We start from the raw sequence: 450683 nt of genomic DNA, 5'->3' as shown, positions 1-450683 counted from the left end.
CCACGCCCCCACCCGCCAATGCCAGCCATCGTTACGTTGCTCCCAGTGCGGATGCACATAACGATACCCCGGTCGCTCTGGGACCCAATGGCCATGAACCGCGACATAACGCCCGCCTTCCCAACGCCAGTACCCCCTGGACCAGAGGTAACCCGGTCGCCCCGCGGGCTCTACCTCGATAACGCGTTCCGGCGGCGGCTGCGGTGCGATGACCTCAACATATTCACGCTGCACCGGACGCCGGTCATGAACGACCCGTTCCTGCACACAACCCGCTGCGATAACCACCACTGCCAGCAACACCATGTAACGTAACAACATGCCGCCTCCTCTGGCTTGAAAGCCAAGTTGAGTGAACCAGCAAAAAAACGCCCCCTTTTCCGCCATGCTCCTGCCTGGCTCACTGCTTTTTTAACAGGTCTTGTCTGTCTATTGCCTGAACCCGGATCACTTGACGATCGGAAAACACAGAGGATCTGGATGAGCCTTTTTTATCGCCAAATCGTAGGAAGTCATAACCTAAATGACCGTTCGTCGACCGACCAGCAAAGCAGTTTTGACAGTATAAAAATGGCATCTATAGTCCTATCGCGGCCTGTTGGAAGGAACCCAACCCGTCATTTCAAGGCAAGGAGCAAGGCCAGCTCGTCCCCGTGATCGAGTGGGTTCCCCAGTAGTGTGTTCGCAACGGCCACAAGGCAAGCAAGCGTTGTCGTGCCTGGTAAGTAGCCAGACAATCACTATGTTAAAAGGAGCTTCACTATGTCTCGAGTCACGGATGTACTTGTTTCCATCGACACTGAAACCATTCTGAAAAACTACCCGAACATCAGCAAAAACCCTGCTTCACCGACGCTGATCGACTGGAAGCACGTCTACATGGTCACCAACCAGGATAACGTGATCAGTGGCCAGGCCGGTGGCGAGCTGGACCTCAAGGCCCAGGTTGGCGATCTGATTCGCTGGCGTGAAACCAGCCTGTCCCAGAGCTTCGAACAGGCCGTGATCTTCTACAAATTCATCGGCAACCAAGGCAACGATCTGATCTCCCCGCCTTCGCCACGCACGGCTACCGCTAGCGTTGCGGTACCCAACCCCAGCAATCCCTCGGTGCCTAGCTGTCAGAAAGTTGCCAACCACTACTGGTCCTCGGAGACCCTGGCGTGTGGTCGCGTGACCTACCATTTCAACTTCCTGATCGTCGACCGCAACTGTCAGATTGTCGGCTGCTGCTCGTGGGACCCGTTCATTTCCATCCATAACTGATGATGGAATCGACCCCTTGGCAACGAGGGGTCACCTCCAGTCCGTTGCCGCCTCGGCTGGAACAGGATGTCTTGCTTGAAACCGAAGCGGTTACCGTTTTGCGTCAACATCATGAAAGGAATCCATGATGACTTCCGAACCGATTACCCCCCCTTCAGCGAGTACCCTGACCGCCAATAGCGTGCTGCTGGTCGTCGATGCCGAATCGCTGCTTTCGCGCTATGCGCAACCCAGCCTTGACCCGCAAAAGCCGACTGTGATTGAAGATGGTTTCATCTTCGGCATCAGCGCTACACCAAAAACGAAAAATGTTAAAAATGACAGTAAAATTACACTGACCACCCACAACGGAAAAGTCTTTCATATTCGCGGCAGGACCGTCAGTTTGCTGGCCGAACACAGCGTGGTATTCCACAACATCACGGTGGACGATACCGGGATCCTTTCTCCGCCCAAGCTGATCGTCCACGGCGACCAGACCGTCCCCGCGCCCGACCCCGCCAACCCGAACCAGCCGGGCAGCCACAAGGCCGATGATCATTATTGGGAGTGCTCGCAACTGAGCACGGGCGTGGCAACTTGCGAACTGAGCTTCATGCTGATCAACCAGCGCTGCGAAGCGCTCGGGTATTTCAGGTGGAAGACTGAGGTGACGCTGTCGGCGTGAATAAAGATTATCGAGTAGGAGGCGGCTTCACAGCCGTCGTCCTCTCACACCACCGTAGGTACAGAAACAAGCAAGTCCAGGCATTTACAGTGGCAAGGTATTGCAGTGCTTGATCTCCTTGAGCGAAAAACCGGTGTACATTTCCTTGATATTGCCGAGCGTACGTATGCGATGCATGGCGACTTCATGGAATGCCTCCATGTCTTTGACGACTACCTGCAGGAGGTAGTCGTATTTCCCCGACACTTTGTGACAGGCAATAATGTTGGGCAGCGCCAGAACGCCCGCTTCGAAATGTTCCATGGCTTGCTCGGAGTGACTATCGAGGGTGACGCTGATGAAAGCGAAAAGTCCCAGCCCTATGGTCTTCGGGTTCAAGTGCGCGTGATACCCGACAATCACCTCCTCTTCCAGGCGCTTCAGGCGCTTCCAGCAGGCTGGCGCTGACAGGCAAACACGAGCGGCGATCTCGGCGTTCGTCAGGCGACCATTCATTTGCAGAATTTCCAGAATTGAACGATCAACCTTATCCATTTCCGCCATGTGTTCTCTCCCTTTAACAATGCGTACGCGGTAGGGCGATTGGCCCCATCCCGCAGGTCCTTGATCAAGCATCCATTTCTAGAAACTACAAATACTAGAAAGAAAATTACGTAAAGAACACATTTTGGATAATTAACGACTGAAAAATAACTAAATACAGACCCGTTTCGAAAACTAATTTTCGAGGCACTGAAATACAATTTCTTGTCATTTCCGACACCCAAGCCACTGGCTCTGACAATAAAAATAAGTAACAACGGAGGCAATATTGAGCATTTTCAGAACAAAAGACCTGGACGCAATGATTGCTGCTGCCCGAGCGCCTGCAGGGTTGAAAAAAGTGCTGGGGCCGATGGATTTGGTCCTGATTGGTATCGGTGCAATCGTGGGGACGGGCATCTTCGTATTGACCGGAACCGGCGCATTGACTGCGGGACCGGCCCTCATGGTTTCATTCCTGATAGCGGCGTTGGCCTGTGCATTTGCAGCACTCTGTTATGCCGAGTTCGCCTCATCTGTACCGGTAGCAGGCTCGATTTACACCTACAGCTACGCGACGCTGGGAGAGTTGGTGGCCTGGATGATCGGCTGGGATCTGATGCTCGAATACGGACTGGCCAGTTCGGCTGTGTCTGTTGGGTGGTCGGGTTACTTCCAGTCCCTGCTGAGCGGATTTGGGCTGAATCTTCCGGTTGTGCTTACGGCAGCTCCAGGCTCTTTGCCCGGCGTGGAAACCTGGTTCAACCTACCCGCGCTGGTGATTATGCTGGCAATTACCTGGATGCTTTCCATGGGCATCAAGGAATCCGCGCGCGTAAACAACGTGATGGTAATCATCAAAATCGCCGTGGTGCTGCTCTTCATCGCCGTTGGTGTGCGACATGTTCAGCCGGCTAACTGGCAACCATTCGCGCCCTTCGGTGGCCATGGCATTTTGAGTGCTTCGGCCTTGGTTTTTTTTGCTTTCATTGGTTTCGATGCGGTTTCCTCTGCCGCCGAAGAAGTGAAAAAACCGGCGCGTGATCTCCCCATCGGTATTATCGGTTCCTTGGCCGTTTGTGCGGTGTTATACGTTGCCGTTTCAATGATCATGACCGGCATCGTGCCCTATGCCCAATTCCTTGGCGTTGATCATCCGGTTTCATTGGCGTTGCAACATGCCGGTGAAAGCTGGGTTGCCGGGTTCGTTGATTTAGGCGCAATCGTTGGCATGACGACTGTCATTCTGGTGATGGCTTACGGTCAAACCAGGATCATCTACGCGATGTCGCGCGACGGACTGCTTCCCCAGCGCCTTTCCAGGGTTCATACACGATTCGGCACCCCATTTTTCGCCACCTGGATGGTCGGAATAGTCTTCGGGCTGATCTCGGCACTGATTCCGCTGAACGTCCTCGCCGAGCTGATCAACATCGGTACGTTGGCCGCATTCAGTCTGATCTCGGTGGCAGTGATCGTATTGCGCAAGACCCGACCTGATCTCCCTCGCGCATTCAGATGCCCGGGCGTGCCCATTGTTCCATTGCTCGCCATCGCGTTCTGCGTAACCTTGATGACCTTCCTCAAGCAGACAACCTGGCTGGCATTTGGGGCGTGGTTGGCAATTGGCCTGGTGATCTACTTCGCCTATGCGAGACGCCGCTCGTTATTGCATTAATCCAGCATTTCGTCAGGTCTCTTTGGAGTGTCAATCAACCTCCAATAGTTTTCAGGTGCGAAACTGCATTCCAGTTGCGCACCTGATTGCATTCGCCAGTCAACCCTCACCTCATTTGTCCTGTTTTTAGACCCAGGAGAGCAGTGGCGCGCATTTGCAGTGGCACGCGAACTCTATTTATTCAGTTACCCCATTTAGCTCATGACCTAGGCCCGCCACGGTGGAAGAGCCCCTTCGAAAAGTGAAAAGGCTCGATGCAGGAAACTGTTGAAGCGAGCGGCATCACGTCGCAGCCCTGCCTGTTGACCTCCAATCAGGCACAGATGGGCCACCTGAGCAATCACTTCTGCTTGGCCTGGCATATGGACCAAGCGGCGGCACGTGCGTATCGCGAAATCCAGTCGTCTTGTGTCAACACGCTGCTGAAACTCGCCTACCAACGGATCATGCAGCGACCAGGCTCGGATGGAAATTTCCCGCCCAGGTTGTTTCTCAGCGGCAATACTCAAGTAGCGTTTCAAGGTTTCGCCCGCGCTACGACCCTGCGCCGCATAAGCGAGCATGCGCTCCGTGTAGTCTTCTTCCCAAGCGGCCAGCAAGGTGCGGACAAAGTCTTCGCGATTGCGGAAATGGTGATAGAACGATCCGCGGGTCACATTCAATCGGCGCGATAGACTCTCGGCCGAAACGCCGATATGCCCTATTTGGTCGAGGGCCTCAAAACCAGCCGCGATCCAATGGTTACGAGTTAGTTTTCTCACCCGTTATTTCGCTCCATGTTTAGCGCCATACAGACTGTGTATGGTGCGCAACCGATTGATACGCTGCGAACACCAGCAAAGATGGCCGTTGCGTTTTGCACGCCAGCACTTTTCATGGAGCTCGCCTTGAAGAAAATCGTTCTGGTTGCTTTCGACCAATTCACTGATATCGACCTATTCCTGATGTGGGACATCTTAGGCCGCAACACCGAGGACTGGCACATCCGAATATTGGGTTCCAGCTCTATCGTGAGATCGGCGCACGGCCTGCCTGTTTCGGTGCACGGTCCGCTTTCCGAGGCCAATAGTGCCGACGCGGTATTGTTCGTCAGCGGCAAGGAAGGGATACCCGCTGCACTTGCCGCCCCAGATTTCCTGCCGTCGTTTGAACTTGACTCCAGACGCCAGCGAATCGGCTCAATATGCGCCGGAGCTTTCATTCTCGAACGGCTTGGGCTGCTCAGCGGCCAAGCAACTACACACCCGGATGCACGATCGAGCTTGCAAGCTCTGGGACTTGAGTCCATGGACCAGCCTCTTGTATGCCAGGGGAACGTTGCAACCGCTGGCGGATGCCTTTCGGCGCTCTATCTGGTGGGATGGTTGGTTGAATCCTGGTTCGATGTCGACAAACGCCGTGCGACGTTGCTCCCTGTTCTGCCAGCTGGGCAGCAAGAGCTCTATGATGCCTTGATCGGGTTCAGCATCCGACAAGCACTTACAGGGCGACAAGGAGCGTTATACGACAAACCATCGCAACAAGAAACGCGACATGGCATGTCGTCTAATTGGTAGTTAGAACTCAGGAGAGATCCCCGATGCCCCGAGAATTTGAGCTCATTATGTCCGTGCCAGTCCCCTCGAGGTCCGGCATCACCCACCTTTACAAGTCAATGAACCTAGCGGACGCTTTTGCGATTCGGCTCCCTGCGGGCACATCCAGCAATCCAGATTTGCTAGCTCGATTCATCCTTTCCCACCAGCCATCCTGGATCGGATGGCTCATGAAAGTCCGAGACACTATCGTTGCCTGTTTTGGTCTCAAGACAACCAAACATTTGGCATCACTTGCTAATCGGATTGGAATCTTCAAGGTCTACAGCACGAACCAGACTGAAATCGTGTTGGGAGAGGACGACAAACACCTCGACTTCCGGATATCGATCCTATGTTCTGGAGAGGCAGAGCCAGAAGGCAGTCGCCAACTCGTTTTTTCAACCGTGGTCCAGTGCCACAACCGTCTAGGCCGGGCCTACATCTTCGTTATTGCCCCATTTCACCGCTTGGTTGTTAAGGCCAGCCTCCTCCGTGCCGCGCGCGTCGGTTGGCCTCTGGCTACCTGTCCCTAAGGCTGAGAGCTCTGTGCGCCCCCCTGAGGTCTAACCCTTCTATCGAAAGGCTGTTCTGGCAAGCCTGCCACTACACTCATGTCAAACGTCAGGCCTCTAAGATTCATTCAATATCTCTACGGCGCACCACAAAAAACCGGCCTCAAAGGCCGGTTCTTTTTATGGTACGTATCCAACAGTGCTAGTCGTAATAGCCAACAGTCTTCTTCAAGTGGTCCGAATAATCGTAAATCTCATCAACCGATCCAATCGGATGCCGCGTCTCGTTTTTTTCTTCGTCAAAAATCCCAATGTACTTTTGTGAACGATTGAAGTGAAGGCGACAAATCGGTTTGCGATTGTTGTCATCCAGCAAAATGCCAAAGTAGCTTTGCGTGTCGCGTTGCACTATCCGTTTAGCATCCACAACCGAACGAACCACTGCCCGGACAATGTGATACCCCTCCAACTCCTCCAGAGTCGTCAGTACTTTATCCTCTGATTCATCACGTTGACCTGTCTGATCACTGCCGCCAGCAGGAACCGGTACCGATGCCAGCGCAGGTTGAATAGCACCACTCATAGCTGATTTGAGTCGGTCATTGATCTGATCATTGAGAAACTGCACGACCGCTTTTCTCGTCAGCTCTTGAAACTGCTCACGGACTTTCTGGGTGATGACCCCGTCATACACTCGAGAGGCAAAGACTTTTACAAAGTCGTCATCAGGCTTGAGGACCTGCGAAGCAATGACCTTCTTGATCTGACTGACGTATTTCAACTCACCCGCGGCGTTGATGATCGAATCCACATCGAATGCAGACTTGGTGAGCTTGATCAATTCGGGCACGGAGTACTCGTCGATATCCAGAAGATCGAGTTCAAGAAACGGTTTTTCATCCATCTTGTTGGGCGCATCCAGGTCGGTGAAGAATTTGTAGACCTGACCGTTGGTGAGGATGGAGATTCGAGCGCTGGTGACATGGAAATAGCGAAACAGCTGGGAGGCATGATTGATGTGCAGCGGCTCGCCAATTTTTTTGCACTCGATGAGGATCTGTACCTCCCCTTCTTTCATGATCGCGTAGTCAATTTTTTCTCCTTTTTTCGTTCCGATATCGCAAACGAATTCCGGAGTCACCTCACTCGGATCAAAAACATCGTAGCCCAGCACTGTACTGATAAAGGGCATGACGAAAGCATTCTTGGTGGCCTCCTCTGTCTGAATTGCAGCGCTTTGCAATCGAACCTTGGCGGCTAGACTTGCTAACTTCTCAAAGAATTCCATGAGTGACCTCTTACTTGATGTCGATCCGTGTGTTTGCGTGCTGGCGAATTGACCTCTATTGATACTAGACACAAACCGGCACAAAGAAAGATTCCAATCAAAGATTCCAAATGCAGCAATTTCCCTTCAAAGCCCTTGGCTGTTCATCGACAGTGGGACTTTCCAGCAGAATTTTCATGACACCCGTGCGGTCTGAAAATCAGGCGCATCCCTGTAAGGAGCACGGCAATGAAATTCGCGAAAATCGCACAGAAACTCTCCCTATGGGCGGGCCAACCCCGGACATTTATGGGGGCGATCATTCTGATTGTCCTTTGGGGCCTGAGTGGGCCGATTTTTCATTTCAACGATACCTGGCAACTGATCATCAACACCTCGACCACGATCATCACCTTCCTGATGGTGTTCCTGATCCAGAACACCCAGAACCGTGACACGGACATTTTGCACCTGAAGATCGATGAGTTATTGCGGGTGACCAAGGACGCGCAGAACGCGATGCTGGGGCTCGAGTCCCTGGACCTCAAACAGCTGGAAGCGTTGAGAAAGAAATATCGCACCCTCGGCGAGGGGGAAACGATTTCCCTGGACGGCACGGTCGTCGAGGAAACCAAGAAGGATTCGAATCAGGATTGATCCCGGCAGCGGGTGACCGACGTCACCCGCGCAACAGACTGACTAACGACTGGCTTGCAGCGCCCTGGCCATTTGCAGATGGTTTTGCAGCTTGGGCAGGGTTTCTTCGGCGAACGCTTTGATTTGCGGCACGTCCGTGGTCTGCGCTTGTTGTTGAAGTTGCTCGATGGCTTCCTGGGTGGTTTTTACCTGACTGTCGACGTACGCCTGATCGAAAGAGGTATCGTCCTTAATCTCCGGTATCAAGGCTTTGGCCTTGTCGACCACCTCTTCGCGTGGTGCGACCGGTAAATCGAGTTGCTTGGCAATTTTCGCCAGATGCTGGTTGGCGGTGGTGCGATCGTTGATCACCACGATGGTGTAATCCTTGACCTCTTTGGATGCGGTTTTCTGGTGCGCCAGGCGGCTGGCTTCGATGTCGGCCATGCCTTGGGCCGACGCCTCATTGACGAATTCGGCGGGAGACTGGGCAAAGGCACTGCTGGCGCACAGGCCCAGTAACGTGGCAAAACCGGCATTGCGTAAACGGGTGGCCATCCGGCTCATGGTCGCGCCCTCCTTCCTGAAAATTCAAACGGGAGCTTGCGCCCCCGTCTATTAAACAAAACTACCTTCACCTATTACGGAGTTTTCTGACCGCCTTTGCGGCCCATGCCGCCTTTGGCAGGGTCTTTATCAACAGTCGTCGTGGTAGTTTTCCCACCTTTGCGAACGGCTTCAGACGCCTTCGTTCGATCGATGGCGCTACCCGGGCTCGGATTTTTTGAAGTAGGCATGGTTCTCATCCTCTTGGTGATGATCACAGCGAGCAGACGCCCGCATAGGATATGAATTTCCATACCTGAAAAGGTTTAGAAAACCTGGCAGCATCGCGACGAACGGTGACGGATTTTCAGACCCCGAGACGTGAATGGTGCTGGCGCTTGGCGGCGTACATTGCCTCATCGGCATGCCTGAACAGCTGCTTTTCTTCGGTGCCATGTTCGGGGTATCGCGCGACGCCGATGCTCGGCTGGATCGTCAGGTTGTGCCCGTCCAGACGCAGGGGCTGAACCAGCACCTGGCGGATTTTCCCCGCCACATTCTCGGCATCTTCGGCGGCGTGGATGTTGTGCAACAACACGACAAATTCATCACCACCAATGCGCGCCACCGTGTCGGTTTCGCGCACGCAGCCTTTGAGCCGATTGGCGACCGCTTGCAGCAACATGTCGCCGACCGCATGACCGAGGGTGTCGTTGACTTGCTTGAAGCGGTCAAGGTCGACATAGAGCAACGCCATTCGACCGGAGTCTGCCCGGGCCAGCGCCAGCGAAGCTTTCAGGCGTTCGCGCAGCAATTCGCGATTGGGCAGCTGAGTCAGTTGATCGTACTGGGCCATGCGCTGGAGCCGGGCGTGCAATTGCTTACGCTCGATCGCGGTCGCGACCTGAGCGCAAACATACTGCAGCAACTCCTTGTCTTGCTCGGTGTAGCGCTCGCCGCCCGGCACGCTTTTGACGATCAGAGCGCCGATGGTGCCGTTTTGCGAACTCAACGGCACGCCCAGCCAGCAGGGTGAGTCCTGGCCCTTGACCAATGCCGCAAACCCTTCCGGCAGATTGTCCTGATCCGGGGTCAGCAGAATCGGCAAGCCACTGCGAATCACTTCTGCGCACAAACGCCCGGTAACAGTCCCGGGATCCTCGGGTTGCAGCTCATGGTCGTCGACGTGATAGGGGAAATTCAGCCGCGCGCAGTGCTCGTCATACAGTGCCACGGAGAAATTCAACGCCGGCAGCCATTCGCCGATGATCGAATGGATGCGTTTGAACAGCGCCAGCAAATCTTCCGCCGCGTGGGCTGCTTCGGAGATCGCATACAGCGCCGCTTGTCGGGACTCGGCCTGTTTGCGCTCGGTGATGTCGCGCGCCACGGCGATACGCAACTGATCGACCTCCGACCAACGTGCCGACCAGAGAATGTGCACCACCCGGCCGTCCTTGCGCAGGTAACGATTTTCAAAGTTGAGCTTGGGTTCGCCCCCCATGATCTCGCGCGCGGCGTCGAGGGTACGCTGTCGGTCGGCAGGGTGAACCAGGTCGATCATCGACTGGCCGATCAGCTCGTCGGGGGTGTAACCGAAAATGCGCTCGCAGGCCGCGCTGACAAATACGAAGCGACCTTGTTTGTCCACCGCACAGACGGCGTCCAGCAAGAGATCGATGTAACTCGCCATTGGCGCGGAATTTCTGGTTTCCATGATGCAGAGAGCATGTCCGGACAATGCAACATTGAACAACCCTCCCTGACCGGTCATACGCCCGAGCGATGACTGTGCAGCCGACGCTTCCCTGCGTTCAGCCTCAAGCCTTGTTCGTCACCAGCCCCGGCAGCGCATGCACCAGGGCATTGATGGCGAAACCGATGAACATGACCCCGCACAAGCGGGTGATCGCCAGTTCATGACGCTGATACAACGTGCGCACCTGACGCGCACCGACGATGCCAATGAGAATAGCGTAGGCCAAAAGGCCACCAATGAAGCTCAAGATGATCAACCAGGGCAACATGGACCAATGCAGCAACTCTGCACGGCTGGACAACAGCGCAGTAAAGGTCGCCACCGCCACCGGGTATGCCTTGGGGTTGGTCAGACCGAACAGGATGCCGTGCCAGAATGGCTGCCGCGCCGGGCCCTGAGGCGCCTCGGCACTGGCGCGACGAGCGCGAACCGCGCGCAGGCCCAGCCAGAACAAATAAAGCCCGCTGAGCACACCCAGCACATCGAAGGCAGTGCTGCCGATTTCCCGCGCACCGACAATCGCGATCAGTGCAGTGCTGCACCAGACCACGTCGCCCAGCAAATGCCCGCACAGAAACCCCGCCCCGGCCCGCCGTCCGCGTGCCGCGCCGATGCCGAACACCGCCAGCACACCGGGCCCCGGAGTAATGCCATAAATGAAGCCCGAGGCGAGAACGGCCATTAGCAGCGATGGAGTCATGGAAATTCCTGAGGACGCCGGGTGAAGGGGCGCAATTCTATCTCAGGACGCCGAACATCGACTCACTGATCGTCGAAGAACTTCATCCCCGCATAGGGTCGCTGCCGACAAGCCGCCAGCCGCGACGCCAGAGACCCGACATGCGCCTCGAGCTTGTGCCCGTCCGGGTCGAGAAAATAGAACGACGCACCTTCGCTGCGGTTATCCCGCCATTCCCGCACGTTGGCGGATCGCAGGCGTTCGACGAACGGCAGGAAGTCCACAGCTTCGAGGCTGAAGGCGCAATGGGTGTAGTCGGCGGCGGGCGTGGATTCGCGCCGTGGATCGAAAGAAAGGCACAGCCACAGACCGGGTAGCGAGAGATAGGCACCGGTGTCCCAAGTGGCTGAAAGCTGAAGTTGCAGCAGATCGCGATAGAACGCCACGCTGCGGTTCAGGTCAGTGACGGCGAGGGTCAGGTGGTTGAGGCCGGTTAGCATGGGTTGGGTAACCTTGAGTCTCTCTGGGTGGTCGCGAGCGGAGAGTAAAGCTTAAACATCCTTGAGCGTACAGCCGACGGGGGCTTTGTTGGCTGAGAGTCAGTCTTCGCGAGCAAGCCCGCTCCCACAGGGAGTGGCGGCGGGCACGAATCCTGTGCCCGACGCGGTCAATGTGGGAGCGGGCTTGCTCGCGAAAGCGGTATTTCTGACGCCGCGAACTTCAGAACTTGTCGAGCGTGCGCAGCTTCTGCGGCAACCCCCACAGCAACAACGCAGCGGCGATCAGCGCGGCGACACCGATGACGTACAACGCGGGGGTGGTGCTGCCGGTCAGGTCTTTGATCCGCCCGACCATGACCGGGCTGACGATCCCACCGAACTGGCCAAGGGTATTGATCACCGCGATCCCGCCAGCGGCGCCTGCCCCGGCACCGGCCAGGAGTTTCGGTGGCAGGGTCCAGAAGCTCGGGATGGACGCGATGATCCCGGCACCGAGCAAGCCCAGGGCAACAATCAGGAAAGTCGTGTGGTTGGCGAAAATTCCTGCGCAGAAGAAACCCACCGCACCTGCCGCCACCAGACCCGCGACAAACTTGCGCCGCTCACCGGTGGCGTCTGATAACCGCCCGATCACCACCATGCTGATGGCGCCGCAGATGTAGGGAATGGCGGTCAGCAAGCCGATCATCACCGGGCTCTCGGTGCCGGCACTGCGGATCAGTTGCGGCGCCCAGAAATTCAAGCCGTAAGACGCCACCTGAATCAGAAAGTAGATCAGCCCCAGCATCAGGAAACCCGGAATCCGGAGTGCGGCCAGCAAGGAGCCGCCGCTCTTGTGGGGTTCGTGGTGCGCGATACGGCTGGCGAGCAGTGTCTTCTCCGACGGGGTCAACCAATGGGCATCTTCGATGCGGTCCTTGAGCACGGTCAGCACCAACAAGCCAAGGCCGATGCAAGGAACGCCACCGAGCAGAAACAGCCAATGCCAGCCGCGCATATCGAGGAAGCCATCAAGGTGTTGCAGCACCAACCCGGAGAACGGTGCGCCAACCAGCCCGGCAAACGCCGACGCGAGAAACAGCATCGAGGTGATGCGCCCCCGATAGTGCTGCGGGAACCACAGCGTCAGGTAATACAACACGCCCGGAGCAAAACCCGCCTCCATCGCACCGATCACGAAACGCAGGGCGTAGAACTGCCATTCGCTGTTGACGAAGACCATGGCCGCCGTCGCGAGCCCCCACGACATCATGATCCGGGCGATCCAGCGCCGGGCACCCACCTTGTAAAGCATCATGTTGCTCGGCACTTCAAAGATCACATAACCGACTACAAACAGCCCGGCGCCGAGGCCGTAAGCGGTATCGCTCAGGCTCAGGTCGGCCTGCAACTGGAACTTGGCGAAGCTGATGTTGATGCGGTCGAAAAATGCGAACAGGTAGCAGACCATGATCAGCGGCATCAGTCGCCAGGCGACTTTGCGGACCAGGGCTTTTTCGGCGTCGTGACTAACGGACGGGCTCACGCCCGCCTCCAGAACATTGAGGCTCATCGTGTTTTCTCCAGGCAGACGTCCCGTGGGCGTCCGATTGTTTTTGTTGTCTGGTTCGTTGCGGCTTTTTCAGGAGTTTGTTCGGTGGGTTCAGGACGGTGTCGGGTGCAGGTCGCAGTTACGTCCGGCCTTGGCGAGCTGCCCGGGCACTTCATGGCCCAGCAATGCGGGTAAGCCTCGCGACAATCGCAGCAACAACGGCAAGTCGATGCCGGTGTGAATGCCGACTTCATCGCACAGGTTGACCAAATCTTCGGTGCAGATATTGCCCGAGGCACCCGGTGCAAACGGGCAACCGCCAAGACCACCGAGGGCTGCGTCAAAGCGCCGGGCTCCGGCCTCGTAAGCTGCCAGTACGTTGCACAGACCGAGGCCGCGCGTGTTGTGGAAATGCAGGGTCAGATCAGCCGGTGAAACCCGTTGCAACACCCGTCGCACCAAGCGGTCGACCTGACGTGGATTGGCCATGCCGGTGGTGTCGGCCAGGGTAATGCCCGTAATGCCGAGCTCCTGATAAGCCTCGACAATCTGCAGCACGCGATCCTCATCGATCGTGCCTTCAAACGGGCATCCGAAGGTCGTGGCGATGCTGCCGTTGAGCCGCACCGGCGTGCCGCGAACGAACTCGACGATCTCGCCAAACGCGGCCAATGACGCCTCGCAACGCATCCGCATGTTTGCCAGGTTATGGGTCTGGCTGGCGGACATCACCAGGTTCAGCTCGTCAGCCCCCGAGTCCAGTGCCCGTTGTGCGCCTTTGAGGTTAGGGATCAACGCGACATAGATCACGCCCGGCTGTCGGGCGATGCCCTTGAACACTGGCTCGCCATCGCGCAGCGCCGGAATCGCCTTGGGCGACACGAACGAACCGGCTTCGATGCGGCTGAAACCCGCCAGCGACAACTGATCGATCAACGCAATCTTGTCGGCGGTTTCGACCCAGGTAGGCTCGATCTGCAAGCCGTCACGCGGGGAAACCTCCTGAACGATCAGGGTCTGGGAATAATCAGTGATCATTGCACCACCCCTTCAGCTTTCAACCGTTCGATGTCCTGGTCAGTCAGGCCCAGCCCCGCGAGGATGCCGTCGGTGTGCTGCCCCAGACTCGGTCCCGACCAGTTCACGCCGCCGGGGGTCTCGGACATTTTCGGTACGATGCCCGGCATCTTCACCGTGGCACCGCCCGGCAGTTCGGCGTTGAGCAGCATGCCCCGCGCCTGATAGTGAGGATCGGCAACGATGTCGGCCACCGAATAGATGCGCCCGGCCGGGACTTCGGCAGCTTCCAGAGCCGCCAACACCTCATCGATGGGCAGGCTGCTGGTCCAGTGAGTAATGGCTGCGTCGAGCACGTTACTTTTGGCGGCGCGGCCATCGTTATGCGCGAACTCCGGCGCTTCGGCCAGGTCGGCCCGGCCAATCACCGCCATCAGACGCTTGTAGATCGGGTCGCTGTTGCCGGCGATCACCACGTAGGCACCGTCGGCAGTCAGGTAGGTGTTGGACGGCGCAATACCCGGTAACGCCCCGCCGCTGCGCTCACGCACATGACCGAGCATGTCGTATTCCGGCACCAGGCTTTCCATGACGTTGAACACGCTTTCGGCCAACGACACATCGACCACTTGCCCGCCGCCCTGCCCGGTCTTGACCCGCAGCAGCGACATCAAGGCACCGATGACCGCGTGCAGCGAAGCCAGGGAATCCCCCAGACTCACCCCCACTCGGGCCGGCGGCGAACCGGGAGTACCGGTGGTATAGCGAATCCCGCCCATCGCCTCGCCGATCGCCCCGAAACCCGGACGATCACGGTACGGGCCGGTCTGGCCGTAACCGGAAATGCGCACCAGCGTCAGGTTGGGATTGAGGGCATGCAACACGTCCCAGCCCAGGCCGAGTTTCTCCAGGGCGCCGGGGCGCAGGTTTTCGATCAGCACATCGGCGTCGCTCGCCAGTTGCTTGACCAGTTCGATGCCTTCAGGGGATTTCAGATTCAGCGCCAGGGACTTCTTGTTTCGCGATTGCAGGTACCACCACAACGAAGTGCCTTCGTGCAGCTTGCGCCATTTACGCAGGGGATCGCCCTGGCCCATGGCTTCGATCTTGATCACTTCGGCGCCGAACTCGGCCAGCATGCGCGCGGCAAACGGCGCGGCGATCAGCGTGCCGATCTCGATCACTTTGATTGCACTCAAGGGGGCAGTCATCGCGGGGGTACCTCTTGTTCTTGGAATATGCGCCAAGGCTAGAGGACCGAGTGGCATGGAATCCAACCTTCTGTTGGCAACGACCGTTCGCGAAACGCGAATGCCCGTCCATGCAATCGAGAACTGTCAGGTCTGGCCGCGCAAATGCTCAAACAACATCCGGCTCACCGGCGACAGCGCCACTTCATCGCGCACCACCAGAATCAACGCACGATCCGACCAGTCATCCGTCAGCGGCACCGCGTGCAACCCCAGCGCCCGGCCAAACAGTTCGTAGGCCTTTAGCGGCAGGATGCCGATGCCCATGTTGGCCTGGACCATCCGGCACATGGCGTCGAACCCCGGCACATGGATCCGCAACCTCAGCACCTTGCCGGCCTTGCGCGCGGCCGCATGGGTGCGCATGTTGATGGAACTGGCCGAATGCAGACCGACGTAATCGCTGTCCAGCGTGTCGGCAAAAGCCAAGGCCGAACGACTCGCCAGCGGATGATCGGCCGGCATCAGCACGACCAGTTTGTCCTGGCGATAAACAACGCTGTGCAGCCCCTTGACGTCGCTGTCGCTGGAGCAGATCCCGAGGTCCGCCACGCCATCGAGCACGCCTTGAATCACCCCGCTGCTGGGGCGCTCTTCGAGGTCGGTCTTGACCTGCGGATGGCGCGCGGAAAAGTCCCGCAGGTCTTCGGGCAGGAATTGAATGATCGCCGACAGGTTGGCGAGCATCCGCACATAACCGCGCACACCATGGCTGTGTTCGCCCAGTTCGAGGCCCATTTTCTCGACGTTGAACAGCATCTGCCGGGCATGGTGCAGCAGGGTTTCACCGGCCGGTGTCAGCGTCATGCCCTTGGCCTGGCGTACGAACAGGCTGATGCCCAGCGCCTCCTCCAGCTCCATCAACCGCTTGCTGGCCGCCGACACCGCGATCGCTTCGCGGGCGGCGGCACGGGTCAAGGTGCCCTCTTCGTGAACGGCCACAAACAGCTGGAGAGTGATCAGGTCGAGACGGCGGATCAGGCTTTTTTGCAGCATGGCAGGGCTCGATGATTTCGGTTCGACTGAGTCGGCAGGATAGCCCGGATTCGATTCGTGCCCGCCATCCAATTACCCACAGCACCCCAGGGCATCGCCCTACAACTAATTCTCTTACAACTCTCAGTACTACCGGAAACAGCCGATTCAAAGCCCATCGGGACTCTCTGTAAAGTCTGGCAACACACACAAACTGCAACAAACCCACGGATAGATTCATTCAAGGAATGTCACTTACACATGAGCCAGATACCGTACACGGCGCACACCTTCACCAACTACCGCAAACTCGTTTCATTGGCTGACCATGATTGGGAGGCCGCCGAAACCGGAAAAATCGCGGGGCTCAACGTTGAGATAAAAAGTGCCAACCGCATGCTGGATCAGTACGGGAGAGCGTTTCATGATTTCTGTACGACGTCATACCTGGGGCTGGATCACCATCCCGATATTCTCGACGGCGCCATGACCACGCTGTGGGAAACCGGCACACTTCGCATCGCCAATTCCAGGAACCGCTGCAAGCTGGCGATTCTGGACCAATACGAAACCGAACTGTCCGAGTTGTTCGGCGCCAGTTGCCTGAGCACTCTGTCGTGCAGCGCGGCGAGTGCCGGGATCCTGCCACTGCTGGCCAGCGGCGTATTCACGGAAAATAGCCCTCCGGTGATGGCTTTCGACCGGTTGGCGCATTACTCGATGAGCCACCTCAAAGCCGCCTGTGCCGATGAAACGAAGGTCGTGACGTGCCCGCATAACGACATGGACTTCCTCGAGACGCTGTGTCAACAGCACACCAGGGTCGCGTATGTCGCCGACGGTGCCTACAGCATGGGCGGGGTTGCGGACATGGACAGCCTTTTGTATCTGAAGGACCGCTATGGGCTGTTTCTCTATCTGGACGACTCCCACGCGCTTTCCTCTGTAGGAACATTCGGCGCCGGTCTTGTGCGTCCCAGGCTGCATACCCTGGATGATGACTGCCTCATCGTCGCCTCGCTGGCCAAGTCGTTCGGCGCCAGCGGCGGTCTGGTGATGCTGGGCAGTGAACGGCAGAAGAAGCTCATTGCGCGTTACGGCGGCCCCAGCAACTGGTCGCAAAGCCTGAACAGTGCAGCCATTGGCGCGGGCCGGGCATCCATCCAGCTACACCACACCCTGGAATTCGCCGAACTGCAGGAAAAGCTTCAGGTTAATATCCGCCTCTTTGACAGCCTCATACGAACCGCACAACACAACAGCAACATGGCGATTCGACTGGTCAATTGCGGTGAGGCATCGCTGGCCAACCACATCGCCATTGAACTGGCCAATCACGGATTCTTCACCTCGGCAGTCTTTTTCCCGGTGGTTGCACAAGGCAAGGCAGCCATCAGAATCACCCTGCGCGCCGACATGGGGACGACGCTGATCCGCCATTTCTGTGGACTCATCACCGAGCTTTTACGTGCTCACGGCCGGGACATCGGCGGCTGAAAAAACAGGGAAGATTAAATGAAGAGCAGCACCACCCTCCTGATCACCTGCTGTACGGTTTTTCTCGCCCAATTGGGCATGAGCATTTATCTGTCGGCGCTGCCGGATATTGCCCGGGATCTGTCCGCAGATGGCTCACAGGTTTCATGGGGGTTGGCGGTGTATCTGATCGGCATGGCGCTGCCGATGCTGTTCTGGGGCAGCCTGGGCCAACGCATTGGCCGCAAGCCGGTATTGCTCGCGGCGCTCGGCCTCTATGGGCTGGGCAACCTGGCCCTGCCTCTGGGCCAGACACTTGAATCGTTCCTGGTTTTTCGCCTGATTCAGGGGATTGGCGCCAGCGGGATTTCAGTCATGGCCCGGGTGCTGATCCGCGACAGTTTTCGCGGCGATCTGCTGGCCAAGGCGTTGTCCTGGATATCGATTTCCTTTGTGGTGGCGCTGGGTATCGGTCAATACCTGGGGTCGATCATCCAGGTGACACTGGGCTGGTCAGCGATTTTCTACTTATTGGGTGGTGTGAGCCTGTTGATGGCGCTGGTGGTGGCGCGGGTCACGTTCCCGATGCTGGCAGAAGAGAACACATCATCATCCGCCTGGACGAGCTACGGGCACATTCTGCGGCATCGGGCCTTCCTGTTACCGGCCCTCGCCGGTGGCTTGGGGTATGGGGTGATTGTCGCGTTCAACACCGCTGCACCGCTGATTCTGCAAGGCGCCTTCAAGTGGTCGGCAGTGGAATACGGCTTGTTGGGCTGGCCCATCAGCGCGGCGTACTTTCTCGGGGCCGTGGCGGTCAATCGCTTCGTACTGCATACCGGTCAGCAATGGCTGATGACGGCGGGCGTCGGGCTGATACTGGCCGGCAGCGCAGTCATGTTGCTGGGTAGCCTCGCAGGCACGTCTATCGCTCTGCTGTTCTGGTTGCCCTATTGTTTTGCAGTATTCGGCCAATCGCTGATTTACCCAATCAGCTTGTCCCTGGCCAACCACGGTTCCCCGGTCGGCGGTGCTTATGCGATGGCGTTGAGCGGTTTCATTCATCAACTGATGGCCGCCGTTATCGGCGGTATCGCCAGCCTGATAGCCAGCCAGCAGGCATGGCCTTTGTCGCTGTTATGCACCTTGCTGGCCTTGGGCGCGCTGCTTTGCGTAGTGCTCGCGCCCGGCCGTCGAACCGCTTAGAACGCGCTGCGGAAAATCTCCTCGATCTGCCGCTGATCCGCCGCCCGTGGGTTGGTCAGTCCACAGGCGTCTTTCAGGGCATTGCTGGCAAGGACCGGGATGTCATTGAGCCTGGCACCGAGCTCACGCAAACCGGCGGGAATGTCCACATCCCTGGCCAGGCTGCGGATCGCCGCGATCGCCGCCTGCGCGCCCTCTTCCGGACTGAGCCCGCGAATGTCGGCCCCCATCGCGTGGGCAACGTCGGTCAGGCGAGGGGCGCACACCAGCGCGTTGAAGCTCTGCACGTGAGGTAGCAGCACCGCGTTACACACACCATGGGGCAGGTCGTAGAACCCGCCTAACTGATGGGCCATCGCGTGAACGTAGCCAAGGGACGCATTGTTGAACGCCATGCCCGCCATAAATTGCGCGTAGGCCATGTTTTCCCGCGCGATCATGTCACTGCCGTCCTGCACGGCTTGGCGCAGGTTGTCGCTGATCAATGTGATGGCTTTCAGCGCACAGGCATCGGTAATCGGGTTGGCTGCCGTGGAGACGTAGGCTTCGACGGCATGGGTCAACGCGTCCATGCCGGTGGCGGCGGTCAGGCCCTTGGGCATGGCGACCATCAGCTCCGGATCGTTGACTGACAGCAGCGGCGTAACGTTGCGGTCGACGATGGCCATTTTTACGTGGCGCGATTCATCCGTGATGATGCAAAAACGGGTCATCTCGCTGGCAGTGCCGGCGGTGGTGTTGATCGCGATCAACGGTAGCTGGGGTTTGGCCGACCGATCGACACCTTCGTAGTCACGGATCGTCCCACCGTTGGTGGCGCACAAGGCGATGCCCTTGGCGCAGTCGTGAGGCGAACCGCCGCCCAGAGACACCACGAAATCACAGCGACTTTCCTTGAGCAGGCCCAGGCCGCGCTCGACGTTGGCGATGCTCGGATTCGGCTTGGCGCCGTCGAAGATCACCGAGTCGATGTCCTGCAACGCCAGTTTCTCGGCAATCCTCGATGCCACGCCAGCCTTGGCCAGCCCGGCGTCAGTGACGATCAGCGCCTTGCGAAAACCATACTTGCCAATGGCGTCCATGGCTTCGTCGAGGCAACCGGTGCCCATGATGTTCACGGCGGGGATGAAAAACGTACTGCTCATGCGCGAGTCTCCTGGCTGAAACCGAATCGGCAATGCCGATTCGGCGGGTGCGCACAGGGTCGACCGATCAGTCACGCGGTATGTTGATCTGGCTCAACGCCCGGGCGTGATAAAGTCGCCGTCCATCAGACCTTTTGCTTCGAGACGACAAACGCAATGACCGATTTCCAGGATGTCGATGCCCAACTTGAAGACTGGAACGCCTTGCGCACCACCGCCTCATTCGGCGGCCTGCTGGTGGGTAACGGCGCCAGCCGCGCCGTGTGGGACGACTTCGGCTACGACTCGCTGTTCGAAAATGCCCGCACCGTCGAAGAAAAACCGCTGAGCCAGTCCGAGCTGAGCGTGTTCGACGCGATGCAGACGCGCAGTTTTGAACAAGTGCTTGGGGCGTTGAAAACCACCAGCCGGGTCAACAAGGCCCTGGCCGTCAGCTCTGCGGCACCGCGCAATCGCTACTACGCGATCAAGGAAGCGCTGATCAACACCGTGCACGCGGTGCACATCCCCTGGCGGCTGGTGAAGCCTTCGACGCTGGCGACGATCAATCAGGAACTGGGCAGCTATCGGACGGTGTTCACCACCAACTACGACTTGCTCAGCTATTGGGCGATCCAGCATCGGCCGGACGTCGTGACCGACCTGTTCCAGGGTGCCGAACCCGGCTTCGATCTGAGCGCCAGCGCCACCGACAAACCACGTTTGCTGTACCTGCACGGCGGCCTGCATCTGGTGCGCAATCAGGACGGCACGGCGCGCAAACTGATGTCGACCGAAGGGACGTTGCTCGGCAATTTCGCGATCAACAATACGATCAAGACCCTCGACGACGTGCCGCTGTTCGTCAACGAAGGCCCAGCGCAAGACAAGCTCAAGACGATTCGCAGTTCGGATTATCTGTCGTTCTGCTACGACCAGTTACTCGGCCACGGCGACGGGTTGTGCATCTTCGGGCATGCCCTTGGCGAGCAGGACAGTCACATCGTTCATGCACTGCGACAGGCGAAGCCGAAGGTGGTAGCGATCTCGATTTACCCGCGCAGCAAGGCGTTCATCCAGCATCAAAAGCGGCATTACGCGAAGGTGTTCGAGGGGACGGGCGTGGCGTTGCGTTTTTTTGATTCGAAGACGCATGCGCTCGGTAACCCTAAGCTGACCGTGCCGGTCGAGGTCTGACCTGTGGCGAGGGGGCTTGCCCCCGTTGGGTTGCGAAGCAGCCCCCTAGTATCTTCAGTCACACCGAGTTCTCTGGTTTTACGAGTGCTGCGCAGCCGAACGGGGCGGTGCGGCGTTCCGACAAGCCCCCTCGCCACAAAAGCCCGATAACTTCATTCCTCGCTGCTATGCACCACCACCAACAACTGCGCCTGCACCTCGCCCACTGACCTGAGGCGATGCGGTTTCTGCGCGTTGAAGTGCAGCGCATCCCCACGATTGAGCAGCACCCGCTCGTTCATGAAGTCCACTTCCACCTGCCCTTCATGGACGAACAGAAACTCTTCCCCCAGGTGTTCCTTGAAGGTTTTGTCGGTGAACTCGCTCGGCGGGTAAATGATGAACGGCAACAGGCTGCGCTCACTGATCTGATGGGCCAACACCGCATAACCCGGGCTCTGGTCGTTGGCGGCCAGGGACTGGCGTTCGTCGTTGCGCACCAGGCTGTAGCTGTCGAGGCTGACGTTGTCTTCGGAAAACAATTCCTCGACCTTCACGTTCAGCGCCCTGGCCAGTTTCAGCGCAGCGGCGATCGAGGGGGTATTCAACCCGCGCTCGACCTTCGACAGATAGCTCTTGGTCATGCCGGATTTTTCGGCCAGGGCCTCCAGCGTCACGCCAAGTTTTTTTCTCAGTAATTTCAAACGGATAGACATGTAGAGCGATTAACCCATCAAGGAGGCAACGATTTGTCCTTGCCAATGACACAAAGTGTCATATAGCCTCTTTAGTGTCATTTGCATGCCCCACCCAAAGGACACCGATATGGCCAAGACATTAGCACTACCCAAAGAGCAACTGGTCAAGCAAGCGCTGACACAGATGCAAAACACCCTGGCGGATAATACGTGGACCGACCGGCAAAAGCTGGCCCTGACCTGTCGCATTCTGTTCGAAAACGGCCACGACTCCGGCCTGGCCGGGCAAATCACCGCTCGCGGCCCGCAACCGGGCACCTATTACACCCAGCAACTGGGCCTGGGTTTCGACGAGATCACTTCAGGCAATCTGTTGCTGGTCAACGAAGACCTGGAAGTGCTTGAAGGCCACGGCATGCCCAATCCGGCCAACCGATTCCATAGCTGGGTGTACCGCGCCCGGCCGGACGTGAACTGCATCATTCACACGCACCCGACTCACGTCGCAGCGCTGTCGATGCTGGAAGTACCGCTGCAGATTTCCCACATGGACCTCTGCCCGCTCTACGACGACTGCGCGTTTCTCGAAGGCTGGCCGGGGGTGCCCGTGGGCAATGAAGAAGGCGAACTGATTGCCGGGGCCTTGGGCGACAAGCGGGCGATCCTGCTTTCCCACCATGGCCAGTTGTCCACCGGCGCGACCATCGAAGAGGCCTGTGTCATTGCGCAACTGATCGAACGCGCAGCGAAGTTGCAGTTGCTGGCCATGGCCGCCGGTGTCATCAAACCGATTCTTCCCGAGCTGGGCCGTGAAGCCCACGACTGGATATCCAAGCCCAAGCGCCACGCCGCCGCGTTCAATTACTACTCCCGGCAGAACCTGCGCCAACACGCCGATTGCCTGAACTGACCCCACTCATTCTTGAAAGGAGAGACGCCATGTCGACCGTAAACATTCACGGCATCATCGGCTACACCATCACCCCGTTCACCGCCCAGGGCGAAGGTGTTGATCTCGACGCGCTCGGGCGTTCCATCGACCGCCTGATCGACAGCGGTGTCCACGCCATCGCCCCATTGGGCAGCACCGGCGAAGGCGCTTACCTGAGCGACGCGGAATGGGATCAAGTCAGCGAATTCAGCCTCCGCCACGTCGCCAAACGCGTCCCGACCATCGTCAGCGTGTCCGACCTGACCACCGCCAAAGCCGTGCGCCGCGCGCGTTTTGCCGAGGCCCACGGCGCCGACGTGGTGATGGTGCTGCCGGCTTCGTACTGGAAACTCAGCGAGGCGGAAATCCTCGCCCACTACCGCGCCATCGGCGAGAGCATCGGCGTGCCGATCATGCTCTACAACAACCCGGCCACCAGCGGCACCGACATGTCGGTGGAGTTGATCCTGCGGATTTTCAACGCGGTCGACAACGTCACTATGGTCAAGGAAAGCACCGGCGATATTCAGCGCATGCACAAACTGCAACTGCTGGGCGAAGGCCGGGTGCCGTTCTATAACGGCTGCAATCCCTTGGCACTGGAAGCGTTCGCGGCCGGCGCCAAAGGCTGGTGCACAGCGGCGCCGAACCTGATCCCGCAGCTCAATCTCGACTTGTACGAAGCGGTATTGGCCAATGATCTGAGCAAGGCTCGCGAACTGTTCTATCGCCAGTTGCCGTTGTTGGACTTCATCCTCAAGGGCGGCCTGCCGGCGACCATCAAGGCTGGTTTGCGCCTGGTCGGGCTGGAAGCGGGCGACCCGCGGTTGCCGGTGTTTGCACTCGGCGAGACTGGCCGCAGTCAGTTGCAGGGTTTGTTGAACGCGTTGCGCTGATCGTCGGGAACACACAAAACCACTGCGGGAGAGAGCCGTCAGGCTCGCTCCCGCAGTGGGTATGCGGTGTGTTTAGAACACCGGCAAGGTCTTGTCCTTGATCACCGTGGTCGGGCCGTTGGCCTTGACGCTGGCGATGCCTTTTTCCCTCGCGGCATCGGATGAATAAGACTCGCTGCTGCCGATGATTTGATGGTTGGCGGCCTTGAGGTTGAAGTAAGGATGGCCATCCTTGGTGGCTTTTTTCTCGTAGCGTTCGTCCAGCGGGCTATTGGCCTGAACCGAGGCGATTCCGCTATCGACCGCACCGCGCGTGGTGTACAGCTCACTGACCAGAATGGTTTCGGCGTTGGCCGCTTTCAACACAAACTTGAACTGACCATTGCTGGTTTTGCTCACTTCGTACCATCCAGACATGCTTGTTCTCCTTGGCGATTGAGAGGTTTCGCGCTTCAGAGTAAAGACCAAGCCAGGTTTTCTGTCGCCGGTAAGGTCCAAACAAAACCGCCCTACTTCACCACCGTCCGCACCACCGACAACTCAGGTGCCTGCACCCGGCGCTGGCTCAAATAGCGCATGCAACTGACCCGCAAGAACGAGGCGAAATTCACCACCTCGCCGCGGTAGTCCATCACCTCTTCATACAGTTTGGCGATCAACTGATTGGTGGTCATGCCGTCGACCTCGGCGATTTCGCTGAGGATGTCCCAGAACTGGTTCTCCAGCCGCAGGGTGGTCACCACCCCGCAGATGCGCAGCGAGCGGGAGCGCGATTCGTAGAGAATCGGATCGGCCTTGACGTAGAGCTCGCACATGAACAGGTCCCTCGTTACAGCGTGATTTTGGTGCCCAGCAACCCGAGGAAACCGGCCAGCCAGCTCGGGTGCGCCGGCCAGGCCGGGGCTGTGGCCAGATTGCCTTGAACGTGGCCTTCCGTCACCGGGATATCGATGTACGTGCCGCCAGCCAGGCGCACTTCCGGGGCACAGGCCGGGTAGGCGCTGCACTCGCGACCTTCAAGAATACCGGCGGCGGCCAGCAATTGCGCGCCGTGACACACGGCCGCGATCGGTTTGCCAGCCTTGTCGAACGCTTGCACCAACGCCAGGACTTTTTCGTTCAGCCGCAGGTACTCCGGCGCACGACCGCCCGGGATCAGCAGCGCGTCGTAGTCCGCCGCATCGACCTTGGTGAAATCAAAGTTCAGGGCAAACAGATGACCGGGTTTTTCGCTGTAGGTCTGGTCGCCTTCGAAGTCATGGATCGCCGTGCGCACGGTCTGGCCGGCGGTTTTGTCCGGGCAAACGGCATGCACCGTGTGGCCGACCATCAGCAGCGCCTGGAAGGGCACCATCACTTCGTAGTCTTCGACGTAATCGCCAACCAGCATCAGGATTTTTTTAGCAGCCATGGGGAGGACTCCTCTGGAAAATGCGTGGGCCTGCAGGAGTATTCAAGGTAGTCCTTATCCGGCGGGTCGGGTAATAACCAGTTACTACGGACGCAATGGTTTTTGTGGCGAGGGGGCTTGCCCCCGTTGGGTCGCGAAGCGGCCCTAATCCGGTCAACCAGGCTCTCTGGTTTTGCGACTGCTGCGCAGTCGAACGGGGCGGTGCGGCGTTCCGACAAGCCCCCTCGCCACAGGCATTACCCCCAACTGTACGCATAACTCTGCGCCTAGCTGTAACAGAGCAACGCCCCCGGTTTATGGCTAGATGATGACTCTTCCCGCCACCCTCGACTCTGGTTGCCATCATGTCCTCGCGCGAAAACACCGGCATGGCCCTCGGCCTGCTCGGCGTCGTTATCTTCAGCCTGACCCTGCCCTTCACACGGATCGTCGTGCAGGAACTCCATCCGCTGCTCAACGGCCTTGGCCGGGCGCTGTTCGCGGCAATTCCGGCTGCGCTGTTATTGCTGTGGCGCCGGGAAAAATGGCCCACCTGGAAACAGGTCAAAGGCCTGACACTGGTTATCGCCGGGGTCATCCTCGGCTTCCCGGTGCTGTCGGCCTGGGCCATGCAGACACTGCCCGCCTCCCACGGCGCACTGGTCAACGGTTTGCAACCGCTGTGCGTGGCGCTGTATGCCGCGTGGCTGTCCCATGAGCGTCCGTCGAAAGCCTTCTGGGCCTGCGCCGCGCTGGGCAGTGCGCTGGTGCTCGGCTATGCGCTGATCAGCGGAGCCGGCAGTATTCAGGCCGGTGACTTGCTGATGCTCGGGGCGATTGCCGTGGGTGGGTTGGGCTATGCCGAAGGCGGCCGGTTGGCCAGGGAGATGGGCGGCTGGCAGGTGATCTGCTGGGCGTTGGTGCTGTCGACGCCGTTGCTGATTGGGCCGGTGTTGTACCTGGCGCTGCAACATCAGGGCGAGATTTCGGCCAGGACCTGGTGGGCCTTCGGTTATGTCTCGCTGTTTTCGCAGTTCATCGGCTTCTTTGCCTGGTACGCCGGGCTGGCCATGGGCGGCATCGCCCGGGTCAGTCAGATCCAGTTGCTGCAGATCTTCTTCACCATCGCGTTTTCGGCGTTGTTCTTCGGTGAGCACGTCGAGCCGATTACCTGGCTGTTTGCGGCCGGGGTGATCGTGACGGTGATGCTCGGGCGCAAGACCGCAGTGCGCCCGGCGCAACCGGGCACGTTACCGGCGGGAGTTCAGCTCAAGCCTTAGCGACCAGGAACCCGTCAGCCCGCAGCAGGGTTTCCAGGCAATGCTCGCTGATGTGGTAGAAATCCTTCAGCTCCTGAATCTTCACCAACAGCTGAGCCGGGTCCACCGGCTCGGCGCGTTTGACCGCCAGAATCATCTTGTTCTTGTTGGTGTGGTCCAGTGAGATGAACTCGAACACCTTGGTCTCGTAGCCGCAGGCTTCCAGAAACAACGCACGTAAACTGTCGGTGACCATTTCCGCCTGCTGGCCCAGGTGCAAGCCGTATTGCAGCATCGGCTTGAGCAATGCCGGGCTCTGGATCTGCAGGCGTATCTGCTTGTGGCAGCACGGCGAGCACATGATGATCGCAGCGCCGGAACGGATGCCGGTGTGAATCGCATAGTCGGTGGCGATGTCGCAGGCATGCAACGCGATCATCACGTCCAGCTCGCTCGGCGCCACGCTGCGCACGTCACCGCATTTGAACACCAGCCCCGGATGTTCCAGCTTCTCCGCCGCGCTGTTGCACAGCTTGACCATGTCTTCACGCAGCTCGACGCCAGTCACCTCACCCTCGGCTTTCAGGGTGTTGCGCAGGTAGTCATGGATCGCGAACGTCAGGTAACCCTTGCCCGAGCCGAAATCCGCCACCCGCACCGGTTTGTCCAGCGCCAGCGGCGAGGAGGTCAGCGCATGGCTGAAGACTTCGATGAACTTGTTGATCTGCTTCCACTTGCGCGACATCGCCGGGATCAGCTCATGCTGGGCGTTGGTCACGCCGAGGTCTTTGAGGAACGGCCGGTTCAGGTCGAGGAAGCGGTTCTTCTCGCGGTTGTGCTCGGCGGACGGCACTTCGCGCAATTGCTGAGGTTTGCTCTTGAACAGCGAAGATTTGCCCTTTTTGCTGTATTCGAGCTGGGCTTCATCGGTCAATGACAGTAAATGCGCATTTTTGAACGATGCCGGCAACAGCGCGGCAATGGTCGCCACACCTTCGGCAATCGGCAGGTTCTTGGTGATGTCGCGGGTCTTGTAGCGGTAGACGAAGGACAGGCACGGCTGATCCTTGACCGTCAGCTGTTTGATGATCAGCCGCTGCAAGTCCGCTTCGCCACCAACGTACTTGGCCAGCACCAGTTTGATGAAGGCATTGGCGTCCAGGCTGGTTTGCAGCAGGTCGATGAACTGGGCGTGGTGATCCGGCGCGAGGCTGGCGGGAGTGGCGGTGACAGACATGGAAAAAACGGCCTCGGGCGGTGCGAATCGGGGAATGGCGGGTATTTTAGGGGGGATGGCCGTTCGGGACACGCAGTTATTTACCAAACGGTGCGAATCCCGAGGCAAGTAAGTTTCCTGTGGCGAGGGGGCTTGCCCCCGTTGGGCTGCGCAGCGGCCCCCTAGTTTCTTCAGTCACACCGAGTTCTCTGGTTTTACGACTGCTTCGCAGCCGAACGGGAGCAAGCCCCCTCGCCACAAAAGCTACCGAAGGCTGCGATCTTTTTAGCTCAACACCACCAACCGATTCGGCAATTCATTGCGCACTTGGGTCACCGGCACGTGCACCTTGAGCAACTCGCCGCACGCCTCGATGCACGTCACAAACCCCTGCAACGTCTGCCCCTGCTTCACCTGCTGGGTAAACGTCGCCACAATCGCGTCCCAATTCTTGTTGTCCAGCCGTTTGGAAATCCCTTCATCCACCAGAATTTCCACGTAACGCTCGGCCTCGGAGACAAAAATCAGCATGCCGGTGCCGCCCACGGTGTGGTGCAGGTTCTGCTCCAGGAACTGCCGACGCGCCAGGTTCGACGCACGCCAGTGACGGACCGAGCGCGGGATCAGGCGCGTGGTGACTTTCGGAATCCGGAACACCAGGCACAACACGATGAAGCTGACCCATTGCACCAGCAACAGACTGTGCATGGTCAGCCAACCGGTCAGGTAATGCACGATACCCGGCACCACCAGCGCCAACAGGCTGGCCCAGAGCAGCGGGATATACGCATAGTCGTCGGCGCGGGCCGCGAGCACTGTCACCAGTTCGGCGTCGGTGTCGCGCTCGACCCGGGCAATCGCCTCGGCGACTTTGCGTTGTTCGTGTTCAGTCAGTAATGCCATGTTTATGAATGCCTGCTCGCTATTGTTGTTGTGTTTCCCGCCGTGTCATCACCAGCCGCCCGACGAACCACCGCCGCCGAAACTGCCCCCGCCGCCACTGAAGCCCCCGCCACCGCCGCCAAAACCTCCGCCACCAAAACCACCCCGGCCTCTACCCCCTCCACTTGGCACAATACCGAACATCTGGCCGACGAAGATCGTCAGGATAAACAGCAGCACCAGGAACACGAATACCCCCGGATGCCGCGCAATGAAATCGCTCTCCTGATTGCCACGCGGCTCATACACCGTCGACGGCTCGTTCAGCGGATTGCCCCCCAGCACCACCAGCATCGCCGAAACCCCATCGCTGATGCCCTTGCTGAAATTGCCGGCCTTGAACGCCGGCGTGATCACCTGATTGATGATCACCGAACTCTGCGCATCGGTCAGGCGATCTTCCAGGCCATAACCGACTTCGATCCGCAATTTTCGCTCGGCACGCGCGACAATCAGCAGCGCGCCGTTGTTCTTGTCCTTCTGGCCAATGCCCCAGTAGCGTCCCAGCTGATAACCGAAATCCGCGATGTCGGCGCCCTGCAGGTCCGGCAACGTGACCACCACCAACTGCTCGCCGGTGGACTTCTCGTGGGCATTAAGCTGCTGAACCAGCTGCTCGCGCACCGCTGGCTCGATCATTTGGGCGTTGTCCACCACCCGTCCGGTCAGTTCCGGAAACTTCAATCCGGCCTGGGCCGTCAGGGCAAAGACCCAGAACAACAGCATCAGGCCCACTTTCATCACGCGCATTGGCAACCTCTTCCTTGGTGGCACTTCAAACCCGGTCCGGCGCCTACTGGAACTTCACTTCAGGCGCTTTTTCGGCACCGGGGCTGGTGGCCTCGAAAGTTTCGCGGATCGGCAAGTCGCTGTACAACACGGAGTGCCACAAGCGACCGGGGAAGGTACGAAGCTCGGTATTGTACTTCTGCACCGCGAGGATGAAGTCGCGACGCGCCACGGCGATGCGGTTCTCGGTGCCTTCAAGTTGCGATTGCAGCGCCAGGAAGTTCTGGTTGGCCTTGAGGTCAGGATAACGCTCGGACACCACCATCAACCGACTCAGCGCGCCGGTCAGCTGATCCTGCGCCTGCTGGAACTGTTTGAGTTTTTCCGGATTATCCAGCGTGCTCGCATCCACCTGGATCGACGTCGCCTTGGCCCGGGCTTCAACCACTGCGGTCAGGGTTTCTTCCTCGTGTTTGGCGTAGCCCTTGACGGTTTCCACCAGGTTGGGGATCAGGTCGGCGCGGCGCTGGTACTGGTTCTGCACCTGGCCCCACGCGGCCTTGGCCTGTTCGTCGAGGGTCGGGATAGTGTTGATGCCGCAACCGGCCAGCAGAGCGGTCAGCAACATCAAGGCTGCAACCTGCAGGCTCGACCGATAGGGGTGTCGTACATTCATCTGGTTGATGCTCCCTTGCACATTGCGTTGATAAAACAACCGGCGAACTTTGACCCCGGCTCTTGGGGCATAATCTGCGCCGCTACTGGATTGCATCGAGCCAATGGGCTAAAAGATGCCCAGCGAAAAAACAGTAAGAAGTGTGCTGCATTTTTCTAAGCAACACCCAAACAACAATAGTCGCTCCCAAAATTTTGGCTGACCGGCGCGTATTCACTGCCGCTTGGGCCTTTTGAGAAGAATATTCATGAAGAAGCTGTGTTTGCTGGGCCTGTTCGTCAGCCTGGCCAGTCATACCGTATTGGCCGCCACGACGCCCGCACCGATAGAGAACAAGGACGCCTTCATCAGCCATCTGATGAAACAAATGACCCTCGATGAAAAGATCGGCCAGTTGCGCCTGATCAGCATCGGCCCGGAAATGCCTCGGGAGCTGATCCGCAAGGAAATCGCGGCCGGTAATATCGGTGGCACCTTCAACTCGATCACCCGCGCCGAAAACCGTCCGATGCAGGACGCGGCCATGCGCAGCCGGTTGAAGATCCCGATGTTCTTCGCCTATGACGTGATCCACGGCCACCGCACCATTTTCCCGATTCCCCTGGCCCTGGCCTCGAGCTGGGACATGGACGCCATTGGCCGGTCCGGGCGCATCGCCGCCCAGGAAGCCGCGGCTGACAGCCTCGACATCACTTTCGCGCCGATGGTCGACATCTCCCGCGACCCACGCTGGGGCCGCACCTCCGAAGGCTTCGGCGAAGACACTTACCTGGTTTCGCGAATTGCCGGTGTGATGGTCAAGGCCTTGCAGGGCAGCGGTGCGAACGCAGCCGACAGCATCATGGCCAGCGTCAAGCATTTTGCCTTGTACGGCGCGGTCGAGGGCGGTCGTGACTACAACGTCGTCGACATGAGCCCGGTCAAGATGTACCAGGATTACCTGCCGCCCTACCGCGCCGCCATCGACGCCGGTGCCGGCGGGGTGATGGTTGCGCTGAACTCGATCAACGGCGTACCGGCCACCGCCAACACCTGGCTGATGAACGACCTGCTGCGCAAGGAATGGGGCTTCAAGGGCCTGGCAGTCAGCGACCACGGGGCGATTTTCGAACTGATCAAACACGGCGTCGCCCGCGACGGTCGTGAAGCGGCGAAGCTGGCGATCAAGGCCGGCATCGACATGAGCATGAATGACACGCTCTACGGCAAAGAGCTGCCGGGACTGCTCAAATCCGGCGAGATCGAACAGAAAGACATCGACAACGCCGTGCGCGAAGTGCTCGCCGCCAAGTACGACATGGGTCTGTTCAAAGACCCGTACCTGCGCATCGGCAAGGCCGAGGATGACCCGGCCGACACCTACGCCGAAAGCCGCCTGCACCGCGCCGAGGCCCGTGATGTCGCGCGCCGCAGCCTGGTGTTGCTGAAGAACCAGGGCGATACCCTGCCCCTGAAGAAAACCGCGAAAATCGCCCTGGTCGGCCCTTTGGCGAAAGCACCGATCGACATGATGGGCAGTTGGGCTGCCGCCGGTAAACCTGCGCAATCGGTCACCCTGTTCGACGGCATGACAAATGCCCTCGGCGCGCAGTCGACGCTGATCTACGCCCGTGGCGCGAACATCACCGACGACAAGAAAATCCTCGATTACCTGAACTTCCTCAACTTCGATGCCCCGGAAGTAGTGGACGATCCGCGCCCGGCCAACGTGTTGATCGACGAAGCGGTAAAAGCCGCCAAGGATGCTGATGTGGTAGTGGCTGCAGTGGGCGAATCCCGTGGCATGTCCCACGAATCGTCGAGCCGCACCGACCTGAACATCCCGGGCAACCAGCGCGAGCTGATCAGGGCGTTGAAAGCCACCGGCAAACCGCTGGTGCTGGTGTTGATGAATGGCCGTCCGCTGTCGATTCTCGAAGAGAAAGAGCAGGCTGACGCGATTCTGGAAACTTGGTTCAGCGGCACCGAAGGCGGTAACGCCATCGCTGACGTGCTGTTCGGCGACTACAACCCGTCGGGCAAGCTGCCGATCACCGTTCCGCGCTCGGTGGGTCAGATTCCGACCTACTACAACCACCTGAGCATTGGCCGGCCGTTCACTCCCGGCAAACCGGGCAACTACACCTCGCAGTATTTCGAAGACACCACCGGGCCACTGTTCCCGTTCGGCTTCGGCCTGAGCTACACCCAGTTCAGCCTGACCGACATGGCATTGTCGTCGACCACGCTGAACAAGACCGGCAAGCTCGACGCCAGCGTCGTGGTGAAGAACACCGGTAAGCGTGACGGCGAAACCGTGGTGCAGTTGTACATCCAGGACGTGACCGGCTCGATGATCCGCCCGGTCAAGGAACTGAAGAACTTCCAGAAAGTACTGCTCAAGGCCGGCGAACAGAAAGTCGTGCACTTCACCATCACCGAGGATGACCTGAAGTTCTACAACGCCCAGCTCAAGTACGCTGCGGAACCGGGCAAGTTCAACGTGGAGATCGGCCTGGACTCACAGGACGTGACGCAGCAGAGCTTTGAGTTGCTGTAACCCCGCCTGAAAGCAAAAGATGATCGTTCCCACGCTCTGCGTGGGAACGATCTGAAAAAGTGTTCAGCCCCGCCGATCCAGCAGATTCACCACCACCCGATCCACCCATCCCCAAACCCTTTGCTTGACCCGCCGCCACAACGGTCGGCGCTTCCACGCCTCAAGACTGACTTCCTGGCTCAAGGCAAAGTCATTCTCGAAACTCGCCGCCACCGCTCGGGTCAGCCCTGGGTCCAGGGCTTCGAGGTTGGCCTCCAGATTGAAGCGCAGATTCCAGTGATCGAAATTACATGAGCCGATACTCACCCAATCGTCGATCAACACCATTTTCAGGTGCAGGAAACACGGCTGGAATTCGAAGATCTTCACCCCGGCCCTGAGCAGTCGCGGGTAGTAGCGATGCCCGGCGTAGCGCACCGACGGGTGATCGGTACGCGGCCCGGTCAGCAGCAGACGCACATCGACGCCACGATTCGCCGCCCGGCGCAGCGAGCGGCGGACTTTCCAGGTTGGCAGGAAATAGGGCGTGGCCAGCCAGATTCGCTGCTTGCCGCTGTTCAGCGCGCGAATCAGCGATTGCAGAATGTCCCGGTGCTGGCGGGCGTCGGCATAAGCGACCCGGCCCATGCCCTCGCCCATCACCGGCACTCGCGGCAGGCGCGGTAGACCGAAGTGTGAAACGGGTTTCCAGGCACGCCGATAGCGGTTGGCGATCCATTGGCGGTCGAACAGCAATTGCCAGTCGATGACCAGGGGACCGGTGATTTCCACCATCACTTCGTGCCATTCGCAGGTGTCTTCGCCCGGTGACCAGAACTCATCGGTGACCCCGGTGCCACCGACGACCGCCAGGGATTGATCCACCAGCAGCAACTTGCGGTGATCGCGATAGAAGTTGCCCACCCAGCGTCGCCAGCTCAGCCGATTGTAAAAACGCAACTCGACCCCGGCGGCCATCAGGCGCTGACGCAAAGTCAGTGTGAAGGCCAGGCTGCCATAGTCATCGAACAGACAGCGTACCCGCACGCCACGCTCGGCCGCCTGGACCAGCGCCTGAACCATCGCCTCGGCGCAGGCCCCTGCCTCCACCAGGTACAGCTCCAGCTCGACTTGTTCTTCGGCGCGGGCAATCGCCACCAGCATGCGCGGGAAAAACTGCGGGCCGTCGATCAGCAGTTCGAAGCGATTGCCTTCGCGCCACGGAAAAATTGCACCACGCATTTCAGCGCGCCGTGAAAATCAGCACCGCACCCACCGGTACCGACAGACTGATGGCCGACAAACCGGCGAGCTTGCGCAAGCTTTCCAGGCCTGGGGCCAGGTCGAAATCTTCGGCGCTGATCACCAAAGGCTCGAGGGTCACTACTTGAAAGCGCCGGTCATCGAGACGGGTCGCCAGCAGTTCGGCGTTGTATTGGTGTTGCTTGCCATGCAGGTTGACGGTCACCGGCAAGCGCAGTTCCAGTTGCGCACCGGGCGCCAGGTCGTTGATTGGCCGCAAATCGATTTGCGTGGTAATCAGCGCTTCGGGAAACGTCTGGATCTGGAACAGTTCCTTGCGCATGCGTTCGTCACGCAGCGGAATGCCACTATTAACCGACTCCAGCTCGACTTCTACCTCGGCCAGCCCCTTGGGGTCGACCTTGCCGTGCAGCACCAGAAAGCGCTGCACTTCGGAGATGTTGGCGTTTTTGGTGCTGACGAACGATAGCCGCGAGGACTCGCCGTCCAGGTACCAATTGGCCTGGGCCGACACGGTGACACCGGCCAGCAGCAGGGAAGCGAGGGTTTTGCAGATGAACCGCTTGAACATAGAAACTCGGGGGCAGATAAACCTGAGCGAACCTTAACTGGCTTGAGGCAGGTTGCAAACTTTCTGTGACTTCGCCCCAATCTTTGTGGCGAGGGAGCTTGCTCCCGCTGGAGTGCGAAGCGCTCCCGAAATCAGACAATGAGTTCCTCCAATCAGGTCTCCGCCGCTGGCATTACGACTGCTTCGCAGCCGAGCGGGAGCAAGCTCCCTCACCACAACGAGCACGACCACGTCAGGGTTGCAGCCGGCAGCCCTGGCGCTCGCCGATCCACTGTGCGCTGTTGCTGCGCCCCAATCCGCCGACCGTCACCCGCTTGCTCGCGGCATCATCGACGAAACCGCTGGTGGGTAAATACTGCTTCACATAACCCTGGCAATACGCCGCCGGATTGTTCATCACATACCGGCACGAGCAGTATTCCTTGGCGGTGTAAGCGCTGATGATGTCGGGAAAAGCCCACAGCGCCACGCGTTCCTGCCAGCCCCAGCCGAGCAAAGCGGTCAGCAGCACCAGCAACAATGTGCTGAACGGCCGACGGCGAATGAAACTGCGACGGCTCATGGCTGCACCTTCATGGCAAACGCCTTGAGCGCGAGTTTGAGCAGTTCGTTATGCCGGTAACTTCCATCGCGATCATCGCCGTAGCGGACGATCACCAGTTTTTCGCTGGGAATCACGTACATCGCCTGGCCCCAATGGCCCAGCGCGGCGAAGGTGTCGACGGGCGCATCGGGCCAGGGTTGTGCCGCACCATCCACCGCTCGATTGAGCCACCAATGCCCGCCGGGCACCGCTTCATCCTGGTTGGCTCGGTAGCGGGCGAACGGCTCGCGGCTGAAGTCGACCCACGCCTTGGGCAGTAGCTGCTTCTCGCGCCAGCGACCGTCACGCGCCATCAACAGGCCGACCCGTGCCAGGTCCCGGGCGGTGAGGTAGGCATAGGACGAGGCGACAAATGTCCCCGTGGCATCCGCTTCCCAAACCGCGCCGCGAATGCCCAAGGGTTCGAACAATGCGGTCCACGGATAATCCGGATATCGGGCCGGGCCAACAATGGCTTTCAACGCGGTGGAAAGCAGATTGCTGTCGCCGCTGGAGTAGCGGAAGGCCTGACCGGGCCTGGCGTACGCGTCATGGTCGGCGGTAAACGCAGCCATGTCGCGATGACCTCGGGTGTAGAGCATCGCTACCACCGAGGACTTCAACGGTGCGTACTCATAGTCTTCCTGCCAATCCAGGCCCGAGGCCCAATGCAGCAAGTCGGCCATGGTCATGGCGGGGTGTTTTTCCAGCGCTGGATAGAACTGCACCACCGGGTCCTGCAAGTTGAACAGACCTTCGCCATAGGCCACGCCGAGCACCGTGGCCATCAGGCTTTTGCTGATCGACCAGGTCAGGTGCGGGGTGTCGGCACGGGTCGGGCCGGCGTAGCGCTCGTAGACGAGTTGGCCGTCATGGATCACCACCAAGGCATCGGTGCGGATGCCCTCGCGGGTGGTGTCGTTGCGGAGTGGGAAAGCGTAGTTTTCCAGGGCTTGAACGGCCGGACCGGTGACTGTCGGGCCGGGCAACCATTGCTCGGCCGGCCAGTTTTCGGCCTGGGCCGTGAAGCTGAACAGCAGGATGGAAATCAGCGACAAGCCTTTGAACATGGAGGACGCTCGGAGGATGAACCTGCTGAGCCTAGTCGAGGTTGATGACAGTTTTGGGAGGCCCGTCACCCTAACGAAGATCCCGCCAACGCCTTGGCCAACCGCTTGCCCCGCGCCCCTGCCGCCAGATCCATCACGGCCTGATCGCGCTGCCACATCGCCGCCCACTGCGGCGGGCCGTCGGTCATGGCCTGATTCACTTCAGCCTTGAGCCCGTCGAATTGCGCAAACAACCCACTCAGCAACACATGCCCGGCCGGATTGTTCGGCGCCTGGCGGCTGACTTCCGCGCACCCGGCCAGCAGCGCCAGTAAACGCAGTTGCAAGGTGGGCGGCCAGTCGTTGTCCTGGCCAATGCCGAACAGCCACGCGGTCATGGCGCTCAGCACATAAATGTCTTCCAGGGTGCGGAACGGTTTGACGTAAGCATCCCAGCCGTCCCCCGCCAACAATTCGCACAGCGCGTTGTCGAGAAACAGCCGACCGTGGCTAATCTCGGGCATCAACGGCAACGGCGCGAGTTTCTCCAGACGCACGCCCGGTTCGCCGGGGTAAACCACCGCCAGACTCAGGCGCGGATCGCTGCCTGGCTCTTCGCTGCGAGCGGCGACCAGCAGCCAGTCGGCGGCATCGCCGGCGGTGACGAAATCCTTGCGTCCGCTCAGACGCAGATCCCGCAGCCGGGTCTGCATGTCCGCCACCCGCAAGCTGCGTTGCTCGGTCGCGCACAACGCACCGAGGCTCAGCGGCGCGCTCGGCCAGAGCATCCGCAGCGCCGCTTGATACCCCACCAGAAACGCCAACCCCGGAGTCGCCATCAGCCGTCCGCCGTTCACCGCCAATTCAAACGGGGTGACCGTGCCCAAGCGGTGCAACAAGGTCGCGAAGCCTTCGCCAAGATCGGGGTCGGCGGGCAGGCGATCGCTGCGGTTCAACAGGGTTTGCCAGGGCATAAGAGGCTCCTTGTGGGCTGTCATATAAGCATCACCAAAGCTTCATGGCGATGACACCGGGGCTACATAGCCTGACTTTGCACAACACGGCTGCATAAAGAAAGTCGATCGGCTGCAACCCAAGACGGGTGGCCAGCCCGTACGGAGATTCGCAATGACTCAGATCGCCCGCATCAGCGACACCGGCAATGAACGCCGCCTGCAAGCCGAACGCCTGGTGGGCGCCGAGGCACTGCAGGAAGCCCAGGCCTTGCGCTTCAACGTGTTCAGCGGCGAATTCAACGCCAGGCTCAAAGGCGCGGAATTGGGTCTGGACATGGATGACTATGATGTTCACTGCGCCCACATCGGCGTACGTGACTTGAACACCGGGCGCCTGGTGGCGACCACTCGTTTGCTCGACCACACGGCCGCCAGCAGCCTGGGCAAGTTCTACAGCGAAGAAGAATTCAGCCTGCATGGCCTGGTTCATCTGAAAGGCCCGATCCTGGAAATCGGTCGCACCTGCGTCGACCCGGCCTACCGCAACGGCGGCACCATCGCCGTGCTCTGGGGTGAACTGGCCGAAGTGCTGAACCAGGGCGGCTACAGCTATCTGATGGGTTGCGCGAGCATTCCGATGCAGGACGGCGGCATCCAGGCCCACGCGATCATGCAACGCCTGCGCGAACGTTACCTGTGCACCGAACACCTGCGGGCCGAGCCGAAGAAGCCATTGCCGACGCTGGACATTCCATCGAACGTCATCGCCGAAATGCCGCCGCTGCTCAAGGCCTACATGCGCCTGGGCGCAAAGATCTGCGGCGAGCCGTGCTGGGACGAAGACTTCCAGGTGGCCGACGTGTTCATCCTGCTCAAGCGCGACGAGCTCTGCCCGCGTTACGCCAAGCACTTCAAGGCGGCTGTGTAATGAGCCGCTTGCGGGTGTACGCGCGAATTGCGCGAGTGCTGATGGTGGTGGCGCTGGGCTTGACCATGGCCAGTGTGTTCGGCGCGTTCGAACGACTGGGGATTGCCCATTCGATGGTCCGTCGCCAGCGCTGGTCGCGGTTTTTCATGGCGCGGCTGAGCAATGCCCTGCCCTTTCATGTCACCGTCCATGGTCAATTGCCGAAGGCGCCGATGCTCTGGGTCAGCAACCATGTGTCCTGGACCGACATTCCGCTGCTGGGCATGCTCACGCCGCTGTCGTTCCTGTCCAAGGCTGAAGTGCGCACCTGGCCGGTGGCGGGCTGGTTGGCGGCCAAGGCTGGCAGCCTGTTCATTCGCCGTGGTTCAGGCGACAGTCAGTTGATCCGCAAACAGATGACTCGCCATCTGGAACAGGAACACCCGCTGCTGATGTTCCCGGAAGGCACCACCACCGATGGCCGTTCGCTGCGCACCTTCCACGGTCGTTTGCTGTCTGCGGCGATCGACTCCGAAGTGGCGCTGCAACCGGTGGCGATTCGTTATCTGCGCAACGGCGAGCTGGATACCCTGGCACCGTTCATTGGCGATGATGATTTGCTGTCACACCTGATGCGCTTGTTCGCCAATGATCGGGGTGAGGTGGAGATTCATCTGCTCAAGCCGATCGAGTGCCAGGATCGGGAACGCGCGGCGCTGGCGTTCGAGGCACAGCAGGCGGTGCAGAAGGCCTTGTTTGGGACGATTCCGGAACCCCGGCAAGTCCCGATTCGCCCCGCCATCGCCGCTTAAACACACTTTTCTGTGGGAGCGGGCTTGCTCTCTCCCACAGTGGTTTTATGTCGCCGGCTGACTCTGCACAAAATCCTGAAGCTGCGGATAGAACAACCGGAAATCCTCGCTCAACGGTTCATACCACCGCCGCAACTCCTGCATTGCCGCGGCCAGTTCCTCGGGCCGCGTCAGTCTGCGTGAAATCCCCCGCAGCACCTGCTCAAGCACTTCGAATTCCTGATAAGCCCCCAACCAGTCATTGGCCACCATGTGCGGCGCAATCTTCGCCAGGCGCTCCGGCAACTGCGGCTCGGCCAGCAGCACCCGGTAAACATCCGAGGTGAATTGCCCCAGCGGACGGTCGGCGTACAGCGCCCAGTCCCGCGCCAGGCAATGGTCGAAAAACACATCGAGCACGATCCCGGCGTAACGCCTGCGCGTGATGGAAAACCGTGACAACGAGACATCCACCAACGGATGACGGTCGGTGAAGACATCGATGCTGCGATGCAACTGGATGGCCGCCTCGACCTCCGGATCGAACTGCCCCTGCAGCCGTCCCTTGACGAAGTCGCCATACAGACTGCCGAGCATTTGACCGGGGCGTTGGCCACCGAGGTGCAGATGTGCGAGATAGTTCATGGACGCAGCTTAGCACTGCCTCACCAATATCGTTATAACCCGATATACCGATTTACGCAGTCATCAGACCGAAATCATATTGGTATATCGCGAAATACCGATTTAAAGTTCGCCCCATCGCGATATAACGTTTTACTCATCACGAGTCCCAAGCCATGAACCTCGACCTCGACGAAATAATAAAAGCCCTGGCACATCCGGTACGGCGAGAAATCCTGCACTGGCTCAAAGACCCGGCCGTCGAATTTCCCGACCAGACCCACAGCAACGAGCACGGCGTCTGCGCCGGGCAGATCGATCAACGTTGCGGTTTGTCGCAGTCCACGGTGTCCGCACACCTGGCGACCCTGCAACGCGCCGGCCTGATCAGCAGCCGCAAAGTCGGCCAGTGGCATTTTTTCAAACGCAACGAGGAAACCATCCAGGAGTTCCTTCGCACCTTCAGCAAAGAGCTCTGACCCTTTGGCCGATAAGGAATCAATCATGCCCCTCTCGCTACTCATTCTGGCCTTGAGCGCCTTCGCCATCGGCACCACCGAGTTCGTCATCATGGGCTTGCTGCCCGATGTGGCGGCGGACCTCGGCGTGTCGATCCCCGGCGCCGGCTGGCTGGTGACCGGTTACGCCCTGGGCGTGGCCATCGGCGCGCCGTTCATGGCACTGGCCACCGCCAGGCTGCCGCGCAAGGCCGCATTGGTAGCGTTGATGGGGATTTTCATCATCGGCAACCTGCTCTGCGCCCTGGCCAGTGACTACAACGTCCTGATGTTTGCCCGTGTGGTCACCGCCTTGTGCCATGGCGCGTTCTTCGGCATCGGTTCAGTGGTGGCGGCAGGCCTGGTGCCGGCCAACAAACGTGCGTCGGCCGTGGCCCTGATGTTCACCGGCCTGACCCTGGCCAACGTCCTCGGCGTACCGCTGGGCACCGCGCTCGGCCAGGAAGCCGGCTGGCGTTCGACCTTCTGGGCAGTGACCGTGATCGGTGTGATTGCGCTGATCGGTTTGATCCGCTTTCTGCCGGCCAAGCGCGATGAAGAGAAACTCGACATGCGCGCCGAACTGCGCGCCCTCAAGGGGGCCGGTATCTGGTTATCCCTGAGCATGACCGCCTTGTTCGCCGCGTCGGTCTTCACCTTGTTCACCTATGTCGCGCCGCTGTTGGGCGAAGTCACCGGTGTTTCCCCGCGTGGCGTGACCTGGACCCTGGTGCTCATCGGCCTGGGCCTGACAGTCGGCAACATCATCGGCGGCAAGCTGGCTGACAAAGGCATGGCGGCGACGCTGATCGGCGTGTTCATCACCATGGCGGTGGTCTCCACCGTGCTGACCTGGACCAGCGTGGCCCTGATCCCGACCGAAATCACCCTGTTCCTCTGGGCCACCGCGTGCTTTGCCGCCGTGCCGGCACTGCAAGTCAACGTGGTGACCTTCGGCAAGGCTGCACCGAACCTGGTGTCGACCCTGAACATCGGCGCCTTCAACGTCGGCAACGCACTCGGTGCCTGGGTCGGCGGCAGCGTCATCGCCCACGGCTTCGGCCTGACCCGCGTGCCACTCGCGGCAGCCGCACTGGCGGTGCTCGCCCTGCTGGTGACCCTGATTACTTTCCGTCAGAGCGGCGATGCCGAGCTGGCCCGCGCTACCCATTAATCGCTAAAAGAGAGCTATTAAATGACGACAATTTTCGATCCGATCAAACTGGGCGACCTCGAGTTGGCCAACCGCATCATCATGGCACCGTTGACCCGCTGCCGCGCCGACGAAGGCCGTGTGCCGAACGCGCTGATGGCCGAGTATTACGTGCAGCGCGCCTCTGCCGGCCTGATCCTCAGCGAGGCCACGTCGGTCACGCCGATGGGCGTCGGTTACCCGGACACTCCCGGCATCTGGTCCAACGACCAGGTGCGCGGCTGGAGCAACGTGACCAAAGCGATCCACGGCGCGGGCGGCAAGATCTTCCTGCAACTGTGGCACGTGGGTCGGGTTTCCCACCCTTCGTACCTGAACGGCGAAGCACCGGTCGCACCGAGTGCCATCCAGCCTAAAGGCCATGTCAGCCTGGTTCGTCCATTGGCCGACTACCCAACTCCGCGCGCCCTGGAAACCGCTGAAATCGCCGACATCGTCGACGCTTACCGCGTGGGGGCCGAGAATGCCAAGGCCGCCGGTTTCGACGGCGTGGAAATCCACGGTGCCAACGGTTACCTGCTCGACCAGTTCCTGCAAAGCAGCACCAACCAGCGCACCGACAACTATGGTGGCTCCCTGGAAAACCGTGCACGCCTGTTGCTGGAAGTGACTGACGCCGTGATCGAAGTCTGGGGCGCTGGCCGCGTCGGCATGCACCTGGCACCGCGCGCCGACTCCCATGACATGGGCGACGACAACCTGTCCGAGACCTTCACCTACGTCGCTCGCGAACTGGGAAAACGCGGCATCGCGTTCATCTGCTCGCGCGAAAAAGAAGGCGCCGACAGCCTCGGCCCGCAATTGAAAGAAGCCTTCGGCGGCCCGTACATCGCCAACGAGCGTTTTACCAAGGACAGCGCCAACGAGTGGCTGGCCAGCGGCAAGGCCGACGCGGTGGCGTTTGGGGTGCCGTTCATCGCCAACCCGGACCTGCCAGCGCGCTTGAAGGCCGATGCACCGCTGAACGAGCCGCGTCCGGAACTGTTCTACGGCAAGGGCCCGGTCGGTTATATCGACTATCCGACACTGTAAGCCTCGACCGTTGAAATGCAAAAGCCCCGACTCGAAAGAGCCGGGGCTTTTGCGTATGGAAGATCAAAGGTCACTGAGGCAAATGCGATGCCTTTGGTCGGCTATTCGGCGCCCTTGTAGCCGGGGCGTTCACACTCATTCACATACTCGACACAAAATCCCTACAAAATACGTAGCTCGCTACCTATCAACCTGGCGAACGTACGTATATAAAAGCATCCCATTGCAAAAAGGCGCGCGAAGCAGGGACGTTCCCCGCGTCATGCCTTGACAAAAACGGATCCAATTACGCATTTTGTTTCAATTGCGCAGGCTGGGACTCAAGCGCAGCATATCCAAACCTGTGTCGACCCAACGCTCGGCTTCGATGTGCAGTTGAAAACTGTCGGGAGCCAACAGCCACTGATACAGGATGCCATCGATGTAGGCATGCAAGCTGATGGCCGCGCGGGCAGCGTCGAGGTTTTCCGGTAACTGCCCGCGATTCACCGCATTACTCAGGGCCAGCGCGATTCGCACATTGCAATCGAGGCTGACCGTTCGGCGCTGCTGGCGCAGGTCGCACATTTCATCGGTGAATTCGCACTTATGAAACAGAATCTCGTTGATGCGTCGGGTTTTCGGGTCCATGGCAACTTGATGAAACAAATGAATCAGCAGTTTGCGCATGCAGCCCAGCGGGTCGAGTTCGTCTTGGCTTTCACTGGCCTTGGCCATTTCATTCAGCGGCTCGTGCAGGGTATCGAGCATCGCCTGCAGCAGATCCGCCTTGTTACTGAAATGCCAGTAGATAGCCCCGCGAGTCACCCCGGCCAGGGTAGCGATATCCGCCAGCGTCGTGCGTGCCACGCCCCGCTCGAAAAAGGCTTTTTCTGCCGCTTCGAGTATCTGGCTTCGGGTTTCTTGAGCTTCCTCTTTGGTGCGACGGACCATGGCAGTAAAACCTCAATCAGGGTGCCTCAGCGATGTCTGAGCATCCGCTGAATAGAAGTGAGGCGAGCGCTTTCGGGCTTCGTCTCAGGCCTACAATTCAAATCTTTGGACGGCTTTTGTAACGGTGTGGGTACGCCGCCAAGGTATTTACAAACAAGCATGAATGTAAGTATATTCCTTAGCAAGCTACTTATCCACCCGGTAAAATTTTTTAACCTTCCACCTTTCTTGTGCGCAACTTGCGCGCCTGACCCGAGGATCTTCATGCAATTCAAGCCAGCTGTTACCGCTCTGGTTACTGCCCTCGCCCTGGCATCGCTGCTCAGTGGATGTAAAAAGGAAGAGGCGGCACCTGCCGCACCCACCCCTCAGGTCGGCGTCGTAACCCTGCAACCACAAGCCTTCACCCTGACGTCCGAACTTCCAGGGCGCACCAGTGCGTTCCGTATTGCCGAAGTTCGCCCACAGGTCAACGGCATCATTCTCAAACGACTGTTCAAGGAAGGCGGCGACGTCAAGGCCGGTCAGCAGCTGTATCAGATCGACCCGTCGGTCTATGACGCGACCCTGAAAAGCGCCGAAGCCAACCTGCGTTCGACCAAGTCGATCTCCGATCGCTACAAGCAACTGGTCGACGAACAGGCCGTCAGCCGTCAGGAATACGACACGGCACTGGCCAACCGCCTGCAATCGGAAGCCTCCCTGCAGACCGCCCAGATCAACGTGCGCTACACCAAGGTCTACGCACCGATCTCCGGTCGAATCGGCCGTTCGTCGGTGACGGAAGGCGCGCTGGTCAGCAGCGGCCAGAGCGACGCCATGGCGGTCATCCAACAACTGGACCCGATCTATGTCGACGTGACCCAGTCCTCGGTGGAGCTGCTTGAGCTGCGCCGCGAACTGGAAAGCGGTCGTCTGCAAAAGGCGGGCGACAATGCCGCCGCGGTCAAGCTGACCCTGGAAGACGGCAGCCAGTACGCAGTGGACGGCAAGCTCGAGTTTTCCGAAGTCTCGGTTGACCAGACCACCGGTTCCGTGACTTTGCGCGCGGTGTTCCCGAACCCTGATCACACCCTGCTGCCGGGCATGTTCGTTCACGCTCAGTTGCAATCCGGCGTGAACAGCGCGGCGATTCTGGCGCCGCAACAAGGCGTGACCCGCGACCTCAAAGGCACCCCGACCGCGCTGGTCGTGGGTCCGGACAACAAGGTCGAACTGCGTCAGCTCAAGGCCAGCCGTACTGTCGGCAACCAATGGTTGATTGAAGACGGCCTGAAGGCAGGCGATCGCCTGATCACTGAAGGGCTGCAATTCGTCAGACCTGGTGTTGAAGTCAAGGCCACTGAAGCCACCAACGTCAACGCCAAGAGCCCGGTCCCCGCACAGGCAGCCAAAGTCGCTGTCGGCGGCAAAGGGGAGTAAACCATGTCGAAATTTTTTATCGACCGTCCGATTTTCGCCTGGGTAATTGCCCTGGTGATCATGCTGGTCGGGGCTTTATCGATCCTCAAGCTGCCCATCAACCAATACCCGAGCATTGCGCCTCCGGCCATTGCGATCTCCGTGACTTACCCGGGCGCGTCTGCACAAACCGTGCAGGACACCGTGGTGCAGGTGATCGAGCAACAGCTCAACGGTATCGACAACCTGCGTTATGTCTCGTCGGAAAGTAACTCCGACGGCAGCATGACCATTACCGCGACCTTCGAGCAGGGCACCAGCTCCGATACCGCGCAGGTTCAGGTCCAGAACAAACTGAACCTGGCCACCCCGCTGCTGCCGCAAGAAGTGCAGCAGCAGGGTATCCGCGTGACCAAGTCGGTGAAAAACTTCCTGATGGTCATCGGTGTGGTGTCGCGTGACGGCAGCATGACCAAGGACGACCTGTCCAACTACATCGTGTCGAACATGCAGGATCCGATCTCGCGGACCGCCGGTGTCGGTGACTTCCAGGTCTTCGGTGCCCAGTACGCGATGCGGATCTGGCTCGACCCGGCCAAGTTGAACAACTTCAACCTGACCCCGGTGGACGTGAAAACCGCCATCGCGGCGCAGAACGTCCAGATCTCGTCCGGTCAACTCGGCGGCTTGCCCGCCCTGCCCGGCCAGCAACTGAACGCTACGATCATCGGCAAGACCCGCCTGCAGACTGCCGAGCAGTTCAAGGAAATCCTGCTCAAGGTCAACAAGGACGGCTCGCAGGTTCGCCTCAAAGACGTCGCCGAAGTAGGCCTGGGTGGCGAGAACTATAGCGTCAGCGCCCAGTTCAACGGCAGCCCGGCTTCCGGTCTGGCGGTGAAGCTGGCCAACGGTGCCAACGCCCTCGACACCGCCAAGGCCCTGCGCAAAACCATCGATGACCTGAAGCCGTTCTTCCCGCAAGGGATGGAAGTGGTGTTCCCGTACGACACCACCCCGGTGGTGACCGAGTCGATCAAAGGAGTGGTTGAAACCCTGGTCGAAGCGATCGTGCTGGTGTTCCTGGTGATGTTCCTGTTCCTGCAGAACTTCCGCGCCACCGTCATCACCACGATGACCGTGCCGGTGGTATTGCTGGGTACATTCGGGATCCTCGCGGCATTCGGCTTCAGCATCAACACCCTGACCATGTTCGGCATGGTGCTGGCCATCGGCTTGTTGGTGGACGATGCCATCGTCGTGGTGGAAAACGTCGAACGGGTCATGAGCGAAGAAGGCCTGTCACCCAAGGAGGCCACCAAGAAATCCATGGGGCAGATCCAGGGTGCGCTGGTCGGTATTGCTCTGGTGCTGTCCGCGGTACTGCTGCCGATGGCGTTCTTCAGTGGCTCCACCGGTGTGATCTACAAGCAGTTCTCGATCACCATCGTTTCGGCCATGGCCTTGTCGGTGCTGGTTGCATTGATCTTCACCCCGGCGCTTTGCGCCACCATGCTCAAAGCGATTCCGAAAGGCGAGCACGGCACGCCGAAACGCGGCTTCTTCGGCTGGTTCAACCGCAACTTCGACCGTGGCGTCAAAAGCTACGAGCGCGGCGTCGGCAACATGCTCGCTTACAAGGCTCCGTACCTGCTGGCGTACCTGATTATCGTGGTCGGCATGATCTGGCTGTTCACCCGCATTCCAACGGCGTTCCTGCCGGAAGAAGACCAGGGCGTACTGTTTGCCCAGGTGCAAACCCCGGCCGGTTCCAGCTCCCAGCGCACGCAAGTGGTCGTGGATGAAATGCGCGAGTTCCTGCTGCGTCCGAGCAAGGATGGCGGCGAAGGCGATGCAGTGGCCTCGGTGTTTACCGTGACCGGCTTCAACTTCGCCGGCCGTGGCCAGAGTTCGGGCATGGCGTTCATCATGCTCAAACCATGGGACGAACGTAACGCCGACAACAGCGTGTTCAAACTGGCGGCCCGTGCCCAACAGCACTTCTTTACCTTCCGCGACGCCATGGTGTTTGCCTTTGCGCCACCAGCGGTACTGGAACTGGGTAACGCCACCGGTTTCGACGTATTCCTTCAGGACCGTGCCGGCATCGGTCACAACAAGCTGATGGAAGCCCGTAACCAGTTCCTCGGCATGGCGGCGCAAAGCAAGGTCCTGTCGCAAGTCCGTCCGAACGGCCTGAATGACGAGCCGCAGTACCAGCTGGAAATCGACGATGAGAAGGCCAGCGCCCTGGGCGTGACCCTCACCGACATCAACAACACCCTGTCGATTGCCCTGGGCAGTAGCTATGTGAACGACTTCATCGACCGCGGTCGTGTGAAGAAGGTTTACGTGCAAGGCCTGCCCGGCGCTCGCATGAGTCCTGAAGACCTGAAGAAGTGGTACGTGCGCAACAGCGCCGGCACCATGGTTCCGTTCTCGGCGTTCGCCAGGGGTGAATGGATCTACGGTTCACCGAAACTGGCCCGTTACAACGGCGTGGAAGCGATAGAAATCCTCGGTGCCCCGGCGCCCGGCTATTCCACCGGTGAGGCCATGGCCGAAGTCGAAGCCCTGGCCAAGAAACTGCCGGCCGGTGTCGGTATTTCCTGGACCGGTCTGTCGTACGAGGAACGTCTGTCCGGCTCGCAAGCACCAGCGCTGTACGCCTTGTCGCTGCTGATGGTGTTCCTGTGTCTGGCGGCGTTGTATGAAAGCTGGTCGATCCCGATCGCGGTCATGCTGGTCGTGCCGCTGGGGATCATCGGTGCGCTGATGGCGACCAGCCTGCGCGGCCTGTCCAACGACGTGTATTTCCAGGTGGGGCTGTTGACCACCATCGGTCTGGCGGCGAAAAACGCCATTCTGATCGTCGAGTTCGCCAAGGAACTGCATGAGCAAGGGCGTAGCCTGCGCGATGCAGCGATCGAAGCCTGCCGGATGCGTCTGCGACCGATCATCATGACCTCGCTCGCATTCGTGCTCGGCGTGGTACCGCTGGCCATTTCCACGGGCGCAGGTTCGGGTAGCCAACATGCGATCGGTACCGGGGTGATTGGCGGTATGCTCACGGCCACGATCCTGGCGATCTTCTGGGTTCCGTTGTTCTTCGTCACCGTGTCGTCCATGGGCCAGCGCAAAGTCGCCGACCAGGATGACGCCATTGAAACTCCTCAAGAGGCTGGCTAATGAGCAAGTCGCTACTCTCCCTGGCAGTCACCGCTTTCGTGCTGAGTGGCTGCTCGCTGATACCCGATTATCAGCGGCCTGAAGCACCGGTGGCGGGCCAATACCCGCAAGGCCCGGCGTATTCGCCGGCCCAGGCGCCCAACCAGGCCGCCGCCGAACAGGGCTGGAAGCAGTTTTTCCACGACCCGGCGCTGCAACAGGTGATTCAGACCGCGCTGGAGAACAACCGTGACCTGCGCGTCGCGGCGCTGAACATCGACGCTTATGCGGCTCAATACCGCATCCAGCGCACCGACCTGTTCCCGGCGGTTTCGGCCACCGGCAGCGGCAGTCGTCAGCGGGTTCCGGCACGGGCCTCGCAAACCGGCGAAGCGAACATCAACAGTTCCTACTCGGCCACCGTCGGCATCAGCGCCTACGAACTCGACCTGTTCGGTCGGGTGCGCAGCCTGAGCGAAGAGGCCCTGCAGAAGTACTTCGCCACTGAAGAAGCACGGCGCAGCACGCAGATCAGTCTGGTGGCCAGCGTGGCCAATGCCTATCTGACCTGGCAGGCCGACAAGGAACTGCTGAAACTGACCCAGGAAACCCTCGGTGCCTTCGAGGAGAGCTACAAGCTCACCTCGCGCAGCAACGAAGTGGGCGTAGCCTCGGCGCTGGATCTGGCCCAGTCACGTACCTCGGTGGAAAACGCCCGTGCGCAACAGGCCAAGTACACCCGTCAGGTCGCCCAGGATGAAAACAGCCTGGTGTTGCTGCTCGGCACCGGCATCCCGGCCAATCTGCAAGCAGCCAGGCCACTGTCGGACGACCTGCTGAGCGACGTGCCGGCCGGCCTGCCGTCGGACTTGCTGCAACGTCGCCCGGACATCCTCCAGGCCGAATACAACCTCAAGGCCGCCAACGCCAACATCGGCGCGGCGCGGGCGGCGTTCTTCCCGAGCATCAGCCTGACCGCCAATGCCGGCTCCCTGAGCCCGGACTTGTCCGGTCTGTTCAAGGGTGGTTCGGGCACCTGGTTGTTCCAGCCGCAAATCAACCTGCCGATCTTCAACGCCGGCAGCCTGCGTGCCAGCCTGGATTACTCCAAGATCCAGAAAGACATCAGCGTGGCGAACTACGAGAAGTCCATTCAAACGGCCTTCCAGGAAGTCGCCGATGGCTTGGCCGCACGCCAGACCTACACCGAGCAGTTGCAGGCTCAGCGTGATTTCGTCAGCGCCAACCAGGACTACTACCGTCTGGCCGAGCGTCGTTATCGCATCGGGGTCGACAGCAACCTGACCTTCCTCGACGCCCAGCGCCAGCTGTTCAGTGCCCAACAGGCGCTGATCACCGACCGCCTGGCGCAGCTGACCAGCGCGGTCAACCTGTACAAGGCGTTGGGCGGTGGCTGGAATGAACAGACGGCGAAGAACGAGCCGTTGAAAGAAGAAGCGCCGAAGATGAAGTTGTTCTGATAGCGCCGTAAACACGAAGCCCACCGTTTGGTGGGCTTTTTGTTGGTCGTGAAAAAAACCAGCCTGTTCGCTTCACCCTCCGACTCCATTGACCAGAAACACCGGCTCTTCCAGATAATCGAGCCCCAAGCGGTTTTCGAACATTTCGTCGCGTAACGCTGCGGTCGTGAAACTGCCCAGGCCCAGCGCGGTGGCCAGCAGGGAAAAGGTCTGACTCAGATGCCCGGCATCCATCAGCGCCACCCGCAGTGCGCGGCTGAATTCGTATTTCCAGGCCATTCGCTCGACCCGCGCCGTGGAAACGAACACCGCTGCCGCATCCTTGATCCACGCCTGTCCACCACAAGCCTCGCTGATCCAGGCTCGCGGATCTTCCAGGGAAAGCAGCTCAAGCCCATGACGGCGTACCGAATAGTGGTAAAGCCCCCGCTCGAAACCCTGCACGTTCATCAGCACCGCATACACCTCGGTGCCCTGCAGCGAACCGCCGGCCGGCGAGGTTTTCTTCAGGAAATAGTCACCCATGCGGTTGTGCTGCACGACGGTCGCGCCCCAGGTGTAGTAGAGCAACAAAGACAGTTGTTCCGAACTCAACGGCTGATCACTGAATGTTCGCGACGTGCGGCGATTGCACAGCGAGTCCAGCAGCGTCGGCTGAGCAATCGCACAGGCAGGCAGCAGCGGGTTTTCCAGGGCGATGAACGGATGGGACCAGTAGTCCTTGAACGCCGACGGCTGAGGTTGCGCCGAGGCCTTTTGCTCCAGCTCCGTTTCCAGCTCGGCAACGCTGATGTAGGGCGTGTGCGAGCCGGTCCGGGTACTCAGGTAAAACTCCAGCGCGGCGTCCCAACGGGTCCAAAGGTTGAGCGAATGCTTACCCTGGTTATACGTGACCGAACCCGATTGATTCACCACGGGCAGCAAAACACCATGGCTGACCAGTGTTCTCAGAAACGCCAGGTTGTCGTCCTGTGCAGGACTTTGCAAAACACCCGGCAGCAACAAGGCACTTTCCAGCGTTTGCGGGCTCAGGAAATGGCGCAGTAACGGCAGCAACGTCACGTCAAACTCCAGGCTCAAGTCCTGCTGCCGGTCTCGGATAAAAAACGACTCCGTCCCGATGCTGAGCCAGGTGCTCTCCCTGAGTCGCAAAGGAGTCTGCGCATCCTCCGCCAGGGCCTCTTGCGCGCCCTGTTGATCACGGCCCCGCCAGAACAGGGCCTTGGGCTTCAAGGATTTGATGGCTTTGATCAACGTCAGCAGCTCCGCGTCATCGGTTCTGCGGGAAATATCCCACTCCAGGGTGATCGCTTTCACCGGGGATGAGGCGAACAGTTGGCGCAAGATCTCCCAATCCCGCTGCGGATGGCCGGTGTGAACCTCAATCAATCGGTCCAGCGGCAACGAACGCAAATAGTCGTTCAGGTCATACCCCTGGGTTCTGGCGGTCGCCATCGCGCTGTCCAGATCCAGCAGGAAACCCGCCCCGCTGCGCTCCACCACACTGGAGATGAATTCACCTTCGGGCAGTTCTTCTCCACCCGGCAATGAAAACAACCGCGGCGCGTTTTCCAGCACCAGCAGTGTGGCCGTGAGCTCGCGCAATTCGATGGCATTGGCCACCACCGTGTCAGCCACCTCTTGGGCCAGGGTCGGCAAAATGAAATGCTGCGTGTCGCCACCGTGGAAACGCGACCAGGAAATATGCTCGGCCAGCCACGGCGAGCGGGTTTTGTCGCACAGTCGCCGCGTCATGTGCAGAAACTCGCGATCCATCGCGATGCCCACGCTGCCCAGGGACAAACTGGACGAGTGCAGCAGGCTCGGTACTCGAGCGCTGACGTCAAGTAAACGAGGCTGCAGGATGCAGTGGGTCGGCTGAAACTCGACGTAATCGAAATGCGGCAAACCCTCAGCGAGAATTCGCTCGACAGTCGGGTCAAGTCCATCCTCCGACCGGTCATCCTGTGCCCTGCGCCGTGGCAAATGGTATTCCAGCCCTACTCCGGCCTCGGGATAGGACGAGGCATCAAACATCCCCATGTGAGCCTCCCCGGCTTCAGGCGGTCAGACCCAGCAAGCGTTGTTGCTCAGTATCAGTCCCCGATATCGCCAACAGCCCGGCATATTGGTTTTCCTGCGCTCTGACCTCTTTGGCGAGGTTTTCCAGAAGTTGACGTCCTTGTGGGGTGAATTCAGTGCTGGCCTCAAAGTCCGGCAATGCCTTGATCAAGCCTCGCAGAATGTACAGAAGACGGTTTTGCGCCCGTTGCAGCTCATCGGTCGAACGCGAACGAACCCGCCCCAGGTATTTGACCAACGCGATGTACACGTAAAACGCGTGGAAGTAGCCATAAAAGTCACGCTTCTGCCCCGACCACGGCAAGGTGTACAAAGGCTCCCGCGAGGTCTCTTCCTTAACGACCGGGCACGCCTCGACAATGTGATAGAGCAACTGATGAGTGGCCTCATGCACCAGGGACTCTTCCAGATCGAGTATCGAATCATCCCGGCTCGACAACAGGATGATTCCGGTGAAACGGGACGCTGAACAGCTTCGAAATGAACCATCGGGTAAATAAAAAATCGACTTGACCAGTTTTTTGATTTGCTCACGGCAGGCGGGCCATGTGTGCTCTATGCGCAACAGGGCAATATTCACCACATCGCAAAAAAACCGTACGGAGTAACCGCTACGCTCCAACTGTTTGCGGACGGCTTCATCCTCCGGAAACTCATAGCTGGGCGGCATCACTATCGCTACCAGCGGATCGACATCAAACCGATGCACAGGGGGGCAATAATGATTCACGCGGGAACTATCGGATGCTTTGACACGCACTAACATCTCTGGAAATTCAAACAGCATTTTTTCCAGCTCACTCCTGTCCTCGGTCTTTTTCGTGATGACCAGATTGGCATAATGAGCGGTCAGTACATTCCACACTTGAAACACCGGATCATTAATAATCAAGCGCTGTTCACGGCTCGGAGGAACGATAAGATTAAACGCCTGTTCAAAAAACTCTGCCAGATGTGGCGCGTTGGGAAACAACTGAAAAAGTTCGGTGTACAGCGCAACAAAGCTGGTGTATCGATTTCGACTGACACGCTCCAGCAAGACTTCAAATCGCGAAGGCTCCGAATCCGCAAGGAAGGTCGTGCCCTGAAATAAATCCTCGACCGAGAGCTCACGTTGACCACTGTTACCGATGTCCATTTCTCAACCTTCCCTTAGGTTGGCGGCAACGGCTTCGCCATTGTCAGACTGGCAATGCCATAACCCAGTTGTTCATAAAGACGACGCGCCGCATCGTTGCGACCAAAGACATGCAACCGCACTTCCTTGCATCCCGCCTGGCTCGCCCATGATTCCAGGGCCAGCAGCGATTGTTTTGCATACCCCTGGCGGCGCTCGCCGGGGTCAATGTAAATATCCAGAATGAAGGCGATCCGACCGGCTCCAGCGTGTCGTTCGGCAACCCATAATTCACCGATGCGCCGCGCTTGATCCTGGATTACCCATAGTTGATTCTTTTCAGTCAATCGCCCTTGCGGCAACAATTGCTCGAAGACGCTCCGTGCCCTTTGCGACGCCTCCTCCTGGCCCCACTCGCCGGCGGCGACCATCCCGTCGCCATATTCAGCAAGGGCTCTGTCGGCGAACGTAACAAAGTCCGCGTCATTCATTGGAGCCAAGGTGACAGACATGCGTCATTCACTCCGTGCCCGAGCGCTTCAGGTCATGGGTCTGATAAGGCCATTCGGCGTACCACCATAAAGCCCACCTTTCGTGGCACGCCAAATGGCATCACCCACCGTTAATCCATGCGCGCTTGTTGCTGCTGGTTCTGTGTATCAAATACCGCGCGTATCCCCAGGTTGCTCCGAATGCTGGAGGAAGCTGCCGTCAGTTTTGCAGCATCAATACCTTTAACCGCTGCGATCTCGTCAGTACTTAAGTGCACGCCAATATTTCTAGCCGCCCCTGCCGGATCACTGTGTAAGGCGGTGGCAAATTTTTCGTCCAGCACGGCCCGTCCCAGAACCGAGGCCAAACGTTCCTGATTGACTTTATTACCCATGGTACTTCTCCTTGTTATTTCGGCATGACGAAAAATATCCCCTGACGAAGCATGAGAGTGTCTTTTGCCCGCCTGAGGATTTTGAATATAGCAAGGCCTCTTTTCTTTTCCAGCCAAGCCCATGGCTCTCTTTAAATCTTTTTACGATAACCGACAACACCAATTCTTAAGTTTAACCGGCGATTATTGATCTACCTTTAATAACAGCCAACACTGTAGGAAACGTCTTACAACTAAAGTAATAAACACTTCCATCTAACATCAACAAAACAACAAGGCGCCATTAATAGAACACACCTGCGGACGCCCCTTATCAACCCGAATAACTATGGGATTTTATTAGGAATGCCTCATACCGTCCGCGCCCACGCTGACGTCGATTAGTGTTCGTTAATCGCCCAAAACCCCATCCCCCCCAATTGAATCCCCCCGCCCATCCCTCGCACCATTGTCCGCACCTGCAAAAATCAATAACAACAAGGTCCGACACCATGACTACGCGCCCTCTGCGCTCCGGCTGATCTCGCCCGCCCCCTTATCCGAATTCGATTTTTTGTCTGCGACCCCTTGGTTGCGGCTGTGTACTGCCTTATCCCTGACAATTAGAGAGACCCGAGTCCATGACTTCCTCCACCACGCAGTATTTGTTCCCCAGTCTGATCGCCATCGCACTGGCCGGCGCGGCCCTGCCCGCCTTGGCCGAGGAAGCAGGCTTTGTCGAAGGTGCCAAGGTCAACCTGAACCTGCGTAACTTCTACATCAACCGTAACTTCACCAATCCGACCAAGAGCCAGGGCAAGGCTGAAGAGTGGACGCAAAGCTTTATCCTCGACGCCAAATCCGGGTTCACCCAGGGCACCGTCGGGTTCGGCATGGACGTGCTGGGGTTGTATTCGGTCAAGCTCGACGGCGGTAAAGGCACCGGTGGGACGCAGTTGCTGCCGCTGGATCACGATGGCCGCCCGGCGGACAACTTCGGTCGCACCAACGTGGCATTCAAGGCGAAGCTGTCCCAGACCGAAGTGAAGGTCGGCGAATGGATGCCGGTGCTGCCGATCCTGCGTTCGGACGACGGTCGCTCGCTGCCGCAAACCTTCCGTGGCGGCCAGATCACCTCGAAGGAAATCAACGGCCTGACGCTCTACGGCGGCCAGTTCCGCGCCAACAGCCCGCGCGACGACAGCAGCATGAATGACATGTCGATGACCGGCAAAGCGGCGTTCACCTCAGACCGCTTCAACTTCCAGGGCGGTGAATACGTCTTCAACGACAAGCGTACTCAGATCGGCCTGTGGAATGCTGAACTCAAGGACATCTACAGCCAGCAATACGTCAACCTGATCCACACCCAACCGCTGGGCGACTGGACGCTGGGCGCCAATCTCGGGTTCTTCTACGGCAAGGATGACGGCAGCGCCCGGGCGGGCGAGCTGGACAACAAGACCTGGTCGGGTCTGTTCTCGGCCAAATACGGTGGCAACACCTTTTACGTCGGCCTGCAAAAACTCACCGGCGACAACGCCTGGATGCGAGTCAACGGAACCAGCGGCGGCACCCTGGCCAACGACAGCTACAACTCCAGCTATGACAACGCCAGGGAAAAATCCTGGCAAGTGCGCCACGACTACAACTTCGCCGCTCTGGGCGTGCCGGGCCTGACCCTGATGAACCGCTACATCAGCGGCGACAACGTCCACACCGCCACCACCAGCGACGGCAAGGAATGGGGCCGCGAAAGCGAACTGGGTTACACCGTGCAAAGCGGCGCACTCAAAGACCTCAACGTCAAATGGCGCAACTCCACCATCCGCCGTGACTTCAGCAACAACGAGTTCGACGAGAACCGGCTGATCGTCAGCTATCCGATCAGCCTGCTGTAAACCCAGACCCAACGTGGGAGCGAGCTTCTGTGGCGAGGGGGCTTGCCCCCGTTGGGGCGCGAAGCGGCCCCAAAAGCTTTACGACTGCTTCGCTGCCGAACGGGGGCAAGCCCCCTCGCCACAGAAGCCAGCTCCCACGGGGATTGTCGTGGACAGTTACTCCCGCGACTCAACCCCCAACTCATCCCACACCGACTCGGCCAGGTGGAACGTCGCGTTGGCCGCCGGAATGCCGCAATAGATCGCGCTCTGCATGATCACTTCCTTGATCTCGCCACGGGTTACGCCATTGTTGGCGGCGGCGCGCAGGTGCAGTTTGAGTTCTTCGTTGCGGTTCATGCCGATCAGCATGGCGATGGTGATCAGGCTGCGGGTGTGGCGCGGCAGGCCCGGACGGGTCCAGATGTCGCCCCAGGCGTGGCGGGTGATCATCTCCTGGAACTCCGAGTTGAACTCGGTCAGCGCGCTCAGGCTGCGGTCGACGTGGGCGTCACCGAGCACTGCGCGACGGACTTTCATGCCCTCGTCGTAACGTTGTTTCTCGTCCACAAAAAATTCCTCAATGACCTGAAAGAAACGCCAGCACCCGCTCGCTGAACGCAGCGCCGGCCTGGACGTTGGACAGGTGCGCGGCGTAGAACTCGGCGTACTCGGCGCCCCGCACATGTTCCTGAATGAAATGCCCGCCGGACGGTGGCGTTACCGCGTCTTCAGTACCGGCGATCACCAGTAGCGGCACCTTGATCGAGGACAACTGATCACGGAAATCGGCATCGCGCACCGCCGCGCAATTGGCCGCGTAACCTTCAGGCGAGGTAGCCGCGAGCATGTCGGTGATCTGCTTCGCCGCTGCCGGATTGGCGGCGGAAAAATCCGGGGTAAACCAGCGCGCAATCGACGCATCACGCAATGCCACCATTGCCGCCGCGCCGTCACGCAGCACGGTTTCGATCCGTGGGTTCCACACCGATGGATCGCCGATTTTCGCCGCGGTGTTGCACACGATCAGTTTGTTCAAACGCTGACCGGCATTGATCCCCAGCCATTGGCCGATCAACCCGCCCATGGACAGACCGCAGAAATGCGCGCGCTCGATGTGCAACGCATCCAGCAGCGCCAGCACGTCGCGGCCCAGTTGCTCGATGCTGTACGGCCCTGGCGTCACCAATGACTTGCCGTGACCACGGGTGTCAAAACGCAGCACCCGAAAATGCTCGGTGAACGCCGGGATCTGCGCGTCCCACATGTGCAGGTCGGTGCCCAGTGAGTTGGACAGCACCAGTACCGGCGCATCCACCGGTCCATCGAGTTGCGGCCCTTGAATTTGGTAGTGCAGTTCGCCATCGGCGAGTTGTACGAATGCCACAGCAGTCTCCTTCAGGCAGTCAACGCAAAATGTTCAGCCACCGCTCGCTCGACCCAGGTATGGGCCTGACCGAGGTAATGGGCGGGGTCCAGCAGATGATCGAGTTCAGCGTCCGACAACTCGGCGGTCACTTGCGGCTCATCGCCGAGTACCGCGCGCAGATGACGTTGCTCGGCCACAGCACGCTTGCAGCATTGCTCCAGCAGATGATGCGCGGTGTCGCGACCGACCCGTTGCGCCAGGACGATGCTCACGGCTTCGGCGAGCACCAGGCCCTGGGTCAGGTCGAGGTTGCGGGTCATGCGCATCGCGTCCACTTCCAGTCCGTCGGCCACCAACAGCGCTTGCTGCAGGCTGCCCGACACCAAGCAGCAGATCTCCGGCAGGGTTTCCCATTCGGCATGCCACAGGCCCAGGCTGCGCTCGTGTTCCTGGGGCATCGCGCTGAACAAAGTCGAAAGCAAACCCGGCACCCGCGTCGCCGCACCGATCAGCACCGCCGCGCCCACCGGGTTGCGTTTGTGCGGCATGGTCGAGGAACCGCCCTTGCCCGGCGCCGACGGTTCGAACACTTCGCCGGCTTCGGTCTGCATCAACAGGCTGATGTCGCGGCCGAGTTTGCCGAGGCTGCCGGCGATCAAGCCAAGCACCGCGCCGAACTCCACCAGACGATCACGCTGGGTGTGCCAGGGTTGTTCCGGCAAGGTCAGTTGCAGTTCCGCGGCCAAGACTTCGGCAATCGGCATCGCCTGATCGCCAAGGGCTGCGAGGGTGCCGGAGGCGCCACCGAATTGCAGCACCAGCAGGCGCGGCTTGAGTTCCAGCAGACGCTGGCGGCTGCGGGTTACCGCGCCCAGCCAACCGGCGATCTTCATGCCGAGGGTGACCGGTGTCGCGTGTTGCAACCAGGTGCGCCCGGCCAGCGGCGTGACGACGTATCGCTTGGCCTGGGTCGCAAGGGTTTCCCCCAGCTGCGCCAGATCAGCTTCGATCAGTTGCAGCGCGCGGCGCAATTGCAACACCAGGCCCGTGTCCATCACGTCCTGGCTGGTCGCGCCCAGATGCACGTAGCGCTCGGCTTCGGCATCGCTTTTGGCGATCTGCTTGCCCAGGGCCTTGACCAAAGGGATCGCCGAATTGCCCGCCGTGGCAATCGCCTCGCCGAGGGCGGCGAAATCGTAATGCTCGGCTTTACAGGCCGCTTCAATAGACGCGACAGCCGCTTGCGGAATCAGGCCAACCCGCGCTTCGGCCCGGGCCAATGCGGCTTCGAAATCCAGCATGGCCTGAACCCGGCCCTGATCGCAGAACACCTCACGCATGTCGCGTGCGGTGAAGTAGACATCGAACAATTGATTGCCCGGTCGCTGATTCATAAACAGTCCTTGCAGGCGAGGGCCAGTACGGCCCCCGCGGAAAGATCAAAGGTCGTTTTCCAGATACTTCGGCTGTTTCGGCAGACGCAGGCTGAACAGGAACGCCACCGCCATCATCACCGTCACGTACCAGTAGAACGAGTTTTCCATGCCTGCGGCTTTAAGGCTCAGGGCTACATATTCCGCCGAGCCGCCGAAGATCGCGTTGGCCACCGCATACGCCAGGCCTACACCCAAGGCGCGCACTTCTGGCGGGAACATTTCGGCTTTCACCAGACCGCTGATCGAGGTGTAGAAACTGACGATCGCCAGCGCCACGGTAATCAGCACAAACGCCAGGAACGGACTGCTGACACTTTTCAGGCTCAACAGGATCGGTACGGTGAACAACGTCCCGAGGGCGCCGAACCAGAGCATCGAATTGCGCCGGCCAATCTTGTCGGCGAGCATGCCGAACAGCGGCTGCATGCACATATAAAGGAACAGTGCACCGGTCATGATGTAGCTGGCGGTCTTGGCGTGCATGCCAGCGGTGTTCACCAGGTACTTCTGCATGTACGTGGTGAAGGTGTAGAAAATCAGCGAACCGCCGGCGGTGTAACCCAGCACGGTGATGAAGGCTGCCTTGTGATCGCGGAACAGCGCACCGATGCTGCCGGCATCCTTGCTTTCGCGCATTTCCTTACTGCTGGTTTCCTTGAGCGCACGACGCAGGAACAATGAAATCAACGCAGCCACTGCACCGACCACGAACGGAATCCGCCAGCCGTAGGCACGCAACTCATCCTCATTGAGGAACTGCTGCAGGATCACCACCAGCGACACCGCCAGCAACTGTCCGCCAATCAGCGTCACGTACTGGAACGACGCGAAGAACCCGCGCTGGCCCTTGAGGGCGACTTCGCTCATGTAAGTCGCGGTGGTGCCGTATTCGCCGCCCACCGACAAACCCTGCAGCAAGCGCGCGAACAGCAGCAGGATCGGCGCCCAGACACCGATACTGTTGTAGGTCGGCAGGCAAGCGATGAGCAACGAACCGAAGCACATCATCAGAATCGAGATCAGCATCGAATTCTTGCGCCCGTGCTTGTCCGCCAGCCGGCCGAAAATCCAGCCGCCGATGGGGCGCATCAGAAACCCGGCGGCAAACACGCCCGCGGTATTGACCAACTGCACCGTGGGGTTATCGGACGGAAAAAAGGCCGGGGCAAAGTAGATCGCACAGAAGGCATAGACGTAAAAATCGAACCACTCGACCAGGTTGCCGGACGAGGCGCCGACAATCGCAAAGATTCTTTTGCTGCGTTCTTCACCGGTGTAGACAGCTGTGGAGGTTGTCATTGTTTTTTCACTCTGTGGGGACCGTGAGAGTCTAGACATATTTCGCAACAGCTGTGGCGAGGGGGCTTGCCCCCGTTGGCTTGCGAAGCAAGCCCTAGACCGGTTGGCGCGACCTGTTAGGTAGATCGCGCCAACCGGTTTACGACTGCTTCGCAGCCGCACGGGGGCAAGCCCCCTCGCCACAAAAAAGCTCCTTGGTCAACAGAGCCCTCGCCACTCAATAGTCGAAGAACACCGTTTCCGCATCCGTCCCCTGCAGAATCACATTCCACTGATAAACACCCGCAGCATCCTGCTTCGCCAACAAGGTGCCACGACGTTCGGCAGGCACGCATTCGAGCAGCGGGTCCGCCACGTTGGCTGGCTCACCATCGAAGTAAATCCGCGTCAGCAAGTGCTTCACCAACCCGCGAGCAAACACCAGCACCACCAGGTGCGGCGCCTGGGTCGTGCCCTTCAGGCCTTCCACAGTGCCCGGCTTGATCGTGGTAAAACGAAAGCGCCCTTGCGCATCCACCGGCACCCGACCAAACCCTTCGAAGTTCGGGTCCAGGGGCTTGTCCTGATCGTCTTCGGGGTGGTCGTACTTGCCAGCGGCGTTGGCTTGCCAGACTTCGAGCATGGCGTCGTTGACGAAGTCGCCATTGCCGTCGACGACTTGCCCGGTGATCGCCACACGCTCGCCGAGGGTCTGTTCAACGGTCAAGTCTTCACGGTTCAGCCAGGTCAGGCCGATGTGGTAGTACGGTCCGACGGTGTGGGACGTGGTCGCGTTCAGCGTCATCTTATTTCTCCATCGGCGTGGCGTCGCGGCCGCGCAAAACGATGTCCCAACGATAAGCGAGGGCATAGGAAGGGATGGTTTTTTCCAGATCGAAACTGGCGATCAGACGCTCTTTGGCGCCGGTATCGGGCACGCAGTTGTAGATCGGGTCGTAGGCCAGCAACGGGTCACCCGGGAAATACATCTGGGTCACCAGGCGCGTCAGAATGCTCGGCCCGAACAGGGAGAAATGGACGTGCGCCGGACGCCAGGCATTGTGGTGGTTACCCCACGGGTAGGCGCCAGGCTTGATGGTCTGGAATTGATACCAGCCATCGGCGTCGGTCACGGTGCGGCCGGTACCGGTGAAGTTCGGGTCCATCGGTGCGTCGTGCAGATCGCGGGCATGGTTGTAACGACCAGCGGCGTTGGCCTGCCAGATCTCCACCAGAATGCCCGGCACCGGCAGACCGTCTTCATCCAGCACACGGCCGTGGATGATGATCCGTTCACCCAATGGCTCGCCCGAGTGCTGGGCGGTCAGGTCGTTGTCCCGCTCCTGAATACGCTCGGCGCCGATGGTCGGGCCGGTGATTTCCGACAGCGAATGAGGCAAAAACACCAACGGCTTGGACGGCGAGCGAAGGTTGGTGGATTGATAAGGAGGGTGCAGGTATTCCGGCTGAGTGCCCTCCTGCGGGCGACGGTAACCTGGTTTGTCAGTCATTGCGCTTTCCTCAATTCTTATTAGTCGCTTCTGTGCGTCAGACCCGTTCGATCGCCAGGGCCAGGCCCTGACCGACACCGACACACATGGTCGCCAAGCCTTTCTTGCCGCCCGTCTTTTCCAGTTGATGCAGTGCAGTCAGTACCAGACGCGCACCGCTCATGCCCAGCGGATGGCCCAAGGCAATGGCGCCACCGTTCGGGTTGACCTGGGCCGCGTCATCCGCCAGTCCCAGTTCACGCAGCACCGCCAGACCCTGGCTGGCGAAGGCTTCGTTGAGTTCGATCACGTCGAAATCGCTGACCGCCAGGCCCAGGCGCTCAGTCAATTTACGCACCGCCGGCACCGGGCCGATACCCATCACCCGTGGTGCGACACCGGCGCTGGCCATGCCGAGCACTTTGGCGCGGGCGGTCAGGCCGTGTTTTTTCACGGCTTCGGCCGAAGCCAGGATCAGCGCTGCAGCACCGTCGTTCACACCGGAGGCATTGCCGGCGGTGACGGTTTTGTCGGGGCCGTTGACCGGTTTGAGTTTGGCCAGGGTTTCGAGTGTAGTGTCGGCACGAGGATGTTCGTCCTGGCTGACCACTGTTTCACCCTTCTTGTGGGCAATGCGCACTTCAACGATTTCTTCGGCGAAAAATCCTGCGGCTTGCGCGACGGCTGTCCGTTGCTGACTGCGCAGTGCGAAAGCGTCCTGATCCTCGCGGGAAACCTGGTAATCGTCGGCCACGTTATCGGCGGTTTGCGGCATTGCATCGACGCCGTACTGGGCTTTCATCAGCGGGTTGATGAATCGCCAGCCGATGGTGGTGTCTTCCAGCTTCATGTTGCGCGAAAACGCCGCGTCCGCCTTGCCCATCACGAATGGCGCGCGGGACATCGATTCGACGCCACCGGCAATCGCCAGCTCCATCTCACCGCTGGCGATGGCCCGAAACGCAGTGCCGATAGCGTCCATGCCCGAAGCGCAGAGGCGATTGAGGGTGACGCCAGGAATGGTTTCCGGCAGCCCCGCCAGCAGCAACGCCATTCGAGCCACGTTGCGGTTGTCTTCGCCGGCCTGGTTGGCGCAACCGAGGAACACCTCGTCCACCGCGTTCCAGTCCACCGACGGGTTGCGCGCCATCAGCGCCTTGATCGGCACCGCGGCCAGGTCATCGGCGCGAACCGCCGACAGGCCACCGCCGAAACGGCCGATGGGGGTACGAATCGCGTCACAGATATAAACGTCACGCATCAGGCTTCTCCGGGTGCTTGGCCGTGGGCCGCCGCAGTGCGGGCTTCCAGATCACGCAGCGCGGTCAACTCGACTTCGGTTGGCTCGGCAGTGTTTTCAACGGTGTCGGCAAAACGAATCGGCCAACCGGTGGCCGCGATCACTTGCTCGCGGGTCACCCCTGGGTGCAACGCGGTGACCACGAATTCATGGGTGCCGGCTTCGGGTTCCATGATGCACAGGTCGGTAATAATGCCGACAGGACCGGCGCCCGGCAGGCCGAGACGTTTGCGCGAATCACCGCCCTCGCCATGACCAACCGAGGTAATGAAGTCGAGCTTGTCGACGAACGAACGCGCCGACTGCTTGAGGATGATCAGCACGCTCTTGGCGGAACCGGCGATCTCCGGCGCGCCACCTGCACCCGGCAGGCGAACTTTTGGCTGATGGTAGTCGCCGACTACCGTGGTGTTGATGTTGCCGAAGCGATCGACTTGCGCGGCGCCGAGGAAGCCGACGTCAATACGCCCGCCCTGCAGCCAGTAGCGAAAAATCTCGCCGGTCGGGACGACGGTGTCGGCGGTTTCCGCCAGCTCACCGTCACCGATCGACAATGGCAGTACGCTTGGCTTGGCACCGATCGGACCCGATTCGTAGATCAGGACTACATCGGGCGAGGACGTCAGTCGCGCCAGGTTGGCGGCTTTCGACGGCAGGCCGATACCAACGAAGCACACCGAACCGTTTTTCAGGCGGCGGGCGGCGGCGACGGTCATCATTTCATTGGTGGTGTAAGTCATTACTTGGCCTCCGAAGCAGCGGCCAGCTTGGCCTGGAACTCGCTGAAGTCAGCGCAGCCGTGGATGTACTCGTTGATCCACGCGGTGAAGGTTTCACGGTCGCGGGCAATCGGGTCCCAGGCCTGGTAGAAGCGGTTGTCACGCTCGGTGTAACCGTGGGCGTAGGACGGATGCGCGCCGCCCGGTACGTGGCAGACCGCGCTCAGAGCCCAGGTCGGCAGCACGCAAGCGTTCATCGGTGCGTTGAGGTCATCGACGACTTCTTCGACGGTGACGATGCAACGCTTGGCCGCCAGCGCCGCTTCTTTCTGCACCCCGAGAATGCCCCAGAGCAGCACGTTGCCTTGACGGTCAGCCTTCTGCGCGTGAATCACGGTGATGTCCGGGCGCACCGACGGCACCGCCGCCAGCACTTCGCCGGTGAACGGGCACGTGACGGTCTTGATCAGCGGGTTGACCTTCGGCAGGTCGGAACCGGCGTAGGCTCGCAGCACCGCGAACGGTAAGCCGGAAGCGCCCGCGACATAGGCATTGGCCAGGTCGGCGTGACTGTGCTCTTCGATTTCCAGCGCATGCGGCCACTGCCGCTCGACTGCGTCGCGCAGACGGTGCAGCGAACCGACGCCAGGGTTGCCGCCCCAGGAGAAAATCAGTTTGCGAGCACAACCGGCACCGATCAACTGGTCGTAGATCAGGTCAGGCGTCATCCGTACCAGGGTCAGATCTTTCTTGCCCTGGCGAATGATTTCGTGACCGGCCGCCGTAGGAATCAGGTGAGTGAAGCCTTCGAGCGCGACGGTATCGCCGTCGTTGACGAACTGCTTCACCGCGTCATGCAGCGAAAGGATTTCAGCCATGGGGCAGGCTCCCGTGTTGTTATGAACCGACAGTGTGGGAAAAAGGCGCCGATGCGCAGCGCCGGAATGACTGAAGATTAAGCCCCTGGAACAACCCAAACAATCCGATAATCGACTGAGTGTTCGTTTATCGAACAGATTGTTACCTCACTACCGATCCCAAAAAAGCATTTCAGATCGTTCCCACGCTCGGCGTGGGAACGATCACTCTCAAGCCGGATCAGGTCGCATCCGCATGGCTGACCATGCCCTTGATCACCACCGCCGTGGTCGCCAACGCGGCCGGAATCACCAGCGCCGTCAGCACCTGCTCGAAGTTCCAGCCCAGGCCCAGCAACGTCGCGCCCATCCACGCCCCGAGGATCGCGCCGAAGCGGCCAATCCCGAGCATCCACGACACACCGGTCGCCCGCCCTTGAGTCGGGTAAAAACGCGCCGCCAGCGACGGCATTGCCGATTGCGCACCGTTGACACACATCCCGGCCACCAGCACCAGGGTCGCCAGCACGGCGATGTTGCCCAGGCTCTGCCCTACCGCGTAGGCAAACACCCCGGCCAATAGATAGAAAGTACCGATGACCTTGTGCGGATTGAACCGGTCCATCGCCCAACCCACGCCCACTGCGCTCAACACCCCACCCAGCTGGAACAGCGCACCAATGAATGCCGCCTGCTCCATGCTCGCGCCGCTGTCACGCATCAGCGTCGGCAACCAACTGGTCAGCAGATAAACAATTACCAGGCCCATGAAGTACGTCAGCCACAGCAACAACGTGCCGGTGCTGTACGTGCCGGAGAAGATCACCGCGAACACATTGCGTGCCTTCACGGTTTTCTGTTCCGGCACGCTGAAGCTCGAAGCCTGGGCCACCAGCGCTGGGTCGATCGGTGCCAGGGCCTTGCGCACTTTGTCGGTACCGCGATTGCGCACCACCAGATAGCGCGCCGATTCTGGCAACCACAACAGCAAAACGACGGTGAGTATCAGCGGCAGAATCCCGCCGATCATCAACAGGCTGTGCCAGCCGAAGGCCGGGATCAGTTTGGCCGAGATGAAACCGCCCCCGGCCATGCCGAGGTTGAAGCCGCAGAACATGCTGGTCACCAGCAGGGACTTCTTGCGTTCCGGGGTGTATTCGGACAGCAGCGTGGTCGCGTTCGGCATGCCGGCGCCCAGGCCCAGGCCGGTGAGGAAACGCAGCACCAGCAGTTGATCGACATTGGTACTGTAAGCCGATGCCAGGCTGAACGCACCGAACAACAACACCGCGCCTACCAGTACGACTTTTCGCCCGAAGCGGTCAGCCAACGGCCCGGAACCCAAGGCGCCAAAGACCATGCCGATCAGTGCCGCACTCATCACCGGGCCGAGGCTGGCGCGATCGATGCCCCAGTCCTGGGACAATGCCGGCGCGATAAACCCCATGGCCGCGGTGTCGAGGCCATCGAGGAAGACAATCAGGAAACACAGGATCACCACCCGCCATTGGTAGCGCGAAATGGGTTGAGCGTTGATGAAGGACTGCACGTCGAGGCAGTTCCCTACAGCAGACTGAGGCTGGTTCATTATTTTTATTCCACGCAAAGAACGCAGTCGAACAAGTGCCAGCCGAGGCTGACGCTGTCACAAGAAAAGAAGGTCGGGATCAGGCGATCCGGTTTCGGCAGCTAAGCCGGTGGGAACAGCGACAGTGGGGAAACGTGCACATGACGATGCCTCTTCTCATTATTATTGGGTCGTCGTCCGGCAACCGGCCGAGGGCCAGCAGCGCCGGATGACGCTGCCGCGACATTAATGATCCGAGAGAAACAGCGTCAATTCGATAAACGCGACTCTGTGCGTTTATCGAACAGCTTAGGCGAACAGCTGCGCACTCAAGTCGCGGCTGGCACTCAACAAACCGGGCAGGAAACGTTGCTCCAGCTCGCTGCGGCTGACCCGGCCGGCATGGGTGCTGACGTTCAGCGCCGCCACTACCTGGCCAGAAGCGTCATACACCGGCACGGCAATCGAGCGCAGGCCTTGCTCCAGTTCCTGATCGACGATGCACCAGCCTTGTCGCCGTACTTCTTGAAGGCATTCGAGCAAGGCTTCGGGGGTATGCAGGGTGCGACTGGTCTTGGCTTGCAAGTCTGCATGGTCGAGGTATTCGCGCAGCGACGTGTCGTCCAGCGCGGCGAGCAGAATCCGGCCCATGGAGGTGCAATAGGCCGGCAAGCGCCCACCCACCGAGAGGTCGACGGAAATCAGCCGCTGGGTAGTCGCCGAGCGCGCAATGTACAAAATGTCATCACCCTCCAGCGTGGCCATGTTGCAGGCCTCGTGCAGTTGCTCGCTCATGCGGTCCAGGTACGGCTGGGCAGACACCGCCAGTGGAGTCGACGACAGATAGGCATGGCCCAGGGTCAAGACTTTGGGCAGCAGCGAATAGGTGCGCCCGTCGGTGGTGGCGTAGCCGAGCTTGATCAGCGTATGCAGGCAACGTCGCACAGCGGCGCGGGGAATTTCCGTGCGGTGGCTGATCTGTGCAATGGTCAGGTGCCGCTTGCGCTCCTGGAACGCTTGCACCACCGCCAGGCCACGGGCCAGGGAAGTCATGAAATCCGGGTCACCGGTCAGGGCCTGGATTCGCTTGGCGGGCGAGGCGACGATCGGCGGCGCCACTGAAGCGAAGGAATTGCGCATTTGATCGTTCATATCAGGTTCCCCACACGGATCAGCGACTATTACAAGCGGCCCCGGTCTGACACACAAGCCAGCGGCTGCCAGGATTGGGCGATTATCGAACCACAGGCCGATAATCGCAATCGTGCTGCGTACATTCAGCCATCCTGCTTTCACTCACCCACAATACGGTTGTTATTTTCGGTCACTGGTTTAAAGGAGAACGATGTAATAATTTGTCCGGCTTAATGGCGCCAGAAAGTCACCACTGCAACTGGCATCAGTCCACCGTAGTTACCGGCAAGTTGCGAGCAACAGAACAATCACACATGAGGAACTACTTTTAACTGCCAAGAGATAGTGTTCTTCGAATCGACCGCTATAATGCATTTCAGAGGCGACCGGTTTTTTTGTACCGATTCCGCCCGCCGGCAGCGCGATATCCATCGCCGCTGTCCGCAGCAAGCGCTTGACGCTCATTTAATATGTTCCGCCAACGCGCTCGCTGAAACAGGAGACTGATGCTGCGTCAGCTGTTTTTCTCTGGTGCCGTGGCCGCCTGCAACATTGAAGTATTGATTGTGCCGTGGGAACGATGTCGTATCAGGCATTGTCCTTTCGACGAGCATGGTCAATAGATCGATGCAGCGCGTTTCACCAGAATTAATCTCAACTCAATTAGGTAGCACTGTGACGAAAGACGAACTGCGCGCGGAACTTGAGCGCCAGGAACAACGTTACAAGGAAGTTTACGGCGGGGAAATCACCACCTACGCCGCTCAGCCCGAACCCGAACGCAAACCCTGGCGTAAACGCGCCACCGTTCAGGATCAGGCCTTCACCCAGGAATTGCAGAAGATGGAAAAGGAACTCAAAGCCGAAGAGCCATGACCGCCTCGACTTGAATCCTTTCAAGAGCCTGCGTCTGCACCCGTTAAAAACGGGTTGTATCGATGGTGCTTTTCGCGCCCGCTACAAGCGGGCAGCGGCTTCCTCATCCATTCGATGAGGCAAACGGCTCTTGCCTGACCTTCTTCTCAGATATTTCACACAAGCGTTCAAGCCTCTCGTCCCAACGAGAGAAACCCTTGTGGCAGCTGCCTTTCCAAGCGAATTCAATGACTTGTAGGCCCCTGAAAAACCCTGGGATTCAGGGGATTGCCACCCACTAATTCATTGAAGAATGTAACCGATGAGCAGCAAGTGCATCGATTATCAGTCTTTTCTGGCATAATCGCGCCCCCTTACGAACGGGTCAGAAAACCTTCATGATCGATTTATTCAGCGGACTGGATGCTTGGGTGCTTGTGAGCCTCTTGCTCGCCCTGGCCTTTGTCCTCGCCTTCGAGTTCATCAACGGCTTTCATGACACCGCAAACGCGGTGGCCACTGTTATCTACACCAAAGCCATGCCGCCTCATCTGGCGGTGTTCTTTTCCGGTGTGTTCAACTTCCTCGGCGTGCTGCTGGGCGGTGTGGGAGTGGCGTATGCCATCGTCCATCTGCTGCCGGTAGAACTGTTGATCAATGTGAACACCGGTCACGGGCTGGCCATGGTGTTCTCGTTACTCGCCGCGGCCATCACCTGGAACTTGGGCACCTGGTACTTCGGTATCCCGGCCTCCAGTTCCCATACGCTAATCGGTTCGATCCTCGGTGTCGGCCTGGCCAATGCCCTGATCAACGACATTCCGTTGGCCGACGGCGTGAACTGGCAGAAAGCGATCGACATCGGCGCGTCCCTGGTGTTCTCGCCGATGGCCGGCTTCCTCGTTGCCGCCCTGGTGCTGATCGGCCTTAAATGGTGGCGTCCGCTGTCCAAGATGCACAAGACACCGGAACAGCGCCGCAAGATCGACGACAAGAAACACCCGCCGTTCTGGAACCGTCTGGTACTGGTGATTTCGGCCATGGCGGTCAGCTTCGTGCACGGCTCGAACGATGGCCAGAAAGGTATCGGCCTGATCATGCTGGTGCTGATCGGTATCGTCCCGGCGCAGTTCGTACTCGACCTGGGCAGCACCACCTACCAGATCGAACGGACGCGCGATGCGACCCTGCACCTGAGCCAGTTCTACAAGCGCAATGCCGATACGCTGGGTGAATTCCTGGCCCTGGGCAAAAGCGTGGAAGGTGATCTGCCGGAGAAATTCCGTTGCAACCCGCAACAGACCGAACCGACCATCGCCGCCCTGCTCGACACCCTCAAGGGTGTAGCTGACTACCACTCGCTGCCGGCGGAAAGCCGCATCGAAGTGCGTCGTTACCTGCTCTGCCTGGACGACACGGCGAAGAAAGTCAGCAAGCTGCCTGGCCTCGCTGCCCGTGAAAAGGCTGACCTGGACAAACTGCGCAAGGACCTGACCACCACCACTGAATACGCTCCGTTCTGGGTGATTCTGGCGGTCGCACTGGCCCTCGGCCTGGGTACCATGGTCGGCTGGAAGCGCGTGGTACTGACCATCGGCGAGAAAATCGGCAAGCAAGGCATGACCTATGCCCAAGGCATGTCGGCGCAGATCACCACCGCGAGCATGATCGGCCTGGCCAACATCTTCAGCCTGCCCGTCTCCACTACCCACGTCCTGTCCTCAGGCGTGGCCGGCACCATGGTCGCGAACAAAAGCGGCCTGCAAGGCGGTACTGTCAGAACCATTCTGCTGGCCTGGGTCCTGACCCTGCCAGCCACCGTAGCCCTGTCGGCCGGCCTGTTCTGGCTAGCCTCCAAGGCACTGGGTAGCTGATACACCGCTACTGAAAAAGGCGCGTTCCATGAGGTTCGCGCCTTTTTTATTGCCCGCATTTCGGTATTAGATCGTTCCCACACTCTGCGTGGGAATGCAGCCCGGGACGCTCCGCGTCCCTTTCGATCGCACAAAAAAAAAGGGCGACCGAAGTCGCCCAAAATGCCTTGCGTGCTCATTGCTCCAGAAAGAACTACGGTTTTCTCCGCTTATGCGAATCCTTCCAGATAAAAAAACCAAACCCTGCAAAAAACAGAACCATGAGGCCGACTGTCAGCACTCCGGCGATCACCACGTTATCGAAAAACATGACTGGCCTCCTGCACATGCCCTGTTGCAATGGGGCTAAGTTAACCAATCGGGCAGGAGAGAAAATTGACCGGGATCAATGCCGCCCGAGACTGGGCGTAAAGGAAGGGAAATAACTGACCTGCATCAACGGATGCAGGGTGTTTCAACGCTTTTTCGGTTTGTTCTTCGGCTTTTTCTTCGCTTTACCCAACGGCATGGCCTGCTCAAATGCCTGGCGCACTTCGTTCAGGCGCTTTTCATTTAGGTCATGAACCCGTTTGGCACGTTCAGAATTGAGGTCGATCAGCTTGTCATCTTGGCTCATGGCGTTCAGTGCATCGCTTGGAAATGAATTCAGCTGCCGGCTAAAGGCGACAGGATTGCGCCAATAATGCGGTCTGGCGCGGGCGCTGACCAGTCTCCGACACTTCAGATCTCGATATCGACCCACAACCCCTGACGTGGCTGACTCTCCATCAACGGCACCACCGGCACGGTATTGTCGGCATTGAGCTCATTACCGGGGATCGCCAAATGCTCTTCAGGATCCTCATCGGCCTCGCGACGGCGCCGCTCCCGTTCCTGTTGCCGACGCTGCTCCTCGCGCAGCTGCAGGCCCGCCTCTTCCGGGTCGCGGTTTTGCAGGTCGATGGTGCTTTCATTGGAGCTTTCCTGCACCGACACCACGGGGGGAATATCCGGGCGCTGGCGGATCGGATCCTGCTGTGAAGTGATCGGCACGGCGCTCAAGGGGAGCATCGGTGGCAGCATATTTTTGGTCTCCTGTCAGCAGGCTGTCGGCTGCGGGGATGGCGACTTGAGCCATCGGTCGAAAACTTGTGACCCAACGCACAGACAGGAGCTGCCGAAGGCTGCGATCTTTTCAGGACTTGAAGATCAAAAGATTGCAACCTTCGGTAGCTCCTATTGAGTAATCCTTTGGCCCTGAAGGCTCATTCCGTTAAGATAGCCCGCTTTTTCAAGGTGGGAGTCAGGCAGCATGGCGCAGCAGTATCAACCGGGGCAACGCTGGATCAGTGACAGCGAAGCCGAGCTGGGTTTAGGCACCGTTCTGGCACAGGACGGCCGCTTGTTGACCGTGCTCTACCCGGCCACTGGCGACACTCGCCAGTATGCGCTACGGAATGCGCCCCTCACCCGCGTGCGGTTTTCGCCGGGTGACTCGATTACTCACTTCGAGGGCTGGAAACTGACCGTACAGGAAGTCGACGACATTGACGGCCTGCTGGTCTACCACGGCCTCAACGGGCAGAACGAAGTGGTCACCCTGCCGGAAACCCAACTGTCGAACTTCATTCAGTTCCGACTGGCGAGCGACCGTCTGTTCGCCGGCCAGATCGACCCGCTGGCCTGGTTCTCCCTGCGTTATCACACCCTGGAACACACCAGCCGCCAGTTGCAATCGTCGCTCTGGGGCCTGGGCGGTGTGCGCGCGCAACCGATCGCGCACCAGTTGCACATCGCCCGTGAAGTCGCCGACCGCATTGCGCCGCGGGTTCTGCTGGCCGATGAAGTGGGCCTGGGCAAGACCATCGAAGCCGGTCTGGTGATCCATCGCCAACTGCTCTCGGGCCGCGCCAACCGCGTGCTGATCCTGGTGCCGGAAAACCTCCAGCACCAGTGGCTGGTGGAGATGCGCCGCCGCTTCAACCTGCAAGTTGCACTGTTCGATGAAGAACGCTTCATCGAAAGCGATGCCACCAACCCATTCGAAGACACCCAGCTTGCCCTGGTGGCGCTCGAATGGCTGGTGGAAGACGAGAAAGCCCAGGACGCGCTGTTCGCCGCTGGCTGGGATTTGATGGTGGTCGACGAAGCGCACCACCTGGTGTGGCACGAAGACCAGGTCAGCCCTGAGTACTCCCTGGTGGAGCAGCTTGCTGAAACGATCCCGGGCGTATTGCTGCTGACCGCAACCCCGGAACAACTGGGCCAGGACAGCCACTTCGCCCGTCTGCGCCTGCTCGACCCGAATCGTTTCCATGACCTGCATGCCTTCCGCGCCGAGAGCGAAAACTATCGCCCGGTGGCCGAAGCCGTTCAGGAGTTGCTGGACAAAGGACGCCTGTCGCCTGAAGCGCACAAGACCATTCACGGCTTCCTCGGCAACGAAGGCGAAGCCCTGCTGAGCGCAGTCAACGATGGCGATACCGAAGCCAGCGCCCGTCTGGTCCGTGAACTGCTGGACCGCCATGGCACTGGCCGCGTGCTGTTCCGTAATACCCGCGCCGCCGTGCAGGGTTTCCCGGAGCGTAAGCTGCACCCGTACCCGCTGCCGTGCCCGGCCGAGTACCTCGAACTGCCGTTGGGCGATCACATCGAGCTGTACCCGGAAGTCAGCTTCCAGTCCCAGCCGGACGCCAACGAAGAAGAACGCTGGTGGAAATTCGATCCGCGCGTCGAGTGGCTGATCGACACCCTGAAAATGCTCAAGCGCACCAAAGTGCTGGTGATCTGTGCCCACGCCGAAACCGCCATGGACCTGGAAGACGCCCTGCGCGTGCGTTCCGGCATTCCGGCCACGGTGTTCCACGAAGGCATGAACATCCTTGAGCGTGACCGCGCCGCCGCCTACTTCGCCGACGAAGAATTCGGCGCCCAGGTGCTGATCTGCTCGGAAATCGGCAGTGAAGGCCGTAACTTCCAGTTCTCGCACCATCTGGTGCTGTTCGACCTGCCGTCGCACCCGGACCTGCTGGAGCAACGCATCGGTCGTCTCGACCGGATCGGCCAGAAGCACGTCATCGAACTGCACGTGCCGTACCTGGAAACCAGCCCGCAAGAGCGGCTGTTCCAGTGGTACCACGAAGCGCTGAACGCATTCCTCAACACCTGCCCGACCGGCAACGCCTTGCAGCATCAGTTCGGCCCGCGCCTGCTGCCGCTGCTGGAAGAGACCGACGATGGCGAGTGGAAAGCACTGATCGACGAGGCCCGCGCCGAGCGTGAGCGTCTGGAAGACGAACTGCACACCGGTCGCGACCGCTTGCTGGAACTCAACTCCGGCGGCGCGGGTGAAGGCGATGCGCTGGTCGAAGCGATTCTCGAACAGGACGATCAGTTCGCCCTGCCGATCTACATGGAAACCCTGTTCGACGCCTTCGGCATCGACAGCGAAGACCATTCGGAAAACGCGCTGATCCTCAAGCCCAGCGAAAAAATGCTCGACGCCAGCTTCCCGCTGGGCGACGACGAAGGCGTGACCATCACCTACGACCGCAACCAGGCGCTGTCTCGTGAAGACATGCAGTTCATCACCTGGGAACACCCGATGGTTCAGGGTGGCATGGACCTGGTGTTGTCCGGCTCGATGGGCAACACCGCCGTGGCGCTGATCAAGAACAAGGCGCTGAAACCGGGCACCGTGTTGCTGGAACTGCTCTACGTCAGCGAAGTGGTTGCCCCGCGTTCGCTGCAACTGGGCCGTTACCTGCCGCCGGCCGCCCTGCGCTGCCTGCTCGACGCCAATGGCAATGACCTGTCGGCCCGGGTGTCGTTCGAAACCCTGAACGATCAACTGGAAAGCGTGCCCCGCGCCAGCGCCAACAAGTTCATCCAGGCCCAGCGCGACCAGCTGACGCCACGGATCAACGCCGGCGAAGAGAAGATCACCCCGCGTCACGCCGAGCGCGTGGCCGAGGCACAACGTCGCCTGGCGGCCGATACCGACGAAGAACTGGCGCGCCTGACCGCCTTGCAAGCGGTCAACCCGACCGTGCGCGACAGCGAACTGGTTGCCCTGCGCAAGCAGCGCGAGCAAGGCCTGGCCATGCTCGACAAAGCGGCATTGCGACTGGAAGCGATTCGGGTGTTGGTAGCGGGCTAAACCGCCCTGCTCCATCGCCAAAAATGAAAAGGCCCGCAGCGATGCGGGCCTTTTTGTTTGCCTTGTCCCGCCCGCCGATCATTCCCACGCAGAGCGTGGGAACGATCAATCCTCAGGCCGTGACCGCAGCACCCTTTGGCTCAACCACTGCCACCAGCCCTTCCTTCATCCGCTTCGCATCCCGCACAAAACACCGCGATGCCAAAAACAGAAACACCATGGTGAAAAACAGCGCCACCGGGATCAGGTACATCGCGTCATGCAGGCCGACAGCCTTGAATGCCTCGGTCATCTGCTCGGCACCCGCCGAGAGCATCGCGGTATGGGCGAAGTGATCGGACAGACCGCCCACCACCACCGGCCCCAAACCACCGCCCAACAGATACAACCCGGCAAAGAACAACGCCATCGCCGTCGCCCGCAGGCGTGGTTCGACCACGTCCTGAATCGCCGTGTACACGCAGGTGTAGAAGTTGTAGGCGAATAACCACCCCAGGCTGAACACCGCGACAAATACCCCGATCTCGATCCGCCCGGCATGCAGCGCCCAAGCCGTGCACAACGTCGAAATGATCAGGCTGAACGCGGCGAACAGCAGTCGCCCGTTGGCCACCCGCTGGTGAATCTTGTCGGCAATCCATCCGCCTAATGTCAGGCCGAACAACCCGGTCACTCCGACGATCACTCCGGTCGCCACCGCCGCGTCCTGTAACGGCATCAGAAAATAACGCTGCAGCATCGGCACCAGAAACGAGTTGCAGGCATAGGTGGCGAAGTTGAAACAAAGCCCCGCCATCACCAGCCACAGAAAAGTCGGCACCGCCAGCACTCGACGGATCGGCCGATCCACACGCTCCTGTGAAACCTGCACGCTTTCCGCCGCGCCACGTTTCGGCTCTTTGATGAAGAACATGAAGACCGCCAGGATCAACCCCGGCACCGCCGCGATAAAGAACGGCGCACGCCAGCTGTCGAACGCCTTCACCATCGCACCAATGGTGAAGAACGCCAGCAGCAGGCCCAGCGGCAAGCCGAGCATGAAAATGCCCATGGCCCGCGCCCGACGATGCGCCGGGAACAAGTCGCCGATCAGCGAGTTGGCAGCCGGCGCGTAACTGGCTTCACCGATGCCGATGCCCATCCGCACGATCAGGAAACTCCAGAAACTGCCCACCAACCCGTTGACCGCGGTCAGCCCGCTCCATGCCGCCAGGCCCCAGCCCATCAGTTTGCTGCGCGAGCCAGTATCGGCCAATCGCCCCAGAGGCAGGCCGGCAATGGCGTAAACGATGGTGAATGCAGTCCCGATGATCCCCAGCTGAAAGTCGCTGAGGTGCCACTCCATGCGGATCGGCTCGATGATGATCGCCGGAATGGTGCGATCGAAGAAGTTGAACAGGTTGGCCAGGAACAACAGGAACAGAATGCGCCAGGCATTCGCCGCTTGGGTCGAGTTCTGCATGGGTCCGTCTCTTTTTATTGTTGTTGGGGCCGTCACTGTCCCCGGAACCTCCAATCTAGTCAGGCCCGTCAGGGCTGTCTGTCATTATTCGCAAGGCTGATATCAGCCCATGGCGCCACACATAACCTGTGGGATCAGTGCTGTCAGGAAGCCAGGTTTTTCACCATCAGTCGCAGGCTGGAAAAATACCTCTGCGCCCCCCTTCCCAACGGCATGGCGAAGCCTAGAATAGCGGCCTTGTCTGCCCACCCCGTTCCCATTCCTCCTTTGATCATTGCCCATGTCCGAAGCCAGTCCGTGTCTGAATTGCGGTGCCTGCTGTTCTCATTTCCGCGTGTCTTTTTTCTGGGGTGAATGCACCTCGGCCGGGGGCACGGTGCCTGACGAACTGGTCACGTCCATCAGCCCCAGCCGGGTGGCCATGCTGGGCACAGACTGCAAACCTGTTCGCTGTGTCGGTCTGGTGGGTGAAGTGGGCAGCACCGTGCAGTGCTCGATTTACGATCAGCGCTCCAGCACTTGTCGGGAGTTCGACGCCTCTTGGGCCAATGGCGAGGCGAACGTGGATTGCGATGCGGCACGGGCCGCGTTCGGGCTGCCCGCCCTGCAACCTGAATTCGAAACGCCTTTTGAGCAGATCGCCTAAGGCTTGGCAGCGACCGCAATCAAGCCATTCGAAAAATATTTGACATCATTGCGCTATCATCCCTTGCGCTCCGTGTAAGCCCTCTATACTGCCAGCATTCGCCAGCGCGCATGACGCAGGCCAAGATGACTCACAGACGGGACATGCTATGGAGTGGCTTGGTTTGCATTTCATGAGCGGGCTGCCGGAAAGCGGGCAGGTCATACTCAATTGCACCCATAACCCGTTTCTGGTGTTGCTGGCCTATCTGGTCGCCTGCACGGCCGGTTTCGCCACGCTGGACATGACCGAGCGGGTGGGTCATGTGGAAAAGTCCGCCTCTCAACGACTCTGGCGCTGGGTCGGCGCCGGGTGTCTGGCGGGCGGTATCTGGTCCATGCACTTCATCAGCATGCTGGCGTTCCAGGTGCCGATCGAAATCCATTACCACCTGCCCACTACCCTGATCTCGCTGTTGTTCGCCCTGACCGCCTCGTGGCTGGCCATGTACACCCTGAGCCATCCCCAACTGAATTTCTGGCAATACCTGCGGGCAGCGGTGTGGATCGGCCTGGGCATCGCGACCATGCACTACGTGGGCATGGCCGCACTGCGATCGAATGCGCTGGTCTATTATCAACCCGCCCTGTTCGTGCTCTCCGTGGTGATCGCCATCGGTGCCAGCCTGGCTGCCCTGTTGATTTCCAGTCACTTGCGCGATGACACCGGTGCGTATCATCTACTGCTCAAATACACCGCCAGCCTGGTGCTCGGGGCCGGCATTGTCAGCATGCACTTCACCGGCATGGCATCGCTCAACCTGGTGCTGCCCGACGACAGCCTTCAACCGCTGCCCGGTGACAACAATCACCTGCAACTGGGGCTGACAGTGGCAGTGATGGCGCTGTTGATCATCGGCAGCAGCATCAGTGCCGCACTGGCGGACAAGAAGCTGCAACATAAGGAGTCCGACCTGCAGCGGGTCAACGCCCTGCTCGGTCAACTGGATCAGGCACGCATGTCGCTGCAACAGGTGGCGCATTACGACCCCTTGACCAACCTGCTCAACCGCCGGGGCTTCAACCAGCTCTTCGCCGAAAAACTCATCGAAAAAACCAACGAAGGCGGCATGCTCGCGGTGATATTCCTCGACATCGACCACTTCAAGCGAATCAACGACAGCCTTGGCCATGACGCTGGCGACGAACTGCTCAAAGTCCTCGCCAGCCACATCAAGGCCTCAGTGCGCAGCCACGAAGACGTGGTGGCGCGTTTCGGAGGCGACGAATTCTGCCTCCTCATCAACCTGTACGACCGTGAAGAAGCGCGGCATATGGCCCAGCGCATCATGCTGAAAATGAAGGACCCCATCGAGTTGTCCGGACGGCGCATGGTCATGACCACCAGCATCGGCATCAGCCTGTTTCCGGAAGACGGCAAGACCTGCGAAGAACTGCTGAAGAACGCCGACCTGGCGCTGTATCAGTCCAAGGGCAGCGGTCGTAACGGGTTGCACTTTTTCAGTTCCAACCTGAAAGCCCGCGCCACCCTGGAGTTGCAACTCGAAGAAGAACTGCGTCACGCCCTGCGCGAAGACTCCGGGTTGATGCTGCATTACCAGCCAATCTATGACCTGAGAATCGGCCGAGTCACCAAACTGGAAGCGCTGGTCCGCTGGCAACACCCGGTTCACGGATTGCTGACGCCGGACCGGTTCATCGCCATCGCCGAGGCCAACGGCCTGATCGCCGAACTGGACAACTGGGTATTGCGCAAGGCCTGCGCAGACCTGGGCGAACTGTCCCGCCACGATTGCGAAGACCTCAAGATCGCAGTGAATTGCTCGCCCCTGAACCTGGCGCGAGAAGAACTGGCCGATGAAATCGAACACGCCCTGCGCATCTACGGGGTGACGCCCCAGCGACTGGAGCTGGAGGTGACCGAGAATGCGCTGATGGGAAATATTTCCAACACCCTGGTGTTGCTGCGGCAGATTCGCGCCCTTGGCGTTTCGTTGTCGATCGACGACTTCGGCACCGGCTATTCATCCCTGGCCTACCTCAGGCGCCTGCCATTAAACACGCTGAAGATCGACCGCTCGTTCATTCAGGACATCCCCAAGGCCACCCAGGACATGGAAATCGTCCAGGCCATTATCGTCATGGCCCACACCCTGCATTTGCAGGTCGTCACCGAAGGCGTCGAGACCCTCGAGCAATACGACTTTCTCCAACGCCACGGCTGCGATTTCGTCCAGGGCTACCTGCTTAGCCATCCGGTGCCGCTGGCTGAGTTGCGGCCGGTACTGGCCGAAATCAACCAGCACACGCGTGCCGTCAATCCGTTGAGTCTGGCTCACGATACAACTGCACCAACGTCGAGGGATCCTTTTCCAGGAACCCCTGCCCCCCATGGAGGCGCATCAGTTGTGCGGCCAATCCGCTGATCGGCGTGGCCGAACCCTGTTCGCGGGAAAACTTCACGGCGGTGTCGAGATCCTTGAGCAGCGTGCGTACGTGCCATTTCACGGGCTCGAAACGGCTTTCGGCCATTTGCGGCGCGAGAATCTGCAACGGTTTTGAATCGGCGAAACCACCGGCCAGCGCCTCGGCAATCAGGCTGGCATCGACCCCGGAGCGCTCGGCCAGGGCCACCACTTCAGCAATGACCAAGGCATTGCAGGCGACGATCATCTGATTGCAGGCCTTGGTCACCTGCCCCGCGCCGACCGCGCCCATGTGGGTCACGCGCTGGCCAAGGGTCAGCAACACCGGCCGCACGCGCGCCAGGTCTGCCGCCTCGCCACCAACCATGATCGCCAGGCTGCCGGCCTCGGCGCCGACCACCCCGCCGGACACTGGCGCATCGAGCCAACCCATCCCGGTTTTATTGGCCAGTGCTGTGGCCATTTCCCGCGTTGCGGTGGGCTCCAGGCTGGAAAAATCCACCAGCAACTGGCCGCTTTTCGCCCCCTCGGCAACGCCAGCCGCGCCAAACACCACCTCACGAACCACCGCGGTATCGGCCAGGCACAACATCACCACGTCGGCGTGCTGACACAGCTCGGCCGGTGTCGCCACGTGCCGCGCACCAGCCTCGACCAGCGCTGCACACTTGGCCGGGTTGCGGTTCCACACCGTCAGCGGGTAACCGGCCGCCAACAGGCGTCGGCACATCGGCAAACCCATGAGGCCGATTCCGGCGAACCCCAGCGCAGGCAACGTTGCCATCATTTAGCCTCCCCTTGATTAAAGATCATCGAATATTGGCCGATTCATCATGGTTAAGGAAAGGATTCCCCCGAGCGATGTTCAGGCCAAGGCCCTGACGCTTGGGCCACATTCGCGCTAAAAAAAGACGCGAGATCCCATTCCGTGATGACTCGATGACACTTGTCGACGAGCCGACCAGTCCAGGTATATGGCGCACAATGACTTCTAAAAACAATCCGGCCACCGCGGTATCCGACCTGACCCTGAGCCCCGCGGCGAACAGCCCCTCATCGTCGAAGCCATTGCCCCCGTCGCGTCCGCTGTCGACTCAGCAATACCTGTACTTCACCGAAACCAATACCGACCGCATCCTCGACAACCTCGACGGCCTGCGCGACCTGGTGTTCCCGCGCCCGCCCCATCTGGAAGGCGACAACGAACAGCACAACGACCAGGAATTCCCCTCGGTGTGCCTGATCGGCCTGGGCCGCTGCGGTTCGAACATCGCGCTGGACGTGGCGGAGCTGGTGTACAACGCCCGCAAGTTCTACCTCAACGAATTCAACAACGAAGACCGTCCGTCGCCGGATAAACGCTACGCCGAAAAGGGCTACAGCCCGGCGCAGTGGATTCGCAACAACCTGCGCCTGGGGCCGAACAAGGCCACCAAACCGGTATTCCTGGTGGAACCGCTGGTGATGCTCGGCGACCTGGACAAGGACATCGCCGGTCGCATCCGTTTCTCGCGCAAGGGCGAAAAAAGCGGCTTTTTGCGCGACTACAGCAAAATGAAAATCATGGACTTGTCGGAAGTCCACGCCGGTGGCGCCGGTAACGCGCCGATCCTCGGCCAGTACCTGGCCAAGATCATCCTGAACAAGGACACCCAGCGCTTCTCCAGCCCCGACTGGAAGATGATTCACTCGTACCTGATCGACAGCTGCGGGATCAAGGCCAACCAGTCGCGCCTGTACTTCTCGATCTTCAGTGCCGGTGGCGGTACCGGTTCGGGCATGGCCTCGGAATTCGGCCTGGCCCAGCAGCACTCGTACATGAACAAGACGTTCGATACCAAGCCGATGGACGAACACGACGGCAAGAGCGGCCATTCCTTCGTCTTCGAGCCGATCTTCACCAGCGGCATCTGCGTACTGCCGAACATTTCCGATCACCGCAGTGAAATGTCCGAAGCGCTGCACATCAACGCCGGTCGCCTGCTGTGCAAATACCTGTCGGAAGAGTGGGACTTCTCCTACAACTTCGCCAACGAAGACAGCAGCGAAGCCAGCGTCATGGGCCGTATCCGTCCATGGAACGCGATGATGCTGATCTCCAACGACATCATGCGTTATGCCGAAGAAAGCGATGACGGCAACATCCAGAACATCGACGTCAACGCGATGGAAAAGCACGCCAACCAGTACATCTCACAGCAGATCTTCAACATTCTGACGGCGCAGGCGGTCACCACCGACTACGACCAGAACTATTTCCGTCGCGCAGGCATCGACATCGGCGAAACCATTCGCCTGGACGCCAACGATCTGTTCATGAGCCTGGCCGGCCCGGTGGCAATTGCCTACGCCGAGTCCGTGGTGCCGGAAACCCCGCCACCGAGCAGTGACAAATTCAAGGTGTTCGACAAAGAGCCGCAGCGCTTGAACATCGACGATCTGTTCTTCCGTTCCATCGACCTGCCGCACTTCAACAAAGTCACTCAGGCGATTGAAGGCATCAGCCTGTTGCCAATCGAGTCCAAGCGCTACCGCGCCTCGCTCGAGCAGTACAAGAATTCGGGCTATGACGCGGCCGCCTTGCACGACCTGCACTTCTTCAAGAACTGCTCGTCGGTGGTGTCGATCGTGTCCCTGCCTAAAGACTACAAACTGTCCTACATGGACCTGAACCGGTTGAAGACTCACCTCAACAGCCTGTTCCCCAACACCACGCTCAAGCGTTATGCACTGGTGATCGGCGCCTCGGCCAACCTGTCGCTGACCACCCTGATCGCCAAGAGCCCGTGCCTGTCGGACGACTTCCTGACGCTGATCGTGGCGTTCATCAAGCGTTGCTTCGCAAAAAATCCGTATCGCTTCGACGAAACGCTGGATAACTCGATCCTGGACTTCATCATCCATGAAGACTTCGACGAAGACCGGATCGACGACCTGCTCAACGAATTCGAAAACCCGGCGAAGATCCTCGACACCAACTGGTACGCGATCAAACCGATGTACGAGAAGAAGTACCGCGAGCTGATCAACGACAAGGACAAGTTCGTCTCGATCAATGACATTCGTTTGTCGCGCGATTGCGTGAAGAAGGCGATCAAGTACCTGCGCGAGATCTACCGTCACCGGATTGGCAAGACCAAGGTTATTTCGCTGAATAACCATACGGGCAAGACGGCTTATTGAGGTCGAGCCTTTAACGATCGCAGCCTTGTGATGATCGTTTCCACGCTCCGCGTGGGAACGCCTCAATGGACGCTCCGCGTCCGCTTTTGGACGCAGAGCGTCCCGGGCTGCATTCCCACGCAGAGCGTGGGAACGATCACAACACCCAGAAACAATTAAGCAGCCCATCGGCTGCTCAATAAACTGTTCCCGTTACGTTTACGTCACCGTTATACCGGCCTTTCTGTGGCCTTTCTCCACGGCAACGTGCCATCACGCTACTCGGCTACACACTTTTGCCCGACAAAACCAAGCACCAAATCGGTGCAAGCATTCAAGCCTTCGCCCTTTCCTGGATCATAATCCACGGCGAAACAACCACGGCCCACAGCTCCGGATCACGCTCGAAAAGATCCAGCGCCCGCGTTTCAGACAGCTTGGCAACCTTGTCGGCGGCCAGCCAGGCAGCGACTTTCTCGCCTTCATCGGTCGCCACCGCCTCCGCCGCAGCAATCAAATCCAGGCCTGGGTCGACCCACAATAGGGCACCCTTGGCGAAGAACGGCTCCAACTCTTTCCAGGTAATAGATGCGGTTTCACCAAGCAGCTTGGCATAGAGGGTGCTAGGTTCTTGAGTCATGGGTTCCTGTCCGCAAAAGAAATCGATGTGAATGATAACGTCGGTGTTGCGCCAGAAAAACCCGGATGCAATTGCGTTACCGATTGAAAAACCCGGGAAAGCCAGGGAATGCTGCTGCTTCAAGTATTAGCCAGCTAACATCCTGCCGCGATTCTGTCTTTTTCTTTCAACAAAGCGACACCCTCAGGTTTTGCCCCCTGGCGCCAGCTTCCCAGGCTAACAATCGGCGCTCTACACTGTACCGGTACAGTTGCCGGGGGCATTTTCCGGAGGATATCGACGATATCTGACCCGGTTCTGCTGCTACGGCGCCAGGACTATAAAAACTACAACAGTAAGAGTGGAGCACTATGACTAAGGCTACTAAGCAGATTTCAAAACTGTTTGCCGCTATGGTTCTGGCCGGGGTTGCCAGCCATTCGTTCGCCGCCGACACCATCAAGATCGGCATCGCCGGCCCTAAAACCGGCCCGGTCACTCAATACGGCGACATGCAGTTCATCGGCGCCAAGATGGCCATCGAGCAGATCAACGCGAAGGGCGGCGTCGACGGCAAGATGCTCGAAGCCAAGGAATACGACGACGCGTGCGACCCTAAACAAGCCGTGGCCGTCGCCAACAAAGTGGTCAACGATGGTGTGAAATTCGTGGTCGGCCACCTGTGCTCCAGCTCCACCCAGCCAGCTTCGGACATCTACGAAGACGAAGGCGTGATCATGATCACCCCGGCCGCCACCAACCCGGACATCACTACCCGTGGTTACAAGCTGGTGTTCCGCACCATCGGCCTGGACAGCGCCCAGGGCCCTGCCGCCGGTAACTACATTGCCGATCACGTAAAACCGAAAATCGTTGCCGTGCTGCACGACAAACAGCAATACGGTGAAGGCATCGCCACCGCCGTGAAACAGACCCTTGAGAAGAAAGGCGTCAAGGTTGCCGTGTTCGAAGGCCTCAACGCCGGTGACAAGGACTTCTCCTCGATCATCCAGAAGCTCAAGCAAGCCAACGTCGACTTCGTCTACTACGGCGGCTACCACCCGGAGCTGGGCCTGATCCTGCGTCAGTCCCAGGAAAAAGGCCTGAAAGCCAAGTTCATGGGGCCTGAAGGCGTCGGCAACGACTCCATCTCGCAAATTGCCCAGAATGCTTCCGAAGGCCTGTTGGTCACCCTGCCGAAATCCTTCGACCAGGACCCAGCTAACAAAGCCCTGGTACAAGCCTTTGCCGACAAGAAGCAGGACCCAAGCGGTCCGTTCGTGTTCCCGGCCTACTCGGCTGTCGAAGTGATTGCCGAAGGTATCAAGGCTGCCAAGAGCGAAGACACCGCCAAGGTGGCTGAAGCCATTCACAAAGGCACCTTCAAGACCCCGACCGGTGATCTGTCGTTCGACAGCAAGGGCGACCTGAAAGACTTCAAATTCGTGGTCTATGAGTGGCACTTCGGCAAACCAAAAACCGAAGTTTCCCCTCAGTAAGCTAGCGCCATGATTAATAAAGCCCACTGCGCAAGCAGTGGGCTTTGTTTTACGAGATTAATGAGTCAGAGTCCCGCGATCCGGGAGTTGGCTTACCTGAAAATCTTAAAACCGTCACCAGCGGTTCGCTGGCAAACGCTCGTGCGAAGGTGGCCACAGACCACACAGCCCGGGCCGGAACATGACTCCACCAGTGAAATGCGTATCAGGTTTTTAGGAGCGCTGTAATGCCTGAGATCTATCACTTCTTCCAACAGCTGGTTAATGGGATGACCATTGGCAGCACCTATGCCCTTATAGCCATTGGCTACACAATGGTTTACGGCATTATTGGAATGATTAACTTCGCCCATGGCGAGGTCTACATGATCGGTTCCTACGTGGCCTTCATCGTCCTTGCCGGACTGGCCATGCTGGGTATCCATTCTCTGCCGTTGTTGATGACCGCCGCTTTCCTGGCGACCATCGTAGTGACCAGTGCCTACGGCTACAGTATCGAACGGATCGCCTACCGCCCTCTGCGGGGCAGTAACCGTCTGATCCCGCTGATCTCCGCCATCGGCATGTCGATCTTCCTGCAGAACTCCGTACTGCTCTCGCAGGACTCCAAGGACAAATCGATCCCCAACCTGATTCCGGGCAGCTTCAGCTTCGGTCCAGGCGGCGCACAGGAAGTGCTGATCTCCTACATGCAGATCCTGGTGTTCGTGGTGACCCTGGTGGTGATGCTCTGTCTCACCCAGTTCATCTCGCGTTCACGTCTGGGACGCGCCTGTCGGGCCTGTGCCGAAGACATCAAGATGGCCAACCTGCTGGGCATCAACACCAACAACATCATCGCCCTGACCTTCGTCATCGGTGCCGCCCTGGCGGCCGTGGCGGCAGTACTGCTGAGCATGCAGTACGGCGTGATCAACCCTAACGCCGGATTCCTGGTAGGTCTCAAAGCCTTTACCGCGGCGGTGCTGGGTGGCATCGGCAGCATTCCGGGCGCCATGCTCGGTGGTCTGGTGCTGGGGGTAGCCGAAGCATTCGGCGCCGATATATTCGGTGACCAGTACAAGGACGTGGTGGCTTTCGGCCTTCTGGTCCTGGTGCTGTTATTCCGGCCAACCGGCCTGCTGGGTCGTCCGGAGGTTGAGAAAGTATGACTAGGAATCTTAAACAGGCGCTGTTCAGCGCCCTGCTGGTATGGGCCGTGGCCTATCCGGTACTCGGCCTGAAACTGTCCATCGCCGGGATCAACCTCGAAGTGGAAGGCGCCAGCACCTCCACGCTGATCATCATCGCCACCTGCTCGGTGCTGATGTTCCTGCGTGTGCTGTTCGACCGCGAATACTCGGCGGCCATGAGCTCCGTGCCCAAGGGCAAACTGATCCCGGCCAGCGCGAGCCACTTCCTGACCCTGCCGACCACCCAGCGCTGGATCATCATGGCGTTGATCGTCGCGGCACTGGTGTGGCCGTTCTTCGGTTCACGCGGTGCGGTGGACATCGCCACGCTGATCCTGATCTACGTGCTGCTCGGCCTGGGCCTGAACATCGTGGTCGGTCTGGCCGGCCTGCTCGACCTCGGTTACGTCGGCTTCTACGCCGTGGGCGCCTACAGCTATGCGCTGTTGTCGCACTACTACGGCCTGAGCTTCTGGATCTGCCTGCCGATTGCCGGGCTGATGGCGGCCACTTTCGGCTTCCTGCTCGGTTTCCCGGTGCTGCGCCTGCGCGGTGACTATCTGGCGATCGTGACCCTGGGCTTCGGTGAGATCATCCGTCTGTTCCTGCGTAACCTGACGGGCCTCACCGGCGGACCGAACGGCATCAGCAACATTCCCAAACCGTCGCTGTTCGGCCTGACCTTCGAAAGAACGGCCGCCGAAGGCATGCAGACCTTCCACGAGTTCTTCGGCCTGACGTACAACCCGGTCAGCAAGGTGGTTTTCCTCTACCTGGTGGCGCTGTTGCTGGCACTGTTCGCGCTGTTCGTGATCAACCGCCTGCTGCGCATGCCGATCGGCCGTGCCTGGGAAGCCTTGCGCGAAGACGAAATCGCCTGCCGTGCCCTGGGCCTGAACCCGACCGTGATCAAGCTGTCGGCCTTCACTCTGGGTGCCTGCTTCGCTGGTTTCGCCGGTAGCTTCTTCGCCGCGCGCCAAGGGCTGGTCACGCCGGAGTCGTTCACCTTCATCGAGTCGGCCACCATCCTCGCCATCGTGGTGTTGGGCGGCATGGGCTCGCAGTTGGGCGTGGTTCTCGCGGCTGTCGTGATGATCCTGTTGCCCGAACTGATGCGTGACTTCAGCGAATACCGCATGTTGATGTTCGGCGCCTTGATGGTGCTGATGATGATCTGGCGTCCTCAAGGTCTGCTGCCCATGCAACGTCCTCACATGGAGCTGCGTAAATGAGCAGAGAGATCCTGAAAGTAGATGGCCTGAGCATGCGCTTCGGCGGCCTGTTGGCGGTCAACGGCGTAGCCTTGAGCGTCAAAGAGAAACAAGTGGTCTCGATGATCGGCCCCAACGGCGCCGGCAAGACCACTGTATTCAACTGCCTGACCGGGTTCTACAAACCCACCGCCGGCACTATCCAGCTCAACGGTGAAGCGATCGAAGGCCTGCCCGGCCACAAGATCGCTGGCAAAGGCGTGGTGCGGACGTTCCAGAACGTGCGGCTGTTCAAGGACATGACCGCCGTGGAAAACCTGCTGATTGCTCAGCACCGGCACCTGAACACCAACTTCCTGGCAGGCCTGTTCAAGACCCCGGCGTTTCGCCGCAGCGAACGCGAGGCGATGGAATACGCCGAGTTCTGGCTGGAAAAGGTCAACCTCAAGGAGTTCGCCAACCGCCCGGCCGGCACCCTGGCTTATGGTCAGCAGCGCCGCCTGGAAATCGCCCGCTGCATGATGACCCGTCCAAGCATCCTCATGCTCGACGAACCGGCCGCCGGCCTCAACCCGCGGGAAACCGACGACCTCAAGGCGCTGATCGGCACCCTGCGTGAAGAGCATAATGTGACGGTGCTATTGATCGAACACGACATGAAACTGGTCATGAGCATTTCCGACCATATCTTCGTGATCAACCAGGGCACACCGTTGGCCAACGGCACGCCGGAGCAGATCCGCGACAATCCTGAAGTGATCAAAGCCTACCTGGGGGAAGCGTAAATGCTGCAGTTCGAAAACGTTTCCACCTTCTACGGCAAGATCCAGGCGCTGCACAGCGTCAACGTCGAAGTCCGCCAGGGCGAGATCGTGACCCTGATCGGCGCCAACGGTGCCGGCAAGTCGACCCTGCTGATGACCCTCTGCGGTTCGCCGCAAGCCCACAGCGGCAGCATCCGCTACATGGGCGAAGAGCTCGTCGGCCAGGACTCGTCGCAGATCATGCGTAAAAGCATCGCCGTGGTTCCGGAAGGCCGTCGGGTGTTTGCCCGCCTGACCGTGGAAGAAAACCTCGCCATGGGCGGGTTCTTCACCGACAAGGGCGATTATCAGGAACAGATGGACAAGGTTCTGGGACTTTTCCCACGCCTGAAAGAACGCTTTGCCCAACGCGGCGGCACCATGTCCGGCGGCGAACAGCAAATGCTCGCCATCGGCCGCGCGCTGATGAGCAAGCCCAAGCTGCTGCTGCTCGACGAGCCATCGCTGGGCCTGGCACCGATCATCATCCAGCAGATCTTCGACATCATCGAACAACTGCGTAAGGACGGTGTGACGGTGTTCCTGGTGGAGCAGAACGCCAACCAGGCCCTGAAAATCGCCGACCGTGCCTACGTGCTGGAAAACGGCCGGGTGGTGATGAGCGGGACCGGTGAAGCGCTGTTGACCGACCCGAAAGTACGCGAAGCGTACCTCGGCGGTTAAGCCTTTGCGGTAAACAAAAAACGGCCTTCGGGCCGTTTTTTTGTGCCTGGCACAAACCTCACCGAAGGCCGCTCCTATGGGGCTGTGTAGCTTTAGCACAACCTGAATGATAAAGAAGAAGCCCTGTCGGAGGAGCCCCGCCTCATAAACGTCATTGATCTATAGAGTCATCTTGCATATATTTGTATCTACAGACAAACAAGAAGTGATCAACATGACAGCAACCTCCCAGGCACAAGGATTCACCAAAGACCAGTGCGTGACTGGTTTGCGAGCAGCTGTAGGCATACTCGAAAAGTGGCAGGCATCGGGCGATCAGGCCTGTCGTATACTGCGCATTTCCCGCAGTACGTACTCACGGGCAAAGCAGCGCGATCCCGATTGGTCCGTAAACCTGGATTCAGACCAGATGCAGCGCATCAGTTTTATTCTCAACATCCATGCCGTTCTGCGTCTTGTCTTTGATAACCCTGAGAACGTCTATGGTTTTCCGACGATGGCGAACGAAAACGAGTTCTTCAACGGGCGTACCCCGCTCGAAATCATGTCCCAGGGGGATATGATTTCCTTGTACGAGACGTTTCGGCGGATCGACGTGCTGCGAGGCGCACAATGGTAATGGTGAGCCAGTTGCCAGTATTGGCCGGTGAGCAGTTGCAGGCCTACCGGTTGATCAATTCAAAGTTTCCGCCCATTGCGTTGTTTGACGACGTGGCGGACGCGAACGAATTTGATGTTCTGTATCAGATACAGGCCCTCACAAATCCGAGGCTGCAAAATGAGGTAGGTCGGCTTGAGCTGATACCGCGTGCGGAAATTCCCTTTGGCATCCCTGGATGCTCTTATGCGACAGCCCCTTTCACCCACGTCAACCCAACTGGCTCGCGTTTCAGCGATGGCAGTTTCGGCGTGTTGTACTTGGCTGCCTCGATGGAAACTGCTCTGGCTGAGGTACAGCATCACCAAAATCAGTATTGGTCGAATGTCCAGAGTCTCAATTACGAGAGGTTTGTTTTCCGGGGGTTATCCTGCACTTTCGTTGACGAAGCAATGAGGGATGCCGTATCCATTCCGATGCACGATCCTATCTACGATCCCGTCGACTACACGCACTCACATCGCTTGGGTAAGGCAGTCAAGGATGCAGGGGGCCTTGGCCTGCGATACAACTCCGTGCGTATGCATGGCAACTACTGCTGGGCGCTGATGACTCCCAGACCAGTCTCATCAGTCATTCAAACAGCCCACTACGAGATGATCTGGAACGGTCAGATCACTAGCGTTAATAAAATCAGCATTGCATGACTGTCTTATCGGCGCGATAGCACGAATCCGTTGTCAGTCAGCATCAATGCTAAATGTCATGACGCTATCGCGCGCCCTCCCACAGGGGATTGATGGTGTTTTGAGGATTTTTGAAAAAAATCTGCAGTCAGCTGTAACACCCCGCCCTGTCGTTTCTCTAGAGCGGTAAGCAAGCACAAACGCTTGCCATACCAAGCTCAATTTCGGAGAAACATCATGACTGCTACCACCCGCACCCTGTCCGCCACCGCCCTGGTTCTGGCACTTGGTTCTGCCCTGAGCATCGCCGCTGTCTCCACGGCCCATGCCGCTGACGCCAACATGGAAAAATGCTTCGGCGTGGCCATGAAAGGTCATAACGATTGCGCCGCTGGTGCTGGTACCACTTGCGCTGGCACCGCCAAAACCGACTACCAGGCCAACGCCTGGAAGCTCGTCCCCAAGGGCACCTGCGCCACCACAATGAGCAAGACCTCGCCAACCGGTTTCGGCCAGATGGAAGCCTACAAAGCCAAGTCGTAATCAGTCCCCCAGCCAGAGTGTCGACCATGAACCATTCATTCTCCGGGCTCCCGCCCCGCTCCGGGCTGGGGCTCAAGACCGAGCACTTTCGTGAAGTGCTCGGTGCACAACCGGACATCGGTTTCTTCGAAGTCCACGCCGAAAACTACATGGTGGCCGGCGGCCCGTTTCATCATTTTCTGGGATTGATCCGTGAGCAGTATCCGCTGTCGCTGCACGGTGTTGGCCTGTCCATCGGTGCCGAAGGTCCGCTGGATGGCCAGCACCTGCAAAGGCTGGCCGCGCTGATCGAGCGCTATCAACCCCACTCCTTTTCCGAACACCTGGCCTGGTCCAGCCATGGCCCGGTGTTTCTCAATGACCTGCTGCCCCTGGCCTACGATGCGCCGACGCTGAACCGTGTCTGCGAGCACATCGATCAGGTACAGAACACCCTCAAACGCCCGATGCTGCTGGAAAACCCGGCGACATACCTGGCGTTCCAGAACTCGACAATCGATGAAGCCGACTTCATCGGTGAAGTCATTCACCGCACCGGCTGCGGCCTGCTGCTGGACGTCAACAACGTTTACGTTTCCTGCACCAATCACCAAAAAGATCCGCTGGCCTACATCGACGCCCTGCCGCTGCACGCGGTGGGAGAGATTCATCTGGCGGGGTTTGCCGAAGACACCGACAGCCTTGGTGACCGACTACTGATCGACGATCACGGTGCGCCCGTCGATAACGCGGTGTGGGCGCTGTACTCGCAGGTGCTGGAGCGGGTCGGCCCGATCGCCACGTTGATCGAACGCGACAACCGGTTACCGGCCTTCAGTGTGTTGCACGCCGAAGCCCGTCATGCCGATGAGTTGCTGCACCGCGCAGGGAGCCGGCCATGAGCACTCAAGCCGCTTTTTCCGCCGCCCTGCTCGATCCGCAACGGCCCTGCCCCGAGGGCGTGTTCAGTGCCAACGGTGCCGATCCGGCCAGCCGTTTCGCGGTGTATCGCAACAATGTGCAGAGCTCGCTGATCAACGCCTTGGCCGACAGCTATCCGGTGGTTATGCAGTTGGTCGGTGATGAATTTTTCCGGGCGATGGCAGGGTTGTATGTGCAAAGTTGCCCACCGCAAAGCCCGCTCATCAACGACTACGGCAAGGACTTCGCCGAGTTCATCGACAATTTTGAACCGGCAGCCAGCGTGCCTTATCTGGCCGATGTGGCGCGGCTGGAGCGCTTGCGCGTTCAGGCCTATCACGCCGCTGATGCGCAGCCTTTGGGCCATGAGCAAATCGCCGCCGTGCTGTCGGACCCACAGGCATTGAGCGAGCTGACGCTTGGGCTTCATCCCTCCCTCAATCTGCTGACTTCAGCCTTCGCCGTGGTCGCAATCTGGGCGGCGCATCAACAGGACGCGACGCTGGCCGGGATCGACCTCGGCCACGGGCAAAACGCGCTGGTGCTGCGTAACGAACTGGAGGTTGAGGTCTTCGCCATCGACCACGGCGCCAGAATCTTCATTCAGAGCCTGCGACTCGGCCAGCCCCTGAGCCAAGCGCTGGAAAACGCGCCGGCCTTCGATCTCAGCCAAACCCTGGCGCTGCTGATCAGCCACAACGCCATCACTCATTTACACCACAACCAGGTATCGCCATGAACACAAACCCCATTACCCGCGCCATCACGCTGCTGGAAAAAATCCCCCACAGCCTGATCGCCTTTATCGCGCGTTTTTCCATTGCCGCGGTGTTCTGGAAGTCCGGGCAAACCAAGGTGGAAGGCTTGGCCATCGACTTGATCGACGGCACCTTTGAACTCGGTGTGCCAAGGCTGGCGGACTCGACCATTCCGTTATTCCAGAGCGAATATCACCTGCCGTTGCTCTCCCCGGAACTGGCGGCGCACCTGGCGGCCTTCGCCGAGCATTTCTTTCCGATACTGATCCTGATCGGCTTCGCCACGCGCTTTTCGGCCCTGGCGCTGCTGGGCATGACCCTGACCATTCAACTGTTCGTGTACCCCGATGCGTATCCGACCCACGGCACCTGGGCGGCGGTGTTGCTGTACTTGATGGCGACTGGACCTGGCAAGTTGTCGATCGATCACCTGCTTGCCCGGCGTTACGCCCGCTGATACCAACCTCAGAACTCCCATAAAGGTTGTGTGGTGAGACGTTATCGTTGAAGCCGATCCAACGCCTCACCACTGCGCTTGAACCAACCGATCAAATAGTCCGCCAGCACTTGGGTACGCTTCGGCAACCCGCCCTGATACGGATGCACCAGATACATCGGCATGCTGCGGGTTTGATAATCACGCAGGAGCCAGCGTAAACGTCCATCAGCCAATTCCTCTTGCAACAGATACGACGGCAAACGCGCAATGCCCGCACCGGTCAGTGCAGCTTTCTTCAAGAGGTTGTAATGGTTGCTGGCGAACGGACCCGACACACGCACCCGCGTTAATTCGTGCTGTTGGTGATAGAGCCATTCTTCGCGACCGCTGTAATGGCTGTTGAGCAGGCAGCGGTGTTCGGCCAGTGCCTGAGGCGTCAGCGGCTCACCGAATCGCTCAAGATATGCGGGGCTGGCACAGGTCATTTCGTGCCAGGCCAGCAGCGGTCGGGCGACCAGGCGTTCGTCGTTGGCCACTTCCGAGCGGATCGCCAAGTCAAACCCGTCCCGGGACAAGTCGCGGTAGTTGTTGTTGAGCTCCAGCTCGATCTGCACCTCGGGGTACTGCCGGGAAAATTCCAGCAGTGCGCCATCAAAGAACGTTTCCCCCAGTGAAACCGGCACCGTCATCCGCACCGGGCCGGCCATGTCGTCTTTCAGCCGCGCCAACGCCTGACGCGCACGCTCCACTTGCACCACCAGCGCCTGGGCTTGCGGCAACAACGCCGCACCCGCCGCCGTCAGGCTCAAGCGACGTGTGGTGCGTTGCAGCAACACCACGCCAAAGCGCGTTTCCAGCAGGCTGATGCGCTTGGAGAGTTGCCCCTTGCTGCAACCCAGTTGTTGGGCGGCCAGGGTGAAACTGCCCGCCTCGATCAATACCGCGAACGCCGCCAGATCGTCCATTTCACTCATGGATTGTTTCCATTTGAAAACCAAAGGTTGCCCATTAGCACGCTTATTTATAAAAAAAACCACACTAGACTTAACTTTAAATCCAACCCACTTGAGGAACTGCACGATGAAAATTCTGTTGATTGGCGCCTCCGGCACCGTCGGTTCGGCCATTGACCATGAACTGTCCCAGCGCCACAAAATCGTCCGTATCGGCCGTAAAAGCGGTGATTTCCAGGTCGACATCAGTGACAGCGCCTCGATCCGCAAACTGTTCGAACAGACCGGCAACTTCGATGCACTGATCTGCGCCGCCGGCAGTGTCAACTTCGTGCCGCTGGCCACCATGACCGCACAAGACTTCGAACTCGGCTTGCGGGACAAGCTGATGGGCCAGGTCAATCTGCTGCTGATCGGCCGGGAATTCGCCAATGACGGTGCGTCTTTCACCTTTACCACCGGCATCCTCAGCCACGATCCGATTCGTACCGGCAGCTCCGCGTCCCTGGTCAACGGCGCCCTTGACGCCTTCGTCCGAGCGGCAGCGATCGAACTGCCACGCGGTCTGCGCATCAACTCGGTCAGCCCGAACGTGCTGGTCGAAGCCATGGGCAGCTATGCGCCGTACTTCCGTGGTTTCAAACCGGTTCCCGCCGCCGAGGTGGCGCTGGCCTACGCCAAAAGCGTGGAAGGCCTGCAGACCGGCCAGACCTATCGCGTCGGCTAAACCACCCCCCGTAGAGGCAATCGAGAACATCGCAGGGTTGTGATGAACGGTCAGGCTGAGTAACGTGGCGACACTTGTCTGGAGACTCAAAGATGCGTGTTGCCCGTTCCCTGGTACTTGTTGCCCTGCTTCCGTTGTTCGCCGCTTGCCAACTGCTCGATGGCCCACGGCAAAGTGCTTCCCATGTGGGCCAGACCCGCATGCAGGGCCAATTGACGGCGGCCGACGGCAAGCTGCTGTTCCAGCCATGTAATGAGCAGCGCAGTTTCGTAGTCAATGACATCGGTGGCACCAGCATCCTGCAAGAGGCCGCGACCCTGGCCGATGATCAGGGCAAGCTGTTCGCCGATGTGCGCGGCCGGATCGTTGCCAGTGGTGCTGACAGCCAACTCGACCTTACGCAGCTGTACCGCGTCGAGCGTTCGGGCACGGCGTGCGACGATCCCAATTTCAAGCAGCTGATCCTGCGCGCCGCCGGCCATGGCCCGGAGTGGAACGTCAAGGTCAGTGGCAAGGGCATGATCGTCGACCGCGCTGGTCAGCCGCCCCTGGCCCTGCCGTACGTTGAAGAACAACTGGGCGATGGCCGCTTCAACCTCAGTACCGAAGCCAATAATCAGCGCATCGAGCTCTGGGTCGCGCCGCAACGTTGCGTCGACAGCAGCACCGGCAGCGTGCAGCACATGAGCGCCGAGTTGCGTATCGACGGCCAGGTGCAACGCGGCTGCGGGTATTTTGGCGGATCGCGTAACGACTGATCGTTTTAGCCTCACGGGAATCATCCTTTGAGGCTTATAATCGCGGGCTTCAAACGCCTTGGCGCAGTTGTGCGCCCCGCGAACCGGATCCCGCCATGTTACGAATCACCGAACTCAAGTTGCCGATCGACCATCCCGAAGAAGACCTGCGCCCTGCCATCGTGCAGCGCCTGGGCATCGCCAGTGATGACCTGCTCGACTTCACCTTGTTCAAGCGCAGCTACGATGCGCGCAAAAAGTCCTCCGAACTGTGTTTCATCTACACCATCGACCTCAACGTTCGCGATGAGGCGGCGGTGCTGCGCACGTTCGCCGATGACCGTAACGTCAACGTGGCGCCGGATGTCAGCTACAAAGTGATCGGCCAGGCGCCGGCCGACCTGAGCCAGCGTCCGATCGTGGTCGGCTTCGGCCCGTGCGGGATCTTCGCCGGCCTGGTGCTGGCGCAGATGGGCTTCAAGCCGATCATCCTCGAACGCGGTACCGAAGTGCGCCAGCGCACCAAAGACACCTGGGGCCTGTGGCGTAAAAGTGTGCTCAACCCCGAATCCAACGTGCAATTCGGTGAAGGCGGCGCGGGAACGTTCTCCGACGGCAAGCTCTACAGCCAGATCAAAGACCCGAAATTCCTCGGTCGCAAGGTTCTGCATGAGTTCGTCAAGGCCGGTGCGCCGGAAGAAATCCTCTACGTCAGCAAGCCGCACATCGGGACGTTCCGTCTGACCGGTGTGGTGGAAAACATGCGTGAGCAGATTCGCGCCCTGGGCGGCGAAGTGCGCTTCCAGCAGCGGGTTACCGATGTGCTGATCGACGACGGCCAACTGGTGGGCGTCGAACTCCATGGCGGCGAACAGATCCATTCGAAGCACGTGATTCTGGCCCTCGGCCACAGCGCCCGGGACACCTTCCGCATGCTGCACGGCCGTGGCGTGTACATGGAAGCCAAGCCGTTCTCGGTGGGTTTCCGCATCGAACACCCGCAGTCGCTGATCGACCGCGCGCGCCTTGGCAAATACGCCGGCCACCCGAAACTCGGCGCTGCCGACTACAAACTGGTGCACCACGCCAAGAACGGTCGATCGGTCTACAGCTTCTGCATGTGCCCGGGCGGCACCGTAGTGGCGGCGACCTCCGAGCCGAACCGCGTGGTCACCAACGGCATGAGCCAATACTCGCGTAACGAGCGCAACGCCAACTCCGGGATCGTCGTCGGCATCACCCCGGAAGTCGATTATCCGGGCGGCCCGCTGGCCGGCATCGAGTTGCAGGAACGCCTGGAATCCCACGCCTTTGTGCTGGGCGGCAGCAACTACGAAGCACCGGCGCAACTGGTCGGCGACTTCATTGCCGGCAAGCCGTCCACCGAATTGGGCAGCGTCGAGCCGTCCTACAAACCGGGCGTTGCCTTGGGTGATTTGGCCCTGGCCCTGCCGGCGTTCGCCATCGAAGCGATTCGCGAAGCCTTGCCGGCATTCGAGAAGCAGATTCGTGGTTACTCGCTGCACGACGCGGTGTTGACCGGGATCGAGACGCGCACCTCTTCGCCGCTGCGCATTACCCGTAACGAGTCGATGCAGAGCCTGAACGTGAAGGGTTTGTTCCCGGCGGGTGAAGGCGCGGGTTATGCGGGCGGGATTCTGTCGGCGGGTGTCGACGGGATTCGGATTGCTGAAGCGGTTGCCCGGGATATCCTTGGCCTAGAAGCCTGACCCAGATGATCGTTCCCACGCAGAGCGTGGGAACGATCAAATATCTCAGATATTGGCGCGCAACACGCTGGCCGGCAGCGGCTCTCCGCGCTCAACGCTGGCCGCCACGGCATCCATCAGACCACTCAACTCATACCCCTGGGCCTTGAGCCAGGCCTGATCGTAATAGGTGTCGGCATAGCGCTCGCCGCCATCGCACAGAATCGCCACGATCGACCCCGACTCCCCCGCCGTCGCCATCTGCTGGGCCGCCATCAAGGCGCCGATCAGGTTGGTCCCGCTCGAACCACCCACCCGTCGCCCCAAACGTTGTGCCAGGTAATGCATGGCTGCCAGTGACAAGGCGTCCGGCACCTTGACCATCGCGTCGATGACTTTGGGCAGGAACGACGCCTCGACACGCGGCCGGCCAATACCTTCAATCCGTGACCCGTGATCGAGGCGCAGGCTGGCGTCGCCGGTCTTGTAGTAATCGAAAAACACCGAACGCTCGGCATCGGCGCACAGCACACGGGTGCAATGCTGGCGATAGCGCACGTAACGGCCCAGCGTCGCGGTGGTGCCGCCGGTGCCAGGGCTGGAAATCAGCCAGCTCGGTTCCGGGTGCTGCTCGAAGCGCATCTGATGGAAGATCGATTCGGCAATGTTGTTGTTCGCTCGCCAGTCGGTGGCGCGTTCGGCGTAGGTGAACTGGTCGATGAAATGCCCGTCGTGTTCGTGAGCCAGGCGTTCGGACTCAGCGTAAATCTGCGTCGGATCGTCCACCAGATGGCTCTTGCCACCGTAGAACGCGATTTGCGCGATCTTTTCCTTGGACGTGCTCGCGGGCATCACCGCAATGAACGGCAAACCCAGCAGCCGGGCGAAGTACGCCTCGGAAATCGCCGTCGAACCGCTGGACGCTTCAATCACCGGCGCACCGGGTTTGAGCCAGCCGTTACACAGCGCATAGAGGAACAACGAGCGCGCCAACCGATGTTTCAGGCTGCCGGTGGGATGGCTCGACTCATCCTTGAAGTACAACTCGATGCCCGGCAACCCCGGCAGCGGCAAGGGGATCAGGTGGGTGTCGGCGCTGCGCTGGAAATCGGCTTCGATGATCCGGATGGCTTCGCGGGCCCACTGTCGGTTGTCGCTCATGATGGTTTTCTCGTTGAATCAGGCAAGAGTCGGCCTTGTCGCAAGGCTCAGTCCACAAGCTTAGGAAAAAACCTACATCACGCACAGATACAGCTGGGGTTCAATACGTCCGGCAACTGCTAGGCTCAGGCCTTTGCTGACCGGACACGTTGTAACGGTATATAACAAAAAAGAATATAACTTTTGTTTTAACAACCAACGGTACGGGTTAGGGTGTGCCACCTTTTGAATTCATCGATGGAGAGCGACCTTGCCTCTGCGTAGCACGTTCACGCGTTTCTTTCAGTTGGAAGCTGCCAGCGGTCTGCTATTGATCGCCGCAGCTGTCCTGGCCCTGATCATCAACAATTCATCGCTGTCGTGGCTCTATAACGGCCTGCTGGACACCCCCGTGGTGGCTCAGATCGGCGCGCTGAAAATCGCCAAGCCATTGCTGCTGTGGATCAACGACGGCCTGATGGCCCTGTTCTTTCTGTTGATCGGCCTGGAAGTGAAGCGCGAAGTCCTCGACGGCCAACTGTCGAAACCGTCGCAGATCGTCCTGCCCGGCGCGGCCGCAATTGGCGGCATGGTGGTGCCGGCGCTGATCTACTGGTTCCTCAACCGCGATAACCCGTCCGCCCTGAGCGGCTGGGCCATCCCGACGGCTACCGACATTGCCTTCGCCCTTGGCGTGCTGGCCCTGCTGGGTAAACGCGTGCCAGTGTCGCTGAAACTGTTCCTGATGACCCTGGCGATCATCGATGACCTTGGCGCAATCATCATCATTGCGATCTTCTACTCCGGCGCATTGTCGACCCTGTCCCTGGCGCTGGCCGCAGCCTGCATCGCGGCCTTGATCGGAATGAACCGACTTGGTGTGGTGAAACTCGGGCCGTACATGATCATCGGGCTGATCCTTTGGGTCTGCGTACTCAAGAGCGGCGTGCATGCGACGCTGGCGGGTGTGACCCTGGCCTTCTGCATTCCACTGCGCACGAAAAACGCCGAGCCTTCGCCGCTGCTGACCCTGGAGCATGCCCTGCACCCGTGGGTGGCCTACGGTATCCTGCCGCTGTTTGCCTTCGCCAACGCTGGCTTGTCCCTGAGCGGTGTGACCGTCGAAAGCTTCACCCATCATGTACCGATGGGCATCGCCGTCGGCCTGCTGTTGGGCAAGACCGTCGGTGTCTTCGGCCTGACCTGGCTGGCGGTAAAAATCGGCATCGCCGCCCTGCCCCAAGGCGCCAACTGGGGCCAGATTTTGGGGGTGGCGATCCTTTGCGGCATCGGCTTCACCATGAGCCTGTTCGTCGGTTCCCTGGCCTTCGTGCCCGGCGCCAGTGAATTCGCCGGGATGGATCGGATGGGGATTTTGACCGGCTCGATCCTGGCGGCATTGATCGGTTATGCGGTGACGGCGGCGGCGAGCCGCAAGAGTGCTGCGCTGCCTTCCTGAACGATAGAGAACACTCTTAGCAGCATTGAGGATTCGTCCTACAGTCACGATTAGCCACGTTCGTTAACGTCGTGCAGCCCCTCTTTGGGGGTTGCCGATGGACGAGCGAAAGGACAATCAGTGGCTGGCCACAAGGACATCCCCCGGGTACAAAACCCACCGTCAGGTGACGGGCATCACGTCACTCACCGATTCATGACGGCCACCGAATTGGCCGAGCGTGATGCCAGACAAAACGCCTACGACGCCATGCTCGCAAGGCAGCAGGCCTTCGAAGACAGCGTTCTGGTCCCGACGAAAAAAGACGACGTTGTCCGCGCGGGATGCGTGTTCGCCAAGTCCTGCAAACTGCCCGATGCAATCATCGACTACACGAATCCCTCCGGCGTTGTTCCGACCGACAGCCTGAAAGACTACGGCGAACTGGTTCTGCTCGGCGCTCGCGAGGCCGATGAAAGCGGTGTCGTGCCGCTGAAGAAAATCAGTGGTACGGCCATTCCGGTGGGTTTCGGCAGCTTCGCCCTGAGTGGCCCAGCGTTCGCCGCATTACCCGGCGTCGCCGCCAGCACCGCTGCGGCCACCCTGGCAGGTCTGGTGGCCCTGGTCATGCCGTCGAGCCTTGGCGACAGCTCGCTCTACACCGAAGACCAACTGCGATCCCTCAAACAGGCGCGCACTCGCGTGCGTCTGCGGGTAGAGCAACAGGCTGATGGCCGTCTCAAGGGATACGGTTTTTACACTGGCAAAAACCGCGATTGGGAAATGGTCGATGTCGTGCAGTTCACCTTGCGCGGCAGTCAGCAGGTGGCTGATCTCGGGGACGGCATTGAGCTGATCTGGATGCCGGCCGAGAACGGTTCAAGCACCCTCGGCATCCCCGCTTTGGAAGCTGCGCCACAAGCGCCGCACATCTGGGTTTACCCGCCGACGAAGGCGGCTGACAGCATCATCGTGAATCCGGTTTATCCGCCGGAGTACAAGGATTTCATTCTTGTGTTTCCGGCGGATTCGGGGGTGTTGCCGGTTTATATTGTGGGGAGTGTTGCGGACCACAAATATCATCCGGCGCCAAACGGGCTTACCGCTTTTCCTGATGCCACACCGGCAAAACAGAAGACTCGGGTCAAAGGTAGAGGCACCCGAATGCGCTGGAGAACGGCTGAAGGGCGAATTCTAGAATGGGATTATCAGCATGGAGCAGTAGAATTGTATGACAAACGAGGTCGCCATCTGGGTGAGTTTGACGCTGAAACAGGTAATCAAAACAAGCCGGCGGATCCGAAAAGAAGGATAGAACCGTGAACCACGTAATTTATGCTTTTGATAAAGAAACAGAAGCGCTGGTATTCGAAGTGCCTGTCCCGGCAGACGGCATTGCACAGCTGAGGGCGATAATGAGTTGGACTGAGGCTGAAGAAGAAATCTATGGCTATGACCTTGATTCCCAGCAGATAACAAAACTGGAAACATTAGTCGGTCGATCATTTTACGATCCACAATACGATTTTCAGCTCGGTTGTTATGCAAGCAAGTAAATGCTCTGGTTCAACTCCACAGCCCAAAAGAAAACCCCGACCAGCTCACCTGATCGGGGTTTTCTTTTACCCTACATTCCCGCTTAGTGCGAAACGCGGCTGGTCCCACCCACAGTGGAGATCCGCACACGCTCACCCACACGGAACACTTCGTTTGGCTGAACTTCCTGCACGTAGGCGCGCATGCTGCCATCGTCTTCGCGTACGGTGATTTCAACGCCTTGAGTGCGGGTCAGGCCTTCTTCGGCAGCCGACCCCACCAGGCCACCCGCTACAGCGCCGATGACCGCTGCAACGATGCTGCCGCGACCGCCGCCGACGGCGCTACCGCCGACGCCACCCACGACTGCGCCCGCAGCGCTGCCGATCGGGGTCTTGGTGCCTTCGATTTTCACCGGACGCAGGGATTCGATGGTGCCCATGCGAATCGTCTGCACGCGACGCGCTTCGTCACGGGAGTAGGAGTCACCGGTCAGGCTCGATTGGCAACCGGAGAGCAACATCGCCATCGTGGAAAAGGAAGCAACCAGCAAAACAGACTTACGCATAGCATCAAACTCCATAGGACAGGTATCCATTAAAACCCGCAGCTTGACGCCTGTCACGGCATCGCCCGGATAAAATTGGTTTCATTCAGGCCTGGTACAGGCACTTTGCGAACTCACCATACAGTAGCGTCACATTACGAAATCTGCGCCGCTGACCCAAGGAATATCATGGATTACTTCATCATTGTCGTCACGACCATCGCCGGTTTGTACTTCCATTGGTGGTTGTACGTGCGGATAAAACGCTGGGGGGACCGCGATCTGGCGTTGTCACTGGCGGGTAAAGACGAACAAAAAAGAGCCTTCATGCTCCAGCAACTGGCGAACGCTCAAGCGCAGAAGATCAAGCGTCGGGACCTGCCACAGTGGCTAGAGGCCGCTGCGGCAGGGTATCCCGATCGGTAGACCGTTTACGGGGCCAGGCGCTCACGAACCCAGTCAGCACCCTGCAAGCGGTAGTTGAGGCGATCGTGCAGACGGCTCGGACGGCCCTGCCAGAATTCGATGCGCTCGGGTAGCAAGCGATACCCCCCCCAATGCTCGGGGCAGTGCGGCTGGCTATCGCTGAAACGCTGCTCCGTGTCCTTGAGCAGCGCCTCCAGTTCGCCGCGATCGGCGATCACCCGGCTCTGGGGCGACGCCCAGGCACCGAGACGACTGCCCAGAGGGCGAACCTGGTAGTAGGCGTCGGACTCTTCAGGCGTGACCTTCACCACCCGCCCTTCGATGCGCACCTGGCGCTCCAGGGCCGGCCAGAAGAACGTCATGGCTGCAAATGGATTGGCTGCCAATTGCTGCCCCTTGTCGCTCTCGTAGTTGGTGAAGAAGGTGAAGCCCTGCTCGTCCAGGCCCTTGAGCAGCAGAATGCGGCAATGCGGCCGACCGTCCTGATCGACGGTGGCCAACGTCATGGCATTCGCCTCCACCGGTACCTGCTCGGTTTTCACCGCATCGGCAAACCACTGATGGAACAGTGCGAACGGCTCGGCCGGGGCTTGCGCCTCGGTCAAGCCATCTCGGGTGTAATCGCGACGCATATCTGCCAAGGGCCGGGTCATGGCGCATTCCTTTTGGTTAATGAATCACTGCTTTGTGGCATCGGTGGCGGTGGCGCTCTTCGAATCGACAGCGGTTTTAGCCGGTGCGGTCTTTTTCGCGGGTGCCTTTTTGGCTGGAGCCTTGGCGGCCGCTTTCTTGGCCGGTGCCTTTTTCTTCGACGAGGCAGCGGTTTTTTTCGCAGCCGGTTCCGGGGTCACAGGCTTGGCCACTGGCTTGACGTCTTGCGCGACGACTTTGGTTACCGGTGCCGGAGCCGGCATATTGTACTTGCTCAGCAGCGCGGCCATGGTGTCTTGCGGCGTCAACAACAGCTCGACGCGACGGTTCAAGGCGCGACCTTCAGCACTGTCGTTGGCGGCGCGCGGTGCGTCACCGCCCATGCCGCGCAACATCAGGCGATCACGCTGCAGACCGCTGAGACGGAAGATCGCTGCCACCGCCTGGGCGCGTTCCTGGCTCAGTTTCACGTTGGCCGGTGCGGCACCCGACGTATCACTGTGGCCGAGTACCAGCACGGCAGTCTTTGGATCGGCTTCGAGGATTTTCGCGACACGGGTGAACGGAGCGAGGGTCACCGGCAGCAGCATGGCCGGGCGGTCCGGATTGAACGAGCCTTCCACCGGAGCCGTGACGACCAGCACATTTTCACGGCGCTCGAGTTGCAGGTTGCTGCCCTTGACCGCCTCGCGCAGGCGCGGCTCATAGTCGTCAAGCCAGGCTTGGGTGATTTTCGGATCGGGCATCGGCACGGCTGCTTTGGCAGTGCTGGTGCTCTGCTCCTTACCGCCGAACGGCCACCACCATTTGCCTCCGGCATCGGCTTCAGCCTTGGCGACGGGTACTGCGGCAGCAGGTTTCAGGGGTGCCGGGGACGGGGCGGGTTCTTTAGTCGCGACCTTGTCGGATGAACCGAACGGCCACCAACTGCTGCCACCTGCGGCATCATTTTGTGGGGTTTGTGCACAACCGGTGATAGCGAAGCACAGGGCCAGGGCGAGGGTTTTATTGGACGACATTGGGTATCCACAAAATGAGGTAATGAAAAGTCAGCCGGGGCGCCCCCGGCTAAACAGACGCTTTGAAACCACAAAGGCTTTCGGGTTCCAGCCCTGGCCCCCTTAAGCGTGATTTACAGACAAGTGGCCAGTACTCGCACAAGCTTTTGCGCTCGTGGATCCATCAAGACGTACGGCCCCAGCGTATTTGTCACAAAACCGAAGGCCACATCATGTTCCGGATCAGCAAAACCGATGGAGCCGCCAGCACCCGGGTGACCGAACGCCCGTGGGCCGAGGCCGTAGGTGGCGTTGGGTACGTCCGGTTGATCGAGCATGCAACCCAGACCGAAGCGGGTCCGGGTCAATAAAGTCTTGTCTTCGCCAACGCTGTGTTCGCGGGTCAGCTCGTCGAGCATTTCGCTTTCCAGCAGGCTGCCATCGAGCAGTCCGGCGTAGAAACCGGCCAGGCTGCGGGCGTTGCCGTGGCCATTGGCGGCCGGCTGCTGCATGCGCCGCCATTCCGGTTTGTTGGTGCTGGTCATGATCGACGGCGGGTTGGTGAAGGCCCGAGTGGTCATGGCCGTCGGTTCGCGCATGGTCACCTGCAGCAAGCGCTGGGCCGCGACATCGCCGACGTTGCCCTTGCTGCGGGCGATGTGCGCCACGCGATGGAACTCTGAATCGGCCAGGCCGACGTGGAAATCCAGCCCCAAGGGCTTGGCAACCCGCGCCACGATGGACTCGCCCGGCCCACGACCGTCGGCGCGCCGCAGCAATTCACCGACCAGCCAGCCATAGGTGATTGCCGCATAACCGTGACCTTGGCCCGGCGTCCACCAGGGTGCTTCGGCGGCCAAAGCATTGACCATGGTCTGCCAGTCGTAAAGTGCCTCAGGAGACAGCAACTCGCGCAAGGCCGGCAGACCCGCCTGATGGCAGAGCAAGTGGCGCAGCGTCACGGATTCTTTACCGGCGGCGGCAAATTCGGGCCAGTAGCGGGCGACCGGGGCATCGAGTTGCAGCTTGCCTTCAGCCACCAATTGCAGCGCCGTCACGGCGGTGAAGGTTTTGGTGCAGGAGAACAGGTTGGCGATGGTATCGCTGTGCCAAGCCTCATGGCCGTCCTTGTCGGCGGTACCGGCCCAAAGGTCGAGGACGGTTTCACCACCGATCCGGATGCATAACGCCGCGCCGCGTTCCTGAGGATCGTCGAACAGCGCTGCAAACGCTTCACGCACCGCTTCGAACTTAAGCTCGTAATGACCCTGAATCTGCACCCGCAACTCTCCCGGATAAACGCTCTACAAAGTGGCCCGCATTGTTCCAGCCCTTGAGGGATTTGGGAACAGGATCGGGTCGGATGGTCGCCCGGTTATGGAAATGCCGCAGACATCAACGATGCGATCCCTGTGGCGAGGGGGCTTGCCCCCGTTGGGCCGCGAAGCGGCCCCCATGCTTACAGATGCACCGCGAATACAGGTTTTTGCGACCGCTTTGCAGTCGAACGGGGGCAAGCCCCCTCGCCACAGGTGTATCAGGAATCAATGGCCATTGCCCGAATGCCCACCCGCATGCCCAGCGCCCTTGCCCGGGCCTTTGCCTGCCTCGCCCTTCCTGCCACCCTCGACATCGTGACTGGCTTTATCCGCCTCAGCGCTGGCCTTCTCCGCCTCTTTGCCAAGCTGATCGATGATCTGCACATTGCTTTTACGCACACTGTCGACAAAGCCCTGGAACGGCAAATCAGTAATGCCCACCAGACCGAAGTGCCCGTTCTCGCCATCCAGCAGACGACCGGTCACCGGCTGGTCGAGGTACTGGAACCAGTGCACCCCGACAATCGACGGTTCGCTCATCGCCTGTTTGAGGAAGTGAGCGTAAGCCGTGCCGCGGTCTTCCTCCTTCGCCAATTGCGTCACGCCACCCCAGAACGGGCCCCGATCTGCCGAGCCGAAGTTGAATTCGGTGATCAGCACCGGTTTGTCCAGACTGCGCAGTTTGGCGAAGTCGTAACCGTCCTGGGGTTGCAGGGTGTACATGTTGAAGCTCAACACGTCGCAGTATTGTGCACAGGACTCGACTGCCTCCGGGGAACTGACGGCAAAGCGACCACCCAGCAACAACTGGTTCGGCGCGTGCCATTTGAGCGAATCGGAAACGGTCTTGAAGTAGGTGTCGGCGAAGACCTTCTGGAAGTATTTGAAGTCGGCTTCGATTTCCGGGTGTTCGGCGCTCGGCTCCGGCGGCACGAAGCCTGGGTCTTCCATCAACTCCCAGGCAGGCAGATCAATGCCCCAGGCTTTCGACAACCCCGCCTGGTTGCGGTACTTGTCGCGCAGTTGCTTGAGGAAGGCGCGTTTGGCCGGCACGTCGGTGGTCATTTTCAAGGTGCCGTAGGCCAGCGCATAGCGAGCCTTCGGATCATCGCCGGGACCGGCCCAGGCCAGTTCGTTGTCGGCGAAGTAACCGATCAGCCACGGATCGTCGCGATGGTCGCGGGCGGCGATGGCCACGGCGCGTTCGGTGGCCATGGCGAAACGCGGATCGAACGGGTCAGGCATGCCGCCCCACCAATCGGTGCCAGTGCTGATGCTGGCGTAATCGCCGACGATCGATAGCGGCAAGGTGTATGGCACACGGTCAGCGTTACCCAACACCGGTGCGCTCCAGTTGCCGAGGGTGTTGAAACCCCAGGCTTGCAGGCGATCGAGGGTATGACTGGCCCAGCGTTGTTCGTCGACAGTTACTTTGCAGGGTTCGGCAGCCGCCTTTTCGACCGTCGCTTCAACAGCCCCGGTCTTGGCCGCCTCGGCAACACCGGCTCCAGACTCGGTAGGCGCAGGCGCGGCTGATTGCTCGGCGGCCTTTTCAGCCGTCGCCTCTACCGCCTCGGCCTTGGCTGCTTCGGCAACACCAGCCTTAATGTCTCCGCCCGGTGCGCAAGGTTTGCCGTACAGCCGCTGCAGGTTGGCGCCATAAAAATCGTACCAACGACCGGCGTTGTAGGCTCGGCCCTGATCAACACCGTTGCCGCCACGGTTATCGCCTTCGCCATAGTGACTGGCCAAGGGTTCGTCGGGTTTAGGCAGGGACTCGAACATCCACTCGCGCCCGGCGACGTAGGTCTGGTTGACGCTCGGGGTCACGGTGTTGACGCCGAGGGAATAGAACGGATGCCCTTCCGGAGTCACCAGGTACCAGCGGCCATCACGCTTTTCAGTGCGGAAAAAGCCGCTGGCCTTGAACTCTGGGCCTTTGTTCAAGCCGCCGAACTTGTCCAGAGGCGCCTTCTCGCGCTCCGCCAGCCAGGTTTTCAGTTGTTGCTGCTCTTTGCCAGCGGCGGATTTCAGTTGTTCGTCGCTGCTGATCTTCTCCGGCCATTTGGCCCGGGTCGATTGACCGTAAGCGTCCACCAGGCCGCCATAAGCGGCTTTGGTCACGGCCTCGCCGTCCTGCACGCCGAAGCGCTCGAGCAGAATGCTTTGGGCGACTTTCGGCTGATCCATCGACAAGGTCACCGACACCACCTGGCTACGGTCCAGCTCACCGGTACTGCTGGCCAGCAATACACGCTGCCCTTCGAAATTGATCGGCATCGGCGGGCCGGCTTTCATGCCCTGGCTCAGCGGTGAACTCGGCTGCAGCGGTACCAGTAAGGTCTGCGCCGGGCCGGCCGGCAGATCGACACGGCTGACCAGAGTCTTGCCGTCGTTACTCTGGATTTTCACGTACAAGGTCACGGCCCAGTTCATCGCGCTCTGGATCCGCAGGCTCATGACGCCCGACTGCGACCAGTCCCAGGCACCGGTCTGCGGTGTCAGGCGCAAGGTCGGCTGGGCAGCCGGGTTGAAGGTCACGCGACGCAACACTTCACCTTCGGCCGTTTGCTCCGCATTGGATTGCGGCAGGCTGGCGTCCTGGGTCGCCACCTGAACCACGTCGGCGGGACGCACAAAGTTGAACAGCGTCTGCTGGCCGGCGGGGGCCGCCAGCAAAGGGGCTGCGAACATCAAGGCAAAAACGGCGGGCAACGAACGGCGAATCATAAGAACGTGGTTCTCCCTAACGACCATCAATGGGCCAGTGGAAAGGCAGTGGCAGTGAGGTAGACAACGCGGTGGGCAAATTTGCCCACCGGCGCATCAGGAAATTTCACGACGAAATGGCGGCAACGCATTGAGAATAGCTTTGCCGTAGCGCTGTGTGACCAAACGACGGTCAAGCAAGGTGATGGTGCCGCGGTCTTCTTCGGTTCGCAGCAGGCGACCGCAGGCCTGGACCAGTTTCAACGAGGCGTCCGGCACGGAGATTTCCATGAACGGATTGCCGCCACGGGCTTCGATCCACTCAGCCAGCGCGGCTTCGACCGGATCGTCGGGCACCGAGAACGGGATCTTGGCGATCACCACGTGCTCGCAGTAGGCACCGGGCAAATCCACGCCTTCGGCAAAGCTCGCCAGGCCGAACAGCACGCTGGAATCCCCGCCATCGACCCGCGCCTTGTGCTTGTTCAGGGTTTCCTGCTTCGACAGGTTGCCTTGAATGAACACTTGCTTGCGCCAGTCGCGATCCAGCCCGTCGAACACGTCCTGCATCTGTTTGCGCGAGGAGAACAGCACCAGGGTGCCACGGGAGCCCTCGACCAGTTCCGGCAAGTCGCGAATGATCGCCGCCGTATGGGCCGGTGCATCGCGCGGGTCGGCTTTCAGGTCCGGCACCCGTAATACGCCGGCGTCGGCATGATGGAACGGGCTCGGGACCACGGCGGTCACGGCGGTTTTCGGCAGGCCGGCGCGCATGCGGAAACGGTCGAAGGTGCCGAGAGCGGTCAGGGTCGCCGAGGTCACCAGCGCCCCGTAAGCCACGTTCCACAAGTTGCGCCGGAGCATTTCCGCCGCGAGGATCGGGCTGGCATTGACCTCGATGTCGAACAACGAACCGCTTTCGGCCAGCGTCAGCCAACGGGCCATGGGCGGGTTATCTTCCGGGTCTTCGACGGTGAAGGCGGTCCACAACTCCCAGTTTCCCGAAGAGCGCGACAGCAGGCTACCGAACAGCGGATACCACTCTTCGGCCTGGTTGCTGGCGATGCCAATGTTGACCTCGCCGTCCATGCCTTCCTTGAGCAGTTCGGTAAGCCGGGTGAACAGGTCGGTCAGTCGGGCAAAGCCCTTCTTCAACTCGATGCCCATCTCACGCATATGTTCGGGAATCACCCCGCCGACGAAACGGTGACGCGGCCGCTCGCGACCTTCGACGTCTTCGCCGGGCTTGAAGTCGGCGACTTGCTCACAGGCACTGAACATGAACTGCTGCTGGGTCTTGATCTCCCGGGCCAGTTCCGGCACCTGTTCGATCAACTTGCCCAGATCCCCCGGCAGCGGGTGTTGGGCGAGCAATTTGGTGAGGTTCTTGGCGGTGGTCTCCAGCCAGTCGGCGGTGGAGCGCAAGCGTGTGTAATGGGCGAAGTGGCCGATGGCCTTGTCCGGCAGGTGATGACCTTCGTCGAACACGTAGATTGTGTCGCGCGGGTCCGGCAGAACCGCGCCGCCGCCCAGGGCCAGGTCGGCCAGGACCATGTCGTGGTTGGTGACGATCACGTCGACCTTGCCCATGCCTTCGCGGGCCTTGTAGAAGGCGCACTGGCCGAAGTTGGGGCAATGGCGGTTGGTGCACTGGCTGTGATCGGTGGTCAGGCGCGCCCAGTCGGCGTCTTCGAGCGCGGTGGACCAACTGTCGCGGTCGCCGTCCCACTTATTGCCGGCAAGTTTCTCGATCATGCTGGTGAACAGCTTCTGACTGGCCTCATCGACCTCGATCTTGAAGCCTTCTTCTTCGAACAGCTGTGCGGTAGCGGTTTGCGCGTGACCTTCCTGGAGCAACATGTCGAGCTTGGACAGGCACATGTAGCGCCCCCGCCCCTTGGCCAGGGCGAAGCTGAAATTCAGCCCGCTATTGCGCATCAGGTCGGGCAAATCCTTGTAGACGATCTGTTCTTGCAGGGCCACGGTGGCCGTGGCGATCACCAGACGCTTGCCAGCGGCCTTGGCGGCGGGGATCGCCGCCAGGCTGTAGGCCACGGTTTTGCCGGTACCGGTGCCGGCTTCCACCGCGACAATCGCGGGGTCGCCACTGCGCCGGCCTTCGTCGTCGGTGTCGATGTCACCGAGGACTTTGGCGATTTCGGCGATCATCAGGCGTTGGCCGTAGCGCGGCTTGAGGCTCTTGGCTTCGAGAAAACGCGAGTAGGCGCCCTGGATCGTGGTTTTGAGTTCAGTGCTGATCATTGATTGTCGGGCGCAAAAAACGCTGGATAAATTTTCAGTGGTTCGGATCGGCCGCTATCATACCCCGCTAATTAATCCCGCGCAGAACGGAGTACCCCAATGACACCTTTTGGCATCGTTTATACCCTGCATGTCCTGGCCGCCCTGGTCTGGGTCGGCGGCATGTTTTTCGCCTGGATGGTCCTTCGCCCTGCGGCGATGAAGGCGCTGGAAGGCCCTGCCCGGCTGAAGCTGTGGGTGGAAGTGTTTCAAGGTTTTTTCCGCTGGGTCTGGGTCGCGGTGGTGCTTTTGCCGATCAGCGGTGTGGGCATGATTCATTTGCAGTTCGCCGGGTTTGAAGCGGCACCGCGGTATGTGCAGGCGATGATGGGATTGTATGTGGTGATGACCGCGTTGTTTATCCGGATTCAGGCGTTGCTGCTGCCGGAACTGCGCACGGCGGTGGCGGCTGAGGATTGGCCGACGGGCGCGGCGACGCTGGGCAAGATTCGCCGGTTGGTGGGGATTAACCTGATGGTCGGGTTGGTGCTGGTGGCGATTGCTGCGGCTCGGCCGATGTTCTGAGCAATGCATAGTCTCTGTGGCGAGGGAGCTTGCTCCCGCTCGGCTGCGTAGCAGTCGTAATCGATCACTGCGCACGTTCTGAAAAAACAGGGTCGCCGGCTTTGGGGCCGCTTCGCGACCCAGCGGGAGCAAGCTCCCTCGCCACGGGGTTCTCGGTCGTTCTTACAACCGCTGAATGCTCACCGAGCCTGCCGCCCCGGCAGGCCCAGGCTGGCCATCGGCACCGGGGCGACCGCTCTTGCCGCCATCGGCTTTATAGACAATGCAGCCCTTGGCCTTGCCGCCCGCCCCCGGTTTGCCACCCGGTCCGGCCGCGCCACCAACTCCGCCCGCCACCTCGACCTTGATCTGCTCCGCCGGATAGTCACGCGGCACTTCCAGTCGAACCAGCGCCCCCGGCGCACCGGGTTGGCCGTCGCTGCCGTCACTGCCATCGAAGCCGCGACCGGCCTGGCCCCAGGTGCAACCCGGTGCTTGGCCGTTGGCCCCGTCAAGACCGACAAAACCCGGGGCGCCCGCGCCACCGCGAGCGTCTACCGACAATTGCGGCGCCTTCAGCGCTTTGATCTGCAAATTCAGATCGCGCCCGGAGCGGGCAGCCTTGAGATAAGTCCCGGGGGCGCCCCGCGCGGTGATCTGGCTGCCTTCGGCCAACTCGGCCCGGCTGACCTTCAACGCCAGAGCCTGTTCGCTCGGCACAATGGCGATCCGCGCTTCGCGTCCCAGGTGCAGCTCGCCGACCGTCACTTCGGTCACGTTCGAGGGAATCAGCAAGGTGCCGTAATCGGCGACTTCCAGTCGTTCCAGTTGCAGGGAGCTGGCGGTGTTGGGCAAGCGCATCAGCGAGTTGGTTTCAACACTCACCACCTGAGCGCAGGCCAATGGGCTGATGAGTGCGGCGAGCAGACAGAGTTTACGCATGGGAAGCCTTCGCAGTGGCCGGGGCCGGAATGGTTTGCAGGTGGAAAACGCCGAAAAAGACAATCTTCAGGCGATCACGCCAGGGGTGGGCTCGACCTTTGAGGCTGCGATTGCAGAACACCAGCTCCAGAAGATGAGCCAGCGCCAACAGGCTGCCAGCCAGATCGACCAACAGGTGCAGTGGACGAACAAACGGTATGAGCAGATTGACCAGCACCACCAACCAGAACAGCAGGGTCAACAACTTCCCCAGCCCCCAAAACACCTTCATACGCTCCCCCGTCGAGAATTATTATTTGCACGCACCATAACGGCTTACACGCGGGATAAGCCAGAGGGCAACGGAAAATTCTTCCGAAAGGCATCGAATGGCCGCCGGGTCAACCTTGACGGCCATCCGACGGCTCTATCACGGGCCTCTTGATCACGGAGCCTAGCGATTGATGTGCAACTCCACACGACGGTTTTTTGCCCGCCCTTCTTCCGTATCATTGTCAGCCACCGGCTGGGTTTCACCCCGTCCTTCGCTGGTGAGTTTGTTCGGCGCCAGCCCCCGGCTCAACAGGTAGGCCGCCACGCTGCTGGCACGACGTTCCGACAGCTTCTGGTTATAGGCGTCCGAACCCTGACTGTCGGTATGGCCGACGACCTTGACGCTCACCACATCGGCACTCTGCAATTTGGGCATCAACGAATCCAGCTCGCTGCGTGCCTCGGGCGTCAGGTCGGATTTGTTGTACGCGAACAACACATTACTGCTCAGCGTGATGACTTCGGATACCGGCGGTTCAGCAGGTTTTACGCTGGCCGGATATTGCGGTAGCGGGCAACCGTGATGATCGACAGGTGTATTGGCAGGCGTATCGGGGCAACGATCGCGTCGATCGAAAACACCATCACCGTCCTCGTCGCCATCCTGGGCGTAACAGACCAAGCCACCGGTCAAGATACCGAGCGCCGCTCCACCTGCCGCCCAACCGCCACTTTCGATCGCGCCCAAACCGCCGCCAACCAGTCCGCCAATGACACTGCAGATCGGCCAGGTTCGTTGATTCAAGGGGGCGGTGCCATCGCTGTGAGTCGCGCAGCCGGTCAGAAGACTACCAAGCAGTAGAACCGGCAAGACGGTCCTTGTGAGAACGCTCATTGTGAATGCTCCTGTGTCACCGGCCCATACCGGTCACACAGGAGTAAAGACCCGCATCCGCGACTGCACAAGCCGCGGAATACAAGGGGGTTAGCGGTCGATTTTGATTTCCGTACGCCGGTTCAGCGCACGGCCTTCAGCGGTTTTGTTATCGGCCACCGGCTGGCTTTCACCGGCACCGGTCACAGACACGAAACTGCTGCGTGGCACGCCTTGGGAAATCAGGTACTCCACCACCGAATGGGCGCGTTTGTCCGACAGTTTCTGGTTGTATTTATCGCTGCCGACGCTGTCGGTATGACCGGTCACGGTCAACCGGGCGCTGGCGGGCTCCTGTTTCAGGCGCGTAGCAACGGTGTTGAGTACCTCTTTATCGGAAGGAGTGAGCTTGGACGAGTCGAACTGGAAGTGAACATCACGGATAACGATGACTTCTTCCTTGACCACCGCCTTCTCTTCGACCACCGGTGCAGGCGCGGGTGGAGGACAGCCGTCGGCATCGACTCGCACGCCTCTCGGTGTGTGAGGGCACTTGTCGCGGCTGTCCGGCACACCATCGCCGTCTTCGTCGCCATCGCCATGCACCCAGCAATAAGCCGCTGCCGTGCCGCCGACCAACAGCGCGCCATACCCCGCCCATGAAGAGCTCTCTGTCGCACCGAGCCCTGCACCGACGACACCACCGACCGCCGCACAGGTCGGCCAGTCGGTTTTCTGCAAACCTGCGCAACCAGTTAACACACTGGTTAGCAGAACCAAAGGTAATGCTGTCCGAACTATGCTCATCTAGTTTTCTCCTGAGGGATCGGCTAATAACCGATTTCAAGGAGTAAAGACCGGACTTTTAATCTCCGCCAGCAATAGGCCATTGCTGTTTTGCCTTATGTTCACGGAAGATCGGCGCTTTTTGCTTAAACACGCTCGACAAGACACGTTAATCTTGGCGTTCTGATTGAGGATCTTCGATGACTGCAAGTATTTCTTCGCGCACGCCCCAGCAGGCGTTGGCCGCATTGCTTGATCGTTACGCCCCGACGCGTCTGTTGCTGATTGGCGCCAGTGAGTTCCCCGCGCTCGAGGCATTCAAACTCGCGCACCCGGACAGCATCGTGGCTTTTGCCGCACCCGGAGCATTGCCGACCGAACTGGCGGCGCAGCGGTTTGATCTGGCGCTGGTGGTCGATTGCCTCGAACACTTGCCCAAGCGCGACGGCCTGAATCTGCTCGGCGGGATACGCAACCTCAATGCCAGTCGCATTGCGGTGTTGGCCGACTTGCCCGCCAGCGGTTGGCAGGAGACGGATTTTTTCTCCCTGGCCCTGCAAGCCAGCGAACGCTTCCAGCGCGACGATCAAGTGTTGACGTTGTTTACCTACGATCTGCTTGACTACAAACAGGTACCCGACTGGCTCAACTCACGCTTCTGGGCCAATCCGGAAAACTTCGGGAAATACTGGTGGTAACGCAATGAGTACATCCATTTGCCCTTGCGGCAGCGGCACGCTGCTCGATGCCTGCTGCGGTCATTACCATGCCGGCCATCCGGCCCCCAGCGCCGAAGTCCTGATGCGTTCGCGCTACAGCGCCTATGTGCTGGGGCTGGTCGATTATCTGGTAGCGACCACCCTGCCCGTGCAACAGGCCGGCCTGGATCGCCAGTCGATAAGCGACTGGAGCGCCCAGAGCACCTGGCTGGGCCTGGAAGTGGAAGGCGCCGAGGTCTTCGGCGGCCAGCCGGAGCACGCCTTCGTCACCTTCACCGCTCGCTGGCACGACGGCAGCGGCGAACACAGCCACCGCGAACGTTCGTCATTCGTGCAGAACGCCGGCCGCTGGTACTTCATCGACCCTACGGTGCCGCTCAAGGCCGGGCGCAACGATGCGTGCCCGTGCGCCAGCGGGCAGAAGTTCAAGAAGTGCTGCGCGAGTTATTTCGGCGCTTGAGATGCCCCCTGTAGCAGCTGCCGAAAGCTGCGTTCGGCCGTAGCAGCTGCTACAGCGAGGCAGCTGCTACAAAGGGAGAAACACGACCATGATCACCGGACGATTCGCGCTCTATCTGTTCACTTTGCTGCTTCTGTTTTCAGGAGTCGGCGGCTGCGCCTCATGGTTCAGCAACGACTTGCCAGACCCGCAAGTGCATCTGGTCAAGGTCGAGGTGGTCCGGGCCAAGTTGCTGGAGCAGAAATTCCTGCTGCATTTTCGCGTCGACAACCCCAATGACGAAGACCTGACGGTGCGCGCCCTGGAATATCGCATTCATCTGGGGGACGTCCTGCTGACCAAAGGCGAGCACGAACATTGGTTCACCGTCGGCCCCAAGCACAGTGCCTACTTCAAGGTGCCGATCCGCACCAACCTGTGGCCCAGGGTTCGGGATGTGGTGAAACTGCTGAAAAAACCCGAGCAACCGATTCCCTATCGTCTGGAAGGCACACTTGAAACCGGTTTATTCATCGCACACTACGTGCACCTGGCGCGCAATGGCGTGATAATCGCCGCCGATTTAATTCCGGAGTGACCCCGATGACCCAGCAACCCCACGTCCATGGCCCTGACTGCAACCACGATCATGACCATCGCGACCACCATGATCACGACCATGGCCATGTCCACGGCCCAAACTGCGGCCACGCCCACCAGGAACCGGTGCGCAATGCTCTGAAAGACGTCGGCCGCAACGACCCTTGCCCCTGCGGCAACGGCAAGAAATTCAAGAAGTGCCACGGGGCTTGAGGCTTCGGGCGAATCACTTCTTCGCCTGTTGAATCGCAAATCCCTGTAGGAGCGAGGCTTGCCCGCGAAAAGGGCGCCACGATCAATCAGAAAAACCGCGTCATCGTTCTTCGCGGGCAAGCCTCGCTCCTACAAGTTGATCTGCACCCCAAAAGTTGGACACCAATCCTAATTTTGGGGTCAGTTCAAGGTTTCAGTCGATCATGAGAATGCTCGCGGCGCTAACGACCGTCGCATATTCCCCATGCAGATTCCCCAGCGACATCGCATGCACTTCTTCAGCTGAATGGGCATTGCCGAAAAAGTCCGCCTTGTCGAAGGTAAAGCACGCATCCTCCACAACCCACGCCTCAAACCCCAGATTCCCAGCCGTTCGCGCCGTGGATTCCACCGAGTTGTGCGTCGCCACGCCAACGATGATCAACTGATCGATCCCCGCCTCGCGCAAACTCGCTTCCAGCCCGGTCGAGCAAAACGCATCCGGCACTTGTTTCTGTATCAGCCACTCACCGATCGATGGCTGGAAGCGCTCCTGAAACTCCACCCCCGATTGCTGCGGCCAGAACACCGAATCCACAGAGCGGGACAGGTGCTGCACATGAATCACCGGCCGCCCGGTGCGACGCCAATGCCCCAATAACTCCAGGATGCGCTCTTCGGCCTGAGGGTTGTTTCGACGGCCCAACTTGGGATGCAGGATGCCTTTTTGTTGATCGATGATGATCAGCGCCGCGTTTGTCTTAAGTTCCATGCCGACTTTTCCCATGCGAGGCCATTGAATTTGCCGCACTTCAGCATCGCCTCTTGCTACCGGCAAGCCATCAAACGCAAACAGGACGACCTGATGCCGGCGATCACCGAAAAGAAATAACCCAGCCGCAGCTTGCGCGTCCACCTCCTGCTCACTAACGTAGCGCCTTTGTCGCGTCACTACCCCCGCAGGAGCTTTGCCATGGCCTCGCCAGCCCTTACACATTTTCTTCCCCGGTTCGGCGTTGCCGCAGCAGTGGCCGGTGTTTTGAGCCTGACCGGTTGTCAGACATGGAACGCCCAGGACACCCTCCCGCCCACCTCCGGCGTGCAAGCGCTGAAGGGCCTGGCGCAAAACGTTTCGGTTCGCCGCAATGCCATGGGCATGCCGCTGATCGAGAGCAACAGCTTCCACGATGCGCTGTTCACCCTCGGCTACGTGCACGCCAGCGACCGCATCAGCCAAATGGTCACTCTGCGCCTGTTGGCCCAGGGCCGTCTGGCGGAAATGTCCGGCGCGGACCTGCTCGATGCCGACCGCTACATGCGTGCGATCAACCTGAAGAAAAGCGCGGATGAGCTGTATAAGGCCTCGTCGCCACGCCTCAAGCGTTTCTTCGAAGTCTATGCCCGCGGGGTCAATGCCTACCTGTTCCGCTACCGCGACAAGCTGCCGGCGGACCTCGCGGCCACTGGCTACAAACCTGAATACTGGAAACCGGAAGATTCGGCGCTGATGTTCTGCCTGCTGAACTTCAGCCAGTCGGCGAACCTGCCGGAAGAAATTTCCTCGCTGATGCTGGCCCAGACTGTCAGCACCGACAAACTGGCGTGGCTGACCCCGTCCGCTCCCGACGAAAAACTGCCGGTGGCTGAAGCGGATAAACTTCAGGGCATCAAACTCACCGGACAAATCCCGGGGCTGAACGAAATCAGCAAAGCCACCGGTCAACTGTCGGATCTGAATCTGCTGAGCGCTACCTCCTCGAACAACTGGGCGATCGCCCCGCAACGCAGCCGCAGCGGTAAGAGCCTGCTGGCCAGCGACAGCCATGGACCGTTGGGCGTCCCGTCGCTGTTCAGTTACGTGCAGATTCGCGCGCCGAAATACCACGCCTCCGGCGTAACCATTGCCGGGTTACCGATGGTGCTCGCTGGTTTCAACGGCAAAGTGGCGTGGAGCATGACCTCGGTCATGGGCGACAACCAGGACGTGTTCCTGGAAAAAATCAAACGCCAGGGCAATGGCCTTTCCTACGAAGTGGGCGGCAAATGGCAGCAGGCGATCGTGCGCAACGAAACCTATTTCGTCAAAGGCCAGCGGCCGATTCGCGAAGCGGTGTACGAAACCCGCCATGGGCCACTGCTCAACAGCGCTCAGGGCACGGCGCTGGCGAATGGTTTCGGCCTGGCCCTGCAGGCGCCGGACTTCACCGATGACAAAACCCTGGACGCCTTTTTCGACCTGTCCCGAGCGCAGAGTACCGAGAGAGCGTCGGACGCTAGCCGTGAAATCCGCGCCATAGCCCTGAATCTGGTGTTTGCCGATGCCAGCAATATCGGCTGGCAAGTCACCGGTCGCTACCCGAACCGTCGCGAAGGCGAAGGCTTGCTGCCGTCGCCGGGCTGGGAAGGTCGCTACGACTGGGACGGTTACGCCGACCCGATGCTCCATCCGTATGACCAGGACCCGGCGCAGGGCTGGCTCGGCACCGCCAACCAGCGGGTCATTCCCCATGGCTACGGCATGCAGCTGTCCAATTCCTGGGCGGCGCCGGAGCGTGGCGAACGCATGGCCGAACTGGCGGGCGTGGGCAAACACGACACCCGCAGCCTGATCGCCATGCAATACGACCAGACCACCACCTTCGCCGCCAAGCTGAAGAAGATGTTTGAAGCGCCGGGCATGGCCCAGCCACTCAAGCAGGCCATCGAAGCGTTGCCGGTGGCCGATCGCGGCAAGGCTCGCGAGGCGTATACCCGCTTGATGGCCTTCGACGGCAAACTCAGCCCGACCTCCGCCGACGCGGCGATTTACGAGCTGTTCCTGCAGGAAAGCACCAAACAGATTTTCCTCGACGAACTGGGCCCGGAAAGCAGCCCGGCGTGGAAAGCCTTTATCGCCAACGGCAAATTATCCTACGCGGCCCAGGCCGATCATCTGCTTGGGCGTGAGGACAGTCCGTTCTGGGATGACGTGCGCACCGCGCAGAAAGAAGACAAACCGGCGATCCTGGCCCGTAGCCTGGCGGCTGCGATCAGCGCGGGTGACAGCCAGTTGGGCGGCGATCACAAAGCCTGGCAGTGGGGCAAACTGCACCGCTACGAGTGGAAAAACGCCAGCGGCCAGACCGTGCGCGGTCCGCTGGCGGCCGGCGGCGATCACACCACGCTCAACACCGCCTCGTTCGCCTGGGGTCAGGACTTCAACACCACGCAGGCCCCGGCCATGCGCTTTATTGTCGACTTCGGCCAGGCCGAACCGCTGATGGGCCAGAACGCTACCGGCCAATCCGGCAACCCGGCCAGCCCGCACTATCTCGACAGCGTCGATCCATGGCTCAAGGGTCAATACATGAGCCTGCCGATGCAGCCGCAGAACTTTGACAAGGTGTATGGCAAGACGCGGTTGACGCTGACGCCTGGCAAGTAACATCAAAAGATCGCAGCCTGCGGCGGCGCCTACAGGGGATTCGCACCCATCTGTAAGCGCTGCCGCAGGCTGCGATCTTTTGTTATTAATCTCTGTGAAAATAAATAGAACTTCTCGTTTCGGGCAAACCTCCTAGCTAACAGGCCTCTCCATTCTGGTAACAATATGGACCTTGTTATCGCACGTCCTGAAGGTTTGTACTGCCCACCCGGGGATTTCTATATCGACCCGTGGCGCCCCGTCGAGCGCTCAGTCATCACCCACGCTCATAGCGACCATGCTCGCCGTGGCAACCAACACTATCTGGCGGCGGCACCGGGTGCGGGCATTCTGCGCGCGCAGCTGGGCCAGGACATCAACCTGCAAACGCTGCCCTATGGCGAGCCATTGCTGCACCATGGCGTAAAACTGAGTTTTCACCCCGCAGGCCACATGCTCGGCTCAGCCCAGGTGCGGCTGGAATGCGGCGGTGAGGTTTGGGTTGCCTCCGGTGATTACAAAACAGAGCCCGACGGCACCTGTGCACCGTTCGAACCGGTGCGCTGTCACACCTTCATCACAGAATCGACGTACGGCCTGCCAATTTACCGTTGGCAACCCCAGGCGCAGATCCTTGCCGAGATCAATCAGTGGTGGCAGTCCAACGCCGCAGTCGATAAAACCAGCGTGCTGCTCTGTCATGCTTTCGACAAGGCTCAGCGGATTCTTCATGGCCTCGATGCCGGCCTGGGCCCCATCCTGGTGCATGGTGCGGTTGAGCCGATCAATCAGTTTTATCGTCAGAGCGGCATTCATTTACCGCCAACGATTTATGCCAGCGAAGTAAAAAAGCAGGACCCGATGATGCGCAAAGCTCTGGTCCTCGCGCCGCCTGCAACGGGTACCAGCAATTGGGTACGGCGCTTCGGTGACTACAGCGATGCCCTCGCCAGCGGTTGGATGCGTTTGCGCGGCACGCAGCGGCGGCATGGCGTGGATCGTGGTTTCGTGTTGTCCGATCACGCCGATTGGCCCGGCCTGCTCTGGGCCATCGAACAGTCCGGGGCCGAGCGGGTGAAGGTCACCCATGGATCGATCGGAGTGCTGGTACGGCATCTGCGCGAACAGGGCCTCGATGCCATGGGGTTGCGCACCGAATACGGCGACGGTGAGAACAATGCAGCCTTCGAACCCGAGAGCGCCGAGGTGCAGGCATGAAAGCCTTCGCCGAGCTGTATGCCGAACTCGATGCCACCACCTCAAGCGACGCCAAACTGGCGGCGATGCAGCATTACTTCGCCCAGGCCACGCCCGAAGATGCCGCCTGGGCGGTGTATTTGCTGGCCGGCGGGCGGCTTCGGCAATGGGTGCCGGTACGGGTGCTGCGCGACATGGCAATCGCGTGTTCCGGGCTCTCGCCCTGGTTGTTCGAGGAAAGCTACCAGGCGGTGGGTGATCTGGCGGAAACCATTTCGCTGGTGCTGCCCGAAACGCCTCACACGTCTACCGACAGACTGACGGTGTGGATTGAGGACAAACTGTTGCCACTGCGCAGCGCGCCCCCGCGGGTCCTCGCTGAACGCCTGCCCGCGCTGTGGGCGCAACTGGATCGCCAGGGCCTGATGCTGTGCATCAAACTGATCACCGGCAGTTTCCGTGTCGGTGTCTCAAAATCGCTGGTCACCCGCGCCGTGGCAGCAATGGCCGGGCTCGACGGCAAACGCGTGGCCCAGCGACTGGTGGGTTACACCGACCCGTCGCACCGCCCGAATGCCGCCAGTTACCTGAAGCTGATTGCCCCCGAAGCACCCGATGAACACGACCAACGGGGTGGCCAACCCTACCCGTTCTTCCTTGCCCATGCGTTGTCGCAACCGGTTGAGCAGTTCGGAGCGCTGCTCGGCCCGGCCAGCCAATGGCAAGTGGAGTGGAAATGGGACGGCATCCGCGCCCAAGTGGTCAAGCGCGATGGGCGCTTGTGGGTCTGGTCGCGAGGCGAAGAACTGGTGACCGAACGGTTCCCCGAACTGGGCAGCCTGATTCACGACTTGCCCGACGGCACGGTGATCGACGGTGAAATCGTCGCCTGGAAAACCGCGCCCTCGGGCTCTGGGAACGCTTGCGAGCGGCAATCGCCTGCGTCGCTGGCGGTGCAGCCTTTCGCCCTGCTGCAAAAACGCAGCAGCCGTCACACGCTGGACAAGAAAATCCTCGATGAGGTGCCCGTGGTCATTCAGGCCTTTGACCTGCTCGAATGGCAGGGCCAGGATTTGCGCAACCAGACTCAGGCCATGCGCCGCACTCAGTTGGAACACCTCGTCACCACCTGCGCAAACCCGGTGTTACTTGCCTCGCCCATGTTGATCGGCGAAGACTGGTTCGACCTCGCCCGCCAACGGGAAGCCTCTCGCAAACTGAAGGTCGAAGGCATGATGCTCAAGGCCCGCGATGCGCAGTATGGCGTCGGGCGGAACAAAGACACGGGCGCGTGGTGGAAATGGAAAGTCGACCCGTTCAGTGTCGATGCGGTGCTGATCCATGCGCAGCAGGGTCATGGCCGCCAGGCCAGTCTCTACACTGATTACACTTTCGCCGTTTGGGACGGCCCACCCTGTGCCTGCGAGCGGACACTGGTGCCTTTCGCCAAGGCCTACTCCGGGTTGACCAACGAAGAAATCCGCCAGATCGACAGCCTCGTGCGCAAGACCACGGTGGAAAAGTCCGGATCTGTGATCCGTGTGAAACCAAGCCTGGTGTTTGAGCTGGGATTCGAGAGCATTGCCCCGTCGAAACGGCACCCGAGCGGGATTGCAGTGCGGTTTCCCCGGATATTGCGCTGGCGGCAGGACAAGTCGGTGGAAGAAGCTGACAGCCTGGCGACGTTGCGGGATTTACTGGCTTGACCCGACTCTTGTGGCCCTGCCTTTGTAGCAGCTGGCGAAGCCTGCGTTCGGCGGCGCAGCCGTCGTGCATCCAGCTGATGCGGTCCGCCTGACGCACCGCAAGTTCTGATTTTTCGACTGCTGCGCAGCCGAACGCAGCCTCGCAGGCTCGACAGCTGCTACACAAATAGCATCAAGATTTAATGGGTATCAGCTTCCCTGTGCACCATCCAGACGCAAGAATCTGGCAGCGCCCGTTTTCGTGCACAAATCGCGCTTTGCCATTTCCTGTGTCACCTTTTAAAACGCTTGTTCGGGACTCTGGTTCGGAAATTGCTACTTTTAATAGGTCTTACGCTTTTCAGTAACAGTACTTCTGCGCCACAAGCGCTCATATTGGTTCTTAGGGATTGAATAATGAAAAAAGCATTGCTGACCCTTTCTGCACTGGCGTTGTGCATGGCTGCCGGCTCCGCGCTGGCAAAGGAATACAAAGAATTGCGTTTTGGTGTTGACCCTTCCTATGCGCCGTTCGAATCCAAGGCAGCCGACGGCAGCCTGGTGGGCTTCGACATCGACCTGGGCAATGCAATCTGCGCCGAGCTGAAGGTCAAGTGCAAATGGGTCGAAAGCGATTTCGACGGCATGATTCCAGGCCTCAAGGCCAATAAATTCGACGGTGTGATCTCTTCGATGACCGTCACGCCGGCTCGCGAAAAAGTCATCGACTTCTCCAGTGAGCTGTTCTCCGGCCCTACCGCCTACGTGTTCAAGAAGGGCTCCGGCCTCACCACTGACGTCGCCACGCTGAAGGGTAAAACCGTCGGTTACGAGCAAGGCACCATTCAGGAAGCCTATGCCAAAGCCGTGCTGGACAAGGCCGGCGTGAAAACCCAGGCCTACGCCAACCAGGATCAGGTGTATTCCGACCTGACTTCCGGTCGTCTCGACGCCGCGATCCAGGACATGCTGCAAGCCGAACTGGGCTTCCTGAAGTCGCCAAAAGGCGCCGATTACGAAGTCAGCAAGCCTGTCGACAGCGAATTGCTGCCAGCCAAAACTGCTGTCGGTATCTCGAAAGGTAACAAAGACCTCAAGGCACTTCTGGACAAAGGTATCAAAGCGTTACACGACGATGGCACCTACGCCACCATTCAGAAGAAACACTTTGGCGATCTGAATCTGTACAGCGGCAAGTAATGCCCGGCGCCCATCTCGCGATGGGCGCTTTTTTCACCCGATCAGGTTGCTGATTTATGTTTGAAAACCTATTACAAAACCTGGGGCTCTCAGCCTTCAGCCTTCAGGGCTTCGGTCCGTTGCTGTTGGAAGGCACTTGGATGACCATCAAATTATCGGTGTTGTCGCTGTTGGTGGCCGTGTTGCTCGGCCTGCTGGGCGCCAGTGCCAAGCTGTCAAAAGTCAAACTGCTGCGCGTGCCGGCGCAGATCTACACCACGCTGATTCGCGGGGTACCAGACCTGGTGTTGATGCTGCTGATCTTCTACAGCCTGCAAACCTGGCTGACCTCGTTAACCGACCTCATGGAATGGGAATACATCGAGATCAACCCGTTCAGCGCCGGGGTCATCACCCTGGGCTTCATTTATGGCGCGTACTTCACCGAAACGTTCCGCGGGGCAATCCTCGCCGTGCCACGGGGCCAGGTCGAAGCCGCCACCGCCTATGGCCTCAAACGTGGCCAGCGTTTCCGTTTCGTGGTGTTCCCGCAAATGATGCGCTTCGCCCTGCCGGGCATCGGCAACAACTGGATGGTGATGCTCAAGGCCACCGCGCTGGTCTCGATCATCGGCTTGGCCGACCTGGTCAAGGCGGCGCAGGACGCCGGTAAAAGCACCTATCAACTGTTCTATTTCCTGGTGCTGGCCGCATTGATCTACTTGCTGATCACCAGTGCCTCCAACGTCGTCCTGCGCTGGCTCGAACGCCGCTACGCCGCCGGTGCCCGGGAGGCCGTACGATGATCGAACTCTTGCAGGAATACTGGAAACCCTTCCTTTATACCGACGGCTACAACATCACCGGCCTGGCCATGACCATGTGGCTGCTCAGTGCGTCGATCTTCATCGGCTTTCTGGTGTCGATCCCGCTGTCCATCGCCCGGGTTTCCCCCAAGCTCTACCTGCGCTGGCCGGTGCAGTTCTACACCTATCTGTTTCGGGGTACGCCGCTCTATATTCAGCTGCTGATCTGTTACACCGGCATCTACAGCCTGGCGGCCGTGCGCGCGCAGCCCGTCCTTGATGCGTTCTTTCGCGATGCGATGAACTGCACCATCCTCGCCTTCGCCCTGAACACCTGCGCCTACACCACGGAGATCTTCGCCGGTGCGATTCGCAGCATGAACCACGGTGAAGTCGAAGCGGCCAAAGCCTACGGGCTGACCGGCTGGAAGCTGTACACCTACGTGATCATGCCGTCGGCGCTGCGTCGCTCGCTGCCTTACTACAGCAACGAAGTGATCCTGATGCTGCACTCGACCACCGTGGCGTTCACCGCGACCATCCCGGATGTCCTGAAAGTCGCGCGCGACGCCAACTCGGCGACCTTCCTGACCTTCCAGTCGTTCGGCATCGCCGCGCTGATCTACCTGACCGTTACCTTTGCGCTGGTCGGCCTGTTCCGCCTCGCCGAACGCCGATGGCTGGCCTTCCTCGGGCCGACTCACTAGGACAATTCGTACATGCGCCACCAGATTCATGACCTGCTGGCCCCACTGCCGGGGACCGTGCGACAGATCCACAGCTTTCACTTCGGCCCCCAGGCGGCCAAAGGCAAGATCTACATCCAGTCCTCCCTGCACGCCGATGAACTGCCCGGCATGCTGGTGGCCTGGCACCTCAAACAGCGTCTGGCGGAGCTGGAAGCCGCCGGCCGGCTGCGCAGCGAAATCGTGCTGGTGCCCGTGGCCAACCCGGTCGGCCTGGAACAAGTGTTGATGGACGTTCCATTGGGCCGTTACGAGCTGGAAAGCGGGCAGAACTTCAATCGCTGGTTCGTCGACTTGAGTGAAGAAGTCGGCAACGAGATCGAAGGCCTGCTGGGCGACGATCCACAACGCAACCTCGAACTGATCCGCAGCAGCCTGCGCGACGTATTGGCGCGCCATACCGCCAGCACGCAACTACAATCCCAACGCCTGACCCTGCAACGACTGGCTTGCGATGCGGACATGGTACTGGACCTGCATTGCGATTTCGAAGCCGTCGCACACCTCTACACCACGCCCGAAGCCTGGCCTCAGGTCGAGCCGCTGGCGCGTTACATCGGTGCCGAAGCCAGCCTGTTGGCCACCGACTCTGGTGGCCAGTCATTCGATGAATGCTTCACCCTGCTCTGGTGGCAGTTGAAAGAACGCTTCGGCGAGCATTTCGATATTCCGCTGGGCAGCTTTTCGGTCACCGTCGAATTGCGCGGTCAGGGCGACGTTAATCACCCGTTGGCCAGCCTCGACTGCCAAGCGCTGATCGATTATCTGATTCACTTCGGCGCGATTGCCGGTGAGCCGGCGCCCTTACCGGAACTGCCCTACCCGGCCACGCCGCTGGCCGGCGTCGAACCGGTCGCGACACCCGTGGGCGGACTGCTGGTGTTTACAGTCCTGCCCGGGGAATACCTGGAGGCCGGGCAACTGATCGCCGAAGTCATCGACCCGATCAATGATCGCGTCACCCCTGTTCATTGCACCGTCGCCGGGCTGATGTACGCCCGTTCGCTGCGGCGCATGGCCACTGCCGGCATGGTAATCGCCCACGTCGCGGGCACCGAAGCCTATCGCAGCGGCTATCTACTTTCGCCTTGAGGATGCATGCCCCATGTACAAACTGACCATCGAAGGCCTGCATAAAAGCTATGGCGATCATCAGGTGCTCAAAGGCGTTTCGCTCAAGGCCAAAACCGGCGACGTTATCAGCCTGATCGGCGCCAGCGGCTCGGGCAAAAGCACCTTTTTGCGCTGCATCAACTTTCTAGAGCAACCCAACGACGGCACCATGAGCATGGACGGCCAGAACATCCGCATGGCCAAGGACCGTCACGGAATCCATGTGGCCGACCCCGATGAGCTGCAACGGATCCGCACCCGCCTGGCCATGGTGTTCCAGCACTTCAACCTGTGGAGCCACATGACGGTGCTGGAAAACATCACCATGGCCCCGCGGCGGGTGCTCGGTTGCAGCAAGGCAGAAGCCGAGGACCGTGCCCGACGTTACCTCGACAAGGTTGGCCTGGCGCCGCGTGTGGCGGATCAGTACCCGGCGTTCCTGTCAGGCGGTCAGCAACAACGGGTAGCCATTGCCCGTGCGCTGGCCATGGAACCTGAAGTCATGCTGTTCGACGAACCAACCTCAGCACTCGACCCGGAACTGGTGGGCGAAGTGCTCAAGGTAATTCAGGGCCTGGCCGAGGAAGGCCGGACCATGATCATGGTCACCCATGAAATGAGCTTCGCCCGCAAAGTGTCGAGCCAGGTGCTGTTCCTGCATCAGGGGCTGGTGGAAGAAGAAGGCGCGCCGGAAGACGTGCTGGGCAATCCGAAGAGTGAGCGCTTGAAGCAGTTCTTGAGCGGCAACCTCAAGTAAAACGCCACCTTCCCGTGGGAGCGAGCGATGCTCGCTCCCACAAAAGCGGGTATCAGACCACAGGTGCGGGAGGTGGCTCATCCGGCAGGGTGGGCTCTCCGGGTTCTGTCGGATCTTCATTGGGGGTGTCGGGATCAGGCTGATGGGGGATGCCCCCTGCCATACTGACTGGCGGATGCGCCAACAAGGACCAGGCCAGCACACCAACCTGATTGGGCTCGAGCCTTGCCAGTTCGGCACTTATTCGCGGATCGATCTTCATGAAGCACTCCTGAGCGATGGCCCGATCCGCCTTGCGCGAATCGGAGCAGTACACCCCATAGAGTGTACGCCCGCCCAGGAATTCCAACGGGTTGTCAGACGGTTGACTCAGGTACGCGGCAGGGTCACGCCACGCTGGCCCTGATACTTGCCACCACGGTCCTTGTAGGACACTTCACATTCCTCGTCGGACTCGAGGAACAGCATCTGCGCCACGCCTTCGTTGGCGTAGATCTTCGCCGGCAGGTTGGTGGTGTTCGAGAACTCCAGGGTCACATGGCCTTCCCACTCGGGCTCGAGCGGAGTCACGTTGACGATGATGCCGCAGCGGGCGTAGGTGCTCTTGCCCAGACAGATGGTCAATACGTTGCGCGGAATGCGGAAGTATTCGACGGTACTGGCCAGGGCGAAAGAGTTTGGCGGGATGATGCACACGTCGCTGTGGATGTCGACGAAGCTGCCAGCGTCGAAGTTTTTCGGATCGACGATGGCCGAATTGATGTTGGTGAACACCTTGAAATGATTGGTGCAACGCACATCGTAGCCGTAGCTCGACACACCATAGGAGATCACACGACTGTCGTCACTGCCGCGCACCTGACGTTCCACGAAAGGCTCGATCATGCCGTGCTCTTGCGCCATGCGGCGAATCCACTTGTCCGATTTGATGCTCATGGCGGGTGTCCTGAATAGCGAGGCGGAAAAATTCTGTCCGGCATCTTACCGGGCAGGCGCTCCGGGTTCAAAGTCTGGGAGACAATTCTCGCCGTTCCCCCGTGAATTCCGGGGCCTCACCGCCATGTTATTAACCGTCAGTCATTAAAAAAGAGAAACCTTCGCAAGAACCATTGGCACGTTCCGGAAAAAGGGTTAAGGTGGCGCCACTGTGCTGCTTGTGTCACTGAGAATCTCTACACGATATGTTGAATTTCGATCCAACCATCTACAAGAATTTTTCCTGCTCTTTGCACTCAGTCTCGGCCAGGGTTCTTCCTGAGTCGCAGTTATCTTTGTTCAAGGAGTTACACCATGTCTAATCGCCAAACCGGTACCGTTAAGTGGTTCAACGATGAAAAAGGCTTCGGCTTCATCACTCCACAATCCGGTGACGACCTGTTCGTTCACTTCAAAGCTATCCAATCCGACGGATTCAAAAGCCTGAAAGAAGGCCAACAGGTTTCTTTCATCGCTACCCGCGGTCAGAAAGGCATGCAAGCTGAAGAAGTTCAAGTTATCTAACTTGTACTTGCTTTAGTAAAAGGCCCCGCCCTTAAAAGCGGGGCTTTTTTGTGCCTGTGTGTTTTGTGAGGCAACAAAAAATCGCAGCCTTCGGCGGCACCCACAAGTGCGGAGCTGCCGAAGGCTGCGATCTTTTGATCTTCCAGCGTGTTACCAGGCCACGCCAAACCCTGCGGTATATCGGGTCTTGTTCAGGTCAGCCTCATCGCTGCCGCTGATAATGTCTCTCTCAGCCTTCAGATTCAGCGATGCCCAATCAGTGACTTTGTAGCGCAGACCGACCTCGGCATCGAGGGCGTAATCCGCGACACCCGACAAAGGCTTACCCACCTCACCCTTGGTGAAGAACTCAACCTTTTTGCCGACCAGATAACGGTTGTAGTCCCACTTCATCGCCAAGGAATAGAAATTTTCCTTGCGGCCATTGGAATACTCATAATCGGTGTTATTCAAGAGCGACCCTAGGGAGAAGGCACCCAGTTCGTCATCCCAGAACTGATAACCGGGGCCGGTACCGATGGTGCGCTGCCGGGACAACTCTTCGACCTTGTCGCGCTTGTAATTCAAACGACCTTGCCAGAACCACTTATCGGTAAGGAATCGGTCCAGAGAATACTCGGCACGCCAGTTATCAGTGGTAACGACGCTATCCTGGAACTCGCGGTTGTACTCACCTTCCGCCGTATGACGCCACCGACCATGACGCGCGCTGGTTTTGAAGCCGACGTCATAATCATCGGTATCTTTTTCGGCCCGCCGATAATCCAGGGCCATGTCGACATTACCCTTCCACACCAAATCCTCGACCACCGGCTTGGGCTTGAGCATCTGCTGAATGCTGGCCAACTCCACAGTCTTGGGGCCATCGCCGTTGGCCAGGATGACCTTGCCGTCCTCCGCCGCATGCAGCGACTTGGCCTTCTCGCCAGTGTAAGCATCCTGTTTGACCAACATTTGCTGATCGCTTTCCAGGGTTTTGACCTCTTTCCAGTCAATCGGAACCGCACCGGCATACGGGGTCTGGATCAACAGCTTGCCGCCATCGAAGAGCGTAATCTTGCCGCTCAGCTTGTCACCGTTCTTCAACCAGACCGTATCGGCGAGCAAGGGAGTGGATGCACTGACGACAGCGAGGCACAGTAAGGTTCTGGGCAACATAAGCGAATCAAAAGCTCAACTTTGCGAAAAAAAATCGGCATTATTCTTGGAAATAAGGCCCTGGCAAGGACTGACCCGGCTATTTCTATTGAGTTCATTTCTCAACTGACAATCCAGGATTTACCCTACAGACGGTCAATGCGTATTTTTTTCAGGAACCCGGACGTGACCGACTCAACCGCTGAAACCGAAAGCGCAGCGCAAATCCGACGCACGGCGCTCTACCTGACCCTGGCACAAGTGCCCGAGGGCAAAGTCGTGAGTTACGGTCAGCTCGCCGAACTGGCGGGACTGGGTCGCGCCGCCCGCTGGGTCGGGCGAACATTGAGCCAACTGCCCGGTGACACTAAATTGCCCTGGCATCGCGTGCTGGGTGCCGGCGGTCGGATCAGCCTGCCTGCAGGCAGCCCTTCAGGGGATGAACAGCGGGCCCGATTGCGCATGGAAGGCATCAGTGTTCTGAACAATCGTGTTGATATTCAGCGCCATGGCTGGCGCCCGGTAGAGCACAGCGGTTAGAGTGCGCGCTTTGTTTCCGTAATTCTTGAGGCAGACTCCAGCCCATGCCCCGTAAAACCTGGCGCGCCGCGCTCGCCGCCTATGCCAGCCCCTCGACGCTCGTGCTGTTGCTGCTTGGTTTCGCCGCCGGCCTGCCCTACATGCTGGTGTTTTCGACGCTTTCAGTCTGGCTGCGCGAGGCCGGTGTTGCCCGCGAAACCATCGGCTATGCAAGCCTGATCGGCCTGGCCTACGCCTTTAAATGGGTCTGGTCCCCGCTGCTCGACCAGTGGCGCCTACCCCTGCTCGGCAAGCTGGGCCGACGACGCTCCTGGCTGGTGCTGGCCCAGGCACTGGTGATCCTCGGCCTGATCGGCATGGGTTTCTGCGACCCGCAAAAACACCTGTCCTGGCTGATCGCCATCGCTGTGGTAGTCGCCTTTGCTTCGGCAACGCAAGACATTGCCATCGACGCCTATCGCCTGGAAATCGTCGACGATACCCGCCAGGCTGCACTGGCGGCCAGCTACATGGCCGGTTATCGGGTCGCGGCCCTGCTGGCAACGGCGGGCGCGCTGTTTTTTGCCGAAGGCTTCGGCTCCACCGGTTTCAACTACAAACATGCGGCGTGGACTGGCACCTATCTGCTGTTCGGCATCTTGATGATCCCGGCGCTGCTGACCTCCTTCTTCATGCGCGAACCGCCGGTGCCACTGCGCACTCAGCTTCAGGCCGGACGCTACAGCTTCGTGCACCAGCTGGCGTCGGTGTTCGTGCTGATCGTACTGCTGGTGTCCGTACCGGCCATGTTCACCCAGTTCTACAACACCGACTTCGCCAGCGTGCTATTCAACGGCGTCAGCCTGCTCGACCTGTTGCTCGAAGACCGCGCATTCCTGCGGGCAATCCTCTATACCACGCTCACCGCCCTGTGCTTGTCGGCCATGGGCCGCCGTGGCCTGGCGCCGGTGCTGACGCCGGTCAACGACTTCATTCTGCGTTACCGCTGGCAAGCCCTGCTGCTGCTTGGGCTGATCGCCACCTACCGGATGTCCGATACGGTCATGGGCGTGATGGCCAACGTGTTCTACATCGACCAAGGGTTCACCAAGGATCAGATTGCCAGTGTCAGCAAGATTTTCGGCCTGATCATGACATTGGTCGGCGCCGGTATGGGCGGCCTGCTCATCGTGCGCTTCGGCATTCTGCCCATTCTGTTCATCGGCGGTGCCGCATCGGCGGCCACTAACCTGCTGTTCCTGATGCTCACGGACATGGGCGCCAATCTGCGGATGCTGATCGTCACCATTTCCCTGGACAACTTCAGCTCGGGCCTGGCGACTTCGGCGTTCGTCGCTTACCTGTCGAGCCTGACCAACCTCAAATTCTCCGCGACCCAGTACGCCCTGCTCAGCTCGATCATGCTCTTGTTGCCTCGCCTGATCGGCGGCTATTCAGGGGTCATGGTGGAAAAATTCGGCTACCACAACTTCTTCCTGATCACTGCCCTGCTGGGCGTTCCGACGCTGCTGTTGATCGCCTTGCACTGGTTCCAGGAAAACCGCCGTGCCGGTCCGACCCCGACACCTGAACCGGCTCAGACCCCGGTCACGGAAGAATCGCAGCCTCTTTGATACAGGACGCAGAGGGCGAGCAGATTCTCGCCCTCCAGCCACACAGCCGGCCGCACGCCTGTACGCCAGCAGATCTCGCCCGTACAATGCCCCATTACTTCTCGTTATCAGCAACCGACAACGGCCAACCATGCGCACCAGTCAATTTTTGCTCGCCACACAGAAAGAAACGCCTTCCGACGCGGTCGTCATCAGCCATCAGCTGATGCTGCGCGCCGGCATGATCCGCAAACTCGCCTCGGGCCTGTACACCTGGCTGCCGATGGGCTTGCGAGTGATGCGCAAGGTCGAAGCCATCGTGCGTGAAGAAATGAACGCCGCCGGTTCTCTCGAAGTGTTGATGCCGAGCACTCAACCGGCTGAGCTATGGCAGGAATCGGGTCGCTGGGAAGAATACGGCCCTGAATTGCTGCGTTTCAAGGATCGCCACGGTCGCGACTTCTGCGCCGGCCCGACTCACGAAGAGGTCATCACCGACCTGATGCGCAACGAGTTGAGCAGCTACAAACAGCTGCCGATCAACCTGTATCAGATCCAGACCAAGTTCCGTGACGAAATCCGCCCACGCTTCGGTTTGATGCGTGGCCGCGAATTCATCATGAAGGACGCCTACTCGTTCCACGCCGACCAGGCATCGCTGCAGGTCACCTACGACCGCATGCACCAGGCGTACTGCAACGTGTTCACCCGCCTGGGCCTGAAATTCCGTCCGGTTGAAGCCGACAACGGCTCCATCGGTGGCGCCGGTTCCCACGAGTTCCACGTACTGGCCGAGTCCGGCGAAGACGACATCGTCTTCAGCAACGGTTCCGACTACGCCGCGAACATCGAGAAAGCCGAAGCCGTACCGCGGGAAACCTCTCGTCCACTGCCTGCCGAAGAGCTGCGTCTGGTCGACACGCCGAACGCCAAGACCATTGCGCAACTGGTCGAAGGCTTCAACCTGCCGATCGAAAAAACCATCAAGACCCTGGTGGTGCACGCTGAAGAGAAAGGCAAGCTGATTGCCCTGATCATCCGTGGCGACCACGAACTGAACGAAATCAAGGCCGCCAACCAGCCTGGCGTTGCCAGCCCACTGGTCATGGCTTCCGAAGCCGAACTGCGCGACGCCATTGGCGCCGGCGCCGGTTCCCTCGGCCCGCTGAACCTGCCGCTGCCGATCATCATCGACCGTTCCGTCGAACTGATGAGCGACTTCGGCATCGGTGCCAACATCGACGACAAGCACTACTTTGGCGTGAACTGGGAGCGCGATCTGCCGGTTCCGACCGTTGCCGACCTGCGCAACGTTGTCTCCGGCGACCCAAGCCCTGACGGCAAAGGCACGTTGGAAATCAAGCGCGGCATCGAAGTCGGGCACATCTTCCAGCTGGGCAACAAGTACAGCAAAGCGATGAAGTGCGAAGTGCTGGGCGAGAACGGCAAACCGGTCACCCTGGAAATGGGCTGCTACGGCATTGGTGTATCCCGCGTAGTAGCTGCCGCCATCGAACAGAACAACGACGAGAACGGGATCATCTGGAGCGACGCTCTGGCCCCGTTCCAGATTGCTCTGGTACCGCTGCGCTACGAAACCGAACAGGTTCGCGAAGCCACCGACAAGCTCTACGCAGAACTGACTGCCGCCGGCTTCGACGTGCTGCTGGACGACCGCGACAAGAAAACCAGCCCGGGCATCAAGTTCGCGGACATGGAGCTGATCGGCATTCCACACCGGATCGTGGTCAGTGACCGCGGCCTCGCCGACGGCAATCTGGAATACAAGAGCCGTACCGAAGCCGAGGCGCAAGCGCTGCCGGTTGCTGACGTGCTGTCTTTCCTCCAGGCCCGTATCCGCCGCTGACACCAGATAGAGACGTCATGTTCAAGCGAAACACCTTAGGCCTCGGTGGTGCCGCCCTGTGCGGCACCCTGCTGGTCAGCGGCTGTGCCAATCACATGTCACAACGCAGCGAGCACGAGGAGCGGGTCGAGCGTAAGTTGCTCGATCACAGCCTGCAGATCGATGTCGGCGAGCCCAAAGTGCTGGAGCTGCCGCAACGCCGGGTGAAAATCCACGAGCAGAAGACCTTCGAAGTCACCGAGTTCGAAGTCACACGCCACTATGACCGCTACACGCCTTACCAACCCTGGAGGGAGATCTATGAGATCCCACTGGGGGCGGTGGCCGTAGTGGCCGGCATCGGTGCGAACGTGGTCAACGTGTTCGCCCTCGGTAATCTGCCGGACAGCGTGACGAAGGATTGGCTCAGCTATGGTTTTGCCGGGCTCAACCCGTTCATGAACGTGCAGTCTCACGGTCGCGCGCAGCAGAACCTGGCGAGCATCGACGAAGTCCAGCGTGACAAGCGCACGGAATACTCGAGTCTGCCCTGGAGCGAGCGTCCGGTGCAGGTCAAGGCCGGCAAGGACACGTTCGAGCTGAGCACCGACCGCAACGGTGTGTTGCGCCTGAACCTGCTGGACAGCCCGTTCGCCGAACATGACCTCAATCATCTGGGCAAGCTGCAGATCAGTGTCGAGGACAACAAGGACGATGTGCACACCAACTCGTCACTGGCGATCAGTAACAACTTGCGCGGCAAGCTGCTCGAAGCCCATGGGCTGATTTACGACGATCTCGAAGACGACGAGGTGAGCCAGTGGGTGCACCGGGTCAAGCGCCTGTCGGAACTGGGTCTGGAAGAAGAAGCCAGCGAATTGGAACAGAGCCTGATCGAACTGACCCGCAACGATCCCGAGTTGCAGGCTGAGTTCCTCAAGTCACTGACCAAGGATGCCGGGCGACTGGTGGCGGATCCGGGGCCGAATTAAGGCCTATTAAAAGATCGCAGCCTTCGACGGCTCCTACATTGGATGGAGTACACCCTGTAGGAGCTGCCGAAGGCTGCGATCTTTTGATTTTAAAATCTCACCGCTCAAACAACTCCAACTGTTCGAACCCGCCCCGCAAATCCTCCAGCCTCACCCCAACCCCCAACAACCGCACCGGTTTCCCGCCGCGATTGAAGGCCTGGGTCAACAACAGCTGATAACTCCCCAGATCCCGCCCTGCCCCGGCCTGCTCCAACGTAGTCTGGGTAAAATCGTGGAATTTCACTTTGACGAACGGTTTGCCCGGGCGATAGCTGCTGTCGATCCGCGCCATTCGGCCATTCAGGGACTCCAGCAGCTCCGGCAATTTATCCAGACAACTCACCAGATCCGGCAGGTCCACGTCATAGGTGTTTTCAACGCTGATCGACTGCCGACGACTGTCGTTGTGCACCAACCGCTCATCGATCCCACGGGCCAGGCTCCAGAGTCGCTCGCCGAAGCTGCCGAATTCACGCACCAGCGCCAATTTGTTCCACTCGCGTAATTGCGCGCAATCGATGATGCCGAGCTTGCCCAGTTTGTCAGCGGTCACTTTGCCAACACCGTGCAACTTGCTCACCGGCAAGCCGCTGACAAAGTCGTCCACCTGATCGGGCGTGATCACGAACAAGCCATTGGGCTTCTTCCAGTCGCTGGCGATCTTGGCAAGAAACTTGTTCGGCGCCACGCCGGCCGACACGGTGATGTGCAACTGATTGGACACCCGGCGGCGAATATCCTGGGCAATTCGCGTGGCACTGCCGCCGAAATGCGCACTGTCCGAGACATCGAGGTACGCCTCGTCCAGGGAAAGCGGCTCGATCAGGTCGGTGTAATCGCGAAAGATCGTATGAATTTCCTTCGACGCTTCTCTATAAGCCTCCATGCGCGGCTTGACGATGGTCAGGTCCGGACACAGTTTCAAGGCATGTCCGGAAGACATGGCCGAGCGCACGCCATACGCCCGCGCTTCATAGTTACAGGTAGCAATCACCCCACGCCGATCCGCCGAGCCGCCCACCGCCAAAGGCTTACCGGCCAGGCGCGGGTCGTCACGCATCTCGATGGCGGCATAGAAGCAGTCACAATCGACGTGGATGATTTTTCGCTGCGTCATATAAAAGCGGTGTTCATGGCGAAGAAATGAAGTATCGGCGTGTCGTACCGGCAGTATCTCACTGACACCTGTATATAGCACCAGTAGTCTGAATCTTCTTTTCAAGCGATAGGAAAAGTACCGGAGGAATTTATTTTCTCAATCGAAAGCCACCTACCGATAGAGCCAAAAGCCTTGCCCTGCCTGCGTTTCAGCCCGATCCACACCCCCTGCTTTCACCTAAGCGATTGAACAGGAACAGATTTTACCGAGATTGAAGGTTGACAGCCCGGCGATCCTCTGTAGAATGCCGACACACAGACGCGGGATGGAGCAGTCTGGTAGCTCGTCGGGCTCATAACCCGAAGGTCGTCGGTTCAAATCCGGCTCCCGCAACCAAACATCGAAAAAGGCTACTCGAAAGAGTGGCCTTTTTTGTGCGCGCCTGTTTTATAAAAAATCAGCGTTTCATGCTTTACCGAGCAGAAACGAGAAATCCTTCTGATTCCGAAACTTAGCGTTCCTCGGCGACCGTTCAGCGCTGATTCTGGTTTATTTGACCCATACTTGGATTAACGGTTGACACTACGGCGTTCGCCTGTAGAATGCCGCCACACAGACGCGGGATGGAGCAGTCTGGTAGCTCGTCGGGCTCATAACCCGAAGGTCGTCGGTTCAAATCCGGCTCCCGCAACCAAACATCAAAAAAGGCTACTCGAAAGAGTGGCCTTTTTTGTATCTGTTGAAAAAGTCCTTTCGCAACAATGATCTGTCACTGTGCAGTGAGCCGTTCAGGGTCGCCAGACTGTGAGTTCAGACCTAGGCTGAACCGCAAGGAAAACCCTCGACGACTGGTGATGCGCCATCGCCTATACCCGGTGAGACGCGTTAATATTTGTGATTATTTTTTTCTACAGGGATTGGTAACTTGGCTGGATACCCCCATCCTGTCGCGCACAATCCAAGAGGTGATTGATGCGCGCCAACTCGTCTGATCCACAAGACACCGTCACAGCGACACAACCGATCAAAGCCGAGCGTCTGCGCTTGCTGGATCGAATCAGCAAATACCGTCAACCCATCGGTCTGGCGGTCACTTTGCTGCTGTTCGCCATCGCGCTGATTGCCTGTCGTCACCTGCTGAGCGAACTCGATCTGTACGCGCTGCACGACTCGATCCTGGAAGTGCCGAGACCGGCCTTGCTGGGAGCGTTAGGCGCGACCGTCGTCGGCTTCATCATTCTGCTGGGTTACGAATGGTCGGCCAGCCGTTATGCCGGCGTGACACTGGCGCCGCGAGTCGTGGCGCTGGGGGGCTTCACCGCCTTCGCCATCGGCAATGCCATCGGTCTGTCGCTGCTGTCGGGGGGCTCGGTTCGCTACCGTCTATATGCACGGCATGGCGTGGGGGCTTCGGAAGTCGCGCACATGACGCTGTTTGCCAGCCTCTCGCTCGGCTGCGCCCTCCCGCCCCTGGCCGCCCTCGCCACCCTCAGCAACCTGCCCGCCGCCTCGCTGGCCCTGGGTTTCTCCGAGACGTTGCTGGGTGCGATTGCAGGGGCCGTGCTGCTGCTCGCCACGGTCCTGGCGATCGGTATCTACCGCCGTCGCTTGCCGGAACAGCCTTACCCGGACAACCTGCTGGTCAAGGTCGGCCGCCGCACCTTGCGCCTGCCGGGCCGCCGCCTGACCTTCCTGCAACTGGTCATCACCGCCCTGGACGTGGCCGCCGCCGCGACAGTGCTCTATCTGTTGCTGCCCGAAGCGCCACCCTTCGGTGCGTTCCTGCTGGTCTATCTATTGGCCCTGGCCGCTGGCGTGCTCAGCCATGTACCCGGCGGTGTCGGGGTGTTCGAAGCGATTTTGCTGGCGGCCTTCGCCGACAAGCTCGGTGCCGCGCCACTGGCTGCCGCCCTGCTGCTCTACCGCCTGATCTACGTGATCTTGCCGCTGCTGGTGGCTTGCGTACTGCTGCTGATCAACGAGGGCCAGCGCCTGTTTCAGACACGCCAGACGCTACGCGCCGCCTCAGGCCTGGCCGCGCCGATTCTGGCGGTGCTGGTGTTCCTGTCCGGCGTGGTGTTGCTGTTCTCTGGCGTAACGCCGGAGATCGATACGCGCCTTGAACACATCGGCTTTCTGATCCCGCATCGACTGGTCGACGCCTCGCACTTCGGCGCCAGCCTGGTGGGCGTGCTCTGCCTGCTGCTGGCTCAGGGCTTGCGTCGCCGCCTGTCGGCCGCGTGGATGCTGACCACCATTCTGTTGTTGGTCGGCGCCGTGCTCTCTCTGCTCAAAGGCTTCGATTGGGAAGAAGCCAGCCTGATGACCCTGACAGCAAGTTTGCTGGGGGTTTTCCGGCGTTCGTTCTACCGCCCCAGCCGCCTGACCGAGCTGCCGTTTTCGCCGCTGTATCTGGTGTCGAGTCTTTGCGTACTCGGCGCATCGATCTGGTTGCTGCTGTTCGCCTATCAGGACGTTCCGTACAGCCATCAACTCTGGTGGCAGTTCACCCTCGACGCCGACGCCCCGCGAGGCTTGCGCTCGTTGCTGGGTGCCGCGGTGCTGCTGGTGGTGGTATCCCTGACGTGGCTGCTGCGTACCGCGCGTCCGATAATCCACCTGCCAACCTCCGATGAACTGGAGCGCGCGGCTAATATCCTCATGGCCTCGTCCCAACCGGATGGCGGCCTGGCCCTGACCGGTGACAAGGCGCTGCTGTTCCACCCCAACGACGAGGCGTTCCTGATGTACGCCCGCCGTGGCCGCAGCCTGGTAGCGCTGTATGACCCGATCGGCCCGACCCAGCAACGGGCGGAAATGATCTGGCAGTTCCGTGACCTGTGCGATATCCACCACGCCCGCCCTGTGTTTTATCAAGTGCGTGCCGAGAACCTGCCGTACTACATGGACATCGGCCTGACTGCGATCAAGCTCGGCGAAGAAGCCCGGGTCGACCTCAAGCGTTTCGATCTCGAAGCCAAAGGCAAAGAGATGAAGGACCTGCGCTACACCTGGAACCGTGGCACCCGTGACGGCCTGTCGCTGGAGATCCATGAGCCGGGGCAAGCGCCAATGGACGAGCTCAAGGTGATTTCCGATGCCTGGCTGACCGGCAAGAATGTGCGCGAGAAAGGCTTCTCGCTCGGGCGTTTCAGCGATGACTACCTCAAGCACTTCCGTGTCGCGGTGATTCGTTTCGAAGGGCGCCCGGTGGCGTTCGCCAACCTGCTCGAGACTTACGGTCATGAACTGGCCAGCCTCGACCTGATGCGCGCGCACCCGGACGCCCCGAAGCTGACCATGGAGTTCATGATGGTCGGCCTGATTCAACATTATAAAAATCATGGATACGCGCGTTTCAGCCTGGGCATGGTGCCATTGTCGGGGTTGCAACCCCGGCGTGGCGCACCACTGACCCAGCGCTTGGGCTCGATGGTGTTCCGCCGTGGTGAGCAGCTGTATAACTTCCAAGGTTTGCGCCGCTTCAAAGACAAGTTCCAGCCTGACTGGGAACCCCGTTATATGGCCGTGCCCGCCGGACTCGATCCGCTGGTGGCCCTGGCCGACACTGCCGCCCTGATTGCGGGCGGCTTGACTGGATTGGTGAAACGCTGATGATTCAACGCTCCCTGCGGTACGTACTGGCCACACTGGTAGTGCTGGCCCTGATTGTCGGTAGCGGTTACTGGTACCTGAAACGCCCGGCACCCGAACCGACCCTCGAACTGCTGACGCCAGCCGATGGCGCCGCGATGACCCGCGTCATCCCCGGCACCACGCCGCGCGCGCAGGTGCTGGTGGCGGTCAATGAAGAGCAGAAGCTCAGCGATAAACAATTGATGACCCTGAGCCGCAGCGGCTCGGCGCAGATCGTCCAGGTGATCCTGCCCAAGGACTGCATCCAGCAAAGTCGGGCCCTGCAAGCAGGCCTCAGAGAACTCAAAGGCCCGGCAACCCTGGTCAGCGGCATCGGCCCTGGCGCCGTGCTGGCGTGGCGCTGGCTGGCCGAGCAGAAGAACGACAAGGCCCAGGCCATTTCGGTTGACCTGGCCCTGGAAAAACCCGGTTGCACGCACCTGCTGCCAAAAAGCGCCGCCCACGGTCACTGGCTGGTGGCCTGGAACGACAACCCGGACGACACCAGCGCCGGCTTCGTGCGTGACCAGCCCAACGCCGAAACCAGCATCAGCGACTACGACATCAACCTGCCGCAAGTGCTGAACAACGAACTGCGCAAAACCCTCGTCGGTGGCGATAAAGCCGCTGGCGGCCTGCAGATTCCAGTGGTCGAAGTGCCGGCCGGCCAGGCCAAGGACACCGTCACCCTGTTCCTCTCCGGCGACGGCGGCTGGCGCGACCTGGACCGCGACGTGGCCGGCGAGATGGCCAAGATCGGCTACCCAGTGGTCGGCATCGACACCCTGCGCTACTACTGGCAGCACAAGAGCCCGGAACAAAGCGCCCTGGACCTGACCGAACTGATGCAGCACTACCGGCAGAAATGGGGCACCAAGCGCTTCATCCTGACCGGCTACTCATTCGGCGCCGACGTTCTGCCAGCCATCTACAACCGTCTGCCGGAAGCCGAACAGCAGCGGGTCGACGCAATCATCCTGCTGGCCTTCGCCCGCACCGGCAGCTTCGAGATCGAAGTCGAAGGCTGGCTCGGCAACGCCGGCAAAGAAGCCGCCACCGGCCCGGAAATGGCCAAGCTGCCGCCGGCTAAAGTGGTGTGCATCTACGGAGAGGAAGAAGTCGACGAGAGCGGCTGCACCGACAAGACCGCCGTGGGCGAAGCGATGAAACTGCCTGGCGGCCATCACTTCGACGAGAACTACCCGGCGTTGGCCCAGCGGTTGGTGGATGCGATCGTGAAGCGTCAAACGAAGGAGACGGCGGCTCAGGAGTGATCTGAGTCCCCGTACACAAAAAAGCCCCCGACACCTTATGGTTGCGGGGGCTTTTTCATTAGCACGCAATTTAACCGCACCACAGGGGGCTGCGCTGAACTCAGATAAATGGGGACATGTTTAGTCTCGTTTACAGAAGGTGTCACAATATCGGATGACGCCCGCAGACCTTGTAGGCAAACTCCGAATCTTTCTTTTTGGGCACTTTGCCGTCTTGTTGCGTTTTTCTTCGACGGGATACTCTCGGACGTCGCTGACCATTCAGCGATCGGGCTTGGAAACCCGTCGGATACTAGCCGCAACAGCGCCCCTTCATGATTGCATGCGTTTTTTGTGATCATGAGTTATGGCAGCTGTGCGTGGGACGCCCTCGGGCGTGCCGGTTTCCTAGTTCCCGGTTTCCAACCTGCGTACAGCTGTCACCCATTCGCTTGGAAACGAATGAGTCAGCTCCTCAACTAGGATTTTTGACTATGACTAAAATTGATGTTTCCGCGATTTCAGAACTAAAAACCCTCGGCTTCACCCCTCTCATCTACTGCTCGGATCAGGCGCTATTCAACGTCCGCGCCGGCGTCCCCATTGTTGATGCCTTGTCACAAGCCTCCGACCTGCTGTTCCTCGTCAGATCATTTACCGAGGATGCAGCCTACGCAAAAAGACACCGACCGCCACGCCTGGGCCGCGCATTACCTGACGGCGATGAGTAAGGCGGTGATTGATGATGTGGTGAAGGTGCTGACACCGCGACCCGCCCGAACAAAGACCGAATCTGAAGAAGAGTTGCCTGAAAGCAAGTAAAGGCACAGACACAAAAAAGCCCCCGCTACCTTCATGGCAACGGGGGCTTTTTCATGGGGCTTACATCTCGACCTGGGTACCTAGTTCAATCACCCGGTTCAGCGGCAGATTGAAGAAACGCAGGTTGCCATTGGCGTTTTTCAGCATGAAGGCGAACAACGCCTCGCGCCAGCGGGCCATGCCTTCGAGCTTGGAGGCGATGACCGTCTCGCGGCTGAGGAAGTACGTGGTGCGCATCGGGCTGAAGTCCAGGTTATCGAGATGACACAGCTTCAGTGCTTGCGGCACGTCCGGCTCGTCGGTGAAACCGAAGTGCAGGATGACCCTGAAGAAGCCTTCGCCGTAAGAATCGACCTCGAAACGTCGTTGCGGCGGGACGCGCGGGATGTCTTCGTACACCACTGTCAGCAACACCACTTGCTCGTGCAGCACCTGGTTATGCAGCAGATTGTGCAACAGCGCGTGGGGCACGGCATCCGGGCGAGCGGTAAGGAACACAGCGGTGCCCTGGACCCGATGTGGCGGTTGCACACGGATACTGCTGATGAAGATCGGCAGCGGCAGCCCGCCTTCGTCCAGGCGATCCACCAGCAGTTGCTTGCCGCGTTTCCAGGTGGTCATCAGGACGAACAGTGCGATACCGGCGATCACCGGGAACGCGCCACCCTGAACGATTTTTGGCACGTTGGCGGCGAAGTACAGACCGTCCACCAACAGAAAGCCGAGCAACACCGGGACCGCAAGAACCGGTGGCCACTTCCACAGCAGCAGCATCACCGCCGACACCAGAATCGTGGTCATCAACATGGTCCCGGTCACCGCCACGCCGTAGGCCGAGGCCAGGGCGCCGGAGGACTCGAAGCCCAGTACCAGCAGGATCACGCCGACCATCAGCGCCCAGTTCACCGCGCCGATATAAATCTGCCCTTGTTCGGCACTGGAGGTGTGCTGAATGCGCATGCGCGGAATGTAGCCGAGCTGGATCGCCTGGCGGGTCAGGGAGAATGCACCGGAGATGACCGCTTGCGAGGCAATCACCGTGGCCATGGTCGACAACGCGACCAACGGGATCAGCGCCCAGCTTGGCGCCAGCAGATAGAACGGGTTGCGGGCCGCTTCCGGATCACCGAGCAGCAATGCGCCCTGACCGAAGTAGTTCAGCACCAGTGCGGGCAACACCAGGATGAACCAGGCCCGAGCGATCGGCTTGCGCCCGAAGTGGCCCATGTCCGCGTACAGCGCCTCGGCACCGGTCAACGCCAGCACCACGGCACCAAGAATCGTGATCCCCATGCCTGGATGGTCCATGAAGAAGCGTACGCCCCACACCGGGTTTATCGCCTGCAACACTTCCGGGTGTTGGTTGATGCCGTACACGCCCAGCGCGCCGAGTACCAGAAACCAGGTAACCATGATCGGCCCGAATAGAATGCCGATCCGCGCCGTGCCGTGACGTTGAATCAGAAACAGCGCCACCAGCACGATCAAGGACAACGGCACCACCCAATGGTCAATGCCTTCGAACGCCAGCCCCAGCCCTTCGATCGCCGAAAGAACGGAAATCGCCGGGGTGATCATGCTGTCGCCGTAGAACAGCGCCGTGCCGATCAGCCCGCAGACTACCAGCAACGTGCGCAATTTTGCATGCCCCCCCGCCGCTCGTCGTGCCAGCGCGGTCAAGGCCATGATTCCGCCCTCGCCCTGGTTGTCGGCACGCAGCACGAACATCATGTATTTGATCGACACGACCCAGATCAGCGACCAGAAGATCAGCGCCAGAATGCCCAGCACGCCGTCATGGTTGACGGGCACGCCATAGCCACCGGAAAACACTTCTTTGAGGGTGTACAACGGGCTCGTGCCGATGTCGCCATAAACCACTCCGACCGCCGCAACCAGCATGCTGATCGGCTTCGCCGCCGAATGTCCGCCGGCTATCGCCTGACTACTTGCCTGCCCCATCCATCACTCCTACTACTCAGATCCGGGCTTCTTCAAAGAAGCACTATGATTTGTGGTGCAGCATGCACTGTTTTACTTGTTGTTACAGACGATTTATTGACTGTAAAAAATCGGTAAAGCGTAAAGGCGCGAAGCATAGCGCAGCACTCGTCGTATTTCCCTGCATAAAGCTGGTCAAGTGCGCCGCCCATCGTTAGAATTGCGCACTTTTTGACCAGAGGGTGCAACATAGCGCCCGTCTGTCGCCTTGCCGTCATCGGCTGGAGGCGTCACAAATACCGAGGTTAGACATGTCCACCACTCCTGCGCCGGCCAATCCAAAGGTTGGCTTCGTATCCCTGGGTTGCCCGAAAGCACTGGTCGACTCCGAGCGCATCCTTACCCAGCTGCGCATGGAAGGCTATGACGTTGTGTCCACTTATCAGGACGCCGACGTCGTGGTGGTCAATACCTGCGGCTTCATCGACTCGGCCAAGGCTGAGTCCCTGGAAGTGATCGGCGAAGCCATCAAGGAAAACGGCAAGGTCATCGTGACCGGCTGCATGGGCGTCGAAGAAGGCAATATCCGTAACGTGCACCCGAGTGTGCTGGCCGTGACCGGTCCGCAGCAGTACGAGCAAGTGGTCAACGCCGTGCACGACGTCGTGCCGCCGCGTCAGGATCACAACCCGCTGATCGACCTGGTGCCGCCGCAAGGGATCAAACTGACCCCGCGCCACTACGCCTACCTGAAGATTTCCGAAGGCTGCAACCACAGCTGCAGCTTCTGCATCATCCCGTCGATGCGCGGCAAACTGGTCAGCCGCCCGGTCGGTGACGTGCTCGACGAGGCCCAGCGCCTGGTCAAGTCCGGCGTCAAAGAGCTGCTGGTGATTTCCCAGGACACCAGCGCCTATGGCGTCGACGTGAAATACCGCACCGGTTTCTGGAACGGCGCGCCGGTGAAAACCCGCATGACCGAACTCTGCGAAGCCCTGAGCACCCTCGGTGTCTGGGTGCGCCTGCACTACGTTTACCCGTACCCGCACGTCGACGAGCTGATCCCGCTGATGGCCGCCGGGAAAATCCTGCCGTACCTGGACATCCCGTTCCAGCACGCCAGCCCGAAAGTCCTCAAAGCCATGAAACGCCCGGCTTTCGAAGACAAGACCCTGGCCCGCATCAAGAACTGGCGCGAAATCTGCCCGGACCTGATCATCCGTTCGACCTTCATCGTCGGCTTCCCCGGCGAAACCGAAGAAGACTTCCAGTACCTGCTGAACTGGCTGACCGAAGCCCAGCTGGACCGCGTCGGCTGCTTCCAGTACTCGCCGGTCGAAGGCGCACCGGCCAACGATCTGGACCTGGAGATCGTTCCGGACGACGTCAAGCAAGACCGCTGGGATCGCTTCATGGCGCACCAGCAGGCCATCAGCTCGGCACGCCTGCAAATGCGCATCGGCCGTGAGATCGAAGTGCTGGTGGACGAAGTCGACGAGCAAGGCGCGGTTGGCCGCTGCTTCTTCGATGCCCCGGAAATCGACGGCAACGTGTTCATCGACAACGGCAGCAACCTGAAGCCGGGCGACAAGGTCTGGTGCAAAGTGACTGACGCCGACGAATACGACCTGTGGGCTGAACAGATCTAAACGCAAAAAATACGAAAAGCCCTGCTCTCTTGACGAGATGCGGGGCTTTTTTACGTCTATCGTTTTGTGGGAGAAAAAACTCGCAGCCTTACGGGAACGGCTCTTAACAGAAGGAGCAAGCGGCCATGCGCCAACATTCGGTCATTTACACACCGAAACAGAGCGACTACGAAGAACTCACCCGCGTGTGGGAGGCCTCGGTGCGCGCTACCCATGACTTTCTGCCCGACAGCTACATCGAACTGCTGAAGAACCTGGTCCTGACCCGCTACCTCGACGCCGTCATGCTGATCTGCACCAAAGACTCGCGCCAGCGCATCACCGGGTTCGCCGGCGTGGCGGCGGGCAAGATCGAAATGCTGTTCATCGATCCGGATCACCGTGGCCAAGGCCTGGGCAAGCAATTACTGCGCTATGCCCTGGAACACCTGAACGCCGATGAGCTGGACGTCAACGAGCAGAACCCACAGGCCCTGGGTTTTTACTTCAAGCAGGGCTTCGAGGTGATTGGTCGTTCGGAGCATGACGGTATGGGCCAGCCTTACCCGTTGCTGCACATGCGTTTGCGCCAGGGCCAGCAACTGGCGCGCAATGGCTGACACACCATGGCGCCATGTGGGAACGGGCTTGCTCGCTCCCACATTAAAAACACATGAGGCAAATGGACCCGCGATTAACCGGCGCCAGGCAGGTACAATGCCCACCCCTTTTTTGTTACGGCCCTGTCATGACTGACCCGATTCGTCTCTCCAAACGCCTCATCGAACTCGTCGGCTGCTCCCGTCGGGAGGCTGAGCTGTTCATCGAGGGCGGCTGGGTCACCGTCGACGGTGAAGTCATCGACGAGCCGCAGTTCAAGGTGGACACCCAGAAAGTCGAGCTCGACCCAGAGGCCAAGGCCACTGCGCCGGAGCCGGTGACCATCCTGATGAACGTCCCGGCGGGCATGGACGCGGACAGCGCCATGGCGACCCTCAGCGCCGCGACCCTGAGCGAAGAACACCGCTACGGCAAACGTCCGCTCAAGGGTCACTTTCTGCGCCTGACCGCCAGCGCCGACCTGCAGGCCAACGCCAGCGGTCTGCTGGTGTTCACCCAGGACTGGAAGATTCTGCGCAAACTCACCGCCGATGCCAGCAAGATCGAGCAGGAATATGTGGTCGAGGTCGAAGGCGACATGGTGGCTCACGGCCTCAACCGCCTGAACCACGGCCTGACGTACAAGGGCAAGGAACTGCCGCCGGTCAAGGCCAGCTGGCAGAACGAAAACCGTCTGCGCTTTGCCATGAAAAACCCACAACCGGGTGTGATCGCCCTGTTCTGCCAGGCCGTCGGCCTCAAGGTCGTCGCCATCCGCCGCATCCGCATCGGCGGTGTGTCCATCGGCAAAGTGCCGTTGGGGCAATGGCGCTACCTGTCCGGCAAAGAGAAGTTCTAAGGCTTTTCCCGCCGCCATACATTTCGGCGTCGCAGCTTCATGCGGCGCCCACAGCGAAATATCAGGACTGCACACATGATTCATAACGACGTACTGCGCAGCGTGCGCTACATGCTCGACATCAGCGACAAGAAAGTCATCGAGATCATCAAGCTCGGCGGCATGGACGTCACTCTGGAAGACCTGGTGACATACCTCGACAAGAAAGAAGAAGACGAGGAAGGTTTCGTACGCTGCCCGGACGAAGTCATGGCGCATTTCCTCGATGGCCTGGTGATCTTCAAGCGTGGCAAGGACGAAAGCCGTCCGCCGCAGCCGATCGAAGTGCCGGTGACCAACAACATCATCCTGAAGAAGTTGCGCGTCGCCTTCGAACTGAAGGAAGACGACATGCACGCCATCCTCAAGGCCGCCGAGTTCCCGGTGTCCAAGCCTGAGCTGAGCGCGCTGTTCCGCAAGTTCGGCCACACTAACTACCGCCCGTGCGGCGATCAATTGCTGCGCAACTTCCTCAAGGGCCTGACCCTGCGCGTGCGCCCGCAGTAAATCGCGCCGCGCGCCCTGTAGGAGCCGGCTAGCTGGCGATGGCGATCTTGAGAACGCCATCGCCAGCAAGCCGGCTCCTACAAGCGCGGTCGCAGACCAATCTGTATAGATGTTCATTCCGCGCAAAAATAGTGGCTCCGCTTCCGGCGGCTGAAGACTAGGGTGTATTGACCCTCAGCTCTCAGGACTCGCCATGCATCCCTACTTCTCTCTGCAAGGCCGCACCGCTCTGGTGACCGGCGGCACCCGCGGTATCGGCAAAATGATCGCCAAGGCTTATGTCGAGGCCGGCGCCATCGTGTACGTGTGCGCCCGGGATGCCGAAGCCTGCCAGCAAACTGCCGATGAGCTGAGTGCCTTCGGGATTTGCCACGCCATGGCCGCCAACCTGGCGCATGAAGAAGGCGTTCAACAACTGGCCGCGCAATTGAGCGAACAGATCGGTCAGCTGGATATTCTGGTGAACAATGCCGGTACCACCTGGGGTGCGCCGCTGGAGAGTTACCCGGTCAAGGGCTGGGAAAAAGTCATGCAGCTCAACGTCACCTCGGTGTTCAACTGCATCCAGCAATTTCTACCGCTGCTGCGCAAGGCCAGTTCGGCGGCGAATCCGGCACGGATCATCAACATTGGCTCGGTGGCCGGGATTTCTTCCTTCGGCGAACAGGCGTATGCCTACGGCCCGAGCAAAGCCGCCCTGCATCAACTGTCGCGGATTCTGGCGCGAGAGTTGGTGAGCCAGCACATCAACGTCAACGTAATCGCACCGGGACGTTTCCCGAGCAAGATGACTCAGCACATCGGCAACGATGAGCAGGCGCTGGCCGAGGACACGGCGTTGATTCCGATGAAGCGCTGGGGCCGGGAGGAAGAAATGGCGGCGCTGGCGATTAGCCTGGCGAGTACGGCCGGGGCGTATATGACCGGGAATGTCATTCCTTTGGATGGCGGGTTTAGTCTCTAGATCGGCGGCGCGGCTATCGCGGGCAAGCCACGCTCCCACAGGTTTTATGCCGTACACAACATTTGCGTTCACTCGAGAACCTTGTGGGAGCGTGGCTTGCCCGCGATGACGGAGTAATAGGCAGCACCGATCTCGAGGCCGCTCGGGTTATCATGCCGCCCTAATCCCGGCCTCGACCCCAGACCATGACCTACAGCGTTTCCCCCATCGGCTTCGTGCGCTCCTGCTTCAAGGAGAAGTTCGCCATTCCGCGTCAACCGCAACTGGCCCCGGCCGCTCGGGGCGTACTGGAGCTGGTGGCGCCGTTTGATCAGGGTGATGCGGTGCAGGGGCTGGAGCAGGTCAGCCATGTGTGGCTGCTGTTCCTGTTCCATCAAGCGCTGGAAGAAAAGCCACGCCTCAAAGTCCGCCCGCCGCGCCTGGGCGGTAACAAATCCATGGGCGTGTTCGCCACCCGCGCAACGCATCGTCCTAATGGCATCGGCCAGTCGGTGGTCAAACTGGACAAGGTCGAAGCCAATCGACTGTGGATCTCCGGCATCGACTTGCTGGACGGCACGCCAGTTCTCGACATCAAACCTTACGTGCCCTACGCCGACATCATCGACACGGCGTCCAACGACATCGCCAGCGCCCCGCCGCTGCTGATTCCCGTGCAGTGGACGGACTCGGCCCTGCAACAGGCCCACGGCCACGCTCAGCGGCTTGGCGAGCCTCTGGTCGAGTTGATCGAGCAATGCCTGGCACAAGACCCACGCCCGGCGTACCAGATTCCTACGCCTGAGCGCGAATACGGCGCGCAGTTCTGGGATCTGGATGTGCGCTGGCATTATCCTGAGACGGGCGTGATCCGCGTCCTGGAAGTCATTCCCGCAAAAGCCTGAACCCCGGAAACGAAAAAGCCCGCATGACCTTCTCAGGTCATGCGGGCTTTTCTGTGCACTACGCCATTGAATGTAGGAGCCGGCTTGCTGGCGATAGCGCTTTGAAGTTTGCCATCGCCAGCAAGCCGGCTCCTACAAGTGACCTTCGGTCACTTCTCGACGAACGCACGCTCGATCAGGTAATCACCCGGCTCGCGCATCCGCGGCGAAACAGTCAGGCCGAAGCTGTTCAACACTTCGCTGGTCTCGTCGAGCATGCTCGGGCTGCCGCACAGCATGGCGCGGTCGTCCTGCGGGTTGATCGGCGGCAGGCCGATGTCGCTGAACAGCTTGCCACTGCGCATCAAGTCGGTCAGGCGGCCTTCGTTTTCGAACGGCTCGCGGGTCACGGTCGGGTAGTAGATCAACTTGTCACGCAGGGCCTCACCGAAGAACTCGTTCTGCGGCAGGTGCTCGGTGATGAATTCGCGGTAAGCGACTTCGTTGACGTAACGCACGCCGTGGCACAGGATCACCTTTTCGAAACGCTCGTAGGTTTCCGGGTCCTGGATGACGCTCATGAACGGCGCCAGACCGGTACCGGTGCTGAGCAGGTACAAATGCTTGCCAGGCTTCAAGTCATCCAGCACCAGGGTGCCGGTAGGCTTCTTGCTGATGATGATCTCGTCGCCTTCCTTCAGATGCTGCAACTGGGAAGTCAGCGGGCCATCAGGCACTTTGATGCTGAAAAACTCGAGATGCTCTTCCCAGTTCGGGCTGGCAATCGAGTAAGCGCGCATGAGCGGCCGGCCGTTGGGCTGTTGCAGGCCGATCATCACGAACTGACCGTTCTCGAAGCGCAGGCCCGGATCGCGGGTGCACTTGAAGCTGAACAGAGTGTCGTTCCAGTGATGAACACTGAGGACACGCTCGTGGTTCATGTTGCTCATGTACGTGGGACTCCTGGAGATTTTGCCTGCGCCAATGATGTGCACAATTGCATCGCATTCTAATGGCAGCGACAATATCTGTTAAATGGATTATTAAGATAAGGGTTATCGGTTATATCGATATGCGATTTACTCTCCGTCAACTTCAAGTATTCGTCGCCGTCGCCCAGCAGGAAAGCGTATCCCGTGCCGCGGGCCTGCTCAACCTCTCGCAATCGGCGGCGAGCACCTCGATCACCGAGCTGGAGCGCCAGTGCAGCTGTCAGCTGTTCGATCGCGCCGGCAAACGGCTAAGCCTCAACGCCCTCGGCAAACAGCTGTTGCCGCAAGCGGTGGCCCTGCTCGATCAGGCCAAGGAAATCGAAGACTTGCTCAACGGCAAGTCCGGTTTCGGCTCCCTGGCGGTCGGCGCGACCCTGACCATCGGCAATTACCTGGCCACCCTGCTGATCGGCAGCTTCATGCAGCGCCATCCGGAAAGCCAGGTGAAGCTGCATGTGCAGAACACCGCCAACATCGTGCAACAGGTGGCTCACTATGAAATTGATCTGGGTCTAATCGAAGGCGACTGCAGCCATCCGGACATCGAAGTGCAGAGCTGGGTCGAAGATGAACTGGTGGTGTTCTGCGCGCCCCAGCATCCGCTGGCTCAGCGCGGTATTGCCACCATGGAGGAGCTGAGTCATGAGGCGTGGATTCTCCGAGAACAAGGCTCGGGCACGCGGCTGACCTTTGACCAGGCCATGCGTCACCACCGCAGCGCGCTGAACATTCGCCTGGAACTGGAACACACCGAAGCGATCAAGCGCGCGGTGGAATCGGGTTTGGGGATTGGCTGCATTTCGCGCCTGGCGCTGCGCGATGCGTTCCGCCGTGGCAGCCTGGTGCCGGTAGAAACACCGGATCTGGACCTGGCGCGGCAGTTCTATTTCATCTGGCACAAACAGAAATATCAGACCTCGGCGATGCGCGAGTTCCTCGAACTGTGCCGCGCCTTCACCGCCGGGGTTCAGCGCAGCGACGAGATCGTTCTGCCTGCCATCGCTTAAAGCAGGATCACCGCCCACACCAGCGCGATCATGCTCAACGCTACGAGTTGAGCGGCGCTGCCCATGTCCTTGGCGTTCTTGGACAGTGGGTGCCGCTCCAGGGAAATGCGGTCGATGGCCGCTTCGACCGCCGAGTTGAGCAATTCGACGATCAGCGCCAACAGGCAGACTGCAATCAGCAGCGCCTGCTCGACACGGCTGACATTCAGGAAGAACGACAGCGGAATCAGGATGGCATTGAGCAACACCAGTTGCCGGAAGGCCGCCTCGCCAGTGAAGGCCGCGCGCAGGCCGTCAAAGGAATAGCCGGAGGCGTTGAGGATGCGTTTTAGGCCGGTCTGGCCTTTGAAAGGTGACATAGAGTAAGCAACTGACCAAAAAGGAGTGGGAAAGCTAGATTAAGCAAAGTCAAAAAAGCGTGAATACATAACACCTTAGTGGCTCGAAATTGACTCAAGTTGTTGCAAGAGCAGCGCCGCCTGAGTCCGGGTCCGTACATTCAGCTTACGGAAAATCGCGGTGACGTGGGCCTTGATCGTCGCTTCGGAAACGCTCAATTCGTAAGCAATCTGCTTGTTCAGCAAACCTTCACAGACCATGGTCAACACCCGGAACTGCTGGGGCGTCAGGCTGGCCAGGCCTTCACTGGCAGCCTTGGCTTCGTCGGAAACGCTGACGGCTTCGAAGGCCTGGGGCGGCCAGAAAACATCACCATCGAGCACCGCGCGTACGGCTTTTTGAATGACACTCAAGTCACTGGACTTGGGAATGAAACCGCTGGCGCCGAATTCACGGGACTTCACCATGATCGACGCTTCTTCCTGCGCCGACACCATCACCACTGGAATCTGCGGGTACTGACCGCGCAACAGCACCAGCCCGGAAAAACCGTAGGCCCCTGGCATGTTCAGGTCCAGCAACACCAGGTCCCAATCGGCCTTTTCGGTCAGACGACTTTCCAGCTCGGCAATGCTCGCCACTTCCACCAGCCGGACATCCGGGCCCAGGCCCAGGGTCAATGCTTGATGCAAGGCACTACGAAAAAGAGGGTGGTCATCGGCAATCAGGATTTCGTATGTGGCCATTTTTCAAATGATCCTGTTTTTCAAACAACTCCAGGTGCAGCCACGCAGATGCACCAACAGGGCACGTTCAACGCCAATCACATGGCTATTCACGTAAAAATACGGCGTATCAAACGATGGCCGCGCCCCAATCGGCGCCAAGCATGCCCAGCGAAACCGGGGTGGTCAAGATACATAACCGGTACAGTTCTTTGCAGTATGGGCGACAATCAGAACATGGCGGGGACGTCGTTATGAACAAACCGCATCAGCTCGGCGTGGGCCGGTGTGGCGAGGTTCATGTCCAGCTGTTTTTTTGCATCCAGATAATGCTGACTGAACACGTCAAAATAAGCGTCCAGCGCTGACGCAGCCTCGGTATCACCGGCCAGATCGAGACACAGTGCAGCCACTTCAGCGGTGCATAAATGTTCACTACGGGTGGAGCGGCGCAGTCGATAACGTGACAGTTTTTCGGGCAGCAGGCTCAAGATCGGCAAGCGATCAAAATACGGGCTCTTGCGAAAGATCTTCCGGGCTTCGGTCCAGGTGGCGTCCAGCAGAATGAACAGCGGGCGCTTGGTGCTATCGACCGCGACACTGTGGGTAACTCGCTCGGGTTCGACGTATTCGCCCGGAAACACCAGGTACGGTTGCCATTGCGGATCGGCCAACAGCGCCAGCAGTTGCTCATCAGTCTCGGTACGCGACCAGATGAATGCATGATTGTCGCGCACCACATCAGCGATCAGCCAACCGGTGTTACTTGGCTTGAATACTTCTTTGTTGGTCATGATCAGGCACACGCCCGAGCGGGCCTCGACCGACGGGCGCCAGGCACACAGGCAATGACTTTCAATCACGCGGCAATCACGGCATCGCGGCGCTCTCCAGCCACGGGCCTGAATCGGCTTGATGCCCTCCTCCTCTCGCTGATCGCGCAAGCGGGCGACGGCGTTTGCGGCAAAGCGCGGGGTGACAGGGTTCATCGCAGGCAGCACCGTAGTGGATGGAAAATCGACACGAAAAACACTCGCAAGGGCAAAAAGTCGCGGCAGTTTATCAGAGCAGCCGGTGCAAGCCTGTACCGCTCAGACCTCCTCCCCTATAATTCGCCGCCACTGAACGCACAGTCATGTGCCTGGTCGAACCACCAGTCACTGAACCAGGAGAGTTTCATGCTGCGCCTTATCGTTCCCACCGCTGCCATTTTGCTGGCGTCGTCCTTTAGCGCTCAGGCTGCATCCTTGAGTGAGCAGAATCTCAACAGAGAGCTGCGAAACGTCGCCGTACAAAGCAGCGTTGGCACTCCACGGGCGATCAACGAAGACATTCTTGATCAGGGCTACACTGCCGAAGGAAAAGTGCTGATCAACCACTTGAGCGTGCAAAGCAGCCACGCCGAAAAAATGCGCGCCGATCCCAAAGCGGTGTACTTCCAGCTTGGCGCCTCCGTATGCAGAAACCCAGGGTTCCGCAAGCTGATGGCCAAGGGCGCGATCATGCGTTACGACTTCACCGAGGTGAAGACCAACCGTCCGGTCGGCTCCGCAAGTTTCCAGGACTCGGACTGCCCGAAAGAGACTCCCGCGAAGAAGAAATAATTACCTGGCATTGGCGCGCCGCTGTTCATCCTCGGCGCGCAGCTCTGCCAACAGCGCCTGCAAGTAACGCGAACGTCGCTCACCACCCTCCAGACGTCGGCAGCACTCTTCTTCGAGACTCAAATGATGAGTCTCGGCCGATGCTTTCAGCAATCGATACAGTTGCGCATCGATCTCCAGAGTCACTCTGGGCATGGTTTCCCGCCTCCCTGCATGCATTGATCGCCGTTGATCACGCGATAAATCCCTGAATTGCTTGAATGTTGCGTGCTGCCGTTGACGCAAAGTTGTCGTGTCACGCCTGTAACTTAGTAAATCAGAGCGCGAGACATGCGGCTTGCGTTCAGACGAGCGGTGAAAGCACCTTGCAAATCGTCAATAAGCGGTTGCCAGGAAAGACTTTGCGGCGCAATGATCAAGCCAGCGAAAATCGTTGCGAGGGTCTAAATTCAAAGTGTTCATGTTGTTTTTTTAAGGGCAGAAAAGGGGCTGCCCATTACGGTGTCTTATTGTGCGAACGTTTCTTTCATTCAAGGGATAAGCAGAGCCCGTATGGATGGCTCGATTGCAACCGAGTCAAGTAGAGCGCCCAGGCATGGGCTTGGGCAGACAGCGACACAAGGGGTGTCGCGGCGCCGACAATTGTTTTGTCGGGGCCGAGGGTTCTGTGCAGAAGGAGAAGTTGAATGCCTTACCAACCGAATGACCTACTGAGCCGTCATTTTCAAGAAAGCGGCCACGACCTCACCAGCAAGGTCGAAGAACAACTCAACCTGGTTTCACCCAACAGCCCCAACATCCCGATTTACCGCGACATGATCCTGACCGTGCTACGCATGGCCCAGGAAGATCACAACCGCTGGAATGCCAAGATCACCCTGCAAACCCTGCGTGAACTCGAGCACGCTTTCCGTGTGCTGGAGCAGTTCAAGGGACGGCGTAAAGTTACCGTTTTCGGCTCGGCCCGCACGCCGATAGAACACCCGCTATATGGCCTGGCCCGAGAACTGGGCGCCGCCCTGGCGCGCTCGGACCTGATGGTCATCACCGGTGCCGGTGGCGGCATCATGGCGGCGGCCCATGAAGGTGCCGGCCTGGAACACAGCCTGGGATTCAATATCACCCTGCCCTTCGAGCAACATGCCAACCCCACGGTCAATGGCACCGCCAACCTGCTGCCCTTCCACTTTTTCTTTACCCGCAAGCTGTTCTTCGTCAAGGAAGCCGACGCGCTGGTCCTGTGCCCAGGCGGTTTCGGTACGCTGGATGAAGCACTGGAGGTGCTGACCCTGATCCAGACTGGCAAAAGCCCGCTGGTGCCCGTGGTGCTACTGGATGCGCCAGGCGGCACATTCTGGCAAGGCGCGCTGGACTTCATTCACCATCAACTGGAGGAAAATCGCTATATCCTGCCGACCGACATGAAGCTGTTGAGCCTGGTCTATAGCGCCGAAGATGCTGTGGAGCAGATCAACCAGTTCTACAGCAATTTCCACTCCAGCCGCTGGCTCAAGCATCAGTTCGTGATTCGCATGAACCACACACTCAGCGACCGGGCGCTTGAACACATGCAGGAGGCATTCGCCGACCTGTGCCTGAGCGATCATTTCCATCAGCATGCCTACAGTGGCGAGGAGCACGACGAAGCGCAGTTCAGCCATCTGGCGCGATTGTCCTTCACCTTCAACGCTCGTGATCATGGCCGTCTGCGGGAATTGGTGGATTACATCAACCTGCCGGAAAACTGGACCCAGTCCAAACCCCAGGCGCAACAACGCATACGGCAACCGTCCAAGGTAACGTGATGCAAAAAAACGGCCCGCTATCGAAATAGCGAGCCGTTTCAGTCAATCGTACATCCCTCGGCCGCTGAACAAGCGGCTGATCATTTCCATTGAGTATCCCCGATAACTCAGGAACCTGCCCTGTTTGGCACGCTCCCGAGCGTCTATCGGTAAATGCCCGGAAAATTTGCGCCGCCAGGTGTCTTCCAGTTGTTCCTGCCAATCGATACCACTCTCGCGCAAGGCGAGCTCAATGTCGGTACGTTGCAGGCCGCGCTGGCTCAGCTCTTCGCGAATTCGCAAAGGGCCATAACCGGAACGGGCACGGTAGGAAACGAAGCTTTCGAGGTAGCGGGATTCGGACAACAAGCCCTCTTCCGTCAAGCGGTCGAGTGCTGTGTCGATCATTTCAGGGGGGGCGCCGCGCTGACGCAGTTTACGCGTCAGCTCGACTCGACCGTGCTCGCGTCGCGCGAGCAGGTCCATTGCGGTTCGCCGCACCGCGACGAGTGTATCGAGTACGGCGGTCATCGGATCGATCAGATATCAGCGTCAGCCAGGTCGTCTTCGGTCTCTCTGACGGCCGAAGCCTTGACGTCCGGTGCCGGGGTCAGCAGCTTGTCGCGCAACTGCTTCTCGAGAGTCGCGGCGATTTCCGGATTGTCTGCCAGGAACTTGGCCGAGTTGGCCTTGCCCTGACCGATCTTGGTGCCGTTGTAGGCATACCAGGCACCGGACTTCTCGACGAAACCGTGCAGCACACCCAGGTCGATCATCTCACCGTTGAGGTAGATGCCCTTGCCGTAAAGAATCTGGAACTCGGCCTGACGGAACGGCGAAGCCACCTTGTTCTTCACGACTTTGACGCGGGTTTCACTACCGACGACTTCATCACCTTCTTTCACCGCGCCAGTACGACGGATGTCCAGACGAACCGATGCGTAGAACTTCAGCGCGTTACCACCGGTGGTGGTTTCCGGGCTGCCGAACATAACGCCGATTTTCATGCGGATCTGGTTGATGAAGATCACCAGGCAGTTGGCGTTCTTGATGTTACCGGTGATTTTACGCAGCGCCTGGGACATCAGACGGGCTTGCAGGCCCACGTGCATGTCGCCCATTTCGCCTTCGATTTCAGCCTTTGGCACCAGAGCGGCCACGGAGTCGACGATGATCACGTCAACGGCGTTGGAACGCACCAGCATGTCGGTGATTTCCAGGGCCTGCTCGCCGGTGTCCGGCTGGGAAACCAGCAGGTCGTCGACGTTGACGCCCAGTTTGCCGGCGTACTCAGGGTCGAGAGCGTGTTCGGCGTCGACGAATGCGCAGGTCGCGCCGGCTTTTTGAGCCTGGGCGATCACCGACAATGTCAGGGTGGTTTTACCGGAGGATTCAGGACCGTAGATTTCAACGATACGGCCTTTTGGCAGGCCGCCAATGCCGAGCGCGATGTCCAGACCCAGAGAGCCAGTGGAAATGGCCGGGATCGCCTGACGGTCCTGATCGCCCATACGCATTACGGCACCCTTGCCGAATTGACGTTCGATCTGACCCAGGGCCGCAGCCAAGGCTTTCTTCTTGTTGTCGTCCATTAAAGTCCTCACGTAATCAATAAGGCCTGACGGCCAACACCTGTATAAGTAGCCAGTATTATTCCACAGCGTTTCAGGATCGCCTACCCCTGATTTGAGATTTCTCCAGCGGTATGCCGCAGCAGCCCCTCTAGCGCGGCCTTCACCGTTTGTCGGCGGACCTCGTCGCGGTTACCGGCAAAGTGCTGGACCTCGCTGAACACCTGCTCACCGACACCCCAGGCCAGCCACACCGTGCCCACGGGCTTGTTCGGCGAACCGCCATCCGGCCCCGCCACACCGCTGACCGCCACGGCAAAACGCGCCCGGCTTTTTTCCTGTGCGCCTCGGACCATGGCCTCGACCACCTCGCGACTGACCGCCCCGACGGTTGAAAACAACTCGGCCGGGACATTCAATTGTTGGGTTTTCTGACGGTTTGAGTAGGTGACATAACCGGCCTCGAACCACGCCGAGCTCCCCGGAATGCGGGTGATCGCCTCGCTGATCCCACCGCCGGTGCAGGACTCGGCGGCAGTGACGTGGGCATTGAGAAGCTGCAAGCGTCTGCCGAGTAGATCGGCCAGATGAGTGATCTCTTTCACGGCTCTCTCCTGATCGAGCGGAATGAGGCCTACCGTACACGAGCGAATCGCACTTGCAAGGTTCAGGATCGATCAAAATGTTAGTGAGCCAGAGCCCTGACATAGGCCTGACAGGCCTGCAAGGCAATCAGTCCGCTATCGCCTGCGTCGGTGATGGCGATAATTCGTTGAGCATGCGCCGGGTCAAGTCGGGCTCTCGCGGCGCCATGATCCACGCCGCCGGTGCCGGAGGCAGCTGGCACTGCACAGGTTGAGGCAGCGTCATGGGCATCGATGAGGACTGACAGGCGCACATCAGCAGTGGCAAGACGATCGCGCAGGCGACCTTGATCACGTTCAGCATCGCTAAGCGCTCGATAATGGGTTTGTTCACTGGCTGACAGTCGTTGCTCCAGGGCCAGACGCCTGTTTTGTTCGGCCTGTTGCTCGGTGGCGGTCGCCAGAGTCAGTTGATTAAGGCTCTCGGCGTGCACCCTGGCCTGTTCCGCCAGTTGCCGGCCGTAGCGCCAATCCTGAAACTGCCAGGCCAGCGCCGCCGAACAACCGGCCAGCACCAGCAGACCGATCAATCGCCAGCCGTTCAGACCGAAGACTGGCATAGCACCGCCCTCGCCCGCGCCCAGATTTCCAGACGATCCTGCAACCCGTTCAGCCCGCCGTTGATACGGCGAGTGATGCTGTTGAACTGGTCGCGATCGGCCAACTCATTCAGGCCATTCTGCTCCCAGAACCAGGCGGCGGACTCGGCCGCCCATTGCGGTTGCTCCAGCAATTCAGGCAGAGCCAGCAGACGTTCGTCCCCAAACAGGCCGAGACTGCATTGGCGGTAGTTGTTACGCCCGGTGATCTGGATCAGGCCTCGGCCACGGTATTTTTGACCGTCGCCGTCGGATTCCGGAGTGTTGCCCAAGCGGGCGGCCAGGGCGCCGGTGTCATATTTGCTCAGGTATTGGCTATTGCCCAGCTCCTTCACATAGTTGAGATGGCCAGACTCATGCCCAACCTGGGCGATAAACGCGGCTATACGCACGGACGTGATGATCTGGTACTTGCGCATAGCGGTGTTGAGCACGGGCACAAAAAAGCCCGCAACTTGGCGGGCGTTGGGGAGGATCAGCAGCAGTTGCTGCGCGGTGATGGGCATACTTTTCTCCAGGCGTAAAAAAACCCGCCGGAGCGGGTCTTGGGAATTATTTGATTAGGTTAATGAAGCTGAGCTTCGGCTCTCCTTCTTGCGATCAAGCTTAGAAAAAATATTCTTCAGTTTGGCCTGGGCTGGCAGCTCAATAAATCGCCATATACCATATGAAAACAAACAAATTGCAATTACAAGCAAGGGAAAAACCACATTTCTTGGCAGAGACTCAAACATAAGCTTGTGCGCATAATAGAGCCTGAAAACAATCTGATGAATCAAATACATTGAAAAGCTTATTTCACCAAGAACTACAAATAACCGATGCCTTAGAATTTTTGACACAAAACCTTTGTTTATGGCAAAACAAGCCACCACCAAACCAAAAAACAACCCAAGGGCGACGTGCGACAAGAACTCACCGGAAGCATTATTCGCAATTCCAACAAGCGAATATGAAGTAATCGCAATCCCAGCTAGCGAATATGAAGCCTCCACAATGCCCTGCGTCAAAAACACAATACCAGCTACACACAAAACCTCAAGCACGGTGCACAGAGCAAATCCGAATCCCTTCCACCCCTTGACATAGTCAAACACCTTAAATAGCAGCATCCCCATGAAAAACTCTTGAACCCTGAATAGCGGGCTAATATAGGCCAAGCCGTGCGCCGAAAATTCTGTCAATTTATCTGGAGCATAATAATTCACACCGGACAGATCGATAATATAAGAGAACACCAAGCCCAGAATAAGCAAAACCGCCAGTTTAAAGTGCCAATTTTTATTCAGACCTGAAAGCAACAATGGAAATACCGCATAGAAGAACAGCTCCGTAGAGATACTCCAAGAAACGCCATTAAATGAAAAATAGTATGCTGGAACAGGAACAGCAGACTGAAGAAGAGAAATGTTAAGCAAGGCCACTAGCCAGCCATCCTTAGCACCAAGCACCCAATCAGGCGCAGGAAATAAGACCACAACCAACATCAGCGTAAAAATATGCGCAGGCCATATCCTTGAGAATCGCGAAGTATAAAAATTATAAAGCCCTACATATGCCATCTTACTAGAGTACACATAACTAAGTATAAAGCCTGACAGCACAAAGAAAAAACTTACACCAGAAGATAGTGGAAGCCCACTTAGGAATTCGCTGGAAAAAACCAGCCCCTTCGCGTGATGCAATACGATGGCGAAAGCTGCGAAAAAACGGAGCGAAGTCAGGCTGTCGATCATGCCCTTACTGTCCATGAAAGGTAATATCCTGACGATAACTTATGGGGGCCGGAATGCTACCTTATCTTCACCTCGCTCCGTTAGGATTTACAGGCAATCGGAGGCATCGCACGCAAGCACTGTCTCGCCTGGATCCGAGACTCAGTTGGCCGGAGCTATAGGCCAGCGTGTTGTCGGCGCTGAGGCTGGTAACGCTAACGGTAACCAGGCCCACGACCTACCCCAGTTGAACCGATCACTTACTCACAGTGTCCGGGGCCACCTGCTCGAATACCCCCTTTTTTCCAGGCGAAAAAAACCGCTCAAGGCGGTCATCTGAGTTGCGGGCTCGTTTACGGGGAGGTCGGCCACGTCAGCACTGGCAGACTGCACTCAGGAAAGCCATCAGCTGTCGGCAGATCGCGAAGCGCTTGACGATAATCCAAAACGGCTTTGAGTTTGCTGGCTGTCAGTGTTGGTGTTGCGCCGGCCAGTAACTCGTCTTGATGCCTGATTATCATCCAATCAGAAGTGGACAGCTCGTCTACGCGCTTGCCTAGGATGGCTGCCATTTTCGCGGCACGGATCTCTTCTGGGGTTTGGATCGGCTCCGGCTCCGGACGATTGGTGATAGTCCAGTCGGATCCGTTGAACGTGCAAATCTGAGCGACACTATTGAACGCAGGCGGTTCTACTTTCGTAGCATTTGCCGGGATCAAGAAAATACCCGGCTCCAAAGGCGATTCGAAAGCGTCGGTCATGCCGGTGTATTCGAAGGTTTCAGGGTGGTAACAAAATACGAGCATAGGCGTTCCCCTTAGTATTTAACACATGCCAGAAGCGCAAGGTTTTTCATGCGAGTTTCAACACCGCCTGTTGCCCGTGTTGCAGCTACACCGGTAGCACCACCTTGAACGACAGTATTACCACTGCCTGACTGCACGTTTACCGCCGCACCGTAATCGTGCGTATGGGATGCAATCATGTCGGCCTGATAACTGCCGAATACCCGGCTAGGATCGAGGCCGGCAGTGCCATCCCAACCCCGTGGGACTTTTCCTCGCCCGTCCGGCACATTGAACGTAGTCGACCCGTTGCCTACACCGAATGGACATATGGCCACGGTAACGCCAGTGGCCGTGGCCGTGGCGTTTGCGGACAACGTGATGGTACTGGCGCCGACAGCAGTTACAGTTGCGCCTGCTGGAATTCCGGTGCCGCTGATTGGCATGCCAACCCACATCGATGATGGACTGGTCACGCTGGAAATGCTGTTGCTACCGGACGTCACGTTGCCGGTTGGACGTGCGGTGATGGCGTTGAACAGGTCAGCATAAGTAGTGCGCGATACCGATGCCCCATCCGCTGCCATGAACCCGGCAGGGGGAGCCATGGTGGAAAACCACTTCATTTCCCCGATTGGTGGGGCGAACAGGCTGCTTGCTTGGCCGAGCTGAATGGCATGCTGACTTTTCGTCGCCGGGGCAATCTGGGAGGCTCCTCCAAGTGACTCGATGATGATCCATGCGCCGTTGCCACCGTTTACCTCAGCCTGTACCAGGTACATCAGCACAGCCACACCGACGGGCAACTCGCCTCCTTGAAGAGGTTGCAAACCCAGACCATAAATCGGTTTGGCTGCAAAACCATCAGGCGCATAGGTCGATGCGCCAGTATTGGCATGGGCGATTACAAGGTGCTGGAAGTAGCCAGAACCTGGAAGCGCAGTTAACGCTGGGGAGTTAGTTGCCGAATACACATTGGCCGCGCCAGTATCCGTGAGAAGGGTCGGCTGTTTATTTACAAGACGGATGGCGGCAATGAGTTGATTGTTACTTTCCTCATCCGGGGCAAGGCCCGCCGCAGAAATCACATTGAGTATTTCTTCAGTGACCGCATTGCCCCACTGGGAAGGAATCAAGGATCCCGGCGTCCCAAGCAATGGGTTTTCATCTACAAATTTGCCGCCTACCAGCCCAATGCCGGGCGCGCTAATTGGAAAATCCATGTTCTTACCTCTCAGTCATAATTGATGTGTAAAACGGTGTGTGCCGGAATCTGCCGGCGTATCAAGCATTCAAGGGCGTTGCCTGAGTTAGCCCCGAAACGCTCGCCCCAATAACTCGCGCCAAAACGCCGCCCCAGCAACAATCTCCCACCGGTATTCAGGGTCCACATGAACTGCGCCTGCCAGGTCCCGAAGTGCGCCGCGCCAAACCGCGCCCGTCCCATTCGCGGGGCTTCGAATTCGGTGATGGTGGCGTTGGGATAACCCTGGCTCTTGGCGATTTCGATGTAGTAGCTGATGGCCTGGCTGCCGACTGCGAGCAAGCGGCGGCGCACGGCCAGTCGGCGGTCATCGAACAACGGGGTGGCGCCCAGGCACGGGTCGGGCAGGTTCATCACCCGCTCCCAGTCGGGCACCAGCTCGCTGACGCCAGCCGGGTCCATTTCGTTGAGCAGGTCGGCGGCACGGGCGTCGAGGCGGGCCAGTTCCTGGGCGACGCCTTCGAGCACTTCTTCGAGTTCAGGAACTTGTTCGGGGTCCCAGGCCGGCCCGCTGGGCAGCAGGCTGCGCAGTTGGGCGTGGTATTGCGCGGCGGTTCTTATGCCCCCCATATGCAACCTCCAAACGTAAGCAATTCGCTTTGATTGGCGGGGACATCGGCGACGGGCGAGGTGAGTGAGTGGTCGTATTCACCACTGGCGCTGCTGATGGCTTCACGGATGTGACTGATCAACAACTTCTGGCCGAGGTCGGCTTCACGGTTATGCAGGTCTCGCAATTGCGCTTCGACGGCGGCGCGTACTGCCGTGGTGTCGGGATTCACGCTGAGGTGATAGACGACCGGTACCTGAACCGGCCGCTGTACATGCACTTCGGCGGTGACCGGACGCAGGGGCTCGATGTAGGCCTGGACTTCGGCCAGTTGTTCGTCGTTCGGCACCGGCTGCGGATCGTCGTCACGCATGATGAACAGGCTGACCGTGCCCGGCCCCAACAAACCGCCACGGCACCAGGCGCGAGTCACGCCAGGGCATTCCAGGGCCCAGGTTTCATAGTCCTGGGCCGAACCGCCGTGGGGGATGATGCGGTAGGAGCGAATCACCCGCGAGCGCAGTGACTCCAGGCTTTCCCGCGCCACACCGCCGTTGAGTCCCGGCGCCAGCACGGTAAAGCTATTGCCGGCGATCCCCGCTATCGGCTGCACCGGAATCAGCGCCAGACCGGCCTCGGCATTGCCCAGGCTGCCGGCTTCGAGCGCGGCGATGGTGGTGCTGTTGAGGCCGTTGCTGGTGGTGCGCGCGGCGGTCACTTTGTAGGTGCGACCGTCGCTCGATTGCAGCAGGGTGTCGACGTCCAGCACGGCACCGGCGCTGGCGGTAAAGCTGACGCTGCCGCTGGCCGCTTGTGCGGCTTTGCGCGGCTGGTTCAGGCGTAGTGCGGCGATCCGTTCCAGGGTCGATTCATCAGCCTTGTCCGGGAGGATCTGCTCGGCGATCCAGTCCAGATAGCCATACAGGCCATAGGCGGCGCCACCGAGGGTGCGGGCCAGCACTTGCGCATCGGACTGGCGCAGCGAATCGCTGGCCAGGTCGCTTTGGGTGCGTTTGATCAGCACCGGCAGCGAAGGGGTTTCAAACGGCATAGATCACCTGCCAACTGTTATCAGGGTTGATGTCCAGGCGCTCGCCGTCGGCCAGGGTCAGGACCGTGCGCAGGTTCAGGCGCTGGGCGTCGAGGCGTTCGCTGATGATGTCGATGGCGCTGCAGTGGCCGTCGTCGATCAGCCATTGCAGGGCTTCGCGGGCGTAGAACTCGGCGTCCATCTGGGTCTGGCGGGTCAGCTTGACCCGGCGCAACAGCCACAACCGCGAACCGATGCGGTCGTCGGCCACCGTAGGAAAGCTGTCGCCCCACCAGCCGAAACGCTCTTCATCGTCGAGGGCATCGTCATCGGCGGCGCGGCGCCAGGTGAACAGGCTGATCAGCACTGCACGGGTCAGTGCGGCGTGGAGGTTCTGGCTGATCAACATCACTGCCCTCCCGCCGGTACGCCGGTCTGGCCGCTGCCCGCTTGCACGCCGACGTGCACGTGTTTGATCTGGCTGATGCCGCCAGCAATCTGATCGCCGGTGGAGACGATTTTTCCGGTCTGATTGATTACGGGTGTGTCGAAGTTGACTGCACTGCTGGCGCGGATATTCAGGGTGGCGGTTTCGATATCGATGATCCGCCCGCGCTTGAAGTGGATCTTGTCGCCTTCGTCGGTGTAGATCGCCACTTCTCCCGCGGCCAGGGACTGGAGGCGATAGCGACGGTCAGTGACCACCAGCACGATGGCGTGGGAGCGATCACCGCCCAGAAACGTTGCGACACCTTCGGCGCCAGCCAGTGGGTTGCTGGTGAATCCGTAGGGTTCGAAGTGCTCCATGTCGTCGTTCACTTCGCCAGCGGTGAGGCGCATTTGCAGCGATTGAAGCTTGGTGGCCGAGTTGGCGAGCACGACAGTGCCGCGCGCCAGGAGGCGTGTCAGTAGGCTCATTGGATTTTCCTTCAGAGAGTTGGCCCGGACACGATCAACTGTGGGAGCGGGCCTGTGTGGCGAGGGGGCTTGCCCCCGTTCGACTGCGAAGCAGTCGCAAAACCGGTGACTGTTTTCTAACTCATGATCGCGGCGATTGGTTTTAGGTGCGCTTCGCACCCCAACGGGGGCAAGCCCCCTCGCCACACCAGCTCCCACAGAGTTCGGTGCAAGGCTCAGATTTTCTTCGCAGGCTCGGGATTGGCATCGAAGGTGTGCGGCGGTGCGACTTGCAGGGTGGTGATCGAACCTTGCGCCGACAGCGAGTAGGTCACTTTGGAGATCAGCATGTCTTCATCGAACCCCAGCACCGGGTCCTTGACCCTGACCTGCGTGTTATGACGCCACAGATCGCCATTGGATTGCCGCCAGCCCTGCACCTGATAGGTGGTGGTTTTGGCCTTGCCCACGCGGGTGGCGCTTTCCCAGTTGGCCCGTTGCAATGCCAGATCGGGATTGATCTGCATGCCTTCGTTGATCACCGTGACCCGCCGACGCTTGTAGCTCAGGTCGGCAGACACCGCTTCAACCTCGCTGACTGCCGCCCCGCTCTTCTTGTCCGTGCCCTTTTGCTGACCGATGACCCGGTATTCGGAAAACACCTGGCTGTAATCCATCGGCGCGTTGGCCGACAGAATATTCTTGCCCAACTCCAGCGCATCGCTGGCTCGGCCACCACTGCCAGGCCGGGCCAACACCAACCGGCCCTGGGCATCATCGGTAGAAAACACCCGGAACAGCGTCAGCAAGCGGTCGATGGATTGAAACACCGTTTCCCCCGGCACGATGGTGTGACTGCTGAGCCGGGCGGTCTCGGGAATTTCACTGACCACAAAGACCTTGTAGGTGATCGCCAGCGCTTCGACGATGCTCAACAGCGATTGCTCGTGCCATTGGTTCGGGCGGTTGGTCGCGGCGCAATCCACCAGGTCCTGAGTACAAGAACTGCCTTCGATGTTCAGGCTGATCTGTCGCCCGTCATAACTGATCGGGGCCTTGAACACATACCCGGTCAGTACCAGATCCTGGCCGATGCGCACTTCACAGGCGTCACCGGGCTGGATCCGCTTGTCTACGGTCTGCCCCGGCCATTGCCAGGTGATGTTGAGCTTAAAGGTGCGGAACTGACGCTCCAGATCCGCCGTGATTTCCACGCTTTTCCAGCCACCGTATTCCAGGCCGCCAACCGTCAATGTGACGCGGTTATCCATCTCGTTCATGGTTCACTTCCCGGATACTTTCACATCGTTCGGCGCGTACCCCGGATGGGCAATCCCGTTGCGCTGAATCACTTCGGTGACCCGCGTTGCATCGGCAAATTGCTTGTACGCCACGACCAGCGCCGGAAGGCTTTCCTGAAAAGACTTGCTGACCTGTCGCACACCCGACGAAGCCACTGCCTTGAGATGCGCAAGCAGCGCCTGCTTCACATCGTCGATGGCCTGATAATGCGCGGGGCTGGCCTTGTCCAGCATCGGGTTGGTCGCCTCGACCAGCGCCTTTTGCAGTGCTTTCAAATCGTCGGTGACCGGCACCTCCTGCCGGGTGACCGGCAGGTTCGCCTGCTGCTCCAGCGATGGTGTCGACGACAGTTTCACCGGTGTCGACGCGACCGGCATCGAGGCGACCCATTGCGCCACTTTGACCAGCAGCGTGTCCTGTACCAGATCGGCCATGGCTTGCGCTGCGGCCGTGGTGTCCTTGCCGGTGGTGAGCTTCGGCGCATCGGCCTTGCGGATGGCTTCGAGCTGTTGGGACACGTCGGCAATCACGCCACGATAACCCTCCTTCGCGAAGTCCTTGAGCGATTTGATATCGCCGAGCAAGCCCTTGAATTCCGCCGCCACTTCCTTGGGCAGCTCCTTGACCGCCTTGACCAGCTCGGTGATCTGCCGGTACTCCTCGATCAACGGTTTGAGCTGTTCCTTGATCACGTCATACACCCCGGTCAGGCTGTTGCGCAGATTGTTGATACCTATCCGCGCAGCCTGGATCCGGATCATGACCTCTTCGAACCGCGCCACCGCCGAGCCCAGCAAGGTGTCGGCCTTGGCCAGCAGCACCTTCTGCGTGCTGATCGTGGCCGTCGGAAACGGCAATGGTTCATCGGGGTAAAACTTCAGCGTGAACGTCACCAGCCCGCCGTCCTGGCGGGTGTGGGTCATGTCGCATTCGCCGACCTTGACCTGTAGCCGCCCCAGCCATGGATGGACCAGTTCACCACTGCCCTGCTCCAACGCCTTGAGCAGCTTGTCGCGCTGCTCCAGGCAATCGGGGCCGACGATGAACGCCGTCAGATCGTGGATCTTCGCCTGCTGGCCAAGGCCCTCGAAAAACGGCAGGTCCCGCTGCGGATACTCGTGCAACTGGCCCTTTTTACCGACCGGGGTTTTCGCCTGATCGACCCAGAAACCGACACCCCGAAAGGACGCCGGCAACAAACGGTCACGCCAACTCATTGGAGGCCTCCCAGGGAAAGTGAGCGGTAGCCGATGCGCGAGTTGAGCGCCAGCCCCGGTTGATTGGTTTGCGGTTGATCGGTGCGCAGCCCGGCCGGCGCGTTTTCGAAGCGAACCGTCAGGCCGCCTTCGAGTTGCGTGCGGTTGTTGGCGGCGCTCTGCTGGATCAGGGTGTTGGAGTTTTGGGTCAGAGAACCGGGCTGCATCGACGACTTGAGCGGCAAACTGCCGGGAGCCGCCAGCGCGTTTGAGGGCTGCTCGGAAGCGGTATTGATGAACGCCGCCGCCGGCGCAAACTCACCCTTGCCTTCAGCATTGGTTTTCTTTTGCACCTCGGTGAAGCTTTCGACCTTGCCGGTAATTTTGGCGACAAAACCACCAAAGCTACCGCCCAGCATTTCCTGGATCGGCGCCAGAATGGCCCGGAGCTTTTCCGCTTTTTCACTGAAAAACTGAACCACAGATGCCCATGTTTCGCTCAGTGCGTCCAGGGGCGACCAAGTGAACAGGCCGCTGAGGTAGGAAAAGAACGCCTGCGCTCCAAGCTTGATTGACTCCCAGTAACCCGAGAACAGGGCAGGCACCTGATCCCAAGCCGCGGTAATGGCTTCCAGCGGCACCCAGTCGAACAGGCTGCGCAGTTTCTCCTTCACCGGCACGGTCAGTGCCACGAGCAGATCCCAGATCGCAGCAAACAAACCGACAACGGCCCCCCAGTTGTTCAGGATCATTCCGTAGGGCGTCCAGGCAAACCACGCCTTGAGGAAGTCGAATCCTGCACTCACGACTGCTTTGACTTGATCAAAAATTGTCGCAAACACTCCGCTGATCGGCGTCCAGAAACTGACAACCTTTTGCCAGAGCCCGGCGAAAAACGTCGAAATCGGCTCCCAGTTGGTAATGATCACACCGGCCGCCATGGCAATGCCCATGGCAATCAGCATGATCGGATTGGTCTTGAGCACCATGCTCATCAGATCGAACACTTGCGTCGCGCCGGTCACGGCCGTTTGCATTGCCGAAAATGCGATGGCACCTGCCGCCAACCCTTCGACCAGTTTCGGGTTGTCATCAAGCAGGCTGCCAAATCCTACCAACAACGGTTGAAGACCTGCCGTTATGGTCGCGACAGCAGGCTGCAAGGCCGTGTTGGCCGCGATCGACACCTGCTCCATCGAGCGACTGAACACATTCATGTTTTGCGTAGCGCTCACCGGCGCTTTCGGCAAATCAACGCCTTCGGCTGCTTCATTGACTTCGGTCAATTTGCCCTTGAACGCGTCGGACACCTTGATCGCATCCATGAACGGCGTGATCACGCTACCGCCCTTGAACAAGCCGCTGATGTCCAGTTTGCCAAGGCCAGTCTGCTCCAGATTTTTCTTGAAGCTCTCGACTTTTTCCCGAAGGGCGCCGAGTTTGGGTGAAAGTTCATCGATGCCCGTGAGCAGCACCGATGTTTTCCCTTTCGTTTGTGTGTCTGCCATCACTGCACCTGCTGCATCGCATTGATCCGTTGCGCGTGCTCCAGCGATTCGCGGAGCACATCCAGTGGCCTGGCCATCATCTGTTCGGGGTCAACCTTCCAGAACCAGGCCAGGTCATAGGCGACTGCGATCAGGTCGGTGATGGCTCCGACGCCGCACTCATGAAAAAACTCGCGACCGCCCAACTCAGCGTGTTGAGGTCAGCCAGATCCAGCTGGTTGACCGAAGACGGCGGGATGCCGGCGCACACGGCGATGTATTTGGCCGCGACGTCCATGTCCAGGCTGACCTCTTCGCTCTTGTCGATCTTGTACGGCAACGCCTTGATCGCCCGCACTTCCTGCACCGTCGGGCGGCGCAGGTTGAGCTCGGTCAAGGGCTCGCCGTGGGCTTCGATCGCAACTTGAAGCTTCACGGCGTTGCTCATTGCCAGGTCCCCTTGATGCCTTCGAATTTCAGTTCGATGGTGGCGTCATCACCTTTGGATACCGGCTCTTCCACCAGATAGGCGCCGGCCAGTACGTAGACTTTGCCGTTGCTGAATTCGCAGGTGACGGTCATGTCGGAGCCTGCGATCAGTTGCTTGAGCGGGAAGTCCGCGGTGTGCAGCGCCGTCACTTTGAACGACGGCGCGATGTCGGTTTCCTTGTAGAAGCCCGGCACGACGGTTTCCCGTTTTACGGCCATCAATGGTGCTTCGCAGCCGCCGTTGATGGTCAATTGAGCGCCGTCCACTTTGACGTAGCAGGTGCCCGCAATCAGTTGACCCATGGTGTTTCTCCCTTCAAATAAAAAGCCCACACGCGGTGGGCCGAATTCACACAGTCAAAGGCAGCGATCAGGCTGCGTCGTCGTATTGCAGACGGAACTGGTTGAGCAGCGCGAACACGCGCAGGCCGTTGATGTAGTCCGGCGGGAACAGCACATTGACCCGGCTCGGGTCCTGGGTGTCGCGCTCGACGATCAGGTGTTCGGCGAACAGCTCGGCGTTTTCCACATGGCCTTCCAGTTCGAGCTTGGCGTACTGGGCGATCAGCTCACCGCGAATGGTGCTCGGGGTAACGATTGGCTGGCCGGCGCCGAAACGGGTGCCGTCGGAGGCCAGTTTGTGGCGACCGTATTTGCTGGTGATCACGCTTTGCAGACGACGCACGATGAACGCCGACTGGTGCATGGTTTCGCTGTCCAGGTAGGAGTTGTCTGCCTGGCCGTAGGCGTTCTTCTGATAGGTGGTGATCGAACGCTGAATGCGCACGTAGCCGCCTTCGTAGTACGCAGTGGCGATGCCGTAGTTGAGCAACGACTGACGCTCGGTCAGGGTGAACCGCTCGCTCGCCGGAGCCGGGTCGAGACCTGGCAGGCTGCCGCTTTGGGTCGGACGGCTGGCGTCGGCCGAGATGAACACCGAGGTGCGCGCAGCCAGTGCGGCGGCCTGCACCCAGAACGGTTGCGGTACACCCGGTTCCAGCGCCTGGATGGTCATGTGCTGGTCGTTACGCGCTTGCCCTGCCGCCACCAGAGTGCCGACGGTGCCGCGCTTGGCGCTATAGACGTGACCGAACAATTGCTTGGCCCAGGACCAACGACCGGTGCTGTCATCCATGACCGCTTGCCAGGTGTTGAGCGTCGACAGATCCGACCACGGCATGCAGATGAACTCGAACGGTTCATCGCCCAGCGCCGCCACCGCGGCCACTTGATCCGGCACACCGGCGCCGCCGGTCATGGCGGTGATGGCCGAGGTCAGGCCCGCCGGGGTTTCTTCGCCGTTGCTCTTGCCCAGGCGGTTGAATTGCAGGCTGATGTCGTTGCCGCTGTCACCAGTCCATTTGGCGCTCAGGGTGACCACACCTCCGACCGCCGCCGCAGTGACCGGCAGATCGGCGCTGGCATTGATTTTCAGGGCCAGGGCGGTGGCCGCTTGCGCCGCGGTGGCGCCGTTGACGATGGCTGCCTGAACGCGAACGCCGCCGACGTACAGGTTGAGCACGCCGCTTTGGGTCGCCGCACCGGTCAGAGTCAGCACGCCTTTGGCAATGCTGCCTTCGGTGCTGTGCAGCGGCAGGCACCAGATCTCGCCGATCGGGTCGGTCTTGCGCCAGGTTTCGTACATCGAGGCGAGCATCGAGCCCTGGCCGCCAATGCTTTTGGCCAGCGCCACGCTGGACACCAGCACCAGTTTGCCGGCATCGGCCGGCGCAATGTTGTCGTTGACCTGAGCGACGATCAGGCGGCGCATGGCCGACGAGGCGCTATTGGCGGCCGAGTTGTCCATTTCGGCATAGAACAGCGGAACACGAATGTCCGCGGGGATGTTGCTGAATCCGATCGCCATTATTTGGCTCCCTGTGGTTTCGCCGCTTTCACGGCTTTGGTAGTGATATCGCCATCGGCCAGACGTCGACGCCACCAGGCGTTGTCCGGCACTTCACGGCCCTCGAGGGGCAACAGATCGCCCGCTTCCGGATCCGGCACGACACGGCCCGGGGCCGGCAGCACGGTGATGCGTTTGCTCATGGGGTTACGTCTCCAGAGAAAGTCAGTTCCAGGCGCCCGTCGGGGCCTGGGCGTTGCAGATTGGGGTCCGCCGGGTCGATCGCATCGACCCGCACGGTGACCCCGGTAAAGGACGACAAGCCGTCCAGTTCACGCTCGTGCCAGCTCTGCGCCGGTTGCCCCGGCAAATTGCGGCCGAGCTGGAATTCGGTGAAAAAGCGCAGGCGATAGAGCACACGGCTGCTGTTGATGGAAACCACTTCGCCGCCGTCGTAGGCGATGGCGCTGTAGTCGTTACCAGGCTTGAAACCCACCAGTGCGCGCCACAGTTCGGCGCGCAGGTCGTGCAGTTGATCCAGCGCTGCAACGGCGTCCGTGGTGTCGAGCACCAGGGTGACTTCGAAGCGGTCGCGGATCGGTTGCAGCATCAGGTTTTGCGCCACGCTTTTGCTCGCCACATCGGAGATGGGGACGACGTAGGCGCAAGGCGTGGCGAGCGGGTTGTTGGCTTGCAGGGTGCTGAGGTCGATGCCCACGGCCACACGATTGGCCAGGGTCGGGCATTGCGCACGCAGCTGCGTGAGGATCGGCGTGATCTTCATGAGGGCGCTCCAGGATCGAATGAAATGAGCGAGTTGATTCCAGGCATCGAACACCCGGACAGGTTCGAGCTAACCTCAGGGCGTCGACGGCTGGAGATCGTTGTGGCTTTTGTGGGGATTACTTCAGGATCCGGAGATGAGTCCTGCGGTTACGCGAGAGAGTGTTCCTGGGAGAGTCAGCATTTTCCTCTGTGCGAACAACAGGAACTGCCCCCTCCTCTTCCTGGGTCACCTAGTTCAGCATGCTCCAATCAGCAACACTGGCTGTGCCAAAAGCGATATAAGCCTTTTTGTTAACCGTGTCCAAATAGGACTGCCCAACAAACAAAGGTACAGCTGTGGGTGCGGTAACACCGACCATCGGTCGCTTCTGCCAGGCAATTGAGTTACCGGTAGCCACCACCAATGCCCCTGCCGGTAATGCAGTGATCAGCGCAGAAGCATTACGGAACTGGTAAGACGCATTCGAACTGCCCGAAATCATCATACTGGTGGGCATGACCTTAAGCTTCTGGTAACTGTCTTTACCAACATTGAAGTAGATTTTGACCTGGACTTTACCTCCGAGGGCCAATGCATCTTCAACCAGCACAGCTTTAAAGTCAGTGAAGTCAGGCCCCGTACGGAAAGGCAACAACTCCACCACGTCCATGTTGAAGTAAGAACTACCGACCATTGGGTTCAGTTGTATGGAAACCAATCCCATGCCACGTCGATCGATCGTTGAATCGCCGCCGATATGGTAAAGGAAGGAACCGTCAATACGCCCCTGTGAGTCCATGCTGGTCAAGGTCAGTATCTCGGCGAAGTAATCACCGACGACGTCTGAAGCCTGACTTTCGAAACCGCTGAACAAGGAGTCTGAACGCAGGCTGGAGATGTCATCCAGAGCCGCCGCCGCTACACCAAACAGTTCGCCGGCCGTCTTTCCTCCAAAGAGGGCTTGCTGCTGCGTCAGTTGGATATCTGCGGCGGTGACCATCGAACAAATAGTGCCGTCGCCTGTGCCTATGTAAGCAGCAAACGCATCCCACTCCGACCACGTATAGTTCAAGTTGCTAAACAGTTTGACGCCGTTTTCCAGAAAGATCTGGTTGTCCTTGAGTACGTAACCGGACGGCAATGTGGGGACGCCACCTGCACGGTAAATCCACGAACCTTTGGCGCGGTAAAACTTGTTACCAGACACCGTAATGTCCACATCCGGGACCGTAATGCTATATAGCAGCAAGTCTGTCTTGGTGGTTTGATCTGGACGAACATCACTACCCCAGGATCGCCCGGAGTCCATACAGATGTTGTCCATGAAACCAGTACGGTGAAAACCTGACCCCGGCTCGGTTGGGGTGGTGTTATCGGTACCTGTCGCCCAGACTTCAAACGACTGATTGCATCGCATAATCAGGTTCTTGGTGAACCAACAGTCATTCCATCCGGAAGTTGCAGTGACCAGGTTGCCTTGCAGGGTGCAGCCCACGTCATACACGTCATAGATGACATTGCCCGTGGCCAGAGAACGGAACGAACCATTCCACATTTCCACGCCATTGCCATACCGAGTGTTTGGTGTCGTGAAACCAATCAGTTCACCGCCACCCAGTTCGCCCAGCATGCACCCGGTGATAGTAGTGTCTTGCAACGTACCGTTAATGGCATGCCCGGAGCAGCCCTTCAAGTGCAAGCCAGAGATGCGGTAGCCAGTGGCACTGGTCGACACCGAGTCGATAATCCGTTGACCGACCGGCGCCAGAATTTCACCCGGAATACTGACCAGCTTGACGTACAAGTACTGTGCATTGTCGCTATAGAAATCCCATTGGTCAGTGAGCGTAGCCACGCTCCACTTTTTATTAGGGTAGATTTTGCTGCCATGTTTAAGGAAACCTACGTTGGCGCCTTGAACACCCACCTCTTGATCACCAGTGAACTTGGTCAAGTCATTCAAATCAACTCGCCACACACCATTGGGTTGAGCAACCCAGGACATAGAGGGGATGACCTTATAGCGACTCACAACCGGCAGTTCGCCGGTACCATAGTTCCCATAGGACACCGGTAGCACATTCCGTGAACGGTTGCCGAACGGCACAATCCTGCCGTAGAAGGAGTCTCCGCGCCGAAACAACACCGAATCCCCTGGCAGGAAACGTTGAGCGTTGACCCGATCCAGGGTCTTCCAAGGAGCGCTGGGGCGCGTCCCTGTATTGCTGTCATTACCGATAGCACTTACAAAATACTTCATGACGCAGTCCTTGCGCTTAGGGCGGAAAGGGCGAGCATCGCTCCCATCTTTATAAGAGCAAGTTCACTGTTGATCGGGGTGAGAATCGCGCGGTGGCACTTCACAAACGCCAATCCGCTTGGCGGCCCAACGTTCGTAAAGTCCGATGGCCACGTCCGCCCCGGCCATCGCCGTCAGGCAGCCAAAGGCGCCGGCGGCCCAGATCGACAGGCCCGCGGCGTACAACAGCATGATCGCCGAGACGCCGCAGATCATGCAGGCCCCGGACCGCAAGGCCAGGCGCCGCAGCAGTGACCAGCCACGGGCGCCCTCCTTGTCGGCGCGCCACATTTCGCCGGACACCCCACCCGCTACCGCGAGGAGGATGACGAGCCAGATCGGCATGTCCAGCAACGCTTGTTGCTCGTTTGTCATGTCACGCCTCCTGGTGTGATTGATGAGTGATGTGTGTTGGATTCAATCGATGTCTCTTGAGGTAGGCATTCCAAAAAGCCCGGAGCATTCCGGGCTTTTCAGTAATGCGCTCCTTCGCCTTCCTTTAATCCTGTGTCAAAAAGGAAGCTGACTTTTCGGCGCTACTGGCGCGGTACGAGTCCATTCAAATTGTTTTTCCGACCGCGGTCCCTGCCCGCCGGATAACTGCTTCTGGTGCTTTACGCTGCACACCCGGGTCAGTTGCCAACCCTCTGAACCGTTGAGGCCGGTTCATCGCTGCCTTTGTGGTGGAACTAAAGAGCTTCGTTTCGAGCCGCTTTGTTGAGCGGCTTGAGACAAAGAATATGCATGAATGCATATACAGTCAATGCATAAATGCATTTATTTATGCATTGAAAATGCACAGACGCATGAAAGCCCCACAGACAAAGGCGTTGGCGGTTTTCGGCAGGCGAAAAAAAACCCGTCGGGCGACGGGTTTTATCTGACAGCGGTGAGGTTAGCGGGCGTACATGCCCCACCAGAAGACGTGACCAAGGATGACGATTTGCTCTTCCTGGATTTCCTGGAAGCTGTAGTCCTCGTCCGGATGCTCATCGCGATTGAAGCTGCGCAGGCGAATCCCGGTCGGCAGGCGATAAAGCTGTTTCACCCGCAACTGGCCATTGTGGTTGATGGCGTACAGGTCGCCGTCGATGATGTCGCCAATCCCGCATTTACCGGCATTCACCCCCACCGTGGCACCGTCGCGCAGTACCGGCAACATGCTGTTGCCACGCACGGTCACGCATTTGGCCTGGTCGAACTGCACACCGTTGTGGCGCAAGCTGCGCTTGCCGAAGCGCAGGCTAGAGCGCTCGCTCTCTTCGATGACGAATCTTCCTGATCCAGCAGCCAATTCAACCTCGCGAAGAAAGGGGACAGACACCTCGTCGTCATCGACAGGCGTATCGTCGTCCCACAGGCTTATGTCCTTGAGTTCCGAATGCAATTGATCGCGCCCGGCGCTGGCGGCCGGTGCGACATCCGCACGGCCCCGCAACTGATCGGTGCTCACAGAAAAGTATTCGGCAATCTTCGAGATATGTTTATCCGAAGGATCGACGATTTTCCCGCTGAGGATGCGCGAGAGAGTGGATTGAGGCACGCCGGTGCGACGGTGAAGCTCCGTGGGGGAGATCCCGTGCTGATCGAGCAGTGCTCTTAAGACGGTAGAAACATTGCGTTTTTGCATAACGCGAATAGTGCTTGATCTTTTTTCGGAAGACAAATGCCAAATTGCATAACTTGTGCATAGACCCACGAAAAATAGCCTTGAGGCTTTCATGCCTGCGTCGGGCGGACCGCCCATGGTAACCTTGCGCCCATCGCGGAAAAGCCGGGCCGATGCCCTTCCTTTGCCCCACACCTTTCAACGAATTTGCCTATATCCGATGAATAAAGCCGTCTCCGATCTGTCCTCCCACACGCCAATTGTGCTGGGGTATGTGGCGGTTTTGGCGGAAGAGTCCCGTGTTTGCTGGCTGTAACGCGCATTCCTGCCTGCTTGCATAAATGCATAGCGGGCATGGATTGGCATGGATTGGCGTACGGCTTGCCCCATTTTTGCCCCATTCCCCGTCGATGTGCAGACTACCCGATGATGGATTGGGCGTAGCACTCCCCCAACGCCCTAGCCAGACTGGCTAATCCGCTGCAACCTCTTCGCTTTGTAGCAATTTCCAAGCAAACTGTAATAACTGCCTGACATTGGTACTGCCGGTACTATTCTTGTGTTTTTCTTGAAAGGAGTCGACGTCATGCCTGGTGATTATTCACTGTCAGATGTACTGGAAAGGCTGTACGAAAACCAGCAGGCTCTACAGGCGGCCCTTATGGAGCTGACCCTCCTGGTTGAGGAGCAAGGCGCGCAGGAAGTGGGCGGAAATGTCCGTGGAGCACTGTGGACCATGGGTGAAAACGCCGGTCATATCAAACAAGGCTTGGCGCGATTGAAGAAATTGGATATCGGTTAACCAATTGCACACCAAAGGCCCGTCGAGAGTCATGTCGAGGCGAATCCGGGTCACCTCACAGGCCGCTACCGGCCAAGAGTGGTCGCTGGTAACATATAACTGAACGGAGCAGGCATCATTGCATTGCAATTAAACTCCACCGGCGTTTGTCACCGGTGGAGCATTCAAGCCTAGTCACTTAAGGTTATATATTTATCGATACTAGATGATTATTCGGTTGGCAAGGTGTCCCACTCTGGCGCATTCAAAAGAATAGGAGCTACATCATCCTTGCCCCATAGGCTTTTCGGTTGATGCCAATAAAAAAAGTGAGACCTTACCTCTTTAAAAGGCTTTTCTTTATCTACGCCTTTTTTTGAGTAAAGGATGACAAAGTCGCCAGGACTGACTTCTTTATCAGGAAACCAGTATGTAGCACTTACGTCAGTTGTAACTTTATCTTCAAAAGTACTTGCTTTAAGCAAAAGGTACTCCCCTACATCCAAGGTGGATGCCGCCTTCATCACGATGCGCTCTTTGCTAAGATCGCCTGCATCTGCAATTCTGAGAATTCGTAACTTCATGGTTTAACTGCCTTTGCAGCCAAGCCTGCAATGATCAGAACGGAGCCAAAAATAACAATCATCATCGCAGCTGGTTGAGTTGTCCAGATTGAAGGTGCAAAGCCAAGTGCAGCGGCCCCCACAGTTACACATGCGATGTGAATAATCTCAACTGAAATTTTAGTCTTAAAGCGCTCTTCAAATATTGCAGATTTTTTATCTGCAAGGTGAAATTTATCGCGATATTCAGTTAAATTTATCCGTTCACTATCGAGACGCTCTATTTCATCAATTAACATTCGTTGAACAGCCGGTGAGGAAAGCTCCTCATCACTCAGTTCACGACGTAATTTGGCGAAGGACTTTCTGCTCGAAGTCCCTTTCACAGCAGCCGCTATGGTCTCTTCCGATGGCTCTTGTGGTTCAACATCTGGCTGATCGTTAGCCATGTAAATCCATCCTCAATAAAACTGGGCCTAGCGTATCAAGGCCGGACGTGAAGTGCGATGCTTTGTGAAACAGGAATCGCAGCAGTTCAAACAACCGCCTGCTTTTGGCCTTTTCGCGCCCTCCATTACGGTCTGCTTTAGGTCGAATGCGATCGTTGGGCATGGCCTTCGAGAAAGGTACAGATAGGGATTCGAACCCCTTCTTACGTACGTCTAGGCCGCTTCATGCCAGAAAAATCGGCACTTTAGTTCTGTGTCGATGGCGTCTAGCGGACAACGGCGGCCTGGAATATGCCCTAATTTTGCCCTAAACGTCTCAGTGTGATTGGCGGCATTCGGCCGATCGTGACAGGCGGAAAACAGCCAAAAGCGGTCACTGGGATGCCTAGAAAACGAATCGATTCAATGGGCATCAGAAATGACTGTGTATGCCGACACGATGGCTGATATGTTTCCCGCGCACCTGATCGAGTCCAATCGACGCTGATCCCATCAAGGAAGATAAAACAATGAAAATAGTGCTCGGCGCCCTGCTCCTTATCTGCCTAAACATACATGCATTCGCTGGTGACAACCCCATAGGCTTCCGGGCCTCGACGTTGCCAGACAAGCAAAATGACCGCCCACTGGAGTTGGTCGTCTGGTACCCGAGTGCAACCACTGCCACACCGCAGTTGATCGCTGATACTCCGGTGTTTGTCGGTGCCCTCGCCGTCCGCGATGCTCCTCCGGCCGCAGGCGCGCATCCATTGGTGGTGCTCTCCCACGGCTTTCGCGGTAATTGGGGGAACCAGTCATGGCTGGCCAGTGCACTGGTCCATCAGGGTTACATCGTGGCGGCAGTCAACCACCCCGGCACCACCACCCGTGATCGCAACCCTAAAGCCGCGGCACAGTTGTGGCAGCGTCCCGTCGACCTGCAGCGGGCCATCGATGCGGTCATGTCTCAGCCGGAACACTTTGGGTTAGTGGCGAAGCGTCAAATTGCAGTGGTAGGTCATTCACTTGGCGGCTGGACCGCCCTGGAAATCGCCGGAGCCCGATTCGATCCCGACCGTTTTGTCCAGGACTGCATCACCCATCCGCAGCTGGCCAGCTGCAGCGTTTACAAACAGATCAACCCCGACAGCACCCCGGCATCGAAAGCCCGGCTGGTCGCCGATCTGAGCGACAAACGTGTCACCGCCATCGTTTCCCTGGACCTGGGCCTGTCACGCGGCCTGACCAATGAAAGTCTGGCGACATTGCCGGTGCCGACACTGGTGATCGCAGCGGGCGCGCCCTCTGAAGACCTTCCCGCGCGGTTGGAGTCCGCCGACCTGACCAAGCGCTTGCCCCCGGCGACGAATCGTTACGTCGAGATCAAGGACGCCAGCCACTTCAGCTTTTCGTCGATATGCAAACCTGGCGCGGTGGCGTTGCTCGAAGAAGACGCACCAGGCGATGGCATCATTTGCCAGGATGGCGACGACGCTCGACCGCGGGCGTTGATCCAGCTGCAGATTGCATCGCTGATCACCGAGTTTCTGGCGCAGTCATTTCGCAACTGAAAATGGGGGATTCAATTAACGGCCAGCACTTGGCGCGCGCTGCCTGCGTACAGATCAGGTGGGCGCGCCTCACGAAGCATGACAATGGCTCTACGCGAAATCGACTCAACCAGTACCTGACGCTAGCAGTATTGCAAATGTGTCATTCGATCCGGAGTCCCTGAAACGCCCTGGCTGAATTGGCTAAAAAATTAATACAAGTTCGGGCGGCTCTTCGCATCTAGCTGCAATCGGCTGCGGTCGTGACAGGCAAATAACGGCCAAAAGCAGTCATCGGATAATCTAGAATATCCGGGGCGACTCAGTCGACGCAGGTCCTCGTTCACCTGCTCTTTGTATTTGCAAATGTCTTCGAGGTCGCGCACACGCTGCTCCAACACTGCGGCCCGGCCCAGGGCGGTATCGCGGTGGGTCAGTTGCAACTGCTGCAACCCTTCTTCGGCCTGGCTCTGGCCGCAACCCTGCTGCATGAGCAGGTCAGTCCGGGCATGCTGGCGGTGACCGTGGCGGTGATCCTGTGCGTGGCGGGGGCGAAAAAATCTCCCGTACGGCTGCACAAGAAAACCGGCGCTGACCGTTGCACAACCCATCTTTGCTACTAATCTGAAACAGATACCTTATTGTTGGATAAAACATCGTCAGGTATCACAACATCCAGAACCCACCCATCGAATAGAAAGGGATTTCGCATCATGAACAAAGCCAAGACTTTTGCCTGGTGTCCCTTTACCAGTGGTGAGGACACCAACGAGGTTCAAAGCCGTATAAATACATGGGGAAGTTTACTATTGGCCGGTCACCTCATTATTGGAGACGACTTGACTGCCTGGCGACAGCTTTTGGGTACGGTACTTCCAACGCTGTATATTCTGGGACACGGTGCTGAAGATAGCCCCAATATATATTCAATCAACGGCATCACTCGAACGCCTGAACAAATCAGCGAGAGCCTTGAACGAAACATGTCTTACAACGTGAACGCAATCGAGAAGATCAAGGTATTCACCTGCCACGGTGGTAACAGGGACGGAGCCGCACATATCTTGAAGCAGCGCCTCTCCCTTCGCTATAACCGTGTTCGGGTGTTCGGCTATACCAAGCTGACCTGGGACCCGAGCGGCGCTTCCCCACACAAAAGGGCAGGAGACAACGCCCAGACAGGCCCCTCGATGCGCGCGAGCGTAGCAAGGTTCGAGGTGGAACCGAACTACGGTGATGTGGCCATCAACTTCGAATCGATCAACCTGGAGCTCAACACACAGGGCACCAACAAGAACTGGTGCGCTTGTGGCTGACTCTCCAGGGCCCTGGCAAAAGCCTTGACCCTCTATTCTTGCCCGTCATCAGGTCTCAACGAAAACCGAGACTTCCAGCCACGGCCAGGGGTGCCCAATCGCAGCTGGAGAGTCATATCTCTCAATCAAGGCGCCGTCTTTCAAGCAGCGGCGCACTTGGCTATTGATTTGCATTTATCTCCCTTACATATACCTGGCATGCCGCAAGTGCAATCAATCCTTGGTCGCCTGTGTTGGTGATGGCGACAATTCGTTGAGCATGCGCTGGGTCAAGTCGGGCACGCGCTCCTCCATGAACCACGCCGTCGGCGGCGGTACCGGCTGGCACTGAACAGCCACCGGCTGAATCCTCGGCAAGGAGGACTGACAGCCGCAAATCAGAAGTGGCAAGGTGATCGCGCAGACGAGGCTGATTGGTTTGAGCATCGCTCAGTTCCTTGTAGCGGGTTTGCTCGCTGGCCGACAGTCGGTGCTCGAGCTCCAGCCGCTTGTCCTGGTCGGCGCGGACCTGGGCGGCCGCCGCATTGCTAATGGCTTACAGGTCATCGTTGTGCAGTCGAGCTTGCTCGGCGAGTTGCCTCCCGTACCAGACGCGACACACCTACGCCTGCTGGTGCCTACCCGCTTCAACTAGGTTCAGTTCAGGTGTCTGTTTCTGTTTTTCTAAGACACCGACCGAACAGAAACAGACACCAGTGCTTCGACGAAACGCCCCCCTTCTCCGCAACAAACCTGAACATCGACCAGCCGCATCAAAACAGTCTTCCCGAAGTTGAGGGTTCCCAGGTCATGATCCCCCCTTCGCCACTCACCCCTGCACGGCCCGCGATGATGATTGCAATCAGCCAGAAGCCAACTTTCGTGACGATGGCAGCGAGTGTGCAAAAGGCCACCATTCAAACCCTCATGCTAGTGCGGTTACCATCCGCTCTCTGCAATGACATGGAACAGAGAAATCAGCACTGCTAACAGGAATTGTCCTACAGCCAGTGCGTGAACTTCCCGGTAACGTCATTCTCCCCCCGCCTCAGGCCGGGATTCCCCAAGGACGAAAAGGAAGCTCATCGTGAGCGGATACGTGCCAAACCCGCCGAAGGACTACACCTACAGCGGCGGCGAACCTGTTGATATCCACGCCCAACACTGGGCTGAATACAAAGACCTTGCACCGAAGACAGACGCTCAAGCGGAACCGCTGGGCTGTGTGTTTGCCAAGAGCTGCAACCTTCCTGACGGCGTAATCAATCACAAGAACCCAGCCGGGTTTGTGCCTGTTGAGAAGCTGGCCGACTACGGGCTGTGGGCAGTGCTTGGCACCGGGGCAGCGATTACCACCGAAGGCACCCCATTGCAACTGGTGGGCGGGTCTGCTACGGGCAGCGCAATTGCTCAACGTCTTGGCGGATCGCTGTCACTGGGTCTGCTGAAAGGATCAGGCGTTGTTACTGCTGGCTTTGTAACGGGCTTTATCGGGATGCTGATACCGAACACCAGCATTTCGCCAGATAGCGCTTTCTACACGAACGACCAGTACGCAACGCTTGAAGCTGGCCGCACACGTGTGCGTGTCAACGTGAAGACCTTGCCGGACGGCTCCGTCAACGCTTATGGTTTCTACACGGGCGGCAAGTCTGAATGGGAAAACGTCCCGGTCATCAAGGGCGAGAAAGACGGCGAGAGGTTTGTTGCTGACATCGGTAACGGGATTGGCCTCACTTGGACGCCAGCGGCAAGCGGTGACGGTGTACTGGGTATTCCTGCACTGGAAGGCGCCCCACAGCTGCCCCCAGTCTGGGTGTATCCGCCGACAGCACAATCTGACACGGTGCTATCGAATCCTGCGCATCCGCCAGAGTTCCAAGATGCAATTATCTGGTTCCCTGACTCGGGCATTGAGCCAATCTACATTGTGCTCAGTACGCAGCTGGAGAAGAACAAGGAGAAGGGCAAGGCCTTTGAAGACTACAAGGAACGCGAGCTACGCGAAACAACGCCCGAAGTGGGCCGAGAAGTGACGGCCAAGACCAAAAGCGGAGTACGCACGAGGTTCGATATGCTAGGGCGGGATGCAGACGGCAACATTTCCTGCATCGAATGCAAATCGTCGGATACAGCGCCACTGACTCGTAACCAAAAACTTGCATATCCAGAGATCGAAGAAAGCGGTGCAGTCGTTGTAGGCAAAGGTAAACCCGGCTTTCCCGGTGGCACCGTAATCCCACCAACCAAAGTCGAAATTGTTCGACCAAAACCCTGAGGGAGCAGACATGTCCATTACAAATCCACAGGTGATTGATATCTGGGCAATCCCTACTTGGGAACCTGACAACGTGGTGTTGTATATCTCTGACCACCTTGAATGGGGCGGGAAAGCTGAGCAAGGCGAACACCTGCAACTGCTTCAAGACAAGCTCAATACCTACGTTGCATTCATCGAGAGCGGCGAGATCTACACCGAGATTCCCAATGCACTTGGGAAACACCCCATCATTCGCATCAACGGCTTGTATGAGCTGCCAGAGCAAGGCGAGTTCTTCATTGATCGTGCTGCAGAGGTGCTAAAGGAAGTGGGCATTGGACTAGAGTTCGTACTTGACGAGAATGACGCGATACGCAACATGTGACCGGGGGAGCATCTGACAGTACCAGGTCCGATGAGCGAATTTCGGACGCCTAAAAGCTGCTGTTCGTCGCCCAACCCTCGCCGCAATCACACGGCTGAATTACTGTACATAAAACCAGTATCCGTACAGCGAATTAGTCCCCATGAATTTCGACCAGGCAAAAGCGCTGAGACTTCAGCAGTGGCGCTCGACCCTCGACAACCCCTCCTTCCGAATTCAAAACCCGGAGGCGTATCGCCAGACTCTTCACTCCATGAGCAAGGGCCTAGCCGCCGAAGGCTTGATCGACAAGCTTGAGCAATTCGACATGGATGAACTGGCGAACGCCGCCTATTGGCACGTCGTCGAGGAACTGCATGATTCGCCGCCACGCTACTGTGGCGCCTCTTCCTATGACGTTTTGGCGCACGGGACCGAACTATTCGGACGTATTGGTCGTTCAATTTTCCAGTTCGCGAGCTCACTCACCGACCCTTGCCGGACAACCTACGACGGCAAAATTTATCCAGATGGCGACGGGGCAAACCTTGTGTTCAATGCATCCCGCGCAATTGCGAGAATTACCGTTTTAACACTGACCTTGCCTGACGGGGGGCAGTGTGACCTCGTCGAGACTCAGCGAGTTGTCGACGGCGTCACTTACGAACCGATTGAGGATCCTGACCTGTACCGTGCCCTGATCGACACCGCCCAAGTCGCCCGGGAGAACCACAATCTGCGTACGTTCGAAAAGGTACGCCCGCTTCTCGACCTGGCCAGGTTTCACACTTGCCCGTCCTGTCTTGATCGTTTCGGACAACGCGACGATTGCCCGACTTGCGCCGGCAAAGGGTTTGTAACGAAGCAGGTATTCACTGATCTACGCTGAAAGCACTATGTGAGGACGAAGTCATGTGCGGACGACTTTCCCAATACCGAGGCATACACGATTTCGTGGCAGCGCTGAGCATGCCCAACGCCCTGATCAACACTGCCGGCGATCAGCCGCTTGAAGGGTACAACGTCGCGCCGTCGACTCCGGTCGCCCTGCTCCACCTCGAAAGTGACACCCTGCACGCTGATCGGGTGCGCTGGGGATGGCGACCGCATTGGGCGAAGGATCGCACCGCACCGATCAATGCCAGAGCTGAGAAAGTTGCGCACGGAGCATTCTTCCGGGCGATCTGGCCACAACGCACCATATCCCCCATCGACAACTGGTTTGAATGGGTCGATGAAGGCGGGCCAAAGAAGCAGCCTTACCTCATCCGCAAACGGGATGGCACGCCGATTCTGTGTGCAGCCATTGGACAGTTTCCCGACAGTGATGAAGGCCCTGGAGAGCATGACGGGTTTGTGATCATCACCGCCGACAGCGCCGGCGGCATGGTCGACATTCATGACCGGCGGCCGGTGGTACTTGCAGCGGAGCTGGCACGAGAGTGGCTGGATCTGGCAACGCCCAAAGAGCGCGCCGAGCAGATGGTGTTGCAACAGGGCGAACCGGCCGAGGCATTCGAATGGTTCAAGATTGACCGCGCCATGGGCACTGTGCGCAACCAGGGGAAGTCCTTAATAGCCCCTCTGTTAGACGGTTAACCAATTAGCTCAAAAGATACAGGTTCGAAATATATCAAATCGTCCCTCTTTGTTATAGCCATGCAGGCCTTCTGTAAAAAATTACTCTGTCTTCCGAGCCATCTACAAACCTCAGCTTTTTCCTCCTCCACCATAACTTTATCATCAAAGTACTTATACGAAAGTAAATCCTGCGTCATTCCCGCAGCGAGATCAGCCAGACTAAGAAAATCGGTAAAATGACTTAGCTCGTCAAATGTTCTCGCAAAACCTAGCAAGGGATAACTCTTATCTGTAAACTCCGCAAAAAACCTAAGCAAGTGCTGCTGCGACTGACTAAAATTCCCCTTGCGCCCCTCCTCATTTATCTTATCAGTATCGCTCTGCCAAAAAACCTTGTGATCATTTGTTGTAGTTAAATCCAATAACAAAACCAGAACACAATATATCCTGTACATCCTCTCGAGTTTTGAGTGATGCCACTCACCCCCAGAGCCAATCTGTTCAGCGATCTGTAATAGATTTTCTTTCGCACCTTTTTTATCAGCCCCAAAAACACTTTTTATATTATTGTCTATACAGACTGTAAGGAGCAACCCATGAATAAATCTATCAGCAATCCCAAGATACTCCTTTATAGATCTTTTTATAGGCCCGTAGGCGATATCCTTATAAGAGACCTCCTTACTTCCAAGTCCATATCGATCACGCAAGAGCTTTGACTCTTTTTCAAAAACAGACGACTTATCACCTGACACCAATAGGAATGAGTACGTGCTAAACCTCGCACCTTTATGATCACCGCTATAATCAGAAAAAACATAGACTGAACTGTCCTCCTCAAAATTCGGCAACCTTTCCATCCCCTCAAAAACAACGGCCAATTGCTTGATATATGTCGCCCACTCACTATGATTTTTACTGAGTTTAAACGGCCCCTTTTTAAAAGGATCCGCTAAGAATGGTTTTTTCGGCATAGCAATATCCACTCCATCACAGAACAGTTTGATCCGCCCCCACCCCCGCACGGGTGCGCCACTTACGACTACGTGAAAACTCGTGCTATCCAAGGATATACCCACGTATAGAAGGCCGGCACGATGGAAATGCTGACCCTAACGGCGCCCATTACGACGACCCCGATCACTACCCAAATGCCTAGCCTCGCAAGCTTGGGAGGGTTCCATGCTTTATGAGTGTGGTCGTCCAGACTGTCGACCAGTGCCTCAATCTTTTCCTTTCCACCATCGACCAACTGGATACAACTTTGGACCAGTGCTATGCGCTGCTCGTCTTTCATATCCTTGTGATGCTTTGAAAGATGGTGAAATAATACTCGGAACGCTTGAACACGCTCATAAACGAAAGCCACCTCTCTCGCCAGAACGGCGGAAAGCAAGCCGATTTTCCCAGCATTTGCTTCAAAGATAGGACTGGACGCTTGCGGAAACTCCTGCAGGTCCAGAGGTTCACGAGCCTGGACTTGCGCCCTCATATTGTTGAGAGCAGTAAGCAAATCAGGGAAGGACACTCGGATCGAAGCGAGCTCTCCCGCCAGAGCTCCCGCTAAAGCTTGACTATCTCTAAAACGACGGAAGTCTTCAGCCGCAAAATTGTTGATATAGGCACCGCCAAGCACGCCAAGCACCGCAATGAGTGCTGTATTAATTTCGTTCATCGCAACCCTGCTCTCCCGATAAGTAAATCGGAGTGTAGCGGACGCACTGTTCAGCGTTAGAACAACCCTCCCAACGCTGTAGGTTCCCAGTTCATTATCACTAATTCACCGCTCACCTCAGCCTTCCCCTGCCGCTGATTGCTGTTGCAGTAACGGATGTCCAGCGTCTCGAAGTGAAAGCCCTCGAACACCCGCCGGATGTCCGGGTGGTCGTTGATGCTGACCATCACCTTGCCTTTGCATCGGCGCATGAATTCGGCCATTCGCTCATAGTTCTCAAACGGAAAGTCCACTCCATACCCAGCGGTCTGCCAGTAAGGCGGGTCCATGTAGTGGAAGGTGTGAGCACGGTCGTAGCGTTCGGCGCATTCCAGCCAAGGCAGGTTTTCGACGTAGGTGCCGGACAGGCGCTGCCAGGCAGCCGAGAGGTTTTCCTCGATCCGCAGCAGGTTGATCGCCGGGCCGGTGGTGGCGGTACCGAACGTCTGCCCAGTGACCTTGCCGGCGAAGGCATGATGCTGCAGGTAGAAGAATCGGGCGGCGCGCTGGATGTCGGTGAGGGTTTCGGGGCGGGTCATCTTCTGCCACTCGAACACCTGGCGCGAGCTGAGCGCCCATTTGAACTGGCGCACGAACTCTTCGAGGTGGTTCTGCACGACGCGGTACAGCGTGACCAGGTCGCCGTTGATGTCGTTGAGCACTTCAACCGGCGCGGCCTGAGGCCGCATGAAGTACAGCGCGGCACCGCCGGCAAAAACTTCGACGTAGCATTCGTGAGGTGGGAAGAGCGGAATGAGACGATCGGCCAGGCGGCGTTTGCCGCCCATCCAAGGGATGATGGGTGTAGACATTGAGAGCAAGACCTTTACTGTATGGATAAACAGGTGCTAGGCTCGCCGCGCTTCGTGCACGGAGTAAGAGCCTTGGCTGGACTTGCAGGGACCATCTGCAGCGACGGCGACCGGTTTGGATGTTGACGCATCCACTCCGGTCGCTCTTTTTCACTTCGGTGTTGAGACTTCTTTGGCGTAGGCCTGACAGGCCGCCAAGGCAATCAATCCTTGGTCGCCGGCATCGGTGATGCCGATAATTCGTTGAGCATGCGCTGGGTCAAGTTGGGCTCTTGTGGGGCCATGAACCACGCCGCTGGTGGCGGTGGCGGCTGACACTGCGCAGCCGCTGGCAGCATCGGTGGTGTCGAGGAGGACTGACAAGCGCAGATCAGCAGTGGCAAGACGGTCGCGCAGGCGACCTTGATCACGTTGGGCATCGCGCAAGACTCGGTAATGGGTTTGTTCGCTGGCCGAAAGCCGCTGTTCCAGGGCGAGACGTTTGTCCTGCTCGGCTTGCTGCTGCGCTGCAGCAGCCATAGTCAGTTGGTTGAAGGTTTCAGCCTGCAGGCGGGCTTGCTGCTCAAGCTGGCGACCGTAGCGCCAGTCCTGGACCTGCCACGCTAACGCGGCAGACCCGCCGGTCAAAGCGGCCAGCAGCACACCTTGGGCCAGCAGCCGATACGGTGCCGGGATCAGGTCGATGAGACGCATAGCACCGCCCTCGCCCGAGCCCACAACTCCAGCCGATCCTTCAGGCCGTTGAGTCCGCCGTTGATTTGGCGGGTGATCGCATTGAATTCATCCCGATCCGCCAGCGCGTTCAGCTCACGTACCCACCAAAACCACGCGGCCGACTCGGCGGCCCACTGTGGCAGCTCGAGCAGCTCAGGGGTCCGCAGCAATCGCTCGTCGCCAAACAAGGCCAGGCTGCAACGCAGGTAGTTACTGCGGCCGGTGACCTGGATCAGGCCGCGACCGCGAAAGCGCTGGCCATCCCCATCCGCTTCCGGCGTGTTGCCCAGATTTGCGGCCAGGTTGCCGGTGTCGTACTTGCTCAGGTACTGATCGCCGCCCAGCTCGCGGACGTACTGCAGTTGACCCGACTCGTGACCGACCTGGGCGAGGAACGCCGCCTGCCGTTTCGGCGTATTGATCTGCCGGTTCATCATGGAGGCATTGAGGGCGGATACAAAAACGCCCGCTTGGCGGCGGGCGTTGGGCATGATGCGTTGTAGCTGTTGCTCTGTGAGTGACATCGCGGGTCTCCACCTGGTTGAGATTACGGCGCTACCGCTGGAGCTGAACGACCTTCAGATCCTTCGCCGCTTTTTTCTTTTTGCCTTTAGCTTTTGCCTTGCCCTTCTTGCCGCCGTTGCATTCGACCGTCGTGCTCCAGCCAGACTGGGTGTACACCTGCTCCACTGAGTCCACGAGGTACTCACCGTCGAAACCGACTTTGAAGTCCTGGGCATCAATCGTGCGCTCGGCAAACAGATCGGTGCGCCCGACCATTTCCAGTCGAACCCCGGCCGTTGACCGGTTGAAGGCTGTCAGTCGTGCTTTGGCGGCCGCCTCTGCAGCGGATTTGTTCGGGTAGATGTGTCGGTCGGTGTGCACGGGCGGCAGGCCATCCGGCGAGTCGTCGTTGTCCAGGGTGACCACAACGAGTTTTCCGTTCTTCTTGTCCTGGTGCTTGGTCGACACCGCTTTGTGGGCATTGCGATCACCCAGCCGAAACTGAAAGCGGCTGACGTCACGACGACGAATCACGACCACGCCAAACGCCTTGCCCGAGGCGCTCTCCCCACCCTGCCGCGGCATCACCAGCAATTTGCCGTCGGCCACCTTGGCCGTGCAGTCGTACTGCTTGGCCAGGCGGGTAATGAAGTTGAAATCCGACTCGTTGAGCTGATCCGCCCGGGGCACCTTGGTCTGCACCGGGCACACCGGTTGCCAGCCATTACGCGCGGCGACATCGGCGACGATGCGCGACAGCGGTACGTCTTCCCAACTGCCGCTCCGTGTGGTCTTGCCACTGCCACGCATGTCGCTGGCTTTGCCGGAAATCACCAAGGTGTCCGGCGGTCCTGAGAAATCGATGTCATCGACGACGTAGCGGCCAATGCGGGCTAATTTCGTTTCGGCGTAGCCCAGGAAGATCTCAATGCCGGCTCCGCGTGGCGGTAGTGCTACAGCACCGTCGCGGTCGTCGATACGCAGCTCGAACTCATCGGACTCCATACCGGGCTTGTCGGTGGTTTTCAGTTGCAGCAGCCGGTCGTTGATCAGGGCCGTGATGTCCGCTCCATTGGCCACAATACGAAAAACAGGGGTCATGGATTTTTTCCAAAAAAAAACCCGCGCAAGGCGGGTAAGAAAGTAAGGAGCTTGAGGAATCAAGCGGCAGGAGTGTAGACCATCAATCCCATAGCGCTATTTGGTTCTGTGCAGGCGCCGCCAGGTCCGGCAGCGTGATCAGCACACCGGCTCGATAGGGCTGTGGCTCATCGGCCAGCCCCGGATTGGCATCCAGCACCGCTTCGACGGTGCCCGCAAGGTGGCCGTAAACGTGGTAACACAAGGTGTCGAGCAGGTCCCCGTCAGACGTTCTGCAGGTCGTCGCCATAGCGTGCAAACTCCAAGGTGAACGCCTGCTTGCGCGGGATCCCGCCCTGCAGCAGCGCGCTCTGTTCTTCTTCAACGTTCTTCAGGCACCAGGTGCCGAGCACGTCGCCATAACCGGTGGTCAGGGTCAGGGGCTTCAACTGGGCGCCGAGGCTACGCAGGGTGTCCAGTTGCTTGATCCCGCCCTTGAAGCCGGGAAAGATCGCCCCCTTAAGGGTGATTTTTTCTTCGCCCATGCCGACCGCTTGCTGTGCCGGGCGTCGCCCCAGGCGTTCCTGCGCGGCCCAACGAAACTCGGTCGAACGTCGCAGCTCATCAAAGGCAGCGGTGTCCAGATTGAAATAATAAGGCGGCGCCTTGGGGTCCAGCGGCTGGACGATCAACAGGTGCGGAAACGGCATGACCGCCTCCGGCAGTGGTGTACTGTCGCCGGCCAGCGAACCGGTGGGCACGATGTTGGCCAGCGCGGGACTGACCTTGCCCGCGATCTTGTTGATTGCCGTGGACGCGCGGGCGGCCTGCTCTTTCAACTGGCCCATGCGCTCATCGATCTGCGATACGGCACGCGAGGCCTTGTTGTAGGTGGCGACCACCTGACCCACTTTGGCCTGCGCGGCGTTGACCCCGCGCATCACCCGTTGCAACTTCTGCCCGATCACTGGCCCCACAAACGGCACGCCTTCCAACTCCGATGCCGCACCACTGATTTCACTGATGGCACCGTTGACCGGTCCTAGCATGCCGTCCAGGCTACGCCGTCCGCTCTCGCCGGCTGTCGCCAGGTATTTCAGCCCCGACTGCAGTTGCTCCATATAGGCCATTGGCCCTCCTCGTTACACATGCGGTTCGTCATACAGCGTGCGGTTCTGCAGCTGCTGGGTGGACTGGCGCAATTGCTGATCAATGTAGGGCTGCAGCTCCCGCGCCAATTGCGCCGGATCTTTCACGTCGCCTTGCACGGTGATGTGCAGCGGGGCCTGAATCTCCACCCGCTGCTCGATCTTCGGCGGCTCGGCCTTGGGTGCTGCAGGAACCGGGGCCAACAACGCCGGCACACTCGGCGCCGTAGGTTTGCTCAGGGAGCGTGTGACATCGCCCAACGCGGGGCCGTCAGCTTCCCGCTCCGGCAACAGGCCCGGCGTAGCGGCGGATTTAGTCGGCGCAAACGAACGAGCGATATCGCCCATCACCGGCGGGATGTTCTGCCCGGCATTGGTCATCATCAGCGGCCCTGCGGCCGGCAGGCTCTTCAGCGCTTTATCGGAGCCAAACATCGACTTGCCGGCATAACCGCCGAGGGCATCACCGCCCATATAACCGAGATAACCGCCGATCAGTCCGCCGACGATATTGCCGATCAGCGGCACGGCCGTACCGATGGCCGCACCCGCCGCCGCGCCGGCCAGCGTGCCGGCCAATCCCCCGGCAGCCTCGCCGTATCCCTGAGCTTTTTCGTCCGGTGTCACGGCGTTGTTGTAGGTGTCGACGGCCTTGAAGCCGGCGTCGATCACCGCTAATGCGGCCGGCCCTTTCATGCCCGCCGCGATACTGCCACCGCGCCCCACACTGCCGCCCTTACCGCCCTTCTTACCCTTGCCGCCACCAGCATCGAGGTCGCCGGCCTCCAGTCCGCCACCCAGGGCGGACATGTTGGTGACAATCACCTTCTGCGGAATATTCGGGTTGCCCAACAAGGTTCCGCGCCCAATGTTCATCAGGCCCTTGCCCATTTTGAACGCGCTGACCACAGTACTCAGGGCGACCAACCCGGCCACAGCGGCACCGATGCCGGTCACCAGACGCGGGGTTGCATCGGAGAATTCGGTCAGGCGACGGGCCACGCTGGCAATGCCCTCGGCCACGGCGTCGGTCACCGGCCGCAACGCATCGCCGATGCTGCGCATGCCGTCATCCATGCTCTGGGCCATCTCGGCCCATTTTTGTGAGGACGTCTGCCGGCGTTCCGCCAGGTTTTTGTCGAGAATACCGACCGCCTGCGCCGAGTCATTTTTCAGTTTGCTGTATAGGTCCTTGTTCTGCGTGTACGCAGTGAGAGCCGCCTTGACTTGCATGTCCGAAAACAGGTCACCGGTGCGCAAGGCTTGCTCCAGAGACGCGATCATGGCTTTGGCCTTTTCCGGGTCCGTCTCCTTGCTGATCTTCGCCGTGGCTTGCGCCATGGCCGCCGCTTTCTTTGGATCGGTCGCCGCGATGTACTTCTGCGCTAGGGCAAAACTCGATTCCAGCGTCGACATACCGCTTTGCAGGCCGGTGGTCATCGACGCCTGGTAATCAATCCCGGCCTTTTTGTAGGCCGCGACCGTCTCTCCCGAGCCGATCTTTTCCATCCAGTTTTTCAGGTTATTGGCCGCCTCATCGGAACCGCCGGCCGTTTTCATTTGCACCTGCAGCATTGCGCCCAGTTGCGTCACCGAGTCCATGCCGGTGATGCCCAGCTTGCCCATGCCGGCGAGCAGCTCAGGGAACCACTTAGCCATGTCGGCCGCTTCAAAGCTGCCCGCCTGCCCCTGATAAGCGATTGCCTCCAGGGCTTTTTGCATCATGGCCGGGTCAGTGATCTTGGCGTTCTGCCCCAGGGCGTTGATCATGCGCGCGGTTTCGCCGCCGTCCGACCCTTGCCCAATCGCAAACTTGGCAGCCGTCGGCGCGTATTGCAGGGCCTTGTCCAGCTCCATGCCGGCACCGACCAACGCGTTGACCACCTCGGCCACCTGGTTGCGCGCCATGCCGGTGTCCCGTGACGTGTCGATAATCGTCTTGGACATCTGCGTTTCTTTGGGATCGTTGGCAATGTTGGCCTTGATCGCGATGTCACGAATGATCGCGCTGAAGTCCGCGCTGACCTTGGTCGGGATGGCCACGGCGGCGACCATGGCCCCGGCCTGACCGACGCTGCTCTTGAGGCCCGAACGCCCCTCCTCCAGTTGCCTGTGCCCTAGCGCCTTCAGTTCAGCCCCGGCGGCGACCCGGCCCATCACGGTGTAGGCCTTGTTGAGCCGACCGACCTCGATGCCCTGTTTCTTCAGCAGCTCGAGGTTCTTTTCCAGTTTGGTCAGCAGCTTTCCCGCGCCTTCGGCGCCGGCCATATGCGCCTTGCGCCACTCCTCGCGCAAACGGATCGTGTCGCCGATGGTGTTTTGCAACACCCGGGCTTTGGTACCCACCGCGTCCAGGTGTTTGATTTTACTTTCGACGTCCTTGAACGCTTTGCCCACCGTTGAATCGACGGCGCCACCGATGACAAAGCCAAGCGCCAGTTTGTTCGCCATATGCGTGCCCTATGCGTCGGAGAAATGAACAGTGGCTCAATCCGTGAGCCACCACACCAGTTCGTTGAATGGCATGGCCATAATCTCGGCCGCCGAGAATCCGGTCTCTTTGGCCACCCGTTTGGCCAGGGTTTTCAACGTGATTGCATCAAACGCCGTCGTCTTGGACCAGACGAAAATAGCCGCCCTGCAGACGCATGTAATCGACCAGCTTGAGCGCCATCAGATCTGCCTCTGGGGTTTGGGTCAGCGAGGCAAACAGCGACATCTCACGTTTCTCCTCATCACCGCTGCAGGTGGCCTGCGCGGCACGGATATCGCGTACACAGGGAGCACGCATCGACATGCTGTCGACCAGCACACCGCTCAGCTCGGTCGGGTATTTGAGGGCGATGCGAAAGCCGTCTTCGGTAATTTGCAGCCACTTGGGCAGCGAGTCTTTGACCATTGCTTGAGTCATGTTTTTTCCTTAAAGGCCCAGGGCCGAACGTTCTTCCGCGAGTTGATCGACGCCGTCGACCACCAGCACCATGCCGACCATGTCGATCTCGTAGATCAGCCGACCATCGACTTCGAGCTTGTAATAGGTCAGCGCCATGTTGTGTTTGCTTTCGGCTTTTTCACCGGGTTTCCAATCCCCCATATCGACCTCTTTGAGGCCGCCGCGCATGGTGACGATGACCGGGGTGACCTTGCCCTTGAGGCCCTTGAACGAGCCACGAAACACGGCATTGCACGCAGTGCGGTCCGAGAGGCCGAACCACTTCAACGCCTCTCGCCGTACACCGTTGGTGGTAAACCCGGCTTCGAGCTTTTCCACGCCGGTCGGGATCTCGATTTCACCGGCCATGCCGCCGCCCCGGTAGGTGTCCATCTTCAGAACCACCTTGGGCAGGGTGAGGCTCGGCATTTCACCGGAAAAACTTACGCCGTCGATAAACCCGGCGCAGTTGGACAGAACTTCAGGAATCATCAGGTGGCCTCCTTAGGCGGTTTCAAGCACTTCGGTCATCCATTCGTTGGTGACTTCGAAGAGGAAGTTCGGGTTCTCAGCCGGCGGCACGTCGGTGAAGCGGATGCGCCAGTACACCTTGCCCTGCTCGATCTGGCTGGCTGTGTTCAACTCATGATCCGCGTACACCTCGAAGTTGATCACCGCGCCCTGGTTCTTCAGGTCGCGCATGAACGCCTCAAGGCCGTCAGTCACATCCTTGACATAGGTCTTGGTGATCGAGCGGTCGACCGCCCATTTGTGGCCGGCCTGCACGGCGTCCATGAGAATGAACAGCGTGCGAACGCGGGTAACGAATGCCCACTTCGCATCGCTGGACAGCGTGCGGTTGCCCCACAGGCGGAAACCGTCGTCGCGAATGATCGTGGTGATGTTGGCGTTGTTGAGCAGGTTGGCCCGGCAGGTGTCGTCGCCATCCAGGTACTCGACGGCGCGGGTGGTGCCGGTGATGCCGACAAACTCCTTGTTCGACGGCGAGGCCCAAAAACCGTAGGTGGCGTCGGTCCAGGCGAACAGGCCCGCCGTCCAGGCCGAGCCCGGGGCATCGACCGTTTTACTGGTGTCGGCGTCCCAGAACTGCACACCCGGGTCAACCATGAACAGGTTGCGACTGCCGAAGTTATCGGCGTAGGCCATGGCGGCCTCGTCCGTGGTGCCGGGACCATCAATGATGCCGATGGCCCGCAGCTTCTGCGCCAGGCTGTCCATGGCAGTGGCCACCGCTTGGGTGGCGGAATGACCTGGCGCGATCAGCAGTCGCGGCTTCGCGTTAAATAGGCTTTTGCCGTCGAGCAACGCCTGCAAGCCGGTACGCTGACCGGAAGCCAGTACCCCGCCGATGATCGCCGAGGTTTGCAGCGCGGGGTCTTCCAGCTTGGCCACGCCGATGGCCACGATCACCGCCTTGGCCTTGGCGTAGATCGCCTGGCAGGCCTTGGTAATCGCCGCACCGGCGCCGAACGCGGCAATCGCTTCGCGCTCGGTGGTGATCAGCTTCAGCTCGCCGGCTTTGGCCGTGCCACCGCCGAGGACACCTGGAGTGAAGGTATCGCACAGACCGATGATCGAGGACGACGGCAACGAGATGGTGCGCGCGCCGGTATCGACCGAGGTGGTCGTGACGCCGTGAAAGAAACTCATGAGGCTCAATCTCCAGGAATGAAAAAGCCCCGTATACGCGAGGCTGTCAGGGATGTTCGAATTGCTGGTAACGGAAAAGAAAACGCCCCGTCAGTGCGGGGCGTTATTGGGCCAAGCCGGCAATCCATGCGGGGGGCTGGGGGCGGCCTGACAGATCAGGGAACAGCGTCACATCCGGCCAATCGCGCAACGCCTGGCGGTAGGCATACAGGTCGGCTCGCTGTTCAGCGGTGATCGGGTAATCCGGCATTGCCAGATAGTCAGTCGCGGCGATCTGCGCATTGCGCCACGCCCGCTCAACTGCGCGCGCCGCTTCAATCTGCGCCGCCTCATCCAGAACCCAGTCCCCATCAGCCCACACGTAGAACCGACCCGGCCAGCGTTTACCGGTCAGTCCTTCGGGTAGATCGCCAATCTCGAAATGCTCTTCCTCGGCACCGGTATCCGTGTGGTAAACAATGCCGCGATAGTCGGCCAATTGTTGCGGCTCCCCATCGACCAGCGCCCATACATGGCCAGCCGCTGGCTGGTCGAGAGCATTTTCCAGCTGAATGGCATTGCCCGGCAGATGTTGGCCAAACCCCGGAATCTCCGGAAACTCAGACCACTCGAACGGCCCCGCCAGAATGCCGAGCGGATCAAACAAATAGATATTCATCAGAACCTCAGATCATTTTAATTCGGCCCGGATAGGCAATGCCTCGAGGACGAGCCTCTGCCCCACCGCTGGACGCGGTGGTACCGGGAGTCCACTGCGAATAGTTGTTGGTACCGCCGCCCATCATCTGCGTGCCGTAGTTACCAGCGCCAGAAAGCCCGTGGGTGTGCGCCTTGTTCTCGGACATCTTCCAACTACCCGCCACGCGATTCAGATCAACACCGCGCCCCTCGTCCAGAACCTGCAACCACTCGCCGCGTAGTTCCGGACCGCGCAACGTTGTTAAGCCATCGCCCGAGGTCCATCCGCCTTCCATACCAGCTCTGGCTGCCTCAGTGGTCAGCATTCCCGACTGTTGAGCGTGGTCCCACAACCAAGGCCATTCGGCACGAAGTACAGCAACGCCGGCAATCGCGCCCCAGCCGCCCGGATTCAACAGAACAGTCGTCTCAAGTACCGGCCGACCAAGCGAGGTACTGTCACAGCGACCGACGGGCCACCAGCTACCGGCACTATCGCTGCGCAGATGCCACCAATCTCCGGCCCCCATCAGGACGAAAAATGGATAACCCGTCGCAGAAAGGTGTGTGTGAAATTTTATTTTGTTTGTACCGCTCGCCTGGACCACCAGGCGATTAACGCTGTTGTCGACGCGCCGCACTATAACGTCACGGACGCCCAAACCTGCATCAGCCACCGGCAGCTGTAATGCGAGCGCGCCCGCGCTGCCATCAACCAAAACAAGCCCAAGCTCTTGAGCCGTAAGCGTCTTAGACGCCGAAACAGAAGTGACCACCTGAACGGTTGCGGCACTGATAGCCGCGGCCACTTCCGTCTTGGTGAAAGCATCCGTGATGCCATAGCCCGCGATAGTGGTGGGATTCGTACCGGCTATCACCCGTCCGTATTTGTCCACAGTCACACTGCGGTATGTTCCGGTATTGACACCGGTACGCCCGGCCGCCATTTCAAACAGCAAATCCGTCACGCCCAGGACAATCGGCGCATCCGTCACCAGTTGCCAAATGCTGTCGCCGTTAAGGCCGCCGCGCTCGACATGCACAAACAACCCGGGCGTGACTTCCAGACTGCTATCGGCATCCGCGCTACGCGTCCACACACCCGCCGCAGACACGCTATACAGGCCGTTGTCCTTGGCTGCGGCCTGGTTTTTCACCAACACGCGATCACCGGCAACCAAGGTCACCCCGTCAATGGTCTGAAGCCCCGCCAGCGCGATGTTGACCGTAGTCGCCACCCGCACCGAGTGTTTAAAGTCCTGCTTGCCCAGCTCCTCCAATACCTTCTGATCGACGTAGTCACGCGTCGCCACCACCACGCCCGGGTCGATCTTAAGCGTGATGTTGCCGGTACTGGTGACAATGAAGTTCATCCGCACAATCTGCGTGCGGCCCGAACCTTGCGACAGGAGCGGCTTGAAACTCGGCGCGCAGTTGGCCACCGCCACCAGATCGCCGTCGATGTCGTACAGACCAATTTCGCGAATCCACTTCCCGCCCTCATCGGCCGGGATAATCTGCTCGGCGATCAGTACCGTCGGGTTAGCCGGATCAGTCTTGAGCTGATTCAACGGCCGGCGGCGCCATTCGCTGATCAGTTGGGTTTGTGTTGCGCTGGGGATCGGGTCGGTGCCGTTGGCATCCCCGACGCCCATTTCGGTGATCTTCCAGGGAATGCCGAGCGCGTCGGCGTTCGCCTGCTTGGCCATGCCCACGTTCGTGAGGATGGCGAAAAACTGCGAGTTCGCATCAATCATGGTAAACGTCCAGGGTGTCTATGGAGTGTTCGCGCCCGACCACACCGAAGCGGCCCGTGACTTCGATGTCACGCATCACCGGCGGGTAAACGTCGATTACGTCGCCTTCGGAGAGCGACACCGCAATGTTCAAAGTGCCTTGAGTTTCCAGGCTGATCGCTAGCCCGGTCAGGTGCCGGGTCACAGGCTTGGCATCGTCGATCAGACGCTCCAACTCCTGATACATTTCCCCGGTGATCCCGGTGTCCAGCACACCGACCTTCAGGGCGAAAGTACCCGGGATCCCCAAAGGCACGGTCTGCCACCACTCCAGCACCTCGATGAGATAACCCAAGGGTTCGACCACCCGCCGCAGTGCGCCGATGGTGCCCTTGTGTTTGTGGATGTAGAACGAGGCTTTAATCGCCGCGCGCTTGACCGGCTCCGACCAGTCCGGATCCCAACGGTCGACCGACCACGCCCAGGCCAGGTGGGGCAGCAGATGCACGGGACAGGTATCGGGGTTGTACAACGTGCGCAGCGGGATCAGCGTTTGCTCAATGAATGTCGCCTCAATAGCGCGCTCCAGTGGCGTGCTGTTGAGCGGTAAAAGACTGCGCATGTCACCCTCCCAGCACGACGCTGTATCCCGTGCAGTAAGCAGCCTGCGCCTTGGTCGGGGCCAGATCCTGCCAATTCTTGAGTTCGACCCGAGCCACGCCCGCGACATGCAGTTGCGCATCGACACCGGAGCGCGCCACCTCAAGCCCTAACCGGCGACGCGGGTTGATCCAGGCGTCCAGACGCTTGATCGCCTCGGCGAGTGCGGCATCGTTTTCCGGGCCAGCCCCCTTCATGTGCAACACGGCGTCGATGCTGTAGTGCAGTATCTCGGCGCCGCGTACCGTCACGCGATCACCGACCGGACGCACGTCATCGTCATTCACCGCGTCGGCCACCAATGCCAGCAAGTCGGGACCGACCGTACCGTCACCCTCAAGCCCCAAGACGGCGAGATCAACGCAGGCCGGCGAAGGACTTTCAGCGGTGGCATCGGCAACCAACGCCGAGGCATTACGGGCATGCAGGATGTAGCTGTTACGCGGGCCGGCGGTGGTCAGCCCTTCGTACGCCAGCTGCACCCGCTCACGCAGGGCATCATGGGACTCCAGGATCGCCTCGACGGGAGGTACCGCCAGCGGGTCGCCCGGCTGAACCACCAGACGTTTCAGATTAACGTTGCCCGCCAGGTGATCCAGATCGCCACCCGTGGCATAGGCCAGCAATTGCGCTTTGGCCGCATCATTGACCCGCGCCCGATTGCCGAGCTTGATGTAGCTGCCGACCTCCAGCAGCTTGGTGACCGGGTCGCTTTCCAGTGAAGCCGTCCAGTTGTCGCCCATGTGCCCACGGAAAACGCCCAGCGCTTCGTCATACGCGACTTCAAAGTCCAGCGGCTCCAGCACCTCCGGTGCCGGCAGTTCCGACAGATCGACCAGGGTACTCATACCCATACCTCCAACGTGCCGCGCACACCGAGGTATTCGCCGCTGACCTTCAGATTGATTTGCCCGCCCAGTACAGACAGCACGTTCACCCGCTCCAGTTTTAGCCGTGGCTCCCACTGCCTCAACGCCCGAGCGGCCTCAGCCTGCGCGGCGCTCTTCCAGCCTTCGTTGATGGGCAGGTCGACCATGCGCCGCAGTTTGCTGCCGTACTCCGGACGCTCGCGGCGGCTCAGCAGTGGCGTGCTGAGAATGTCTTGAACGGACTGGCGTAAATGCTCGATACCGGAGATGGGCTGCCCGGTGTGGCGATCCATTCCGATCATCGGGGTTATTCCTTCTTCAGCTCGAACTCGGCGTGGACCTTGAGGTACTTCAGCGCTACGTCATCCGAGGTACTGACCGTGACCACACCCTTCGCTACGGCCAACGTGCGGTCATCCGGCAGGATCAGCGTGCGGGAGGTGTAGAGGGTGTCGCGAAAGGATGTGGTCGAGGTGGTCAGCGTTGAGCTGGTGGCGGTAGCTAGATCCTGCACCGCCGAATCGTCTTGAGATTTGGCCATGATTGCTCCGGGTAAGAAAAAGCCCGCACGTGGCGGGCCGGGTTAAACGTTGTCGCTAGTGCGAGTGATGGTTGCTGTTGCCAGCGGTGTCGATAATCGACTCGTCGCTGGTGATGTTCTGCGTCGCGTGCAATGGGCCGTCGATGTTCACCGGCCCCTTGATGTTCACGCTGGCCTCCAGGTTGATCGCGCTGGACTTCACCGTCACGGCGTTGTCCATCACCTCGGCCTGGGTGGCACCCACTTTGATCGTGACCGTGCCGCTGGGCAGGCTGATGCTGTAACGCTTGGCCTGCCAGTCGTAGACCAGCGAACCGCCATCGTCGAAACGCCAGACTTCAACGTGGTCACGATTGTCCGGTGGCGGACCACCGTTGCCATACAGCCCGGGAATGAACGTGCCTTGCGACACATCACCGCTGGTACTGATCAGCGTGCCCTGCTCGTTCAGACTCGGCGCCCGCCAATGCCGGGCCTTGCCGGCCGCGACGCTGTGCCAACGTACCCAACCGCTGACCCATTCACCGTCGGAAACGCGACACACCGGCGGTGAGGCGGCGAGATCCACTGCCACTACGTAGCAGTCCTTGACCAGGCCAGCGAGCATGCGGTCATGCTGCGCGCTGACGTACCCTGCACTCATGACAGATCCTCCGGCCGGAATGCGCCGTCACCCGGTTCAACATTCAGCACCAGAGTGCCCGGCGGCTGATCCGGCCACGGCCACTGCGCTTCGCCCAGGTAGATTTGTTGGGTCCACTCCACGACCCAGACGGTGTAGCCATCCAGTTCGGGCTTGGTCCAGTCCTGCATGGCCCGAACAAACTCGGCGGGTTCCACCTCTACACCCCAGCTTTGCAGGCGCAACAACACAGTGAGCTGCCCAGCCAGAAAAACCGCCTGTTGATGGTGGTCCTCCTGGATTGGATCGGTGATGACCCGCGCCTCAAACTTGCAAGCCAACCCCACCTCTCCCGTGCCCGGATCCTGGCCGGGCTCCATTTCCGCCATTTCGATAACCACCGCCGGCAACCGCACGCAATCCTCGATAGCCGGCCAGGCGGCAACGGTCTGAACACCCGGCAGGTACGCCTGCACATGCCGTTCGATCGCCCCGTACAACTGTTCCAGGCTGAATGGCTCGTCCGCTTCATCGGCCACGTCATTTCCCCTTCAGGTATTTCTGCAGTTCAAAGTTGAGTTCCTGCTGCAGGACATGCAGCAGTTGTGCATCGGCTTTGCGCACCCAGCTTTCAAAGTGCGGACGGGCCTGCTCCAGCGAGACCTTGGCCTTCGCCAGCGGGAAACGACTGTCATGCTCGGCAATCCACCCCGAACTCGCCCCGCCACGCACACTGACGGTGCTGTCGGGGTAGTGGTCGGCATCGAAATGTTTGCTGGCCGTGCGGATCCAGATGTCCGCACCGTTGCCGTAGACCTTCTTGTAAAAGGCACCCTGAAAACGACGACCGGCCACCGACACGCCGGACTGGCCCTGTCGTACGCGACCGATACGGCTGGCCTCCATGGCATTGAGGCCGAACCACAACTTGCCGCTGTTGGCTCCGCCGCTGACTGGATAGGCTCGTAACCGCTGACGCACCGCCGCCACCGCAATACGTTCCTGCCGGCCGACAGTGCGGGCGATGTTGGAGCTGAGCCAACGCAAGGTCTTGTTGATCGCCCGACGCTGGGCATTGGCTGCCGCTTTGGGCACCACGGCGGCGAAGTCCTGAAAGGCTTTCAGGTCCGCCGTCGAGGTCTGCAGGGAGATCATCCCGCCGCTGGCCGAGGGCTTGAAGTAACTGCCGACACTCATGGTCGTTTCCTCAAAATCAGGGCGACCAGACCGTCACCGCCGGGCTCCAGCTGCAGCAGGTCGTAATCGCCACCACCGTCCAGCTCCGGCAGATCCACGCGGATGAGCAGCCCCTTTTTCAGCCCGTACGAATCGCCAACGCGGATCTCAAACTTCGGCTCTCGCAACCCGGTGTTGAGCTTGCCCATCTTGGGTTGCAACCAAGGCGCGGCGAACATGCCAAGCACCGGTTCCTCGCGGCCCTCGATCCGTGCCGTGTCGCCCAGGGTTTCAAACACCACCTCGTCGATGTCGTCGACCAGGTCGCGAAAGGCCACGGTCAGAGCTCCAGCAGGATCTGCGCCCGAGGTCGTGTGCACAGGTGCAACGGGTTGGATTGGGCTTCACCGGCCATGCCTTTGTTGAAGTCCATCGGCTCAATCTTGCTGTAGTACGGCAGGCCCTCGGTGTTGACCGTTTCCATGTAGTCGGCCGGGGCAAAGGTGGAGATGTACAGATCCGGCACACCTTCTGGGATCAGCAAAGCCTTGTCGACGTGCACAAACGATACCCCCGCGACCTTGCCGCGATAGCGTTCCCAGACGATCCCACCGAACTCGAAACTTTCCCGGGCGTCACCACGCAGGGAGGCCGCTTGCAGGGTGTTGAGGTAGGTCTCCTTGACCGACGGGTGAACAATCAGCTTGTTCCAGAAGTTCTGGCCGCAGAATGCGCGGGAGCCGCTGCTGGTCACGCTGCCCAGTGCATCCTCTTGCATGTCTAAGGCTTCGCCGGCACGCACACGCAGCTCGGCATTGGGATCGTTCAGACCCATGGCCAGTTTTTGGCGGGAGACGCCGAAGGACTTGTAAATGTCGAGTAGCACTGTTGAACCGTCCGCATCCAGCACCTGCCCATTCAGTGCGCCCATGCGCTGGAATTCGTGAGTGGCGTCCAACTGGCGCCGCGCTTTGGCCAGACGTTTGTTGACCACATCCTGCACCGACTGCAATTCAGTGCGCTGACCGAAGGCACGGATGCCCTGGATCTCGTCGGCCTTGATGGTAAAGCGTTGTGGCAGGTGCACGGTATTGAAGGGGATCAGCTTGCGCTTGCTGCCACCGACCACCAGGCCCGAGGTACCTCGCTCTCCCGCCGGCACCAGAGCCAGGGTGTCACCGTCCTTCTCGATCTGTACGGTCAGGGTAGTGATACCTTCTTCGCGGAACAGGCCGAGGCCGCTGATGCGGCCCGGCAGGTATTCCTGTTCGTTGATCGCGGCAGTCAACGCGGGAACGCTGAAAGCGTCGTCTTCAAAAATGGCGATATCGGCCATGGGGTACTCTCCAGAAACGAAAAATCCCGCACGCGGCGGGATGCATATAAGGAAGGAACGTCTTAGCGAACGATCAGAAAACGCGTGGCCAGAGCCTTTTCGGCAGCCGGGTCGAGGCCGGTCAAGTGCGCTTCGCTGACCTCGGCCAGACGCACCACAGCGCGACCGCGCCGCACCACGTCTGACTGACCGAGCGGGCCGTAAAGAATGGCGACGGCGTTTTCACTGCCATCCTCAGCCGTCGGTTCGTACGGGGCAAACTCGCCGGTGAGCGTGATCAGGCCGAGGATCTGACCTGGCTCCAATGCCGGGCCTGCCGCAACGTTAATCGCCTCGCGGGAAATATTGCCTTCGCCCTCGGACAGCAGAAACTCACCTGCGTGCATCGGCTCCAATTTAAAGGTCATGGTCTTGCTCCTTTCGAGGTTTGAGATTGTGCGGCCTGACGGGCCGCCCAGATCGAGGACGGATCGGGTTGTTTGGCTTTCACGGTCACTGCCGGATCATCGTTTTGCGGCAAGCTGTTATCGATCTCGAAGCCCCCGCCACTACCCACCAGCTTGTCGAACAGCCGTGAGCGCACAGCACTGGCATCGAGCCCAGCCTGCACAAACTCCACAGCGCATTCCGGTAAGCGTGCCGCCACGCACAGATCGCGGATCGCTTTGGCTTGGGTCAGCGCGGCCTGGACGGTGGCCTCATCAGCCAGCTTGGTCGAGACAATCAGGGGCTCGATCAGATTGCTGATGCCGGCTTGATTGCAGGACTGGGTGATCAGCAGGGCCAGCTTGGCCGAGTCGACCACCGGGGCCGTGGATTCTGGCTTGTCCACCACCGGCTTGGTGGGTTCGAGGGGCTCAGTGAGTTGATCCAGCAACGCCTTGGGCGTGTGCTGGTATTTCTGCATCACCGCGCCTTGCCCCAGACAGGCCTTGATCTGCACACCATCACCCACCTCGTCGGCCAATCCCAAGGCGACGGCTTCGCGAGCCGTGAGCCAGGTTTCGGCATTGACCAGGCGCCGCAGCTCGACCTCGTCGACGTCGGGCGCCTTGGCTTTGTAGGCTGCGATAATCACTTCCAGCGCCTGGTCCAGCGCGGTGGCCACCTTGCGCAGATCTTCAGCACCACCCGAGGCGTAGGTCCAAGGGTTGTGGATCATCAACATGGCGTTTTCCGCGACCACCACGCGGTGCGCACCACACACGGCAACGCTGGCAGCACTGGCAGCCAAGGCATCAACGCGGCCGGTGCAGCGTTCACCCAACCGCGACAAGGCATTGTGGATCGCCAGACCATCGAACAGGTCGCCGCCGATGCTGTTGAAGGCCACGACAATCGGTGAGGTGCCGTCATCCAATGCCGCCAGGTCGCGCACGAACTGATTGGCGGTGATGCCCCAGGTGCCGATCTCGCCGTAGACGTAGACCTCGATGGTGCGCTGCTCGGCTTCGCCGCTGGCCTTCAGGCTGTACCAGTGCTTGTCCTGGATCGGCAGTTGACCCTCCAGCTTGTTGAAAATCTTCAGGGGGGAAAGCAGTTTCATGGTTTCTCCTGGTCGTCGTGTTGAACATCGACCTCGACGAGGGTTCGGTAATTGAGGCCCAAGTCACGGGCGCGTTGAGCGTCGGCGGCGTTTTCCGCATCGACCGTTTCGGCGTCGTAGCCGGTACGCAGACACATCTCACTGCGCGAGCCAAACCCGGCATTGACCTCCAGCATGCGCGCCTGGACGTCCTGCACCGGCTGGATGTAGGCCCAGCCTTGCGGCACCCAGCGCGTGCGCAGAAATTCGCGGCGGCGTTTGGCGTAGTCCGTCAATTCAATCACCCCAGCCAACACCGCCATGTCCAGCCACGCGGCGCGAACCGGGCGGCAGAGCTGGTGGATGTAGACGTTGAATTGCAGCTGCTCCAGGCGGCGCCGGAACTCATTGAGTACGACCCGCAGCGCCCGGTCATTGATACCTTTCATGTCGCCAGTGAGGATCTCGTACGGCGTGTCAGTACCCGCCGCTGCGGCCATCAATTGCTGACGCATGAAGTCCGGGTAGTTGTTGCCGGCGTCCGGTGGCTTGGAGAATTCGACCTCCTCCCCTGCCCCCAGCTCCTGCATGGTGCCCGGCTCCAGCGCGACCATGGGCGTGAAGCCGTCGCGGTCAGCGGTGATCAGCTGGCCAGTGACCGGGTCACGCGGTTGCTGTCCCATGTCCTGCGAAGGCCGCTTGATGAAGCCGGCAAACAGGTTGGACACTTCCTGCCGAAACAGCACCGCGTCATCGTAGTTGTCCAGACTGCGCAGTCGTTTAAGCACCGGCGACATGCGTGGCACGCCGCGCAACTGACCAGGCTCCAGCGGCTCGAAGATGTGCAGCACCTGGCTGGCCGGCACCCGCACCAGTTGGTTGTAGCCGCTGTTGAGCGACGATGCATCACGCGGGTGCGAGCGGTACATCCAGTAAGCCACGCGCTTTCCGGCCGGGTTGAACTCGATCCCGGCGCGGATGATATTGCCGTCGCGGGTGGTCTCGAACTTGTCGTGCGGCACGAACTCGGGTGCCAGCGTTTGCAGCTGCAGCGGCACCACCAGACCTTCGTCCAAACCACGTGGACGCAACCGCACAAAACACTCACCCGCCGTTTCGACAGTACGGGCCACCAGCGCCTGCTGACCGTAGAAGTCGCACAGGCCGTCAGCGTCTGACTCCTCGACCCAATCCTCCCAGAGCTCCTGCAGCAGATTGCGCAGTGCTTCGTCCTTGATTTTTGGTCGCGGTGTGATGCCGGTACCAATCAGATTGCTGACCCGTTTGTTGATCGCGTTGGCCGCGTACGGGTCATTACGCACCGCTGCCCGCGAACGGGCACGCAGGTTGCGCAGCGCCGGGGTGTTGATGCTGTTGATGCCGTTGTCGGTGGCGTCCCAACTGGCAGATCGGCGACCCTCCCCAGCGCCTTCGTAGCTGGCCTTGATGTTCGATGGCAGCAAGAATCCGCTACGAGACAGCGCCGGAAATTGTCGAGCCATCAGATTCCCTTGCCTCCATGACTGAGCCGCACGACCCGCGAACGGGGGCCGGCGGCGCTGGTCAACGAACTGCGAATTTCTTCGCGTGCCCGCAGCAGTTCATCAACCGTGCGGTACTCGACCGTGCGGTCGCTGTAGCGCACGGTTTTTTCACCGCGTGCGATGGCGCGCTCGATGGCGTCGAGGTGTTTCTGGGTAAAGGACATATCAGCGTCTCTTCAGATAACCGCTGGTGGAACTGCGGCGTTGAGGTGGCGATGCTGTGGGTCGTGTGTGCACGACCGGGGCAGTGGGTGGTGGCGCGGGTTGAGCTTGTCTTACGGCCGCAGGCGCGGGTGTTTCGTCTTCATCGACACGCTCACCCTGAACAGGCTTAATGCCCAAGGCATCGTCAAACAGGCCGGACTGGGCCAATGCCTGCCGCACCCGCTCCCAGTCGTGTTCCTGGTAGCGGTTGATGCCGAGGTAATGCGCCATGGCCAGGCAGTACACCATGAGGTCGAGTGCTTCGTTGCGCTCGGCCTTGCCCTTGACCCACTCGATACGCTTGTGACCCCGGATGTAGCGGGCCACCTTGCGCTCGGCGACACACTGGGCGAAGAACTCGTCCGGCAGGTCATTGGCAAAGTGCAGTGAACCCGGCCCGTCCGGGAACGGATAACGGTTGTAGATCCAGTCCTTGGCGGTGTCGGTGCCGACGAACCACAGTTCGGCGCCGTTGCGTTCGGTCTGGCCCCTCCAGGTCACGTCGACCATGGACGGCCGCTGAGCAATGACCGGCCGGCCAGGCTTGCTCGCGCCCTTGATAGCGAAGATGTTGCGCCAGCGGCGAACACGGCAGAACTGGTACACCTCGTCAGTGTGATGACCGCCGGAGTCGACGCCGGTGGCGAGGATCGCCAAGCCGACGCCACAGGGGTGCCGGTAACGCGCCTTGAGTTTTTCATCCAGCACCGCCCAGGTGCGTTCGTCCGCTGGGTCGCCCCAGATCACCTGATGGTCAACCACCCAGCGCTCCATGCCGACACCGAAGCCCATCACCATCAATTCCAGGCGGTTGGCCTGGACGTCAACGGCACCGGTCAGCATCAGTACACCGGCCGGCATCGTACCGAGGGTATAGGTTTCCAACCGCGCCCGAGCGATCAGCACTTCGGCCTTGGTTTGCTCCTGCGCGCTGTCCCAGACTTTGGCCAGACGAGTGTTGTAGAACACCTGCATCAGCCCCATGTCACCTTGGGACTGGGCCTTTTTGGCCTCTTCAAAATCCTTGGCCAGCGTGCGCCAGCTCATCCAGCCGGTCGGTGAGTAGAGGGCGTTCAGGTGGAAACCAACCGTCTCGCCGTCACCCTCTGCGTGTGCCCGCCATTCACCCCGGGTCAGCATGTCGCTCTTGTGGTGTTCCTCGATCAGCACATCGCAATCAGCTCCCGCGCACTCGTAATGCACGGTGCTGTAATCCTTGTTGTAATGCAGCCGCTCCCACTCCAGCACCTGCATGTGGCCGCAGGTCGGACATGGCACGTAGTAGTGACGCTGGTCGCTGGAGTCGAACAGATCGGCGATGCGCGAGGCGCCCTTGATTGTTGGCGAGCTGGAAAAATAGATCTTCGCGTTGCGCCCAAAGTTGGTCGCCCGGGTTTCTGCCAGGCCGATCGGATCACCTTCTTGGCCGACATCATTTTCCCAGCGATCGACCTCATCACCGTAGATGTAGCGCGCCGACAGTTCCGACAAGTTGGCCGCTGAGCCGGCAGTGGTGACATACAGCGAGCCGCCTTCGAACTCCTTGGTGTCCATGGTGTTGCGCGTATCACGTGAGCGGCTGGCCGCTACGCGTTCACGCAGCGCCGGGGTGGCCTTGATCGTCTTGCTGATCCGCCCCGAGACACGTTTCGCCAGGCCCAGGCTGGGCAACAGCGCCAGGATGTTGGACGGTGCCATGTGGATCAGGCCGCCCATCCAGTTCAAGGCGATCTGGGTTTTCATCAACTGCGAAGCCACCATGGTGACCACGCGTCTGCAGGGGTGAGCCGGTGACAGGCAGCGCATAGGCTCGCGGGCGTAGGGTGTCCGTGAGGTGCGGTACTGGCCGGGCTCAGGTGCGCCGGTATCTCGCGGGATCCGCATGAACTCGTCGGCCCACTCGTCGATCCAGAGGTCGGGGTCAGGGCGCAGTCCACGGAAATAGGCCTCACGGTACACCTTTGCACCGTCAGGAAATTCCGTGTGCATGGGATTAACTCGGTGTCATGGCGTGCTCAAGGTCCGCTGAAGACAGGCGCTCGGCCTCTTCCAGCGTTCGACGGAATGTTGCCGTCAGGTGTTTTTCGATCAGCCAGGGGTCCGTCATGGCCGCAAGGTCATGGGACAGTTGCGGCAACGGCCCGAACAACTGGTCACGCAGCAATCGGCCGGCGTTGTAGGCACCGGTTTCGACCGCGTCCTTGGCAACCAACGACCCCTGGGCCTTGTGCAATTCGATCTCAGCCAACTTGGCCATGTTGTGTTCGCGCAAAGCGCGGGCCTTTTGGAAGTCAGGCTGTCTACCATCTCCCCCAACAAGCTGCGGCGGCGCAGCCGTAGGCGTCGGCTCGACCGAAGTGGACAGTTGGCTGTAAACGTCGCGCTGAATCCGATCCTGCTGATGGCGAGCCGCGACAGCGGCCTTGCTCGGGTCAGCGGTTTCCTGAATCAGGGCTTCCGTCGCCAGCACGTCGACCTGTTTGCCGTTCGGTGAAAGCACCAAACGGTTGTTGTCTTTCAACCAGGTGATGTAACTCGGCGTCCTGCCGATGCGAGCCGCGAACGCGCTCTTTGACAGGTAAATTGGATCTGTCATAAAGCCCTCCTTTTCAACGGCTTTTCAATGCAAACCTTTCAATTTCAATGGATTGAATTTCAGTAAGCTGGGGACGTTGCCGCTAACGCTTTCCCGCGGGTTTCCGACCCCGTGTCCTTCAGATACCCCTAGGGTCCCCGGCGGTTTTCGCCGCCCCAGATCGGTGCATCATCCCTGCTCGCCACCGGCTGGCGGGACTTCGCAGACGCCCAACCGCTTGGCGGCCCAGCGTTCGTAAAGGCCGATGGCAACATCGGCGCCCGCCATCGCCGTCAGGCAACCCAAGGCGCCCGCCGTCCAGATCGACATGCCCGCCGCGATCATCAGCATCATCGCCGACACGCCGCAGACAATGCAGGCACCGGACCGCAACGCCAGCCGGCGCATCAACGCCCAGCCCCGCGCGCCGTCTTTGTCTGCTCGCCACATTTCACCCGAAACGCCGCCGACCAAAGCCAGGACGATCACTAACCAGATCGGCATCTCTGCCAGCGCTTGCTGCTCATTTGTCATGTTGTGCCTCAAGTGAAGGAGCATGCCGAACACAAAAAAGAAAACCCCGCCGGTGGGCAGGGTTTTCAGTGTCGCGGCATATGCCAGGACGAAGTGCACAGCACGTGCTCGGGGGAAGCGCCAAGGCGCAAAATCCATATCGTGGTGACTTTTTACCCCCTGAGTACGGAACCGAAAAGAGGCCATTTTCGGTTAACCGACTCGACGCAACTTTGACGCAACTTTGAGGAGACTTTGAGGCAAAACACCCCGACCAGCGGTAAGCCATTTACGTGCATCTTTGCGCTCGGCCAGCACCTCAAAGAGTCGCACATGAAGACTGTGCACCAGGTCGTAATAGGTTTGCTTCGCTTTGGACACATACCCCAGTTCATGCATCTGCGAAATCCAGGTCGGTGCCGGGTCGTCGCCATAACGCAAGACCGCCAACCGCTGCAGCCTTTCACCCCGTCCATCTTGTCGGGCGATCTCGGAAAGTGCTGCGCCGACTTCCTGAGCAACAGCATCAGGTCCCGCACCAGCACCAAGAATGATCCGAGATCCGGGAGTGCCGCGTGGCGCGCATCCGCCCCACTCCATGATCGTTGCCATCGGGCTGCCCATGCCACCGGCCTCGCCGTTCTTTCGGCACTGCTCGCCCCAATGTTTCAGCAAAAGCTCCATCGCCTCAATCATTGACCTTCCCCCCGAAATACCGAACCCAACACAGAAAAACCACAACCCGACACAAAGCCAACACAAATAAATCCCTTTAAATTCAATACGTTTATCGACCTTGAGTTGAGTGTGTTGGGTTTGTTGGGTTTATCTGTCTTCGCATAAGAAAAAATTCTTACCCTTGCTATCGATTCAAATAACGTCATGCATGCGCGTGCGCGACACAAAACCCAACACACCCCACACAACACCCGCAAACCCACGTTATTCAAGGCCTGAAATTGTGTGGGGTCTTCAAAATCAACCCGACACACACCCGACACACCCAACACATTTTTAGGGACAGTCATGCGGCAGCCGCCTTGATGTGGTCCCAACTGTCCACATGCCAGCCTGCCAGCTTCGCCTTGGCCCGCCAGTGTTCCACCTGCTTGCCCAGTTCGGCCGCCTTCAGTGATGGGGGTGGGGAAGCATCCGGATCAACAGGAAAGAAGAACGCGCCAAAGCGACGGTTATTGCCATCGGTCCAAGGTATGGCACGCGTTTTATCCACCTCGGAACTGATGAACAGCGAGAATTTCGTCTGACTCATCACGTGTTCTTTATTGCGCTGACACCATTCGAGGAACAGCGAATAGAGATCGGTCGACAGACACGGCCCCCAAAGGCCTTGACCCAACTCGCTGTACTTCCAAAGATGCAGAAACGTTTGCCAGCCAGCCCGACTCAAGGCAACCAAGCGCTCACGTGCATCAGTCGAGGGCGGCCGCGTTCGTTGATTGAAGTCGCCCAGATCGATCGACAACAACCAGCCGTACAGCGCCGTAACTCCGCCCTGTTCCAGCTCCCGTCCGATCGCCTTTTGCCGCTCGACCGGCAAGGTTTCCATTGGCCACATCACCAACATTCGCCGGTCACTGTCGCTGATAGGCCAGGGAAGAATCTCGTTGCTCAGGAACACCGCATTCATATGGTTGGCTTCTTCCCAGCCATTGATGAACTTCGATTCCATCCGCACCGTTTTGCCAGTGATCAGGTGCTTGATCTTGCCCACCTGGTTGTACCGCTGATCACGGCTGACCACCTCTTCGAACACCGACCACAGCTTGCGGCTTTGCCAAGCGTTGAAATTGCTTTCCAGCTGAGTCTGGCCGACCGTCGCGGCGTATTGCCCGTAAAGCATGCCGAGTGCATCAGCAAACAGAAGACTCTTACCCGACCCCTCCATGATCGAGTGCATGAGCACGGCGGTGTCCATCTTGGCGCCCAGGTGCTGTAGCGGATACGCCAGCCAACGAATCAGCCAACTGGCAGCGGCGTCGTCGTGATTGCACAAGAACGAAATCAACCAACGCAGGTTGGCGCAGGCTTCGTCATCACGCACCGGCTCCAGCGGCAGGCCATCAAAGGTGTTGATGTACACCGCCGGATCTTTGGTCATGGTCGGGTCAAACACGATATGTTCGACGTCTACCGTGCGCCGCTCGCTGCTGTTCAACCACAGCGGATAGGTGTCACCCAGCGCCATCTTCACCGCGCCTTCGGCAACGCGTCGCTTCTTCTCCCGGTCCCAAACGTCTTTGGTGCCATCGATGTACACATAGCGATCGGTCGGCGGCATGCCCAAGGCACCGCCTTTTTTTCCCGCCATGCGTCGAGCCTGTTCGATGTCGCGGACGTGATCATCAGAGATCAACCGTTTGCCCGTGTCATCCAACCAAGCTTTGGCCAGCGGTTTGCCAACCCGAGCTTCGAACGCAGACTTCTTCATCACCCGCGACTGGTCGCAGTCCCAGACGTGTGTAGTCCCCTCGACCAAAGCGAAACGACGAAGCAAATGGTCAATCGTCATTACCTCCCCCGCCCCCCCGTCAGAGGCAGGAGCGGCCTCGCTGGTCGCGTTGGCATCAGTAGGGTTCGGCCCGCTCGAATCACTGGATGGGGTCGGGGGAAGATCACCCGGATCTGGTCGGGAGGAACGCTGCATACCCAACATGCGCGCAGCGTCCTTCACTGCCTTCGACTGATCACCCCCGTGCTCGAGTAAACAGAACACTTCGAACGCATCATTCTGATGCCCGTTCGCGAGCGGATCGGCACCGTGGTGCGAGTAGACCTTGCCTTCTTCGCTGATCGTCACTCCCGGCAGGCCGGTACTGCTCTGAGGGTAAAGCCACTTACTGCCCCGTTTGATATAGCCGTGGGTACGCAGAAGCTCTTCGACATCATGGCAGCGGTTGAACTCATCAATTACCGATGGAGACTTACCGCTGGCCGGTGCTGGACGTTTGCTAACCTTCACCGGAGGCGTTGTGGGCTTGATCGCCCACGGGCACGCCGCTTCGGCATCGCGCTTGAAGAAGTCCCAGTTTTTCCAGATGGTCAGCAAGTCGGCGGTCAGCGTCGGCATTCCGTCCGTGGCGCTCGGTGGAGTTTTCCAGGTGTAGGGCTGGCCCGTACCGGGATGAATCGACGGCGGGAACACGTCCTGCACCAGGCCAGCACGCAGCTCAAACACCGTAAAGCGTTTGTACTCATCGGCTTCCGCACGTGCCGCAGCTTCACCGGCAACATCGCCCTGCTGTTTCGCAGCCTTGGCCTTATCCATCAGCCCTTTGTGAATCGAGCCATCAGGGTCTTTTTCATTCGGCCAGGAAAGAGAGTGCCGGGTCAGCTCAACGCCATCCGGCAGTTTGAACAGCACCCGGAAGCGCGCGGGGTTACCGACAATGGTCGGATACACCACCGCCATGGCATCCAGATCGACACCCAGAAGCTCATACAGCACATGCCGCGTCCACTGAACATCGTCGACATCCAACGAGCAGACACGGCTAGGCCCGAGCACAACACCGAGATTGTGGTGCGGGTTTCGTTGCCAGAATGTTTCAGCTGCGGCGGCGTCAGTGAAGTAGCCGCCTGGCTTGTTCCACCCCATACCCTTTGGGGCCTTTTCACCTGGCTCAATGGAAACCAAGGCGAGGTTGAAAGTATTGATGTAACGCTTTGCCCATGTGGCGATGGCTAGTCCTTTGGCCGCTTCACTCATCGCCGGGCCTCCCGCAACCCTTGGCAGTCAACGCAGGTTTCGCAACCCTCAATCGTCTGCTGTCGAAGTAACGGGATAGGTTCGTCGCAATCCTCGCAGAATTGCGCACTGACGCGGCTTCGTGGCACACGCCGACTGCGATGAAGGGCAACGTCGAGTTGGTATTGCGCCAGATCGTTAGCGCGATCAATTTCATCAGCCATTGATGCGATCCTCCATCGCCTGACGGGCACCCGCCATGATGCCGAGGATTTCGCGAATCACATCCATGCCCTGCTTTTCGAGGTCCAAGACTTCATGAAGCTCCCAGACGTTATCGGCCGCACCATCGTGCATCGCGGCCACAAACTCACCCGTCTCGCCGAGCAACTTGCCTACAGCTTTCAGCGCCTCGCGTGTTGCCCGTACCGGTACCGGGCGGTACCAGACCGCACCGGCCGGACGCATCAATGCGTCGAGTAAACGCGAGTCGCCGGTTAGCCTGATCACGTCCTCAAGTTCATCAGGATTCAACCAACGGCGCTCTTCATCGAGCTTAAGTTTCTTCTGGAGTGTGTCGTTGTCCAAAACCATGTCAAAGGCAAGGGCGGTGATTCCGCCCTTGTAGTCACGGCCAGCGCGATAAATCGCCTGACGTAGTGGAAGGACCGGACCAGCGTCCGGCAAAAGATCTGTGCGACTCATAACCGTAAATCCCCCGTTTACGGTCTAGCCATAGTTCAGGGCAACCCCTATCCTACAACCACGACCGATGTACATGTGCTGTGTGTCGTCGTAGCTGGGCTGGGGGATCTTTGGTGAGAGGCCCCAGCCCGGCACCCTTTAAGCGGCGCTCTTGCGCTCTACACTATCTTTTTCCTGCTCGTAAAATCGCTCGATAGCTTTTCCGGTTTCATATCGAACATCTGCGCCCTTACTCGCCCGATAGATCGTGGGTTGTGTTGTGCCGACCTTGTCAGCGATTGCTCGCTGCGAAAAACCAAGCCCTAAAAGTACGTTCAGCATTTTCTGAATAGTCATTTGATTCACCAATGCGCTTTCGCATTGATCAGATAATACGCAACCGTATCGATGCGCGCAATACACTTGCAATACGTTTTCGAATCAGAGGGTCTGAAGTGATAGGCAAACGCATTGCACAGCGAATGGCAGAACTCCAGCTTTCGGAGGGTGAGTTAGGTAGAAGATCGGGAGTTCCCCAACCAACCATTCACAGAATAATTACCGGCGAGTCGCTAAGCCCTAGGCAAGCAAACGTCGAAAAAATTGCAAAGGCGCTTTCGGTGGGCGTGGATTGGCTTTGGACCGGGACCACCGCTGCCATGTTTCTTAAAAATGGGATACCTACCGGCCTTGGCGAATCTAACGTCGAGCCAGGTCCCGCCATTAAAGGTCTAGTGCCGTTGATATCTTGGGTTCAAGCAGGGGCGTGGTGTGAAGCGATAGACGTCATGGACCTAGATGACGCCGAGCTCTGGCTGCCCTGTGCAGTCTCGCACAGCAAAAAGACGTATGCCCTACGAGTCCGCGGGCTATCTATGTTCAATCCACATGAACGAAGATCATTTCGCGATGGCGATATCATCTACGTCGACCCAGCGAAAGACGCCGAAAACGGTTCTCTCGTAATCGTGAAGCTGACCGATAGCGAAGACGCAACGTTCAAGCAATTGGTTATGGAGGGAACACGACAGTTCCTCAAGCCATTAAATCCCTCCTGGCCTGAACCCATTATTCAGCTGCCTCCTGATGCGATGATTTGCGGCGTCGTAATCTCAAAACTCGAAATTTTCTAACGCAGACGCATTAAGAGCCCGCCTCATTGGCGGGTTTTCTTCCTTTAACACAAAATCAATACCCAAACGCATTGACCTAAACGATACGAATTTGTATTGTTTGTCCCGTATCCCTCTCACCAGAGTACGAGACATGCAAACCACACAGCACAGCAACACCTGTTGCCCAGTCTATCTGCACCCATCGGCATGCTTCAGCCCCGCCGCCGTGGAAGCTATTCAGCGCCACACAGGGCTTCTGGTCATCACCAGCCCCAAAGGTCACACCGCGGCAATCAAGCCCTTCGACACTGTCGCAGCCGATGACGGCACCTGGCCGTTCGGAGGTGATGCAGCATGAACAGCTATCTCATTCCGCTCCCAAAACAAGAGCTGCTGCACCACATGCTGCAGGTTGGGGGTTCCGCCGTCTGCCCTCTTCAACGACCAGAGCAAACCATCCACGCGAGCTTTGAAGTCGAGCTCACCGACGAGAGCGCAGTCATCAGCGTTGACCTTGGCGGTCACACGGGCGAACTGACCCTCAAGCGTTCAGACCGAGCCAACCACCTGCACTTGCGGGACTTCATCCAAGACATTGCGAACGGTCGCATTGAGTCGGCACAACCCGCACCAGCCGCCGAGCAACCCAGTAGCGCAGCGCAAATTCAGCAAATGTTGGACGAGTCGCAAGTCCTGCTTAACAGCGTTCGAAAACTGCTCGCAGCCTAAGGACAGCGCAATGAACCGCACCCTGGACGAAACCGCCGCAGTGCTCGGCCTCAAGCCCCGCGCCTTCCGCAACAGGTTGCGGGAGTTGGGCATTTTGAACACCCGTGGCGACCTTGCCAGCCAGCACCGTGATCGGGGCTATCTGTACTCGGACCCACGCAGCACCTTGATCCCCTCCATCAACAAATACCGCCACTACGCCGTGGTCATGGTGAAAGAAGCAGGGGTTGATTGGCTGGCCAAGAGACTGGGAATCACCATCACAAAGAAGGACGCCACTGCATGAAAACCAATCGATCCAACGCTTACACCCAAGCCCTCGGCGCCCTGAAGTTGATCCCGATCTATCTCAACTGCCCCGGCGTCGTCAGCCGCGCCACGCTGATCGGAGCCTCAACCGAAGCGGTCCAACTGCTGGAAAGCATGCCGGTTCTGAGCACCGAACTGGCCGAGGTATTCCGCTACGTCAACAACGTGATTCAAGACGGTCAGGTGGCCTACGTCACTCCAACCAACTCACCCGAATACCCTTTTGGCGCCGTGATCGCTGACGCAAAAGGCCGGATCTGCGCCGCCGCCATGGGTAAAAGCAAAGAAGGCCTTGCTGAATTGATCCGCCTCAAGTTGGCGCCCCCATCGGAAGGGTTCGGGGAGGTCGCCGCATGAGCAACACCCTTGACCAACTTCGCAAACAGTTCACCACCCCCTGCCCATCCTTGACGGCGGTACGTGAACAGTACTTCACGCACATTCGAACCGATCGCTACCTGCTGAGCGAGATCAAGGCTGGACGTATTCAGTTGGTCGTGAAGCGCCACCACTGCTCGGCTCGCGCCAAACCAGTGGTGTATCTGCACGACCTGGCCGCCTTCCTCGACGCCCAAGCGACGAAGGAAGCAGCCTAATTCATCGGTGGCCCCTGCCGTCCAGAGGCGCCTCCCACTCAATGAGACACAGCACATGAAAGCCACAGACACGAACGATTTCTTCAACTCGCTGAACGCCGGCGTCTTCTCCCAGCAGATCGGCCAAGCACTATCGAACGTCGCAGCAGGCGTCATCGACTACGGCAAGGCAGGCGAAGTCACGATCAAGTTGAAGATGAAGCAGATCGGCCAGAGCAATCAGGTTGCCGTCAGCCATACCCTCGACTTCGCCCAGCCCACCAAACGCGGCAAGTTGCGCGAAGACTCAACTCTGGACACGCCGCTGTACCTCACACCTCAAGGGCTGACGCTGTTCCAGAACGACCCGACTTCGCAACTCTTCAAGAGCGAAGACACGCCGGTAACCCCCCGCTAAAAGAACCACCAAAACACAGCACCAAATCCTCTCACCAAAAAGGAAGCACCAATGCCACTCGCTAAAGACACGCTCGAACTCATTGTCGCCCAAGCACATGCAGCCAGCTCCCTACCTGCAACGCTCATCCCTGTAACTGCGCTGCCGGACAATGTTCAGATCCATAACCTTGAAAAGTACCAGGCGTTGCGCTCTCGCTTCCGTGGCGCGCTGTACACCAACAGTCTGCGCGACTTCGCTGAATACACGATTTCTCGCACGGGCCTAGCAGCCAGAGGCTTTGTCGATCAGGACGACATGAGCTGCAAGGTCTTTTTCAACCTCGGAACCGATGCAGCGCCGGGTCACGCGGATGACGTGGCGACACTGAAACTCAAGCCGACCGCAGCCTACAAAGCCCTCCAGCAAATCGCCGGCAAGAGACTCAGTCAGCGCGACCTGGCTGAATGGATCGAAGACTGGCACCTGAACTTAGTCGCCGTGAAAGAAGGCGGCGGCACCATGCCTATCAGTGCTGCGGTGGCCAGCGTGCGCAATATCACCATCGAGGCGCGAAGTTCGGCGACCAGCAGCGAGCACAACTTCGGCGCAGCCCGCAGCGCGATGGACAGCATCGAAGCCGCCAGCGCAGAGACTCGGGTCGAAGCCCTGCACTTCTCGCTGATCCCATACGACGGTCTGGCTACCCGCGTGTTCACGCTGAAACTCAGCATCCTAACCGGCGATGACAAACCGACCCTGAAACTTCGCTGGGCGGGCGAAGAGCAGCAGGTCGAAGAAATCGCCCAGGAATTCAAAACGACGCTCGCCAAAGAAGTCGGCGGCGCCGCAACCCTGACCCTGGGCACCTTCAGCGCGTAACTACTCCCACATAGCGACAACCCGCTGCCGGCCTCTCACCAACGATCCCGGCGGCGGGCTCTACCGAGGTACACAGCACATGACTGCAATTCAAATCTGCGCACTGATCAGCATCATCATTGCGGCGGCCTTGCTCTACTGGGTCGGCTATCGAGGCGGCTTGGCTGACGGCCGCATCGAAGGCATTGATGAAGGTATCAACAATCAACGCGCCGAAAGCGCCAAAACCATCCGCGAACTTGAAGCGTCCCTTCAGTTCATACGAGCCGATCACCAGCACCTTGCCCAGCATTGCAAAAGGCTCAGGGACAGCAAAGCGCTCAGTGAAGAACACCATCAGACCTTGCTGGATATTGCCGAAAAACTGCGAATCGCAGCCGAAACATTCAGTGCCTTTAAGACCGGTAAAAAGCTTGAACGGGATTCACTCTACCTGCGCGACAAGGCTCTGACCATGGCGAGCTTTCTGGAACCGCTAACCCAGGAAGATGCGGCATGACAGCCCTTCGCCGAACAGTCCGAATACGCAACGGACAAATGCCGCCCCTCGACCTGAACGTCATCTGTGACAAATGCGAAAAGTCACGGGCACACGGCAACCACCAAAGATGCAGCAAGCAGCGCCAAGCCGAGGGCATCGCACGGCGCGCAGGGGAGCAACAGCAATGAGTCTTCCACGCTGGGTAATGATCAACCGTGCCTCAGAACTCACGGGCTACAGCGAAGACGCCATTCGCCACAAAGTGAAGAACGGCACATGGGCTCAAGGCCGGATCTGGCGCAAAACGCCGGACGGTCGCATCGCAATCAATATGACGGAGTACGACAAGTGGGCCGAAAGCGCACCGCAGGAAGCGGCCTAGAAGACGAGTTGGCCAAACACAAAGGGATCGAAGTACACGGCGGCAACATCCGCGTTGTGTTCATGTGGCGGCGAGTCCGATGCCGCGAATCCCTCGGCCTACCGGTCACCAAAGCCAACATCAAACATGCCGCCCTACTGAGGGCGGCGATCACTCATGAGATCAAGACAGGTCGCTTTGATTACAGCCGGCACTTTCCCAACTCGAAGAATGCGACCAACTACAGCAATGTAAAAGACGAACGCCTGGCCGCGCTAATGGACCGTTACAAACCGCTGAAGGCTGTCGATATCACCCCGATGACCGAGGAGAAATATGGATATGCACTGGATATCTGCACCGAGCTACTGGGGCCAGACCGACTGGCAGGGATTCTTTTACCTGAAGATATCCAGCACCTCAGAACACAACTGATCTCTACACGGGCACCTTCGACGGCGAATCATTACCTGGCTACATTTTCGGGTTTCTTGGCATGGTGCGAAAACAATGGGTACTGCCGCAAAGGTCTGTCTGCAGCCTGCATTCGATTCGCGATGAACGGGCGCGAACCAGATCCATTGACTAAGGGCGAGTTCGAACAGCTGCTCAGTAAAGGATGCCTACATCCGCAGGACTCTGCAGCGATCACCATTGCGGTTTTCACGGGGCTTCGTCCGGGTGAGATGTGCGCGCTAGCAGTCGAAGATATCGACCTGACTGCTGGACAGATCAACATCACCAGGGCAATCACGGCGAACGGGACATTTAAAGTACCCAAGACCGGAAAGCCCCGAGCAGTACTTCTGATGCCGCCAGCAGTCGAGGCCTTCAAAACTCTAATGGAGTTGGTGGCCGATCATGAACCGCGCGAGATCGAGGTGTACATGAATCGCCACGAAAGCCGCATCGAAACCGTCACCCCCCTGCTGTCCCCAACGACACAAGCCCGAAAAAAAATCATTAATCATTGGTTTGTCCCCACGGCCTGGAACACGAAATGGGCAGCCATTCAAAAGCGTTCGGGGATTCGCCCACGTCGTCCGTATCAGACCCGCCATACATACGCCTGCTGGTGTTTAACTGCTCGCGGAAATTTAGCATTTATCGCGAAGCAAATGGGCCACAAAGACTTCACTATGCTCGTTGAAGTGTATGCCAAGTGGATGGACGACGAGTCGCCCATGGAACTCCAGCACATTTGGAACAATTTGAACTCCGTCAGGAACGCGGGTAATTCAGCGACACGTCCTCATCAAACTGAGCCAAAACAAGCATCTCTAACTCATTGATTTTTCGTTTCAAGTCTTCCATACGCGCTTCCGCCGCACGCTCCCGAGCTCGATAGATCGCATTTTTCGATTTACCTTCGGGAGTTTTTCTAGCATTGCCGTTATTAATACCAATTCGCGCCTGCAACCTATCTCTTGTCGCCTGCCTCAAAAGCTCCTGACAGCTAATAATCTGCTGAGTCAACAGATCAGAGTCTTGAGGATCGACTACATTCCAAGGCAAATCACTTAGAGAACCAGAAGCCGCAGCCTCTTCAATAATAGCAGCATCTCTAACTTCCTCTATCACCTCAACAGATGTATTCTGCTCAAGATATTCATTCGCATAATTCAAAAATGAGTGATAGCTATAAAGATAGAAATCCTGACCAGCCTCAATATTAAATTCCTCAATCAGCTGCGGCAGAGGCCCAATAATTCTACCTCCACACTTTTCCCACCAATCTTCTTTCTGCTCCTCTGTAACCATAATAACTGGTTGCCCCAACTCTTTGGCCTTCTCTATTACCTGCTTCCAAATTATCAGATCACCATATCGCTTACAGACCTCACCAAACACAGGGGAGTTCTTATATTTACTCACATCCTGAAAGCCTGGAGGTATTAGATTCGCATATCTAACTTCACCCTCCTTAACGATAAGCCTCAGCTCTGCCTCATCATACTTACGCCCAACCTTACCCGATAAAAGTTCGGCAACTTCCAGCTTCACGTCATCATCAGTCAGTCTCGAACGATGAAACCCCATCTTATCTTCTAATTCATCAATCACCCTTTGTGAAACATCAACAAAATCGTTATGTAGTTCTTTGGATAAAAAAGGATGACGAGTAGCGACATCAAGGCTGTCAAGAAATGACTGCAATGTCGCAGCCGCATCAGCATAAAGCTGCGCTTGATCATGAGCGATCTTCGCCCTGTTATCTAAAAACTCAAACCCGACTTGGTAAGGTATCCACAGACGATCTCCTAAGGAACGCACAATTTTATAAAATGCATCCCGAGCGTGATCGGAGCGTTTATAAACTGAAGTCAGAACGTTCGTATCAAAAACAAAGAAACACTCCCTCCAAATTTTGCTGCGCCTTTCGTCGTCCGAAGCGAAATGACTAGCGAAAATGTCTTTCACAGAAAACCCTACCTGAAATCTTGATGGCGTATTCATAGCACGAAGCTTTGCTGCAGCCAACGTACCTTCTGTACAGCGGGAAGGCTGATCGAGGTGTACATGAACCGCTACGAAAGTCGCAACGAAACAGTCACCTCGTTGCTATCAACAACAACACAAACCAGAAATAAAATCATTAACCTTTGGAATATCCCCCCATCCTGGAACACCAAGTGGGCTGTCGTCCAGAAGCGTTCGGAAATTCCCCCCCGTCGACCTTATCAGACGCGGCACGCCTATGCGTGTTGGTGTCTGACCGCCCGCGAAAACTTAGCCCTCATTGCGAAACAACAGGGCATAAACATCTCGATATGTTAGTAGGAGGGCGCATGCGAAATGGAGGGGCTATAAGTCCCCAAAAGAGCTGGGGACTATCTAGAAAACAATAGAAAGGCTAAATCTCAAGCAGCTTTGCTAGCCTCAAGAGCCTCTACTAGCTCAATGGCTAGCTCGCAACGCTGTACGAAAGCATCACCTTCCATAGATGACAGGTGCGAAACAAGATCATAGTCCGCCTTGCATCGTGATTCGTGCAACACTTTCAGGGAGTACCCCACGCGCTTCATTTTTGATTGAAGGGCTTTATCTGAATAGAGATTATCAATATAGAAGGCTCTTAAATTCTTATGAACAGGCCCAGAATGGCTACTGATTGGAGGCACATGAATACCATTAGCGTGACTCAACGCCGAGTGGTAAAGAGCATAGTAACCGCGCGAAATACAACTTCTAACACGTATCTCTGAAATCGGCGAGGCGGAAAGAAAATCTTTAGCTTCGCTGAGAAAATCCCTATATACAACGCTCATAAATGCTCCCTTTTACGCGGCACTGTGTTCTACATTTGCACTCGCCTGCATATGCTCGCGCCGAACAACGTTAACCACGATCTTATCCCAATCTACAATAGCCGAATCCTCAAGAATCAGATCCATCAGATACTCATTCACTTCCACCAATTGGCTTGCACTATTCGCATCAACGTTAAGCTCTATATATATATGACTAACACCGTCAAAGCTCGAAACCTTTTCGACCATATGCGTAGTACTTAACCCATGCCTCATCAAGGCATGTTCAATATGAAGCCCAACCTTACTAATTTGTTCTAAGGAAATACCGTGTTCACCAACTCGCCCAATAAACTCTCGAGCATCTTGGACCGCCTTAAGCGCTTCTATGTCAAATGTTGAATTTGCCTTCTTGAAATCCGCAACTATCGAGTCGAGAGTATTATAATCAAGCAAAAATGCCATCGTCTGCAAGCGATGAACGAGAAGTTCTTGATCACCAGGAACGAGCTCGGAAGTCTTATCAAACATTTTCTTTGCCAAAGTCAAATCACCTACAGTCTTCATTGAGACACCGAAGTTAAAGTAACCAACGACATCAGCAACTAGACGCAAAGACTTTTCATGAAGCTCTTTAGACTCAGCATAATCCCCCGTTATTGCAGCCAGCATCCCACCCAACATGTATGCTTCAGCTGCGTTAACCGATATCAACTTCTCGATATCTTTTTTCAGTGAACGCACTTCGAACGGGGTTACTTCGGAACGTTTCGAGAGGGCCTCGATACGAGCGGTGATCTCTTCACCTTTGCTATTCGGAACGGACATAAAGTCCTCCTGTAACGGCTATCCTTTGCCACAGTCTCTTGGCTACGCATGACGCGCCACAGACCGATTAAAATGCTTACCTTGGCTCACGTAGCGAAAAAAATGGGCCAGGGTAAACATTTTCCAAGCGCGCAACGTTGCGAAATTTACGCACCGCACCACTGATAGTCAATGGCTTACGCCTGCACCCGACCAACGCCATTCCGCCTCATGTGAGGACCTACAGATAGCCTGCCGTGGTAACCTTTCCTCAACTGTAGCTCAGAATGGCAGCGCCGTTAACAAAGCGCATGTCTATTTCTTTTGCCCCATTTTTGCCCCACAAATTTCAATATAGCCGCCCAACCATCTGATGAATAAAGCAATTTCCGATCTGTCCTCCCACACGCCAATGATGCAGCAATACTGGCGCCTGAAGAATCAGCACCCCGACCAGCTGATGTTCTATCGCATGGGCGACTTCTACGAGATCTTCTATGAAGACGCGAAGAAGGCCGCCAAGTTGCTGGACATCACCCTGACGGCTCGTGGGCAATCGGCGGGTCAGGCGATTCCGATGTGTGGGATTCCTTACCACGCTGCGGAAGGTTACCTGGCGAAACTGGTGAAGCTCGGCGAATCGGTGGTGATCTGTGAGCAGGTCGGTGACCCGGCCACCAGCAAAGGGCCGGTGGATCGTCAGGTGGTGCGCATCATCACGCCCGGTACGGTCAGCGATGAAGCGCTGCTGGATGAGCGCCGGGACAACCTGATCGCGGCGGTGCTGGGTGACGAGCGCCTGTTCGGCCTGGCTGTGCTCGATATCACCAGCGGCAACTTCACGGTGCTGGAGATCAAAGGCTGGGAAAACCTGCTGGCGGAACTGGAGCGGGTCAACCCGGTGGAGCTGATGATCCCGGATGACTGGCCGAAGGATTTGCCGGCGGAAAAACGCCGTGGGGTTCGTCGCCGTGCGCCGTGGGATTTCGAGCGCGACTCGGCGTTGAAAAGTCTTTGCCAGCAGTTCTCCACCCAGGACCTGAAAGGTTTCGGCTGCGAGAACCTGACCCTGGCCATCGGCGCTGCTGGCTGCCTGCTCAGTTACGCCAAGGAAACCCAGCGCACTGCCCTGCCTCACTTGCGCAGCCTGCGTCATGAACGCCTGGACGACACCGTGGTGCTGGACGGCGCCAGCCGGCGCAACCTGGAACTGGATACCAACCTGGCCGGTGGTCGCGACAACACGTTGCAATCGGTGGTCGACCGCTGCCAGACCGCCATGGGCAGCCGTTTGCTGACCCGCTGGCTGAACCGTCCGCTGCGGGATTTGACGGTACTACTGGCACGCCAGACGTCGATCACCTGCCTGCTGGACCGTTATCGTTTCGAGAAACTGCAGCCGCAGCTCAAGGAAATCGGTGACATCGAGCGGATTCTGGCGCGGATCGGCCTGCGTAATGCCCGCCCTCGTGACTTGGCGCGTCTGCGCGATGCCCTCGGCGCACTGCCAGAGTTGCAGGTGGCGATGGCCGAGCTTGAAGCTCCGCACATCATGCAATTGGCGACGACCACCAGCACCTATCCAGAACTCGCGGCGCTGCTGGAAAAAGCCATCATCGACAACCCGCCAGCGGTGATCCGTGACGGCGGCGTGTTGAAAACCGGTTACGACAGCGAACTCGACGAGCTGCAATCGCTCAGCGAAAACGCCGGGCAGTTCCTGATCGATCTGGAAGCCCGGGAGAAGGCCCGCACCGGCCTGGCCAACCTGAAAGTGGGTTACAACCGCATTCACGGTTACTTCATTGAGTTGCCGAGCAAGCAGGCCGAATCGGCACCGGCAGACTATATCCGTCGCCAGACCCTCAAGGGTGCCGAGCGCTTCATCACCCCGGAACTGAAAGCGTTCGAAGACAAGGCGCTGTCAGCCAAGAGCCGCGCCCTGGCGCGCGAGAAGATGCTCTACGAAGCACTGCTCGAAGACCTGATCGCCCAGTTGCCGCCCCTGCAAGACACAGCCGCCGCACTGGCCGAACTGGACGTACTGAGCAACCTCGCCGAGCGTGCACTGAATCTGGACCTGAACTGCCCGCGCTTCGTCAGCGAGCCATGCATGCGCATCAGCCAGGGTCGTCACCCGGTGGTCGAGCAAGTACTCACCACACCGTTCGTGGCCAACGACCTGAGCCTCGATGACAGCACCCGCATGCTGGTGATCACCGGTCCGAACATGGGCGGTAAATCCACCTACATGCGCCAGACCGCGTTGATCGTGCTGCTGGCGCACATCGGTAGCTTCGTGCCGGCGGCCAGTTGCGAATTGTCCCTGGTCGACCGGATCTTCACCCGGATCGGTTCCAGCGACGACCTGGCGGGCGGGCGTTCGACCTTCATGGTCGAAATGAGCGAAACCGCGAACATCCTGCACAACGCCACCGAGCGCAGCCTGGTGCTGATGGACGAAGTCGGTCGCGGCACCAGCACCTTCGACGGCCTGTCCCTGGCGTGGGCCGCGGCCGAGCGTCTGGCACAACTGCGGGCCTATACACTGTTCGCCACTCACTATTTCGAGCTGACGGTGCTGCCGGAAGCCCAGCCGCTAGTAGCCAACGTGCACCTCAATGCCACCGAGCACAACGAACGCATCGTGTTCCTGCACCACGTGCTGCCTGGGCCTGCCAGCCAGAGCTATGGCCTGGCGGTTGCACAGTTGGCCGGGGTGCCGAGCGAAGTGATCGTGCGTGCCCGTGAACACTTGAGCCGGCTGGAATCCACGGCGCTGCCCCATGAAGTGCCGACGCCGGCCAAAGGCAAATCCGTTGCGCCGCAACAGAGCGACATGTTCGCCAGCCTGCCGCATCCGGTGCTGGATGAACTGGCCAAACTTGATCTGGATGACCTGACACCACGCAGGGCTTTGGAAATGCTCTATACATTAAAGACACGGATCTAACGCACTTGCCTGCAAGCTGTTAGAATCTCGCGCGGTTTGGGATGCTGCAGGCTCATAGCCTGGCCTGCAGACTATCGCTCCCGAACCTGGCGACCCCGTCCTGAAGGGGCTCCGCTGCCGCCGCCTGAGGAGAAAATTAGAAATGACCTTCGTCGTCACCGACAACTGCATCAAGTGCAAGTACACCGACTGCGTAGAAGTCTGTCCGGTGGACTGCTTTTACGAAGGCCCGAACTTCCTGGTGATTCACCCGGATGAGTGCATCGACTGCGCACTGTGCGAACCAGAATGCCCTGCCGTGGCCATCTTCTCTGAAGATGAAGTTCCCGCCGGCATGGAAAACTTCATTCAGCTGAACATGGAATTGGCCGAGGTATGGCCAAACATCACTGAACGGAAAGATCCATTGCCCGATTCCGCTGAATGGGATGGCAAGCCAGGCAAGATCGAACACCTCGAACGCTGATTTCCCTCGCGTTCCAGAAAAGGCCCCTTGCGGGCCTTTTTGCTTTTCTGCAGGCAAAAAAAAAGGGGCGGTTTGACCCGCCCACATTTTTTCCCTATTCCATGTGTTCCTTTTCATCGTCCTGATGAATCGCATCCTGCGATGTCCGTTCCCCTCTTCCTTGAAGGGCGTGTCTATCCGTCGACACAGTTCAAATACTAGAGGATTCCCCACCAAGAGCAATCGGCCTCCATGACTGAAATCATCTGTAATATGCTGTTAACTCAATAAAATAATCATATAAATCAATAGCTTATAAATACAGCATCCTTCGAATAGACAACTACCAGGGTGTAAAAATAATGAACACTTACGAAAGAGTAAGCAAAGACTTACACCACGAGACTACAAACCTGAGGTGGCGCCAATACCAACGCGCCTCTCTCATCTTGCCGACAACAAAAAGCCCCGAACCAGTCGGGGCTTTTGGTTGACGGTTGAGCGAATGGCTTATTGGAACAGCGACTCACTCGACAGGCCGTTTTTCTCGAGAATCTCCCGAAGACGCTTGAGGCCTTCAACCTGGATTTGCCTGACCCGCTCCCGGGTAAGGCCGATTTCCAGGCCGACATCTTCAAGCGTACTGCTCTCGTGACCTCGCAAGCCGAAGCGGCGTACGACCACCTCGCGTTGCTTGTCGGTCAGCTCCGAAAGCCATTGATCGATGCTCTGCGACAGGTCGTCATCCTGCAACAGTTCACATGGATCGGTCGGGCGGTCGTCGGTCAGGGTGTCCAGCAGGGTTTTATCCGAATCCGGACCCAGCGAGACGTCGACCGAAGAAACCCGCTCGTTCAGGCCAAGCATGCGCTTGACCTCGCCTACCGGTTTCTCCAGCAGGTTGGCAATTTCTTCGGGTGAGGGTTCATGGTCGAGCTTTTGAGTCAGCTCCCGTGCAGCCCGCAAGTACACGTTGAGCTCTTTGACCACATGAATAGGTAGCCGGATGGTCCGGGTCTGATTCATGATCGCGCGTTCGATGGTCTGACGAATCCACCAGGTGGCGTAGGTCGAAAAGCGGAAGCCGCGTTCTGGATCGAACTTTTCCACTGCCCGGATCAGGCCGAGGTTACCCTCTTCGATCAGGTCCAGCAGCGACAGCCCACGATTGACGTAACGCCGGGCGATTTTCACCACCAGCCGCAGGTTGCTTTCAATCATGCGCTTGCGTCCGGCCGGATCACCACTTTGCGACAGGCGTGCAAAATGAACTTCTTCTTCCGGGGAGAGCAATGGGGAAAAGCCGATTTCATTGAGGTACAGCTGCGTGGCATCGAGTGCCCGGGTGTAGTCGATGTACTTGTGTTGCTTTAACGAAGCGGAGTGTCTGGATTTGGCACGAACGGAAGGTGGTGCATCCCCTTCATCATTCGACATCGAATCCATAGCGATGCCGGTCTCCATAAGGAGAACCTCATCGTCGATGTCAAACTCCGGCACTTCTTTACTGAGAGCCATTGTTATAGTCCTTTGGTGAGTTCGACCTCAAGCTCAAGCGGCGCCTTGATCCCTGGCAACGCTGGAGCCTGTTCCCTCTACGTGACGGAACAGGCTTGGCTAACAAATCAACGACGTGGCAGGAACTGCAGCGGATCTACAGGTTTACCTTGTCGGCGAATCTCAAAATGCAGTTTCACCCGGTCTGTACCCGTTGACCCCATTTCGGCAATTGTCTGTCCGACTTTGACCTGCTGCCCCTCCCGAACCAACAGCCTGCGGTTGTGACCGTAGGCACTGACGTAGGTATCGCTGTGTTTGATGATGACTAATTCGCCGTAGCCCCTTAAGCCACTCCCGGCGTATACCACCGTCCCATCAGACGCAGCTAAAACAGGCTGTCCCAAATCTCCGGCGATATCAATTCCTTTATTCAAACTACCGTTTGAAGAGAATTTTCCAATCAGAATGCCATTAGAAGGCCACCCCCAGCCCGTCGGGGCCGGACCGGCAGGAGGCAGTGGAGCGGGTGCCGGTTTGCTGGCGACGGACGGTGCAAGCACCGTTGTACTGGTCGTTGTGCCATTTGCCTGACGCCGAATTACCGTGGTTTTGCTCGACGATGAAGGCGAGGAACTGGACGAACTCACCACCGCTGCCGGCGTTGAATCGTTGCGACCGTCGAAGCGAATCGTCTGACCCGGATGGATCGTGTAAGGCGTAGGAATGTTGTTCCTTGCCGCGAGGGCTTTGTAGTCCCAGCCGTAGCGAAAGGCGATGGAAAACAACGTGTCCTTGGGTCGAACAATGTACTGGCCGGTGGTTACGGCCGGACGCTGGGCGACCGCATTGTTGCGATCGACAACTCCCGCGCTACTCGATTTGGTGCTGGAGCAACCGACCAGCAAGGTACTCAAGACAAGACCAGTCACCAGACGCTGAAAGCTCGTTATACCCATTCGCTGCGCAACGACTGTGAGACTCACCCGCCGCTCCCTTTGTGGTGGCTGAAAATATGAATTGCCGTGTTTCGGCACGAAATGTCGCAAGTATAACGGGCCGAACAGGCTTTACCTTTAATGAAGCGGATTCGCTTCACGCACACGTTTGCTGCCTGACGATGAATTCTGTTTAACCCATCGATGCCGCTGTAAGACCCGGGCAATCGAAGAGAATTCAGCACGTTGAAACAAATGCTCAGGCCAGCGGCCCGTTGAGCAGCGGCACAAAACGCACCGCCCCCAGAACACGCCTGGAAAAGCCCTGTTCTTCACGGATGATCAGCATCAATTGTTGAACTTCACCAGAGCCGACCGGAATCACCAGTCGCCCGCCCGGTGCCAATTGATCGAGCAGCGCCTGAGGCACGTCGGTGGCCACGGCGGTCACAATGATGCCGTTGTAAGGCGCCAGCGCCGGCCAGCCTTCCCAGCCATCGCCCCAGCGAAATACCACATTGCGCAGGTTCAGCTCCACCAGGCGCTCCTTGGCTCGATCTTGCAGAACCTTGATGCGCTCGACGGAAAAAACCCGCTCGACCAGTTGCGACAGCACCGCTGTCTGGTAACCCGAACCAGTACCGATTTCCAGCACCTTGTCCAACGGGCCGGCTTCCAGCAGCAGCTCGCTCATGCGCGCCACCATATAAGGCTGGGAGATGGTCTGGTTATGGCCAATCGGTAGCGCCGTATCTTCATAAGCGCGGTGGGCCAGCGCCTCATCGACGAACAGGTGACGCGGTGTGCGGCGGATGACTTCCAGCACCTTGGCGTTGGACACCCCTTCTTCATAGAGGCGCTGAATCAGACGCTCACGGGTCCGCTGGGAGGTCATCCCGATGCCGCGGTGCAGAATATCGTCTTGTTCACGAGCCATTAGCGCAGCCCCTCCAGCCAGCCATCGAGACTTCTGAAGGCATCATTAAAGGTGCGATCCAGTTGCAGTGGCGTGATTGAAACATAGCCTTGCATCACCGCATGGAAATCGGTGCCCGGGCCGCCATCTTCGGCGTCACCCGCCGCAGCGATCCAGTAACCGGATTTACCACGCGGATCGACCACTTTTATCGGCGCAGCGGCGCGGGCGCGATGGCCCAGGCGGGTCAGCTGGATACCGCGGATATGCTCCAGCGGCAAGTTGGGAATGTTCACGTTCAGTACCGTGCGCGGTGGCAGATCGAGGTCCGCGTGGGCCTCTACCAGTTTGCGCGCAAAATAGGCCGCCGTGGGAAGGTTCTCCACTTGCCGTGAGACAAACGAAAAGGCAAACGAAGGACGCTCCAGGAAACGTCCCTCAAGGGCCGCCGCCACAGTACCGGAATACAGCACGTCGTCCCCCAGGTTCGCACCCAGGTTAATACCGGAAACCACCATGTCCGGTTCAAACTCCAGCAAGCCGTTAAGGCCCAGGTGCACGCAATCGGTAGGCGTACCGTTGAGGCTGATAAAGCCATTGGCCAAGGTATGCGGGTGCAACGGACGGTCGAGCGTCAGCGAGCTGCTGGCGCCGCTTTTGTCCTGGTCCGGGGCGATAACCACGCATTCGGTGTAATCCGCCAGCGCAGCATAAAGCGCGGCGAGACCGGGTGCGGTTACCCCATCGTCGTTAGAAATCAGAATACGCATGGGCTGTCCGTCTGCCCCACCGGCACCAGATCGACGAGTTCACGCACCAATACGGTGGCGAAACATCCGGCCGGGAGGACGAATTCCAGTTGCAGAATGTCAGGCTCGGGATAATGCCACGTCAACCCGCCAATGGGCAGCCGCAGGATGCGACGTTCGTGGCTCATACCGGCGTTAATCAACCAATCGCGCAGATCCGCTTCGCGCGCGGCGATTGCCTGCTCCAGTTCATGGACAGCCCCCGACGCCGGCGAGTCACCTTCGCCCCACTGTGGGCCGGTCGGGTGCAAGTCGAGAATCGCCAGACGCGGGTCACTGCACTCGGCTTCACCTGCCGGGAAGAAACTGCGGCTGTCAGTGAACGCCAGCAGATCGCCGACCTGAGCACGCTGCCAGGTACCATCGGCGACGCGTGCCGCCAGCACCTGATTAAACAGAAAACTACGCGCAGTGGAGAGCAGGCGCGAACGCACATTGCGTTGTTCCGGCAGGGCCTTGCGCGCAGCCCAGGCACGGGCGTCGACGACGTTGCCGCCGTCATGCCCGAAACGCTGGGCGCCGAAATAATTGGGAATACCTTGCCTGGCGATCAGTTGCAGACGCTCTTCGATCGCGGCCTTGTCGCCAGCGAATTGAGTCAGGCGCAACGTGAAGCCGTTGGCCGAATGGGCACCGCGTTGCAGCTTGCGTCTGTGCCGACCGGTCTTGAGAATCTTCAGCGTGTCGTTTTCCGCTGCCGACAGATCCGGATCAGCCTTGCCGGGCAGTTGCACGCTGAACCACTGGCGAGTCAACGCCTGACGGTCCTTGAGGCCCGCGTAGCTGACGGTACGCAATGGCACGCCCGCAGCCTTGGCAATCCGCCGTGCCGCTTCTTCGGTATTCAGACCGCGCTTTTCCACCCAGATCCATAGGTGTTCGCCGTCGCCGCTCAGGGGAATATCGAGGACTTCATCAACCTGGAAATCTTCCGCCGTGGCTTTCAGCACCGCGCTGCCGAGAGCGTCACCGTAGGCCCGTGGGCCGAGCAATTGCGCCTCGTTCATGCGCGCAGCAACAAGGCAACGGAGTGCACGGCAATACCTTCTTCGCGACCGACAAAGCCAAGCTTTTCGGTGGTGGTAGCTTTCACGTTCACTTGATCCAACTCAACTTGAAGATCCGCGGCAATCAGCGCGCGCATCGATTCGATATGCGGGGCCATTTTCGGGGCCTGGGCGACGATGGTGTTATCGACGTTGCCGACTTTCCAGCCCTTGGCGTGGATCAGTGCGACGACATGACGCAACAGCGCGCGGCTGTCGGCGCCCTTGAATTGCGGATCGGTGTCCGGAAAATGCTTGCCGATATCACCCAGCGCGGCAGCGCCGAGCAACGCATCGCTCAAGGCGTGCAGCAGGACATCACCGTCGGAATGGGCAAGCAGCCCGAAGCTGTGTGCAATCCGCACACCGCCCAACGTGATGAAATCGCCTTCACCGAAACGGTGCACATCATAGCCGTGGCCAATACGCATAAAAAAAACGCCCCGATTTTTGTCAGGGCGTGATTCTACCTGCTTTGTCAGACATTAGGCGCTTAGAGCGCGCGCGTGATGCTGCAAGTGGTCGTCGATGAAACTCGCGATGAAGAAATAACTGTGGTCGTAGCCGGGTTGCAAACGCAACGTCAGCGGATGACCGGCAAGTTTCGCCGCCTGTTGCAGGGCTTCTGGCTTGAGCTGGGTGGCGAGGAAATCGTCGCGATCACCCTGATCCACCAGCAGCGGCAGTTTCTCGTCGGCTTCGGCGATCAATGCACAGGCATCCCACTCGCGCCATTTCGACCGGTCTTCCCCCAAGTAGCGGGAAAAGGCTTTCTGCCCCCATGGGCAATCGATCGGATTGTTGATCGGCGAGAACGCCGACACCGACTGGTAACGCCCCGGATTGCGCAAGGCGCAGACCAGCGCACCATGACCACCCATGGAGTGGCCGCTGATGCCACGCTTTTCCGATGCCGGGAAATGCGCCTCAACCAATGCCGGCAATTCCTGCACGACATAGTCATGCATCCGATAGTGCCGCGACCACGGTTCCTGCGTGGCATTCAGATAAAAACCGGCACCGAGACCGAAGTCCCAGGCACCATCCGGATCGCCCGGCACTTCGGGACCGCGTGGGCTGGTGTCCGGTGCGACGATAATCAGCCCCAGCTCGGCAGCCATGCGCATGGCACCGGCCTTCTGCATGAAGTTCTCGTCGGTACAGGTCAGGCCAGACAACCAGTACAACACTGGCAGTTTACCGCCCTGCTCCGCTTGCGGCGGCAGGTACACGGCAAACACCATGTCGCAGCCGAGCACGTCGGAGCGGTGCCGGTAGCGCTTGTGCCAGCCGCCGAAGCTTTTCTGGCAGGAGATATTTTCCAGGCTCATAAGCGACCTCAGAAATGAATGACGCTACGGATGCTTTTGCCTTCATGCATCAAGTCAAACGCCTTGTTGATATCTTCCAGGCCCATGGTGTGGGTGATGAAGGTATCCAACGGGATCTCGCCGGTCTGGGCCATTTCGACATAGCTTGGCAACTCGGTACGGCCACGCACGCCACCGAACGCCGAACCGCGCCAGACGCGACCGGTGACCAACTGGAATGGACGGGTGGAGATTTCCTGGCCTGCGCCGGCCACACCGATGATGACCGACTCGCCCCAACCTTTGTGGCAGCACTCAAGTGCGGCACGCATCAACTGCACGTTGCCGATGCATTCGAACGAGAAGTCGACGCCGCCATCGGTCATGTCGACGATCACTTCCTGAATCGGACGATCGAAGTCTTTCGGGTTCACGCAGTCCGTGGCGCCCAATTGCCTGGCGATTTCGAACTTGGCCGGGTTGATGTCAATGGCGATGATCCGGCCAGCCTTGGCTTTGACCGCGCCGATCACGGCAGACAGTCCGATGCCACCCAGGCCGAAGATGGCAACGGTGTCACCCGGTTTGACCTTGGCAGTGTTGATCACCGCACCGATGCCGGTGGTGACGCCACAGCCCAGCAGGCAGACTTTTTCCAGCGGTGCTTCTTTAGGAATTTTGGCGACGGAGATTTCCGGCAGCACGGTGTACTCGGAAAACGTCGAGGTGCCCATGTAGTGGAAAATCGTTTCGCCCTTGTAGGAGAAGCGCGAAGTGCCGTCCGGCATCAGGCCTTTACCCTGGGTTGCACGAATCGCCTGGCAGAGGTTGGTTTTGCCCGACAGACAGAATTTGCACTTGCCACATTCCGGGGTGTACAGCGGGATCACATGATCGCCCACCGCAACCGAGGTCACGCCCTCGCCGATCGCTTCGACCACCGCGCCACCTTCGTGGCCCAGGATCGACGGAAAGATACCTTCCGGGTCCGCGCCCGAGAGGGTGTAGGCATCGGTATGGCAGACACCGGAAGCGACGACGCGCAGCAGGACTTCGCCCGCCTTGGGCATGGCGACATCGACTTCAACGATCTCGAGGGGCTTCTTGGCCTCGAAGGCAACGGCGGCGCGCGACTTGATCATGCTGACTCTCCAGTGAATAAAAACGAGACAGGGAGTGTAATACAGCGGCATACGATGAATAATCGGGACAAAAGCAAAACATTATTGCCATGCAGGGATAATCCTGATGTCCGAAAACCGCTGGGAAGGCATCGACGAGTTCGTCGCCGTCGCAGAGTGCAACCAATTCACCGCCGCGGCTGAACGCCTTGGGGTGTCTTCCTCCCACATCAGTCGCCAAATCGTACGACTGGAAGAGCGACTGCAAACCCGCTTGCTCTATCGCAGCACCCGCCGGGTCACGCTGACCGAAGCCGGGCAAACCTTTCTGCAACATTGCCAACGTTTGCAGGACGGCCGCGAAGAAGCGTTGCGCGCTGTCGGCGACCTGACCAGCGAACCCAAGGGCATGCTGCGCATGACCTGCGCCGTGGCCTACGGCGAACGATTCATTGTGCCGCTGGTGACTCGCTTCATGGGGCTGTACCCACAACTGCGTGTGGACATCGAACTGAGCAACCGCCCGCTCGATCTGGTGCACGAAGGGCTGGACCTGGCCATCCGCCTCGGCCGCCTGCAGGATTCAAGATTGGTCGCGACTCGTTTGGCACCACGGCGCATGTATCTGTGCGCCTCGCCGTCCTACCTGGAACGGTATGGTCGCCCACACAGTTTGTCGGAACTGAGTCGCCACAACTGCCTCATCGGCAGCTCGGATATCTGGCAACTGGAACAGAACGGGCGGGAATTTTCCCAGCGAGTACAGGGAAACTGGCGCTGCAACAGTGGGCAGGCGGTGCTGGATGCCGCGCTACAAGGGGTTGGATTGTGTCAGCTGCCGGATTACTACGTGCTGGAGCACCTGAAAAACGGCGAATTGATCTCGCTGCTGGAAGCCCACCAACCGCCGAACACAGCGGTTTGGGCGCTTTATCCACAGCAGCGGCATCTGTCACCGAAAGTACGCAAGTTAGTGGATTATTTGAAGGAAGGGTTGGCCGAACGGCCGGAATATCGGGTTTAAGAGAAAAGATCACAGCCTGCATAGGCGGCGATCTTTTAACGGCGGTTCGCCCAGCGCTGGCGCAACCACTCAAGGTCTTCGGGGCGAGTGACTTTGATGTTGTCGGATCGACCTTCGATCAAACGGGGTGCCATACCTGCCCACTCCATCGCCGAGGCTTCATCGGTGATGACAGCATCCGCCACCAGGCTATCCGCCAACGCCCGATGCAATGCTCCAAGGCGAAACATCTGCGGTGTATAAGCCTGCCAGATCACACTGCGATCCACTGTTTCCAGCACACGCCCGTGCTTGTCGACCCGTTTGAGGGTGTCGCGCGCAGGCACCGCCAATAGGCCGCCCACCGGGTCGTCAGCCAGTTCACTGAGCAATTTATCAAGATCATCGCGCGCCAGATTCGGTCGCGCGGCATCGTGAACCAACACCCAATCCTCATCGTCAGCGCCCTGGGCATGCAGATGCAGCAAGGCGTTGAGCACTGATCCGGAACGCTCGGCGCCACCTTCAACCCGCTGAATACGCGGATCGGCAGCACAGGCCAGGTTCGGCCAGTAAGGATCGTCGATGGCAAGACTGACCACCAACCCCTTCAGGGCAGGATGATCGAGGAAACAGCCAAGGCTGTGTTCGAGAATAGTGCGCCCGCCCAGTTGCAAGTATTGCTTGGGACGGTCCGCGGCCATACGGGCACCGACGCCCGCGGCAGGAATCACGGCCCAGAAGGCCGGTAACGACTCAATCATTGGGCCAACTGGTAAAGGGTTTCACCATCCTTGACCATGCCCAACTCATGGCGAGCCCGTTCTTCAACGGTCTCCATGCCCTTTTTCAACTCACTGACTTCGGCGTCCATCACCCGATTGCGCTCCAGCAACGCCTCGTTCTCGGCGTGCTGATCCGCAATCTGCTGCTTCAGCTCGGCCACTTGCGCCAGACTGCCATTACCCACCCACAGGCGATACTGCAGGCCGGCCAGCAGCAAGAGCAAGACGAGGAACAACCAATTGGGACTGCGCATCGAATATCAGGTATCCAGTGAAAAAAGACAGCCATGCCAAACTTTGAAGCTTCTGATAGCACGAAGCCTGGAAGAACCAGGCTTGTGCTCTTAAGGCATCAGATTAGTGGCAAATCCGTCGCTGTCGCGATTTTTCCGACACAATCCGGTGTCTTTTTATCGTTTACCACTCAGCCGCGGAATTCGCTACGGCCGTTGTACTTGGCTTTGCCATTCAACTGCTCTTCGATACGCAGCAGTTGGTTGTACTTGGAAACGCGGTCGGAACGGCACAGCGAACCGGTCTTGATCTGGCCAGCCGAGGTGCCCACGGCCAGGTCGGCAATGGTCGAATCTTCGGTTTCGCCGGAGCGGTGCGAGATCACGGCAGTGTAACCAGCGGCCTTGGCCATCTGGATGGCTTCCAGGGTTTCGGTCAGGGTGCCGATCTGGTTGAACTTGATCAGGATCGAGTTGGCGATCTTTTTATCGATGCCTTCTTTCAGGATCTTGGTGTTGGTCACGAACAGGTCGTCGCCTACCAGCTGAGTCTTCTCGCCGATCTTGTCGGTGAGGATTTTCCAGCCAGCCCAGTCGGACTCGTCCAGACCGTCTTCGATGGAGATGATCGGGTAACGCTCGGTCAGACCTTTCAGGTAGTCGGCGAAACCTTCAGCAGTGAACACCTGGCCTTCGCCGGACAGGTTGTACTTGCCATCTTCATAGAATTCGCTGGCCGCGCAGTCCAGGGCCAGGGTCACGTCGGTGCCCAGCTTGTAACCGGCGTTGGCCACGGCCTCGGAGATCACTTTCAAAGCGTCTTCGTTGGAAGCCAGGTTCGGCGCGAAACCACCTTCGTCACCAACGGCAGTGCTCAGGCCACGGGCCTTCAGAACGGCTTTGAGGTGATGGAAAATCTCGGTGCCCATGCGCAGACCTTCCGAGAAAGACTTGGCGCCAACCGGCTGAACCATGAATTCCTGGATGTCGACGTTGTTATCGGCGTGCTCGCCACCGTTGATGATGTTCATCATCGGAACCGGCATCGAGTAAACACCCGGGGTACCGTTCAGGTTGGCAATGTGAGCGTACAGCGGCAGGTCCTGGTCCTGTGCTGCTGCCTTGGCCGCGGCCAGGGAAACGGCGAGGATCGCGTTGGCGCCCAGGGTCGCTTTGTTCTCAGTGCCATCGAGCTTGATCATCGCGTGATCCAGCGCTTTCTGGTCGCTTGGGTCTTTGCCCAGCAACAGGTCGCGGATCGGACCGTTGATGTTGGCTACGGCCTTGAGCACGCCTTTACCCAGATAACGGCTCTTGTCGCCATCACGCAGCTCGAGCGCTTCACGCGAGCCAGTGGAAGCACCGGATGGCGCGCATGCGCTGCCGATGATGCCGTTATCGAGAAGCACGTCTGCTTCCACAGTGGGATTGCCACGGGAGTCGAGAACTTCACGACCTTTGATGTCGACGATTTTTGCCATTGTTGTAAACACTCCAAAGTTGACGAAAACGACGCAGCTGAAGGAAATCTTTTATCGTCGGCAAGTGACAGACAGCGGGCAGGCTTGCGGACGATAAGGCTCAAGCCCGAGGGCCTGAGCATTTAAACCGTGCGGTACTTTACCGGAGAATTGAGGTTTACGCGGTTTCTACCGTCGGAAAACTCTTCACCAGTTCGTCCAGTGCTTTGAGCTGGGCCAGGAATGGCTCCAGTTTGTCCAGACGCAGGGCGCAAGGGCCGTCGCATTTGGCGTTGTCCGGGTCCGGGTGGGCTTCGAGGAACAGCCCAGCCAGCGACTGGCTCATGCCGGCCTTGGCAAGGTCAGTGACCTGGGCACGACGACCACCGGCGGAATCGGAGCGACCGCCGGGCATTTGCAGCGCGTGGGTCACGTCGAAGAACACCGGGTATTCGAACTGCTTCATGATGCCGAAGCCGAGCATGTCGACCACGAGATTGTTGTAGCCGAAGCTCGAACCACGCTCGCAGAGAATCAACTGATCGTTACCGGCTTCCACGCATTTGTTCAGGATGTGTTTCATTTCCTGGGGCGCGAGGAACTGGGCTTTCTTGATGTTGATCACCGCGCCGGTCTTGGCCATCGCGACCACGAGATCGGTCTGGCGCGACAGGAAGGCCGGCAACTGGATGATGTCGCAGACTTCAGCGACGACCGCGGCCTGATCAGGCTCGTGGACGTCGGTGATGATCGGTACGCCAAAGGCTTGCTTGATGTCCTGGAAAATCCGCATGCCCTCTTCCAGCCCGGGGCCACGGTAAGAGGTCACAGAAGAACGGTTCGCCTTGTCGAAACTGGCCTTGAACACGTAAGGGATACCGAGTTTTTCGGTGACCTTTACGTACTCTTCGCAGACCTGCATCGCCATGTCACGGCTTTCCAGCACGTTCATGCCACCGAACAGCACCATTGGCTTGTCGTTGGCAATCTCGATATCGCCTACGCGGATGATCTTCTGCGCCATCAGGATTACGCCTTCTTCTGGTGTTGAGCCAAAGCGGCTTTAACGAAACCGCTGAACAACGGGTGACCGTCGCGTGGCGTCGAGGTGAACTCTGGGTGGAACTGGCAAGCGACGAACCATGGGTGATCCGGTGCTTCAACCACTTCAACCAGCGCGCCATCACCGGAACGACCGGAGATTTTCAGGCCGGCCTCGATGATTTGCGGCAGCAGGTTGTTGTTCACTTCGTAGCGATGACGGTGACGCTCGACGATCACATCCTTGGCGTAGCAATCGTGCACCAGGGAACCTGGCTCAAGCAGGCAGTCCTGAGCGCCAAGGCGCATGGTGCCCCCCAGATCGGACGATTCGGTACGGATTTCGACGGCGCCGGTGGCATCTTCCCACTCGGTGATCAGACCGACCACCGGGTGACCGCTGGTACGATCGAACTCAGTGGAGTTGGCATCTTTCCAGCCCATTACGTTACGAGCGAACTCGATAACGGCCACTTGCATGCCCAGGCAGATACCCAGGTATGGAACCTTGTTTTCGCGAGCGTATTGAACGGCAGTGATCTTGCCTTCAACACCACGCAGACCGAAGCCGCCCGGTACCAGAATCGCGTCGACGCCTTCCAGCAGCGCGGTGCCCTGGTTTTCGATGTCTTCGGAATCGATGTAGCGCAGGTTGACCTTGGTGCGGTTGCTGATGCCGGCGTGACTCATCGCTTCGATCAGCGACTTGTAGGCGTCCAGCAGTTCCATGTACTTGCCGACCATGGCGATGGTGACTTCGTGTTCCGGGTTCAGCTTGGCATCAACCACCGCTTCCCACTCGGACAGATCGGCGCTGTCGCATTGCAGGCCGAAACGCTCGACGACGAAATCATCCAGGCCCTGGGAGTGCAGAATGCCCGGGATCTTGTAGATGGTGTCAGCGTCTTCCAGCGCAATCACCGCACGCTCTTCAACGTTGGTGAACTGCGCGATCTTGCGACGCGAAGAAATGTCGATCGGGTGATCGGAGCGGCACACCAGCACGTCAGGCTGCAGGCCGATGGAGCGCAGCTCCTTGACCGAGTGCTGGGTTGGCTTGGTTTTGGTTTCGCCGGCAGTGGCGATGTACGGCACCAGTGTCAGGTGCATCAGCATCGCGCGCTTGGCGCCGACTTCGAAACGCAATTGACGGATCGCCTCGAGGAACGGTTGCGACTCGATGTCACCCACGGTGCCACCGATCTCGACCATGGCCACGTCGGCATCGCCAGCGCCCTTGATGATCCGGCGCTTGATTTCGTCGGTGATGTGCGGGATCACCTGAATGGTTGCGCCCAGGTAATCACCACGGCGCTCTTTGCGCAGGACGTGTTCGTAGACACGGCCAGTGGTGAAGTTGTTGTTCTGGGTCATGGTCGTGCGGATGAACCGCTCGTAGTGGCCCAGGTCCAGGTCGGTCTCGGCGCCGTCGTGGGTGACGAACACTTCACCGTGCTGGAACGGGCTCATGGTGCCCGGGTCAACGTTGATGTACGGGTCCAGCTTCAGCATGGTGACCTTAAGTCCCCGCGCCTCCAGGATGGCCGCCAATGAAGCCGAGGCAATGCCTTTCCCCAATGAAGAAACAACACCGCCCGTGACGAATATGTAGCGCGTCATGAAAAACCCTAGAAGTCTGCGTTAAAGCGGTCCGAGCCGCCGGGGAAAGCGAAGGAAGGCCGAAGCCCCCGATCACCTGCATTAATCACAGTGCACCTTTCAAAAAAACCGCCGCGTTGGGACAGACCGGAAGATGAAACACCGGTAGGTTGCTCGCTACACATTTTTTGGAATCGCCCAGCAAAGACTGCTTGGTAATCGGCAACTGCTGCGATTCAGGCGAATCCACAGAAGTTGTATCAAGAAGGGAGCGTAGTCTACCGGAAAGCCCCTTTCAGCTCAAACCTTGATCTTCGATCGGCGGCTGCCAATGCAAATACCAGCCACTGCGCTCACTGCCATTCAGCCCCCGCAGGTTCGCCACCGCCAGCAATTGCTGGCCCCTGTAGACCAGCGGCAATCTGCCACGGGCGAAGCCCGGCACGCCCCTTTCGTTGAGCAAACGCTTCAAGTCACGGTGACCGCGATCGGGCAAATTCATGACTTCGCCGCCCTCACGATAGCGGATCTGCAACGGGCCATCGGGGATCTGGCCGGTGAGTGTGAGCACGCCATTATCCGGTAACGCCAGCAATACCGCGGGGTCAGCCCAGGACACCGGGGATGGCGGAGTGCGCAACCATCCACCTGACAACCACCAGAGACGCCCACCAGCGCGATGCAGTTCGCCCGCCGCCAATCGCCAGACCGGACGCGCATCGCCAGTCGCATCGCGCAAATCCTGCCAACCCGACCAATGGTCACTGTCCGGCAAAGACGTCAGCGGTTTGAGCCAATGACTCAGCGCATTGCGCTGGCGTGCATCAGAGAGCTTTTCCAGGGGCGCCAGCTCCAGCGACGGCAACCCCAGCCAATCGAAATCACTGTCGGTGCCGGCCTGGGCCAGATCAATTTGCGCCAGATCGTCGAGCAACCCCTGCGCCTCACTCAGATGCGCAGCGCTGCGAGCCATGGTCGCCACTGCTTGCGGCCAGCGCGCGGTCAACACGGGAAACACCTGATGACGCAGGTAATTGCGCGAGAACTGCCGGTCCTGATTCGACGGATCTTCGATCCAGTTCAGCTGATATTCAGTGGCGTAGGCCTCAAGCTCGGCGCGAGTGACATCAAGCAGTGGTCGCAGCAGATGCCCACGCCCCAAAGGACGCTCACTCGGCATCCCCGACAAACCTCTCACCCCTGCCCCGCGCATCAGCCGAAACAACAGGGTTTCCGCTTGATCGTCACGGTGCTGACCTGTGAGCAGTACTTCACCGGCGTGAGTCGCCGCGATGAAGGCGCCGTAACGCGCATCCCGCGCCGCACGCTCGAGGCTAGCGCCGCGTTCAACCTGAACACGCACAACCTCCAGCGGCACACCCAACGCATCACAGACCGACTGACAGTGTTCCGGCCACTCATCAGCCGCAGCCTGCAGGCCGTGGTGGACGTGAATGGCGGTCAATGCCGGCAAGGATTCGGTTTTTGCGAGGTGTGCGAGAAGGTGCAGCAGGACGGTGGAATCGAGACCACCGGAGAAGGCGATGCGCCAGGTTGTGGCGTTACGCCACGGAACCAGCCCATGGAGAAGCCTGGCTGGCAGATCAATCGTCTTAGGGCTCATAGACGTCAGTCGCTTCACATAGACCCATTGTGGGAGCGAGCCTGCTCGCGAAGGCTGCTTAACATTCAACATATTTGTTGATTGTTATACCGCAATCGCGAGCAGACGAACGTCGCCCGGCTCTTCCCACAAGGCTATAGCGCGATCAGATCAGAGACCGTAGCTCATCAGACGCTCGTAACGACGGGCCAGCAGCGCGTCGTTGTCGAACTTCTTCAACATCGCCAGTTGCGAGCTCAGCTCGGCGCGGATCGAGGCAGCCGCAGCGGCCGGATCACGATGAGCGCCGCCCAACGGCTCGCCGATCACTTTATCGACGATGCCCAGGCCCTTCAGACGCTCGGCAGTGATGCCCATCGCTTCAGCGGCATCCGGGGCTTTCTCGGAAGTTTTCCACAGAATCGAGGCGCAACCTTCCGGCGAAATCACCGCATAGGTCGAATATTGCAGCATGTTCAGTTGATCGCAGACGCCAATGGCCAGCGCACCACCGGAACCACCCTCACCGATCACGGTGGCGATGATTGGGGTTTTCAGGCGAGCCATGACGCGCAGGTTCCAGGCAATCGCTTCGCTCTGGTTGCGCTCTTCGGCGTCAATGCCAGGGTAAGCGCCCGGGGTGTCGATGAAGGTCAGGATCGGCATTTTGAAACGCTCGGCCATTTCCATCAGGCGACACGCCTTGCGGTAGCCCTCAGGGCGCGGCATGCCGAAGTTGCGGCGAACCTTCTCGCGCACTTCGCGACCTTTCTGGTGACCGATAACCATCACCGGCTGGTCGTCCAGACGAGCAACACCGCCAACGATGGCAGCGTCGTCGGAGAAGTGACGGTCGCCGTGCAACTCATCGAACTCGGTGAAGATGTGTTCGATGTAGTCCAGGGTGTACGGACGTTTCGGGTGACGCGCCAGACGCGCGATCTGCCAGCTGGTCAGCTTGCCGAAGATGTCTTCGGTCAGCGTGCTGCTCTTGTCCTGTAGGCGGGAGATCTCATCGCCGATATTCAGCGAATTGTCATTACCGACCAAGCGCAACTCTTCGATCTTGGCTTGCAGGTCGGCGATCGGCTGTTCGAAATCTAGAAAATTCGGGTTCATAGGCGTCCGTCTAGGGTCGCGTCCAAGAGAGCTTGGGCCGGCCGGTTGTCTATTCGCGCCCTACCTTAAGGGACAGGCGCGTTCAGGTCGAGATTAAAAATTCGGGTCGGGATCAGGCGCGTTCCCATGGTAAGGAATGGCGCCTGACCGTCAACGGTATTGGAGGAAGACGTTGTCTCGCCCGAACTGGTCACGCAGGGCTTGAATCAAGGCATCCGCCGGGTCGATCCGCCAGGTCTCGCCAAACTGCAACAAGGCCTTCGCATCGGGGCTGGTGTAGTCCATGGTGATCGGGCACGCACCGCGATGACGCTTCAACAACTCGCCCAACCAGCGTAGCTGATCGCCCTTGAGATCCTTTGCATGCAACTTCAGGCGCAGGCTTTCGGCCAGGTTGGTGCGCGCATCTTCCATGCTCATCACCCGCTTGACCCGCAACCGCAGGCCACCGGAGAAGTCGTCGTTGCTGACTTCGCCTTCGACCACCACCATCGCATCGGTTTGCAACAGCGACTGCGCGGAATGGAACGCATCGGCGAACAACGAGGCTTCGATCCGCCCGGAGCGGTCGTCGAGGGTGATGAAGCCCATCTTGTCGCCCTTTTTGTTCTTCATCACTCGCAGGGCGATGATCATGCCCGCGACCGTTTGCGTGTCGCGAGCCGGCTTCAGGTCGATGATGCGCTGACGGGCGAAGCGACGGATCTCGCCCTCGTATTCGTCGATCGGGTGGCCGGTGAGGTACAGGCCCAAGGTATCTTTCTCGCCTTTCAGGCGTTCCTTGAGGGTCAGCTCCTTGGCCTTGCGGTGATTGGCGTAGACGTCGGCGTCTTCTTCAACGAACAGACCGCCAAACAGATCGGCATGCCCACTGTCGTGGGTACGAGCGGTTTGTTCGGCAGCCTTGATCGCCTCTTCCATGGCCGTCAACAACACCGCGCGGTTGCGGTCGATGTTGGCCTGATAGGCTTTCTGCTCATCGTGGAAATACGGGCCAAGGCGGTCCAGGGCACCACTGCGGATCAAGCCGTCGAGGGTGCGTTTGTTGATACGCTTGAGGTCGACCCGCGCGCAAAAATCGAACAGGTCCTTGAACGGCCCGTCTTGCCGCGCCTCGGTAATCGCTTCGACCGGGCCTTCGCCCACGCCCTTGATCGCGCCCAGACCGTAAATGATGCGGCCTTCGTCGTTCACCGTGAACTTGAACTCCGAGGTGTTCACGTCTGGCGCATCGAGGCGCAGCTTCATGGTCCGCACTTCTTCGATCAAGGTCACGACCTTGTCGGTGTTGTGCATATCCGCCGACAGTACCGCGGCCATGAACGGCGCCGGATAGTGGGCTTTCAGCCACGCGGTCTGGTACGACACCAGGCCGTAGGCAGCGGAGTGGGATTTGTTGAAACCGTAACCGGCGAATTTTTCTACCAGGTCGAAAATGTTACCGGCAAGGTCAGCGTCGATATTGTTGGTGGCGCAACCTTCAATGAAACCGCCGCGCTGCTTGGCCATTTCTTCGGGTTTTTTCTTACCCATGGCTCGACGCAGCATGTCCGCGCCGCCGAGGGTGTAACCGGCCATGACCTGGGCAATCTGCATCACCTGTTCCTGATACAGGATGATGCCGTAAGTCGGCGCCAATACCGGCTTGAGGCCGTCGTACTGGTAGTCCGAGTGCGGGTACGCGAGTTCGGCGCGACCGTGCTTACGGTTGATGAAGTCGTCCACCATGCCCGATTGCAGCGGGCCCGGACGGAACAGGGCCACCAGTGCGATCAAGTCTTCCAGGCAGTCGGGCTTGAGCTTTTTGATCAGCTCTTTCATGCCGCGCGACTCGAGCTGGAACACCGCGGTGGTTTCGGCTTTTTGCAGCAGCGTGTAAGTCGGTTTGTCGTCCAGCGGGATGAACGCGATGTCCAGCGGCGGTTCGTTGACCTTGGCGCGGTCGCGGTTGATGGTTTTCAGCGCCCAGTCGATGATCGTCAGGGTCCGAAGCCCCAGGAAGTCGAACTTCACCAGACCGGCAGCCTCGACGTCATCCTTGTCGAACTGGGTTACCAGACCGTCGCCCGCTTCGTCGCAATAGATCGGCGAGAAGTCGGTCAGCTTGGTCGGCGCAATCACCACGCCACCGGCGTGTTTACCGACGTTACGCACAACGCCTTCGAGCTTGCGCGCCATTTCCCAGATTTCCGCGGCTTCTTCATCGACCTTGATGAAGTCGCGCAGGATTTCTTCCTGTTCGTAGGCTTTTTCCAGGGTCATGCCGACTTCGAACGGAATCATCTTCGACAGACGATCCGCCAGTCCGTAGGACTTGCCCTGCACCCGCGCCACGTCACGGACCACAGCCTTGGCCGCCATGGAACCGAAGGTGATGATCTGGCTTACCGCGTTACGGCCGTATTTCTCGGCCACGTAATCGATCACGCGGTCGCGACCGTCCATGCAGAAGTCGACGTCGAAGTCGGGCATGGAAACCCGTTCCGGGTTAAGGAAACGTTCGAACAGCAGGTCATATTCCAGCGGGTCGAGGTCGGTGATCTTCTGCACATAGGCCACCAGCGACCCGGCACCCGACCCACGGCCAGGCCCCACCGGTACGCCGTTGTTCTTGGCCCACTGGATAAAGTCCATCACGATCAGGAAGTAACCGGGGAAGCCCATCTGGATGATGATATCCAGCTCGAAATTCAGCCGGTCGACATAGACTTGGCGCTTGGCTTCGTAGTCTTCGGTGGTGTCCTTGGGCAGCAGAACGCTGAGGCGTTCTTCCAGACCGTCGAAGGAAACCTTGCGGAAATATTCGTCGATGGTCATGCCATCGGGAATCGGGAAGTTGGGCAGGAAGTGCTTGCCCAGCTTCACTTCGATGTTGCAGCGTTTGGCGATCTCGACTGTGTTCTCCAGCGCCTCAGGCAGGTCGCTGAACAGCTCGGCCATTTCCTCGGCGCTTTTGAGGTATTGCTGATCGCTGTAATTCTTCGAACGCCGCGGATCGTCGAGGGCGCGGCCTTCACCGATGCAAACGCGGGTTTCGTGGGCTTCGAAGTCTTCCTGCTTGATGAAGCGCACGTCGTTGGTCGCCACCAGCGGCGCGCCGATTTTCTCGGCCAGGGCCACGGCGCCGTGCAGTTGTTCTTCGTCGTTGGGGCGGTTGGTGCGCTGGACTTCCAGATAGAAACGATCCGGGAACACCGCCATCCACTCGCGAGCCAGGGTTTCGGCTTCGTCCGGGTTGCCGCCGAGCATCGCCAGGCCGATTTCGCCCTCTTTCGCCGCCGACAGCATGATCAAGCCTTCGCTGGCTTCGGCCACCCACTCGCGCTCGATGATGATCGAACCATTGCGCTGGCCGTCGATGAAACCACGGGAGATCAGTTCGGTGAGGTTGCGATAACCTGTGGCGTTCATCGCCAGCAGGCTGATCCGGCTCAAGGGGTTGTCCGGATCCTTGTTCGACAGCCACAGGTCGGCGCCACAGATCGGCTTGATCCCGGCGCCCATGGCGGCTTTATAGAATTTGACCAGGGAACACATGTTGTTCTGGTCAGTGACCGCCACGGCAGGCATGTTCATGCCGACCAGGGTCTTGACCAGCGGTTTGATCCGCACCAGACCGTCGACCAGGGAATATTCAGTGTGCAGGCGTAGATGAACGAATGAAGCCGGCATAGTGATCCTGTCTAGAAACTAGAAACGTGAAGACAACAAGGCCCGGATTGTACCGGGCCTTGAGTAAAACATCAGCCTGCGACTAACCCTCGATCAGGTTTTCCCGCGCTTCATACGCCAGGCGTACCGGGGCGAACGAGCGGCGGTGAATCGGTGTCGGCCCCAGACGCGTCAGCGCCTCCAGATGAACGGGCGTCGGGTAGCCTTTGTGGCCACCGATGCCGTAACCCGGGTAAATCAGTTCGAACGCCGCCATTTCACGATCACGGCTGACCTTGGCCAGAATTGACGCCGCAGCGATGGCCGGCACTTTGCTGTCGCCTTGCACCACCGCTTCGGCGCGCATCGAGAGTTTCGGGCAATGGTTGCCGTCGATCATCGCCAGCTTCGGCTGAATGTGCAGGCCCTCGACCGCGCGCTGCATGGCCAGCATGGTGGCATGAAGGATGTTCAACTCGTCAATTTCTTCGACTTCAGCGCGAGCAATGCACCAGCTCAAGGCTTTTTCGCAGATTTCGTCGTAGAGTTTTTCACGGCGGGCTTCGGTGAGTTTCTTCGAATCGTTGAGGCCGAGAATCGGCCGGCTCGGATCAAGGATCACCGCGGCGGTCACCACGGCACCGCACAGCGGGCCGCGACCGACCTCATCGACACCTGCCACCAGATCTTCAACTTCATCGACCAGCATAAAATCCAGACCCAGCTGCTTGCTTGCTTTGCTCATTATGCTCTGCCAATCAGGTTCAGTACCGCGTCCGCTGCCTGATTGGAGGCGTCCAGTCGCAGGGTTCGGTGGATTTCGTCAAAGCCTCGGGTCTGCTCCTCGCCACCTTCGATCAGCGGCGACAGAGTCTGGGCCAGGGCTTCGACTGTCGCATCGTCCTGCAACAACTCTGGCACCAGCAGGCGCTGGGCCAGCAAATTCGGCAACGAGACGTAGGGACTCTTCACCATCCGTTTGAGAATCCAGAACGTCAGCGGTGCCAGGCGATAAGCGACCACCATCGGCCGCTTGTACAGCAATGCTTCCAGGGTCGCGGTGCCCGAAGCGATCAACACCGCGTCGCACGCCGCCAGCGCCAGATGGGATTTGCCGTCGAGCAAGGTCAGCGGCAGATCGCGACCAGCCAGCAACTCTTCCAACTGGGCCCGACGCTCCGGACTGGCGCACGGCATGACGAATCGCACGCCCGGACGCATGGCCCGCAGGCGCTGGGCGGTGTCGAGGAACAACGCACCGAGGCGCCCGACTTCACCGCCACGACTACCCGGCATCAGGGCAACCAACGGCCCTTCCGGCAAACCGAGTTCGGCCCGCGCGGCGGTGCGATCGGCCTCAAGCGGGATCGCATCGGCCAGGGAATGCCCGACAAACCGTACCGGCACGCCCTTCTCTTCATAAAATTTAGCTTCGAACGGGAACAGCGTCAGCATCAGGTCGCAACCTTCGCGAATCTTCAGCACCCGCTTCTGTCGCCAGGCCCAGACCGACGGGCTGACGTAATGCACGGTCTTGATCCCGGCCTGACGCAGCTTGAGTTCGATATTGAGGTTGAAGTCCGGGGCATCGATACCGATGAACACGTCCGGCTTCGCGGCGATCAGGTCCGCAACCAGTTTCTTGCGACGGGCCAACAGCTCGCGCAAACGGCCCAGCACTTCCACCAGCCCCATGACAGAAAGGCGTTCCATCGGGAAATACGAGGTCAGGCCTTCGGCCTGCATCAGCGGACCGCCGACACCAATGAACTCGACCGCCGGATGCTGTGCCTTGAGCGCACGCATGAGACCCGCACCCAGAATGTCACCGGAAGCCTCACCCGCCACCAGCGCAATACGCAGATTGGCCATGATTAGCGGGTGATGCCGCGGGTCGAAGACTGGATGGAATCACGGAACACCGCGACTTCCGGGAACTGCAGCGAGGGTTCGGCCAGCTCGGCGAGCGCTTGCTCGACTGTCAGGCCCTGGCGGTAAACCACCTTGTAGGCACGACGCAGCGCGTGGATCGCCTCTTCGCTGAAGCCGCGACGGCGCATGCCTTCGAAGTTCATGCTGCGAGCTTCAGCGGGGTTGCCGAATACCGTGACGTACGCAGGAACGTCTTTGCCAATGGCAGTGCCCATGCCGGAAAAGCTGTGGGCGCCAATGTGGCAATACTGGTGAACCAGGGTGAAGCCGGACAGGATCGCCCAGTCTTCAACGTGCACATGCCCTGCCAACGCGGTGTTGTTGACCAGGATGCAATGATTGCCGATAACGCTGTCGTGACCGATGTGGGCATAGGCCATGATCAGGTTGTGATCGCCCAGGGTCGTTTCCGAACGGTCCTGAATGGTCCCGCGGTGAATCGTCACGCCTTCACGGATGACGTTGTGGTCACCGATGACCAGACGGGTTTCCTCGCCCTTGTATTTCAGATCGGGCGTGTCCTCACCTACCGAAGAAAACTGGTAGATGCGGTTGTGCTTACCGATTCGGGTCGGGCCCTTGAGAATCACATGCGGCCCGATCACTGTCCCCTCGCCGATTTCCACACCTGCGCCGACAATCGACCAAGGGCCGACTTCGACGTCGTCGGCCAGGATGGCCGTCGGATCGATGATTGCGCGAGGGTCAATCAAACTCATAGTTTGCGTTCCGCACAGATGATTTCAGCGGAGCAGACTGGCTTGCCATCGACCGAAGCCTGGCATTCGAACTTCCAGATCTGACGCTTGCAACTGATGAACTTGGCTTCAAGGATCAATTGATCGCCCGGCAGCACCGGCTGACGGAAGCGCAGTTTGTCGGAGCCGACGAAGTAGTAAAGCGTGCCATCGGCCGGTTTCACGTCGAGCATTTTGAAACCAAGGATCCCGGCAGCCTGAGCCATCGCTTCGATGATCAGTACGCCCGGCATGATTGGATGCGCAGGGAAGTGACCATTGAAGAACGGTTCGTTGATGCTGACATTCTTGTAGGCGCGAATGCGCTTGCCTTCCACATCCAGATCCACCACCCGGTCCACCAGCAGGAACGGGTAACGGTGAGGCAGGTATTCGCGAATCTCGTTGATGTCCATCATTTCGGGGGGAAGCCTATGTAAAGATTGGGAGCGCGCGACTGACGCGCACTCCTCTAGCAAATCAAGGGAGGCAGTCTAGCGGCTGTGCACACTTGATATGGAAATGGTATCAGCCATCTGATGAAGCATTACCGTCAGGGGTCACGTCCCCTACACGCTTTTCCAGCTGTCGCAGACGTCGCGCGATGTCATCGAGCTGACGGATACGTGCCGCGCTTTTGCGCCATTCGGCTGCCGGTTGCATCGCCGTACCGGAAGAATAGGAGCCCGGCTCGGTAATCGAGTGGGTCACCATGGTCATCCCGGTCAGGAAAACGTTGTCGCAAATGTCGATATGCCCCACCAGCCCTACGCCACCGGCGAGCATGCAATGCTTGCCGATTTTGGTGCTGCCGGAAATTCCCACGCACGCGGCCATGGCCGTGTGGTCACCAACCTGGACGTTGTGGGCAATCTGAATCTGATTGTCGAGCTTCACACCATTACCAATGACGGTATCGGCCAGCGCGCCACGATCGATAGCGGTATTAACGCCTATTTCCACGTCGTCTCCGATCGAGACGCCGCCGATCTGGGCAATTTTCTGCCAGATACCTTTCTCGTTGGCAAAACCGAAGCCTTCACCACCGAGCACGGCACCGGATTGAATCACCACCCGTTTGCCGATGCGCACGTCGTGATACAGCGTGACGCGCGGGGCCAACCAGCCGCCCTCGCCAATTTCGCAGCGTGCACCGATGAAGCAATGCGCACCAACGGTCACACCGGCGCCAATGCGCGCTGCACTTTCGATGACCGCAAAGGCACCGATGCTCGCCGCCGGATCGACCACCGCATCCGCTGCCACTACCGCTGCCGGATGAATACCGGCCGGCGCCTTGGGCTTGGGATCGAACAGGTGGGAAATGCGCGCATAAGACAGATATGGGTCAGCCACCACCAGCGCATCACCGACAAAACCTTCAGCGTCAGCGGCCTTCAGCAGCACGGCTGCGGCCTGACTGTCAGCCAGGTATTTACGGTATTGAGGATTTGCCAGAAAGCTCAACTGAGCTGGGCCAGCCTCTTGCAAAGTGGCCAGCCCAGTAATTTCTTTCTCCGGGTCGCCACGTAAGGTGGCGCCGAGGAACTCGGCCAACTGGCCGAGCTTTATAGTCGCTGTCATGGGTTACTTCAGCTGATTCATGCGCTCGATAACCTGGCGAGTGATGTCGTACTGAGGCTTGACATCAATCACTGCGCCACGCTCGAAGACCAGGTCATAAGCACCTTTCTTGATGACTTCTTCCACAGCGCTGTCCAGTTTCGGCTTGAGCTGCTTCAGCATTTCACGGTCGGCAACGGCTTTGGCTTCGTTCAGCTCCTTGGACTGGAACTGGAAATCACGGGCCTTTTGCTTGAACTCGAGCTCCAGACGTTCACGCTCGCCTTGCTGCATCTTGTCGCCACCAGCCATCAGACGGTCCTGGATACCCTTGGCGCTGCTTTCCAGGCTCTTGAGCTTGGTCAGTTGCGGGCCGAATTTTTTCTCGGCATCCACGGCGTATTTCTTCGCCGCATCGGATTCCAGCAGTGCCATCTGATAGTTCAGAACGGCGATTTTCATGTCGGCAAAAGCCGGACCTGCAACCAGCACGGTCGCCAGGAGAACCAATTGAGTCAACTTACGCACGATGCACTCCTACAAAATCCATTGTCATTATCTTGGGTCAGACGCTTAGAACGTCTGGCCGAGGGAGAATTGGAACACTTGAGTCTCGGCATTGCTGTCCGGTTTTTTGACTGGCATCGCCAAGGCGAAGCTCAACGGACCAAGGGCGGTAACCCATGTCACACCGACACCCACCGAACTGGCCATGTTGCTCAGGCTGACGTCGTTACACTGAGTGTTGGACTTGGAACCATCGGCGTTGGTGCTCTGCTTGCAAGTCGAATCGAACACATTACCCACGTCCCAGAATACCGAAGTGCGCAAGGAACGCTGATCTTTCACGAACGGCATAGGGAATAGAACTTCTACACCACCCTGAATCAGGACGTTACCACCAAACGGCAGTGGATCCTGGTCCGGGTCGGTTGCGGTGCCCGGGTTCACGCCCCGGCTCGGCGTACTACGAGGCCCCAGGGTGCTGTCCTTGAAGCCACGAACCGAGTTGAAACCACCGGCGTAATAGTTTTCATAGAACGGCAAGCCGTCGGTCGAACCATAACCATCGCCATAGCCCAGCTCGGTGTGGAGGCGCATGGTGTAGTTTTCAGACAACGGCTGGAACAATTGACCGCGATAATCGAGCTTGAAGAACGACAAGTCGCTGCCCGGTGTCGTGGCTTCCGCAGTCAAGCTCTGGGAGTGACCACGGGTCGCCAGTACCCCTTTGTTCAAGGTGGATTCAGACCAACCGGCCGATGCCTTGAAGTTGAGGTACTGATCACCTTCCTTGTTAACGAAGTCGAAGATTTCGTCGACGGTGTAAAGACCCGTCTTGATCTTGTCTTGTTGTGCAGACAAACCAAACGTCAGACGCGAAGTCTCGCTGATCGGATAACCAACGTTGACACCTGCGCCCAGGCTGTCTACGGCGTAGCTGGCTACGTTGACATCGAGGTCTTTGTAGTCGGTCGTACGATAGAAAGCGTTGTAACCCAGGCTCACACCGTCAGCTGTCCAGTAGGGGTCGACATAACCGAAGTTATAACGGCTTTGATACTGACTGCGAGTCAAGCCGATGCTGACCTTGTTACCGGTACCCAGGAAGTTGTTCTGAGTGATCGAACCACCAAGGATCAGACCGGCGCTCTGGGCGAAACCAACGCTGGCGGTAATCGAACCGGAAGCCTGCTCTTCAACGCTGTAGTTCACGTCAACCTGATCATCGACACCCGGCACGGCCGGCGTCTCGACGTTGACTTCCTTGAAGAAGCCCAGACGTTCCAGGCGGGTCTTGGATTGGTCGATCAGGTAGGTCGAAGCCCAGCCGCCTTCCATCTGACGCATTTCACGGCGCAGCACTTCGTCTTCGGACTTGGTGTTGCCACGGAAGTTGATGCGGTTCACGTAAGCACGCTTGCCCGGATCGACAGCGAATGTGATATCGACCGTGTGGTCTTCATCGTGAGGCTGAGGCACGCCGTTGACGTTAGCGAAGGTGTAACCCTCGTTACCCAGGCGGCGGGTAATCAGTTCGGAGGTGGTGGTCATCAGCTTGCGCGAGAACACCTGGCCTTTCTGAACCAGCAGCAGGGACTTGACCTGGTCTTCAGGCACTTTCAGGTCGCCGCTGAGTTTCACGTCACGAACGGTGTACTTCTCGCCTTCGTTGACGTTGACGGTGATATAGACGTGTTTCTTGTCCGGGGTGATGGACACCTGGGTCGAAGCGATATCCATATTGATATAGCCACGGTCCAGGTAATAGGAACGCAGACGCTCCAGGTCACCGGAGAGCTTTTCACGAGCGTACTTGTCATCGTTCTTGAAGAACGACAGCCAGTTGCTGGTCTTGAGTTCGAACAGGTCGATCAGGTCTTCATCAGGAAAAACAGTGTTGCCCACCACGTTGATGTGCTGGATCGCCGCTACGGTACCTTCGTTGATGTTGACCTTCAGGGCAACGCGGTTACGCGGCTGCGGCACCACTTCGGTGTCGACGGTAGCCGAGTAGCGGCCCTGAGCGACGTATTGACGCTGCAGCTCGTTACGCACACCTTCGAGGGTCGCGCGCTGGAAGATCTCGCCTTCGGCCAGACCGGACTGTTTGAGGCCCTTCATCAGGTCTTCAGTGGAGATCGCCTTGTTGCCTTCGATCTCGATACTGGCGACCGACGGACGCTCGACTACAGTAATGACCAGGACATTGCCTTCACGGCCCAGCTGGATATCTTGAAAGAACCCGGTTTTGAACAGCGCACGAGTGGATTCCACCAGGCGACGATCATCCGCCTGCTCGCCGACGTTCAACGGCAAGGCACCAAAGACACTACCCGCGGAGACCCGCTGGAGGCCATTGACGCGAATATCAGAGATAGTGAAGGACTCGGCGTGAACTTCGGCGATCATCAATACGGTGAGAACCGCAGTTAGCAGCAGACGTTTCATGAAGTCCTTTCTTATTCCAACTGGCAATAAAAACTGCCGCAAAATGCGGCAGATTCGCAATTCAGCGAAGCGTTACAGTCGACCCAGATCATTGACCAGAGCAAGCAACATCACCCCGACCACCAAACTGATACCGATCTGTATCCCCCAACCTTGCACCCGATCCGACAAGGGACGACCACGCGCCCACTCGATCAGATAAAACAACAAATGCCCCCCATCCAGTACAGGAATGGGCAGCAAATTCAGAACACCCAGGCTAATACTCAGATAAGCAAGGAAATTCAGGAAATCAGCGATGCCCGACTGGGCAGAAGCGCCCGCCACTTTAGCAATGGTTATCGGTCCACTCAAGTTTTTTACCGAGAGCTCGCCGAACAACATTTTCTTGAGCGAGTCGAGGGTCAGTACGCTCATGGTCCAGGTGCGTCGGGCACCCTCCCCAATCGCGGCCACCGGACCGTAACTGACTTCGCGAATCATCTCTGGTGGCCAATCGACCGCTTTCACCCCTGCGCCCAGATAGCCAGTGGGTGCCTTGCTCTCGCCGCGCGCGGCCAGCGTCACAGGGACGTCGATTTGAGCACCGTCGCGCTCAACGCGCAGCATGATTTTGGTATCCGGATGCAAACGGACGATGTCGACTACTTGCTGCCAGTCATCCAGTGCCTTGCCATCAAAGGTCAACAGGCGGTCTCCAGCCTTCAAACCCGCAGCCTTCGCCGGCCCTTTCGGATCAATTTCGGCCAGCACCGGCGGCAATGCCGGACGCCAGGGGCGAATACCCAGCGAGTGAATAGGATCCGGCTCGTTAGCCCCCTTGAGCCACTTGTCCAGCACCAGCTCACGAGGCGAATCCACGGTGGAGCCCTGGTCGCGGACCAGCACTTGCAGGGAACCGCTCTCGCCCAGGCGGCGGACCAGTTGCAGGTTCACCGCAGCCCAGCCGGAAGTGGGCTCGCCATCGATGGCAATAATTTCCTGCCCCGGACTCAAACCTGCCCTGGAGGCGATACTGCCGGATTCGACCGCGCCGATAACCGGGCGCACCTGCTCGCTGCCCAGCATTGCCAATGCCCAGAAAAACACCATCGCCAATAGAAAGTTGGCAATCGGACCGGCTGCCACGATAGCAACGCGCTGACGGACGGACTTGCGATTGAAGGCGTGATCGAGCTGATCGGCCGGCACCTCACCTTCGCGCTCGTCGAGCATTTTCACGTAGCCACCCAGCGGGATGGCGGCAACCACGAATTCAGTGCCTTTGCTGTCGTGCCAGCGCAGCAGCGGCATGCCGAAGCCCACGGAGAAACGCAGCACTTTGACCCCACAGCGACGTGCGACCCAGAAATGGCCGAATTCGTGGAAGGTGACCAGCACGCCCAGCGCTACCAGGGTGCCGACAATCATATAGAGCGCGCTCATCTACTTTCTCCGCAATCCTATCGGTGCTGCATGGGCCAACGTATTGCAGCACTTATCGGCCGTGACGACTCAACCATTGCCCGGCCAGTACCCGTGCTTTCGCATCGGCCGTAAACACTGCCTCGAGATCATCAACCGCAACCACAGGCTCGAGGTTCAATACTTCCTCGATAATACTCGCGATTTCCAGATAGCGAACCCGTCCGTCGAGAAAGGCCGCCACAGCCACTTCATTCGCGGCATTGAGCATGGCCGGCGCGCTGTTACCTGCCTCGGCGGCTTGACGCGCAAGGCGCAGGCAAGGGAAACGCTCTTCATCGGGTGCCTGGAAATCCAGGCGAGCGATGGCGAACAGATCCAACGGCGCAACGCCCGAGTCGATCCGCTCCGGCCACGCCAGGGCATTGGCAATTGGTGTGCGCATATCCGGATTACCCAGCTGCGCCAGCACCGAACCATCGACATAGTCGACCAGCGAATGAATCACGCTTTGCGGGTGAATCACCACTTCGACCTGAGAGGGCGTAGCGTCGAACAGCCAGCAGGCCTCGATCAGCTCGAGCCCTTTGTTCATCATGCTGGCCGAATCCACCGAAATCTTGCGCCCCATGGACCAATTCGGGTGAGCACACGCTTGCTCGGGGGTAACATGCGCCAGTTCGGCCAGGGGCGTCTGCCGGAACGGGCCACCAGAGGCTGTCAGTAGAATCCGGCGTACACCGACCGCGCCCAAACCACGAGAGAAGTCCTGTGGCATGCACTGGAAAATCGCGTTGTGTTCGCTGTCGATAGGCAGCAGTACCGAACCGCTTTTACGCACGGCCTGCATGAACAGCGCACCGGACATCACCAGCGCTTCTTTATTGGCCAAAAGAATCTTTTTGCCGGCCTCGACCGCCGCCAGGGTCGGACGCAAACCCGCCGCCCCGACGATCGCCGCCATTACCGCATCGACTTCTGGATCCGAGGCGATCTGACACAAGCCCTCCTCTCCCACCAGAACACGGGTCGACAGGCCAGCCGCATGCAATTCGTCCTGCAAGCCTCGGGCAGCGCCAGATTCCGGCACGACCGCGAAACGTGGCTCATGACGCACGCACAGCGCAAACAGCTCACTCAAACGAGTGAAACCGCTCAAGGCGAATACCTGATAGCGTTCGGGGTGACGGGCGATGACGTCCAGAGTACTCAGACCAATCGAGCCGGTCGCCCCCAGCACGGTAATCTGTTGTGGGCGACTCACGATGCCGCCATCCACAGCAGCACGGCGAACACCGGAATCGCCGCTGTCAGACTGTCGATGCGGTCCAGCACACCGCCGTGCCCCGGCAGCAGATTACTGCTGTCCTTGATCCCCGACTGGCGCTTGAACATACTTTCGGTGAGGTCGCCCACCACCGAAATGAACACGATGACCGCGGCACCGAACAGGCCCATCAGCATCTGAGCGAAACTCCAGTCCCGCGCAAAACCGACGATTGCCGTGATCACCAGGCTCAGCAGCAAGCCGCCGTACACGCCCTCCCAGCTCTTGCCAGGGCTGACCTGTGGTGCAAGCTTGCGCTTGCCGAAGGCTCGGCCGGAAAAGTACGCACCGATATCGGCGCCCCAGACCAGCACCATCACGGCCATGATCAGCCAGTTGCCCAAGGGTTCCTGCTTGATCAGGATCAGACCTTGCCAGGCCGGCAACAGAATCAACAAACCGATCGCCAGCTTGCAGGCAGCGCTGGCCCAGTGTTCGCTGGACCGCGGATAAGTCAGCACCAGATAGGTGGCCACGCCCCACCAGAGCACCGAGGCACCCAGCACCCAAGGCGCGAGCCCCGGCAGGATGTGCATGACAAACAGCATCAGCGCGACCACAGCAGCAAAAGCAACACGGATCGCCTGGCCGGCGAAACCCGCCAGGCGCGCCCATTCCCATGCCCCCAGCGTCACCACCAGCCCGATAAACAGTGCAAAACCGGACCCTTCAAGCAGGAAAAACCCGCACAGGGCAATCGGCAGCAGAATCAGTGCCGTGATGATTCGTTGTTTAAGCATTAAACCCGGGCTCCAGACTCGACCTGCTCGCTCGTTTTACCGAAGCGACGCTGGCGAGAAGCGAAATCAGCCAGCGCATTGCGCATGGCGTCGTGTTTGAAGTCCGGCCAGAACAGGTCGGAGAAGTACAACTCGGCGTAAGCCAGTTGCCACAGCAGGAAGTTACTGATGCGATGCTCGCCACCGGTACGGATGCACAAGTCCGGCAACGGCAGATCGCCGGTCGCCAGACAGGTTTGCAACAGCTCGGGAGTGATGTCTTCAGGGCGCAGATGCCCGGCCTGAACTTCGCGCGCCAGACGTTGCGCAGCTTGCGCGATGTCCCACTGACCACCGTAGTTGGCGGCGATCTGCAGGATAAAGCGATTGACGCCGGCAGTCATAGCCTCGGCTTCACGCATGGCAGCTTGAAGCTCCGGATGAAAACGCGAACGGTCGCCGATGATGCGCAAACTGATGTTGTTGTCGTTCAGGCGCTTGGCCTCGCGACGCAGCGCCCTGAAGAACAGATCCATCAAGGCACTGACCTCATCGGCCGGGCGTTGCCAGTTCTCACTGGAGAACGCAAACAGGGTCAATACCTCAACCCCGGACTCCGCACACACCTCGATGACCGCACGAACAGCATCCACACCCGCTTTATGCCCGGCGACACCCGGCATAAAGCGTTTTTTCGCCCAACGATTATTACCATCCATGATGATCGCGACATGGCGCGGCACCGCGGACGGCGCAGTCTGCTTGGTCTTGTCCATTTGAAACTCGACCCTTATACGGCCATCAGGTCTTTTTCTTTCTCCGCCAACTTAGCGTCGATTTCAGCCACGAATTTCTTGGTCAGATCGTCGATCTCGCCAGTGGCACGACGCTCTTCGTCTTCGCTGATTTCCTTTTCCTTGACCAGGTCCTTCAGCGAGCTGTTTGCATCGCGACGGATGTTGCGCACGGCAACACGGGCATCCTCAGCGACATCACGAGCCTGCTTGGTGAAGCCCCGGCGGGTTTCTTCGGTCAGGGCCGGCATGGAGATCAGCAGCAACTCACCCAGGTTGGTCGGGTTGAGATTCAGGCCAGCGCTACCGATAGCCTTGTCGACCGCGCCCAGCATGTTGCGCTCGAAGGCAACGACTTGCAGGGTACGGGCGTCTTTAACGGTGATGTTCGCCACTTGCTTGATCGGAGTGTCGGCGCCGTAGTACGGAACCATCACACCTTCCAGAATGCTTGGGTGCGCCTGGCCGGTACGGATACGCCCGAAGTTGTGCGCCAGCGATTCTACGGATTTCTGCATGCGCTCTTTAGCGTCTTTCTTGATTTCGTTGATCATTGTTGAACTTCCTCGATCAGGGTTCCTTCAGCGCCGCCATGTACGATATTCAACAGGGCACCGGGTTTGTTCATATTAAACACGCGCAGCGGCATCTTGTGGTCGCGGCACAGGCAAATGGCCGTCAGATCCATCACACCCAGCTTGCGATCCAGCACTTCATCGTAGGTCAGATGATCGAACTTCTCGGCATGCGGGTCTTTGAACGGGTCAGCGGTGTAGACGCCATCAACCTTCGTTGCCTTGAGCACCACATCGGCATCGATTTCGATTGCGCGCAGGCAGGCAGCCGAGTCCGTTGTAAAGAACGGATTGCCAGTACCGGCCGCGAAAATCACGACTTCCTTGGAGTTCAGGTGGCGCATGGCTTTGCGGCGATCATAGTGATCGGTCACGCCAACCATGGAAATGGCCGACATCACGATGGCCGAGATATTGGCACGTTCCAGCGCATCGCGCATCGCCAGGGCGTTCATCACAGTGGCCAGCATGCCCATGTGGTCGCCAGTGACCCGATCCATGCCGGCTGCGCTGAGCGCTGCGCCGCGGAACAGGTTACCACCGCCGATCACCAGACCGACCTGAACACCGATGCCAACCAGTTGGCCAACTTCCAGTGCCATGCGATCCAGAACTTTCGGATCGATCCCGAACTCTTCCGAGCCCATCAGGGCCTCGCCGCTAAGCTTGAGTAGAATGCGTTTATAGCGAGCCTGATAACCACTGCCCTGCTGAGCCATTGCGAATCTCTCCTGCGGCGTATTTTAAAAATTCTTTGCGAGCTGTTTACAGCTGGCGTTCACTCTAGCTTGGCGCTGCTTCAGCGCCATCGGAACATGGCTTTGTAAGCCAGTTCCAAAAGGAAACCAAATAAAATTGGCAACCCCATCTGAAAAGAGGCTGCGCGCGTAAGCGGGCAGCCTCTTCAGGGCGACAGTTAAAAAACCGTCTTATTGCTTGCTGGCAGCCAGCTGGGCAGCAACTTCTTCTGCGAAGTTGTCTACTGGCTTCTCGATGCCTTCGCCTACTTTGAAGTAGGTGAAAGAAACGATTTCAGCACCGGCTTTCTTGGCCAGGTCGCCGACCTTGATTTCAGGGTTCTTGACGAACGCCTGCTCAACCAGGCTCGCTTCAGCCAGGAACTTGCTGATACGGCCTTTGACCATGTTTTCAACGATGTTTTCTGGCTTGCCGGCAATCTTGTCAGCGTTGAGGGTCAGGAACACGCCTTTCTCGCGCTCGATCGCTTCAGCGGAAACTTCCGACGGCAGCAGGAATTCAGGGTTGGTAGCCGCTACGTGCATAGCGATGTCTTTGGCCAGCTCAACGTCGCCGCCCTTGAGAACAACCGCAACACCAATCTTGTTGCCGTGCAGGTAGCCACCAACAACATCGCCTTCAACGCGAGCCAGGCGACGAATGTTGACGTTTTCGCCAACCTTGCCAACCAGAACCAGACGATCAGCTTCACGCGCTTCGATCAGCGGAGCAGCATCGGTCAGTTTGTCAGCGAACGCTTTTTCAATGCTGGCAGCAACAAATGCCTTGAAGTCGTCCTGCAGAGCCAGGAAGTCGGTCTGCGAGTTCACTTCCAGCAGAACGGCGGATTTACCGTCTTCCTTGAGAGCGATTGCGCCTTCAGCGGCAACGTTGCCGGCTTTCTTGGCAGCCTTGATGGCGCCCGAAGCGCGCATGTCATCAATGGCTTTTTCGATGTCGCCGCCAGCCTTGGTCAAGGCCTTTTTGCAGTCCATCATGCCTTCGCCGGTACGCTCGCGCAGTTCTTTGACCAACGCTGCAGTAATCTCTGCCATTTTCAAATTCCTCTTGGATAGGTTTTCAACCATTCCACCCGATCGAACGGGCGATCAATTCTTCCCGAACCACCCTTGTTAGCTGCCGCACGTTACAGATAAAGCAGTGGGCGCCGACAAATGGTTTTCGAGGTGGCAAAAAGGGGGCCAAGCCCCCTTTTTGCTTACTGAGTCAACGCCAGGGCGTCAATTACTCAGCTGCAGCCTGAGTTTCTTCAGCTGCGAATTCTACAGTGCCGCCAGCAACATTGTTGCGACCACGGATAACAGCGTCAGCCATCGAACCCATGTACAGCTGGATAGCGCGGATTGCGTCATCGTTGCCTGGGATGATGTAGTCAACGCCTTCCGGGCTGCTGTTGGTATCGACTACGCCGATAACCGGGATGCCCAGCTTGTTGGCTTCGGTGATCGCGATGCGCTCGTGATCAACGTCGATAACGAACAGAGCGTCTGGCAGACCGCCCATGTCCTTGATACCACCCAGGGAACGATCCAGCTTCTCAAGATCGCGAGTGCGCATCAGCGCTTCTTTCTTGGTCAGCTTGGCGAAAGTACCGTCTTCAGCTTGCACTTCAAGGTCACGCAGACGCTTGATGGAAGCACGGATGGTTTTGAAGTTGGTCAGCATGCCGCCCAACCAGCGGTGATCGACGTACGGCGAACCGCAACGTGCTGCTTCTTCAGCAACGATCTTGCCAGCGGAACGCTTGGTGCCGACGAACAGAATCTTGTTTTTGCCCTGGGCCAGACGTTCTACGAAAGTCAGAGCTTCGTTGAACATTGGCAGGGTTTTTTCAAGGTTGATGATGTGAATCTTGTTACGCGCGCCGAAAATGTACTTACCCATTTTCGGATTCCAGTAACGGGTTTGGTGACCGAAGTGCACACCGGCCTTCAGCATATCGCGCATGTTGACTTGGGACATGATAGTTCCTTAATAAGTCGGGTTTGGCCTCCACGTATCCCAATGACCAACCAGCAGCATCAGCTGAAGGCACCCAGGTCATCGTGTCGACACGTGTGTGGATTTAAGCTTTTCAGGGTACCCCGGAAAGCGGCGCATTTTATATCACAAGGCCGGAAAAAACGGAACCCGCATTCTGAAAACCTGGCGAATGCTTTTGATCCCGCCCTTGGAATCCCCCAAGAATGCGCCATCCTATAGAGAGAAGCGATGCACAGAAGCTCAGATTTGCCCTGATCGTCTGGTAGAATTGCGTTTTTCAGGGCCGCGACGATCGTTCGCGCAATGCCCATTTCGTTTTAGAAGGCGCCATTGAGCGCAGAGAGAGCCTGTATGACCGTCACCCTCAAAACCCCAGAGGACATCGCAAAAATGCGGATCGCCGGCAAATTGGCCGCCGATGTGCTGGAAATGATTGCCGATTATGTCAAGCCGGGCGTTACCACCGAAGAGCTGGACCGCATCTGCCACGACTACATCGTCAACGAGCAGAAAGCCATTCCTGCCCCGCTCAACTACAAGGGCTTTCCGAAGTCGATCTGCACCTCGATCAACCACGTGGTCTGCCACGGCATCCCGAACGAGAAGCCGTTGAAGGATGGCGACACGCTGAACATCGACGTCACAGTGATCAAGGACGGCTACCACGGCGATACCAGCCGCATGTTCCACGTCGGCACCGTGCCAGTCTGGGCCGAGCGTCTGTCCCAGGTGACACAGGAATGCATGTACAAGGCCATCGAACTGGTCAAACCCGGCTGCCGCCTGGGCGATATCGGTGAAGTGATCCAGAAGCACGCGGAAAAGAACGGTTTCTCGGTGGTTCGCGAGTTCTGCGGCCACGGCATCGGCAAGGTGTTCCACGAAGAACCGCAGATCCTGCACTACGGCCGCGCCGGCACCGGCATGGAACTGAAAGCCGGCATGACCTTCACCATCGAGCCGATGATCAACCAGGGCAAGGCCGACACCAAGGTGCTGGGCGATGGCTGGACCGCGATCACCAAGGACCGCAAGCTGTCGGCGCAATGGGAACACACTCTGCTGGTGACCGATACCGGCTACGAGATCTTCACCCTGCGCAGCGACGATACCATCCCGCGCGTTTCGGCCTGATCCCGCCCGCGCCGTTCCCAGCCTTATAGAAAGGAAAGCCAATCGATGCCGCAGGTGGATCCCGAACTCTTCGACCGCGGCCAGTTCCAGGCTGAACTGGCCCTGAAGGCAAGCCCTATCGCTGCTTTCAAGAAGGCGATCCGTCAGGCCCGCGAAGTGCTCGACGAGCGGTTTCGCAGCGGCCGGGAGATTCGCCGGCTGATCGAGGATCGTGCCTGGTTCGTCGATAACATCCTGCAAAAGGCCTGGGAGCAATTCAACTGGAACTTCGAAGCCGACATCGCGCTGGTCGCGGTCGGCGGCTACGGTCGTGGCGAGTTGCACCCCTACTCTGACATCGACCTGCTGATCCTGCTGGGCGGCGCCGACCACGAAATTTTCCGTGATTCAATCGAGCGTTTTCTGACGTTGCTGTGGGACATCGGCCTGGAAGTCGGCCAGAGCGTTCGCTCGGTTGACGAATGCGCCGAGGAAGCCCGCGCCGACCTGACGGTGATCACCAACCTGATGGAAAGCCGTACCATTGCCGGTCCCGAGCGCCTGCGCCAGCGCATGCTGGACGTGACCAGCACAGAACACATGTGGCCCAGCAAGGAGTTCTTCCTGGCCAAGCGCGCCGAACAGAAAGCCCGTCACCACAAGTACAACGACACCGAATACAACCTGGAACCCAACGTCAAGGGCTCGCCCGGTGGCTTGCGCGATATCCAGACGATTCTGTGGGTTGCCCGTCGTGAGTACGGCACCCTGAACCTGCGGGCCCTGGCCGGCGAAGGTTTCCTGGTGGAGAGCGAGAACGCCCTGCTGGCTTCGTCCCAGGAATTCCTGTGGAAAGTGCGTTATGCGCTGCACATGCTCGCCGGCCGCGCCGAAGACCGCCTGCTGTTCGATCACCAGCGCACAATTGCCGGGCTGCTGGGTTTCGTCGGCAATGACGCCAAGCACGCCATCGAAAACTTCATGCAGCAGTACTACCGGGTGGTCATGAGCATTGCCCAGCTCAGCGACTTGATCATCCAGCACTTCGAAGAAGTGATCCTGGCCCCCGAAGACGAAGCACCGCCCCAGCCGATCAACTCGCGATTCCAGCTGCACGACGGCTACATCGAGGCGCGCAACAACAATGTGTTCCGCCGCACGCCGTTCGCCATGCTCGAAATCTTCGTGCTGATGGCCCAGCAGCCGGAGATCAAAGGCGTACGCGCCGACACCATCCGCCTGCTGCGCGAGAACCGTCATTTGATCGACGACGACTTCCGCAACGATATTCGCAATACCAGCCTGTTCATCGAATTGTTCAAGTGCAAGATCGGCGTCCACCGCAACCTGCGGCGGATGAACCGTTACGGGATCCTTGGGCGTTATCTGCCGGAGTTCGGCTTTATTGTCGGGCAGATGCAGCACGACCTGTTTCACATCTATACGGTCGATGCGCACACCCTGAACCTGATCAAGCACCTGCGTAAGTTGCAGTACACCCAGGTGTCGGAAAAATTCCCGCTGGCCAGCAAGCTCATGGCCAAATTGCCCAAGCCGGAGTTGATTTACCTGGCCGGCCTGTACCACGACATCGGCAAGGGCCGGCATGGCGACCACTCGGAAATCGGCGCAGTGGACGCCGAAGCCTTTTGCCAACGCCATCAGTTGCCGATCTGGGACAGTCGCCTGATCGTCTGGCTGGTGCAAAACCATCTCGTAATGTCGACCACTGCCCAGCGCAAGGACTTGTCCGACCCGCATGTGATCCACGATTTCGCGCAGATTGTCGGCGATGAAACCCGCCTCGATTATCTGTATGTGCTGACGGTTGCCGACATCAACGCGACCAATCCGACGCTGTGGAACTCCTGGCGCGCGAGCCTGTTACGCCAACTCTACACCGAGACCAAGCGCGCCTTGCGTCGCGGCCTGGAAAACCCGGTGGATCGCGAAGAGCAGATCCGCCAGACCCAAAGCGCGGCGCTGGACATTCTGGTACGCGGCGGCACCGACCCGGACGACGTCGAGCAGTTGTGGGCACAACTGGGCGATGACTACTTCCTGCGTCACACCGCCGGCGACGTAGCCTGGCACACTGATGCAATCTTGCAGCAGCCGGCCGACGGCGGCCCGCTGGTGCTGATCAAGGAAACCACCCAGCGCGAATTCGAGGGCGGTACGCAGATCTTCATTTATGCGCCGGACCAGCACGACTTCTTCGCCGTGACCGTGGCGGCGATGGACCAGCTCAACCTGAACATTCACGACGCCCGGGTCATCACCTCCAGCAGCCAGTTCACCCTCGACACCTATATCGTGCTCGACACCGATGGCGACTCGATCGGCGACAACCCGGCGCGGGTCAAGCAGATCCGCGAAGGCCTGACCGAAGCCCTGCGCAATCCGGACAACTACCCAACGATTATCCAGCGTCGGGTGCCGCGTCAGCTCAAACATTTTACCTTTGCGCCACAGGTGACAATCCACAACGATGCCCAACGTCCGGTGACCGTGCTGGAACTCAGCGCACCCGACCGTCCTGGGTTACTGGCGCGGATCGGCACGATCTTCCTCGAGTTCGACCTGTCGCTGCAGAACGCCAAGATCGCCACCTTGGGCGAGCGCGTGGAAGACGTGTTCTTCATCACCGACGCCAACAATCAGCCGCTGTCCGACCCCTTGCTGTGCAGCCGCTTGCAGGATGCAATCGTCAAACAGCTGAGCGTCAACCAGGAACCCGATATCAAACATTCGCGCATCAGCATCTGAATCAACCCAATCCCCCTGTGGGAGCGGGCTTGTGTGGCGAGGGGGCTTGCCCCCGTTGGGCTGCGAAGCGGCCCCAAAAACCTGCTGGCGCGGTGTTTCAGGTACACCGCATACAATGGTTTTACGACTGCTGCGCAGACGAACGGGGGGGGCAAGCCCCCTCACCACAACAAGCCCCCTGCACCACATTAGTCCTCCCATATTGAACGAGGCCCCCATGAACAACGCTCTGAACCAGTTGCAGCCCTACCCGTTCGAAAAGCTCCGCGCCCTGCTCGGCAGCGTCACGCCAAATCCGGACAAACGCGCCATCGCGTTGTCCATCGGCGAACCGAAGCATCGCTCGCCAAGCTTTGTCGCCGAAGCCTTGGCAAGCAATCTGGATCAGATGGCCGTATACCCGACCACCCTCGGCATCCCGGCCCTGCGTGAAGCGATCGCCGCATGGTGCGAACGCCGTTTCAGCGTTCCAAATGGCTGGCTCGACCCCGCGCGCAACGTGCTGCCGGTCAACGGCACCCGCGAAGCGTTGTTCGCATTCACCCAGACCGTGGTCAACCGTGGTGAAGACGCGCTGGTGGTCAGCCCGAACCCGTTCTATCAGATCTACGAAGGCGCGGCGTTCCTGGCCGGAGCCAAGCCGCATTACCTGCCATGCCTTGACGAAAACGGCTTCAACCCGGATTTCGACGCTGTTTCGCCAGACATCTGGAAGCGTTGCCAGATCCTGTTCCTGTGCTCGCCGGGCAACCCGACCGGCGCGTTGATCCCGGTTGAAACCCTGAAAAAACTGATCGCCCTGGCCGACGAATACGATTTCGTGATCGCCGCTGACGAGTGCTACAGCGAACTGTACTTCGATGAACAGACCCCACCACCCGGCCTGCTCAGCGCCTGCGTTGAACTAGGCCGCAAAGATTTCAAGCGTTGCGTGGTGTTTCATAGCCTGTCCAAGCGTTCCAACCTGCCAGGCCTGCGTTCGGGCTTTGTGGCCGGCGATGCAGACATCCTCAAGGGGTTCCTGCTGTATCGCACTTACCACGGCTGTGCGATGCCGGTTCAAACGCAACTGGCCAGCGTTGCCGCGTGGAACGACGAAGTGCATGTGCGGGCCAACCGTGCGCTGTACCGTGAGAAATACGATGCGGTATTGGAAATCCTCAGCCCGGTGATGGATGTGCAGCGCCCGGATGGCGGTTTCTATCTGTGGCCAAACGTAAATGGCGACGACGCGGCGTTCTGCCGGGATCTGTTTGCCGAGGAACACGTGACGGTCGTACCAGGGTCTTACCTGTCTCGCGAAGTGAACGGCTCAAACCCCGGAGCAGGCCGAGTACGTATGGCGCTGGTTGCACCGTTGGCAGAATGCATTGAAGCCGCAGAGCGAATTCGCGCGTTTATTACACGCAATAAATAACTCATATAAGCTCCGCACTATGCAATGTAGTGCGGAGCATCATCAACCAAGCCATTTATTCAATAACACCTCCACACCCAGCACACACAACAACACCCTCCCCCCGCAAAAACAAACTTACACATCCCTTTCGCTCGCCAATTGACGACACCAAGCAACACACACTATAAAACCCGCCTGATCATTAGACCAAAACAAAATCACATAGATAAACAAACCAATGCATCTCCAATAACGGAGACCTCAAACAACACACTCACAAGGATGACGAGTATGAACTTATGCAAGTGCATTGAGCCCGATGATATTCAGGCTTCTTATGATGCGGCAATCAATGAAGACCTAGCGAACGCGCCCCAGACAATACCAGGAGGCCGACAAAAACGCGCTGTAGGCGACCACACCAAATTCTGGAAAAAAGGTCGGACACTAAAAGTGGCTTTTCTGAGCACAAACCGTTGGTTCATCGAGGCCACACAAGGAGCAATCCACCAATGGATACCTGCCGTCTTTGACGTTCGCATCCTTTTCGTCGAAGGTTCAGAGGGTGATATCCGGATATCTGACGACTTCCATTCAGGGAATTGGTCCGTTGTTGGCACTGACGCGCTGCTTGTACCGAAAGATGAACCGACCATGAATTTGCAATGGCAAGGACTAAATCAAGTTTTCTTCGGTAACGTGCTGCATGAGTTTGGTCACGCTCTTGGGCTTAAACACGAACATCAACATCCAGATGCCAATATTAACTGGAACGAAACTGCCGTTTACGAATTCATGAGCCGAACACAAAAATGGTCAAGAGAGGAGATCTATTCCAACCTGTTAAAAAAATTGGAAAAACCAAAAACCCGAACATCGCCTTATGACCGCACCTCAATCATGCACTACCCTATCCAGGCTGAACTTACTCTCGACGGTGTAGCGATAGCGCGTAACAATCGCTTATCTGCAAACGACGTAAAGCTGATGACAGAAATTTACAGCGGGAGATAAACCCAAACACTGTCAGGGGTGGATAAGCTGCCTCTGACAGTCAATATAAAGCTACACATTATAGAGCCTTATACTTCATCCACACCGTCAATAAAAACCCAGCCAACGCTGCTTCAACCATCAGGTCTCGACGCAAGCGCTCGCTCGTCAGCTACTCAAAGCTGTGGGCAAACGGCCGTACACTCAACATCGCGCATAAAGCGCGGTTCACGAGCAATCGACAGCATTGAAGTGCCATATTAGCGGCTTAGACTGCAGGCCGATCGTTGCACCTATGTCGTATAGAACAGTCGATTGCCAAGACAAAAAGACAAACCCGACCACAGTCGACGCGAAACTGTCCGGTCATGGCATAATCCGTCACCTTTTATTTTCAGCACCTGCAAAGGGGGCAATTCCTTGACCGTTTCAAGCAAAACGTTGCACCTTTTCGGCATCAAAGCCTGCGACACCATGAAAAAGGCGCGCACCTGGCTCGATGAACACGCTGTCGGCTATGACTTCCATGATTACAAAGCGGTCGGAATCGACCGTGAACACCTGACCCAATGGTGCGAGGAGCACGGCTGGCAAGTGGTGTTGAACCGTGCAGGCACGACCTTTCGCAAGCTCGACGACGAACGCAAAGCCGATCTCGACCAGCCGAAAGCCATCGAACTGATGCTCGCACAACCCTCGATGATCAAGCGCCCGGTGCTCGATCTCGGTGACAGAACCCTGATTGGCTTCAAGCCAGATATCTACGCGGCCGCACTCAAGTAAGGCAGCCCGTTCCATTTTGTTAGAGGTATCAACATGTCCACTACCCTGTTCAGCCTGGCCTTTGGTGTCGGCACTCAAAACCGTCAAGGCGCATGGCTGGAAGTGTTTTACGCGCAGCCACTGCTCAATCCGTCGGCCGAACTGGTCGCTGCCATTGCACCGGTTCTGGGCTACACCGAAGGCAATCAGGCCATCGCCTTCAGCACTGCTCAGGCATCGCAACTGGCTGAAGCGCTGAAAAGCGTCGACGCTGCACAAGCTGCGCTGCTGACCCGTCTGGCCGAGAGCCACAAGCCGCTGGTCGCCACGCTGCTGGCCGAAGACGCACAGCTGAGCTCCACGCCTGAGGCTTACCTCAAGCTGCACCTGCTGTCCCACCGCCTGGTCAAGCCGCACGGCCTGAACCTGGCCGGGATCTTCCCGCTGCTGCCGAACGTGGCCTGGACCAGCCAGGGTGCGATCGACCTGTCCGAACTGGCCGAGCATCAACTGGAAGCCCGCTTGCGCGGCGAGCTGCTGGAAGTGTTCTCCGTGGACAAGTTCCCGAAAATGACCGACTACGTGGTACCGGCCGGCGTGCGTATCGCTGACGCGGCACGTATTCGTCTGGGCGCCTACGTGGGCGAAGGCACCACCGTGATGCACGAAGGTTTCGTTAACTTCAACGCTGGCACCGAAGGCCCGGGCATGATCGAAGGCCGCGTGTCGGCTGGCGTGTTCGTCGGCAAGGGTTCGGACCTGGGCGGCGGCTGCTCGACCATGGGCACCCTGTCGGGTGGCGGCAACATCGTGATCAAGGTGGGCGAAGGCTGCCTGATCGGCGCCAATGCCGGTATCGGCATCCCGTTGGGCGATCGCAACACCGTTGAGTCGGGCCTGTACGTGACAGCCGGTACCAAGGTTGCGCTGCTCGACGAAAAGAATCAGCTGGTCAAAGTGGTCAAGGCCCGTGAATTGGCCGGTCAACCTGACCTGTTGTTCCGTCGCAATTCGGAAACCGGTGCCGTGGAGTGCAAAACCCACAAGTCGGCCATCGAACTGAACGAAGCGCTGCACGCTCACAACTAAGCAGAGCGTCAAACGATCACCTTGTAGGAGCGCCGCATCGCTCGCTCCTACAAGGTCAGGCGTACACCCGCCCATGTCACCAGGGCCGAACAACATGATGATTCCTTCTCCCTGGCGCGCCGATTTTCCGGCCATCGCCGCACTGCAACGGCAAGACCAGACCTATCTGGACAACGCCGCCACCACGCAAAAACCTCAAGCCCTGCTGGATGCCCTGGCGCATTACTACGCCAACGGCGCGGCCAACGTGCATCGGGCGCAACACTTGCCTGGCGCCCATGCCACCCAGGCGTTCGAGGACAGCCGCCGCAAAGTTGCGCAATGGCTCAATGCCGGCGATTGCGGGCAGATTATCTTTACCCACGGTGCGACTTCCGCGCTGAACCTCCTGGCCTATGGCCTGGAACACCTTTTCAATCCAGGCGATGAAATTGTCATCAGCGCTCTGGAGCATCACGCCAACCTGTTGCCGTGGCAGCAACTGGCCCACCGTCGCGACCTGAAGCTGGTGATCCTGCCGCTGAATGTCGATGGTTTGATCGACCTGGATGTCGCCGCGCAATTGATCGGTCCGCGAACCCGTTTGCTGGCGGTCAGCCAGCTGTCCAACGTGCTGGGCGCCTGGCAACCGTTGCCCGCGCTGTTGGCGATGGCCAAGGCACACAACGCGCTGACCGTGGTCGATGGCGCTCAAGGCGTGGTTCATGGTCGGCACGACGTGCAGGCACTGGGCTGCGACTTCTACGTGTTTTCCAGCCACAAACTCTATGGCCCCGATGGCCTGGGCGTGCTGTTCGGGCGCAACGAAGCGCTGCTACAGCTGCGCCCCTGGCAGTTCGGCGGCGAAATGGTGCTGGACGCCAACTACCACGATGCTCGTTTTCGGTCCGCACCGCTGGGGTTCGAGGCCGGTACGCCGCCGATCGCCAGTGTGATCGGTCTGGGCGCAACGCTGGACTACCTGACCGGGCTGGATCAGGACGCAGTGTCCGCCCACGAAGCGGCGCTGCATGACTATTTACTCAAAGGCCTGGAAGCGCGCAACGGCATTCGCCTGCTGGGCAAACCGCAGCTGGCGCTGGCCAGTTTTGTCGTCGAGGGTGTGCATAACTCTGATTTGGCGCATTTGCTGACCGAACAGGGCATCGCCGTGCGCGCCGGTCATCATTGCGCCATGCCGTTGCTCAAAAGCTTTGAACTGGCCGGGGCGATTCGGGTGTCGTTGGCGCTGTACAACAATTCCGAAGACCTTGAGCGCTTTTTCGAAGCACTGGATCAGGCCCTGGAGTTGTTGCGATGACCTTGCCCGTCGATGCCGTTACAGCGCTGGACACGTTTCAGCAGGCGGCGAGCTGGGAACAGCGGGCGCGACTGTTGATGCAGTGGGGCGACCGTCTGCCAGCGTTGAGCGATGTGGATAAAGTCGACGCCAACCGCGTGCATGGTTGTGAAAGCCAGGTCTGGCTGGTCGGCACGTTGCAGGACGGGCACTGGCAATTTAGCGCCAGCAGCGATGCGCGATTGATTCGCGGGTTGGTGGCGTTGCTGCTGGCGCGGGTCAACGGGTTGTCCGCAGTTGAGTTGCAACAGGTGGATTTGGCGGATTGGTTCAGTCAGCTGGGGCTGGGTCGCCAGTTGTCCCAGTCCCGTAGCAATGGCTTGAATGCGGTGTTGCAGCGGATGCGTGAGCTAGCGCACTGATCGTTCCCACGCTCTGCGTGGGAACGATCGAACCACAACCATTAAACCTGAGGTTTGATCCGATCCGCCGGACGCCGCACGCCCGCCACAATCTTATCCACAGCCTTGGTCGCCGCGACCATGCCAAACGTCGCCGTCACCATCATCACCGCGCCAAAGCCCCCGGCGCAGTCGAGCTTCACGCCGTCCCCGACAAAACTCTTCTGCAGGCAAATGCTGCCATCGGGTTTCGGGTAGCGCAGTTGCTCGGTGGAAAACACGCACGGCACGCTGTAGTGGCGGGTCACGGTACGGGAGAAGCCATAGTCGCGGCGCAATGTAGAGCGCACTTTCGACGCCAGCGGATCGTTGAACGTGCGATTCAGATCGCAGACCTGGATCAGCGTCGGGTCGATCTGCCCTCCCGCGCCGCCGGTGGTGATGATCTGGATCTTGCGCCGCTTGCACCAGGCAATCAGCGCCGCCTTGGCGTTGACACTGTCGATGCAGTCGATCACGCAGTCGATGTTCGGCGTGATGTATTCGGCCATGGTTTCGCGGGTGACGAAGTCCGCCACCGCATGCACCGTGCAGTCCGGGTTGATCCCGCGCAGGCGCTCGGCCATCACCTCGACCTTGGGCTTGCCGACGGTGCTGTCCAGCGCATGCAGCTGACGGTTGACGTTGCTGACGCAGACGTCGTCCAGGTCGAACAGCGATATCTCGCCCACGCCACACCGGGCAACCGCTTCCGCCGCCCAGGAACCGACACCACCGACGCCGACGATCGCCACATGGGCCGCACGCAAGCGCGCCATGCCTTCAATGCCATACAAGCGGGCGATACCAGCAAACCGCGGATCTTCTGTACTCATGACCATTACCCCAAAAACCGGCGCGCATTATAGGGCTGTCGGCGGCCAAGAGCATCTTTGCACTATGAACGGCGGTGTCGACTGCTTTAATTGACAAAAAATTGATCGGAATTGGACTACAACGCTCTGGTCAAAGAACTTAAGTCGACCTGGATTGCCCAATGTCGGGCGTTTCCCTGTTCGCTGTACGGTCAGAGAACCTCCAGTGTAGGATGCGCGCCCCTGCCACCTGGCAGCCGGCCGCCAACCGTTCCTTCGTTCCACAGCCTTTGGAACCCGAAAAAGCTATGTCATCGCGTAAATTTGGACTCAACCTGGTAGTGGTTCTAGCAATCGCCGCCTTGTTCACCGGTTTCTGGGCGTTGGTCAATCGCCCGGTCTCCGCCCCCAACTGGCCTGAACAGATCTCCGGCTTCTCGTACTCGCCGTTTCAACAAGGCCAGTACCCGCAGAAAGACCAGTATCCGACCGACGATGAAATGCGTCGCGACCTGGAGATCATGAGCAAGCTGACGGACAACATCCGGACCTACTCGGTCGACGGCACGCTGGAGGACATTCCCAAACTGGCGGAAGAGTTCGGCCTGCGGGTGACCCTGGGGATCTGGATCAGCCCGGACCAGGAGCGCAACGAGCGCGAGATTCAGCGCGCCATCCAACTGGCCAACACCTCCCGCAGCGTGGTTCGCGTCGTGGTCGGTAACGAGGCAATCTTCCGCAAGGAGATCACTGCTGCCGAGCTAAGCGTGATCCTGGATCGTGTGCGCGCAGCCGTTAAGGTTCCGGTCACCACCTCCGAACAGTGGCACGTCTGGGAAGAACACCCGGAACTGGCCAAGCACGTCGACCTGATCGCAGCTCACGTTCTGCCCTACTGGGAGTTCATCCCTGTGGACAAGGCCGGCCAGTTCGTTCTCGACCGCGCCCGTGACCTGAAAAAGATGTTCCCGAAAAAACCGTTGCTGCTCTCCGAAGTCGGCTGGCCGAGCAACGGCCGTATGCGCGGTGGCGCCGATGCGTCGCCGGCGGACCAGGCCATTTACTTGCGCACACTGGTCAACAAGCTTAACCGCCAGGGTTTCAACTACTTCGTGATCGAAGCATTTGACCAACCGTGGAAGGCCACTGACGAAGGCTCGGTAGGCGCGTACTGGGGCGTGTTCAACGCCGCGCGTCAGCAGAAATTCAACTTCGAAGGCCCGGTGGTCGCGATCCCGCAATGGCGTGTGCTGGCGATCGGCTCGGCCGTGTTGGCCCTGCTGTCCCTGACCTTGCTGATGATCGACGGCTCGGCCCTGCGCCAACGTGGTCGTACCTTCCTGACCTTTATCGCGTTCCTCTGCGGTTCGGTGCTGGTATGGATCGGTTACGACTACAGCCAGCAATACAGCACCTGGTTCAGCTTGACGGTGGGTTTCCTGCTCGCCCTCGGTGCACTCGGGGTGTTTATCGTTCTGCTGACGGAAGCCCATGAACTGGCCGAAGCGGTCTGGACCCACAAACGCCGGCGTGAATTCCTGCCCGTGGTGGGCAAATCAGACTACCGACCGAAGGTGTCGATTCACGTGCCGTGCTACAACGAGCCGCCGGAGATGGTCAAACAGACCCTCAACGCGCTGGCCAACCTCGACTATCCGGACTTCGAAGTCCTGATCATCGACAACAACACCAAGGACCCGGCGGTCTGGGAACCGGTGCGTGATTATTGCGAAACTCTTGGCCCACGCTTCAAGTTCTTCCACGTCGCACCGTTGGCCGGCTTCAAGGGTGGCGCACTGAATTACCTGATTCCCCATACCGCCAAAGATGCCGAAGTGATTGCGGTGATCGACTCGGACTACTGCGTTGACCCGAACTGGCTCAAGCACATGGTGCCGCACTTCGCCGACCCGAAAATCGCCGTGGTGCAATCGCCACAGGATTACCGCGATCAGAACGAAAGCACCTTCAAGAAGCTCTGCTACGCGGAATACAAAGGCTTCTTCCACATCGGCATGGTCACCCGCAACGACCGTGACGCGATCATCCAGCACGGCACCATGACCATGACCCGGCGCTCGGTGCTCGAGGAACTGGGCTGGGCCGACTGGTGTATCTGTGAAGACGCCGAACTGGGCCTGCGTGTGTTCGAAAAAGGTCTGTCGGCGGCGTACTACCACACCAGCTACGGCAAAGGCCTGATGCCCGATACCTTTATCGACTTCAAGAAACAGCGTTTCCGCTGGGCCTATGGCGCGATTCAGATCATCAAGCGTCACACCGCCAGCCTGCTGCGCGGCAAGGACACCGAGCTGACCCGTGGCCAGCGTTACCACTTCCTCGCAGGCTGGCTGCCGTGGGTGGCGGACGGCATGAACATCTTCTTCACCGTCGGCGCGCTGTTGTGGTCGGCGGCGATGATCATCGTGCCGCAACGGGTCGATCCACCGCTGCTGATTTTCGCGATCCCGCCATTGGCGCTGTTCGTGTTCAAGGTGGGCAAGATCATCTTCCTGTACCGCCGCGCGGTCGGGGTCAACCTGAAAGACGCCTTCTGCGCCGCGTTGGCCGGGCTGGCGTTGTCGCACACCATCGCCAAAGCGGTGCTGTACGGTTTCTTCACCAGCAGCATTCCGTTCTTCCGCACACCGAAGAATGCCGATAACCACGGCTTCTGGGTGGCGATTTCGGAGGCTCGCGAAGAGCTGTTCATCATGCTGCTGCTGTGGGGCGCGGCACTGGGCATCTTCCTGGTGCAGGGTATACCAAGCAACGACATGCGCTTCTGGGTGACCATGTTGCTGGTGCAGTCGCTGCCGTACCTGGCGGCGCTGATCATGGCGTTCCTGTCGTCGCTGCCCAAACCTTCGGTAGAAGCTGCGCCGGTACCGGCGTAATCCGTTATTAGATAACGTCAAACGGCGGCCTTCGGGCCGCCGTTTTGCTTTAGAATGATCGCCTTTTTCAATGCCAACAAACTCGGTAGGAGCTGCTTCGGCAGCTCCTACATGTTTACCGTGCGCACCTCGGAGTTCTTACATGACGGCCCACGCCGACCTTTCGCCGACACTTCAACTCGCCATCGACCTGATCCGCCGTCCATCCGTGACGCCGGTCGACGCCGATTGCCAGAAGCAGATGATGCAGCGCCTGGGCGATGCCGGTTTTATGCTGGAGCCGATGCGCATCGAAGATGTGGATAACTTCTGGGCGACCCACGGCAAACATGACGGTCCGGTGCTGTGCTTCGCCGGTCACACCGACGTGGTGCCGACCGGTCCGGTTGCGGCCTGGCAGATCGATCCGTTCAACGCGGTGATCGACGAACACGGCATGCTCTGCGGCCGTGGCGCGGCAGACATGAAAGGCAGCCTTGCGTCCATGACCGTGGCGGCCGAGCGTTTCGTCGCCGACTATCCGGATCACAAGGGCAAGGTCGCGTTCCTGATCACCAGCGACGAAGAAGGCCCGGCCCATCACGGCACCAAGGCTGTGGTCGAGCGCCTTGCCGCCCGCAAGGAACGTCTGGACTGGTGCATCGTCGGCGAGCCGTCGAGCACGACCCTGGTGGGTGACGTGGTCAAGAACGGCCGTCGCGGCTCCCTCGGCGCCAAATTGACCGTGCGCGGTGTGCAGGGCCACGTGGCGTATCCGCACCTGGCGAAGAACCCGATCCACCTCGCCGCCCCGGCACTGGCCGAACTGGCCGCCGAGCACTGGGACCACGGCAACGATTTCTTCCCGCCGACCAGTTTCCAGATCTCCAACGTCAATTCCGGCACCGGCGCGACCAACGTGATTCCGGGTGATCTGGTGGCGGTATTCAACTTCCGCTTCTCCACCGAGTCCACCGTCGAAGGCCTGCAAAAGCGCGTCGCCGACATTCTCGACAAGCATGGCCTGGACTGGCACATCGACTGGGCGCTGTCCGGCCTGCCGTTCCTCACCGAGCCAGGCGCGCTGCTCGACGCGGTGTCGGCGAGCATCAGGGACATCACCGGTCGTGACACCAAAGCCTCCACCAGCGGCGGCACTTCAGATGGGCGCTTCATCGCGACCATGGGCACCCAAGTGGTTGAACTGGGCCCGGTCAACGCGACGATCCACCAGGTCAACGAGCGTGTACTGGCGGCCGACCTCGACGTGCTGACCGAAATCTACTACCAGACCCTGATCAAGTTGCTCGCCTGATGCTCGCCTGCCCGATCTGCAGCGAACCGCTGAACGCGGTGGACAACGGCGTGGCCTGCCCCGCCGGGCACCGTTTCGACCGTGCGCGGCAGGGTTACCTGAACCTGCTGCCGGTGCAGCACAAGAACAGCCGTGACCCTGGGGATAACCAGGCGATGGTCGAAGCCCGTCGCGACTTTCTGAACGCCGGCCATTACGCGCCGGTGGCCAAGCGTCTGGCGGAACTGGCGGCCGGTTATGCGCCGCAGCGCTGGCTGGACATCGGTTGTGGCGAGGGGTATTACACCGCGCAAATCGCCGAAGCCTTGCCCAACGCCGATGGCTATGCCCTGGACATTTCCCGGGAAGCGGTCAAACGCGCCTGCAAACGCAACCCTGCGCTGACCTGGTTGATCGCCAGCATGGCGCGGGTGCCGTTGGCCTCGGGCAGTTGCCAGTTTTTGGCCAGCGTGTTCAGCCCGCTGGACTGGGAAGAAGCCAAACGTCTGCTCAGCCCCGGTGGCGGCTTGATGAAAGTCGGGCCGACCAGCGGCCATCTGATGGAATTGCGTGAGCGGCTGTACGACGAGGTGCGCGAGTACACCGACGACAAGCACCTGGCGCTGGTGCCGGAAGGCATGGCGTTGCAACACAGCGAAACCCTGGAATTCAAACTGACGCTGGTCAATGGTCAGGATCGCGCGAATCTCTTGGCGATGACACCTCACGGCTGGCGCGCCAGTGCCGAACGCCGGACAGCAGTCATTGAACAAGTGGAACCGTTCGAGGTCACCGTTTCGATGCGCTACGATTATTTCGTTCTGCAGTAGTAGTTAGAGAACAACTTTAATTTTTGGTCTTGAGTAAAGGCTCAAGGCCGGCTAAATCCGCGAATGGATTTTTCAGACCCGCAGTGAGGACATCCATGCGCCAACCGGACATCGAGATTTACCTGAAAGACGCCGACGTCGATCACAAAGCCATCGCGGCCTGGCTCGGCGCGGCTCTAGGCCCGTGCACCGACTGGGTTCAGAAAGGCCAGACCTATAAGTGCAAGGCTGGTAGCGTGCCAGTGACCTGGCTGCCCAAAGCCGTAGGCAAATGGAACAGCCTGTACCTGGAAAGCGACCAGACCCCATGGGAAGACGACATCGCTTGCGCCCGCGCCGCATTTGCCGCACTGAACGTCGAAGTGCGTTGTGCGCCGGGTAGCTGGGTCGAGGAAGAAGGTGAGGAAACGGCAGATCGCTGGATTCGCATCAGTGTCGATGGTGAAGAAGAGATCACCTGGAAAACCGCGTAAAACGAAAAAGATCGCAGCCTTCGGCAGCCCCTACAGAGTTTTGTGTACCTCTGCCGGAGCTGCCGAAGGCTGCGATCTTTTGATCTTAAGCTTTACAGACCTACAACATCCTCAGCCTGCAACCCCTTCTGCCCTTCCACCACCGCATATTCAACCTGCTGACCTTCAGTCAGCGAGCGATGCCCTTCGCCACGGATCGCGCGGTAGTGCACGAACACGTCCACCCCGTCCTGGCGCTGAATGAAGCCATAACCCTTGGCGTCGTTGAACCACTTCACGTTGCCGGTTTCGCGTGTTGCCATCTGTTCATACTCCCTTTTTATTATTGAATGGGCTTTTCGCAGGAAAGCCTTGAGGAACGTCAGCCTGCATCCGACGTCCATTGAAGGGCCCCGGCGACAGACCGCCGAGTATATGACAGGTGCGAAAACTCTCAACAGGAGTTTACTTCGCTGCTTTTTTGCCGATTTTCGATGAATCCGGCACACTATCGCCCGCCCGAGCAACTGCTCGGTTTTATTCACTCACGCAGAAGCCGTATGACCCGTTCCCCGTTCCGCCGTCTTGTGTTTGGCACCCTGCGCCGACTGCTGTACCTCTGGGTTCGCTCGGAGACGATCAACCAGTCGTCGTTCACCCTTAACCTCGACCGCAGCCGGCCGGTGTTCTACGTCCTGCAAAATCCTTCGCTGACCGACCTTGCCGTGGTCGATACCGAATGCAGCAAGGCCGGCCTGCCCCGTCCGGTATTGCCGGTATCAGTGGGCGCGCTGGTGGAGCCCGCCGCGTTCTTTTACCTGACACCGGATCCCGACTGGCTCGGCCGTCAGGACAAACGCGGTGCGCCGCCGACCCTGACCCGTCTGGTCAGCGCCCTGAGCCAAAACGCCGCCGAAGACGCGCAGATCATCCCGGTCAGCGTGTTCTGGGGCCAGTCGCCAGACAGCGAGTCGAGCCCATGGAAGCTGCTGTTCGCCGACAGCTGGGCGGTCACCGGACGGTTGCGCCGGTTGCTGAGCATCATCGTGCTGGGGCGCAAGACCCGGGTGCAGTTCTCGGCGCCGATCCATCTGCGCGAACTGATCGAACACAACAAGGGCCACGAGCGCACGGTGCGCATGGCCCAGCGGATTCTGCGGGTGCACTTCCGCAATCTGAAAGCCGCGGTGATCGGCCCGGACATTTCCCACCGGCGTAACCTGGTAAAAGGCCTGCTCAACCAGCCGCTGGTCAAGCAAGCGATCCTCGACGAAGCCGAGCGCGAAAACATCTCCCCGGAAAAAGCCAAGGCCCAGGCCTTGCGCTACGGAAACGAAATCGCCTCCGACTACACCTACACCGCGATCCGCTTCATGGAAGTGGTGCTGAGCTGGTTCTGGAACAAGATCTACGACGGGATCAAGGTCAACAACATCGAAGGCGTGCAAAAGGTCGCCCCGGGTTACGAAGTGATCTACGTCCCCTGCCACCGCAGCCACATCGACTACCTGCTGCTGTCCTATCTGCTGTTCCGCAACGGCCTGACCCCGCCGCACATCGCCGCCGGGATCAATCTCAACATGCCGGGGATCGGCGGTCTGTTGCGTCGCGGCGGTGCGTTCTTCATGCGCCGCACCTTCAAGGGCAATCCGCTCTATACCTCGGTGTTCAACGAATACCTGCACACTCTGTTCACCAAAGGTTTCCCGGTCGAGTACTTCGTCGAGGGTGGCCGTTCACGCACCGGGCGCATGCTGCAACCGAAAACCGGGATGCTCGCGATCACGCTGCGCAGCTTCCTGCGCTCGTCGCGCATGCCGATCGTGTTCGTGCCGGTGTACATCGGTTACGAGCGCGTGCTGGAAGGCCGTACCTACCTCGGCGAATTGCGTGGCGCGAGCAAGAAGAAAGAATCAATCTTCGACATCTTCAAAGTCATCGGCGCGCTCAAACAGCGCTTCGGTCAGGTCGCGGTGAACTTCGGTGAGCCGATCAAACTGGCGGAGTTCCTCGACAGCGAACAGCCAGACTGGCGCCAACAGGCACACGGCCCGCAATTCAAACCGGCCTGGCTCAACGAGACCACCAACCGCCTTGGCGAGAAAGTCGCGCAGCATCTGAACGAAGCGGCGGCGATCAACCCGGTGAATCTGGTAGCCCTGGCGCTGCTGTCCACCAGCCGCCTGGCCCTGGACGATCGCGCCATGGCGCGGGTGCTCGATTTGTATCTGGCGCTGTTGCGCAAGGTTCCCTACTCGCCGCACACCACCCTGCCGGACGGTGACGGCCGCGCGCTGATCGAACATGTGAAGGACATGAACCTGCTGTCTGAGCAGAACGATGCGCTGGGCAAGATTCTGTACCTGGACGAACAAAACGCCGTCCTGATGACCTACTACCGCAACAACGTGTTGCACATATTCGCGTTGCCGTCGCTGCTGGCGAGTTTCTTCCAGAGCGCGTCGCGCATGAGCCGCGAGCAGATCCTGCGCTACACCCGTGCGCTGTACCCGTACTTGCAATCGGAGCTGTTCATTCGCTGGACACTGGACGAACTCGATGGCGTGATCGATCAGTGGCTCGAAGCCTTCGTCGAGCAAGGCCTGCTGCGTTTCGAGAAGGACGTGTACCTGCGCCCGGCACCAAGTTCGCGGCATTTCGTATTGCTGACGCTGCTGTCGAAAAGCATTGCCCAGACCTTGCAGCGCTTCTACATGACCGTTTCCCTGCTGCTCAACAGCGGCCAGAACAGCATCAGCGCCGAAGAACTGGAAGACCTGTGCACCGTCATGGCCCAGCGCCTGTCGATCCTCCACGGCCTGAACGCCCCGGAGTTCTTCGACAAGAGCCTGTTCCGTCATTTCATCCAGACAATGCTGGACCTCGACGTGCTGCACCGCGACGAAGCCGGCAAGCTGAGCTACCACGAACTGCTGGGGGAACTGGCCGAAGGTGCGGCCAAACGGGTGCTGCCAGCGGAGATTCGCTTGTCGATCCGTCAGGTGGCACTGCATCGCAGTGAAGATGCGGCGGACCAAGTCGCGACGGCGGCGCAAACCGACTAAATTTCAACATCGTTCCCAACCTTATTTACGAACAAGGAAGCCACCATGCTCCGCCCTACCCTTCGCTTCGCCGGCCTGTGCGCAGGCTTGATGATTTGCGCCAACGCCCTGGCACTGTCACTCAGTGACCTGTCGCAACAAGACGCCACCGGCGGGCTCAAGGACGCCCTGACCCAAGGCGCGCAGCTGGCCGTCAAACAACTGGGCACACCCGGCGGCTTCAGCAACAACCCGGACGTGAAAATCGAACTGCCGGGAAAACTGGGCAAGGTCGCCAAGAAAATGAAACAGTTCGGCATGGGCGATCAGGTCGATCAACTGGAAACCAGCATGAACAAGGCAGCTGAAGCGGCGGTAACGCAGGCTCAGCCGATTCTGGTGGATGCGGTGAAGAAGATGACCGTGGAAGATGCCAAGGGGATTCTCAGCGGCGGCCAGGATTCGGCCACTCAGTACCTGAGCAAAACCAGCCGCGAACAGATCCGTACCAAGTTCTTGCCGATCGTCAAGCAAGCCACCGACCAGGTGGGTTTGGCTCAACAATACAACGCGTTCGCCGGGCAAGCCGCGACGCTGGGTGTGCTGGATGCGAAAAATGCCAACATCGAAAGCTACGTTACCGAGCAGGCGTTGAACGGGTTGTTCGAGATGATTGGCAAACAGGAAGAAACCATTCGCAAGAACCCTGCGGCAGCGGCGACCAGTTTGGCGAAGAAAGTTTTCGGCACACTCTAAACCCAATGGCAGCGGGCCTGTGGCGAGGGGGCTTGCCCCCGTTGGGCTGCGAAGCAGCCCCAAATTCTCTGATGTACCAAAGATCTTGTGAGTGCTACGCACTCAAACGGGGCGGGGCGGCGTTCCGACAAGCCCCCTCGCCACAGGCCCGCTCCCACATGGACTGCACTTGACTGACGGGCATTACCCACGTCCCGCGCCCGATCATCCCTAATGGGCGGCCGTCACAATTTGTCTCATCTTCAGTTATGCTCGCCGTTCGTCGTGAACGCCGGAGCCGCTGATCTTATGTCCCCCACTCGCCTGTTTGTCCCCCTCGCCCTTGCTCTGCTGAGTGCTTGCGCCTCGCAACCGAAACAGAACCTGACCGTGGAAAAACAAAGCGAATGCCCGGCGAAACTGCACAACGGGCAAACCCTGATCCTGACGCTGCCAAGCAACCCGACCACAGGTTACCGCTGGGCGATCCAGGATTCAGCCGGTGGTGTGTTGCGCGCGCTCAGCCCCGAGGTCTACAGCAACCCGGAAGACGCCGGAATCGTCGGCAGTGCCGGCGTCTCGACCTGGCGTTTCCAGGCCTTCGCCACCGGCACTGGCCGCCTGCGGCTGACTTACTCACAACCGTGGGCACCGGAAGTACCGGCGGTGCAAACCTTCGACTGCGCCATCGCGGTTAACTGATCGTGGGCTGGCTGATTCTGGCGCTGATGGGCGCGGTGACCTTTATGTATGGCCTGAGCGTGCATGCCGCGCTGCTCTGCCTGCTGGTCAAACCGATGCCTGTGCTGGCCCTGCTCGGCTGGTTGCACGATGCACCGCCCAGCGAGTATCGGCGCTGGATCAGCCTGGGTTTGATTTTCTCCTTGGTCGGCGATGTGTTGCTGGCATGGCCGCAAGACTTGTTCGTGTTTGGACTTGGAGCATTTTTGCTCGCGCATCTGGCGTATCTGAAGGCTTATTTGAGCGATTGCCGGCGTCTGGCTGTGTTGCCGCTGATCCTCGCCTTCGGCGTGGGTGCCGTGCTGCTGGGGATTCTGATTTCCAATGGCTTGGGGCCGCTGCTGGTCCCGGTGATCGTCTACGGCCTGGCCATCAGCGCCATGCTCTGGCGCGCCCTGGCCCGACTCGGCACCGATGTGCCCAAACGCTCGGCGCTGCTGGCAGCGGCGGGCGCGGTGGCGTTTGTGTGTTCTGACAGCGTGATTGGCATTAACCGGTTTGTGATGCCATTTCATGCCGCGCCTTACGTAATCATCCTGAGTTACTGGCTGGGGCAATGGGGGATTGCGGCGTCGGCGTTCACCCAGCGGCAACGCTAACCCTGTGGCGAGGGGTCTTGCCCCCGTTGGGCTGCGCAGCAGCCCCAAACCCAGCCGCCGCATCCTTTCAAATTAATTGCATCTACCCGCTTTACGACGGCTACGCCGCCGAACGGGGCAATGCGGCGTTCCGACAAGCCCCCTCGCCACAAAAGCCCCTTCGCCCTTCAAATTGCATCAACCAGCCGGTTTATCAGCAAACCCGCGCATCCCCGCGCCAAGTTGGCTAAAATGCCGGCCTTTTCCACCTACACCGCTGGAACCGCCGTGAGCAAAGAATCCGATCGCCTTTTCGCCCAGCCTTTGGCCCAGGTGCCTGACTTCGCCTTTAACGAGGACGTGGTGCGGGTGTTCCCGGACATGATCAAGCGCTCGGTGCCGGGTTATCCGACCATCGTTGAAAACCTCGGCGTGCTCGCCGCGCAATTCGCTCAGCCAAACAGCGTGCTCTACGATTTGGGTTCGTCGCTGGGCGCCGTGACCCAGGCCTTGCGCCGCCACGTGCGCACCGACGGCTGCCGCGTCATTGCTGTGGATAACTCCGCGGCCATGGTCGAGCGTTGCCGCGAATACCTCAACGGCCAGGACTCGATGTTCCAGGAGTTGCTGCCGGTGGAAGTGATCGAAGGCGACATCCTTGCCCTGGAATTTCAGCCGGCCTCGGTGGTGGCGCTGAACTTCACCCTGCAATTCATCGCCCCGGACCAGCGCACCGCGCTGCTCGCGCGCATCCGCCAATCGCTGTTGCCCGGTGGCGCGCTGATTCTCTCGGAGAAGCTGCGCTTCAATGACCCCGAAGAACACGCGCTGCTCACTGACCTGCACGTGGCCTTCAAACGCGCCAATGGCTACAGCGAACTGGAAATCGCCCAGAAGCGCAGCGCCATCGAAAATGTCATGAAGCCCGACAGCCTCGAAGAACATCGCGAACGCCTGTTGGCCGCCGGTTTCTCGAAAGTCGTGCCGTGGTTCCAGTGTCTTAACTTTGCCTCGTTGATTGCCTTGCCATGATTGATTTGTCCCCCCTCGCCCGCCGTCTGGCCGGTACTCCGCTGGCCGAATGGGCCAACACCCTGCAAGTGCAACTCGACAAGAAAATGGAGAAAGGTCACGGCGACCTGGAGCGCTGGCAGAGCGCACTGGATGCGTTGCCGAAGATCCAGCCGAGCGAAGTCGACTTGTTGAACGGCCTTAAGCTGGACACCGATTGCGACGATGAAACCCGCGCGCAAATGCGCACCGCGCTGATGGGTTTGTCTCCTTGGCGCAAAGGGCCGTTTGACCTGTTCGGCGTGCATGTCGACACCGAATGGCGCTCGGACTGGAAGTGGTCCCGGGTGTCTCCACATCTGGACCTGAAGGGCAAACGCATCCTCGATGTCGGCTGCGGCAACGGCTATTACATGTGGCGTATGCTCGGCGCCGGGGCCGACAGCGTAATTGGTGTCGATCCGAACTGGCTGTTCTTCTGCCAGTTCCAGGCGGTGCAGCGTTACCTGTCCGAGCCCAATGCCTGGCACCTGCCCTTCCCTTTCGAAGACCTGCCGCCGAATCTGGAAGGGTTCGACACCGTGTTTTCCATGGGCGTGTTTTACCACCGCCGCTCGCCGATCGAGCATTTGCTGGCGCTGAAGGATTGCCTGGTCAAGGGCGGTGAACTGGTGCTGGAGACGCTGGTGATCGAAGGCGATCAACAACAGGTACTGGTGCCGGAAGACCGTTACGCACAGATGCGCAATGTCTGGTTCCTGCCGTCGGTGCCGGCGCTGGAGCTGTGGCTGCGTCGCGCCGGGTTCAGCGATGTGCGTTGCGTGGATGTGAGCATGACCACGGTCGAGGAACAACGCGGGACGGAATGGATGAAGTATCAGTCGTTGAGCGATTTCCTTGATCCGGATGATCACAGCAAAACGATCGAAGGGCTGCCGGCGCCGATGCGTGCGGTGATTGTTGCCCGCAAGTAAAAGCTTCGCGGGCAAGGCGGCCTACCTGTCGCCGCCTAATCCGCTGGCTTGGCCCTACGGGCCTTGAAGAACTCGCTCAACACCGCCCCGCACTCCTCGGCCAACACCCCGCCTTCGTACAGCACCCGGTGATTCAAAAAGCCCTGGGTAAAAAACTGCCCCTGGCTCTGCACAATTCCGGCCTTGGGCTCCAGCGCGCCATACACCACCCGCGCAATCCGCGAATGCACGATCAGCCCGGCGCACATGCTGCACGGCTCCAGCGTCACGTATAGCGTACTGCCCGGCAGGCGATAGTTGCTGGCGGCCTGGGCGGCGGCGCGGATCGCGACCATCTCGGCGTGGGCGCTGGGGTCATTGCCGCTGATCGGGCAATTGAAACCGCGCCCGATGATTTCACCGTCCTGCACCAGCACAGCACCCACCGGCACTTCACCCAGCGCCGCGCCTTCGGCGGCGAGGGCCAGGGCTTCGCGCATGAAATCACGATCACGGCTGCGGTCGATAATTGCCGCGGGGCGTATCTGACGCATCACGCCACCTCGATGGCGGCCATCAGGCCGGTTTCCATGTGGTCGATCACATGGCAGTGGAACATCCAGACGCCCGGGTTATCCGCCACCAGCGCCACTTGCGCGCGCTCGTTCTTGCCCAACAGGTAAGTGTCGGTGAAGTACGGGATAACCTTGTGCCGGTTCGAAGAAATAACCTTGAAGCTCATGCCGTGCAAATGGACCGGGTGCTGATACTGAGTCATGTTTTTCAATTCGAAAATATAGCTTTTGCCCTTTTCGAGCTTGGCAATCGGTCGGTCGGCGCAGGTCTTGTCGGTGATATCCCAGGCCTTGCCGTTGATCTGCCACAGGCTGGGCGGCTTGCCATTGTCGACGTTGACTGACACCGAACCCACCCATTCGAAATTGAAGTTGAGTTTCTCGGCATTGGCCAGGTCCGGCTCGGCCACCGGGTTGGCGGGCAGTGCCGGCGGCCACTCGGTTGGCGCGTCGGTATTGGCCACTGAGCGCAAGGTGCCCAGGCGTACCGGACCGTTGCGCAGGGACAATTCTTCGCCGGCCGGCGGAGCCTTGATGGCCAGGCAAATGCGCATGCCCGGGCCGAGCCAGTATTCCTTGCCCAGTGGGCGCGGTTCAATCGGGTTGCCGTCCAGCGCGTAGATCTGCGCTTCGACACCGGGAATATTAAGGCGATAAGTCAGCGTGTTGTCGAGGTTGAGCAGGCGTACGCGGGTGATCTGCCCGGCGGGCAATTCAATCACCGCTTGCGACACACCATTGATGGTCGACAGCCCCCCCGCCGTACCGCCACGGGCCGCTTCACGAGGAATGCTGAACGGCACGAAAGCACCGACTTCATCGACATGCCAGCTCTTGAGGCTCAAGGTCTTTTCATACTTGAAACCGGTGGGCTCGCGCTCTTCGATGATCAGCGGGCCGACCAGCCCGCGACCGAGCTCCTCGCTGCTGTTCACGTGCGGGTGATACCAATAGCTGCCGGCGTCGGGCACACGGAACTTGTAGTCGAAGTATTCGCCCGGCAGTACCGGCAATTGCGACACGTAGGGCACGCCGTCCATTTCCAGCGGCAGACGGATGCCGTGCCAGTGAATGGTGGTCGCCACTGGCAAGTGGTTGATGAAGCGCACCCGCAGCCATTCGCCCTGACGCACGCGCAACTCAGTGCCCGGCGCCGAGGGGCCGAACGCCCAGGCCTCGGTCTTGTGCCCGGCCACCAGTTCGACGTCCAGCGGGGCGGCGATCAGCTCATAGTCGTGGCCGGCCTCAGCGTCGGCCATCTTGCCCAGCCAGTAACGCGACGCGCCACCGGCCCCCACGCCAACCACCACAAGACCGGCCAGACCACCGAGTATTTGTCGACGGGTAAAGGACATGAACTCAACTACCTCACGTATCAGCCACAGGCGCGATGCCTGCAAAAGGCGAATACGATACACCTGCGGATGAGAAACAGTAAGGGCAACGCGTGGGAACGATCACTGCAAACCGGTGAGCAGATGCACCACTCCACCGTCCAGCATCATCACGCCTGGCACTCCAGCCGCCGTCAACGCCTGCCGATCCATCCGCGCCACATCCCGTAACTCCACCCGCATCCTGGTCAGCGCCACGGGCTGATGCGACTTGAGGTTATCCACACCGCCCAGTGCGGCCACGACATTCGGTGCCAGTCCGGAAACGGCTTGAGCTACCGCTTTCGACTCATCCACCACCAGATCCGGGGTCAACGCTTTCCAGAACGCCCGCTGCATTTTCTCGAACATGCTCAGTTCTCCAGAACCAGTGAAGTATCGACCGTGGCCTCGTGGTGCAGCCGCAATGCCTCGCGTACCTGCCCGGCACTTTCCAGCCCCAGCACTTGCTGGGCGATGGCCTGACAGTCCAGCAGGTCGACTTCGCGAACCGCCGCCTTGATCGCCGGAATCAGCGGCACGCTCACCGACAACTCATCCACGCCAAGCCCCAGCAACAACGGCACCGCCAGATGTTCCGAAGCCAGGGCGCCGCACACACCGACCCATTTGCCATGGGCATGGGCGGCTTTCACAGTACCGGCGATCAAGCGCAGCACCGATGGATGAAAACTGTCGGCCTGACTAGCCAGCCGCGGGTGATCGCGGTCCATGGCCAGGGTGTATTGGGTCAGGTCGTTGGTGCCAATGGAGAAGAAATCCACCTCGGGCGCAAACAGATCCGCCATCAGCGCCGCTGCCGGCACTTCGATCATGATCCCCAGTTTCGGCAGTTCCGTGAGCCCTGCTGCCAGCGCTTCCTCTTCAAGCAGCTGACGGGCCAGCCGCAACTCCGACAATTGCGTGACCATCGGCAACATGATGTGCAGCCGAGCCAACCCGGCGCTGCTCAGGATCGCCTTGAACTGATCGCGCAACAGCTGCGGACGCTCCAGACACAAACGAATGCCGCGCATGCCCAGGAACGGGTTGGTTTCACGGTCCATCGGCACGTAGGCCAATGGTTTATCGCCGCCGACATCCAGGGTCCGCACCACCACATTGCGCGCAGGCCCCAATGCTCGGGCGATGGCCCTGTAGGTGGACGCTTGCTCGTCATGGCTCGGTGCATGGTTGCGATCCAGATAAAGAAACTCCGAACGCAACAGACCGACGCCCTCGCCGCCCAGTGTCATGGCCTGTTCCGCTTCGGCCAGCGAAGCGATGTTGGCGGTGATTTCAACGTGATGACCATCGCGGGTACAGGCAGCCAGCGCGGCATTTTCCAATTCATATTGCCGGCGTTTCTTTTGTCGCTGACGATTGGCTTGCAACTGCTCGATGGCGGCCAGTTCGGGATCCAGCTGCAACTCGCCCTGGTCGGCATCGAGCAAAACCCGGGTGCCATTGGCCAGTGTCAGCACCTGAACCGGCAAACCGCAGATCGCCGGCAAGCCGAAGGCCCGGGCGAGAATCGCCACGTGACTGGTGGCGCCACCGCCGACCGTCGCGAACCCCAGCACCTTGCGCGTGTCCAGGCCAGCGGTCTGGGAGGGCGTCAGTTGCTCGGCAATCAGAATCGCCCCTTCCGGCAACTCCATCGCCTGATCCTCGACGCCGAGAATCAGCTTGAGCACCCGTTGACCAATGTCGGCCAAATCCGCTGCCCGTTCGGCCAGCAAGGCATTGCCCAGTTTTTTGAACAAGGTAGCCGTCGACTCTGTGGCAGCCCGCCAGGCGAAACCGGCGCTTTTTCCGGCGTCGATCAATGCCAGGGCCTGATCCAGCAGGCTTGGGTCTTCGAGCAGTTCCTGATGCGCCTTGAAGATATCTGCCTGGGCGTCACCCGTGGCCTGGTCACGCAACTGCTGCAGGTCCAGGACCGCCGTCGCCAACGCCTGGGACAGGTGCTCGCGCTCAACTTGCGCGCCCCGACCGGATTCAATGACTTCAAGGGTCTGCTGCGCGATCTGCACCACCGGACCAAACGCCGACCCCGCCGATGCACAGACGCCGTGCAGCACCTTCAGCGATGAAGCATCAGCCGCAACCGTTTCAACCTCTGCCATCACCGTCACGGCTTCTCCGCACCCGGCGGCCAGCAACTCGACCAAGGTCTTGATCGCCACTTCGGCATCCGCGCCCGCCGCGCTGACTTGCACGATGTCGCCGTGAGCGGTCTGCAACGCCATGATCGCCACCAGGGATTTGGCGTTCGCGCTGTCCTGCTGTTTATGCAAACAAATACTCGCCGAAAAACCTTTCGCCGCCTGGGCAAACACCGCCGCAGGGCGGGCGTGCAAGCCATTGAGATTGGGCAGCGTCAGCGGTTTTGAGAACAGTGCCTCGCCTTCCTCCAGCTCATCGGCCGCTACTTCAAACGGATTCAAGCTCAGCAGCAACTGACCACTTTCCACTACGCCCGTTTCAGGCGTCAGCCAAGTGAACGGCTCACCGCTGACCACCAACATCAAGGTCAACAAACTGCGGGCGTTCAAGGCAATGTAATCGGCATCGAACTCGATCAGCGCCTGCCCCACCTCAACCCGCTGACCTTCCTCCACCAATCGGGTGAAGCCCTTGCCGGCCAGGTTCACGGTGTCGAGGCCAATGTGCATCAACACCTGCACGCCGTTGTCGTCGGTGATGCTGACGGCATGCCCGCTGGCCTGCACATTGCTGATCACTCCAGCCAGCGGTGCGCACAAGGTGGACGAGGTCGGGTCGATGCACAGACCGTCACCGATCACGCGACTGGAAAACACCTGATCAGGCACCTGGTCCAGCGGCATCAGCACGCCGGACAAGGGTGCCAGCAGTTGCAATTGTTGGGGTGTGGCCATGACGTCACCTGCTGTTTTGTTCTTTGAAGTGCCGATGGAGCGCGAGGCCCCGACAGCATCGCTTATTTCCACCAGTACTCGACCTGCAATCCGACGTTCGAGCCGTGTCGCGCGGTGCCGAAGGCGCCCGTGTCGGACAACGCCGAACCTGCCGCCAGTTCATTGGCCGCCCGTTTGGCCGCCTCGTTCCAGCTGGCATAGGTGTAATACAGACGCACCTCGGGGCGCGCCCAGAATTCCGGGCCCTTGGGTGACCAGGTCGGAGCGATGGTGAACTTGCTCAGTTTGCGCGTGCCGCCTGTGGCCTCGACCTGATCATGGCCCAGCTCGGTCACCAGTTTGATTTGCTCGGTGATCGCATAGGCCGGGCGAATCCCGAGGGAAATCCAGTTCTGGTCAGCGCCGTCGGGGCGAATGTCCTTCTGATAAACCGCCTCGACCTGCCCGCCGAAGCGCGGCGTCACTTGCCAGTCGAAGAACTCCACCACGCGATAACTTTTACTGCTGTCGTCCAGCTTCACGTTACCGGTATAGCCCAACCCCGTGCCGGGGCCTTCGCCGTACTGAAAGGCCAGTTTGTTCTTGCCGCCCAGAAAACCTTTCTGCACATGCTGGGTGGTGATCGCCCAGCCACGGTGAGCGTCGCGGCTGTCGGGTTTGTCGATGTAGCTCAAGCCGAACTCCAGCTCACCGCCGGGGTTGGTGTTGAAGCCGGCGACGTTGAAATCGTGACGGTTGATGTAGTCCTTCTGGTACAGGTTGTCCTTGCGCGAGAAGGCGTAGCTGTACTTCAGATCGCCGATCAGCACGTCCTCGATACCGCCGCCGGTGGCGCTCTGGTTCCAGTAGTAGAAGTCGGAAATATGGATGTCGTTACGTTTGTAGTAACGCCGACCGGCCCACAGCGAACCACCATTGAGGCTGGGCATGTTCGACCATTGCGCATACAGCTGCGGCATGCGCACCGAGCCGTTGTCACCGTTGAACGTCAGGTCCTTGTCGTACTGGTTATACAGCGATGCCATGCCGTCGACGCTGAGCACCGAACCATCGTCCAGGGTGTACAGATCCTGGCGCAATTCAAGTTCGGCGTACTGCTCACATTCGTTACCCAAGCGATATTTGGTCTGCGCCCCCGGCAGCTGGAAACACTGCTGTTTACCGCTGTTAACCGAGGTCCCGACGCCGCTGCGCAAGTAACCGGCGAATTCCAGCGCCTGGGCTGACAGTGGTAATGCCAGGCACACGCCCGCCGCTACAAGACTGCGATTTATTGTTGTTTTCAAAAACCACCTCATTATTTTTATTGTGTGATGCAGCAAAACCGGCGCGCAAAACTCCCCCGCGCAGTGTTCTGCGTGTTGTTTGAAACAGTGTTTTTAAATGTTGGTCAGGTGCAGAACGAACGACTCATAGGGCCGTAAAAAGACCTGCCGATGTCGTGGCGGACAGTCCGGGTAATTGCTGATCACCAGACGTTGTGCCATCGCTTCGCTGATCACCTCCGACGGCAGTTCAACTTCGCACGGCGTGCCATAAAAGTTATTCAACACCAGCAAGCGCTCACCATTGCCTTCACGCACGTACGCCCAGATTTGCGTGTGTTCAGGCAACAACTGCCGGTACACACCATCGGACATCAGCGCTTCACTGCGGCGCAGGGCAATCAGCAGACGGTAGTGATGCAGCACCGAATCCGGGTCGTCGAGTTGGTGGGCGACGTTGATTTGCGCGGCATTGGCCGGCACCCCGATCCACGGTTCGACAGCGCTGAAACCGGCGTTCGGCTCGGCGCTCCAGTGCATCGGCGTGCGACTGTTGTCCCGGGACTTCTGCATGATCGCCGCCATGTTGTCGGCGTCGCTGGCACCGGCCTCGCGCTTGAGCCGGAAGATGTTCAGAGTCTCGACATCGCGGTACTGATCGATGTGATCGAACCCCGGATTGGTCATGCCCAGCTCTTCACCTTGATACACAAACGGCGTGCCCTGGAGGAAATGTAGCGCGGTACCGAGCATCTTCGCCGACACCACCCGATGCTCGCCGTCATCACCAAACCGCGACACCACCCGCGGCTGGTCGTGGTTACACCAGAACAGCGCGTTCCAGCCACCGCCGGCCTGCATGCCGGTCTGCCAGTCGGAGAGGATGCGCTTGAGTTCGAGGAAATCGAAATCGGCGCGAATCCACTTTTGCAGGTTCGGGTAATCAACCTTCAAGTGATGAAAGTTGAAGGTCATCGACAGCTCTTTCGACTCCGGCCGCGAGTAGCGAATGCAGTGTTCCAGACTGGTGGACGACATCTCGCCGACGTTGATCAGGTCATGACCTTCGAACACTTCGCGGTGCATCTGCTGCAAGTACTCGTGGACGTTCGGGCCATCGGTGTAAAAGCGTCGACCGTCAGTGTTGTCCTCAGGGAAATCCGCCGGTTTGGAAATCAGGTTGATCACATCCAGACGGAAACCGCCCACGCCTTTGTCGCGCCAGAACCGCATCATCTTGAAGACTTCAGCGCGCACCCTGGGGTTGTCCCAGTTCAGGTCGGCCTGCGTGTGGTCGAACAAGTGCAGGTAATACTGACCGGTCTGGGCTTCGTACTCCCAAGCCGAACCGCCGAACTTGGATTCCCAGTTGTTCGGCTGGTCGCGCCAGATATAGAAGTCGCGGTAAGGGCTATCGAGGCTGCTTCGGGCCTGCTGGAACCAGGTGTGTTCGATCGAGGTGTGGTTGACCACGATGTCGAGCATCAGCTTGATCCCGCGCTTGGCGGCTTCGGCAATCAGCAACTCGCAGTCAGCCATGGTCCCGTAACTCGGGTCGATGGCGTAGTAATCGCTGATGTCGTAACCGTTGTCACGCTGGGGCGAACGCAGGAACGGCGTAATCCACAGGCAATCGACACCCAGCCAGTGCAGGTAATCGAGCTTGGCCACGACGCCGAGCAAATCCCCCGTGGGGTTGCCGGCGTGGCTGTGAAAACTCTTCGGATAGATCTGGTAGATCACCGAACGTTGCCAGTCTTGCATGGCGGATTCCTTTTTGAATAGGTACTGGCGAATGCGATCTATCAGGCGACCCGATACCCGGGCCGGACAATCTTCATGCTCAACCCGCAGGTCAAAACAAACGGCACGACCATGGCAATCACCATCCCGACCACGAACATCGGAATGAACTGCGGGATGATCGAGATGAAACCGGGCAAGCCGCCAACGCCGATCACCGAGGCCTGGACCTTGTTCAGCGACAGGAAAATGCAGCCCAGGGCGGAACCGATCAGGGCCGCATAGAACGGAAACTTGTAGCGCAGGTTGACCCCGAACATGGCCGGTTCGGTGATGCCGAAGTAGGCGGAAATCGCCGAGGTCGAGGCCATGCTTTTGTCCCGCACACTGCGGGTCATGTAGAACACCCCCAATGCCGCGCTGCCCTGGGCGAGGTTGGACATGACGATCATCGGCCAGATGAACGTGCCACCCTGGGTGGAGATCAGTTGCAAGTCGACCGCCAGAAACATGTGGTGCATGCCAGTGATCACCAGCGGTGCGTAGAGCAGGCCGAAAATCGCCCCGCCAACCATCGGCGCCAGGTCGAACAGGGTGACCACGCCTTCAGTGATGAGAATCCCCAGATGGCGGGTCACCGGACCAATTACCGCCAGCGCCAGCACACCGGTGACGACGATGGTGGTGATCGGCACCACCAGCAGTTGAATGGCGTTCGGCACCCGTGCCCGCAACCACTTTTCGATGACGCTCATCACATAGGCCGCCAGCAGGATCGGCAGGATCTGGCCCTGATAACCGACTTTCTCGATCTGGAACACACCGAGGATGTCGAAGTACGGCAAGCTCTGCCCCTCAAGCCCGGCCACCGCCTTGCCGTAGTTCCAGGCGTTGAGCAGGTCCGGATGCACCAGCATCAGGCCGAGCACGATGCCAAGGATTTCGCTGCCACCAAAGCGCTTGGCCGCCGACCAGCCCACCAGCGCCGGGAGGAACACGAAGGACGTGTTGGCCATCAGGTTGATCAGGCTCCAGAGCCCGTCCAGCGTCGGATAGGCGTCCAGCAGGGTCTTGCCCTCGATGAACATGCCCTTGGCGCCGATCAGGTTGTTGATGCCCATCAGCAGGCCGGCAATGATCAGCGCCGGGAGAATCGGCATGAATACGTCGGAAAACACCCGCACCAGTCGCTGCATGGCGTTGATCTTGTCGGCGCTTTTTTGTTTAACGTCGGCGATGGTTGCAGCCGCCAGACCGGTTTGACGGCGCAGTTCGGCGTACACCTTTTCAACTTCGCCGGGGCCGATGACCACCTGGAACAGGCCACCGGTGAAGAACGAACCTTTCACAAGATCAATCTGATTCAGCGTGGCGCTGTTGACCAGGCTCGGGTCCTTGAGGGCCAGGCGCAGCCGTGTGACACAGTGCGCGGCCTGCTCGAGGTTGTCGCTGCCACCGAGGCTGTGCAGCAGCTCGGTGACGATGTTCGGATAGTCATGGCTCATGCTTGTTCTTCCGCTGTAGTTTTTTGTTATTGGCAGCACGCCGAAGCGAAAAATACTCGTCTGTACGAGTTAAAGCAACAACTCGTCTGTACGAGTTTGATTTTGTTTATCCTGAACCCGACAGGCGGCGATATTTCCTACCCCCTAAGTCAAAGAAACCCAAAGCCGCATGGACAAACCCCTACCCTGCCCTTAAGGTTCAAAACCTTGAGCACAACGCGGCACAGAGCCATCCCCATGAGTAAATACAACCAGATCTACAGCGATCTGCTTGCCAGCATTACCACCGAACGTCTGGAACGCGGCGCCCGATTGCCTTCCGAAACCGAACTGATGGACAGCTATCAAGCCAGTCGCGGCACCGTGCGCAAGGCCATCGAGCAATTGCAGGAGCGCGGTTTCGCCCAGAAAGTCCACGGCAAAGGCACCTTCGTGCTGTCCACCAACCCGATCGAGTTTCAGCTCGGCGGCATCGTCAGCTTCCAGGAAACCTACCCGCGACTGGGCAACGACGTCAGCACCGAAGTGGTCGAATTCACCCAGATTCCCCTCGAAGGCCCGCTGCTCGAACACATCAAGGCGGCTGAAGGCAGCCTGATCACGCGGATCAAGCGCGTGCGGCGGATCGACGGCAAACGCGTGATCCTTGACATCAACCATTTCGTCAGCGACGTGATTCCCGGCCTGACCCGCGACATTGCCGAGCAGTCGATCTACGCCTTCATCGAACAGACCCTGCAACTGCAAATCGCTTACGCCCAACGCACCATCGAAGCGGTGCCCCGGAGCAAGGATGACCAGCAACACCTGGACCTCGACGGCCAGAGCCATGTGATCGTGGTCAGTAACCAGACGTTCCTGCAAGACGGTCGCCAGTTCGAGTACACCGAATCGCGGCATACCCTCGACAAGTTCTACTTTTCGGATGTGGCACGGCGCTGACCCTACACGTTCCGGAATCGTGTTTGTACATAACTATGTAGTGCACTTCCCTTGAGCAAATGGTCAATCCTCTCAGCCCATTTCTCAAGGAGCGAGAACATGCCTACCGATCAAACAAGTGAAACGCTGCCCGATACCGCAGACAAACAACACCTTCTGACCATCGCGCCCGTCATCGTGACTGCCTGTCCCGATTTGCACGAAGAAGCCCATGTGATGGCCACCGAAATCCTGAAAAAACACGGCATTACCGGCCTGGACCCGGATCAGGTCTGGTGGCATCGCTTTGGCAATGTCACGGCCAGCAGTACCCAGGCCTTCCTGGGTTGGGAGCACTACCCTAAACCCAGTCAGTCAATGACCCTGACGCAGCTGGTGATTCATCGGTACTACGTCACGGATCAGGACTATTTCGATCAGTTAGACTGTTACGGCGGGTTTTACACCGCCGACGCAACCGCCAGCATTTACAACGAAACAAACGAAGTCCGGATGTACCCCAGCGCAGTGCTCAAGGATTTCTGGCACGAGACCTTCAGTGACCGTTACCGGGACAAGCTGAACGCCTACTGGAGCGCGCATTTCGATGACTACCGGACCTTGGCGAAATGCAACTATCTGAGTAAAGCCATCGAGGCGCGGGAAAACGGTACGCTGCAGGAGGAAGAGTTCCAAACCGTCATCCGGGCCGTCGCCGCTGACAAATGCTGGCCGATCTCCCTGGAGACCTTGCGTGCGCAAACCTCTGCACCAGCAGATCTGCGGGTGTGCGCCCTGGACGTCGCCGGGCATGTCGCCACGGATATTCTGCGTATCGATGACGGTAGCGGACGGCAAATCACCTATGTCCCGGGGGCCACAGAAGCGTTTCACGTGCACCCGACGTTGACGGACATGCATTGGTGGATCCTGCTGCAAATGAATGATGACGCGCGTTATACCGAATTCATGACCCACTTCCCGCTGTCGGTGCGTCAGGAGATCCACGACAACATTACGCCCCTGATGAACCAATTGGTGGGTACGTGGGGCAAATACGATCACCATCTGATCAATCAAAAAAACATCACCATCAGCGGTGACGCGTTTTCCTGGTTGAGCCGTAATGTGCAGAGCGCAATGTCGCAAGAGGCTGATCTGTCTCTGGTGACCAACGGACAACTGCGTAAAGGCATGTGGCTGGGTTACCTGAGCGCCGGCCTGCACGTCTTCGGGCCGCTGGCGCTGCTCGGCTGGCCGATTGCACTGCCGGTGATTGGCGCCAGCATCGCTTCAATGGGCTTGAACATCGACAAGGCCGTGAACGGCAAAACGGTGGCGGAGCGCAAGGCCGGCGTAAAAGGCGCCGTACTGGCTGGAATCAACCTTCTGTTCAACCTTCCGCTGCTCAAGGAGGTCGATGTTCTGGAAGAGGTCGGCGCTTCGGCCGAGGCCACCGAAGCCGCCGAAATGGCCAGGCTGCGGGAGGCCAACAATCCTGCCGAACCGATCGGTACGCAAGAACAGGAGTTGTCCGACGGTTCAGGGCGCGCAACCACTCAACTTCCAGAGTTCATCCCCCTGAAACCGGTGCCGGCACAGGACCTTGGAGTACCGGAGCACTGGCAAAGTAACGAGATTCTGGAAAGTGAGGCACCACTTGCCACCAGCGGCAAGTTCCAGGGCATCTACTCGCTCAACTCCAACCCCTCGACTGCCATCATGATGAACGACGCAGCCTATTACGTGCGTTACGAAACCGACATCAACGGCGGTGGCACCTGGGCCATCATCGACCCGGCAAACCCTCACGCGTCCTCAGGATCGATCCCCGTGCGTTTGAACGCCGATGGCGAGTGGGAGTTGACGCCCAAATCCGGTTTGAAGGGTGGTGGCAACGACGACCTCGCCGCTGTTCCGGGTCCTTCCCGGTTTCCCGACCATGTCCGACCACCGGAATCATTTAGCGTGCCCTCGACGAAGTACGACACCTCCAATGGGCGGTCGCTCAACTTCCTGGGGCTAGGTAAGAAAGAAACGCACATAAAAATAATCAACCTTCCCAACGGACGCATACAAGGGGTGACACCCTATGAAGAGTTCGTCGCAGGACATCGCGCCGCCCTGTTGAAAGATACTCGCGCCCTCCTTTCCAAGGAAAACTTCTTTGCCTCATTACCGGCACGTCCGGTACAGCCCGTCATCACGCCGTCCATGACTGTTCCGGAACTCATTCAGAACATCTTCGATGCTTCACCGGGGTTGGTGATTGGAGAAAGCCAGGATCGTATTGCCAGCATGCGGTTCCTGATCGAGAACATGCAGACGTTGGCCAGGCAAGGCGTCAAGACGATCTATATGCATCGCTTGCTCAACGATTTCAATCAATTCGACCTGAATACTTTCCTCAGAGGTGCAGAAATGGACGGCATGCTCGAAAAGTATCTGAAACAGCTCCAAAGCGATCCTGCCGGGCGGTTCACCCCACTCGAGGTCGTCAAGGCGGCTCGCGAGAACGGTATCCGGATCCAGGCGACCGACTGCCTGGCAAGCTACCGCTATCCAGCATCGCCCTTGATTGACGTTCAGGAACAATCCATTAAAAACTACCTCACCACCACAATCATGCGTGCCAATGAAGCGCTTGGCAGATCAGGTAAATGGGTGGTTCTGACGGGCCAGGAAAACACCAATACCTTCAGAGGTATTGCCGGCATCAGTGAAATGAACGGCGGTATCGGCTTGCGTATTGAGGAGGTGCTTCCAGAACGCAGCCTGCATATAGAGATAGACCACGGCGTCGAGGTGGGTCGCAATGCCAGCCCACCGCCTGTCAACTTTCATGGAGAGTTCGACACCTTGTATGCCGATATCAACCTGCAAGTGCCGATGCCCATGCTGCAACGAACGCCGGACGAAATCGCTCGCCTCCTGTTCCGCCAGGGAATGTTCACCTTCAAGGAGTCTGATGGAACCTGGACTTTGATCCATCGCAGCAGAACCAATCTGATCACAGAAACCCTGGTTGAACGAACGGCCGATGGGCAATACCTGGTCAATCGCCCCGCCTGGACCGACGTCCATCAAAAACCTTACCCCAGCCTGGTCGATCTTTCGCACGCACTCACCCGCATGGGCATGAAGCTCGAAGGACGCTTGCCAGTGTAGGAATACACCGTAACGCGATACCCAAAAGGCCCCGTGAATTCACATTCACGGGGCCTTTCGGTTATTACGGACGATCAGTCAGATCGGGATCATTCCCACTCAATCATCAATAAGTGAAAAAAGTCGTTATGCGACAACTACCTGCAGATGTCACTGTATTTGATGCCGTGAAAAGTACCACGCTCAGCAAATTTCATGCGGCACTCTACTCTTGGGACAACTCGGGGGTGTTTGATGGTCAGCGGAAACAGGCACACCCCCCCTAGGGATGCGAACCGGTCTTGCTCCCAATCGCGCAACTCGCCACAAGGTTTTCGATACGCTCGGCGAAGGCGAATTGCGTCAGCCAGGATTTCTCCCCTGCCTTGCGCATGATGATCTGCTCTGCCGTTGTGATACGCCCAAGCCCTGTTTTCGCATCTGCGAGTGTTCGCCACAGATCGGGAAGTACTTCAACGGACAATTATTCTTGAGACGGCTGGTGGCAGTTCAGCATCCATTGGACGCCGAACCGATCGGTCAGCTTTCCGTAATAGTCGCCCCACGGCTGCATACCGAGCGCAGTCGTCACCAGCCCCCCCGATCCCAGCGCGCTGAACAGCCGATCCGTCGATTGCCTATCGATCATTGCCAGATGGTGCGCCGATCCTCTCATGGGCTCGGCGTCATCATTGTCAGAAGCGTAGAAGGCAACACCATCTCCCTCGAACCTGGCGTGCATGACTTTTCCGCGCATTGCCTCGCTCTTTAGGGGCATTTCGTCTGCGCCGTACCGCAGAATTTCGACAATTCTGCCGAGTCCGCATGCTTCATAGAAGTACAGGGCTTCTTCACAGTTATCAGTAAAAAATAAGTAGTTCGAAAGCAGCATCGAGTGCTCCATATAGAAAGACAAGAAGGGGCGATAAGACTCTCCTTGCCACTATTTCAACTGCGAGCTCGGCGACTTAGCCGGCGAGTTGTGCGTTAGTCAACGCCACACCGCCAACTCCCCAAGCGCCGTCCACTGCGTGAACCACGTTGACCCAGATTCGTTCCCTGGGCTGCTTTTCGCCCGACATCAAATGAATGATGTCGGTGGCCTCTTCGATGTATCCCTGCTGAATTTCGCGGCTGTTAAATGCGAAGGCCGGAACTTTCCACTCGATGAATACAACAGACGCCTGTTTCGACCCAGAGAACGTATGTTCCTTTGGCAAGACGTTGATTGAACCGACAATATTCGGCGCGATAGCCGCGTTCCCGGTTAACCCGTGCCATTTGATCATGGCATCCGAGAGTCGGGCAAAAGCTATGCATTCTTGCCCCTTGGGGAGAACGCCTTCTGTGAGAGTGAGCGTGAGTGGCATGAGATTCCTCGAGTCAGGTGGTTGCGGCGTCACCGGCAACTTTCCCGTCTATCAATAATCAACATAACGATCGTGATGTGATTTTAGATAGCGAACGTTACTCGGTCAACTAAAATACGGTTTTGCTGACCTACCCAGAGGCTTCAATGTCACGAGCTGAACAGAAGGCGCGCACACGTCAACGCATTCTTGAAGGATCGGGACGTGCGTTTCGCAAAGGCGGATACGCGGGAACAGGAGTCGACGCGCTGGCCAAGGAGGCAGGCGTCACGTCTGGTGCGTTCTACGTCCACTTTAGCTCCAAGGGCGATGCCTTCCGTGAGGCGCTGAGACATGGGATGGATGATCTCCGAGGGGGCATCCTCTACTTCCAAGCAAAGCATGGGCACACCTGGTGGCCAGAGTTCGTGCGGTTCTATCTCAGCGTAAAGCGAACCTGCGACCTGTCAGAAGGCTGCACGCTGCAGACGATGCCGACTGAAGTGGCTCGCTCCGATCAGGAGTCACGAGCGGCATTCGAAATCGCGTTGCTCGAAATTGCACAAGCAGTCGTCGATGGCCCTGCATCTCCGCACGCGCCGCAGGACGTTGACACCGCTTGCGCGGCCTTGGCTTTACTGACGGGGGGAGTCACGCTCGCGCGAGCAGTTGAAAGCGCGACATTCGCCGATCAGATCGCCGGTGCAACTGAGTTGGCGTTGCTGGGGCCGCTTCGCTCAAAGTAGCCTGATGCATATCCGCTGCCAGCTTCCACCCGATTCTGTTGAAAAAGTCGGTTTTCCAAAAATGCCGGTACATTGATCGGTGGAAGCGCCGTTTTAGCTCGCTGGTACGTGAAATCTCAGCCCGAAAACCTCAGCGAAGATTCAGGATTTCAATCTCAGACGCGTACTTTCTGCAATCGAAATCAAGGCTGACTTTTTCAACAGAATCACCCCATTGCCGTCATTCGTGAAATTGCCGATAAGCTACGAGAGGGTATCAACGCCTGAATTAAGGCGAGCCGCGAAGAGGCTTCGGTTGGTTCAGTTACACCACTTCCTGGGACACGATCATGGTGCTTGCACTGCATGTCACAATGGCAGCGGGAAATGGTATCAGCAAGAAGTGATTACGATGCGAAGCAGAGGATACCATGCCCCCCTTCTATGGTCGGACATAGCACCGACGACGCCTCCGCTTGGCGCTCATGTCATGCTATGAAAAATGCCATTGATGATGCAGTCGCAATCACCAATGGCATTCTTTTATCCCGATAGAATCAATGAGCTAGAAAGCTGACTCACTCCCACTCAATCGTCGCTGGCGGCTTGCTCGACACGTCGTAAGTAACGCGGGAGATGCCTTCGATTTCATTGATAATCCGGCCGCTGACGGTTTCCAGCAGTTCGTAAGGCAGGTGTGCCCAACGCGCGGTCATGAAGTCGATGGTTTCCACGGCACGCAGGGCAACGACCCAGGCGTAACGACGGCCATCGCCGACAACGCCAACCGATTTCACCGGCTGGAACACCACGAACGCCTGGCTGACCTTGTGGTACCAGTCGGCCTTGCGCAGTTCTTCGATGAAGATGTGGTCGGCACGACGCAGCAGGTCGGCGTATTCCTTCTTCACTTCACCGAGGATCCGCACGCCCAGGCCCGGCCCCGGGAACGGGTGACGGTAGACCATGTCGTACGGCAGGCCGAGTTCCAGGCCCAGACGACGGACTTCGTCCTTGAACAGCTCGCGCAGCGGTTCAACCAGCTTGAGGTTCATTTCTTCCGGCAGGCCACCCACGTTGTGGTGCGACTTGATCACGTGCGCCTTGCCGCTTTTCGCGCCAGCCGACTCGATCACGTCCGGGTAGATGGTGCCCTGGGCTAGGTACTTGATGTTGTCCAGCTTGCAGGATTCGGCATCGAACACGTCGATGAAGGTACGGCCGATGATCTTGCGCTTCTTCTCTGGATCGGACTCGCCAGCCAAGTTGTTGAGGAATTGGTCCTCGGCGTTGGCGCGGATCACTTTGACGCCCATGTTCTCGGCGAACATGGCCATCACTTGCTCGCCTTCGTGCAGACGCAGCAGGCCGTTGTCGACGAACACGCAGGTCAGCTGATCGCCAATGGCCTTGTGCAGCAGCGCGGCAACCACCGAGGAGTCCACGCCGCCGGACAGGCCGAGCAGTACGTTGTCGGTGCCAACCTGGGCACGGACCTGGGCGATGGCATCTTCGGCAATCTTCGACGGCGTCCACAGGGCTTCACAGCCACAGATGTCGAGGATGAAGCGCGACAGGATGCGACCGCCCTGCTTGGTGTGGGTCACTTCCGGGTGGAACTGCACGCCGTAGTAGGCACGGTCATCGTTGAACATGCCGGCGATCGGGCAGCTCGGGGTGCTGGCCAGGATGTGGAAGTCTTCCGGCATCTTGGTGACCTTGTCACCGTGGCTCATCCATACGTCGAGGCCGAACAGGCCATCGGCGTCGATATGGTCTTCGATGCCGTCGAGCAGGCGGCTCTTGCCGACCACATCGACACGGGCGTAACCGAACTCACGCAGGTCGGAACCTTCAACCTTGCCGCCCAGTTGCTCGGCCATGGTCTGCATGCCATAGCAGATACCGAAGACTGGCACGCCCAGGTCAAACACCGCTTGCGGGCAGCGAGGGCTGTCGGCTTCGTGCACGGACTCGGGGCCGCCGGCGAGGATCACACCTTTTGGAGCGAATTCGCGAATGGCTTCCTCGTCCATGTCGAACGGATGCAGTTCACAGTAAACGCCAATTTCACGCACGCGGCGGGCGATCAGTTGGGTGTACTGGGATCCGAAGTCGAGGATCAGGATGCGGTGAGCGTGAATGTCGAGGGCCATGATTCAGTCTCGTCTAAGTAATTCAGAAACAGTCGTGATTCAGAAACAACTCGGGGCTGAATAGAACAGCCCCGGTTGCTTAACGATTTGCTTGAAGCCTCAACCTACGCGGTAGTTTGGCGCTTCTTTGGTGATCTGTACGTCGTGGACGTGGGACTCGGCCATGCCAGCACCGGTGATCCGCACGAACTCAGGCTTGGTGCGCATTTCTTCGATGTCGGCGCTACCGGTGTAGCCCATCGAGGAACGCAGGCCGCCCATCAGTTGATGGATGATGGCGCTCAGGGTGCCCTTGTAAGGAACACGCCCTTCGATACCTTCCGGAACCAGCTTCTCGGCACCCGCGGAGGAGTCCTGGAAGTAACGGTCGGAGGAACCTTGAGCCTGGGACATGGCGCCCAGCGAACCCATGCCGCGATAAGCCTTGTACGAACGGCCCTGGAACAGTTCGATCTCGCCTGGCGCTTCTTCGGTACCGGCGAACATCGAGCCCATCATCACGCAGGAGGCACCGGCTACGATGGCCTTGGACAGGTCACCGGAGAAACGGATGCCGCCGTCGGCGATCAACGGAACACCGGTGCCTTCAAGGGCAGCGGCAACGTTGGCGATGGCACTGATTTGCGGGACGCCGACACCGGCGACGATACGGGTGGTGCAGATCGAGCCTGGGCCGATACCGACCTTGACTGCGTCAGCGCCGGCTTCGGCCAGGGCCTTGGCGGCAGCGCCGGTGGCGATGTTGCCGCCGATGACCTGCACTTCAGGGAAGTTCTGCTTGACCCAGCGAACGCGGTCGATCACACCTTTGGAGTGACCGTGGGCAGTGTCGACCACCACCACGTCAACACCAGCATGGACCAGGGCAGCTACACGGTCACCGGTGTCTTTACCGGTACCGACTGCAGCGCCAACGCGCAGACGACCTTGATCGTCCTTGCTGGCCAGCGGATAAGCCTTGGCTTTTTCGATGTCGTTGACGGTCATCATGCCTTTGAGGGCAAATTTGTCGTCGACGATCAGCACGCGCTCGATACGGTGCTTGTGCAGCAATTCACGCACATCGTTCTTGTTGGCGCCTTCCTTGACCGTGACCAGACGCTCTTTAGGCGTCATCACTTCACGGACGCTGACGTCCATGCGGTTTTCGAAACGCACGTCACGGGAAGTGACGATGCCGACCAGGTCGCCATCGTGCAGTACCGGAACGCCGGAGATGTTGTGCAGGCGGGTCAGTTCGAACAGTTCACGCACCGTGGCATCGGCCTCGATGGTGATCGGGTCCTTGACCACACCGGCTTCGTAACGCTTGACCTTGCGCACTTCGGCAGCTTGCTGCTCGATGGTCATGTTCTTGTGGATGATGCCGATGCCACCTTCCTGAGCCATGGCGATTGCCAGACGGGCTTCAGTAACGGTGTCCATAGCGGCGGAAACCAGTGGAATATTCAGCTCGATGCCACGGGTAAGGCGGGTCTTGAGACTGACTTCGTTAGGAAGCACCTCGGAATAACCGGGCACTAGGAGAATGTCGTCGAATGTCAGAGCTTCTTGGCTGATACGCAGCATCGCGGGGGCTCCCGAGCGGGAAAATGGAAGCGCGCCATTATAGTCAGACACCCCCTCGGGTTCAATGTAAAACTCTGTCTATTATTGGCATTACTGACATACGGAGAAACATTGTCCCCCATAGGGGACCAACGCCGGCATTTAGAGTTCGACTTTGACCCAACTCACGGGCTGATCCAACCAATCGGCAAACTCATCGATAAAGTCCTGCTTGAACCCGGCCTCGAGCCAATTGTTGAAGATGAACCCCAGGTTGGAAAAGCCGCATTCCTGCAAAAACAGAAAGCCGTTGATGTCGTCTTCATGCCCGCACTCAGGGCAAGTGAAGTTATCGGTGCGCCCCGGCATCCAGTCTTCCAGGCTTTCGAACAGCGCTTCGCCGATCTCCTTGCGGCACTCGGCGCAGCCGGCTTCTTCGAGAAAACCCTTGGCCGGTGTATAGATGCAACGCTTGGTGATGACCTCCAGCCCATTGATCGGCTCGCCGAATGGCAGCGCTTCAGGATGCAGGACCACGGCGCGGGCGCCGTCGGCGATGGCGTGGGCCATATGATTGCCGGTGCGGCCACAGGTGGTCAGCTCTTCTTTAATGATGTTCTTGCGCACCAACCACCGCACGACCGCCCGGGCCCGGGGTTCGTGTACCGGCAGTGTGGAGATTTTCGGGACAATGATGCTTTGCGAATTCATGGTGCAAGCCTACTGCGTCAAATGGATGTTGCTGCGGTGCGCCGATTGTCAGGGCGGCCGGCAGCTTAATCCCTGACGAAATCTGGTCAAGTGCTCAAATAACGCCCGATCAAGGCAATCCCGCTGGCCAGCACCAGCCAGGTCACCAACCGCACGAAAGCCTCGCGGGACAACTTCATGATCAATCGCCGACCGATCCACAGCCCCAGCGCCATCGCCGGCAACAAACACAGCGCCAATACCAACAAGGGTAGCTCGGCATACACACCGGCGACGGCAAACAGGCTCAAACGCACCACGGTGCTGCAACTGATCAATGCACTCTGGGTGGCCCGGGCCTCGTCCTTGGGCAACCGACTGTTCAAATAGATCGCATACAAAAAACCACCACTGCCAAACAGCGCCCCGAACATCCCGCCCACCGTGCCCATCGGCACCGCCCAACCCGCGGACAATTGCCTCGGACGGGTTTTAATCCACAGGCTGTAAATCGCATAGGTGCTGATAAACAGCCCCATCAACAGCAGCAATACATCGGATTTCAGGTTCAGCAGAAAAATCACCCCCAACGTGCAACCCACCGCCATGCACGGCAGCAGTCGCAGCAATTCGGACCGCTCTACATCTCGGCGCGAGGGCAGCAGATTGCCGAACGCGGCGACGAAATCCAGCAGCACCAGCAGCGGCACGATTTTCGACAGTGGCATGAACAGAATCAGAATCGGCCCCGCCACCAGCGCGGTGCCAAAACCGGCAATGCCGAACACGATGTAAGCCAGGGCAACACCCAATCCGATCACCAACCAATCCACCACACCCCACGGCCATTGGCTCAACAACTCCAGCACATTCATCGACACGGCTTCCTTTTATTCCTGTGATGACTTTAGCCAGCGCCGGGCGTTGCGACTAATATCTTAAAAATCGATCACCCATCTCAAAAAGGCATATCTGGTGCTTTCAACCCGCCAATTGCGTTACTTCGTGGAAATCGCCGAGAGCGGCAGCTTCAGCGCAGCGGCCGAACGACTGTTTATTGCTCAGTCAGCCTTGAGCCGACAGATCAAGGACATGGAAACCCGCCTGCAAACGCCGCTGTTCGAACGAACCGCCCGCCAGCCCCGCCTGACGGCAGCGGGTGAAGCCTTTTTGCCTCGGGCCAGAAACCTGCTGAGCGAACTGACCAAGGCCAGCGAAATGGCCACTCAAGTGGGCACTGGTCAACTGGGCGTCGTGCGCTTGAGCCACTCAAGCACCGTGCCCATGAGTGGTCGACTGCTGCGCGGGATCAGCGTTTATCTGGATCTGCATGCCGGTGTGTCGATGGACATCGTCAAGCTGTCCTCCGAGGCACAACTGGAAGAGTTGGCCGAAGGTCGCCTCGATGTGGGTCTGTTGCGCCTGCCGGTGCTGCGTCAGCGTGAAGGGGTGCGAATTGTTCCGCTGTACAGCGAGCGTCTGTTGCTGGCGGTGCCGCCGAATCATCGGCTGGCTGTGGATAAGTCCACGCACGGCATCGATCTGGCACAGTTGAAGGATGAAGCTTTTATTTCCATCCCTCATCCACAGCGTGGCGGCCTGAGCTATCTATCTGCCGAGTTGTGCATGCGCCAAGGGTTCTTTCCCCGAGCGGCTCGGGTGGTGTCGCGCAAAACCACGCAACTGCAATTGATCCAGGCCGGGTTCGGCATCGCGCTGTTACCCGAGTCGATGCAAGACATCGCGCCGCCGGATATCCATTTTCTTTCGTTAGCCGATCCGGATTGCCACAGCACCGTCGCCCTCGCCTACCGGCAAGATCCCACCGCGCTGGTTCAGCAATTCGTTGAACACTTCACCCGGCTGCCGTAGCAAAGCCTGCTCCCACAAGGGATTTACACTGGCTCATGGAGATTGATCGCCGAATGCCTTTAAACTGCGCCCCATGATTAAAGATCCCTTTGCAAGACTCGGCCTGGACCGGGAAGTCCTGACTGTCAGCCAGCTCAACGGCCGCGCGCGGGTGTTGCTCGAAGACGTGTTCAGCAACATCTGGGTCGAAGGCGAAATCTCCAACCTCGCCCGCCCGGCGTCCGGCCATGTGTATTTCACCCTCAAGGACAGCGGCGCCCAGGTGCGTTGCGCACTGTTCCGGCAGAACGCGGCACGGGTTCGCCAGGCGCTGAAGGACGGCCTGGCGGTCAAGGTTCGTGGCAAGGTTTCGCTGTTTGAAGGCCGTGGTGACTACCAACTGATTCTCGACACCGTGGAGCCGGCTGGTGACGGTGCCCTGCGCCTGGCCTTCGATGCTTTGAAGGAAAAACTCAGCGCCGAAGGCCTGTTCAGTGCCGAACGCAAAGTGCCGCTGCCGGCGCACCCGCAACGCATCGGCATCATCAGTTCACCCACCGGCGCGGTGATCCGCGACATCATCAGTGTGTTCCGCCGCCGTGCGCCGCAGGTGCAACTGACGCTGATCCCTACCGCCGTACAAGGTCGCGAAGCCACCGCGCAAATTGTCCGCGCGCTGAAACTGGCGGACGCCCGTGGTTTCGATGCGTTGATCCTGGCCCGTGGCGGCGGCTCGCTGGAAGACCTCTGGTGTTTCAACGAAGAAGCCGTGGCCCGCGCCGTGGACGCCTGTGTGACGCCGATCGTCAGCGCCGTCGGCCATGAAACCGACGTATCGATCAGTGACTTCGTCGCCGACGTTCGTGCCCCGACTCCGTCCGCCGCCGCCGAACTGCTGGCGCCTGACTCCAGCGATCTGGTGCGTCGGGTCGAAAGCCTGCACCGACGACTGGTGATGCGCATGCGTGACCGCTTGATGCGCGATCGGCTGCGTCTGGAAGGCATCTCTCGCCGCTTGCGCCATCCCGGCGAACGCCTGCGTCAGCAAGCGCAACGCCTGGATGATCTGGACATGCGCCTGCGCCGCGCTTTCGAACGTAGCCTCAACACCCGTCGCGAGCGCTTGATCCGCCTGGAAACCCGCCTCGCCGGGCAACATCCCGGGCGACAACTGGCGATGCTTCGCCAGCGCCTCGACAGCCTCGCCGAGCGCCTGCCCCGGGCCATGCGCGAAGGGCTTAAATCCCGTCGCCTGCAACTGCAAAGTCAGATGCAGACGCTGCATGTGGTCAGCCCGTTGGCGACCCTCGCTCGTGGCTACAGCATTCTGCTGGACGAGCGCGGCAACGCGATCCGCAGCGCCGCGCAAACCCACACCGGCCAGCGCCTGAAAGCCAAACTCGGCGATGGCGAACTGCAAGTGCGGGTCGAAGACAATCACCTGACGCCTGTCACCCTCTCTTTACTGGATTGATCCATGCCGCGCTTTTTTGCTCCATTGCTGTTGCTGTGCCTGACCTTCAACGCCCACGCCGACAGTTACATCACCCGCCTGTTGAACAAACCGGTGCCGGGCGGCGTGGCAGTGGTTGGTCTGGGCAGCTCCGCCCAGGCGCCGAAAGCCAGTTATCAAGGCAAACCCGTATTGGTGGTCAAAGAGCAGAACAACTGGCTGGCCATCGTCGGCGTGCCGCTGACGGTCAAACCGGGCAGCCAGTCGCTGAGCAGCGGTGGTCGCAACCTGAGCTTCACCGTCGGCAACAAGAAATACCCGGAACAGCACATCACCCTGAAGAATACGCAGCAGGTCAATCCGAACCCGGCGAATCTCAAACGCATCGAGGGCGAGTTGGCCGAGCAGATCCAGGCTTACCGCAGCTTCAGCCCGAATACCCCGAGCAACCTGTTGCTGGACAAACCAGTCGATGGGCCGCTGTCGAGCAAGTTCGGCGTGCGCCGCTTTTTCAATGGCGAAGAGCGCAATCCCCATGCGGGCTTAGACTTTGCCGTACCCGCTGGCACGCCGATCAAAACCCCGGCCGCCGGCAAGGTAATCCTGATCGGGAATTACTTCTTCAACGGCAATACGGTGTTCGTCGACCACGGCCAGGGCTTTATCAGCATGTTCTGCCACATGTCGAAGATCGACGTGAAAGTCGGCCAGCAACTGGCGCGTGGTGAGGTGGTCGGGAAAGTCGGCTCAACTGGCCGCGCGACCGGGCCGCATATGCACTGGAACGTCAGCTTGAACGATGCGCGGGTGGACCCGGCGATTTTCATTGGTGCGTTTCAGCCATAAGCAGTGGTTGAGGTTGATGGCCTCTTCTCGGGCAGGCCCGCGAAGACGGCCTGAGCATCACCGAAACCCGCAGGCAAACCGAACACTCTCAACCCACTCAACCCCTCTTCTATCGATTGCGCATGGCTGAGACACTGCGCAAGCGACAAAACGATCCTGCTTCTTACGAGCAATAAAATCTCGCAAAAACCCGCTTTTCGAGTATTCCTCTCAAAGTTTTTCGACTGCTTGCCATCCTTTCCCCCCGCGGTTAGGGTTGAAGGCATGAAAACCTCTCACACCCTCATTCAGCTCCGCCAGCACCGCAGCCTGTGCCTCGTCAGTGCACGACTGCCAGGCTGAATCGCGGTGCCTCGTCTGATGCTTTACCAGAACATTTGATCCACCGGCAGGCCGCCTTTTTTCGGCCCACACAATAAGGATTTTCCAATGAGCATGCTCAAAGACCCGTCTTCGAAATACCGCGCGTTCCCGACCATCAACCTGCCGGATCGCACCTGGCCATCGAAGACCATCACTGCAGCGCCGATCTGGTGCAGCTCGGACCTTCGTGACGGCAACCAGTCGTTGATCGAGCCAATGGACGCGGTCAAGAAGCTGCGTTTCTGGAAGACCCTGGTGCAAGTCGGTGTGAAAGAAATCGAAGCCTCGTTCCCGGCTGCTTCGCAAACCGACTTCGACTTCGTGCGTACCCTGATCGAAGGCGGCCACATCCCGGACGACACCACCATTCAGGTGCTGACCCAGGGCCGTGAAGACTTGATCGCGCGCACCTTTGAATCCCTGCGCGGTGCCAAGAAGGCCATCGTTCACCTGTACAACGCGACCTCCCCTTCCTTCCGCCGCATTGTCTTCAACCAGGACAAGGACGGGATCAAGGCCATCGCCGTAAACGCCGCCAAGCTGTTCGTCAAATATGCCGCCCAGCAGCCGGACACCGAGTGGACCTTCGAATACTCGCCAGAAACCTTCAGCGCCACCGAACTGGAATTCGCCAAGGAAGTCTGCGACGCGGTGATCGAGGTGTGGAACCCGACGCCTGAGCACAAGGTGATCCTCAACCTGCCTGCCACCGTCGAATGCGCAACCCCGAACATCTATGCCGACCAGATCGAATGGTTCGGTCGTCACATCAACCGTCGTGACAGCGTGATCATCAGCCTGCACACCCACAACGACCGTGGCACCGGCGTGGCCGCCACCGAGCTGGGCCTGATGGCCGGCGCCGACCGTGTCGAAGGCTGCCTGTTCGGCAACGGCGAGCGTACCGGTAACGTCGATCTCGTCACCGTGGCATTGAACCTCTACACCCAGGGCGTAGACCCTGAGCTGGACTTCTCCGACATCGACGGCGTGCGCAAAGTCGTCGAAGAGTGCAACCAGATTGCGGTGCACCCACGTCACCCGTACGTCGGCGACCTGGTTCACACCGCGTTCTCCGGCTCGCACCAGGATGCAATCCGCAAGGGCTTCGCTCAGCAGCAACCGGACGCCCTGTGGGAAGTGCCGTACCTGCCGATCGACCCGGCCGACATCGGCCGCAGCTACGAGGCGGTGATTCGCGTCAACAGCCAGTCGGGCAAGGGCGGTATCGCTTACCTGCTGGAACAGGAATACGGCATCAGCTTGCCGCGCCGTATGCAAATCGAGTTCAGCCAGGTCGTGCAGCGTGAAACCGATCGCCTCGGCCTGGAGATGACCGCCCAGCAGATCCACGCGCTGCTGCACAGCGAGTACTTGCAGGCCAACACCCCGTACGCGCTGGTCAGCCATCGCCTGCAGGAAGAAAACGGTCACAGCGCCGTGGAAGTCGAAGTTTCCAGCAAAGGTCAGGGCGAAACCAACCTGCACTGGCGCGGCAAGGGCAACGGTGCCCTGGAAGCACTGGTGGCCGGCCTGCCGATCCCGGTGGAAATCATGGACTACAACGAGCACGCCATCGGCGCGGGCACCAATGCCAAGGCCGCGGCCTACATTGAATTGCGGGTGAATGGTGAGCGTGCGGTACATGGCGTCGGCATCGATGAAAACATCACCACTGCCAGCTTCAAGGCCCTGTTCAGCGCACTGAACCGCTCCCTGAGCCAGCCGGAAGCGAAAGCGGCATAAGCTTCGCTGCAAATGCAAAAGGCCCCGGGGTGAGAACCTCGGGGCCTTTTTTGTTGCTCAACGATCGGTCAGGTGAACTCGAAGGTATCCGCATCCAGATTCGCCGGAAACCGTGTGCGATATGCCGCCAGTTCCGCCGCGTCGAGCACGACCTTGAATACGCCATCGGCATCGCCTGCACCGAGCAACGTCTCGCCCTGAAAATCCAGGACCTGACTGTCACCGGTATACGCGAAGCCTTTGCCATCGGTACCGATACGGTTCACCGCCGCCACATAGCAGAGGTTTTCGATCGCCCGTGCCGGCAGCAATCGGTTCCAGTGCTGACGCCGTGCGCCCGGCCAGTTGGCGGTGTACAGCAGCAAGTCAGTGTCTTGCGGATCGCGACTCCAGACCGGGAAGCGCAGGTCGTAGCAAATCAGCGGCCGCACTCGCCAACCCTTCAATTCGAACTGCACCTGACGCTCGCCCGGGGTGTAGTGATTGTTCTCCCCGGCCATGCGGAACAGGTGACGCTTGTCGTAGTGCCACACCTCCCCGTCCGGCCGTACCCACAACAGACGATTGCGATGGCTACCGTCAGCCGCCTGGACGATGATGCTGCCGGTCACCACCGCGCCCAGCTTCGCTGCCTGAGCCCGCATCCATTTACTGGTGGGGCCATTTTCCGGCTCGGCGAGGGTTTCCGATTCCATGGAGAAACCGGTGGTGAACATCTCCGGCAGGATGATCAGGTCCGCACCGCGAGCCTGTTCCAGCAACGGCTCGAAATGCTCCAGATTGGCCTGACGATCGTGCCAGGCCAGGGTGGTCTGGATCAGCGCAAGATTCAGATTGGGCAGAGTACTCAGATCAGGCATAGTTTTGCCGCTGCTTCACGCAGGGTCTCCTCGCGCTTGGCAAAGCACAGACGCACCAGGCGCTGGCCTTCAGGTGGAGTCTGGTAGAACACCGAGATCGGAATGCTCGCGACGCCATGCTCGCGGGTCATCCACAGCGCCATCTCGACGTCATTGAGGTCCGGGCGAATCTGCGAGTAATCGACCAACTGGAAATAAGTACCGGCCACGCGGGTAAAACTGAAGCGCGACGGCGTCAGCAGATCGCAGAACAGATCGCGCTTGGCCTGATAGAAGCCCGGCAGCTCTTCGACGTGTTCCGGGTGCTCGGCCATGTAATCGGCCAACGCGTACTGCAACGGCGTCACGCCGCAGAAACTGACGTACTGGTGCACCTTGCGCAGCTCCGCGCTAAGGGCCGGCGGCGCCACGACATAACCGGTTTTCCAACCAGTGACGTGGTACGTCTTGCCGAACGAACTGACCACGAAAGCGCGCTGATACAGCTCTTCATGGGCCAATACGCTGGCGTGAGACACACCGTCGAACACCAGGTGTTCATAGACTTCGTCGCTGATCACATAGATGTCGCGGTCGCGGATCAACGCCGCCAGCTGATCCAGCTCGGCACGGCTGATCAGCGCACCGCTTGGGTTGTGCGGGGTATTGAGGATGATCATCCGCGTGCGCGGGCTCAGGGCTTCGGCGAGCTTCTGGAAGTCGATGGCGAAGTCCTTCAGGCCGAGTTGCACATGCACACAGCGACCACCGGCCAGCTCGACCGAGGGCTCGTAGCTGTCGTAGCACGGATCGAACACGATCACTTCATCGCCGCTGTGGATCACCGCCTGAATCGCGCAGAAGATCGCCTGGGTCGCGCCGGGGGTGACCGTCACTTCGCTGTCGGCATCAACATGCGCGCCGTAGCTGCGAGCGATCTTCGCCGCGATCTGCTGACGCAACGCCGGTAAGCCGGTCATCGGCGAATACTGGTTGTGGCCACTGGCGATATGCCGACCGACCGCATCGCGCAGGGCCTGCGGGCCGTCGAAATCGGGAAAACCCTGGGACAGGTTGATCGCCCCGGTTTGCGTCGCGAGCTGAGACATCTGCGTGAAGATAGTGATGCCGACATTCGGCAGCTTACTGGTGATCATCGGTGATTCCCTGGGCTACACCCGGCTCTAACGGCGGCACGGGAGAGCCCGAGGATAGCCCAAACGACGCCCACAAAAAAAGGGCGCCAACCGGCACCCTTCTTCTAATGTACACCGCAATACCTGTGGCGAGCGGGCTTGCCCGCGTTGGGTCGCGAAGCGGCCCCAAAACCTGTAATCGAGGTGTTCCTGATAAAACACATTGATCGATTTGCGACTGCTTCGCAGCCGAACGGGGGCAAGCCCCCTCGCCACAAATGCGCCCACACCAGCGGCGTGGGCGAGCCTTGAATCAGCGCTTGTCGCGGCGCTTCTTGTCGGCCTTTTTGTGGTGCGACATCAAACGACGCTTCTTGTTGACCTGACGGTCGGTGAGCGAGTTCTTGTTGCCTTCGTACGGGTTCTCGCCGCCCTTGAACTCGATGCGGATCGGCGTACCGACCAGCTTGAGCACACGACGGTAAGTGTTTTCCAGGTAACGGACGTAAGACTTCGGCACCTTCTCGATCTGGTTACCGTGGATCACAATGATCGGCGGGTTCGCACCACCCAAGTGGGCATAACGCAGCTTGATCCGGCGGTTGTTGACCATCGGTGGCGCGTGCTCGCCGACCGCATCTTCCAGAATCTGGGTCAGGCGGTTGGTCGGCCAGCGGGTGACTGCGGACTTGAACGAGTTCTGTACCGACGCGTAGAGATTACCTACGCCAGTGCCGTGCAGGGCCGAGATGAAGTGGATGTCGGCGAAGTCGACGAAGAACAGTCGACGTTGCAGTTCGACCTTCACGAAGTCGCGCTCGCTCGGCGTCATCCCGTCCCACTTGTTGATCGCGATCACCAACGCACGACCGGCTTCAAGGGCAAAACCCAGCAGGTTGAGGTCGTGGTCCACCACGCCTTCGCGGGCGTCCATCACGAAGATCACCACGTTGGCGTCTTTGATCGCCTGCAGGGTTTTGACCACGGAGAACTTTTCGACTTCTTCGTGAATCTTGCCGCGCTTGCGCACACCCGCGGTGTCGATCAGCGTGTACTTCTCATCGTTACGCTCAAACGGGATGTAGATACTGTCGCGGGTAGTACCGGGCTGGTCATACACGATCACCCGGTCTTCACCGAGCATGCGGTTGACCAGGGTCGACTTGCCGACGTTCGGACGACCGATGATGGCGATCTTGATACCGTCTTTTTCGCTTGGGCCAGGAATGCGCTTGGCTTCCTCACCTTCGGCAACGATCTCTTCCTCTTCGCCTTCTTGCGGTTCTTCTTCGTCTTTCGGGAAGTCGCTCAGGGCGATTTCCAGCATCTGGGTGATGCCACGACCATGGGCACCGGCGATCGGGATCGCGTGGCCCATGCCCAACGGGGCGAATTCGGCGCGGGCCATTTCAGGGTCGATGTTGTCGACCTTGTTGGCGACCACGTAGGAACGCTTGTTACGCTTGCGCAAGTGCTCGGCGATCATCTGGTCGGCGGCGGTAAAACCGGCCTTGGCATCTACCAGGAACAGAACGACATCCGCTTCTTCAATGGCCAGCAGCGACTGCTCGGCCATTTTTTCGTCCATACCGTGCTCGTCACCGGAGATACCGCCAGTGTCGACCAGAATGTAGGAACGCCCTTGCCACTTGGCCTCACCGTATTGGCGATCACGGGTCAGACCGGACAAGTCGCCGACGATGGCGTCGCGAGTCCTGGTCAGGCGGTTGAACAAGGTGGACTTGCCGACGTTCGGTCGGCCCACCAGGGCGATTACGGGAACCATGCGGCTCTCCACTTCGTTATTTCAGAAAATACAAAAGCCGCTGCGAGGCAGCGGCTGGTGCTCGGGGCAGCGCTTGAAAGCGCTGCGAGCCTTGCAGAACAAGGCCGCTTGGGGGTTAAACCCCAAGCATAGTCTTTACTTGATGGTCAGGGCTTCCAGTTTGCCGCTGTTGCCATACACATAAATCGTGTCACCCACCACCAGCGGACGGGCACGCAGGCCGTCGCTGTCGATGCGCTCGCGGCCGACGAAACGACCGTCCACCTGACTCAGCAGGTGCAGGTAACCTTCCAGGTCACCGACTGCAACGTAGCTGGAGAACACTTCCGGAGCCGACAGTTGACGGCGGGCCAGCGAATCGTTGCTCCACAATGCAGTGGTGGAACGCTCGTCGACGCCTTCAACAGTGCCCGAAGACAGGCTCACATAGACGCTGCCAAAACCCTGGGCGACGCCGGCATAACTGGAAGCATCACGCTGCCAGAGCTGACGACCGCTTTCCAGGTCCAGTGCCGCGACGCGACCCTGGTAGCTGGCGACATACAGTGTACCGCCGGACAGCAGCAAGCCACCGTCGATATCGACCACACGCTCCAGCTCCGAACGACCTTGTGGAATCGCTACACGCTGTTCCCAAACCGGCACGCCGTTGGACACATCAAGAGCAACCACTTTACCGGTCGACAGGCCAGCCACCGCGAGGCGGTTGGTGACGATCGGTGCGCTGGTGCCGCGCAGGGTCAGGACCGCTGGCGTGCTGTCATACAACCAGCGCTGGTTGCCGGTGGAGGCATCCAGACCGATCAGACGGTCATCCTGGGTCTGAACCACAACAACGTCACCGTTGGTGGCCGGTGGTGCGAGAACTTCGCTGGTCACGCGAGCGCGCCATTTCTCTTCACCGCTGCTGGCATCCAGGGCAACGATTTCACCCTTGAGCGTGCCGATCATGACCAGACCGTAACCCACGCCAACGGCGCCGGAGACAGGCAGTTTGAGATCTTTCTTCCACTTGACGTCGCCATTGCTGCGATCCATCGCCATCACCACACCGGTGACGTCGGCGGCATAGATGGTATCGCCATCGATCGCCGGAACCAGCATGTTGTAGGTTTCGCCCTGACCGTTACCGATCGAACGACTCCACTGCTTGTGCAGAACCACTTCTTCCTTGAAGTCGGTCAGCTCGGCCGGTGGCAACTCTTTTTTGCTGTTGCTGCTGCAACCCGCGGCCAGAATGGCCAGAGCCAGCAATGCTGCATGTTTCCAACGGATCACGTCACGCATCCCCTTTGGCCAGGTCGTCCAGCTTGATTTGTAGGCCACCGACCGCCGCTTCATCCGACAGTGCCGCCTTGGCTTTTTGATACGCAGCGTTCGCTTCGTCGGTACGACCCAGTTGCACCAGCAGGTCACCCTTGAGTTCTTCGCGAGTGGCCAGGAAGGCCTTATCGGCATCGCCTTCGAGCAGTTTCAGGGCTTCATCGACCTTGTTCTGCGCGGCCAGCACCTGCGCCAGGCGCTGACGGGCGATTTCACCGAGTGCCGGGTTGGCCGGTTTGTCGACAATGGCTTTCAGCTCGCTGGCAGCGTCGTCCAGCTTGCCGCTGTCGACCGCGACTTTCGCCACGAACAGGCTGCCGTATTGCGCGTAGGCAGTGCCGCCGAACTCGCTGTTGAGCTTGCCGGCCAGATCCGAAACACGTGCAGCATCAGGCTTGCCGTCAGGCGTCAGCGTGGTTTCCAGCAATTGCTGGTAGAGAATCGAGGCGCCTTGCGACTGATTGCTCTGATACTTCTGAAAGGCCTGCCAGCCGAACACGATGACCAACGCCAACAGACCGCCAGTAACCAGGGGCTTGCCGTTGCGTGTCCACCACTCCTTCAACTCCGCCACATGTTCGTCTTCGGTACTCGACACCCCAATACTCCTTAATCGCTAAATCGGCTGTTTGACAGCTTCAACCCTGCACGACGCAGGTGGCCAGGTGTGCAGCAAGCGCATCCCAGGCAATGCTTTGTTGTTCGCCCTGGCCACGCAGGGGTTTGAAACCTACCACTTGCTGGGCCATTTCGTCGTCACCGAGGATCAATGCGTACAGCGCACCGCTCTTGTCGGCTTTCTTGAACTGGCTTTTGAAGCTGCCGCCCCCGGCATTGATTTGCAGGCGCAGGTTGGGCAGTTGATCACGAACACGCTCGCTCAGGGTCAGACCGGCCAGCTCGGCGGCTTCACCGAAGGCGCAGAGGTAGACGTCGACCTGACGGGAGATCTCTTCGGGGATCTGCTCCAGGGTTTCAAGCAGCAGCACCAGACGCTCGATGCCCATGGCGAAACCGACGCCCGGGGTCGGCTTGCCACCCATCTGCTCCACCAGACCGTCGTAACGACCACCGGCACATACCGTGCCCTGGGCGCCCAATTGGTCGGTGACCCATTCGAATACAGTCTTGCTGTAGTAATCCAGCCCGCGAACCAGCTTCGGGTTGATCACATAAGGAATGCCGGCGGCGTCCAGGCGAGCCTTGAGGCCCTCGAAGTGCACGCGGGATTCTTCGTCGAGGTAATCGGCCATTTTCGGCGCGTCGGCCAGCACCGCTTGAGTGTCGGCGTTCTTGGTATCCAGGACCCGCAGCGGGTTGGTCTTCAGACGGCGCTGGCTGTCTTCGTCCAGTTGATCCAGGCGAGCGGTCAGGTACTCGACCAGTGCTTCGCGATAACGACCACGGGATTCGGCAGTGCCCAGGCTGTTGAGTTCGAGCTTGACCGCATCGCGGATACCCAGCTCGCCCCACAGGCGCCAGGTCAGCACGATCAGCTCGGCGTCGATGTCCGGACCGTCGAGGTTGAAGACTTCACAACCAATCTGGTGGAACTGGCGATAACGGCCTTTCTGCGGACGTTCGTGGCGGAACATCGGGCCGATGTACCAGAGTTTCTGCACCTGGCCGCCGCCGGTAATGCCGTGTTCGAGCACCGCACGCACGCAGGCCGCTGTGCCTTCAGGGCGCAGGGTCAGGGAATCGCCGTTGCGGTCTTCGAAGGTGTACATCTCTTTTTCGACGATGTCGGTCACTTCACCGATGGAGCGCTTGAACAGCTCGGTGAACTCGACGATCGGCATGCGGATCTGCTTGTAACCGTAGTTATCCAGCAAACGCGAAACGGTGCCCTCGAAATGACGCCACAGGGGAGTCTGTTCGGGCAGGATGTCGTTCATGCCACGAATGGCTTGCAGAGACTTGCTCACTTTAAATCCTTAAATTCGTTCGGCTCTTCAGTCAGGCTCAGCCGCGAGCGATTACAGCCGCGTCGGCTTCGACCTTTTCGGCCGCTTTCTGGCGGATCAAGCGTTCAAGCTCATCCACCAGATTGTCATTCGTCAGTTTCTGCGACGGCTTGCCGTCGATGTAAATCAGGTTTGGCGTGCCGCCGGTCAAGCCGATATGGGCTTCCTTGGCTTCGCCCGGCCCGTTGACCACGCAACCGATTACCGCGACATCCAGCGGCACCAGCAAGTCTTCGAGGCGCCCTTCCAGCTCGTTCATGGTTTTGACCACATCGAAGTTCTGCCGCGAGCAGCTCGGGCAGGCGATGAAGTTGATGCCACGGGAACGCAGGTGCAGGGATTTGAGAATGTCGTAGCCGACTTTCACTTCCTCGACCGGGTCGGCCGCCAACGAGATGCGAATAGTATCGCCAATCCCTTCGGCGAGCAGCATACCGAGGCCCACGGCGGATTTCACTGTGCCTGAACGCAAACCACCGGCTTCGGTGATGCCCAGGTGCAACGGCTGGACGATTTCCTTGGCCAGCAAGCGGTAGGCTTCAACGGCCATGAACACGTCGGAAGCTTTTACGCTGACCTTGAAGTCCTGGAAATTCAGGCGTTCGAGGTGTTCGACGTGACGCAGGGCGGACTCGACCAGCGCAGCCGGAGTAGGCTCGCCATATTTCTTTTGCAGGTCTTTTTCCAGGGAACCGGCGTTCACGCCGATACGGATTGGAATCCCGCGATCACGGGCGGCATCGACCACCGCACGTACGCGGTCTTCACGACCGATGTTGCCTGGGTTGATGCGCAGGCAATCGACGCCCAGTTCGGCTACGCGCAGAGCGATCCTGTAGTCGAAGTGGATGTCAGCCACCAACGGCACCTTGACCAGTTGCTTGATCTTGCCGAAGGCTTCGGCGGCGTCCATGTCCGGCACCGAAACCCGAACGATATCGACGCCGGCGGCTTCCAGACGATTGATCTGGGCCACGGTGGCGGCCACGTCATTGGTGTCGCTGTTGGTCATGCTCTGCACAGCGATGGGCGCATCGCCGCCAACAGGCACGTTACCGACCCAGATTTTCCGGGATTCGCGACGCTTGATTGGAGATTCGCCGTGCATGACTTATTGACCTAACTTCAGGCGAGCAGTCTCGCCACTGGTGAACGGAGCGACATCAACCACCTGCCCGTTGTAGCTGACCTGCGCGCCACGGGCAAAGCCCAGACGCACGGCAAAGGGCGGCTTGCCGCTGACGGAAACACTTTCGCCTTTACGCTTGAGACCACTCAACAACACTTTACCCGTGCCGTCGGTCACTTGAGTCCAGCAATCGGCGCTGAATTGCAGTTGAACCTGGCCCTGGCCCGCAACCGGAGCTGCTGGAGCTGCTGGAGCTGCTGGAGCAGCAGCTGCAACGGCCGGCGCAATCGGAGCCGTCGCAACCGCTGCCGGTACAGCGGCAACAACTGGCGCTGCCGGTGTCGCGACAACCGGAGCAGTATTGTGGGCCGGAGCCGCAAGTGTTGCTACCGGGGCTGCCGGAGCGGGTGTTGGCGCCGGCGCGCTTGCTTCGGCGTTGGCAGGCTCCTCCGCCTGCGGCAACGCCAGAGGCGTTTCACCTTCAGACTCACCTTGCGCAACCGCCTGGTCTTCCGGCTCGTCCAGCGGATGGATCTGGGTGGTGCCATCGGCGCCTTCGACTTCAACGTGTTCCGGAGCCAGGCTGACCAGGTCCTTGGTGCGCGATGAGGTTTGATCCTGCCACCAGACAAAACCACCACCAATCACCGCGATCAGCAACAGCAGGCTGACAATTCGCAAAATGGTGTGGGAAACCCGAACCGGCTCTTCGATACGCCCCAGGCTGTGGACGTTGCTGCCCTGGGAGTCGGTGCCGGTGGATTGGTCGAACTGCTGAACCAGAACAGCCTGGTCCATGCCCAGCAATTTGGCGTACGCGCGAATATAGCCACGAGCAAAGGTGTGGCCAGGCAGCTTGTCAAAAGCGCCGGCTTCCAGATTACTCAGGGAATTGACGGTGAGGTTGAGCTTGAGGGCCACTTCGGCCAGCGACCAGCCATTGCTTTCGCGGGCCTGGCGCAAAGTCTCACCGGGGTTAACGCGATTCGCTGCTACAACTTCGGGATGCGCCGCTTTCATCATTGCTCCGACAGGTATTGCTGATATTCCGGCGTACCGGGATAGAGTCGTTTTAATTGCAGGCCATAACTGGCGGCCTTGTCGCGATCTTCAAACACTTTTGCCAGCCGAACGCCGAGCAATAGACTACGTGCATTTTGCTCGGTGAGCAGGCTAAAACGATCGTAATAGTCACGCGCGGGCACATAATGCCTGTCTTCGAATGACAACTCAGCCATTTCCAGCAAGGCACGTGGCTGTTGGCGGTTCAAACGCAGGGCTTTTTCCAGTTGCTGGCGAGCCAGGTCACGCTGGCCCAGCTTTGAAGCGGTCATGCCGAGGTTCTCGAAAACCCGCGAACGCTCAGGATACAGAGTATCGGCGGCCGCCTGTTCAAAGCGCTCGTACGCCTCTTTGTAACGTTTTTCTTCGAACAGAAAACTGCCGTAGTTGTTCAGGATTCGCGCATCGGCGGGACGGGAAGACAGCGCCTTGCGAAAATGCTGATCGGCCAGTTCCGGCTCCATCTCGGCCTGGAACACCAGCCCCAAGGCCGCGTTGGCGTCAGCATCCGAGTCATCCAGTTCCAACGCTTTCTTCAGCGGGACCTTGGCGCGCTCGGTCATGCCCTGCTGCAAGTACCCCAGGCCCAGCTGCACGTAGGCGGCACGCGCTTCATCACGGCCCTTGCTGGTCTTCATCGGGTTGAAATCGCCCGACAGGACACAACCAGCACACAGGCTGGCCAACAGCACAAGCAGCGCGAAGCGCAGGGACATAGAGATCCTCTCTTAATTATTGTTCGCAGCGTTTTGCGGCATATCGTTGTCGGCGCTCAACTCACGCACGGCGATATAACGTTCGCTGCGACGGGTGCGATCCAGCACCTGCCCTACCAATTGGCCACACGCGGCATCGATGTCTTCACCGCGAGTGGTACGCACGGTGACGTTGAAGCCTGCATGGTGAAGCTGATCCTGGAAACGGCGAATCGCATTGTTGCTCGGACGCTCGTAACCGGAGTGCGGGAACGGGTTGAACGGAATCAGGTTGATCTTGCACGGAACATTCTTGAGCAACTCGATCATTTCGACCGCGTGTTCGACCTTGTCATTGATGTCCTTGAGCAAGGTGTACTCGATGGTCAGTACGCGCTTTTCGCCCAGGGACGACATGTAGCGCTGACACGATTCCAGCAGCATCTTAAGCGGATACTTCTTGTTGATCGGCACCAATTGGTTACGCAATGCGTCATTTGGTGCGTGCAGGGACAACGCCAGGGAAACATCGATGTGCTTGGACAGCTCATCGATCATCGGCACCACACCCGAAGTCGACAGGGTTACGCGGCGCTTGGAGATGCCATAGCCCAGGTCATCCATCATCAGATGCATGGCGGCCACGACGTTGTCGAAGTTCAGCAGCGGCTCACCCATGCCCATCATCACCACGTTGGTGATGGCACGGTCGACGGTTGCCGGGACGCTGCCAAAGGATTTGTTGGCAATCCACACCTGGCCGATGACTTCCGCGGCGGTGAGGTTGCTATTGAAACCTTGCTTGCCGGTGGAGCAGAAACTGCAGTCCAGGGCACAGCCTGCCTGGGACGAAACGCACAAGGTGCCGCGTTTGCCCTGGGGAATGTAAACGGTCTCGACGCAGCTGCCGGACGCCACGCGCACCACCCACTTACGGGTACCGTCGCTGGAGATGTCCTCGCTGACCACTTCCGGACCACGAATTTCAGCAACAGCCTTGAGCTTTTCGCGCAAGGCCTTGCTGACGTTCGTCATGGCGTCGAAATCATCGACGCCAAAGTGGTGAATCCATTTCATTACCTGACCGGCACGGAAACGCTTCTCCCCGATCGAGTCGAAGAATTTTTCCATTTCCTGTTGAGTCAAACCCAGCAGGTTGGTTTTTACAGTCGATGTAGTCATGGATTCACCTTCACTCTTAAGCCAATGCTTAGCGAGTGGTTACTTCAGTAGCTGCGAAGAAGTACGAGATTTCGCGAGCAGCAGCGGCTTCGGAGTCCGAACCGTGTACGGCGTTGGCGTCGATGGAATCAGCGAAGTCAGCGCGGATGGTGCCAGGAGCAGCTTCTTTAGGGTTGGTAGCGCCCATCAGCTCACGGTTCAGAGCGATAGCGTTTTCGCCTTCCAGAACCTGAACGACAACCGGACCGGAAATCATGAAAGCAACCAGGTCGTTGAAGAAACCACGAGCGCTGTGCTCAGCGTAGAAGCCTTCAGCTTCGGCTTTGGACAGTTGCTTCAGTTTCGAAGCTACAACGCGCAGGCCTGCTTTTTCGAAACGAGTGGTGATCTCGCCGATAACATTTTTAGCAACAGCGTCAGGCTTGATGATGGAGAAAGTACGTTGAACAGCCATGGTGTAACTCCAGAAACGGTAATTTGCGAAAAATTAAACCCGCGAATTATACGCGGGTTCTTTGGTATTGCCTAACTGCGTACGGTGCAGACTCAGTCTGCTTCTTCGATCCAGGCGGCCTGAATGGCTTCAAGCACCTTCTCGCCACCGCGCGTCGGATCATCACTGAACTCCGGCAATGCCAGCACCCACTGGTGCAGATCGACGAAGTTCACGTAACGCGGGTCCACATCCGGCTTTGACTCAGCCAGCTGGATCGCGATTTCCAGCACATCAACCCATTTCAGGCTCATGAAAGTTCCTTGAATCAGTGCGGCGCTTCGGCGGCATGGTTGAGCGAGTATTTCGGAATTTCGACGGTCAGGCCTTCAGTCCCGACTTTTGCCTGACAGGCCAGACGCGACTGGGCTTCCAGCCCCCAAGCCTTATCAAGATAGTCTTCCTCCAGCTCATCAGCCTCTTCCAGCGAGTCGAAACCCTCACGAATGATGCAGTGACAAGTGGTGCACGCGCAGACGCCGCCACAGGCGCTTTCCATCTCGATATGGTGTTCATGGGCCAGCTCGAGAATGGATATGCCGGGCTCAGCCTCCACAACCATGCCTTCCGGGCAAAACTTCTCGTGTGGCAGAAAAATGACCTGCGGCATCAATTATTCCTCGATTTCATTCAGATTGCGCCCCGCCAGAGCGGCTTTCACCGTCGAGTCCAGGCGGCGGGCAGCAAAGGCATCGGTCACTTGCGACAGACGTTTGGTCTGCTGCTCAATGGCGTAACCATCGGTGCCTTTCATCAATTCGGTCAGTTCCTGCATCTGCAATTCGATGACCATGCGCTCTTCGGCGTCGAGCAAGCGTTCGCCGTCGACATCCAGAGCACCCTGCACTGCTTCGATCAGGCGCTGGGCATCGACCTGCTGTTCACGCAATACGCGGGCAACCTTGTCGTCATTGGCGTGCTGGAACGAGTCCTTGAGCATTTTGGCGATTTCGCCGTCGGTCAGGCCGTAGGACGGTTTGACCTGAATGCTGGCTTCGACACCCGAACCCAATTCGCGGGCCGAGACACTGAGCAGACCGTCGGCGTCGACCTGGAAGGTCACGCGAATTTTCGCCGCACCAGCAACCATCGCTGGAATACCGCGCAATTCGAAGCGTGCCAGGGAGCGGCAGTCGCTGATCAACTCACGCTCGCCCTGCAATACGTGGATCGCCATGGCCGACTGGCCGTCTTTATAAGTGGTGAAGTCCTGGGCCCGGGCGACAGGGATGGTGGTGTTGCGCGGAATCACCTTCTCCATCAGGCCGCCCATGGTTTCCAGCCCCAGGGACAACGGAATCACGTCGAGCAACAACAGTTCGCCGCCGTCACGCTTATTGCCAGCCAGGGTATCGGCCTGGATCGCGGCACCGATGGCCACGACTTGGTCCGGGTCGATTTCGGTCAGCGGCTCGCGACCGAAGGCTTGCGCAACGGCTTCGCGAACGCGCGGTACGCGAGTCGAGCCGCCGACCATGACCACCGCATGAACGTCTTCCAGCTCAATGCCGGAATCACGCACCGCGCGACGACAGGCTTTCAGGCTGCGGGCAACCATCGGCTCGATCAGCGCATTGAACGCTTCACGGGTCAGCCCCGCCTTCCAGTCGCGATATGCGACTTCGACGGACGAGGCACTAGTCAGGGCTTCTTTGGCCGCACACGCGGTTTGCAGCAGATTGCGCTGCTCGCCCGGATCGAGGTCGGCCGACAGACCGGCACTCTCGATGATCCAGCCAGCAATGGCGTGATCGAAGTCATCGCCACCCAACGCGCTGTCGCCACCGGTAGCCAGCACTTCAAACACACCGCCGGTCAGACGCAGAATCGAAATATCGAAGGTGCCACCGCCCAGGTCATAAATGGCAACCAGGCCTTCAGCCTGTTGATCCAGACCGTAAGCCACCGCAGCAGCGGTCGGTTCATTGAGCAAGCGCAGCACGTTCAGGCCGGCCAGCTTGGCCGCATCCTTGGTGGCCTGACGCTGAGCATCATCGAAATAGGCCGGAACGGTGATCACTGCGCCGACCAGTTCGCCACCCAAGGTCGCTTCGGCACGCTGACGCAGCACCTTGAGGATATCAGCGGAGACTTCGACCGGGCTTTTCGGGCCTTGCACCGTGTCGATGAACGGCATGTGCGACTCGCCGTCGACAAAACGGTATGGCAGCTGATCGCCCAATTGCTTGACGTCGGACAAACCACGTCCCATCAAGCGCTTGACCGACAGCACAGTGTTCAGAGGATCGGTAGCGGCAGCCAGTTTGGCCGATTCGCCGACCTCGACGCGATCGGCGTGATAGCGCACGGCAGACGGCAGGATAACCCGCCCTTGCGCATCGGCCAGAGGCTCGGAAAGACCACTGCGCAATGCAGCGACCAGCGAATTGGTAGTGCCCAAGTCGATTCCCACAGCCAGACGACGCTGGTGCGGTTGAGGACTTTGGCCGGGTTCGGCGATCTGCAGTAGGGCCATCGTGATCAGGACTTATCTGTATATCAGGCGTGCGACCGGAGCGGCACTGGGTTAATCGTCGAGGCGCTCTTCTAACTGGCGCACTTCGTAGGTGAGCTTGTCGAGGAACTGCATGCGCCGCATCAGGCGTTCGGCCCGTTCGCGTTGCGCCGCATCATTCCAGCAAGCTGCGAAGCTTTGGTTCAGTTCATCCTGAGCTGCCTTGAGGCGGCGCTTGAACGTGGCGATACCCGCCATGTCGGCGCTGTCCTGCAGATCCTCGAGCTCTTCACGCAACTCCATCTGCTGCAGAAGAAACTCCGGATCATGCACCGTGACCTCCAGCGGCAACTCGCCACCACTCAATGCGAGCAAGTATCGCGCGCGCTTGGGGGGGCTTTTGAGCGTCTGGTAGGCCTCGTTGAGGCTCGCGGATTGCTCGAGCGCCAGCCGCTGCTCACGCTCGGAAGCGTCGGCAAAGCGGTCCGGATGAACGCCGCGCGCCAACTCACGGTAGCGCGTAGCCAGCTGATCGAGGTCCAGATTGAAACTCGGTTGCAGCTCAAATAAAGCGAAATGACAAGGAGTACCCACGAGTAGCCTCAGATATTGAAGCTTTCGCCGCAGCCACACTCACCGCGCACGTTGGGGTTGTTGAACTTGAAGCCTTCGTTCAACCCTTCCTTGACGAAATCAAGCTCGGTGCCGTCCAGGTAGGCCAGGCTTTTCGGGTCGATGATCACTTTCTCGCCGTGACTTTCGAACACCTGATCGTCCGCGCCCACCTCGTCGACAAACTCCAGCACATAGGCAAGGCCGGAACAGCCCGTGGTGCGAACACCCAGACGAATCCCATCACCCTTGCCGCGCCCGTTGAGGGAGCGTCGCACGTGTTGAGCAGCCGCTTCTGTCATGCTGATAGCCATCGGTGACTCCTTACTCGTCGCCAAATCTTGAAAGTCAGATCAAGCCTTTCTTCTGCTTGTAGTCGCGAACGGCCGCCTTGATGGCGTCTTCAGCGAGTACGGAGCAGTGAATTTTCACTGGCGGCAGGGCCAGTTCTTCGGCCAGTTGAGTGTTCTTGATGGTCTCTGCTTCATCCAGAGTCTTGCCTTTCATCCACTCGGTCGCCAGGGAGCTGGAGGCGATTGCCGAACCGCAACCGTAAGTCTTGAACTTGGCGTCTTCGATGATGCCTTGTTCGTTGACCTTGATCTGCAGACGCATCACGTCACCGCACGCCGGAGCGCCGACCATGCCGGTGCCGACATCAGGATCTTCTGCATCCATCTTGCCGACGTTGCGCGGGTTCTCGTAGTGGTCGATGACCTTTTCGCTGTAAGCCATGATTCTTAATCCTCACTCATCAGGAGTCGCTCTTGAAGCCCTGCCAATCGTGGATTCGCAGGGCCCGGTTGCGGCGACTTGAATATCAGTGTGCCGCCCACTCGATTTTCGAAATGTCGACGCCGTCTTTGTACATGTCCCACAGCGGCGACAGAGTGCGCAGCTTGGTGACGGCCTCGCAGACTTTCTGCGCGGCGTAGTCGATTTCTTCTTCGGTGGTGAAACGGCCGAAGGTGAAGCGAATCGAGCTGTGTGCCAGTTCGTCGTTGCGGCCCAGGGCGCGCAGCACGTACGAAGGCTCAAGCGATGCCGAGGTGCAGGCCGAACCCGACGAAACCGCCAGATCCTTGAGCGCCATGATCAGCGACTCGCCTTCGACGTAGTTGAAGCTCAGGTTCAGGTTGTGCGGTACGCGGGCGGTCATGCTGCCGTTGACGTACAACTCTTCCAGGCCTTCAACCTGCTTGAAGAAACGGTCGCTCAGCGCTTTGATGCGTGCATTCTCGGCAGCCATGTCTTCCTTGGCCACACGGAACGCTTCGCCCATGCCGACGATCTGGTGAGTCGCCAGGGTGCCGGAACGCATGCCACGCTCATGACCGCCGCCGTGCATGGTCGCTTCGATGCGCACACGCGGCTTGCGGCTGACGTACAGCGCGCCGATGCCTTTAGGGCCATAGGTTTTGTGGGCAGAGAACGACATCAGGTCAACTTTCAGTTTCGACAGGTCGATCTCGACCTTCCCGGTGGACTGAGCGGCGTCGACGTGGAACAGAATACCCCGGGAGCGGGTCAGCTCACCGATGGCAGCGATGTCGTTGATGGTGCCGATTTCGTTGTTCACGTGCATGACCGATACCAGAATGGTGTCGTCACGCAGGGCAGCTTCGACCATTTCCGGAGTGACCAGGCCATCTTCACGAGGATCGAGGTAGGTCACTTCGAAACCTTCACGCTCCAGTTGGCGCATGGTGTCGAGGACAGCCTTGTGCTCAATCTTGGTGGTGATCAGGTGCTTGCCTTTGGTGGAGTAGAAATGCGCCGCACCCTTGATTGCCAGGTTGTCGGACTCGGTGGCACCGGAGGTCCAGACGATTTCACGCGGGTCGGCGTTAACCAGGTCAGCGACCTGACGACGAGCGTTCTCGACGGACTCTTCGGCTTTCCAGCCGAACACGTGGGAACGGGACGCCGGGTTACCGAAGTTTCCGTCGACCAGCAGGCATTCACTCATCTTTTGCGCGACACGCGGATCAACCGGGGTGGTCGCAGAGTAATCAAGGTAAATCGGCAATTTCATGGACTATCTCCTAAATCAGGCTGGCTGGCGTGCCGCTAGCTCTTTGGCTGTCATTCGACGGCGGACGCTTCAATCTTGTCCAGGCGTGGCGCCTTGCTGTTGCAACGACGCTGGTCCTGACGCTGGGCTACTTCTTGCACCTCACGGCGAGTTACAAGGTCAGCCAAGCTGATACCGCTCAGAAATTCGTGAATCTGCAGGCTAAGATCGCACCACAAATGGTGAGTCAGACAGGTGTCGCCGGAATGGCAATCGCCCTGGCCCTGGCACTTGGTTGCATCGACCGATTCGTTGACCGCATCGATTACCTGGGCGACCTGGATGCCCTGCATGTCGCGGGACAATTGGTAGCCACCGCCCGGACCGCGAACACTGGACACCAGATTGCTACGGCGCAATTTGGCGAAAAGCTGCTCGAGGTAGGACAGGGAGATGCCTTGGCGCTCGGAGATATCGGCCAGGGACACCGGCCCGTGCTGCGCGTGCAACGCCAGGTCAAGCATGGCGGTCACGGCGTATCGGCCTTTTGTAGTCAGTCGCATGGACAATTACCACGGAGTTCGGAATGGGGCGAGTATGCAATTCCCGAGTATTTAAGTCAACTATAAGACCTAGCGTATTACTCAGGTTTACCCGCAAAAGAGCGCGCGCATCATAGCAGGGTCTGCGGCGCAATGGCACACCAACCAGCGCGGTGCAAATGCCTGAATGCGACCCTGCCGTGAATCAGCTGGCCCTGCTTTCGTCCTTGCCCTTCACACAGGCAAAGTCTTCTTCACGCAGCTCAGGCAGATCCTTGGCACAGTAATTACTGCCCAGATCCTTCAGCGCTCCACACATACCCTCCAGACGCCCATCGACCGCCTGCAAGTGATCGAGCAACTGACCAATCGCCCGGGCCACCGGGTCCGGCATGTCTTCGCCGACACCGTAGGCATCGAAGCCGATCTTCTCGGCCATGGCCTTGCGCTTGGCATCCTGCTCATCGTCGGACTTGACGATAATCCGCCCCGGAATCCCCACCACCGTCGCACCCGGCGGAACTGCCTTGGTGACCACGGCATTGGAACCCACCTTGGCCCCGGCACCGACAGTGAATGGGCCGAGCACCTTGGCGCCCGCGCCAACCACCACGCCGTCTTCCAGGGTCGGGTGACGCTTACCCTTGTTCCAGCTGGTGCCACCGAGGGTCACGCCCTGATAAAGGGTGACGTCGTTGCCGATCTCGGCAGTCTCACCAATAACGATGCCCATGCCATGGTCGATAAAGAAGCGACGACCAACCTTGGCCCCCGGATGAATCTCGATCCCGGTCAACCAGCGACCGAAGTTCGACACCAGCCGCGCCAGCCATTTCAGATCTGCGCGCCACAGGAGCGACGACAGGCGATGGATCCAGATGGCATGCATGCCCGGATAGCAGGTCAGGACCTCAAAAGCATTACGCGCCGCCGGGTCACGATGAAAAACACTTTGGATATCTTCACGCAAACGCTCGAACATCATCAATCCTTCCGCTTTAGAAGCTCGCCACGGGCCGCCTTCTGGGTTTCCGTGAGGATGCCACGCAATATATTCATTTCCGCTCGGCTGACCGAGCTGCGTCCGTACAACCGGCGCAGGCGCGCCATCAAGTGCCGTGGCTTTTCCGGATCGAGGAATTCGATGGCTACCAGGGTTTGCTCCAGGTGCTCATAGAATCGCTCCAGCTCATCCATGGTCGCCAGCTCACCACTCTTGGTGGACGCCACTTCCTCCTTCTCGACCTTGCTCGGCTGACCTTGGGCCGCCAGCCAGGACATGCGCACTTCATAGCTCAACACCTGCACCGCCGCCCCGAGGTTCAGCGAACTGAACTCGGGGTCTGATGGAATGTGCACGTGATAATGACATCGCTGCAGCTCTTCGTTGGTCAGGCCGGAATCTTCACGACCGAACACCAATGCGATCTCGGCACCCTGCCCCGCCTCCTCGACCACCCTTGCACCGCACTCACGGGGATCGAGCAACGGCCAAGGAATGCGACGATCACGAGCACTGGTACCCAGCACCAGATTGCAGCCGACCAAGGCATCTTCCAAGGTGGCGACGACTTGCGCGTTTTCAAGGATGTCCCCGGCGCCGGACGCACGCGCATCGGCCTCGTGGTGCGGGAACAACCGCGGCTCGACCAGCACCAGTCGCGACAGGCCCATGTTCTTCATGGCACGCGCAGCACCACCGATATTTCCGGGATGACTGGTATTGACCAGGACGACACGAATGTTTTGCAGCAAGGGAGGCGCTCTCGAACATTGAATGGGGGAGCCGAATCTTACAGCTCCTCCTACCGTTAAGCCACGAAAGCGAACGTCGACCTTCTCCTGTAGAAACTTTCTGATAGAATGCCCGGCTTTCTTTAACAACCTTAGGTGACACATCCATGCAGCCCATGCTGAATATCGCGCTGCGCGCCGCCCGCAGCGCCAGTGAATTGATCTTCCGCTCCATCGAGCGCCTGGATACCATCAAGGTCGACGAAAAAGACGCCAAGGATTATGTATCCGAGGTGGATCGCGCCGCCGAACAGAAAATCATCGACGCACTGCGCAAGGCCTACCCGAATCACTCGATCATGGGTGAAGAAACCGGCCTGCACGCCGGCACCGGCATCGAAGGCGAAGAATACCTGTGGATCATCGACCCACTGGACGGCACCACCAACTTCCTGCGCGGCATTCCTCACTTCGCTGTCAGCATCGCCTGCAAATACCGCGGCCGCCTGGAACACGCTGTTGTTCTGGACCCGGTTCGCCAGGAAGAATTCACCGCCAGCCGTGGTCGCGGCGCTCAACTGAACGGTCGTCGCCTGCGCGTTAGCGGCCGTACCAGCCTGGACGGCGCCCTGCTGGGTACCGGCTTCCCGTTCCGTGACGACCAGATGGACAACCTCGACAACTACCTGGGCATGTTCCGCGCCCTGGTTGGCCAGACCGCCGGCATCCGCCGCGCCGGCTCGGCAAGCCTCGACCTGGCCTACGTGGCCGCCGGCCGCTTCGACGCCTTCTGGGAGTCAGGCCTGTCCGAGTGGGATATGGCTGCAGGCGCCCTGTTGATCCAGGAAGCCGGCGGCTTGGTGAGCGACTTCACCGGCGGTCACGACTTCCTGGAGAAAGGTCACGTCGTTGCCGGCAACACCAAGTGCTTCAAGGCAGTACTGACAGCGATCCAGCCACACCTGCCAGCTTCGCTGAAGCGCTAAGCGCCCAAGCCCAAAAAGCCGCAACACTTAAAGCAAACGCCCCGACTGGTTCGGGGCGTTTTCTTTTGTGCGACTAATACGACCAAGTTAAGCCGTAACGCAATCCGTAGCAGCTGGCGAAGCCTGCGCTCGGACGCAGCAGTCGCATAATCAGAGATTACTGCACGCCAGACAGACCGCATTAGCCGGATTCACGACTGCTTCGCAGCCGGACGCAGCCTCGCTGGAGCTCGACAACTGCTACAGCCAGACGCAGCCTTCGGCAGCAGCTACAGAAAGAGCGCCGCAGTTTTTTATATATGCAGCCATAACGAAAAATGCCCCGCATCTTTCGATACGAGGCATTTTCTTGAAAAGCCAACCTGAGCAGGCCGGCCTTTCGGCATCGGAAGCTGGACTTAAGCCAGTTTTTCCTTGATGCGAGCTGCTTTACCGGACAGGTCACGCAGGTAGTACAGCTTGGCCTTACGTACATCACCGCGACGCTTGACAGCCATGCTGTCGATTTGCGGGCTGTAGGTCTGGAAAGTACGCTCTACACCAACACCGTTGGAGATTTTACGAACGGTGAAAGCACTGTTTACGCCGCGGTTACGCTTGGCGATAACTACGCCTTCGAACGCTTGCAGACGCGAACGATCGCCTTCCTTCACTTTCACCTGAACGACAATGGTGTCGCCCGGGGCAAAGGTAGGGATCTCTTTAGTCATCTGCTCTGCTTCGAGTGCAAGGATGATTTTGTTAGTCATGCTGTGCTCCTAAGGTAAATCGTCGGATCTACCATCGATACGTTGTTAACTATCGTCCCGCTCGCGGATGTATTCCTCGAGCAGCTTCTTCTCTTCTCCAGAAAGCGAGCGGCTTTCCAGAAGATCGGCGCGTCGTTCATAGGTCCGACCAAGGGACTGCTGTAAACGCCAACGCCGGATGTGCGCGTGATTGCCACTTAGCAATACGTCGGGAACACGCTGATCCGCATACACCTCCGGTCGGGTGTAGTGCGGGCAATCCAGCAAACCATCCGTAAAGGAATCTTCCTCAGCGGAGTCCGCATGCCCTAAAGCTCCAGGCAGCAGTCGTGTAACCGCATCGATCAGGACCATCGCCGGCAGCTCGCCGCCAGACAGTACATAGTCGCCAATCGACCACTCTTCATCGACATGAGCATCAATAAAACGCTCGTCAATGCCTTCATAGCGGCCGGCAATCAGGATCAATGCATCCAGATTCGCCAACTCGCGTACCGCCGACTGTGTCAGTTGACGGCCTTGGGGGGACAGGTAAATTACCTTCGCCGCCTCCCCGGCTGCTGCCTTGGCCTGAACCAGAGCATCTTCCAGGGGCTTGATCTTCATCACCATGCCCGGACCACCGCCAAATGGGCGATCATCCACAGTGTGATGTCGATCCGTCGTGTAGTCTCGCGGATTCCAACAGGTAAGCTGCAACAACCCCTGTTTCACCGCCCGACTGGTGATGCCGTACTCGCTGATGGCGGAGAACATCTCGGGAAACAAACTGATCACTTCTACGCGCAGGTTAGCCACGTTTAGAAGTCCGCATCCCATTCCACCTTCATCTCGCCCGCTGCCAGATCGACGGCCAACACGCATTGCTCGGTATACGGCAACAGGCGTTCGCGATCATCCAGGCTGCCAGCGCAAGGCTTGACCACCATTACATCATTGGCGCCGGTTTCCAGAAGATGATCGATTTTCCCGAACAATTGCCCGTGAGTATCGATAACCTTCAGACCTTCCAGCTGGTACCAGTAGTACTCGCCATCGGTCAATTCAGGGAACAGGTTGCGCGGCACGCAGATCTCATAACCAGCCAGAAGACGAGCTTCTTCACGATCATCAAGACCCTTGAGCTTTGCGACCAGGAACTTGTCGTTCCCGCGTCCGCTGACCAGCTCGACCTGTTTTACGTTGCCTTCGCGCCTGAGCGTCCAGGTTTTGTAGTCCAACAGGTTTTTAATCGGATCAGTAAAGGAATACACCTTCACTTCGCCGCGAACGCCGTGAACAGAATAAATCTTGCCGATAACGATCAAATCATCAGCAACAGCTGGCGTCGCGTTCATATTGCTCAGGCCGCAGCCTTAGCAGATTCCTTCAACAACTGAGCAACGCGCTCAGAAGGCTGTGCACCAACGCTCAGCCAGTAGGCTACGCGCTCTTGGTTCACGGACAGACGAACTTCTTGACCACGAGCAACAGGGTTGAAGAAACCAACCTGTTCCTTGTGCGAACCGTCACGCGGGTTGCGGCTGTCGGTTACGGTCAAGTGGTAAAACGGGCGCTTTTTGGAGCCGCCAAGGGCAAGACGGATTGTTAGCATGTGAACATCGTTCCTGTAGTCGGTGCTGCAAATCTAAATGCACAGCGGGCATAGGTGCCCGAAAGGCCGCATATTCTAAGGAATATCCGGACTTTTGCAAATGTCTTTTTCCGGCGCCTATCGGCGTGCCATCCAGATTTGCTATAGAGCCATCGTTGAAGATGGCCAGTCAGCTCCCGCCAAGTGCGGGTTTGCTGGAGATCCCACGTCCGTGTGGGTCGGCGCAGGAGCAAGCTCCTGCGCGAATTCTTTACATCTTGGGCATGCCGCCGCCGGGCAACATACCGCCCATGCCGCGCATCATTTTGGCCATTCCGCCTTTCGCGGAGAATTTCTTCATCATCTTCTGCATCTGCTTGTGCTGCTTGATCAAGCGACCGATGTCCTGCACCTGGGTGCCGGAACCCATGGCGATCCGGCGCTTGCGCGAACCACTGATCAGCTCAGGGTCGCGGCGCTCGGCCGGGGTCATGGAATTGATGATGGCTTCCATCTGCTTGAATTGCTTCTCTGCCGCACCCTGGGCATTGCCCATCTGCGCCAGGTTCACACCACCGATATTCGGCAGTTTGTCCATGAGGCCGCCGAGACCGCCCATGTTCTTCATCTGTTGCAGCTGATCGCGGAAGTCTTCGAGGTCGAAGCCCTTGCCCTTCTTCAGCTTCTTGGCCAGCTTGTCGGCCTTGTCCTTGTCGAGGGTCGCTTCGGCCTGTTCGATCAGGCTGAGCACGTCGCCCATGCCGAGGATGCGCGATGCGATACGCTCAGGGTGGAACGGTTCGAGCGCTTCGCTCTTCTCGCCCATACCGATGAACTTGATCGGCTTGCCGGTAATGGCACGTACCGACAGTGCGGCACCGCCACGGGCATCACCGTCGACCTTGGTCAGGATCACACCGGTCAGCGGCAATGCATCACCGAAGGCCTTGGCCGTGTTGGCGGCGTCCTGGCCGGTCATGGCATCGACCACGAACAGGGTTTCGACCGGATTGATCGCGGCGTGCAGCGCCTTGATCTCGCCCATCATCTCTTCGTCGATGTGCAAACGACCGGCGGTGTCGACGATGACCACGTCGATGAATTTCAGCTTGGCTTCTTTAATAGCCGCTTGAGCGATGTCAACCGGCTTCTGGCTCAGGTCGGACGGGAAGAACGTCACGCCGATGTCGTTGGCCAGGGTTTCCAGCTGCTTGATCGCCGCCGGACGGTAAACGTCCGCGGACACGACCATGACCGACTTCTTCTTGCGCTCTTTAAGGAAGCGCGCCAGTTTGCCGGCGGTGGTGGTTTTACCCGCACCCTGCAAACCGGCCATCAGAACCACGGCCGGTGGAACGGCGCTCAGGTTCAAATCTTCGTTGGCCGCGCCCATCAGGCTTTCGAGTTCGGCCTGGACGATCTTCACGAAGGCCTGGCCCGGCGTCAGGCTGCGCGACACCTCGGTGCCGACAGCGCGTTCCTTGACCGAATTGACGAAGTCTTTGACCACCGGCAAGGCGACGTCGGCTTCGAGCAACGCCATGCGCACTTCACGCAGGGTGTCTTTGATGTTGTCTTCGGTCAGCTTGGCCTTGCCGGTGACATGGCGCAGCGTCTGTGAGAGACGGTCGGTTAAGTTTTCAAACATTGCGCGATCCTTTCAGGCCCTGTGTAGACCGGGATAATGGCGGCCCAGACCGGAATCAACATGTGCTCGGCGAGCCTGCGGCGTGGGCAGGTCGCGGATTATAGCGAAGACTGCGTCTGGCGGACACCTCGCCGTCAGCTTGTATGGTCTTTCGTGCCGTATGGGTTCTATGCCAAACTCAACGCCTTTCGGGCCTGCCTAACAGGATTTATGCTCCCCTTGTCACCCAGCTTGCTTACCACCCTCGCCGCCGCCTGCTTATATGCCGCTGCGACCTTCTATCAAGGCACTCGCCTGGCCACCGGTGCCAAGGCGAACAAACGCCTGCTGGTCACGCTCGGCGTACTGGCCGTGCTGGCCCACAGCGCCAGCCTGATCAGCTATCTGCTGACTCCGGTCGGCCTGGCCCTGGACTTTTTCAGCGCCGCCAGCCTGATTGCCGCAGCGGTCATCGCCCTGACCCTGCTGGCCTGCTCACGGATTCCAGTGGAAAACCTGCTTGTATTGCTGTTCCCGCTGGGCGCCGCAACAGTGTTGCTGGCACAGTTCGCCCCCGCCGGCACGGTGCAGGTCATCGACGAAGAGCCAGGCATTCTCGCCCACATTCTCTTGTCGATCCTCGCTTACGGCATGTTCACCATCGCGGTGTTCCAGGCCTTGCTGCTGCTGGTTCAGGACCATCAGCTCAAGCACAAGCATCCGTCCGGGCTGATCAAGAACTTCCCGCCGCTGCAAACCATGGAAAGCCTGCTATTCGGTTTCCTCTGGGCCGGCTGGAGCCTGCTGTCGTTGTCGCTGATTTCCGGCTGGCTGTTCGTCGAGAACCTGTTCGCCCAGCACCTGGTGCATAAAACCCTGCTGGCGTGCCTGGCCTGGATCGTGTTCAGCGTGCTGCTCTGGGGGCGCAACCGTCTCGGCTGGCGCGGACACAAAGCCATCCGCTGGACCCTTGCCGGTTTCTGCCTGCTGATGCTGGCGTATTTCGGCAGCAAGCTGGTCCGCGAATACATTCTGCACATCTGACGGGCGGCATTAATGGACGACTTGCCCATAGGACCGATGCTCGCGGTGCTGGCCCTGCTGATTTTATGGTCGGGGCTGTTTACCGCCATCGAAGTTGCGCAACAGCAATTACTGGCCCAACGCACGGCCTCGCGCTCCAGCGACAAACCCGTGGCCAAGCTGAGCTTCCCGCTCAACAGCCTGATCCTCTGCAACACCTTGTGCCGCGCGCTGGTGGTGGTCATCAGCACCTTGCTGGCGATTTTCACCTGGGCGCAAAACGGCCCCTGGATTGCCTGCCTCGGTGCTGGCGCAATGTTGCTGGTGTTCGCCGACTACCTGCCACGCGCCCTCGCCGCCCGCCACCCGGATGCCGTCCTGGCCTTGGGCAACACACTGCTCGGCATACCGCTGAAAATCGTCTATCCCGCCGCATGGCTACTCAATGGCATCAGCCAACTGCTGATGCGGCCATTCGCCCGCAAAATCAACGTGGTGCAGCAAAGCGAAGACGAGGCACCGGCAGATCGGCACGACGATCACGAACATGCGGCTTATCGCCCACTGTCAGGCATCCACGCACTGGATAACATCACGGTCAACGATATTCTGGTGCCACGCAGCGACGTCGACGGGATCAACCTGGACGACCCCCTCGAAGAAATCATCGAGCAACTGCGCCACAACAGGCGCACCCGCCTGCCGGTATTCCACAGCGACATCAACCAGGTCGAAGCGGTGCTCAACACCCGGCAGATCCGTCACTTGTTGCCGGATTCAAGCCTGACTGTGGAAGCGCTGCTGGCGGCCAGTCACGAACCGTACTTCGTGCCGGAAAGCACACCGTTGCAACTGCAATTGCTGAATTTCCACAAGCAGCAGCGGCGCTTGGGCATGGTGGTCGACGAGTACGGGGAAGTACTGGGTATCGTGACCCTGGAAGATATTCTCGAAGAAATCGTCGGAGAGTTCGAAAGCCAGCACAGCCTGGATAACCCGCACATTCACCCGCAGGCCGATGGCCGACTGGTGATTGATGGCGCAGCGTCCATCCGCGAACTGAACAAGAGCCTCGGCTGGCATTTGCCCAGCGATGGTCCGAAAACCCTCAACGGCCTGGTGACCGAGGCGCTGGAGACAATTCCGGACAGCGCGGTGTGCCTGAAGATCGGACGATACCGGCTGGAGATTCTGGAGACTGAAGAAAATCGCGTCACGCGCGTGCTGATCTGGCATACCAGCTCAGCGCCTGCGTTTATCCGTTAACGGGTTAAAACAACCGCCCCTCTTGTTCGATAGTTAGCCACCTTCCTATAATCGAGCCGGCTTACCCAAGCCTCCCACCGAACCACATGCTTACCCCGCATGCAGCAGGTTCCGGCCAGATCTTCGACACCATCCGTACCACTGCGGCGACTGTTCCTACCTTGAACAGCGACCGATCCTCAACCCACATCCCTGGGTATTCGACCATAATAATTCGCTCCACTGGGGCACATGACTGTCAGGGATAACGACATGACGACCAGCACAACGTTCAGCGACACCGCGCCTGCCCAACCGACGAACTCCGCCACCCGCGTGGCTACCGCGAGTTTCATCGGCACGGCCATCGAGTTCTACGACTTCTACGTCTATGCCACCGCCGCAGCATTGGTGATCGGCCCGGTGTTCTTTCCACAAACCTCCGGCACCGCGCAGATGCTGTCGGCATTCCTCACCTTCGGCATCGCTTTCCTTGCGCGGCCGCTGGGTTCGGCGTTGTTCGGCCATTTTGGTGACCGCATCGGACGCAAATCGACACTGGTTGCGTCCTTGCTGCTGATGGGCGTGTGCACCACGCTGATCGGCGTACTGCCGGGTTACGACAGCATTGGCGCCTGGGCGCCGATCCTGCTTTGCGTGCTGCGCTTCGGCCAAGGCCTGGGACTGGGCGGCGAATGGGGCGGCGCCGCATTGCTGGCCACGGAGAACGCACCCAAAGGCAAGCGCGCCTGGTTCGGCATGTTTCCGCAACTCGGCCCATCGATCGGATTTCTGGCGGCCAACGGCCTGTTCCTGACCCTGGCCATGAGCCTGAACGACGAGCAATTCCGTTCGTGGGGCTGGCGGATTCCGTTCCTGCTCAGTGCCGCGCTGGTGATGGTCGGCTTGTACGTACGCCTCAAGCTCCACGAAACCCCGGTGTTCGCCAACGCCGTGGCTCGCCAGGAGCGGGTGAAGATTCCGCTGGTCGAGCTGTTCAGCCAATACTGGGCACCGATGCTGCTGGGCGCCGGGTCGATGGTGGTGTGCTATGCACTGTTTTACATCTCGACAGTGTTTTCGCTGAGTTACGGTGTGTCGACGCTTGGCTACACCCGGGAAACCTTTCTCGCCCTGCTGTGTTTCGCGGTGCTGTTCATGGCGGCCGCAACACCGCTGTCGGCCTGGGCCAGCGACCGTTTCGGGCGTAAGCCGGTGCTGATCATCGGCGGCGTGCTGGCGATTCTGTCCGGATTCTTGATGGAACCGCTGCTGACCCATGGCTCGACCTGGGGCGTGGCGTTGTTCCTGTGCATAGAACTGTTTCTGATGGGCGTGACGTTTGCGCCGATGGGCGCGCTGCTGCCGGAGCTGTTTCCGACCCACGTGCGCTATACCGGCGCATCGGCGGCTTACAACCTGGGCGGTATTGTCGGCGCCTCGGCGGCACCGTTCTTTGCACAGAAACTGGTGGCGATGGGTGGTTTGAGTTATGTCGGCGGGTATGTGTCGGGGGCGGCAGTACTAAGCTTAATCGCAGTGCTGTGCCTGAAGGAGACACGCAATAACGATTTGAATCGGGTTGCCTGAAGCCAAAAGCTTCGCGGGCAAGCCTCGCTCCTACGGGTCATTTGTCGAACGCACTTGCGTCTTGACGTGATCCCTGTAGGAGCGAGGCTTGCCCGCGAATGCCGCGCCTCGGTTTACAGCTCGACTACAACAGCCTGAGCAGCACGGGTCGCTTTTGCACGAGCAGCTTCGATAGACTCGTCGCGAGCCAACGCAACCCCCATCCGCCGCTGGCCATTGACTTCAGGCTTGCCGAACAGACGCAACGCAGTATCCGGCTCGCTCAACGCTGCACCCAGGTTGGCGAAAGCGGTCTGAGTCGACTGCCCTTCCACCAGAATCACCGCCGACGCCGATGGGCCGAACTGACGGATCAGTGGAATCGGCAGGCCCAGGATCGCCCGTGCGTGCAGTGCGAACTGCGACAGGTCCTGGGAAATCAGGGTCACCAGACCGGTGTCATGCGGGCGCGGCGAGACTTCGCTGAACCACACCTGATCACCCTTGATGAACAACTCGACGCCAAACAGGCCACGACCGCCCAAGGCTTCGGTGACCGCTTTGGCGACGCGCTCGGATTCGGCCAAAGCAACCGGGCTCATGGCTTGTGGCTGCCAGGATTCCTGGTAGTCGCCCTTCTCCTGACGGTGACCGACAGGCGCACAGAACGTAGTGCCGCCGACGTGACGCACAGTCAGCAGAGTGATTTCGTAGTCGAAGTCGATGAAGCCTTCGATGATCACGCGGCCTTTACCGGCGCGCCCGCCTTCTTGAGCGTAATCCCAGGCTTTCTGCACGTCATCGACGCTGCGCAGCAGGCTCTGGCCCTTGCCCGAGGAACTCATGACCGGTTTGACCACGCACGGGAAGCCCAGGTCTTCGACTGCCTTACGGTAGTCCTCGAAGGTGTCGGCGAAGTGGTACGGCGATGTCGGCAGGTCCAGCTCTTCAGCGGCCAGGCGACGGATGCCTTCGCGGTTCATGGTCAACTGTGCGGCGCGGGCAGTCGGGATCACGGTGAAGCCTTCGGACTCCAGCTCCACCAGGGTCGCGGTGGCGATGGCTTCGATTTCCGGCACGATGAAGTGCGGTTTCTCGGCTTCGATCACCGCACGCAGGGCGGCACCGTCGAGCATATTGATCACATGGCTGCGATGGGCGACTTGCATGGCCGGCGCATTGGCGTAGCGATCCACGGCAATCACTTCAACGCCCAGGCGTTGCAGCTCGATCACCACTTCCTTGCCCAACTCACCACAGCCACACATCAATACGCGGGTCGCGGTTGGCGACAATGGAGTTCCGATACGGGTCATCTCAGGTCCTCAAAGGAGCGGATCATCGAGGGAAGCGCGCTTCCCATGGGGAGAAAGCGCGGCATTTTACATGAACCTGAGGGTTTGGCTTCAGCTGACGACAGCCTGTTTGCGCAGGCGCCATGCCATGGCCAACCAGACCACGGTGACGCCCGCGAACTTCGAACCCAGCGCAGTGAAGATCACGCCCGGTGTGAGCGCATCGATCATGCCGAAGAAGATGAAGGTGTCCAGCGGGATGCTCAGGGCCGAACTTATCCACAGGCGATCGTGCAACGGGCGCTTGGTGAGGCTGAACACCAGCCAGTCGATGCACTCGGACACGGCGAACGCCGTGGCACTGGCGAGAGCAATTGAGGGATCGGAGGTAACGTAAGACAGCCCCAGCGCCACCAGCATCGCCGCGATCGCGCCATGGCCGAAGCGGGTTTGCACCATGTCGCGCAGCACGAACACCAGACCACCCCAGGCCGACCAGATGATGTCCAGGTGCGGGGCGGTGGAAAAAGCGTAATTGATCAGCACGACACTGCTGATGTAGGCGATCAGGAAGAGCATGGACGGGAGATACCTGTCAATTTTGTGCACAGGGTACTTCATCTTCAGCGCACAGATAACCTGTGGCGAGGGGGCTTGCCCCCGTTCGGCTGCGCAGCAGTCGTGAAATCAGCAAACGCCGTACGCCTGAAAGAATGAAGTCGCAGGTTTAGCGCCGCTTCGCAACGCAACGGGGGCAAGCCCCTTCGCCACAAAAGCCGCGCTACCACAAAAAATCAGGAATCGGATTTGGAAGGCAACATCCAGATCAGCCCACTCGATTTCGCCCGCTCATGACACAACCCCAACACCTTGCGCCGTTCCTCGTTGTCCATCCGGCTCCAGCGGGTGATCTCTTCCACCGTGCGTTGACACCCGGTGCAAATGTCATCTTCATCCAGCGCACAAATGTTCACGCACGGCGACGGGACCGGTCGCTCACGTTCAGGTGTGCTCATTGTTCCTGCTCGACCAGATCGCGGACATAACGCTGCGAGTTGTGCACATAGTGCGCGGCGCTGGCTTCGAGCATCTTCTTCTGCGGCTCGGTCAGTTCGCGTACCACCTTGCCCGGCGAGCCCATGACCAGCGAGCCGTCCGGAATCTCCTTGCCTTCACCGATCAGCGAGTTGGCGCCGATGATGCAGTTCTTGCCGATTTTCGCGCCGTTGAGGATCACTGCGTTGATGCCGATCAGACTGTAATCGCCCACCGTGCAGCCGTGGAGCATGGCATTGTGACCGATGGTCACGCCGGTACCGATGGTCAGCGGATAGCCCATGTCGGTGTGCATCACGGTGCCGTCCTGCACGTTGCTGTTCTTGCCGATCAGGATCAATTCGTTGTCGCCACGCAACACGGCGTTGAACCAGACGTTGGCGCCCTCTTCCAGTTTGACCTTGCCCACCAGCACGGCATTGGGTGCGACCCAGCTCTGCGGGTGGGTCTCGACGCGGGCGTCGCCCAGGCGGTATTTCATCTTGTTGTCCTCACGACCAGGCTGGCTCACTAGCGAAAAGCAGGATTCACGCCATACGAGCGATGGCTTCAGGTGTTGATAAAACTCTTGGGTGGTTGATGCAGGCTGATTTTCGCGTCATAGAGCAGGTTGATCAACTCGACGATCATGATCGCCGTCAACCCCCAGATCTTGTACTCGCCATAACGATAGCTCGGCACATACCAACTGTGGCCCTGATAGTCGATGCGGTGGGTGTGCTCGCGCGGGTCCTTGCGGAAGAATTCCAGGGGCACGCTGAACACTGCGGCGATCTCGGCATCGTTGGCCAGGTATTCGACGAAATCCGGAATCACGCCGACATAGGGCGTGACCTTGATGCCGTGCAGGGAAATCAGTGGGCTCAGCGGGCCGATCACTTCAACCAGCCCCGGCGGCAGGCCGATTTCTTCTTCGGCCTCGCGCAGAGCGGTAAAGATCAGATCAGGGTCTTCAGGGTCGCGTCGACCGCCGGGAAAAGCGACTTCACCGCCATGGGTCGAGAGCCCGCTGGCGCGAAGGGTCAGGACCAGTTCAGGTTCGTCACTGCGCGTGATGGGCACCAATACCGCGGCTTCGGGGAAACGTCGGTCGGTTTCCAGCGTACGCGGTGTGTGATTGCTTACCCGGTGCAGTAGCTCGTCCAGCATGAGTCTTCTCGATCTGTGCCTTACCCTGCATCATGCACCAATCGCACCGGCCGCCCAACCCCCGAAAAGCCTCATGTCGCGAAACGACAACTTGCCGACCGACACCGCTGCACGCCAAGATAGGCGCAGCATTCAGGAACCCAAGCATGAAATATTGCAGTCAATGCGGCAACCCGGTAACCCAGCGCATTCCCGAAGGCGATTCGCGCCTGCGTTTTGTCTGCGACAGCTGTCATACCATTCATTACCAGAACCCCAATATCGTCGCCGGTTGCGTGCCGACCTGGGGTTCGAAGATATTGCTGTGCCGTCGCGCCATCGAGCCACGGCTCGGTTATTGGACCCTGCCCGCCGGTTTCATGGAAAATGGTGAGACCATCGAACAGGCCGCCATTCGCGAGACCGCCGAAGAAGCTTGCGCCCGGGTACGCAACCTGAGCATCTATACGCTGATCGATGTGCCGCACATCAGTCAGGTGCATGTGTTCTTTCGCGCCGAGCTTGTGGATCTGAATTTTCGCGCAGGCCCCGAGAGCCTGGAAGTGCAGCTGTTCGAAGAGGCCGACATTCCTTGGGGCGAACTGGCTTTCCGCACGGTCGGCCGTACATTAGAATGCTTCTTCGCTGACCGGCGGACCGAGGTCTACCCCGTGCGGTCCGAATCGATCCCGCCACTCGCTCAGCCTGCCATCATCTAAGCACTTGTTAGTAAAAAACCATCTATAAATAAAATAGTCGCGACACCTCTTAGGGATATCGTTTCAATGCGCTGGTTGCTTGCCCTGTTTTGCTTATCGTTCGTCGCAGTCTCCCAGGCTTCCGTCGCGGCCGCCCCGGACGGCAAAGTCATCGAAAAAGTTCTGGTCCTCAAATCTGCCCATCAGTTGCAGTTGATCAACGACGGCAAGCCGTTCAAGACCTATCGCATTTCCCTGGGCAAACGCCCCATCGGCCCAAAACTGATGGAAGGTGATAAACGCACCCCCGAAGGCCTTTACTGGCTGGACTGGCGCAAGACCAGCGAACGTTTCAACCTGGCGATGCACATCTCCTACCCCAACATCAGCGACTCCGCCCGCGCCCGGCGCGAAGGCGTCGAGCCTGGCGGCATGATCATGATCCACGGTACCCCGGACACCGAAGACAATCCGGAAGACTTGTTCCACACGCTGGACTGGACCGATGGCTGCATCGCCATGCGCAACATGGACATGCGTGAAGTCTGGGGTCTGGTACCGGACGGCACGATGATCGAAATCCGCCCGTAACTTCCCCCCATAATGATCACTCCCACGCAGAGCGTGGGAATGATCAAGTGTGTTCTGGCTGCTACCTTCGGTCGGCTTCGAAAAAATAGATCAGAAGATCACGGATCAGGTCAGAGGTTAAATCCCGAGCAATAAAAAACCCGCTGAAGAATCAGCGGGTTTCTCATTGCAGCGGCCAGAGAATCAAAAATCCTCTAACCGCCATACCTCGTAAGCCGGCGTCTCATAGGGATGACTCTCTTTCAGAGCCACCACCACCGCCCGGATCAATTCATCGCTGACCACAAGCTCAACCTTCCATTCCTCAACCTGCTCGACCTGTCCAGCCTCGCCAATGAACGGCTGACTGCCCTCCAGCGGACGAAACTGACCCAAGCCAAACACCTGCCACGCACAGTGGTCATAAGCCCCGATCCGCCCGCCACCGGCGGCGAATACAGCGCTTTTGACCACTTCAACATGACTGGCCGGAACAAAAAAGCAAAGCTTGTACACGGCAATCAGCTCCCCGCTCTTAGTTCACCCAGACGCGAGCGTTACGGAACATACGCATCCAAGGTGCGTCTTCGTTCCAGTCTTCCGAACGCCACGAGTTCTGCACCGCGCGGAACACACGCTCCGGGTGCGGCATCATGATGGTCACGCGACCGTCGCGGCTGGTCAAACCGGTGATCCCGCGCGGCGAGCCGTTCGGGTTGGCCGGGTATTTCTCGGTGACCTTGCCGTGGTTGTCGACGAAACGCATCGCCACGCAACCCGACAGATCGGCTTGCAGCAACGCTTCTTCGCTGGCGAATTCGGCATGGCCTTCACCGTGGGCGATGGCGATCGGCATGCGCGAACCGGCCATGCCCTGCAGGAAGATCGAGTTCGACTCCTGGATCTGAACCATGGCCACGCGGGCTTCGAACTGCTCGGAACGGTTGCGCACGAAGTGCGGCCAGAACTCGCTGCCCGGGATCAGCTCGTGCAGGTTGGACATCATCTGGCAACCGTTGCACACGCCGAGGGTGAAGCTGTCGGTACGTTCGAAGAAGCCCTGGAAAGCATCGCGAGCGCGGCTGTTGAACAGCGCGGACTTGGCCCAGCCTTCACCGGCACCCAGTACGTCGCCGTAGGAGAAACCGCCGCAAGCGACCATGCCCTTGAAGTCGTTCAGGTCGACACGGCCGGCCAGAATGTCGCTCATGTGCACGTCGATCGCGTTGAAACCGGCACGGTCGAACGCGGCCGCCATTTCCACCTGACCGTTGACGCCCTGCTCACGCAGCACGGCAACCTGTGGGCGAATGCCTTTCTTGATGTAAGGCGCGGCGACATCCTGGTTAACGTCGTAGCTGAGCTTGACGCTCAGGCCCGGGTTGTCTTCTTCCAGCAGCACGTCGAACTCTTGTTCGGCGCAGTCGGCGTTATCACGCAGACGCTGGATCTGGTAGCTGGTTTCAGCCCACTGACGTTGCAGCAGACGACGCTGACCTTCGAATACGGTATCGCCGTTAAACGTGATGCTGATCTCGCCGTTGTTCATCGGCTGACCGATCACCGATACGCAGTCGCCCAGGCCAGCAGCGCTGAACTGCGCGAGGATATCCGCGGTGGCGTCCTGGCGAACCTGAATCACGGCGCCCAGTTCTTCGTTGAACAGGATCGCGGCGATATCGGCGGAAGTCTCTGCCAGACCGTCGAGGTTCAGGCTCAGACCGCAGTGGCCGGCAAACGCCATTTCCACCACGCTGGTCAGCAGACCACCGTCGGAACGGTCGTGGTAAGCCAGCAGGTGACCGTCGGCGTTGAGGCCCTGGATCACCGCGAAGAAGGCTTTCAGGTCTTCGGCGTCATCGACGTCCGGGGCTTGTTTGCCGAGCTTGCCGTGAACCTGCGCGAGGATCGAGGCACCCATGCGGTTCTGGCCGCGACCGAGGTCGATCAGGATCAGGTCGGTGGTGCCCTTGTCCATGCGCAGTTGCGGGGTCAGGGTCTGACGGATGTCAGCCACTGGCGCGAAACCGGTCACGATCAGCGACATCGGCGAAGTGACAGCCTTATCGACACCTTCGTCGTTCCAGCGAGTGGCCATGGACATGGAGTCCTTGCCCACCGGGATGGTGATGCCCAGCTCAGGGCACAGTTCCATGCCGACCGCTTTCACGGTGTCATACAGACGTGCGTCTTCACCTGGGTGACCGGCAGCGGACATCCAGTTCGCCGACAGTTTGATGTCGGAGATCTTGGCGATGCGCGAGGCGGCGATGTTGGTCAGGGTTTCGCCGATGGCCATGCGGCCCGACGCCGGAGCGTCCAGCAGGGCCAGCGGAGTGCGCTCGCCCATGGCCATGGCTTCACCGGTATAAACGTCGAAGCTGGTGGCGGTAACGGCAACGTCGGCCACCGGAACCTGCCACGGGCCAACCATCTGGTCACGGGCCACGAGGCCGGTGATGGTGCGGTCGCCGATGGTGATCAGGAAGCTCTTGCTGGCCACGGCCGGGTGATGCAGGACGCGCTCGACGCAGTTGGCGATGTCGAGGGTCGACGGATCGAAATCGTCGCCCAGCTCGTTTTCACGAACCACCGAACGGTGCATGCGCGGGGCTTTGCCCAGCAGCACTTCGAGCGGCATATCCACCGGGCTGTTGCCGAAGTGGCTGTCGGTCACGGTCAGTTGCGGCTCGGCAGTGGCTTCGCCGACTACCGCGAATGGGCAACGCTCACGCTCGCAGATCGCCTTGAAGCGTTCGAAGTCCGCCGGGCCGACTGCCAGAACGTAGCGTTCCTGGGATTCGTTACTCCAGATTTCGTGCGGGGCCATGCCCGGCTCGTCGTTTGGAATGTTGCGCAGTTCGAAACGGCCACCACGGTCGCCATCGTTGACCAGTTCCGGGAAGGCGTTGGACAGACCGCCCGCGCCGACGTCGTGGATGAAGCTGATCGGGTTTTTGTCGCCCAGTTGCCAGCAACGGTCGATGACTTCCTGGCAACGACGCTCCATCTCGGGGTTTTCACGTTGTACGGAAGCGAAGTCCAGGTCTGCCGAGCTGGTGCCGGTGGCCATGGAGGAAGCCGCGCCGCCACCCAGACCGATCAGCATCGCCGGGCCGCCAAGCACGATCAGCTTGGAGCCAACGACGATTTCGCCTTTCTTGACGTGTTCTTCACGGATGTTGCCCATGCCGCCAGCCAGCATGATCGGCTTGTGGTAACCGCGAACTTCATCGCCATGGGGCGTGGTGATCGACTGCTCGAAGGTACGGAAGTAGCCGGTCAGCGCCGGACGGCCGAATTCGTTGTTGAACGCAGCGCCGCCCAACGGGCCTTCGATCATGATGTCCAGCGCGGTAACGATGCGCTCGGGCTTGCCGTATGGCACTTCCCACGGCTGTTCGAAGCCCGGGATCTGCAGGTTCGACACGGTGAAACCGGTCAGGCCAGCCTTTGGCTTGGCGCCGCGACCGGTGGCGCCTTCGTCGCGAATCTCGCCGCCGCTACCGGTGGATGCGCCCGGGAACGGGGCAATCGCAGTCGGGTGGTTGTGCGTTTCGACTTTCATCAGGATGTGCACCGGTTCCTGCACCGCGCCGTACTGGCGGGTTTCAGGGTCCGGGAAGAAACGACCGGCCACGGAACCGACGATGACCGAGGCGTTGTCCTTATAAGCCGACAGAACACCTTCGCTATGCATCTGGTAGGTGTTCTTGATCATGCCGAACAGGCTTTTTTCCTGGCTCTGACCGTCGATGTCCCAACTGGCGTTGAAGATCTTGTGACGGCAGTGCTCGGAGTTCGCCTGGGCGAACATCATCAGTTCGATGTCGTGCGGGTTGCGCTTCAAACCAAGGAAGGCGTTGACCAGGTAGTCGATTTCGTCTTCGGCCAGGGCCAGGCCCAGCTCGGTGTTGGCTTTTTCCAGCGCGGCGCGGCCGCCACCCAGCACGTCGATCGCGGTCAGGGGCTTGGGTTCGGCGTGGCTGAACAGGCCGGAGGCTTGTTCGAGGTTGCCCAGCACAATCTGGGTCATGCGGTCGTGCAGCGCGTCTGCGATCAGCTGCGCTTCGGCGTCGCTGAACTGGCCGGCGACGTAAAACGCAATGCCGCGTTCCAGGCGCTGGATCTTGGTCAGGCCGCAGTTGCGAGCGATATCGCTGGCTTTACTGGACCACGGCGAAATGGTGCCGAAACGCGGCAATACCAGGAACAGACGACCAGTGGGCTCTTGTACCGGAACGCTAGGGCCGTACTTCAGAAGGCGCGCGAGCACCTGCTGTTCGTCGCCGGTCAGGACGCCGGTAACTTCGGCGAAGTGAGCGAATTCAGCATACAAGCCGCTGACAGCTGGAACCTTCTGGCTCAGTTGCTCAAGGAGTTTGCTGTGGCGAAAGGCAGAAAGGGCAGGAGCGCCGCGCAGGATCAACATCTTCGGGACAGCCTCGGGAAGGGGTGTGCTTTGAGGCCGTGCATTCTAGCCTAAACCGCCCGCGACATCACCCGAAACGGTACACGCGGTTGCACCCGAACGTCGGGCCGGGTATTCGGGCCCTGAACAGGTGCGCGCCGGGGGTTATTTTTTCTGTCATAAAATGCTGTTCGGGCCCATTCCTGCGGGCTCCAAGCGGGTTTTTGAAGCCCTAGCAGACAAGCCCTTCTCTGTCGAGATATGGCGCTCGTGGTCCTTTGCGTATACTGCGCAGATGTTTTTCCCAACGGCTTTGCGTCCGCGGTACGCCAAATGGCTGATCGCAACCGGACTCTTCCTGATGCTCAGTGGCTGTGTTGATAAACCCAACACGCTGGAGCGCGTAAAGGAGGATGGCGTGCTGCGGGTGGTTACCCGGAACAGCCCCGCCACCTACTTTCAGGATCGCAATGGTGAAACCGGCTTCGAATACGAGCTGGTGAAGCGCTTCGCCGACGATCTGGGGGTCGAACTCAAGATCGAAACCGCCGACAACCTCGACGACCTGTTCAATCAGGTGGGCAAGCCAAATGGCCCGGTGCTGGCCGCTGCCGGCCTGGTCAGTAGCGAGGACCGCAAAAAGCAGGTGCGGTTTTCCCATTCCTACCTCGAAGTCACCCCACAGATCATCTATCGCAACGGCCAGTCGCGGCCGACCGACGCAGGCGATCTGGTCGGCAAGAAAATCATGGTGCTCAAGGGCAGCACCCACGCCGAGCAATTGGCAGAGCTGAAAAAGAAATATCCCGGCATTGAATACGAAGAGTCCGACGCGGTTGAAGTCGTCGACCTGCTGCGCATGGTCGACGAAGGTCAGATCGACCTGACCCTGGTCGACTCCAACGAAGTGGCGATGAACCAGGTCTACTTCCCCAACGTGCGGGTCGCCTTCGACCTCGGTGATGCCAGCAACCAGAGCTGGGCCGTGGCCGCCGGCGATGACAACAGCCTGCTCAACGAAATCAACACCTACCTCGACAAAGTAAAGCAAAACGGCACCCTGCAACGCCTCAAAGACCGCTACTACGGGCATGTCGACGTACTCGGCTATATGGGCGCCACCACCTTCGCCCAGCACTTGCAGCAACGACTGCCCAAATACGAACAGCACTTCAAGGCGTCCGCCAAGAAAGAAAAAGTCGACTGGCGCCTGCTGGCGGCAATCGGTTATCAGGAATCGCTGTGGCAAGCGGCGGTCACGTCCAAGACCGGCGTGCGCGGATTGATGATGCTGACCCAGAACACGGCGCAAGCCATGGGCGTTTCCAATCGCCTAGACCCCAAGCAGAGCATCATGGGCGGCGCGAAATACCTGGTCTACATGAAGGATCAACTGGACGAGTCGATCCAGGAGCCGGATCGTACGTGGTTCGCGCTGGCCGCCTACAACGTGGGCAGCGGTCACCTGGATGACGCGCGCAAACTGGCGGCCAAGGAAGGGTTGAATCCGGACAAATGGCTGGACGTGAAGAAAATACTGCCCCGCCTTTCGCAGAAGCAGTGGTACAGCAAGACTCGTTATGGCTACGCCCGTGGCGGCGAACCGGTGCATTTCGTGGCGAACATCCGTCGCTACTACGACATCCTGACGTGGGTCACGCAGCCGCAGCTCGAAGGCACCCAGGTCGCCGAGGGCAACCTGCATGTGCCGGGGGTCGACAAGACCAAGCCGAGCCAGGAAACCCCACCGCTCTAATAGCCACCCCCCATCAAAATTGTGGGAGCGAGCCTGCTCATTCCCACACTGTTTTGTGTTTGGCTTTAAGCTTTTGCAGCCGCCAGAATCAGCGCCTTCATCTCCGACACTGCCGACTTGAACCCGACGAACAACGCATGGGCCACCAGCGCATGGCCGATGTTCAGTTCGTTGATACCCTTGATTGCCGCAACAGCCTCGACGTTGTGATAGTGCAAACCATGGCCGGCGTTGACGATCAGGCCTTGGGCCAGACCGAATGCCACGCCATCGGCCACACGCTTGAGCTCTTCAGCAACTTCGGTTGGCGTCTCGGCGTCCGCGTAACGCCCGGTGTGCAATTCAATGGCCGGCGCGCCGACACGGCGGGACGCCTCAATCTGCCGCTCGTCAGCGTCGATGAACAGCGACACTTCGCAGCCAATCTTCGCCAGGCGATCCACCGCCGCCTTGATCCGCGCTTCCTGCCCCGCTACGTCCAGACCGCCTTCAGTGGTCAGTTCCTGACGGGTTTCCGGCACCAGGCAAACGTGCGCCGGGCGGATACGCTCGGCGAACGCCATCATTTCTTCGGTGACGCCCATTTCGAAATTCATGCGGGTTTGCAGCACGTCCTTGAGCAGCAGGACATCGCGCTCCTGAATGTGCCGGCGGTCTTCACGCAGGTGCACGGTGATGCCGTCAGCGCCCGCCTCTTCCGCGTCCAGCGCTGCCTTGACCGGATCCGGGTAACGAGTACCCCGGGCCTGACGCAGGGTGGCAACGTGGTCGATGTTCACGCCAAGAAGAATGCGATTGCTGGTGGTCACGGAAGCGCTCCTGAAGAAGGGGGAAGTTCGGTGCACAGCATACGGGGAGACTACGGCTTTCGAAACAACTCACGACTAACCAATGGACGCCCACCCAAGTGAACGGCCAACGCCTGACGCATCAAGCGCTTGGCGGCGGACAGCGCACCGGGCGCGGACCAGTCGGCATCGGCCATGGCCAGCAGTTCGGTACCGTTGAACAGGCCTGGTTGCAACAAGTAAACCCGCTCCAGACCCGCATCCACCTGCAAGCGGTAGAGACCGTCCGGCGCAATGGGGTCGCCATGGATGTCGGTATTCAGCGCGAAGCCATAACCGAGATCATCGAGCAGTCGCCATTCGAAGGAGCGCAGCAATGGTTCCAGTGGTCGACCTTCGGCCAGGGCAAGCAAGGTCGCGGCGTAGTGATCGAAAACCGCGGGATGAGGATCTTCGGCGGGCAGCAAGCGGATCAGCAATTCGTTGAGGTAGAGACCACTGAACAGCGCTTCACCATTGAGCCAGGTGGAAACGCCGGCGCTTTCCATGCGGCCGACATTCTTCAGTTCGCCCCGGCCACGGAACTCGACTTCCAGCGGCACGAACGGCCGCGCCAACGTCCCGGCCTTGCCCCGCGCACTGCGCAACACCGCCCGCAGCCGACCTTGCGGCGTGAGGAAATCCACCAGCGCACTGCTTTCGCGGTAGGCGCGGGAATGGAGCACGTAGGCGGGTTGGCCGATGGGCGGGCTGGATGACATCAGTTTCCGAATCTCTGGAGATCCACTGTGGCGAGGGAGCTTGTCGGAACGCCGCACCGTCCCGCTGGACTGCGAAGCGGCCCCAAAACCATGCACCTCAGTGTTTCAGGTAAAACCGCGATGCCAGGATTTACGACTGCTTCGCCCGGGCGCGGATCGGCCGAACGGGAGCAAGCTCCCTCGCCACAAAAGCTCGCTCCTACAATTGAATCGATGTGCTGCTGGACGATTTACAGGTCGCCGTAACCCAGCGAACGCAAGGCACGCTCGTCGTCAGACCAGCCACCTTTCACCTTGACCCACAGATTGAGCATGATCTTGGAGTCGAACAGCAGCTCCATGTCCTTGCGCGCTTCGGTGCCGATGCGCTTGATGCGCTCGCCCTTGTCGCCAATGATGATTTTCTTCTGACCGTCACGTTCAACGAGGATCAAAGCGTGAATGTGCAGGGTTTTGCCCTGCTGCTTGAACTCTTCGATTTCCACGGTGATCTGGTACGGCAGCTCGGCGCCCATCTGACGCATGATTTTTTCGCGTACCAGTTCAGCCGCAAGGAAGCGGCTGCTGCGGTCGGTGATCTGATCTTCCGGGAAGAAGTGATCGTTTTCCGGCAGGTGCTCGGCGATCACTCGCTCCAGCGTGTCAAGGTTGTGCCCGTGCTGGGCCGAGATCGGCATGATCTGCGCGTTCGGCAGCTGTTCCTGCAACCAGGTCAGGTGCGGCATCAGCTCGGATTTGTCTTCGATGCGGTCGGTCTTGTTCAGCGCCACGATCAGCGGACCGGTCACGTACTGAACGCGCTCGAGGACCATCTGGTCTTCGTCGGTCCACTTGGTACGGTCAACCACGAAGATCACCACGTCGACGTCTTTCAACGCCGCCGAAGCGGTCTTGTTCATGTAACGGTTCAGGGCCTTTTCGCCGCCCTTGTGCATACCCGGGGTGTCGACGTAGATCGCCTGAACGTCGCCTTCGGTCTTGATGCCCAGCATGTTGTGGCGGGTGGTCTGCGGCTTGCGTGAGGTGATCGCCAGTTTCTGACCCAGAATGTGGTTCAGCAGCGTGGACTTGCCCACGTTGGGACGGCCGACGATGGCAACATAGCCACAGCGAGTTGCGGTTGAATCAGTCATTGCCATTCTCCACACCCAGGGCAATCAGTGCTGCGGCGGCCGCTACCTGTTCGGCAATACGACGACTCACACCCTGACCTCGGCTTTTTTCATTCAGTAAGATGATTTCACATTCGACGAAGAACGTCCGGCAATGCGGCTCACCCTGGATATCCACCACTTCGTAACGCGGCAGCTCACAACCACGGGACTGCAGGAATTCCTGCAGGCGGGTTTTCGGATCTTTGTTGGTGTCGACCAGCGTCAGGCCTTCGAACTCTCCGGCCAGCCAGGCCAGCACGCGCTCGCGCGCCACCTCCATGCCGGCGTCCAGGTAGATCGCACCGATCAGCGCTTCGAGGGCATCGGCCAGAATCGACTCGCGACGGAAACCGCCGCTTTTCAATTCGCCGGAGCCCAGGCGCAGGTATTCGCCCAAGTCGAAACCACGAGCCAGTACGGCCAGGGTCTCACCTTTCACCAGGCGTGCGCGCAAACGCGACAACTGGCCTTCACGGGCCAGCGGGAAGCGATCGAACAGCGCCTCGCCGGCGACGAAATTGAGGATGGCATCGCCGAGGAATTCCAGGCGTTCGTTGTTGCGCCCGGCAAAACTGCGGTGAGTCAGGGCCAGGACCATCAGTTCCTGATCCTTGAAGGTGTAACCGAGCTGACGCTCGAGACGGCTTAAGGAGACGCTCACGGTTTACCCACGCTGAGTTCGTGGTTGGATTCCACCGCCAGGGCCTTGATGCGGCGCAGGCTTGGGACAATTAACGCTGTGTTCAAAAATAACGTCCTGAATATCGTTGTTTTCATGCTCCTGTCGCCGATTGTGCCGACTCCAGAAATGCATTCGGCGCTGTGTTCAACAGCGCCGTGTGTGATTACTTGATCAGACCAACCCGCGAGAAATTCGGCAGGTGACCGAGTTTGGGTTCCGGCCAGCTCATCCAGACTGCGAAGGCCTTGCCGACGATATTCTTGTCGGGAACCATGCCCAGCAGATCCTTGGGAATGCTCGGATCATCCCAGTAGCGACTGTCGTTCGAGTTGTCGCGGTTGTCGCCCATCATGAAGTAGTGCCCGGCCGGCACGGTCCACGAATGGTCCGGCGTTGCGCGGTAGCGGCTCATTTCCTTGCGGATCAGGTGCTCGGCGGCGCCAAGTTTTTCCTTGTAGAGCTCAGCGCTACCCAACGTGCCCGGCTCGGAGCCGACCAGTTGTTCGGCAATCGACTCACCATTGACGAACAGGCGCTTGTCGGCGGTGTAGCGAATCTGATCGCCCGGCAGGCCCACTACACGCTTGATGTAGTTGACGTTCGGGTCGCTCGGGTAGCGGAACACCATCACATCGCCGCGCTGCGGATCACCGACTTCGATGACTTTCTTGTCGATCACCGGCAAGCGGATCCCGTAAGAAAACTTGTTCACCAGAATGAAGTCACCGACATCCAGGGTTGGCTTCATCGAGCCGGAAGGAATCTGGAACGGTTCCACCAGGAACGAACGCAGCACCAGCACGATGAACAACACCGGGAAGAACGACTTGCCGTATTCGACCAGCAGCGGCTCTTTGTTCAGTTTCTCGATCACTACCATGTCAGCCTGGCTGACGCTCCCCTGATAGGAGTTGATGGCAGCCCGGCGCCGTGGCGCCAGGAACAGCAGATCGAGCAACGCCAACAGGCCGCAGACGAACACGGCGATGACCAGCAACAGCGGGAAATTTAGTGACATAGGACCTAACTATCCAACCTGAGCACGGCAAGGAAGGCTTCTTGTGGAATTTCCACGTTACCGACCTGCTTCATGCGTTTTTTACCGGCCTTTTGCTTTTCCAGCAGCTTTTTCTTACGGCTGACGTCACCACCGTAGCATTTGGCCAATACGTTCTTTCTGAGTGCCTTGACGGTTGTACGCGCCACAATCTGACCGCCAATGGCGGCCTGGATTGCCACGTCGAACATCTGCCGCGGAATCAGGTCTTTCATCTTCTCGGTCAACTGGCGACCTTTGTAGTGCGAGTTGTCACGGTGCACGATCAGCGCCAGAGCGTCGACCTTGTCGCCATTGATCAGCACGTCCAGTTTCACCAGGCTGGCCGATTGGTAACGATCGAAATGGTAGTCCAGAGAAGCATAGCCGCGACTGGTGGATTTCAAACGATCAAAGAAGTCCAGCACCACTTCGTTCATCGGCAGGTCGTAGGTCACTTGTACCTGGGAGCCGAGGAACAGCATATCGACCTGTACGCCACGTTTTTCGATACACAGGGTAATGACGTTACCCAAGTGCTCTTGCGGCACAAGAATATTGGCGCGCACGATTGGCTCGCGCATGTCTTCGATGGCAGACAGGTCTGGCAGCTTGGACGGGTTATCGACGTAGATCGTCTCGCCGGTCTTGAGCAGCAGCTCGAAGATTACCGTCGGCGCCGTGGTAATCAGGTCCAGGTTGTATTCGCGCTCCAGGCGCTCCTGGATGATTTCCATGTGCAGCATGCCGAGGAAGCCGCAACGGAAGCCGAAACCCAGTGCGTCTGAGCTTTCCGGTGTGTATTGCAGCGACGAATCGTTGAGGGTGAGCTTTTGCAGCGCCTCGCGGAAGTCTTCGAAGTCGTCGGAGCTGACCGGGAACAGGCCGGCGTACACCTGCGGCTGAATGCGTTTGAAGCCTGGCAGCACATCGACGTCCGGCGTCGAGCTCAAGGTCAGGGTATCGCCCACTGGCGCACCGTGAATGTCCTTGATGCTGGCGATGATGAAGCCTACTTCACCGGCCTTCAGGTCGACGGTAGGGGTGTGCTTCGGGTTGAATACACCGACGCTGTCCACCAGGTGGATCTTGCCGGTGGACTTGACCAGAATCTTGTCGCCCTTCTTCACTCGACCGTGGCGCACACGAACCAGGGAAACAACGCCAAGGTAGTTGTCGAACCAGGAGTCGATGATCAACGCTTGCAACGGATCTTCGATGTTGCCGGTCGGCGCGGGAATGGTGTGAACCAGACGCTCGAGCACTTCATCGACGCCCAGGCCGGTCTTGGCACTGCACTCGACCGCGTCGGTGGCATCGATGCCGATGATTTTTTCGATTTCTTCCTTGACGCGCTCCGGATCGGCCTGTGGCAGGTCGATCTTGTTCAGCACCGGCATGACTTCCAGGCCCTGCTCGATCGCCGTGTAGCAGTTGGCAACCGACTGCGCCTCGACGCCCTGACCGGCATCGACCACCAGCAACGCACCTTCACAAGCCGCCAGCGACCGGCTGACTTCATAGGTGAAGTCGACGTGGCCCGGGGTATCAATGAAGTTCAGCTGGTAGTTAATGCCATCGCGGGCTTTGTAATACAGGGTGACGCTGTGGGCCTTGATGGTGATCCCGCGTTCACGTTCCAGGTCCATGGAATCCAGCACCTGGGCTTCCATTTCGCGCTCGGCAAGGCCGCCGCACATCTGGATGAAGCGATCGGCCAGCGTCGACTTGCCATGGTCAATGTGGGCGATGATGGAGAAATTGCGGATATGACTCAAATCACTCACGGATCAACACTCAAAAAGGCTGCAGGCATAGCCCGCCGAAAAATAGCCGGGAATTGTACCTGATCCACGGCGCAAGCGTCACGTTTGCAGGTCAGACGGCGCCTACAAAAACGCCCCGGTCTTGCGACAGGGGCGTTTTTGGCGACTTTTGTAGGAGCCGGCTTGCTGGCGATGGGGACGCCGCGGTGGATCTGGATGACCGCAGCGATGCAATCGCCAGTAAGCCGGCTCCTACAATCAACCGGCCCGGCGAAGCAACCAGACCCCGGCCAGGGCGCAGACACCGGCCGGTACCAGCACCGCAAACAGCGGCGAGAAGCCGAACACCAGGCTCGAAGGCCCGAGCAAATCCTGGACGATACGGAAAGTGAAGCCCACCAGTACGCCAGTGAAGACCCGCTGACCAAGGGTCACCGACCGCAGCGGACCGAAGATGAAGGAAATCGCCATCAACACCAATGCAGCGGTCACCAGCGGCTGCAACACCTTGACCCAAAACGCCAGCCAGTAACGACCGTTGCTCAGCCCCTGGTCAGCCAGGTAGTGGATGTAATTCCACAGACCGCTGATCGATAACGACTCGGGCGCCATCACCACGGTACTCAGCAGTTGCGGGCTCAGGGCTATTTCCCAGCGCTCCACAGGGGCAGTCACCACTTCGGTACTTTTGTCATGGAACAGCGTGGTCGTGACATCGGTCAGTTGCCAGTGATCGGTATCGAATTCCGCGCGTTTGGCGAAGCTCGAAGACAGCATGTGGCGTTGATCGTCAAAACGATAACGGGTCACGCCGTACAGCAGACCGTTGGGTTGCACGGAGTTGACGTGAATGAACTCATCACCCTGACGGTGCCACAAACCGTGCTTGGCGCTTTGCGCATCGCCACTGCCCTGGGCCAGCGAGCGGTTGGCTTGAGCGGTGATTTCCGTGGCCGGCGCGACGTACTCGCCAATTACCAGCCCTACCACCATCAGGATCAGCATCGGCTTCATCACGGCCCAGACGATCCGACCGATGGACACACCGGCGGCACGCATGATGGTCAGCTCGCTGTGACTGGCCAGACTGCCGAGGCCAATCAGGCAACCGATCAGCGCCGCCATCGGCAACATGTCGTACAGGCGGCGCGGCGCGGTCAGCAACACGTAACTCAGTACATCCATCAACGTGTAGGTATCGCTGACGTCGCTCATCTCATCGATGAAGGCGAACAGCGTTGCCAAGCCCAGAATGATCCCAAGCACCGCCAGGATCGCGATGAACACGCTGCTACCGATGTAGCGATCGAGCTTATCCACGGGCCACCTCCAGCGCGCTGCGGCGACTCGCCATCTTCAAGCTCAGCGACTCCCAATACAGCAAGCCAAGACCGATGGCCAGGAAGATTGCATGCACCCACCACAAGCCCAACACCGGCGGGATCTTGCCCTTTTCAAGGGCGCCGCGAGCGGCAATCAGGATGGTCAGGTAAGCCATATAAAGAAGAATCGCCGGCAGCAGCTTGAGGAAACGGCCCTGGCGCGGGTTGACCCGCGACAGCGGCACCGCCATCAGGGTCACGATGAAGACCAGCAACGGCAGGGACAGGCGCCATTGCAGTTCGGTACGCGAGCGGATGTCGTCGCTGCTCAGCAAGGAACTGGTGGTCATCGCATCGCGGTCGGTCACTTCGTCGCTGACGTCCGGCTTGGCCAGCAATACGCCGTACTCGTCGTACTTGATGGCGCGGTAGTCGGCCTGACCCGGATTACCGTCGTAGCGGTAGCCGTTGTCGAGGATCAGGTAACGGTTGCCATCGGGCCTGATTTCCTGATGGCCCTTCTCGGCTACCAGTACAGAAATCCCCCGATCCTTGTTGTCGGAACTGACATTCTTTTGCGAAATGAACACGCCGCCCAGATTGATGCGGTCATCCGACAGTTGCTCGGTGTAGGTCACCCGAGTGCCGTCGCGCAAGGCCTGGAAGCGACCCGGCTCGAGGGTGTCGAACTCGGTCAGTGCATCCTGCTTGTTCAACAGCAGCTGGAACTGGTTGGCACCTTGCGGTGCCAGGCTCAGGCTCAGCCACGCCACGATCAGGGCAACCAGGGTGGCCGGAAAAAGAGTCATGGCGAACAGACGCTGCTGGCTCATGCCAGTAGCAGACAACACGGTCATTTCGCTTTCGAGGTACAGACGACCGTAGGCCAGCAAGATCCCGAGAAACAGCCCCAAAGGCAGAATCAGCTGCAGGAAGCCCGGCAGGCGATAGCCCATGATCAGGAACAGCGAACCTGGATCCAGGAGCCCAGAGGCCGCCTGGGCGAGGTATTTGATGAAGCGTCCGCTCATGATGATGACCAGCAGCACGGCGCTGACGGCGCTCAAGGTCAACAGGACTTCGCGGGATAGATAACGGAAGACAATCAAACCAGACACTCCAGGGTTGTCAGGCTAAGCGGCCAAACAAACAAACGTATCAGCCGGCCCGCAGGGCAGGGCCGCCGAAAAAGATGGCGCATTATCCTGTGATTGAGTGCGCCTGTCACTGCGCATGCTCAAGCAAGCACCTGAACCGCTGAAGTTCGCATAACCGAGGGTTGTCAGGCGCAGGCAGCGAGGTTCAAACTGCGGCCTTTGTCGCTGGCAACACACCGGCGCCTTTCTACTTATAGGCAAGCCTCTGCGCGTCGCGCAGTTTGACCATTAATTCAGGGACCCGGACATGGAACTGGTTGTAAAAAGCGTTAGCCCGGAAACGTTGAAGACCGCCACGTTGGTGGTCTCCGTCCGCGAAGGCCGCAAGCTCGGCACCGTTGCCAAACAACTCGACGAACTGAGCGGCGGCGCTATCAGCGCAGTGCTCAAGCGCGGCGACCTGGCCGGCAAAGTCGGCCAAAGCCTGTTGCTGCACAGCCTGCCCAACCTCAAGGCCGAACGCGTGCTGCTGGTGGGCGTGGGCAAGGATGAAGAACTGGGCGATCGCCCGTTCCGCAAAATCATCGCCGGCATCCTCAATACCCTGAAAGGCCTGGGCGGCAGCGATGCAGTGCTGGCCCTGGACGAAGTGGTGGTCAAGGGCCGTGACAGCTATGGCAAGACCCGCCTGCTGGCCGAAACACTGGTGGACGGCGAGTACATCTTCGAACAGTTCAAGAGCCAGAAAGCCGACCCGCGCTCCCTGAAGAAAGTCACTCTGGTGACCATCAAGGCAGCACAGGCTGAAGTCGAACGCGCCGTGGCCCACGCCACCGCGATCGCCAACGGCATGGCCTTCACCCGTGACCTGGGCAACCTGCCGCCGAACATCTGCCACCCGACGTTCCTTGGTGAACAAGCCAAGAACCTGGGCAAAGAGTTCAAAAGCCTGAAGGTCGAAGTCCTCGATGAGAAGAAGATCAAGGACCTGGGCATGGGTTCGTTCTACGCCGTTGGCCAGGGCAGCGCCCAGCCACCGCGCCTGATCGTCATGCAATACAACGGCGGCAAGAAATCCGAGAAGCCGTACGCCCTCGTCGGCAAAGGCATCACCTTCGACACCGGCGGCATCAGCCTCAAGCCAGGCGCCGGCATGGATGAGATGAAGTACGACATGGGCGGCGCCGCCAGCGTGTTCGGCACCCTGCGTGCCGTGCTTGAGCTGAAACTGCCGATCAACCTGGTGTGCATCCTGGCCTGCGCCGAGAACATGCCGAGCGGCAACGCTTCGCGTCCGGGCGACATCGTCACCACCATGAGCGGCCAGACAGTTGAAATCCTCAATACCGACGCCGAAGGCCGTCTGGTGCTGTGCGATGCCCTGACCTACTCCGAACGCTTCAAGCCCCAAGCGGTGATCGACATCGCCACCCTGACCGGTGCTTGTGTCGTGGCGCTGGGCGCCCACACCTCGGGCCTGCTGGGCAACAACGACGAACTGATCGGCCAGCTGCTGAGCGCCGGCCAAGCCGCCGACGACCGCGCCTGGCAACTGCCGCTGTTCGATGAGTATCAAGAGCAGCTGGACAGCCCGTTCGCCGACATCGCCAACATCGGCGGCCCGAAAGCCGGCACCATCACCGCCGCCTGCTTCCTGTCGCGCTTCACCAAGAACCTGAACTGGGCACACCTGGACATCGCCGGCACAGCCTGGACCAGCGGCGGCAAGGACAAGGGCGCCACTGGCCGTCCGGTTCCCCTGCTGACCCAATACCTGCTGGACCGCGCCAAAGCCTGAAACCGATGACTTGCAGCGGCGTCACTCTCGGGTGACGCCGCTTGCAACTCAGGAACCGCAATGACCAAAGTCGACTTCTATATCCTGCCCAGCGCCGATCCTTCGGCGCGGCTGGATTTCGCCTGCAAGCTCACCGAAAAAGCCTGGCGCATGGGCCACCGCATTTACCTGCATTGCAGCGATGCCGCCCAGCGTGATGCGCTCGATGCGCGGTTGTGGGCGTTCAAGGGCGAAAGCTTCGTGCCCCACGGTCCTGCCGAAAGCGAGCCGGACGGTTTGATTGTGTTGGGTCTTGGCGATGACTGCGGTCAGCATCAGGATCTGCTGGTCAATCTCGACCTGAAAGTCCCGGCCTTTGCCAGACAATTCGCCCGCGTGGCGGAAGTGGTGGTGGAAGACCCGGCGATTCGTGCGGCTGCGCGGGAGAGTTTTCGTTTCTACCGCGAACAGGGCTATCCTCTGCAAGATCACCGTTTACAGCGACTCTGAGCATTCCGATGGACACTCCAAAACCACCGCAAAAGTCCGTGCACCTGCTGGAAGACCTTGAGTCGATCCGCCAACTGCTCGGCGATGACAACCTGCAACCGCCGTTGCTGACCGACGCCGTCATTGAAGGCGACCAGGAACAGATACCCATGCTGTTCGACACCGTCGGCCATGCGCCCCAGGTCGAACCGCCACCACCCGCCCCGGCCGCCCAGCCGGCTCCTGCCGCCAACAAGGGCCCCGATGCCCTGTTGCACCTGGATAGCGAGCTGCGCGCCGCCGCGCAATTGATCATGCAAGACGTGATCGACGACTTCGCCCCGCACATCGAAACCGAAATCAAACGCCGCCTTGATGCACGGATGGAACGGTTGCTTAGCCAGTACGAGTAACCTTGAGCCGAGCGGGCTTCCGTGGCGAGGGGGTTTACCCCCGTTGGGTCGCGAAGCGGCCCCAATATCTGCCATCGTGGTGCATCTGGCGCACCCACACATCGGTTTTACGACTGCTTCGCAGCCGAACGGGGGTAAACCCCCTCGCCACAGTCCGCCCCTGCTCGCCCTACGCCCCGTGCCCCGCTATACTTCCCGGCTTTTCCTGAATAAATGCCAATAGGGTCCCGCCGCGCATGGATAAGACCTACCAGCCGCACGCCATTGAAACTTCCTGGTACAACACCTGGGAGTCCGAGAACTACTTCGCCCCTCAAGGCGAGGGCGAGTCCTACACCATCATGATCCCGCCGCCGAACGTCACCGGCAGCCTGCACATGGGTCACGGCTTCAACAACGCGATCATGGACGCCCTGATCCGTTTCCGCCGCATGCAGGGTCGCAACACCCTGTGGCAGCCAGGCACCGACCACGCCGGTATCGCCACGCAAATGCTGGTGGAGCGTCAACTCGAAGCTCAGGGCCAGAATCGCCACGATCTGGGCCGTGAGAAATTCCTCGAGAAAGTCTGGGAATGGAAGGATCAGTCCGGCGGCAACATCAGCCGTCAGATCCGCCGCCTCGGCTCGTCCGTGGATTGGAGCCGTGAGCGCTTCACCATGGACGACGGCCTCTCGGAGGCGGTGAAAGAAGCCTTCGTGCGCCTGCACGAAGACGGTCTGATCTATCGCGGCAAGCGTCTGGTCAACTGGGACACCAAGCTGCACACGGCGATTTCCGACCTTGAAGTGGAAAACCACGACGAGAAAGGTTTCCTGTGGAACCTGAAGTACCCGCTGGCCGATGGCGCCAAAACCGCTGAAGGCAACGACTACCTGATCGTCGCGACCACGCGTCCGGAAACCATGCTCGGCGACGCCGCCGTGGCCGTTAACCCGAACGATGAACGCTACAAAGCCCTGATCGGCAAATTTGTCCAGCTGCCGCTGGTTGGCCGCCGCATCCCGATCATCGCCGACGATTACTGCGACCCTGAATTCGGCACCGGCTGCGTGAAAATCACCCCGGCCCACGATTTCAACGACTACGAAGTCGGCAAGCGCCACAACCTGCCGCTGCTGAACATCTTCGACAAAAACGCCCATGTGCTGCCTGCGGCCCAGGTGTTCAATCTCGACGGCACACTGAACGAGAGCATCGACGGCAAGATCCCGGCCGAATACGCCGGCCTCGACCGCTTCGAAGCGCGCAAGCAGATCGTGGCAGCGTTCGAAGCCGCCGGCCTGCTGGTCAGCGTCGACGACCACGCCCTGAAAGTGCCTAAAGGCGACCGCTCCGGCACCATCATCGAGCCGTGGCTGACCGACCAGTGGTACGTGTCCACCAAGCCATTGGCCGAGCCGGCCATCGCCGCGGTTGAAGACGGCCGCATTCAGTTCGTGCCAAAGCAGTACGAAAACATGTACTTCTCGTGGATGCGCGATATCCAGGACTGGTGCATCAGCCGTCAGCTGTGGTGGGGCCACCGGATTCCGGCCTGGTACGACGAGTCGGGCAAGGTCTACGTCGGTCGCGACGAAGCCGAAGTACGTGCCAAGCACAATCTCGGGCCGGATGTTGCGCTGCAACAAGACAACGACGTTCTGGATACCTGGTTCAGTTCGGGCCTGTGGACCTTCTCCACCCTCGGCTGGCCGGAGCAGACCGAATTCCTGAAGAAATTCCACTCCACCGACGTGCTGGTGACCGGTTTCGACATCATTTTCTTCTGGGTTGCCCGGATGATCATGCTCACCATGCACCTGGTGAAAAACGAAGACGGCACACCGCAGGTTCCGTTCAAGACTGTTTATGTGCACGGTCTGGTGCGTGATGGCCAGGGCCAGAAGATGTCCAAGTCCAAGGGCAACGTCCTGGACCCGCTGGATATCATCGACGGTATCGAGCTGGAAGATCTGGTGCAGAAACGCACCTCCGGCATGATGCAGCCGAAACTGGCGAAGAAGATCGAAAAGCAGACCCGCGACGAGTTCGCCGAAGGCATCGCCAGCTATGGCACCGACGCCCTGCGCTTCACCTTCTGCTCGCTAGCGTCCACCGGTCGTGACATCAAGTTCGACATGGGCCGCGTCGAAGGCTACCGCAACTTCTGCAACAAGATCTGGAACGCCGCGCGCTACGTGTTGGACAAAGGCGAAGACTGCGGCCAGAACGGCGAAGCCTATGAGCTGTCCCTGGCGGATCGCTGGATCATCTCGCAGTTGCAACGCACTGAAGCCGAAGTGACCCGTCAGCTCGATCAGTTCCGTTTCGACCTGGCGGCACAAGCCTTGTACGAGTTCATCTGGAACCAGTATTGCGACTGGTACCTGGAACTGTCCAAGCCTGTGCTGTGGGACGAAAACGCACCGGTCGAACGTCAGCGCGGCACCCGTCGCACTCTGGTTCGAGTGCTGGAAGTCGCTTTGCGCCTGGCTCACCCGTTCATGCCATTCATCACCGAAGAAATCTGGCAGCGCGTTGCGCCGCTGGCCGGTATTCAAGGCAAGACGATCATGCTGCAACCTTGGCCAGTGGCCGTTGAGGCACGCATCGACCAGGCTGCCGAAGACGATATCGAATGGCTCAAGGGTCTGATGCTCGGCACGCGTAACATTCGTGGCGAGATGAACATCGGTCCAGGCAAGCCGCTGAACCTGTTCCTGAAAAACGTCAGCGCCGAAGATCAGCGTCGACTCACCGAGAACGAAGCCCTGCTGAAGAAGCTGGCGCGCCTGGAATCGATCACTGTTCTGAAGGCAGGCGAAGAAGCTCCACTGTCCGCCACCGCACTGGTTGGCGAGATGGAAGTACTGGTGCCGATGGCCGGCCTGATCGACAAGGACGCCGAACTGGCGCGCCTGGACAAGGAAATCCTGCGTTTGCAGGGCGAAGTTCAGCGCGTCGGCGGCAAGCTGTCCAACGCCGGTTTCGTCGACAAGGCCCCGGCCGAAGTCATCGAGAAGGAACGTGCCAAACTGGCTGAAGCTGAACAGGCTTTGGGCAAGCTGGCGGAGCAACATGCGCGGATTGCCAGTTTGTAACGGCACATCGCAATAAAACAGGGAGGCCCCAGCGGCCTCCCTTTTTTATGCCCGCCACATACTCCCAAACACCCGTTGCCACAGGGACATGCAGCGATCTTCACAATTGGGTGACCAGCAGCTGGATGTGGGACAATACCCGCCACTTTTAGCCATACCCGAATCGACCTCGCCCATGACCGCCCCCAGCACACCCAAACCTGCGCGCAAAAAGCCTAAACCCGCGACCCCGGCCAAAGCCGTGGAGCCACGCGAGAAGGCCAGCCTGCACCCGCGCAATCGCCATCAGGGTCGTTACGACTTCCCGGCGCTGATCAAGAGCACGCCGGAACTGGCGAAGTTCGTGATCATCAATCCGTACGGCAAGGAGAGCATCGACTTCGCCAGCCCGGACGCGGTGCGAGTGTTCAACCGGGCGCTGCTCAAGGCGTTCTATGGCATCGCCCATTGGGACATCCCGGCCGACTACCTGTGCCCGCCAGTTCCGGGCCGTGCCGACTACGTGCACTTCCTGGCCGACCTGCTGGCCAGCGTCAACGACGGCGAGATCCCTCGCGGCGCGCCGGTCAAGGTGCTCGATATCGGCATGGGCGCCAACTGCGTCTATCCGCTGATCGGCTACAGCGACTACCGTTGGCACTTCCTCGGCTCGGAAATCGACCCGATAGCCGTAGCCTCAGCCAAAGCCATCGTGCAGTCCAACGGGCTGAACAAAGCCATCCAGCTTCGCCAGCAAACTAATCCCAAGCACATTCTGTTGGGCTTGCTCGAACCTGGCGAACGCTTTGACCTGACGATGTGCAACCCGCCGTTCCACGCCTCGATGGACGAGGCGACCAAGGGTAGCGTGCGTAAATGGCGCGCGCTGGGCCGCGCCGACCCAAAACGCAAACTGCCGGTGCTGAACTTTGGCGGGCAATCGGCCGAACTGTGGTGTGAAGGTGGCGAGGCACGGTTTGTGACGCAACTGATCGCCGAGAGCGCGCACTTTCAACACAAAGTGCTTTGGTTCAGCACCCTGGTCTCGAAAGCCTCGAACCTGCCGGCGATCCAGACGGCGCTGAAAAAGGCCGGCGTATTGGAAAGCCAGGTCGTGGAAATGTCCCAAGGGCAGAAGCAAAGTCGCTTCGTCGCCTGGACCTTCCAGACCAAATCCGAGCAACAGGTCTGGCGCGAGCGCTGGGCCCGCAAAAGCTGAGTAACAACCGAGACAGCGATTGAGCCTGATCAATCGCTGAATCGCAGACACAAAAAAACCGTGCCCGGATTGCTCCGGAGCACGGTTTTTTTAACAAGTCTTACTTGTTGACAGCGTCGGTCAGGCCTTTGGCCACAACCAGCTTGATCACTTTCTTGGCAGCGATTTCGATGGCAGCGCCAGTCGAAGGGTTGCGGCCGGTACGGGCAGGACGCTCAGTCACTTTCAGCTTGCCGATACCTGGCAGAGTGATTTCGCCGCCGTTTTCCAGCTGATCGGCAACGATTTGGCCCAGTTGGTCCAGAGCGTTACGCGCGGTGGTTTTTGGCGCGTCGATAGCTTCAGCGATGTCGGCGATCAGTTGGTCTTTAGTAAGAGCCATTGTAGTGTTCCTTCCCTATCAAATTCATATGGATTGCAGAGTGCAGTGTCAGCCATCGAGCCCGATCTTCTGGATCTGGCACCCTCGGCCATAACCACGACGAGTCGGGGTTATAGATACCGAAATCAGGGTTTGGTTCGACCTGACAAATGCTGAATGCACGCTTAACGCAGTGACTTCGCGTAAGACCGGGCAAAACTAGCACAGAGACGGGGAAATATCCGCCTCTAGCTACCCATTTGGTCAGCTTTATTGCTCTAAATCGGGAAAAAATCACATCAGGGTCGCCGGAGAGCTTCGAATTGCCCTTCGGACCACGCCAAAACCAGTGGTTGCGGTACACTGGGCGCTTTTTCGGGGGAGCACGCCCTCCTCTCTCCAATCAGCCGAGAAGCCCATGCCGATCCGTCATTGCATCGTCCACCTGATCGACAAAAAACCCGACGGCACACCCGCAGTTCTTCACGCCCGCGACTCTGAACTGGCTGAGTCCGCGGCCATCGAGAACATGCTCGCCGACTTGAACGAAAGCTATAACGCCAAACAGGGCAAAGCCTGGGGGCTGTTCCATCCGGAGTCCGGCGCGTTTCCATTCAGCGGCTGGCTGAAGGAATACCTCGACGGTGGTCGTGATTTCACGGCCTTCAGCCGGGTGGCGGTCGAACATCTGCAAAAGCTGATGGAAGAATCCAACCTCTCGGTCGGTGGCCATGTGCTGTTTGCGCATTACCAGCAAGGCATGACCGATTACCTGGCCATCGCCCTGCTGCACCACAGCGAAGGCGTGGCGGTGACCGATCAGCTGGACGTGACCCCTTCGCGACATCTGGACCTTGGCCAGTTGCACCTGGCGGCGCGGATAAACGTCTCCGAGTGGCAGAACAACAAGCAGTCCAAGCAGTACATCTCGTTCATCAAAGGCAAGAACGGCAAAAAGGTTTCGGAGTACTTCCGCGACTTCATCGGCTGCCAGGAAGGCGTCGACGGCCCCGGTGAAACCCGCACTCTGCTCAAGGCGTTCAGTGACTTCGTCGAAAGCGAAGACTTGCCGGAAGAGTCCGCGCGCGAGAAGACCAAGACCCTGGTGGATTACGCCAGCAGCCAGGCCAAAATGGGCGAGCCCATGGGCCTGGAAGAGTTGTCCGAACTGATCGACGAAGATCGCCCGAAAGCCTTCTACGATCACATCCGCAACAAGGACTACGGCCTGTCCCCGGAGATCCCGGCGGACAAGCGCACCCTGAACCAGTTCCGCCGCTTCACCGGCCGCGCCGAAGGCCTGTCGATCAGCTTCGAAGCGCACCTGCTGGGCTCGAAGATCGAATACGACGAAGAAGCCGGCACGTTGATCATCAAAGGCCTGCCGACCCAACTGACCGACCAGCTCAAGCGACGCAACTGATGCTCGGCGGCGTGTTGAAAAAATTCCTGCTGATCCTGCTGGTGGTCGTGGTTTACCAGAACTGGGGCAAGATCGAGCGGGTGCTTCACCCCTCGCAGGTGGTGTCCGAGCAGACCCAGGCCAAGGCCAACGTCGTGCTCTACGCCACTGACTGGTGCGGCTACTGCAAGCTGACCCGGCGCTTCCTCGATCAGAAAGGTATTCCGTACAAGGTATTCGATATCGAGAAGGATGCCGTGGCGCGCAAAGCCTATGAGGCACTCGGCGGACGCGGGATTCCGATCATCGATGTGAATGGAACGTTGATTCGCGGGTATGACCCGGACCAGGTGCTTGCGGCGCTGAAATAACCATCAGCTTCAAACAATCCTGTGGCGAGGGGGCTTGCCCCCGTTCGGCTGCGCAGCAGTCGCAATTTCCCGTGGATACGGTTTTCTCATCGAAATGCTGGGGCCGCTTCGCGACCCAACGGGGGCAAGCCCCCTCGCCACAGGTGCGTACGTCAGCAAGCCTCTATGCGAAACCCGAACCGCGGAAAGTGCACATGCACCACACCGGCCCGCTCGTCTTCACGGCGCAGAATCAACTCTTCGCTGCCGGCAAACATCAACTCACCCGCCACCGGATCAACCCCGTAATCGGTCGCTGCAATCACCACCTGCTGGCCAACCTCGAACCCGTTCGGCTCATCGAACTGCTCATCCGGCAACGGGGCCGGTGTGGCATTGCGGGCAATCTCTAGCGCTTGCTCGGCCGTCATCTCGCTGAATGCGCCATGACCAAAACCCATCACGCGGCCAAACCACGCCGAAACGGCCGGATAAGCATCCACTAACGGTGACGTCACGTGCGTCGCCTTGAGGAACCACAGCGAGTGAGCCAGGGCAAAGTCGGCAATCGACGGTTCGCCGAGCAGGAAGTCCCCCTGCTCACGCTCAAGCTGCTGCTCCAGACGCGCCATGATCGTTGGCCACTGATGCTTTGCCTGCTCGGCCGACAACCGAGTGGCACTGCCACCGCTGAACAAGCCGGAGCGATCGGCCAGAAATGCCTTGATCGCTTCCGGCGACAATTTGCCGAAGCGCACCGCTACCGATTCTGGCTGGAACACCAGGCTGACTGCATGCTGGAACACCACCGAATCGGCCCATGCCGCGAAGGTCGCCGTGACCATTTCCTGGCCTTCCGGGAAAAACGCCGGCGACGCTTTTTCCTGCTCCAGACGACGAGCGATCAACGCGGTGTCGCAATAGACATCAGCACCGATTTGCAACACCGGCGTCTTGCGGTAGCCGCCGGTCAGGGCCGTCAGGTCGGGCTTGGGCATCACCGGCGAGATCATCACAGAGCGCCAGGACAACCCCTTAAAGCCCAGCAGCAAACGGGCCTTTTCGGCGAAAGGGGACGTCGGGTAATGATGCAGAATCAACTCGGACATGCTCGGCTCCGCCGCTCGGATAAGGAGCCCGCAGCTTAGCGCGCAATCGGCAGGCAGCCTACCCATCTGCCTGATGGGCACTTATCAGTCAGATTGATAAGCCCGCAGCCGCACTCGCCACCAGACATTCCTTGGCGCTTTTCTTGAGTTTCTTGATCAAACGCTCCTGGCGCAGCGCTTCGCCTTTATCGCGGCAGCGCTCGGTATAAACCAGCGCCACGGCCGGGCTCGACAGGAAGAAGCGCGCGCCCTTGCCACTCTGATGGGTGGCGAAGCGACGTACGGGATCGTCGCTGATCCCGCAGTAGAGCGAACCATTGGCCGCGCGAACGAGGTAGACGAACCAGGGTTTGCTGACAGGCACCGACGGTTCGGCGGCAATGACGGAAGATTCGCTCGAGGTGCTCACGTGACGATCAAGGCTTGAAAGAAAACAAGCCGCGATCTTATCAGCGACTGGCCTGGAATGCCTTCAGGCCCTTCAAGGCCTGAGCACGCACGGCGTTTCTCACCACCGGCGTCCAGCCCAGCAACAGCCCTTTGAAACCCAGCGCCTGACGCGACCAGCGCCACAGATCAAAACTGTCGTGGTGCTCGCAGATCTTGCCGTCGCGAAACACGAAACGCGCCTGAATGTCGTTGACCACGATATTGCCGGTCTGGCTGAACAGGTACGTCGCCACCCAATGGGCGCCGCCAGTGCGCTCATCGCTGCGCACGTTATCGAAGGTCAGGGAGAAGTCCTTGGCGCGGGTGGTGAGCATGCGCCACATATCGCCGGCATCGCGCCCGCGCAGCTCGCCGAACGCCGGATCACTGAACACCACGTCGTCGGTATAGCAGGCGCTCATGGCCTCGGCATCCAGCCGCTGAAAGGCTTGGTAGAACCGGGTGATCAAGGCGTCGTGGGCGTCACTCATGGGCAGGCTCCGGAAAATAGGCAGATTGCCAGCACGATAATCTGCAAACGGACGAAACACCATCAGCATTCGCCCCCCGAATACCGACAGTGTGTGCGAATCAGATCTTTTCGCTTTCGACCTGCACATACAGCGAACGCCCTGCGCCGAGGCCGGCGATGATCGCGCCGAGACCGATCACGCCGAAGATCCAGCCCAGCGCGGTCCAGTCGCCAGTCCAGTCATGCACCACACCGACCGCGAACGGCCCCATGGATGCCAGCGTGTAGCCGAAACCCTGGGCCATGCTCGACAGGTTGGCGGCGACATGGGCATCCCTCGAGCGCAGCACAATCAGGGTCAATGCCAGGCTGAACGTAGCGCCCTGCCCCAGTCCCAGCAGGATTGCCCAGCCCCAAAGGCCGTCGATCGGCGCATACAGGCAACCGAACAAGCCGCCGAGGGTCATTGCCATGACGATCACGATCGCCAGCCGCTGATCCTTGCCACGGGTCGCCAGCCACGGTGCGGCCAGCGAGCTGATCAACTGGACAATCACCGAACCCGACAGCACCAGACCGGCCTGGGTTGGCGTCAGACCGCGACCGATCAGAATCGACGGCAGCCAACCGAATACGATGTAAGCCAGAGACGATTGCAGGCCCATGTACAAGGTCACTTGCCAGGCCAGCGGATCGCGCAACAGGCCTCGGACCCGATAGGCAACGTTATGTGCGCCGTGTTTCTGACCGACTTGCGGCAGCCAGAACATCGCCGCGACCAAGGCCGGAACCACCCAGAAGCCAAGGCCCAGCGCCCAACTCTTGTCGAAATGTTCGCTCAACGGCACGGTCGCGCCGGCCGCCATGGCCGCGCCCAGGCACAGGGCCATGGTGTAGACGCCGGTCATGGTGCCGGCCTGTTTCGGGAAGTCGCGCTTGACGATGCCGGGCAGCAGCACGCCGATCACCCCGATGCTGGCGCCAGCCAGCACGCTGCCGGCGAACAGGCCGACCTCGCCGAACGAGCTGCGCAAAATGATCCCGCCGGCCAGCATCAGGAGAATCCCCAACACCACCCGTTCGGCACCAAAACGTCGCGCAAGCACCGGCGCCAACGGCGCGAACAGACCGAGGCAAAGCACCGGCAAGGTGGTCAGCAAACCGGCCTGGGCAGCCGATAGCCCCAGTGTTTTCGAGACCTCGCTGAGCATCGGCGCCATGCTCGACAGCGCCGGACGCAAGTTCAGCGCCACCAGAATCAGCCCCAGCAACAACAGCCATGGGCGCCGCAGGAGCGGGTGACTTCGCTGAACCTCTGCATCATCGGCCTCGGCGTCGATCAACAGCTCTTCGAGCTCCGCCGTCCGCTTGAGCTCGGTGATGCGGCTGTGGCTCGCCTGCTGACTGGGCATCGGGTTCTCGGTTTCAAGGTTCATTGATCAATTGCCTCATCAGGGCTTTGGCCCGTTCCGGGTCGCGTTGTTCGACGGCATCGAGCAGCTCGATATGCAGGTCGAACACCGCTTGGCGTCGGGGGGTGACGTTCAGGGTCTGACGCAACTGCGCACCCACGACACTGGAAAAGTAGCGATACAGCTCGCTGAGGGTCGGGTTGTGCGCCGCGTCCACCAGACGACGGTGAAACACCAGGTCACAGGCGATGTAGGTGTCGAGATCGCCGTGGTAGTGACTGCCGCTGACGCCCAGCGCCTCGCGCAACGCCACCAGGTCTTCATCGGTGCGGCGTAACGCAGCCAGACCGATGGCTTCGACTTCCAGAATGTGCCGGGTTTCCCGAGCCTGTTCCTGAGAGCAGCGGGACAGCGCCTTCATCGTATCCAAAGGATCGACTACCGCCCGCACGTAGCTGCCGTCGCCCTGGCGGATCTCGATCAACCCGGAAAACGCCAACACGCGCATGGCTTCGCGCACGGTGTTGCGACTGATGCCCAGCTCCGTCGCCAATTCCGGCTCGGTGGGCAAGCGCTGGCCGACCGTCCAGACACCTTGATTAATGCGCAGGCGCAACTGGTCCAGGGCCTGATCGACCAAGGACCGTTTAATTAATGGAGAAATATCTGACATAGAATTCGCCCTTTCATCCAATCATAGGATGAATTTTCTGACATGTTAGTCAGCTTCGTCCGACAAGGCAACGGGCTCACGCAAACCCTGTAGGAGCCGGCTTGCTGGCGATGGCGATCGTACCGACACATTCAGAACTGAACTTTGGCAATGCCCCTCACTATTGCGTACTAGCCTTCTGTTTCTCTCAAAACACAGGAGGGCAATGGAATGCCCGATCTTCCCCATGCCAATCGCTTACGCGCCGGACGTTATTCCCAAACCGGCCAAATCTACCTGCTGACAGCTGTCACCTGGAATCGCACCCCGTTTTTTACTGACTGGCGGGCAGGACGTCTGGTGGTAGACCACTTTCGTCAGGCGCAGACAGAAGAATGGGTCGATTCCCTCGCCTGGGTGGTGATGCCCGACCATTTTCATTGGCTGGTCGAACTGAAGAACAACTCGTTGTCGGCGTTGGTGCTGGCAACCAAATCGCGCAGCGCGCGGGCGGTAAACGCGCGACTGGAGCGCAGAGGGATGGTATGGCAGAGAGGTTTCCATGATCGCGCGATTCGCCGTGAAGCGGATCTGCAAGCGGTCGCCCGATACATCGTTGCCAATCCATTGCGTGCGGGGCTTGTCACACGTGTGCACGATTACCCATTGAGGGATGCCAAATGGCTATAGCCGGGATACTCGGTGGCGTCTGGTATGCCGCCATCGCCAGCAAGCCGACTCCTACAGGGTTCGCGGTCAGCAGGTGGAGCGTTTCATTGGAGCAAAAAAAACCCGGAACAGAGTCCGGGTTTATTTCACTGCCAAGCGTCTATCAATGCAGGATCTGGCTCAGGAACAACTTCGTCCGCTCGTTCTGCGGGTTGTCGAAGAAGTCGTTCGGCGCAGCCTGCTCGACGATTTCACCCTTGTCCATGAAGATCACGCGGTTGGCCACGGTACGGGCGAAGCCCATTTCGTGGGTCACGCAGAGCATGGTCATGCCGTCTTCGGCCAGGCCGATCATGGTGTCCAGAACCTCTTTCACCATCTCCGGGTCGAGTGCCGACGTCGGTTCGTCGAACAGCATGATTTTCGGTTTCATGCACAGGGCACGGGCAATCGCCACACGCTGTTGCTGACCACCGGACAGTTGCCCCGGGTATTTATGCGCCTGCTCTGGAATGCGTACGCGCTCCAGGTAATGCATGGCGATTTCTTCGGCCTTGCGCTTGGGCATCTTGCGTACCCACATCGGCGCCAAGGTGCAGTTCTGCAGAATGGTCAGGTGCGGGAACAGGTTGAAGTGCTGGAACACCATGCCGACTTCACGACGGATCGCTTCGATCTGCTTGAGGTCGTTGGTCAGTTCCACGCCATCGACCACGATACGGCCCTGCTGGTGTTCTTCCAGGCGATTGAGGCAACGGATGGTGGTGGATTTGCCGGAACCCGACGGGCCGCACAGCACGATACGCTCGCCCTGCTTGACGTTCAGGTTGATGTCTTTCAACACGTGGAACTGGCCGTACCACTTGTTTACGCCCTGCATCTGAATAATGCCTTGAGGACTCACAGGCTGTTTGATCGCTTCACTCATAAACTACGCTCCTAACGCTTGTGGCCAGTGTCCAGCTTGCGTTCCAAATGCATGGAATAGCGGGACATACCAAAACAGAAAATCCAGAACACCAGGGCCGCGAACACATAGCCTTCTGTGGCCATGCCCAGCCATTTCGGGTCGGCGGCGGCTTGCTTGACGCTGTTGAGCAAGTCGAACAGGCCGATGATGATCACCAGGCTCGTGTCCTTGAACAGCGCAATGAAGGTGTTGACGATGCCAGGGATTACCAGCTTCAGGGCTTGCGGCAAAATCACCAGGCCCATGCTGCGCCAGTAACCGAGGCCCATTGCCGCAGCCGCTTCGTACTGACCTTTAGGGATCGCTTGCAGACCGCCACGCACCACCTCGGCGATGTAGGCCGACTGGAACAGGATCACGCCGATCAACGCACGCAGCAATTTGTCGAAGTTCATGCCTTCGGGCAGGAACAACGGCAACATCACCGACGACATGAACAGCACCGTGATCAACGGCACACCGCGCCAGAACTCGATGAAGGTCACGCAGACCACGCGAATCGCTGGCAGGTTCGAGCGACGGCCCAGGGCCAGCAAGATACCCAGCGGCAGTGCGCCGACGATACCAACGGTAGCGATCACCAGGGTCAGCATCAGGCCGCCCCACTGGCTGGTCGCCACCTGGCTCAGACCGAATACACCACCGTGCAGCAGGAGGTAGGCAATGATCGGATAGAGCACCAGAAAGCTCAGGCCGTAGATTGCCTTGTGCGGAACACGTGCGATGAACAACGGCGCCACGCCGATGACTGCCAGCCACACGGTCAGGTCCACGCGCCAGCGCAAGTCCACCGGGTAGTAGCCATACATGAACTGGCCGAAGCGCTGCTCAATGAACACCCAGCAGGCGCCGGCCTTGGTGCAATCGGCGCGAGTGGTGCCGACCCAATTGGCGTCGAGAATCGCCCAGCTCACGAGAGGCGGAACTATCAGGTAAATCAGATAGAACGCGAACAGCGTCAGCAGGGTGTTGATCCAGCTGGAAAACATGTGCGCCCGCATCCACGCCACGACACCGATGCTGCTGCTCGGTGGAGGCATGTCGGGTTTGAAAGTATGAGTCGTCATGCGCTCTTCCTTACCGCTCGATCAGCGCAATGCGCTTGTTGTACCAGTTCATCAGCAGGGAAATGCTGATACTGATCGCCAGGTACACGCTCATGGTGATGGCAATGACTTCGATCGCCTGTCCGGTCTGGTTCAGCACCGTACCGGCAAACAACGACACCATCTCCGGATAACCGATACCGGCCGCCAGCGAGGAGTTTTTCGCCAGGTTCAGGTATTGGCTGGTCAGCGGCGGAATGATCACACGCAGGGCTTGCGGGATGATCACCTTGCGCAGGGTCGGACCGTTGCGCAGCCCCAGCGAGTGAGCCGCTTCGGTCTGGCCGTGGCTGACCGACTTGATGCCCGAACGCACGATTTCGGCGATGAACGCCGCGGTGTACACCGTCAGGGCCAGGGTCAGTGCCAGCAGTTCAGGGATCAGCACCCAGCCGCCTACAAAGTTGAAACCTTGCAGCTGTGGCATTTCCCAATGCAGCGGCGCGCCGAAGATCAATGCGCACAACGCAGGGATCACCAGGAACATCGCCAGGCCTACCCAGAATTTGTGGAACGGTACGCCGGTCTCTTCGAAACGCTTGTTGGCCCAGCGGCACATCAGCACGATCGCGACAATGGCCACGACGATGCTCGCCACAAACGGCCAGAAACCGTTCGCTATCAACGCTGCCGGCATGTTCAGGCCGCGGCTGCTGACGAAGAAGGTGTCGCCGAAGTTATGGCTATTGCGCGGCCCTGGCATGGTGAGAAACACCGCGAAGTACCAGAACAGGATTTGCAGCAGCGGCGGAATGTTACGGAAGACCTCGACATAAACCGTCGCCATCTTGGCAATGATCCAGTTCTTCGAGAGTCGTGCCACACCGACGATGAAACCGAGGATCGTCGCCAGGATCACGCCGATGAACGTCACCAGCAAGGTGTTGAGCAGGCCGATGACAAACACCCGGGCATAACTGTCCGATTCGGTGTAGTCGATCAGGTGCTGAGCGATGCCGAAACCGGCGCTGCGCTCAAGAAAGCTAAAACCGGAGGTAATGCCCCGGTGTTGCAGGTTGGTTTGAGTGTTGTCGAACAGGTACCAACCCATCCCGACCACGGCGAGAACCGTAATGATCTGAAACAGCCACGCACGCACTCGCGGATCGCTGAGGCTGAACCTCTGCTTTGGTGCGCCGATTGAATTTTGCATGAAGTGCCCCGGAAATAATGGAACAGAACATCACCCGGTGGTTGGCCCACCGGGCGATAGAACCATCAGCGCACTGGTGGTGCGTATTGAATGCCGCCGTTGGTCCACAGGGCGTTCAAGCCACGATCGATTTCCAGCGGAGTGCCCTTGCCGAGGTTTCTCTCGAAGACTTCGCCGTAGTTACCAACCTGCTTGACGATTTTCACCACCCAGTCTTTCGGCAGCTTCAGATCCTTGCCGTACTCACCGTCGGCGCCCAGCAGACGAGCAACGTCCGGGTTCTTGGTCGACTTGGCTTCTGCCTCGACGTTCTTCGAAGAGATACCGGCTTCTTCGGCGTTGAGCATCGCATAGCCAACCCAACGAACGATTGCCAGCCACTCATCGTCGCCGTTACGCACGACCGGCCCCAAAGGCTCTTTGGAGATGGTTTCAGGCAGAACGATGTAATCTTTCGGCGAGGCCAGTTTGCTGCGCTGTGCATACAACTGGGACTTGTCGGAGGTCAGCACGTCGCAACGACCGGATTCCAGCGACTTGGCGCTTTCATCGGAAGTGTCGAAGGTGATCGGGGTGTACTTCAGGCCGTTGGCGCGGAAGTAGTCGGACACGTTCAGCTCGGTGGTGGTACCGGCTTGAATACAGATGGTCGCGCCATCCAGTTCCTTGGCACTTTTCACGCCCAGCTTGCTGTTGGCCAGGAAGCCTACGCCGTCGTAATAGGTGATGAAGCCAGGAAACTTCAGGCCCATGCCCGCATCACGGGAGCTGGTCATGGTGGAGTTGCGCGACAGCATGTCGATTTCGCCGGATTGCAGAGCAGTGAAACGCTCCTTGGCATTCAACTGGCTGAATTTGACCTTGGTCGCATCACCAAACACTGCAGCAGCTACAGCGCGGCAGAAGTCAGCATCGATGCCAACGATCTTGCCGGTAGAGTCCGGAACCGAGAAACCCGGCAAACCGTCACTCACACCGCACTGTACAAAACCTTTCTTCTGCACTGCATCCAGGGTTGCACCCGCCTGAGCGAACCCACTGACACCGAGCACTGCAGCTGCAGTCACGACGGCCAGGGTGGATTTCAACATCTTCATTCAAACCTCCAGTTTTGCTCTTGTTGTGTCGGAGCTTGAGCCCTGTCGCACCCTTTTGAGGCGTTGCTGACCCTTGTTGGCTTTTTTTAGGGTCAACCGACGTAAGGACCGTCGCTATGAGTCTAGTAGGAGAAAATCCACATCATGGATAACTCACTTCTCACCAATCGGCCGAACGGGCTGTAGCCCTTTCACGTTCGCGAAGCCCGTAGCGGCCACTGGCGAACATCCATCACCGGATTCTTTGCTATCCCACGACTAGCCATACACTGATAGTGTTACCGCCAGGCACGAGATTGGTTGCACAGGGTTCCCCATAGCAAAGCCCGTACCAGACCGCTCGCTAAAGCGTTTCAGCGACAGGTCAATAGCAAAACTTTCAACCTTGCGACATCTTCTTAACTGATCAACCCATCGCGCACTCCAACCTTGCACTTAATGAGCGCGCATGCACAACAATGGAGCAGACATGACCGAGCCCCTGATTCTTCAACCCGTCAAGCCCGCAGACGCCTGCGTAATCTGGCTGCATGGGCTGGGTGCCGACCGCTACGATTTTTTGCCGGTAGCTGAAGCGCTACAGGAAAACCTGCTCACTACCCGTTTCGTTTTGCCCCAGGCCCCGACGCGCGCTGTCACCATTAATGGTGGCTACGAGATGCCAAGCTGGTACGACATATTGGCCATGAGCCCGGCACGCGCCATCAGCCGCGAGCAGTTGGAGGAGTCCGCGCAACGGGTCGTGGACTTGATTGAAGTGCAGAAGGCCAGCGGAATAGACGCCTCGCGGATCTTTCTCGCCGGTTTTTCCCAGGGCGGCGCCGTGGTATTGCACACAGCCTTCCTGAAATGGCAGGGGCCGCTGGGCGGTGTACTTGCGCTCTCGACTTATGCGCCGACCTTCAGCGATGAACTGGAGCTTTCCGCCAGCCAGCAGCGCGTTCCCGTGTTGTCGTTGCATGGTCAGTATGATGACGTCGTGCAAAACTCCATGGGCCGGACCGCCTACGAGTATTTAAAGCAGCATGGTGTCACCGCGACATGGCAGGAATACCCAATGGGCCACGAAGTGTTACCCGAAGAAATTCGCGACATCGGCGTCTGGCTCGCCGAGCGTTTGCGCTAAAAGCTACCCTTTGATCCATCGCACTACGCCGCGCCCGATTCTTGCATTACACTGGCCGGCGTACATTCCTTAACCAATTGATGAGATGACCGTGCTCAAAGCACTCAAGAAAATGTTCGGTAAAAGCGAGGCTGAGCAGCTCGCGCCAGGCTCCAGCGCTCCTTCTCATACCCCCAGCCACCGTACCGACGGTAATCAGCCTGGCCGGACCGCAACCGTAGCGGCACCGAAACACGAGCCGGTGACCACACCGACCGCCCCCTCTGCTCCGGCCATTGCCTCTGAACAGCCGCGCAGCGAAGCCCCGAAACCGGCAAAACCACGCCGCGAACCGAAGCCAAAGGCGCCGGTCATCCCCTGGAAACTCGAAGACTTCGTCGTCGAACCCCAGGAAGGCAAAACCCGCTTCCACGATTTCAAACTTGCCCCCGAGCTGATGCACGCCATTCAGGACCTGGGCTTTCCTTATTGCACGCCGATCCAGGCGCAGGTGCTTGGCTTCACCCTCGCGGGCAAAGACGCCATCGGTCGCGCCCAGACCGGTACCGGCAAAACCGCCGCGTTCCTGATTTCGATCATCACGCAGCTGCTGCAAACCCCGCCACCCAAAGAACGCTACATGGGTGAACCGCGAGCATTGATCATCGCCCCGACCCGGGAACTGGTAGTGCAAATCGCCAAGGACGCGGCCGACCTGACCAAGTACACCGGCCTCAACGTCATGACGTTTGTCGGCGGCATGGACTTCGACAAGCAGCTCAAGCACCTCGAAGCCCGTCACTGCGACATCCTCGTGGCCACTCCGGGCCGCTTGCTCGACTTCAACCAGCGCGGCGACGTGCACCTGGACATGGTCGAAGTCATGGTGCTGGACGAAGCCGACCGGATGCTCGACATGGGTTTCATCCCGCAAGTGCGTCAGATCATTCGCCAGACTCCACCGAAGAACGAGCGTCAGACGCTGCTGTTCTCCGCGACCTTCACCGACGACGTGATGAACCTGGCCAAGCAATGGACCACCGACCCGTCGATCGTCGAGATCGAAGCGCAGAACGTGGCCAGCGAAAACGTCGAGCAACACATCTACGCGGTGGCCGGCGCCGACAAGTACAAACTGCTCTATAACCTGGTCAACGATAACGGCTGGGAACGGGTGATGGTCTTCGCCAACCGCAAGGACGAAGTGCGGCGCATCGAAGAACGCCTGGTGCGCGATGGCGTCAACGCGGCGCAACTGTCTGGCGATGTGCCGCAGCACAAGCGCATCAAGACCCTGGAAGGTTTCCGCGAAGGCAAGATCCGCGTGCTGGTCGCCACTGATGTGGCCGGTCGCGGCATTCACATCGACGGCATCAGCCACGTAATCAACTTCACCCTGCCGGAAGTCCCGGACGACTACGTGCACCGCATCGGTCGTACTGGCCGTGCCGGCGCCGATGGTGTGTCCATCAGCTTTGCCGGTGAAGACGACTCCTACCAGCTACCGTCCATCGAGGCGTTGTTGGGTCGCAAGATCAGCTGTGAAACGCCACCGACGCATCTGCTGCGGGCGGTTGAGCGCAAGCGCCCATAACACGGGTCGCAGAATAAAAGGCGCAGCCGGAAACGGACTGCGCTTTTTTTTCGTCCGGTTTTTTCAGCAGGAGCTTGCTCGGCACAACTAAAAGTCCATAATGGACAAATTAGTTTACTTCCAGCACCCGGAGCCGACCATGCCCAGCACGCCTTACGTGATCACCCAACCCCAGGCCCGCGAACTGTTGGCGCAAGTCGACGTGCCGCAGATCCTGCACAAGCTGTTCCGCGACCTGGCCGCCGGGCAAGCCGTGCAACCGGCCCAGCAGTTGGTGGAATTCCCCAAAGGTGCCGGGGACTTCATCAACTACTTGGGCGTGCTGGCCGAAGACGGCGTGTATGGCGTCAAGACATCGCCCTACATCGTGCGTGAGCAAGGCCCATTGGTGACCGCCTGGACGCTGTTGATGTCGATGCAGACCGGCCAGCCGCTGCTGCTCTGCGATGCCGGTGAACTGACCACCGCACGCACCGCGGCGACGACAGCAGTGTCGGTCGATGCCCTCGCACCGCTGAAAGCCCAACGCCTGGCGATCATCGGCAGCGGCAAAGTGGCCCAGGCGCACCTGCACTATGTGAAGAACCTGCGAGACTGGCAAAGCATCAGCCTGTATTCACCGAGCTTGCGCGGCAAGAACGCCGAAGCGCTGGCGCAACTCGAAAGCCTCGATCCACGGCTGACCCTCGCCGACAGTTGCGAAACCGCGATTCAAGACGCCGATGTGATCATGCTTTGTACTTCGTCCGCCGGCCCGGTGATCGACCCGTCCATGTTGAGCAAACCGGCACTGATCACGTCCATCAGCACCAATGCTCCGCGTGCCCATGAAGTGCCGCCGCAGAGCCTCAATGACATGCAGGTATTCTGCGACTATCGCCAGACCACCCCGGGCTCGGCCGGCGAAATGCTGATCGCCGGTGAACAGCATGGCTGGGACAAGCGCTCGATAGTCGGCGACCTGCCCGACTTGCTCAGCGGAAAAGTGCAGCGCCCGGACTACGACCGACCTGTGTTCTTCCGCTCCATCGGCCTGGGCCTGGAAGACATCGCACTGGCCAATGCCATTTACCGCCTACTGGGCTAACACCCGTTCCCACAGGGATCCCCAACAATTTCGGCATTTACGCCCCATCAGGAGACGTTCATGAGCCAGGCAGACTTCATCATTATCGGCGGCGGGATTGCCGGTGCTTCCACCGGTTTCTGGCTGTCGCAGCACGGACGGGTGATTGTGCTCGAGCGCGAATCCCATCCGGCCTATCACTCCACCGGACGCTCGGCGGCGCTCTACACCGCTGCCTACGGCACGCCCCAGGTTCGGGCATTGACCCTGGCCAGCCGCGATTTCTTCGATGCACCACCGCCCGGTTTCTGCGAACACCCGCTGCTGACCCCGCGCGGTGAGATGACCGTCGACTTCACGGGCGACCCGGCCGAGTTGAACAATCAATACCTGAGCGCCAAAGCCACCGTGCCGCAGATGCAACTGCTCAGCGCCGACGAAGCCTGTGCGCGTCTGCCGATCCTGCGTCGGGAAAAAGTCCATGGCGCGATCTACGACCCGACCGCCAGCGACATCGATACCGATGCCCTGCACCAAGGCTATCTGCGCGGTATCCGGCGCAATAAAGGCGAGGTGCATACCGACAGTGAAGTGCTGAGCCTGACCCGGGATGCCGAAGGGCTGTGGCAGGTTCAAACCGCCACTCAAACCTTCAGCGCCCCGATCATCATCAATGCCGCCGGCGCCTGGGCCGACAAGGTTGGCGAGCTGGCCGGTGCACGGCCTCTGGGCCTGCAACCCAAGCGCCGGGCAGCCTTTATCTTCGCCGGCCCCGAGGGCCTGGATAGCCATGACTGGCCAATGCTGGTCAGTCTCGATGAATCGTTCTACATGAAACCCGACGCCGGCATGTTCCTCGGCTCACCGGCCAACGCCGACCCGGTGGAACCGCACGACGTGCAGCCCGAAGAACTGGACATCGCCATGGGCATCTACCAGATCGAAGAGGCCACCACCCTGACCATCCGCCGCCCGACCCGCACCTGGGCCGGCTTGCGCAGTTTCGTGCACGACGGGGATTTGCTGTCCGGCTTCGATCAACACGTACCGGGCCTGTTCTGGGTGGCGGGACAAGGCGGCTACGGCATCCAGACGTCACCGGCCATGGGCCAGGCCAGTGCTGCACTGGTACGCGGCGAAGCCTTGCCCGAACAGCTCACCCGTTTCGGCCTGGACGCCGCGATGCTCTCCCCCGCCCGCCTGGGTTGATCCTGATCCTCAGGTGACGTGCCCACACGATTGCGGCAAACTTCCAGTGCCCCTTTTTAAAGGGGCACTGACGCTGGCCTGGAGCTCCACTGTATGAACGCACCCGAAAAAAACTCGGCCCTGGACAATGTGTCCATGGACAACTTCCGCGCGATTGCCGATGCCATCGCCACGTTGTTCTTCCCTCACGCCGAGGTGGTGCTGCACGACCTGCGCACACAAAAGGTCGACTACATCGCCAACAACCTGTCCAAACGGGAAATTGGAGACGACTCGTCGCTGGAGGACATGCTCAGCGAAGAGGTCAGTGAACGAAATATCGGGCCGTACGAAAAGCTCAACTGGGACGGCCAGAAGATTCGCAGCCTCAGCAGCGTGCTGCGCGACAGCGAAGGGCAACCGCTGGCAGTGCTGTGCATCAATCTGAATATCTCGTTGTTCGAGAACGCGAAGGCGGCACTGGATTTGTTCCTGTCGCCGACCAAGCTGATTCCGCAACCGGACTCACTGTTTCGCGATGACTGGCAGGAACGGATCAACACTTTTCTGCATGCCTGGCTGCGCGAGCGCCAGTTGAGCCTGAATGTGCTGACCCGCGACCACAAACGCGAACTGGTGCTGGCGCTGCACGCCGAAGGCGCCTTCAAAGGCAAAAGCGCCTCCAACTACGTGGCCAATGTGCTGAACATGGGCCGGGCGACGGTGTACAAGCATTTGAAGGAATTGAAGGGCTGAAAATCAAAAGATCGCAGGCTGCGCCAGCTCCTACAGAGAAATGTGGTCCTCTTTAGGAGCTGCCGAAGGCTGCGATCTTTTTCCGATCAATCGCCGTAGATGTCGGACTTGAAGTACTTCTCCGAAATCTTCTGGTATTCGCCATTGGCGCGAATGCCGTCGATGGCCGCGTTCAGTTCACTGACCAACTCGGTGTTGCCCTTGCGCACGGCAATCCCGGCGCCCTCACCCACGTATTTCGGATCCTTGAGTTCCGGCCCGATAAAGGCGTAACCCTTGCCGCGCGGCATGGACAGGAAATCACTCAATGGAATGGTGTCGGCAAAAATGGCATCGAGGCGACCTGCCGCCAGGTCCATGTAGATTTCTTCGTTGTTGCCGTAACGCTTGACGTTGATGCCCTTCGGTTCGAAAACCTCGGTGGCGTAACGGTCGGTAGTGGTTGCGCGTTGAACGCCGACTGTCTTGCCCTTGAGGCTGGCGTACTGGTCATCGACCGCCGCGCCTTCCTTCATCACCAGTCGCGATGAGGTGAAGTAGTACTTGTGGGTGAAATCCACCGACTTCTTACGGTCTTCATTGATGGTCATGGACGACAGCGCCATGTCGATTTTCTTCACTTTCAGGGAAGGAATCAGACCGTCGAATTCGCCTTCGACCCACACACACTTGACCTTCATCTGCGCGCACAGGGCGTTGCCAATGTCGTAGTCGAAACCGACAATTTCACCTTTGTCGGTTTTCGATGCGAACGGCGGATAGGCCGCTTCAATACCGATGCGCAGGCTTTTCTCGGCAGCGAACACGCTACTGCACGCCAACAGGCTCAGGGCCAGACCGGTGATGAGGGGGAATTTCTTCATGTTCGTTCTCTCGCGGGTTGTTGTTGGTTTGGCAAGACAGAAGAAAAAGCTGAAACAGGGAACGCCTTTTTTGTACTTATAAATCCATACTGTACTTTTATGTATTAACCGTCAATCGGGCGCATACAGATCTTCCAGCCTCTGGTCGGGAGGGGAATCAGTGGATTTTTGGGTGATGCAGAAGGCCTCTTCGCGGACAAGTCGGACCGCGAAGGCGTATTCGAAAGCACTGGAGGAATTACTGCTTCCAGCGATCCGCCGCCGCATGATCGCTGTCGCGCCCTTCAACCCAGCGCGCGCCATCACGGGTGTTTTCTTTCTTCCAGAATGGCGCGCGGGTTTTCAGGTAGTCCATGACAAAGGCGCAGGCATCGAACGCTGCCTGACGGTGGGCGCTGGCGGCACCGACGAAGACGATCGGCTCGCCCGGCTCCAGCGCGCCGATGCGATGCAGCACTTCCAGCTTCAACAGCGGCCAGCGCTGCTCGGCCTCCGCGGCAATCTTGCCCAGGGCTTTTTCGGTCATGCCCGGGTAGTGCTCCAGAAACATCCCGGCGACGTCGAGGCCGTCATTGAAGTCGCGTACGTAGCCGACAAAACTCACCACCGCACCGACGCCCACATTGGCCGCGTGCATGGCGTTGACTTCAGCGCCCGGGTCGAACGGCGTGGGCTGCACACGAATCGCCATGGCTCAGCCCCCGGTCACGGTTGGAAAGAAAGCCACTTCATCGCCATCGCCGACCGGTTCATCGAGCTGGCAAAGGTCTTCATTGCGGGCGCACATCAGGTTCTGCTCGCTCAACACCTCGGCGCCTTCACGTTGGGCCAGCAGCGCACGCACATCGTCGACCGTGGCGAAATCACCTTCAACCTTCACCGAATCCACGCCGAGCGCCTCACGGTAACGGGCAAAAAACTTCACGGTAACCTTCATGACTGATCCGCCTGGTAATGACCGCTCTTGCCACCGAGTTTCTCCAACAGGCGCACGCTCTCGATGGTCATGCCGCGGTCCACGGCCTTGCACATGTCATAGATGGTCAACGCCGCGACACTGGCGGCGGTCAGCGCTTCCATCTCGACGCCGGTCTGCCCGGACAACTTGCAGCGCGCCACGATGCGCACGGTGTCGTCGCCTTCGGCACTGAGTTCGACCTTGACGCCGGTGAGCATCAACGGATGGCACAGAGGAATCAGATCGCTGGTTTTCTTCGCCGCCTGGATGCCGGCGATCCGCGCCACGGCGAACACATCACCCTTGGGATGACCGCCGCTGACGATCAACTGCAGGGTTTCGGGCAGCATGCGCACCAGCGCTTGGGCCGTCGCTTCGCGGAACGTCACGGCTTTTTCGGTGACGTCGACCATATGGGCGCGACCTTGGGAATCGAGATGAGTCAGCACAGCGTTACTCCTGATCAGGAGCATCGATTGTAAACCTGCGGGTCAATTTTCCGCACGCACGATTATCCGATCGACATGCCTCGCTTCTACAGAGGAAATGCGAGACACAAAAAACGGGGCGACCCGTGAGGTCGCCCCGTTTTTGTGGTTCAAGGTTACAGATGCGATTCGGCGTATTCGGCCAGAATCGAACGTGGCACCCCTTGCAGGGTGATGTGTACACCGTTGGGGAAGTCTTTGAAGCGTTCGGTCAGGTACGTCAGCCCGGAGCTGGTCGCGGACAGGTAAGGGGTGTCGATCTGCGCCAGGTTGCCCAGGCACACCACTTTGGAACCGGCGCCAGCACGGGTGATGATGGTTTTCATCTGGTGCGGCGTGAGGTTCTGGCATTCATCGATCAGGATCAGACTCTGCTGGAAGCTACGGCCTCGAATGTAGTTGAGGGATTTGAACTGCAACGGCACTTTGCTGAGGATGTAGTCAACGCTGCCATGGGTGTTTTCGTCATCCATGTGCAAGGCTTCGAGGTTGTCGGTGATGGCGCCCAGCCAAGGCTCCATCTTTTCCGCTTCGGTGCCGGGCAGGAAACCGATTTCCTGGTCGAGCCCCTGCACGCTGCGAGTGGCAATGATGCGCCGGTAGCGCTTGCTGACCATGGTCTGCTCGATGGCCGCCGCCAGGGCCAGGATGGTTTTGCCGGAACCGGCCGCGCCGGACAGGTTCACCAGATGAATGTCCGGATCGAGCAAGGCGTACAGCGCCAGGCTTTGATAGATGTCACGCGGTTTCAGGCCCCAGGCTTCCTGGTGCAACAGAGGCTCCTGATGCAGGTCGAGGATCAATAACTTGTCGACCTGGATTTCCTTGATCCAGCCGACAAAGCCCTGTTCGTCGATGATGAACTCGTTAACGTGCACGGCAGGCAGGTTGTCGATCAGCTGCACCTGATGCCAGGTGCGACCATGATCCTGCCGGGTTTCGACTTTGCTCACCCGGTCCCAGAAGGAGCCGGTCATGTTGTGGTAACCGTTGGGCAGCAACGAAACGTCGTCGACCAGTTGGTCGGTACTGTAGTCCTCGGCCGCGATCCCACAAGCCCGGGCCTTGAGGCGCATGTTGATGTCTTTTGTGACCAGCACCACGGGCAGTTTTGCATCACGCGCGCGCAGGTCGATCAGCTGGTTGATGATGATGTTGTCGTTCAGGTGCTCGGGCAGAATGATGTTCGGCTCGGCACGCTTGCTCATCAGAATTGACAGCAAGCCCTTGGGCCCGCCCTTGCCACGCTGGATCGGAACGCCGAGTTCGACGTCTTCGGGGCTGGCATCGCCCAGGGTCTTGTCGATCAGCCGAATGGCCTGGCGGCATTCCGCTGCAACGCTGTGAGGCCCGCTCTTGAGCTTGTCCAGCTCTTCAAGCACGGTCATCGGGATCGCGACGTGGTGTTCTTCGAAGTTAAGCAGGGCGTTTGGATCGTGAATCAATACGTTGGTATCGAGTACATAAAGGATTGGCTGGTTGGAAGGGCTACGTCCGTGATCATCCATACTCGGTCACCTTTGTGGGAGCCAGTCGACGCAATACCATGACAGTGCTGCGCCTCGAAGTGGCCACCGAAATCACCTGCTCAGACTCAAGTGATTGCAACCCAAACGGAGTCTTGGAAGACGCCACCTGTGTTGCAGGTTTCGGCGGTCTGTCTTCGTAATACTCCAAAACACATGACAGAAAAAAGCACTTTGACGTTTTTTTGAAGTTTATTTTTCAGAATGACCAATAGCACTTGGCGGACTGCCAGCACCCCGCTAAAGTCGGAAGTCCGCCTGCATCGAAATCTCCTCCAAAAACGTCCCTGCCCCAATGTTTACGGGCTTTCCCCGTTTCAGCGAAACGCGTCCTGACAGTTTTCCCAACCGATCCCGCTTGGCGCCGTTTGCGTGATGAGCCAGGGCATCGCGGTTTTCAGCGCGTCCTGCTTCACATTGAAGTTGATCACCCCGTGCCGCCACAGCAGCATCAGGGTCAGCACCCGTTGCGCACTCTGGCTGCCCTTGAGCTTGCCGGCGCCGTCCTGGGCATCGATGTCCCACAATGCCACCTGCAAACCCTGAGACCTGAAGAAGCCTTCAGCATCGGACCGACGCTGGCCATCGGGCGGACGAAACAGCGGCACGTAATTCTCCGGCAGCTTGCCCTTGACCAGCTCGGCGCTGCGCCGCACCGAGTCCTGCCAGTCTTGCCAGTGGCTGTGGGAACGGAACTCCCAACCCTGCACACCAACGCATTGCTGCGAATAGGTCCCTTGCAGGCTGGTCGCCGAACCTTCAGCCAGACGGGCCTGGATGTCCTTGCCGAGGACGAAGAACGTCGCGCTCATGTTCGATTTGCGCAGGTACTCGGTGACCCAGGCAGTGTTATCCGGCACGGCATTGGCAGCGCTGTCGAAGGTCAGCAGGAACAGGCGGTCATTCATGGCATCGCCATTGCGCTCATAGTCGCCAAAACGATCGACTTCGCTGCTGGTCTGCGGGAACAGCGCCGCCTTGCGCAATTGCTCATCGAGGTACTGGGCATGGAACAACCGGCTCGGCTCGGCCCACTTGATGTAGTAGCTGTCGTTGCTGATCTGAAACTTGGCCGCTTGCTCACGCAAGCTATCCATGTCCTCGACGAGGAAACAGAAAGAGGCATCCTGATCGCAACTCTGCTGGGCGAAGTTGTAGTTGCTCAGCAACCGCTGCCACATGCGTTGGCGCAGGTGGTTGACCGACTCCAGATTGACGGTGCGCAGGCCCAGGCGTTGAGCCAGGCTTGCTTCATCGAGCGATTCGCTGGCGAGCAGGACGCGGGCGAACATGAGGATTTCGGCCCGGGAGGCAACGTCGAACAGGGTCGGGTTGCTGAGCCGCTCAGGCCAGGTGCTGCGATCCAGCGTCGCCACATCGCCTGGCGCCGCCTGGGCAACGAAACTCAACAGCGAGGCGAAGAATAGAAAAACGATACGCAATGGGATGTCTCCATAACAAAACCCGCGCGGCACTATAGCCGATCCCCTGTGGCGAGGGGGCTTGCCCCCGTTGGGTTGCGAAGCAGCCCCCAAAACTGCGTCCCCCATTCCTTCAGATAGAACGCAAGTGTCGGTTTGCGACCGCTTCGCGATCGAACGGGGGCAAGCCCCCTCGCCACAGGATCGCCTTCTGCCACAAAACTTGGCGACACCACCGATCACCTATGACACCCATAGCTGGAGTCAACACAGACAACCCCCTAGAATCGCCCCCACGATTAAAGGAGCCGACTTCATGCTGATGGTGATTTCCCCCGCCAAGACCCTCGATTACGAAACACCGCCGGCGACCCAGCGCTTCACTCAGCCGCAATACCTCGACCACTCCCAGGAACTGATCCTGCAACTGCGCGACCTGACACCGGCGCAGATCAGCGAGCTGATGCACGTCTCCGATAAGATTGGCGGCCTCAATGCCGCACGTTTCGGCAGCTGGACCCCGGCCTTCACCCCTGCCAACGCCAAGCAGGCCTTGCTGGCATTCAAGGGTGACGTGTACACCGGCCTGAATGCACAAACCTTCAGCGAAGCCGACTTCGATTACGCCCAGCAGCACTTGCGCATGCTCTCCGGCCTGTACGGCCTGCTTCGCCCTCTGGACCTGATGCAGCCCTATCGGCTGGAGATGGGCACCAAGCTGGCCAATGCCCGTGGCAAGGATCTGTATGCCTTCTGGGGCACGCGGATCAGCGAATGGCTGAACGAAGCGCTGGCCGATCAGGGCGACGATGTGCTGCTGAACCTGGCCTCCAACGAATACTTCTCGGCGGTCAAACGCAGCGCCTTGAACGCGCGCATCATCAATACCGAGTTCAAGGATTTGAAGAACGGCCAGTACAAAATCATCAGTTTCTACGCGAAAAAGGCCCGCGGGATGATGAGCCGCTTCGTCATCGAAGAACGCATCAATGACCCGGTCGCCCTCCAGCAGTTCGATGTTCAGGGTTATCGCTACAGCAGCGAACAGTCTAAACCGGACAATCTGGTGTTCCTGCGCGATCACGCACCGGAGTAACCAGACCCGCACTCAATTCGCGCACGACACCAACAACTTCGTCGTGCGCTACCCCTTCGATCCTCGAACAATCCCCGCCCTTTTCGCCGGCTTATTGGCGCCAAAAAACAAGCACTCGATTTTCTAACTTTTGTTTCACTCGACTTTGCTGATTTTTTTCAGTAGTGGCACTGAAAATTTTTGTGAGTAGTGGCAAAAAAGTACCCAAGGCAATAATCACCCTATATATAAAGGGCGAAACGGCAAGTGCTATCAATATGAAAGCAGTGCCATCTTTTTCAATATTTCAAGAAATTCCAGAAATCGCGATGGGTGGACTGGAACTATGTCCAAATGCGTCGCTCATACCACCCGTAACGATTCTCTCGGCGAACGTACGAGATAACTTACACAGAGAAGCGGTCCCGATAGCGAAGTTGTCATATTAACTTGAACTTATGGATCACTTGTTTGGGCAACACATGAAGGACAGGAGATAACGCATCATTAATATCCCCTACAAGGCCACGGCTGCGCCCCTATAAACGTGCTCACCCGAGCACCCAACCGCTTGATTTACGGGCTTCTGGCCTGGCATTGAGCGCGCAAGACCTTTGCACGAACGTCCTCTGATTAGAGGGTCGGCTGCATAACAGGGCACGTCATAACAATAAGGCCTGGTTGCGCACTTCTTGAGTGCACTTATTTAGACACTCGGAACTTAGTATGCCTGCACCCGGCATTGTGACGCCTTTAAGGCCGCACTTGCGAGTGCATTATGACCGCTGAACACCATTAACTCCGGCCATGTAATGGCTTGTTGAACACAGTCTTGATTAACTGAGAGGTAAATGCGATGCGCATCAGCATATTTGGTTTGGGTTACGTCGGTGCAGTCTGTGCCGGTTGCCTGTCTGCACGGGGCCATGACGTCGTTGGCGTCGATGTTGCCAAAGACAAGATCGATATGATCAACGCCGGTCGTTCGCCGATCGTTGAACCTGGCCTGGGCGAACTTCTGAAACAGGGCATCGAGACTGGCCGCCTGCGCGGCACGACCAACTTCGCCGAGGCGATTCGCGACACCGACCTGTCGATGATCTGCGTCGGCACGCCGAGCAAAAAGAACGGCGACCTGGAACTGAACTACATCGAGGCTGTGTGCCGCGAAATCGGTTTTGTTCTGCGTGACAAAACCACCCGCCACACCATCGTCGTGCGCAGCACTGTGTTGCCGGGCACCGTGGCAAACGTGGTCATCCCGATTCTCGAAGACTGCTCCGGCAAGAAAGCAGGCGTCGACTTCGGCGTTGCCGTGAACCCTGAGTTCCTGCGTGAAAGCACCGCGATCGCCGACTACGACCAGCCGCCAATGACCGTCATCGGCGAGTTCGACAAGGCTTCGGGCGACGTTCTGCAATCGCTGTACGAAGAACTCGACGCACCGATCATCCGCAAGGACATCGCCGTTGCCGAGATGATCAAGTACACCTGCAACGTGTGGCACGCCACCAAGGTGACCTTCGCCAACGAGATCGGCAACATCGCCAAGGCTGTCGGCGTCGATGGTCGTGAAGTGATGGAAGTGGTCTGCCAGGACAAGACACTGAACCTGTCCCAGTACTACATGCGTCCTGGCTTCGCATTCGGCGGCTCCTGCCTGCCGAAAGATGTGCGCGCCCTGACCTACCGCGCCGGTTCCCTGGACGTCGAAGCACCACTGCTCAACTCGCTGATGCGCAGTAACGAGTCCCAGGTGCAGAACGCGTTCGACATCGTCTCCAGCCACGACAAACGCAAAGTCGCCCTGCTGGGCCTGAGCTTCAAGGCCGGCACCGACGACCTGCGCGAAAGCCCGCTGGTCGATCTGGCGGAAATGCTGATCGGCAAGGGCTACGACCTGAGCATCTACGACAGCAACGTCGAGTACGCCCGTGTCCACGGTGCGAACAAGGATTACATCGAGTCGAAGATCCCTCACGTCTCGTCCTTGCTCAACTCGAACTTCGAGGAAGTGATCAACAACTCCGACGTGATCATCCTCGGCAACCGTGATGAGAAATTCCGCGCCCTGGCACTGGAAGCACCGCACGGCAAGCAAGTGGTCGACCTGGTCGGCTTCATGTCTCAAGCCACCAGCGTCAGCAAGCGCACCGAAGGTATCTGCTGGTAACACGCCTGTAGGAGCTGTCGAGTGAAACGAGGCTGCGATCTTTCCCAGCTCACTTGAATCCCAAGCGAAAGATCAAAAGATCGCAGGCTTCGCCAGCTCCTACAGGGATTCTGGCGTTATCCAAACCGGGTGGCGCCAGTTTTCACAAGCCTGCCTTAACCCAATCGGGCTCCGCCCGAGATCGAGACGGATGCAGATTATGCACAGGCTAAAGCACGGCCTACTTCAGGCCGCCGGTTGGCTGTTTTACCTAAGTTTATTAATGGGCATCGCCCTGGCGTTGCCTCCGTCCACGTTCGACTCCGAGTCGAAGGACTTCATCTTCCTGATCGGTATCGTCGGTATCTGGCGCTACTCGATGGGTGCCACGCACTTTTTGCGCGGCATGCTGTTTCTGTACGTGGTCTACCCGCACCTGCGGCGCAAAGTGCGCAAGCTGGGCAAAGAGGCAGACCCGTCCCACGTGTTCCTGATGGTCACCAGCTTCCGTATCGACGCGCTGACCACCGCGCAGGTCTACAGCTCGGTGATCCGCGAGGCCATCGACTGCGGCCTGCCGACTACCGTGGTGTGCTCCATCGTCGAAATGTCCGATGAGCTGCTGGTCAAGAGCCTCTGGAAACGCATGAACCCACCGACACGGGTCAAGCTCGACTTCGTGCGCATTCCCGGCACCGGCAAGCGCGATGGCCTGGCCTATGGTTTCCGCGCCATCTCCCGCCACCTGCCGGACGACCGTGCCGTGGTTGCAGTGATCGATGGCGACACCGTGCTGGCCGAAGGCGTCGTGCTCAAGACCGTGCCGTGGTTCCAGCTGTTCGGCAATGTCGGCGGCCTGACCACCAACGAGTTCTGCGAAGTGCGCGGCGGCTACATCATGAGCGAATGGCACAAACTGCGATTCGCCCAGCGCCACATCAACATGTGCTCCATGGCCCTGTCCAAGCGCGTGCTGACCATGACTGGCCGGATGTCGGTGTTCCGCGCCACCGTGGTCACCAACCCGGACTTCATCGCCGACGTGGAAAGCGACTCGCTGCAACACTGGCGCCTGGGCCGCTTCAAGTTCCTGACCGGTGACGACAAGTCGAGCTGGTTCAGCCTGATGCGCCTGGGTTACGACACGTTCTACGTGCCCGACGCCGCGATCCATACCGTGGAACACCCGCCGGAAAAGAGCTTCATCAAGGCCAGTCGCAAACTGATGTTCCGTTGGTACGGCAACAACCTGCGGCAGAACTCCCGCGCCCTGGGCCTGGGGATGAAACGCCTCGGCCTGTTCACGTCAGTGGTGCTGTTCGATCAGCGCGTGTCGATGTGGACGTCCCTGCTGGGCCTGACGGTGGCGCTCATCGCCACCTTCAAGTACGGCACCGCGTTCATCCTGGTTTACCTGCTGTGGATCGGCATCACCCGCCTGATCCTGACCCTGTTGCTGTCCTGTTCCGGTCACCGGATCGGCCCGGCATACCCGGCCATTCTCTATTACAACCAGATCGTCGGCGCGCTGGTGAAGATCTACGTGTTCTTCCGCCTCGATCAACAATCCTGGACTCGCCAGCCCACTTCTCTGACCCGTGATCTCGCCAGCTTTCAACGTTGGTTCAACACCTGGTCGTCTCGGACCATGACCTTCTCCGCCGGCAGCATCTTTGTCGCCGTGCTGCTGATGATGGTCTGACCGAACTCGCCTGAATTAACTAGGAAATCGCCCATATGAATACCGCCGTCAACAGCAACGTAGTGCACGAATCCGAAGCCCAGCGCCAACACGCCCGTGTGAAAATTCCGGCCAAACTGCGTTTCTTCGGCCCTGACCGGACCCCGGTCGAAGCCCGGGTCATCGACCTTTCCGCCGGCGGCCTGGCGTTCAACGCCGGTCAGTTGCCGCTGAAGGTCGGCGATGTGCACAAGGCCCGCCTGCAATTCGTCATCGACAACCTCGGTCTGGCCATGGACGTGGAATTGCAGATCCGCTCCGTCGACCGCCAGACCGGCCGCGTAGGTTGCCAGTTCCAGAACCTGGAACCCCGGGACATTTCCACCCTGCGCCACCTGATTACTTCGCACCTGGCCGGTGACATCGTCAGCGTGGGTGAAATGCTCGCAACCCTGCAACGCGACAACTTCACCAAGGCGCGCAAGGTCAAGGACGGCGGTCATGGCATGACCGCGCTCGGCCGTCTGAAAGCGGTGACCTTCAGCGCCGGTATCTTCGTGGTCGGCCTGGTGGCGTTCGGTTTTATCTTCAAATCGGTGTACGGCATGTACTTCGTCAGCCACGCCCAGGCTGGCCTGGTCAGCGTGCAAGGCATGAACATCACCATGCCGCGCGACGGCACCGTGCAGAGCCTGATCAAGGCTGACGGCGTTGCCGCCAAAGGCGCCCCGCTGGCGACCTTCAGCACCAGCATGCTCGACGTACTCAAAGGCCATCTGGACGAAAACCAACTGCAACCGTCCAAGGTTGAAGAGCTCTTCGGCAAGCAAATGACCGGCACCCTGACCTCCCCGTGCGATTGCACCGTGGCCCAGCAACTGGTGGCTAACGGTCAATACGCCAACAAAGGTGACGTGATCTTCCAACTGGTGCCACGCAATACCGAAGCCAACGTTGAAGCACGCTTCTCCTATCGCCAGTTCGGCGACGTGCGCCCAGGCACCACGGTCAGCTTCCAGATCGCCGGCGAAGACCAGACCCGTACCGGCAAGATCGTCAGCAGCACCAGCCTGAAAAGCGAAGACCTGTCATCCGATATCCGCGTGCAGATCAAACCTGACGAGCCGCTGGACAGCGCACTCGCCGGTCGCCCGGCGGAAGTGAACAGCACCCGTGGCCCGAACCTGAACTGGCTGATCAATAAAGCCATGGCCGCCGGTCTTTAAACAGAGGACATGCCCGTGACGACTCCACAAATCCTCAGAACACCGCGCACCCACATAGGATCACTGTGTGCAGTTGCACTGGCCGTAAGCCTGGCCGGTTGCGCCGGCCTGCCCGACCAGCGCCTGGCCAATGAAGCCCTCAAGCGCGGTGATACCACGCTGGCGGCGCAGAACTATCAGCAACTGGCCGACCTGGGCTACAGCGAAGCCCAGGTTGGGCTGGCCGACATTCAGGTCGACAGCCGCGACCCGGCGCAGATCAAAAAGGCCGAGGCGACTTACCGCGCCGCAGCCAGCGTCTCGCCGCGTGCTCAGGCTCGCCTGGGTCGCCTGCTGGTGGCCAAACCTGGCGCCACCGAAGCCGAACACCACGAAGCCGAGGCACTGTTGAAGAAAGCCGCGACCAATGGCGAAGGCAACACCCTGATCCCGTTGGCGATGCTGTATCTGCAATTCCCGCACAGCTTCCCCAACATCAACGCACAGCAGCAGATCAGCCAATGGCGCGCCGAAGGCAAACCGGAAGCAGGTCTGGCCCAGGTGCTGCTCTATCGCACCCAGGGCACTTACGACCAACACCTGAATGACGTGGAAAAGATCTGCAAAGCAGCGTTGAACACCACCGACATCTGCTACGTCGAACTGGCCACGGTCTATCAGAAACGTGGCCAGCCCGAACAACAGGCCGAGTTGATCAAGCAGATGCAGGCTGCTCACAGCCGTGGCACCGTCTCCGCGCAACGGGTCGACAGCGTGGCCCGCGTGCTGGGCGATGCGAGCCTGGGCAAGACCGACGAAAAAACCGCTCAGTCGCTGCTCGAAGGCATCGCCCCGGGCTACCCGGCGTCCTGGGTCAGCCTGGCGCAATTGCTCTACGACTTCCCTGAACTGGGCGACGTCGACACGATGATGAAGTACCTGGACAACGGCCGCGCCGCCGACCAGCCGCGCGCCGAACTGTTGCTGGGCAAGCTCTACTACGAAGGCAAGATGGTGCCGGCCGACGCCAAGGTCGCCGAAGAGCACTTCAAGAAAGCCCTCGGCCGGGAAGTCGCCGCCGATTACTACCTCGGCCAGATTTACCGTCGCGGTTACCTGGGCAAGGTCTATCCGCAGAAAGCCCTGGATCACCTGCTGACCGCTGCGCGCAACGGCCAGAACAGCGCCGATTTCGCCATCGCCCAACTGTTCTCCCAAGGCAAGGGCACCCGGCCCGACCCGGTCAACGCTTACGTCTTCAGCCAATTGGCCAAGGCTCAAGACACCCCGCAAGCCACTGAGCTTGCGCAAACACTCGAAGCGCAACTGCCGCCTGACCGGCTGGCCGAGGCCCAACGCCTGCTCAAACAAGAGCAAGCCATTCGTAGCACCGTGAGTCCGGACACGCTGGAACTGCACGCTTTGCAAGAAGAAGACGGCGAGGAATCCCTATGAAACTCAATCCATTCGTGCAGGCCGGTATTGGCCTGACATTCGCCCTGCTGTGGTCGTGCCCGACCCTGGCGGCCCTGACCGAAGACAAGAACTTCGGTCTCGAAGTCAAAGTTACCGGCCAGTCCGAAAACGACAGTGACCTGGGCACCGCCGGTGGCGGCGACGTTAACGGCGTCGGCCTCGACCTGCGCCCTTGGGTCTATGGCGAAAGCGGCGCGTGGAGCGCCTACGCGATGGGTCAGGCCGTGACGTCCACCGACATCATCGAAACCGACACCCTGCAACAGTCCGACAACAGCGGCACCCAGACCACCGACAGCGGTGATCGCAAGACCAGGAAAAACTACCTGGCGATGCGCGAGTTCTGGGTCGGTTACAAGGGCCTCACGCCTTACCCTGGCGAGATCCTCAAGTTCGGTCGCCAACGCCTGCGTAACGACGACGGCCAATGGCGCGACACCAACATCGAAGCCCTGAACTGGACCTTCGACACCACCCTGTTGCGCGCCAACGTCGGTGTCGCCGAACGCTTCAGCGAATACCGCACCGACCTGAAAGAACTGTCCCCCAAAGACAAGGATCGCCTGCACGCCTACGCCGATGCGGCGTATCAGTGGACACCCGGTAACTGGGTCGGCATTCGCGGTCATCACACCCACGATAACGGCAAGCTCGACTATCCGGAGCCGGGCGTGGCTGGCGATACCCTGGACAAGAAACAGAACGGCGACATCAGCTGGCTCGGCCTCACCGCCGACAGTGATGCCTACAACTGGCGCAACACCAACACCGTCAATTACTGGGGCAGCATCACCGGCATGAACGGCGACCGTGACACGGTCAACCCGTTGAATGCCGACGGCACTCGCCCGGCAGAAGCCAAGCGTGGTGAAGACCTGAACGGCTGGGCTACCGACCTGGGTGTTCGTCTGCGTCTCGATCCGCAGTGGCAAGTCGGTGCAGCCTATGCCCGCGCCAGCGCCGAGTACCAACAGAACGGCCTGGAAAGCAACCGCTCGAACTACACCGGTACTCGCTCGCGGGTTCACCGTTTCGGCGAAGCCTTCCGTGGCGAAATGAACAACATGCAGACCGCTACGCTGTTCGGCTCCTGGATGCTCAACGACGAATACGACGCCAGCCTGATCTACCACAAGTTCTGGCGTGTCGACGGCAACAAGCCGGTGGGCAACAACGGCATCAACGCTGTTGAAAACAACACCGACGACGCGACCGGCGCGATCCTCTCCAGCACCTCCTTGCCGCTGGAAGATGGCAACAAGGACCTCGGTCAGGAAATGGATCTGGTGGTCACCAAGTACTTCAAGCAAGGCCTGTTGCCAGCAGCGTTGAGCCAGTCGATCGATGAGCCTTCAGCCCTGGTGCGGTTCCGTGGCGGTGTGTTCAAGCCCGGCGATGCCTATGGCAAAGAAGTCGACTCGTACATGCACCGTGCGTTTATCGACGTGATCTGGCGCTTCTGATGCAAACCGCGAAGGGAGTGCCCGACATGAACAGCGCCAAGAAAGGCTCGATCAGCCTGCTGGCCGGCGCGCTGCTGCTGGCCAGCGCAGCCGCCTTCGCCACCGTCGAACCGGCCAAGTCTGTGCACCAGCCTGAACAGCAGCGCAAATCGACGACCGTGGCCAAGGGGCTGCAACAGGCCAAGACCTACACCGTCAGCAGCGCGCCAACTGCACCCCTGGACCTGGCCAAGCCGAAACTGCCGGACACTTCTGGCTACACCGCCGAAGCCATTGCCGCGAAAATCGTGCGCACCAAGCCCGGCAAGATCAGCATACGCCGGATGATGCAGGAAGACGCTTTGAAGGACTTCATCGGCGGCGACAACAAGATGGCCGAGTGGGTGGTGCGTCAGCACGGCATCCCGCAGGCGATCTTCGTCGACGACGGCTATATGAACCTCAAGGACCTGACCAAGAAGCTGCCCAAGCAGTACCTCAGCGAAACGTCGCCAGGTGTGTTCCTGGCGAAGTTGCCGATCGTGGTGGGCAGACACGGCATTCTGGAAATCGACAAACAGACCCAGGAACTGCGCCTGTCCCAGGAGGCCGGCTCGTTCCTGGTCAACGACGGTCAGCTGTTTGTGCGTGATACCAAGATCACCGGCTGGAGCGAGAAGGCCAACGGTCCGGCGGCCTTCTCGTCGCCCAAGGAGTTCCGTCCGTTCCTGCTGTCCTGGGGCGGCACCGAGACCTACATCGCCAACAGCAAGATCGCCAGTTTCGGTTACGCCAACAGTAAGTCCTACGGCGTGAGTATTTCCCAATACACGCCGAACATGGCCAAGGTGCTCAAGCGCCCTGAACCGACCGGCTGGATCGTCGGCTCCGAGTTCTCGGACATGTGGTACGGCTTCTACTGCTACGAAACCCGCGATTTCGTGGTCAAGGGCAACACCTACAAAGACAACATCGTCTACGGCATCGACCCCCATGACCGTTCCCACGGCCTGATCATCGCCGACAACACGGTGTACGGAACCAAGAAGAAGCACGGGATCATTATTTCCCGTGAGGTCAACGACAGCTTCATCTTCAACAACCGCAGCTACGACAACCACCTGTCGGGCCTGGTGATCGACCGTAACAGCGTGAACAACCTGATCGCCTACAACGAGATCTACAAGAACCACACCGACGGCATCACTCTCTACGAGAGTGCCGACAACCTGTTGTGGGGCAACAAGGTGATCAGCAACAAGCGTCACGGCATCCGTATTCGTAACAGCGTGAACATTCGCCTGTACGAAAACGTCTCGATGGCCAACGGCCTGACCGGTGTCTACGGGCACATCAAAGACCTGAGCGACACCGACCGGGACATCAAGCTCGACCCGTTCGATGCCGAAGTGTCGCTGATCGTGGTCGGTGGTGAACTGGCTGCCAACGGCAGCGGACCGCTGTCGATCGACTCGCCGCTGAGCGTGGAGTTGTATCGCGTGTCGATGCTCGCACCGACCAAAACCAGCGGCATCAGCTTCTCGGGAATTCTCGGCGAGCGTCAGGATGAAATTCTCGACCTGCTGGTGCGCCAGCAGAAAGCCGTGCTGATCGACCCTGTCGAACGCCAGACCGAAATGCGGGACTGAGGATAATTTTATGCACCCACACTTGATCAAATTACTCAGCCTGTCGGCCCTGACTGCGGGCATTCTCGCGGCCAGCACTGGCGTGCGTGCCGAAGACGCCAAGGCACCGAGCTTCAGCGCCGAGCCGTGCTGCAGCCTGTGCCCGGCAGCCCACGACCCGAAGAACTACACCACCCGCTATCAGCAGAACTTCACCACGCTGGTGCAGGCCCAGGGCGACTGGCTGTTCCGTACCCAAGAAGACTTGCGCACCGAGTTCGACACCACACCCGCCGGCTACAAACGCCTGAAACAACTGCACGATGCGTTCAAGAGCAAAGGCGTGGAGCTGGTCATCGTTTACCAGCCGACCCGTGGCCTGGTGAACCGCAACAAGCTGAACCCGGAAGAAAAAGCCAAATACGATTTCGACAAGGCCCTGACCAACTACAAGACCATGCTCGGGCGCTTCGCGCAGATGGGCTACGTGGTCCCCGACCTGTCACCACTGACCAACGAATCGCTGCCCGACACCCTGCCCGCCCACGATTTCTACTTCCGCGGCGACCAGCACTGGACCCCGTATGGCGCCCAGCGCACCGCGAAGATCGTCGCCGAGAAGGTCAAGCAGTTGCCGGCCTTCGCCGACATTCCCAAGCGTGAATTCGAGACCCATAAGTCGGGTCGCATGGGCAAGACCGGAACGTTACACAACATGGCGGGTCAACTCTGTGGCACCAGCTACGCGATCCAGTACATGGATCAGTTCACCACCGAGCCCAAGGGCGAAGCAGCGGATGGCGATCTGTTCGGTGAATCCGGCAACCCGGAAATCACCCTGGTCGGCACCAGCCACAGTGGCAAGAACTACAACTTCGCCGGTTTCCTCGAAGAGGCCATCGGCGCCGACATCCTCAACGTGGCATTCCCCGGCGGTGGCCTGGAAGGTTCGATGCTGCAGTACCTGGGCAGCCAGGAGTTCCAGACCAAGCCTCCGAAAATTCTCATCTGGGAATTCTCGCCGCTTTATCGCCTCGACCAGGAAACCATCTACCGCCAGATGATGGCGCTGCTCGACAACGGTTGCGAAGGCAAGGATGCACAGATGAGCAGCAGCGCCATGGTGAAGCCGGGCAAAAACGAACTGTTGGTCAACAGCAAGAACCTGGACCTGCGCAACAGCGACCACCAGGTCGACATCCGCTTCGCCGATACGTCGGTGAAAACCTTGCATGCCACCCTCTGGTACATGAATGGGCGTCATGAGGACATCAAGATCGAGAAACCGGAAACCTCCGAAACCGACGGGCGTTTCGCCTTCGAGTTGCGCACGGACGAAGACTGGGCCTCGCAGAATCTGCTGGCCGTTGAAGTCCAGGGGCCTGAAACACCAGGTGCTGCGCCGCAGAAAGTCGAGGCGAAAATCTGCAAACGTAACGTGTTCTCCGGCACCGGGCAGCGTACTGCTCAAGCCGGGCAATGAGGCTAGCTCTTATGAACTGCATGCAAACCCGAGCTTTGAAAAAGTTACTCGCACCTTCCCTGCTGGCTCTGGCGATGTTCGCTGGCGCCACTCAGGCCGCCGCACCACTGCGCCCGCCTCAAGGGTATTTTGCGCCTGTGGATAAATTCAAGACCGGCGACAAGAGTGAAGGCTGCGACGCAATGCCGACGCCGTACACCGGCGCCCTGCAGTTTCGCAGCAAATACGAAGGCTCCGACAAGGCCCGTTCGACTCTGAACGAGGAATCGGAAAAGGCCTTCCGCGACACCACCGCCGACATCACCAAGATCGAGCGCGGCACCAGCAAGCGAGTGATGCAGTTCATGCGTGACGGTCGCCCGGAACAACTGGAATGCACCCTCGACTGGTTGACCGCCTGGGCCAAGGCCGATGCATTGATGTCCAGGGACTTCAACCACACCGGCAAGTCCATGCGCAAATGGGCGCTGGGCAGCATGGCGTCGTCCTATATCCGCCTGAAATTCTCTGACTCGCATCCCCTGGCCACCCACCAGGAACAAGCGCAGGTGATTGAAGCCTGGTTCAGCAAAATGGCCGATCAGGTGGTCAGCGATTGGGACAACCTGCCGCTCGAACAGACCAACAACCACTCGTATTGGGCCGCCTGGTCGGTGATGGCCACGTCGGTCGCCACCAACCGCCGCGACCTGTTCGACTGGGCCGTGAAGGAATTCAAGGTCGGCGCCAATCAGATCGATGCCCAAGGCTTCCTGCCTAACGAACTCAAGCGCCAGCAACGCGCCCTCGCCTACCACAACTATGCCCTGCCGCCGCTGGCGATGATCGCCAGTTTCGCCCAGGCCAACGGTGTGGATTTGCGTCAGGAAAACAACGGTGCCTTGAAACGCCTGGGTGATCGCGTGCTGGCCGGCGTGGACGACCCGGATCAATTCGAGAAGAAAAACGGTAAAGGCCAGGACATGACCGATCTCAAGATCGACTCGAAATTCGCCTGGCTCGAACCGTTCTGCTCGCTCTACACCTGCGCGCCGAATGTGCTGGAACTCAAGCACAAGATGCAGCCGTTCAAGTCTTTCCGCCTCGGCGGGGACTTGACCAAGGTCTACGACCCGGCCAACGAGAAAGGCAACAAGGGCTCTTAAAGCTCAGCGCGATCCATTGTGGCGAGGGGGCTTGCCCCCGTTGGGGTGCGTAGCGCCCCCAAAACCTGACAGCGCGGTGACTCAGGCATAACGCGTTTACCGGTTTTACGACTGCTTCGCAGCCGAACGGGGGCAAGCCCCCTCGCCACAGGGTCAGTGTCAGGCATGAATTGAGTAATACACCCCCGGATTTTCGTGGGGGGTTTGGGGGGGCCGTTGGCCCTTGACTGTTGGTTAAACATGGAGAGATCAGGATGGTATTTTCATCCAACGTGTTCCTGTTTCTGTTCTTGCCGATCTTTCTCGGCTTGTACTACTTGAGCGGGCAACGCTATCGCAACTTGCTGCTGCTGATCGCCAGCTACGTGTTCTACGCCTGGTGGCGTGTGGACTTCCTTGCGTTGTTCGCAGCCGTCACGCTGTGGAACTACTGGATCGGCCTGAAAGTTGGCGCCGCCGGTGTCCGGACCAAACCGGCCCAGCGCTGGCTGCTGCTCGGCGTCGCGGTGGACTTGTGCATCCTGGGCTACTTCAAGTACGCCAACTTCGGCGTGGAGAGCATCAACGCGATGATGACCTCGGTCGGTCTGTCGCCGTTCATCCTGACCCACGTACTGTTGCCGATCGGGATCTCGTTCTACATCTTCGAGTCCATCAGCTACATCATCGACGTTTACCGCGGCGATACCCCGGCCACCCGCAACCTGATCGACTTTGCCGCATTCGTAGCGATCTTCCCGCACTTGATCGCGGGCCCCGTGCTGCGTTTCCGCGACCTGGCCGACCAGTTCAACAACCGCACCCACACCCTCGACAAGTTCTCCGAAGGTGCCACGCGGTTCATGCAGGGTTTCATCAAGAAGGTGTTCATCGCCGACACCCTGGCGGTGGTCGCCGACCATTGCTTCGCCTTGCAGAACCCGACCACGGGCGATGCCTGGCTCGGCGCCCTGGCCTACACCGCACAGCTGTACTTCGACTTCTCCGGCTACAGCGACATGGCGATTGGCCTGGGCTTGATGATGGGTTTCCGCTTCATGGAAAACTTCAAACAGCCGTACGTCAGCCAGTCGATCACCGAGTTCTGGCGGCGCTGGCACATCAGCCTCTCCACCTGGCTGCGTGACTACCTGTACATCACCCTCGGCGGTAACCGTAAAGGCACGCTGATGACCTATCGCAACCTGTTCCTGACCATGCTGCTCGGTGGTCTGTGGCACGGCGCGAACATCACCTACATCGTCTGGGGCGCCTGGCACGGCATGTGGCTGGCAATCGAAAAAGCCATCGGCCTGAACACTTCGCCGCGCAGCTTCAACCCGATCCGCTGGGTCCTGACCTTCCTGCTGGTGGTCATGGGCTGGGTGATCTTCCGCGCAGAGAACCTGCACGTCGCCGGTCGCATGTACGGCGCAATGTTCAGCTTCGGCGAATGGTCGCTGTCGGAACTCAACCAGGCCAGCCTCACCGGTCTGCAAGTGGCAACCCTGGTGGTGGCTTACGTGCCCCTGGCGTTCTTCGGCCTGCGTGATTTCTACACCAACCAGCCGCCGGTCAAGACCAAACCTGCGGTGAACATCGAAACCGACGGCCCGGCCGCGGCGACGCCTGGAATGATCAAAGCCGTACCGGGCGACAACCCGGCCAGCATCCACGAGCCGGGTTACACCGTCGGCGTTGAAGCGACTGTGCAACCGGCCTATTGGACCGCCGATTGGTCCCGTTACGTGATGCGCGCCCTGGTACTGCTGCTGTTCATTGCCTCGATTCTCAAACTCTCGGCGCAAAGCTTTTCGCCGTTCCTTTACTTCCAGTTCTGAGGGATCTGACCATGACCCGCTCATTACGCATCTTCTACATCGCGCTGTTCCTGGTGACCTTGCTGGTCCTGGGCGTGTGGTCGGTACGCAGCTTCTTCGGCTTCAGTACCAACGCCGATGCCACCGTGCTCAACGGGCGCTGGACCAAAGCCGTCGAGACGCACTATGACGACGAGTTCCCGATCAAGCGCCTGGGCACCAACCTTTGGGCCGCGCTGGATTTCAAACTGTTCAACGAAGGTCGTCCGGGCGTGGTGCTCGGTCGCGATCAGTGGCTCTACAGCGATGAAGAGTTCCACCCGATCGTCAACGAAGAGTTGAACTTGCAAGGCAACTACGCGCTGGTCGAAGGCGTGCGCCAGGAACTGAAAAAGCGAGGCGTGCAACTGGTGATGGCGATTGTTCCGGCCAAGACGCGTCTGTACCCGGAGCACCTGGGTGAAGTGAAGCCGGCGAGTATCCACACCAATCTGTACAAGGACTTCCACGCTCGCGTGGCGGCCGACAAGATCCTCGCCCCTGACCTGCTCGGCCCGCTGCAACAAGCCAAGCGCAACGGTCAGCAAGTGTTCCTGCGTACCGACACCCACTGGACCCCGGAAGGCGCACAAGTTGCTGCCCAGACCCTGGCCAAAACCATCGCCGACAAGGCTCCGCTCAGCGGCGAACCGCAAAACTTCGTCACTGAACCGGCGGAGAAGGTGACGCACAAGGGCGACCTGCGGTTGTTCCTGCCGCTGGACCCGCTGTTCGAAAACCTGATGCCGGCGCCAGAACCTTTGCAGAAGCGCAACACCGTGGCGGCCCAGGATCAACCGACCGGTGATGACGCGTTGTTCGCCAACACGGAAGTGCCGGTGGCCCTGATCGGCACCAGCTACAGCGCCAACCCTAACTGGAACTTCGTCGGTGCGCTGAAAGAAGCGCTGCACAGCGACGTGGTCAACTACGCCGAAGACGGCCACGGCCCGATTCTGCCGATGCTCAGCTACCTGAAAAGCGATGCCTTCAAGAACAGCCCGCCACAAGTGCTGATCTGGGAATTCCCTGAACGATATCTGCCTGTGAACAACGAAATCGGTGACGCCGACCCGCAGTGGGTCGCAGAGCTTAAACAAGCCGGCGCGCGCCAACAAAACGTAGCTGTAAACACCAAATCCGAGACGCCCGACCGGGCGCAAAACTGAAAGAGAGGTACACCCATGACTTTCACTACTACTCCTCGCCGTCTCGCCAAGACCTTCGCTCTCGTTGCCGGCATGAGCGTGCTCTCGATGCAGGCCTTTGCCGGTGGCGACGCTGCCCTCTACGGCCCGACCGCACCGAAAGGCTCAAGCTTCGTGCGGGTCTACAACGCCGGTAACGCTGAAGTCAGTGCTACAGTCGGCACCACCAACCTGAACGAAGTCGCGCCGCTGTCCAGCACTGACTTCAGCTTCATGCCGGGCGGCGACTACAGCGCCAAGGTCGGTAGCCAGACCTTGCCGGTGAAACTGGCCGGCGATCACTATTACACTCTGGTCAACAACGCCAGCGGCGCGCCACAACTGATCGAAGAGCCGCCGTTCAAGAACAAACAGAAATCCCTGGTACGCGTGCAGAACCTCAGCGACAAGGCCCTGACTCTGAAAACCGCCGACGGCAAGACCGATGTGGTGCCGAACGTGGCCGCCAAGGGCCGTGGCGAGCGTGAAATCAACCCGGTGAAAGTCAGCCTGGCGCTGTACGAAGGCGACAAGAAAGTCGGCGACGTGAAGCCGGTTGCCCTGGAGCGCGGTGAAGCGGCGGTGCTGTACGTCACCGGCAACGGCAGCAGCCTGTCGCCAGTCTGGGTCAAGCGCCCGGTGTCGACGCGCTGATTAATTCATCAGGACGGTGATCACCCTGTAGCAGCTGGCGAAGCCTGCGTCCGACTGCGAAGCAGTCGCAATCCAAGCAACTCGGTCTTTCTGAATGACCGCATTGACGGGATTCACGACGACTACGTCGCCGAACGCAGCCTCGCAGGCTCGGCAGCTGCTACAGAATCGGTGAGCCGATCTGATTACGGAACAAAAACAAGAGTGAAACGACAGAACGTTCGTGGCTCTAACCAATCGATTTAAGGGAGTAACAACATGATTCCGGTGATCTTGTCAGGTGGTAGCGGCTCACGTCTTTGGCCGCTTTCCCGAAAGCAATTCCCCAAGCAATTCCTCGCCCTGACCGGCGAACACACGCTGTTCCAGCAAACCCTGGAACGCTTGGTGTTCGAAGGCATGGATACCCCGATCGTGGTCTGCAACAAGGATCACCGCTTCATCGTCAACGAGCAGCTGAGCGCCCGTAAGCTGGAAACCCAGCGCATCCTGATGGAACCGTTCGGCCGTAACACCGCGCCGGCAGTGGCCCTGACCGCGATGATGCTGGTCAATGAAGGTCGCGACGAGTTGATGCTGGTGCTGCCGGCCGACCATGTCCTGGAAGACCAGAAAGCCCTGCAACGCGCCCTGGCCCTGGCCACCGTGGCGGCCGAGCGTGGCGAGATGGTGCTGTTCGGCGTGCCGGCGACCAAACCGGAAACCGGTTACGGCTACATCAAATCCACCAACGATGCCCTGCTGCCGGAAGGCGTCAGCCGTGTCTCGCACTTCGTCGAAAAACCCGACGTGAAACGCGCCACCGAGTTCGTCCAGTCCGGCGGTTATTTCTGGAACAGCGGCATGTTCCTGTTCCGCGCCAGCCGCTTCCTCGAAGAGCTGAAAAAGCACGATCCGGACATCTACGACACCTGCGTACTGACCCTGGAACGTAGCGTGCAGGATGCCGACACCATCGACATCGACTCCGCCACCTTTGCCTGCTGCCCGGACAATTCCATTGACTATTCGGTGATGGAAAAAACCCAGCGCGCCTGCGTCGTACCGCTGACCGCGGGCTGGAGCGATGTCGGTTGCTGGTCGTCGCTGTGGGAAGTCAATGAAAAGGACGCCAACGGCAACGTCACCAAAGGCGACGTGGTCATCCAGGACAGCAAAAACTGCATGATCCACGGCAACGGCAAACTGGTGTCGGTGATCGGCCTGGAAAACATCGTGGTGGTCGAAACCAAGGACGCCATGATGATCGTCCACAAGGACAAGGTCCAAGGCGTCAAACAGATGGTCAACACCCTCAACGAACAGGGCCGCAGCGAAACCCAGAACCACTGCGAAGTCTATCGTCCGTGGGGTTCCTACGACTCGGTGGACATGGGCGGTCGTTTCCAGGTCAAGCACATCTCGGTCAAGCCGGGCGCGTGCCTGTCACTGCAGATGCACCATCACCGCGCCGAACACTGGATCGTGGTCAGCGGCACCGCTGAAGTGACCTGCGACGAAAACGTGTTCCTGCTCTGTGAAAACCAGTCGACCTACATCCCGATCGCCTCGGTACACCGTCTGCGCAACCCGGGCAAGATTCCACTCGAGATCATCGAAGTGCAATCGGGCAGCTACCTGGGCGAAGACGATATCGAGCGGTTTGAAGATATCTACGGTCGCTCCACCCCGATCGAACGCGGCGTGTCGGTGAAAACCATCGCGCAGTAATCAATCAGCAAATCAAAAAGCCCTCGTCCAGCCCGCTGCGTTCCCTATCCGCAGCGGGTTGGGCGGGGGCTTTTTTACACATTCATGCAGCCTTACGGGTTGTGGCTGGTTTTCTATGCCAGCCACTGACCTTTATTGATCCTGGTATTTTGATCTCAAGTGTTCCATGAAACGCACTATCGATACTGTCAAGTAATGCTCGTGAACTCATTCTTCCCACCTGAACCGGACTGATTCCCGAGTTGCCTAGCAGCAGCGCCTTCAATTCTTTCAGTGGGCCTTTAACCATTGGCACCGCGCTCAGGTCCGAAGAGTGTTTGGGATCGAGTACATCGGGAGAAGCAAAAAACTCTACCTTATCGAAATCTTTACCCAAGGCTGCCTCCAGCACCTTGTCATCCTCAAGATCGTATTCGGCAAAGTGTGTCATCGAGCCGAGAAACTTGCGTTCATTCACTTCTCCATTTATCGCCAGAAGAAAGAAGGTGAAGCCCATGTTCCCGGCCTTGGTCCAATCCTTTTCATTGGTATTGCCGCCCTTTCCGCCCAACGTCTTCAAGTTCTGGTGAACCAAAGAAAAGTTAGACGCGATTTCCATAAAGGGAGGTGTTTCGCCGCTGCTCCCGTAGACCGTGTAATGGCGCAAGGTAAAGTTCTGGGGCTTAGTCTTTTCAAGCACCGCAGGTGTTGCCTTTGCTGTTTTGAACTTCAGTTTGCCCTGAGTGATTGTGTTCATCATGTTGTAAGGAGTCACTCTGTCCGTATCGCTGTAATTGTCCTTATACGATTCAAAAATCTCGATCGCGGTACGCACTGCCGAGTTGGATTTTGAGTTTTCACCCTGCTCGTCAAAGAACGTTAACGGGTTGTTTCGAACCATCCGATACAGGTTCAAGCCATCCACAGCGCCTGCCGGATCGGTACTCGCCCATCGCCGCAACCACGGTATGTAGTACCGGAAGCCATAGCAATAAAGCCCCGTGGCATCCTGTTCCTTGCCCGAATAACGAATGGTTTTATAGTCCACTTCAATCGCGTCGTACCACGCGGTCTCGCCAAAGGGATAAAAAATTTCCCGGCTGATGATTTGCGCGTCATCGGCCAGCTCCACGGTGCAGGAGCTCAGGTGATCGACCAGGGTGTAGCGGTACTGATCGTTGACACCGGACGGTGGCTCGCTGTCCCAATGCAACACCCGCACGGTGTTGAGGCCAGCCTGCGCGGTGATGACCTGCAACACCACCCCGGTGCCACTGTCGGTACGAAGTTCCAAACCCTGCAAGTAACGCACTTCAGCTATCACGGTGCGAGCCCTGGTCTGCAACGCGCGGATTTTGCGCACCCGCTGGCCAGCGCCATCGTAAAAATAGCACTCACCGTCATTGCGTCGGGAGGCGCGTTCCACCGGGCTGACCGAGCGCAATTGATTGCGCAGATCCCAGGTCAACAACCGTCCCTGGTCCAACTCCAGCAAATTACCTTTGGCGTCGAATGCGGCGGCAATGTCCTCTTCCGTGGGCGGCACGCCGTTGCGCCAGGGCAGGCAGCGATTGCTGTAGCGGGCAGCTTTCAAATCGCGCCCATGTTTTTGCGCGCCGATGTGGGTCAGCTTCAGCAGATTGCTGCCCTCGTCATAGTGGTAAATCTGCCGATAGTTGCTAACCGCCGCCGGATCGGTGCGACCAACCGACTCGGGTCCTTGATCGGGACCGCCCGCCTCCCAGCCAAAGGCTTCGATCAACTGGTACAGGCTGTTGTAGATGAAGCGACTGATCGGGTCGATGCGCTGGTTGGCGAAGTAGCGCACGGGCAGGGCCTTGTCCTCGATGCTCAAGACATTGCCCATCCGGTCATAGTCGTAGATCAGATGCTGCAACATTCGGGCACTGGCATCCTGTGCCCGACGCTCCATCAACAAACCGTCTTCGGGTCGATAGGCCAGCGTCGTCCGCACCCCGTTACCCGCGACCTCCTCTTCGACTTGCCCTTGGGCGCTGTAGCGGATCTCGCTGACCAACGTTTGCCAAAGGGATTGATCCTTCAATTGCAGTCGGCTTTCGCGCAATCGGCCATCGACGGTCAGACCGAAAGTCTGACGATTACCCTTGGCATCGGTCTGTTCCAGCACATCACCCAACGGGCCGAAACGCCACCTGGACGTCGCCCCAGTCCCCGGTTCGAGCAGCCGTCGGCGATCATCAATCGATTCCGGCCAATCGGGGGTTACCGGCTCAAGGGTGAAGTGGCGGGTGTTTTCGATGCCTTCACCGCTGATCGCAAACGAGTCGAACAGTACGCTGCCCGCCGGGTCGTCATGGCGAATCAGTTTGCCGTACTGGTTAAGGTCCTGATGACCCTGGCCCGGGTAGCCATAAGCAAAGCGCTCGACACAGCGACGGGGCTCCACGGCGCCCTGTTCGAACACCGCCACGGGCCGCAGCAAATCGTCATATTCGACCTCGCGACGTGTTTGGCGGCTGTCCCAGTCCGACAACACTTCGTCGGCCAGACCGCGCAGGGTGATCTGCGTTCCGGCATCAACGCTGTCCGTGCGCAACGCGTTCCCGGACAGCGAATACACCGTGATCAGATTGGGAGGGGTCAGGGGATCGCCTTCTTGCAGCGCCCATAACCGCGGATCCCACTGTTTGACTGCACGTCCTGCGCCATTGTGAGCAGTGCGATTGATGCGGACCTCAGCGGGCAGGTTTTCGATGGCGCGCCAGTAATCTACCAAGCGAATCGACAGGCCGCGCGGATCGAAGATCCTCAGTGTGGGCGTCTTGTGGTGCATTTCCATCGCCTCTGTCCATCGAATAACAGCCCCGTCGGCCAATGTCTTCTAACGTTTCAAGAACATGGCTGGCTACTGTCAGAAATTACAGTACCGACCAACGGTACAACCCCTTGCTCACCGAATATCCATTCTCGTGCCCCTTCGGTAGGATGTCGGTTATCCGTTCATGGAGCGTTCAAACATGTTCATCGGCGTCCTGCTGGTCATCACCTGGCTGATCCTGCTGCTGCGCTACCCGGCCAAGGCCGTGCCGGTTTCCGTGGCGGCCGCTGTCGGATTGGGCCTGGTGGCGACGTGGGTGTTCTGGATGGACAACCGCGAAATCAAGCAACTGGCACGCCTTGAGCTGCGCATCACTTACGCACCCGAGCACTGCCCGGCAGATCGGCCATTGAAGCTCACGATGAAAAACGGCAACGACGTGCCACTGATCGAGTTGCGCTGGCGCATCGCGGCGTATGCGCCGGGCGATACGGTGAACCTGGCCGACAATCAATACGCTGCGCCACGTTATCGCGGCCCCGGTGAATTGCAGGCCGGCGGCAGTTGGGAAGACTGCTTGCCGCTACCACCCTTGCGCCCCGGCTACCGCCCGCAAACCCTGGAATTTCGCGCTGAACGGTTGCAGGGTAGTTTCTCCGACTGATCCCCCTTTTTCTTTTGCACAAGGACCGCGCCATGCCTGTTGCGTTGATTACCGGTTGCTCCAGCGGCATTGGCCGCGCCCTCGCCGACACCTTCAAAAATGCCGGTTACGAAGTCTGGGCCAGTGCCCGCAAGGCTGAAGACGTGGCAGCCCTCACCGCCGCCGGTTTCACCGCCGTGCAGCTGGACGTTAACGATGGCCCGGCCCTCGAACAGCTGAGCGAGCGGATCAACCAGCAACGCGGCGGTCTCGATGTGCTGATCAACAATGCCGGTTATGGCGCCATGGGGCCGCTGCTCGATGGCGGCGTGCCGGCCATGCAGCGCCAGTTCGAAACTAACGTGTTTGCGATTGTCGGCGTCACTCGCGCGATGTTCCCGGTACTGCGTCGCGCCCGGGGGCTGGTGATAAACATCGGCAGCGTTTCCGGGGTTCTGGTCACGCCGTTTGCCGGTGCCTACTGCGCCTCGAAAGCCGCCGTGCATGCCTTGAGCGATGCGCTGCGCATGGAGCTGGCGCCGTTCGGCGTGCGGGTCATGGAAGTTCAGCCTGGGGCCATCGCCTCCAGCTTCGCGAAGAATGCCGGCCACGAAGCCGAGCAACTGATCACCGAACAATCACCGTGGTTTCCGCTGCGTGAAGGTATTCGTGCACGGGCCAAGGCCTCTCAAGATAAACCAACGCCGGCCAGTGAATTTGCCGCCGGTTTGCTCAAGGCTGTGCAGCAGAGCAAACCACCGCGTCTGGTGCGTTTGGGTAACGGCAGCCGGGCGTTGCCGTTGATGGCGGGGTTATTGCCAAAAGGGTTGCTGGAGTCAGGGTTGATGAAGCGGTTCGGGTTGCGCGGGCAGCTCTGAGACCGCGAAGGCGTCAAAACACACTTTCAGACTTTCAGGAAACAGCATGACCGACTACACCGAATACTTTGACGAAGTGATCCAGGCCCACATAGCCATCGAGCAATGGTTGGCCGAAGAGCGAGACGAGGCCGAGCTGGAGCAATTGCTGACGCGTTTTTCACCGCAGTTTTCCATGGTCTCGCCGTTGGGCCGGGTGCTGGATTTCGAGGCGTTGAATGAATTGTTTCTGTTGGCGGGCGGGAAGAAGCTCGGGTTCAGGATTGAGCTCAGCGAGCTGCGAGGTGTCGCGCTGTATGACGGTGGCGCAGTGGTCAGTTACCGCGAGCAACAGACCGATGCGACGGGGCTGCATTCTGATCGGCGGTCCTCGGCGGTGTTTGAGAAACAGGCCGATGGCAAGGTGGTTTGGCGGCATTTGCATGAGACGTTTTGCCAAGGCTGACACGGCCACTTTTTGTGGCGAGGGGGCTTGCCCCCGTTCGGCGGCGCAGCCGCCGCAAGGCTGATTCCGCGGTGTGTCTGACCGTACCGGTTTGCAGATTTTTGGGGGCTGCTACGCAGCCCAACGGGGGCAAGCCCCCTCGCCACAGGTTATTCGCCAGCCGGGGGGTTCACCACCACCGTACACGTAATCCCCGCCGCCAACAGCACGCCCTCCGGCACTTCATCAATGTGAATCCTTACTGGCACCCGCTGCGCCAGACGCACCCAGTTAAAGGTCGGGTTCACATCAGCGATCAGCTCGCGACTCTCCGGGTTATCGCGGTCGTAGATGCCGCGAGAAATACTTTCCACGTGGCCCTTGAGCACTTCGCCGCTCATCAGTTGCATGTCGGCTTTATCGCCCACGCGAACATGCGGCAGTTTGGTTTCTTCGAAGAAGCCATAAACCCAGAACGAATTCATGTCGACCACCGCCATTTTCGCTTCGCCGATGCGCGCATAGTCACCGCGATGGACGTTGAGGTTGGTGACGTAGCCGTCCACCGCCGCCCGCACTTCGGTGCGTTGGAGGTTCAGTTCGGCGGCTTCCAGTTGCGCTTGTGCGTTCTGGTAATCGGCCAGGGCCGAGTCGGCGATGTTGGTGGCGTCGTCGCGGTTTTCCCTGGAGATCACCAGGTTGTCGAGGTCGGCGCGGCGATGGGCGTTGACCTTGCGCATCTCCCACGTGGCCTTGCGTGAGGCCACCAGGCTCTGCGCCTGTTTCACCGCGAGGCGGTAATGCTCGGGGTCGATGCGCATCAGCAAGTCGCCCTTTTTCACCAACTGGTTGTCGCGTACCGGCACCTCCACCACCTCACCGGTCACGTCGGCGGCGACGTTGATGATGTCCGCGCGCACCCGGCCGTCACGGGTCCAGGGCGTGTTCATGTAATGCACCCACAAGGTCCGGCCGATCCACAGGGCAAGGGCCAGCACCAGCAGGGTCGCGAGCAGGCTGAAAAGCTTTTTCATCAAGGCCTTCTTCAGTGATAGAGAGTCAATGGTAGACAGTCAGCGCCAAGGCGCCGAACAGACAGGTAAACAGGCTCAGGCGCAGCAGCGCCGGGTGCCAGAAGAAACGGTACAGATCGAACCCGGACAAGAACCGGTCAAGGGCCCAGGCCAGCGCCGCCGCAATGAAAAACATCAGGGTCATGGTCGGCATGTACACGCCGTGGAAGGCGATTTCACGAGGCATGTTCAAGTCCTTGGGGCTTGGCAGTGGTGTATGAAGCCAGCGGCGATTGCGGGTCGAGCAACGAGGTGCGGATGAAGTGCAGATAGCTCTTCACCCGGCGCAAGGCAGAGGTGTCGAAGTGCGGCGCGAAGGGTTCGTCGGTGGCCTGCACGCGGCCGATCGCGTGGTCGACGGCGACCAGCGCCCGCTCCAGATTGCTCTGGCCCGGTTGCAGAAACAGCCGCACCAGCGAACGCCCCATCACCCGGATGGACTGGCGCCACGGCTGGGATTCGGCGTACGCCGGGTGCACCGGCAGAATCGCTTGTTCTTTACGCAGTTCGATAATCGCGTGGCCGACTTCCAGCACCACCAACATCCAGCGCAACAAGTCCCGCTGCACCTGCGGCTGTCCTGCGGCGAGGCCATAGGCCTGATGCAGCAAGTCCCGCGTACGGCTTTCGAAACTCGACGCCAGCCCTTTGAGTTTGCCGCTGATGGCGTACACCACTTGCCCGCGCAAGTCCTGCTCCAGCCGCCGCCACAGCCAGCGGCTGTTGGGCGGCAGAATGATCGCCCCGGCCGCCGCGCACACCAGCATGCCCATGACCATGGCGATGTAGTCGTTGATGAAGGTGTAAGGGTTGTAGACCGTAAGGTTGTCCGGCACCGAACCGGTGCTGAAGAAGATCAGCAACCCCAAGCCGACACCGGCGTATTGCGGCCGAGAAGTGAGGAACGAGCCGAGCACGATCACAGGCGCGAGCATCACACAAAGCAATGGAAAACCGTCGATCCAGGGGAAGATGAAAAACATCTCGACGAAGCCGATCAGTGCCCCGAGCAACGTCCCGCAGGCCATCTGAAACGCCATGCGCTTGGGGTTTGGCGTCGCGGCTGACAGGCCGACGGTGGCGGCAGCGATCAGGGTCATGGTCGCCCCGCTCGGCCACGCGGTGGCCACCCAATAGCTGCCGAGCACCACAAGGATGAACGCGGCGCGAATCCCCGACGCGGCCGAAGCCAGCCAATTGGTTTGCGGGGTGAAGGGCTCGTCCCAACGCTCCCGTTCGTGGCTGTGATCGGCGAGCGACGCGTGGGTCTGTGCATAACTGTGCAAGTCGTCGACGAAGCGATAAAGCAGTTCGTAGGCGGTGTGAAAATCCAGCTGCTCGGCGTCGCTCGGATCGTTCTCCTGAAAGCTCGCCCGCAGCTTGCGCACCCGCGCCGGCAAGTTGTCCTTATAGGTCGCCAAGGCGCTGGTCAGGCGAGCGGCATCAGGGCTGGTCAGCGCACGGCCGCTGAAACCGTCGAGCACTTCGGCCAAGTCCTGCAACCCTGGTTTGATCGCCGCGACAACATGATCGGCGCCACTGCCGCGCAGGCGCTCGAGCAACTGATGCAGGGCATTGAAGCGCGTGGTGACGCCCATGAATTCGCTGTTCAAGCGACTGAGCCGCCCATTGCGCCGACGCATGTGCGGGTCTTCGAACACCGTGACACTGCGCAGTCCTTCCAGGCCCACCGCTTCGGCGATGAACCGAACGTTGCTTGCTTCAAACGCTTCGCGCCGACTGCGACCGCGCAAGCCATCAGTGACGAACAACGCAAACACACCGAAGCGCTGATACAACGCATTGCGCATCGCCGCACTGGCGGTTTGCGGCAGGATCGCGGCGCTGACCAGCGTCGAGCAGAGAATCCCCAGAGAGATTTCCAGCACTCGCCAGACCGCAGCCATGAATGCGCCGTCCGGGTGAGCCAGAGCGGGCAGCCCAACCATCGCCGCCGTATAACCGGCGAGCACAAATCCATAGGCGCGAAAGTTGCGACAACGCGCTGCGCCAGCCGTGCACAGGCCGACCCAGATTGCCAGCGAGCCGAGGAACAGTTCGGTGTTCTGCGCGAACAAGGCAATCAGCGCGACCATCACCGCCGACCCGGCCAACGTGCCGAGGAAGCGATAGAAACTCTTGGCGAACACCTGGCCGCTTTGCGGTTGCATGACGATGAACACGGTGATCATCGCGGTGCGTGGTTGCGGCAATTCAAGACGCATGGCCAGCCACAGCGTGAGGAATGCGGCGAACAGCACCTTGAAAATGTAGACCCAGGTCACGCCGTCGCTGCGCGCCCAGTCGAAGAACCCCCGGCGCCATTCAAAGGAATACAGCCAGCGCAAAGGTGCGGGCAAGGGAGTCATGAAATTTTGCTCAATGGTCTAGGGCTTGAGGAACTGTGGGTGTGCCTGAAACGTCGTGCTCACTTCAAAAGGCTCGGGGTTTTCGGGGGCAGGGTTTTCTCGGCACTCGGGACGTCGTTGCCAGCGCCAAGGCCTCCGCCCAAAGCAGTCACCAGCTCAGCATGAGCACTCAACCGCGCAGCCTGAACCTGCTGCTGCACTTGCTGTTGCTTGAACAGCAAAGTCTGCGCATTGAGTACGTTGAGGTAATCGGTGAGCCCACGTTGATAGGCGATCATCGCGATGTCGTAGGTCTTCTGCGCCGTGGCCACCGATTCGGCGGCGAACGTTTGCTGCTTGTCCATCGACTCGCGGCGGATCAACTGGTCGGAGATGTTCTTCAGCGCATTGACCAGCGTCTGGTTGTATTTGGCCACGGCGATGTCATAACCGGCCGAGGCTTCACCCAACTCCGCACGCAAGCGGCCGCCATCGAAAATCGGCAGCGAGATCGCAGGCCCCACGCTGTAGTTGAGCTTCTTGCCGGTCAGGAACTCCAGCGCACCGCCGCCAGTGGCCATGTAGCCGAGGCTGCCGACCAGATCGACGTTGGGGTAGAAGCCTGCGTGAGCGACATCGATGCCCCGCGCCTGGGCCGCCACTTGCCAGCGACTGGCAACCACGTCCGGGCGTTGACCGAGCAATTGCGCCGGCAGCGACGACGGTAACTTCAGCGCCGTCCCCAACGACAGCGTCGGCCGTTGCAACTGCGCGCCCTCCCCCGGGCCCTTACCGGCCAAGGCTGCGAGCTGATTACGGCTGAGGGCGATTTCTTCGTCCAGCGCATCGAGTTGGCGATGGGTTTCCGGTAGCGGCGTTTCGGCCTGGCTGACTTCGAAGTGCGTGCCGATGCCACCGTCCAGGCGTTTTTGCGCCAGGTCGAGGATTTGTTGTTGCTGCTTCAAGGTGGCCGCGACGATGTCCCGTTGCGCGTAATGCAACGAGAGTTCGATGTAGGCGCGCACGATGTTGTTCTGCAATTCGAGCTGGGCCTGCCGTGCTTCGGCAGCGCTCATGTGCGCCATGTCCACCGCTCGCTCGGTGGCGTTGCTTTCGCGCCCCCAGAGGTCGAGGGCATAGCTGAAGCCCAGCGCGGCGTTGTTGTCCCAAGTGGTGGTGTTGGCCAACTCACCGGGCCCGTAGAACTGATCGGTGGGCCAGTTGTGGCGTTTGAGGGTCGACTGGCCATTGATCTGCAGCGACTCGGCGGACTCGGCGATACCCGCCATGGAACGGGCCTGACGCACTCGCGCGGCGGCCATGGCCATGTTCGGACTGTCTTGCAGGGCGAGGGAGATCCAGCGGTTCAGTTGCGGATCGCCGTAAGCTTGCCACCATTGGGCGGTGGGCCAGTGAGCGTCCTGAACGGCGCTCTGGATGGCTTCGTCGGTGGCCAATGAATTGGCCTCCAGTGCCTTGCCTTGTGGGGCAATACCGCCGGTTCCGATGCAGCCGCTGATTGCCAGGGTTAAAGCCAAAACACTGAGCGTCTTGAGCGCTCTGTTGATGCGACGCGGCACTGCTGCAAATTCCTGAAAGGGGGGAGAGTCACGAGATCCTGTAGGAGCCGGCTTGCTGGCGATGGGAACGCCGCGGTCTATCTGAAGACCGCAGTGATGCCATCGCCAGCAAGCCGGCTCCTACAGTCGGCGCAATTCTAGGGGTGGGCCTTGTTGGCGATAAGCCGGGATTCTTGTGAATCTTTGTTACCGTTAACGAGATAATCCCTTGGTCGGGGTCTCAGTCTCTGAAACTTCGTGTCACAATTTGCCATCCGCCAAGAGAGCACCCCATGGACACTTTGCAAAACATGCGCGCCTTCAGTTACGTGGCCGAGGCCGGCAGCTTCACCGCCGCCGCCGTACAACTGGACACCACCACGGCCAATGTCTCGCGCGCGGTCTCCAACCTGGAGGCCCACCTGCAAACCCGCCTGCTCAACCGCACCACCCGGCGCATTGCCTTGACCGAAGCGGGCAAGCGCTATCTGTTGCGCTGCGAGCAGATCCTGGCCTATGTCGAAGAAGCCGAAGCCGAGGCCAGCGACGCCCACGCGCGCCCGGCCGGGCAACTCAAGGTGCACACCATGACCGGCATCGGTCAGCACTTCGTGATCGACGCCATCGCTCGCTACCGCAAGACCCACCCGGACGTGACCTTCGACCTGACCATGGCCAACCGTGTGCCGGACTTGCTCGACGAGGGCTACGACGTGTCCATCGTGCTCGCCAGCGAACTGCCCGACTCGGGCTTCGTCTCCCAGCGTTTGGGCATCACCTACAGCATCGTTTGCGCATCGCCCGCCTATGTAAAAGCCAATGGCTGCGCGCAGAAGCCCAGCGACTTGCTCAATCACATGTGCTTGCGCCTGGTGAGCCCGGTGATCCCGCTGGAAAAGTGGGCTTTCGATGGCCCCGAAGGCCAGGAAATGGTCACCATCAACAGCTCACCGTTCTTGGTGAACTCCGCTGACGCGATGAAGACAGCGATCACCAGCGGCATGGGGGTTGGGGTGTTGCCGGTGTATGCGGCGATTGAAGGGCTGCGCAACGGTACGCTGGTGCGGGTGATGCCAAAGTACCGCTCGCAGGAATTGAATCTGTATGCGATTTACCCGTCGCGGCAGTATCTGGACGCGAAGATCAAGACCTGGGTCGAATACTTGCGTGGATCGTTGCCGGAGATTCTGGCGGCGCATCAGGCGGAATTGGCGGCGTATGAATTGAGCGGCAGCTTGGGCGGGGCTCGGCTGGCGAACTGATTTCACGGTCCTACAGACGCGGTGATTTTGGGGGATGTTTCCGACGAGTTCTGTCGGTTGTTGGGTCGGAAGCGAAGTGGGTAGGCTTTGTGGGTCGCTGCAAAATCAGCGATCAGGTCTGGAAAACCTGGCGAACACTGACCACACCCCATGGCATACTGCGGCGCTTTTTACTGCACGCAATCCTTGTTATGGCGGCTGTGCGCGGGAGACCTTCGGGTCTGCCGGGTTTTGGTGGGTGTTCCGGTTTTTCCAGTCCGCGCACAGCTGCCACCCTTTCGTCTGGAAAACGAAAGATGGCAGTTCCACTTCATCTGCCAATGAGTAACTTCCGCATGATTAAAGAAACACCGAACCCTCCGGAAACCGACGACGTTTCCCCCTACGAATCTCTCGATTCGAAAAAACTCAACGAAGCCGCCGAACGAGCGCTCGATCACTACCTCAAGCCCACTCCGAAAAAACCAGAAGGCCGCAAGCCAAGCAGGATGTTTCAGGTCGCACCGGACATGGACAACGAGAGCCTGCTGGCCCATGTCTGCGAATCCCTGGCCTCGGCCAGCGTCATGACCAGCGACATTGCAGCCTATGTCGACGCCCCGCAGCGGCACACGCTCCTGGCGATCCAGCAAGTCATCATGCTGGCCGAACTGGCGGTGAACCGGGTGCTGGATAACGTCGACGTACCGAAGCCCGCGCCACATAGCTGACGCATTGTAGGAACGACCTGTGGCGAGGGGGCTTGCCCCCGTTTGAGTGCGTAGCACTCACAATATCTTTGGACCACCAGAGATTTTGGGGCTGCTTCGCAGCCCAACGGGGGCAAGCCCCCTCGCCACAGGTCGTTCCTACAGTTTTGGATGGCGTACACCCTCGCATAATGTCCGCGAAGAATGTTAGCTTGCTTGGCAATCTCCACGCCCGACGAGCCCCTCTCCAATGAAAAAAACCGTCCTCGCCTTCAGCCGCATCACCCCGCCCATGATCGAACGCCTGCAACAGGATTTCGATGTGATCGTGCCGAACCCGAAAAACGGCGACATCGCCGCCCAGTTCAACGAAGCCCTGCCCCACGCCCACGGCCTGATCGGCGTTGGTCGCAAACTCGGCCGGGCGCAACTGGAAAACGCCAGCAAACTGGAAGTGGTGTCCAGCGTCTCCGTCGGCTACGACAACTATGACCTCGCCTACTTCAACGAACGCGGGATCATGCTCACCAACACCCCCGACGTGCTCACCGAAAGCACCGCCGACCTGGCCTTCGCCCTGCTCATGAGCAGCGCCCGCCGCGTCGCCGAGCTGGACGCCTGGACCAAGGCAGGCCAATGGCAAGCCACCGTCGGTGCACCGTTGTTCGGCAGCGATGTGCATGGCAAAACCTTAGGCATCGTCGGCATGGGCAACATCGGCGCGGCCATCGCCCGTCGTGGTCGACTGGGCTTCAACATGCCGGTTATCTACAGCGGCAACAGCCGCAAGACCGCACTGGAACAGGAACTCGGCGCACAGTTCCGTAGCCTGGATCAACTGCTGGCCGAAGCCGATTTCGTCTGCCTGGTGGTGCCGCTTAGCGAAAAAACCAGGCACCTGATCAGCCACCGCGAACTGGCGTTGATGAAACCGAGCGCCATTCTGGTGAACATCGCCCGTGGCCCGGTGGTAGACGAGCCGGCGCTGGTCGAAGCGCTGCAAAACAACCGGATTCGTGGCGCCGGGCTGGACGTTTACGAGAAAGAACCACTGGCTGAATCACCGCTGTTCCAACTGAAAAACGCCGTAACCCTGCCGCATATCGGCTCGGCCACGCACGAAACCCGCGAAGCCATGGCCAACCGTGCGTTGGCTAACTTGCGCAGTGCCTTGTTGGGTGAAAGACCGCAGGATCTGGTGAACCCACAAGTGTGGAAAGGCTGATCAAAAAGGGCGGGTGTTTTAAACACCTGCCTGCTCTCGGCATATTGTCGACTTCATATTGCCGTTGCTGATTTATATCGCTATCAGAATCGAGCGCTGAGTTGTTCAGCGCTCGGTCAAAGCATCAGGCCAATTTGCCGCTTCCCTGCACCATCGGTGCCTTGGGCTTACGAAACACCAGCACATTGCCCAACATCACCAGCACCAACCCCACCAATGCCGGCGCCGTCCATTGATAGCCCTCGGCAAACGCCGACACATTCAGCGCCACCACCGGGAATAACACGGTGCAATACGCCGCCCGCTCCGGCCCCATGCGCCCGACCAGCGTCAGGTAGGCGGTGAAGCCGATCACCGAGCCCGGAATCACCAGGTACAGCAACGAGCCGATGTAACGGGCGTTCCATTCCATGTCGAACGGGATACCTTTGACCAGGCACCACACCGACAACATCGCTGCGCCATAAGCCATGCCCCAGGCATTGGTGGTCAGGGGTTTCAGGCCGGCCCTCTGCTGCAGACTCGACAGCATGTTGCCCGCCGAGAAGCACAAGGTTCCGAGCAACGCCAGGGCCAACCCGAGCAAGGTTTCCGGGCTGGCGGTATGACCGGCCAGCTCCGGCCAGAACAACAGGCCCAAGCCGAGCAAGCCCAACGCACCGCCCATCAACACGTTTCGAGCGATTTTCTGGCCAAAGAACACCCGCGCATTGAAGGCGTTCCACAACGTGGCGGTGGAAAACACCACGGCGACCAGACCGCTGGGGATCCACTGGCTGGCGGTGAGGAAGCACATGAAATTGATACAGAACAGGCACAGCCCCTGCGCCAGGCAAATCAGATGCCCGCGACGGTTCATCACTTGCAGACGCCGGCTAAGCAACAACATCACGAACAGCACCAGCGCGGCGAGGCCGAAGCGATAGACGATCGACACCGGAATCGCCACCACGCCCAATTGCCATTTCAAGGCAATCCAGGTGGTGCCCCAGATCAATACGGTCAGCAGGTATAACGAGAGGTTCATGGTGAAGGCTCCTGAATAGGCCTTCAGTGTCCGGCGCGACACCCTTTTGCACTTGCATAAACTTGCGCTTTTGTCGGTCGGCAGGCTGGCAGGCCAGCGTCTACGGAGTAGGATGCAAGGCGTTGGAGAGAACCGATCATGGCCGCACTGGAAACGTTGCAAGTCTTTCAAGCCCTCAACCGCTCGCCCAATGCTCGCCTGGAGCACAGCGCCGAGCTCGGTGACGGCATGGCTGCGGCTTTGTGGAGCAACCACCATGACGCCCAGGACTACGAAGCGCCGAGCCATCACACTTTGTCGTGCTACATCGCCGGCGGCACCGGCACCTTTCGCCGCGACCAGCCCGGCACCAAGGGCGGCCCGGACAAGCTGTGCATTCTGCCGGCCGACCATCAGTCAGGCTGGGTGATCAACGGCGACATTCGCCTGGCCCACCTGTATTTCAGCCCCGAACAATTTGCCCTTGGTTGCGTCACGTTGCTGGATCGCGAGCCACGGGAATTGCAGTTGCGCGAGCGCACGTTCCTCGAAGACCCGCAGCAAGTACGGCACTTTCGGCAGTTGATCAGCCTCAACTGGGACGAACCCGGCGAACGCCTGCTCACCAGCAGCCTGGCCCACGAGATGCTCAGCCACGCCTTGCTCAGCCAGGTTGGTGTGCGTCAGGGCTTGCGCCTCAAGGGTGGATTGGCGGCGCATCAGCGGCGGCAACTGGTGGAATTCATCGACAGTCAGTTGGCGGAGGCGATCAGCCTTGGGCAATTGGCGAGCTTGTGCGCGCTGTCGGAATATCACTTTGCGCGGATGTTTCGTGTGAGCTTCGGCTTGCCGCCGCATCAGTATGTGTTGGCGCGGCGTCTGAGCCGCGCGCGGGAGTTGTTGCGCGCATCGTCGCAGCCGTTGGGGGAGATTGCGCTGGCGTGCGGGTTTGCCAGTGCGAGCCATTTCACCAACCGGTTTCGACAGGCGTTGGGTGGGACGCCTGGGGAGTATCGGCAGGCGTTTTTACGCTAGAACAAAGAGTAAAAGATCACAGCCTTCGGCAGCTCTCACGCCAGAAACAAAACGGGCCTGCAATCGCAGGCCCGTTTTAATCAGGAAGGTAAAAGGTGAATCAGGCCTCAGCCATTGAGCGCAGCCTGTTCGTTCTCGAGAAACTCATCCTCAAGCAGCGCATCGGCATGAGCGCCCCTATCGAACGGCACCACAGCGGCGCGTGGTTTGCCGCGTAATTTGCCAAACATATGCTCCAGCGCATGTTCAAGTTTTTCGGCTGCCCCGTCGATCGCCAGTTCCAGGGAGTCAGCTTTATGGGTGACGGAAATCGGTTGATGGCCTTTTGGCCGCGCTTCCAGCTGGCAGCGCATGTCATGGGGACCAGGCTTGTCGCCGTTCTCGTCCCGCAGATGGACCTCGACGCGGGTCAGGTCCTCTTCATAACGTTCGAGCGTGCTCTCAATGGTAGTACGTACCCACTCCTCCAGTCGTTTACTGCTTTGAATATGGTTATCGCTATTGACTTGGATTTGCATAGTTCTTCCCTTATTTCAGCTAGCTCGCAAGAGGCGCATCGGCTGGCCCTTGGGCGTCATCACCGCAACCTCTTGGTTACACAATCGGTGTGTGCGCGGAACATTTCAAGCCCTAAAAAAAGATAAATATTCATACGCAAAAAAAGCCGGACAACGAGCAAAAGCGCTGTTAATGTCGGGAGTTGGGTCGGCCCTGTCTTCAGTCACAAATGGTCACATCTGCCGCGCCCCCCAGCGGATGCAGGTCACGAAAAATCCCCGCCTCTTCCACCAGCCAGTCATGCACCGCGCGTACGCCCGGATGGCTCAGCGCACCCGGCGCGTAGAGCAGCACGTAGCGCTTGTGATTAGGTACCGCCAGGCCAAACGGCACGATCAGCGTGCCCCGTTCCAGCTCATCGTTAAGCAGCGTTCGCCGCGCAATCGCCACGCCCATCCCGGCAATCGCCGCTTCGATGGTCAGGTGATTGCGGTTGAAGGTGTGCCCGCGCCGCACGTCCGCGCCTTCGAAACCGATGGCATTGAGGTAAAACTCCCATTCCGCGTATTCGTAACTGCCGCGCCAGGCGGTGATGTCGTGCAACAACGGAAAGTGCATCAAGTCTGCCGGGCCGTGCAGCGGCGGCCGCCCTCGCAACAGGCTCGGGGCGCACACCGGAAATATCTGCTCGTCGAGCAAGGCTGTGGATAACAATCCGGGATAGCTGCCGTCATTCAGATCGATCGCCAGGTCGAAATCTCCCTCGTGCAACGGCACGCTGCTGTCCTCCGCCACCAGGCGCAATTGAATGTCCGGAAAACGCTGCTGCAAACGCGGCAAACGCGGGGTCAGCCATTTGCTCAGGAACGAGGGAATCGAACGCACCCGCAAAATCCCGCTGATCATTCCCGCATCCAGTCGTCGCAATTCTGCGTCGATGCTGCCGTAAGCCTCGTTGACGGTAATGGCCAGGCGCTGGCCCTGCGCACTCAATTCCACCCCACGAGCGCGACGGTGGAACAGGCGAAAACCCAGCCGCTCTTCCAGTTGCCGAATTTGCTGACTGACCGCACCCGGCGTGATGTGCAGTTCTTCGGCACAACGGGTGAACGACAGGTGCCGCGCGGCACAGGAAAACACGTGCAGCCAGACATAAGTCTGGGCGTGCAATTGACGACTCATCGTTTAGTCCTGCTAAAGGCTATCTTAGGAAGTTTCGTTGGTCACGTAGGACCGAGGTAGGCAGTATCGCCGACATTGCGCTTGGCCTACAAAAATGGCGGCGATTTCTCTTCCATTGCTTGTATAGGCTTTAGCATGGCTATCAGTGTTTTCGATCTCTTCAAAGTCGGCATCGGTCCGTCCAGTTCCCACACCGTCGGCCCGATGCGCGCTGCAGCGACCTTTGCCCAAGCACTGATTGAGCAGAATTTGCTGGCCGCCGTCCGTCGGGTCGAAATCCGCCTTTACGGTTCGCTTTCAGCCACCGGCGTCGGCCATGCCACCGACCGCGCCTGTGTCATGGGCCTGATGGGCGAATGGCCGGATAGCATCGACCCGACCACCATCGATTCGCGTATCCAGCACCTGCGGGAAACCGGCAAGCTGTCCCTGGCCGGCAAAGCGACCATCGCCTTCAACTGGCAGCACGATCTCCTGCTGCTCGACGAGAGCCTGCCCTACCACCCTAACGCCATGTCCCTGACAGCCTTCGGCGAAACCGGTGAGCTGTTCGAGCAGACGTACTACTCGGTGGGCGGCGGTTTCATCATCGACGCGGCCGAAGCCGAGTCCGGGATTGCGCCGGCCAGCGACGTTGTGCTGCCGTACGATTTCTCCAGCGCCGCCGAATTGCTCAAGCTCTGCAAACAGCACGGTCTACGGGTGTCCGAATTGATGATGGCCAATGAATTGGCCTGGCGCAGCGAAGCCGAAGTCCGTCAGGGCCTGTTGCACATCTGGTCGGTAATGCGCGAGTGCGTCGAGCAAGGCTTGCGTCACGAAGGCATCCTTCCCGGCGGTCTGAATGTTCCCCGCCGCGCCGCGAAATTGCATCGCAGCCTGTTGGAAATCGGCAAACCGAACGTCATCAGCTCCACCCTGTCGGCCATGGAGTGGGTGAACCTGTTCGCCCTCGCCGTGAACGAAGAAAACGCCGCGGGCGGACGGATGGTCACCGCGCCTACAAACGGGGCGGCGGGGATCATTCCGGCCGTACTGCACTACTACATGAAATTCAACCCGGACGCGTCGGACGATGACGTCGTGGCGTTCTTTTTGGGCGCGGCTGCCGTAGGCATTCTTTGTAAGAAAAACGCCTCGATTTCTGGCGCCGAAGTCGGCTGCCAAGGCGAGGTCGGCTCCGCCTGTGCCATGGCCGCCGCCGGTTTGGCCGACGTGCTCGGCGCCACCCCGGAACAACTGGAAAACGCCGCTGAAATCGGCCTGGAACACAACCTCGGTCTGACCTGCGATCCGGTCGGCGGTCTGGTGCAAGTGCCGTGCATCGAGCGCAACGCGATTGCCGCGGTGAAGGCGATCAACGCCACGCAAATGGCCCTGCGCGGTGACGGCAAACACTTCATTTCCCTGGACCGGGTGATCCGCACCATGCGCGATACCGGCGCCGATATGCACGACAAATACAAAGAAACTTCACGGGGCGGCCTGGCGGTTAGCTGGGTGGAGTGCTGAGGAGCATTTCCTGACCGTTCGCAACACGTGAGCCCGAGTAAAAATAATAACGAGGCGAAAACGATGACCGATGTACGTACACCTGCTGCCGATAATCCCGCTGTAGACCTCACACGCAATAACGAAATAACCCACAAAGGCTGGAGTAAACACGACACCACCTGGATGCTTGGCCTCTATGGCACAGCGATTGGCGCCGGCACGCTGTTTTTGCCGATCAACGCCGGCGTGGGTGGTTTCTGGCCGCTGCTGATCCTGGCAGTGCTGGCGTTTCCGATGACATTCTTTGCACACCGCGGTCTGACTCGTTTCGTGTTGTCCGGCCGTTCCGGGGACATCACTGAAGTGGTGGAAGAACACTTCGGCATCGGTGCCGGCAAGCTGATCACGCTGCTGTATTTCTTCGCGATTTTCCCGATTCTGCTGGTGTACAGCGTGGCGCTGACCAATACCCTGAGCAGCCTCATGGAGCACCAGTTGCACATGACGCCACCGCCTCGGGCGATCCTGTCACTGGGGCTGATTCTAGGCTTGATGGCCATCGTCCGTTGTGGTCAGGGCGTCATCGTCAAATGCATGAGTGTGCTGGTTTACCCGTTCGTCGCGGCATTGCTGCTACTGGGCATCAGCCTGATCCCGAACTGGAACGGCGCGTTCTTCGCCACCGCCAGTGAAGGCATGCCGCTGCCGCTGTTCTTCAAGACCTTGTGGCTGGCGATCCCGGTGATGGTGTTCTCGTTCAACCATTCGCCGATCATTTCCGCTTTCGCCGTCGATCAGAAGCAGCGTTACGGCAAGCAAGCCGAACGCAAAAGCAGCGGCATTCTGGCGATTGCTCACGCCATGATGGTCGTCACGGTGATGTTCTTTTGCTTCAGCTGCGTGCTGGCGTTGTCCCCGGCTGATTTGGCCGCGGCGAAGGCGCAGAACATTTCGATCCTGTCGTACCTGGCCAACCACTTCCAGACACCGGTCATCGCTTACGCCGCGCCGCTGATTGCGCTGGTGGCAATCACCAAATCCTTCCTGGGCCATTACATCGGCGCCAGCGAAGGCTTTCAGGGCCTGATCGTGAAAAGCCTGCGTGGCCGTGGTCGAGTCGTCTCCGCCGGCTGGCTGAACCGCCTCACTGCGCTGTTCATGATCCTCAGTTGCTGGGCCGTGGCGACCTTCAACCCGAGCATCCTGGGCATGATCGAAACCCTCGGCGGGCCGATCATCGCCTGCCTGTTGTTCCTGATGCCGATGTACGCCATCCGCCGCGTGCCGGCCTTGCGCCAGTACTCGGGCCAGGCCTCGAACGTGTTCGTGGTGTTGGTCGGTCTGATTGCACTGTCTGCGATCATCTATTCATTTATGCCCTGAAACGGGCAGGCAAAAAGAAGGCGGGCCAGAGTGCCCGCCGTTTTTTTGCCGTAAACATTGTCCGACAGTTTTTCCGGCATGCCCCTTGCTATCTCCCTTGTGCGGCACGGAAGAAAGCGCATGAACATGGAAGGCCGGTGGTCTGGTATTGCGAACTAATCCCGATCACAGCCGTCAACAACTGCACGTTCAATCAGGCGGTGACGCATTATGGACAACCCTTTTCAGCTCATTACCGATGCTTTTGCAGCGGATTATCAAATCAACCTGAGCATCCAGGGCCTGGACGGCAGCATCATGCTGACCCTCTCCAACGCTGGCCGCGTGGTGGCTAAACGGATGATCAGCGCCGAACAACGCAATGACCCCAAGCGCCTCAAACGCCTGGTGCAAAGCATTCAATTCGGCATCGCCATCGAACAGGGTCAATGCGCCGTGGCCATCCTCGAAGCCATGACCGACGGCGACAACCGTAAGCTGCCGCCGCCACAGGCCAAAGCCCGGCCCCGACCTGAAATCGGGTATTAAAGTTCGCCCTTCTCCACTTCGGGATGTTCACCGGAACCCGCACCGATCTTGCGTTGCGGGTGTTCGATCTTCACCGAAGGAAATTGCGACGAGGCATAACGCACCACCAGAATCGAAAACGCCAGCAGCAGGATCCCGCCGCACAGGTAAATGATCCCCAGGTCCGGCGGATTGTGGTGCGAGACGTTGGAGATCAGCAGCCGTGTCAGCGCGGTGATCGCCACGTAGATCAGGAACCGCACCGGCATGTGATTGGTCTTGAAGTAAATCCCGACCATCGCCCCCAGTTCCAGGTAGATGAACAGCAACAGGATGTCATCGATCTTGATGTGCCCCTGCTCCAGCATCCCGATGAACTCCATGACCGCCGCCCAGGCAGTCACCGCACCGATGGCGAACAGCGCCAGGTAGTGGAAGGTCTCGACGAACAGGTTGCCCAGGGACTCGGCCAGTTGGTGCACGTTCTGCCGCAGGTTCTCGGCCCAGTTGATTTTCACGATGATTGTTCCTTAGCTCGGTTCGAGCGGATGATGCGGGTTGGACGTGACGGTTGTTCTGCATGCAGAAAAAAGGCCAGGGGTTGCCTGCCACATGATGGCGAGGTGCTTTAAAACACGCTCCGTGGCGTTTGGTCGCAGGTCAACACCAAACCTGTAGCCGCGAATGGAGCGCCACCGTTCACCTGACAAACCCCGAATCCGGTCTACATTAAAAAGCCACTACCCAAAGCTCAGGGATTCGCTTATCCTTTTCGCTGTATATAGATACAGTAGTCGCAAAGACAACTAAATGTGAAGGCATGTGAGGTGGTGAATGGCCGTCGAAGTGGTATACCGCAGCAGCCGAGATCTGGAGCGCTTGTTCATGGATAAAGCCGAAGCTGACCGTCATGACAAAATGCTCGAACTGGCCGAATTGCTGGCTGAAGTGTTGCAAAAAGCCGTTCCGTCCCTGACCGAGCAGCAAGTGGAAGAAGCCGGGATCTACATGGCGAAGAACCGCGACGTGTTCGCCAAGGCGTTCAAGAGCCAGCCGGACGCACTGTCCGAATTGCTCAACGTGCCGGCTGAAGTCGCTAAACCTGTTGAAGTGGCTGCACCTGTTGAAGTGGAGCAAGCTGAGCCGACCAAGCCAGCCAAAGCCGCCAAGACGCCGAAGTAAGCAATGCCCGAATTGAATAGGCCCTGAGTCCAATGGCTCAGGGCCTTTTTCATGCTCGCAGAAAATCAGGCGTCAGGTTGCTCCAGTGCGTCGACCAACGCCTTGAAAAACCGCGCCGCCTCGCCGCCGGTGACCACGCGGTGATCGAAGGTCAGGGACAGCGGCAGGATCGGATGCACCGCCACCGCCCCCTCGACCGCCACCGGTTCATCGCGGATCGCCCCGGCGGCGAGGATCGCCACTTGTGGCGGCACCACCACCGGGTTGGCGTAGCGACCGAACAAGGTGCCGAAATTCGACAGAGTCAGGGTCGCACCCATCATTTCCTTGGGCGGAATCGAACGCGCCTGCACATCGGCGCGCAGGCGCATCACACCTTCTTTCAAATCCGCCGACGTGCGATTGCCGACATCGCGCAGCACCGGCACGAACAAACCGTCCGGTGTATCCACGGCAATGCCCAGGTCGAGCCGTTCGTGTTGTTTGAGCGACAGGGTTTTGCCATCGAAGCCGCTATTGAGCACTGGCTCCACCGCGCAGGCCGCCGCCATGGCTTTGGCCAGACGAATCAGTGGTTCTCGCGCCTGCCCCCAGCGATGCAGATCGGCATCGCCGAAAATCGTCACCGGCACCACTTCGGCGTGGGACCTGGCCATGTTCAGCGCCATGCTGCGCCGCACACCGCGCAGCTTCTCACCGCCGAAACGCTCGCGTTCCGTCTGGGCCGCATTTTCCACATCGCTGCGGGTGATCTGACCGTCCTGGCCGGAGCCGACCAAGGCGCTCAGTTCAACGCCCAGTTGTCGCGCCAATTGACGCACTGCTGGCGTGGCGCGGTTCGCCAGGTATTCGCGGGTCGAAGGCGCGGTGCCGATAAAAAAGGCATCCTCCTGATTCGCGCCGCCGCCCTCAAGCCGTCCGACCACGGTGCCCGCATCCGCTTCGCCTTCGTAACCGAGCAACGGCTCCCCCACATGCAGGATGTCGCCCTCGCCGCCGAAGGTTTTCGCCACCACGCCGTCGTAAGGCGCGGGAATGTCCACCAGCGCCTTGGCGGTTTCCACCGACACCAGCAATTGGTCAGCCTTGACGGTATCGCCGACCTTGACGTGCCAGCGGACGATTTCCGCCTCCTGCAAGCCTTCGCCCAGATCCGGCAGTTTGAAATATTTCATCGCAATCTCCTCGGCCTCTGGCGTTTCTTCAAGGGCTTCTTCAGGCGTGGCGCAACACGGTGTCACAGGCGTGAAGAATGTCCTCGACGCCAGGCATGTACAGCGATTCCAGTCGATACAGCGGTGGCGGGATGTCCGGCGCGGTGACTCGCTGGATCGGTGCCTGCAACTGCAGAAACACCCGTTCGTAGAGACTGGCGGCGATTTCCGCGCCGACCCCGCAGGAGCGCGGCGCCTCATGCACGATCACGCAGCGACCGGTCTTGCGCACCGAGGCCTCCATCGTGTCTAGGTCCAACGGTTTGATGCTGGCGACATCGATCACTTCCGCCGAGATGCCCTGCTCGGCCAACGCCGTGGCGGCTTGCAGGGTTTCCATCACACTGGCGCCCCAACTGATCAAGGTGATGTCGCTGCCTTCGCGCAGGGTGAAACAGCTGTCCAGCGGCAGGCGTTTGCCGTCATCCAACAACGGTTGCGGGTTCATGCGATAGAGTCGGGTCGGTTCAAGAAAGATCACCGGGTCCGGGTCGTCGATGGCCGCGAGCAACAAACCATAGGCCCGAGCCGGCGAGGACGGGATCACCACCCGCAACCCCGGAATGTGCGCGAACAGTGCTTCGGTGCTTTCGCTGTGATGTTCCGGCGCACGAATCCCTGCACCCATCGGCGAGCGCAGCACCATCGGGCAGGTGAGCCGCCCGCGCGTGCGGTTGCGCATGCGACTGGCGTGGGACACCAGGTGCTCCATGGTGGCGTAGATAAACCCCATGAACTGGATTTCCACCACCGGTTTCAAGCCTTGGGCCGCCATGCCCACCGCCAGCCCGCCGATCATGGTTTCGGCCAGCGGCGAATCGATTACCCGCTTGAAACCAAAGCTGTCGCGCAGGCCCAGCGTGGCGCGAAACACGCCACCGTTCACCCCGACGTCTTCCCCGAGGACGATAACGTTCTCGTCCTCGCGCATGGCCCGATGCAACGCCAGATTCACCGCCTCCAGCAGCGTTACCTTGCCGTTACTCATGGCCCGAACCTCCCGTCCGGCGCGCCACTCGTTCGAGGAAGTCTTCACGCTGCTCGGCCAGGGCTTGTGGCCACTGGGCGTAGACATGATCGATCACTGATGCCGGCGCCTGCAGGCCCGCCGCTTCGAAGTTATCCACAGCAACCTGCACCAACCCCTGGCATTCGCTGATCAGCGCCTGCTCGCGACTTTCATCCCACACGCCCTGCCCGACCATGAAACGCTGCAGACGTTTGATCGGTTCTTCGAGCCAGGCTTGCTTGACCTCGTCCGCCGACCGGTAGCGTGTGGCATCGTCGGCCGTGGTGTGATCGCCGAGGCGATAACTCAGGCATTCGAGCAACACCGGGCCTTTGCCGTGGCGCGCCCGTTCGAGGGCCGCTTGCACGCGGTCATACACGGCGAGTATGTCATTGCCGTCGACTTGCTCGCCGTGGAACCCGGCGCCAATGGCTTTCTGCGCCAACGTGGGAGCACCGCACTGAATTCGTCGCGGTACCGAAATCGCCCATTGGTTGTTGTTGACCATGAACACCACCGGCAACTGCCAGGCGCCAGCGACATTGAGGGCCTCGAGAAAATCACCTTTGCTGGTGCCGCCATCGCCGCAGGTGGTGACGGCAACCCGATGCTCGCCACGGATCTTGAATGCGCTGGCGACGCCGCAGGCATGCAGGGCCTGGGTGGCAATCGGCACACAGATCGGGAAATCCTGCGCCACCGCCGGGTCGACAAAGTCGCTGCCACGCTCATCGCCGCCCCAATACAACAGGATTTCTTCCATGCGCACGCCACGCATCAGCTGCACGGCGGTGTCGCGGTAATACGGGATCAGCACGTCTTCGGCGTGCATCAGGCTGCCGACCGCAACGCCAATGGCTTCCTGGCCCAGGGTCGGCGCGTAGGTACCGATGCGCCCGGTGCGTTGCAGGGCGACCGCTTTCTGGTCAAAAAGGCGGGTCAGGACCATCTGCCGATACAGGCGCGTCAACAGATTGAAGTCGTCGGCCCAGGGAGGGAGATCGCAGAGCACCTGGCCGTCAGGGGATAAAAAACGGGTGTAGGGCAGCTCAACCTTGTGAAGCATCACAGGGCTCCTGGCACGCGGGGTCGGCGTGCGATTGTCAGGCCCGACGTTTGTGGCGCAGGGCTTGGGGAGCAAGTTGGCCGGATAAGCACTCACTCCTTTATCGATTCAAACGTTTACCGGTACAGCACTTTCTCTGCCAACTCATCCGCTACCCTGGCCGGAGAACGTTTTTCCGCCTGGGCATGGGCAAAGACTTCGGTCAGCCGTGAACTGATTTTCGACAGGTGCGCGGTGATGGTCGTCAGCTCTTCCCCACGGTGTTTGAGCGACACGTAGATCAGCCCGCCGGCGTTGATCACGTAATCCGGCGCATACAGAATGCCCCGGCGTTCCAGCTGATCGGCGACTTCCAGATGGGTCAGTTGGTTGTTTGCTGAACCTGCGACCGCCGAGCAGCGCAGCTGCGTCACGCTGGTCCTGTTAAGCACACCGCCCAAGCCACAAGGCGCGAGAATGTCGCAAGGGGTGCTGAGCAGCGCTTCGTTGGCGATCGGATGAGCGCCCAACTGCTCCATGGCCAGTTGTACTTTGCCGTGATCGATGTCGCTGACCAGCAGCTCGGCGCCAGCCGCGTGCAGCTGTTCGGCCAGGGCATAACCAACATTGCCCAGGCCTTGAACGGCAATGCGCAGCCCTTCCAGATTATCGCTGCCCAAGCGGGCCATGGCGGTGCTGCGAATGCCGGCGAATACGCCCATGGCGGCATGCGGTGCTGGGTCCCCCGCAGCGGTGGTGCTGGTGACGAATTGCGTATGTTGGGCGATGCAGTCCATGTCCGCCACCGAGGTGCCGGCGTCGATGGCGGTGATGTAGCGACCGTCGAGCTGATTGATCCAGCGCCCGAACGCTTCGAATACTGCGGCGCGGTTTTCCACATGGGCCGGGCGAATAATCACCGCAACGCCACCGCCCTGAGCCAGGCCAGCCAGGGCCGCCTTGTAACTCATGCCTTGGGCGAGGCGCACAGCATCCTCGATCGCGGATTCATCGCTGGGGTAGGCAAGGTAACGACACCCGCCCAAGGCAGGTCCCAAGCGGCTGTTATGGATGGCAATCACCGCCTTCAACCCGGTGACCGGATCGACGCTCAGGTGCAGCGATTCAAGGCGAGTGCTTTGCATGAGAGCGAACATCGTAGGGCTCCCGAATCACTTCTTGTAGTCGCCAGTATAGGCTTGCGCACAAAAATTGCAGAAGCGCACAGGAATAAGCAGCACGGCTTTAAAGGTTTTCGGACATAACCTGTTACGGCCTGTGTTCAGCACTGGACGAAAGCCTGCGACGGGGCTAAAACGAGGCATTCCCCGGAGATTTTGATGACCCCGCGCCAACGCTTTTTCGACTGTCTGCAACGATCACCGCCCGCGCTGTTCGAGGCGGCGTTGTGGATCGCCGTCGAACACGATAAAGAGCTGAATCCCGAAACTGTGCTGGCGGACTTCAAGGACCTGCAACAGCGGGTCAGCTACGGATTGCCGATGCTGCCGGTAAATGAGTTGGCGCAACCGTTGTTGCGGCGCATGAATGACCTGGGGTTCGCCCAGGACGACTTCACGCCCTTGCGCCCGCAAGTGGCGTTGCTCCATAAAGTGCTGGAACGCCGGCGCGGCCAGCCATTGGCGCTGGGCCTGATTGCCCTGGAGCTGGCCAGAAGACTGGAAATCCCCATGGTCGGGGTCAACTTCCCCGGGCATTTCCTGCTGCGGGTGCAAGGCGCCGATCACCTGCTCGACCCGTGCGGCGGGCGCCGGCTGTACCCCAACGATTGCCGTGAACTGCTGCAACGCCAGTACGGCCCGAACATGCAGCTCAGCGCCGAGCATTTGCAGACCGCCGAACCTGCGCAGATGCTGCAACGGCTGTCACGCAACCTGCGCCAGTTGTACCTCACGAACGATGACTACATCGACGCCCTGATCGACGCCGAGCGCGTGCTGGAGCTGGGCAACGCCAACGCCTCCGACTACCTGGCCCGGGCCAGCCTCTATCAACGGCTGGACTGCCCGAATGCCGAGCGTTTTGACCTGGAACACGCGCTACTGCTCTGCGACGACCCGATTCAGCAGATTCGCCTGACCGAGCGGCTGGGGCACCTTCCGCCCAACGCCATCATCCATTGATCGCCCCACATTGGGTCGATGTGAAGCCATTAAGGGGTGTCAGGCTGGTTCGCCGGATGGGCCAGGAAGAAGGCTGGATGTGTCGCCGCAAGCGCCGCCACTCGCCGAATTCGCGGGTAGGCCTCAAGGGAAATATTGAAGCGCTCGGCCGCATACAACTGCGGGATCAAATAAACGTCCGCCAGCCCCGGTTGCTCGCCAAAGCAGTAACCGCTATCACCAATCAACTGCTCCACCGTCGCCAACCCTTGACTGATCCAGTGACCGATCCACTCGACCACCTGCGCCTCATCGTGCCCCAACTGCCGCAGCTTATTGAGCACGCTGACGTTATGCAGCGGGTGAACATCGCAACCGATCACCGCCGCCACGCCACGCTCGTGGGCGCGGGCGGCGAGGTCTTTGGACAGCAGCGGCACCTGTGGATAACGTTCCTCCAGGTACTCGATGATCGCCGGTGACTGAATCAGCAATTCACCTTCGTCGGTGCGCAAGGCCGGCACCCGGCCTTGCGGGTTGATGCCCAGATACGCCGGTTGCCGATGTTCGCCCCCCTGCGGCGCGATCAGGTTGATCGGCAGTGCCTGGTAATCCAGCCCCTTCAACGCCAGCGCAATGCGCACCCGGAAAGACGAGGTCGAACGGTAATAGGTATAGAGTTCCATGGGCCGATCCTCTTAGCGCGCCGGCAGCACTTTGCCGCGGCATTCGCCGAAACCGATGGAAGCAAAACCCTCACGGCTGCAACGTCCCCGCAGGATGATTTCGTCGCCATCCTCGAGGAATTTACGCACCTCGCCCGAGGCCAGTTCGATCGGCTTTTTACCGCCCTCGGTGATTTCCAGCAGGCTGCCGAACTGACCGCTTTCAGGGCCGGACAACGTGCCCGAACCGAACAGGTCGCCGGCCTGCAACTGGCAGCCGTTGACGCTGTGATGCGCCACCATCTGCGCAACGGTCCAGTACATGTGTTGGGTGTTGCTGAGGGTCAGGCGATGGGCCGGCAGATTCTGTTCGCGCATCGATTCGGTCAGCAGCAGCACTTCGAGTTCGATGTCGAAGGCACCGGTCGCCTGATCACGTTTGTCGAACAGGTAAGGTAGCGGCTGCGGATCGCCTTCAGGGCGCGCAGGCTGCGCACGACGGAACGGTTCCAGCGCTTCGGCCGTCACCACCCACGGCGAAATGCTGGTGATGAAACTCTTGGACAGGAACGGCCCCAGCGGCTGGTATTCCCAGGCCTGGATATCCCGCGCCGACCAGTCGTTGAGCAGGCAGAAACCGGCAATGTGATCGGCGGCGTCACCGATGGCGATCGAGTCACCCATGGCATTGCCCGGACCGATCCAGATACCCAGTTCCAGTTCGTAATCCAGGCGTGCGCACGGGCCAAACGTCGGCTCGATCTGGCCGGCCGGCAGGGTCTGGCCTTTCGGACGCCGCACGTCGGTGCCGGACGGGCGAATGGTCGAGGCGCGACCGTGATAACCGATCGGCACGTACTTGTAGTTCGGCAGCAACGGGTTATCCGGGCGGAACAGTTTGCCGACATTCTGCGCGTGCTCGATGCCGACGTAGAAGTCGGTGTAGTCGTTGATCTTCGCCGGCAGGTGCATCTGGCAATCCGCCGCCAGCGGCAGCAGTTTTGCGCCTTGGGCTTCGATCTTGCCGTGCAGGGTGCTGCCTTCCTTGAACAACTCGATCAAGCGTTCACGCAGGGCGACGCGAGCCTCGCGACCCAGCTCGAAAAACGCATTCAACTGGCCGCCACGGGTGGCTTCGACGGCGGTCCGCGCGGCACCGTCGTCGAACAGCCCGGCATCGAGTGCCGCTCCCAGATCAAAGATATGGTCGCCGATCGCCACGCCACTGCGCGGCGCTCCGCCCTTCACGCTGAACACACCCAACGGCAGGTTTTGCAGCGGGAAATCCGCGTGGCCGTTGGCGGAGGCAACCCAGCTACGAGTGATGGAAGTCTGAGTCATGGGTTATCTCCGGGTCGGGTCGAAAGTGGCGGGCAACGAGGCCCAGCAGGCGTCGTAATCGTTTTGCAGCTGTGGGCAATCCAGGGCGAACCGGCTCGGGCGCAGCACCTGGCTGGTCTCGAACATGAAAGCCATGGTGTTGTCGATTTTAGCCGGCGCCAGTTCAGCGTTGATCGCCTTGGTGCAGGTCTCGCCATCGGGGCCGTGAGCACTCATGCAGCTGTGCAACGAGGCGCCGCCCGGCACGAAACCTTCGGCTTTGGCATCGTACTCGCCCTTGATCAGGCCCATGTATTCGTTCATCAGGTTGCGGTGGAACCACGGCGGACGGAAGGTTTTCTCGGCCACCATCCAGCGTGGCGGGAAGATCACGAAGTCGAGGTTGGCCAGACCGTGCACGCTGGTCGGCGAGGTCAGGACGGTGAAAATCGACGGATCCGGGTGATCGAAACTCACCGTGCCAATGGTGTTGAAGCGACGCAGGTCATATTTGTACGGCACGTTATTGCCGTGCCAGGCGACCACGTTCAGCGGCGAATGATCGAGCTCGCAGCCCCACAATTGGCCGAGGAATTTCTGCACCAGGGTGGTCGGTTGCTTGAGGTTTTCGTAATGCGCCACCGGGGTCAGGAAGTCGCGAGGGTTGGCCAGACCGTTGCTGCCGATCGGCCCCAGGTCCGGCAGGCGCAGTGGCGCGCCGTGGTTTTCGGCCACATAGCCCCGCGCTTGCGGATCGAGCAGTTCGATGCGGAATTTCAGCCCGCGAGGCAGCACGGCGATTTCCAGCGGTTCCAGCTCCAGCACGCCCAGTTCAGTGGCGATGCGCAGGCGGCCCAGTTCCGGTACCAACAGCAGTTCGCCGTCGGCGTTGAAGAACACCCGCTCCATGGACCGGTTGGCGCGGTAGTTATAGATGCTGATCCCGGCCGGTTTATCCGCGCCCGAATTGGCGGCCATGCTCACCAGCCCGTCGATGAAATCGGTGGGCTCGGTCGGAATGTCCAAGGGGTTCCAGCGCAGGCGATTGGGGGTCACTTCACCCAACGGACCACCGGCCAGTTGCCGATCCAGTTTGACGAATGCCGGGTGATTGGCCGACGGCTGAATGCGGTACATCCAGGTCCGGCGTGCTTCGCTGCGGGCCATGGTGAACGCAGTGCCGGAGAACAGCTCGGTGTACAGGCCGTAAGGGGCTTTTTGCGGGGAGTTCTGGCCGATTGGCAGTGCGCCGGGCAACGCTTCGCTGCTGAATTCGTTGCCAAAGCCTGACTGATAAGCCAGCGCTGGCGCCGTTGAATCGAGGTTCATGGAGCCTCCTGAACGGGAAGTTATTTTTATCGTAATTCAATTACGCATAACGTAATTTGATTGGTATTGACCGTCAAGCTATAAAGACGCCCATTCGTCCCGGGATCACACCGCCTCCATGACCAGCGAAAGCAACGGTAAACAGAAAGTCCGCTCGGCCGAAGTCGGCACCGACATCCTCAAGGCCCTCGCCGAGCTGTCGCCCTCGACCTCGCTGTCGCGTCTGGCCGAACACGTGCAGATGCCGGCGAGCAAGGTTCACCGTTATCTACAAGCGCTGATCGCCAGCGGTTTTGCCGAACAGAACCCCGCCACCAACCATTACGGCCTGGGCCGTGAAGCGCTGCGAGTCGGCCTGGCTGCCCTGAACAGTATGGACGTGCTGAAAGTCGCCGCTCTGCCTCTGGCCGAGTTGCGTGATGACTTGAATGAAACCTGTTTTTTAGCGGTGTGGGGCAATCAGGGCGCGACGGTGGTGCACATCGAGCCGGCGGTGCGAGCGGTGACGGTGGTCACGCAATTGGGCTCGGTATTGCCGTTACTCAGTTCATCCACTGGCCTGGTATTTGGCGCTTACCTACCAAAGCGGGAAACCGTGGACTTGCGCGATCAGGAACTTCACAACACCACTGACCACATCTTGGCGGACGATCAGACCTATGCAGCCTTATGCGAACAGATCCGCGAACGCGGCCTGCATCATGTGCATGGGTTGCTGATGCCGGGAGTGGATGCGTTGTCGGCACCGGTATTCAACGCAGCAGGGAATGTAGCGGCGGTCATGACCATCGTCGGTCCGACCTCACTGTTTCACGCTGACGAAAACGGCCCGGCGGCGCAGCGATTGCTGGCAGCGACGCGGGCCGTGAGTTGGCGGATGGGTTACCAGGTTGAACCATGACGTAATAAAGCGGAAATATCACCGCCCGCTATTAATCCACTCTTTTCCCTGCTCAGCGAATAGAGGTTGTTACCGAACCGGTTGTATTCGCGAGAGACCGACCCGCCACATAGGTCAGATAATTTACGCCGACCTCAACACCGGTAACGGTTGAAACGATTCCGGCAAAATCGTTGATTCTGGAAAGGAGACTCAGGCCGGCATTTGCACCGCCAATGCCCGCAACGGTACCCACATAGAGAGAAATCAACCCGACCCATGCAGCTGAAAAATGCCCGTTTGCCTGTTTTTCATACCCGTTGTGGTGAGCGATTACCCCTAGCACAATTGATCGCGTTGCCTTCAATAACGTGGCTGCGACCCCGACCGGTGGAATGAAGAGCGAAACAATGTCCACCGCAAATTCGGCAACAATTAGCGTGTCGCGCCAGAATGCTTCGGAAAGACTGGTCGTCTGGTCATCCGTCTCGGCGATGAAAAGCTCGATCATCGGCGCGTAGTCATCCGATAAGCGGATAGGCCGTCCGGGTGTTAGCGTGAAATCATGGTATCCCTTCAGAACCTCGAACAAATAAGCGCGCACAACCTCTTGATCTCTACTTCGGACACTTTTAACAATATCCCATCGCGCGTGCATCTTCAGTTCCGCGGCATAAGATTCCAGTGAAACAAAGTTCTTGCCATCGTAAGCCGCTGGCAGATAAATAATCTTTTCAGTTGTGCCTTTGCGAGCAAAGACGTACCCACCTTCAACGCGCTTGCCGTTGACGACAAACCTGTAGACTTCGCCATTGGCAGTATTTGCAGTAATGTGCAACTCTTCGAGCACCGCATTCAGCCAGGTATATTGCTCCACGCTCAAATTGCCTTGCATTCTCTGAGTCAGAGCATCGAACTGGAGTTTGTTTTGCTTGAGCTTGCCATACACCTCAGGTCTTGTTGAGAGATCTCCGACCCCGGGATTGAGGAAAGTGCGCTTCAAATAATCGATGTATTGATCCCCTGGCAACACTCCAATCAAGTCGTTGATCACTGTTGCACTCAGCCTTCCCACCGAGGTGCCGTCTCTTGACCTGAACGTAGCCGTTCTCAATTGATCACGAACATTGACCAGACTTTTGACCACCGTGTCAAACCACGCAAGAGCCTTTACAAAAGAACTGGTGTCGCTGCGCCAGATTTCCCAATTAATAAACAGTTGAGTCAGGGTCATTGGCTGATGACCTGCAATTGTGATCTCAACCTGGTCCGGATCGATTTCCGGGTGTGGCCCCGAGCGACGTAAATAGTCATTGACTCGCTTTTTCACCAATTCCCGAGCAAACACCTGAAACGGCTGTACATTCACCTTATCTTTCGCCAGTTCATAAATGGCGCTTTGTTCAGTAGTCAGTCGAGCCAGGCATTGCCGTTCAGACAGCTTCGCTTGCCTGAACCAACCAGGCGTAACAAATTCGACCTCGTACTGCGCCCATGCCAGTAACTGCCTGACACTGTCTTCAAAGCGTCTTTGGGGAAGAGACAGCCATGTAACGGTATTGATTCTTGACCCTTGACCAGCTATGGCCGCTGCTCCAGATTTATTTATTTCGTCATCCAGCTTGCTGCGATCCTTCAAGTGGCATTGATCGATCAAGTAATCCTTACCGCCTGGAACAAGCACCCATTTCGCAACGTGCTCCTTGAGCAACCAAACATTATCGAATTCAAACCAGTCTTTACCTTCCGGAGCGCCTGGCGCATATAGCACACAAGGAACAAGGGCACCATTGCTTTTAGACGTATAAACGGTGAGTTCCTTGAATGCCTGATAATCATCACGAAAAGAAAGACCATGAGTGGTCAATGATGTATCGCCGAGATTGCAACGTTTCACCATATCCAGACTTTGCGCCTTCAAATGACCTTGCAGCCCGGCGGCGAATACCGACAAGGCCGTCACTCTTGCCAGGTTTTCATGGATAGCGTCTTGTACTTCTGGCTCTTTATAGGCAGCGTTCCGCAGCGCTGCGTACTTCATCCGCACATCGAGCGTTTCGATGGCCGACTCGATGAATGAAGGGGTCAAATCCCGCGCATGTTCGCCGTTGATCTTGAGCTGATAGCGGGCGGCTTTATCATGCAAACCGTACATAAAAAGTTCGGTTAACGTTTTCGTTTCTTGATGCCTGATTTCCTTCACGCCCATACGGAAATTGTAGTTCAAGGTCACGAGGACAAAATCAGGATCGACATGCAGTGCAGCACGCCGAAAAATAAAGTCTTGAACACTGTTTCGTGTATAGGCTTTCAGCGACGCGACATGACCCACTCGTTGATGCAGATCTACTTCACTTTGAAGCAGGGTGCGCTCCAGATCGACATAAATCTTCTGGTCCCTTTCGCTACTGCGCTTCAACCATTCAGGCCACGCATTTTTACTGATCAACTTGATCAGCGCGGCGGTGCGATGTTTCGCATTTTCAAGCAGCTCCTTCAAGGGCAGGAGGGCGTTAACTTCTCGGATCACATTCTCCTTGTCCGTGCGCGAGCCACTCAACCCCTTGAGTTGACGACTGATGTCAGCACGTTGCTTTGCCAACAGCGCGTCTGTGCCAACACCGAATACATCCGTATCAATTCGTGGATAACGAATCTCTGGATCAGCCTCGACCTTCTGCGCGTCTTCAACTGCCAAGTCCTTCAGCAATTCGCCACGACTCGCTGGCGTACTCAGGCGTTTCCGGACTTCTTGATGCAGCGCTGCCGACGTAGCGAACTTTTCCACCCCTGCATTTGCCGTATATAAAATCATGGCACTGTCCGCCGCAGGAACAATCGCCCCTGACGACTGACCATCCAGACGCATGACAAAAGCCGAAGCCAATGTTTTGAAGACGCCATCGTGCAGTTGGACAGCAACGCCATAAAATGCGCTGGGAACCAGAGGACCGGTCAACGCGAAAATCTTTTTTTCGTCTTCCGGTGTGACACCGCCCTCTTGCGTTACGCTATTCAATTCCTGCCAGAAGAGTTTGACTGCATAACTTCGCAGAAGGCCTTTACGCATCACGTTGTTGCCCATATTACGTGCCCAGTACTGATCCAGCGCCACGACAAACTTTGCAGGCAACGTCCGGAGCAATTCGGCGATAAATTGACTCACTGTCCCAATATCCAGATCAGCGTGTCGGGCGCTTTCGTCCGTATCGTTCAGCCAATCGTACACACCATATTGGTCTGGATTATAATTCGGTGCACTTCCGCGCAGCAGACACTCCATCAATACATTATTCAGTGAGCCTGTCGGCTCTTGGGCAGTCGCAGCACCGCGATAATTGATAAACACCCTGGAAACATAGAGTTCCGGCACCAACCGCCACATGTCCTCCGCCAGACAATCTTGTAGCAAAGACGCAAATGACGGGATGAGGCTCAATTGCTCGGACAATTGTTCAACGGCCTCGTTTACGCCGATAAATTTATTTGAAACCGATTCGAGTTTATTACCTTCCATAAATACATAATCCTGATTTAGTCAATTGAAAGCGGCGCACTTTGCACACACCAACTTTCAGCGAAACTAAATCAAAAAAAACCAACATCACAGTCGAATTTCTTTTCGACTTATGTTGCAGCGACAACAATGTCGTGCCACAAACAGCCAATCAATTGTTACATCACGCCAACAACCCAAGCAATCGTGCTTGGGCAACTGCGTGAGTTCTGCGCTCAACGCCCAACTTACCGTGAATGCGTCGAGCATGCGTTTTGACCGTATGTAACGAGATGAATAATTGCTCGGCAATCTGTTGATTCGAATTACCCAACGCAATCAACTTTAGTACTTCGACCTCGCGCTGACTAAGCGGATTATTACCTCCTGTATATGCCACGCCTTCAATGTTCGGCTCCGTCATTCCCAGTGCCGACAGCAGGTCAGGCTGGCGTAATTGAAGTTCGCGCAGCGCCTGCCGCAAACCACATCGCTCCACCAGATTTAATCCACTGCGTAAAAACTCGTTGGCACTGACCAGGTCACTATTCAACCAGGCGACTTCGGCCCTGGCGAACAACAGTTCCACCTCCAGCGTCAACTGAGCGGAGCGCTTCGACTGATCAAGCAGGCGAGCGAGGATGTTCAATGGGGCCTCGCTCCGGTGCAAATAGACTTGGGCCAACACCAGCAGGTACTCAATCCGGGCAATCAGCAGCAAAGTTGCCGGAGGTGCTTGCCGCGCCTGGCCCAGATAGTGGCGCAAGACGCGACTCAGCGCCTCACAGGCGAGTTCTGGCCGGCCCTGCTGCAGCCAGAAATGGCTGCTGACTTGCAGCAGTACGCCACGATAAACGGTGTCAGGACTCTGCCGCTGCTGCATCAACCGTTCAGCATCGCGCAGATGAGCAAATGCCAAGTCATAGTCACGTTGATTGGCCGCCAATTGCGCAAGCCCCAGAAAACCGTACAGCACCCGCTTGTCGTGATTGCGCAGGCAGATCCGCAAGCCACTTTCAAACAACTCGCTCGCCTGTGCATCGCGTCCCAGGGACAGATTCAAACGGCCACGCTGCAACGCCAGTCGTCCGAGCAAAGGTTCGGCATCGCGTTGCTGCCTGGTGAACATGGCGTGAACATTGGCAAGCAAGTCCTCGGCACGTTGGAGAGCACCACGCTGCTCCAGCAATTGCGCATGGTCCAGTTCCAGCAGTCCTTCGAAAACCAGTGAACCTTGCGCACGCGCCAGGCACAACGCTTCACGATTCATTGCCTGGGCGACTTCCAGCTCCCCACGCAGCAATGCTTGCTGGGTCAGCCCCGACAAGCACATCACACGTACAGTCCAGAGTTCGGGACCAAGGTCCTTCAGCGCATCGAGAAAATGCGCACGCGAGCCCTCCATCCGCCCCTGCAAATGCAACAGCCAACCCTGCTGGGCCTGCCACCGTGCGATCAGCTGCCGTTGCAGAATCGCCGACGGCTGCGGGACGAATCGCGACAACTGCTCGATACAGGCTCCGGCTTGCTCAAACCGCCCCGCAAACAGCGATGCCGCCGTGATCAGCCCGATCAGTTGCGGCGAGCCGAGCATCAGCTCCTCGCCTTGTTGCTCATGCAGACGCAACAACAGCACCACTGTCTGCTCCTCGAACAGATGCTCGAAACTGAAGTGCTGCAACAGGCTGACCGCCACTTCGTATTCCTCGGCGAGCAATGCCTGTTCGAAGGCTGATTTCCAGTCCTGCTCGGCGCAGAACCACTGGCAGGCCCGCCGATGCCAGGAGCGTCCGGCCGGCCATTGCTCATCGCGCAGCAATTGGGTGAACGGGGTGAAAACCTGCAGCCAGTCGGTGGAGTCGCGCCAGGGTTCGATAAAACAACCCAGTGCTTGCAAGGTCCTCAGGTACTGCGCGCCCTCCCCGGCCCCAAACAGGTGATCGCACAGTCGGGCATTGAAGCGTGGCAAGTGGGCCAGCACGCGCCAGGCCTCGCTCAACTCAGGCGTCAGCGAGCTGAACAACTCGTGCTCCAGATAATCGAGCAAAGTGTCCGCCCGTCCCTGGGGAGTGTCCTGACGCGACCAGTCGCACTTCTGCAACAGTGCGATCCGCACACCGGCACACCAGCCGCCGGTGCGCTGGATGACCCGACTGGCCACCTTGTTGGCCTGGTCCGGCACCCAGGGACGCAACAGCTGCTCCACTTCACCTGAAGTAAAAGCCAGCGAAGCGCTCTCGCACTCGTACAATTCATCATCAAGCAACAGCCGTGGCCAGTTGCATTGCGGCCGGCGGCGAGTGCCGAGCCACCAGGTCAGCATCGGGCTGCCGATCGCCAACATGCGATCCAGCAACGAGTCCAGCTCCGGGTTCGGCAGACGGCAGTAGTCATCGAGGAACAGCCAGGTCGGCGTCTGCAATCGCGCCAGATTGCTCAGCAATTCGTTTTCACCCGACGAGGCCAACCCCAGCACCTCAGCCAGACGATGACGAAAATCGGCCGCGCTCGACACCACGCCAGACAAGGGCAGCCAATGCACCCGGCACTGGGATGGCGCCCGCAACAGGCACTCGGCGAGCAGCGCACTCTTGCCGCTGCCGGCGGGGGCGCAGAGTAATTTCACCCGGGCCGTTGAGGTCAGTAGCGGCTCGGTCAAGCGAGCCCGCGACAGGTGATGAGAGGACAGGCGGGGCAGGAATCCAGAACGGTCCAGACACGGGGTCATGGCGGTCATTGCAGCGTGCCTTTTTATAATTGTCCGACAACCCTAACCCTCTCCAACCCGCTTGTTGAGAGGTATTCAGCGCGCTGATTGGCGCCCATAAAAAAGGCGACCCACCGGTCGCCTTTTGTGATGCAAATGTATCAAAACCCTTACCGAACGCCCTCGGCGCGCAGAGCCGACGGTGTGTAGTCGGCAGCCTTGGCGTCAAAGCCAAATATGAAACTGTGCTTCTCTTCGTTCTTCATTCCCAGGGCAATGTATCGGCCAGCGATGATGTCGTAGAGCGCCTCGAGGGTGTAGGCCGGAGTCTGGTGATCGTAGTAGTACTGGGCGTGACCTTCGGCCACTCGCCACAGTTGGCCGCGACCGTCGTAGTGGTCCACCAGCGCCACTTGCCAGCTGTCTTCGTCGAGGTACATGTGGCGTTTGGCGTAGATGTGCCGCTCACTCGGCTTGACCGTGCCGACCACTTCCCAGACCCGGTGCAACTCGTAGCGGGTCAGGTCCTGGTTGATGTGCCCGGCTTTCACCACGTCATCGTACTTGAGGCTCGGCGAATCGAGTTTGTAGCTGTTGTAGGGAATGTACATTTCCTTTTTGCCGATCAGTTTCCAGTCGTAGCGATCTGGCGCACCGGAGAACATATCGAAGTTATCCGAAGTCCGCAGGCCGTCAGCGGCGGTGCCTGGTCCGTCGTAGGCCACTTGCGGTGCACGGCGCACTCGACGTTGACCGGCGTTGTAGATCCACGCCAGTCGCGGCTCTTTCACCTGGTCGAGGGTTTCATGCACCAGCAATACGTTACCCGCCAGCCGCGCCGGCGCGGTTACCGACTGTTTGAAGAAGGTCAGCACATTGGCGGCTTTGTCCGGGTCCAGGTCCTTCATCAGTTGCGGTACGGCGATCTCTTCCTCGAAGCGAATCGGCGTGTAGCTGCCGTTGGTCTGCGGGGTCACCTGGGTGATGATCCGTCGCAGATTACCGCCGTGGTAACGGGTGATGTGGTTCCACAGCACTTCGACGCCATTCTTCGGAATCGGGAACGCGTAATAGCGATTGCCGGTGAAATTGGCCAGGCCGTTACCGTCGTTGATGCTGGTTACGTTCAGCGCGCTGCGCTTGGCCGACTCGTAGATTTCCGGCGGCACGGCCACAGTACGGTGGGTTGGGTAGACCGGAATCTTGTAGGTTTCCGGGTAGCGCTTGAACATCGCCACCTGACCGTCCGAAAGCTTGTCCTTGTACTTGTCGACCGTTGCAGCGGTGATGGTGAACAGCGGCTTTTCACTGGCGAACGGGTCAGCCAGGAAGCCTTTGCTGTCGACCGCGCCAGCGTTTTTCGGGATGCCACCGGTCCAGGCCGGGATCGAGCCATCGGCGTTGCCGGCCTTCTCGGCGCCCAGCGGCGTGAGGGTGGTGCCGAGCTTATTGGCCTCTTCCGGCGAGACCGCAGCCATCACGTTGGCGGCCAACAGACTCAGTGCCAGGGCGCCGCATTGCAGAATCATCTTGCGCATTAACATCATCCTTCTCAGCCAGATCAGAAGTTCACGCCGAAGCTCAGCGCCAGGAAGTCGCGGTCGGTCAGGGTGTTGTAATTCCCGCCGAAAAAGTCGGTGTAACTCAAGCTTGCGGTATAGGTGTTGCGGTAGTCGGCATCGACACCGACGCTGATCGCCTTGGCGCCTTCGTTGAACAGCCCGTTGGGGCCGTAGCCGGCGACGTCATGGGACCAGGACAGGTTGGGTTTGAGGTTGATCCCGCCAATCACGTTGGCGTAATCGAGGATCGCCCGGGCGCGATAGCCCCAGGAGGTCGAGGTGACGAAGCCGTCGGTATCGCCACCGAAACCGTACTGGCCGTAGACCGAATCACGGCCGTAACGCAGCTTGCTCCGCGGCTCAAGACCACCGACATGGACCATCGCCGCTTCACCGACCAGGGTCAGCCGTTGGGCGCCCAGCACTTGATCGAAGAAGTGCGTCAGGGTGCTTTGCACCTGGGTCACTTCCTTGCGGCGGTAACCGGTATTGTCGGCGCCAGGCCGGGTCGCAACAGGCGATGCCGCGCCGCCGGCGATCGGGTTGAGCAACGCCAGGGTCAGGTCGTTGGTGTTGACCTGCACCGGAGCGTTAGGCCGGTAGCTGATTTCGCCGGTCCAGGCAGTACCGGTGGGCAACGTGGTGGAAAAACTCGCACCGTACAGGCGAATGTCTTCCGGGTATTCGAGGTAGTACTGGCCGCGCCCGAGCATTACGCTTTGCGCCAGGCCCGAACCGCTGCCCGGGGCCAGACGGTTGGCAGTGCTGACCATACCCGGCAGGCTGGCCAATGTGGACAGCCCGGCGGTGGTGGTGCCGACGGTCGGTGTGCGACTGTGGTAGTTCATGAAGTAGAGGCCGTATTCGGTGTCGTCACCGAGCCAGCGCAAAGCCGCGCCCCACTGCCCCGAATCCCGTGCATCGCGGTCACCGCCACGGGGCACGATCACGCCCTCACGGGTGACCTGGATAGGTTGGCCAAAGGCTGCCGCCAGTGGTGCAAGCGGTGCAATCGCCGGGCTGCCGACGGTGTAGTTGTTGTTGCAACCGTCCGCCACCACGTCGTTACCGAAGAAGGTGCCGCAGTTGTCTACGACGGTCTGGTCCCACTCCAGTTGGTAGAAACCTTCCACCGTGAGTTGATCGGTCAAGCCCTGGGAAGCGAACAACATGTTGACCGGAATCAGGCCTTCCTTGATCTCAGCGCCGGGACGCCGGAACGCCGAAACGTCGACCGGGTTGATGCTGTTGATCGAGTTACCGATGAAGGTGCTTTCACCCCAGCTGACCACCTGTTTACCGGCACGCACGGTGCCCGGCAGATCGGCGATGGAATAGTTGTGATAAACGAAGGCATCGAGAAGCTCCGCCCCGGAAGACTTGGCGCCTTCCTTGCGACCGCTGTCGCTGATCTGCTTGAACTCGCGGTCTTCGTCTTTGAGCTCGAAGTCGTACCAGTACTTGCCACGGACGAACACGCCGGTGTCGCCGTACTTCAATTCGAGGTCGTGGATGCCCTTGAAGATCTTGGAGAAGGTTTCGCCTTTCTTGAAGTTCAGGCGTCCGTCATCACCGGTCGAAGACTGGCCTGTCCCGCCATTGACGGTACCCACCAGCGACTTGTCGGCATCGCGCATGCCCCAGCTCGCGCCGACGGACAACGAGGAATCGAACTGCCCCTCGATTTCGCCGATGTTGAATGAAACAGCCTGCGCCTGGGCACAGCAGCCCAAGGCCACCGCAGCGGCCAGCGCTTGCGGTTTGAAGATGGCGCGCATTGTTGTTTTTGTCATGCGTCTTCCCCGGTGAGTGACAGAAGACCCCACCCTACTGCCGCTCGCCGGGAGCGATAAGCGCACCAAGGAGGTATTCGCGATGTACCTCCAAAGGATGAAGGCCCGCATGGGGCGGGGTTTTGCGCGGGGTATGGATGGGCTGGATGGAGGGTTATCAGTGCAGTGCATGGGACATGGTTGAAGTTGGATGTGTAACAGCTGGCGCAGCTAGCGGCAGCTGTTACAAAAGGTCAGCCGAAGACTGTTGCCAAGACTGTAACAGTGCATGTCAGAAATCGCTATTTTTCCTTTGTGATCAATACCTTATTCTTGCCTGGCTTTCACGGAAAACGGCCCGAAAGCACAAAGAACGGGGATGATAGACCACCCCGTTGGCGACAGAATCCAGATGATTCGAAGCGTATTTTTTCGACTCATCGCCCTGTGTTCACTGACGTTGATTTGTAGCTCCTGGATCCACGTCTTACTTTGGCCGCTGCGTTTGCAGCGGCCTTTTTTATGGGCGAAAGGCTTTCAGGCAGGGAGTAGTCGGGAGGGGATGACGGGGCTCAGGCAAGCCCCGCCAGATGTCGCGCAATCAGCGTCAGAGGGAATACTTCTGCAAGTTCTCCATCATTTCCTTCAGCGCCTCAATGTTGTCCTTCGGATGCGCCGCGCCTTCGAAATCGCAGATCTGCTGCCAATGCGCCGCCACATCCTCCGGCGAGAAACCGACCCGCGGATCGAACCCGGCGCCCAGGCTGCGCTCCCAGCGCACCTTGCCCATCCAGCCGCCACCGACCTCGAACAGCCCCGACGTTTCCTGGCATTGCGCGCTGGCCAGGTACACCACCAATGGGCTGACCAGTTCCGGTTTGAGTTGCTCGAATACTTGCGGCGGGATCAGGCCTTCGGTCATGCGGGTGCCACCCGTGGGGGCGATGGCATTGACCAGGATATTGTTCTTGCGGCCCTCGATAGCCAGTGTGCGGGTCAGGCCGTAGAGGCCGAGTTTGGCCATGCCATAGTTTGACTGCCCGAAGTTGCCATAGATGCCCGAGGTCGACGCGGTGAAGATCACACGGCCATAGTTTTGCTCACGCATGTGTGGCCAGGCGGCGCGAGTGACCTTGTAGGCGCCTTCGACGTGAACGCGGTAAACCAGGTCCCAGTCGCTGTCGTCCATTTTGTGAAAGGTCTTGTCGCGCAGGATGCCGGCGTTGTTCACCACGACATCGATACGACCGAACGTATCAAGGGCGTGCTGGACGATTTTGTCTCCGTCGGTGACAGAGTCATGATTAGCCTCGGCGATGCCACCCGCTTCACGAATTTCCGCCACCACCCGATCAGCCGCCGATGCATTGGCGCCTTCACCCTGAGCCGAGCCGCCGAGATCATTGACCAGCACTCTGGCACCCTGTTTGGCGAACAGCAATGCATGCGCTCGCCCCAAGCCGCCGCCTGCACCGGTGACAATCACGACTTTATCTTCGAAGCGCACAGACTCATTCATGGGGAACTCCAGCAGGCCAGGGACTATGAGTGCGAGTGTCGGGCACGGGGCTGCCGGTCACAATGAACACGGGGGCGGCTGAATGGTGCGCGATAAGGCAGCGGGATAGTCAGGAACACGCCAACTTGAGCGGCGGTGAAATCAACTGATCGCGAAATTCCAGATAGTGCTTGAGCACCTGCGCCGGCGCTTCGATCTGTGGGTAATGGCCGATCTCGGACAGCAGGACAGTGTCCGGGGTGGGAATCAGTTGCCGATAGCGCGCCACCATGTGCGCACCGGAAACCGGATCGACCTCACCATCGATAACGCGCAGCGGCACCTCGCCGCGCTGCATGGCGCTGACCCAACGCTCACGCTGGACCCGCCGCTGCGGGATATAACCGATCAATTTATGCATGATCCGCTGCCCGTGATTGCTATCGACCAGGCTCCAGAAATCATCCAGCTCACTTTCGGTGGGCCGGGTCTGCGGACCGAAAATCTGCTTGAAACTCTTCACCAGAGCGTCACGGGTAAAAGCTAGCCCGATCATCCAGCCCAAGGGGCTTAGCAGGAGTTTTTGCATCAACACCGGGCGATGGGTTTCGGGAAACAACCCGCCATTGAGGAACACGCAACTGGCGATATGAGCGCGTGCTTCGTAGTGCCGGGCCAAGAGCTCCTGGGCCACGCTGTCGCCATAATCGTGTGCCAACACGTGAACGGGTTGCTCGACGTTCAAGTGCGCCAATAACGCTTGTTGCAGATCGGCCTGCTCCAGCAGGCTGTAGTTGTGGTTCACCGGTTTGGCCGAATCGCCGAAGCCAAGCATGTCGCAGGCAATCACCCGATAGCGCTGCGCCAGCGGCTGCCACAGGTAATGCCAGTCCCAACTGGCGGTCGGGAAGCCATGGATCAACAACAGCGGCTCGCCCTGCCCCGCAGCCCAATAGCGGATGGTCTGACCGCGGAAGACGAACGTCTGGCCGCGCTTACGCCAGACACACAGAGGAATTTCGGCGAGTGCCATTTAGAGTTTATAACCCGGGTCTTGTTTATCGAGTTTGCGCAGCAGCGCCGGCCAGGCCAGCGCGCCACCCATCCCTTGAGCACTTTTGGTGACGCCGGCGATCATCGCCTTGGCGCCCGCCAGAATTTGCGGTTCGATGGCGATCAGCTCTGCGCCACCGTTCTGCGCCAGCACCTGAATCTCGCAGGCGCGCTGAAAGGTAAACATCATCAGGAACGTGTCGGCGATGGTGCCGCCACAGGTCAGCAGACCGTGGTTGTGCAGCATCAGAAAGTTGTTTTCACCCAGGTCGGCTTGCAGCCGCGCCTTCTCTTCATGGTTCAGTGCCACGCCTTCGTAGGCGTGATAAGCCAGGCTGGACAAGACGAACAATGACTGCTGACTAATCGGCAAAATGCCCTGTTTCTGCGCCGATACCGCCACCCCCGCCGCCGTGTGGGTATGCAGCACACACACGACGTCATGCCGGACTTCATGCACCGCGCTGTGGATGGTGTAACCCGCCTGGTTGATCTCGTAGGGGCTGTCCATCAATTTGTTGCCGGCCTGATCGACCTTGACCAGGCTCGACGCGGTGATTTCATGGAACATCATCCCGAACGGGTTGATCAGGAAGTCTTCAGTGCCTGGCACCTTGGCTGAAATGTGCGTGAAGATCAGATCGTCCCAGCCGTGGAGGGCGACCAGACGATAACAGGCCGCCAGGTCGACGCGGGTCTGCCACTCGGCGGCACTGACTTTATCCTGGAGACTGTGTGGCGACTGGATGGGGGTTACGCTCACGGCAAGGATCTCTTTTTATTGTTCTGGGTTCTTAATGTTCACTGACGTTACAGCAGTCTAGTCAGCCCCCGGAGATCGGCTAGTTGCATTGGCAGCCAGCTTGGTGGCCGAGCGAGTCAGTGCGCGGGGGAGCCTGGATCCATGTCAGAACACTGCCGCCAATAAAAGCCGGTCAGCCCCGCAGAGCGCTGACCAGGTCCGCCAGCCAAGGCTCGGCGTCGGTTTCCGGCGTTACCGTTTCACTGGCGTCCAGACGCAACATCGGCAGCACTTCATGCACGCCCAGTTCGCCGAACAACTCACGCATTTGCTCACCGCCACCGCAGAACGTATCGCCGTAACTCGAGTCGCCCAACCCGATAACGGCACCCGGCAAGCCACGCCAGGCGGCGGGCAATTGATCGCGGATCATCGAATACAATGGTTGCAGGTTGTCCGGCAACTCACCCATGCCGGTGGTCGAAGTCACCGCCAGAAATGCTTCCGGGGCAAAGGCCTGAACATCGGCAAGTGTCGCGCGCGGGTTGTGCCAGGTTTCGAAACCGGCGGCGTTCAATAGACTTGCGGCGTGGCGGGCGACTTCTTCAGCCGTGCCGTACACCGAGCCGGAAAGGATGGCGACTTTCATCAATCTGATCCTGAAGCTGAGTAAAAGGCCAAGATATTAACAGCACAGCCCTCATTGATCTTTTAGAATGCAGCGTACCAATCAATACGCAAAGGACTCTGCGATGATCAATGCCTCACTGCTGCAAATGGTGATCGACGCGTCCAACGACGGCATCGTGATTGCCGAAAAGGAAGGCGAACAGGACAACATCCTGATTTACGTAAACCCGGCGTTCGAACGCCTGACGGGCTATACCAGTGAAGAAATCCTCTATCAGGATTGCCGTTTTTTGCAGGCAGGAGACCGGGATCAGCCCGCCCTCGCATTGATTCGCCAGGCGTTGGGCAATGGCGGTTCCTGCCGGGAAATTCTCAGGAATTACCGCAAGGACGGCACCCCGTTCTGGAACGAACTGTCGCTTTCCACGGTAAAAAACCCGCACGACGGACAAACCTATTTTGTCGGTGTGCAGAAAGACGTCACGGTTCAGGTCAGGGCACAGCAGCGAGTTGCACAGCTGGAAGCGCAATTGGCCGAGGTACAGGCAGAACTTGCTGATCTCAAGTCGACGAACGGATCAAACCAATCTGCGAATTAGTGGTCATTCACTACAATCACCGATGACTTTGTAATTATTTCTTTCGAGCAAATCATGCAGCGCGACGCACTCCTGACCCAGGATGAGCTGGACTTTATCCAGACCATGCAACACAACCCGCAACTCAATGTGCGGGATGCGACGTCGAGTTTGCTGGTCAATGGCGGCTCGCAGATCCGTGATTTGCTCACACGCCTGGCCGCACATGAGCAAGTCACCATCCAGGCCACTTTTGAAAATCAGCAAATGACCTTCCCGCTGCACCTGGTGGAAGATGAGTTTCACGCAATGCATCTACGCCTGGGTGTCCCCAGTATTTATGAAGACGGGCCAATGATTCGGCCATGGCGCCTGGCGCTCGAAGAGCCAGTGGCGCTGGAAAATGCCAAGGGGCAACCCGGCACGATGTGGGTGCACGAAATATCGTTCAAAGGGGTTTTGCTGGAAGTTCGCAACAAGACCAAAGCGCCAAAGCACTTCGCGCTGTGGTTCAGCCCGTCAGGCTATGAGCGGATTGCGTTGCGCGGCACCCTGGAGCGTGAGACCGAGCAAGGTTTCTACGCCTACGAGCTGAGCCAGAGTGACAAGGACGAAACCGAGCGTCTGCGTCAGTACATCCTTCAGCAACATCGCCTGACCCATCCTGCTTTGCATATTTGAATCTCAGGTATCCAGGTTTCCCGCCAGGAACTGTTTCAGACGCTGGCGCATCAACCCCCCCTCGTTTCCAAGGCAACCCACCGACGACCCGGCCAGACTTTCTTGCGCCAGGTCGGACGCATCTCCGGCCAGAAACAGCTGACAATCCAGGCCCATGGCCAGACGGTTCAAACGTCGAGGCAGTTCGGCAGCCGGCGCGTGATTGGAAATCAGCACCAGCGCCCTGGGCTTGATCTTCTCACAGACCAGGATCAACTCATCAAAGGGCTGCCCGATCGCCAACAACTGAATAGCCGAATCGATGCTGCTCAGATAGAGCGCCGTGACCAACACTTCGAGTTCACGACATTGGTCGGCCAAGGCGCAGACCATCACTCGTCGCGGCTGCATGACACGCACCAGCAGCAGGCGTTGCAATACTCGAGACCGCAGAAAGCCATCCAGAAAAAGCCACTCGCTGGTCTGACCGAACGCATCTTGGCGTTGTAGCAATAGCTTCCAGATCGGAATCAGGATGTCCTGGAACACAACTGTCAGCGGATAACTGGAAAAGATCTGACCGTAGACGTGTTCCAGCTGAACTTCGTCAAAAACACTCACTGCCGCCTTGACCTGCTGCTGCCATTGGCTGTAGTCGGCTTGAACGAGCTCGTCGGGAATGATCCGCTCCAGCACCTGGAGCGGTTCGGTCTTGGCCAGTATTTTGCCAACCTTGCTTACCGCGACACCGCGCTCGATCCAGCCGAGGATGCTGCGGACACGCTCGATATCGGTCATCGAATACAAGCGGTGCCCGCTTTCGGTGCGGGTGGGCTGTATCAGCCCGTAGCGTCGCTCCCAGGCTCGGAGCGTGACCGGGTTGACCCCTGTCATCCGCGCGACCTCACGAATCGGGAACAGCTCCTCTCGAATCAGGGAGGTAATGGGGGGCAAGCCAGGCGCAATGTCGGTCAGCACAGGGATTTTGGATCCATATTAGTATTTTGATACATTTTTACTCTCATACCCCAGTGATATTCAACACGTCGTTGAACTAATTGGAACGAAAGTTCCAGACACAATCAGGAATAATCCTTGCTTGTCCCAAGACGCAGCCCACTACCCCGGCGCTGTGCCTGGCGAAACTCCTATCCGGAGCGACGCGTTTGCCTTACGGAGATACACAATGTCTACTTCACCCGTCACGCTGATGGTTGCGCGTCGTGTCGCCGATGGGCGTTATCAGGACCTGATGGCCTGGTTACGCGAAGGCGAGCAACTGGCCACCGACTTCCCCGGCTATCTCGGTTCTGGCGTGCTCGCTCCGCCGCCCGAGGATGACGAATTCCAGATTATTTTCCGCTTCGCCGACGAGCAGACCCTGCACGCCTGGGAGCATTCCGCGTCGCGTACCGCTTGGCTGGGACGCGGCAGCAATCTGTTTGCCCATCCTTCGGAGCATCGGGTCAGTGGCATCGATGGCTGGTTCGGTGCGGTAGGGCAACGCCCGCCACGCTGGAAGCAGGCCGTGGCGATCTGGCTGGCGTTCTTTCCGGTGTCCCTGCTGTTCAACTTTGTGCTGGGACCGTTATTGGCTGAAACGGGATTGCTGGCCCGGGTGTTCGTCAGCACCCTGTGCCTGACACCACTGATGGTTTATTTCTTCATTCCATTGTCGACCCATCTGTTGGCCGGCTGGCTGAACACCGCACCGCAACAACCGTTGCCCGCAACGCCTACTACCCAAAATCAGTAACTCTTGCAGGAGCGTAGGTGCACGACTCTCGTCGCTGGTATAGTTTTGCTCTAACCGCGACGCGAGCCGTTCATGACCTCTTCCGCAGCCCCCATCCTCATCACCGGTGCCGGCCAGCGTGTCGGCCTGCACTGTGCGCAGCGTTTGCTCGAAGACGGCCATCCGGTCATTTTCAGCTACCGCAGCGAACGCCCCGGCGTAAAGACCCTGCGCGATCTGGGAGCAACAGCGGTGTTCGCGGACTTTTCCAGCGAGGCCGGGATTCTCGCGTTCATCGGTGAATTGAAGAACCACACCGACAGCCTGCGGGCGATAGTCCACAACGCCTCCGAATGGCTGGCCGAAACCCCGGGCGCCGAAGCCAATGCCTTCACCCGCATGTTCAGTGTGCACATGCTGGCGCCCTACCTGATCAACCTGCACTGTGCCGATTTACTCAGACGCTCAAGCCCCGCCGACATCGTGCACATCAGCGATGACGTGACCCGAAAGGGCAGCAGCAAGCACATCGGCTACTGCGCCAGCAAAGCCGGGCTCGACAGCCTGACCCTGTCCTTTGCCGCCAAGTACGCGCCAGATATCAAGGTCAACGGTATCGCGCCAGCCCTGCTACTGTTCAATCCCGACGACGACGCGGCGTACCGCGCCAGGGTCCTGGCCAAATCCGCACTGGGCATCGAGCCCGGCAGCGAAGTGATCTACCAGAGCCTGCGCTATTTGCTCGACAACCCTTATGTCACCGGCACGACCCTGACCGTCAATGGCGGACGGCACGTCAAATAAGCCGCCCCCGCGAGGATGTCCCCATGACGTTATCCCTGCCCCACAGCGCCCTGTCCCAGAGCTATCGCGAGATCCTTATCGGCCTGGGTGAAAACCCCGACCGCGAAGGGCTGCAAGACACCCCGTTGCGCGCCGCCAAGGCCATGCAATACCTGTGTCACGGTTACGAACAGAGCGTCGAAGAGATCGTCAACGGCGCACTGTTCGCCTCCGACAACGATGAAATGATCATTGTCGACAACATCGAGTTGTACTCGCTGTGTGAACATCACATGTTGCCCTTCATCGGCAAGGCGCATGTGGCTTATATTCCAACGGGCAAGGTGCTGGGCCTGTCGAAGATTGCACGGCTTGTGGATATGTTCGCCCGCCGCCTGCAAATCCAGGAGAACCTCACCCGGCAAATCGCCGAGGCCGTGCAGCAAGTGACCGATGCCGCCGGTGTCGCGGTGGTCATCGAAGCCCAGCACATGTGCATGATGATGCGCGGCGTCGAGAAACAGAATTCGACCATGAACACCTCGGTGATGCTCGGTGCCTTCCGCGAGTCGAGCAACACCCGCCAGGAGTTCCTGCAATTGATTGGACGGAGCAAGTAGCAATGCCACAACTTCAACCAGGAATGGCACGCATCCGGGTCAAGGACCTGTGTTTGCGAACTTTCATCGGGATCAACGAGGACGAAATCCTCAACAAGCAGGATGTGCTGATCAACCTGACCATCCTGTATGCCGCCCAGGACGCCGTGCGTGACAACGACATCGATCACGCGCTGAACTACCGCACCATCACCAAGGCGATCATTGCCCACGTGGAAGGCAATCGCTTTGCCCTGCTCGAGCGCCTGACCCAGGAGCTGCTGGACCTGATCATGGCCAACGAGTCGGTACTGTATGCCGAAGTCGAAGTCGACAAGCCCCACGCCCTGCGCTTCGCCGAGTCGGTGTCGATTACCCTGGCCGCAAGCCGCTGA

436 protein-coding genes, 2 tRNA genes and 5 pseudogenes (1 of these 443 cut by a window edge) are annotated in these 450683 nt (G+C 59.2%); 176 read left to right on the top strand and 267 right to left on the bottom strand.

Annotated features, from left to right (window positions below; all coding sequences use genetic code 11):
• On the bottom strand, positions 1–321 hold the 5' portion of the coding sequence (locus AC1DQM_RS17965; protein WP_477746606.1) for a YXWGXW repeat-containing protein. The gene continues 9 nt to the left of window position 1, outside the view; 321 of the gene's 330 nt are visible here — the first part of the coding sequence; it begins with the start codon at positions 319–321; its stop codon lies off the left edge, out of view.
• Positions 322–762: 441 nt separating this feature from the next.
• Between AC1DQM_RS17965 and AC1DQM_RS17960 the strand changes: the two genes are divergently transcribed.
• Positions 763–1266, top strand: a complete 504-nt coding sequence (locus AC1DQM_RS17960; protein ID WP_086944821.1) for an inclusion body family protein — start codon at positions 763–765, stop codon at positions 1264–1266.
• Positions 1267–1393: 127 nt separating this feature from the next.
• Positions 1394–1933: an AidA/PixA family protein gene (locus tag AC1DQM_RS17955; RefSeq protein WP_086944820.1), complete on the top strand. Its 540-nt coding sequence runs from the start codon at positions 1394–1396 to the stop codon at positions 1931–1933.
• Positions 1934–2017: 84 nt separating this feature from the next.
• On the opposite strand, the gene AC1DQM_RS17950 is transcribed toward AC1DQM_RS17955, so the two are convergent.
• Entirely contained in the window at positions 2018–2476 is a 459-nt protein-coding gene (locus AC1DQM_RS17950) for an Lrp/AsnC family transcriptional regulator (protein WP_018926819.1), read from the bottom strand.
• 268 nt (positions 2477–2744) lie between these two features.
• Here AC1DQM_RS17950 and AC1DQM_RS17945 point away from each other — a divergent pair, with 268 nt between their 5' ends.
• Complete coding sequence (locus tag AC1DQM_RS17945; RefSeq protein WP_086944819.1) at positions 2745–4133, top strand: amino acid permease; 1389 nt, start codon at positions 2745–2747, stop codon at positions 4131–4133.
• 206 nt (positions 4134–4339) lie between these two features.
• Here the strand turns inward: AC1DQM_RS17945 and AC1DQM_RS17940 are convergent, their stop codons facing one another.
• On the bottom strand, positions 4340–4894 hold the full coding sequence (locus tag AC1DQM_RS17940; protein WP_086944818.1) for a TetR/AcrR family transcriptional regulator: 555 nt from the start codon (positions 4892–4894) through the stop codon (positions 4340–4342).
• Between the two features lie 126 nt (positions 4895–5020).
• Between AC1DQM_RS17940 and AC1DQM_RS17935 the strand changes: the two genes are divergently transcribed.
• Together AC1DQM_RS17935 and AC1DQM_RS17930 are read left to right on the top strand one after the other, a co-directional pair.
• On the top strand, positions 5021–5689 hold the full coding sequence (locus AC1DQM_RS17935; protein ID WP_477743381.1) for a DJ-1/PfpI family protein: 669 nt from the start codon (positions 5021–5023) through the stop codon (positions 5687–5689).
• A gap of 23 nt (positions 5690–5712) precedes the next feature.
• Positions 5713–6243: a DUF2867 domain-containing protein gene (locus AC1DQM_RS17930; protein WP_477743380.1), complete on the top strand. Its 531-nt coding sequence runs from the start codon at positions 5713–5715 to the stop codon at positions 6241–6243.
• A 181-nt stretch (positions 6244–6424) separates the two neighbouring features.
• On the opposite strand, the gene AC1DQM_RS17925 is transcribed toward AC1DQM_RS17930, so the two are convergent.
• Entirely contained in the window at positions 6425–7510 is a 1086-nt protein-coding gene (locus tag AC1DQM_RS17925; RefSeq protein WP_204124961.1) for a type I restriction endonuclease, read from the bottom strand.
• A gap of 228 nt (positions 7511–7738) precedes the next feature.
• On the opposite strand from AC1DQM_RS17925, the gene AC1DQM_RS17920 reads away from it, so the two are divergent.
• Positions 7739–8146, top strand: coding sequence for a low affinity iron permease family protein (locus AC1DQM_RS17920; protein ID WP_086944816.1), 408 nt, complete (start codon positions 7739–7741; stop codon positions 8144–8146).
• A 42-nt stretch (positions 8147–8188) separates the two neighbouring features.
• On the opposite strand, the gene AC1DQM_RS17915 is transcribed toward AC1DQM_RS17920, so the two are convergent.
• The 9 genes from AC1DQM_RS17915 to AC1DQM_RS17875 form a co-directional block, all read right to left on the bottom strand.
• Positions 8189–8692 (bottom strand): DUF4142 domain-containing protein, encoded by a 504-nt coding sequence (locus tag AC1DQM_RS17915; RefSeq protein ID WP_086944815.1) that lies wholly within the window; start codon positions 8690–8692, stop codon positions 8189–8191.
• Positions 8693–8766: 74 nt separating this feature from the next.
• Positions 8767–8922, bottom strand: coding sequence for a stress protein (locus AC1DQM_RS17910; RefSeq protein WP_477746605.1), 156 nt, complete (start codon positions 8920–8922; stop codon positions 8767–8769).
• A gap of 116 nt (positions 8923–9038) precedes the next feature.
• Positions 9039–10388 carry a sensor domain-containing protein gene (locus AC1DQM_RS17905; RefSeq protein ID WP_258612591.1) on the bottom strand — a complete coding sequence of 450 codons (1350 nt, stop codon included), beginning with the start codon at positions 10386–10388 and terminating at the stop codon, positions 9039–9041.
• A gap of 103 nt (positions 10389–10491) precedes the next feature.
• Entirely contained in the window at positions 10492–11130 is a 639-nt protein-coding gene (locus tag AC1DQM_RS17900; RefSeq protein ID WP_007935730.1) for a LysE family translocator, read from the bottom strand.
• Between the two features lie 62 nt (positions 11131–11192).
• Complete coding sequence (fos, locus tag AC1DQM_RS17895; protein WP_477746604.1) at positions 11193–11609, bottom strand: fosfomycin resistance glutathione transferase; 417 nt, start codon at positions 11607–11609, stop codon at positions 11193–11195.
• 220 nt (positions 11610–11829) lie between these two features.
• Positions 11830–13161 (bottom strand): MFS transporter, encoded by a 1332-nt coding sequence (locus tag AC1DQM_RS17890; RefSeq protein WP_019580877.1) that lies wholly within the window; start codon positions 13159–13161, stop codon positions 11830–11832.
• Between the two features lie 90 nt (positions 13162–13251).
• Complete coding sequence (locus tag AC1DQM_RS17885) at positions 13252–14178, bottom strand: hydroxymethylglutaryl-CoA lyase (protein ID WP_019580878.1); 927 nt, start codon at positions 14176–14178, stop codon at positions 13252–13254.
• On the bottom strand, positions 14175–15368 hold the full coding sequence (locus AC1DQM_RS17880) for a CaiB/BaiF CoA transferase family protein (RefSeq protein WP_477746603.1): 1194 nt from the start codon (positions 15366–15368) through the stop codon (positions 14175–14177). Before AC1DQM_RS17880 ends, AC1DQM_RS17885 begins: the two co-directional genes overlap by 4 nt.
• A gap of 126 nt (positions 15369–15494) precedes the next feature.
• A complete protein-coding gene (locus AC1DQM_RS17875; RefSeq protein WP_018926832.1) occupies positions 15495–16403 on the bottom strand; it encodes a LysR family transcriptional regulator in 909 nt (302 codons plus the stop codon).
• Between the two features lie 240 nt (positions 16404–16643).
• Between AC1DQM_RS17875 and AC1DQM_RS17870 the strand changes: the two genes are divergently transcribed.
• Both AC1DQM_RS17870 and AC1DQM_RS17865 read left to right on the top strand, forming a co-directional pair.
• Positions 16644–17879 carry an aminotransferase class I/II-fold pyridoxal phosphate-dependent enzyme gene (locus AC1DQM_RS17870; protein ID WP_477743376.1) on the top strand — a complete coding sequence of 412 codons (1236 nt, stop codon included), beginning with the start codon at positions 16644–16646 and terminating at the stop codon, positions 17877–17879.
• Between the two features lie 18 nt (positions 17880–17897).
• Positions 17898–19064 carry an MFS transporter gene (locus AC1DQM_RS17865; RefSeq protein WP_477746602.1) on the top strand — a complete coding sequence of 389 codons (1167 nt, stop codon included), beginning with the start codon at positions 17898–17900 and terminating at the stop codon, positions 19062–19064.
• On the opposite strand, the gene yiaY is transcribed toward AC1DQM_RS17865, so the two are convergent.
• The gene (gene yiaY / locus AC1DQM_RS17860) at positions 19061–20209 is read right to left on the bottom strand and encodes an L-threonine dehydrogenase (protein WP_064619823.1); all 1149 of its coding nucleotides are present in this window, start codon (positions 20207–20209) and stop codon (positions 19061–19063) included. The genes AC1DQM_RS17865 and yiaY overlap by 4 nt on opposite strands.
• A 156-nt stretch (positions 20210–20365) precedes the next feature.
• Here yiaY and AC1DQM_RS17855 point away from each other — a divergent pair, with 156 nt between their 5' ends.
• Positions 20366–21385 (top strand): DUF4917 family protein, encoded by a 1020-nt coding sequence (locus AC1DQM_RS17855; RefSeq protein ID WP_019647931.1) that lies wholly within the window; start codon positions 20366–20368, stop codon positions 21383–21385.
• Between the two features lie 152 nt (positions 21386–21537).
• On the opposite strand, the gene AC1DQM_RS17850 is transcribed toward AC1DQM_RS17855, so the two are convergent.
• Complete coding sequence (locus AC1DQM_RS17850; protein WP_018926837.1) at positions 21538–22080, bottom strand: helix-turn-helix domain-containing protein; 543 nt, start codon at positions 22078–22080, stop codon at positions 21538–21540.
• Between the two features lie 109 nt (positions 22081–22189).
• Between AC1DQM_RS17850 and AC1DQM_RS17845 the strand changes: the two genes are divergently transcribed.
• Both AC1DQM_RS17845 and AC1DQM_RS17840 read left to right on the top strand, forming a co-directional pair.
• Positions 22190–22972 (top strand): aldolase, encoded by a 783-nt coding sequence (locus AC1DQM_RS17845; protein ID WP_477746601.1) that lies wholly within the window; start codon positions 22190–22192, stop codon positions 22970–22972.
• A 29-nt stretch (positions 22973–23001) separates the two neighbouring features.
• Positions 23002–23889: a dihydrodipicolinate synthase family protein gene (locus tag AC1DQM_RS17840; RefSeq protein WP_086944808.1), complete on the top strand. Its 888-nt coding sequence runs from the start codon at positions 23002–23004 to the stop codon at positions 23887–23889.
• A 72-nt stretch (positions 23890–23961) separates the two neighbouring features.
• On the opposite strand, the gene AC1DQM_RS17835 is transcribed toward AC1DQM_RS17840, so the two are convergent.
• The 3 genes from AC1DQM_RS17835 to AC1DQM_RS17825 all read right to left on the bottom strand — a co-directional run bounded on the left by AC1DQM_RS17835 (position 23962) and on the right by AC1DQM_RS17825 (position 25300).
• Positions 23962–24306, bottom strand: a complete 345-nt coding sequence (locus AC1DQM_RS17835; protein ID WP_019580886.1) for a YegP family protein — start codon at positions 24304–24306, stop codon at positions 23962–23964.
• Positions 24307–24398: 92 nt separating this feature from the next.
• Positions 24399–24704: a ribbon-helix-helix domain-containing protein gene (locus AC1DQM_RS17830; protein WP_019580887.1), complete on the bottom strand. Its 306-nt coding sequence runs from the start codon at positions 24702–24704 to the stop codon at positions 24399–24401.
• Positions 24705–24718: 14 nt separating this feature from the next.
• On the bottom strand, positions 24719–25300 hold the full coding sequence (locus tag AC1DQM_RS17825) for a DJ-1/PfpI family protein (protein WP_018926842.1): 582 nt from the start codon (positions 25298–25300) through the stop codon (positions 24719–24721).
• Between the two features lie 344 nt (positions 25301–25644).
• On the opposite strand from AC1DQM_RS17825, the gene AC1DQM_RS17820 reads away from it, so the two are divergent.
• Positions 25645–26559 (top strand): DMT family transporter, encoded by a 915-nt coding sequence (locus AC1DQM_RS17820; RefSeq protein WP_086944807.1) that lies wholly within the window; start codon positions 25645–25647, stop codon positions 26557–26559.
• On the opposite strand, the gene AC1DQM_RS17815 is transcribed toward AC1DQM_RS17820, so the two are convergent.
• The 4 genes from AC1DQM_RS17815 to AC1DQM_RS17800 form a co-directional block, all read right to left on the bottom strand.
• A complete protein-coding gene (locus tag AC1DQM_RS17815) occupies positions 26549–27775 on the bottom strand; it encodes a class I SAM-dependent methyltransferase (protein WP_477746600.1) in 1227 nt (408 codons plus the stop codon). The two genes, AC1DQM_RS17820 and AC1DQM_RS17815, sit on opposite strands and share 11 nt — an antisense overlap.
• Positions 27776–28039: 264 nt before the next feature.
• Positions 28040–28657, bottom strand: a complete 618-nt coding sequence (locus AC1DQM_RS17810; RefSeq protein WP_018926845.1) for a TPM domain-containing protein — start codon at positions 28655–28657, stop codon at positions 28040–28042.
• Between the two features lie 48 nt (positions 28658–28705).
• On the bottom strand, positions 28706–29446 hold the full coding sequence (locus AC1DQM_RS17805; protein WP_477746599.1) for a TPM domain-containing protein: 741 nt from the start codon (positions 29444–29446) through the stop codon (positions 28706–28708).
• 43 nt (positions 29447–29489) lie between these two features.
• A complete protein-coding gene (locus AC1DQM_RS17800; protein ID WP_064621343.1) occupies positions 29490–30101 on the bottom strand; it encodes a LemA family protein in 612 nt (203 codons plus the stop codon).
• 247 nt (positions 30102–30348) lie between these two features.
• Here AC1DQM_RS17800 and bglX point away from each other — a divergent pair, with 247 nt between their 5' ends.
• Positions 30349–32640 carry a beta-glucosidase BglX gene (bglX, locus tag AC1DQM_RS17795; RefSeq protein WP_018926848.1) on the top strand — a complete coding sequence of 764 codons (2292 nt, stop codon included), beginning with the start codon at positions 30349–30351 and terminating at the stop codon, positions 32638–32640.
• A gap of 63 nt (positions 32641–32703) precedes the next feature.
• Here the strand turns inward: bglX and AC1DQM_RS17790 are convergent, their stop codons facing one another.
• The 5 genes from AC1DQM_RS17790 to AC1DQM_RS17770 all read right to left on the bottom strand — a co-directional run bounded on the left by AC1DQM_RS17790 (position 32704) and on the right by AC1DQM_RS17770 (position 37059).
• Positions 32704–33861 carry a phospholipase D-like domain-containing protein gene (locus AC1DQM_RS17790; RefSeq protein ID WP_477746598.1) on the bottom strand — a complete coding sequence of 386 codons (1158 nt, stop codon included), beginning with the start codon at positions 33859–33861 and terminating at the stop codon, positions 32704–32706.
• Position 33862: 1 nt separating this feature from the next.
• Complete coding sequence (locus AC1DQM_RS17785; RefSeq protein WP_028939271.1) at positions 33863–34453, bottom strand: YceI family protein; 591 nt, start codon at positions 34451–34453, stop codon at positions 33863–33865.
• A 232-nt stretch (positions 34454–34685) separates the two neighbouring features.
• A complete protein-coding gene (locus AC1DQM_RS17780) occupies positions 34686–35015 on the bottom strand; it encodes a hypothetical protein (protein WP_018926851.1) in 330 nt (109 codons plus the stop codon).
• On the bottom strand, positions 35012–36106 hold the full coding sequence (locus AC1DQM_RS17775; protein WP_477746597.1) for a serine hydrolase domain-containing protein: 1095 nt from the start codon (positions 36104–36106) through the stop codon (positions 35012–35014). Before AC1DQM_RS17775 ends, AC1DQM_RS17780 begins: the two co-directional genes overlap by 4 nt.
• 65 nt (positions 36107–36171) lie before the next feature.
• On the bottom strand, positions 36172–37059 hold the full coding sequence (locus tag AC1DQM_RS17770; protein WP_477746596.1) for an acyl-CoA dehydrogenase middle domain-containing protein: 888 nt from the start codon (positions 37057–37059) through the stop codon (positions 36172–36174).
• Between the two features lie 154 nt (positions 37060–37213).
• Between AC1DQM_RS17770 and olsB the strand changes: the two genes are divergently transcribed.
• The gene (gene olsB / locus AC1DQM_RS17765; protein WP_019580897.1) at positions 37214–37969 is read left to right on the top strand and encodes an L-ornithine N(alpha)-acyltransferase; all 756 of its coding nucleotides are present in this window, start codon (positions 37214–37216) and stop codon (positions 37967–37969) included.
• Complete coding sequence (locus AC1DQM_RS17760) at positions 37969–38760, top strand: lysophospholipid acyltransferase family protein (RefSeq protein ID WP_477746595.1); 792 nt, start codon at positions 37969–37971, stop codon at positions 38758–38760. The genes olsB and AC1DQM_RS17760 overlap by 1 nt, the downstream gene beginning before the upstream one ends.
• A gap of 45 nt (positions 38761–38805) precedes the next feature.
• Here the strand turns inward: AC1DQM_RS17760 and AC1DQM_RS17755 are convergent, their stop codons facing one another.
• Positions 38806–39384 (bottom strand): acyl carrier protein phosphodiesterase, encoded by a 579-nt coding sequence (locus AC1DQM_RS17755; RefSeq protein ID WP_477746594.1) that lies wholly within the window; start codon positions 39382–39384, stop codon positions 38806–38808.
• A gap of 155 nt (positions 39385–39539) precedes the next feature.
• Between AC1DQM_RS17755 and AC1DQM_RS17750 the strand changes: the two genes are divergently transcribed.
• The 3 genes from AC1DQM_RS17750 to AC1DQM_RS17740 are packed head-to-tail and all read left to right on the top strand — an operon-like array spanning position 39540 to position 42105.
• Positions 39540–39842, top strand: coding sequence for an ArsR/SmtB family transcription factor (locus AC1DQM_RS17750; RefSeq protein ID WP_018926857.1), 303 nt, complete (start codon positions 39540–39542; stop codon positions 39840–39842).
• A 25-nt stretch (positions 39843–39867) separates the two neighbouring features.
• Positions 39868–41034: an MFS transporter gene (locus AC1DQM_RS17745; RefSeq protein WP_477746593.1), complete on the top strand. Its 1167-nt coding sequence runs from the start codon at positions 39868–39870 to the stop codon at positions 41032–41034.
• Between the two features lie 21 nt (positions 41035–41055).
• Positions 41056–42105 carry an alkene reductase gene (locus AC1DQM_RS17740; RefSeq protein WP_018926859.1) on the top strand — a complete coding sequence of 350 codons (1050 nt, stop codon included), beginning with the start codon at positions 41056–41058 and terminating at the stop codon, positions 42103–42105.
• Positions 42106–42405: 300 nt separating this feature from the next.
• Here AC1DQM_RS17740 and emhR read toward each other — a convergent pair whose 3' ends face one another.
• Entirely contained in the window at positions 42406–43038 is a 633-nt protein-coding gene (gene emhR / locus AC1DQM_RS17735) for an efflux system transcriptional repressor EmhR (RefSeq protein WP_064619872.1), read from the bottom strand.
• A 264-nt stretch (positions 43039–43302) separates the two neighbouring features.
• On the opposite strand from emhR, the gene AC1DQM_RS17730 reads away from it, so the two are divergent.
• Genes AC1DQM_RS17730 through emhC form a run of 3 tightly spaced genes read left to right on the top strand, consistent with a single transcriptional unit; the run spans position 43303 to position 49085 of the window.
• Entirely contained in the window at positions 43303–44460 is a 1158-nt protein-coding gene (locus AC1DQM_RS17730; protein WP_018926861.1) for an efflux RND transporter periplasmic adaptor subunit, read from the top strand.
• Between the two features lie 3 nt (positions 44461–44463).
• The gene (emhB, locus tag AC1DQM_RS17725; RefSeq protein ID WP_018926862.1) at positions 44464–47625 is read left to right on the top strand and encodes an efflux RND transporter permease subunit EmhB; all 3162 of its coding nucleotides are present in this window, start codon (positions 44464–44466) and stop codon (positions 47623–47625) included.
• Entirely contained in the window at positions 47625–49085 is a 1461-nt protein-coding gene (emhC, locus tag AC1DQM_RS17720) for an efflux RND transporter outer membrane subunit EmhC (RefSeq protein WP_477746592.1), read from the top strand. The genes emhB and emhC overlap by 1 nt, the downstream gene beginning before the upstream one ends.
• 72 nt (positions 49086–49157) lie before the next feature.
• Here the strand turns inward: emhC and AC1DQM_RS17715 are convergent, their stop codons facing one another.
• The 4 genes from AC1DQM_RS17715 to AC1DQM_RS17700 all read right to left on the bottom strand — a co-directional run bounded on the left by AC1DQM_RS17715 (position 49158) and on the right by AC1DQM_RS17700 (position 53170).
• On the bottom strand, positions 49158–51128 hold the full coding sequence (locus AC1DQM_RS17715) for a multinuclear nonheme iron-dependent oxidase (RefSeq protein ID WP_477746591.1): 1971 nt from the start codon (positions 51126–51128) through the stop codon (positions 49158–49160).
• A gap of 16 nt (positions 51129–51144) precedes the next feature.
• Positions 51145–52305, bottom strand: coding sequence for an aKG-HExxH-type peptide beta-hydroxylase (locus AC1DQM_RS17710; protein WP_477746590.1), 1161 nt, complete (start codon positions 52303–52305; stop codon positions 51145–51147).
• Between the two features lie 14 nt (positions 52306–52319).
• Positions 52320–52796 carry a GNAT family N-acetyltransferase gene (locus tag AC1DQM_RS17705; protein WP_111455069.1) on the bottom strand — a complete coding sequence of 159 codons (477 nt, stop codon included), beginning with the start codon at positions 52794–52796 and terminating at the stop codon, positions 52320–52322.
• Positions 52797–52906: 110 nt separating this feature from the next.
• Entirely contained in the window at positions 52907–53170 is a 264-nt protein-coding gene (locus AC1DQM_RS17700) for an Os1348 family RiPP precursor (protein ID WP_111455068.1), read from the bottom strand.
• A 620-nt stretch (positions 53171–53790) separates the two neighbouring features.
• On the opposite strand from AC1DQM_RS17700, the gene AC1DQM_RS17695 reads away from it, so the two are divergent.
• A complete protein-coding gene (locus tag AC1DQM_RS17695) occupies positions 53791–55050 on the top strand; it encodes an OprD family porin (protein ID WP_305411405.1) in 1260 nt (419 codons plus the stop codon).
• A 156-nt stretch (positions 55051–55206) separates the two neighbouring features.
• Here the strand turns inward: AC1DQM_RS17695 and pcaC are convergent, their stop codons facing one another.
• From pcaC to AC1DQM_RS17635, 12 genes are all read right to left on the bottom strand, one after another.
• On the bottom strand, positions 55207–55599 hold the full coding sequence (gene pcaC, locus AC1DQM_RS17690) for a 4-carboxymuconolactone decarboxylase (protein ID WP_018926869.1): 393 nt from the start codon (positions 55597–55599) through the stop codon (positions 55207–55209).
• Positions 55600–55609: 10 nt separating this feature from the next.
• Positions 55610–56416 (bottom strand): 3-oxoadipate enol-lactonase, encoded by an 807-nt coding sequence (gene pcaD, locus AC1DQM_RS17685; RefSeq protein WP_111455067.1) that lies wholly within the window; start codon positions 56414–56416, stop codon positions 55610–55612.
• Between the two features lie 11 nt (positions 56417–56427).
• Entirely contained in the window at positions 56428–57792 is a 1365-nt protein-coding gene (locus tag AC1DQM_RS17680; protein ID WP_477746589.1) for a 3-carboxy-cis,cis-muconate cycloisomerase, read from the bottom strand.
• A 45-nt stretch (positions 57793–57837) separates the two neighbouring features.
• The gene (locus tag AC1DQM_RS17675; RefSeq protein WP_064619884.1) at positions 57838–59133 is read right to left on the bottom strand and encodes an MFS family transporter; all 1296 of its coding nucleotides are present in this window, start codon (positions 59131–59133) and stop codon (positions 57838–57840) included.
• Between the two features lie 217 nt (positions 59134–59350).
• Complete coding sequence (pcaG, locus tag AC1DQM_RS17670; RefSeq protein ID WP_018926873.1) at positions 59351–59917, bottom strand: protocatechuate 3,4-dioxygenase subunit alpha; 567 nt, start codon at positions 59915–59917, stop codon at positions 59351–59353.
• A 1-nt stretch (position 59918) separates the two neighbouring features.
• Complete coding sequence (gene pcaH, locus AC1DQM_RS17665; protein WP_477746588.1) at positions 59919–60623, bottom strand: protocatechuate 3,4-dioxygenase subunit beta; 705 nt, start codon at positions 60621–60623, stop codon at positions 59919–59921.
• A 37-nt stretch (positions 60624–60660) separates the two neighbouring features.
• Positions 60661–61866: a 3-oxoadipyl-CoA thiolase gene (gene pcaF, locus AC1DQM_RS17660; RefSeq protein WP_477746679.1), complete on the bottom strand. Its 1206-nt coding sequence runs from the start codon at positions 61864–61866 to the stop codon at positions 60661–60663.
• Positions 61863–62642, bottom strand: a complete 780-nt coding sequence (locus AC1DQM_RS17655; protein ID WP_019580916.1) for a CoA-transferase subunit beta — start codon at positions 62640–62642, stop codon at positions 61863–61865. Before AC1DQM_RS17655 ends, pcaF begins: the two co-directional genes overlap by 4 nt.
• Entirely contained in the window at positions 62642–63499 is an 858-nt protein-coding gene (locus AC1DQM_RS17650) for a CoA transferase subunit A (protein ID WP_428632355.1), read from the bottom strand. The genes AC1DQM_RS17655 and AC1DQM_RS17650 overlap by 1 nt, the downstream gene beginning before the upstream one ends.
• A 220-nt stretch (positions 63500–63719) precedes the next feature.
• Complete coding sequence (pcaK, locus tag AC1DQM_RS17645; protein WP_018926878.1) at positions 63720–65066, bottom strand: 4-hydroxybenzoate transporter PcaK; 1347 nt, start codon at positions 65064–65066, stop codon at positions 63720–63722.
• Positions 65067–65354: 288 nt separating this feature from the next.
• On the bottom strand, positions 65355–66197 hold the full coding sequence (gene pcaR / locus AC1DQM_RS17640) for a pca regulon transcriptional regulator PcaR (RefSeq protein WP_007935836.1): 843 nt from the start codon (positions 66195–66197) through the stop codon (positions 65355–65357).
• 261 nt (positions 66198–66458) lie between these two features.
• Complete coding sequence (locus AC1DQM_RS17635; protein WP_138866217.1) at positions 66459–66644, bottom strand: hypothetical protein; 186 nt, start codon at positions 66642–66644, stop codon at positions 66459–66461.
• A 210-nt stretch (positions 66645–66854) separates the two neighbouring features.
• Between AC1DQM_RS17635 and AC1DQM_RS17630 the strand changes: the two genes are divergently transcribed.
• Positions 66855–67055 (top strand): hypothetical protein, encoded by a 201-nt coding sequence (locus AC1DQM_RS17630; protein WP_018926880.1) that lies wholly within the window; start codon positions 66855–66857, stop codon positions 67053–67055.
• A 377-nt stretch (positions 67056–67432) separates the two neighbouring features.
• Positions 67433–68908, top strand: a complete 1476-nt coding sequence (locus tag AC1DQM_RS17625) for an inorganic phosphate transporter (protein WP_018926881.1) — start codon at positions 67433–67435, stop codon at positions 68906–68908.
• Between the two features lie 193 nt (positions 68909–69101).
• Here the strand turns inward: AC1DQM_RS17625 and ccoM are convergent, their stop codons facing one another.
• The 3 genes from ccoM to AC1DQM_RS17610 all read right to left on the bottom strand — a co-directional run bounded on the left by ccoM (position 69102) and on the right by AC1DQM_RS17610 (position 69970).
• Positions 69102–69218 carry a cytochrome c oxidase subunit CcoM gene (gene ccoM / locus AC1DQM_RS17620; protein WP_018926882.1) on the bottom strand — a complete coding sequence of 39 codons (117 nt, stop codon included), beginning with the start codon at positions 69216–69218 and terminating at the stop codon, positions 69102–69104.
• A 144-nt stretch (positions 69219–69362) separates the two neighbouring features.
• Positions 69363–69524: a hypothetical protein gene (locus tag AC1DQM_RS17615; protein ID WP_007935839.1), complete on the bottom strand. Its 162-nt coding sequence runs from the start codon at positions 69522–69524 to the stop codon at positions 69363–69365.
• Positions 69525–69628: 104 nt separating this feature from the next.
• Entirely contained in the window at positions 69629–69970 is a 342-nt protein-coding gene (locus AC1DQM_RS17610; RefSeq protein WP_018926883.1) for a hypothetical protein, read from the bottom strand.
• A gap of 229 nt (positions 69971–70199) precedes the next feature.
• On the opposite strand from AC1DQM_RS17610, the gene rapA reads away from it, so the two are divergent.
• The gene (gene rapA / locus AC1DQM_RS17605) at positions 70200–73046 is read left to right on the top strand and encodes an RNA polymerase-associated protein RapA (RefSeq protein ID WP_477746587.1); all 2847 of its coding nucleotides are present in this window, start codon (positions 70200–70202) and stop codon (positions 73044–73046) included.
• A 112-nt stretch (positions 73047–73158) separates the two neighbouring features.
• On the opposite strand, the gene AC1DQM_RS17600 is transcribed toward rapA, so the two are convergent.
• Entirely contained in the window at positions 73159–74526 is a 1368-nt protein-coding gene (locus AC1DQM_RS17600) for a spinster family MFS transporter (RefSeq protein WP_256580779.1), read from the bottom strand.
• Between the two features lie 262 nt (positions 74527–74788).
• Between AC1DQM_RS17600 and AC1DQM_RS17595 the strand changes: the two genes are divergently transcribed.
• Both AC1DQM_RS17595 and AC1DQM_RS17590 read left to right on the top strand, forming a co-directional pair.
• Positions 74789–75154, top strand: a complete 366-nt coding sequence (locus AC1DQM_RS17595; protein WP_018926887.1) for a YkgJ family cysteine cluster protein — start codon at positions 74789–74791, stop codon at positions 75152–75154.
• A gap of 148 nt (positions 75155–75302) precedes the next feature.
• On the top strand, positions 75303–77579 hold the full coding sequence (locus AC1DQM_RS17590; RefSeq protein WP_477746586.1) for a putative bifunctional diguanylate cyclase/phosphodiesterase: 2277 nt from the start codon (positions 75303–75305) through the stop codon (positions 77577–77579).
• On the opposite strand, the gene AC1DQM_RS17585 is transcribed toward AC1DQM_RS17590, so the two are convergent.
• Positions 77470–78366: an NAD(P)-dependent oxidoreductase gene (locus tag AC1DQM_RS17585; RefSeq protein WP_477746585.1), complete on the bottom strand. Its 897-nt coding sequence runs from the start codon at positions 78364–78366 to the stop codon at positions 77470–77472. The genes AC1DQM_RS17590 and AC1DQM_RS17585 overlap by 110 nt on opposite strands.
• A gap of 197 nt (positions 78367–78563) precedes the next feature.
• Between AC1DQM_RS17585 and AC1DQM_RS17580 the strand changes: the two genes are divergently transcribed.
• Positions 78564–80762 (top strand): hypothetical protein, encoded by a 2199-nt coding sequence (locus AC1DQM_RS17580; RefSeq protein ID WP_018926890.1) that lies wholly within the window; start codon positions 78564–78566, stop codon positions 80760–80762.
• A gap of 313 nt (positions 80763–81075) precedes the next feature.
• Here the strand turns inward: AC1DQM_RS17580 and AC1DQM_RS17575 are convergent, their stop codons facing one another.
• Positions 81076–81381 (bottom strand): DUF2288 domain-containing protein, encoded by a 306-nt coding sequence (locus AC1DQM_RS17575; protein WP_026286481.1) that lies wholly within the window; start codon positions 81379–81381, stop codon positions 81076–81078.
• 350 nt (positions 81382–81731) lie between these two features.
• Here AC1DQM_RS17575 and AC1DQM_RS17570 point away from each other — a divergent pair, with 350 nt between their 5' ends.
• The 11 genes from AC1DQM_RS17570 to AC1DQM_RS17520 all read left to right on the top strand — a co-directional run bounded on the left by AC1DQM_RS17570 (position 81732) and on the right by AC1DQM_RS17520 (position 90671).
• Positions 81732–82859 (top strand): branched-chain amino acid ABC transporter substrate-binding protein, encoded by a 1128-nt coding sequence (locus tag AC1DQM_RS17570; protein ID WP_019580926.1) that lies wholly within the window; start codon positions 81732–81734, stop codon positions 82857–82859.
• 227 nt (positions 82860–83086) lie between these two features.
• On the top strand, positions 83087–84010 hold the full coding sequence (livH, locus tag AC1DQM_RS17565; protein WP_018926893.1) for a high-affinity branched-chain amino acid ABC transporter permease LivH: 924 nt from the start codon (positions 83087–83089) through the stop codon (positions 84008–84010).
• Positions 84007–85263, top strand: a complete 1257-nt coding sequence (locus AC1DQM_RS17560; protein ID WP_019647894.1) for a high-affinity branched-chain amino acid ABC transporter permease LivM — start codon at positions 84007–84009, stop codon at positions 85261–85263. The genes livH and AC1DQM_RS17560 overlap by 4 nt, the downstream gene beginning before the upstream one ends.
• Positions 85260–86027, top strand: coding sequence for a high-affinity branched-chain amino acid ABC transporter ATP-binding protein LivG (gene livG, locus AC1DQM_RS17555; protein WP_018926895.1), 768 nt, complete (start codon positions 85260–85262; stop codon positions 86025–86027). Before AC1DQM_RS17560 ends, livG begins: the two co-directional genes overlap by 4 nt.
• Positions 86028–86729 carry an ABC transporter ATP-binding protein gene (locus AC1DQM_RS17550; protein WP_018926896.1) on the top strand — a complete coding sequence of 234 codons (702 nt, stop codon included), beginning with the start codon at positions 86028–86030 and terminating at the stop codon, positions 86727–86729.
• Positions 86730–86943: 214 nt separating this feature from the next.
• Positions 86944–87348: an antitoxin Xre-like helix-turn-helix domain-containing protein gene (locus AC1DQM_RS17545; protein WP_018926897.1), complete on the top strand. Its 405-nt coding sequence runs from the start codon at positions 86944–86946 to the stop codon at positions 87346–87348.
• Positions 87342–88034, top strand: coding sequence for an RES family NAD+ phosphorylase (locus AC1DQM_RS17540; RefSeq protein WP_026345678.1), 693 nt, complete (start codon positions 87342–87344; stop codon positions 88032–88034). Before AC1DQM_RS17545 ends, AC1DQM_RS17540 begins: the two co-directional genes overlap by 7 nt.
• Positions 88035–88250: 216 nt before the next feature.
• A complete protein-coding gene (locus tag AC1DQM_RS17535) occupies positions 88251–88556 on the top strand; it encodes a BufA1 family periplasmic bufferin-type metallophore (RefSeq protein WP_018926899.1) in 306 nt (101 codons plus the stop codon).
• A gap of 26 nt (positions 88557–88582) precedes the next feature.
• Positions 88583–89437 (top strand): MNIO family bufferin maturase, encoded by an 855-nt coding sequence (gene bufB / locus AC1DQM_RS17530; RefSeq protein ID WP_258612610.1) that lies wholly within the window; start codon positions 88583–88585, stop codon positions 89435–89437.
• Positions 89434–90195, top strand: coding sequence for an HvfC/BufC N-terminal domain-containing protein (locus AC1DQM_RS17525; protein WP_018926901.1), 762 nt, complete (start codon positions 89434–89436; stop codon positions 90193–90195). The genes bufB and AC1DQM_RS17525 overlap by 4 nt, the downstream gene beginning before the upstream one ends.
• Positions 90192–90671, top strand: a complete 480-nt coding sequence (locus AC1DQM_RS17520) for a DoxX family protein (RefSeq protein ID WP_018926902.1) — start codon at positions 90192–90194, stop codon at positions 90669–90671. Before AC1DQM_RS17525 ends, AC1DQM_RS17520 begins: the two co-directional genes overlap by 4 nt.
• A 41-nt stretch (positions 90672–90712) precedes the next feature.
• Here the strand turns inward: AC1DQM_RS17520 and AC1DQM_RS17515 are convergent, their stop codons facing one another.
• Positions 90713–91627, bottom strand: a complete 915-nt coding sequence (locus tag AC1DQM_RS17515; protein ID WP_064619915.1) for a LysR family transcriptional regulator — start codon at positions 91625–91627, stop codon at positions 90713–90715.
• Between the two features lie 106 nt (positions 91628–91733).
• Between AC1DQM_RS17515 and AC1DQM_RS17510 the strand changes: the two genes are divergently transcribed.
• The 3 genes from AC1DQM_RS17510 to AC1DQM_RS17500 all read left to right on the top strand — a co-directional run bounded on the left by AC1DQM_RS17510 (position 91734) and on the right by AC1DQM_RS17500 (position 94800).
• A complete protein-coding gene (locus AC1DQM_RS17510) occupies positions 91734–92333 on the top strand; it encodes a short chain dehydrogenase (RefSeq protein ID WP_018926904.1) in 600 nt (199 codons plus the stop codon).
• Between the two features lie 92 nt (positions 92334–92425).
• Entirely contained in the window at positions 92426–93091 is a 666-nt protein-coding gene (locus AC1DQM_RS17505) for a COG3650 family protein (protein WP_477746584.1), read from the top strand.
• A gap of 95 nt (positions 93092–93186) precedes the next feature.
• On the top strand, positions 93187–94800 hold the full coding sequence (locus AC1DQM_RS17500) for an NAD(P)/FAD-dependent oxidoreductase (RefSeq protein ID WP_477746583.1): 1614 nt from the start codon (positions 93187–93189) through the stop codon (positions 94798–94800).
• A gap of 45 nt (positions 94801–94845) precedes the next feature.
• Here the strand turns inward: AC1DQM_RS17500 and AC1DQM_RS17495 are convergent, their stop codons facing one another.
• Positions 94846–95943, bottom strand: coding sequence for a PLP-dependent cysteine synthase family protein (locus tag AC1DQM_RS17495; protein ID WP_173861174.1), 1098 nt, complete (start codon positions 95941–95943; stop codon positions 94846–94848).
• Between the two features lie 247 nt (positions 95944–96190).
• Between AC1DQM_RS17495 and nhaA the strand changes: the two genes are divergently transcribed.
• The 3 genes from nhaA to AC1DQM_RS17480 all read left to right on the top strand — a co-directional run bounded on the left by nhaA (position 96191) and on the right by AC1DQM_RS17480 (position 98913).
• Positions 96191–97378, top strand: a complete 1188-nt coding sequence (gene nhaA, locus AC1DQM_RS17490) for a Na+/H+ antiporter NhaA (RefSeq protein WP_477746582.1) — start codon at positions 96191–96193, stop codon at positions 97376–97378.
• A gap of 120 nt (positions 97379–97498) precedes the next feature.
• Entirely contained in the window at positions 97499–98680 is a 1182-nt protein-coding gene (locus AC1DQM_RS17485) for an S-type pyocin domain-containing protein (RefSeq protein ID WP_477746581.1), read from the top strand.
• Positions 98677–98913, top strand: a complete 237-nt coding sequence (locus tag AC1DQM_RS17480; RefSeq protein WP_018926910.1) for a DUF7683 domain-containing protein — start codon at positions 98677–98679, stop codon at positions 98911–98913. The genes AC1DQM_RS17485 and AC1DQM_RS17480 overlap by 4 nt, the downstream gene beginning before the upstream one ends.
• Positions 98914–98996: 83 nt before the next feature.
• Here the strand turns inward: AC1DQM_RS17480 and AC1DQM_RS17475 are convergent, their stop codons facing one another.
• A complete protein-coding gene (locus AC1DQM_RS17475; RefSeq protein ID WP_018926911.1) occupies positions 98997–99461 on the bottom strand; it encodes an outer membrane lipoprotein in 465 nt (154 codons plus the stop codon).
• 168 nt (positions 99462–99629) lie between these two features.
• Here AC1DQM_RS17475 and AC1DQM_RS17470 point away from each other — a divergent pair, with 168 nt between their 5' ends.
• Positions 99630–99866: a hypothetical protein gene (locus AC1DQM_RS17470; RefSeq protein ID WP_064619929.1), complete on the top strand. Its 237-nt coding sequence runs from the start codon at positions 99630–99632 to the stop codon at positions 99864–99866.
• Positions 99867–99871: 5 nt separating this feature from the next.
• On the opposite strand, the gene pdxH is transcribed toward AC1DQM_RS17470, so the two are convergent.
• From pdxH to dinG, 5 genes are all read right to left on the bottom strand, one after another.
• The gene (gene pdxH, locus AC1DQM_RS17465; protein ID WP_018926913.1) at positions 99872–100519 is read right to left on the bottom strand and encodes a pyridoxamine 5'-phosphate oxidase; all 648 of its coding nucleotides are present in this window, start codon (positions 100517–100519) and stop codon (positions 99872–99874) included.
• Between the two features lie 24 nt (positions 100520–100543).
• Positions 100544–101536: an OmpA family protein gene (locus AC1DQM_RS17460; RefSeq protein ID WP_086944788.1), complete on the bottom strand. Its 993-nt coding sequence runs from the start codon at positions 101534–101536 to the stop codon at positions 100544–100546.
• A gap of 113 nt (positions 101537–101649) precedes the next feature.
• Positions 101650–102795, bottom strand: coding sequence for a serine hydrolase domain-containing protein (locus AC1DQM_RS17455; RefSeq protein WP_477746580.1), 1146 nt, complete (start codon positions 102793–102795; stop codon positions 101650–101652).
• 264 nt (positions 102796–103059) lie between these two features.
• Positions 103060–105564 (bottom strand): beta-galactosidase, encoded by a 2505-nt coding sequence (locus AC1DQM_RS17450; protein WP_111455052.1) that lies wholly within the window; start codon positions 105562–105564, stop codon positions 103060–103062.
• Between the two features lie 96 nt (positions 105565–105660).
• Entirely contained in the window at positions 105661–107805 is a 2145-nt protein-coding gene (dinG, locus tag AC1DQM_RS17445; RefSeq protein ID WP_007935913.1) for an ATP-dependent DNA helicase DinG, read from the bottom strand.
• Positions 107806–107904: 99 nt separating this feature from the next.
• Here dinG and AC1DQM_RS17440 point away from each other — a divergent pair, with 99 nt between their 5' ends.
• A complete protein-coding gene (locus AC1DQM_RS17440; RefSeq protein WP_018926917.1) occupies positions 107905–108369 on the top strand; it encodes a CopD family protein in 465 nt (154 codons plus the stop codon).
• 162 nt (positions 108370–108531) lie between these two features.
• Here AC1DQM_RS17440 and AC1DQM_RS17435 read toward each other — a convergent pair whose 3' ends face one another.
• From AC1DQM_RS17435 to AC1DQM_RS17420, 4 genes are all read right to left on the bottom strand, one after another.
• Positions 108532–109290, bottom strand: a complete 759-nt coding sequence (locus tag AC1DQM_RS17435; RefSeq protein ID WP_477746579.1) for a collagen-like triple helix repeat-containing protein — start codon at positions 109288–109290, stop codon at positions 108532–108534.
• Positions 109283–109561, bottom strand: a complete 279-nt coding sequence (locus AC1DQM_RS17430; protein WP_018926919.1) for a DUF1145 domain-containing protein — start codon at positions 109559–109561, stop codon at positions 109283–109285. Before AC1DQM_RS17430 ends, AC1DQM_RS17435 begins: the two co-directional genes overlap by 8 nt.
• A gap of 162 nt (positions 109562–109723) precedes the next feature.
• Positions 109724–110437, bottom strand: coding sequence for a PA1041 family peptidoglycan-binding anchor lipoprotein (locus tag AC1DQM_RS17425; protein WP_028939242.1), 714 nt, complete (start codon positions 110435–110437; stop codon positions 109724–109726).
• Between the two features lie 90 nt (positions 110438–110527).
• Entirely contained in the window at positions 110528–111223 is a 696-nt protein-coding gene (locus AC1DQM_RS17420) for a PA1041 family peptidoglycan-binding anchor lipoprotein (RefSeq protein ID WP_026286483.1), read from the bottom strand.
• 179 nt (positions 111224–111402) lie between these two features.
• On the opposite strand from AC1DQM_RS17420, the gene AC1DQM_RS17415 reads away from it, so the two are divergent.
• From AC1DQM_RS17415 to AC1DQM_RS17400, 4 genes are all read left to right on the top strand, one after another.
• On the top strand, positions 111403–111900 hold the full coding sequence (locus AC1DQM_RS17415; protein WP_477746578.1) for a DUF6231 family protein: 498 nt from the start codon (positions 111403–111405) through the stop codon (positions 111898–111900).
• Between the two features lie 4 nt (positions 111901–111904).
• A complete protein-coding gene (locus AC1DQM_RS17410; RefSeq protein ID WP_111455050.1) occupies positions 111905–112381 on the top strand; it encodes a YchJ family protein in 477 nt (158 codons plus the stop codon).
• 88 nt (positions 112382–112469) lie between these two features.
• A complete protein-coding gene (locus AC1DQM_RS17405; protein ID WP_477746577.1) occupies positions 112470–112958 on the top strand; it encodes an LEA/WHy family protein in 489 nt (162 codons plus the stop codon).
• Between the two features lie 5 nt (positions 112959–112963).
• A complete protein-coding gene (locus AC1DQM_RS17400) occupies positions 112964–113173 on the top strand; it encodes an SEC-C metal-binding domain-containing protein (protein WP_477746576.1) in 210 nt (69 codons plus the stop codon).
• A 193-nt stretch (positions 113174–113366) separates the two neighbouring features.
• Here the strand turns inward: AC1DQM_RS17400 and AC1DQM_RS17395 are convergent, their stop codons facing one another.
• Positions 113367–113924: a cysteine hydrolase family protein gene (locus AC1DQM_RS17395; RefSeq protein WP_258671006.1), complete on the bottom strand. Its 558-nt coding sequence runs from the start codon at positions 113922–113924 to the stop codon at positions 113367–113369.
• Positions 113925–114125: 201 nt separating this feature from the next.
• Between AC1DQM_RS17395 and AC1DQM_RS17390 the strand changes: the two genes are divergently transcribed.
• From AC1DQM_RS17390 to AC1DQM_RS17355, 8 genes are all read left to right on the top strand, one after another.
• On the top strand, positions 114126–116576 hold the full coding sequence (locus AC1DQM_RS17390; protein WP_477746575.1) for a penicillin acylase family protein: 2451 nt from the start codon (positions 114126–114128) through the stop codon (positions 116574–116576).
• A gap of 165 nt (positions 116577–116741) precedes the next feature.
• Complete coding sequence (locus AC1DQM_RS17385) at positions 116742–117773, top strand: ligase-associated DNA damage response exonuclease (RefSeq protein WP_477746574.1); 1032 nt, start codon at positions 116742–116744, stop codon at positions 117771–117773.
• On the top strand, positions 117770–119458 hold the full coding sequence (locus AC1DQM_RS17380) for an ATP-dependent DNA ligase (RefSeq protein ID WP_477746573.1): 1689 nt from the start codon (positions 117770–117772) through the stop codon (positions 119456–119458). The genes AC1DQM_RS17385 and AC1DQM_RS17380 overlap by 4 nt, the downstream gene beginning before the upstream one ends.
• 396 nt (positions 119459–119854) lie before the next feature.
• On the top strand, positions 119855–120637 hold the full coding sequence (locus AC1DQM_RS17375) for a transporter substrate-binding domain-containing protein (RefSeq protein ID WP_018926930.1): 783 nt from the start codon (positions 119855–119857) through the stop codon (positions 120635–120637).
• A 56-nt stretch (positions 120638–120693) separates the two neighbouring features.
• Positions 120694–121422 (top strand): ABC transporter permease, encoded by a 729-nt coding sequence (locus tag AC1DQM_RS17370; protein ID WP_018926931.1) that lies wholly within the window; start codon positions 120694–120696, stop codon positions 121420–121422.
• The gene (locus tag AC1DQM_RS17365) at positions 121419–122129 is read left to right on the top strand and encodes an ABC transporter permease (RefSeq protein ID WP_018926932.1); all 711 of its coding nucleotides are present in this window, start codon (positions 121419–121421) and stop codon (positions 122127–122129) included. Before AC1DQM_RS17370 ends, AC1DQM_RS17365 begins: the two co-directional genes overlap by 4 nt.
• A gap of 12 nt (positions 122130–122141) precedes the next feature.
• On the top strand, positions 122142–123260 hold the full coding sequence (locus AC1DQM_RS17360; RefSeq protein ID WP_305411361.1) for a succinylglutamate desuccinylase/aspartoacylase family protein: 1119 nt from the start codon (positions 122142–122144) through the stop codon (positions 123258–123260).
• A 13-nt stretch (positions 123261–123273) separates the two neighbouring features.
• The gene (locus AC1DQM_RS17355; RefSeq protein ID WP_007940591.1) at positions 123274–124038 is read left to right on the top strand and encodes an ABC transporter ATP-binding protein; all 765 of its coding nucleotides are present in this window, start codon (positions 123274–123276) and stop codon (positions 124036–124038) included.
• Between the two features lie 52 nt (positions 124039–124090).
• Here AC1DQM_RS17355 and AC1DQM_RS17350 read toward each other — a convergent pair whose 3' ends face one another.
• Positions 124091–124300, bottom strand: coding sequence for a hypothetical protein (locus tag AC1DQM_RS17350; protein ID WP_019580966.1), 210 nt, complete (start codon positions 124298–124300; stop codon positions 124091–124093).
• Positions 124301–124407: 107 nt separating this feature from the next.
• The gene (gene dcd / locus AC1DQM_RS17345) at positions 124408–124974 is read right to left on the bottom strand and encodes a dCTP deaminase (RefSeq protein ID WP_007904652.1); all 567 of its coding nucleotides are present in this window, start codon (positions 124972–124974) and stop codon (positions 124408–124410) included.
• Between the two features lie 354 nt (positions 124975–125328).
• Here dcd and AC1DQM_RS17340 point away from each other — a divergent pair, with 354 nt between their 5' ends.
• Positions 125329–125538, top strand: coding sequence for a cold-shock protein (locus AC1DQM_RS17340; RefSeq protein WP_002554837.1), 210 nt, complete (start codon positions 125329–125331; stop codon positions 125536–125538).
• A gap of 150 nt (positions 125539–125688) precedes the next feature.
• Here the strand turns inward: AC1DQM_RS17340 and AC1DQM_RS17335 are convergent, their stop codons facing one another.
• A complete protein-coding gene (locus AC1DQM_RS17335; protein ID WP_111455044.1) occupies positions 125689–126696 on the bottom strand; it encodes a DUF481 domain-containing protein in 1008 nt (335 codons plus the stop codon).
• A gap of 138 nt (positions 126697–126834) precedes the next feature.
• Here AC1DQM_RS17335 and AC1DQM_RS17330 point away from each other — a divergent pair, with 138 nt between their 5' ends.
• From AC1DQM_RS17330 to AC1DQM_RS17315, 4 genes are all read left to right on the top strand, one after another.
• On the top strand, positions 126835–127215 hold the full coding sequence (locus tag AC1DQM_RS17330) for an MGMT family protein (RefSeq protein WP_219731186.1): 381 nt from the start codon (positions 126835–126837) through the stop codon (positions 127213–127215).
• 44 nt (positions 127216–127259) lie between these two features.
• Entirely contained in the window at positions 127260–128828 is a 1569-nt protein-coding gene (locus AC1DQM_RS17325) for an AmpG family muropeptide MFS transporter (protein ID WP_018926939.1), read from the top strand.
• 130 nt (positions 128829–128958) lie between these two features.
• Complete coding sequence (locus tag AC1DQM_RS17320; protein WP_018926940.1) at positions 128959–130674, top strand: proline--tRNA ligase; 1716 nt, start codon at positions 128959–128961, stop codon at positions 130672–130674.
• A gap of 17 nt (positions 130675–130691) precedes the next feature.
• On the top strand, positions 130692–131645 hold the full coding sequence (locus tag AC1DQM_RS17315; RefSeq protein ID WP_477746572.1) for a hypothetical protein: 954 nt from the start codon (positions 130692–130694) through the stop codon (positions 131643–131645).
• A 97-nt stretch (positions 131646–131742) separates the two neighbouring features.
• Here AC1DQM_RS17315 and dinB read toward each other — a convergent pair whose 3' ends face one another.
• Positions 131743–132804, bottom strand: coding sequence for a DNA polymerase IV (gene dinB, locus AC1DQM_RS17310; protein ID WP_477746571.1), 1062 nt, complete (start codon positions 132802–132804; stop codon positions 131743–131745).
• 301 nt (positions 132805–133105) lie between these two features.
• Here dinB and AC1DQM_RS17305 point away from each other — a divergent pair.
• From AC1DQM_RS17305 to AC1DQM_RS17285, 5 genes and pseudogenes are all read left to right on the top strand, one after another.
• Positions 133106–133182 (top strand) — tRNA-Met (locus tag AC1DQM_RS17305).
• 221 nt (positions 133183–133403) lie between these two features.
• Positions 133404–133480 (top strand) — tRNA-Met (locus tag AC1DQM_RS17300).
• A gap of 278 nt (positions 133481–133758) precedes the next feature.
• Complete coding sequence (gene mprF, locus AC1DQM_RS17295; protein ID WP_018926943.1) at positions 133759–136401, top strand: bifunctional lysylphosphatidylglycerol flippase/synthetase MprF; 2643 nt, start codon at positions 133759–133761, stop codon at positions 136399–136401.
• Positions 136401–137696: a virulence factor family protein gene (locus AC1DQM_RS17290; RefSeq protein ID WP_477746570.1), complete on the top strand. Its 1296-nt coding sequence runs from the start codon at positions 136401–136403 to the stop codon at positions 137694–137696. The genes mprF and AC1DQM_RS17290 overlap by 1 nt, the downstream gene beginning before the upstream one ends.
• 473 nt (positions 137697–138169) lie before the next feature.
• A pseudogene (locus AC1DQM_RS17285) lies at positions 138170–138497 on the top strand (DUF3077 domain-containing protein).
• Positions 138498–138557: 60 nt separating this feature from the next.
• Here the strand turns inward: AC1DQM_RS17285 and AC1DQM_RS17280 are convergent.
• A complete protein-coding gene (locus AC1DQM_RS17280) occupies positions 138558–140459 on the bottom strand; it encodes a potassium transporter Kup (protein ID WP_018926945.1) in 1902 nt (633 codons plus the stop codon).
• A 290-nt stretch (positions 140460–140749) separates the two neighbouring features.
• Here AC1DQM_RS17280 and rimO point away from each other — a divergent pair, with 290 nt between their 5' ends.
• The 6 genes from rimO (at position 140750) to tsaA (ending at position 145919) form a co-directional block, all read left to right on the top strand.
• Positions 140750–142087, top strand: coding sequence for a 30S ribosomal protein S12 methylthiotransferase RimO (rimO, locus tag AC1DQM_RS17275; protein WP_018926946.1), 1338 nt, complete (start codon positions 140750–140752; stop codon positions 142085–142087).
• A gap of 125 nt (positions 142088–142212) precedes the next feature.
• Complete coding sequence (locus tag AC1DQM_RS17270) at positions 142213–142686, top strand: GNAT family N-acetyltransferase (RefSeq protein WP_018926947.1); 474 nt, start codon at positions 142213–142215, stop codon at positions 142684–142686.
• 128 nt (positions 142687–142814) lie between these two features.
• Positions 142815–143525, top strand: coding sequence for an rRNA pseudouridine synthase (locus AC1DQM_RS17265; RefSeq protein ID WP_019580978.1), 711 nt, complete (start codon positions 142815–142817; stop codon positions 143523–143525).
• A gap of 75 nt (positions 143526–143600) precedes the next feature.
• On the top strand, positions 143601–144071 hold the full coding sequence (locus AC1DQM_RS17260) for a YehS family protein (RefSeq protein WP_018926949.1): 471 nt from the start codon (positions 143601–143603) through the stop codon (positions 144069–144071).
• 193 nt (positions 144072–144264) lie between these two features.
• Complete coding sequence (locus tag AC1DQM_RS17255) at positions 144265–145035, top strand: SDR family oxidoreductase (protein WP_477746569.1); 771 nt, start codon at positions 144265–144267, stop codon at positions 145033–145035.
• Positions 145036–145220: 185 nt separating this feature from the next.
• Positions 145221–145919 carry a tRNA (N6-threonylcarbamoyladenosine(37)-N6)-methyltransferase TrmO gene (gene tsaA / locus AC1DQM_RS17250; protein WP_018926951.1) on the top strand — a complete coding sequence of 233 codons (699 nt, stop codon included), beginning with the start codon at positions 145221–145223 and terminating at the stop codon, positions 145917–145919.
• 149 nt (positions 145920–146068) lie between these two features.
• Here tsaA and fpr read toward each other — a convergent pair whose 3' ends face one another.
• A complete protein-coding gene (fpr, locus tag AC1DQM_RS17245) occupies positions 146069–146848 on the bottom strand; it encodes a ferredoxin-NADP reductase (protein WP_002554680.1) in 780 nt (259 codons plus the stop codon).
• A gap of 122 nt (positions 146849–146970) precedes the next feature.
• Between fpr and AC1DQM_RS17240 the strand changes: the two genes are divergently transcribed.
• A complete protein-coding gene (locus AC1DQM_RS17240) occupies positions 146971–147897 on the top strand; it encodes a LysR family transcriptional regulator (RefSeq protein ID WP_018926952.1) in 927 nt (308 codons plus the stop codon).
• Here AC1DQM_RS17240 and AC1DQM_RS17235 read toward each other — a convergent pair.
• From AC1DQM_RS17235 to AC1DQM_RS17225, 3 genes are all read right to left on the bottom strand, one after another.
• Positions 147894–148256: a diacylglycerol kinase gene (locus AC1DQM_RS17235; RefSeq protein ID WP_018926953.1), complete on the bottom strand. Its 363-nt coding sequence runs from the start codon at positions 148254–148256 to the stop codon at positions 147894–147896. The genes AC1DQM_RS17240 and AC1DQM_RS17235 overlap by 4 nt on opposite strands.
• 75 nt (positions 148257–148331) lie before the next feature.
• Positions 148332–148982, bottom strand: a complete 651-nt coding sequence (gene erdR, locus AC1DQM_RS17230; protein WP_018926954.1) for a response regulator transcription factor ErdR — start codon at positions 148980–148982, stop codon at positions 148332–148334.
• 209 nt (positions 148983–149191) lie between these two features.
• Positions 149192–149950, bottom strand: coding sequence for a tRNA-uridine aminocarboxypropyltransferase (locus tag AC1DQM_RS17225; RefSeq protein ID WP_018926955.1), 759 nt, complete (start codon positions 149948–149950; stop codon positions 149192–149194).
• Between the two features lie 189 nt (positions 149951–150139).
• On the opposite strand from AC1DQM_RS17225, the gene AC1DQM_RS17220 reads away from it, so the two are divergent.
• The gene (locus AC1DQM_RS17220) at positions 150140–150565 is read left to right on the top strand and encodes a PA3611 family quorum-sensing-regulated virulence factor (protein WP_018926956.1); all 426 of its coding nucleotides are present in this window, start codon (positions 150140–150142) and stop codon (positions 150563–150565) included.
• Here the strand turns inward: AC1DQM_RS17220 and AC1DQM_RS17215 are convergent, their stop codons facing one another.
• Positions 150566–150760, bottom strand: a complete 195-nt coding sequence (locus AC1DQM_RS17215; protein WP_018926957.1) for a hypothetical protein — start codon at positions 150758–150760, stop codon at positions 150566–150568. It abuts the gene before it with no gap.
• A 491-nt stretch (positions 150761–151251) separates the two neighbouring features.
• Here AC1DQM_RS17215 and AC1DQM_RS17210 point away from each other — a divergent pair, with 491 nt between their 5' ends.
• Positions 151252–152370, top strand: coding sequence for an LOG family protein (locus AC1DQM_RS17210; protein WP_477746568.1), 1119 nt, complete (start codon positions 151252–151254; stop codon positions 152368–152370).
• Between the two features lie 42 nt (positions 152371–152412).
• Here AC1DQM_RS17210 and recX read toward each other — a convergent pair whose 3' ends face one another.
• The 23 genes and pseudogenes from recX to AC1DQM_RS17095 form a co-directional block, all read right to left on the bottom strand.
• Positions 152413–152880 carry a recombination regulator RecX gene (gene recX, locus AC1DQM_RS17205; RefSeq protein ID WP_064619982.1) on the bottom strand — a complete coding sequence of 156 codons (468 nt, stop codon included), beginning with the start codon at positions 152878–152880 and terminating at the stop codon, positions 152413–152415.
• A gap of 8 nt (positions 152881–152888) precedes the next feature.
• The gene (gene recA / locus AC1DQM_RS17200; RefSeq protein ID WP_007940559.1) at positions 152889–153941 is read right to left on the bottom strand and encodes a recombinase RecA; all 1053 of its coding nucleotides are present in this window, start codon (positions 153939–153941) and stop codon (positions 152889–152891) included.
• A gap of 83 nt (positions 153942–154024) precedes the next feature.
• Positions 154025–154525 carry a CinA family protein gene (locus AC1DQM_RS17195; protein ID WP_019647843.1) on the bottom strand — a complete coding sequence of 167 codons (501 nt, stop codon included), beginning with the start codon at positions 154523–154525 and terminating at the stop codon, positions 154025–154027.
• 80 nt (positions 154526–154605) lie between these two features.
• Positions 154606–155124 carry a lysis system i-spanin subunit Rz gene (locus AC1DQM_RS17190; protein WP_477746567.1) on the bottom strand — a complete coding sequence of 173 codons (519 nt, stop codon included), beginning with the start codon at positions 155122–155124 and terminating at the stop codon, positions 154606–154608.
• Entirely contained in the window at positions 155106–155669 is a 564-nt protein-coding gene (locus tag AC1DQM_RS17185) for a glycoside hydrolase family 19 protein (protein ID WP_477746566.1), read from the bottom strand. The genes AC1DQM_RS17190 and AC1DQM_RS17185 overlap by 19 nt, the downstream gene beginning before the upstream one ends.
• A 54-nt stretch (positions 155670–155723) precedes the next feature.
• On the bottom strand, positions 155724–156899 hold the full coding sequence (locus tag AC1DQM_RS17180; RefSeq protein ID WP_477746565.1) for an acyltransferase family protein: 1176 nt from the start codon (positions 156897–156899) through the stop codon (positions 155724–155726).
• Between the two features lie 332 nt (positions 156900–157231).
• Entirely contained in the window at positions 157232–157684 is a 453-nt protein-coding gene (locus AC1DQM_RS17175; protein WP_477746564.1) for a phage tail assembly chaperone, read from the bottom strand.
• Between the two features lie 11 nt (positions 157685–157695).
• The gene (locus tag AC1DQM_RS17170) at positions 157696–158886 is read right to left on the bottom strand and encodes a tail fiber protein (protein ID WP_477746563.1); all 1191 of its coding nucleotides are present in this window, start codon (positions 158884–158886) and stop codon (positions 157696–157698) included.
• Positions 158887–158897: 11 nt separating this feature from the next.
• On the bottom strand, positions 158898–159497 hold the full coding sequence (locus AC1DQM_RS17165; protein ID WP_477746562.1) for a YmfQ family protein: 600 nt from the start codon (positions 159495–159497) through the stop codon (positions 158898–158900).
• Positions 159485–160528, bottom strand: a complete 1044-nt coding sequence (locus tag AC1DQM_RS17160; RefSeq protein ID WP_477746561.1) for a baseplate J/gp47 family protein — start codon at positions 160526–160528, stop codon at positions 159485–159487. The genes AC1DQM_RS17165 and AC1DQM_RS17160 overlap by 13 nt, the downstream gene beginning before the upstream one ends.
• Entirely contained in the window at positions 160518–160916 is a 399-nt protein-coding gene (locus AC1DQM_RS17155) for a phage GP46 family protein (RefSeq protein WP_003222234.1), read from the bottom strand. Before AC1DQM_RS17155 ends, AC1DQM_RS17160 begins: the two co-directional genes overlap by 11 nt.
• The gene (locus AC1DQM_RS17150) at positions 160916–161425 is read right to left on the bottom strand and encodes a phage baseplate assembly protein V (RefSeq protein ID WP_064620009.1); all 510 of its coding nucleotides are present in this window, start codon (positions 161423–161425) and stop codon (positions 160916–160918) included. Before AC1DQM_RS17150 ends, AC1DQM_RS17155 begins: the two co-directional genes overlap by 1 nt.
• Before the next feature lie 215 nt (positions 161426–161640).
• On the bottom strand, positions 161641–162684 hold the full coding sequence (locus AC1DQM_RS17145; RefSeq protein WP_477746560.1) for a phage baseplate assembly protein: 1044 nt from the start codon (positions 162682–162684) through the stop codon (positions 161641–161643).
• Positions 162685–162687: 3 nt separating this feature from the next.
• Positions 162688–163923, bottom strand: coding sequence for a DNA circularization protein (locus AC1DQM_RS17140; RefSeq protein ID WP_477746559.1), 1236 nt, complete (start codon positions 163921–163923; stop codon positions 162688–162690).
• A pseudogene (locus AC1DQM_RS17135) lies at positions 163910–165410 on the bottom strand (phage tail protein). Before AC1DQM_RS17135 ends, AC1DQM_RS17140 begins: the two are co-directional and overlap by 14 nt.
• A gap of 130 nt (positions 165411–165540) precedes the next feature.
• A complete protein-coding gene (locus AC1DQM_RS17130; protein WP_018926972.1) occupies positions 165541–165837 on the bottom strand; it encodes a phage tail assembly protein in 297 nt (98 codons plus the stop codon).
• Complete coding sequence (locus AC1DQM_RS17125; RefSeq protein ID WP_018926973.1) at positions 165834–166181, bottom strand: phage tail tube protein; 348 nt, start codon at positions 166179–166181, stop codon at positions 165834–165836. Before AC1DQM_RS17125 ends, AC1DQM_RS17130 begins: the two co-directional genes overlap by 4 nt.
• Positions 166182–166248: 67 nt before the next feature.
• Positions 166249–167745 (bottom strand): phage tail sheath subtilisin-like domain-containing protein, encoded by a 1497-nt coding sequence (locus AC1DQM_RS17120; RefSeq protein ID WP_064620025.1) that lies wholly within the window; start codon positions 167743–167745, stop codon positions 166249–166251.
• Positions 167745–167927, bottom strand: coding sequence for a DUF2635 domain-containing protein (locus AC1DQM_RS17115; RefSeq protein WP_007907211.1), 183 nt, complete (start codon positions 167925–167927; stop codon positions 167745–167747). Before AC1DQM_RS17115 ends, AC1DQM_RS17120 begins: the two co-directional genes overlap by 1 nt.
• Complete coding sequence (locus AC1DQM_RS17110) at positions 167924–168508, bottom strand: phage tail terminator protein (RefSeq protein WP_477746558.1); 585 nt, start codon at positions 168506–168508, stop codon at positions 167924–167926. Before AC1DQM_RS17110 ends, AC1DQM_RS17115 begins: the two co-directional genes overlap by 4 nt.
• Before the next feature lie 232 nt (positions 168509–168740).
• A complete protein-coding gene (locus AC1DQM_RS17105) occupies positions 168741–170750 on the bottom strand; it encodes a hypothetical protein (RefSeq protein WP_477746557.1) in 2010 nt (669 codons plus the stop codon).
• Between the two features lie 63 nt (positions 170751–170813).
• The gene (locus AC1DQM_RS17100) at positions 170814–171164 is read right to left on the bottom strand and encodes a phage holin family protein (RefSeq protein WP_064620035.1); all 351 of its coding nucleotides are present in this window, start codon (positions 171162–171164) and stop codon (positions 170814–170816) included.
• A gap of 520 nt (positions 171165–171684) precedes the next feature.
• Complete coding sequence (locus tag AC1DQM_RS17095; RefSeq protein WP_477746678.1) at positions 171685–172419, bottom strand: XRE family transcriptional regulator; 735 nt, start codon at positions 172417–172419, stop codon at positions 171685–171687.
• 565 nt (positions 172420–172984) lie between these two features.
• Between AC1DQM_RS17095 and AC1DQM_RS17090 the strand changes: the two genes are divergently transcribed.
• On the top strand, positions 172985–173200 hold the full coding sequence (locus AC1DQM_RS17090) for a hypothetical protein (protein WP_477746556.1): 216 nt from the start codon (positions 172985–172987) through the stop codon (positions 173198–173200).
• A gap of 209 nt (positions 173201–173409) precedes the next feature.
• Here the strand turns inward: AC1DQM_RS17090 and AC1DQM_RS17085 are convergent, their stop codons facing one another.
• The gene (locus AC1DQM_RS17085) at positions 173410–173763 is read right to left on the bottom strand and encodes a hypothetical protein (protein ID WP_477746555.1); all 354 of its coding nucleotides are present in this window, start codon (positions 173761–173763) and stop codon (positions 173410–173412) included.
• On the bottom strand, positions 173760–174191 hold the full coding sequence (locus tag AC1DQM_RS17080) for a hypothetical protein (RefSeq protein WP_477746554.1): 432 nt from the start codon (positions 174189–174191) through the stop codon (positions 173760–173762). The genes AC1DQM_RS17085 and AC1DQM_RS17080 overlap by 4 nt, the downstream gene beginning before the upstream one ends.
• Before the next feature lie 509 nt (positions 174192–174700).
• Between AC1DQM_RS17080 and AC1DQM_RS17075 the strand changes: the two genes are divergently transcribed.
• The 3 genes and pseudogenes from AC1DQM_RS17075 to AC1DQM_RS17065 all read left to right on the top strand — a co-directional run bounded on the left by AC1DQM_RS17075 (position 174701) and on the right by AC1DQM_RS17065 (position 177036).
• On the top strand, positions 174701–175741 hold the full coding sequence (locus AC1DQM_RS17075) for an alpha/beta hydrolase family protein (RefSeq protein WP_477746553.1): 1041 nt from the start codon (positions 174701–174703) through the stop codon (positions 175739–175741).
• A gap of 383 nt (positions 175742–176124) precedes the next feature.
• Positions 176125–176343: pseudogene (locus AC1DQM_RS17070) on the top strand (hypothetical protein); the annotation flags it as partial.
• Between the two features lie 90 nt (positions 176344–176433).
• Positions 176434–177036 carry a hypothetical protein gene (locus AC1DQM_RS17065; protein ID WP_477746552.1) on the top strand — a complete coding sequence of 201 codons (603 nt, stop codon included), beginning with the start codon at positions 176434–176436 and terminating at the stop codon, positions 177034–177036.
• Positions 177037–177196: 160 nt separating this feature from the next.
• Here AC1DQM_RS17065 and AC1DQM_RS17060 read toward each other — a convergent pair.
• Positions 177197–177622: pseudogene (locus tag AC1DQM_RS17060) on the bottom strand (lysis system spanin subunit); the annotation flags it as partial.
• 480 nt (positions 177623–178102) lie between these two features.
• On the opposite strand from AC1DQM_RS17060, the gene AC1DQM_RS17055 reads away from it, so the two are divergent.
• The 4 genes from AC1DQM_RS17055 (at position 178103) to AC1DQM_RS17040 (ending at position 181238) form a co-directional block, all read left to right on the top strand.
• Complete coding sequence (locus AC1DQM_RS17055) at positions 178103–179293, top strand: S-type pyocin domain-containing protein (protein ID WP_477746551.1); 1191 nt, start codon at positions 178103–178105, stop codon at positions 179291–179293.
• Positions 179294–179303: 10 nt separating this feature from the next.
• Positions 179304–179660 (top strand): DUF6572 domain-containing protein, encoded by a 357-nt coding sequence (locus AC1DQM_RS17050; RefSeq protein ID WP_010462328.1) that lies wholly within the window; start codon positions 179304–179306, stop codon positions 179658–179660.
• A 142-nt stretch (positions 179661–179802) separates the two neighbouring features.
• The gene (locus AC1DQM_RS17045) at positions 179803–180528 is read left to right on the top strand and encodes a hypothetical protein (RefSeq protein WP_477746550.1); all 726 of its coding nucleotides are present in this window, start codon (positions 179803–179805) and stop codon (positions 180526–180528) included.
• Positions 180529–180551: 23 nt separating this feature from the next.
• A complete protein-coding gene (locus AC1DQM_RS17040; RefSeq protein WP_477746549.1) occupies positions 180552–181238 on the top strand; it encodes an SOS response-associated peptidase family protein in 687 nt (228 codons plus the stop codon).
• Here the strand turns inward: AC1DQM_RS17040 and AC1DQM_RS17035 are convergent.
• The 36 genes from AC1DQM_RS17035 to AC1DQM_RS16860 form a co-directional block, all read right to left on the bottom strand.
• Positions 181235–182194, bottom strand: coding sequence for a hypothetical protein (locus tag AC1DQM_RS17035; RefSeq protein ID WP_477746548.1), 960 nt, complete (start codon positions 182192–182194; stop codon positions 181235–181237). The genes AC1DQM_RS17040 and AC1DQM_RS17035 overlap by 4 nt on opposite strands.
• A 68-nt stretch (positions 182195–182262) precedes the next feature.
• Positions 182263–182895: a hypothetical protein gene (locus AC1DQM_RS17030; protein WP_477746547.1), complete on the bottom strand. Its 633-nt coding sequence runs from the start codon at positions 182893–182895 to the stop codon at positions 182263–182265.
• Between the two features lie 56 nt (positions 182896–182951).
• The gene (locus AC1DQM_RS17025; RefSeq protein WP_477746546.1) at positions 182952–183746 is read right to left on the bottom strand and encodes a DNA adenine methylase; all 795 of its coding nucleotides are present in this window, start codon (positions 183744–183746) and stop codon (positions 182952–182954) included.
• Between the two features lie 150 nt (positions 183747–183896).
• Positions 183897–184439, bottom strand: coding sequence for a lysis protein (locus tag AC1DQM_RS17020; protein ID WP_477746545.1), 543 nt, complete (start codon positions 184437–184439; stop codon positions 183897–183899).
• Entirely contained in the window at positions 184421–184984 is a 564-nt protein-coding gene (locus AC1DQM_RS17015) for a glycoside hydrolase family 19 protein (protein WP_477746544.1), read from the bottom strand. The genes AC1DQM_RS17020 and AC1DQM_RS17015 overlap by 19 nt, the downstream gene beginning before the upstream one ends.
• A gap of 31 nt (positions 184985–185015) precedes the next feature.
• The gene (locus AC1DQM_RS17010) at positions 185016–186065 is read right to left on the bottom strand and encodes a phage late control D family protein (RefSeq protein ID WP_477746543.1); all 1050 of its coding nucleotides are present in this window, start codon (positions 186063–186065) and stop codon (positions 185016–185018) included.
• An 82-nt stretch (positions 186066–186147) separates the two neighbouring features.
• The gene (locus tag AC1DQM_RS17005; RefSeq protein WP_477746542.1) at positions 186148–186354 is read right to left on the bottom strand and encodes a tail protein X; all 207 of its coding nucleotides are present in this window, start codon (positions 186352–186354) and stop codon (positions 186148–186150) included.
• A complete protein-coding gene (locus AC1DQM_RS17000; RefSeq protein ID WP_477746541.1) occupies positions 186329–187174 on the bottom strand; it encodes a phage tail protein in 846 nt (281 codons plus the stop codon). The genes AC1DQM_RS17005 and AC1DQM_RS17000 overlap by 26 nt, the downstream gene beginning before the upstream one ends.
• Positions 187175–187186: 12 nt before the next feature.
• The gene (locus AC1DQM_RS16995) at positions 187187–189643 is read right to left on the bottom strand and encodes a phage tail tape measure protein (RefSeq protein WP_477746540.1); all 2457 of its coding nucleotides are present in this window, start codon (positions 189641–189643) and stop codon (positions 187187–187189) included.
• Between the two features lie 148 nt (positions 189644–189791).
• Complete coding sequence (locus tag AC1DQM_RS16990; protein WP_477746539.1) at positions 189792–190103, bottom strand: phage tail assembly protein; 312 nt, start codon at positions 190101–190103, stop codon at positions 189792–189794.
• Between the two features lie 9 nt (positions 190104–190112).
• Positions 190113–190616, bottom strand: coding sequence for a phage major tail tube protein (locus AC1DQM_RS16985; RefSeq protein ID WP_192351817.1), 504 nt, complete (start codon positions 190614–190616; stop codon positions 190113–190115).
• A gap of 12 nt (positions 190617–190628) precedes the next feature.
• The gene (locus tag AC1DQM_RS16980) at positions 190629–191795 is read right to left on the bottom strand and encodes a phage tail sheath subtilisin-like domain-containing protein (RefSeq protein ID WP_414868134.1); all 1167 of its coding nucleotides are present in this window, start codon (positions 191793–191795) and stop codon (positions 190629–190631) included.
• A 103-nt stretch (positions 191796–191898) separates the two neighbouring features.
• Positions 191899–192453: a phage tail assembly chaperone gene (locus AC1DQM_RS16975; protein ID WP_477746538.1), complete on the bottom strand. Its 555-nt coding sequence runs from the start codon at positions 192451–192453 to the stop codon at positions 191899–191901.
• Between the two features lie 7 nt (positions 192454–192460).
• The gene (locus AC1DQM_RS16970) at positions 192461–194230 is read right to left on the bottom strand and encodes a phage tail protein (protein WP_477746537.1); all 1770 of its coding nucleotides are present in this window, start codon (positions 194228–194230) and stop codon (positions 192461–192463) included.
• On the bottom strand, positions 194223–194831 hold the full coding sequence (locus AC1DQM_RS16965) for a phage tail protein I (protein ID WP_477746536.1): 609 nt from the start codon (positions 194829–194831) through the stop codon (positions 194223–194225). The genes AC1DQM_RS16970 and AC1DQM_RS16965 overlap by 8 nt, the downstream gene beginning before the upstream one ends.
• 1 nt (position 194832) lies before the next feature.
• Positions 194833–195717: a baseplate assembly protein gene (locus tag AC1DQM_RS16960; RefSeq protein ID WP_477746535.1), complete on the bottom strand. Its 885-nt coding sequence runs from the start codon at positions 195715–195717 to the stop codon at positions 194833–194835.
• The gene (locus AC1DQM_RS16955; protein WP_477746534.1) at positions 195714–196040 is read right to left on the bottom strand and encodes a GPW/gp25 family protein; all 327 of its coding nucleotides are present in this window, start codon (positions 196038–196040) and stop codon (positions 195714–195716) included. The genes AC1DQM_RS16960 and AC1DQM_RS16955 overlap by 4 nt, the downstream gene beginning before the upstream one ends.
• Positions 196041–196045: 5 nt before the next feature.
• Positions 196046–196279 carry a hypothetical protein gene (locus tag AC1DQM_RS16950; RefSeq protein WP_477746533.1) on the bottom strand — a complete coding sequence of 78 codons (234 nt, stop codon included), beginning with the start codon at positions 196277–196279 and terminating at the stop codon, positions 196046–196048.
• A gap of 55 nt (positions 196280–196334) precedes the next feature.
• Complete coding sequence (locus AC1DQM_RS16945) at positions 196335–196922, bottom strand: phage baseplate assembly protein V (protein WP_477746532.1); 588 nt, start codon at positions 196920–196922, stop codon at positions 196335–196337.
• The gene (locus tag AC1DQM_RS16940) at positions 196919–197440 is read right to left on the bottom strand and encodes a hypothetical protein (protein ID WP_477746531.1); all 522 of its coding nucleotides are present in this window, start codon (positions 197438–197440) and stop codon (positions 196919–196921) included. The genes AC1DQM_RS16945 and AC1DQM_RS16940 overlap by 4 nt, the downstream gene beginning before the upstream one ends.
• A gap of 1 nt (position 197441) precedes the next feature.
• Positions 197442–198098 carry a hypothetical protein gene (locus AC1DQM_RS16935; protein ID WP_477746530.1) on the bottom strand — a complete coding sequence of 219 codons (657 nt, stop codon included), beginning with the start codon at positions 198096–198098 and terminating at the stop codon, positions 197442–197444.
• Positions 198095–198415 carry a head-tail joining protein gene (locus AC1DQM_RS16930; protein ID WP_477746529.1) on the bottom strand — a complete coding sequence of 107 codons (321 nt, stop codon included), beginning with the start codon at positions 198413–198415 and terminating at the stop codon, positions 198095–198097. The genes AC1DQM_RS16935 and AC1DQM_RS16930 overlap by 4 nt, the downstream gene beginning before the upstream one ends.
• A gap of 2 nt (positions 198416–198417) precedes the next feature.
• On the bottom strand, positions 198418–199413 hold the full coding sequence (locus AC1DQM_RS16925; RefSeq protein WP_477745474.1) for a major capsid protein: 996 nt from the start codon (positions 199411–199413) through the stop codon (positions 198418–198420).
• A gap of 62 nt (positions 199414–199475) precedes the next feature.
• A complete protein-coding gene (locus tag AC1DQM_RS16920) occupies positions 199476–199820 on the bottom strand; it encodes a head decoration protein (RefSeq protein WP_477743304.1) in 345 nt (114 codons plus the stop codon).
• Positions 199817–200959, bottom strand: a complete 1143-nt coding sequence (locus AC1DQM_RS16915; protein WP_477746528.1) for a head maturation protease, ClpP-related — start codon at positions 200957–200959, stop codon at positions 199817–199819. Before AC1DQM_RS16915 ends, AC1DQM_RS16920 begins: the two co-directional genes overlap by 4 nt.
• Positions 200956–202440, bottom strand: coding sequence for a phage portal protein (locus tag AC1DQM_RS16910; RefSeq protein ID WP_477746527.1), 1485 nt, complete (start codon positions 202438–202440; stop codon positions 200956–200958). The genes AC1DQM_RS16915 and AC1DQM_RS16910 overlap by 4 nt, the downstream gene beginning before the upstream one ends.
• Positions 202440–202646: a phage head-tail joining protein gene (locus AC1DQM_RS16905; RefSeq protein WP_477743301.1), complete on the bottom strand. Its 207-nt coding sequence runs from the start codon at positions 202644–202646 to the stop codon at positions 202440–202442. Before AC1DQM_RS16905 ends, AC1DQM_RS16910 begins: the two co-directional genes overlap by 1 nt.
• Position 202647: 1 nt before the next feature.
• Positions 202648–204675 carry a phage terminase large subunit family protein gene (locus AC1DQM_RS16900; RefSeq protein WP_477746526.1) on the bottom strand — a complete coding sequence of 676 codons (2028 nt, stop codon included), beginning with the start codon at positions 204673–204675 and terminating at the stop codon, positions 202648–202650.
• 4 nt (positions 204676–204679) lie between these two features.
• A complete protein-coding gene (locus tag AC1DQM_RS16895; RefSeq protein WP_477746525.1) occupies positions 204680–205282 on the bottom strand; it encodes a terminase small subunit in 603 nt (200 codons plus the stop codon).
• 168 nt (positions 205283–205450) lie between these two features.
• Positions 205451–205795, bottom strand: coding sequence for a phage holin family protein (locus AC1DQM_RS16890; protein WP_477743413.1), 345 nt, complete (start codon positions 205793–205795; stop codon positions 205451–205453).
• Positions 205796–205987: 192 nt separating this feature from the next.
• Positions 205988–206470, bottom strand: a complete 483-nt coding sequence (locus AC1DQM_RS16885) for a hypothetical protein (RefSeq protein ID WP_477743298.1) — start codon at positions 206468–206470, stop codon at positions 205988–205990.
• The gene (locus AC1DQM_RS16880) at positions 206467–206802 is read right to left on the bottom strand and encodes a hypothetical protein (protein ID WP_477743297.1); all 336 of its coding nucleotides are present in this window, start codon (positions 206800–206802) and stop codon (positions 206467–206469) included. Before AC1DQM_RS16880 ends, AC1DQM_RS16885 begins: the two co-directional genes overlap by 4 nt.
• A complete protein-coding gene (locus tag AC1DQM_RS16875) occupies positions 206799–209501 on the bottom strand; it encodes a DUF5906 domain-containing protein (protein ID WP_477743296.1) in 2703 nt (900 codons plus the stop codon). Before AC1DQM_RS16875 ends, AC1DQM_RS16880 begins: the two co-directional genes overlap by 4 nt.
• Positions 209498–209704, bottom strand: a complete 207-nt coding sequence (locus AC1DQM_RS16870) for a TraR/DksA C4-type zinc finger protein (RefSeq protein ID WP_477743295.1) — start codon at positions 209702–209704, stop codon at positions 209498–209500. The genes AC1DQM_RS16875 and AC1DQM_RS16870 overlap by 4 nt, the downstream gene beginning before the upstream one ends.
• Positions 209697–210185 carry a phage regulatory CII family protein gene (locus AC1DQM_RS16865; protein WP_477743294.1) on the bottom strand — a complete coding sequence of 163 codons (489 nt, stop codon included), beginning with the start codon at positions 210183–210185 and terminating at the stop codon, positions 209697–209699. Before AC1DQM_RS16865 ends, AC1DQM_RS16870 begins: the two co-directional genes overlap by 8 nt.
• A 138-nt stretch (positions 210186–210323) precedes the next feature.
• Positions 210324–210521: a hypothetical protein gene (locus AC1DQM_RS16860; protein WP_477743293.1), complete on the bottom strand. Its 198-nt coding sequence runs from the start codon at positions 210519–210521 to the stop codon at positions 210324–210326.
• A gap of 11 nt (positions 210522–210532) precedes the next feature.
• On the opposite strand from AC1DQM_RS16860, the gene AC1DQM_RS16855 reads away from it, so the two are divergent.
• The 10 genes from AC1DQM_RS16855 (at position 210533) to AC1DQM_RS16810 (ending at position 216305) form a co-directional block, all read left to right on the top strand.
• Positions 210533–211297: a LexA family protein gene (locus AC1DQM_RS16855; protein WP_477746524.1), complete on the top strand. Its 765-nt coding sequence runs from the start codon at positions 210533–210535 to the stop codon at positions 211295–211297.
• Positions 211298–211633: 336 nt separating this feature from the next.
• Complete coding sequence (locus AC1DQM_RS16850; RefSeq protein ID WP_477743291.1) at positions 211634–212008, top strand: hypothetical protein; 375 nt, start codon at positions 211634–211636, stop codon at positions 212006–212008.
• A gap of 10 nt (positions 212009–212018) precedes the next feature.
• Complete coding sequence (locus AC1DQM_RS16845; protein WP_477743290.1) at positions 212019–212294, top strand: hypothetical protein; 276 nt, start codon at positions 212019–212021, stop codon at positions 212292–212294.
• On the top strand, positions 212291–212674 hold the full coding sequence (locus AC1DQM_RS16840) for a hypothetical protein (RefSeq protein WP_477743289.1): 384 nt from the start codon (positions 212291–212293) through the stop codon (positions 212672–212674). Before AC1DQM_RS16845 ends, AC1DQM_RS16840 begins: the two co-directional genes overlap by 4 nt.
• A complete protein-coding gene (locus tag AC1DQM_RS16835; protein ID WP_477743288.1) occupies positions 212671–212913 on the top strand; it encodes a pyocin activator PrtN family protein in 243 nt (80 codons plus the stop codon). Before AC1DQM_RS16840 ends, AC1DQM_RS16835 begins: the two co-directional genes overlap by 4 nt.
• Before the next feature lie 55 nt (positions 212914–212968).
• Positions 212969–213310 carry a hypothetical protein gene (locus tag AC1DQM_RS16830; protein WP_477743287.1) on the top strand — a complete coding sequence of 114 codons (342 nt, stop codon included), beginning with the start codon at positions 212969–212971 and terminating at the stop codon, positions 213308–213310.
• A 51-nt stretch (positions 213311–213361) separates the two neighbouring features.
• Positions 213362–214171 carry a DUF2303 family protein gene (locus tag AC1DQM_RS16825; protein ID WP_477743286.1) on the top strand — a complete coding sequence of 270 codons (810 nt, stop codon included), beginning with the start codon at positions 213362–213364 and terminating at the stop codon, positions 214169–214171.
• 79 nt (positions 214172–214250) lie between these two features.
• Positions 214251–214670 (top strand): hypothetical protein, encoded by a 420-nt coding sequence (locus tag AC1DQM_RS16820; protein WP_477743285.1) that lies wholly within the window; start codon positions 214251–214253, stop codon positions 214668–214670.
• 166 nt (positions 214671–214836) lie between these two features.
• Complete coding sequence (locus AC1DQM_RS16815; RefSeq protein ID WP_056856218.1) at positions 214837–215034, top strand: hypothetical protein; 198 nt, start codon at positions 214837–214839, stop codon at positions 215032–215034.
• Positions 215001–216305 carry an Arm DNA-binding domain-containing protein gene (locus tag AC1DQM_RS16810; RefSeq protein WP_477743284.1) on the top strand — a complete coding sequence of 435 codons (1305 nt, stop codon included), beginning with the start codon at positions 215001–215003 and terminating at the stop codon, positions 216303–216305. Before AC1DQM_RS16815 ends, AC1DQM_RS16810 begins: the two co-directional genes overlap by 34 nt.
• Here AC1DQM_RS16810 and AC1DQM_RS16805 read toward each other — a convergent pair.
• From AC1DQM_RS16805 to AC1DQM_RS16795, 3 genes are all read right to left on the bottom strand, one after another.
• Positions 216235–217494 carry a PIN-like domain-containing protein gene (locus AC1DQM_RS16805; protein WP_477745473.1) on the bottom strand — a complete coding sequence of 420 codons (1260 nt, stop codon included), beginning with the start codon at positions 217492–217494 and terminating at the stop codon, positions 216235–216237. The genes AC1DQM_RS16810 and AC1DQM_RS16805 overlap by 71 nt on opposite strands.
• Positions 217495–217874: 380 nt before the next feature.
• The gene (locus AC1DQM_RS16800) at positions 217875–218282 is read right to left on the bottom strand and encodes a hypothetical protein (RefSeq protein WP_477743282.1); all 408 of its coding nucleotides are present in this window, start codon (positions 218280–218282) and stop codon (positions 217875–217877) included.
• A gap of 12 nt (positions 218283–218294) precedes the next feature.
• Entirely contained in the window at positions 218295–219092 is a 798-nt protein-coding gene (locus AC1DQM_RS16795; RefSeq protein WP_477743281.1) for a hypothetical protein, read from the bottom strand.
• 364 nt (positions 219093–219456) lie between these two features.
• On the opposite strand from AC1DQM_RS16795, the gene mutS reads away from it, so the two are divergent.
• A complete protein-coding gene (gene mutS, locus AC1DQM_RS16790) occupies positions 219457–222024 on the top strand; it encodes a DNA mismatch repair protein MutS (protein ID WP_436275861.1) in 2568 nt (855 codons plus the stop codon).
• A gap of 142 nt (positions 222025–222166) precedes the next feature.
• A complete protein-coding gene (fdxA, locus tag AC1DQM_RS16785; RefSeq protein WP_007940535.1) occupies positions 222167–222490 on the top strand; it encodes a ferredoxin FdxA in 324 nt (107 codons plus the stop codon).
• Between the two features lie 489 nt (positions 222491–222979).
• Here fdxA and rpoS read toward each other — a convergent pair whose 3' ends face one another.
• The 8 genes from rpoS to AC1DQM_RS16745 all read right to left on the bottom strand — a co-directional run bounded on the left by rpoS (position 222980) and on the right by AC1DQM_RS16745 (position 230127).
• Positions 222980–223987 carry an RNA polymerase sigma factor RpoS gene (gene rpoS, locus AC1DQM_RS16780; RefSeq protein ID WP_007940534.1) on the bottom strand — a complete coding sequence of 336 codons (1008 nt, stop codon included), beginning with the start codon at positions 223985–223987 and terminating at the stop codon, positions 222980–222982.
• A gap of 107 nt (positions 223988–224094) precedes the next feature.
• Positions 224095–224952 (bottom strand): peptidoglycan DD-metalloendopeptidase family protein, encoded by an 858-nt coding sequence (locus AC1DQM_RS16775; RefSeq protein WP_026286488.1) that lies wholly within the window; start codon positions 224950–224952, stop codon positions 224095–224097.
• A 211-nt stretch (positions 224953–225163) separates the two neighbouring features.
• The gene (locus tag AC1DQM_RS16770) at positions 225164–225799 is read right to left on the bottom strand and encodes a protein-L-isoaspartate(D-aspartate) O-methyltransferase (protein ID WP_173861137.1); all 636 of its coding nucleotides are present in this window, start codon (positions 225797–225799) and stop codon (positions 225164–225166) included.
• Between the two features lie 41 nt (positions 225800–225840).
• Positions 225841–226590: a 5'/3'-nucleotidase SurE gene (gene surE / locus AC1DQM_RS16765; protein WP_018926998.1), complete on the bottom strand. Its 750-nt coding sequence runs from the start codon at positions 226588–226590 to the stop codon at positions 225841–225843.
• Complete coding sequence (truD, locus tag AC1DQM_RS16760; RefSeq protein WP_018926999.1) at positions 226578–227636, bottom strand: tRNA pseudouridine(13) synthase TruD; 1059 nt, start codon at positions 227634–227636, stop codon at positions 226578–226580. Before truD ends, surE begins: the two co-directional genes overlap by 13 nt.
• The gene (gene ispF / locus AC1DQM_RS16755; RefSeq protein WP_018927000.1) at positions 227633–228106 is read right to left on the bottom strand and encodes a 2-C-methyl-D-erythritol 2,4-cyclodiphosphate synthase; all 474 of its coding nucleotides are present in this window, start codon (positions 228104–228106) and stop codon (positions 227633–227635) included. Before ispF ends, truD begins: the two co-directional genes overlap by 4 nt.
• Before the next feature lie 54 nt (positions 228107–228160).
• A complete protein-coding gene (fghA, locus tag AC1DQM_RS16750) occupies positions 228161–229006 on the bottom strand; it encodes an S-formylglutathione hydrolase (protein ID WP_064620040.1) in 846 nt (281 codons plus the stop codon).
• Between the two features lie 8 nt (positions 229007–229014).
• Positions 229015–230127: an S-(hydroxymethyl)glutathione dehydrogenase/class III alcohol dehydrogenase gene (locus AC1DQM_RS16745; RefSeq protein WP_018927002.1), complete on the bottom strand. Its 1113-nt coding sequence runs from the start codon at positions 230125–230127 to the stop codon at positions 229015–229017.
• A 106-nt stretch (positions 230128–230233) separates the two neighbouring features.
• On the opposite strand from AC1DQM_RS16745, the gene AC1DQM_RS16740 reads away from it, so the two are divergent.
• The gene (locus tag AC1DQM_RS16740) at positions 230234–231130 is read left to right on the top strand and encodes a LysR substrate-binding domain-containing protein (protein ID WP_018927003.1); all 897 of its coding nucleotides are present in this window, start codon (positions 230234–230236) and stop codon (positions 231128–231130) included.
• Positions 231131–231165: 35 nt separating this feature from the next.
• Here the strand turns inward: AC1DQM_RS16740 and ispD are convergent, their stop codons facing one another.
• The 23 genes from ispD to rpsB all read right to left on the bottom strand — a co-directional run bounded on the left by ispD (position 231166) and on the right by rpsB (position 257324).
• Positions 231166–231873, bottom strand: a complete 708-nt coding sequence (ispD, locus tag AC1DQM_RS16735) for a 2-C-methyl-D-erythritol 4-phosphate cytidylyltransferase (protein ID WP_019581012.1) — start codon at positions 231871–231873, stop codon at positions 231166–231168.
• Positions 231870–232148, bottom strand: coding sequence for a cell division protein FtsB (gene ftsB, locus AC1DQM_RS16730; protein ID WP_007907178.1), 279 nt, complete (start codon positions 232146–232148; stop codon positions 231870–231872). The genes ispD and ftsB overlap by 4 nt, the downstream gene beginning before the upstream one ends.
• A 170-nt stretch (positions 232149–232318) precedes the next feature.
• Positions 232319–233608, bottom strand: coding sequence for a phosphopyruvate hydratase (gene eno, locus AC1DQM_RS16725; RefSeq protein ID WP_007940523.1), 1290 nt, complete (start codon positions 233606–233608; stop codon positions 232319–232321).
• 157 nt (positions 233609–233765) lie between these two features.
• A complete protein-coding gene (kdsA, locus tag AC1DQM_RS16720) occupies positions 233766–234611 on the bottom strand; it encodes a 3-deoxy-8-phosphooctulonate synthase (protein WP_015093773.1) in 846 nt (281 codons plus the stop codon).
• A gap of 5 nt (positions 234612–234616) precedes the next feature.
• The gene (locus AC1DQM_RS16715) at positions 234617–236248 is read right to left on the bottom strand and encodes a CTP synthase (protein ID WP_026286489.1); all 1632 of its coding nucleotides are present in this window, start codon (positions 236246–236248) and stop codon (positions 234617–234619) included.
• Between the two features lie 274 nt (positions 236249–236522).
• Positions 236523–237851, bottom strand: a complete 1329-nt coding sequence (gene tilS / locus AC1DQM_RS16710; protein ID WP_477746523.1) for a tRNA lysidine(34) synthetase TilS — start codon at positions 237849–237851, stop codon at positions 236523–236525.
• 150 nt (positions 237852–238001) lie between these two features.
• The gene (locus tag AC1DQM_RS16705; RefSeq protein WP_018927007.1) at positions 238002–238949 is read right to left on the bottom strand and encodes an acetyl-CoA carboxylase carboxyltransferase subunit alpha; all 948 of its coding nucleotides are present in this window, start codon (positions 238947–238949) and stop codon (positions 238002–238004) included.
• Between the two features lie 150 nt (positions 238950–239099).
• On the bottom strand, positions 239100–242621 hold the full coding sequence (dnaE, locus tag AC1DQM_RS16700; protein ID WP_018927008.1) for a DNA polymerase III subunit alpha: 3522 nt from the start codon (positions 242619–242621) through the stop codon (positions 239100–239102).
• Between the two features lie 82 nt (positions 242622–242703).
• On the bottom strand, positions 242704–243345 hold the full coding sequence (gene rnhB / locus AC1DQM_RS16695; RefSeq protein WP_477746522.1) for a ribonuclease HII: 642 nt from the start codon (positions 243343–243345) through the stop codon (positions 242704–242706).
• Positions 243345–244472 carry a lipid-A-disaccharide synthase gene (lpxB, locus tag AC1DQM_RS16690; protein WP_064620046.1) on the bottom strand — a complete coding sequence of 376 codons (1128 nt, stop codon included), beginning with the start codon at positions 244470–244472 and terminating at the stop codon, positions 243345–243347. The genes rnhB and lpxB overlap by 1 nt, the downstream gene beginning before the upstream one ends.
• A 2-nt stretch (positions 244473–244474) precedes the next feature.
• Positions 244475–245251 carry an acyl-ACP--UDP-N-acetylglucosamine O-acyltransferase gene (gene lpxA / locus AC1DQM_RS16685; protein ID WP_018927011.1) on the bottom strand — a complete coding sequence of 259 codons (777 nt, stop codon included), beginning with the start codon at positions 245249–245251 and terminating at the stop codon, positions 244475–244477.
• Complete coding sequence (gene fabZ / locus AC1DQM_RS16680) at positions 245248–245688, bottom strand: 3-hydroxyacyl-ACP dehydratase FabZ (protein WP_007940511.1); 441 nt, start codon at positions 245686–245688, stop codon at positions 245248–245250. The genes lpxA and fabZ overlap by 4 nt, the downstream gene beginning before the upstream one ends.
• 109 nt (positions 245689–245797) lie before the next feature.
• A complete protein-coding gene (lpxD, locus tag AC1DQM_RS16675; protein ID WP_477746521.1) occupies positions 245798–246853 on the bottom strand; it encodes a UDP-3-O-(3-hydroxymyristoyl)glucosamine N-acyltransferase in 1056 nt (351 codons plus the stop codon).
• Between the two features lie 3 nt (positions 246854–246856).
• Entirely contained in the window at positions 246857–247360 is a 504-nt protein-coding gene (locus AC1DQM_RS16670) for an OmpH/Skp family outer membrane protein (RefSeq protein WP_007940508.1), read from the bottom strand.
• 45 nt (positions 247361–247405) lie between these two features.
• On the bottom strand, positions 247406–249784 hold the full coding sequence (bamA, locus tag AC1DQM_RS16665; RefSeq protein WP_018927013.1) for an outer membrane protein assembly factor BamA: 2379 nt from the start codon (positions 249782–249784) through the stop codon (positions 247406–247408).
• Between the two features lie 72 nt (positions 249785–249856).
• The gene (gene rseP / locus AC1DQM_RS16660; RefSeq protein WP_018927014.1) at positions 249857–251209 is read right to left on the bottom strand and encodes a sigma E protease regulator RseP; all 1353 of its coding nucleotides are present in this window, start codon (positions 251207–251209) and stop codon (positions 249857–249859) included.
• A gap of 52 nt (positions 251210–251261) precedes the next feature.
• On the bottom strand, positions 251262–252452 hold the full coding sequence (gene ispC / locus AC1DQM_RS16655; RefSeq protein WP_477746520.1) for a 1-deoxy-D-xylulose-5-phosphate reductoisomerase: 1191 nt from the start codon (positions 252450–252452) through the stop codon (positions 251262–251264).
• The gene (locus tag AC1DQM_RS16650; RefSeq protein WP_086944758.1) at positions 252449–253255 is read right to left on the bottom strand and encodes a phosphatidate cytidylyltransferase; all 807 of its coding nucleotides are present in this window, start codon (positions 253253–253255) and stop codon (positions 252449–252451) included. Before AC1DQM_RS16650 ends, ispC begins: the two co-directional genes overlap by 4 nt.
• Complete coding sequence (gene uppS / locus AC1DQM_RS16645) at positions 253255–254010, bottom strand: polyprenyl diphosphate synthase (protein WP_018927017.1); 756 nt, start codon at positions 254008–254010, stop codon at positions 253255–253257. The genes AC1DQM_RS16650 and uppS overlap by 1 nt, the downstream gene beginning before the upstream one ends.
• Positions 254011–254024: 14 nt before the next feature.
• The gene (gene frr / locus AC1DQM_RS16640) at positions 254025–254582 is read right to left on the bottom strand and encodes a ribosome recycling factor (RefSeq protein WP_007940501.1); all 558 of its coding nucleotides are present in this window, start codon (positions 254580–254582) and stop codon (positions 254025–254027) included.
• Positions 254579–255322 carry a UMP kinase gene (gene pyrH, locus AC1DQM_RS16635; RefSeq protein WP_003198235.1) on the bottom strand — a complete coding sequence of 248 codons (744 nt, stop codon included), beginning with the start codon at positions 255320–255322 and terminating at the stop codon, positions 254579–254581. The genes frr and pyrH overlap by 4 nt, the downstream gene beginning before the upstream one ends.
• A gap of 210 nt (positions 255323–255532) precedes the next feature.
• Positions 255533–256396 carry a translation elongation factor Ts gene (tsf, locus tag AC1DQM_RS16630; protein WP_018927018.1) on the bottom strand — a complete coding sequence of 288 codons (864 nt, stop codon included), beginning with the start codon at positions 256394–256396 and terminating at the stop codon, positions 255533–255535.
• A gap of 190 nt (positions 256397–256586) precedes the next feature.
• Complete coding sequence (rpsB, locus tag AC1DQM_RS16625; protein WP_008052780.1) at positions 256587–257324, bottom strand: 30S ribosomal protein S2; 738 nt, start codon at positions 257322–257324, stop codon at positions 256587–256589.
• Positions 257325–257696: 372 nt separating this feature from the next.
• Here rpsB and map point away from each other — a divergent pair, with 372 nt between their 5' ends.
• The 8 genes from map to AC1DQM_RS16585 all read left to right on the top strand — a co-directional run bounded on the left by map (position 257697) and on the right by AC1DQM_RS16585 (position 267171).
• Positions 257697–258479 (top strand): type I methionyl aminopeptidase, encoded by a 783-nt coding sequence (gene map, locus AC1DQM_RS16620; protein ID WP_018927020.1) that lies wholly within the window; start codon positions 257697–257699, stop codon positions 258477–258479.
• A gap of 45 nt (positions 258480–258524) precedes the next feature.
• Positions 258525–261227: a [protein-PII] uridylyltransferase gene (locus AC1DQM_RS16615; protein ID WP_064620056.1), complete on the top strand. Its 2703-nt coding sequence runs from the start codon at positions 258525–258527 to the stop codon at positions 261225–261227.
• A 217-nt stretch (positions 261228–261444) separates the two neighbouring features.
• On the top strand, positions 261445–262644 hold the full coding sequence (gene dapC / locus AC1DQM_RS16610; RefSeq protein ID WP_064620059.1) for a succinyldiaminopimelate transaminase: 1200 nt from the start codon (positions 261445–261447) through the stop codon (positions 262642–262644).
• A gap of 273 nt (positions 262645–262917) precedes the next feature.
• Entirely contained in the window at positions 262918–263640 is a 723-nt protein-coding gene (locus AC1DQM_RS16605; RefSeq protein WP_158245527.1) for a M12 family metallopeptidase, read from the top strand.
• Positions 263641–264039: 399 nt separating this feature from the next.
• Positions 264040–264402, top strand: a complete 363-nt coding sequence (locus AC1DQM_RS16600) for an ArsC family reductase (RefSeq protein ID WP_064620065.1) — start codon at positions 264040–264042, stop codon at positions 264400–264402.
• 33 nt (positions 264403–264435) lie between these two features.
• Positions 264436–265470 (top strand): 2,3,4,5-tetrahydropyridine-2,6-dicarboxylate N-succinyltransferase, encoded by a 1035-nt coding sequence (gene dapD, locus AC1DQM_RS16595; protein WP_064620069.1) that lies wholly within the window; start codon positions 264436–264438, stop codon positions 265468–265470.
• Between the two features lie 94 nt (positions 265471–265564).
• Complete coding sequence (locus AC1DQM_RS16590) at positions 265565–266770, top strand: aminotransferase class V-fold PLP-dependent enzyme (protein WP_477746519.1); 1206 nt, start codon at positions 265565–265567, stop codon at positions 266768–266770.
• Entirely contained in the window at positions 266767–267171 is a 405-nt protein-coding gene (locus AC1DQM_RS16585; RefSeq protein WP_111454282.1) for a SufE family protein, read from the top strand. Before AC1DQM_RS16590 ends, AC1DQM_RS16585 begins: the two co-directional genes overlap by 4 nt.
• 41 nt (positions 267172–267212) lie before the next feature.
• Here the strand turns inward: AC1DQM_RS16585 and tcdA are convergent, their stop codons facing one another.
• Entirely contained in the window at positions 267213–268025 is an 813-nt protein-coding gene (gene tcdA / locus AC1DQM_RS16580; RefSeq protein ID WP_408981025.1) for a tRNA cyclic N6-threonylcarbamoyladenosine(37) synthase TcdA, read from the bottom strand.
• A 287-nt stretch (positions 268026–268312) separates the two neighbouring features.
• On the opposite strand from tcdA, the gene AC1DQM_RS16575 reads away from it, so the two are divergent.
• From AC1DQM_RS16575 to AC1DQM_RS16560, 4 genes are all read left to right on the top strand, one after another.
• Positions 268313–270901 (top strand): glycosyltransferase, encoded by a 2589-nt coding sequence (locus tag AC1DQM_RS16575; protein ID WP_477746518.1) that lies wholly within the window; start codon positions 268313–268315, stop codon positions 270899–270901.
• 142 nt (positions 270902–271043) lie between these two features.
• The gene (gene dapE / locus AC1DQM_RS16570) at positions 271044–272195 is read left to right on the top strand and encodes a succinyl-diaminopimelate desuccinylase (protein ID WP_138866260.1); all 1152 of its coding nucleotides are present in this window, start codon (positions 271044–271046) and stop codon (positions 272193–272195) included.
• Positions 272195–273004 carry a putative RNA methyltransferase gene (locus AC1DQM_RS16565; RefSeq protein WP_018927030.1) on the top strand — a complete coding sequence of 270 codons (810 nt, stop codon included), beginning with the start codon at positions 272195–272197 and terminating at the stop codon, positions 273002–273004. Before dapE ends, AC1DQM_RS16565 begins: the two co-directional genes overlap by 1 nt.
• Before the next feature lie 95 nt (positions 273005–273099).
• A complete protein-coding gene (locus AC1DQM_RS16560) occupies positions 273100–273477 on the top strand; it encodes a hypothetical protein (protein WP_018927031.1) in 378 nt (125 codons plus the stop codon).
• Positions 273478–273569: 92 nt separating this feature from the next.
• Here the strand turns inward: AC1DQM_RS16560 and AC1DQM_RS16555 are convergent, their stop codons facing one another.
• The gene (locus AC1DQM_RS16555) at positions 273570–273779 is read right to left on the bottom strand and encodes a cold shock domain-containing protein (protein WP_007940478.1); all 210 of its coding nucleotides are present in this window, start codon (positions 273777–273779) and stop codon (positions 273570–273572) included.
• Positions 273780–274016: 237 nt separating this feature from the next.
• Between AC1DQM_RS16555 and plsB the strand changes: the two genes are divergently transcribed.
• The 6 genes from plsB to cmoB all read left to right on the top strand — a co-directional run bounded on the left by plsB (position 274017) and on the right by cmoB (position 280539).
• Complete coding sequence (gene plsB, locus AC1DQM_RS16550) at positions 274017–276521, top strand: glycerol-3-phosphate 1-O-acyltransferase PlsB (protein ID WP_477746517.1); 2505 nt, start codon at positions 274017–274019, stop codon at positions 276519–276521.
• 45 nt (positions 276522–276566) lie between these two features.
• Positions 276567–277256, top strand: coding sequence for a DUF4197 domain-containing protein (locus AC1DQM_RS16545; protein ID WP_007940472.1), 690 nt, complete (start codon positions 276567–276569; stop codon positions 277254–277256).
• Between the two features lie 288 nt (positions 277257–277544).
• A complete protein-coding gene (locus tag AC1DQM_RS16540) occupies positions 277545–277937 on the top strand; it encodes a protease inhibitor I42 family protein (protein ID WP_018927036.1) in 393 nt (130 codons plus the stop codon).
• Positions 277938–277939: 2 nt separating this feature from the next.
• Complete coding sequence (locus AC1DQM_RS16535) at positions 277940–278575, top strand: lysoplasmalogenase (RefSeq protein WP_477746516.1); 636 nt, start codon at positions 277940–277942, stop codon at positions 278573–278575.
• Between the two features lie 231 nt (positions 278576–278806).
• Positions 278807–279586, top strand: a complete 780-nt coding sequence (gene cmoA / locus AC1DQM_RS16530; RefSeq protein ID WP_018927038.1) for a carboxy-S-adenosyl-L-methionine synthase CmoA — start codon at positions 278807–278809, stop codon at positions 279584–279586.
• Positions 279583–280539, top strand: a complete 957-nt coding sequence (cmoB, locus tag AC1DQM_RS16525; protein WP_018927039.1) for a tRNA 5-methoxyuridine(34)/uridine 5-oxyacetic acid(34) synthase CmoB — start codon at positions 279583–279585, stop codon at positions 280537–280539. Before cmoA ends, cmoB begins: the two co-directional genes overlap by 4 nt.
• A gap of 35 nt (positions 280540–280574) precedes the next feature.
• On the opposite strand, the gene tadA is transcribed toward cmoB, so the two are convergent.
• The 7 genes from tadA to treP form a co-directional block, all read right to left on the bottom strand.
• Positions 280575–281072, bottom strand: a complete 498-nt coding sequence (gene tadA, locus AC1DQM_RS16520) for a tRNA adenosine(34) deaminase TadA (protein ID WP_018927040.1) — start codon at positions 281070–281072, stop codon at positions 280575–280577.
• Positions 281072–282448, bottom strand: coding sequence for a multicopper oxidase family protein (locus AC1DQM_RS16515; protein ID WP_477746515.1), 1377 nt, complete (start codon positions 282446–282448; stop codon positions 281072–281074). The genes tadA and AC1DQM_RS16515 overlap by 1 nt, the downstream gene beginning before the upstream one ends.
• 102 nt (positions 282449–282550) lie before the next feature.
• A complete protein-coding gene (locus AC1DQM_RS16510; protein WP_477746514.1) occupies positions 282551–282838 on the bottom strand; it encodes a PTS sugar transporter subunit IIB in 288 nt (95 codons plus the stop codon).
• A gap of 2 nt (positions 282839–282840) precedes the next feature.
• Positions 282841–285369, bottom strand: a complete 2529-nt coding sequence (gene ptsP, locus AC1DQM_RS16505) for a phosphoenolpyruvate--protein phosphotransferase (protein WP_477746513.1) — start codon at positions 285367–285369, stop codon at positions 282841–282843.
• Positions 285370–285431: 62 nt separating this feature from the next.
• Entirely contained in the window at positions 285432–286655 is a 1224-nt protein-coding gene (locus tag AC1DQM_RS16500; RefSeq protein ID WP_086944751.1) for a maltoporin, read from the bottom strand.
• A 93-nt stretch (positions 286656–286748) separates the two neighbouring features.
• Positions 286749–288398, bottom strand: coding sequence for an alpha,alpha-phosphotrehalase (gene treC, locus AC1DQM_RS16495; protein WP_477746512.1), 1650 nt, complete (start codon positions 288396–288398; stop codon positions 286749–286751).
• 41 nt (positions 288399–288439) lie between these two features.
• A complete protein-coding gene (treP, locus tag AC1DQM_RS16490) occupies positions 288440–289882 on the bottom strand; it encodes a PTS system trehalose-specific EIIBC component (protein ID WP_477746511.1) in 1443 nt (480 codons plus the stop codon).
• A gap of 237 nt (positions 289883–290119) precedes the next feature.
• On the opposite strand from treP, the gene treR reads away from it, so the two are divergent.
• Together treR and AC1DQM_RS16480 are read left to right on the top strand one after the other, a co-directional pair.
• The gene (gene treR / locus AC1DQM_RS16485; RefSeq protein ID WP_111454293.1) at positions 290120–290824 is read left to right on the top strand and encodes a trehalose operon repressor; all 705 of its coding nucleotides are present in this window, start codon (positions 290120–290122) and stop codon (positions 290822–290824) included.
• 99 nt (positions 290825–290923) lie between these two features.
• Positions 290924–293971: a membrane-targeted effector domain-containing toxin gene (locus tag AC1DQM_RS16480; protein ID WP_477746510.1), complete on the top strand. Its 3048-nt coding sequence runs from the start codon at positions 290924–290926 to the stop codon at positions 293969–293971.
• Between the two features lie 463 nt (positions 293972–294434).
• Here the strand turns inward: AC1DQM_RS16480 and AC1DQM_RS16475 are convergent, their stop codons facing one another.
• Both AC1DQM_RS16475 and AC1DQM_RS16470 read right to left on the bottom strand, forming a co-directional pair.
• Positions 294435–294842 carry a VOC family protein gene (locus AC1DQM_RS16475; RefSeq protein WP_477746509.1) on the bottom strand — a complete coding sequence of 136 codons (408 nt, stop codon included), beginning with the start codon at positions 294840–294842 and terminating at the stop codon, positions 294435–294437.
• Between the two features lie 76 nt (positions 294843–294918).
• Positions 294919–295320: a 4-oxalocrotonate tautomerase gene (locus AC1DQM_RS16470; protein ID WP_477746508.1), complete on the bottom strand. Its 402-nt coding sequence runs from the start codon at positions 295318–295320 to the stop codon at positions 294919–294921.
• A 146-nt stretch (positions 295321–295466) separates the two neighbouring features.
• Between AC1DQM_RS16470 and AC1DQM_RS16465 the strand changes: the two genes are divergently transcribed.
• Entirely contained in the window at positions 295467–296045 is a 579-nt protein-coding gene (locus AC1DQM_RS16465) for a TetR/AcrR family transcriptional regulator (protein WP_477746507.1), read from the top strand.
• A 557-nt stretch (positions 296046–296602) separates the two neighbouring features.
• On the opposite strand, the gene guaA is transcribed toward AC1DQM_RS16465, so the two are convergent.
• The 4 genes from guaA to AC1DQM_RS16445 form a co-directional block, all read right to left on the bottom strand.
• A complete protein-coding gene (gene guaA, locus AC1DQM_RS16460; RefSeq protein WP_018927049.1) occupies positions 296603–298180 on the bottom strand; it encodes a glutamine-hydrolyzing GMP synthase in 1578 nt (525 codons plus the stop codon).
• 99 nt (positions 298181–298279) lie between these two features.
• On the bottom strand, positions 298280–299749 hold the full coding sequence (gene guaB / locus AC1DQM_RS16455) for an IMP dehydrogenase (RefSeq protein WP_018927050.1): 1470 nt from the start codon (positions 299747–299749) through the stop codon (positions 298280–298282).
• 141 nt (positions 299750–299890) lie between these two features.
• Positions 299891–300439 carry a sugar ABC transporter ATPase gene (locus tag AC1DQM_RS16450; RefSeq protein WP_111454295.1) on the bottom strand — a complete coding sequence of 183 codons (549 nt, stop codon included), beginning with the start codon at positions 300437–300439 and terminating at the stop codon, positions 299891–299893.
• Between the two features lie 86 nt (positions 300440–300525).
• Positions 300526–301293: a sulfite exporter TauE/SafE family protein gene (locus AC1DQM_RS16445; protein ID WP_477746506.1), complete on the bottom strand. Its 768-nt coding sequence runs from the start codon at positions 301291–301293 to the stop codon at positions 300526–300528.
• 100 nt (positions 301294–301393) lie between these two features.
• On the opposite strand from AC1DQM_RS16445, the gene AC1DQM_RS16440 reads away from it, so the two are divergent.
• The 4 genes from AC1DQM_RS16440 (at position 301394) to leuA (ending at position 306677) form a co-directional block, all read left to right on the top strand.
• Entirely contained in the window at positions 301394–302290 is an 897-nt protein-coding gene (locus tag AC1DQM_RS16440; RefSeq protein WP_477746505.1) for a LysR family transcriptional regulator, read from the top strand.
• Between the two features lie 73 nt (positions 302291–302363).
• Positions 302364–303743, top strand: a complete 1380-nt coding sequence (xseA, locus tag AC1DQM_RS16435; RefSeq protein ID WP_018927054.1) for an exodeoxyribonuclease VII large subunit — start codon at positions 302364–302366, stop codon at positions 303741–303743.
• Between the two features lie 3 nt (positions 303744–303746).
• Positions 303747–304568, top strand: a complete 822-nt coding sequence (locus AC1DQM_RS16430; protein ID WP_477746504.1) for a peptidoglycan DD-metalloendopeptidase family protein — start codon at positions 303747–303749, stop codon at positions 304566–304568.
• Between the two features lie 429 nt (positions 304569–304997).
• Positions 304998–306677, top strand: coding sequence for a 2-isopropylmalate synthase (gene leuA, locus AC1DQM_RS16425; protein ID WP_064620129.1), 1680 nt, complete (start codon positions 304998–305000; stop codon positions 306675–306677).
• A gap of 68 nt (positions 306678–306745) precedes the next feature.
• Here the strand turns inward: leuA and AC1DQM_RS16420 are convergent, their stop codons facing one another.
• From AC1DQM_RS16420 to trmJ, 21 genes are all read right to left on the bottom strand, one after another.
• Complete coding sequence (locus AC1DQM_RS16420; protein ID WP_477746503.1) at positions 306746–307537, bottom strand: amidohydrolase; 792 nt, start codon at positions 307535–307537, stop codon at positions 306746–306748.
• Positions 307525–308673 carry a pyridoxal phosphate-dependent aminotransferase gene (locus AC1DQM_RS16415; protein ID WP_018927058.1) on the bottom strand — a complete coding sequence of 383 codons (1149 nt, stop codon included), beginning with the start codon at positions 308671–308673 and terminating at the stop codon, positions 307525–307527. The genes AC1DQM_RS16420 and AC1DQM_RS16415 overlap by 13 nt, the downstream gene beginning before the upstream one ends.
• Positions 308674–308965: 292 nt before the next feature.
• On the bottom strand, positions 308966–310438 hold the full coding sequence (der, locus tag AC1DQM_RS16410; protein ID WP_018927059.1) for a ribosome biogenesis GTPase Der: 1473 nt from the start codon (positions 310436–310438) through the stop codon (positions 308966–308968).
• Positions 310439–310573: 135 nt separating this feature from the next.
• On the bottom strand, positions 310574–311725 hold the full coding sequence (gene bamB / locus AC1DQM_RS16405; protein WP_064620135.1) for an outer membrane protein assembly factor BamB: 1152 nt from the start codon (positions 311723–311725) through the stop codon (positions 310574–310576).
• Positions 311718–312359, bottom strand: coding sequence for a tetratricopeptide repeat protein (locus AC1DQM_RS16400; RefSeq protein ID WP_018927061.1), 642 nt, complete (start codon positions 312357–312359; stop codon positions 311718–311720). The genes bamB and AC1DQM_RS16400 overlap by 8 nt, the downstream gene beginning before the upstream one ends.
• Positions 312360–312399: 40 nt before the next feature.
• Positions 312400–313689: a histidine--tRNA ligase gene (gene hisS, locus AC1DQM_RS16395; RefSeq protein ID WP_018927062.1), complete on the bottom strand. Its 1290-nt coding sequence runs from the start codon at positions 313687–313689 to the stop codon at positions 312400–312402.
• Positions 313690–313726: 37 nt separating this feature from the next.
• Entirely contained in the window at positions 313727–314836 is a 1110-nt protein-coding gene (gene ispG / locus AC1DQM_RS16390; protein WP_003185136.1) for a flavodoxin-dependent (E)-4-hydroxy-3-methylbut-2-enyl-diphosphate synthase, read from the bottom strand.
• A 3-nt stretch (positions 314837–314839) separates the two neighbouring features.
• On the bottom strand, positions 314840–315877 hold the full coding sequence (locus AC1DQM_RS16385; RefSeq protein WP_477746502.1) for a RodZ domain-containing protein: 1038 nt from the start codon (positions 315875–315877) through the stop codon (positions 314840–314842).
• A complete protein-coding gene (gene pilW, locus AC1DQM_RS16380; RefSeq protein ID WP_018927064.1) occupies positions 315877–316635 on the bottom strand; it encodes a type IV pilus biogenesis/stability protein PilW in 759 nt (252 codons plus the stop codon). The genes AC1DQM_RS16385 and pilW overlap by 1 nt, the downstream gene beginning before the upstream one ends.
• A 12-nt stretch (positions 316636–316647) precedes the next feature.
• The gene (gene rlmN / locus AC1DQM_RS16375) at positions 316648–317796 is read right to left on the bottom strand and encodes a dual-specificity RNA methyltransferase RlmN (RefSeq protein WP_007941385.1); all 1149 of its coding nucleotides are present in this window, start codon (positions 317794–317796) and stop codon (positions 316648–316650) included.
• 28 nt (positions 317797–317824) lie between these two features.
• Positions 317825–318250: a nucleoside-diphosphate kinase gene (ndk, locus tag AC1DQM_RS16370; protein ID WP_018927065.1), complete on the bottom strand. Its 426-nt coding sequence runs from the start codon at positions 318248–318250 to the stop codon at positions 317825–317827.
• A gap of 92 nt (positions 318251–318342) precedes the next feature.
• Positions 318343–318543 carry a Fe-S cluster assembly protein IscX gene (gene iscX / locus AC1DQM_RS16365; RefSeq protein WP_007941386.1) on the bottom strand — a complete coding sequence of 67 codons (201 nt, stop codon included), beginning with the start codon at positions 318541–318543 and terminating at the stop codon, positions 318343–318345.
• A 14-nt stretch (positions 318544–318557) separates the two neighbouring features.
• Positions 318558–318899: an ISC system 2Fe-2S type ferredoxin gene (gene fdx / locus AC1DQM_RS16360; RefSeq protein WP_477746501.1), complete on the bottom strand. Its 342-nt coding sequence runs from the start codon at positions 318897–318899 to the stop codon at positions 318558–318560.
• 3 nt (positions 318900–318902) lie between these two features.
• Complete coding sequence (gene hscA, locus AC1DQM_RS16355) at positions 318903–320765, bottom strand: Fe-S protein assembly chaperone HscA (RefSeq protein ID WP_477746500.1); 1863 nt, start codon at positions 320763–320765, stop codon at positions 318903–318905.
• A gap of 51 nt (positions 320766–320816) precedes the next feature.
• Positions 320817–321338: a co-chaperone HscB gene (gene hscB / locus AC1DQM_RS16350; RefSeq protein ID WP_018927068.1), complete on the bottom strand. Its 522-nt coding sequence runs from the start codon at positions 321336–321338 to the stop codon at positions 320817–320819.
• 8 nt (positions 321339–321346) lie between these two features.
• Positions 321347–321670, bottom strand: coding sequence for an iron-sulfur cluster assembly protein IscA (iscA, locus tag AC1DQM_RS16345; protein ID WP_007941391.1), 324 nt, complete (start codon positions 321668–321670; stop codon positions 321347–321349).
• A gap of 34 nt (positions 321671–321704) precedes the next feature.
• Complete coding sequence (gene iscU, locus AC1DQM_RS16340) at positions 321705–322091, bottom strand: Fe-S cluster assembly scaffold IscU (RefSeq protein ID WP_003443374.1); 387 nt, start codon at positions 322089–322091, stop codon at positions 321705–321707.
• Positions 322092–322176: 85 nt separating this feature from the next.
• Positions 322177–323391, bottom strand: a complete 1215-nt coding sequence (locus AC1DQM_RS16335; RefSeq protein WP_007941393.1) for an IscS subfamily cysteine desulfurase — start codon at positions 323389–323391, stop codon at positions 322177–322179.
• 50 nt (positions 323392–323441) lie between these two features.
• Positions 323442–323933 (bottom strand): Fe-S cluster assembly transcriptional regulator IscR, encoded by a 492-nt coding sequence (gene iscR / locus AC1DQM_RS16330; protein ID WP_003227911.1) that lies wholly within the window; start codon positions 323931–323933, stop codon positions 323442–323444.
• A 184-nt stretch (positions 323934–324117) separates the two neighbouring features.
• Entirely contained in the window at positions 324118–324894 is a 777-nt protein-coding gene (cysE, locus tag AC1DQM_RS16325) for a serine O-acetyltransferase (RefSeq protein WP_477746677.1), read from the bottom strand.
• A gap of 2 nt (positions 324895–324896) precedes the next feature.
• A complete protein-coding gene (gene trmJ, locus AC1DQM_RS16320) occupies positions 324897–325667 on the bottom strand; it encodes a tRNA (cytosine(32)/uridine(32)-2'-O)-methyltransferase TrmJ (protein WP_018927071.1) in 771 nt (256 codons plus the stop codon).
• 146 nt (positions 325668–325813) lie between these two features.
• On the opposite strand from trmJ, the gene suhB reads away from it, so the two are divergent.
• Positions 325814–326632, top strand: coding sequence for a type III secretion system regulator SuhB (gene suhB / locus AC1DQM_RS16315; protein ID WP_007941397.1), 819 nt, complete (start codon positions 325814–325816; stop codon positions 326630–326632).
• A 398-nt stretch (positions 326633–327030) separates the two neighbouring features.
• Here the strand turns inward: suhB and rplS are convergent, their stop codons facing one another.
• The 5 genes from rplS to ffh form a co-directional block, all read right to left on the bottom strand.
• On the bottom strand, positions 327031–327381 hold the full coding sequence (gene rplS / locus AC1DQM_RS16310) for a 50S ribosomal protein L19 (RefSeq protein ID WP_003175895.1): 351 nt from the start codon (positions 327379–327381) through the stop codon (positions 327031–327033).
• 45 nt (positions 327382–327426) lie between these two features.
• Positions 327427–328200: a tRNA (guanosine(37)-N1)-methyltransferase TrmD gene (gene trmD / locus AC1DQM_RS16305; protein WP_172901170.1), complete on the bottom strand. Its 774-nt coding sequence runs from the start codon at positions 328198–328200 to the stop codon at positions 327427–327429.
• Positions 328182–328718, bottom strand: a complete 537-nt coding sequence (gene rimM / locus AC1DQM_RS16300; RefSeq protein ID WP_019581061.1) for a ribosome maturation factor RimM — start codon at positions 328716–328718, stop codon at positions 328182–328184. Before rimM ends, trmD begins: the two co-directional genes overlap by 19 nt.
• A gap of 5 nt (positions 328719–328723) precedes the next feature.
• On the bottom strand, positions 328724–328975 hold the full coding sequence (gene rpsP, locus AC1DQM_RS16295; protein ID WP_003198088.1) for a 30S ribosomal protein S16: 252 nt from the start codon (positions 328973–328975) through the stop codon (positions 328724–328726).
• A gap of 250 nt (positions 328976–329225) precedes the next feature.
• Positions 329226–330602 (bottom strand): signal recognition particle protein, encoded by a 1377-nt coding sequence (gene ffh, locus AC1DQM_RS16290; RefSeq protein WP_007941401.1) that lies wholly within the window; start codon positions 330600–330602, stop codon positions 329226–329228.
• A gap of 210 nt (positions 330603–330812) precedes the next feature.
• On the opposite strand from ffh, the gene AC1DQM_RS16285 reads away from it, so the two are divergent.
• From AC1DQM_RS16285 to AC1DQM_RS16275, 3 genes are all read left to right on the top strand, one after another.
• Positions 330813–331625, top strand: coding sequence for a cytochrome C assembly family protein (locus AC1DQM_RS16285; RefSeq protein ID WP_018927074.1), 813 nt, complete (start codon positions 330813–330815; stop codon positions 331623–331625).
• Positions 331626–331637: 12 nt separating this feature from the next.
• A complete protein-coding gene (locus tag AC1DQM_RS16280; protein ID WP_111454303.1) occupies positions 331638–332870 on the top strand; it encodes a transporter associated domain-containing protein in 1233 nt (410 codons plus the stop codon).
• A gap of 252 nt (positions 332871–333122) precedes the next feature.
• Positions 333123–334439 carry an MFS transporter gene (locus tag AC1DQM_RS16275; RefSeq protein ID WP_019581065.1) on the top strand — a complete coding sequence of 439 codons (1317 nt, stop codon included), beginning with the start codon at positions 333123–333125 and terminating at the stop codon, positions 334437–334439.
• A gap of 113 nt (positions 334440–334552) precedes the next feature.
• On the opposite strand, the gene purT is transcribed toward AC1DQM_RS16275, so the two are convergent.
• The 5 genes from purT to AC1DQM_RS16250 form a co-directional block, all read right to left on the bottom strand.
• The gene (gene purT, locus AC1DQM_RS16270) at positions 334553–335734 is read right to left on the bottom strand and encodes a formate-dependent phosphoribosylglycinamide formyltransferase (RefSeq protein ID WP_018927078.1); all 1182 of its coding nucleotides are present in this window, start codon (positions 335732–335734) and stop codon (positions 334553–334555) included.
• A 90-nt stretch (positions 335735–335824) separates the two neighbouring features.
• Positions 335825–336292 carry a VUT family protein gene (locus tag AC1DQM_RS16265; protein ID WP_018927079.1) on the bottom strand — a complete coding sequence of 156 codons (468 nt, stop codon included), beginning with the start codon at positions 336290–336292 and terminating at the stop codon, positions 335825–335827.
• Between the two features lie 215 nt (positions 336293–336507).
• The gene (locus AC1DQM_RS16260) at positions 336508–336729 is read right to left on the bottom strand and encodes a DUF1289 domain-containing protein (protein WP_018927080.1); all 222 of its coding nucleotides are present in this window, start codon (positions 336727–336729) and stop codon (positions 336508–336510) included.
• Positions 336726–337250 carry a gamma carbonic anhydrase family protein gene (locus tag AC1DQM_RS16255; protein ID WP_477746499.1) on the bottom strand — a complete coding sequence of 175 codons (525 nt, stop codon included), beginning with the start codon at positions 337248–337250 and terminating at the stop codon, positions 336726–336728. Before AC1DQM_RS16255 ends, AC1DQM_RS16260 begins: the two co-directional genes overlap by 4 nt.
• A 68-nt stretch (positions 337251–337318) precedes the next feature.
• Positions 337319–337918, bottom strand: coding sequence for a CoA pyrophosphatase (locus AC1DQM_RS16250; RefSeq protein ID WP_018927081.1), 600 nt, complete (start codon positions 337916–337918; stop codon positions 337319–337321).
• Positions 337919–338064: 146 nt separating this feature from the next.
• On the opposite strand from AC1DQM_RS16250, the gene AC1DQM_RS16245 reads away from it, so the two are divergent.
• Complete coding sequence (locus AC1DQM_RS16245; protein ID WP_477746498.1) at positions 338065–338616, top strand: NUDIX hydrolase; 552 nt, start codon at positions 338065–338067, stop codon at positions 338614–338616.
• A 66-nt stretch (positions 338617–338682) separates the two neighbouring features.
• A complete protein-coding gene (locus AC1DQM_RS16240; RefSeq protein ID WP_064620154.1) occupies positions 338683–339186 on the top strand; it encodes a L,D-transpeptidase family protein in 504 nt (167 codons plus the stop codon).
• 183 nt (positions 339187–339369) lie between these two features.
• Here AC1DQM_RS16240 and AC1DQM_RS16235 read toward each other — a convergent pair whose 3' ends face one another.
• Together AC1DQM_RS16235 and purL are read right to left on the bottom strand one after the other, a co-directional pair.
• Positions 339370–339681, bottom strand: coding sequence for a YqfO family protein (locus AC1DQM_RS16235; protein WP_018927084.1), 312 nt, complete (start codon positions 339679–339681; stop codon positions 339370–339372).
• Positions 339682–339700: 19 nt separating this feature from the next.
• On the bottom strand, positions 339701–343597 hold the full coding sequence (gene purL / locus AC1DQM_RS16230) for a phosphoribosylformylglycinamidine synthase (RefSeq protein ID WP_018927085.1): 3897 nt from the start codon (positions 343595–343597) through the stop codon (positions 339701–339703).
• 274 nt (positions 343598–343871) lie between these two features.
• Here purL and mltF point away from each other — a divergent pair, with 274 nt between their 5' ends.
• Positions 343872–345332 carry a membrane-bound lytic murein transglycosylase MltF gene (gene mltF, locus AC1DQM_RS16225; RefSeq protein WP_477746497.1) on the top strand — a complete coding sequence of 487 codons (1461 nt, stop codon included), beginning with the start codon at positions 343872–343874 and terminating at the stop codon, positions 345330–345332.
• Between the two features lie 65 nt (positions 345333–345397).
• Here the strand turns inward: mltF and pdxJ are convergent, their stop codons facing one another.
• The 8 genes from pdxJ to lptF form a co-directional block, all read right to left on the bottom strand.
• Positions 345398–346141: a pyridoxine 5'-phosphate synthase gene (pdxJ, locus tag AC1DQM_RS16220; RefSeq protein WP_138866278.1), complete on the bottom strand. Its 744-nt coding sequence runs from the start codon at positions 346139–346141 to the stop codon at positions 345398–345400.
• A 50-nt stretch (positions 346142–346191) separates the two neighbouring features.
• Positions 346192–346881, bottom strand: coding sequence for a DNA repair protein RecO (gene recO, locus AC1DQM_RS16215; RefSeq protein WP_018927087.1), 690 nt, complete (start codon positions 346879–346881; stop codon positions 346192–346194).
• A gap of 230 nt (positions 346882–347111) precedes the next feature.
• Positions 347112–348014 carry a GTPase Era gene (era, locus tag AC1DQM_RS16210; protein WP_018927088.1) on the bottom strand — a complete coding sequence of 301 codons (903 nt, stop codon included), beginning with the start codon at positions 348012–348014 and terminating at the stop codon, positions 347112–347114.
• A complete protein-coding gene (gene rnc, locus AC1DQM_RS16205; protein WP_018927089.1) occupies positions 348007–348696 on the bottom strand; it encodes a ribonuclease III in 690 nt (229 codons plus the stop codon). The genes era and rnc overlap by 8 nt, the downstream gene beginning before the upstream one ends.
• Before the next feature lie 184 nt (positions 348697–348880).
• Positions 348881–349735, bottom strand: a complete 855-nt coding sequence (gene lepB, locus AC1DQM_RS16200) for a signal peptidase I (RefSeq protein WP_018927091.1) — start codon at positions 349733–349735, stop codon at positions 348881–348883.
• Positions 349736–349740: 5 nt separating this feature from the next.
• A complete protein-coding gene (gene lepA, locus AC1DQM_RS16195; protein WP_018927092.1) occupies positions 349741–351540 on the bottom strand; it encodes a translation elongation factor 4 in 1800 nt (599 codons plus the stop codon).
• 237 nt (positions 351541–351777) lie between these two features.
• Positions 351778–352839: an LPS export ABC transporter permease LptG gene (lptG, locus tag AC1DQM_RS16190; protein ID WP_064620160.1), complete on the bottom strand. Its 1062-nt coding sequence runs from the start codon at positions 352837–352839 to the stop codon at positions 351778–351780.
• Positions 352832–353950, bottom strand: a complete 1119-nt coding sequence (gene lptF / locus AC1DQM_RS16185; protein WP_064620163.1) for an LPS export ABC transporter permease LptF — start codon at positions 353948–353950, stop codon at positions 352832–352834. The genes lptG and lptF overlap by 8 nt, the downstream gene beginning before the upstream one ends.
• Before the next feature lie 295 nt (positions 353951–354245).
• Between lptF and AC1DQM_RS16180 the strand changes: the two genes are divergently transcribed.
• The 5 genes from AC1DQM_RS16180 to rlmF all read left to right on the top strand — a co-directional run bounded on the left by AC1DQM_RS16180 (position 354246) and on the right by rlmF (position 360898).
• A complete protein-coding gene (locus AC1DQM_RS16180) occupies positions 354246–355736 on the top strand; it encodes a leucyl aminopeptidase (RefSeq protein ID WP_018927095.1) in 1491 nt (496 codons plus the stop codon).
• A 60-nt stretch (positions 355737–355796) separates the two neighbouring features.
• Complete coding sequence (locus AC1DQM_RS16175) at positions 355797–356225, top strand: DNA polymerase III subunit chi (RefSeq protein WP_018927096.1); 429 nt, start codon at positions 355797–355799, stop codon at positions 356223–356225.
• A gap of 8 nt (positions 356226–356233) precedes the next feature.
• Positions 356234–356617 (top strand): hypothetical protein, encoded by a 384-nt coding sequence (locus AC1DQM_RS16170; RefSeq protein WP_018927097.1) that lies wholly within the window; start codon positions 356234–356236, stop codon positions 356615–356617.
• 236 nt (positions 356618–356853) lie between these two features.
• A complete protein-coding gene (locus tag AC1DQM_RS16165; RefSeq protein WP_477746496.1) occupies positions 356854–359700 on the top strand; it encodes a valine--tRNA ligase in 2847 nt (948 codons plus the stop codon).
• A 175-nt stretch (positions 359701–359875) separates the two neighbouring features.
• The gene (rlmF, locus tag AC1DQM_RS16160) at positions 359876–360898 is read left to right on the top strand and encodes a 23S rRNA (adenine(1618)-N(6))-methyltransferase RlmF (protein WP_018927099.1); all 1023 of its coding nucleotides are present in this window, start codon (positions 359876–359878) and stop codon (positions 360896–360898) included.
• Between the two features lie 100 nt (positions 360899–360998).
• Here rlmF and AC1DQM_RS16155 read toward each other — a convergent pair whose 3' ends face one another.
• The gene (locus AC1DQM_RS16155; RefSeq protein ID WP_007905514.1) at positions 360999–361280 is read right to left on the bottom strand and encodes an HU family DNA-binding protein; all 282 of its coding nucleotides are present in this window, start codon (positions 361278–361280) and stop codon (positions 360999–361001) included.
• Positions 361281–361677: 397 nt separating this feature from the next.
• Between AC1DQM_RS16155 and yejK the strand changes: the two genes are divergently transcribed.
• Both yejK and AC1DQM_RS16145 read left to right on the top strand, forming a co-directional pair.
• A complete protein-coding gene (yejK, locus tag AC1DQM_RS16150) occupies positions 361678–362682 on the top strand; it encodes a nucleoid-associated protein YejK (RefSeq protein ID WP_018927100.1) in 1005 nt (334 codons plus the stop codon).
• A complete protein-coding gene (locus AC1DQM_RS16145; RefSeq protein ID WP_477746495.1) occupies positions 362682–363032 on the top strand; it encodes a glutaredoxin family protein in 351 nt (116 codons plus the stop codon). Before yejK ends, AC1DQM_RS16145 begins: the two co-directional genes overlap by 1 nt.
• A 152-nt stretch (positions 363033–363184) precedes the next feature.
• Here the strand turns inward: AC1DQM_RS16145 and AC1DQM_RS16140 are convergent, their stop codons facing one another.
• From AC1DQM_RS16140 to AC1DQM_RS16120, 5 genes are all read right to left on the bottom strand, one after another.
• Entirely contained in the window at positions 363185–364120 is a 936-nt protein-coding gene (locus AC1DQM_RS16140) for a glutathione S-transferase family protein (protein WP_477746494.1), read from the bottom strand.
• 88 nt (positions 364121–364208) lie between these two features.
• Positions 364209–364529 (bottom strand): GIY-YIG nuclease family protein, encoded by a 321-nt coding sequence (locus tag AC1DQM_RS16135; RefSeq protein ID WP_018927103.1) that lies wholly within the window; start codon positions 364527–364529, stop codon positions 364209–364211.
• A gap of 40 nt (positions 364530–364569) precedes the next feature.
• Positions 364570–365040, bottom strand: a complete 471-nt coding sequence (locus tag AC1DQM_RS16130; protein ID WP_086944862.1) for a nuclear transport factor 2 family protein — start codon at positions 365038–365040, stop codon at positions 364570–364572.
• A 100-nt stretch (positions 365041–365140) separates the two neighbouring features.
• A complete protein-coding gene (locus AC1DQM_RS16125; RefSeq protein ID WP_477746493.1) occupies positions 365141–366457 on the bottom strand; it encodes a CynX/NimT family MFS transporter in 1317 nt (438 codons plus the stop codon).
• Positions 366447–367106: a FadR/GntR family transcriptional regulator gene (locus tag AC1DQM_RS16120; RefSeq protein WP_028940339.1), complete on the bottom strand. Its 660-nt coding sequence runs from the start codon at positions 367104–367106 to the stop codon at positions 366447–366449. Before AC1DQM_RS16120 ends, AC1DQM_RS16125 begins: the two co-directional genes overlap by 11 nt.
• A 210-nt stretch (positions 367107–367316) precedes the next feature.
• On the opposite strand from AC1DQM_RS16120, the gene AC1DQM_RS16115 reads away from it, so the two are divergent.
• Entirely contained in the window at positions 367317–367775 is a 459-nt protein-coding gene (locus AC1DQM_RS16115) for an REP-associated tyrosine transposase (protein WP_477746492.1), read from the top strand.
• Between the two features lie 142 nt (positions 367776–367917).
• On the opposite strand, the gene AC1DQM_RS16110 is transcribed toward AC1DQM_RS16115, so the two are convergent.
• The 4 genes from AC1DQM_RS16110 to AC1DQM_RS16095 all read right to left on the bottom strand — a co-directional run bounded on the left by AC1DQM_RS16110 (position 367918) and on the right by AC1DQM_RS16095 (position 372080).
• Entirely contained in the window at positions 367918–368682 is a 765-nt protein-coding gene (locus AC1DQM_RS16110) for an amino acid ABC transporter ATP-binding protein (protein WP_007936266.1), read from the bottom strand.
• Positions 368683–368693: 11 nt separating this feature from the next.
• The gene (locus tag AC1DQM_RS16105) at positions 368694–369791 is read right to left on the bottom strand and encodes an amino acid ABC transporter permease (RefSeq protein WP_477746491.1); all 1098 of its coding nucleotides are present in this window, start codon (positions 369789–369791) and stop codon (positions 368694–368696) included.
• A 10-nt stretch (positions 369792–369801) separates the two neighbouring features.
• Positions 369802–370983, bottom strand: a complete 1182-nt coding sequence (locus AC1DQM_RS16100) for an amino acid ABC transporter permease (RefSeq protein WP_018927109.1) — start codon at positions 370981–370983, stop codon at positions 369802–369804.
• A gap of 65 nt (positions 370984–371048) precedes the next feature.
• Positions 371049–372080, bottom strand: coding sequence for an amino acid ABC transporter substrate-binding protein (locus AC1DQM_RS16095; RefSeq protein WP_018927110.1), 1032 nt, complete (start codon positions 372078–372080; stop codon positions 371049–371051).
• Between the two features lie 469 nt (positions 372081–372549).
• Between AC1DQM_RS16095 and AC1DQM_RS16090 the strand changes: the two genes are divergently transcribed.
• From AC1DQM_RS16090 to AC1DQM_RS16070, 5 genes are all read left to right on the top strand, one after another.
• Positions 372550–373206: an alpha/beta hydrolase gene (locus AC1DQM_RS16090; RefSeq protein WP_477746490.1), complete on the top strand. Its 657-nt coding sequence runs from the start codon at positions 372550–372552 to the stop codon at positions 373204–373206.
• Between the two features lie 85 nt (positions 373207–373291).
• A complete protein-coding gene (rhlB, locus tag AC1DQM_RS16085; RefSeq protein WP_018927112.1) occupies positions 373292–374779 on the top strand; it encodes an ATP-dependent RNA helicase RhlB in 1488 nt (495 codons plus the stop codon).
• 139 nt (positions 374780–374918) lie between these two features.
• Positions 374919–375866 carry an ornithine cyclodeaminase family protein gene (locus tag AC1DQM_RS16080; protein WP_477746676.1) on the top strand — a complete coding sequence of 316 codons (948 nt, stop codon included), beginning with the start codon at positions 374919–374921 and terminating at the stop codon, positions 375864–375866.
• A gap of 60 nt (positions 375867–375926) precedes the next feature.
• Positions 375927–377054, top strand: coding sequence for an NAD(P)/FAD-dependent oxidoreductase (locus AC1DQM_RS16075; RefSeq protein WP_477746489.1), 1128 nt, complete (start codon positions 375927–375929; stop codon positions 377052–377054).
• A 93-nt stretch (positions 377055–377147) separates the two neighbouring features.
• Complete coding sequence (locus AC1DQM_RS16070; protein ID WP_018927115.1) at positions 377148–377789, top strand: helix-turn-helix transcriptional regulator; 642 nt, start codon at positions 377148–377150, stop codon at positions 377787–377789.
• A gap of 86 nt (positions 377790–377875) precedes the next feature.
• On the opposite strand, the gene AC1DQM_RS16065 is transcribed toward AC1DQM_RS16070, so the two are convergent.
• From AC1DQM_RS16065 to AC1DQM_RS16040, 6 genes are all read right to left on the bottom strand, one after another.
• The gene (locus AC1DQM_RS16065; RefSeq protein WP_477746488.1) at positions 377876–378652 is read right to left on the bottom strand and encodes an ABC transporter substrate-binding protein; all 777 of its coding nucleotides are present in this window, start codon (positions 378650–378652) and stop codon (positions 377876–377878) included.
• Positions 378653–378890: 238 nt separating this feature from the next.
• Complete coding sequence (moaE, locus tag AC1DQM_RS16060) at positions 378891–379343, bottom strand: molybdopterin synthase catalytic subunit MoaE (protein WP_019581100.1); 453 nt, start codon at positions 379341–379343, stop codon at positions 378891–378893.
• A gap of 3 nt (positions 379344–379346) precedes the next feature.
• Positions 379347–379589, bottom strand: coding sequence for a molybdopterin converting factor subunit 1 (gene moaD, locus AC1DQM_RS16055; RefSeq protein WP_086944731.1), 243 nt, complete (start codon positions 379587–379589; stop codon positions 379347–379349).
• Positions 379586–380059 (bottom strand): cyclic pyranopterin monophosphate synthase MoaC, encoded by a 474-nt coding sequence (moaC, locus tag AC1DQM_RS16050; protein ID WP_086944730.1) that lies wholly within the window; start codon positions 380057–380059, stop codon positions 379586–379588. Before moaC ends, moaD begins: the two co-directional genes overlap by 4 nt.
• Before the next feature lie 155 nt (positions 380060–380214).
• On the bottom strand, positions 380215–381606 hold the full coding sequence (locus AC1DQM_RS16045) for a PhoH family protein (RefSeq protein ID WP_018927120.1): 1392 nt from the start codon (positions 381604–381606) through the stop codon (positions 380215–380217).
• Positions 381607–381941: 335 nt separating this feature from the next.
• Positions 381942–383066 (bottom strand): polysaccharide deacetylase family protein, encoded by a 1125-nt coding sequence (locus AC1DQM_RS16040; protein WP_477746487.1) that lies wholly within the window; start codon positions 383064–383066, stop codon positions 381942–381944.
• Positions 383067–383361: 295 nt separating this feature from the next.
• Between AC1DQM_RS16040 and yaaA the strand changes: the two genes are divergently transcribed.
• The 13 genes from yaaA (at position 383362) to AC1DQM_RS15975 (ending at position 401721) form a co-directional block, all read left to right on the top strand.
• Positions 383362–384141: a peroxide stress protein YaaA gene (gene yaaA, locus AC1DQM_RS16035; protein ID WP_064620184.1), complete on the top strand. Its 780-nt coding sequence runs from the start codon at positions 383362–383364 to the stop codon at positions 384139–384141.
• An 835-nt stretch (positions 384142–384976) separates the two neighbouring features.
• A complete protein-coding gene (locus tag AC1DQM_RS16030; RefSeq protein WP_064620187.1) occupies positions 384977–386293 on the top strand; it encodes a nucleotide sugar dehydrogenase in 1317 nt (438 codons plus the stop codon).
• Between the two features lie 199 nt (positions 386294–386492).
• Positions 386493–387974, top strand: coding sequence for a mannuronan synthase (alg8, locus tag AC1DQM_RS16025; protein WP_370741111.1), 1482 nt, complete (start codon positions 386493–386495; stop codon positions 387972–387974).
• A gap of 35 nt (positions 387975–388009) precedes the next feature.
• Positions 388010–389179, top strand: coding sequence for an alginate biosynthesis protein Alg44 (locus AC1DQM_RS16020; protein ID WP_018927125.1), 1170 nt, complete (start codon positions 388010–388012; stop codon positions 389177–389179).
• A 9-nt stretch (positions 389180–389188) separates the two neighbouring features.
• Positions 389189–390613 carry an alginate biosynthesis TPR repeat lipoprotein AlgK gene (algK, locus tag AC1DQM_RS16015; RefSeq protein ID WP_477746486.1) on the top strand — a complete coding sequence of 475 codons (1425 nt, stop codon included), beginning with the start codon at positions 389189–389191 and terminating at the stop codon, positions 390611–390613.
• Complete coding sequence (locus tag AC1DQM_RS16010) at positions 390610–392097, top strand: alginate export family protein (RefSeq protein WP_064620190.1); 1488 nt, start codon at positions 390610–390612, stop codon at positions 392095–392097. The genes algK and AC1DQM_RS16010 overlap by 4 nt, the downstream gene beginning before the upstream one ends.
• A gap of 26 nt (positions 392098–392123) precedes the next feature.
• Positions 392124–393725 (top strand): mannuronan 5-epimerase AlgG, encoded by a 1602-nt coding sequence (gene algG, locus AC1DQM_RS16005; protein ID WP_477746485.1) that lies wholly within the window; start codon positions 392124–392126, stop codon positions 393723–393725.
• 10 nt (positions 393726–393735) lie between these two features.
• Complete coding sequence (locus tag AC1DQM_RS16000) at positions 393736–395187, top strand: alginate O-acetyltransferase (RefSeq protein ID WP_018927129.1); 1452 nt, start codon at positions 393736–393738, stop codon at positions 395185–395187.
• Positions 395188–395198: 11 nt separating this feature from the next.
• Positions 395199–396332: a mannuronate-specific alginate lyase gene (locus AC1DQM_RS15995; RefSeq protein WP_477746484.1), complete on the top strand. Its 1134-nt coding sequence runs from the start codon at positions 395199–395201 to the stop codon at positions 396330–396332.
• Between the two features lie 254 nt (positions 396333–396586).
• On the top strand, positions 396587–398152 hold the full coding sequence (locus tag AC1DQM_RS15990) for an MBOAT family O-acyltransferase (RefSeq protein ID WP_477746483.1): 1566 nt from the start codon (positions 396587–396589) through the stop codon (positions 398150–398152).
• 11 nt (positions 398153–398163) lie between these two features.
• Entirely contained in the window at positions 398164–399339 is a 1176-nt protein-coding gene (locus tag AC1DQM_RS15985) for an alginate O-acetyltransferase (RefSeq protein WP_086944727.1), read from the top strand.
• 15 nt (positions 399340–399354) lie between these two features.
• Positions 399355–400011, top strand: a complete 657-nt coding sequence (locus tag AC1DQM_RS15980) for an alginate O-acetyltransferase AlgF (RefSeq protein ID WP_086944726.1) — start codon at positions 399355–399357, stop codon at positions 400009–400011.
• A 258-nt stretch (positions 400012–400269) separates the two neighbouring features.
• Positions 400270–401721, top strand: a complete 1452-nt coding sequence (locus AC1DQM_RS15975) for a mannose-1-phosphate guanylyltransferase/mannose-6-phosphate isomerase (RefSeq protein ID WP_064620199.1) — start codon at positions 400270–400272, stop codon at positions 401719–401721.
• Between the two features lie 82 nt (positions 401722–401803).
• Here AC1DQM_RS15975 and AC1DQM_RS15970 read toward each other — a convergent pair whose 3' ends face one another.
• Positions 401804–404521, bottom strand: coding sequence for an RHS repeat domain-containing protein (locus AC1DQM_RS15970; RefSeq protein ID WP_477746482.1), 2718 nt, complete (start codon positions 404519–404521; stop codon positions 401804–401806).
• Between the two features lie 178 nt (positions 404522–404699).
• Between AC1DQM_RS15970 and AC1DQM_RS15965 the strand changes: the two genes are divergently transcribed.
• From AC1DQM_RS15965 to AC1DQM_RS15955, 3 genes are read left to right on the top strand one after another with little or no spacing between them, the layout of a single operon-like run.
• Positions 404700–405164, top strand: coding sequence for a hypothetical protein (locus tag AC1DQM_RS15965; protein WP_018927136.1), 465 nt, complete (start codon positions 404700–404702; stop codon positions 405162–405164).
• A gap of 32 nt (positions 405165–405196) precedes the next feature.
• Entirely contained in the window at positions 405197–406021 is an 825-nt protein-coding gene (locus AC1DQM_RS15960) for an SDR family oxidoreductase (RefSeq protein ID WP_018927137.1), read from the top strand.
• A 46-nt stretch (positions 406022–406067) separates the two neighbouring features.
• Entirely contained in the window at positions 406068–406466 is a 399-nt protein-coding gene (locus tag AC1DQM_RS15955) for a DUF4440 domain-containing protein (RefSeq protein ID WP_477746481.1), read from the top strand.
• A gap of 149 nt (positions 406467–406615) precedes the next feature.
• Here AC1DQM_RS15955 and AC1DQM_RS15950 read toward each other — a convergent pair whose 3' ends face one another.
• Genes AC1DQM_RS15950 through AC1DQM_RS15935 form a run of 4 tightly spaced genes read right to left on the bottom strand, consistent with a single transcriptional unit; the run spans position 406616 to position 411446 of the window.
• Positions 406616–407479, bottom strand: a complete 864-nt coding sequence (locus AC1DQM_RS15950; RefSeq protein ID WP_018927139.1) for an efflux RND transporter periplasmic adaptor subunit — start codon at positions 407477–407479, stop codon at positions 406616–406618.
• 25 nt (positions 407480–407504) lie between these two features.
• Positions 407505–407705, bottom strand: a complete 201-nt coding sequence (locus AC1DQM_RS15945) for a DUF1656 domain-containing protein (RefSeq protein WP_008153498.1) — start codon at positions 407703–407705, stop codon at positions 407505–407507.
• A complete protein-coding gene (locus tag AC1DQM_RS15940; RefSeq protein WP_477746480.1) occupies positions 407695–409887 on the bottom strand; it encodes an FUSC family protein in 2193 nt (730 codons plus the stop codon). Before AC1DQM_RS15940 ends, AC1DQM_RS15945 begins: the two co-directional genes overlap by 11 nt.
• 59 nt (positions 409888–409946) lie before the next feature.
• The gene (locus AC1DQM_RS15935) at positions 409947–411446 is read right to left on the bottom strand and encodes an efflux transporter outer membrane subunit (protein ID WP_477746479.1); all 1500 of its coding nucleotides are present in this window, start codon (positions 411444–411446) and stop codon (positions 409947–409949) included.
• 272 nt (positions 411447–411718) lie between these two features.
• Between AC1DQM_RS15935 and AC1DQM_RS15930 the strand changes: the two genes are divergently transcribed.
• The 3 genes from AC1DQM_RS15930 to AC1DQM_RS15920 all read left to right on the top strand — a co-directional run bounded on the left by AC1DQM_RS15930 (position 411719) and on the right by AC1DQM_RS15920 (position 414601).
• Positions 411719–412687 (top strand): LysR family transcriptional regulator, encoded by a 969-nt coding sequence (locus AC1DQM_RS15930; protein ID WP_018927142.1) that lies wholly within the window; start codon positions 411719–411721, stop codon positions 412685–412687.
• Positions 412688–413022: 335 nt separating this feature from the next.
• Positions 413023–413397 (top strand): DUF6124 family protein, encoded by a 375-nt coding sequence (locus tag AC1DQM_RS15925; protein WP_111454322.1) that lies wholly within the window; start codon positions 413023–413025, stop codon positions 413395–413397.
• 229 nt (positions 413398–413626) lie between these two features.
• Complete coding sequence (locus AC1DQM_RS15920) at positions 413627–414601, top strand: 2-hydroxyacid dehydrogenase (protein ID WP_018927144.1); 975 nt, start codon at positions 413627–413629, stop codon at positions 414599–414601.
• Positions 414602–414725: 124 nt separating this feature from the next.
• Here AC1DQM_RS15920 and AC1DQM_RS15915 read toward each other — a convergent pair whose 3' ends face one another.
• Positions 414726–415628: a DMT family transporter gene (locus tag AC1DQM_RS15915; protein ID WP_018927145.1), complete on the bottom strand. Its 903-nt coding sequence runs from the start codon at positions 415626–415628 to the stop codon at positions 414726–414728.
• A gap of 138 nt (positions 415629–415766) precedes the next feature.
• Between AC1DQM_RS15915 and AC1DQM_RS15910 the strand changes: the two genes are divergently transcribed.
• On the top strand, positions 415767–416642 hold the full coding sequence (locus tag AC1DQM_RS15910) for a helix-turn-helix domain-containing protein (protein ID WP_111454323.1): 876 nt from the start codon (positions 415767–415769) through the stop codon (positions 416640–416642).
• Positions 416643–416749: 107 nt separating this feature from the next.
• On the opposite strand, the gene AC1DQM_RS15905 is transcribed toward AC1DQM_RS15910, so the two are convergent.
• Positions 416750–417160, bottom strand: a complete 411-nt coding sequence (locus AC1DQM_RS15905; RefSeq protein ID WP_064620217.1) for an HPF/RaiA family ribosome-associated protein — start codon at positions 417158–417160, stop codon at positions 416750–416752.
• Between the two features lie 199 nt (positions 417161–417359).
• Entirely contained in the window at positions 417360–418322 is a 963-nt protein-coding gene (locus AC1DQM_RS15900; RefSeq protein ID WP_018927148.1) for a LysR substrate-binding domain-containing protein, read from the bottom strand.
• 135 nt (positions 418323–418457) lie between these two features.
• Here AC1DQM_RS15900 and AC1DQM_RS15895 point away from each other — a divergent pair, with 135 nt between their 5' ends.
• From AC1DQM_RS15895 to AC1DQM_RS15885, 3 genes are all read left to right on the top strand, one after another.
• On the top strand, positions 418458–419834 hold the full coding sequence (locus AC1DQM_RS15895) for an L-serine ammonia-lyase (RefSeq protein WP_018927149.1): 1377 nt from the start codon (positions 418458–418460) through the stop codon (positions 419832–419834).
• Between the two features lie 63 nt (positions 419835–419897).
• Positions 419898–421199: a serine/threonine transporter gene (locus AC1DQM_RS15890; RefSeq protein ID WP_086944720.1), complete on the top strand. Its 1302-nt coding sequence runs from the start codon at positions 419898–419900 to the stop codon at positions 421197–421199.
• A gap of 210 nt (positions 421200–421409) precedes the next feature.
• Positions 421410–421727 (top strand): DUF3509 domain-containing protein, encoded by a 318-nt coding sequence (locus AC1DQM_RS15885; protein WP_018927151.1) that lies wholly within the window; start codon positions 421410–421412, stop codon positions 421725–421727.
• Here the strand turns inward: AC1DQM_RS15885 and AC1DQM_RS15880 are convergent.
• Positions 421724–422224, bottom strand: coding sequence for a phosphate-starvation-inducible protein PsiE (locus AC1DQM_RS15880; RefSeq protein WP_018927152.1), 501 nt, complete (start codon positions 422222–422224; stop codon positions 421724–421726). The two genes, AC1DQM_RS15885 and AC1DQM_RS15880, sit on opposite strands and share 4 nt — an antisense overlap.
• A 316-nt stretch (positions 422225–422540) precedes the next feature.
• Here AC1DQM_RS15880 and AC1DQM_RS15875 point away from each other — a divergent pair.
• Positions 422541–422780, top strand: a pseudogene (locus tag AC1DQM_RS15875) (YebG family protein); the annotation flags it as partial.
• Between the two features lie 173 nt (positions 422781–422953).
• Here AC1DQM_RS15875 and AC1DQM_RS15870 read toward each other — a convergent pair.
• The 4 genes from AC1DQM_RS15870 to AC1DQM_RS15855 all read right to left on the bottom strand — a co-directional run bounded on the left by AC1DQM_RS15870 (position 422954) and on the right by AC1DQM_RS15855 (position 427313).
• A complete protein-coding gene (locus tag AC1DQM_RS15870) occupies positions 422954–424063 on the bottom strand; it encodes a dihydrolipoamide acetyltransferase family protein (protein WP_477746478.1) in 1110 nt (369 codons plus the stop codon).
• A gap of 40 nt (positions 424064–424103) precedes the next feature.
• Positions 424104–425090 (bottom strand): alpha-ketoacid dehydrogenase subunit beta, encoded by a 987-nt coding sequence (locus AC1DQM_RS15865; RefSeq protein ID WP_086944719.1) that lies wholly within the window; start codon positions 425088–425090, stop codon positions 424104–424106.
• Positions 425083–426177: a pyruvate dehydrogenase (acetyl-transferring) E1 component subunit alpha gene (pdhA, locus tag AC1DQM_RS15860; protein ID WP_019647692.1), complete on the bottom strand. Its 1095-nt coding sequence runs from the start codon at positions 426175–426177 to the stop codon at positions 425083–425085. The genes AC1DQM_RS15865 and pdhA overlap by 8 nt, the downstream gene beginning before the upstream one ends.
• 116 nt (positions 426178–426293) lie before the next feature.
• Entirely contained in the window at positions 426294–427313 is a 1020-nt protein-coding gene (locus AC1DQM_RS15855; RefSeq protein WP_018927157.1) for a Glu/Leu/Phe/Val dehydrogenase family protein, read from the bottom strand.
• A gap of 183 nt (positions 427314–427496) precedes the next feature.
• Here AC1DQM_RS15855 and AC1DQM_RS15850 point away from each other — a divergent pair, with 183 nt between their 5' ends.
• Positions 427497–428300: a SirB1 family protein gene (locus AC1DQM_RS15850; protein ID WP_477743251.1), complete on the top strand. Its 804-nt coding sequence runs from the start codon at positions 427497–427499 to the stop codon at positions 428298–428300.
• Positions 428301–428329: 29 nt separating this feature from the next.
• Here AC1DQM_RS15850 and maiA read toward each other — a convergent pair whose 3' ends face one another.
• The 3 genes from maiA to hmgA are packed head-to-tail and all read right to left on the bottom strand — an operon-like array spanning position 428330 to position 431593.
• Positions 428330–428965, bottom strand: coding sequence for a maleylacetoacetate isomerase (gene maiA / locus AC1DQM_RS15845; RefSeq protein ID WP_477743250.1), 636 nt, complete (start codon positions 428963–428965; stop codon positions 428330–428332).
• A 12-nt stretch (positions 428966–428977) separates the two neighbouring features.
• Complete coding sequence (fahA, locus tag AC1DQM_RS15840) at positions 428978–430285, bottom strand: fumarylacetoacetase (RefSeq protein ID WP_477746477.1); 1308 nt, start codon at positions 430283–430285, stop codon at positions 428978–428980.
• Positions 430286–430288: 3 nt separating this feature from the next.
• Positions 430289–431593, bottom strand: a complete 1305-nt coding sequence (gene hmgA, locus AC1DQM_RS15835; RefSeq protein WP_064620233.1) for a homogentisate 1,2-dioxygenase — start codon at positions 431591–431593, stop codon at positions 430289–430291.
• A gap of 118 nt (positions 431594–431711) precedes the next feature.
• On the opposite strand from hmgA, the gene AC1DQM_RS15830 reads away from it, so the two are divergent.
• Positions 431712–432494: an IclR family transcriptional regulator gene (locus AC1DQM_RS15830; protein WP_086944716.1), complete on the top strand. Its 783-nt coding sequence runs from the start codon at positions 431712–431714 to the stop codon at positions 432492–432494.
• A gap of 52 nt (positions 432495–432546) precedes the next feature.
• Here AC1DQM_RS15830 and AC1DQM_RS15825 read toward each other — a convergent pair whose 3' ends face one another.
• From AC1DQM_RS15825 to AC1DQM_RS15790, 8 genes are all read right to left on the bottom strand, one after another.
• Positions 432547–435990 carry a dermonecrotic toxin domain-containing protein gene (locus tag AC1DQM_RS15825; RefSeq protein ID WP_477746476.1) on the bottom strand — a complete coding sequence of 1148 codons (3444 nt, stop codon included), beginning with the start codon at positions 435988–435990 and terminating at the stop codon, positions 432547–432549.
• Positions 435991–436153: 163 nt separating this feature from the next.
• On the bottom strand, positions 436154–438706 hold the full coding sequence (locus AC1DQM_RS15820) for a LuxR C-terminal-related transcriptional regulator (protein ID WP_477746475.1): 2553 nt from the start codon (positions 438704–438706) through the stop codon (positions 436154–436156).
• A 140-nt stretch (positions 438707–438846) separates the two neighbouring features.
• Positions 438847–440214: a DUF1329 domain-containing protein gene (locus AC1DQM_RS15815; protein WP_018927165.1), complete on the bottom strand. Its 1368-nt coding sequence runs from the start codon at positions 440212–440214 to the stop codon at positions 438847–438849.
• 23 nt (positions 440215–440237) lie between these two features.
• Positions 440238–442031 carry a DUF1302 domain-containing protein gene (locus AC1DQM_RS15810; RefSeq protein WP_026286500.1) on the bottom strand — a complete coding sequence of 598 codons (1794 nt, stop codon included), beginning with the start codon at positions 442029–442031 and terminating at the stop codon, positions 440238–440240.
• A gap of 586 nt (positions 442032–442617) precedes the next feature.
• Positions 442618–443529: an SDR family oxidoreductase gene (locus tag AC1DQM_RS15805; protein WP_477746474.1), complete on the bottom strand. Its 912-nt coding sequence runs from the start codon at positions 443527–443529 to the stop codon at positions 442618–442620.
• 109 nt (positions 443530–443638) lie between these two features.
• A complete protein-coding gene (locus AC1DQM_RS15800) occupies positions 443639–444541 on the bottom strand; it encodes an alpha/beta fold hydrolase (RefSeq protein WP_018927169.1) in 903 nt (300 codons plus the stop codon).
• On the bottom strand, positions 444542–445324 hold the full coding sequence (locus AC1DQM_RS15795) for a class II aldolase/adducin family protein (RefSeq protein WP_477746473.1): 783 nt from the start codon (positions 445322–445324) through the stop codon (positions 444542–444544).
• Between the two features lie 172 nt (positions 445325–445496).
• Entirely contained in the window at positions 445497–445952 is a 456-nt protein-coding gene (locus AC1DQM_RS15790; protein ID WP_477746472.1) for a flavodoxin, read from the bottom strand.
• 103 nt (positions 445953–446055) lie between these two features.
• On the opposite strand from AC1DQM_RS15790, the gene AC1DQM_RS15785 reads away from it, so the two are divergent.
• Together AC1DQM_RS15785 and AC1DQM_RS15780 are read left to right on the top strand one after the other, a co-directional pair.
• On the top strand, positions 446056–446532 hold the full coding sequence (locus AC1DQM_RS15785) for a PAS domain-containing protein (RefSeq protein ID WP_018927172.1): 477 nt from the start codon (positions 446056–446058) through the stop codon (positions 446530–446532).
• Between the two features lie 54 nt (positions 446533–446586).
• The gene (locus tag AC1DQM_RS15780; protein ID WP_018927173.1) at positions 446587–447192 is read left to right on the top strand and encodes a hypothetical protein; all 606 of its coding nucleotides are present in this window, start codon (positions 446587–446589) and stop codon (positions 447190–447192) included.
• A 3-nt stretch (positions 447193–447195) separates the two neighbouring features.
• Here AC1DQM_RS15780 and AC1DQM_RS15775 read toward each other — a convergent pair whose 3' ends face one another.
• Positions 447196–448155: a MerR family transcriptional regulator gene (locus tag AC1DQM_RS15775; protein WP_477746675.1), complete on the bottom strand. Its 960-nt coding sequence runs from the start codon at positions 448153–448155 to the stop codon at positions 447196–447198.
• Positions 448156–448357: 202 nt separating this feature from the next.
• On the opposite strand from AC1DQM_RS15775, the gene AC1DQM_RS15770 reads away from it, so the two are divergent.
• From AC1DQM_RS15770 to folX, 4 genes are all read left to right on the top strand, one after another.
• Positions 448358–448927: an antibiotic biosynthesis monooxygenase gene (locus AC1DQM_RS15770; protein ID WP_019647675.1), complete on the top strand. Its 570-nt coding sequence runs from the start codon at positions 448358–448360 to the stop codon at positions 448925–448927.
• Positions 448928–448999: 72 nt separating this feature from the next.
• Positions 449000–449710: a dihydromonapterin reductase gene (gene folM, locus AC1DQM_RS15765; RefSeq protein WP_018927176.1), complete on the top strand. Its 711-nt coding sequence runs from the start codon at positions 449000–449002 to the stop codon at positions 449708–449710.
• A 23-nt stretch (positions 449711–449733) separates the two neighbouring features.
• Positions 449734–450309: a GTP cyclohydrolase I FolE gene (gene folE / locus AC1DQM_RS15760; protein ID WP_018927177.1), complete on the top strand. Its 576-nt coding sequence runs from the start codon at positions 449734–449736 to the stop codon at positions 450307–450309.
• Positions 450310–450311: 2 nt separating this feature from the next.
• Positions 450312–450683, top strand: coding sequence for a dihydroneopterin triphosphate 2'-epimerase (gene folX / locus AC1DQM_RS15755; protein ID WP_007942179.1), 372 nt, complete (start codon positions 450312–450314; stop codon positions 450681–450683).

Source organism: Pseudomonas sp. 01L34, from assembly GCF_056400265.1.
This window is presented reverse-complemented; position numbering and strand designations above follow the sequence as displayed.

What these genes read in the sequence shown, in the direction of transcription:
- AC1DQM_RS17960 (WP_086944821.1), top strand. Translation starts at nt 763, where the DNA reads ATGTCTCGAGTCACGGATGTACTTGTTTCCATCGACACTGAAACCATT.
- AC1DQM_RS17955 (WP_086944820.1), top strand. Translation starts at nt 1,394, where the DNA reads ATGACTTCCGAACCGATTACCCCCCCTTCAGCGAGTACCCTGACCGCC.
- AC1DQM_RS17950 (WP_018926819.1), bottom strand. Translation starts at nt 2,476, where the DNA reads ATGGCGGAAATGGATAAGGTTGATCGTTCAATTCTGGAAATTCTGCAA.
- AC1DQM_RS17930 (WP_477743380.1), top strand. Translation starts at nt 5,713, where the DNA reads ATGCCCCGAGAATTTGAGCTCATTATGTCCGTGCCAGTCCCCTCGAGG.
- AC1DQM_RS17925 (WP_204124961.1), bottom strand. Translation starts at nt 7,510, where the DNA reads ATGGAATTCTTTGAGAAGTTAGCAAGTCTAGCCGCCAAGGTTCGATTG.
- AC1DQM_RS17920 (WP_086944816.1), top strand. Translation starts at nt 7,739, where the DNA reads ATGAAATTCGCGAAAATCGCACAGAAACTCTCCCTATGGGCGGGCCAA.
- AC1DQM_RS17915 (WP_086944815.1), bottom strand. Translation starts at nt 8,692, where the DNA reads ATGAGCCGGATGGCCACCCGTTTACGCAATGCCGGTTTTGCCACGTTA.
- AC1DQM_RS17910 (WP_477746605.1), bottom strand. Translation starts at nt 8,922, where the DNA reads ATGCCTACTTCAAAAAATCCGAGCCCGGGTAGCGCCATCGATCGAACG.
- AC1DQM_RS17905 (WP_258612591.1), bottom strand. Translation starts at nt 10,388, where the DNA reads ATGGAAACCAGAAATTCCGCGCCAATGGCGAGTTACATCGATCTCTTG.
- AC1DQM_RS17900 (WP_007935730.1), bottom strand. Translation starts at nt 11,130, where the DNA reads ATGACTCCATCGCTGCTAATGGCCGTTCTCGCCTCGGGCTTCATTTAT.
- fos (WP_477746604.1), bottom strand. Translation starts at nt 11,609, where the DNA reads ATGCTAACCGGCCTCAACCACCTGACCCTCGCCGTCACTGACCTGAAC.
- AC1DQM_RS17890 (WP_019580877.1), bottom strand. Translation starts at nt 13,161, where the DNA reads ATGAGCCTCAATGTTCTGGAGGCGGGCGTGAGCCCGTCCGTTAGTCAC.
- AC1DQM_RS17885 (WP_019580878.1), bottom strand. Translation starts at nt 14,178, where the DNA reads ATGATCACTGATTATTCCCAGACCCTGATCGTTCAGGAGGTTTCCCCG.
- AC1DQM_RS17880 (WP_477746603.1), bottom strand. Translation starts at nt 15,368, where the DNA reads ATGACTGCCCCCTTGAGTGCAATCAAAGTGATCGAGATCGGCACGCTG.
- AC1DQM_RS17875 (WP_018926832.1), bottom strand. Translation starts at nt 16,403, where the DNA reads ATGCTGCAAAAAAGCCTGATCCGCCGTCTCGACCTGATCACTCTCCAG.
- AC1DQM_RS17870 (WP_477743376.1), top strand. Translation starts at nt 16,644, where the DNA reads ATGAGCCAGATACCGTACACGGCGCACACCTTCACCAACTACCGCAAA.
- AC1DQM_RS17865 (WP_477746602.1), top strand. Translation starts at nt 17,898, where the DNA reads ATGAAGAGCAGCACCACCCTCCTGATCACCTGCTGTACGGTTTTTCTC.
- yiaY (WP_064619823.1), bottom strand. Translation starts at nt 20,209, where the DNA reads ATGAGCAGTACGTTTTTCATCCCCGCCGTGAACATCATGGGCACCGGT.
- AC1DQM_RS17855 (WP_019647931.1), top strand. Translation starts at nt 20,366, where the DNA reads ATGACCGATTTCCAGGATGTCGATGCCCAACTTGAAGACTGGAACGCC.
- AC1DQM_RS17850 (WP_018926837.1), bottom strand. Translation starts at nt 22,080, where the DNA reads ATGTCTATCCGTTTGAAATTACTGAGAAAAAAACTTGGCGTGACGCTG.
- AC1DQM_RS17845 (WP_477746601.1), top strand. Translation starts at nt 22,190, where the DNA reads ATGGCCAAGACATTAGCACTACCCAAAGAGCAACTGGTCAAGCAAGCG.
- AC1DQM_RS17840 (WP_086944808.1), top strand. Translation starts at nt 23,002, where the DNA reads ATGTCGACCGTAAACATTCACGGCATCATCGGCTACACCATCACCCCG.
- AC1DQM_RS17835 (WP_019580886.1), bottom strand. Translation starts at nt 24,306, where the DNA reads ATGTCTGGATGGTACGAAGTGAGCAAAACCAGCAATGGTCAGTTCAAG.
- AC1DQM_RS17830 (WP_019580887.1), bottom strand. Translation starts at nt 24,704, where the DNA reads ATGTGCGAGCTCTACGTCAAGGCCGATCCGATTCTCTACGAATCGCGC.
- AC1DQM_RS17825 (WP_018926842.1), bottom strand. Translation starts at nt 25,300, where the DNA reads ATGGCTGCTAAAAAAATCCTGATGCTGGTTGGCGATTACGTCGAAGAC.
- AC1DQM_RS17820 (WP_086944807.1), top strand. Translation starts at nt 25,645, where the DNA reads ATGTCCTCGCGCGAAAACACCGGCATGGCCCTCGGCCTGCTCGGCGTC.
- AC1DQM_RS17815 (WP_477746600.1), bottom strand. Translation starts at nt 27,775, where the DNA reads ATGTCTGTCACCGCCACTCCCGCCAGCCTCGCGCCGGATCACCACGCC.
- AC1DQM_RS17810 (WP_018926845.1), bottom strand. Translation starts at nt 28,657, where the DNA reads ATGGCATTACTGACTGAACACGAACAACGCAAAGTCGCCGAGGCGATT.
- AC1DQM_RS17805 (WP_477746599.1), bottom strand. Translation starts at nt 29,446, where the DNA reads ATGCGCGTGATGAAAGTGGGCCTGATGCTGTTGTTCTGGGTCTTTGCC.
- AC1DQM_RS17800 (WP_064621343.1), bottom strand. Translation starts at nt 30,101, where the DNA reads ATGAATGTACGACACCCCTATCGGTCGAGCCTGCAGGTTGCAGCCTTG.
- bglX (WP_018926848.1), top strand. Translation starts at nt 30,349, where the DNA reads ATGAAGAAGCTGTGTTTGCTGGGCCTGTTCGTCAGCCTGGCCAGTCAT.
- AC1DQM_RS17790 (WP_477746598.1), bottom strand. Translation starts at nt 33,861, where the DNA reads ATGCGTGGTGCAATTTTTCCGTGGCGCGAAGGCAATCGCTTCGAACTG.
- AC1DQM_RS17785 (WP_028939271.1), bottom strand. Translation starts at nt 34,453, where the DNA reads ATGTTCAAGCGGTTCATCTGCAAAACCCTCGCTTCCCTGCTGCTGGCC.
- AC1DQM_RS17780 (WP_018926851.1), bottom strand. Translation starts at nt 35,015, where the DNA reads ATGAGCCGTCGCAGTTTCATTCGCCGTCGGCCGTTCAGCACATTGTTG.
- AC1DQM_RS17775 (WP_477746597.1), bottom strand. Translation starts at nt 36,106, where the DNA reads ATGTTCAAAGGCTTGTCGCTGATTTCCATCCTGCTGTTCAGCTTCACG.
- AC1DQM_RS17770 (WP_477746596.1), bottom strand. Translation starts at nt 37,059, where the DNA reads ATGCCCTGGCAAACCCTGTTGAACCGCAGCGATCGCCTGCCCGCCGAC.
- olsB (WP_019580897.1), top strand. Translation starts at nt 37,214, where the DNA reads ATGACTCAGATCGCCCGCATCAGCGACACCGGCAATGAACGCCGCCTG.
- AC1DQM_RS17760 (WP_477746595.1), top strand. Translation starts at nt 37,969, where the DNA reads ATGAGCCGCTTGCGGGTGTACGCGCGAATTGCGCGAGTGCTGATGGTG.
- AC1DQM_RS17755 (WP_477746594.1), bottom strand. Translation starts at nt 39,384, where the DNA reads ATGAACTATCTCGCACATCTGCACCTCGGTGGCCAACGCCCCGGTCAA.
- AC1DQM_RS17750 (WP_018926857.1), top strand. Translation starts at nt 39,540, where the DNA reads ATGAACCTCGACCTCGACGAAATAATAAAAGCCCTGGCACATCCGGTA.
- AC1DQM_RS17745 (WP_477746593.1), top strand. Translation starts at nt 39,868, where the DNA reads ATGCCCCTCTCGCTACTCATTCTGGCCTTGAGCGCCTTCGCCATCGGC.
- AC1DQM_RS17740 (WP_018926859.1), top strand. Translation starts at nt 41,056, where the DNA reads ATGACGACAATTTTCGATCCGATCAAACTGGGCGACCTCGAGTTGGCC.
- emhR (WP_064619872.1), bottom strand. Translation starts at nt 43,038, where the DNA reads ATGGTCCGTCGCACCAAAGAGGAAGCTCAAGAAACCCGAAGCCAGATA.
- AC1DQM_RS17730 (WP_018926861.1), top strand. Translation starts at nt 43,303, where the DNA reads ATGCAATTCAAGCCAGCTGTTACCGCTCTGGTTACTGCCCTCGCCCTG.
- emhB (WP_018926862.1), top strand. Translation starts at nt 44,464, where the DNA reads ATGTCGAAATTTTTTATCGACCGTCCGATTTTCGCCTGGGTAATTGCC.
- emhC (WP_477746592.1), top strand. Translation starts at nt 47,625, where the DNA reads ATGAGCAAGTCGCTACTCTCCCTGGCAGTCACCGCTTTCGTGCTGAGT.
- AC1DQM_RS17715 (WP_477746591.1), bottom strand. Translation starts at nt 51,128, where the DNA reads ATGGGGATGTTTGATGCCTCGTCCTATCCCGAGGCCGGAGTAGGGCTG.
- AC1DQM_RS17710 (WP_477746590.1), bottom strand. Translation starts at nt 52,305, where the DNA reads ATGGACATCGGTAACAGTGGTCAACGTGAGCTCTCGGTCGAGGATTTA.
- AC1DQM_RS17705 (WP_111455069.1), bottom strand. Translation starts at nt 52,796, where the DNA reads ATGTCTGTCACCTTGGCTCCAATGAATGACGCGGACTTTGTTACGTTC.
- AC1DQM_RS17700 (WP_111455068.1), bottom strand. Translation starts at nt 53,170, where the DNA reads ATGGGTAATAAAGTCAATCAGGAACGTTTGGCCTCGGTTCTGGGACGG.
- AC1DQM_RS17695 (WP_305411405.1), top strand. Translation starts at nt 53,791, where the DNA reads ATGACTTCCTCCACCACGCAGTATTTGTTCCCCAGTCTGATCGCCATC.
- AC1DQM_RS17680 (WP_477746589.1), bottom strand. Translation starts at nt 57,792, where the DNA reads ATGAATCAGCGACCGGGCAATCAATTGTTCGATGTCTACTTCACCGCA.
- AC1DQM_RS17675 (WP_064619884.1), bottom strand. Translation starts at nt 59,133, where the DNA reads ATGACAACCTCCACAGCTGTCTACACCGGTGAAGAACGCAGCAAAAGA.
- pcaG (WP_018926873.1), bottom strand. Translation starts at nt 59,917, where the DNA reads ATGACGCTGAACGCGACCACGTCCCACACCGTCGGACCGTACTACCAC.
- pcaH (WP_477746588.1), bottom strand. Translation starts at nt 60,623, where the DNA reads ATGACTGACAAACCAGGTTACCGTCGCCCGCAGGAGGGCACTCAGCCG.
- AC1DQM_RS17655 (WP_019580916.1), bottom strand. Translation starts at nt 62,642, where the DNA reads ATGACTTACACCACCAATGAAATGATGACCGTCGCCGCCGCCCGCCGC.
- AC1DQM_RS17650 (WP_428632355.1), bottom strand. Translation starts at nt 63,499, where the DNA reads ATGGCTGAAATCCTTTCGCTGCATGACGCGGTGAAGCAGTTCGTCAAC.
- pcaK (WP_018926878.1), bottom strand. Translation starts at nt 65,066, where the DNA reads ATGAACCAGCCTCAGTCTGCTGTAGGGAACTGCCTCGACGTGCAGTCC.
- pcaR (WP_007935836.1), bottom strand. Translation starts at nt 66,197, where the DNA reads ATGAACGATCAAATGCGCAATTCCTTCGCTTCAGTGGCGCCGCCGATC.
- AC1DQM_RS17635 (WP_138866217.1), bottom strand. Translation starts at nt 66,644, where the DNA reads ATGAGCGTCAAGCGCTTGCTGCGGACAGCGGCGATGGATATCGCGCTG.
- AC1DQM_RS17625 (WP_018926881.1), top strand. Translation starts at nt 67,433, where the DNA reads ATGATCGATTTATTCAGCGGACTGGATGCTTGGGTGCTTGTGAGCCTC.
- ccoM (WP_018926882.1), bottom strand. Translation starts at nt 69,218, where the DNA reads ATGTTTTTCGATAACGTGGTGATCGCCGGAGTGCTGACAGTCGGCCTC.
- AC1DQM_RS17615 (WP_007935839.1), bottom strand. Translation starts at nt 69,524, where the DNA reads ATGAGCCAAGATGACAAGCTGATCGACCTCAATTCTGAACGTGCCAAA.
- AC1DQM_RS17610 (WP_018926883.1), bottom strand. Translation starts at nt 69,970, where the DNA reads ATGCTGCCACCGATGCTCCCCTTGAGCGCCGTGCCGATCACTTCACAG.
- rapA (WP_477746587.1), top strand. Translation starts at nt 70,200, where the DNA reads ATGGCGCAGCAGTATCAACCGGGGCAACGCTGGATCAGTGACAGCGAA.
- AC1DQM_RS17595 (WP_018926887.1), top strand. Translation starts at nt 74,789, where the DNA reads ATGTCCGAAGCCAGTCCGTGTCTGAATTGCGGTGCCTGCTGTTCTCAT.
- AC1DQM_RS17590 (WP_477746586.1), top strand. Translation starts at nt 75,303, where the DNA reads ATGGAGTGGCTTGGTTTGCATTTCATGAGCGGGCTGCCGGAAAGCGGG.
- AC1DQM_RS17585 (WP_477746585.1), bottom strand. Translation starts at nt 78,366, where the DNA reads ATGATGGCAACGTTGCCTGCGCTGGGGTTCGCCGGAATCGGCCTCATG.
- AC1DQM_RS17580 (WP_018926890.1), top strand. Translation starts at nt 78,564, where the DNA reads ATGACTTCTAAAAACAATCCGGCCACCGCGGTATCCGACCTGACCCTG.
- AC1DQM_RS17575 (WP_026286481.1), bottom strand. Translation starts at nt 81,381, where the DNA reads ATGACTCAAGAACCTAGCACCCTCTATGCCAAGCTGCTTGGTGAAACC.
- AC1DQM_RS17570 (WP_019580926.1), top strand. Translation starts at nt 81,732, where the DNA reads ATGACTAAGGCTACTAAGCAGATTTCAAAACTGTTTGCCGCTATGGTT.
- livH (WP_018926893.1), top strand. Translation starts at nt 83,087, where the DNA reads ATGCCTGAGATCTATCACTTCTTCCAACAGCTGGTTAATGGGATGACC.
- AC1DQM_RS17560 (WP_019647894.1), top strand. Translation starts at nt 84,007, where the DNA reads ATGACTAGGAATCTTAAACAGGCGCTGTTCAGCGCCCTGCTGGTATGG.
- livG (WP_018926895.1), top strand. Translation starts at nt 85,260, where the DNA reads ATGAGCAGAGAGATCCTGAAAGTAGATGGCCTGAGCATGCGCTTCGGC.
- AC1DQM_RS17550 (WP_018926896.1), top strand. Translation starts at nt 86,028, where the DNA reads ATGCTGCAGTTCGAAAACGTTTCCACCTTCTACGGCAAGATCCAGGCG.
- AC1DQM_RS17545 (WP_018926897.1), top strand. Translation starts at nt 86,944, where the DNA reads ATGACAGCAACCTCCCAGGCACAAGGATTCACCAAAGACCAGTGCGTG.
- AC1DQM_RS17540 (WP_026345678.1), top strand. Translation starts at nt 87,342, where the DNA reads ATGGTAATGGTGAGCCAGTTGCCAGTATTGGCCGGTGAGCAGTTGCAG.
- AC1DQM_RS17535 (WP_018926899.1), top strand. Translation starts at nt 88,251, where the DNA reads ATGACTGCTACCACCCGCACCCTGTCCGCCACCGCCCTGGTTCTGGCA.
- bufB (WP_258612610.1), top strand. Translation starts at nt 88,583, where the DNA reads ATGAACCATTCATTCTCCGGGCTCCCGCCCCGCTCCGGGCTGGGGCTC.
- AC1DQM_RS17525 (WP_018926901.1), top strand. Translation starts at nt 89,434, where the DNA reads ATGAGCACTCAAGCCGCTTTTTCCGCCGCCCTGCTCGATCCGCAACGG.
- AC1DQM_RS17520 (WP_018926902.1), top strand. Translation starts at nt 90,192, where the DNA reads ATGAACACAAACCCCATTACCCGCGCCATCACGCTGCTGGAAAAAATC.
- AC1DQM_RS17515 (WP_064619915.1), bottom strand. Translation starts at nt 91,627, where the DNA reads ATGAGTGAAATGGACGATCTGGCGGCGTTCGCGGTATTGATCGAGGCG.
- AC1DQM_RS17510 (WP_018926904.1), top strand. Translation starts at nt 91,734, where the DNA reads ATGAAAATTCTGTTGATTGGCGCCTCCGGCACCGTCGGTTCGGCCATT.
- AC1DQM_RS17505 (WP_477746584.1), top strand. Translation starts at nt 92,426, where the DNA reads ATGCGTGTTGCCCGTTCCCTGGTACTTGTTGCCCTGCTTCCGTTGTTC.
- AC1DQM_RS17500 (WP_477746583.1), top strand. Translation starts at nt 93,187, where the DNA reads ATGTTACGAATCACCGAACTCAAGTTGCCGATCGACCATCCCGAAGAA.
- AC1DQM_RS17475 (WP_018926911.1), bottom strand. Translation starts at nt 99,461, where the DNA reads ATGCGTAAGTCTGTTTTGCTGGTTGCTTCCTTTTCCACGATGGCGATG.
- AC1DQM_RS17470 (WP_064619929.1), top strand. Translation starts at nt 99,630, where the DNA reads ATGGATTACTTCATCATTGTCGTCACGACCATCGCCGGTTTGTACTTC.
- pdxH (WP_018926913.1), bottom strand. Translation starts at nt 100,519, where the DNA reads ATGACCCGGCCCTTGGCAGATATGCGTCGCGATTACACCCGAGATGGC.
- AC1DQM_RS17460 (WP_086944788.1), bottom strand. Translation starts at nt 101,536, where the DNA reads ATGTCGTCCAATAAAACCCTCGCCCTGGCCCTGTGCTTCGCTATCACC.
- AC1DQM_RS17450 (WP_111455052.1), bottom strand. Translation starts at nt 105,564, where the DNA reads ATGATTCGCCGTTCGTTGCCCGCCGTTTTTGCCTTGATGTTCGCAGCC.
- dinG (WP_007935913.1), bottom strand. Translation starts at nt 107,805, where the DNA reads ATGATCAGCACTGAACTCAAAACCACGATCCAGGGCGCCTACTCGCGT.
- AC1DQM_RS17440 (WP_018926917.1), top strand. Translation starts at nt 107,905, where the DNA reads ATGACACCTTTTGGCATCGTTTATACCCTGCATGTCCTGGCCGCCCTG.
- AC1DQM_RS17435 (WP_477746579.1), bottom strand. Translation starts at nt 109,290, where the DNA reads ATGCGTAAACTCTGTCTGCTCGCCGCACTCATCAGCCCATTGGCCTGC.
- AC1DQM_RS17430 (WP_018926919.1), bottom strand. Translation starts at nt 109,561, where the DNA reads ATGAAGGTGTTTTGGGGGCTGGGGAAGTTGTTGACCCTGCTGTTCTGG.
- AC1DQM_RS17425 (WP_028939242.1), bottom strand. Translation starts at nt 110,437, where the DNA reads ATGAGCGTTCTCACAAGGACCGTCTTGCCGGTTCTACTGCTTGGTAGT.
- AC1DQM_RS17420 (WP_026286483.1), bottom strand. Translation starts at nt 111,223, where the DNA reads ATGAGCATAGTTCGGACAGCATTACCTTTGGTTCTGCTAACCAGTGTG.
- AC1DQM_RS17415 (WP_477746578.1), top strand. Translation starts at nt 111,403, where the DNA reads ATGACTGCAAGTATTTCTTCGCGCACGCCCCAGCAGGCGTTGGCCGCA.
- AC1DQM_RS17410 (WP_111455050.1), top strand. Translation starts at nt 111,905, where the DNA reads ATGAGTACATCCATTTGCCCTTGCGGCAGCGGCACGCTGCTCGATGCC.
- AC1DQM_RS17405 (WP_477746577.1), top strand. Translation starts at nt 112,470, where the DNA reads ATGATCACCGGACGATTCGCGCTCTATCTGTTCACTTTGCTGCTTCTG.
- AC1DQM_RS17400 (WP_477746576.1), top strand. Translation starts at nt 112,964, where the DNA reads ATGACCCAGCAACCCCACGTCCATGGCCCTGACTGCAACCACGATCAT.
- AC1DQM_RS17395 (WP_258671006.1), bottom strand. Translation starts at nt 113,924, where the DNA reads ATGGAACTTAAGACAAACGCGGCGCTGATCATCATCGATCAACAAAAA.
- AC1DQM_RS17390 (WP_477746575.1), top strand. Translation starts at nt 114,126, where the DNA reads ATGGCCTCGCCAGCCCTTACACATTTTCTTCCCCGGTTCGGCGTTGCC.
- AC1DQM_RS17385 (WP_477746574.1), top strand. Translation starts at nt 116,742, where the DNA reads ATGGACCTTGTTATCGCACGTCCTGAAGGTTTGTACTGCCCACCCGGG.
- AC1DQM_RS17380 (WP_477746573.1), top strand. Translation starts at nt 117,770, where the DNA reads ATGAAAGCCTTCGCCGAGCTGTATGCCGAACTCGATGCCACCACCTCA.
- AC1DQM_RS17375 (WP_018926930.1), top strand. Translation starts at nt 119,855, where the DNA reads ATGAAAAAAGCATTGCTGACCCTTTCTGCACTGGCGTTGTGCATGGCT.
- AC1DQM_RS17370 (WP_018926931.1), top strand. Translation starts at nt 120,694, where the DNA reads ATGTTTGAAAACCTATTACAAAACCTGGGGCTCTCAGCCTTCAGCCTT.
- AC1DQM_RS17365 (WP_018926932.1), top strand. Translation starts at nt 121,419, where the DNA reads ATGATCGAACTCTTGCAGGAATACTGGAAACCCTTCCTTTATACCGAC.
- AC1DQM_RS17360 (WP_305411361.1), top strand. Translation starts at nt 122,142, where the DNA reads ATGCGCCACCAGATTCATGACCTGCTGGCCCCACTGCCGGGGACCGTG.
- AC1DQM_RS17355 (WP_007940591.1), top strand. Translation starts at nt 123,274, where the DNA reads ATGTACAAACTGACCATCGAAGGCCTGCATAAAAGCTATGGCGATCAT.
- AC1DQM_RS17350 (WP_019580966.1), bottom strand. Translation starts at nt 124,300, where the DNA reads ATGAAGATCGATCCGCGAATAAGTGCCGAACTGGCAAGGCTCGAGCCC.
- dcd (WP_007904652.1), bottom strand. Translation starts at nt 124,974, where the DNA reads ATGAGCATCAAATCGGACAAGTGGATTCGCCGCATGGCGCAAGAGCAC.
- AC1DQM_RS17340 (WP_002554837.1), top strand. Translation starts at nt 125,329, where the DNA reads ATGTCTAATCGCCAAACCGGTACCGTTAAGTGGTTCAACGATGAAAAA.
- AC1DQM_RS17335 (WP_111455044.1), bottom strand. Translation starts at nt 126,696, where the DNA reads ATGTTGCCCAGAACCTTACTGTGCCTCGCTGTCGTCAGTGCATCCACT.
- AC1DQM_RS17330 (WP_219731186.1), top strand. Translation starts at nt 126,835, where the DNA reads ATGCGTATTTTTTTCAGGAACCCGGACGTGACCGACTCAACCGCTGAA.
- AC1DQM_RS17325 (WP_018926939.1), top strand. Translation starts at nt 127,260, where the DNA reads ATGCCCCGTAAAACCTGGCGCGCCGCGCTCGCCGCCTATGCCAGCCCC.
- AC1DQM_RS17320 (WP_018926940.1), top strand. Translation starts at nt 128,959, where the DNA reads ATGCGCACCAGTCAATTTTTGCTCGCCACACAGAAAGAAACGCCTTCC.
- AC1DQM_RS17315 (WP_477746572.1), top strand. Translation starts at nt 130,692, where the DNA reads ATGTTCAAGCGAAACACCTTAGGCCTCGGTGGTGCCGCCCTGTGCGGC.
- dinB (WP_477746571.1), bottom strand. Translation starts at nt 132,804, where the DNA reads ATGACGCAGCGAAAAATCATCCACGTCGATTGTGACTGCTTCTATGCC.
- mprF (WP_018926943.1), top strand. Translation starts at nt 133,759, where the DNA reads ATGCGCGCCAACTCGTCTGATCCACAAGACACCGTCACAGCGACACAA.
- AC1DQM_RS17290 (WP_477746570.1), top strand. Translation starts at nt 136,401, where the DNA reads ATGATTCAACGCTCCCTGCGGTACGTACTGGCCACACTGGTAGTGCTG.
- AC1DQM_RS17280 (WP_018926945.1), bottom strand. Translation starts at nt 140,459, where the DNA reads ATGGGGCAGGCAAGTAGTCAGGCGATAGCCGGCGGACATTCGGCGGCG.
- rimO (WP_018926946.1), top strand. Translation starts at nt 140,750, where the DNA reads ATGTCCACCACTCCTGCGCCGGCCAATCCAAAGGTTGGCTTCGTATCC.
- AC1DQM_RS17270 (WP_018926947.1), top strand. Translation starts at nt 142,213, where the DNA reads ATGCGCCAACATTCGGTCATTTACACACCGAAACAGAGCGACTACGAA.
- AC1DQM_RS17265 (WP_019580978.1), top strand. Translation starts at nt 142,815, where the DNA reads ATGACTGACCCGATTCGTCTCTCCAAACGCCTCATCGAACTCGTCGGC.
- AC1DQM_RS17260 (WP_018926949.1), top strand. Translation starts at nt 143,601, where the DNA reads ATGATTCATAACGACGTACTGCGCAGCGTGCGCTACATGCTCGACATC.
- AC1DQM_RS17255 (WP_477746569.1), top strand. Translation starts at nt 144,265, where the DNA reads ATGCATCCCTACTTCTCTCTGCAAGGCCGCACCGCTCTGGTGACCGGC.
- tsaA (WP_018926951.1), top strand. Translation starts at nt 145,221, where the DNA reads ATGACCTACAGCGTTTCCCCCATCGGCTTCGTGCGCTCCTGCTTCAAG.
- fpr (WP_002554680.1), bottom strand. Translation starts at nt 146,848, where the DNA reads ATGAGCAACATGAACCACGAGCGTGTCCTCAGTGTTCATCACTGGAAC.
- AC1DQM_RS17240 (WP_018926952.1), top strand. Translation starts at nt 146,971, where the DNA reads ATGCGATTTACTCTCCGTCAACTTCAAGTATTCGTCGCCGTCGCCCAG.
- AC1DQM_RS17235 (WP_018926953.1), bottom strand. Translation starts at nt 148,256, where the DNA reads ATGTCACCTTTCAAAGGCCAGACCGGCCTAAAACGCATCCTCAACGCC.
- erdR (WP_018926954.1), bottom strand. Translation starts at nt 148,982, where the DNA reads ATGGCCACATACGAAATCCTGATTGCCGATGACCACCCTCTTTTTCGT.
- AC1DQM_RS17225 (WP_018926955.1), bottom strand. Translation starts at nt 149,950, where the DNA reads ATGAACCCTGTCACCCCGCGCTTTGCCGCAAACGCCGTCGCCCGCTTG.
- AC1DQM_RS17220 (WP_018926956.1), top strand. Translation starts at nt 150,140, where the DNA reads ATGCTGCGCCTTATCGTTCCCACCGCTGCCATTTTGCTGGCGTCGTCC.
- AC1DQM_RS17215 (WP_018926957.1), bottom strand. Translation starts at nt 150,760, where the DNA reads ATGCCCAGAGTGACTCTGGAGATCGATGCGCAACTGTATCGATTGCTG.
- AC1DQM_RS17210 (WP_477746568.1), top strand. Translation starts at nt 151,252, where the DNA reads ATGCCTTACCAACCGAATGACCTACTGAGCCGTCATTTTCAAGAAAGC.
- recX (WP_064619982.1), bottom strand. Translation starts at nt 152,880, where the DNA reads ATGACCGCCGTACTCGATACACTCGTCGCGGTGCGGCGAACCGCAATG.
- recA (WP_007940559.1), bottom strand. Translation starts at nt 153,941, where the DNA reads ATGGACGACAACAAGAAGAAAGCCTTGGCTGCGGCCCTGGGTCAGATC.
- AC1DQM_RS17190 (WP_477746567.1), bottom strand. Translation starts at nt 155,124, where the DNA reads ATGCCAGTCTTCGGTCTGAACGGCTGGCGATTGATCGGTCTGCTGGTG.
- AC1DQM_RS17185 (WP_477746566.1), bottom strand. Translation starts at nt 155,669, where the DNA reads ATGCCCATCACCGCGCAGCAACTGCTGCTGATCCTCCCCAACGCCCGC.
- AC1DQM_RS17180 (WP_477746565.1), bottom strand. Translation starts at nt 156,899, where the DNA reads ATGATCGACAGCCTGACTTCGCTCCGTTTTTTCGCAGCTTTCGCCATC.
- AC1DQM_RS17175 (WP_477746564.1), bottom strand. Translation starts at nt 157,684, where the DNA reads ATGCTCGTATTTTGTTACCACCCTGAAACCTTCGAATACACCGGCATG.
- AC1DQM_RS17170 (WP_477746563.1), bottom strand. Translation starts at nt 158,886, where the DNA reads ATGGATTTTCCAATTAGCGCGCCCGGCATTGGGCTGGTAGGCGGCAAA.
- AC1DQM_RS17165 (WP_477746562.1), bottom strand. Translation starts at nt 159,497, where the DNA reads ATGGGGGGCATAAGAACCGCCGCGCAATACCACGCCCAACTGCGCAGC.
- AC1DQM_RS17160 (WP_477746561.1), bottom strand. Translation starts at nt 160,528, where the DNA reads ATGCCGTTTGAAACCCCTTCGCTGCCGGTGCTGATCAAACGCACCCAA.
- AC1DQM_RS17155 (WP_003222234.1), bottom strand. Translation starts at nt 160,916, where the DNA reads ATGTTGATCAGCCAGAACCTCCACGCCGCACTGACCCGTGCAGTGCTG.
- AC1DQM_RS17150 (WP_064620009.1), bottom strand. Translation starts at nt 161,425, where the DNA reads ATGAGCCTACTGACACGCCTCCTGGCGCGCGGCACTGTCGTGCTCGCC.
- AC1DQM_RS17145 (WP_477746560.1), bottom strand. Translation starts at nt 162,684, where the DNA reads ATGAACGAGATGGATAACCGCGTCACATTGACGGTTGGCGGCCTGGAA.
- AC1DQM_RS17140 (WP_477746559.1), bottom strand. Translation starts at nt 163,923, where the DNA reads ATGAGTTGGCGTGACCGTTTGTTGCCGGCGTCCTTTCGGGGTGTCGGT.
- AC1DQM_RS17130 (WP_018926972.1), bottom strand. Translation starts at nt 165,837, where the DNA reads ATGAGCAACGCCGTGAAGCTTCAAGTTGCGATCGAAGCCCACGGCGAG.
- AC1DQM_RS17125 (WP_018926973.1), bottom strand. Translation starts at nt 166,181, where the DNA reads ATGGGTCAACTGATTGCGGGCACCTGCTACGTCAAAGTGGACGGCGCT.
- AC1DQM_RS17120 (WP_064620025.1), bottom strand. Translation starts at nt 167,745, where the DNA reads ATGGCGATCGGATTCAGCAACATCCCCGCGGACATTCGTGTTCCGCTG.
- AC1DQM_RS17115 (WP_007907211.1), bottom strand. Translation starts at nt 167,927, where the DNA reads ATGAGCAAACGCATCACCGTGCTGCCGGCCCCGGGCCGTGTCGTGCCG.
- AC1DQM_RS17110 (WP_477746558.1), bottom strand. Translation starts at nt 168,508, where the DNA reads ATGAAGATCACGCCGATCCTCACGCAGCTGCGTGCGCAATGCCCGACC.
- AC1DQM_RS17105 (WP_477746557.1), bottom strand. Translation starts at nt 170,750, where the DNA reads ATGAAGTATTTTGTAAGTGCTATCGGTAATGACAGCAATACAGGGACG.
- AC1DQM_RS17100 (WP_064620035.1), bottom strand. Translation starts at nt 171,164, where the DNA reads ATGACAAACGAGCAACAAGCGTTGCTGGACATGCCGATCTGGCTCGTC.
- AC1DQM_RS17095 (WP_477746678.1), bottom strand. Translation starts at nt 172,419, where the DNA reads ATGCAAAAACGCAATGTTTCTACCGTCTTAAGAGCACTGCTCGATCAG.
- AC1DQM_RS17090 (WP_477746556.1), top strand. Translation starts at nt 172,985, where the DNA reads ATGCCTGGTGATTATTCACTGTCAGATGTACTGGAAAGGCTGTACGAA.
- AC1DQM_RS17085 (WP_477746555.1), bottom strand. Translation starts at nt 173,763, where the DNA reads ATGAAGTTACGAATTCTCAGAATTGCAGATGCAGGCGATCTTAGCAAA.
- AC1DQM_RS17080 (WP_477746554.1), bottom strand. Translation starts at nt 174,191, where the DNA reads ATGGCTAACGATCAGCCAGATGTTGAACCACAAGAGCCATCGGAAGAG.
- AC1DQM_RS17075 (WP_477746553.1), top strand. Translation starts at nt 174,701, where the DNA reads ATGAAAATAGTGCTCGGCGCCCTGCTCCTTATCTGCCTAAACATACAT.
- AC1DQM_RS17065 (WP_477746552.1), top strand. Translation starts at nt 176,434, where the DNA reads ATGAACAAAGCCAAGACTTTTGCCTGGTGTCCCTTTACCAGTGGTGAG.
- AC1DQM_RS17050 (WP_010462328.1), top strand. Translation starts at nt 179,304, where the DNA reads ATGTCCATTACAAATCCACAGGTGATTGATATCTGGGCAATCCCTACT.
- AC1DQM_RS17045 (WP_477746550.1), top strand. Translation starts at nt 179,803, where the DNA reads ATGAATTTCGACCAGGCAAAAGCGCTGAGACTTCAGCAGTGGCGCTCG.
- AC1DQM_RS17040 (WP_477746549.1), top strand. Translation starts at nt 180,552, where the DNA reads ATGTGCGGACGACTTTCCCAATACCGAGGCATACACGATTTCGTGGCA.
- AC1DQM_RS17035 (WP_477746548.1), bottom strand. Translation starts at nt 182,194, where the DNA reads ATGCCGAAAAAACCATTCTTAGCGGATCCTTTTAAAAAGGGGCCGTTT.
- AC1DQM_RS17030 (WP_477746547.1), bottom strand. Translation starts at nt 182,895, where the DNA reads ATGAACGAAATTAATACAGCACTCATTGCGGTGCTTGGCGTGCTTGGC.
- AC1DQM_RS17025 (WP_477746546.1), bottom strand. Translation starts at nt 183,746, where the DNA reads ATGTCTACACCCATCATCCCTTGGATGGGCGGCAAACGCCGCCTGGCC.
- AC1DQM_RS17020 (WP_477746545.1), bottom strand. Translation starts at nt 184,439, where the DNA reads ATGCGTCTCATCGACCTGATCCCGGCACCGTATCGGCTGCTGGCCCAA.
- AC1DQM_RS17015 (WP_477746544.1), bottom strand. Translation starts at nt 184,984, where the DNA reads ATGTCACTCACAGAGCAACAGCTACAACGCATCATGCCCAACGCCCGC.
- AC1DQM_RS17010 (WP_477746543.1), bottom strand. Translation starts at nt 186,065, where the DNA reads ATGACCCCTGTTTTTCGTATTGTGGCCAATGGAGCGGACATCACGGCC.
- AC1DQM_RS17005 (WP_477746542.1), bottom strand. Translation starts at nt 186,354, where the DNA reads ATGGCGACGACCTGCAGAACGTCTGACGGGGACCTGCTCGACACCTTG.
- AC1DQM_RS17000 (WP_477746541.1), bottom strand. Translation starts at nt 187,174, where the DNA reads ATGGCCTATATGGAGCAACTGCAGTCGGGGCTGAAATACCTGGCGACA.
- AC1DQM_RS16995 (WP_477746540.1), bottom strand. Translation starts at nt 189,643, where the DNA reads ATGGCGAACAAACTGGCGCTTGGCTTTGTCATCGGTGGCGCCGTCGAT.
- AC1DQM_RS16990 (WP_477746539.1), bottom strand. Translation starts at nt 190,103, where the DNA reads ATGACTCAAGCAATGGTCAAAGACTCGCTGCCCAAGTGGCTGCAAATT.
- AC1DQM_RS16985 (WP_192351817.1), bottom strand. Translation starts at nt 190,616, where the DNA reads ATGATTCCTGAAGTTCTGTCCAACTGCGCCGGGTTTATCGACGGCGTA.
- AC1DQM_RS16980 (WP_414868134.1), bottom strand. Translation starts at nt 191,795, where the DNA reads ATGAGTTTCTTTCACGGCGTCACGACCACCTCGGTCGATACCGGCGCG.
- AC1DQM_RS16975 (WP_477746538.1), bottom strand. Translation starts at nt 192,453, where the DNA reads ATGAATATCTATTTGTTTGATCCGCTCGGCATTCTGGCGGGGCCGTTC.
- AC1DQM_RS16970 (WP_477746537.1), bottom strand. Translation starts at nt 194,230, where the DNA reads ATGATTGATGCGAACTCGCAGTTTTTCGCCATCCTCACGAACGTGGGC.
- AC1DQM_RS16965 (WP_477746536.1), bottom strand. Translation starts at nt 194,831, where the DNA reads ATGCGCAGTCTTTTACCGCTCAACAGCACGCCACTGGAGCGCGCTATT.
- AC1DQM_RS16960 (WP_477746535.1), bottom strand. Translation starts at nt 195,717, where the DNA reads ATGAGTACCCTGGTCGATCTGTCGGAACTGCCGGCACCGGAGGTGCTG.
- AC1DQM_RS16955 (WP_477746534.1), bottom strand. Translation starts at nt 196,040, where the DNA reads ATGATCGGAATGGATCGCCACACCGGGCAGCCCATCTCCGGTATCGAG.
- AC1DQM_RS16950 (WP_477746533.1), bottom strand. Translation starts at nt 196,279, where the DNA reads ATGGCCAAATCTCAAGACGATTCGGCGGTGCAGGATCTAGCTACCGCC.
- AC1DQM_RS16945 (WP_477746532.1), bottom strand. Translation starts at nt 196,922, where the DNA reads ATGAGTGCAGGGTACGTCAGCGCGCAGCATGACCGCATGCTCGCTGGC.
- AC1DQM_RS16935 (WP_477746530.1), bottom strand. Translation starts at nt 198,098, where the DNA reads ATGAGTGTCGGCAGTTACTTCAAGCCCTCGGCCAGCGGCGGGATGATC.
- AC1DQM_RS16925 (WP_477745474.1), bottom strand. Translation starts at nt 199,413, where the DNA reads ATGGCCGATATCGCCATTTTTGAAGACGACGCTTTCAGCGTTCCCGCG.
- AC1DQM_RS16920 (WP_477743304.1), bottom strand. Translation starts at nt 199,820, where the DNA reads ATGACCTTTAAATTGGAGCCGATGCACGCAGGTGAGTTTCTGCTGTCC.
- AC1DQM_RS16915 (WP_477746528.1), bottom strand. Translation starts at nt 200,959, where the DNA reads ATGAAACTGCTTTCCCCCCTGAAGATTTTCAACAAGCTGGAGGGTCAA.
- AC1DQM_RS16910 (WP_477746527.1), bottom strand. Translation starts at nt 202,440, where the DNA reads ATGGCTCGACAATTTCCGGCGCTGTCTCGTAGCGGATTCTTGCTGCCA.
- AC1DQM_RS16905 (WP_477743301.1), bottom strand. Translation starts at nt 202,646, where the DNA reads ATGTCCTTTACCCAGAAACACCTCGACGCCATCGAGCGCGCCATCGCA.
- AC1DQM_RS16900 (WP_477746526.1), bottom strand. Translation starts at nt 204,675, where the DNA reads ATGCACACGGAATTTCCTGACGGTGCAAAGGTGTACCGTGAGGCCTAT.
- AC1DQM_RS16895 (WP_477746525.1), bottom strand. Translation starts at nt 205,282, where the DNA reads ATGACAGATCCAATTTACCTGTCAAAGAGCGCGTTCGCGGCTCGCATC.
- AC1DQM_RS16890 (WP_477743413.1), bottom strand. Translation starts at nt 205,795, where the DNA reads ATGACAAATGAGCAGCAAGCGCTGGCAGAGATGCCGATCTGGTTAGTG.
- AC1DQM_RS16885 (WP_477743298.1), bottom strand. Translation starts at nt 206,470, where the DNA reads ATGATTGAGGCGATGGAGCTTTTGCTGAAACATTGGGGCGAGCAGTGC.
- AC1DQM_RS16880 (WP_477743297.1), bottom strand. Translation starts at nt 206,802, where the DNA reads ATGACTGTCCCTAAAAATGTGTTGGGTGTGTCGGGTGTGTGTCGGGTT.
- AC1DQM_RS16875 (WP_477743296.1), bottom strand. Translation starts at nt 209,501, where the DNA reads ATGAGTGAAGCGGCCAAAGGACTAGCCATCGCCACATGGGCAAAGCGT.
- AC1DQM_RS16870 (WP_477743295.1), bottom strand. Translation starts at nt 209,704, where the DNA reads ATGGCTGATGAAATTGATCGCGCTAACGATCTGGCGCAATACCAACTC.
- AC1DQM_RS16865 (WP_477743294.1), bottom strand. Translation starts at nt 210,185, where the DNA reads ATGAGTCGCACAGATCTTTTGCCGGACGCTGGTCCGGTCCTTCCACTA.
- AC1DQM_RS16860 (WP_477743293.1), bottom strand. Translation starts at nt 210,521, where the DNA reads ATGACTATTCAGAAAATGCTGAACGTACTTTTAGGGCTTGGTTTTTCG.
- AC1DQM_RS16855 (WP_477746524.1), top strand. Translation starts at nt 210,533, where the DNA reads ATGCGCTTTCGCATTGATCAGATAATACGCAACCGTATCGATGCGCGC.
- AC1DQM_RS16850 (WP_477743291.1), top strand. Translation starts at nt 211,634, where the DNA reads ATGAACAGCTATCTCATTCCGCTCCCAAAACAAGAGCTGCTGCACCAC.
- AC1DQM_RS16845 (WP_477743290.1), top strand. Translation starts at nt 212,019, where the DNA reads ATGAACCGCACCCTGGACGAAACCGCCGCAGTGCTCGGCCTCAAGCCC.
- AC1DQM_RS16840 (WP_477743289.1), top strand. Translation starts at nt 212,291, where the DNA reads ATGAAAACCAATCGATCCAACGCTTACACCCAAGCCCTCGGCGCCCTG.
- AC1DQM_RS16835 (WP_477743288.1), top strand. Translation starts at nt 212,671, where the DNA reads ATGAGCAACACCCTTGACCAACTTCGCAAACAGTTCACCACCCCCTGC.
- AC1DQM_RS16830 (WP_477743287.1), top strand. Translation starts at nt 212,969, where the DNA reads ATGAAAGCCACAGACACGAACGATTTCTTCAACTCGCTGAACGCCGGC.
- AC1DQM_RS16825 (WP_477743286.1), top strand. Translation starts at nt 213,362, where the DNA reads ATGCCACTCGCTAAAGACACGCTCGAACTCATTGTCGCCCAAGCACAT.
- AC1DQM_RS16820 (WP_477743285.1), top strand. Translation starts at nt 214,251, where the DNA reads ATGACTGCAATTCAAATCTGCGCACTGATCAGCATCATCATTGCGGCG.
- AC1DQM_RS16815 (WP_056856218.1), top strand. Translation starts at nt 214,837, where the DNA reads ATGAGTCTTCCACGCTGGGTAATGATCAACCGTGCCTCAGAACTCACG.
- AC1DQM_RS16800 (WP_477743282.1), bottom strand. Translation starts at nt 218,282, where the DNA reads ATGAGCGTTGTATATAGGGATTTTCTCAGCGAAGCTAAAGATTTTCTT.
- AC1DQM_RS16795 (WP_477743281.1), bottom strand. Translation starts at nt 219,092, where the DNA reads ATGTCCGTTCCGAATAGCAAAGGTGAAGAGATCACCGCTCGTATCGAG.
- fdxA (WP_007940535.1), top strand. Translation starts at nt 222,167, where the DNA reads ATGACCTTCGTCGTCACCGACAACTGCATCAAGTGCAAGTACACCGAC.
- rpoS (WP_007940534.1), bottom strand. Translation starts at nt 223,987, where the DNA reads ATGGCTCTCAGTAAAGAAGTGCCGGAGTTTGACATCGACGATGAGGTT.
- AC1DQM_RS16770 (WP_173861137.1), bottom strand. Translation starts at nt 225,799, where the DNA reads ATGACCTCCCAGCGGACCCGTGAGCGTCTGATTCAGCGCCTCTATGAA.
- surE (WP_018926998.1), bottom strand. Translation starts at nt 226,590, where the DNA reads ATGCGTATTCTGATTTCTAACGACGATGGGGTAACCGCACCCGGTCTC.
- truD (WP_018926999.1), bottom strand. Translation starts at nt 227,636, where the DNA reads ATGAACGAGGCGCAATTGCTCGGCCCACGGGCCTACGGTGACGCTCTC.
- ispF (WP_018927000.1), bottom strand. Translation starts at nt 228,106, where the DNA reads ATGCGTATTGGCCACGGCTATGATGTGCACCGTTTCGGTGAAGGCGAT.
- fghA (WP_064620040.1), bottom strand. Translation starts at nt 229,006, where the DNA reads ATGAGCCTGGAAAATATCTCCTGCCAGAAAAGCTTCGGCGGCTGGCAC.
- AC1DQM_RS16745 (WP_018927002.1), bottom strand. Translation starts at nt 230,127, where the DNA reads ATGATCAAGTCGCGCGCCGCCGTTGCCTTCGAGGCCAAGAAGCCCCTC.
- AC1DQM_RS16740 (WP_018927003.1), top strand. Translation starts at nt 230,234, where the DNA reads ATGTCCGAAAACCGCTGGGAAGGCATCGACGAGTTCGTCGCCGTCGCA.
- ispD (WP_019581012.1), bottom strand. Translation starts at nt 231,873, where the DNA reads ATGATTGAGTCGTTACCGGCCTTCTGGGCCGTGATTCCTGCCGCGGGC.
- ftsB (WP_007907178.1), bottom strand. Translation starts at nt 232,148, where the DNA reads ATGCGCAGTCCCAATTGGTTGTTCCTCGTCTTGCTCTTGCTGCTGGCC.
- eno (WP_007940523.1), bottom strand. Translation starts at nt 233,608, where the DNA reads ATGGCAAAAATCGTCGACATCAAAGGTCGTGAAGTTCTCGACTCCCGT.
- kdsA (WP_015093773.1), bottom strand. Translation starts at nt 234,611, where the DNA reads ATGGCGCAGAAGATCATCCGCGTAGGCGATATCGAGATTGCCAACGAC.
- AC1DQM_RS16715 (WP_026286489.1), bottom strand. Translation starts at nt 236,248, where the DNA reads ATGACGCGCTACATATTCGTCACGGGCGGTGTTGTTTCTTCATTGGGG.
- tilS (WP_477746523.1), bottom strand. Translation starts at nt 237,851, where the DNA reads ATGAGCCCTAAGACGATTGATCTGCCAGCCAGGCTTCTCCATGGGCTG.
- AC1DQM_RS16705 (WP_018927007.1), bottom strand. Translation starts at nt 238,949, where the DNA reads ATGAACCCGAATTTTCTAGATTTCGAACAGCCGATCGCCGACCTGCAA.
- dnaE (WP_018927008.1), bottom strand. Translation starts at nt 242,621, where the DNA reads ATGCCGGCTTCATTCGTTCATCTACGCCTGCACACTGAATATTCCCTG.
- rnhB (WP_477746522.1), bottom strand. Translation starts at nt 243,345, where the DNA reads ATGAGCAAAGCAAGCAAGCAGCTGGGTCTGGATTTTATGCTGGTCGAT.
- lpxB (WP_064620046.1), bottom strand. Translation starts at nt 244,472, where the DNA reads ATGGCCAATCTGCGTATTGCGCTGGTGGCGGGTGAGGCTTCCGGTGAC.
- lpxA (WP_018927011.1), bottom strand. Translation starts at nt 245,251, where the DNA reads ATGAGTTTGATTGACCCTCGCGCAATCATCGATCCGACGGCCATCCTG.
- fabZ (WP_007940511.1), bottom strand. Translation starts at nt 245,688, where the DNA reads ATGATGGACATCAACGAGATTCGCGAATACCTGCCTCACCGTTACCCG.
- lpxD (WP_477746521.1), bottom strand. Translation starts at nt 246,853, where the DNA reads ATGACAGCGACTATAAAGCTCGGCCAGTTGGCCGAGTTCCTCGGCGCC.
- bamA (WP_018927013.1), bottom strand. Translation starts at nt 249,784, where the DNA reads ATGAAACGTCTGCTGCTAACTGCGGTTCTCACCGTATTGATGATCGCC.
- rseP (WP_018927014.1), bottom strand. Translation starts at nt 251,209, where the DNA reads ATGAGCGCGCTCTATATGATTGTCGGCACCCTGGTAGCGCTGGGCGTG.
- AC1DQM_RS16650 (WP_086944758.1), bottom strand. Translation starts at nt 253,255, where the DNA reads ATGCTTAAACAACGAATCATCACGGCACTGATTCTGCTGCCGATTGCC.
- uppS (WP_018927017.1), bottom strand. Translation starts at nt 254,010, where the DNA reads ATGGACAAGACCAAGCAGACTGCGCCGTCCGCGGTGCCGCGCCATGTC.
- frr (WP_007940501.1), bottom strand. Translation starts at nt 254,582, where the DNA reads ATGATCAACGAAATCAAGAAAGACGCTAAAGAGCGCATGCAGAAATCC.
- pyrH (WP_003198235.1), bottom strand. Translation starts at nt 255,322, where the DNA reads ATGGCTCAGCAGGGCAGTGGTTATCAGGCTCGCTATAAACGCATTCTA.
- tsf (WP_018927018.1), bottom strand. Translation starts at nt 256,396, where the DNA reads ATGGCAGAGATTACTGCAGCGTTGGTCAAAGAACTGCGCGAGCGTACC.
- rpsB (WP_008052780.1), bottom strand. Translation starts at nt 257,324, where the DNA reads ATGTCCCAAGTCAACATGCGCGATATGCTGAAGGCCGGTGTGCACTTC.
- map (WP_018927020.1), top strand. Translation starts at nt 257,697, where the DNA reads ATGACCGTCACCCTCAAAACCCCAGAGGACATCGCAAAAATGCGGATC.
- AC1DQM_RS16615 (WP_064620056.1), top strand. Translation starts at nt 258,525, where the DNA reads ATGCCGCAGGTGGATCCCGAACTCTTCGACCGCGGCCAGTTCCAGGCT.
- dapC (WP_064620059.1), top strand. Translation starts at nt 261,445, where the DNA reads ATGAACAACGCTCTGAACCAGTTGCAGCCCTACCCGTTCGAAAAGCTC.
- AC1DQM_RS16605 (WP_158245527.1), top strand. Translation starts at nt 262,918, where the DNA reads ATGAACTTATGCAAGTGCATTGAGCCCGATGATATTCAGGCTTCTTAT.
- dapD (WP_064620069.1), top strand. Translation starts at nt 264,436, where the DNA reads ATGTCCACTACCCTGTTCAGCCTGGCCTTTGGTGTCGGCACTCAAAAC.
- AC1DQM_RS16590 (WP_477746519.1), top strand. Translation starts at nt 265,565, where the DNA reads ATGATGATTCCTTCTCCCTGGCGCGCCGATTTTCCGGCCATCGCCGCA.
- AC1DQM_RS16585 (WP_111454282.1), top strand. Translation starts at nt 266,767, where the DNA reads ATGACCTTGCCCGTCGATGCCGTTACAGCGCTGGACACGTTTCAGCAG.
- tcdA (WP_408981025.1), bottom strand. Translation starts at nt 268,025, where the DNA reads ATGAGTACAGAAGATCCGCGGTTTGCTGGTATCGCCCGCTTGTATGGC.
- AC1DQM_RS16575 (WP_477746518.1), top strand. Translation starts at nt 268,313, where the DNA reads ATGTCATCGCGTAAATTTGGACTCAACCTGGTAGTGGTTCTAGCAATC.
- dapE (WP_138866260.1), top strand. Translation starts at nt 271,044, where the DNA reads ATGACGGCCCACGCCGACCTTTCGCCGACACTTCAACTCGCCATCGAC.
- AC1DQM_RS16565 (WP_018927030.1), top strand. Translation starts at nt 272,195, where the DNA reads ATGCTCGCCTGCCCGATCTGCAGCGAACCGCTGAACGCGGTGGACAAC.
- AC1DQM_RS16560 (WP_018927031.1), top strand. Translation starts at nt 273,100, where the DNA reads ATGCGCCAACCGGACATCGAGATTTACCTGAAAGACGCCGACGTCGAT.
- AC1DQM_RS16555 (WP_007940478.1), bottom strand. Translation starts at nt 273,779, where the DNA reads ATGGCAACACGCGAAACCGGCAACGTGAAGTGGTTCAACGACGCCAAG.
- plsB (WP_477746517.1), top strand. Translation starts at nt 274,017, where the DNA reads ATGACCCGTTCCCCGTTCCGCCGTCTTGTGTTTGGCACCCTGCGCCGA.
- AC1DQM_RS16545 (WP_007940472.1), top strand. Translation starts at nt 276,567, where the DNA reads ATGCTCCGCCCTACCCTTCGCTTCGCCGGCCTGTGCGCAGGCTTGATG.
- AC1DQM_RS16540 (WP_018927036.1), top strand. Translation starts at nt 277,545, where the DNA reads ATGTCCCCCACTCGCCTGTTTGTCCCCCTCGCCCTTGCTCTGCTGAGT.
- cmoA (WP_018927038.1), top strand. Translation starts at nt 278,807, where the DNA reads ATGCCGGCCTTTTCCACCTACACCGCTGGAACCGCCGTGAGCAAAGAA.
- cmoB (WP_018927039.1), top strand. Translation starts at nt 279,583, where the DNA reads ATGATTGATTTGTCCCCCCTCGCCCGCCGTCTGGCCGGTACTCCGCTG.
- tadA (WP_018927040.1), bottom strand. Translation starts at nt 281,072, where the DNA reads ATGCGTCAGATACGCCCCGCGGCAATTATCGACCGCAGCCGTGATCGT.
- AC1DQM_RS16515 (WP_477746515.1), bottom strand. Translation starts at nt 282,448, where the DNA reads ATGTCCTTTACCCGTCGACAAATACTCGGTGGTCTGGCCGGTCTTGTG.
- AC1DQM_RS16510 (WP_477746514.1), bottom strand. Translation starts at nt 282,838, where the DNA reads ATGTTCGAGAAAATGCAGCGGGCGTTCTGGAAAGCGTTGACCCCGGAT.
- ptsP (WP_477746513.1), bottom strand. Translation starts at nt 285,369, where the DNA reads ATGGCCACACCCCAACAATTGCAACTGCTGGCACCCTTGTCCGGCGTG.
- treC (WP_477746512.1), bottom strand. Translation starts at nt 288,398, where the DNA reads ATGCAAGACTGGCAACGTTCGGTGATCTACCAGATCTATCCGAAGAGT.
- treP (WP_477746511.1), bottom strand. Translation starts at nt 289,882, where the DNA reads ATGAGCCATGACTATCCGAACATCGTCACCGAGCTGCTGCACAGCCTC.
- treR (WP_111454293.1), top strand. Translation starts at nt 290,120, where the DNA reads ATGAGTAAATACAACCAGATCTACAGCGATCTGCTTGCCAGCATTACC.
- AC1DQM_RS16480 (WP_477746510.1), top strand. Translation starts at nt 290,924, where the DNA reads ATGCCTACCGATCAAACAAGTGAAACGCTGCCCGATACCGCAGACAAA.
- AC1DQM_RS16475 (WP_477746509.1), bottom strand. Translation starts at nt 294,842, where the DNA reads ATGCTGCTTTCGAACTACTTATTTTTTACTGATAACTGTGAAGAAGCC.
- AC1DQM_RS16470 (WP_477746508.1), bottom strand. Translation starts at nt 295,320, where the DNA reads ATGCCACTCACGCTCACTCTCACAGAAGGCGTTCTCCCCAAGGGGCAA.
- AC1DQM_RS16465 (WP_477746507.1), top strand. Translation starts at nt 295,467, where the DNA reads ATGTCACGAGCTGAACAGAAGGCGCGCACACGTCAACGCATTCTTGAA.
- guaA (WP_018927049.1), bottom strand. Translation starts at nt 298,180, where the DNA reads ATGGCCCTCGACATTCACGCTCACCGCATCCTGATCCTCGACTTCGGA.
- guaB (WP_018927050.1), bottom strand. Translation starts at nt 299,749, where the DNA reads ATGCTGCGTATCAGCCAAGAAGCTCTGACATTCGACGACATTCTCCTA.
- AC1DQM_RS16450 (WP_111454295.1), bottom strand. Translation starts at nt 300,439, where the DNA reads ATGAATTCGCAAAGCATCATTGTCCCGAAAATCTCCACACTGCCGGTA.
- AC1DQM_RS16445 (WP_477746506.1), bottom strand. Translation starts at nt 301,293, where the DNA reads ATGAATGTGCTGGAGTTGTTGAGCCAATGGCCGTGGGGTGTGGTGGAT.
- xseA (WP_018927054.1), top strand. Translation starts at nt 302,364, where the DNA reads ATGATTAAAGATCCCTTTGCAAGACTCGGCCTGGACCGGGAAGTCCTG.
- AC1DQM_RS16430 (WP_477746504.1), top strand. Translation starts at nt 303,747, where the DNA reads ATGCCGCGCTTTTTTGCTCCATTGCTGTTGCTGTGCCTGACCTTCAAC.
- leuA (WP_064620129.1), top strand. Translation starts at nt 304,998, where the DNA reads ATGAGCATGCTCAAAGACCCGTCTTCGAAATACCGCGCGTTCCCGACC.
- AC1DQM_RS16420 (WP_477746503.1), bottom strand. Translation starts at nt 307,537, where the DNA reads ATGCCTGATCTGAGTACTCTGCCCAATCTGAATCTTGCGCTGATCCAG.
- AC1DQM_RS16415 (WP_018927058.1), bottom strand. Translation starts at nt 308,673, where the DNA reads ATGATCACCAGTAAGCTGCCGAATGTCGGCATCACTATCTTCACGCAG.
- der (WP_018927059.1), bottom strand. Translation starts at nt 310,438, where the DNA reads ATGGTTCCCGTAATCGCCCTGGTGGGCCGACCGAACGTCGGCAAGTCC.
- bamB (WP_064620135.1), bottom strand. Translation starts at nt 311,725, where the DNA reads ATGCGTGACGTGATCCGTTGGAAACATGCAGCATTGCTGGCTCTGGCC.
- ispG (WP_003185136.1), bottom strand. Translation starts at nt 314,836, where the DNA reads ATGCACGGCGAATCTCCAATCAAGCGTCGCGAATCCCGGAAAATCTGG.
- AC1DQM_RS16385 (WP_477746502.1), bottom strand. Translation starts at nt 315,877, where the DNA reads ATGAAAGCGGCGCATCCCGAAGTTGTAGCAGCGAATCGCGTTAACCCC.
- pilW (WP_018927064.1), bottom strand. Translation starts at nt 316,635, where the DNA reads ATGTCCCTGCGCTTCGCGCTGCTTGTGCTGTTGGCCAGCCTGTGTGCT.
- rlmN (WP_007941385.1), bottom strand. Translation starts at nt 317,796, where the DNA reads ATGACTACATCGACTGTAAAAACCAACCTGCTGGGTTTGACTCAACAG.
- ndk (WP_018927065.1), bottom strand. Translation starts at nt 318,250, where the DNA reads ATGGCTGTTCAACGTACTTTCTCCATCATCAAGCCTGACGCTGTTGCT.
- iscX (WP_007941386.1), bottom strand. Translation starts at nt 318,543, where the DNA reads ATGAGCCTGAAATGGGTTGATGTGCTGGAAATCGCGATCCAGCTGGCT.
- fdx (WP_477746501.1), bottom strand. Translation starts at nt 318,899, where the DNA reads ATGCCGCAGGTCATTTTTCTGCCACACGAGAAGTTTTGCCCGGAAGGC.
- hscA (WP_477746500.1), bottom strand. Translation starts at nt 320,765, where the DNA reads ATGGCCCTACTGCAGATCGCCGAACCCGGCCAAAGTCCTCAACCGCAC.
- iscA (WP_007941391.1), bottom strand. Translation starts at nt 321,670, where the DNA reads ATGGCTATCAGCATGACAGAAGCGGCTGCTCAACACGTGCGACGCTCC.
- iscU (WP_003443374.1), bottom strand. Translation starts at nt 322,091, where the DNA reads ATGGCTTACAGCGAAAAGGTCATCGACCACTACGAGAACCCGCGCAAC.
- AC1DQM_RS16335 (WP_007941393.1), bottom strand. Translation starts at nt 323,391, where the DNA reads ATGAAATTGCCGATTTACCTTGATTACTCTGCGACCACCCCGGTTGAT.
- iscR (WP_003227911.1), bottom strand. Translation starts at nt 323,933, where the DNA reads ATGCGACTGACTACAAAAGGCCGATACGCCGTGACCGCCATGCTTGAC.
- cysE (WP_477746677.1), bottom strand. Translation starts at nt 324,894, where the DNA reads ATGTTCGAGCGTTTGCGTGAAGATATCCAAAGTGTTTTTCATCGTGAC.
- suhB (WP_007941397.1), top strand. Translation starts at nt 325,814, where the DNA reads ATGCAGCCCATGCTGAATATCGCGCTGCGCGCCGCCCGCAGCGCCAGT.
- rplS (WP_003175895.1), bottom strand. Translation starts at nt 327,381, where the DNA reads ATGACTAACAAAATCATCCTTGCACTCGAAGCAGAGCAGATGACTAAA.
- trmD (WP_172901170.1), bottom strand. Translation starts at nt 328,200, where the DNA reads ATGGGATGCGGACTTCTAAACGTGGCTAACCTGCGCGTAGAAGTGATC.
- rimM (WP_019581061.1), bottom strand. Translation starts at nt 328,718, where the DNA reads ATGAACGCGACGCCAGCTGTTGCTGATGATTTGATCGTTATCGGCAAG.
- rpsP (WP_003198088.1), bottom strand. Translation starts at nt 328,975, where the DNA reads ATGCTAACAATCCGTCTTGCCCTTGGCGGCTCCAAAAAGCGCCCGTTT.
- ffh (WP_007941401.1), bottom strand. Translation starts at nt 330,602, where the DNA reads ATGTTTGAAAACTTAACCGACCGTCTCTCACAGACGCTGCGCCATGTC.
- AC1DQM_RS16285 (WP_018927074.1), top strand. Translation starts at nt 330,813, where the DNA reads ATGCTCCCCTTGTCACCCAGCTTGCTTACCACCCTCGCCGCCGCCTGC.
- AC1DQM_RS16280 (WP_111454303.1), top strand. Translation starts at nt 331,638, where the DNA reads ATGGACGACTTGCCCATAGGACCGATGCTCGCGGTGCTGGCCCTGCTG.
- AC1DQM_RS16275 (WP_019581065.1), top strand. Translation starts at nt 333,123, where the DNA reads ATGACGACCAGCACAACGTTCAGCGACACCGCGCCTGCCCAACCGACG.
- purT (WP_018927078.1), bottom strand. Translation starts at nt 335,734, where the DNA reads ATGACCCGTATCGGAACTCCATTGTCGCCAACCGCGACCCGCGTATTG.
- AC1DQM_RS16265 (WP_018927079.1), bottom strand. Translation starts at nt 336,292, where the DNA reads ATGCTCTTCCTGATCGCCTACATCAGCAGTGTCGTGCTGATCAATTAC.
- AC1DQM_RS16260 (WP_018927080.1), bottom strand. Translation starts at nt 336,729, where the DNA reads ATGAGCACACCTGAACGTGAGCGACCGGTCCCGTCGCCGTGCGTGAAC.
- AC1DQM_RS16255 (WP_477746499.1), bottom strand. Translation starts at nt 337,250, where the DNA reads ATGAAATACCGCCTGGGCGACGCCCGCGTCGAGACCCACCCGCAGAGC.
- AC1DQM_RS16250 (WP_018927081.1), bottom strand. Translation starts at nt 337,918, where the DNA reads ATGCTGGACGAGCTACTGCACCGGGTAAGCAATCACACACCGCGTACG.
- AC1DQM_RS16245 (WP_477746498.1), top strand. Translation starts at nt 338,065, where the DNA reads ATGAAATATTGCAGTCAATGCGGCAACCCGGTAACCCAGCGCATTCCC.
- AC1DQM_RS16240 (WP_064620154.1), top strand. Translation starts at nt 338,683, where the DNA reads ATGCGCTGGTTGCTTGCCCTGTTTTGCTTATCGTTCGTCGCAGTCTCC.
- purL (WP_018927085.1), bottom strand. Translation starts at nt 343,597, where the DNA reads ATGTTGATCCTGCGCGGCGCTCCTGCCCTTTCTGCCTTTCGCCACAGC.
- mltF (WP_477746497.1), top strand. Translation starts at nt 343,872, where the DNA reads ATGTTTTTCCCAACGGCTTTGCGTCCGCGGTACGCCAAATGGCTGATC.
- recO (WP_018927087.1), bottom strand. Translation starts at nt 346,881, where the DNA reads ATGTCATCCAGCCCGCCCATCGGCCAACCCGCCTACGTGCTCCATTCC.
- era (WP_018927088.1), bottom strand. Translation starts at nt 348,014, where the DNA reads ATGACTGATTCAACCGCAACTCGCTGTGGCTATGTTGCCATCGTCGGC.
- lepB (WP_018927091.1), bottom strand. Translation starts at nt 349,735, where the DNA reads ATGTCACTAAATTTCCCGCTGTTGCTGGTCATCGCCGTGTTCGTCTGC.
- AC1DQM_RS16180 (WP_018927095.1), top strand. Translation starts at nt 354,246, where the DNA reads ATGGAACTGGTTGTAAAAAGCGTTAGCCCGGAAACGTTGAAGACCGCC.
- AC1DQM_RS16175 (WP_018927096.1), top strand. Translation starts at nt 355,797, where the DNA reads ATGACCAAAGTCGACTTCTATATCCTGCCCAGCGCCGATCCTTCGGCG.
- AC1DQM_RS16170 (WP_018927097.1), top strand. Translation starts at nt 356,234, where the DNA reads ATGGACACTCCAAAACCACCGCAAAAGTCCGTGCACCTGCTGGAAGAC.
- AC1DQM_RS16165 (WP_477746496.1), top strand. Translation starts at nt 356,854, where the DNA reads ATGGATAAGACCTACCAGCCGCACGCCATTGAAACTTCCTGGTACAAC.
- rlmF (WP_018927099.1), top strand. Translation starts at nt 359,876, where the DNA reads ATGACCGCCCCCAGCACACCCAAACCTGCGCGCAAAAAGCCTAAACCC.
- AC1DQM_RS16155 (WP_007905514.1), bottom strand. Translation starts at nt 361,280, where the DNA reads ATGGCTCTTACTAAAGACCAACTGATCGCCGACATCGCTGAAGCTATC.
- yejK (WP_018927100.1), top strand. Translation starts at nt 361,678, where the DNA reads ATGCCGATCCGTCATTGCATCGTCCACCTGATCGACAAAAAACCCGAC.
- AC1DQM_RS16145 (WP_477746495.1), top strand. Translation starts at nt 362,682, where the DNA reads ATGCTCGGCGGCGTGTTGAAAAAATTCCTGCTGATCCTGCTGGTGGTC.
- AC1DQM_RS16140 (WP_477746494.1), bottom strand. Translation starts at nt 364,120, where the DNA reads ATGTCCGAGTTGATTCTGCATCATTACCCGACGTCCCCTTTCGCCGAA.
- AC1DQM_RS16130 (WP_086944862.1), bottom strand. Translation starts at nt 365,040, where the DNA reads ATGAGTGACGCCCACGACGCCTTGATCACCCGGTTCTACCAAGCCTTT.
- AC1DQM_RS16125 (WP_477746493.1), bottom strand. Translation starts at nt 366,457, where the DNA reads ATGAACCTTGAAACCGAGAACCCGATGCCCAGTCAGCAGGCGAGCCAC.
- AC1DQM_RS16120 (WP_028940339.1), bottom strand. Translation starts at nt 367,106, where the DNA reads ATGTCAGATATTTCTCCATTAATTAAACGGTCCTTGGTCGATCAGGCC.
- AC1DQM_RS16115 (WP_477746492.1), top strand. Translation starts at nt 367,317, where the DNA reads ATGCCCGATCTTCCCCATGCCAATCGCTTACGCGCCGGACGTTATTCC.
- AC1DQM_RS16110 (WP_007936266.1), bottom strand. Translation starts at nt 368,682, where the DNA reads ATGAGTGAAGCGATCAAACAGCCTGTGAGTCCTCAAGGCATTATTCAG.
- AC1DQM_RS16105 (WP_477746491.1), bottom strand. Translation starts at nt 369,791, where the DNA reads ATGACGACTCATACTTTCAAACCCGACATGCCTCCACCGAGCAGCAGC.
- AC1DQM_RS16100 (WP_018927109.1), bottom strand. Translation starts at nt 370,983, where the DNA reads ATGCAAAATTCAATCGGCGCACCAAAGCAGAGGTTCAGCCTCAGCGAT.
- AC1DQM_RS16095 (WP_018927110.1), bottom strand. Translation starts at nt 372,080, where the DNA reads ATGAAGATGTTGAAATCCACCCTGGCCGTCGTGACTGCAGCTGCAGTG.
- AC1DQM_RS16090 (WP_477746490.1), top strand. Translation starts at nt 372,550, where the DNA reads ATGACCGAGCCCCTGATTCTTCAACCCGTCAAGCCCGCAGACGCCTGC.
- rhlB (WP_018927112.1), top strand. Translation starts at nt 373,292, where the DNA reads ATGACCGTGCTCAAAGCACTCAAGAAAATGTTCGGTAAAAGCGAGGCT.
- AC1DQM_RS16080 (WP_477746676.1), top strand. Translation starts at nt 374,919, where the DNA reads ATGCCCAGCACGCCTTACGTGATCACCCAACCCCAGGCCCGCGAACTG.
- AC1DQM_RS16075 (WP_477746489.1), top strand. Translation starts at nt 375,927, where the DNA reads ATGAGCCAGGCAGACTTCATCATTATCGGCGGCGGGATTGCCGGTGCT.
- AC1DQM_RS16070 (WP_018927115.1), top strand. Translation starts at nt 377,148, where the DNA reads ATGAACGCACCCGAAAAAAACTCGGCCCTGGACAATGTGTCCATGGAC.
- AC1DQM_RS16065 (WP_477746488.1), bottom strand. Translation starts at nt 378,652, where the DNA reads ATGAAGAAATTCCCCCTCATCACCGGTCTGGCCCTGAGCCTGTTGGCG.
- moaE (WP_019581100.1), bottom strand. Translation starts at nt 379,343, where the DNA reads ATGGCGATTCGTGTGCAGCCCACGCCGTTCGACCCGGGCGCTGAAGTC.
- moaD (WP_086944731.1), bottom strand. Translation starts at nt 379,589, where the DNA reads ATGAAGGTTACCGTGAAGTTTTTTGCCCGTTACCGTGAGGCGCTCGGC.
- AC1DQM_RS16045 (WP_018927120.1), bottom strand. Translation starts at nt 381,606, where the DNA reads ATGGATGATCACGGACGTAGCCCTTCCAACCAGCCAATCCTTTATGTA.
- yaaA (WP_064620184.1), top strand. Translation starts at nt 383,362, where the DNA reads ATGCTGATGGTGATTTCCCCCGCCAAGACCCTCGATTACGAAACACCG.
- AC1DQM_RS16030 (WP_064620187.1), top strand. Translation starts at nt 384,977, where the DNA reads ATGCGCATCAGCATATTTGGTTTGGGTTACGTCGGTGCAGTCTGTGCC.
- alg8 (WP_370741111.1), top strand. Translation starts at nt 386,493, where the DNA reads ATGCACAGGCTAAAGCACGGCCTACTTCAGGCCGCCGGTTGGCTGTTT.
- AC1DQM_RS16020 (WP_018927125.1), top strand. Translation starts at nt 388,010, where the DNA reads ATGAATACCGCCGTCAACAGCAACGTAGTGCACGAATCCGAAGCCCAG.
- algK (WP_477746486.1), top strand. Translation starts at nt 389,189, where the DNA reads ATGCCCGTGACGACTCCACAAATCCTCAGAACACCGCGCACCCACATA.
- AC1DQM_RS16010 (WP_064620190.1), top strand. Translation starts at nt 390,610, where the DNA reads ATGAAACTCAATCCATTCGTGCAGGCCGGTATTGGCCTGACATTCGCC.
- algG (WP_477746485.1), top strand. Translation starts at nt 392,124, where the DNA reads ATGAACAGCGCCAAGAAAGGCTCGATCAGCCTGCTGGCCGGCGCGCTG.
- AC1DQM_RS16000 (WP_018927129.1), top strand. Translation starts at nt 393,736, where the DNA reads ATGCACCCACACTTGATCAAATTACTCAGCCTGTCGGCCCTGACTGCG.
- AC1DQM_RS15995 (WP_477746484.1), top strand. Translation starts at nt 395,199, where the DNA reads ATGAACTGCATGCAAACCCGAGCTTTGAAAAAGTTACTCGCACCTTCC.
- AC1DQM_RS15990 (WP_477746483.1), top strand. Translation starts at nt 396,587, where the DNA reads ATGGTATTTTCATCCAACGTGTTCCTGTTTCTGTTCTTGCCGATCTTT.
- AC1DQM_RS15985 (WP_086944727.1), top strand. Translation starts at nt 398,164, where the DNA reads ATGACCCGCTCATTACGCATCTTCTACATCGCGCTGTTCCTGGTGACC.
- AC1DQM_RS15980 (WP_086944726.1), top strand. Translation starts at nt 399,355, where the DNA reads ATGACTTTCACTACTACTCCTCGCCGTCTCGCCAAGACCTTCGCTCTC.
- AC1DQM_RS15975 (WP_064620199.1), top strand. Translation starts at nt 400,270, where the DNA reads ATGATTCCGGTGATCTTGTCAGGTGGTAGCGGCTCACGTCTTTGGCCG.
- AC1DQM_RS15970 (WP_477746482.1), bottom strand. Translation starts at nt 404,521, where the DNA reads ATGGAAATGCACCACAAGACGCCCACACTGAGGATCTTCGATCCGCGC.
- AC1DQM_RS15965 (WP_018927136.1), top strand. Translation starts at nt 404,700, where the DNA reads ATGTTCATCGGCGTCCTGCTGGTCATCACCTGGCTGATCCTGCTGCTG.
- AC1DQM_RS15960 (WP_018927137.1), top strand. Translation starts at nt 405,197, where the DNA reads ATGCCTGTTGCGTTGATTACCGGTTGCTCCAGCGGCATTGGCCGCGCC.
- AC1DQM_RS15955 (WP_477746481.1), top strand. Translation starts at nt 406,068, where the DNA reads ATGACCGACTACACCGAATACTTTGACGAAGTGATCCAGGCCCACATA.
- AC1DQM_RS15950 (WP_018927139.1), bottom strand. Translation starts at nt 407,479, where the DNA reads ATGAAAAAGCTTTTCAGCCTGCTCGCGACCCTGCTGGTGCTGGCCCTT.
- AC1DQM_RS15945 (WP_008153498.1), bottom strand. Translation starts at nt 407,705, where the DNA reads ATGCCTCGTGAAATCGCCTTCCACGGCGTGTACATGCCGACCATGACC.
- AC1DQM_RS15940 (WP_477746480.1), bottom strand. Translation starts at nt 409,887, where the DNA reads ATGACTCCCTTGCCCGCACCTTTGCGCTGGCTGTATTCCTTTGAATGG.
- AC1DQM_RS15930 (WP_018927142.1), top strand. Translation starts at nt 411,719, where the DNA reads ATGGACACTTTGCAAAACATGCGCGCCTTCAGTTACGTGGCCGAGGCC.
- AC1DQM_RS15925 (WP_111454322.1), top strand. Translation starts at nt 413,023, where the DNA reads ATGATTAAAGAAACACCGAACCCTCCGGAAACCGACGACGTTTCCCCC.
- AC1DQM_RS15920 (WP_018927144.1), top strand. Translation starts at nt 413,627, where the DNA reads ATGAAAAAAACCGTCCTCGCCTTCAGCCGCATCACCCCGCCCATGATC.
- AC1DQM_RS15915 (WP_018927145.1), bottom strand. Translation starts at nt 415,628, where the DNA reads ATGAACCTCTCGTTATACCTGCTGACCGTATTGATCTGGGGCACCACC.
- AC1DQM_RS15910 (WP_111454323.1), top strand. Translation starts at nt 415,767, where the DNA reads ATGGCCGCACTGGAAACGTTGCAAGTCTTTCAAGCCCTCAACCGCTCG.
- AC1DQM_RS15905 (WP_064620217.1), bottom strand. Translation starts at nt 417,160, where the DNA reads ATGCAAATCCAAGTCAATAGCGATAACCATATTCAAAGCAGTAAACGA.
- AC1DQM_RS15900 (WP_018927148.1), bottom strand. Translation starts at nt 418,322, where the DNA reads ATGAGTCGTCAATTGCACGCCCAGACTTATGTCTGGCTGCACGTGTTT.
- AC1DQM_RS15895 (WP_018927149.1), top strand. Translation starts at nt 418,458, where the DNA reads ATGGCTATCAGTGTTTTCGATCTCTTCAAAGTCGGCATCGGTCCGTCC.
- AC1DQM_RS15890 (WP_086944720.1), top strand. Translation starts at nt 419,898, where the DNA reads ATGACCGATGTACGTACACCTGCTGCCGATAATCCCGCTGTAGACCTC.
- AC1DQM_RS15885 (WP_018927151.1), top strand. Translation starts at nt 421,410, where the DNA reads ATGGACAACCCTTTTCAGCTCATTACCGATGCTTTTGCAGCGGATTAT.
- AC1DQM_RS15870 (WP_477746478.1), bottom strand. Translation starts at nt 424,063, where the DNA reads ATGAAATATTTCAAACTGCCGGATCTGGGCGAAGGCTTGCAGGAGGCG.
- AC1DQM_RS15865 (WP_086944719.1), bottom strand. Translation starts at nt 425,090, where the DNA reads ATGAGTAACGGCAAGGTAACGCTGCTGGAGGCGGTGAATCTGGCGTTG.
- pdhA (WP_019647692.1), bottom strand. Translation starts at nt 426,177, where the DNA reads ATGCTTCACAAGGTTGAGCTGCCCTACACCCGTTTTTTATCCCCTGAC.
- AC1DQM_RS15855 (WP_018927157.1), bottom strand. Translation starts at nt 427,313, where the DNA reads ATGTTCGCTCTCATGCAAAGCACTCGCCTTGAATCGCTGCACCTGAGC.
- AC1DQM_RS15850 (WP_477743251.1), top strand. Translation starts at nt 427,497, where the DNA reads ATGACCCCGCGCCAACGCTTTTTCGACTGTCTGCAACGATCACCGCCC.
- maiA (WP_477743250.1), bottom strand. Translation starts at nt 428,965, where the DNA reads ATGGAACTCTATACCTATTACCGTTCGACCTCGTCTTTCCGGGTGCGC.
- fahA (WP_477746477.1), bottom strand. Translation starts at nt 430,285, where the DNA reads ATGACTCAGACTTCCATCACTCGTAGCTGGGTTGCCTCCGCCAACGGC.
- hmgA (WP_064620233.1), bottom strand. Translation starts at nt 431,593, where the DNA reads ATGAACCTCGATTCAACGGCGCCAGCGCTGGCTTATCAGTCAGGCTTT.
- AC1DQM_RS15830 (WP_086944716.1), top strand. Translation starts at nt 431,712, where the DNA reads ATGACCAGCGAAAGCAACGGTAAACAGAAAGTCCGCTCGGCCGAAGTC.
- AC1DQM_RS15825 (WP_477746476.1), bottom strand. Translation starts at nt 435,990, where the DNA reads ATGGAAGGTAATAAACTCGAATCGGTTTCAAATAAATTTATCGGCGTA.
- AC1DQM_RS15820 (WP_477746475.1), bottom strand. Translation starts at nt 438,706, where the DNA reads ATGACCGCCATGACCCCGTGTCTGGACCGTTCTGGATTCCTGCCCCGC.
- AC1DQM_RS15815 (WP_018927165.1), bottom strand. Translation starts at nt 440,214, where the DNA reads ATGCGCAAGATGATTCTGCAATGCGGCGCCCTGGCACTGAGTCTGTTG.
- AC1DQM_RS15810 (WP_026286500.1), bottom strand. Translation starts at nt 442,031, where the DNA reads ATGACAAAAACAACAATGCGCGCCATCTTCAAACCGCAAGCGCTGGCC.
- AC1DQM_RS15805 (WP_477746474.1), bottom strand. Translation starts at nt 443,529, where the DNA reads ATGAATGAGTCTGTGCGCTTCGAAGATAAAGTCGTGATTGTCACCGGT.
- AC1DQM_RS15800 (WP_018927169.1), bottom strand. Translation starts at nt 444,541, where the DNA reads ATGGCACTCGCCGAAATTCCTCTGTGTGTCTGGCGTAAGCGCGGCCAG.
- AC1DQM_RS15790 (WP_477746472.1), bottom strand. Translation starts at nt 445,952, where the DNA reads ATGAAAGTCGCCATCCTTTCCGGCTCGGTGTACGGCACGGCTGAAGAA.
- AC1DQM_RS15785 (WP_018927172.1), top strand. Translation starts at nt 446,056, where the DNA reads ATGATCAATGCCTCACTGCTGCAAATGGTGATCGACGCGTCCAACGAC.
- AC1DQM_RS15780 (WP_018927173.1), top strand. Translation starts at nt 446,587, where the DNA reads ATGCAGCGCGACGCACTCCTGACCCAGGATGAGCTGGACTTTATCCAG.
- AC1DQM_RS15770 (WP_019647675.1), top strand. Translation starts at nt 448,358, where the DNA reads ATGTCTACTTCACCCGTCACGCTGATGGTTGCGCGTCGTGTCGCCGAT.
- folM (WP_018927176.1), top strand. Translation starts at nt 449,000, where the DNA reads ATGACCTCTTCCGCAGCCCCCATCCTCATCACCGGTGCCGGCCAGCGT.
- folE (WP_018927177.1), top strand. Translation starts at nt 449,734, where the DNA reads ATGACGTTATCCCTGCCCCACAGCGCCCTGTCCCAGAGCTATCGCGAG.
- folX (WP_007942179.1), top strand. Translation starts at nt 450,312, where the DNA reads ATGCCACAACTTCAACCAGGAATGGCACGCATCCGGGTCAAGGACCTG.